Source organism: Eubacterium maltosivorans (assembly GCF_002441855.2).
In the GTDB taxonomy this organism is placed as follows: domain Bacteria; phylum Bacillota; class Clostridia; order Eubacteriales; family Eubacteriaceae; genus Eubacterium; species Eubacterium maltosivorans.
Window position 1 is genome coordinate 510,730 of record NZ_CP029487.1, and the last position, 461,373, is coordinate 972,102.

A 461,373-nucleotide genomic window follows, 5' to 3' on the forward strand; every position below is an offset into this window, starting at 1 on the left:
GTTAAAGGCAGCCATGCAGGCCCCATCCGCCGGAAACCAGCAGCCCTGGGAATTCATCGTGGTCGAGGACAAAAAAACACTGGAACAGCTGTCCGAAACCGATGCCTATGCCAAATTTGTGGCCAAGGTACCGGCAGCCATCGTGGTGCTCGGCAATACCAATGAAATGCGGTTTCCGGAACACTGGGAACAGGACCTGGGCGCAGCCTGCGAAAACATCCTGCTGGAGGCCGTGAGCCAGGAACTGGGTGCGGTATGGCTGGGAGTGGCCCCGCTTAAGGAGCGCATGGACCACATCACAAAGGTCTTTGAGCTGCCGGATAACATCCGTCCCTACGCCATCATTCCCTTTGGCTATGCCAAACGGCCCTACGAGGTGGAAGAACGGTATGACGCCGACCGGGTTCACCATGAAAAATATGGACAAAAATAAATAGAAATTTTAACAAAGCGAGCGGTAAAGGATCGGAGTGTCTTTTACCGCTTTTTCCATGCCATGAAAGAAGCACAAAATAGTACAGAAAATGACAAGAAATTTCCTATTCACAGCGCGTTTTTTGTTATATAACTATATATAGAAAGATAGCGGCAGATGAAAACGAGAAACAAGGAGGCGCAGAAATGAAAAACAGCGTGGGGAAGGAAAGCCGGAACGGGCCGGACACACGGGCGCACCTTTTGCAGCTGGTGGATAAAAATCTGTTGGTCGAGATCCTGGACGCCTTTACCAATGTGACAGGCCTGACCGCCAACATCGTGGACACAGCGGGGCGTTCCATTTTCTCAAAGGCCGACGCCCAGATCAACTGCAGCTTCTGCCAGCTGATCTGGAAGCTGGAAAAGCAGAAGGGCATCCAGCGCTGCAAGGGCGCCTACGCCCGGGCGGGCAAGCAGGCAGCCCTGTTTAACGAGCCCTATATCTTCAGGTGCCCGGGCGGTCTGGTGGAATGGGCAGCGCCCATCATCGTGGATGGTGAGCATCTGGGCAGCGTGATCTGCGGGCAGGTGCTCATGTGGGAGCCCGAGGAGTTTTTCTGGATCGAGCTGGAGGAGATGAACCGGGTGCTCACCGATGATTTTGACCCGCTGTTTAAGGCCGCCAAGGAGCTTCAGGTGGTGTCGGGTGAAAAGGTGCAGAGCGCCGCCTCGCTGCTGTCGGTCATGGCCAACTACATTGTGAATGCGGCCTGGCAGAGCATGCAGCGCAAAAAAGAGCTTGAGCTTCAGCAGACGCTCTTAAACGATGAGATCGCTACCCGCAAAAGCCTGGAGGAAAAGCTGAACAGCCAGAGCCTGAACTATTATATCGAAAAGGAAAAAAGCCTCATCGGCAAGATTAAGCTGGGCGGCCTTGACGAATGCCGCAAAATTTTTAAGGTCATGCTGGCCGATATCTTTGCCGAAGCAGGGCAGAATAACCTGGCTGTGGTCAGAGCGCGGGTCTTTGAGCTGGTGGTCGTGGTGTCCCGGGCCTCGGTGGAGGCTGGCGTCAATTCAGAAAGACCCATTGGCATCAATGCTGCCTTTATGCAGGAGCTTGGGGCCTGCTATTCGACCGAGGCTATCAACACAGCGGCGTTAAAGGTGCTGGAGCGCTATTTTAAAGAGATACAGACCAACAGCAAGTCTAAGAACCGCCTGGCCATCGAGGGCATCAAGGGCTTTATACGCAACAATTATGACCGCAACCTGACCCTTGAGGAAATCGCGGATTCGGTTTATCTGAGCCCGTACTATGTCAGCCGCATCTTTAAGGAGAGTCAGAGCATCACAGTCATGGACTATGTGACCCGGGTCAAGCTGGACGAGGCCAAGAAGATGCTGGGCAACACGCGGTACAAAATTGACGAGATTGCCATTCGGCTGGGCTACAGCGACGCGAGCTATTTCTCAAAGGTGTTCAAAAAAAACGAAGGCATGACGCCGACACAGTTCAGGCAGAGCCGGTAGGCGCGCAGAGCATGAGGAAAGGGGGGGAGTGCATGGACCAGATTATTATGGAAATACAGCAGGGCCTGGTGGACGGCGACGCGGAGTATGTGAAGGGTAAAACCGAGGCGGCCCTGGCGCGTGAGATCAGCCCGGAGGCCATCATTAAAAAGGCGCTGATTCCGACCATGGATAAAATCGGCCGGGAGTTCAGGGAAGGGGATATCTATATCCCCGATGTGCTCATGTCGTCCCGGGCCATGCATGCCAGCCTTTATGTGCTCAAGCCACTGCTCACAAGGGCTGTAAGCGGCCACAAGGGCAGGGTGGTCATCGGCACAGTGGCCGGGGATCTGCACGACATTGGCAAGAATATGGTCACCTGGAGCCTTCAGGGTGAGGGCTATGAGGTTGTCGATCTGGGCATCGATGTGCCGCCCGCCACCTTTGTGGCTGCCATTCGGGAGTGCCAGCCAGATATTTTAGCCATGTCCGCCCTGCTGACCACCACCATCGGCGAGATGCGCAATGTGATCCAGGAGGTGACCGATGAAGGCCTCCGGGACAAGGTGAAGATCATTGTGGGCGGCGGGCCTGTGACCCAGGACTTTGCCGACGAGGTGGGCGCCAACGGCTACGGCAAAGATATCTTTGGGGCTATCGATGTGGTCAACCAGCTTCTGGGCAGAGGCAGCGGCTATTTTGGGACAAGTGAGGTGTGAGAAATGTGTGAGAAAAAGCCAGAAATCATCCTGTTTACGGGATTTTTAGGCTCAGGAAAGACGACCATGCTGCTAAAAACCATTGAGCTGCTGGCAGCGGGAAATAAAAAATGCGCCATCATCGTCAATGAGATCGGCGAGGTGGGCATCGATAACCGGCAGATGCGCAAGCTGGGTTATGACGTGCTGGATCTGTTTGGCGGCTGTGTGTGCTGTACGCTGAAAGTGACCCTGGAGGCCACTATCAACCATCTGCTTACAGAATACGACGGCATCGACTATATTCTGTTTGAGCCATCTGGCATGGCCGACCCGGCCGGCATGTACCCGTCCATGGAAAACTGTGGTTACACGCCAGAGGATATCCGCAATGTGTTTATCTTTGATCCGCTGCGGGTGGATCTGTACCGGGTGCGGCTGAACAGCCTGCTAAAGAGCTCTCTGGAGCTGGCCCGGGCAGTGGTGATTAATAAGATTGACGAGGCCCCCGAGCACGCGGTGCGTGAGGCAGAGGGCATGATCCGGAATCTGGACGGCAGGATTCCGGTCTTTAAGATGGATGTCAGCGCCGGGCTGACACCAGCATTCAAGACATACTTAGTCCGTTAGACAGGAGAAAAAACAATGTATCAGAATGAGTTTATACCAGCGGTTTTCAAGCTTCAGTTTAAATCCGATGCCCCCATGACGCCCGAGGAGTGGGAGGAAATGATCGGCAGCCTCATGGGCGTGTACGCCAACCGCATATCAGAAAGAGAAAAGACCTTTATCGGCCATATCAAGGGCCTGGCGGAACTTTCGGACGCCGCCTTTATCAAGTTCAGCTGTGTCAACGCCCTGGCCGGCGTTCATCACGAGTATACGGGCGGCAGCGAAGCGTCGAGCCAGGTGAAAATGATCATCAATTCCCTGGTCAGCGGTGTTACTGCCGAGGAGAGCCGGAAGCTTTTAAACCTTTCCTGGCTGTTTATTGAGAAGGACTATCATCAGGTGGTTATGCGGGTGACAGAGGCCATCACCGAGGAAGCCCATGAGCATCACGATCACGACGGCGAAGTTTGCCCTGTCTGTCACGGGCATCACGATCATGGGCATGAACACCAGCATCACGACCATTAATCATGTCAACAAACTTTAACAATAAGAGGCAAAGCATTAAAAAGAGAACGGTTTAGTTGAAAGTTGAAAATGGAAAGTGGAAAGTTCAGGTACAAATCTGCCTTTGACAGATTTGATTGGATACGGCCTGCGGCCGTGATTTCAATCGCTTTTGCGTTAGCAAAGCGTTCCATAACCTTCAACTTTCAACCTTCAACCTTTAACCTGAACAGCCTCGTGTTTTATCTTTGTTCCTGACTTTTGAATTTATTAATCATGTAAAAAGGCTTTATTTTAAAAGAATAAGGCCTTTTTTTAGTATGATTTTAGCATAATAATTATAAAAAGCAAGATATTACCGAAAAGTATATAAATCGTCCAAAGACAGACAGCCCCGCAGGGTGTATGATAATAACATAAATAATTATTTAATAAGTCCCGCGGGGTGATCATGATGTATATTTTAAGGAAAGAGGAGTGTATTAAAGCGTTAAAGGATGTTTTAAAAAGGATATTTTAGGATTAGAGAGGCTTTTATGGAATTTAAAGTAATCACAAATCTGATGGCAAATTTGGAAGAAGAAAATCTGATGCTGGCGATTGATGAATTTTTAGCTTTAAATCCATCGAGGGAAGAAGGATTATATGTGATCGAAGCCTGCCGGCAGGGAACGGAGAAGGTCGGAACACTTTTTGAGGCTGGTGAGTACTTTGCCGGTGATTTATTACTGGCAGGCCAGCTTTTCAGAGAAGTGAAAAAGCGGCTGGAACCAGTAGTCGGCAGCGGACTGGATGACCTGAAGTCTGGTGCCATTGCCCTGGGCCCTGTTTATGGAGATGGACAGGAGGACGGAAATGAGATTTTCAGACGCCTGGTGGAAATGGCCGGGTTCATCGTCATCAACCCTTGTTGCAAAGGCTCCCTTCAGCATTCAACGAACTAAAAAGTGGAGGATACAAAAATGGCAAAGAAATTTGATAAATTGGCAATTAATCATCTGGATGATTTTATTTATGGCTCCTGCCCGAACCCTGTGACCACCAAGAGCGGCATGGTCATCGGCGGCGGCACCATCTATCCGGAAATTAACTTTACACTTCCAGGTATGGATGTAAACGATCAGACCATCGATAAGGCGCTGAGCATTTATTCCAATATCATCGACGGCGTGCTCAAGCGCGCGGCAGAGCTCTACGCGCCCGGCGTACTGGTCGAATTTGAAACCGTGCCGGACTTTACCGAGCACCCGAAATATGGCATCGACGCCAACCGCATTTTGTTAAACGGCATTAAGGAAGCGGCTGACAAGTACGGCCTCAAGGCAGCGCTGCGGACGACCCCCAACGACCTGCGCGAAATGAGCCGTCCTCCGGTAATGCGCGGCGGTAAATACTGGGATACCATGCTGGAGCTGTACGAACAGTGCGCCAAGGATGGTTCGGACTTCTTATCCATCGAATCGACCGGCGGTAAGGAAATCAACGACGAAGCCCTAGTAAAGGCGGATATCCGCAAGGCCATCTTCGCCATGGGTGTTCTGGGCTGCCGCGATATGGAATATCTCTGGGGCAACCTGGTTAAATTATCCGACGCTAATGGCTGCTTCGCCGCTGGCGACTCTGCCTGCGGCTTTGCCAACACCGCCATGGTGCTGGCCGAAAAAGGCTTTATCCCCCATGTGTTCGCGGCGGTTATGCGTGTTGTGGCAGTGCCGAGAGCGCTGGTTGCCTTTGAACAGGGCGCCGTTGGCCCAAGCAAGGACTGCGCTTACGAAGGCCCATACCTCAAGGCCATTACCGGCAGTCCCATCGCCATGGAAGGAAAGAGCGCGGCGGGCGCCCACTTAAGCCCGGTTGGCAACATCGCGGCAGCAGTGGCCGATACCTGGAGTAATGAATCCATCCAGCAGGTTAAGCTTTTATCCGAAATGGCGCCGGTAGTGGGTATGGAACAGCTCGTGTACGACTGCCGTCTCATGAACACAGCCAAGGAAAAGGGCCAGGGGATCATGATGCGAGACTTGCTCACCGAGTCCGACGCGCCGCTGGACGTTCAGGCATGGGTTCTGAGACCAGATGTTGTGCTTAAGATCGCCGGCGAGCTGGTTAAAGAACAGGATAACTTCCTGAGAACCAAGCTGGCCGCCAAGCTGACCATCAATGAGCTGCGCGACGCCATCAAGGCCGAAAAGGTCAAGGCTGACCGCCGCGACATGAAATGGCTCGACAAGATGGAAAAAGCAGTGGACAAGATTCCAGACGATCCGGAACAGTTCTACGCAGAAATCAAACCCGAGCTGGATATGGACAAATGGCACCCTGAAGGCTACGGCTTAAAGGCTTAAGCAGCGGATATTAATATTCTAAAATAAAAAACGGAAAATTCACTATTAAAATATTTTTAAAAATTGGATAATACCTTCCGGCGCAGCCAGTACACACTGCGCGCCGGAAGCTCAGGTAAGCAGCTTTAATCAGGAATAAAAACAAAAATCGGAGGATATAAAAATGGCAATTTTAGAAGATATTCAAAACTGTGTGTTAGACGGCGAACTGGATGAGATCAAGGATCTGGTACAGAAGGCAGTGGACGAAGGCATCGACCCCACCACCATCATCAATGATGGCCTGATCGGCGGTATGAACATTGTGGCGCCGCTGTTTAAGAGTGGTGAAATGTTTGTGCCCGAAGTCATGGAATCCGCGGATACCATGAACGAAGGCATGCAGGTGGTTAAGCCCTTAATCACCGACGCCGACATGCCTACCAAGGGCAAGGTTATCATCGGCACCGTCAACGGTGACCTGCACGACATCGGCAAAAATCTGGTGGTCTTAATGATGGAAAGCCGCGGCTACACCGTGGTAGACATGGGGGTTGACGTTAAAGAAGAACAGTTTGTTGCAGGGATTAAAGAGCACAAGCCAGACATTGTGGGCATGTCCTCACTGTTGACCACCACCATGATGAAGATTGACGACACCGTTAAATTAATTAACGAATCCGGTCTGCGTGACCAGGTTAAGATCATTATAGGCGGCGCGCCCATCTCTCAGGAATTTGCCGATGATATCGGCGCGGACGGTTATTCCGAAGACGCCTCTACCGCCGTTGAGCTCTGTGACCGCATGATGGCCATGTAGCAGGCAGAAAACTGGCATAAAGATTAGTTAAACATAAAATTTGACGAACAGGAGGCATTTCAAATGCTGACAATTGTTGGTGAACTCATAAACACCAGCCGCCCCGCGGTTAAGGAGGCGGTAAATAACAAAGATGAAGCGTTCATCCGGGACCTTGCCAGAAAGCAGGCAGACGCCGGCGCGACCTATATCGACGTGAACTGCGGCAATATGGTCAAGAATGAACTGGAAATAATGGAATGGCTTGTGAATATTGTTCAGGACGAGGTGGACACCCCCCTGTGCATTGACAGCCCCAACGCCAAAGCACTGGACGTGGGCCTGGCCCTGTGTAAAAATGGCCGTCCCATGATCAATTCCATCTCTGACGAGGATGAGCGTTATGAATCTGTTCTTCCCTTAATTAAAAAGTATAACGCCAAAATCGTCGTGCTGTGCATGGATTCCACCGGTATGCCGGAAACCGCGGCCGACCGCATGAAGGTTGTGAAAAACCTTTATGCCAAGCTCAAGGCCGAGGGCATCGCCGATGACGACATGTACTTTGACCCGCTGGTCAAGCCCATCAGCAGCGTTACCAGCGCTGGAGAGGAAGTGCTCGACACCATCCGGCAGATCAAGCAGGATTACCCCGATGTACACTTCATGTGCGGTTTAAGTAACATTTCCTATGGCCTGCCGAACCGCAGTATACTGAACCGTTTGTTTGTAGTCCAGACAATGACCCTGGGGATGGACGGCTATGTACTTGACCCCACCAACGGCAAGATGATGGCTGATATCATCACATCCACCGCGCTCCTTGGCAAGGACAACTACTGCGGCAAGTATATCAAAGCGCACCGCAAAGGCAAGCTGGACGCATAGTCTGATGCGTAACCCGATGATTTCATTCTCCAAGTGAAATGATCACCCCTCTATGGCCGGCGGTACATCACCGCCGGCTGCTCATCAAATGAATAAATAATTTAAAGAAAATTACCCTTCCAAACTAAAATTTTTAACATTTAGCAGTAAACATTTAACAGTCGGCAGGAATGCTCCCCTCCAAGAGCCTTCCTGCTTTTTATATTGTAAGCGGGCTGGGATACGTCGAAACGGCGCACCCCGGCCTGAAACAGGCCGTATCGACCCAGATGACCGCCTGGGCGGTGTAATTAAGCCTTGCCCCAGGCATAAAAGCACTGTATAATAGATATAATGAGAAACTGAGGAGCCTGTATATGAAAAAGATTGAGGAAAAGGCAGTTGCCTTTGCAAAATCCATATGGGAGGATTATCTGGTCAATCGTGATCTTCTGAAGCTGACGAAGGTGTTTGACGATAACGCTTCCTATATTGGCACCGGAGACGGCGAAATCTGTTATAGTCTGGAACAGGTTCGCGCAGCGCTCCTGGGTGAGGAAGAGGAGTGGAACGGCCATTTTACCATTGATGACCAGTGGTATGAGGTTCGGGTCATGAGCAATGAATTTGTCGTTGTTTTTGGAGGCTTTGACGCCCATGAGGCCAGCGATAACCCACTGGTTGCGGCCATGCACACCCGCTTTTCTCTGACACTGCGGGTCAGCGGCGATACCTTTAAGGTCGTCCACCTGCATCACTCCGTCCCCAATTTTGAGCAGCTGGAAGGGGAATTCTTCCCTAAGACCATTACGGAAAAGCGCAACGAGGAATTCCGCCATGCCCTTGAGCAGAAAACCAACGAACTCAGGCGGATGGCCCAGCTGGACTCACTGACAGGCCTTTTAAACCGAGTCAGTGTCGAGCAGGAGATTAACACCTCTCTGGAGCAGGGCGCAGAGGGCGTGCTGCTGATGATTGACATCGATGATTTTAAGGGGATTAACGATGTGTTCGGCCATCTGGCCGGCGATACCGTGCTAAAGGTTTTGTCCGACCGGATCCGCGACAGCTTTGGCGGCCAGAGCATCATGGGCCGTGTAGGCGGCGACGAGTTTGTGGTCTTTGCACAAAAGACAGCCGGCCGCGACAGCATCGGCCAGACTGCCCAGCAGTTCTGTGAGCGTGTGGTAAAGCCTGTCATGGATATTCCAGACTGCAGCATTACCGTCAGCATTGGCATCGCCCTGGCGCCGGATAACGGCAGCACCTACAGCGCGCTGGTGCGTTCAGCCGATCAGGCCCTGTACGAGCGCAAGAAAAACAGTAAAAACGGCTATGTATTCGCCGGATAAACGGCAGTAAGAGCGGCTTAGAGTCCGCTCTTTTTGTTTAGGCGCAAAAAGGCGAAAAAAATACTTGAATTTTGTCACAGTGGGCTTTGGCTGTCGTCTAATCCTGTATAAGCATAAAGGAGGAAACATAATGGTTTCAGAAAAAGAGATGCGTACTTTTATCAGGCGAGCCCTGGAGGGGGATAAGGAAGCACTGGGGACTGTGCTGGAATCGGTTCAGGATATGGTTTTTAACCTGTCGCTGCGCATGATGGGAATGATCGAGGACGCCGAGGACGCCACCCAGGAGATCATGATCCGTGTCATGACAAGCCTTTCGTCCTTTAAGGGAGAGAGCCTTTTTTCCACCTGGGTTTACCGTATCGCCAAAAACTATCTGGTGGATTACCGCCGCTCACGGTTCGACCGTCAGCCCCTCACCTTTGATTTTTATGCCCGCGATATCGAGCAAGGCATGGCTGAGCGCTGCCCGGATCCTCAGGCTGGGGTGGACGCCGAGCTTTTGGCCGAGGAGCTGAAGCTTTCCTGTACCAATGTCATGCTGCAGTGCCTGGACGCGGAAAGCCGCTGTATTTATGTGCTGGGCGCCATGTTCAAAATCGACAGCGCCATGGGGGCCAATATTTTTGATACAACGCCGGAAAACTACCGGCAGAAGCTCTCCCGCATCCGCAGACAGGTCAATGATTTCCTAAAAAAATACTGCGGCCTCAGCGGGAGTGGCATGTGCGCCTGCCAAAAGCGCCTTGGTTACGCGGTGGGCCAAAAGCGTTTGAACCCCGCACGTCTGGAGTACAGCGTTTTAGAGGTGTGCAAAAAAGAAATGGAAAACATGGATGCACTGGCCGGTGTATTTGAAAGCCTGCCAGAGTACCGTGTGCCGGAAAATGCCCGGGCCTTTATCAACCGTCTGGTAGCTTCAGATTCAATGGCTTCGATTCAGAAAGCGGGGAGAATATAAGATGAACGACAGTGAAAAAATGCTGGATTTTCTGGCGCAGCTGCAGGCTAATAACACCCTGGAATGGATGCACAGTCATCAGCCAGAGTACAGGGCCGCCCGGGCCGCCTTTGTCGGCCTTGTCTCAGATTTAATGCAGAAGATGCTCCCCGACGAGCCCGACCTGGGCCTGATAAACCCTGGAGACCTTGTTTTCAGGCTTAACCGGGACACCCGCTTCAGTAAGGATAAGAGCCCCTACGCGCCGGCGTTCCGCGCGCATATTTCACCGCAGGGCAGAGGCATGGTGCCAGTGGGAGACTACCTGTTTGTCTCGCCAGGCCATATTTTTCTGGGCGGCGGTGTCTTTCACGCCAAAATGCCAGAGATCACCAGACGCATAAGAGATCAGATTGTGTTGGAGGGCAGTCGCTTCGAGGCTATTTTAGCGGCGCCAGATTTTGCCGAAAAACTGACGCTCCAGGGTGAAAAGCTTAAAAATGTGCCGCGCGGTTACGATAAAGAACACCCCTGTGGCGAACTTTTAAAGCATAAGTCCTGGTATGTGGAGTATGGCATCGAAAAAGACCTGTTTTTGGACCGCGAAGCCTTTTTGGACGAGGCAGTGGATGTGTTCAGACGGATAAAGCCCTTTAATGACTTTATCAACAAGGCTTTGGAAGGTCTTGAAATGCCCGGAAAAAGATAGGATTAAGCATTAAAAAATCCCACGGATGGCTCGTGGGATTTTTTATGCTCAGCGCAGGACACCGCGTTCTTTTAAGCGCTGCCGCACAGTGGGGTAGAGGCTCAGATCGGTGTGGGGCAGAAAGCGCGCGGCAAACATGCGGGTCAGAAAGTCCGGCGCTGCGCCAAACTCCAGATAATGGATATTGTCCTGAAGCGCGCCCACCGTATCGAAAAGGGTATAGTCCAGCAGCAGGGCCCGCGCGCCGGTCAGGGAGCTGTTGCCCAGAACCGTAAAGCGCTCGGCCGGAAGGTCGGGGTAGAGGCCGATGTTGACAGCGGCTTCAAGGTTGATATGCGCGCAGAACGCCCCGGCGATAAAGACCTGGTCAATGTCCTCTGGCCCAATGCCCGCGGCTTCCAGAAGATAGGCCACCATGGTGTTGGCGGCAGCCTTGGTGTCCAGATACTGGGTGATGTCTGTCTGATTGAAGAGAAGCGGGGCGCCGTCAGCGGTCACATCCGCGTCGGCATACCGCAGGGCATAGCCGTCATCGGTGGTCACAATGCGGTCTGTGGCGTCAGGGTTAAACTTCCCGGAAAAGTCGATCCAGCCGTTCAGGAGCATTTCCGACAGCAGATCCACAATGCCGGAGCCGCAGATACCTTTGGGCGGCGCGTTTTCAATGGTGGTGCAGTGCAGAACACTGTCTGTGATACGCACATGGTCAATGGCGCCCGGCCCGGCCTTCATGCCGCTCTTGCTGATACCGCCCTCCAGCGCGGGACCGGCCGCGCCAGCCCCGGCGATCAGGAAATTTTCATCGCCCAGCACCATCTCGCCATTGGTGCCAATGTCGATAAAGAGGGAAGGCTTTTTCTGCCTGTCGAGCCGGGCCGCCAGCAGGCCGCTGATGATGTCGCCGCCCAGGTAGTTGGCTGCTGAGGGCATACAGTAAACCAGTCCGCTGGTGGGCAGGCCCAGATCGGCGGCGGGTATAAAGTCTGTGTGGTTGAACATGGGGGTAAAGGGAACTTCAAAAATGGGCCAGGGATCAATACCGAGGAAAAGATGCGTCATGGTCGTGTTGCCAGACACAATCATAATGCTGTAAGCCTCGGGCGCGATGCCCGTTTGGGCGGTGAGGTCGTCAAACAAACCGCAGAAGGTCTGGACAGTGCTGGCCTGAAGCTCGTCCAGGTGGTCAGGCCGGCCCTTGGTATAGAAAATGCGGCTTAATATCTCATCGCCGTAGTCGATCTGTCTGTTAAAGCGGCTTTTTTCTGCCAATACCTGTCCAGTGTTTAAGTCGATGGACTGCATGATCACAGTGGTGCTGCCGAGATCCACGGCCAGGCCGTAGTTTTCTGCGGTGGTGTCGCTGGCTTCAATGCGCGTCAGTTCCCAGTGGGTTCCAGCGTAAACCAGGGTGCAGGTTACCTTGAAACCAGCTTTCCGGCAGACAGCTGCGTATTTTTTGTAGGTTTTATAGGATAGCGCCAGCGGTGAAAAGGTGGCTTCAAGGCCCTGCAGCAGGCGTTCGCGGTCTGCTGTGATGTCGCCCTGGCCAGGTGCCGGCAGCTCTAAATAAATTTTTTGGCTGAAAGCGTTCAAAAAGTCATCTCCTGTCTTTGTATTCCGTTTCATTATAATGGAAAAAGGATGGATAAGCAAGTACAGCACAGCGTTAAAATATCGTCAGGATATACCCAAACAGGGATAGTTGCCCCAAGTTTTACCGAAAAGGGTAATTTTTTACCGTAATATTTTACAATAAGGTGACTTGAAGTGCTATAATTTAGTCATCCGATGGATCACAAAAGGAAGAGCCCCATATGCTCACGCCTTTTGAGATAAGCACACCCTGCCATTCCAGAGGTTTGACTATATTTGTGAAAGCAAGTATAAAATCCTCTCATCCATACCAATTCAAATCTCTGGTCTGGCTGTAGACGCTCCATTTGTGCTGTTTATTTTCATTTTTATAATGAAAACAAGTTTTTCGCTGTGTTCTTGTAAAAAAATGCAGCAAATTGTTTTTGATGGGGAGATGAGGCTCTTGCCATGAGATCTCACGACACATCAGCTGTTTCTGATTTTTCTGATGGCGCCGGTAAAAATGGCTGTGCGATGGAACACAGTCATGAGGAGTAGCCCTGCCGAACCAACAGGGCTGTGATTTTGGGACTCCTCCAGATCGCTTCATTACCTTGAGGCGATTGAACAGGTTCAAAAAAATAACACGCTTTTAACATTATCATTTTCACCACTGCGGCCGGCGGACCGGCCCCCCTTAGCCATACATCACAATCTCAAACTGGGGGGCGGCATCAGAAAATAAGAACAGACTCACTTTAAAATTCCGATTTTGGCAGCTGGGACGGGTGCATAAATCAGATCGAAAGCGTTGGTCCGATTCATTTTGATCACATTCCAAAACGTGCCTCCATATATGATGCTTTTGGAAGGCCGGTGTTATCCAGAGCGCCGGTCATTGATTTTTGACGCTTTGCCTTTTCCATAAAACGGGGAATTTTTATGGAAAGAGCAGCGATGCTTTTATCTCATTGCACTTTACCTGGTTTTATCTGAAGCCATAAACAAAAAAACTCCTGCAGCTTCGCAGGAGTTTTTTATTTCCTTTCCGGCATCAGTAAAACAGAGGCTTTGAAAATGTGGTCAGCGTAATCGAAATGGGCAAAGCCCTGGTGCTTTTCAGCGATATGGCGGACAGAAGCGAGGCCGATACCCTCACCGGCGCGTTTGGTGGAGTAAAACCTGTCCTTTACCTGTCGAATTTCATTTTCATAACTGTTTTTCACGTTAACGGCCACCATCCGCTGTCCGGCAATACCGACACTTACATGAATAAAGCGGCGCAGCCTCGTCTGAAGCAGGCAGGCATCCAGTGCATTCTCCAAAAGATTTCCAAGCACCACGCATGCGTCCATCTCGGTTATGGGCAGCTCCTTTGGCAGATTGACCGTAACATTCATCTCGATACCAGCCTTGCGCGCCAGCAGATAGTAATGGCGGAGGATGGTATCGACAGCGTAGTTTTCGCAAAAGGAAGGCGCCTCATCGGTATCCAGTATTTTCAGGTAGTGGTTAATATACCGCAGAAGGCCGGCGGTATCTCTCTGGTCGGCATAGCCCTTGAGGGCCAGCAGGTTATGCCTGAGGTCATGCCTTGCGGCCCTTGTGTCCTCGATATTTTTCTGAAGCTGCTCATACTGCTCCTTCTGGAGCTCGATCTGAAGATCCATGACGCTCAGCTTTGACTGCAGCCTTGAGTTGGCGAAGCTTTCCAGCAGGGTGCGCATGACGATATAGTAGGTCAGGATAGTCCCGATAATCCACGCCACAGGCAGCAGGAAAAAACTGTTGTGCCAGACCAGGCTGCTGTCGCAAAAGGTGGGGTACAGCCCAATCCGGAAAATAAAGTAAAAGGATATGGGGATAATCCAAAGGTAGCGCCATGCGGGCATATCGCTGGTCTGTTCGATAACAGGCTTAATAGTTTTCTGCATAAACCAGAACAGGAAAGGAAAAGCAGCCAGCTCCAGTAATACAAGGGTGATTGTAAAATCAAGCGGATAATTAAAAAGGCCAAACCGATTGTTCCAGACAATATTAAAAATTTTTGCCAGAAGCTGAATATAGTCGTTGTAGTTTGTCAGAAAGCACAAAACAAAGAGATTTGTAAAATAATTATCCCTTATACAGAAAAGAGCAGCCGTAACGACAAAAAGAAAGAATACAAAGCTCAGGACGCCGCGAACACTGTAGAAGACGCTGTCTGGCGTGAGATAAATGTCTGTGATAAACACGCTGAAGGCGAGGATAGACACAATGACGACAAACCAAACCCACTTAGGAACCTTTAAATGCTCAATAAAAACAGCAAAAAAACAAAAAAAACAGGGGATAAGCTGGGCAAGACAGATGACAACAGCGATTCGGGCGTCCAAAATCAAAGCCTCCTGTTTAATTTGTCAAATTCATAGTTAGCGTAGCGCTGCCGGATTTCTGCGCGAAGCCCGCGGTTAATGGGTACCCGTTCGCCTGAGAGCATGACAAAATCCTTTTCGTCAAGTATATCTACCTCATCCATATTCACGATACAGTTCCGGTAGCAGTTGACAAACTGAGGATAGGGCAGCAGCAGCGCGGAAAAATCAGAAAAAGGCATGTAGCATTTGACCGTGCGTCGTTTAGTATGGATGTAAATGTAATGGTTGGAGTAATCCGTATAAACGATATCCTTTAAAAAGATTTTTACATAAGTCCGCCCTTCCTTCACCTCAATATACCGGCTTTTCTTGAACAGCGTTTCATCACAATAGCGCATGGTTTCCTCAAAAACCTCATAGCTGTAAGGCTTAACCAGATAGTCGAAAGCCCGGACTCTGAATCCCTTTACCGCATGAAACTGGCTGGTGGTCGAAAAAATGAGCAGGCAATCGCTGTCTTTCTCACGGATTTTCTCTGCCGTTTCAATACCATTCAAACCATCCATATAAATATCCAAAAAAATAAGATCATAGGTCTGCGGGGTAAAGCACTCAAGAAAACGGCTGCCGCTTTCAAAGAGCGTGATCTCCGCATCAAGCTGGTGATCGGCGCTGTAACGGTGGATGTATTCGGAGAGCAGCTCACATTCTGTTCTTAGATCGTCGATAATCGCGATTTTCATAAAGACATCCCCCTTTCATAATTATTGCAATCAAATTTTATCATATTATGTTAAAAAAGACTGGAAATTCGGAACACAAAATTGGTAAAAAAAAGACGTTTTCGGTAAGAATGTTGATTCTGATTTTTTTGACAGGTATGATTATAGTGTACCTTAACAGGATCTTAAGAAAATGACAAGCAGACGCTTATCATCCATTAAGATAGCAGTGCGGCGCTTTGTTTTTGTATTACACCAATATGTTTTCACAGTGTGAACACATATCCTCTCATCCAATCGTAATGCAGTAAACCCTGCCCGCGCTGCATGAAGTTTAAAACAGCGAGACAATGGTGTTCCGTTTCCGCGATGCGGCAGAGTGGAAAGATTGTCTCCCTTTTTATGTTTGATATACCCAAACAGGTATTCAAAATAGACTTTAAAAGACGAGAGGAGAGAAAATGAAATTCGGCGAATTAAAAAGCTGGCAGAAAAAACGTCTGCTGATGAGCTTTTTTACCTATGTCATCATCGCAGCTGTTTTTCTGGGATATGCGGTTGTTACCATGTACACAGACAAAAAAGCAGAAGATGATTACTGGGTATCTATGATGCAGACGCCTGAGAAGGTAGAAGAGAGGGCCAGACAGTTTAACCAGAACGCCACAGAGGTAACGGTTGGCACCTATATCGAAAACCTGAAAGAGATCAACCTGAAAACATCCAACTACCGTGTGGTGGCGTTGATCTGGTTTAAATGGAACGGGGATGAAAATCTGGATATGGCCAAACATTTCCGCATTTATAAGGGAACCATGAATAAGATGGAAACCGTAAAAAATTACCATGAAAATGGCGTCAACTACCAGGCCGTCCGGTGCGATGTAACCGTCACAAAAAATTACTGGAACCGCCGGTTTCCGCTGGAGTCTCATCAATTGCGTATGTATGTGGAATCAGAACTGCCCGTGGATGACGTTGTCTTTGTAAATGATGAAGACAGCGGGATCAATGAGTCTCTCGGGATTTCAGGCTATGACCTGAGAAGAAACGCAACAGGCACCACGATGATCGAGTATAAAGATGACCATGGCGATCCTGAAATGACAGGCGGTATCATTAACGCAGAGCATATCACAGCGCTTGAGCTTAACAGAGACAGCATGGGCCTGTACGTCAAGTGCTTTATTGCCCTGGTCGGCACCACAACCTGGGTTTTGATCACGTTGTTTATCTGTACCTATCACCGGGTCGATCCCCTCAGTATGATCCCCGCCGCCCTTTTTGGCACAGTGACCAATATTATGGTCGGCGCGAACCTGCTGCCTGACGCCCTGCAGCTCGGACTTTTGGAATACGTCAATATTTTTGGTATTATGACGATTATGGCTGTGGCGCTGTCCATTATCAATATCAACCGGATTCGAAACAAATACGAGGATCGTGATTTTGCAAGCTTTTACGGGCGTGTCATGTTCTATACGATTCTGTTCTTTGTGGTGGCCGGGAATATCATCCTGCCCATATCCGCGTATATGTTCTAGGGACCGAGGCGTTAAGCGATGCGTGAACAGATATACAAAATTGTTAAAAAAGCAGAGCCTGGAGATGTCATCAGCAAATACTATGACGTGTTTATCATGGTGGTGGCCTTTATCAGTATCTGCCCGCTGATGTTTAAGGAATCCAATTCGCTTTTGGTGATGATTGATACCATCACCGTCTATATTCTTTTTACCGATTATATTTTTAACTGGATTACCTATGATTACAAGCTTAAAAAGCATTCACCCTGGGTGTTTGTGGCCTATCCCTTCTCACCCTGGGCCTTGATCGACCTGGTTTCGATTTTGCCGTCTCTTGGGCTGCTGGGCGCTGGCTTTCGAATTCTGCGTGTGCTGCGTGTGTTTAAGGTGCTGTACTACTCAAAAACCTTCTCCTATGTGGCCAATGTTTTCAAAAACGAGCGCAAAACCCTGGGCTATGTGCTCATCATCGCGCTGGCCTATATCTTTGTATCAGCGCTGGCCATGTTTGCTTATGAGCCGGATACCTTTGATAATTTCTTTGAAGCGCTCTACTGGGCAACAACAGCCCTGACCACCGTTGGCTATGGGGATGTATACCCGGTCACAGAGGTAGGGCGTTTGATCAGCATGATTTCATCACTCTTTGGTATCGCAGTGATCGCAATGCCTGCCGGTGTCGTGACCGCTGGGTTTATGGATGAAATCGGACGTGCGAAGGAACTGGAACGCCTTGAAAAGGCTAAAAAAGAAGGGAAGAACCTCGAGGAAGTCATTGAGGAGGAATTGGAGGAACAGAATGAGTAACAAAACGCGCTATTTAATCATCATGGTTTTGGGCGTTGTAATGAACCGGCTGCTCTATGTTATCTCGATGCATTTTAATCTGCCCTTCTGGCTGGATATGTCCGGCACTGTTCTGGCCGCGCTGATACTGGAGCCGACAGCTGGGCTTCTGGTAGGGCTTGTGAATAATTTCGGGCTGGCAGTGTTCAACTACAGCAGCAGCTCGCTGATTTTCTACGCGGTCAGCGCTGCCGCCGCGCTGGTGGTGGGCGTGAATATGCGCTGTAACGGACAGATCGACTGGAAGCGAACAGTTCCAACCATGGGGCTGCTGATTTTAGTCACTGGCGTCCTGTCCGCATTGCTCAGCATCTGGCAGAGTGGCGGAGCGCTTACCCATCCCTGGGAGGTCTATTTTTACAACCTGGCCGTATCCGCCGGTGTCCCCTGGGTGCTGGCCTGCTTCATTGGCACCATGGTTATCAAGGTTTTCGATGTGATCGCCACAGCCGGTATCATCGCACTGCTTTACTTTGTTTTGCCAGACAGCCTGAAGTATCCGCCGGAAACGCTCATGGAAAAAGAAAAGATTTAGATAAAAAAGAACGTCCTTTACGGGACGTTCTTTTTTGATGTGCTGTTTTTGCGTGATAGCGCGTCAGGGTTCAGCAGAACAGAGGCTTCAAAAACCTGATGGTCATCATTAAATTTTGCAAAGCCGCTGTATTTTTCAGTTATCCGGCAGACCGAATGGATACCGATTCCTTCCGCATCGCGCTTGGAGGACATAAAGCCACCATCATCCTTTTTACAGATTGCATGATCATAGCTGTTTTTGACGGAAATCACCACGGAGTCCTTGCCCGAAACGCCGAGCTTTACAGAAATAAAGCGGTTTGCCTTTTTCTGACGCTGGCAGGCCTCCACCGCGTTTTCAAACAAATTGCCAAAAACCACGCAGAGATCGCCCTCAGAAAAAAACAGCGGCTCGGGAAGCTCGATGTCAATGTGCAGGTCAATGGCATTTTGGCGTGCAAGAGCTGCGTAATGCTGGGCGATGGCGTCGATGGCAGTGTTGGCGCAGAGAGGCAGAGCCCTGTTCATATCCGCAGACTTCAGGCAGTCGCTCAAGCAGGCGTCGATTTGTTCAAAGGCGCTGTTTTCCGCATATCCTTTGAGCATGAGCAGGCGGTGCTTCAGGTTATGACGGGCTTTTTCAGTATCCTCAATATTATTTTTCAGGCGGTTGTACTGTTCATGCTGCATACTGGCCTGATAATCAGATAGCTCCAGTTTATTTTGAAGCTCGGCAGCCCGCTGGTTTTCCTGAATCAGTCTTAAAATAACATAATAGGTCAAAAAGGTGCCGGCAAACCAGACGAAAGGTAAAACATGGGCCGGTACAGAGGAAAGATTTAAAGAGCCAGGATAGATGCAGAACCGGTACAGCAGGAAAAAACAAACGGGCACAACCCATAAATACCGCCAGTATGGCATGCTGCCTGTCTCAAAGACAGTTGGTTTAATGACCTTAATGGTAAAAAATCCGACAAAGGGCAGTGTGAGCGTGAAAATTAAAAACAGGATAAAGGCAGACAGCAGCGGGTTGGCAAGCAGAGAAGGCCCACAGAATATCTGGCTGAAAAACACAACGATATCCAGATAATTTTTAATAATAAAGACCACAAAAAAGTTAAGGAAAAAATTTTCTTTAACGCTTAAAAGAAAAATCAAACCAATGGTAATATTAAACAAAACACTGACAGTGATCCGCGCATTGCCGGAATCAGGCATGGCGCTGAGCGTGAAAACAGCGGCATAGGTGACCGTACTTGAAATCAGGAGTACAGCAACCATCATAATATTAATGCTGGTGCCAAATCGGAAATTGCCTTTAAAAACCGACTGGTATAGAAAGAGCGCCGGCAGAAGTTGAATAAGTGAAAGCAGCGCAGCAAAAGCGAATTGATCCAAAACCAACCTCCACAATTTGCATGAGTTTTCCTCATTTTACCATAGAACAGAAGAATTTGCATAGGGAAGCGCCCAACGTGAGAGTATAAAAATAAAAAATAATGCGGATTTATCTTTTAGTATAAAATAACCCATATGGAATGTATGTAAGCGGAAAAATAAAAATCGTAGAATACCATATTCTACGTCATTTTTTTACTTTTTATAAATTCTATTATATCATTTATAAATTGCTATTACTAGCAAAATTCTAATTAATTTTTAGTAGGGAGGCATGATTATGAAAAAAACATTTTCAATGTGGTCGCAGTCAATTCGTCGTTTTTTTTCAAAAAGGTCACTAACGCTGGGAGCGTTCAGCCGTGAGTGGATAAGGGAACGCAGCGATGAAGGAAAGATTAAGGTTTCCACACTTAGCAATTATCAGCGTATTATTGAACGCTATTTGTTGCCTGAATTAGGTGATCTCCGGCTGGATGCTGTAACCGGTGAAGTGGTACAGAATTTTGTGAAATCACTGGAAAAGAAAGCGCTTAAGACATCCACGATTCAAGGCATTATCGGCAGGCTATCGTCAATTATGGAAAGAGCCGTGGAAACCGGATTGATTGATAAAAATCCCTGCGGGCATATCGTCATCCAGAAAAAGCGGCAGACAACGACAGGAAAAATTCTGACCATTGAGGACCAAAAGACTCTGGCGCACTGGCTTTCAGCCCATGAGCACAACCTGAGCCTTGCTATACAGCTCGGACTCTTTGCGGGAATGCGCATCGGGGAGATCGCAGCGCTGCAATGGAAAGACATTGACCTGAAAAATGGGTTCATTCATGTTCGCAGAAATGTTCAGCGTGTAAAAAATCCTGAAATGGGCCAGCGCAAAACCATTAACCAGATTGGCACGCCAAAATCGCAAAAAGCCTTTCGCTCTATTCCCATTACCTCTATTTTAATGAAATCACTCCAGTGCTATGAAAAAAACGGGTTAAAGCAGGAAGCTTTTGTGATTGCAAAAAAAGGTGGCTCAGCCTATGATGTGAGAACCATACAGCGCTATTTTAAAAAGACTATTTTCACCCTTAAATTAGATAATTACCGTTTTCACGACCTTCGGCACACCTTTGCGACCAGGGCGAAGGAAAGCGGAATGGACATTCAGATCATCAGTGAAATTCTTGGGCATTCAGAGACATCTGTCACCATGAACATTTATCTGCACATCACAGACCATCATAAAAAACAGGAGATGGTGCTTCTGGATAAGCTAAACTCAACAATATATGGAAAAGCGGCATAAATTGTCGTGAAATATGGTATTCTACGAACTTTCTTTAAAAAATATACCCTGTATTTTAAGGAATCACAATAAAGGTAGAGAGCATGCAAGCATTGATTAAGACTCAGTTTGGGCGCTGTTCCGAAAGCGTTCGGCAGCATTGCCTGCGAACAGGCAGCTGGATAAGAAAAATAATAAAGGAATTGGGGCGTGAAGAACTGCTTTCAATCTGGCAGTTGGAGGAAATGTCTCCGGTGGATTATCACGACATCGGAAAAGCGGAAACAGAAGATACTCTCGGCCATTGCACAACGGGCGCGCGGTTTTTCAGGAATCTTTATGAAACAAAAACGACCTGCTTTGCAGAACAGATTTTCTGCAGTATCGCTGCGGATCTCTGCCGGTTCCATCACTACCGGTATGACGGTAAAAATAACCCCAAAAGGATAAGCGGACAGGATATACCCATCATTGCCAGAGTCTGTGCGGTTGCCGATGCTTTTGACCAATGGCAGGAGTCGGGCAGACAGCCGGATGAAGCGTACGAAAACATCTGTAAGGAAAGCGGTACCCTCTATGATCCAGCTGTTGTGCAGGCTCTTGGCGAGGTTATCCAGCGGCAAAGACAATCTTAAAAACAGCATAAAAAAGGACATTTTCCCAGTTGTAGCCGATGGAAAATGCCCTTTTTATATTGGCGTTGTAAAAATCGAATAAAAATCTAAAGCTCTTCAGCCGCTCCGGTTTTATTCAGGATAATAACCGCGGCAATGACGACTGCAATACCAATAATCTGCGGTAATGAAACAACCTGCCCAAAGATAAAATAGCCAAGGATTGAGGCTGTGATGGGCGAGAATGCATTCATCATATTGGTGATGGCAGGATCGACCAGAGAAAAGGACTTTACCCAGACATAGGATGAAAGAATCTGTGTCAGCAGCCCATAAGCAACGATGATCAAAATAAGAAGCAGGACATTCTGGGCGGAACCGATCTGGCCAATGACAGCCCAGGGAGGGCAGACAACCCAGTAGATCAAAGCCGCTCCGAGGTTATAATAAGTGATGACCACATCATTGTCAATCTCATTATTTAAAGCCCATTTGATGATCAGGGCAACAGCGCAGTTAGCCAGCCAGTTTAGCGCCATCCACATTATACCTGAAGGCGCGATGAAAGCATCGGGCGAAAAGACATTTAAAACCAGTGCCAGACCGATAATGGCCAACCCCAGAGAAGCGACCTTGCCCTTGGTTATTTTGTATTTAAAAATAAAGGAAGAGAGAAGCATCAGTATAAAGACATGGGAAAACTCAAGAATGGAAAAGACACCGGTGCTCAGGTAGTTAAGCGCCCGCGCGTAAGAGTAATAGAGCACCGCGTTGGCAATTCCGCCGCCTACCAGGACGATGAGTATGCGTTTCCATCCAATATTAAAAGCCTTTGGATTTTTGATCAGGATTTTTATCCCATAAAACAGGATAACGATCATTGGCCCCATAGATGAGACGGCCACATCGCTTAGCCCAAGATTTTGGAGCAATGCGATGAAAACGCCGAGGGTTCCCCATAAAACGCCGGCAATCCCGCCGTAGATAATCCCTTTTGTAAAATTACTTTTGTTTACTTCGTTCATTTTATACTCCCCCTACATGATTAAGCTTAGAATAAAGGTTTCGAATTCTTTTTCCGTTTCGGTCATACAATCGCGGATCAGCGCCTGATATTTTTCATCGTACTCGCTGGCCAGATCTTCAATTTTTTCTATTTCTTTAAGCATAAGATTTATCTCCTTAATATTTTCCGTATTCATTGACAAAATCAATCACTGCTTTCATTTTTTCAGGCGGCGCGTCCTTAAAGCTGAAGGCTGGCTTATTAAAACCAAAGTAAAACCGTTTGCTTTCCATGCCAATATCCATGAGCTCACGGGCTTTATCCAGGCATTCCTCTGTGGAATAATTCGTCAGATAATCCAGAGGATAGGAGCAGCAGACCATGTTTTTAGAGCCGAGAATATCCAGTGCCTTTTTAAAATTCTGATGCTCCACAGCTAAAATAACCTTTCCCTCAGGCAGTTCGGAATAATAGTCAAAATAGCGGCCGTCTGTGTAATCGCCCTGGAACTGTAAATAGAGGGTGTGCCCCTTTGCGGCCAGCGCGTCACAAACCTTTTTAAAAGTAGGCCAGAAAAATTTCTCGAAATGTCTGGGGCTGATCATTGGCGGCAGGTGAACCCAGGAGCAGGCACAGGAAATCCCATCGGCATCAGTTGGCAGAGTATTTTCCACATAGTCGATCATCACGGGCGTGAGCGCTTCGCAGGCGGCCTCCAATTCTCGCTTTTTCCGTCGGAGATCCATGGAAATCTGAGTGATTCCGCGCAGATGGTCGCCCAGCAGGTCAAAGGGGGCATAAAACATGGTGCCATAGTAAATCGGAACGCCCTTAGCGTAAGTAAGATCATAAAGCTTATTATAAAAATCGGCAACCTGACTTTTTTCAAACAGCAGAGCCTTGGAAATGGCTGTAATATCCTTGACGCTGTCTTTTCCAAGCGTGCTGTACATGCCGGGAAGCACCTTGTTAACGATGCAGCGCAGCGGGTCTTCGATCAGCGCTTGATAATCATTCTCACTCAAGCTCATGACCTCAGGGTGCTGCATGGTCCCGGTCCTTCTGTTTTGAATCCACGTTTTGCTGCCCAAAATTTCGCTGCGCTGAGGTGGCAGCCATCCCATTCCCAGATTGGCATCCATTTCAAAAGTGCTTAAAATTTTTTCATAAGCTTCGATGATTTTCTCATAATTCCAGGTCGCTTCCAGAAAATCAATGCCTGCAAGCTCACAGGCATAGCTGATTTCAAAATCCAGTATCACTGGCACATGGTCGGCAGGCTCTCCTGCCATTGTGTTTTTTATACACGCAATTCTTTCTTCCATCTCAAAATTTCCCTCCATGAATTGTATGAATACAATATTGTATGATTACAATATATAGTATGTGTACAAATTTGTCAAGTCTTTTTTAAATTCTTCTTTTTTTTACTAAAAATCATGCTATAATGAACATGAGGTGAATTATGGCAAACTATAAAAATGGAACAGAGACAAAGGCTTCGTTGTATAACAGCGCGAAAAAGCTTTTTTACTTAAAAGGCTATGGTGCGACAACCATTAAGGATATTATTACTGACGCCGAATCAAAATTAGGTTTGTTCACTTATTATTTTGAGAGCAAGGAATCTGTGGCGATCAGTATTTTTAAGGATTTTGTCAATGATATTGCTTTAGTGCTGGAGGAGCCTCTAAAGGAATACACGGCAAAAAATGATTATCTGCTGGTGGACATGATTGAGTACCGCGCTTATTTTGAGTGTATAAACGCCAATGAGCAGATAAGAAGGTTTTATAAGGATATTTCGATTCTTGAAAGCTTTGCACAGATGACCATTGAGCTAAAAGATTATTTTATACAGAAACGCTTCGAGAATGGACTGAAGTTTGAGACCAGCGTGATGATTAAGGATAAGACCTACTTTGACGCCATCGCTTCTCTGACGTCTGGCATGGAGATTCAGTTTTTTAGAGATATTCTTGGGAAAAAGATCGATATCGCCTATGGCGACGCGATCGATATTTTTCTGACAGAGTATTACCGCTTCTTAGTGCTGGATAAAAAGCGGATTCAGGATAATCTGCGAAAGTCCAGAAAAGTCGTGGAAACCCTAAAATTTGAAATTGGCGGCTGCTTTAGCATTCAACTGGCAGGTGCTGACGCATAAGGTATGAGTAAAAATTTATCATAAAAGGTCAAGATATAAAAATCAGGAAAGAAGGTTATCATATGATTGTTACTTTTAGAGAAATTGGTGCGCTGAATCAGCTTTTACAGGAAAAACACCTGGATTATAAAATTCATCTGAGCGATGCCTGCGGCTCCCAGAGCATGTGGATTGAAAGCCTGAACAATGCTGGTGATCCCAAGGCGAACAAAGCCCTGTACGAAGTGATTGACGCTTTTTTTGAGAAAATGGGCACAGAGCTGGAATATACCTGGGATAAAAAATCCTTTTGGTTTAAGGACCGGTCTTTAGTATTTTAAAATTTCAGGGGTAATACAGAAACACAAATGCTTAAGTGTGAGAGCATTTGTGTTTTTTTATTGTCTTAAACAGCTTCATTTTCTGGATTGTTTTATTATGAAACATCTGCCAGATTGAAAAAGGATATAGAATCCGATAGTATAAAAACCAGAAAGAATATAGCGGAGATTGTTTGATATTTAAACAGATTTTATAAGGGGGAAGAAAGATGAAGCCTATTTTAGGGATAACAATTGGTGATCCAGCGGGTATTGGGCCGGAGATCACACTGAAAGCAATGGCCTGCCAGGAGATTTGGAAAATGTGCAGCCCAGTGGCCGTGGGAGATAAGAAGGTACTGGAAAAGGCTCTGAAAATCATAAAAATTGAAAAAGAGCTGGTTCCTGTCAAAGAGAACAGCCTGAGAGAAACCCTTGACCACCTTGGGAAGGACGCGCTTCCATATATTGACATGGAGCTTTTTAAAACTGCTGACTGGCAGTTCGGAAAGGTTGACGCCCGCTGCGGCGATGCGGGATTCCAATTTATAAAAAAGGGTATTATATTGGCAATGGACGGTGTTCTTGACGGTGTTGTAACCGGTCCGATCAACAAGGAGGCGCTGAATCTTGCCGGGCATCATTTTTCAGGGCACACTGAAATCTTCGCCCATTATACGGGCACAAAAGCATACCGTATGGTCTTGACAAGTGATAAGCTGCGCGTGATTCATGTGACGACCCATGCGTCGATCCGAAGGGTATGCGACATGATCAAAAAAGACCGGATTTATGACACAATCTGTCTGGCAGATGAGACACTGCGGCTCATGGGGATTGATTCTCCAAGAATAGGTGTAGCAGGCTTTAACCCACACTGCTCGGAGGGCGGTCTTTTTGGCGATGAGGAAGCGCTCGAGATTATCCCGGCCATAGAGGCGGCTGAAAAAGCCGGCATAAAGGCCATCGGGCCGGTTTCACCGGACACTGTTTTTGTAAAAGCCCTCGGCGGGGCTTTTGATATGGTCGTTGCCATGTACCATGACCAGGGACATATTCCGCTTAAGCTCTGTGGTTTTAGAATGGATCCTGAGACTGGTGCATTCACGAGTATGAGCGGCGTAAACTGTACGGTGGGCCTGCCGATCATAAGAACCTCTGTAGACCACGGAACAGCCTTTGAGGTGGCGGGGACCGGAAAAGCAAATGAGGAATCAATGCTTGACGCGCTGCACATGGCAGCGATTATGGCGCGCGGCAGGGAGAAACGGCAATGATCAGGCTTGTGGTGCTGGCGGATGATTTTACCGGAGCGCTTGATACAGGCATACAGTTCGGCAAGCTGGGAATCCGTACGGTTGTGACACAGCAGACCAATGGCCGCATGGCAGCAGGCGGCGACTGTGAGGTGCTGGTCATCAATACAGAATCCAGACATCTAACAGAGAAAAAGGCCGCGCAGAGACTTTATGAAATCTCGGGCAATGTCAAAAAAGCAGGCATTCCTTTTCTTTATAAAAAAATAGACTCGACTCTCAGAGGAAACATCGGGGCGGAGCTGTATGGCTGTATGAAGGGGATGGAAGCAGAGCAGGTGATGCTGGTGCCGGCTTATCCCGAAAATAAAAGGTACACGCGCGCAGGCCTGCAGTATATTGATAAAACGCCGCTTTCAGAGACAACCTTTGCGCAGGATCCTTTTAATCCGGTTATTTCCAGCAGGATTTCAGAGATCGTTCACAGCCAGTGCGCGGTGCCGGTTTATGAGATTCCAGTCACTGGGCTTGAGCGCCTTGATCCAGAAGCGAAGGGGATCTATGTTTTTGACGCAGAAAACCAGAGCGAGATGAAAAAGATTGCTGGCTGTTTAAAAGCGTTCAGGCATCTCAGTATTTTTTCAGGCTGCGCGGGCTTCGCGTCATTTCTGCCGTCACTTTTGGAAATGAGGACACAGGCACAGAAAGCTTTGAAGATAGAGCGGCCTTTATTGTTAATGTGCGGCAGTGTCTGTCCGGTTTCGACATGCCAGCTTAAAAAAGCGCGAGCACTGGGAATTCCTCTTTTTAAGCTCTCAGATTATCTTGAACTGAGTGGGAATGGGAGTCAGGGGCTGAATCGGCTGTTGAAAGATATGGAAGGGCAGGCTGGGCATACAATGATCCTGGCGAGCTCGGATATTGAAAGCGGGAGTCCCTTCAGACCTGAGCGCAGCGGGGAAAGGGCGCACGTCGCGGACCGGCTGGGCTATATTACAAAGCACGTGGCCGAAGCGTTTGGCTATAAGGATCTCGCTGTTTTTGGCGGGGATACGCTTTTGGCAGTGCTTAATCATCTGAAGCTGAATGATCTGAGGCCAGTTGATGAGATTGAGCCGGGGGTGGTATTGTCAGAGACTGGCGATTACCGCGTCATATCAAAGGCCGGCGGACTGGGGAGAGAGGATGTGGTTGAGAGAATGTTAGCCCATACAGGAGCAGTTTTATGAAAATACTTGGAATTATGCCTTACAAAGGCCTGATGAAAACAGTGGCAGAAGTCCTCGAGCAGGAGCCGGACATCTCGGCCGACCTTTTTGTCGGCGACATGTATGAGGGCCTGAAAATTTTTAAAGAGCATTATCAGGATGACACTTATGATTTTGTGCTTTCCCGGGGCCGCACCGCCGGGCTGATCGAGGAGGCGACTCATATCCCGGTTATTTATATTGATATTTCCGGTTACGATATGGTGCGCCTGATCCGCCTGCTTCAGACCTATACGGGTAAAACGGCAGTGGTGGGCTTTTCTGCCATCATCAAAAGTATTTATGTGCTGTGTGATTTGCTTCAGTATGAGATTGACTGTTTTGAGATCAACAGCGAAAACGAGCTTTTTCCCATGCTTTCAAACCTGCAGAGCCAGGGATATAATTTTGTCGCTGGCGATGTGATCACCGCAAAGGCAGCGGACAGTATCGGCCTGAACCATGCCATGATCACCTCCGGCAGAGAAAGTGTTTCTAAAGCGCTGGAGCAGGCAAAGAAAATGTACGGCCAGCTTTCCTATCTCAGGGAAGAGCGCAATTTTTATAAAAAGCTCATCGCCAATGAGGCAGTCCGTATCGACGTGTTTGATGAGGAGGGGAATATCTTTTTTACCAATGACAATGCGGAGATGTTTGACGGAATCAAAGCCCATTCTGACATTCAGCGCTATAAAGATCAGATTGATCTGAAAGGACATGTCGTTTTTAATCTGACAATGAATGATGAGTTGTGGCATGTCGAGGGATCTTTGATAGAAGGGAAGGTAAAACGCTATTTCTTATATGGAAAACGTTACCTGAGCCAGCGGCTTAAGGAAAAGAATATCATCAAGCTAGATAATGATTTTGGCAAAAATACAATGATCCTGTCGCGGTTTGAGAGCAGCAATGCTTTGATGAAAAGGGCCATACAGACAGCGCAGGCAAATTGCGAAAACTATAAGCCAATTTTAATTTATGGCGAGCAGGGCACCGGGCGTGAGGATTTCGCGTTGTCCATTCATCGGGAAAAACAGCAAAAAAATAAAGAATTTATCCAGGTAAACTGTATGGCTCTGAACTGCAGTGAGAGTGATGAGGTGTTTGACACGCTGTTTTCACTCATTGATAATAAGAAATCCAAAATTATTTTTTTTAATGACATTGACCACATGAATCTGTCAGTACAGCTTCTTTTGCTGTCTTTTTTGCACCAGGCTTCTTCGATTAAGAGGCTGAAACTTCTGGCGTCCTCAGAAATATCTCTTGAGGAGATGATCCGGAAGGGCATTCTCCATTCCGAAATGTACACTTTCTTCAGCGGTATTCAGATATTTTTGCCGCCATTGCGAAACCGAAAGGAAGATATCCGAAATCTCAGCAGTCTTTTTATTACACAGTTTAACAGCGAATACGGCAAAGAGATTGTCGGGTTTCAGGAGGAAGCCTACAGCCTTTTAGAGACGCTTCCGTGGCATTTTAATATCAAGGAACTGCGAAATCTTGTCAAGGAGCTGGTTTTAGAGTCCAACACCCTTTATATTTCAAAAGACAGACTGGGCTATCTTTTGAAAAATCAAAACCGCTATCCTGAGGAAAAGAAAGAGACAGATACAGGATTAAATCTTGACCAGCCTTTGGAAAGTATTGAACGGGACATCATTACGGTTCTGCTGCAAAGGGAAAATCATAACCAGTCAAAGGTAGCGAAAATGCTGGGAATCAGCAGAAGCACACTCTGGCGAAAACTGAAAAATGATTTATAATAAAACACTTTTGGCCTTTTACTTTCTTGAAGTCCCTAAATCATGGTGATAGAATACGTGTGACCTAAAGTAAGGAGAGCAGAGAACCAAATGTGTTCTGAAATGAAACATCTTCTCCTGAAAACAACGTATAGGCAAAGGAGGGGATGCGTTGATTGAATTTGGACCGTCATTAATACCAGTATTGTACCGCGTTCGGCAAAAGTGGAAGACTGATTTTTTAGAGAATCCTGAGGAGACAGTTATCCGTGAGATGAGCCTCTATAAGGAGCGTATCAGGCCAGGCAGCCGGATCGGCATCGCGGCAGGGAGCCGTGGAATTTATCATTACAGCCGGATTATAAAAGCAGTAGTAGATTTTGTAAAGGAAAGCAAGGCGGAGCCTTTTATCATTCCGGCAATGGGAAGTCATGGCGGCGCGACGGCAGAAGGCCAGCTGGAAGTTCTAGAAGGCTATGGTATTACTCCGGAGAGCATGGGAGTGCCCTTTCTGTCCTCAATGGAAACGAATACGATCGGTTATACAAAAGAGGGCGTGCCGGTTCATTTTGATAAGAATGCCTGCTCGATGGATGGCATCATCATGGTCAACCGGATTAAGCCCCACACAGATTTTCATGGCGAAATTGAGAGCGGCATTATGAAACAGATGGCCATCGGGCTTGGAAAACAGCGCGGCGCTTCCACGATCCACCGCCGGGGAATCTATGGCCTGAGTGTGCTCATGCCAGAATCTGCCAGGGTCATTTTGGATAAGATGCCCATATTGATGGGGGTCGCCATTTTAGAAAACCAGCAGGACCGGACAGCCAAAATTGAGGTACTGCCTGCGGAGCGTATTGAAGCACGTGAGCGTGAGCTTTTAAAGGAAGCCAAAGCGCTTCTGCCGGCCCTTCCATGCGACAAGCTGGACGTGCTGGTTTTGCAGGAAATGGGTAAAAATATCAGTGGGACAGGGATTGATCCCAACATTGTCGGCCGCTACCTTATTCGGAATATGCCGGATCAGCTTCCAGATATTTACCGTATTGTCTGTCTTGATCTGACCGAAGAAAGCCACCGTAATGCCATCGGTGTAGGAATCGCGGATTTGATTACCCGCAGAATGTATGAAAAAATTAATTTTGAGCCTACCTATGTCAACACAATGACTTCAGGATTTTTAGAGCGTGGGTTTATGCCTGTTGTCGCAGAGAGCGACAGAGAGGCGATTGAAACCGCATTGAACTGCTGCAACCGGTATGTCACAGCCGAAAATGCCAGAATGGTCATGGCTAAAAATACATTGGAGCTGCAGGAGCTTATCGTTTCAGAAGCACTCTTGCCAGAGCTTGAGGGCAAGGTAGAGATCATGGAAAAAGTGCAGCTTAACTGGGATAAACAGGGGTATATGAAAAATTTATTTTAAACAGAGATAGAGGAGAGAAGTAAAATGAAAGATTACTATGATAACAGCTGGATGGAAAATAACCGTTGGGGTGAATGGGGCGAAGAAGATGAAGTCGGCGTCATGAACGATCTGACACCGGAGCTTATTCTGAAGGCGGTTCAGTATATTAAAAAGGGAAAAATATATGATTTGGAAACAGAGCGTTTTAAGGGTATGCCTGTCTGGGCAGGGCACTGCGGCTTTGATATTTTGGCTTATGCCTCACCGTCTGGCCGTAAAAATATGAAGGGCAGCGGGCTGAGCCCAGAGTTCAACTGGTCGGAGGACGGAGGAATGCTGGACAGCAGCAAGGACGCTTATAAAATGGGGCTCAATACGGAAATGCTCATTGCGCCGCTCCATGCAGGAACTCACATCGATGCGCTGTGCCACTGGACAACCGGCGATGACAACCACTGGTATAATGGCTACTCCGCCGACCGTTACAGCACCAACTACGGCCCGGTTAAATGCGATATTGCAAAAATTCCGCCAATGGTTATGCGCGGCGTGCTTTTGGACATTGCCGGCTATAAAGGGGTCGACCGTCTTGATCCCAACTATATTATTACCGCTGAGGACTGCGACGGCTGCGCGAAATGGGAAGGTGTTGAGCTGAAAAAAGGCGACGCCGTAATGCTGAGAACCGGTGAAAATTGGCCAGGACCTGAAGCCTGCTGTGATGCCGGTCTGGGTATTTCTGCTGCCAGATATCTGGTAGAAGGCAACGGCGCTTTTTTGGTCGGCGATGATATGGCGTGTATTGACGGCTTTAACGCAGACGGCTCATCCTCTGTGCCAGAGCACCCACAGCCAGTGCACCATTATCTGCTGATTCAGCAGGCTGTTCATATTATCGAATATTTGCAGCTGGATCAGCTGGCAAAGGATAAATGCTATGAATTTTGCTTTATCTGCCTGCCCGCAAAGGTTAAATGCGCGACAGGAATGTATGTAAGGCCTATTGCGATGGTCTAGAAGCTTTTAAAAGATTATAAATGTTCACCTCGAAGGGTACAGCTCGCAAAAAAGCTGTGCCCTTTATTGCTATTTGGTAATTAAAGTTTAAAGAAATTGTTAAAACTTAAGGAGATTTTTTTATTGCTGTGATATATTAAAAAGAAAAAAGAGGTGTTTAAGATGTCTGTGGTTGGTACTTTTATTGTGCCGCATCCCCCTATTATTTTGCCGGAAGTGGGGCGCGGTGAGGAGAAAAAAATTGAAAAAACAGCCCGGGCGTACAGGGCTGTGGCCAAACGTATTGCAGAGCTAAAGCCGGATACCATTGTGATTACCTCTCCGCATTCGGTTATGTATGCCGATTATTTCCATATTTCACCGGGAAGTGGGGCAGAGGGCGATCTGCGTGCTTTTGGCGTCAGCGGTGTTTTGGTAAAAGCTTCCTATGACGAAGTGCTTGCCAAGGCCGTTGGTATTCAGGCCGAGGAGGACGGTATCCCCGCCGGGACACTCGGCGAAAAGGATCCAGCGCTGGACCACGGCACGCTGATTCCGCTTTGGTTTCTGGCGCCCTTTAAGCTTTCCTCCGAGGTGGTGCGCATCGGCCTGTCCGGCCTGCCCATGATCGATCATTACCGTCTGGGTGAGAGCATCGCAAAGGCGGCTGACAAGCTGGACCGCCGGATTGTGATTGTTGCCAGCGGCGATTTGTCCCATAAATTAAAGGAGGACGGGCCTTACGGCTTTGCGTCCGAAGGGCCGGTGTTCGATGCCGATGTGACAGCAGCCATGAAACGTGCAGATTTTCTGAGATTTTTGACCTACGAGCCCGGCTTTTGTGAAAAGGCGGCTGAATGCGGGCTTGGCTCTTTTGCCATAATGGCTGGCACTCTGGATGGTACGGCGGTAGAACCAGAGCTTTTGTCCTATGAGGGCCCTTTTGGGGTGGGCTATGCGGTGGCGGCCTTTCGCCCGTTGGGCAAGACCACAGAGCGCTATTTTGAAAAACAGTATATAAAGCTGGAGGAGGATCGGTTAAAGGCGTTGAAAAGCCAGGAGGATGAGTATGTCCGTCTGGCGCGCTATGCACTCGAGGCCTATGTCAAGACCGGTGTGCCGGCAAAACTGCCAAAAGAACTGCCAGGAGAGCTGACAAGCCGGCAGGTGGGCGTCTTTGTTTCCCTGAAAAAACATGGAAAGCTCCGTGGCTGTATCGGAACAATCGCTCCGGTAACAGGTAGTGTGGCAGAAGAAATTTTAAGGAACGCTGTCAGTGCAGGGATGTCAGACCCGCGGTTTCCACAGGTTAAGGTCTCTGAGCTGGAAGCGCTTGTCTACAGCGTGGATGTGCTGAGTACGCCGGAGGCCATCGGCTCGGCCAATGCGCTGGATAGCCGCCGTTATGGCGTGATCGTCACAAAGGGCCACAAGCGGGGATTGCTTTTGCCAAACCTTGATGGCGTTGACAGTGTGGAGCAGCAGATCGCCATCGCGAAACAAAAAGCCGGAATCGCAGCCGATGAAGCCTGTGAGCTGCAACGGTTTGAGGTGGTGCGTCATTCATGAAACTGACCTGTGATTTATGCCCGCACCACTGCGTTATTGAGGAAGGCCGGACAGGCTTTTGCCAGGCCAGGGGCAATAACGGCGAGCGCATTGTCTGTGAAAATTATGGCAGGCTTACCTCAGCCGCCATGGACCCCATTGAAAAGAAGCCCCTGAACCGTTTTTTTAAAGGAACCTCAATTCTTTCAGTGGGCAGCTATGGCTGTAACCTCCGCTGTTCATTTTGCCAGAACAGCTCGATTTCCATGAGTGGACGGGATACACGGACGATCCATGTCACGCCGGAAATGCTGGCGAATAAGGCGAAAAGCCTGAAAGAAGCAGGAAACATCGGCATTGCCTATACATACAATGAGCCGCTGGTAGGTTATGAGTTTGTGCGGGACTGCGCAGTGCTGATCCGTGAAAGAGGCATGAAAAATGTGGTGGTGACCAATGGAAATATTGCTTCAAACTATTTTGAAACGCTTTTGCCACTGATTGACGCTATGAATATTGATTTAAAGGCTTTTAATGAATCCTTTTATGAGGTAGTGAGCGGTGATTTTAAAACGGTTAAGACAAATATCCTTCTGGCGGCAGAGCACTGCCATGTTGAGGTAACAACCCTGATCATTCCCGGAGAAAATGACAGTGATGAGGAAATGGACGCGTTGGCAGAGTGGCTGGCCGGCATCAATCCTGAGATCCCGCTGCATGTATCACGCTTTTTCCAAGTTATCAGATGCTTGACAGAGGGCCGACCGAGATCGAGACAGTTCACCGGCTGGCCGAGATCGCAAGGAACCATCTGGAATATGTTTACACAGGCAATTGCTAAGCTTAAGGGAAGAGCAAAAAGTAAAAAACTGCCGCATTATCTGGAAACGATAAACAGATTTGTACCGATGATGGACCGAGAAAAATAGAGAATTATGAAACAGCAGAAACATAATTTTTTAAAAAGAATAATTTATAAGCGTATTTAAAAAAATATTTTTCTTATAAGCATAAATTTACCCTTGACATGATTTTTGACAGAAATAAATATCTAAAAAAGAAACTTAATAGATTCTTAAATAATGTTACGTTGAAAAATATGTTTAAAATTTAGAGAATTAATAAAAAAATATTGCAAAGCCAGTGTTACAGGGACTGTAAACGCATTATCAAGAAGAAAACAGCAGTCGCCTTTTTATGCATCTTTGTAAAAATTTGTAACAAACTGTAAATAAATGAAAGTGTTGCTTGACCAAAAGCGGATTAGTGTGTAAACTAGAATCAGTTAATAAAGCAAATAAATAACAGTGCTTTGAGAAAGGAGAGATTTTATTATGATGTTCTATAGTTTTATCGCTGCTGATTTAGCCGCAAAAGCACTCGCAAAATGTGATGATTAAGAAGCAATTTTATTTAGATAATCAATAAGAGCCAGGATATCTCGATGAGAATCCTGGCTTTTCGTTTATGAAATCAAATAGTTCGCAAAAGAGAAGAACATTTCCTCGAGTGACTGCATCGGTTCAGCCGCAAATTCGACTGCTTCCGGCGGAATATCGTATTTTTCCATGGTTTCCTTTAGGTCTGTGTAGTATTCAGATTTGAAATCTTCCATCATAACGCCTCCTTAATATTTTCCATATTCTTTTACAAAGTTCAGGACTGCCTTTAAATTTTCAGGGTTAATATCCCGGGCTTTGAGCAGATTTTTGTCAAGGGCAAAGATATACTGTCCGCCTGGAGCCAGAATGTCGATCAATTCTTTTGCCTTGTCAATACATTGCTGTTCGGTTCCTGTTTTTAAGAGAGTGAGCGGGTACAGGCCAGAGATAACATGGCGTTTTCCCACCTTTTCAGCGATCAGCTTAGGATCACCGAACTCAAAGCTCATGTGTGTCAGCGGCGGCAGCTCGTTAAGATAATCGAGATAGCGCATCCAGTCATGCTCAACAAACAGGTTTGCACCGATACCTCTTGCGTCCAGTGCCTCAACATAGGCCTTAAAGGTTGGCCAGTAAAAGCGCTTAAAGTCTTTTTCACGCATGTATGGCGCCATGTGAAGCGGAATAAAGGTACGCACATAGCGGTTGGCGTTTGGCCCGGAGCCGGCCTTGATGGCGACAGGAAGCAGCGCGTTGCAGGCGGCCTCTACTTTTTCCGGACGGCGGCGCATATCTGTGCTGATGCCTGAGAAAGAGCGCAGCTGGTCAGAGAGAATGTCGAGCGGGGTACAGGAGGCAGCAGGGGCCATAGAATAGACAGACTTGTCATACTTTTCGGCGATTTTGCCAAAGCCCTGCTGCATGACACCCATAGAGGTGAAGAAGGTATAGAACGCCTTGGACAAAGCCTTCTGGCCCTCAAAGCCCGGTTTTGCCAGAGCGGGATACAGTCTGGGCAGCACCTTGTCCCAAAGCGTTTTGATGGGGTCGGCGATAAAATCGTCATACTCATCATCTTTTAAGCCCTGCACTTCAGGATGCTGGATAAAACCGTCTGTGCCCATCACAAAGTTGATGGCTTCCAGCATTTTGTAAAGATGCGGCATTCTCAAAAACATGCCAAAAACAACATCTGAATCAAAGTCTTTGGTCGCCTGGTCGATGGCGTCCAGATTTTTTACCAGACTGTACTGTTCTTTTCTCAGGTCATAACCGGCATACTCGAGACAGAAAGCGTTATCACCAAAAACAAGACGTGGCACACGCTCAGGAACCTTTCCGTCAAAGACATCTTCAAAAAGCTTGTTTTTTTCCAGTACTCCAGCAGATAATTGATTTTCACTCATATGGAAAAACCCTCCTAAGTTATTTACTGTACGCGTTCAGTTTTTTATAAAATAATAATAACATGATTTTTTACTAAAGTCAATGTTTTTGAACGCGTCCAGTTGTTTGAATAAAGGCTTGATTAAGGATAAAAAATATGTTTAAATTAAATCACAAAGACACCGAAGGAGGTTGCCGGGAATGAAGGGGAAGAAAAGCAAACAGAAAATATACGAAACAGCCAAACGGCTGTTTTTGGAGGAGGGCTATCTCATTGGCAACCGCCGCATTGCCACAGAGGCCAACGTCAGCCTTGGTCTGATCGCCTATCACTTTAGCAGCAAGCGCAATATCGCCATCGCCATCCTGAAGGAGGATTATACCATTTTGTCAGCCCATCTCAAAAATTATTTAACGCCAGATCAGGATATTCTGCTTTATGTTCTCTGCTTTACCAACATGACGCTGAGAATCCGTGAACAGGACTATAAGATGGCGCGGTTTACCACTGAGATCATGAAAGATGATATTCTGGAGGCCTCGATTTATGATGGAAATCAGAAACATGAGTATGCAGCGCTGATGGAACTGATAGATGAAGAGATTTCTTATGAAAAGAAACTTAAGCTGGCGCTCGGAACGATTTTTGGTGTTCAGAGAGCTTTGCAGTGGAATATTAATGATGGAATGGACCTGAGCTATCAGGATTATTTTGAATATATGGTAAAGACCTACAGCTTTGCTCTGGATTTAAACTATGGGAAGCAGAAAATCAAAGAGATTGTGAAAAAATCCAACGCCATTGTCGATAAGGTGTTCAGGGATTACAGTCATTTGCTGGACACCTCGAAGTATCTGTATGGTCAGGTGGAGATCGAAGAGTAAAAGAGATACGCCGAAACGGCGTATCTCGGATGGATCAGGCTTCACAGAGGGCAAAGCATCTTGCCGGGAAGCCAGAAGCATTCTTTGCCTTAGGAAAGGTGCAGAAGATGATCGCTCCGGCTGGCGGAACCTTGTCAAGGTTTGCCATAACCTCAATCTGAATGCGGTTTTGGCTTAAAATATAGGTTTCGCTTTCCATGGGCTTATCCTCTTCAAGGGCCGGCGGGGCAGTGTCAAAGGCTTCGTGGCCAATGGCGCCGACGTTTCGTTCTTCAACGAGGAATTTAATGGCTTCGAGGCTCCAGCCCGGATAGTGAACATTTCCCTTTTCGTCAAATTCCATGCAGCCTTTTTCATCGGGCCAGCGTTTACACCAGTCCGAGCGCATGGCGACAAAGGCGCCGTCCGGGATTGGGCCATAGCTTTCTTCAAAGGCTTTGATATCCGCGATGCTTAGCGCATAGTCGGGATTGGCTGCGACCTGGTTGTGCACATCGATGACACATAAGGGATAGGTGAACTCGGTCACCTCGATTTCATCCAGGGTTCTGCCTTCTGGGTAAAAATGAATGGGCGCGTCGACATGTGTGCCATACTGGCCGACAACCGTAAACTGCTGAGTCTGAAAGATGTCGCCGTTTTTGTAATCATAGACCAGCTTGGTGGTCATGGCCGGGAAACCCTGCCAATGCGGGCTGTCATCATCAAAAGCATGGGTCAGGTCTACCCATTTGTAGGACGGGGATTTTAGTTCTGCAAGCAGAGACCATAATTTTGGTGTTGCCATTCTGAATCCTCCTTTAAAGCTCTAAAGCTTATTTTTCTTATATTTTATAATAGGATGTTGTATACGTCAACATTTAGAATTGTTCCCCGACTGCAATCTTTTGTGCTATAATAATCACAAAAAATCTTTTATGAAAATCAGGACAGAACCAATGCTACAAAAAATGACAAAAACAGGGAAAATCTTTTTCTTTATCAGCTTGATAAGTGTTCTTTACGCTGCTTTTTTAGTTTATGCTAAAATGACAGGAGTGGTCATCAAGGACTATGGCGACTGGTTGTTTCTATACTATACGATTCAGGTCATTGTGCTGGTGGTACCCGTCGGTTTCCATGTTTTTCAGGGATGGATGAACGAGGAAGACCTCAGGGCCGTCACAACCGCTGCTTTTGCCAATGTTATGATCTATTCGGTTATCAGCATCTGCTTTGGGCTTTTTTATACATATGTGGTGGATATGGCTGCGATGCTGGCAGATATTTTAAATGGCGTCTTTCTGGTATGCGTTATTTTCTGGTACCGGCAGATGATGGGGTAAAGGATCGTGAAAATAAGAGAATATCAGCTGGCAACTGGTGATACGGCGCGTCTTGACCGCCGGTCTGCTATTATCAGCCTTGAGAATGAGCGGCGGATCCTCAGCACATCCCTTTTAAACGGTGGTATTCGCAGCGACCTAAAATATGTTTTTAATTATGACGAGCTGGAGAATAAAACCAGACAGTGTGAAATGCTGGCGCCCACCCACGAGGAGCATTTAAAGATTGTGGCGGCAGATATTTTAAAATTACCGACGGGACAGACGACTGGGCTGACCACAGCAGCCCAGATCTGCAACGCGGCGTTCTGCGAGGCCGCTTACGGCACGCTGGCGGTGTCAGCGCTGGTGACAGCGGGTGTTTCGGGCAATGCTCTGCGGGCAGGCGACCGGGCGACGCTTGATCAGAAGGAAGGCCGGCCGTTTGTGCTCGGCGGCACCATCAATGTGATCCTGGCAATTGATGCCAATTTACCGGACGGCGCCATGCTTCAGGCTTTTATGACCTGTACCGAAGCCAAGACAGCCGCCCTTGAGCGTCTGGGCTGCAAAAGCGTGATTTCGCAAGGCGGAGCGACCGGCACCGGTACCGATGGTGTTGTCATCATTGCGCGGCCCGGCTCAGAGTTGCGCATGACTGACGCTGGGAAGCATTTTAAGCTCGGAGAGATAATTGGCCAAACAGTTGAAACGGCAGTGCGGAAAGCCCTGTATTTACAGGATGGGCGGACGAGTTAGTTTCTTTTTTTCATCAGTCTTATCCGTGCCTTTTCTTCTGGTGAGACCTGTCTGGATTCAATGATTTTCTGCAGTGTTTTATTATAAGTAAAGATATCTAGCGCGGTCTCGCCCAAAAGGTATGACAGGGTAATATCCGGAAAGCGTACATAACACATGGATAACGCCCAGGCTACTGCCATCTTCACATAGTAGTCCTCATGGCGGACTGCGTCCAGAAGCTCGATGGTTTGATGAATATAGGCTTCATCAATATAATAAAACAGAAGCATCACGATGCCAAAGCGGAGAGTAAAGGCGTCTGAGGATTTAAGCTTGGATAAAACAAAGCCCCAGAATAGCTCAGGGTAGGCTCTAGCATGCTTTAAACCACTGCAGAAACTGTCGCATACAGACCAGTTGTCGATTTTGGGGATAAAAGTATTAATGGATGCTATGATGGTATCCAGTCCGGCTTTTTCAGGGTCCAGATAACCGATCACCATTCCTTTGAGCATTTTTTCTTCAAAATAATCTTCAGGTCCCTGAGACAGAAAAAGCGGATAATCTTCTTTCACAATACGTTTCGCAATCTTTCTGAGTATAGGAAGTCGGACTCCTATCAATTCGCAATGATCAGGCAGCAATTTTTGCTGAAATCTGCGATAATCATTTTCTGCAAGTAAAAACAGTTCTTCACGTATGGTCATGTCAGCCTCCTTTAGTGTTTATATTATAGCATAAATATGGCAAAACGGACTGGAATAAAAAACGGTTGAATCTTAAAAAACTTAAGAAAAGCGTCTGCATTTTTATGTTTTAAAAAAAGTTGTTCTTTTTTAAAGGATATTAACATAAAAAAAAGAATAATATTAAAGTACCCTTTGGTACAAATATCAGATATTACAGGGAAAGTGGTGAGAAGATGGCGCCTCGTTATAGTGAAGAGGTTATTAACCAGGTGCTGCAGGCCAACGATATTATCGACGTTGTATCAGAGTATGTGACACTGAAAAAAGCCGGAAGCTCCTATAAGGGCAAGTGTCCTTTTCATAACGAAAAGACGGCTTCTTTTACAGTGTCGCCGGATAAGCAGCTGTATCACTGCTTTGGCTGCGGCGTAGGAGGAAATGTTATTGGCTTTGTCATGGCCATTGAAAATCTTCCTTTTGTGGATGCGCTGAAGTTTTTAGCCAGACGGGCGCATATTATTCTGCCGGAGAACGGCAGCAGTGCCGAGGATAATGAACGATACCGGAAAAAAGAACGCCTTTATGAACTGCACCGTGAGCTGGCCAACTATTACTATCTTTGTCTTAAAAAAAACCGAAATGCACAGTACTATCTGGCAGGCCGCAAGATCACACCGGAAACCATCAGGGCTTACGGCCTGGGACTGGCGCCGGATGGCTGGCAGAACGCTCTGGGGTTCCTGCGTCAAAGGGGGTATACTGATCAGGAGATGCTGGATTCCGGACTGGTGATGCGCAGTGAAAATGGGCGTATGTACGATCGTTTCAGGAACCGCATCATGTTTCCGATTCTGAACGCTACAGGCCGGATTATTGGCTTTGGCGGCAGGCGGATCAGCGAGGAGGATCACGGGCCAAAGTATTTAAACTCACCGGAAACCATGATTTTTTCAAAGGGAACCGAGCTTTTTAATATGAATCATGCCAAAAGCAATATTGTCGGTGGGCAGATGCTCATCGTCGAGGGCTATATGGATGTGATCTCACTTTATCAGCATGGCGTACGCAACACAGTAGCCGCTCTCGGCACAGCCTTTACCGCTTATCACGCAGCCCTTTTGGGGCGCTATGTGGGGGAGGTAGTGCTCAGCTTCGACGGTGACGCCGCTGGAGAAAGCGCTACGCAAAAAGCCATTACAATCTTGAAAAATACACCGTTGAATGTTAAAATATTAAGGTTACCCATTGAGGATGACCCGGACACTTATATTCAGAAGCACGGCAGAGAAGCCTTTGAGAAAAAAGTGACTGAGGCCATCACCATTGTCGAGTATGAGATCGGCCTTCTGAGGAATAAATTTGATCTCAGTCAAACCGACGGCCGGATTAAATACATTAATCAGGCCATCGCAGTGCTGAGACAGCTCTCCGATGAGGTTCAGATCGATCTTTACAGCAAGCGTCTTGCCAGAGAAACCGGAATTGACCTCAAGGTTATAAGACGGGAGGTATACCGCAAAAAGCCTATGGAACTGACGGAAGAGGATGTTGGCGAAAAGATTGACTACTGGCAGAAAATGCCAAAAGCCTATGAGGAGGCCCAGATTCTTTTTCTCAGAAAGGGAATGATGGAGCCAGAGGTCTTTAAATCCGGAAGACTGAGGGCAGAGCACTTTAGCCCGGGGTTTTTCAGAGAGCTTTATGTGCTTATTACAGGGCTGCTGGAAAAGGGTGAGCATCTGTCACCGGCAGCGCTTATGAACCATTTTGAGGATGCGGAGCAGGTAAAGCCAGTATCCGCTATTTTGATGGATGATACTCCTGTCGAAAGCGCGAAACTGGAGGAATGTATCAAAACCATCATGCATTTTTACCGTTTGACCGAAATCGAGCGGATAAAACAGGAAATCAGTAAAGCGAGCGAGGAAGAAGCCGCTGTTTTAATGAATAAAATGATTACATTGAAAAAAGAAATGTAACAAGTTATGATCGAAAGTCAGGAGGATATAAATGGCTGAAGCAAAGAAGAAAAAAGTGAAACCAGATATGGAGGAATTGCTCGACGAGGTTGATGCAATCGCCGACCTAGAGGCAATGCCGGAAGTTCAGACACTGATCAAGCGCGGTAAGGAAAAAGGCTCCTTAAACAACGCCGATTTTGAGGAAGTGCTTGAGAAGACCGATCTGGATCCGGAAGAGATTGATTCCATCTATCTGCTTTTACAGAAGGAAGGCATTGATTTAACCTTCCAGGATATGGATATTGAGACCGATGATATTGATCTTGATATCGACATCGATGTGGCAGAGCTGGAAGAAATTGAGATTGAGGAGGATCCCGTCAAGGATATAGACCTGGGGGACAGCGTCAGTGTCAATGATCCAGTGCGCTTGTATTTAAAGGAAATCGGCAAGGTGCCGCTCCTGACCGCGGAGCAGGAAATGGGCATTGCCAAGCGTATGGAAGCAGGCGATGACGAAGCCAAGAAAGAGCTGGCTGAGGCCAACCTGCGTCTGGTTGTCAGCATTGCCAAACGCTATGTGGGCCGTGGGATGTCCTTTCTGGACCTCATTCAGGAAGGAAATCTCGGCCTGATCAAGGCGGTGGAAAAATTCGATTATACCAAGGGCTTTAAGTTCAGTACCTATGCGACCTGGTGGATTCGTCAGGCCATCACCCGCGCCATCGCGGACCAGGCCAGAACCATTCGTATTCCTGTGCATATGGTTGAGACCATTAACAAGCTCATCCGTGTGTCCAGACAGCTGCTTCAAGAGCTTGGGCGTGAACCTACGCCGGCAGAAATTGGTAAAGAAATGGGCTTCTCGGAAGAAAAGGTCCGCGAAATCCAGAAAATCGCGCAGGATCCTGTATCCCTCGAGACACCCATTGGTGAGGAAGAGGACAGCCATCTGGGCGATTTCATTGAGGATGATAATGCCCCGGCACCTTCGGAAGCAGCGTCCTATGCGCTTTTGAAGGAACAGCTCATGGAAGTGCTCAACACCTTGACTGAGCGTGAAGAAAAAGTGCTGCGCCTGCGTTTTGGACTGGATGACGGACGTGCCCGCACACTGGAAGAAGTCGGCAAGGAGTTCAACGTTACCAGAGAGCGTATCCGCCAGATTGAAGCCAAGGCACTCAGAAAGCTGAGACACCCGAGCAGAAGTAAAAAATTAAAGGATTATTTGACCTAAAATGATGACACCACGTTTGCAGGTGATTGCAGATAATGTATTGAAAAATGAAAGCATGGCAGATATCGGTACAGACCACGGATATCTGCCTGTTTATCTAATGGAACAGGGCTTTATACCGCGCGCTGTCGCGGCAGATATTAATGAAAAGCCCTTGAAAAAAGCAGAGCAGCTTGTGGCCCGGTCGGGCTATGAAAAGCAGATTGAAACGCGTTTGGGCTCAGGTCTTTCCGTATTAATCCCCGGAGAAGCTGGAACCATTGTCATGGCGGGGATGGGCGGTTACCTGATAAGGGATCTGCTGACCGAATCCCTTGAGGTGGCGGTCTCGGCAAAACGCTTGGTGCTCCAGCCCATGAATAACGCTTTTATTGTCAGGCATTTTCTGGAGGATAACGGCTTCGTGATTGTAAATGAGGATCTTGCAAAGGAAGAACGCAGAGTCTATGAAATTATCGTTGCTGAAAAGGGTGAAATGTCCATTGAAAACGATCTGGATTATCTGATTGGCTATGAGGCAAAAAGGCGTAAGCATCCGCTTCTGCCGGAGTTGATCGACCGTAAGCTGGAGCTTGAAAATAAAATAATCCAGAACACGGAAAACAAGCATACAAAAATGGCCAGAGAACAGTATAAAAAAAGCACAGCCATTGCGGCTGCGCTGATGGAGGTGAAAAATGGCTGTAAAATGCAGTGAAATAACAAAAGTGATCGAAGCTGTGGCTCCGAGAAGCCTTGCGGAGTCATGGGACAACGTTGGCCTTCAGATCGGCTCTTTCCAGAAAAGAGTGAAAAAAATACTGCTGACATTGGATGTGACCGAGGCTGTCGTGCGGGAAGCAGTCATGGAAAATGCGGATATGATTATTGCGCACCACCCCTTTATCTTTAACGGCATCAAATCCATTTGTACCGATGAGCTGAAGGGAAAGATTGTGGCTGAGCTGATCCGCAATGACATCAGCCTGTATGTAGCGCACACTAATCTGGACAAGGCAGAGCTTGGCCTTAACGATTATATCGCGAAAACACTCGGCATTGAACAGCGCCAGCCGCTGGACCCTTCCGATGAGGATAAGCTCTATAAGATCGTGGTTTATGTGCCGGTGGATTACACCGATAAAATTGTTGAAGTGATGGGAGATAGCGGCGCCGGCTTTATCGGTAATTACAGCCACTGTACCTACCGTACCGTGGGCCAGGGAACCTTTAAGCCGCTCGAGGGGTCTTCGCCCTTCATCGGTGAGGAGGGTGAGGTGGCAACCGTTAAAGAAGACCGGGTAGAAACCATCATTGACGGTAAGATGATGAAAACCCTCATTCAAAAGCTTAAAAAAGTCCATCCCTATGAGGAGATGGCCTATGATTTATACCCTCTTGAAAACGGCGTGCTTTTAAACCAGAATGGCCTTGGAAAAATCGGCGTCTTAAAAGAGACCATGACGCCGGAAGCCTTTATTGAGTATGTAAAAAAAGCGCTGAGCCTTTCCCATGTGAGGGCAGCAGGTAATGAGCCGGCAAAAGTCAGAAAGGTGGCTTTGTGCACAGGCAGCGGAGCAGAGTTTATCGGACTGGCAAAGGTTAAAAAGGCAGATGTGTACATTACCGGGGATTTGAAATATCATGATGCCCAGCGGGCGGCCGAAAATAACCTGTGGGTCATTGACGCCGGTCATTTCGGAACGGAAAAAATGGTCGTGGGTCTGCTTGAGAACCTGCTCCGGGAAAAGGTGGACGATCAGGAGATCGAGTATGTCCGCTCAAATTACAATGAAGATTTCATGCGCTACTATTAAGCAGAGTTGACAGAGTATTAAGGAGACAGATAGATGAAAGTTTTAGTTTGTGGTGGGGCCGGCTATATCGGGTCCCATGTAGTCAGGGCACTTTTAGACAAGGATTATGAGGTGGTGGTGCTGGATAATTTATCCACGGGGCACCGCCAGTCCGTCCCGCAGGGCGCAGTGCTGGAGGTCGGCGATATTCGCGATGCAGCCTGTCTTGAAAGACTGTTTTTACGTCATGAGGTTGACTGCGTTATGCATTTCTGTGCAAACTCACTGGTGGGTGAAAGCATGGAAAAGCCCATTGAGTATTATGATAATAATGTTTACGGGACGCTGTGCCTGCTGCGTTCCATGGTCAACAATGATATTAAGCATTTTATTTTCTCATCGACCGCGGCAACCTACGGCGAGCCTGAGCGTCTGCCCATTGATGAGGATACGCCTAAGCACCCTACCAACACCTATGGCGAAACAAAGCTGGCGGTTGAAAAAATGCTGCATTGGATGGAAGTTGCCTACGGACTTCATTACAAGGTGTTCCGCTATTTCAATGCTTCCGGTGCACACCCGAGCGGAGAGATTGGCGAGGACCACGCGCCCGAAACCCATCTGATCCCATTGATTTTAAAAACAGCACAGGGCATCCGTGATAAGATTTATGTCTTTGGTGATGATTATGATACCCCTGACGGAAGTTGTATCCGCGATTATATCCATGTAATGGACATCGCGGAAGCCCACATTCTGGGTATGGAGGATCTGGTTAAATCTGAAACCAGCGATGTTTATAATCTAGGCAATGGCAATGGTTTTTCAGTTTTGGAAGTGATTGAAAAGGTTAAGACTGTTACCGGAAAAGATTTTCAGGTTGAAATCACAGACCGCCGGGCAGGCGACCCGGGAGTCTTAATTGCCAGTTCAGAAAAAGCCCAGAAAGCACTGGGCTGGTCACCGGCAAACTCATCACTCGAGTATATCATCGAAACCGCCTGGAAATGGCATCAGGGGCATCCTGACGGCTATGGCCTCGTTTAATGTGCCTTATAAAAAACATGAAACAGAGATTGATTCTTTGAATTCGTGTATGGTTTAGTGTATAATTATAAAAATAAGTTATGAAACAGTAAAATTTTATTCTGTCACAAGGACGGGCGGTTCCCGCCCTTACAGGAGAGGAGAGAATATGAAGAAATTATTAACAGGTAATGAAGCCATTGCCCGTGGTGCCTGGGAAGCCGGCGTTAAGTTCGCCACCGCCTATCCGGGAACACCAAGTACAGAAATCCTTGAAAATGTAGCGACCTATGATGGCATTGTTTCCGAATGGGCGCCAAATGAAAAAGTAGCGGTTGAAGCGGCTGCTGGTGCTTCAATTGCCGGTATCCGTACACTTGCTGCAATGAAACATGTTGGGGTAAACGTTGCGGCTGACCCGATTTTTACTTTTGCCTATCTTGGCGTTAACGGGGGCTCTGTTATCGTAACAGCCGACGAACCAGGCATGCACTCATCTCAGAATGAGCAGGATAATCGAAACTACGCGCGCCATGCAAAAATGCCGATGTTTGAGCCGTCTGACAGCCAGGAAGCTAAGGATATGCTTAAGGAAGCCTATGAAGTAAGTGAAACCTATGACTGCCCAGTGCTTTACCGCATGACTACCCGTGTCTGTCATTCAAAATCCATTGTCGAATGTGAGGACCGTGTGGAAGTGGACGATAAAGAATATGTAAAAGATATTATGAAAAACTGTCCGCTGCCGGCTCATGCCCGTGTTATGCAGGTTAAGCTTGCCAAAAATTTTGAAAAGCTGGCAGAATATACCGAAACCTCTAAATGGAATTATATCGAAGATAATCAGAAGGAAATTGGCGTTATCGCGTCTGGCGTGGCTTTCCGTTATGCAAAGGAAGTTTTTGGCGATACGGCCTCTTATCTGAAACTGGGATTTTCTTATCCACTTCCCAAGAAGCTGATTGCTGAATTTGCAGGCAAAGTTAAAAAGATCTATGTTCTTGAAGAAAATGATCCGATTCTTGAAACCGAAATTAAAGCCATGGGCATTGACGTTATTGGAAAAGATGTGTTCCCAACCATGGGCGAGCTGACACCGGAACGCATCCGTGAAGCCCTCTATGGTAAAAGCGAAGTGACCCTTGCGCCCGATCCTGAAAAAATTGTCGGCCGTCCGCCGGCATTCTGCGCAGGCTGTCCGCACCGCGGTATTTTCTACGAGCTGGGCCGCCGTAAAAATATTATGATTTTCAGTGATATCGGATGCTATTCCCTGGGCTTAACACCGCCCTACAACGCTACAGACGCGATGATCTGCATGGGTGCCAGCATCAGCGGGGGACACGGTGTGGCAAAGGCCATGGATATTAAGAATAACGATATGAAAGTCGTTTCTGTCATCGGCGATTCAACTTTCTTCCACTCTGGAATGACCAGTCTTATGGATGTTACCTATAATAAGAGCAATGTTCTGACTGTTATCTTGGACAACCGTATTACCGGCATGACCGGCCATCAGGAAAACCCGGGCAGCGGCTTTGACTTAAAGGGCGAACCGGCGCCAATTATGGATATCGAAACCATTGTCCGCGCACTTGGCGTTAAAAATGTCCGTACGGTTGATCCAAACAATCTGGAAGAAACTGACGCGGCGCTTGACTGGGGTCTGTCAAATGATGAAGCCTCTGTCATTATCACGCGCTGGCCATGTGCGCTCAAGCGTTTTTCTCAGGCCGATAAGGAAGAGTTCCCAGAAGCCTTTAAGCGCCACTGCAAGGTCGATACCGATCTCTGTATCGGCTGTAAGAAATGCCTGAAATCCGGCTGTCCTGCTTTAGCCTTTAACTCTACCGTACCGAAAAAATCCGGTATTCTGGAAGAATCCTGTCTGGGCTGTGAGGTTTGCCTGCAGATCTGCCCGAAACATGCCATTTATGTAGAGGAGGAAAAGTAGAATGAAAACAAAAAATATATTATTGGTTGGTGTTGGCGGCCAGGGAACCATCACAGCGGCAAAACTGCTGACCACGGGTCTGATGGAAGCCGGCTATGACGTAAAGATGAGTGAAATCCATGGTATGAGCCAGCGTGGCGGCTCCGTTTCATCTCAGGTCCGCTATGGGGATGACGTCCAGTCACCAGTTATCGAGATGGGAACAGCGGACATCATTGTTGCTTTTGAAAAAATGGAAGCACTGCGTTATATTGACTTCTTAAAGGAAGACGGAAAGATTATTGTCAACGATGCAGAGATATGGCCGCTGCCGGTCGTTATCGGCAAAGCGACTTATCCGGAAAAAATTCTGGAAACATTGCAGGAAAAGGCCGATGTCCGCGTGATGAATGCCTCCGCCATGGCGGAGGAGATGGGGAATCTCAAGGTTATGAATGTGATTCTGCTTGGGGCCATCATCAAATCCATGGGACTTCAGGATATTGAATGGGATGAAATTATCCGAAATAATGTAAAACCAAAATTTGTTGATCTGAATATTAAAGCGATGGCTGTCGGAATGGACGCCGTTAACTAAAAGGTTATGTGTAAAAAAGAATTTGAAACAGAAAACTTCAAATTTTTCCAAAACAGGGATTGTGAATATTTTCCTTGCCATAAAATGGAAAATCTGGACGAGTTTAACTGTTTGTTTTGTTACTGTCCTTTATATGCGCTGGGAAGGGACTGCGGCGGTGGTTTTGAATACACGGAAAAGGGTATAAAGAACTGTACAAATTGCCTTGTTCCCCATAAAAAAGAGAACTATGACCGGATCATCGAAAAACTCCTGATTCTTATTGAGCGCGTTAGAGAGCAGTAGCTCAGGATTATGTGTGAGGAGAGTTTAGTATGAGTATACTTATTGGCTTGATTTTGGTTGTGGCGGCTTATTTTATCGGTAATCTTGATTTTGCCTATATTATGGTGCGCGCTGTAAAGGGTGAGGATGTCCGTAATTACGGAAGCGGTAACGCCGGAACGACAAATGTACTCCGGACGATGGGCCTGAAATACGCTATTCCTGTTTTTATTTTGGATGCGCTTAAGGGCTCTGTCGTGATTCTTGCAGCCAGACTGCTTGGCTTCAGTGAAGCCTGGGTAGCGGCTGCGGGAATCGCAGTGGTCTGCGGTCATAACTGGCCGGTCTGCCTTGGCTTTAGAGGCGGAAAGGGTACTGCCACCTCCATCGGCGTTTTTATCGTCTTTGACTGGCCGATTGCCCTGATCTGTATTGCCGTTGGACTGATCTTCCTGGCCATTTTCAGAATGATGTCGCTGACTTCCATTATTGGGATGGTATCCCTTCCGATTGCAGTTCTTATTAAAAGTATTTTTATTACACATGGGGCTGTTTTTACACCCGAACTGTTTTTTGCCTTGTTTCTCTGCTGCTCAACAGTGTTCCAGCACCGCGCCAACATCAAGCGGATTATGGCTGGCACCGAGAGCAAGGTAGGGCAGAAGGTTAAAATGGGTGGAGATGATAAGAAAGGCAACTAAACTTTGAAAGGAGACATGAAGATGTCGAATGATAAAAAAGTCGTTGTTGCTGGACAGGAAAAAGACATCCGCGAAGCAGAGCCTGAGGTCAGACGTCAATCCCTGACAGATGATGTAATGGAATCTGTATCGGTGGAGGAAACCCATGAGGCCGGTACCTTTGAAAAAGATGTTATCGGAACTGAAGAAGCGGCGACCAACGCCGCTGTAGATTTAGACGTTTTAGAAGAACAGGAAGAAAACCGGGAAGCCTGATTCTGACTGGTGTTTTAAGGAGACTCTCAAAGCAGAGAGTCTCTTTTTACTGTTTCTGTTTTCTTTTTACAAGAAAGTTGATGTGGATTACAAGAATTTATTCCACGTATTATACCAGATATATGTTATAATAGAAATCGGCGCAGCACATCTTGTGTACGCCTTTACAAACCGATTTTATAAGGAGTTTAAGATTGAAAGAGCTGAAAGATCTATTTAAAAGACATTTTACGAAAGAACTGGAAGGCAGTAATAAGACTGTCTACGATCTTTTCGAGTGGCAGAATGTTGACGTCAATTTAACAAATTATCAGACGGGCGCGACCATTTTGTCCATGGAAGATCTTGAATTTCCAGTTGATTATTCGCAAAATGCCTGTAATATTATAGCCAGCAAGTATTTCAGACGACGGGGAATCCCAAACGGTCTGGGCTATGAACACAGCATGCGTGAAGTTGCCGACCGCATGGTTGGCTTCTGGGCAGATGCTTTGAAAGAAGAAGGCATCATCGAGACCGCTGAAGAGTGGCAGATTTTTTACGACGAGATGGTTTACGCTCTGTTGAAACAGATGTGGGCGCCAAATTCACCGCAGTGGTTCAATACTGGCCTGGCCAGAAGCTATGGCATCAAAGGTGACAAGGACGACCTTTATTACTACGACGAGGCGGCCGGTGAGGTTAAAGAATCAGATGACCGCTATACCCGGACTCAGTCAAGCGCCTGCTTTATTTTGTCCATCGAGGACAAGCTGCTCGGCCATCACTCCATTTCTGAGCATTATGTCAGTGAGACAAAGCTGTTTAAAGGCGGTTCCGGTGTTGGCACAAACTTTTCATCGCTTCGCGGCGTGAATGAAAAGCTATCGAGCGGCGGGCAGTCCTCAGGAATGATGAGCTTCCTGCAAGGGCTTGACCGTAACGCAGGCGCCATTAAATCCGGCGGCACCACAAGACGTGCGGCTAAAATGGTCATTGTAGATGTGGACCATCCCGAAATTGAAGAATTTGTGGACTGGAAGGTTAGGGAAGAGGATAAAGTCCGCGCTCTTGGAAAGATGGGCTATGATACCTCCATGGACGGTGAGGCATACCGCACCGTTGCAGGGCAGAACTCAAATAACTCCGTCCGTTTAAATAAAGAATTCATGGATGCTGTCATCAATCTTGAGCACGAACCGGATCACAAAATGACTTTGAAGGGACGCGTAGACGACGCAGTTAACCGTGAAGTATCCGTCAAGGAGCTGTGGCAGAAAATCAACACAGCTTCCTGGGCCTGCGCCGATCCTGGACTTCAGTTCGACGATCTGTTTAACGCCTGGCATACCTGTCCCGGCGGTGAAGATGGCGATACCTCCAAAAAAGAAAACCGGATCAACGCGACAAACCCATGCTCAGAGTATGCTTTCCTAAATGATACAGCCTGTAACCTGGCATCCATCAATATTTTCCGCTTCTTTGACCCGGAAACCAACAAAATTGATATTGAACGGTTTTCACATTTAGCAGGACTGATCCAGCTGGTGCTGGAGGCTTCGATCTATTGGGGACAGTTCCCAACAGAAGATGTTGCCAGAAAAAGCTACCTGTTCCGCACCACTGGTCTGGGCCTTGCCAATGCTGCGTCATTGATTCTGGCGCTGGGCTATCCTTATGATTCCGATGAAGCCCGAAACCTGATCGCAGCTTTATGCGGCATTATGACAGGACATTCCTACTATGTTTCAGCCATGATGGCCGGAAAGGTCGGGCCTTTTGCGAAATATGAGATCAACAGTCCTTATATGAAGCGCGTTATCCGCAACCACAGCCGTGTCGCGGGCTATCTGACCGATGACTATGAGGAAATGACTTATGAACCGCTTAAAATCAATCATGAACTTTTAGAAGAAATGGGTTTCCTGAATATCAGCAGCCGTATCAAAGACGCGTGGAAGGATGCCATTGACTATGGTGAGCTGAGCGGCTACCGCAATGCGCAGGTTAGCGTTATCGCGCCGACCGGTACCATTTCCTTTGCCATGGACTGCGGCGCCACCTCTGTCGAACCCTTCTACAACCATGTGGTATTCAAAAAACTGGTAGGCGGCGGCTCCATGGAAATCGTGAATCCAGTGATGGAGATTGCCCTTAAAAATCTGGGTTACAAGCCAAAGGAAATTTCCGATATACTTGGTTACATGCTGGATAAGGATGAAAAAGGCTATCTGCGCCACGACAGTCTGTCCGGCGCGCCGCATATCAAGCCAGAGCATATTCCGGTTTTTGACACAGCCAATACCATCCGCCCAGAGGGCCATGTGCTCATGGTTTCGGCCATTACGCCGATGATCAGTGGTTCGGTTTCAAAGACTGTGAACCTGCCGTCAGACGCGGAGATAGAGGATGTTAAGAAAATTCATCTTCTGGCATACACTACCGGCGCCAAAGCCATTGCCGTTTACCGTGATGGCTGTAAGGCATCACAGCCTTTAAGCTCCGGTAAGCAGGAGGAAGGCGAAAAGCATCTGGAGGATTGTTCTTATAAGGAGCTTCTTGAATTTGCAAGAGACTGTAATCAGGGGGTTCCCAACCGGCGTAAACCAGACGGTATGCGTATGAGCCGTACCCATGCGGCTAAAATCGGCGATATTGAGCTTTATATCACCATCGGTTTTTATGATGATGGTAAAATTGCAGAAATTTTTGTATCCACCGATAAGGATGGTACAGTGGTTAAGGGACTGCTGGCTTCATTGTCCAAGTCCATCTCCAATATGCTTCAGTACAATATTCCGCCGGAAAAAATATCCATCATGCTGAGGGGCCAGAAGTACGAGCCGTCAGGCTTTGTCCAGAGGCATCCGTATATTAAATACGCATCCTCTATTTCTGACCTGATCTCCAAGGTCATTGATATTGAATGCGGTGATTATTCCAAATGCCAGGTGAAGCCGAAAGCTCCCCTCGCAAAGGTAGACGCCAGCACAGCAGCTCCGACACCGGAAACTATGCCGCTTCAGATGGAAATGGAAATTGAGGGTGAAAAACTCTATGGGGAAGTGTGCAGCCAGTGTGGCAGTGACCGCATGGTCCGCAATGGTACCTGTAAGGTTTGTATGGACTGCGGCACCACCACGGGCTGCAGCTGATTAAGCTAAAAATCAGAAAAATAAATAAACCGGGATATTCAGCTTGGAATATCCCGGTTTTTTATGTGAATGTTTTATTTATTCATACGATCCTTTACATCATCTGCAACATCTTTCGCTTTTTCTTTTACGTCATTTGCTTTTTCTTTGATTTTTCCGGCTGCCTTGTCCATCATGCCTTCGGCCTGTAAGCCCTTATCGCCTGTTGCACCGCCGACTCGGTCTTTTACTTCGCCTTTTGCCTGATCGGTAAATCCTGTATCTTTGCTCATAATAAAGCCTCCTTAATAAGAATTGTTAGTTCTTATATACCCCCAGACAGGTGAAGAAAACAATCGTCTTTCTATTCCTAAGGAAAGCTTTAGTTTTGAAAAAGAAAAAGCAGAGAATAGACAGAAGGTATACCCAGCGCGTCAGGATAAAACAAACTTGCAAAATTAAGTTAAGTTTGATATGATAATATTTCAGAATAGTCACCAGACCGACGGCGATAGTCTTTAATCAAAAATGGACAGACTAAGCTGCCTGAGTGGAAGACAACAGTAGACAAATGGAGGCGCATTAAATGCGACAGACAATTAAGGAAGCAGAGACCATTGTCATCAAAATGGGCACCACCTCAGTAACCCATGCCAATGGTACCCTCAATTTAAAAAAGCTTGACCAGCTTGCAAGGGTTTTGACTGATCTTGAAAACAGTGGGAGAAAGATGGTTTTGGTATCTTCGGGTGCCATCGGCTGTGGCATGAACCGTTTGGGTTTAAAGGAACGGCCGAAGACACTGGAGGCCAAGCAGGCCACCGCTTCGGTGGGGCAGGGGCTTTTGATGGAGATTTATCATAAGTTTTTTGATGAATACCACCAGAATGTGGGGCAGATTCTGCTGACCAAGGATGTATTCAAGCATTCCATTAAAAGAAGCAATGCCATCAATACCTTCAAGGCACTGAAAAACCGCAGCATCATCCCGATCGTCAATGAAAATGACTGTATCGCGACGGATGAAATTCAGGAGGAGTGCTTTGGGGATAATGATATCCTGTCTGCCATGACTGCCGACATTGTGGACGCTGACCTTTTGATTATTCTCTCGGATGTGGATGGCCTGTACGATTCAAATCCCAATGAAAATGAGGATGCCATACTTCTCCAGACCGTTGAGACGATTGATTCCGATATTTTAAACAGCGCGGGATGTTCCACCTCCGGCCTTGGAACAGGCGGTATGGTGACCAAAATCGGGGCGGCTAAATACGCAACCGACCGGGGAATAAACACCATCATCGCATCCGGTGAGGATGTTAAAGTGATTTATGATATTTTAGAAGGCAATGAAATAGGAACATTTTTTATTAAACAGGATTTACAGGAGGTCCAAAATGTTAAAAAAAGTAATGATTAGTTTGTCTGCAGTAGCAGCTGGTATGCTGACCGTATTGGGCGCTTTTTATGTAGCAGAAAAACGCCGTGAAAAAGCAGTCGGCGGTAAATTAATGAAGGTGCAGTACCGTTTTACCAAGGATTTTGACGATTAAAAGCAGACAATATATAAAATAAAACAGACGAAAAATTTGGAGGGGTCAATGTCTAAGATCTTTATTTTTACAGCATCCACCGGTGCGGGACACAACCTGGCAGCAAAATCCATTGCCCAGGCTTTATCCGAATATGGTTTTGAGGTAGACGTTTATGATGCCTTCAAGGAAAGCAGCGCCGTTTTAGACAAAATCGTAACAAAGGGCTACAAGCAGCTGGTTGAAAATGTGCCAAAGCTTTATGAGCAGATTTATAACCAGTTCAACCACATGACGCCTTTTCAGCAGAATATTTTTAAGATGATGACAAAGGTTATGAATCCGGAAATTGTTCCCATGATTCATAAGGAACAGCCGCATCTGCTGATTTCAACCCATCCCTTTGTCACCAATATTTTAGGAACCTTAAAAGAGCACGGAGCCTTTGACCTGCCAGTGCTCTCTTTTGTGACCGATTATAAAATCCACAGCGTATACCTGCACAAAAAAATCAACGCCTATGTGGTGGGCAGTGAGTACACAAAGGAAACCATGATTGAAAAAGGGGTAAACCCGGACATTATCTATCCTTTCGGCATTCCCATAAGACAGGAGTTTGTGGAGGATACCCGAAAGAAAGCTGAGATCGAAGATCCAACGATCCGCGGTACAATACTGCTTATGGCGGGCAGTATGGGTACCAGACAGATGGAAAAAGCCTTTGTTGCGCTGATGAAGGCTCAGGAAAAAATTAAGATTATTGTGGTCTGTGGCAACAATAAAAAGGTCGAGCGCTCCATTGAGTTTTTAAACAAGGTCTATGAGACAGAGGATAAGGTTGTGGAAATTCATGGCTTTGTCGATAATATACCCGAGCTCATGGACGAGGCCGACGCTATTATCTCCAAGCCAGGCGGTCTGACAAGCACAGAGGCGATCGTCAAGTGTATTCCGATGATCATCCCCTATTATTATCCGGGACAGGAGGAAGAAAACGCCGATTATTTGGTGGAAAGCGGCATGGCCATCAAGGTGGACAAGATCAAGGAGCTGACCTCCATGGTTGATTTTCTTATTGAGAATAAATACATTATTCAGCAGATGGCTGAAAATATGTCTGAGGAAGCCAGAAACCATTCGATGGAAAAAACCATCGAGCTCTGTAAAAAACTGATTTCAGAATATGAAGCGGGAGAAATAATCCCGGAACTCTGATAAAAAACTTTACACCGTCCTGCGGTTATGGTATCATTATTACGTTAAGCCCGTTCTCTTGGTTTTTCGAAACTCCAACGAAATACTGTGATTACGGAGTCTATTTATAATTTAAGGAGAATTGACACAAATGATTTCAAAAGAAGAAAAAGAACGCATTATTGCAGAGTACCAGACACACGAAGGTGACACTGGTTCTCCAGAAGTACAGATTGCTATTTTAACAGCAAGAATTAATGGTTTAAATGAACACTTTGCCGTTCATAAAAAAGACCATCACTCAAGAAGAGGTCTTCTGAAAATGGTCGGTCAGCGTAGAGGTTTATTAAACTATCTCAAAAAGAAAGATATCATGCGCTATCGTGAATTAATTCAGAGATTAGGCTTGAGAAAATAGTACTGTAAGGCGGAGTATTCCGCCTTTTTTCTTTGAATTTTCGAACATCTGTGCAGATGATTTTGAAATAAACGGAGTCCAGCCGCTTCGTAAATCGGCTGATATCATTGGAGGTATTAATGAGAATATTTGAAACAGAAATTGCCGGTCGTCCCTTTAAGGTGGAAATCGGCGAGGTTGCACAGCTTGCTAAGGGCTCTGCAATGATCCGCTATGGTGAAACAAGTGTGCTGGCCATAGCCGCTGCATCTAAAAAACCTCGTGAAGGTATGGATTTTTTTCCGCTGAGCGTGGATTATGAAGAAAAACAATACGCAGTTGGTAAAATACCAGGAGGCTTTTTAAAAAGAGAAGGCCGTCCTTCTGAAAAAGCAATTTTAAACTCACGTTTAATCGACCGTCCGATTCGTCCGCTGTTCCCCAAGGGGTTCCGCAACGACGTTCAGGTAGTTACTACGGTCATGTCTGTTGAACAGGATAACGCACCGGAAATCGCCGCGATGATCGGCGCATCCATTGCTCTCAGTATTTCAGACATTCCTTTTGACGGCCCTACTGGTTCTGTAGCGGTTGGACTGATCGATGGCGAGTTCATCCTGAACCCGACCGAAGCCCAGCGTGAAGCCAGCGATTTAAGCTTGACAGTCGCCGGTACCAAGGATGCCATTATGATGGTAGAAGCCGGCGCTAACGAAGTTTCTGAAGAAACCATGCTGGAAGCAATTTTATTTGCGCATGAAGAAATCAAGAAAATTGTGGCTTTTCAGGAAGCGATTGTCGCAGCAGTGGGTGTGGAAAAGAAGGATTATACCCTTTACCTGCCAACAGACGAGCTGACCGCAGAGGTCGAAGCTTTTGTAGGCGGTAAAATGCATGAAGCGGTTCACACTGAGGATAAAACAGAACGTCTTGAAAATATCGACGCGGTTAAGACCGAGGTGGTTGAACACTTTGGCGAGCTTTATCCTGATCAGTTAAATGATATTGATACGATTTTAACCGCACTTCAGAAAAAAGAAGTCCGCAGCCTGATTCTGGTAGACCGCATCCGTCCGGACAACCGTAAAATGGATGAAGTCCGTCCAATTAGCGCGAAAATCGACTATATCCCGAGAGTGCATGGCTCCGGCCTGTTCACCAGAGGCGAAACACAGGTGCTTTCCATCGCGACTTTAGGCGTCCTGAGAGATGCCCAGGTGCTGGACGGCCTATCCAACGATACGGAAAAACGTTATATGCACCAGTATAACTTCCCAGGCTACAGTGTTGGCGAGGCAAGACCAATGAGAAGCCCAGGCCGCCGTGAAATCGGCCACGGCGCCCTGGCAGAACGTGCGCTGCTGCCAATGATTCCGCCGGAAGAAGAATTCCCCTACGCCATCCGCGTGGTATCTGAGGTTTTAAGCTCTAACGGCTCTACTTCTCAGGCCAGCGTATGCGGCAGCAGCCTTGCCCTGATGGCAGCGGGTGTACCGCTCAAGAAGCCGGTCGCCGGTGTGGCAATGGGCCTGATCAAGGAAGAAGAAAAGCTGGCCATCTTAACGGATATCCAGGGCATGGAAGACTTCCTCGGAGACATGGACTTTAAGGTTGCCGGTACTAAAGACGGGATCACCGCTATTCAGATGGATATCAAGATCCACGGTATCGACAGAGAAATTTTAACCCAGGCACTGGAACAGGCCCGCATTGGCCGTATGCACATTCTGGGCATCATGAACGAAGAAATTTCTGAACCGCGCGCAGAATTATCACCATATGCACCGCGTATTATGACGATGACCATTAACCCCGATAAGATCCGTGACGTTATCGGCTCGGGCGGAAAGGTCATCAATAAGATTATTGAGGAAACCGGCGTTAAGATTGATATTGAGGACGATGGTACCATCTATATCGCGTCTGAAGACGGTGTTGCAGCAGATAAGGCTAAAGCGATTATCGAAGATATTGTCAAGGAAGTGGAAGTCGGAGAGGTTTATACTGGCGAGGTCGTTCGTATCATGAACTTTGGCGCCTTTGTATCTTTGCCCGGCGGTAAAGACGGCCTGATCCATATTTCCAAACTTGCCAAGGAACGCGTGAAATCCGTAGAGGATGTCGTGAAGGTTGGTGACGTTGTAACCGTCAAGGTTGTTGAAATTGACGATAAGGGCCGCATCAATTTATCAAGAAAAGCGTGCTTACCTAAGGATTGAGTGTTATAATATGGAAAAGTGCAAGGTAAAAATATACAACGCATCCAAGTACCCGCTGCCGGAGTATCAGAGCTCCGGTGCTGCCGGGGTGGATTTATACGCGGATATAGACGAACCGATTGAGATTTTAAACCAGAATATTTACACCATTCCGACGGGAATTTATTTAGAACTGCCGGCGGGATACGAAGCTCAGATCCGGGCGCGTTCGGGTCTGGCCATGAAGCACGGCATTGCCTTGGTCAATGGGATTGGTACCATTGATTCAGACTACCGTGGTGAAATAAAGGTTATTTTAACAAATCTGAAGGCCTTTTCCCATACCATTCATCCCGGTGACCGCATCGCGCAAATGGTAATAAAATCCTATGTGACTGCTGATTTTGTAGAGGTCGACAGTGTAGAGGCTCTGACGGACACAGAACGCAGCGACGGTGGATTTGGACATTCCGGTATGTAGGAATACAAGGTACAGAGGATCTGTGCCTTTTTTTATTAAGTAAGTGAGGTGATAATAAGGTGGCAACAGCAAGCAAAAAGAAACCTGCCAAAAAGCGCGCGGGAAGCAGAGCCAAAAAGCAGCCTGGCATGAGCCCAATGGTCAAGCAGAGAATAACCGGTGCAGTGCTGGCCGTTCTCGGCCTCTATGTCGGCTATGCTTTTTTGACGGCAACGCCCGGAATTTTAGATAAAATTGTAGGGAAAGTTATCTTTACCTACATGTTTGGCAATACAACGATCATGATTGCCCTTTATATGATCGCCTGGGGAATCATGCTGTTTTTTAACAAGCACAGAGGAAATATACAGACGCTGGTCATGGTGTTTTTACTTCTGGTTAATCTGATGGTGGTCTTCAGCCTGAATATTCCGAGGCTTATGACCTACAGCGTGCTCGATCTTTTCAGCGTGGCCAGCTATGGCGGCTATGGAGGAATTATCGGGATACTGCTGTCCTACTTCCTTCAGATGCTTGTGACCAAGGTTGGTACCATTGTCTTTTTGATACTGGCGTCCATCGCCGAGGCCCTGCTGATCGTACGGGCAAATTTTAACGAATATTATCAGAAAATGAAGGAAAACAAATTCGGCGTTGCGCCTCTGAAGAATAAGGTCGGCGATCTGGTGGAAGAACGCAAGCTCTCAAAAGAACTGAGTGAAAAGAGCAAAAACGCCAAAAAGAGCAGGACAAAACAGGAAGAGCCGGCAAGTGACAGCTATGACGGCCTGTTCCAGCGCTCAGAGACTGGAAAGGTTTCGATTGACACAGAAATTCTTGATTTTATTGACGATGTCAATAAAGAGCTGGATGAATCAGACACCTTGGAGGATTCCAATGAGGCTCTGCCAGAGGAACAGCAGGAAAGGCTTTCGATCCTTCCTGAAAAGAAGCAAAAACAGAATAAAATTGTGGATGAGCTTTTGGATTTATCCGACAACGGGGAGGACCCCATAAACCCTCAACTGGAGGCTGACGAGGTTTATCATTTCCCGGAAACGACTTTGTTAAATCCGCCAGCCTCCGGTTCCAAAAACAGAAAGGACGCAGTGGTTAAAAAAGCCAGAATTATCGAGGAAACCCTTTCTAATTTTGGTGTGCATGCCAAAATTGTCGGGGTAGACGTCGGCCCGAGTATTACCCGGTTTGAGCTTCAGCCCGAACCGGGAGTAAAGGTCAATAAGATTGTTAATCTGGCTGACGACCTGGCCTTAAATCTGGCGACCTCGGATATCCGTATCGAAGCGCCTATTCCGGGAAAAGCTGCGGTGGGCATTGAGGTGCCAAACGAGGAGAGCGTTATCGTTGGCCTGCGTGAGATCATTGAGACGCCGGCCTTTGAAGGCTTTAAAGGGCCCCTGCCTTTTGCCCTTGGCAAGACCCTGTCCGGACAGAATATTATTGGGGACATCAGCAAAATGCCCCATGTGCTCATCGCCGGAGCCACAGGTTCTGGTAAGAGCGTATGCATCAACAGTATTATCATCAGCCTTTTGTACAAGGCTTCACCTGAGGATTTGCGTTTTATCATGATTGACCCCAAAATGGTCGAGCTGAACCAGTATAACGCCATACCACACCTGCTGATTCCTGTGGTCACAGACCCTAAAAAGGCCTCCTATGCCCTGAACTGGGGAATTAAGGAAATGACGGATCGTTACCAGTTGTTTAAGGAAAACGGCGTGCGTGATATTGACGGTTATAACGAGCTGATGGCTGGCCAGGGCGGCGAAAAGCTGCCGCGTATTGTCATTGTGGTCGACGAGCTGGCCGACTTGATGATGACATCGCCGAAGGAATGTGAAAACGCGATCTGCCGTATTGCGCAGCTGGCCAGAGCCTGCGGGATTCATCTGATCATCGCGACCCAAAGACCCTCGGTAGATGTTATCACCGGGCTGATCAAGGCAAATATCCCATCCCGTATTGCCTTCTCAGTGGCGTCTAATACGGACTCCCGTACCATTCTTGATATGGCCGGGGCTGAAAAGCTGCTGGGCAAGGGGGATATGCTCTACTACCCCGTCGGAAAATCAAAACCGCTGCGCGTGCAGTGTACCTTTGTATCTGACGCGGAGATCAACCGCGTAATCAATGCGGTCAAACCCAAAAAACAGCCAACCTACAATGATGAGATTGAAGAGGCCATTAACGAGCCCCAGGAAGAAGAGGAAGCCAAGGAGGATGACCTGGACCCGCTGTTTGACCAGGCAGTGGAGACGGCCTTTACCTATAATCAGGTATCGACCTCCATGCTCCAGCGTAAGCTGAAGGTTGGCTATGCCCGGGCTGGAAGGCTCATCGACTCCCTTGAGCAAAAGGGGATTATCTCAGGGCCAAACGGCAGTAAGCCGCGAACCCTGCTGATGACACAGGAAGAGTATTACAGGAGGTGACAGAGTGAAGAAGATACATATCACAACCCTGGGCTGTGATAAGAATACCGTAGACGCCCAGCAGATGCTGGGAATGCTCGCGGAAAATGGCTATACCATTGAGCCGGACCCGGCGCAGGCTGAAATCATCGTCGTCAATACCTGCTGCTTTATCCAGGCGGCCAAGGAGGAATCCATTGAGTATATCCTTGAATACGCCGGCTATAAGGAAAGCGGTCCGTGTGAGATTCTGGTGGTGGCGGGCTGTATGGCGGAACGCTATCATAAGGAGCTGGCTGAGGAAATGCCTGAGGTTGACGGCTTTCTAGGTGTGGGCCATATCGACAATATCATTGACCTGATTAAATCGATTGAAAGCGGAAGAGGCGGTGAAACCCTCGCGGGAGATATCGACCGGCCTTACCTGGAAGAAATGCCCAGGTATATCGAGGACAATACGATCACAGCCTATCTGAAAATCAGTGAAGGCTGTGACCATCACTGCACTTATTGTGTGATCCCGAAAATCCGCGGAAGGCACCGCAGCCGTCAGCCAGAGGCCATTTACAGGGAAGCGGCTTACCTTGAGGAAAAGGGTATCAGGGAGCTGATCATTATCGCTCAGGACATCACCCAGTACGGAAATGATCTGGATGAGGAGATCGATCTGGCCGGACTGCTGACGCGTCTGTCTGAGGATTTTTCTTTCCATTGGATACGCCTGCTCTATATGTATCCTGAGGGAATCACTGAAGCGCTTCTGGATGTGATTGCAGGCCATGAGAATATCTGTCATTATTTTGACATTCCAATCCAGCATACTGAGGATAAGATTTTAAAACGCATGGGGCGTCCGGTCAGCAAGAGCCATCTTTTTGAACAGGTTGGGCTGATCCGTAAAAAGCTGCCTGATGCGGTATTGAGGACGGCGATCATCACCGGTTTTCCCGGTGAGACAGAAGAAGACCATGAGGGCCTTCTGGCGTCATTGAGAGCGCTTAAGATCAACCGTCTGGGTGTATTTAAATATTCGCAGGAGGAAGGGACTCCCGCGGCAGCCTTCCCGAACCAGGTGGATGAAGCGGTTATGGAAAGACGGTGGAATGAAATATACGGACAGCAGGAGGAAATAACGGCTGAAGCCAATGAGGCCTTTGTTGGCAAAAGCCTGGACGTTTTAATAGAAGAAATGGAAGCGCCGGGAACTTATTCCGGCCGAACTTATGGTGATGCACCAGAAATTGATTGTATGGTTTTTGCCAATAGCGGGGAAGAGGTATTAGACATTGGCAATTTCTATAAAGTAAAAATAATCCAGACACTGGATTATGATTTGATAGGAGATGTAGAAAGTGAACTTACCTAACAAAATTACCATGGCCCGAATCATTATGATTCCATTCTTTATTATTGCCCTGCTGGTCAATTTTCCATTCCACGAGCCCATCGCAGTGGTGATCTTTATTGTCGCCTCTGCCTCTGACGCGGTGGACGGGCATCTTGCCAGAAGCCGGAATCTGATTACAGATTTCGGAAAATTTATGGACCCGCTGGCCGATAAGCTGCTGACCTGTTCAGCGTTTATCTGTCTGGTTGAGCTCCAGATGATTCCATCCTGGGTGGTGATCATCATTATTGCCCGCGAATTTGCCATTACAGGCCTCCGGACGCTGGCTGCCTCCGACGGCATCGTCATTGCCGCCAGCAAATGGGGTAAAGCCAAAACCATTTCTCAGATGATTGCCATCATCGCGTTGCTGCTGGTCAACTGGCCGGTTATGGCATTCCCCGCGCTGCTGTTGTTTGGTAACATCATGGTTTATGTTGCCCTTGCCCTGACCCTGATCTCAGGCATTGATTATTTCAGACTGAACAAGGGTGTTTTTAGAAGTATGTAGGTTTTTGAAAGTAAATAAATGAGAATAAAAAACAAGCGCGGCGGAAGCCGCGCTTTTGTGTGAGGAGTTTTTATGGAAATCGATGTTCATGTAAAAAGAGCGATTTTACACATTCTGGATACAGGCGCGGGCATTCCGGTGCTTTCGGATACGCTGCTGGGCCTGCCCATCGGTATCCAGGAATACTTATATAAGCATCTGACCCGGGCCATGAAGGACCCGGATATTAAGAGAACCCAGTTTGTGGACCCGCCAAGCCGTTTTTGTGATCTGGTACAGCAGTATAAAAAGGACGGCGAAAGCTTTACCTCTGTCAGCCAGGAAATTGCGAGTCTGCTCTTTGATTTTATGCTGGAAAACGTGGGAGTGCCGTCGGCCGATCTGCTGGTGGTCGATTTTATCGGCGATGGAGAGCCTTATTTGGGTGTTTTAAAGCTGAATTACAAGCACAGCTATATCCACTATGTCGACCACGAGGACGGCCGTTTAAACGATATTCTGCGCCAGCCCTGCTCACTGCCGACAGAGGGGCAGCGGCTGGATGAGTTTGTGATCATCAACCTGAATACAGACCAGATTTTTCTTAAGGAAAAGAAGTTTGAGATTGATGATAAAAAGGAGTACTATCTCTCCAACCGTCTGGTTTTATGTGAGGATGTGCTCTCCGAAAAACAGACATTTGATATTGTGGAAAAAACTGTTAAAAAAATTATCGCCAGCGAGTATAACGGTGACATCGAAAAGCTGAACACTGTCAAGCGGGTCATTGCCGACGACTACGAATCGGACTCGGTCATCGATATGGACAGTATCGCGCAGGCCACCTTTGGCGATGACTTTACCGTTAAGGAGCGTTTCAGGGAAGAAGCGGCCAAAAAGGGTCTCACCCAGAGCAAGGTGGCGGTAAGCGATAATATTGAGAACAAGATTTTTAAAAAACAGAAGTTTGTCACAGACTCCGGTATAGAGCTCTCGATTCCAACAGATTACCTCATGCGGGAAGATATTGTGGAGTTCAGAAATAATCCGGACGGCACCATCTCGGTTGAGATAAAAAATATAGAAGGGTTTGTGCCAAAGTAAGCGGCTGCCAAATACGCGTTCCGGGTATCCCCCAAATTTTTTGTCGGCATCCAGAGTAAACAACTCTGAATCAAAGTTTATTAACATTGCAGAATTTTGCCAGAAACAGTATAATGATAAGGGCCGGAGCTTTATGAAGCCCGCCTGAATTGACATAAGGAGATGGAATTATGAATTGTGAGCTCGTTTCGGTTGGAACAGAACTTTTAACGGGAGACACCTTAAATACCAACGTTATGTTTTTGTCCAAGGAATTATCCATAAATGGCTTCTCGGTGCTTTACCATACCACGGTGGGCGACAATCCGGGGCGTCTGAAATCCGTCATCATGAGGGCTTTAACCCGCAGTGACCTGATCATTACGACCGGTGGTCTCGGACCTACTCAGGATGACCTGACAAAGGAAACCATCGCGGAAATCTTTGGGATGGAAATGGAACAGCGTCCGGAAATTGTCGCAAAGCTCAAAGCGTTTTTTGACCGCCGCGGGGTAGAAATGACAGAAAACAACCTGCGCCAGTCCTACGTGCCAAAGGGCGGCGTCATGCTGCCAAACCCCAGAGGCACCGCGCCGGGGATTATGATCAAGAAAGACGATAAGACCATTATCATGCTGCCAGGACCGCCGCATGAAATGATGGGCATGTACGAAGACTGTGTGGAGCCTGTCCTGCACCAGCTGAAAAACCAGCTTGTGATCTCACGATATTACAATCTTTCGGATATTGGTGAGTCCACCGTGGAGGACAGCATCATGGACATCATCGACCGGCAGGACAATCCCACGGTCGCCACCTACGCCAAGCTGGGCGAGGTGATGATCCGCCTGACGGCCAACGGTGACGATTCTGAAACCATTAACGCTTTGCTGGACCGTTATGAGAAGGTCATTATTGAGCGTTTTGGAAGCCATATTTTCACACATTCCCAGGACAGCCTGGACGTGACTGTCGGTAAGCTTTTAATGGAAAAGGGCCTGACCGTAGCGCTGGCAGAATCCTGCACTGGGGGCCTTGTGGCCTCAAAGCTGGCAGAGATTCCGGGAATTTCAGCTTCGTTGAAAATGGGGCTGGTTACCTACTCCAACGAAGCTAAAATGCAGCTTTTAAATGTGAGGGCTGAAACCCTTGACCGCTACGGCGCCGTCAGCGAGCAGACCGCGCGTGAGATGTGCGAGCACCTTAAGGAAATTTCAGGCTGTGATATTACCGCGTCGGTCACTGGCATTGCCGGGCCTGACGGCGGAACGCCGGAAAAACCTGTGGGACTGGTATACGTAGGGGTTTGTGCCAAAGGAAAAACCACCATAAAAAAATATCTCTTTGAAGGCAGCCGAAAGATTGTTCAATTGCGCACCGCCAATAAAGTTTTTCACTTAATTCGCGAAGCAATCCTTGACAAAACAGAATGATTTCTTTATAATATAGATAGTGACAGAACGAACGTTCACAGAACGCTTCGTGGAAATAGAGGAGAAAAGTATGGCTGAAAAACGCAAACCATTAGAAAAAGTAGAAGAAAAAACAGACAACAGCGCAAAGCAGGAAGCCCTGAACGCTGCTTTAAAGAATATTGAAAAAACCTTTGGAAAGGGTGCAGTCATGCGTCTTGGAGACGAGAGCGCAAAGATGGATGTGGATGTTATCTCCACCTCCTCCATCGGCATTGATATGGCCCTTGGAATCGGCGGGGTGCCCCGTGGCCGGATCATCGAGATCTACGGGCCGGAATCCTCCGGTAAAACCACCATCGCCCTTCATATTGTGGCGGAAGCCCAGAAAGCCGGAGGTAACGCGGCCTTTATCGATGCCGAACATGCGCTCGATCCCGTATACGCAAAAGCCCTCGGTGTGGATGTCGATAACCTGATTGTATCCCAGCCGGATACAGGTGAGCAGGCCCTTGAAATTCTTGAAGCCCTGGTGCGAAGCGGCGCCATCGACGTAGCTGTTGTGGACTCTGTCGCGGCTCTGGTGCCCCGCGCGGAAATCGACGGGGAAATGGGGGACTCCCATGTTGGGCTTCAGGCGAGACTGATGTCCCAGGCCCTCAGAAAGCTGGCGGGGATTATTAAAAAATCCAATACCGCAGCGATTTTTATCAACCAGCTGCGTGAAAAGGTTGGGGTGATGTACGGTAATCCAGAGGTTACCACTGGCGGCCGTGCTTTAAAATTTTATTCCTCTGTCCGGATGGACATCCGCAGAATTGAGACCTTGAAAAAAGGAACGGACATGATCGGGAACCGTACCCGCGCCAAGATCGTAAAGAACAAGATGGCGCCGCCGTTTAAAACCGCAGAGTTTGACATCATGTACGGCGAGGGTATCTCCAGAGAAGGGGATATTCTGGACATGGCGGTTGAGCTGAACATTATTAAAAAAGCTGGTTCATGGTTCTCCTACGGCGAGGAACGCCTGGGACAGGGCCGTGACAAGGTCAAAGAATACCTCAAGGAAAATCCTGAATTTGCCGATGTGGTTGAACAGAAAATCCGTGATCATTTTGCAAAGAAGGATGAGCCCGAAGCGCCGGAGGAAAGCTCAGAGACTTTGGCGAAGGATCAGGCTGAAATGGCTGCCGAATTATCCGATGAGGATATGGATGAGTTTTTTGAGCTGAATGAGTTTGAGGAAGAATAAACAGGAGAAAAATATGGAATTAGCGGAATTAAAAGTAAAAGTACTGGAAGCCATGCGTGAAAACGGCGCGCCGATGAATGCCGGAGCGGTTCAGAAGGCACTGGACGTTGACCGCAAGGAGATTGATAAAGCCTTTAAAGAGTTAAAAGCTGAAGGCGCCATTGTTTCACCGGTTCGCTGCAAATGGGAGCCGGCTGACAAATAAGAAAGCTGACAGAAAAGGGTGCGTACAGTCGTGTATGTGCCCTTTTTTAGTGGTATACAGGGCACGGCACATTTTTGCGCCGTGCTCTGCGGTAAACTTACATGCTGGGAGGTGAGAAGATGGAAAGAGTTCGCCGGATTCTTCATTGTGACCTGAACAGCTTCTATGCGTCGGTGGAGCTTTTGTCCCATCCAGAGCTTAAGGAGCAGCCTGTGGCCGTCTGCGGTAATCCGGAAAACCGGCACGGCATTATCCTGGCTAAAAATGAAGCGGCAAAAAAATTTAAAATCCAGACTGCGGAGACCGTATATCAGGCAAAGCGGAAGTGCCCGGATCTGATTCTGCTGCCGCCTCATCACGACTTGTACCGCCATTACTCAAAAATAATCAATGAGATTTACAACGAATTTACCGACCGGGTGGAGCCTTTCAGCATTGATGAGTCCTGGCTGGATGTGACCGATACGATGCATCTCTTTGGCGGCAGCGGCACAGCCATGGGCGATCTGGTGCGCGAGACGGTCAAGGAGCGTACCCGGCTGACCATCTCGGTGGGTGTTTCCTATAATAAAATTTTTGCCAAGCTGGGCAGCGACTATAAAAAGCCCGATGCCGTGACCGTCATTACACCGCAGAATTATAAAACACTGCTGTGGCCCCTGCCAGTCACTGATCTTATCTATGTGGGCAAGAGTGCTTTCAGGAAGTTGAAATGCTATGGCATAAGGACCATTGGAGATCTTGCTGTCTCAGACCGCTCTGTGCTTTCTCACGATATGGGAAAGATGGGAGAAATGCTCCACGATTATGCCAACGGCCTGGATGACAGCCCAGTTCGCTCAGCCACTGAACCGCGGGAGGTAAAATCCGTAGGGCATGGAAACACCTTCAGCAAAGACCTCGAAAATATGGAGGAGGCGAAAAAAGGCCTTTATCCGCTGGCTGAGACGGTCGCTAAACGCCTTAAGGGCTACCATCTGAAGTGCCGCGGCGTACAGGTGATGATAAAAGACCCGGATTTCCGCCAGATTTCAAGACAGATAACCCTGAGCCATCCAACACAGCTGTTTAAAGAAATCTTTGACGCGGCGGCCGCCCTGGTAGATAAATACTGGGATTTCACCAAGGGAATCCGTATGCTCACGGTAACGGGAATCAATCTGGTGAGCGCAGATACCTGTGAACCGGAACAGCTGACCCTTTTTGGCACAGACAGCTTTGAGAAGCGTGAGAAGCTGGAAAGGGTGGAAGCAGCCATGGACAAGCTGAAAGAAAAGTATGGCGACGCAATCATTTATACTGGAACCGCTCTGGAGAAAACAGAGCATAAAGAAAAAGACCCATCTGAATAAACAGGATGGGTCTTTTGGGAAAGTCCGCTGTATGATTTTTATAAAAAGAAGATTATCCTAAAATAACTGCGTTGGCAAGCAGAGCGCCCAGGATCGCGCCGATCAATGGACCAACAACCGGAACCAGTGCGTAACCCCAGTCAGAGGAGCCCTTGTTCGGGATTGGCAGAATGGCGTGAGCGATACGTGGAGACAAGTCTCTGGCAGGGTTCATGGCAAATCCGGTGGTACCACCAAGTGAGAAACCACAGGACATGATGATGGCATATACGAAGAAGTAATTCAAACCAACATCACCGACATTTGTCATGCCTGCATGGCCGATCGCTACAATAAAGAATACCAGTGCGAAGGTTGCTGCAGCTTCGCACAGGATATTCTGGGGGATATTACGGATCTGAGGACCTGTACAGAAGGTTCCTCTAATGGTATCCGCATCTTCGGTGGCAGCAAATTGAGGTCTGTAAACAACCCATACGAGGATTGCGCCGACTAAACCGCCCAGCATCTGTGCAAGAATGTAACCCGGAACTGCTGCCCACGGGAATGCACCGATAACGGCTAAACCGACTGTCAGAACAGGATTGAAATGTGCACCAGACTGTGCACCAAAGGCCATGGCTGGCAGCATAACTGCAAGACCCCAGCCAAGCATGATATAAACAGCACCGGCACCTTTAAAGCCGGACTTATTCAAATTAACCGCGGCACAAACGCCGTCCCCTAATAGTACAAGCAGCGCTGTTCCGATAAATTCTGACATGTACGAAAGCATAGTAACTTCCATGATTTTCCCTCCTTATTCAATTGTAAATAGAAAAATAATAGCGTTTACACAAAAACAAAACTATAACTGTTATATGTTTATGTGATAATGAGAACAATACAGCGTTTTCTTTCGCTACATATATAATACACCCATTTGAAATAAATTCATATTGAATTAAAGTTATGGCAGGTATAACCTGAAATTAAGTTAAAGTTGAAGCTTTGTGAGCGCGCTTTATTGAAAATGCTTTAACACATCATAAAAAAAGCAGCTCCTCAGGAACTGCTTTTTTATTGGAGTTTTATTTATTTTTACGCTCAGCGTCATGCTTCTGGACATCCTTTGCCATCTGGCGCAGAGCGTCGAGGGTAGAGATTTCATCCAGATCGGGGGACAGCGTTTCGATGGATTCCTCACGCAAAGGTTCCACCTTTGTCTCTTTTAATTCCGACTCAGGGGTTGACGGCACCGATTCTCTGGAGGATGCTTCGGAAACTTTTGGGGTATCCGCCAGGTCATCAAGCACCTCGCCGCTCAGGCAGCTGGAGATCAGATCCTTGAGGTCCAGCCCTGTGCCATCCTTGACCGCGTTAAAAATCTGGCTGGCGGCGCCGGTGACGTCCTGAACCATCTTCGTTTCGTTTCCGTTGCCATACATGGTGATGGAATCTACCTTTTCCATTGGTTTGGCAGCGGCTTCCACCATTTCAGGCAGTTTTTCGATAACCATCTTGACAACAGACGGTCCTGTCATCTTGCGCATGGCCAGGGCTTCCTTTTCGATGGCGGCCGCTTTGGCCTCACCGATAGCCCGAATCCCTTCGGCTTCCTTCTGGCTCGCATAGAGCTTGGCGTCGGCGTCGAATTCCGCCTTGGCTTTGTCGGCCTCTGCCTTCTTTCCGATATCCGCCATATATTCATTCTCGCGGATACGGATTTCCTGCTGCTTCAGCTCAACTTCCTTCTGGGCTTTGATGATTTCAACTTCCTGCTGCTTGCTGACCAGGGCCTTGTTCTGTTCTTCTTTTTCGATGTCGTAGGCCACGTCGGACTGGGCCTTGGCGATGGCGCTCTCACGGTGATAGCCCGCGATCTGGACATCTTTTTCTTTTGTTTTTTCTTCGACCGCCACCTGGTTGGCCAGCTCAATTTCCTTGCTCTCGCGCTCGGCCTGGGACTGCTTGATCCGGGATTCCTTTTCGGCCTGGGCTCTCGCCACATCTGCTTCTTTCTTGATTTCAGCTGAGTTTTTAACCGCCAGGTTTTTAAGGACCTCATTGTTGTCCGTAAAGGACTGAATCGTCAGGTTGATGATCTCCATTCCCATTTTCTGAAGGTCCTCCTCGGCGGAGGTGACACACTGGTTAGCGAATTTTTCACGGTTCTGGACAAGGTCCTCAACGCTGAGCCCGCCCATGCCGCTTCGGATCGTTCCTTCCAGAATCTGCTTGACCATGTCGCGGATTTCATCAATGCGCTTGGTCGAAAACTGTTCAGCGGCCAGCAGCAGGTATTCAGGCTTGCTGGAGATTTTGACATTGGCCACAGCGTTAACCTTGACGCCAATGTAGTCTTTCGTGGGAATGTATTCTGAGGTGTCGATATCCACCTGCATCGTGGACAGGCTCAGTCGATACGCCTTTTCCAGGTAGGGGATAACAATTTTCGCGCCGCCGCCCGGCACGACCTTGATCTTGCTGGTGCCGATCACATTTCCCTGGGCGTCCTTGATGGGATGGGAAAAGGGCGATGAGATAAGCAGCGCCTCAGAAGGCGGGGCTTTTTTATAGCCTGTCAGCAACAGTATAACCACTGCGATGATGACAATACCGATAATAATAAATGTAAGCATAATAATTTCCTTCCTCTCAAAAAATTCTGTGCTTAATGCGCGTCTTCAGGGCCGATCTTTAATTTGTAGGTTTCGGGATTATCAGCCAGCTTCTGGATAAGTACCTTGCAGGTAATACAGAGCTGAATGGTCTCAAAATTTTTGTTCTTTTCAGCCAAATCCTGAACTTTATTGATCTCATCCCAGGTCAGCAGGCGGAGTTCCTCCGCTTCCTTTAATGTATAGGCGGATTTATCCCGGATATAGGGCAGAACATCTTCAATTTTCACGGTTTACCTCCTTTAATATAACCATTTCAACCATCTTGATTTCTTATATCTCCTTTCTTAATCCCATTATAGCATGTTCATCTTATTTTGTGGCGCTTTTCGAAAAATTTACCAGTTATTGATTTAAGGCGGTGATTGGGGTAAAATAAAGAAAGAAGGCCGCTGATGGCGATCATCACGCAAAAAACGCGAAAAAACTCTAAATTTCAGCGCCCTTTCACGAAGCGTTCATAAAACCGTCACATTCTCCATTTAGAATAAAGCTATCAACAAAAATAAAAGCGATATGCGACTTAAATAAATGGAGGAACAAATGAACGATCAGTATACAAATAATCAATTTACAAACAATAATGATGAAGAACCAAAGGTAGAAAACGCTCTGGTGCCCATTGACGGCGACCAGAAAAAAAAGAAAAAACGGTTTGCGGGTAAAAATGTGTTCGCGAAGAAAACCGGGGCCATGATGGCAGTGGGTCTGGTGCTCTCGGGCGCCTGTGGTTTTGGCGGCGGTATGCTGGCCAGCAGTCTGGGGGGCAACAATAAAAGTGTGATGTACCAGTCCGTGGAGCGTACCAGCACCAATTCCAATGAGACCAGTAATTCCGGCGCCATGACCACCCAGCAGATCGCTGAGTCGGCGGGCAACTCTGTTGTAGAAATCAAGACCGAAACAGTGACCAAGGACAGCCGGCTTCAGCAAGCAGTGTCCGAAGGCGCTGGCAGCGGCGTGATCGTCACCAATGACGGCTATGTGGTGACCAACAACCATGTGATCGACGGCGCCAGCAAGATTACCGTCACTCTGAAATCCGGCCAGAGCTATGAGGCAAAACTGGTCGGCACGGATGCCACCTCAGATGTAGCGCTGCTCAAAATCGACGCCAATGATCTGCAGCCGGCTGTCATGGGCGATTCGGACAAGCTGAGCGTGGGCGAGACCGTTGTGGCGATCGGGAACCCGCTTGGGGAACTGGGCGGTACAGTTACCGACGGCATTGTCTCAGCCTTGAACCGTGAAATCACCATCGACGGGGATACCATGAACCTGCTTCAGACAAACGCGGCCATTAATCCCGGCAACTCCGGCGGCGGCCTGTTCAACGAATACGGCGAGCTGGTGGGAATCGTGGACGCCAAGTCAACGGGCACTGGCGTGGAAGGCCTTGGCTTTGCCATCCCGATCAATGATGTGAAAACAGTGGTCGAGTCCTTATCTCAAAACGGCTATGTAAAGGGACGTCCGAGCCTTGGCGTGTCTTTGGTGGATGTCAACTCAGCTGAAACCGCCATGCAGTACCGTGTCTCTGAAATGGGCGTATATGTGGCCAAGGTGGCGGACAGCTCCGGAGCGTCAGCGGCGGGCATCCAGTCTGGCGATATGATCGTCTCTGTGGACGGCACGGCAGTCTCAAGCGCTGCGGATGTCAAGACTGCTATTAAGAGCCATCAGGTAGGCGACACTGTTAAAATCGAAGTGCAGCGCGGCGGCAGCATGCTGACCCTAAACGCCACACTGGGAGAGGAAACCCCCACCACGAATAACTAACAGAAAAACGAGGTAAAGAAATGTACCGGATTCTAATGGTTGATGATGAGGAGAAAATACGGGCGATTGTAAGAAAATACGCGGAATTTGAGGGCAATGAGGTCGTCGAGGCCGCTGATGGTATGGAGGCAGTGGAACTCGCCAAAAGCCAGGATTTTGACATCATTATTCTGGATATTATGATGCCAGAGCTTGATGGCTTCTCAGCCTGTAAGGAAATCCGTAAATATAAGGATACACCGGTTATCATGCTCTCCGCCAGAGGTGAGGAGTATGACCGGATCCATGGTTTTGAACTGGGCATTGACGACTATGTCGTCAAGCCCTTTTCGCCTAAGGAGCTGATGATGCGCGTGGGTGCGATTCTCAAACGGAGGGGCGGTGCCAAGGAGAACAGAGACGTGGTCAAAATTGGAGACCTGGAGGTGGATTTTGCCGGGCGCCGCGTCACGATTTCCGGAAAACCGGTTGAGATGACGCCAAAGGAGTATGATCTCTTTTTTTACATGGTGCGCAACCGGGGGATCGCCCTGACGCGGGAAAAGCTCATTACAAATGTCTGGGGCTATGATTTTTATGGCGATGACCGCACCCTGGATACGCACATTAAGCTGCTGAGAAAAAGTCTGGGTGATTACAGCAGGTGCATCGTGACACTGCGCGGAGTAGGATACCGTTTTGAGGCTTAAGAATACCAGCATTAAATGGAAGCTTTTCGCCTATATCGCCCTTTTTGCAGCGGTCATGATCTTTGTGATCTGGCTCTTCCAGATCGTCTTTTTAAACGGCTTTTACCGCCAGACAAAGATCAGTGAGCTTAAATCACTGGCCAACACCATCTCCGCCAATATTGACAGCAACGATTTGAGCAATATTGTAACAGAGGTGGCGGGGCGGAACAATATCTGCGCGAAGATCACCGATACCGAAAATAATGTGGAGATCAACGTGGACACAGTTCCCCGCTGTGTGCTGCACCAGATGACCGCCCAGGATCTGGCGAACCTGTATCTGCAGGCCAAACAGCACGGCGGCTCCTATTTTGAGAGCTTCTCCAAGGACAGCTACCAGCTGATTAACATTCAGAGCAGCGACGGCCGCCAGGGGGTGATCCCTGAAAAGAAATTTGAGCGGGATGAAAACCTGATTTACACCCAGATCATTACAGGCGGCAGTGGCAGACAGTATGTGATCATGCTGAACACCATGATCTCGCCCGTCAACACCACAGTACAGACCCTGCGTTCCCAGCTTTTTTATATCAGCATGGTATTCATGGCGCTTGCCCTTATCTTTGCAGCCATTATGTCTAAGAAGGTCTCAAAGCCCATTATCAAGATTAATGAAAGTGCCAAGGAGCTCGCAAAGGGCAATGTGGCGGTTCACTTTGATGGAGAAGGCTACCGGGAAATCACAGAGCTCAACGATACGCTGAACTACGCGGCGGAGGAGCTTTCAAAGGTGGAAAACCTGCGGCGTGAGCTGATCGCCAATGTTTCCCATGACCTGCGCACACCCCTAACCATGATTACCGGCTATGCCGAGGTCATGCGGGATATTCCAGGTGAAAACACACCGGAAAACGTGCAGATCATCATTGACGAGGCCAACCGCCTGACAAGCCTGGTCAATGATATGCTGGATATCTCCAAGCTTCAGGCCGGCGTGCAGGTCTTAAACGAAGCCCCATATAATCTGACTCAGAGCATCCGCCGGATTCTCACAAGGTATACAAAGCTCATCGAGCAGGAAGGATATCATATACGTTTTGAGGCGGATCGGGATGTCTTTGTAAAGGCTGACGCGATCAAAATGGAACAGGTGATTTACAATCTGGTGAATAATGCCGTCAACTATGCCGGCGAGGATAAAACCGTTGTGATCCGCCAGAACGTCTCGGGAGATACAGTGAAGATCGAGGTGCTGGATCATGGCGATGGCATCGAGGAGGCGCTGCTGCCCTATGTGTGGGACCGATATTATAAAATTGACAAAGCCCATAAACAGGCGTCCATTGGAACTGGGCTGGGGCTATCCATTGTCAAGAATATCATGGAGCTGCATCACCTTCGCTTTGGCGTCAACAGCGCACCGGGAATGGGAAGCAACTTCTGGTTTGAAATGAAGATCATAGAGGACAATACCGAAAAAAATCAAAATTAACGTTGATTTTACAGGCGTTTTGCGGTATACTGACTAAGCTACTAAGCCAGATAATCGCGGGCAGCGCAGGCTGTCTGAGGAAAGTCCGAGCTCCGCAGAGCAGGGTGCCGGGTAACGCCCGGTGGAGGCGACTCCAAGGCAAGTGCAACAGAAAGTAAACCGCCGGCCTGGCCGGTAAGGATGAAAGGGTGAGGTAAGAGCTCACCAGTGGCGAGAGTAATCCGTCAGCTATGTAAACCCCACCTGGTGCAAGACCAAGAACGGATGTAAAAAAGGCGGCTGCTCGTCGCCGTCCAAATGGTAGGTCGCTTGAATCCATTGGTAACAATGGATCTAGACAGATGATTATCTAAGACAGAACTCGGCTTACAGACTTAGTGGTATGAATTAAAAATGAAAGACCCTTTCAAACAGCTTAAACAGGCGGTTTGAAAGGGATTTTTCTTTTTCAGGGCTCCTGATCTTTGACCAGGAGCTTTTTTATATGAAGAAAGACGAGCGATTATTATTTTGAAATGTATCCTAATTAATAATAGACAAGAACTAAAATAGATGCTATAATAATGACGGTAAAACGTTTATATCGAAGAACGAAGGAGGAAGATATTATGAAGATCAATATGGATAAGGCTGTTGTTGAATTTATTCCAGAAAATCCGATTGAAACCGCTGAGCTTGAAGCGCTTTGGATTAAAATGGGGAACTGCGTGGGCGATAATAAGAAATTGTCACCGATCGGCGTATATATCCCGACAGAAAACAATGTGGCGCGCTTTCACATTGGTGGTTTAACAGAAGCAGAAGCAAAGGCTGCACCAGAGCTCCGGGCGCCTTTTGACTGTCAGGTTTACTGCCTGACCTGTAATAAGGTTCAATCTGTAAAAGAAGGAGATTTAATTCCTTTCTGCTGCGGAAAACCCATGGAAATCATGGATTAATCATCGAGTATTCACAGCTCTTCTGGTGCAGGCGGTCCGCTTTGTGAAGAAGGGCTTTTTTATTTTTTTGAAAAAAGAGGTCAGCTTCTTAAGCCGACCCCTTTTTCAATCAGATACCAGCAAATGCCATAAAGCACAATGATAAAAAGGATGAGGATCATCAGAGACCAGACGACCGGGACATCCGTTACGCCAAGAAATCCAAAGCGAAAGCCTGAGACCATATAGACAATGGGATTCACCTTTGATACGGCCTGCCAGATCGGCGGCAGCATTGAAATTGAATAGAATACGCCGCCCAGATAGGTTAATGGCTGCAGCACAAAGGTCGGCACAATGGATACATCGTCAAAAGACCTGGCAAAGATGCCGTTCAGCAGTCCAGCCAGCGAAAACAAGACGGCAGTCATCAGCAGGGTCACGAGGATGATGGGCCAGGAAAAGACATGAAGGGGCACAAAAAATAATGAAATCCCGGTAACGAGGGCCCCGACCAGGATGCTGCGTCCCACCCCGCCGGCGACGAATCCGAAAATGATCACCTGGGTGGGCACCGGCGCCACCAACAGTTCCTCAATATTTTTCTGAAATTTTTGAGAGAAGAAGGAGGAGGCGACATTGGCATAAGAGCTCGTGATGACAGACATCATGATGAGCCCGGGCACAATGAACTCCATATAGGAAAAGCCGCCCATTTCTCCAATCCGGCCGCCGATCAGGTTTCCAAAAATAACGAAATACAACGATGTGGTGATGACCGGCGGCACTAGGGTTTGTACCCAGATGCGCAGATAGCGGTTGGTTTCTTTTGCTGCCAGGCGTTTTAGCGCGGTAAAATATAGTTTAAACATTTTTTCCCTCCGATTGATGTTTTACATCGGTGATTTTTAAGAACAGTTCTTCCAGGCGGTTGGATTTGTTCCGCATGGAAGCGACCTTTATCCCTTGCCGCGTGAGCTGCTCGAAGATGCCATTGACCCCCTGGTCACGCTGGACCTCGGCGACAAGGGTCCGGCTGTCCTCAAAATAATTTTTATACCCGCTGATGACGGGTTTGTGATCAAAAGGTTCTAAATCAAAAATAAAGGTTTCAAACTGTAATTTTGACAACAGGTTTTTCATGCTGGTGTTCTCGATCAGCTCACCGGACTGAATAATGCCGATATTGCGGCAAAGCATTTCCGCCTCCTCAAGATAATGGGTCGTCAGAATAATGGTCGTCCCCTGTGCGTTCAGGTTTCGCAGAAAATCCCACATTTCACGTCTCAGCTCAATATCGACTCCGGCGGTGGGCTCGTCCAAAATAAGCAGACGCGGTTCGTGCATCAATGCCCGCGCGATCATCAAACGCCGCTTCATTCCGCCGGAAAGCATCCGCGCCCGTTCATGGCGTTTCTCGAGCAGGCCGGATTGCCTGAGGTATTTTTCACTGCGCTTCAGAGCCTCTTTGTGGGGAACGCCGTAATAACCGGCCTGATTGACAACGATCTGTTCAACGGTTTCGAATGGATTGAAGTTAAACTCCTGGGGAACCAGGCCGATCTGCTGCTTTGCCTGCACAAGCTCCGTGTCAAGGTCATATCCGAATACCTTCACCGACCCGGACGTTTTATTGACCAGGGAGGTGACAATTCCGATGGTAGTGGATTTTCCGGCGCCATTTGGTCCGAGCAGCGCGTAGAAATCGCCCTGCTCCACGACCAGATCAATGCCGCGCAACGCCACGACGCCCGATTCATATGTTTTCTTTAAATTTTTTAATTCGAGTGCAACTGTCATATTTTTCTCCTCATTAACAAGCATTCTGTTCTTTCAACTATAATTCACAGAGCCTGAACCGTCAAGCAAAAAATGCGGTTTGAAAGCAGGACTGCTGAATGAAAAAGTGCGCCTAACAGGATGTTTCAAAAGCTACGGTCTACCAAGGGATAGGAGAGTATCGCGCTCATTGAAAATGTTAGGTGCACCTTTTTTAATATATCAGATATTCGGGGCTTTTGCAAGAGCGGTTAAGCTAAGGTTTAGATATGTTATAGAGTATACCCTTTTATGGACTGCCGATATCTTTTTTATTCTGATGTTTAGAACCCGGGTCTTCGGGTATAAATATAAAAGAACACACATACCTCTTACTTAAATCAATTAATCTCTCCCCCAATTTACTCTCCCCAAGAGAAGCCCCTGATCTTCGGATCAGGGGCTTTTTTGCTGTAATTCGCTAAGATGCGGCAGTGAAACTTGTGAAGAATATTCGTTCTCAAACACTTGATTTTTGAAACGAATGTTTGTATAATAAGAGTGTCATCACTTTTCTTTGAGGGGATAATCGCGATAAAAAGACAGGGCAGAGTGGTCTTGCACAGTGACCAAAGCGAGGTCCGTGCATCGGTTGAAGCGCTCCATGCTCCTGAGCTGTACCGATTGTCCCCCCTCTATGGTTTTTCATTATCTGTTATCTGTGGCGCCTGCCTCTTTCCCGTCTCTTAAAAAACAAAAAATCGAATACAGTATTTTTCAAAACACAAAAATGATCTCATGGTTTTATAAAGTTCGCAGCTTTCACAATAAGGCTGATGACAGCCTCGATACCCAGGGCGCCGCTGTCCAGAACCAGCTGGTAATTAGCAGGAATGCCCCAGACCTTTCCGGTGTAACGGCGGTAGTGGGCAGCCCGATCCCGATCTTTCTTTTTGGCGGCGGTAAGGGCGTTTTCAGGCGCAAGGCCGTATTCGGTAACAATACGGTCCTTTTTAAAGGCAGTGCCAGCGTGGACGAATACCCGAAGGCAGTACGGGTCGTCCCTTAGAATATCATCGGCGCAGCGTCCGATAATGACGCAGGATTCTCTCTGCGCCAGCGCTTTGATGACACGTCTCTGGGCTGAAAAGAGGCTGTCCAGAACACTCATCTTATTGGCACAGAAGAGGTTTTGCTCAAAGGCTTCATAATTTTTTTCAGAGAAGTCATATAACAGGCTTTGAGCGGTGAGCTCTTCCTCATGATTTGCGATGTAATCTGGGGAAAACCCGCTTTCTCTTGCCTCCAGAGCTAAGAGCTCTTTATCGTAGACTGCGATGCCCAGGGCCTGGCCTACCCGCTGTCCGATTTCAAGCCCTCCGCTGCCGTACTGCCGGGAAATGGTAATAATCAGATGGTGAGTGGAGGACTGTGTGGCAGCTGCCGCTTCCACGGGAGCGGCCTTTTGGGCCCGGGGTCTCATAAACAGGAGCACCACCACCACACAGATAAACACGACTGCCGCAGTGGCGAGGAAGGAAGCCTGTATGCCACGAAGATCACCGCCAACTGTGGAAACAGAGGACATGACCGTCACAAAAGCCGCGCTCATGATCGCGCCGCCTACCTGCCGCACCGTGTTCATAATCGCTGTTCCGTGGGCGACCTCAACGTCGGCCAGAGCGTTGACCGACCAGGTCATGAGCGGCTGGAGCAGGGCGACGATGCCCAGCATGCGCAGCCCGTAAAATACTGTGATAAATAACAGTGAGGTGGATTCGCCTATAAAGGAAAGGGCCAGAGTGCCGCCTCCCAGAAAGGCAAGCCCTGCCACAGTCAGCAGGAAAGGTCCTCTCTTATCCAGGATCCTGCCTGTCACGGGATTCAGAAAGGCCAGAAACAGCGCGCCTGGCAGCATGGTAAGCCCGGAAACTGTGGCGGAAAAGCCCCGAAGCGACTGGATGTAAATGGGCAGAAGCGTGGAGACCGACAGCATGGAGCCATAGGCGAAGACCAGCAAAACGGTGCCGAAAGTGAAATCCCGGTTTTCAAAGACGCTGAGATTCAGGAGCGGGTCGGAGATTTTAAACTGGCGCAGCGTAAAGAGAACAATGCAGACAGCGCCTGCCAGAAGCGGCGCCCAGGTCAGCCAGGAGGTAAAGCCATAGTTGCCAAAATCTGTGGCGGCGGTCAGGAGGCCGCTGAAGCCAAGTGTGGAAAGGACGACAGAGAGGATATCCAGCCGGCTGTCTGAGGACATGGACTCGTCGGGCATCTTGAGCAGGGCCAGCAGAATGCTGAGCAGCGAGAGGGCGCACATAATATAAAAGATCATCCGCCAGCCAAAGGCGTCCACGACCCATCCTGCAAAGGTGGGGCCAAAAGCCGGAGCAAAGCCAGTGGTCAGGCCCACAATGCCCATAATGGCGCCGCGGCGGTCGGGCTCATACAGGCGAAAGGTGACCACCTGAGGCAGCGGGAGAAGAATTCCGGCGCCCAGAGCCTGGATGATCCGTCCTGCCAGAAGCAGAAAGAAGCTGTTCGCGCAGGCAGCGGTGATGCTGCCTGCCAGAAAAAGAAAAATGGAGACAAGGTAAAGCTTTTTGGCTGAAAATTTTTCCATCAGGTAGCCTGTGCAGGGAATCATTACCCCTAAAAAAAGCAGATAAGCGGTGGTCAGCCACTGGCCTATCCCAGCGCCAATGTCAAATTCGACCATGATACGCGGCAGAGAAGCAGTCATGACCGTCTGATTAAGTGAGCTGATAAAGGCGCCGATGATAATGACCCCGATGATGAGTTTTCGGTTTTTAGACTGCATTGTCAGAGCCCCCTGTTTTAAAGAAATAACCAGTCAGCAGCTTTTGAGCTGTGGACAGCAACGCTTCTGCGGGAAGGGAGGCTCCATTCAGAATCCAGGTCCGCAGGATGCTGAAGGTGATGCCGGAAAGGCCGGAAAGGATAAAAGGAACGTCCTCCGCGCATTCTGAAAGTGAGGCTGCCAGCGTCTGAAATTCGTTCTCGAAGCAGGCGTTGTTTGCCATCAGGAAAAGATAGCCGAGGCTGTTGCGGAAAAGCAGGGTCAGGAACTGGCTGTGGTCGTGCCAGTAAGTGAAATAGTCTGCCAGCGCCTCCAGAGGCGTTTGGAAAAGTCCCTCGGGCAGCTGATCCGCATACATGGAAAACAGTCTGTCCAGAGAATAGGTAAGGATATCCTCCTTTTGGGAAAAGTTTGTGTAAAAGGTCTGGCGCGAAACGCCGGCCTTTTCTGTAATTTCAGAGATTGTAATGGCCGGGAGACTTTTTTTCTCCAGCAGCTCTGCAAAGGCCAGCGCCAGTGCCCTTTTGGAGCGGATAGCAGCGGGATTTTCGTATTTTTTTTCGTTCATATTACAGGTCACCTCTTTCTTACTTTACTATAACACATTGCAGAAAGTTTTACAATAGTAAATTTTTTTACAAATGTCTAACCTATAAAGGCGATCAATTTTAAATAAAGCAATATAAAATATTTTTATGTCACAGGCAAAAGTTGAACTTTTTGTGCAAGTAAGTTATAATGAATTAAGACTTATTACAAAACAGTATTTATAGAGAATTAAGTCTGTTTAGGGGAGCTGTTTATGGATAATCAGGCAGAAAAAAGAAAGATACTCATCGTTGACGACATGGAGCTGAACCGCGCGCTGCTGTGCGAGATGTTCCAGACAAAATATACGATATACGAAGCTGAAAACGGTGCGCAGGCACTGGAAATTCTGGAGCGGGAGAGCGAAAATATCGCGGTTGTGCTTTTGGATCTCATCATGCCAGTGCTCGACGGCTTTGGCGTTTTGCAGGAAATGGAGCGTATGAGCCTGACTGGGCGGATACCGGTCATCATGATCACTGCTGAGAACAGCGAGGGCGTCATGCAGCGGGGCTATGAGATGGGGGCCGCCGATATTGTCACCAAGCCCTTTAACCCCAATATTGTCATTCAGCGTGTCCACAACATTATCGAGCAGTATACCCAGAAGCTCCACCTGCGCCAGCTGGTGGCTGAGCAGACAAGGGCGCTGCGGGAGCAGGCGGAGAAAATGCGTGAAAACAGCGCGCAGATGATCGATACGCTCAGCAGCATCATTGAATTTAAGAATACCGAATCTGTGTCTCATATACACAACGTGCGTGTGATTACCAGACTGCTTCTGGCTGAGTTCGCAAAGGGCCACAGCGAGTACGGTTTGTCCGACTCCCTGATTGAGATGATCTCCGAGGCGGCGGCCATGCACGATATCGGTAAGGTAGCCATACCGGACAATATCCTCAACAAGCCCGGCCGACTGACCGATGAGGAATTTGAGATCATGAAGACCCATACCTCCCGGGGCAGCGAGATTTTGATGGAGCTGTCTGGTGTCCAGGATCTGGCTTACTATGACTACTGCTATGATATCTGCCGCCACCACCATGAGCGGTGGGACGGAGGCGGCTACCCTGATGGCCTGGCGGGCAATGAGATCTCCATCTGGGCCCAGGCGGTGTCGCTGGCTGACGTTTATGACGCCCTGACCAGTAAACGGGTTTACAAGGACGCCTACACCCATGAAACCGCTGTCCAGATGATTTTAGACGGCGAGTGCGGGGTGTTTAACCCGCAGCTGATCGAGTGCTTTCTGACAGCGCTGCCTGAGCTTAACCGTTCCATGAAAGGCGGCGAAATGCTGACGTCGACGGTTACCGCGACCGGTGAGGTAACCATTCCGGAAAAGAAGAAAAAAGAGACTCATGGCGATCTTTCCAGCCGGACCCTATACCTGTTAGAACAGGAGCGTCAGAAATATCAGATACTGTCTGAGCTTTCGGATGAGCTCATTTTTGAATATGACCTGCGCACAGATAAGCTGGTCTTTTCTGACCGTTTTCAGATATTGACCGGAAAAGACCCGGTGTTCCCACAGATCAGCAGGATATTATCGGATGCGTCGCTGGTCAACGCCGAGGACTACAGCCGCCTTTACAGGATGCTTGAGCGCGTTACGCCGAACAGGCCGACCTGCAAGGCAGAGCTGCGCATCAATCTGGATGGCCAGGGGTTCCAATGGTACCAGGTATACCTTTATCCCATCTGGGATATGGAGTTTGAGCCGGTATGCGTGAGCTACATCGGTAAGCTCATCAATGTGGAGGAGACCAAGCAGCGCAATCTGATGCTTAAAAAGGAAGCGGAGAGCGATCCGCTCACGGGGCTGTTAAACCAGCGGGCCATGCGGGAGCAGACGATTCTGGCGTTAAAGGACCGTCGTGTGAAGAATGCGGCCCTGTGCTTTGCCGACGTCGATAACTTTAAATCGGTCAATGATGAGCGCGGCCATCTGTTTGGGGATATGGTACTCAAGGAGGTGGCGGAGATCCTGACCAGCAGCGTGCGCCATACCGATCTGGTAGGCCGTGTGGGCGGTGATGAGTTCCTGATTCTGTTCCACGATATCGTCGACCAGCAGGATATAGAAAGGCGTGTTGCGGCCATCTGTAAAAAGCTGAACAAACGCTTTAAAAGCTATGGCATTACCGGAAGTTTTGGCATTTCCCGTTATCCTCAGGATGGGGAGGATTTTGACATTCTTCTCCAGAAGGCGGATCAGGCCCTTTACCACTCCAAGGATCTGGGGAAAAACCAGTATAAGGTTTACGATGTCAGCTGCGCCAACCGGCCGTTCCGCTCTTCCCTGACCAGGGTGGATAACTATAACGAAAAAATCGAGGAGATGGCCAGGGAGTTAAAAAACAGAACAAGCAGTTGAGCAGAGGGGTTTTTGTCCCTCTGTTTTTATGTTAAAATAGAAGCATCAAGCACATAAAAGGAGCAGAATAGCATGAAAAAATATAATTGGGCGATCATTGGCACTGGCGTCATCGGCAATGAGATGGCAAGGGCGCTGAAACAGGAAAACGGTGAGATCTATGGCGTTTATAACCATCACGTGGAAAAGGGCCGTGCCTTTGCGCACGAATACGGGGTTCAGAAAGTCTTTGAGAGCGAGGAGGCTCTGCTTGCTGATCCGGAAGTGGATGTGGTCTATATCGGCACGCCCCACAACTATCATTACGCCACACTGATGCGGGCTGTGGAGGCTGGCAAGCACGTTTTTTGCGAGAAGGCCATTACCGTGAATGCGCGGCAGCTGGAGACGGTGGCGGCCCTTGCCTCTGAGAAGGGCGTGGTGGTCATGGAGGGGATGACCATTTACCATATGCCGCTGTACCAGAGGCTGCGTGAGATCGTGGACTCCGGCGCCATCGGGAAGGTGAAGATGATACAGGTCAACTTTGGCAGCTGCAAGGAATACGATGTGAAGAACCGCTTCTTCGACAAGGCGCTGGCAGGCGGCGCCCTCTTGGATATCGGCATCTACGCCATGTCTTTTGCCCGGTTTTTTATGGAGGCCAGGCCCAATGTGATCCTGACCACACCCCAGTACTTTGAGACCGGCGTCGATGAGCAGTCGGGCATTATCCTGAAAAACGACCGGGGGCAGATGGCTGTCACAGCCCTGACCATGCGGGCCAAGCAGCCCAAACGCGGCGTGGTGGCCGGGGAGCTCGGCTACATTGAGGTGGATAATTACCCCAGGGCCCAAAGAGCGGTCATCACCTACACCAGTGATGGACGGCAGGAGACGGTAGAGGCCGGAAAAACCGGGGACGCGCTCTGCTATGAGGTGCGCCATATGCAGGAGGCCATTGAGAGCAGGGCCGGCATCGCGCCCCTTGCCCTGAGCCGGGATGTGATGGAGATTCTGACCGCTGTGCGCGGGCAGTGGGGAATGCAGTACCCCTTCGAATAATCAGAGCCCTGCCAAAAGCGGGCACAGCACATTTTTGCGCTGTGCCCGTCTCGGCAAAAGACATGGGCTTTATCATGATAAGTTCACTTGATATTTAGTCCGAGTTGTAGTAGAATGGGTGGTAATATTAATCAGGGAAACTTTCATTTTATAGATTATATCGCTAAGGTATGCTGACCGATTACATCTGTGCCCCAGTCAAATACATTAGCCCGATTTAAAATAATCAACACTCCCGAAAACACAGACATAAAGGCATAAAACAGACAGGGGAAGGCAGAGATGACAAAATTATTAAAAAAAATCCGTTTTACCACCATTGTTCTTATTTTGGGCGTGGCGCTGATTGTCAGCAGTGTTTTTTCATTGCTTACAATCCAGAATCTGGAGGGGAACGCCCGCGTGATCAATTACTCCGGCATTGTCCGTGGGGCAACACAGCGCCTGGTAAAGCAGGAACTGCACAATGAGCAGAACGACGCGCTCATCGGGCGGCTGGATATCATTCTGGAGGAGCTTGAGAACGGCGGAGAAAAGAATCATCTGATAAAGCTGGATAATCTGGAGTATCAGGCGCTTGTGGACGCGCTTCAGGGTAAGTGGGGCGCGCTTAAAAACGCGATCTACGATTACCGCGCTGGCGGGACGGCCGGGCCACTCTACGAAATAAGCGAGGAATATTTCGGGCTTGCCGACCAGACGGTTTTTGCCGCGGAGCATTACACAGAGCAGGCAGTAAGAAACGCGAAGTATTTTCTGCTCCTGGTCACCCTGATCTTCCTGATCATGGTGGTGGTCTGCGCTTTTTTTGCCTCCTCCCAGCAAAAACGCCGTGAGAAGCTTCTGGGCGATGAAAAGGAATCTCTGGAACGGCAGATTCATTTAAACCAGATGCTGAACGATATCCGCGCGCCCCTCGACGAGCTGCCCGAGCTTATGTATGTTGCGGATTTGGAGACATACGACCTGCTGTTTATTAACAAGGCGGGTAAAGATACCTTTAACTTTAAGGCTACAGAGGGAAAGAAATGCTACGAGCTGCTCCAGGGTCTGGACGCACCCTGTCCTTTCTGCTCGACGCCAGAGCTGAAGCCAGAGGAGTATTATAACTGGGAGCATACCAACCCAATAACCGGGCGGCACTATCTATTAAAGGACCGCCTGATCGAGTGGGAGGGACGGCCCGCCCGGTTTGAGCTCGCCTTTGACTTGACCGAGGCCATGAAGGAAAAGCAAAACCTGAAAAATATGCTTGAGACTGAGCAGGTTATCGTGGAGTGCATCCGCGATCTCTACCAGAACCATGACCTGAACCAGGCCATCCCTCTTTTTCTGGAGCGTATCGGAAAATTTCTCAGAGCAGACCGCAGCTATATTTTTGATCTGAGAGGCGAGTTTCTGAAAAACACCTATGAGTGGTGCGCTGAGGGCATCAAATCAGAACAGGGGTATCTGCAGAGTATTCCAAAGGACTATTTTGAGCGATGGCTGCGTGTCTTTGACGATCATGAATGCATGGTAATCGACGACTGTGAGGCGCTTAAGACCAGCGAGCCCAGGGAATATGAGGTGCTTTCCGCCCAGAATATCAAGCGGCTCGTGACCGTCCCGTTAGAACAGGACGGCGAGCTCTATGCCTGTATCGGCGTGGATAATCCGCCGCCGGAGCTGCTGCAGAACGCCGCGTCAATTTTGCAGACCCTGCGCTATTTTCTGATGCTGGCCATCCGGCGCACCGAGGATGAGGCAGAACTGACCAAGCTGAGCTACTATGATACCCTCACCTCCTTTTACAACCGCAACCGCTATATTCAGGATCTCGAGACTTTCTCGGATTACGAGCGTTCTGTGGGCATTGTCTTCCTGGATATGAATGGCCTGAAGGAGGTTAACGACCAGTATGGGCATGGCAGTGGGGACCGGCTGCTGGTGGAATGTGCGCGCCGAATCCGGGAAGGGTTTGGCGAGAGCAATTTTTACCGCGTGGGCGGAGATGAATTTGTGGTCATTGACCTCGGAGATACCGAGACAGGATTCTCTGACAGGGTTGAAAGGCTGCGCGCATGCTTTGGACAGGACTCCCGCGTCAGTGTAGCTATCGGCGCGTACTGGACGTCCTGCGGGGCGGACATTGACGCGGCCGTCACCGAAGCGGACGAGAGAATGTACTTGGACAAGCAGGTGTTCTATCAGGACCATCACACCTCTAAAAGGTACCGCTATATCAATGATGGCGCGGTTAATCCCCCGGAGGCACAGACAGGTGAAAACTAAAAAAGGGAGCACGGCACATTTCTGCGCCGTGCTCCTTTTTCCGTTTTACATGAGATGGGTGCTTTCCAGCTTCTCGGTAAAGGTGTGGTTGAGCCGGATAACCGGTTTTCTGAGCACCAGGCCCAGAAGCAGGGAAGGGATCAGGAAGATGGCCAGATAGCCCATCTCGATCCAGTAGGTGTTCTGGTACATGCCGGCAATGCACTCACGCATGGCGTTCATGCTGTGGGCAAAGGGCATGAGCGGGTAGAGCCTCTGGAAGAACTCTGGGAGCACCTCGATGGGGAAGCTGCCACCGGAGCCTGCGACCTGGATAACCATCAGGACAACCGCGATGGCCTTGCCCACATCCCCGAAGGAGACCGTAAGGGTATAGATGAGATGGACATAGACAATGCTCGTGAGCCAGCCTGTGAGCAGAAAGAGAATGGGATGCTCACACTGAATTCCGAGAAAGAAAAGATCCCCCAGAACGATGATGGTGCTTTGGATCAGCCCCAGAATCAGAAAGGTGATGTACCGGCCAAAATAGGCGTGGTGGGGCTTGAGCGAGAGGGCCTTTTCCGTTTTTTCCGAGACATTTACGCTGATCATGGCCACGAGCACAACGCCGCCGACCCAGATGGCCAGAGTTGTGTAAAAGGGCGCCATGGCGGAGCCGTAATTAGCCACAGGGTAGATTTTTTCGGTTTTAAGCTCGACCGGTGCTGCCAGAAAGCTGCTGAGCTCGGCAGGACTGCCGGAGAGCAGCGTCTCGATTTCAGCCATGTCGCCGCTGGCGGCTGCGTTCTCAACCTCCTTGAGCACACTGCTCAGTTTTGCCTTCACGGCGTCCAGCTGGTCGGCCGAGCGGGTCAGAAGGTCCTTTGCCGTACCCAGGTCCGAAGCGGTCTCGCCGGAAAGGGCAGCGATGCTGCGGACACTGCCGTTTAGCTGGCCGAGGACGCCGGCCACCTCGCCGCTGCCAAAATCGAGGCTTGAGAACAGCGTGTCCAGCTGCGGCTTCAGATTGGTTTGATAATCATTTTTTACGTCGCCCATCAGGCCGCTGGCCTCATCGGCCAGGCCTTTGAGGGCTTTGTAATCCGCCTCTGCCATGCCAGTGGTTTCTGAAATATCCGCCACGGTTTCTGTCAGCTTATCCCGCAGGGCTTCCTGCTGGCTGATGATCTGGTTCAGCCTGCCAATCACAGGCTGGAGCGCGGGGGCCATATCCGGGTAGGCATCGCTTAGCTTTTGAATGGTATCTCTAAGCTCGGTATCGTGGTCGATGAGAAGCTGAACCTCATCGGCCAGGCTGTCCAGGCTTTTGGCGGCTTCCCCGGCGTTTTGGCTCACAGAAGAGAAGGCTTTGTCGATCTCGGCTGAGATTTTCTGGTAGCTCTCGCCGCTCACATCAAAGATGGTCCCAATGCCCTGGGAGGCTGTGTTCATGGCGCCCTGAAGGCCCTGGGCGGTGCGCTCTGTCTCTTGCAGAATGCCTGAGCTCTCTGAGACGCTGTCGCCGGAGGTTTCAAGAAAGCCGGCGGTGGAGGACAGAACCTTCTGGGTGGATTCGGTCATGGCCGCAAAGGCCCGCACTGTTTTCGCGGAGGTTTCCACCTCGCCCTCTATGCGCTGGAGGTTTGTCCTGAGGCTGTCGGTCAAAGACTGGCTGCCCTGCCTGTCCGCGGCCTGATAGACAGATTGCAGTGCCTCGAGGGCGATTTCGGACACCTTTTCCACAAAGAGGCTGTTGACCTGCTCCTGGACAGCAGTCGCCCCTTTATCGGTCACCTTGGGGGCGATGGCGTTTTCTTTCTCGTTCGTGTAATAGATAATGGCGCTCTTTTTAATATCGGAGGAAAACAGGCTCATGATGTTGGCGCTGAAATCCTCGGGTATCACGATGGCGGCGTAGTAAGCGCCGGACTTCACGCCCTCCAGGGCTTCGTCCCGGCCTGTAAACTGCCAGTCCATCTGGTCGTTGGCTTTCAGGGCGTTTACCACCTCGTCGCCCACGTTCATGCTCATGGAGAGGATCTCCCCGTGATAGCCCGCGTCGGTGTTGGCCACCGCGATTTTGATGTCCTTTGTATTGCTGTAGGGGTCCCAGCTCCCGGCGATATTAAACCAGGCGTACATGGCAGGCACAACGCAGACGCCCATCACGACAATGAGGGCAATGGTGTTATTCCGGATACGGCTGACGTCTCCGGTAAATATTTTCAAGATTTTTTTCATTTTTCTGTTCCTTTCCAGCCGTCCTTAAACATTGCCCGGATTTCCTCATCGGTCATGTCGGAGAGCTGCTGCTCCATTTCAAACTGCTTGCGCATTTTATCCCGGAAATACTCGAGACAGATAAGGTATACCGAGATGCCGATCAGGGATATAATCCACAGCACCAGATAGACAATTTTCGAGTCCAGGCTGAACATGAGCACCATGAACACAAGGGGCAGGATGAACATGAGCAGAAATCCCGCCTTTATCTTTTTGCGGTAGCTCTCCTCAAAGGCGGCCTGGCGGGCCTCCCGTTCTTCGGCTGTCCGGCCCTCCACAGCCAAGGCTCTTGCGATAATGGAGATGGGATCCTTTTTCTGCCGGATACCGCCCTCGGTCTCGCTGACCATCATCCCAGTTTCGGAGAGCCGCCTGTCAAAAAAGTGATTGAGGTTTAAGAGCAGCGGCCTGAGCCCCAGCCCGATGACAAAGGCCACAGGGATAAAGATGAGCAGGTGGAGCAAATCCGAAACATAGTGAGCCGCGTAGACACCTGCCACTGCCTCGCGCATGGCGTTGATGCCATAGGTGAAGGGCAGCAGGGGATGGACCGCCTGAAAGAAGCCCGGCGTCATCTCGATGGGGTAGGTACCCGCGGAGCCGGGAATCTGTAAAATGACGAGAATCACGCAGATGGCCTTTCCAATATGCTTGAAGGTGACTGAAAGAGCATAGATCAGGTTCACATAGACAAAAGAGGCCAGCAGTCCGGCCAGAATAAAGGCGGCCGGGCTCTCACACTGGATTTTCATCAGGAGCAGGTCTCCGAGGCATACCACAAACCCCTGCAGAAGGCCGACGGTGATATACAAAAGCCACCGGCCAAAGTAGGCCCGGGTGGGCGTCAGGTTTTTGATGCTTTCATCCTCGTCCACCTCCAGCTTAAAGATGGCGATCAGAACAATACCGCCAACCCAGATGGCCAGGTTGCTGTAAAAAGGCGCGAGGGCAGAGCCGTAATTAGCGACGGGGTAGATTTTTTGAGTCTCGACCTCCACGGGGGATTCCATAAACTCTGCGACCTGCTCGGGCTGGATGCCCGTGGTTGAGAGAAAATTCTGATAGAGTCTGGAGTTTTTAATGGCGCTTAAATCTGTGGAGACCCGGCTGAGCTGCCCGGTAAGGTCCACCAGGACACCCTGGGTGCTGTCAAGGGCGTTCTGCGCTTCTGTCAGCGCAGTGCCCAGGTCGTCGAGGATTCCCTGGAGCTGGTTGGCCGCCGGGGTGACCCCGTTCAGAATCCCGGCGGTTTTCCCGGAGAGGGCGGCAAAGCTATCGAGAGTCTGGTTGACCTGCGGCAGGAGGCTTTGCTGGAACTGGGTGTTAACCCCTTTGAGGGATTCACCGCCGTCTGTGGCAATCTGGTTCAGGTTCTTTCGCGTTTCGGAGGTCTGGGTAATCATGGTTTTAACGCTGGCGTTGCCGGTCTCCAGGCGGCCAAGGATTTTCTGCTGGCGCTCAATTTCGGATTCCAGCGACTGGATCAGCCTGGCAAGCTCCGGAGAGGGGCGCTCTTCGTTGAGCTTTTTCAGCGCGTCCACGATCTCCTGATTGACAGAAAGCATCTGCTCTGCTGAGGTGATGCTGCTCTCAAACCCCGCGTTGATCTTAAGGGCCTGGGCCTCCAGGTTTCCCAGCTGTGACGCGGCCGTCCCGTTTATCTGTCCCAGAACGCCCTGTCCCTGGCTCAGGATATTTGACAGGCTGCCTGAAAATTTTCCAACGCTTTCACGGCTCTGGCTCAGACGGGCCTGCGCGCTTTCGAGGCCCTGCTGGCCCGAGGCGGCGGCGTCCTTAAGGCTGTCGAGGGTGGTTCTGCCGCCGTCTACGGCGCCCTGTCCCTCAGAGACAGTTCCCCTGAAGTTTTCCAGCAGCACACGGTAAGTGTCCAGATCGCTCCGGGTCGTGTCGATGGCAGAGGTGATGTCCGCGCTGGCCTGGTTGAGCTTTCCGGATATGCCCACTGCCGAAGCGGTCATGACCTTTGACACGCTCTCAGAGGCCACTGAGGAAAAGGCGCTCTTGATTTCCTCCTCCAGGGTCTGAGCGCCAGTATCGGTGATCTTGGGCGCAATGGCGTTTTTCTTCTCGTTGACATAGTAGATGATCTCAGATTTCTCAATCCGGCCGTTTAAAAACTCGGTCAGCCGGCTGCTGAAGTCCTCGGGGATAATGATGGCCGCATAGTATTTGCCGGATTTTACGCCCTCGACAGCCTTCTCAGTATCGACAAAAGTCCAGCCAAGCTGGTCGTTTTCCTTAAGATTCGCGATGATCTCGTCGCCGGCGTTGAGATCGCCCGCAACCGTGTTTTTGGTTCCGGTATCCTCGTTGGCGACGGCGACCTTGATGCCCTTTGTATTGCTGTAGGGGTCGTAGTTTGCCCCGATGTTAAACCATGCGTAAAGGGAGGGAATCACAATAATACCGATGGTTACAATGAGCGCGAAGCGGTTTTTACAGAGCCGCCGGACGTCTCTTTTAAAGATATTCCATATTTGTTTCACATTACACCTCTGCGATATTATGATACATTTTTTCAAGATACACTTTCAGGTTTGCCCTCTCCTCAGAGGTAAACCCCTCGAGCAGGTGGTCTTCGATCGCCTTCTTTTTTTCGAGAACGCCCTTAATCAGCGGGTCGTCCTGACGGGTTGGCGCCACCGTTTTCAGGCGCTTATCCTGTTTGCTGACCGCGGTCTCGATAAAGCCCTTGAGCTCCATGGACTTTAAGATACTGATCACTGTGGAGTGGCTCAGCCGCATATAGCGCTGAATATCCTTCTGTGTGGTTTCCTCATGATGATAACGCGCCTCCATTAAGAAGAGCAGAATTTTAAGCTGCTGCATGGTCAGGTTAAACTGCTTAAAGTCCCGGTTGACCCGGCAGACAATGGCGTCACTGAGATTTTTGACCAGCAGGCTGATTTCATCGTTTTCCATTTTCCATCCTCCGTAGCAATATGTCGTATACAACATATTTTAATTTTTAATGAATATTTTGTCAAGTAGGACATATTCTCAACTTATGCGGTTTGACCGGTTTTTATGTGGAAAGGCGGTGCCTGGAGCACAGCACGATTTTGCGCTGTGCTTTTCTTTTGTTGACATGGGCCCGGATCTTCGTATATAATGGATGAAAGTAAGCACTTGCATTGGAGGTGGAGCCTTTGGACGAGACGAAACAGAAAATTATGGACGCAACCATGGAGCTGGTGCGGGATAAGGGGTATGCAGCCACGACCACCAAGGATATCGCGCGGGAGGCCGGGGTGAACGAGTGCACCATTTTCCGCAAATTCAGAGGAAAGAAGGATATTATTCTGAGCGCCATGGAGGAAAAACGGTGGCGGCCGGAACCCGGGCCGGGTATTTTAGAAAAGGTAACCTATGCGCTTGAGCCGGACCTCAGACTTTTTATGCGCACCTATCTGGAACAGATCACCGCTGATTTTGTGGGGCTCTCCATTGGGCTGCGCGCCCCGCAGATCTATGAGGAGACAGCCCCGCTGATTATGAAGACACCGAAGTCCTTTATGGACGCTTTAAAGGCGTATTTTAAGGAGATGGCAGCCCGGGGGAAAATCGCGGAGACAGATTTTGACTGTCTGGCTATGACCATCTTTTCCGCAACCTTTGGCTATACCTTTCTCACAGCGTCCTTTGAGAACCGGCTGACACCGGTTGAGCAGGAGGCTTATATCGAAAAAAGCGTGTCCCTTTTTGTCAGGGGCATTGAGCGGCAGTAAAGTGCGGCACCTTCTTTCCAGAGGGTGCCAAAAAAATAACCAGAATGCAAGCAAGTGCTTGCATTTAAGGAGGGAATTATGAAAATAACCGGAGCAGCCTTATTTACCAAGGCTCTGAAAGCAGAGGGGGTTGATATGATTTTCGGGTATCCCGGAGGGCAGGCCATTGACCTGTTTGACGCGCTGTACGATCACCCGTCCATTGAGGTGATCCTGCCAAGGCACGAGCAGGGGCTTGCCCACGCAGCCGATGGCTACGCGCGCTCTACGGGAAAGACAGGGGTCTGCCTTGTGACCAGCGGTCCCGGCGCCACCAATCTGGTCACAGGTATCGCCACTGCCAATTACGACAGCGTACCGCTGGTCTGCTTTACCGGCCAGGTGGCAACTGAGCTGCTGGGCAGGGACGCTTTCCAGGAGGTGGATATTGTGAGTATCTCTGGGAGTATTACCAAATACGCGGTCACGGTTTTACGGCGTGAGGACCTGGCCGGTGAGATCAGAAAGGCCTTCCTCCTTGCCAAAAGCGGTAAGCCCGGCGCGGTGGTGGTCGATATTCCAAAGGACGTGCAGCAGGCTCTCGGAAGCGACGCCTACACGCCTTCTGGAACGGTGACACAGCCAGAAAACCCGCCAGCGCCTGATAATACCTGGGCAGAAGAGGTGGCCGGCCTGCTCGCAAAGGCCAAACGCCCGCTAATTTTGGCGGGCGGCGGCGTGCATATTGCCGGTGCGTCAGCCGCGCTCCAGTCCTTTTCGCGAAAGACCGGAATTCCAGTTGTCACCACCATTATGGGCCGGGGAGCGCTGCCGACAAAACATCCGCTGTATGTTGGCAATATCGGTATCCACGGCAGCTTTGCGGCCAATTCGGCAGTGTCGGCCTGCGATGTGCTGCTGGCGGTAGGCACCCGCCTGAATGACCGCATAACCGGACGCACAGCGGATTTTGCGAAGAACGCGAAGCTTATCCATATCGATATTGAACCATCCGTTCTGTCCAGAAATGTGCCGGCATACCTGGCCGTGACAGCGGACGCGGGCGATGCTCTGACCGCCCTGGAAAGGCACGCGGTCCTGACCGCCTGCCTGCGCTGGCGCCGGCAGATTGGGGAGTGGCAGGCCCTTTATCCGCTTGGCATGGCGGGTGAGGGGCTGACGCCACAGCGGATCATCGAGGCGGTCAACGCGCTGCTGCCCGAAGCCATCGTGGTAACAGATGTGGGCCAAAACCAGCTCTGGACCACCCAGTTCCTTGAGCACAGGGGCGGCAGGCGTCTCATCACCTCTGGCGGACTGGGCACCATGGGCTATGGGCTGCCTGCCGCCATCGGGGCCAGCCTGGGAAATCCAGGAAGCAGGGTCGTGGCCATCATGGGGGACGGCGGACTTCAGATGGTCAGCCAGGAGCTGGCCACCGCAGTGGTCTACGGCCTGCCTGTTATCATCTGTGTGCTTAACAACGGCTGGCTGGGTAATGTGCGGCAGTGGCAGGAGCTTTTTTACGCAAAGCGTTACTCGAGCACCTGCCTCAGGGCCAGGAGGGACTGTCCGCCCTGCTGCTCCGGTCCGTCGGAAAACTGTCCGGAGTATACGCCTGATTTTATCCGTCTGGCCGAGAGCTATGGGATGTCCGCCCAGCGGGTCACGGGTGTGGAAGCCGTGAGGCCGGCCCTTGAAAAAGCCGCTGGCTACGCGGCTGGTCCGTCGCTCATCGAGTTTAGGCTCGAGGCGGGCGCCAATGTCCTGCCCATTGTGCCTCCTGGCAATGCGCTGGATGAAATGGAGGGGATATAAAAAAGGCGGCCTAAGCCACCATTTTGACAAAGCTGAGAAGCAGCTTCAGCCCATAAAAAATAATGACCACACCGCAGATTATATTGATGACCCGCAGTACCCGGTCGTTGAATTTATGGCTGAACAGGGTAATGAAAGCTGTCAGGCCCAAAAACCAGAGGCAGGAGGCTGAGGCGACCCCGGCGATAAAGGCGAGGCCCTGCTCTGCGGGCAGCGTGACCCGGAAAGCGCCCAGCATCATGGTGCCATCGATGATGGCCTGGGGATTGAGCCAGGTGACCACAAAGGCTGTGGCCGCCACCTGGCGCAGCGGCAGGTTTACATCCCCGGATGTATCCAGGGTACCCTTACCCCGCAGCAGGCTGATGCCGATTCCAATGACGATGACGCTGCCCGAAAGCAGCACAAGCTTCTGTACCCAGGGAAACTGCTCCATGAGCGCGCCGACGCCAAAGAAACAGGCTAAAGCCAGTGAGATATCAAAAAAGATAACAATCAGTGCGGTAACTGCGGAACGCCTGCGGCTCTGTGTGAGCGCTGTATTGATGACAAACAGATTTTGAAGACCGATGGGGGCCACGTAAGCCAGGCCCATGGTCAGCCCTTGAAGAAAATGCATAAAGACCTCCTGATACCAACCAAAAACGTAATGTTATGCTATAATTATACGTATCAAAAGCGGCTGTGTACACAGCCAAAATCATAAAAGGAACCCAACCAAAAAGGAGAGGCCTATGCAAACTTCTAAGATACTTCAAACCGTTTCTTTCGACTGGAAGCCGGACAAAAATTCCGGCGTGCCCCTGTATGTGCAGATTGTCCGCTATGTCAGCGGCCAGGTAGCCTCAGGCCACTGGGGCGTGGGCACGCGCCTGCCCTCGCAGCGGAACATGGCTCAGGCCCTCGGCGTCAACCGCAGCACAGTGGTCACCGCCATGGAGGAGCTGGCTGCCATCGGTCTGGTGGAGGGCAGGGGAAGCGGCGGCACCCGCATTGCCAGCGACACCTGGTCGGTGCTGCTGTCTGGGGCAGCGCCGGACTGGGGGCGCTATATCCGGTCGGGCAGCTTTCAGGCCAACCAGCCCACGGTCCAGACCATTAACCGCCTGGAGTTTGAGGACTATGTGCGCCTGGGCACCGGGGAGCTGTCGCCAGCGCTCTTTCCTGAGGAGATGATGCGCCGCGTCCTTGAAAAGCTGGCCCGGAGGACACCACCTCTCCATTATCTGGAACCCTTGGGACTGCCAGAGCTCCGGCACGTCCTATCTGAGCGTCTGGCAGACCAGGGAATCACAGCGCCTCCCTCGGGCATCCTCATCACCTCCGGGTCACTTCAGGGACTGCAGCTTATTTCTGTGGGGATTTTAAGCCCATCCTCCCGGGTTTTTACCGAAGCGCCCACCTATCTGAAATCCCTCCAGGTCTTTCAGTCTGCGGGGATGTCCATCACCGGCATTCCCATGGACGGAGAGGGGCTGCTCTACCGCGAGCTGGAAAGGTATCAGAAGGCCCCGGGAAAAAACAGTGAAAACCAGCTGCTCTATACCATTCCTTCCTACCAGAACCCAACCGGCACCCTCATGAGCGAGGAACGCCGGGCCGGACTTTTTGAGTTCTGCCAGAAAAACCGGCTGCCGGTCATCGAGGACAACGCCTACAGTGAGCTGTGGCTGGACAGTCCGCCGCCCGCCTCTCTGAAGGCAAGGGATAAAAGCGGTATGGTGCTTTCGCTGGGAACGCTGTCCAAGACTCTGGCGCCGGGCCTGCGGATCGGATGGATCGCCGGGCCGGAATCCGTGGTGCGCCGCCTGGGGGATATTAAAATGCAAACAGACTATGGCGCAAGCTCACTGTCACAGTGGGCGGCGGCGGAATTTCTGACAAGCGGCCTGTACGATACCTACCTGCATGGTCTCAGAAAGGAGCTGAGAAAAAGGCGGGCCGCGGCGCTGCGGGTGCTGGCGGACTACTTTAAAGGCCTGGCGGACTGGAATGTGCCAGAGGGCGGCTTTTATGTCTGGCTGCGGTTTAAAAGCTCTTTGTCCATTGACCGCCTGTTTAAAAAGGCGCTGGAGCACCGAATCCTTTTAAACCCTGGCAGTATCTATGATTTCTCGCCCAACCATGCTCTGCGCATTTCCTACGCCTACGAACCGCCTGAGGCTTTCAGAAAAGCCATGAAAACCCTGGCGGATCTGGGACGCGGTCTGGACAGTCTTTAACTTCCGGTCAGCGCGGCAGGGAGGGCTGAACAGGACACCCCCGCCGGGTCAGACCAGGACAGGGCAGGGCGTTTTAAACTGCCGCCCTCTTCACAAGGACAGGCCTCCTGCGCCTGTCTTTGGCATGACACCTCTGGCCGTCCGGCTTTCACAAAATCCGGACGGCTTTTTTTGCGTCCTCAGACGGCCCGCCGACGCGGGGCGGTTTTCTTCCTATTAGAATAAATATAAATGCGTAAATAATAAATGAATTAAGGGATGTACAGAGGCCTGCGCCAAAGCTGACAAACCCGCCAGTTTCAGGTGTCCATAGGCAGCGGGAGCAGGCGGATGGTATACTAAAGCCATCAAAACGAAAGGAGATATTCACGATGGCCTATGAAAGACAGAAGCTGAAAAATGAGCTCAAGATCTATCTGAATTATGGAGAAGAAGGCGGTAAAATCAAGAAAAAGCTTAAGACCTTTGGTGGTCTGAGCACCGATGAAGCCATTGCCACACCCGAGGCGGTGGTGCGCACCGCCAAAGCTCTGGGCACCCTGATGGACCCCATCATCAGCGATATTACCAATGTGATGTATTACGATAATATAGAGACTGCCTGACACGGCGTTTAAATCAAGTCAGAAAATGAGAAAGGAGAAAAGATGGAAACTGTCACCACAAAAAGCCTGGACCTGGAATTTCTGCTGGAAAACGGCGATACTGATACCCTGAGCCTGCCCGACTATCTGGACGGGCTTACCGAGGAGCAGATCACCGCAGCGGCCGGCATCGTCATTGCCCAGAATATCTTTCAGCCCGGCGGCTTTGGCTACCAGAAGCTCAAGAGCTACGAATATGTCGATAAAACCGTCCGAAAGACCGAGCTGGAGATCTGACGACGCATTCCCGGGGCACGGCACACTTTTGTGCTGTGCCCTCTTATTATAGCCGCGCCCGTAAAAACACCGGCAGTCTGACACCACAATAAAGGCCTTTGCCACCTCAGGTTGCGGATATGCAAGCAGTAGCTGCTGGACGGCCGGGGCGCTTTCGGTTAAAATGAGAGAAAAGGGGACGGAGGTGTTTAAAAATGGGCTTTGGAGAAAATCTAAGGCAGCTCCGGAGGGAGCGGCGGCTCTCCCAGGAGGAGCTGGCCGAACGGCTCATGGTCAGCCGTCAGGCTGTATCGAAATGGGAGCAGGGCAATGGTTATCCCGAGGTCGAAAAACTGCTTTTGCTGTCAGAGGCGCTGGACGTATCACTGGACCGCCTGATGGCCGAGAGCGCAGAGGAGCCGGAAATGCACGCTGCCTCCAGAGACAGCAGGCAGCCCGGGCGGATCCTGATCGACTCCTTTGATGGAAAGTCAGTTGTGAGCTGCTACCGGGTGCAGGCATCGCCCCGGTTCAGGACAGGAAAGGATGAGCCAAAATACGCTCTTTTCGGCGTGGACAACAGCTCATTTTGGGGAGAAAACACGACTGTTCTGGGCTGGTATGACGGCGAGGAGGCCCTTGAACAGGAAATCCAGGAAATCAAAAAAGCCCTGGCCGGGGGCTGTGTCTCCTATACGCTTAAGTATGCGGTTAAGGTAAAAAGGCGATGGGGGAAAATAAAGATTGTGAAGTAGAGGCGTCTGTGTTATGCTTGAGGCAACTGAAAAGAGAGGTGGTATTTCTTGAAACGCTGCATTGCACTGACTGGAATAGCCTGAAAATAGTTTAACACAACAGGAGGATTAAAATGACTATTCCAGAGAAAAAAATCTATCCCCGTACGGGTGACAGACAAACCATTTATCTAAAGGATGTTATCACCAACCCTGACATAACGGTTGGCGACTATACCATGTATAACGATTTTACCAAGGACCCCATATTGTTTGAGAAGAACAATGTGCTATACCAGTACCCCATCAACCACGACCGGCTGGTGATCGGAAAATTCTGTTCCATCGCCTGCGGCGCGCGTTTCCTGTTTAACAGCGCGAACCACACCATGCGCTCGCTCTCAACCTATCCCTTTCCGCTTTTCTTTGAAGAGTGGGGCCTCGATTCAAAGGATGTGACCGCGGCCTGGGACAACAAAGGGGACATCGTTGTCGGCAATGATGTCTGGATCGGCTATGAGGCAGTCGTGCTGGCCGGCGTGACCATCGGCGACGGCGCCGTGATCGGTACACGGGCGGTGGTCACAAAGGATGTTCCGCCCTACACCATTGTAGGCGGAGTGCCTGCACAGCCCATCAAAAAACGGTTTCCCGACAAGGCCGTCGCCGATCTGCTTGAAATAAGGTGGTGGGACTGGCCCAGAGAAAAAATCGCCCGGAACCTCACCGCCATTCAGGAGGGCCGTACCGGAGAGCTGAAGTAAAATTCATACGGTCAGAGAAGCGGAGGCACAGCACATTTTTGCGCTGTGCCTCTTGTTTTATGTTATACTAAAGCCATAGTTAGGTTTGGTCCGCTTGGAGGCATGATGTCTTTTTGCGGCTGTGAGAGCATAAAGGAGGTTATACAATGAAGCTAGGCATTATCCGATGTATGCAGACAGAAGATTTCTGTCCCGGAACAATGGATTTTAAGGTGATTAAAGAGCGGAAAGGCACCTTTGAGGATGTGACAGAGGATATCGAAATTATCGGCTTTACAAACTGCGGCGGCTGCCCGGCAAAGAAAGCTGTTCTCAGGGCGAGAGAGCTTGTAAAAAGAGGCGCGGATACCATTGCCTTTGCCTCCTGCATTCAGAAAGGCAACCCCATCGGCTATCCATGCCCCTTCGCCAGGAAAATGAAAGAGATCGTTCAAAAAGACCTGAGGGATGAGAATATCCGGTTTCTGAATTATACGCATTGAGAGAGGGCAGCTTTGGAACTGTCGTAAGGCAATAAAACCTGCTTGGAGGAATTCGATGAATATTGAAAAAATCCCTTTTAGTATCATCTCTGACTGGCTGAAAGCCCTGATCGCGGATTATGAGCTCAGCCTTGAGATGCTTTCAAATTATCTTTCACTAACAAACGAACAGGTTCTTTGCCTTTCGGATGGCAAGCTGGATTTTCTTTCAGACGAAAAGCTGGATAAAGGCCGTCTTTTTGATAAAGTCTCTGGCCTGTATCTCAGCGCCACAGAGGATAAAGACCTTAAATTAGCCGGATTTCTGGATGTATTAATCACGCATCATCACCTGTCACAGAAGACGATCGCCAGAATGGCCGGCGTTGAAGAAAAAGATGTCGCGTGTCTTTTGCGGGATCAGCCCGGACTTGTTCCGGAGAGCGCAAAATACCGCATCGCGGTGACGGTGATGTCGCTGCGGTTCTTCTTAAAGGAGGCTGAACCGGATGCTTATTAAATCCAATAAATACACAGGAGGTACCAGACAATGATTTACACAGATCAATACGCTTCGCCCCTGGGCAAAGTTACAATGGCCAGCGACGGCTCGGCGCTGACAGGGCTTTGGTTTGACGGGCAGAAATACTTCGGCGACACGCTGACAGAACAATGTGAGCCGGGAAAGCTGTCTGTTTTTGATACCACAAAGCAGTGGCTGGATATTTATTTTCAGGGGAAGGCGCCCGATTTCACACCGCCGCTGCTGTTTAACGCCAGCCCCTTTCGCGAGGCGGTATGGGCTATATTGCTCTCAATCCCTTATGGGCAGACCATGACCTACGGGGAAATCGCGGATAAAATCGCAAAGCAGAAGGGCGCTGCCAGAATGTCCGCGCAGGCGGTCGGCGGCGCTGTGGGGCACAACCCCATTTCCATCATTGTGCCCTGCCACAGGGTCGTGGGAACAAATGGCAGCCTGACAGGCTACGCAGGAGGTATTGATAAAAAAGTGAAGCTGCTCACACTGGAAAAAACAGAGATGTCCGCCTTTTTTATTCCCAAAAAAGGAACGGCGCTGTAGGGGCATTGTTTAAGGAAAAATCAAAAATGCAATTTTTATTTTAAGGGGGTATGCGCTTGCTTCGTCAAATTAAATATTTTCAAGCAGTGGTGCGTAATAACAGCTTTTCAGAAGCAGCAGAAGCGTGTAATATCTCACAGTCGGCTATGTCCCAGCAGATCCAGGCACTGGAAAGGGAACTTGGTTTCCAACTTCTGGAAAGGAAAAAACGAAAATTTGAGCTCACGCCATCTGGAGAATACTTCTATAAAAAAAGTATAATTCTCACCGCAGATTATGAGCGCATCTGCAGAGAGGCCGCCAAAATCGCCCATGGTGATGAATCAGTTCTGAGTATTGGCTATCTGCGCAGCTATAACGGACAGGCGTTTTTCAAGGCTATAGACAAATTCGCTTCGGATTATTCCGATATAATGGTCAAAACAGTACCTGGTAACCATGAAGAATTATTTCAAGCGCTGCGAGCCGGCGACGTGGATTTAGTCTTTAATGACCAGCGGCGGGCTTTTTCCGATGAGTATGTAAATGTCATTTTAGATAGAAGCAATCTTTATGTAGGTATTTCAATGCGCAGTCCTTTTGCAGAACTAAAATCCGTAACACTGAGTGAATTAAAAAATACGCCCTGTGTTTTGGTCGCTTCTGCTGAGCAACAGATGGCTGAAGAAATCTATTATCGTGATGTGATAGGATTTCAAGGCGATTTCCTGTTCGCGGAAAATACGGAGGAGGCGAAATTATCAGTGGTCGGCGATAATGGTTTTACACTGACAAATGGGGAAAACCATAACCGTGAGATCGAAGACCTGATTTGCCACATTCCTTTATTTCGCGGCGGCAACCAAATGTTCCAGACATATTGTGCTTTTTGGAAAAAAGAGCATTGTGAAAAAGAGATAGAAACTTTTGTAGATATTTTAAAAAAGCAGTTCTAGTTTTTCGAAAAAAATATTTAGCTGTTCTCATACTTGGGGAACAGCTTTTTGTATTAGAAAAACTTATTAAATCGTCCCGAAAATCGAATTGATTTCATAAATCTGCGTATACTATAATATATTTAGAAAATAATTGATGAAAAGAGGTATATGATAATGAAAAAAGAAGTTATGCTATGGACTGGAGCTGGTCAGATTGGTATGGCTATCGCACGTAGAATGGGATATGGTAAAAAAATTATAGTGGGTGATAAAAAAATGGAAAATGCAAAATTGGCGGCTAGTCTGATGAATGAAGTAGGCTTTGACGTGACGCCGCTTACAATGGATTTAGGATCGAGAGAATCCATTCTGCGCATGATAGCTTGCGCAGAAAGTAGCGGCGAGATCACAGCGTTTATAAATGCTGCTGGCGTGTCACCCAGCCAGGCGTCTGTTGAGACTATTCTAAAGGTTGATTTATATGGAACGGCAGTGCTTCTGGAGGAGGTAGGAAAGGTGATCGCTTGTGGCGGTGCGGGAGTGACTATTTCCAGTCAGTCAGGGCACCGCATGCCTCAATTAACACCAGAAGAAGACAGGCAGCTTGCATGCACACCAACAGAAAAATTACTGGATTTAAAAATTCTTCAGCCTGAAAATATCAAAGACGCACTTCACGCCTACCAGATAGCAAAACGTTGTAACGAAAAGCGCGTTATGGCAGAGGCTGTAAAATGGGGAAAAAGAGGCGCGCGGATCAATTCTATTTCGCCGGGGATCATTGTAACACCTCTGGCCATTGATGAATTTAATGGTCCCCGTGGCGATTTTTATAAGAATATGTTTGCGAATTGTCCTGCGGGCCGGCCTGGTACGGCCGATGAGGTGGCAAATGTCGCAGAGCTTTTAATGAGTGAACGTGCTGCGTTTATTACAGGTTCAGATTTTCTGATTGACGGCGGTGCGACAGCCGCTTATTTCTATGGAGCGTAAAAGATGTACCTGACTAAAACACGCATGCGTCAGCTGACTACGCTGCTGCCCAAAGCTGCAAAGCCAAAATGTGAAGCGGTATCAATGGAGAATTGAAAATGGAAAATGGAGAATGTCGGAACACTTTCGCCCTGGCGGGGGCGATTAAAAATGCGGCCGCCGGCCGCATCGCATCAAATCTGCCGGTGGCAGATTTGCACCTGAACTTTCCACTATCCACTTTCAACTTTCAACTTAAAAAACCTCTTTTTAAGACTTTAACTTCTGCCGATTAAGTTTTTTGACAGCCTGAGCACAGCATATAATGACGCTGTGCTTTTTCAATCTTCAGTTACAATGTGTCTTTTAACCTAAAATGTGATATAATTGTTATAAATTCAATAGAGGAGGATAAAAATGCATCGTTTAAAAAAGTATTTGCCTTTTTTGATGGGCGGTATCGTGTTGTTGGCTGTATTGATCGCTCTGGCTGTCTGGAATAACCGGCAGACACCAGAATGGGTATTGAACCGGTATATGCAATATGTCAATGAAGGTCAGTATGAGGCGGTGTATGACGAGCTGCTATCCGATAAAGCCAAGAGCTACACGGATCGGCAGACCTTTATTGACCAGTATCGAAATATTTACGGCGGCATTGAGGCCCGGAATATAAAAATGAGCAATCTCGAAAAAAGCGATGAGAGCACAGATAACTACACCTATCTCAAATATGATTATGAAATGGACACAGTCGCCGGTCATTATATGGGAGGTACCAGCGCGCGCATCACGAAAAAGCCGGGGGGCTGGGCCATTGAATGGAATGAGGGCATGCTTATTCCCGGCTTTTCGAAGTGGCAGACTGTATCGGTGGTGCCGGCCAAAGCGGAGCGCGGGAGCATTTATGACCGCAACGGGAACCTCCTGGCTGGAAAAGGGGAGGTCCTGGAGGTTGGCATTGTCCCGGGAAAGCTGAGCGCTGAAACGAGGGACGCTGATCTTCAAACCATGGCGGCTCTGCTCGGTATGAAAACAGAGGATATCCAGTCAAAGCTTTCCCAAAGCTGGGTAACCGATGACGTGCGTGTGCCTGTCACCACCCTTGATGAAAAAGACACCACGCTCGAAGCACAGCTTTTAGGGATTGCCGGTATCTACACAGACACCACCGAAGTACGGACCTATCCGTATGGCGAAAAGGCCTCGCAGCTCACCGGCTACGTGCAGGGAATATCGGCTGAGGAGCTGGAGGCTCGTGGAGATGAGGGGTATACAGAGAGCTCTGTCATTGGAAAGACAGGCCTGGAGGCAGCCTTCGAAAACAGGCTCAGAGGAAAGGACGGCTGTAAGATTCTGGTTGATCAGGGAGGCGTTGACAATTATCAGGATGCAGCGGGAAACTGGATTCAGAGGCCGAGGATATGGACCCTTGCCGAGGACCCTGCCGAAAAGGGGGAGGATATTACGGTTACCATTGACGCCTCGATCCAGACCAGACTTTATGACGCGTTTGCATCTGATAAAAGCGGTTCTGTGGCCATGAACCCTAAAACAGGCGAGGTGCTGGCGCTTGTCAGCACGCCCTCCTTTGACGCCAATGCTTTTATCAGCGGATTTTCCGAGGAAGCGTGGAACGCGCTGAGTACAGACGCCTCAATGCCCCTTCAAAACCGTTTTGGGGCAGCCTACGCGCCGGGCTCGTCCTTTAAACCGCTCACCGCGGGTGTGGGCATGACAAGCGGAAAGCTTGATCCCGGCACGGATTTTGGCGCAAGCGGTACCAGCTGGCAGAAAGACCCCTCCTGGGGAGACGTGATGATTACAACACTCCAGAGCTATGACGGGCCGGCCAATCTTGAAAACGCGCTGATTTACTCGGATAATATCTATTTTGCCAAAGCGGCGCTCCAGATAGGCGGCTCGGCCTTTAAAGAGGGATTAGAAAAGGCTGGCTTTGGTCAGGAACTGGATTTCCCATTGCCGCTGACCAAGTCCCAGGTTTCCAATTCAGGCGATTTCGCGGATGAAGGGCAGCTGGCTCAGAGCGGCTATGGACAGGGCGAGGTGCTGGTTAATCCGGTACACATGGCATCAGCCTACTCGGCCTTTGTCAATGGCGGCAGCATGGTTAAACCGGTTCTGGAGTACAGCGGAACCCCGCAGTTCTGGTATCTGAACGCTTTCTCCAAAGAGGCTGCCGACACCATTCGCGATGATCTGATCCAAGTGGTTGAAAACCCGGCCGGCACTGCCCACGAAGCCCATATGGACGGGGTGACGCTGGCAGGTAAAACGGGTACAGCGGAAATTAAAGCCTCTCAGGAGGATACAGGCGGTACTGAGATCGGCTGGTTCAATGCGTTTATCGCTGACCCGGACAGTCCAGAGCAGCTTCTGGTGGTGAGCATGGTGGAGGACGTCAAGGAACGCGGCGGCAGCCATTACCTTGTGCCAAAGGTACGAAACATCTTCTGATTTATAAAAAGCCTGATAAACAAAAACATCCTGTTTATCAGGCTTCTTTTTATGCTATACTTACCTTAGATAAAAAAGCCGCAGAACTTCGGGGCTTTGCGCGACGCTGCCATAGGTGTTCTGAAAAAACAATAGAAAGGAATGATTTGACATGCTGATTAAATTTGATGAGATTGAGGAAATAACCATCCCACATTTAAACGACGGCGCGGGCGTGGTGTCCGCAAAAATGTATATGGAGCCGTCCAACAAGATTATGGTCAGCCGCCTGCCAGCGCGTCCATCGGTATGCACGCTCATACCACGCAGGAGTAGCTTATGGAAATAAAATTGAGATGTGAGCAGACCAAAGATTACCGTGAAACTGAGGCAGTAACCCGGGAGGCGTTCTGGAATCACTACGCACCGGGATGCTTTGAGCACTATCTGGTGCATGTCATGCGGGACAGCCCTGCTTTTCTGCCTGGGCTGGCTTTTGTCGCTCTGGATGGCGATAAGATTATCGGAAATGTGATGTGCGTGAAATCCATTATTCAAGGAGATGATGGAAAAGCCTGTGAGGTTCTAACTTTAGGACCGATTTCTGTTCTGCCTGAATATCAGAAAAAGGGGATCGGCGGCAGAATGCTCAGACAGGTCAGGGCCAAGGCCTGTAAAATGGGGTACCGGGCGATTTTACTGTATGGCGATCCGGATTACTACACAAAGCAGGGCTTTGTCCCTGCCGAAAACTACAATATCCGAACTGCGGACAACATGTACGCCGCGGCGCTTCAAGTCTGCGAATTGCGTGTCCATGCCCTGGAGGGCGTACAGGGGCGTTTTATTGAGGACACTGTCTATGATATTTCTGAGACGAAGGCAGAAGCATTTGACAGACAGTTTCCGTTTAAGGAAAAGTGCAGCGGTACCCCATCACAGCAGAAATTTGAAAAAATTGTCAGGATGAGAAGAAAAGCAGATTAGAATGAGAATCGAAATGGACACAGCCACAAGGCTGTATAGATAAGGAATGAAATCGTGGAAAAAAAGAAAATAATCAAAGGCTGCCTGTGCGCTGTTTTCTGTGAGATACTTTTTGGGCTGAGCTATTTATTCACAAAGCACGCCACCACATCGGTCAGCCCACTGACGCTGCTGAGCTGGCGGTTTCTCGTTGCTTTTCTGGTCATTAACCTGTGTGTGGCCGCCGGGGTGGTCAAGGTCCGCCTGAGGGGAAAACGGCTGCTGCCTTTGTTTTGGATTGCCATTTTTCAGCCGGTTATCTATTTCGCCGGCGAGACGGCAGGCATTAACCTGACAACGGCCTCTGAAAGCGGCGCAGTCCTCTCCATCATACCGGCCGCCACCTTAATGGCTGGAGCGCTGATTTTAAGGGAAAAGCCCACGAAATTGCAGGTAACAGGTGTGTGCGTCACCATGGCCGGGGTGATGGTCTGTGTCCTCTCTAAGGGAATGGAGGCTTCCTTTAACCCGACGGGATACCTCATGCTGCTGATGGCAGTGGTTTCCTACAGCCTGTATTCTGTTTTCTCTGAGCGGGCCGTTTCTTTTTCCAGTGCGGAAAAAACCTATGTGATGATCGCTTTCGGCGCCATCGCTTTTACGGCCGCCGCTCTTGCGCAGAGCCTGCGGACCGGCACCCTGCCGGAATTTTTATCCGCGCCCTTTGCAAACCCCAGCCTTTTAGCCGCAGTTCTGTACCAGGGCATTGGCTGCTCGATCATGGCCTTTTTACTTTATAATCTGGCCATCGCTTATATTGGGACCAACCGATCCGCATCCTTTGTGGGGATATCCACTGTGGTTTCCATTCTGGCGGGCGTCGTTTTTCTAAAAGAGCGGTTTTCTGTGCTTCAGGCGGCCGGAACCTTTTTTGTCATCGGCGGCGTCTATCTGGCGAATCTGACGCGCGGCAGTGAACGGCCTCACCTCAACGAAAAGAAAACGAAAAAGGCTGAGTGAACCTGCCGAGGGAGTTTTTAACCATCCCCCTGTCGGAAAGCCATTACCATAAATATTTTAAGGAGGCAATTATTATGAAAAAAGTTAAAATTACGGTTCTCAGAACAATGCTCAATCAGGACCTGGCCGAGGAATACGGCGTGGACGGCCTCACCGCCTGTCCCATGCTCAGGGAGGGGCAGGTCTTTTATGCCGACTACGCAAAGCCTGAAGGGCTCTGTGACGAGGCCTGGAAAGCCATCTACCAGTACGCTTTTGCCCTGGCCCACGGCGCGGATAAGGAGCTGTTTTATTACGGTGACTGGATCAAAAAACCCGGTGTGGCCATCTGCAGCTGTAACGACGGGCTTCGGCCTGTTATATTCAAGCTGGAAGCCACCGACGCGGAGGGCCAGATCAGTTATACGCCAGTGCGTTAGGGCGGGTACCTGAAAAGCAGGAACAGACTCCTGCTTTTTTATTTTGCTCAGGAATCCTGGCATCGCGCTGGATAAGAAATTTGAGGAGCTGCTTTATTTTACCGCCTTCACCCCATCCTCCGGTAGCATGAATTTTTTTCGGAAATACCGCGGTTTATGGCAAAAAAGGTTACCCTTTCTGATAAAAATGTGTTAAAATAAAAGCACATTACTTAAAGAGAAAAATATCATACTCAAATTAAAACAAAGGGGAGAGTCATGCAGGGAGGCGCTTGTATCCATCTGTTCCCGCCATATACCGGGCATAATCGAATAAAACACTAAAGGGACACTTGCTGTCACCCGAAAAGGAACTGAAGGCTGAGCGCTGGCGGTTCCTTTTTTATTGTCAAAAACTTAACATCCCAGCGGGAGCGGCAACATGCTGATCTCAAAGGGAAGACTGGAGCTGGTGGAGGAGACCCTGAAGGAGGATGGGAAAACCCCGCTGAACTACTATCAATTCATCTATGGCGAAATGCCCCGCTGCCCCGATTGCGGCGCGCCCATGCACGAAAGAGAGCGTCTCACCGGTAAAAAAGCCCGGGGCTTTACCGGTATGGATGGCATCGAGAGTAAGGTGGAGATACGCCGCGTGGTCTGTGACAATAAAGCCTGTTATAATCATAACCACCCCAAACGCGACCTTCCTGACATCCTGGTGCCCTACAGCCATTACGACGCCGAAGTGCACCAGGCAGTTGCCGACGGCAGCACCGAGGTGCCCTGCACGCCAGGCACGATCCGGCGGCTGCTCAAAAAGATGGCGGACCAGCTCATGCTGTTCTTATGGGCGCTCACCCAGCTGGGGATTCGCCTGACCTTTTGTGAAGAGGATGGTAAAGCCCGGGATTTCTGGTCCGCCCTGCGGGCCGCGACGGCAGGATTTGAGCGCTGGTACCTCCTGGCGCTCAAAATGACCGTTAACCGATTTGGTGCTTTGCACTGGCAATGCAGCGACACAGGGTAAGCCAGCGTGATAAGATGCCTGTATCATCCAATAAGCGATGAAATTTCAAATCAAAACTGGAGGTACAGTGATGAAAGAAAACAAAGAGCGCCCGGAAAAAGACCGTGGCCTTGTTCATTGTGCAAAAAATCAGGAAATAATGGAAAATACGGCTCCGGCAGACCTGTCCGCAGCCAATGTGGTGGTCACCCTGTGCGGTGAGCAGCCCGTGGTATCCAGCCGGCGGGTGGCCGCGGATTTTGGCAAGGAGCATAAGAGTGTGCTGCGGCGCATTGCCCAGCTCAACCGTGAGACCACAGCGCAGAATTGTGCCGGTCTCTTTATCCCCTGGTCCTACGCCGACGCGGCGGGCAGAAAGCGCAAGGCTTACCAGATCACCCGGGACGGCTTTACCCTGCTCATCATGAGCTTTACCGGCGCCCGGGCGCTGGAGTGGAAGATCCGCTACATGCAGGCCTTTAATCAGATGGAGGAAAGGCTGCGCTCCGAAAGGCCCGCGCTGCCCGAGGGCGACGCCCTCATGGCCATGGCGGTGCTGGAGGCAAAGGATATCATCAAAAACCTGAAACCTGAGGCCGACTATGCCCGAAAAGTCCTCGACAACCAGGCCCTGACGCCCATTACCGGCATCGCCAAGGATTACGGCATGACTGCTGAGTTCATGAACCGTCTTCTGCACAGCCTGGGCGTGCAGTACCGCATCGGCAAACGCTGGTATCTTTATTCGGATTACCAGGCCGAGGGCTACGCAGCCACCAAGTCAGACACCATTTATAAAAAGGACGGCACTGCCAAGGTGGTGGAGAGCCTGCAGTGGACGCCCAAAGGCCGGCGCTTCCTGTACGAGCTGCTGGCAGAAAACAACCTGTATCCTGTACTGGAGCGTGGACAGCATGAATCTTCTGACTGAATTTCTGGCCTTCTTTGCCTGGCTGAGCCGCCACCCCAAAAGGGCGCTGGAATACAAGGGCTTCTGGGTTTACCTGCTGTATCAGAACAACCAGAGCGCCGTGAGAGATGCGGCGGGGGACTGGCACTGGCCCGTATGGTTTGAGGTGGATAACCCCGGGCTCAAGGCTTTTTTAAACCTGGAGGACCGGCGGCAGATCGCCTATTACCGAGGCCGCCTGATCCGGGACGGCCGCATCGATTACCGGAAAACCGGCGGCGGCTACCAGTACGCTCTGAAGCCCTTTGACCACAAAACCGTCCAGACGGCCATCCGCCTGGAAGACCACACCAGCCTGAGCGTATGGACCACGGCAGGGGATAAAGCCGCGCGTCCTGTAAAAGATCATAATCCCTGCGGCTTCTGGATTCCGCCCGCCCTGTCCGAGGAGGAGCGGAGGGCTCTTGCCCTGAAATACCCGGACGATGTCCAGCGGTTCTGGGCTGAGCAGGCTCTGAGAGAACAAAAAGCAAGGGAGGAGGAAGAAAAATGGGCTTACTAAAGGATACCTACGCCGATCTCTACGGCGAGCGGTTTGACACCAACCCCGCCTATACCGATTACGACTGCATGGCCGAGGGCGCCCTGCACATCAGCCTGAGAGCGCGCACCCTGTCTGAGGCTGAGGATGCCTTTGCCGAGCTGCTGGACAATGCCGAGGACGATGTGCCCGGCCTGGTGCTCAGGCTTCAGTGGGTGGACGAGCAATGAGCGGCAGCGAGCTGGCCCGCTGGGTCCGTGACAACAGACGCTCCAGGGGCCTCACGCAGCCTCAGCTTGCGGAAGCTGTGGGCGTGAGCCATAAAACCATCTTCAGGGCTGAGCGGGGAGAGTCCCTCAGCGCCTATACCCTGGATCAGCTTACCCGGTACTTCGGCAGCCCCCTGCCCAAGGAAAAAGCCTGCACTGCCGGCCATTTTGTGCTGACCATCTACAGCGAATATCTGTGATGGTATTCTGGCACGGCACATTTTTGCGCCGTGCTTTTTTAATACAAAAAAAGTTTTCTTAAATTAAATCCTCAGGGCTTCCTCAAACGTTATATAATACAAGGGGACGCCCGGAGGAGGAAGAACTTGACGCGTGAAGATATTTTACTGAGAAAAATTGAAAATGGAGACCGGCAGGCGCTGGATGGGCTGATTACAGACTATTACCCGGATATTTTCCGGTACTGCCTCTGGCACACCAGAGACCGGGCCGCCGCCGAGGATGCGACCCAGGAGACCTTTCTGAAGGCTGTGCGCTTTCTGGACGGCTACCGCCATCAGGGGCATTTCAGGGCCTGGCTCTATAAAATTGCCGCCAATGTGTGCCGTGACGGATGGCGAAAAGCCGACGAGGAACCTCTGCCGGAGAACCTTACCTATGATGAAGCGGGCTTTGAGCGCGCCGAATCGGACGCTGATTTTATTTGTATGGTAAGGGGCCTGCCAGAGGAAGCCCGTGAGCTGGTGCTCCTGCGCTTTGCTCAGGACCTTACCCTGCGCGAGATCGCCCATGTTACCGGGCTGCCAGTGCGCACCGTTCAGTCACGCCTGCGGTCAGCCCTGAAAAAAATTAAAAAACAGCTGTTAAAAGGAGAAATATGCCATGAACCATAAATTCAAAAAGAGAATGAGGCAGGCCTTAAAAGCGCCGGCCCCGGTATCCGAAGAGCATCTGGAAGCGACAAGGGAGGCCGCCCGCGGGCTTTACGCTGACAGCAGGCAACGGAAAAAAATTTCTTTTCCCGAGTTTTTGCTTATGCAGATACGTTTTTGCGGCGTCTGGGTCTGGCTTTTGCAGGGCGGCGCCCTGTTTGCCCTTTTTCTGGTTTTAAACAGCATTCTCGGCGGCGATTTCAGCGCCATAAAGCCGCAGCATCTGCCCGAGCTGCTCAGCCTCTGTGCGGTGGTGGTCGCGGCCACAAGCCTGCCGGGCATCAGCCGTTCCTGGCAGCACAGGATGTATGAGACGGAGGCGGCGACGCGTTTATCCCTGCCCGGCCTCATCCTCTGCCGGCTGCTCATTCTGGGGCTGGTGGACTTTTTCATTCTGGCCGCCGCCTTTACCGCGGCCCTCTGGCAGACCAGCCTGAGCGGCTTAAACGCCGCTGTCTATCTGCTGCTGCCCTTTCTGAGTGCCTGTCTCGGCAGCCTTCTGATCATCCGGCATGTGCCCGGAGAACGTCTGCTTTTTTTCTGCACCTTGTTCTGCGGTGCGCTTTTTCTGGCCCTGTGGCTGGCCGGAAGCCTGAACCCGGTCATTTATCAGCAGACCGGACCGCTTACGGTGCTCACACTCCTCTGCGGAGCGGGTGTTTTAGCGCAGTGCAGGAAGCTCGTCAACGACTATAACATTGAATAGGAAGTGAAATGATGGAACTTAAAATCAACCGATTGACCAAGCAATATAAAGATAAGCTGGCCGTGGACAGTGTCAGCCTGAAATTAACGCCGGGAATCTGGGGGCTTCTCGGCGCCAACGGCGCGGGGAAAACCACCATGATGCGCATGGTGGCAGGCATTTTAAAGCCAACCTCCGGCGGGGTGTTCTACGATGGGATAGACATTGCCGATCTGGGCGAAAGTTATCGGGACATCTTTGGCTATCTGCCCCAGACCTTTGGCTTTTACCCTGAATTTACAGTGAGAAGCTATTTGGAATATATGAGCGCCCTCAAGGGTATTGGCAGAAAAGACGCGTCTTCAAAAATCGAGAGCCTGCTCCAGATGCTCGCACTGAGTGATGTGAAAAACAAAAAAATCCGCAGGCTGTCCGGCGGTATGCAGCGACGGGTGGGCATTGCCCAGGCCCTGCTCAACGATCCGGAAATCCTGATTCTGGACGAGCCCACCAGCGGCCTGGACCCGGGCGAGCGGGTGCGTTTCCGCAATATTCTGGCCGAGTTTGCAAAAGACCGGATTGTGCTCATTTCCACCCATATCGTGTCCGACGTAGAAAATATCGCCACGCGTAACGCAGTCATGAAGGACGGGCGGATCATCGCAGCGGGCAGCACGGATGAGCTGGTGGCAGCCATGAAAGGACGTGTATGGCATACCGAGGTGCCTGAAAGGGACCTGTTAAAATGTGAGCGCCTTGTCCGTGTCGCTAATATCCGGAGCGAGCCCGGAGGACGGGCCGCACTCCGCTATCTGGCCGATACCGCCGTACTGCCGGGCTCAGCCCCGGAAACACCCCGGCTCGAAGATTTATACCTCTGGCTTTTCCCAGAGGGCACAGAGGAGGTGCAGTGATGCTTAACGTATTTTGTATGGAGTTTAAACGCCTTTTTAAAAGCCGCATGGTATGGATACTGTGCGCCGCATCGCTTATTGCCGCTCTGCTGCTGTGCGTGATGGCAGTGGACAATGTGAGCTACGGAAGGCGGGACGACCCGGACGCCAAAAACGGGCTGGCGGCCATCCCGGCCCTCAAGGAAGCCTATAAGCCCCTTTATGGAGAGGTAACGCCCGAAAAGCTTAAGTCTGCCTTTGAGACCTATATCAACACTTCAAACGCCTATGAGGAAAAAAAGCCGGCCTCGGTTTACAAAGAAAAAATAACCCCGGTCCAGCCAGCCCTCAGCTGGATTTTCAGCGCCTTTGACGATTCTGAAATCACAAACGCCGATGAGGTGGGAGGCTTCTACGCCAAACGTCTCCAGAATGTCCAGAGCATGCTGGAGGATAAATATCCCAACGCACCGCAGGCAAGGCAGGCGGCTACGGAGCTCAACAGCAAGGTTGAAACCCCCTTTCACTATGCTTACGGCTACGGCAGCAGTGATGGAAAGGATTTTATGGTTTTACTGCTGCTGATTCTTGTGCTGTTCTGCACCGCCATAGCCGCGCCGGCTTTCGCCGCCGACTATCACAGCCGGGCCGATGACATCCAGCGCTGCACCCGCTACGGCAGGGGAAAGCTGAGCGCCGCGCGGTCGCTTTCTGTGCTCATCCTCACCCTGGGTATAACAGTGATCAGCACCGGTGTCTACCTGATCATTCTGAACAGCATCTTTGGCTGGGAGGGCTTGTCAGCCTCCCTTCAGACGGCCTTTGTGGCCTGGGGCATCGCGCCCATGAATGTGGGGGATATGGTGCGCATGACATTTTTTGCCGGCATTCTCACTCTGCTGGCCACAGCGTCCTGCTGCCTGTTTGTATCCTCCCGGTGTAACTCGCCCACAACGGCGCTCATCATCAGCTTCTGCGTCAGCCTGCTGCCCATTTTCCTGGGCTTTGCGGGCGTCAATGTAAAATGGCTGTACGCGCTGCTGCCCTCGGGCGGCATGGCCATGGAAAACAGCTTTTACTATGCCCTGACGCTCAACAGCACGAGCTTCCTTCACCTTGGGAGCTTTACCCTGTGGCTGCCTTACGCTTATATCCTCTTTGCCGTGGTGGAGATTCCACTGTTTGTCCTGCTGACCATATTGTCCCACAAGGGTCGGCAGGTCGCCTGAGCTACCTCGGAGCGTGGCCATGCTAAACGTCTTTTTTCATGAATTTAAGCGGCTGTGCCTGAACAAGACCGTTCAGGCGCTGTCGATCCTGTCGGTCCTGTTTACCATTTTACTGGTGTATGTGGTCATATCGAACACCCGTTATGGCTCATACGAAAGCCCGGCGTACAGAAGCGGCCTGGACGCCGTTGCCCACGCGAGAACAGTCTACGCGCCGTCATACGGCTCTGTCACAGCTGAAAAGCTGGAGTCAGCCCTCAGGACCTATCAGGATATCGCAGAAGATTACCCGGAAGGCGAAATGCCAGACGCGCTCCGGGAGAAAACGACAGCGCCTTTGTCGCCGCTGCTGCGCCTGCTGTCGTATACTTATGAAACCCGCGACATTTCTGTTGATGCTGCCGCTGACTTTTACAGACAGCGTGAAGCGCGCATCAACGCATCCATTAAAGAGCAGTATCCTGGTTCGCCAGCGGTTCAGAATGCCGCCAAAAACATTAACCAGAGGGTCGAAACGCCTTTTTACTACGCCTATGGTTACGGCGACAGCGACGGGCCAGAATTTCTGGTGTTTCTCCTGTTTGTGCTGGTGTTTTTCGGTACGGTTATTGCTGCGCCGGTCTTTTCTGAGGATTATCACAGCCAGGCCGATGATATCCAGCGCTGCTGCCGGTATGGGCCGCAGCTTGGAACAGCGCGGCTGATGGCCGTATATGTCCTGGTTCTTTTGCTGGTGACAGTCTGTACCGGGATTTATCTGCTATCCCTCAACACCGTATTTGGATGGGAGGGGCTGAAAGCATCCCTACAGACCCGTTACTTCACAACTGCGATCACACCAATGACCATCGGCGGCGTTATGGGCGCCACAGTGCTTTCAGGCATTCTCACCCTGCTGGCCACAGTATCCTGCGCCATGCTTGTATCCTCACGCTGCAAAGTGCCGGTGGCAGCTGTGTCGGCCAGTGTGGTGATCGCCCTGCTGCCTGTTTTCTTCTCCTTTCTCCATATTGAGGAAAGCGTGCTGTCTTCTCTGCTGCCCTCTGCCGGCGTCGTCTCGAGCAGTGGCTTTTATCAGATGCTGACAGAGAAAAGCCTGGAATTTTTTAACGCTGGCGACCTTGTCCTGTGGCGGCCCTGCGCCTGCCTTCTGTTCGCCGCGGTGGAGATCCCGCTGTTTGGCGGGCTGGCTGTATGGTCCTACAAAAGACAGAAACTTTACTAAAAAAGCACGGCACAAAATGTGCCGTGCTCAGCGTGTCGACGAAGTTATCCATGAGCTGCAAAGCTAAAGCTTGAAGCTGTCTGCGTTAATAATGGATAGTTGATAGTGGATAGTTGTAGTGCGCTTTCGCCTGTGGCTCAAGCGATTAATATGCGGCCAAAGGCCTCGTCCAATCAAATCGGCCAACGGCTGATTTGCTCCTAAACTTTCAACCGTCAACTATCAACTTGACAGCCTCTTTTTAACGCTTTAGCTCTTCCTGATATCCTTTGTCTACAGTCTGAGCACGGCGCAAAAATGTGCCGTGCTTTTTTTATTCACCGATGATTTTAATGAGCGCGTGTTTATCGCGCTTACCGTCAAACTCAAAATAAAAGATCTGTTCCCAGGTGCCGAAATCCAGGCGGCCGTCTGTGATGGCCACCACCACTTCACGGCCCATAACGGTCCGCTTGAGATGGGCGTCGGCGTTATCCTCAAAACCGTTGTGGTGGTACTGGCTGTAAGGTTTTTCGGGCGCCAGCTTTTCGAGCCACACCTCATAGTCATGGTGCAGGCCGCTCTCATCGTCGTTGATGAACACGCTGGCAGTGATATTCATGGCGTTGACCAGCACCAGTCCTTCCCGGATACCGCTGTCAGCCAGCGCTGCCTCCACATCCGGCGTGATATTGACAAGGCCTCTGCGGGTCGGCAAGTTAAAATGCAGTTCTTTTCGATAAGATTTCATAAGTCCTCCTATAAATAAAATTAATAACATTCAAAGAAGCGCTCATAGATGCGTTTCTGATAGACAACGGAACCGATGATCTGGACATTATCCTTATTAAGGTCATAAACCTCCACCTCAAAAGCTGGGTTGTGCGGCTGGAGAATCACCTGATTTTTCCGGAAAGAGACCTTCCTTATTTTGAGATCCGACTCACCCACGTGCAGCGCAGTCAGATCGCCGGATTTTAAAAAGGTGTTGAGCTTTACCACCACATGGTCATTTTTCATGAGTGTGGGCTCCATGCTGGCGTCTGTAATCTCCAGAGCAAAGACCGGGCCCCATTTTGCCAGCTGGTCGCTGGGCAGGGTAAGGGTATGGACGGTCTTCTCGTTGGAAAAGACAGGCAGCTGGTATTTTATGCTCCCGAAAACCGAGAGTGTCACCTCCGGCCCAAAAGGCCGGGTGTCGTCAAGCACCTCTCTCTCGTACATCGAGACAGGACGCCCCATAAGCCACAGGGGGCTGACGTCAAAGTAGGCCGCCATCTCCCGGATGGTCGTAATCTTCGGGGCCATCTCGCCTCGGGTATAGCGTGAAATACTCGGGGGAGAAAGATTGAATTTTCGGGACATCGAATAGGTGGTTTCATTAAAATTGGTCATCAGGTATTTAAGGCGCTGGCCGAAGACCTGCTTATCTACGGTATGTTTTTTATCCATCATATACCTCCGCTTTTGTATATCATACACCAAACAAGTGCAAAACTCAATATTAATACATTTAATTCCTGTGCATATTACGTAACACAACAGTGATTGCCATCATCTCTTAAATCCTATGGGTGTTTTTCTGAATACAATTGATTTTTCTGAGTTCAGGGTATATAATACAAGTACAAATTCGTTTACAAAAATAAAAGAATCGAGGAAAGAGAAGTAGTGTTAAAAACCTTAATCGAGTCGATATATTGGCGCCTGTTCTATTTTAAAATGCGGAATAAATATTCCGGACAGGACCAATAGATCCGTAAGCGAAACCAAAAACGGCCGGAGCGATCCGGCCGTTTTTACGTTGCTCAGTCTTTTCGCCGCATAATGCCGCCATAAGGGTTCTCGTCCTCTGACGGAGCAACTGCCACAAGCTCTCCGTCATCAGCCATGGCCTGCAGACGCATCAACAGCCACTGCGCGCTCACCCCCGGGACGCGGATCAGGGTTCTGCCGATGGGAACAGCGGGCATAAAGTCACCGTCCGGTATATTCGCCCGGAGAACAGCGTCATAGAAGTTTTCGCGCACGCTCATAACGCGGCCATTTACCACAGCCCGCAGAGGGGCGTTTTCTTTGACGAGCTGTTCCCACAGCGCTGCGCAGGCTTTTACCTGGACAGGGGCGAGGGGTTCCTCAAGCTGGGCGAGGCTGCCGAAGTCCTCGGGAAAAATATTGCCTGTGCTCAGGTATTGGCGCGCTTTGCCGTCAAATACAGTCTGCCGGGAGACAAAGACTGCGGATAAGGGAACTGAACCTTCTCTGAAAAAATGGCAGATAAAGAGAAGGCCGCAGACCTCGGCCGGATCGTTCTCGGACAGCCAGATTCGGACGGGCTCAAGGGTTTCCCTGGCTTTTTCCAGACGGTCAAGGGTTTTGCGGTTCAGCCCCGCAATTTCCTCAGCCACGCCGGGCGTTTCGCCGTACAGGATTTTCAGCACAGAAAGCCGGACGCCGCTCTCTGTATCGTTGTTATCAAGCTCTCCGATATCCAGCGACTGCCACAGGGGCGCCACATCCCCGGGGCTGCCGCCCAGCGAGAGTCCGGGCCAGTGAGTAGTTGTGGACCAGCTATCATCGCGCAGCAGCAAATAGGTATCCTTTATCTCCTGCCCATGTTTCATGGATTTTGCGCAGCTCAGACTTCCAGCAGCGCTGTTCCCGAAAATAAGCTCAATCATTTTATTTCCTCCAGCCTGTAAAGATCCTTTCTTCTGGCTGACAGAATGGGCAGCTGTTCCCGCGCCGCGTCAACGACACGGGTGTCGATTTCGACCGAGATGGCGCCGGGCTTTTCATCAAGCCCGGCGATATTATTGCCCCAGGGGTCAATCACGCAGGAATGTCCCCAGGCTGCGTATTTGGCGTTTTCATCCCGGGCGGAGGAGCAGGCCGCGATGTAGCACTGATTATCCACAGCCCGGGAGCGCAGCGCCAGTTCCCAGTGCATGGGCCCGGTGGTCATGTTAAAGGCGGCGGGCAGCACTGCCAGCTTCGCCCCGTGTTCTGCCATAATGCGGAACTGCTCGGGAAAACGGATATCGAAGCAGACGGCCACGCCCACAGGTCCAAAGGGCGTTTCCACAACAGTGATGCTATCACCAGCAGTTAAAACATTCGACTCCTTAAAGGATATACCATCTTTGACATCAACATCAAAAAGATGCACCTTCCGGTGCCGTCCAAGCAAACTGCCATCCGGTCCAAAAACGAAACAGGAGTTATAGATATGACCGTCCTCCATCTCGGGGATAGAACCGGCGAACAGCGTGATGCCGAGCTCTCCGGCCAGGGCAGACATGCGGGTATTGGCAGGCCCGTCCGCAGGCTCGGCCGCAGTCAGAAAATCACTCCCGGCGTAGGGGCATATATACATTTCGGGCAGCAGCACCATCCCGGCCCCGTTTTCTGCGGCGGTGCGGATCATTTTTTCAGCAGTGTTCAGATTTGTTTCCTTATCTGCTGTCAGCGGCATCTGGCAGCAGGCGAGCTTTGTTTTCATGGAAGCCTCCAGTTTCTTGTTCATAATTTGCGGTTTCTTTTTATTATACCTGAAAAGACTGAAAGAAGTTTTTAATCGCCAGGGGAAAACTTCAATCAATTGTAACCCTTTCCCAATTTAAATAGTTCTAAAGAAAACTTTGATAAATTCTTGAAGATTTGTTATAATAGTGGTCGTTTAAGAATTGATATATAATAAATAAGAAGAAATTTGATTTTGAGGTTAAGGTTTGGAGAAGGAATTAGTTTTAACCATTGATTGTGGCACCCAGGGCATTCGGGCCATTGTGTTTGACAAAACGGGCCGGGCGCTGGCAAAAACCGAGAAAAGGTTTGAGGGCTACTACTCAAAGAAGCCGCATTATGTGGAAGCACCGCCCGCTATGTTCTGGGAGGATCTGGCCAGGGTTACTCTGGAGATGAAAAACCATTATCCTGAGTATGTCGAGGCGCTTTCGGGTATGAATATCGCGGTGCAGCGCGATATCGCCACCATTGTGGACGAAAAAGGCGAGGGCCTGCGGGACTTCATCAGCTGGATGGACCGGCGGACGCTGGAGAAACCACTTACGATACCGCAGCCTTACCGTTTTGCTTTCTGGATAGCGGGCAAAAAAGCCTTTACCGAGAGCTTTAATACCGGCACACACGCGCACTGGATCAAGGTGCATGAGCCGGAGCTTTGGAACGCTGCGGATAAATACATTTTTCTTTCGACTTACCTGATCAATAAACTGACCGGCCAAATGGTGGACGCGACCTCCAATATTGCGGGCCACTTTCCCTTTGACTTCAAGCATAAGAAATGGTGCGGTCCTTACGAAATCAAGCGCCAGATCATTCAGATCGAGCGTGAAAAGCTTTGTGACCTGGTGGATTCCTGCCAGGTCATCGGTGTCATTACCCCTGAGGCCGCCGAAAAGACAGGTCTGCCCGAGGGACTGCCTCTCGTTGGCTCTGGAACCGATAAGGGCTGTGAGACCATTGGGGTCGGCTGCGTGAACGAGGGCTGCGCCAGTGTATCCCTTGGCACCCAGGCCACGGTGGAGACAACCTCCAAGCGCTATTATGAGCTGGTGCCCTTCTATCCGCCCTTCCCCGGGGTGGACCCAGAGGCTTATAACCCTGAGATCACAGTTTATCACGGATTCTGGATGGTCAACTGGTTTATCGAAATGTTTGCCGCAAAGGAGCGGGAGGACTGTGAGAAACGGGGTGAGGACCTGTTCGATTTTCTGAACGGGAAACTGCCCACCGTACCCGCGGGGGCTGGCGGCCTGGTGCTGCAGCCTTACTGGGGACAGGAATCCTTTAAGCCGGAGGCCAAGGGATCCATTATCGGCTTCAGCGAGCGCCACACCAAATACCATATTTACAGAAGCATTATCGAGGGGCTGGCCTTCGCGCTTCTGGAGGGCCTTGAAACCATCGAGAAAAAATCTGGCGTGCGGGTGAATACCATCGGCCTGTCCGGCGGCGGCTCCCGCAGTGACAACATCGCCCAGATTATGGCCAACGTCTTTGGCCGGGAGGTTTACCGGGTTCAGACCTATGAGACCACCGGGCTCGGCGGCGCCATGGCTACCTACGTGGGGCTCGGCGTTTATCCGGATCTGGAGACAGCCGGGGCGGAGATGGTGCGAAAATCGCACCGTTTCATGCCTGATCCCGAAGAAAGCCGGCACTACGCAGTTCTTTACCGCGAGGTGTATAAAAAGGCGTATAAGCGCTATAAACCGCTGTATAAACGATTGGGAAAAATAGAGAGCGTACAATAACCAAGCATTACTGACAATGATTGATGATTAATAAAAATGAGGCATAATACATGAACAAAACTTACAAGATGGGCCTTGACGTAGGCTCAACCACCATTAAAGTGGTGGTGATGGACGAGAACGACAATATTATTTACAAAGAATACCGAAGACATCTGTCCAATATCAAGCTGACCATGGCGGAGCTTTTAAAGGAAACCTTTGAGGCGGTGGGCGACATCACCACCAAGGTCTGCGTGACCGGCTCCGGCGGGCTGATGATTTCCAAATGGCTGGATATCCCTTTTATCCAGGAAGTGGTAGCCGGGACAGTGGCGGTTGAGCAGTTGATTCCTGAGACAAACTGCGCCATTGAGCTGGGCGGTGAGGACGCTAAGATCACCTTCTTCGAGGGCAATATTGAGCAGCGGATGAATGGTACCTGCGCTGGCGGCACCGGGGCCTTTATTGACCAGATGGCCACCCTGCTGAAAACCGACGCCACCGGGCTCAATGAGCTTGCGAAAACCCACCAGACCATTTATCCCATCGCTTCGCGCTGCGGGGTATTTTCCAAAACCGATATACAGCCCCTGCTCAACGAGGGGGCTGCCAAAGAGGATATCGCCGCCTCCATTTTCCAGGCAGTGGTCAACCAGACCATCAGTGGTCTGGCCTGCGGGCATCCTATCCGCGGCAATGTCGCCTTTTTGGGCGGGCCGCTGTACTTCCTGTCTGAGCTCAGGCAGCGCTTTATCGAAACGCTGAAGTTGTCGCCTGAGCAGGTAATCTTCCCGGAAGGCTCTAACCTGTTTGTGGCCGTGGGCTCTGCCTACTCCTCCGATAAATACGGCACGCTGCCGCTCTCCGAGCTGGTCAGACGCGTACAGAACACCGACGGCGCTGGTGACAGCGAGGTAGGACGTCTGGACCCGCTTTTTAAAAGCCAGGAGGAGCTGGACCGTTTTCTCTCACGCCATCAAAAGGACCGTGTGGAGCGGGGAAGCCTTGAGGCCTACACTGGCGCGTGCTTCCTGGGTATCGACGTTGGCTCCACGACCACCAAGGCAGTACTCGTCGGCCGTGAGGGCGAGCTTCTGTACCATTACTATGGCAGCAATGAGGGCAGCCCTCTGGGCCAGGCCATCAAGATTGTGGAGGATGTTTACAACAAACTGCCCGACGGCGCGGTTATCGGCAAATCCGCGGTCACCGGCTACGGCGAGGGCCTGATCAAGACAGCGCTCAAGGTCGATATCGGCGAGATCGAGACCATAGCCCACTATAAAGGCGCTAAATACTTTATGCCCAGGGTCGATTTTATTCTGGACATCGGCGGCCAGGACATGAAGTGCATGAAGATAAGGAACGGCACCATTGACAGCATTATTCTCAACGAGGCCTGTTCCTCGGGCTGCGGCTCTTTCCTCGAAACCTTTGCCAAATCTCTGAACCTGAGCATGGACGCCTTTGTGTCCCAGGCTCTGCTGGCCGAAAAGCCCGTAGACCTCGGCACCCGCTGTACGGTCTTCATGAATTCCAAGGTAAAGCAGGCCCAGAAGGAAGGGGCCGAGGTCGGGGAGATTTCCGCCGGCCTGTCCTATTCGGTCATTAAAAACGCCCTGCAGAAGGTTATCAAGGTGCATAACCCCAAGGATCTGGGCGAAAATATCATTGTCCAGGGCGGCACCTTCAACAATAACGCGGTGCTGCGCGCCTTTGAGATAATTACCGATAAGGACGTAGTGCGGCCAGACATCGCCGGGCTGATGGGCGCCTTTGGCGCCGCGCTGATCGCCCGTGAAAACTATACCGAGGGCGACAGGAGCACCCTTCTCGATCTGGATAAGCTCTACAGCTTTGAGGTTGAGGTCAGCCACCGCCGCTGCGGCGGGTGCAGCAACAACTGCCTGCTCACCATCAACCGTTTTAATGACGGCAGCCGGCACATTACTGGTAACCGCTGTGAGATTGGGGCCGGCGAGGGAAGAAAAAACAAGGACCTGCCAAACCTGTACCAGTATAAATACAAGCGTGTTTTCGATTATCAGCCCCTGCCCACCAACCAGGCGTCCCGCGGTGTGATCGGCATTCCGCGCGTGCTCAACCAGTATGAGAACTATCCCTTCTGGTTCATCTTCCTGACCAGCCTTGGCTACCGGGTCGAGCTGTCTGAGGAATCCAACCGCAAGGTTTATGAAAAGGGCATGGCCAGCATCCCCTCCGAATCAGTCTGTTATCCGGCTAAGCTGGTGCACGGTCATATCCAGGACCTGATCGACCGGGGAATCAAGACGATTTTCTATCCCTGCATTCCTTATGAGGAACGGGAATTTGAAAAAGTGGACAACTGGTACAACTGCCCCATTGTCATGTCCTACCCCGAAACCATCAAGCACAATATGGAATCCCTGAAAGAAAACGGCGTGACCTTCCTGAATCCCTTCATCGCCCTGGATGACCACAGGCGGCTGGAGGAACGGCTCACCGAAATTTTTGGCGGGCTGGGTATCCCGAAGGAAGAGATCAGCGTTGCCCTGAAGCTGGCACTGGGCGAAAAGGACCGCTTCCGGGACGATATGCGCGCAAAGGGCGAGGAGACCATGGAGTGGCTGAAAAAAAACGGCAAAAAAGGCATTGTGCTGGCCGGCAGGCCCTACCATATCGACCCTGAGATCAACCACGGGCTCGACAACATCATTACCGGCCTGGGCATGGCCGTACTCACCGAGGATTCCATCGCCCATCTGGCCGCTGAGCTCGATGAGGAAAACTTCCGCGTACTGGACCAGTGGAAATACCACAGCCGCCTTTACAAGGCTGCGGAGGTTGTCGCTCAGTATGATTTTCTGGAGCTGGTACAGCTGACCTCCTTTGGCTGCGGCCTGGACGCGGTCACCTCCGAGCAGACTCAGGAAATCCTGGAAAGTAAGGGCAATATCTATACCCTCATCAAGATTGACGAGGTCAACAATCTGGGCGCTGTCCGCATCCGTATGCGCTCGCTGAAGGCAGCCATGGAAGAACGTGAAAAAAACCACGTCAAGCTCCCGTGTGAAGAGCTTCCTGAAAAAGTGGTGTTCACTAAGGAAATGCGCAAGCGTCATACGCTGCTGGCACCTCAGATGTCGCCCATCCACTTCGAGTTTATCGCGGACGCCATGGCCGAAAGCGGCTACAACGTCGAGGTGCTGCCAAGCGTGGACGAAAAGGCAGTGGATGAAGGACTGACCTATGTCAACAACGACGCCTGCTATCCGACCATCATCACCACCGGGCAGATCATGGCAGCACTGAAATCCGGCAAATATGATCTGGATAATGTGTCTGTGCTCATGACCCAGACCGGCGGCCCCTGCCGCGCGTCCAACTATGTGGGCTTTATCCGCAAGGCGCTGAAGGAAGCGGGCATGGAGCAGGTGCCGGTAATCTCACTGAATCTGGTGGGCCTGGAGGACAATCCGGGCTTTAAGATCACGCCTGGGCTGGCCAACCGCGCCATGATCGGCATGGTCTACGGCGACCTGTTTCAGCGTGTGCTTTACGCCACCAAGCCCTACGAGCAGGTGCCCGGCTCCGCCATGGCCCTTTATAACAAGTGGAAAGAGCGGGTTAAGATTGACATCCGCAAGCCGAAATGGTCAGTCTTTAAACGCAATGTGACTCAGATTGTCGAGGACTTTGACCGTCTGCCCAGAATTGAGAAGAAAATCCCGAAGGTCGCCATTGTAGGGGAGATTCTGGTCAAGTACCACCCGACCGCCAACAACAACCTCATTGAGGTGCTGGAAAACGAGGGCGCTGAGGTGGTGGTGCCAGATCTCATCGACTTTTTCCTTTACTGCTGCTATAACTCGATTTACAAATACGACGAGCTGTCAGGCAGCAAATCAGGAAAAACCGCCGGTATCGCCGGGATCAAGGTGCTGGAAATGTACCGCAAAAACATGAAAAAGGCACTGGATAAGAGCCGCCATTTTCACGCGCCGTCAACCATCTACAAAAAGGCGGAAAAGGCCAGGGAGCTCATCGCGCTGGGAAACCAGGGCGGGGAGGGCTGGTTTTTGACTGCTGAAATGATGGAGCTTATCGAGTCCGGCGTCGAAAACATCGTCTGTGTCCAGCCCTTTGCCTGCCTGCCGAACCACGTCATGGGCAAGGGGATGATCAAGCCTATCCGCAAGCGCTATCCGAAGGCCAATATCGCTCCCATCGATTACGACCCCGGCGCTTCCGAGGTCAACCAGATCAACCGGATCAAGCTGATGATGGAAACCGCCAATAAAAATCTCGGAATCTGACAGGGGATGAAAAGACCCTCGAAAGCTAAGAAAAACCTGATGTTCAGAGGCATTCTGCTCACAGGTTTTTCTTTTTATTTATCTCAGTTCACAAATTAAAATCTGCAAACGATATTGCAAAATTTGGCCTTGCAACTTGGGATCAATAACTCTATAATAATAAATATCACATATAATCCTTTTTCCTTTAGAATTACTCCCCTTTTTCTATAGGAAACCGAGCGGAAGCCTTAACCGGTTTCCGCTTTTCTTTTTTGTTTTCCGGCACTGCTTCAGGGTAAACTTTAAATGAGACTTAAAATTCAAGAGGAAAGCATGAAAGAACAAAATAAAATACGAATCAAGAAGACGATTTTTATACTCACAGTGGTTGCCATGACCGTCTATTTCGGCTGGCGGCTGTTTTTTACGCTGCCCTTCCGGTTTGGGCCGCTGGCTTCAGCCGTCGGCGTTATCCTGCTCATCACAGAGCTCACAGGCGCCTTGGAAACCTTCGAGCTCTACCGGAATTATTCCCGATCTGCCGTACCAGAGCTCCCGGTGATTCCCGCCGCGGATTATCCGGAGGTGGATGTGCTCATCGCCACGCATAACGAGTCGGCCGGGCTCCTTTATAAAACCGTCAACGCCTGCAGATACATGGTGTATCCGGACAAAAACAGGGTGCACATTTACCTCTGCGACGATACCGGCCGCGCAGAGGTCGCCGCGCTGGCCAGGCAGATGGACGTCGGCTACTTTGGCCTCCGGGACAACCCCTACGCCAAGGCTGGGAACCTCAACAACGCGATCTTTAAAACCCATTCGCCCCTCATCGCCACCTTTGACGCGGATATGATCCCCACCCATGATTTTCTCATGAAAACTGTGCCCTACTTCTTCCTGGAGGAGGGGCCCATCGGCTTTATCCAGTCGCCCCAGAGCTTCTACAACGCCGACCTTTTCCAGTATAACCTGTACTCTGAGAAAAAGCTGCCCAACGAACAGGACTACTTTTTCAAGGAGGTTAATGTCAACCGGAACTATGCCAATGCGCCCATCTACGCAGGGTCAAACACCCTTATCTCACGCCGGGCGCTCACAAAGGTGGGCGGCATCGCCACGGACAGCATCACCGAGGATTTTGCCACCGGTATCCGTATTCAGGCCGCCGGGTACCGGTGCTATGCCATTCCGACCGTTCTGGCCCACGGGCTGGCTCCCGCCACCCTGCGGGACCTCATCAGCCAGCGCAGGCGGTGGGGCAGGGGGTGCGTCCAGACCCTGCGCCAGTCACACTGGCTCAGGCATATGGGCCTGCCCCTCAGGACACGCCTCAGCTATTACAGCTCCTTTTTATACTGGTGGGCCTTTTTCCGGCGATTTGTGTATATTTCAGCCCCGATCCTTTTTACCCTGTTCCAAATTGTTATCGTGGACTGCACTGTGCCCGAGCTGCTGATTTTTTCAATACCAGCCTATCTGCTCTACGGCCTGTCACTGCAATTTCTTTCCGGCAGCATGCGCAGCGCAAGGTGGAGCAACATTATCGACACCGCCCTGTTTCCGTATCTGACGCTTCCCATTATCCTGGAAACTCTGGGCATCCGTGAAAAGAAGTTCTCTGTAACCCGCAAGGATGCGGTGACCGACTCGCGCAGCTTTACTCTGGCGCTTCCGCACCTGTTTTTTATTCTGCTGTCCGCGCTCGCCATCTACCAGTGCTACACAGTGTGGATGCCCGCCAGCTTTGTGGCGGCTCTGGTCGTCATGTACTGGCTGGTTCTCAACATTTTTATTCTTATCATGGCCGTATTTTTTATTTTAGGCCGGAAAAACAGCCGGAAAAACGTGCGCTTCAGTGCAGAGCTGCCCGTGTTGTTAAAAACGCCCTGTGGCCGTTTTTCGGGCCATACGCTCGATATCTCCGAAACAGGCATGGCCATAGCGCTTGACACCGGAAAAACACTGGACCCGAGTTTGCCGCTGGAGGTGCTTGTCCAGTCCGGCCACTACCGCGCCAGACTGGAGGCCAGAGTGGTTCGAACAGATGAGAGCAGAGACGGCGCCCTGAGATACGGGCTGGTTTTTACCAGTATGGACGCGGAAAACAGGAGCCAGTATTTCCAGATTGTCTATGACCGCGAGCCGGATTTTCCAACCCGGCTTGTGAAGAGCTCCGGGCTCCGGGATCTGGGCAGAAATATTCTGCAGAGGTTCCGCCGCAGACGGTAGGGGAGCACGGCACATTTTTGCGCTGTGCCTCCCAGGCAAAAAAATAAACCCATCTTTAAAAGACAGGTTCTCTTTCGTTTAGTTGTCGCCCTTCATAAAGAGTGCGTAGGCGTCGCTCATCACCTTCAGCGCTTCTTCGCTGGCGCCCTGGCTCTCAATATAGCTGATAAAATCATCGGCTGAGCCGTCGTCCGGAAAGCCTTTATCCTCGGCCACATCCTTTGCCAGATCACCAAAATAAGACGCATCGCCTGAGTACCTGGCACAAAGCCATTCTTTAAATAATACTTTTTCGCCCATTTTCAAGCCCCCTTTTTTTCTTTATTATAACATATCTGTAAACGACTTGCTTGAAAAATTCTTTTTATTAAGGGTAAAAAAATGAAGAATCCACAACAGAAAGTTCTGGATTCTCCACAAAATTTAAAAGTCTGCTTAAGCTTCCGGCTCGGCAGTCACTTCTGTTCTTTCCAGTTTTTTGCTGGAGAGGCGGTGAAGCACGAACAGGGTAACGCCCAGCAGGATAATGCCAGTGCCAAGTGTCAGGGCAATGTTGCCGTATGAGAACCCGGCCACAATGTAGCCGAAAAAGCAGCACGCTGCTACCAGGCACGCGTAAGGCATCTGGGTGGCCACATGCTTGATATGGTCACAGCCCGCGCCGGTAGAAGACAGGATGGTGGTGTCTGAGATCGGTGAGCAGTGGTCTCCGAAAACAGAGCCTGCCAGCGTTGCAGACAGGGTGACAACCATCAGCTCCGGTGCGGATGCCTGACAGATAAACACAACGATTGGGATAAAAATCCCAAAGGTTCCCCAGGCTGTACCGATAGAGAAAGACAGACCCGCAGCTACCAAAAATACGATGGCCGGAATCAAGCCCATGGGCAGGTGGCTTGCTTCAACCAGCTGGCCAACATAAACACCTGTACCCAGGTAATCCTGGCATAAGGAACCGATGGTCCATGCCAGAGTCAGGATAATGTAAGCCGGAACCATGCTCTTAACGCCTTCGCCGATGCCGCCCATGAATTCCTTAAAGCTCACAAGCTTTCTCGGAATAAACAGCAGGAAGGTTACAACGAGCGCCCAGAAGCCGCCCAGTACCAGGGCCGCGGAAGCGTCGCAGTTCCCAAAGGCTTCGCCGATGCTCAGGCCTTCGCCGGCCCAGTAGCCGCCGTTCCACAGCATGGAAATGATTGAGAACACGATCAGCGCGCCGATGGGGATGATCAGATCCCAGACGGTTCCTTTGTCGGATACCTCCTGGTTGCTTTCAAGATCATCCGCGACAGCGCCCAGGTCACCTTTTTTCTCAGCCTTGTACTCTTCCTTGGCCATGGGTCCGAATTCCAGATTCGTTGCGGCCAGCGCCAGTACCATAATAATGGATAAAATAGCGTAAAGATTGTATGGGATGGTCGCGAAGAAAGCCTGTAATTCGTTGGTGAAGGCTCCGGTTTCGTACAGGGTTGATCCAACAGCCGCCGCCCAGCTTGAGATCGGGGCGATGATACAGACCGGTGCCGCGGTGGCGTCGATGATGTAGGCCAGCTTTGCGCGGGATACATTGTACTTGTCTGTGACGGGTTTCATAACAGTACCGACTGTTAAGCAGTTGAAATAGTCGTCGATGAAAATCAGCATTCCCAGAAAGCTGGTGGCCAGCTGAGCGCTTCTCTTGCTTTTCAGCTTGGTTGAGGCCCAGTTACCGTAGGCTCTTGAGCCCCCGGCCATCGTGACCACATAAACCAGCGCCCCCAGAAGGGCCAAAAAGAGAATGATGTTAAACTTGCCAGGCGAACCAACGGTCTCAGCAGTAACGCCGAAGGCTACGCTGCTCATCTCGATGATGCCGCCGCCTGTGTTTAACGCGTAGATAAGTCCCCCTGAAAGTATTCCGATTAACAACGATGAAATAACTTCTTTGGTGCATAACGCCAGAACGATCGCGATGATCGGTGGTAACAGCGATAAGAAACCAACATCGATTGTTTCCATAAATACTCCTCCTTATTTTTTTATATTTGCTTCCACAAACAAGCCAATTTTAACACAAAATTAATGCAAATTAAAGGAAATATATCGAATAAGATCTTTTGGAGCTCAAAAAAATTTTTCAATTAATAAAGCCGCGCCTGTTATAAACGTAAAAATGCCCTGAACAGCACAATAACGGATTTACTTTTATCCCCTTAACCGTTTTTTTATGCTACAATAGACCTATCCGAAAATAAAAGGCAGGGATTAACATGAAGCTGATCATAACCAAAATCAAAGAACATCTGTGGCTGTTTCTCACTGCCATTTTCTTTCTGACCATTGAGGCACTCTCGGACCTGCTACAGCCCACCCTCATGTCCCATATCGTGGACGACGGGGTAAAAAATCAGGAAGTGGGCACTGTGCTTTATTTTGGAGGCATTATGCTGATCGTTGCCTTTATAGGCGCGGCTGGCGCGGTAATCCGGAACAACCTTTCAGTCCGTACCTCCCAGCAGATCGGGAAAGAGCTTCGCTCAGAGCTGTACCGCAAAATTCAGTCTTTCTCCTTTGAAAACATCGACCGGCTTCACCCCGCGTCACTGATCACCCGCATCACCAATGACGTCACTCAGATTCAGAGCTTTGTCAACGGCACCATGCGCATTCTGGTCAAGGCGCCCATCACCTGTATCGGCGCCATTATCCTCATCATAACCCAGACGCCAGCGCAGATCCCAATGATTGTGATCATCCTTATTATCTCGGCGCTGCTCATCGCCGGGAACATGCGCTTTGGCTACCCGAGGTTTGTCCGGCTTCAGCGCAGGCTGGACCGCCTGAACAGCGTGAGCCGCGAGTTCCTGACCTCCATAAGAGTCGTCAAAGCTTTTGGGCGGGAGGACTATGAGACCGGACGGTTCGGCACTGCTGCCGAAGAGCTGGCCGCCTCCGGTATTTCGGCCACCCGGGTGACGGCAGTGTTTGGGCCGCTCATCAATCTGACTGTCAACATTGGTATCGTGGTGCTGCTGTGGCTGGGTGGAACCGGTGGGCACCAGGACGTGGGAAAGCTTATGGCCTCTGTCAATTATATGACCCAGGTGCTTTTTGCCCTGTCCATGGTTTCCAATATCCTCAACACTATGGTGAGGGCCACGGCCTCATCCCAGCGTGTGCAGGAGGTTCTTTCCGAAAAGCCCGCCATGAGCGAACCAGAGAGCCCCGCGGCTGGAAAGCCCGACGGCAGCGTAGCCTTTGAGCATGTCTCTTTCTCATATAGCCACTCGCCAGAAAAGTCATTGGACAATGTATCTTTTAACCTGGAAAGCGGGCAGGTGCTGGGCGTCATCGGGGCCACGGGCTCCGGCAAATCCACTCTGGTCAGCCTGATCCCAAGGTTTTACGACGCTACAGACGGGCGGGTGCTGGTGGGGGGCCGGGATGTAAGGAGCCTGAAGACCTCGGAGCTTCGCGCGGCTATCGGTATGGTTCCCCAAAAATCACTGCTCTTCTCTGGCACCATCCGGGATAACCTGAAGTGGGGAGATCCAGACGCCGACGATAAGGCTCTCGCCGCCGCGGCCCACGCAGCCTGTGCCGATGCGTTTATAAACGGCTTCTCCGGAGGCTACGACACGGTTCTGGGGCAGGGCGGGGTAAACCTGTCCGGCGGGCAGAAGCAGCGGCTCTCCATTGCAAGAGCGCTGATCCGCCATCCCGCAATACTGGTGATGGACGACAGTACCAGCGCCCTTGACGCCACCACCGAGGCAGCGGTTATGAGCCGTATCCGGGAATACGCCAGAGGAACCACGGTGATCCTCATCAGCCAGCGGATCGCCTCGGTCATGCGGGCAGATAAAATTCTCTGCATGGATGAAGGGCGCGTCTCCGGGCTTGGCAGCCACGAAACGCTCATGGCTGAAAGTCCGGTTTACCGTGAAATCTATAAATCCCAGATAGGAGATGATGAACATGCCCGCCGCTAACCCAGCAGGACTGCCCCCAGTCCGGCGCTCACCCGGCAAACACAGGATGGCTGAGGCGGTCAGGCCCAAAAACATGAGAGGCACGCTGTCCCGTCTCTGGCACCTGACCAGAGGCCACCGGCAGGGGCTGTGGCTTGTTTTTGCCCTGTCGGGGCTGGCTTCGTTGTCTGCCATGCTCACCCCTCTGCTGATCGGAAAGATCATCGACAGCATCAACAACGGCCAACTGTCCGCCGTACTCCTCGCATTTTTGCTTCTGGCCTATATCGGCGACTGGGCTGTCCGTTTTGGCCAGAACTACATCATGGCCTCGGTGTCCCAGCGCATGATCTGCTATATCCGCAAGGCGCTGTTTGACGTGATGAAGGATCTGCCGCTGGCCTTTTTTGACCGGAGCCCCCACGGCGATCTCATGAGCCGCCTGACCAATGATATCGACAATATCAGCTCCACCATCTCCGATTCGCTGGCGCAGCTTATGATGCTGGTCTTTACCTTTGTGGGGGTCCTTGGCATTATGCTCGCTCTCAATGTATGGCTGACCTTGGCCGCGCTGGCGGTGGTGCCCCTGGTCTTTTTACTGACCCGCACCGTCACCCGTGTCACCCGCAAGCTGTTTAAAAAGCAGCAGGCAGCGCTTGGCCGCCTGGATGGAGAAATTGAGGAGACCATTTCAGGGCTCACCCTTGTCAAGGCCTACGGCAGAGAGGAGGCTGTCATCGCAGAATTTGAGAAAAACAACGACGCGCTCTGCGATGTGGGCACCAAAGCCCAGGTCTGGTCTGGCTATCTCATGCCGCTCATGAACGTGATCAAAAACCTCAGCTTTATATCCGTCTCCATTGTCAGCGGCGTCATGGCTGCCCAGGGCATGGTAAGCATTGGGACTATCTCGAGCTTTCTGCTGTACTCAAGGCAGTTTACGCGTCCGCTTAATGAAATTGCTAATATTTACAATGTCTTTCAGACCGCCGTGGCCGGCGCTGAGCGTATTTTTGAAATTTTTGACGAAATCCCAGAGCCGCCTGACATTCCGGACGCGCTGCCCATTGTCAATCCAAGAGGCGATGTGGCCTTTGAACACGTGTCCTTCGGCTATGAACCCGATATCCCCATTCTCAAGGATGTAAGCTTTGAGGCCAGCGCCGGAACCCGCATGGCAGTTGTCGGCGCGACTGGAGCCGGAAAAACCACCATTATCAGCCTTCTGACGCGGTTTTATGACGTGACAGAGGGGCAGATTCTTCTGGATGGCCACGACCTCAGGGATTACCGCCTGGCAGACCTGAGACGCTGTTTTGGCGTGGTACTTCAGGATACAGCCCTGTTTCATATGAGTATTCTTGAAAACATCCGGTATGGGCGGGAGGACGCTGAGGACAGCGCGGTGGTCGAGGCTGCCAGAGCCGCAGGCGCCCACGGTTTTATCAGCCGGCTGCCGGAGGGGTATCAGACGCTCATTACCGACAGCGGGGGAAGCCTGAGCCAGGGTGAGCGCCAGCTCATCACCATTGCCCGCGCGATTCTGGCCGATGCGCCCATCCTCATCCTCGATGAGGCTACCAGCTCCGTCGATACACGGACCGAAAGCCGGATACAAAAGGCCATGCTGCGGCTTACCGAAGGCCGGACCTCCTTTATCATCGCCCACCGACTGTCCACGATCCGGGACGCCGACCAGATACTCCTGCTGGAAAATGGCCGTGTCGCCGAAATAGGCAGCCATTGTGAGCTCATGGCTCTGGGCGGTATTTACAGCCGCATGTATAAAACCCAGCTTGGAATCGAGGACTAGAGAGCACAGCGCAATTTTGCGCTGTGCTCTCTCCGTAAACTTGACAAAAGACTTCATATGCACTATGATTGATAATGAACACTGTTCATATTAAAGGAGAATAAGCAAATGAAAAAAATGATCAACACAGCCTTTACCTATGCGCTACTCGCTATGGCAGGCGGTGTGTTTTACAGAGAATTCACAAAATTCAACCACTTTACCGGCCAGACAAACCTGGGCTTTGTCCATACGCATCTCTTTATACTGGGCATGATCGGGTTTCTGGTTGTGGCCTTGTTTGTCAAGAACCTGCCCGATGTCCTGGCCGACAGAAAATTCAAAGTATTTTATATCCTGTATAACTTCGGTCTCTGTATTACGGCCGTCACACTGGCATGGCGCGGTATTATTCAGGTGCTGTCGGTTCCGGTCAGCAGCGGCCTGAACGCCTCCATTTCCGGTATCGCCGGCATTGGCCACATCTTACTCGGTATCGGGATTGTATTATTCTTCCTGATAATCAGGAAAAAAGCTGACTAAAAAAGACAGCCGCGCAAACGTGCGGCTGTCTTTTCTGTATTAAGCAAGAAACCGGGACGTTTTTACACCGGTCTCCTGCTTTAATCGATAAGCCCAAGCTCCCGGGCTTTCAGTACGGCGTCCATCGCGTTGTTGACGCCCAGTTTTTTATAAGCGATCGACGTATGGCTTTTGATGGTTGGAATGGCCAGCCCTGTGATTTCAGCAATCTCAGCGTTTCGGTAGCCCTGGGAGAGCAGGGTTAACATATAGCGCTGCTGCTTTGACAGTTTTACAGGCTTCTGGCTGTCTTCGCTGGCTGGCAGCATGCCGCTATGGCTTTTGGACATACTGTAAGCGGCCAGACTAATGTCATTGACAAAAATACGGTTCAGCCCGTCCGGGCTTTTTTCCAGCTGTTTCATGAGATATTTGAGCGCCGGCAAAATAGCGGCGCCCTCATCGGCCACAAGACGCACAAATCCATAGGGCTGCAGCAGCATCAAAGCTTTTTTCAGTAATGACGCCGCTTCTTTTTTATTGCCGCGTGACCATTCCAGCTCCGCACGCAGTATAATGGCCTCAGCAGCGTCGAGAGGACGGTTCAGATTTTTACCATAATTCTCCAGCAGATTAAGATAGTGCATCGCCCTCTCGGTTTTTCCGAGCACCATAAGGGCTCTGGCTGTAGTAAAGTGCTGAAACGTCCGGTAAAGCTCAATGTGATCTGTTTCCACGACAAAGTACTGTTCGAGCCAGTCCCGGGCGGAAGCCAGGTCCCCGTCAAGCAGCTTCAGCCGTGTTTTATAGGCTGCCAGATTCGGCAAAAAGAACTGGGCAGAGCAGTCTACGAGCCTTTCCAGCGCTTCCATCACTCTGGCTGCCTGCTCGTCCCGGTTCAACTGCCACAGCAGGGTGTGCTCCATCAGGGTCACACAGATACGTCCCTCAATTTTGCTGCTTTCAGACATAAAAGACTGCGTCTGGTGGTTTTGCTCAAGTGCCTCCTCCAGCCGGTTGCGCTCATATAAAAAGCAAACGCCAATGCCTGGGCGGATGTATGCCCACTCTGCGCCCAGGAGCGGAGCAAAAGTTTTATCAATTTTGTCCAGAATACCCGGGTCAAGGGCCAGCTCGGAGTAATCGAGATTGCTGCGGTGCATATAGGGCAGGTTATGCGTAAAGGAGGCGATGGCGGTAGCGAGTCCTTCAGGCGTATAACGTCTGACAAAACGGCCAAAGAGATTGTAATTGCGGACTTTTACCCGGAGGCTGACCCGGTAGTCCACGCTGTAGGCCAGAATGGCGTACTCCACAAACCGCGGGTCGGCTTTGGCAATGCGCGGAAGATTTCGGATAATGCCGTCCATGTGAAGGGCATAGGACTCGTGTCTGCCGGTGAGGTAGTAGTACCAGGCCCCCAGGATATGCAGCACAGGAAATTCCCGGTAGGCCTGTTCAGGAATCTCCTTCACAAAAAACGATCTCAGAAAATCCGCGTAGTCGGCGACAATGCCCCGGTTGTTTTCAAAGAGAAAAAGAGCCAGGTAGCTGTCGATTCCCTTATAATCACCGCTGTCCATCCAAAATCGCAGAGCCTTGGAGTAGTCATGCTTTTCCTTATAATAAAAGGCCGCTGTTTTATAAAGACGGCTGGTTTCCAGCCCGGAGGTTTTGAGGTGCTCCCGCAGAAAATCCTGAAACAGATGGTGGTAGCGGTAGGTGTTTTCATTGAGACAAATCAGAAAGGAGTTTGTGCGGCTCAGGTATTCCAATGTTTCCAGTGTATCCTTTTTTCCGGTCAGGGCTTTTGCTAGCTCCGTGTCAAAAGTATCCGCCACAGCGGTTTTCAGGCAGAATTCCCGGAGCTCAGACGGCCATTTATCCCAGAGCTGCCGCTCGAAATACCGTGAGAAATCATATTCCGCGATACCGGTTTTAATCTGACCGGATTTGGCAATGGCGTTGACGCCAATTGCCCAGCCATCAGTTGCCTGATAAACCAAATGCGCTTTCTCCATTGTCAGAGGGCGGTCGAGACTTTCGAAATAAAGGCGGATTTCATCCTCGGAAAAACGCAGCTGCTCCGGCAGGATGATACTGGTATCCGGCCTTTTAAACAGGACACTGAAGGCATCGGGAACAGCGTGCCGGGACAGGATCAGTATGGTAAAGGTCTGGGGCAGCCGCTTTAAAATTAAAGGCAGGGACTTGATGATCTCGGCATTGTCAATCAGGTGCATGTCATCGAGCACCAGACAGCAGGGCGGGCTGCCCGGGAGCATCTCCGAGATGAGACGGACGGTATGCTCCACGGGGGAGGCCGAGAAATCCGGGTGAACTAACAGAGCGTGCATGGCTTCATTGTCTGGTTGAAGGGAGAACAGCCCTGTGGCCAGCTGCTTGTAAAAAACAGAGGGGATGTTGTCGTAGCGGTCCAGGCCGATCCAGATTGTTTTCCGGCCGCTCGCGTTTACCCACAGGAGGGCCGAGACGGTTTTCCCGCTGCCCGCCTGAGCGCCAACGTAGATAAAACGGTTATCGGCGGCCCGGTTAAAGGCGCGCAGAAGATTATGACGCGGAGCGCACACCTCTGGAAGCAGGCAGGGAGTGAATTTTTCGCTAAGAAAGCTTGTGGGATTATCCTTCATAATGATTTCCTTTTCATATATAATTGAGTAAAGTCTATCACAGAAAAGCATTAAATTCCAGTTTTTCTTCATACGGTATGAGGTTTATCAGTGGTATTTTAGCTTTTTCCCGGAAGACGCCCACATGTTTTTTTATCCAGACCTCATACCGGATGATTTTATTTTGGAGACCGCTCCCTTATAATAAAACTTATAGAAAACGATGCGTGATGGGAGAGAAAAAATGCTGAAGAAAAAAATATTAAAGATTACGAGCCTTCTGATCATTGGCTTCTGGACGGTCTCCCTGGTGAGCCCGGTTTTCGCGGCGGCAGGCGATGAGGAGGTTCAGGGACCTGTGACCGATTATATTGTGACAAAGATTGCCGACGAATGTATTGAGGTCGTCGACGGTTGGGTGGTCTCCGGGCTCAATTATGCCGCGGACAAGACAGGCGTCAACATGTTCTCAACCATGGCGGACCTGCTGACTTTTCCCTCGGGCAAGGATACCTCGGAAATTTTAAAGCTGTGCCAGGAAATGAAAGACGAGCTGGACGCCATGCAGACAGAGATGGACGCCATCAGCGATAAGCTGGATTCCCTGGTCGGCAATCTGGAAAAGCTGATCAATGAGAATACCTGGTACGATAACCGGCGCGAGTACTCTGAAATCATGAACAAATACGAGAGCGCCTACGCCGATTACACCAATTATCTGGATGCGGCACAGAAATATACGAAAGCCCTTGAGACCGGCGATCCCGAGGCGATCGAAAGCGAAATGCATGAGATGAACGGCTTTCTCATCAATTTCACTGAAAACTTTGACCCCACAAAAACCGGCGATCCCATCAGCTTCAAGAGCGATCTGCGAAAAATGGCCATGTACGCATGCCGGTATTATCCTTCCTACGACCGAAGTAATCCGAAGCCCGTTTTGAGCCCCACAAACAGCATCACGCTGTTAGATAACGCCAAACGCGTCACAGACCAGACCGTTGCCTTTGAGCACCAGCAGTGCGACGTGCTCTTTCAGCAGATGGACGATTGTATCCGGCCCTTTAACTATCTCGTGATGGTCAACCGCATATGGTTGGATTATAACGTCTCGGCCAATGCGGACGCCAACACGCTCGACAAGCTCAGAACCGAGCAGGAAACCGTTATTAACGAAACAGTTCAGGCCATCAATGATATTTCAAGCCAGGGAAAGGCCTATACGGACGGCCTTATGCGTTCTTATGACGCAGAGATCGACCTGCCCCTGCGTTTTTCATCCTCCAGCAGCGAACACATGAAGGGGGAAGGTTTATGGCCAAGCCTTCGCTACAGGCCTTACGATTTACAGCGCTTGGCGAACTGGACCAAACCCGAAATGCCAGCCTACCAGATGAAGGCGCTCGGGTCAGAGATACCCTTTATCCTCCTGAAAGAGGGCGGTGAGTTCGGCGATCTGACTCATGACGGGCTGTTTGTCCTGAAAGATGAGTATGTCTGGAATTCCAGTGTCGGAAAAAACGACCATTTTGAGTACAGCACAGTGAGCCAGGATTTTTTGAACGTGGGCTTTTCTGCCGACGGCAATTATATGGGGCTGACATCCGCCAGTATCTTGAAAAGGATGATCAATACACCGGCTTACCGTCTGGCGGGGACGAACAGCATTGTGGATTATCTGGTAAATTATGGGGGCATCCGTCCAGAGCACCTGCCTCAGGGGGCGGACAGCGCGGTCATCAACAAGTGGGATTCGGCGGCTAACCACATTTCTGTGGAGGGCGGCGTAAGGGTAACGGGCAGCTGGTGCTGCACCTACTACTATATCGACGGTCTCACAGGCTACCGTCTGGATGACAGTGATTCCAAGATCGATAAGCGTATTAAAGGAATGCTGACCAGTCCGGAGCATTTTAAAGAAAATCTGAGAAACGTCTCACTTTTATCGATTATGCAGGGGAATTCGCGCCCCCGCTATCTGGGAACGACAGAAGCGGCGGGGGGAACCGCCGTTCATCTGTCCAGCACAAACGGCTATAGCCAGGCCTCCGGGCCTGTAACGCTGACTGTAGACAGCTCAGGACTGGGCGGCAATAAGCAGGTGAAAAGCGTCGATCTGCTCGACGCAAAGGGACGTGTGCTTGATACCCTTCTCACCGCAGACGCCTTTGAGTATTTTAAAAAGGATGACGACACAGTCAGCTTTACGTTCACAGCACCCTATCAGAACTACACTGTCCGGACAACGGTCAGTGAAAAGCCTGAGGCGGCGGCGCCGTCCGTCAATGACCGCGGGAGCCTGCTCCTGTTAGAAGAACAAAACGGACCAAAGGAAATGATATCCACGGATATCTACACCTTTGAGGATTTAAAGCGTGCGGCCAGAGCAGTAGCCAGCGAACCGGAAACCTACGCGCGCGCCAACTTTACCGTCATGGCAGACATCGACGCCGGCGGACAGGCCTGGGAGCTGCCGATCGGCACGGCCGTCAATCCTTACAACGGCACCTTCAACGGCAAGGGGCACACCATCAGCGGCATGACAGCTGACGGAAGTGGCCTTCAGGGGCTGTTTGGCCGGATTGGGACAGAGGGCGTCGTTAAAAATTTAAGAATTTTTGATACAGATATCCAATCCAGCACCTCTTACGCGGGCGCCATTGCTGCTGTCAACGAGGGAAGAATCGAGTACTGCCATACCGGAGCGGGACATCTTCTGACCGACAACGCAGATGCTCCTGGCCTGGACGACATGAATACCCATGTCAAATCCGATACCACTGCCGGCGGCATCGCCGGAAAAAACAGCGGTGTGATCATCAACGCCTCGTCGGCTGGCAGCGTGGCAGCCCAGAACGCCGGCGGTTTGGCGGGGGAAAACAGCGGCGAAATCCACAATAGCTTTGCAACAGCCATCGCGAAAATTGAGGGCAGCCTCTATTCCGGCGGTATAGCGGCCACCAATGCAGGCACGCTGCGAAACGTCTACTTTGGAGGCGTCACCGAGGGTGGCGCGGACGGGGCCATCGCGGGAAAAAACCAGTCCGATGCGCTGGACGCCTGCTATTATGACAGCGGCCTCGACGCGGCCAGCGGCGAAGGCAGCATCACAGCTCAGTCCGTTTCAATAAACGAAATGAAGCAGGATGGGTTTAAAAATCAACTGAACAGCAGGGTTTCTGAAGGCGATTATTTCTGGCGCCGGGCTGACGCGGTTAATCTTGGTCTGCCTTATATAGATCAGGACGCTTACTGCGCGCGTACACTGGAAGATCCGGTCACTGGAATCGGCCTGTCCGGAGAGCATATTCACGCGGCGGCCACGCTGGCCATAACGCCGGTTGACGCCTCCTCCCAGGATTATCAAAACCTGCTGAAGGAAAACAGCAGCCTGCTTGGCCTTTATGACATTTCTCTGACTACACCAAAGGGTGAAGCGGCTTTTGAAGGCAGCCTGGATCTGGCTTTCCCAGGAGCGGGGCAGGATATGGAAAAAATCGGGATTCTTCACAATACCGGAGAAAATGCTAAAGTCTATGAGGGCAGAAAGGGCCCGGACGGCCGGTATCATATCACAGTGGATCATCTGTCACTCTTTGGTATTGTCGAGCCGCCCGCTTCGTTTGCTCCGATCATTTTAGCCGCAGTGTTGGGCATTTCCGCTGTCATCATTTTTGCGGGAATTTACTTGATACGGAAAAAAAGTTCGACAACCGATAAAAAAGCAGATAAAATATAGAAAAAAGGAGGCTTCAAAATGAAAAAGTCACAATTGCTTTTATCCATGGGCCTTGCGGCCGCGTTGTTTGCGCTGTCGTCCTGTGCTGGCGGAAGGTCAGACGTCAATCTTGACGCCACCGTCAAGGAGGCAGGCAAAGCCACCGCCGATAAAAATGAGACGGTCTGTGCTGCGCTGGATTTCTCCGACGAGCAGGAGAAAACCTTTGCGGAAAAAGGACTTATCGCCGCACCCGAGACACTGGAACTCAAGGACAAAAATGGCAAGGTGGTCTGGAGTCAGAAGGCTTATGCCTTTGTCGAGAACGCAGAGGCACCGGATACGGTCAACCCGAGCCTGTGGCGAAATACCCAGCTCAATCATTTGTACGGCCTGTTCGAGGTAACGGACGGCATTTATCAGGTTCGAGGCTACGATATGACCAATATCACCTTTATCCGCGGCAACGCCGGATGGATTGTCTTTGACCCGCTCATGAGCACAGAGTGCTCCGCTGCCGCCATGCAGCTGGTCAATGAAAGCCTGGGCGAAAGGCCAGTAACTGCGGTGGTTATGAGCCACCCACATGTGGACCATTATGGCGGCATCAAGGGGATCATCAGCGAGGAGGAGGTCATCTCCCGGGCCATTCCCATCATTGTGCCCGAGGGTTTTGAGGAACACGCAGTCAGCGAAAATGTCTACGCAGGAAACGCCATGGGACGGCGCGCGGGCTACCAGTACGGCACTTTTCTGGATAAAAGCGCCACGGGTTCCCTTTCCATCGGCATCGGAATGGGGCAGTCCACTGGGACAGTCTCCTATATTTCTCCAAATGATACCATTAAACAGACCGGTGAAACCCGGACCATTGACGGCGTGACCATGGAATTCCAGCTGACGCCGGGTACAGAGGCCCCTGTTGAGATGAACACCTGGTTCGCAGATAAAAAAGCGCTCTGGATCGCTGAAAACTGCACAGGAACCCTGCATAACCTCTATACGCTGCGCGGGGCGCAGATACGCGACGGCAATGCCTGGGCCGAATACATCATGGAAGCCCTGACCCGTTACGGAAAAGACGCCGAGGTCGTTTTTCAGTCTCATAACTGGCCGCACTGGGGCAATGACGTTATCAGCAGCTATCTGAAAAATACAGCGGCCATGTATAAATTCATCAATGACCAGACCCTCATGTACATTAATCAGGGCTACACCTCCGACGAGATTTCCAACATGATCACCCTGCCGGAAAGCCTGGAAAAGAACTGGTACACACGCCAGTATTATGGCACAGTTGCCCACAACGCCAAGGCTGTTTATCAGAAATATATGGGCTGGTATGACGCCAACCCGGTAAATCTGAACCCGCTCACGCCAAGCGACAGCGCCAAAAAATATGTGGAATATATGGGCGACACCAACGAAGTGCTGAAAAAAGCCAAAGCCGATTTTGACAGAGGCGAGTACCAGTGGGTAGCCGAAATTACCAACGTACTGGTCTTTGCCGACCCGGATAACAAAGACGCGCGCTTCCTGTGCGCCGACGCCCTTGAACAGCTCGGCTACCAGGCAGAATCCGGCACCTGGCGCAACGCCTACCTGTCCGGCGCCAGAGAACTGAGAGAGGGAACCACGACAGACGCGGCTTTCAAGGCCAACAGCAGCGCCGACCTTAAAAAATCCATGACACCGGAAATGATGATGGACTACATGGGAATTTTAACAGATTCTAACGCGGCGCAGAATCTCAACCTGAAAATCAATCTGAACTTTACCGACACCGACCCTTATCTGCTGTGTGTGGATTCTGGCGTGCTCCTCTACCAGAAAGGCGTTCAGGCAAATGACGCCGACGCGACGCTGACTCTGCCCAGAGTTGCCATGTTCGCGATTTTAAACAAGGACGAAGACCAGCAGAAAAATGCTATTAAAATCGAGGGAGACCAGGATATCCTCAAAAAGCTGACGGAGCACATGGTGACCTTCGAGTATTTTTTCAATATTGTCGAACCATAAACCGAGCCAGGAGCACGGCACATTTTTGCGCCGTGCTCTTTTTCAGAATCCCTTTTGACTTTTGTGCCTGGTTATTGTAAGATAGGAAGGCTAACGAAATAAAATACAAAGAGGATACAATGCAATACGATAAAGAGTTGATCAATAAAAAGGTGCTGCCCCTGGTCACAAAGCCCATCACCTACCAGGGCAATGAGGTGGGAGCAGTGCATAAGGACCTGAAGGATACCACGATCCGGTACGCCTTTGCTTTCCCCGACACCTATGAGGTGGGCATGTCCCACCTGGGCATGAAAATACTGTACAGCCTGCTTAACGACGAAGCGGATATCTGGTGTGAGCGGGTCTTTGCGCCCTGGGTGGATATGGAAGAACAGATGCGCAGCCGGGAAATCCCGCTTTACGCGCTGGAATCCATGGATCCCATTTCAGAATTTGACTTTGTGGGTTTTACCCTCCAGTATGAGATGAGTTACACCAACCTCATCAATATGCTGGAGCTGGGCGGCATCCCTCTGCTTTCAGAGGACCGCGGCGAAGAGACGCCCTTCATTATGGCGGGGGGCCCCTGCGCCTACAATCCCGAACCACTGGCCGATTTTGTGGATATTTTTGTCATCGGCGAGGCTGAGGAGTCCATTCTGGAGCTTATGGACGCATACCGGAGCTTTAAGGCAGAGGGCGGCACAAGGGAAGACTACCTGAAAAAAGCCGCGGCCATCGAGGGCGTCTATGTTCCGGCTTTTTACGAGGCGGCTTATCATGAGGACGGCACCCTAAAGGCTTTTACCCCCACTATCGAGGAAGCGCCCGTCAAGGTCCGCAAGCGTTTTATAAAAGACCTTGATAACGCCTATTATCCCGAAGCATATGTCGTGCCCTACACCGAAACCGTCCATGACCGGGTGAGCTATGAGATTTTCAGAGGCTGCGGCCGGGGCTGCCGTTTCTGCCAGGCGGGAATGATCTACCGTCCGATCCGCGAGAAAAGCCTGAATACCATCGAGGAGGGCATCAAGGCGCTTCTCAGATCAACCGGTTACGAGGAGATCTCTCTGGCTTCTTTGAGCTCCGGCGACTATTCAAAAATCGAGACACTTATCGAGGATCTGGTTTTTGACTACGAGGACCAGTGCATCGGCGTATCGCTGCCGTCACTGCGCATTGACTCCCTGAGCATTGATATGTTGGAGCAGATTCAGAAAATCCGGAAAACCGGCATCACCCTCGCGCCGGAGGCCGGCACCCAGCGCATGCGTGACGTCATCAATAAAGGGGTGACTGAGGAGAACCTTCTAAGCACTGTGCGCACCGCCTTTGAACGCGGCTGGGGCCATATCAAGCTTTATTTTATGATCGGTCTGCCCACCGAAACCGAGACCGACATTGCCGGCATCGCCGATCTGGGGCAAAAGGTTCTGGATGAATACTACGCCGTGCCGAGAGAAAACCGCAATAAAGCGGTAAAAATTGTGCTGAGCACCTCCTGTTTTGTGCCCAAGCCTTTTACACCCTTCCAGTGGTTTGGACAAAATACCGGCGGTCAGTTCATCGAAAAACAGAAGCTGTTAAAATCTCTGATCAAAGACCGCAAAATCTCCTACAACTGGCATGACGGCTCTCTGAGCTATCTGGAAGCCGTGTTCGCCAGAGGTGACCGCCGTTTGGGCAAAGTACTGCTCAAGGCCCACGAGGCCGGCTGTAAATTTGACGGCTGGCAGGAGCATTACGATCATCAGAAATGGCTTTCTGTTTTTGAGGAGGCCGGCGTCGATCCGGATTTCTATGCCCTGCGGAGCCGCAGCTTTGACGAGCTGCTGCCCTGGGATTTCATTGATATCGGCGTGACAAAGGAATTCCTGCAAAAAGAATGGGAAAAATCAACAAAAGAGGCTCTGACGCCTTATTGCCGCGAGGGCTGCAGCAGCTGCGGCGTCATGCAATTCAGTAAAGGATGGAAATGCCATGAGCACTATACGGTTTAAATTCACCCGCGGCGAGGAGCTGCGTTTTATCTCACATTTAGATCAGCAGCGCCTGTTTCAGCGGGCATTTCGCCGGGCAGGGCTGAATATAGCCCACTCAAACGGCTTTAACCCGCATCCCAAACTGTCCTTTGCGCTGGCCATGTCTGTGGGGCTCATGAGCGACAGTGAGTACGGCGATGTGGTGCTGACCCGCGACATCGACCTGACTGAGTTTACCAAAAGGCTGAACGCCTCTCTGCCAGAAGGACTGAAGGTGGTAGAGGCCAGAAGAATCCCCCAGGGGAAAGCCTCTCTGAGCGCGTCTCTTACAGACAGCCGTTACCGGATCGAGGTCGCGCTGGAACCCAGGATAGACGCAGCGTCCCTGAACGAGGCATTAAGCGTCTACCAGTCTCTGGATGAGGTGATTCTTGAAAAAAGAAATAAGAAGGGAAAGCTGGTGCCTAAAAATATCCGTCCCTTTATTCAGGATATTCGGGTTCTTTCCGTACAGAATGGGACTGCCGTACTGGCGCTCAGGCTCAAATACATTGAGCAGCAGAGTGTCAAACCCGAGCTGGTTCTGCAGACAGTCAACCAGGCCGTAAAGCCCTGTTTTATCATCGACCCGACCATTGTTATGATCCGGGAAGAGCTGAACCTTAAATCCTGACAGCGCTTACGAAAACACTTAAGAAACGCAATGCACTGCGGAGCCCTTTAAAACAGAGGGTTCCGCAGTAGTTCAACACTTTAATGTGTACGTTTACAAAATCGTTACGCTTTGTTTACGAAAAAACCGTTTACAGAGATTGAAATCGTGGTATAATATAGACAAATCAAAGATCAAAGAAACATCAGTAATCTTTGAAAGGTCTTTAACAAGTGAATAGAAGCTCAGCTTTGGTAATGAAAATCAATAAGGTGATTATTGAAGATAGGCTGTATCAACACCTAGAAGAAGTAAACCCCAAAAGATTTTTATTAGAAGTATGAAAAAAAAGGAAAACCAAAAATATCCAGAATAAGATGTTGATGCAATAAGTCAATAATCGTAGTAAGATGTTAATGGTCGAATGGAATTTCAGAATTTAATAAACCCAAGGATAACAACAATCTAATGGTATCACTTGCTGGCTTGAAAAGTACATAAGTAGAAAATCAGATAGGGGCATAGCCTAAAGCTGGAGGAGTACACGACTTATAGCATATAGAGACTTAAGCGTCGAAGAATCCATGGAGTAGGTGATATTACATAAACGTGTTCCATATCGAAAAGGATTTTGAACGTGTAACCCAGTAAAGGACTGTAAGGATCACAAGTTGAGGAACTATTCAAAAAGATATAAAGATACTGAATGAAGCATTTGATATTTGGTTTAAAGATTCGAAAGGAGTGAGTCCAAAAGACATGCTAACTGAATCTGAACGCTAAGACCGGTTTTACAGAAACACCGAAACGAAGTAAAACTGGTCTTAGTCATTTTTTGAAGCCGAACCTGTTTTCCATGAGAAGCTGGCGGGGCTTTTTTTATTTTCATTTTTTTAGAAAATATTTAAAATAATTTAAAAAAGTACTTGACAAATCTATATGTAACAAATATAATTACAGTATAAACAGTAACAAAAAAAGTTACGGATAAATCAGTAAGACTATTACCGTAAAATTTAAAAAATTGAAGGAGTAAGAGAAATGAGATCACAGGAAGAAAAATTGTATGCAAACCCGTTATTGGACGAAAACGCAGTGGACAAGGCACCAGGCGCAGGCTACCACAACCCGCTTCAGGAATCCAGAGAATCCAGAAATGAGGAAGCCATTCTCGCGAGCTGCAAGTGCAAGAAGAACGACCCAAACGCCCCAGCTCCGGAAGCCCCAGCTGACAAAAAAGCCGAAGACGAGGTAAAGGCTGAAATGTACGCCAATCCGCTATTGGACGAAAACGCAGTGGACAAGGCGCCTGGCGCAGGCTACCATAACCCGCTTCAGAAATCCAGAGAATCCAGAAATGAGGAAGCCATTCTCGCAAGCTGCAAGTGCAAGAAAAACGACCCAAACGCCCCAGCTCCGGAAGCCCCAGCTGACAAAAAAGCCGAAGACGAGGTAAAGGCTGAAATGTACGCCAATCCGCTATTGGATGAAAACGCAGTGGACAAGGCGCCTGGCGCAGGCTACCATAACCCGCTTCAGGAATCCAGAGAATCCAGAAATGAGGAAGCTATCCTCGCAAGCTGCAAGTGCAAGAAAAACTAATCCGAATGATCGAAAACGCCCAAGACTATTTTTGCAAATAGCTTTGGGCGTTTTCGATTTTTTTGAAGGTTTGGACACTTTAGGATTTTTTAATAACTTTCATCTGTACTAAGTTTGTCACGGATCGTCTGACAAGGGTGATCTGAAATATGGTCTTTACACAGGTTCACAGGATTTCGTATAAATTAAACATTTCTTAAATTTTACAAATTCGTTACAAGAAAAACCTTTACATTTCCATGTAATCGTATTATAATATAGACAAATCAAAGATCAAGATCAACAGAAGTTGAAAATGACAGATTTGGAAGGTCATTGAAAAGTAAATAAGTCCCAACGACCAAGGATTAAACTATAAAGAGCAACAGTGGCTTATTCGGAAACAATAATTTATTATAAAACAGTAAGGCACGTTAATCATATATTTTGATCATAATTATTTAACACAAATTATCGTTAATGTTTCGGTTGAGTGAAGAATTGAAACGGATAATCGAAAGTAATTTAGTAGGTAACCTTAAAGAGTGTGAAGACAAATCTGAAGGACAATGAGTATTACATTTATAGCGTATCGAGACTTAAATGTGAAAGTTGTTGAGTAAGGCGTCTCACAAAGATAAATAATAAAAGATAGACACAGGACACACTGAAAAATACGAGTAGAATATTACAATTGAATAGGGAATAAGGTTGGGATGGTGTTTACTTAACAACAGAAGAAGATTTTGAGATTTGAAAATCAATTGAAGGGAGTGAGTCCGAAAGACATGCTAACCGAGATTGAACGCTAGAGCCGATTTGCCAGAAGTAAAAAAGCAGATCGGTTCTAGTTATTTTTTGTACTCTCTTTTGGACTTAAGCGCTTGTCAAAAAAAATAATTTATGGTAAGGTTATCTCTGGAATTTTTTATATAAAAAAGGAGATTATCATGCGATACGAATATACAACACAGGGCGTTTGCTCCCGTTCCATCAGCTTTGATGTGGAGGACGGCATCATAAAGAATCTTGAGTTTATGGGCGGCTGCAACGGCAACGCCAAAGGAATTTCAGCGCTGGTCGAAGGGCAGAGGGTGGAGGATGTTATTCCAAAACTCAGCGGCATCACCTGCGGCTATAAAACCACATCCTGCCCAGATCAGCTGTCCAAGGCTTTAAAGGCGCTGGCGCAGGCATAAATATCCGGTAAATACAAATAAAATATTGTATACAATCGTATAATCAATGCACTTTTATTCATTTGAATCCGCCAACTGCTTAAATGCTTGAATTATTATACATAATGCTGTATAATAAGACTTGAGTTTAAAATCATTAGGAGGAGAGAAATGAAAATGAAGAAAAAACTAGTCGGCGTTTCTGTTGCGCTGATGCTCGTAGCTTCCCTGACTCTGGCTGGCTGCGGCGGTAAAACAGCAGAAGATCCGCTGGCAGATGGTGTACTGAAAATCGGTACCAACGCAACCTATGTTCCCTTTGAATACCGGGATGAAAACAATGAAATGGTTGGTTTTGATATTGATATGGGTAACGCCATCGCAGAAGAGCTTGGCGTTAAAGCAGAATGGGTCGATACCGGATTCGACGGTATTTTCAATGGCTTGACCTCAAACCAGTATGAAATGATTATCGCAGGGACCAGTATTACAGAAGAACGTCAGAAAACTTTTAACATGTCTTCACCTTATACCGCCAACGGGATTGTCATTGTATCCAGAAATGACGGTACACCGGCAAAAACTGCTGATGATTTAAAAGGCAAAAAAGTAGGCGTTCAGATTGAAACCACCTCTGACTACGCCGCAGAAAAAATGATCGAAAGCGGCACAGACATGAACCTCAGCAAATTTGATGCGATGCTGGATGCTTTCACAGCACTGGAAGGAAAGACCATCGACTATATCTTAACAGATAAACCGGTCGGACAGTTCTATACCAGCAAAAAACCAGATGTTTACAGCATTACTTCTGAAACCCTATCCAATGAGCCAATCGGTATCACCATGCGTAAGAATGACACCGAATTTGCCCAGAAAATCGAAGAAACACTTCAGAAGCTGAGAGATAATGGTAAATTAGCTGAGCTGTCTCAGAAATGGTTCGGCGAAGATATCACTCAAAACATCAACACAGAATTGAAAGATTATTAAAAAAGGGCCTTCGGGCTCTTTTTTTATAACAATTTCTAAAGAATTCTGAAGAAATCTGAAATTCTAAGCTTTTTCAGGAAAATTCTGGTAGAATAGAGAAAAATGATAAGGAGGAGTAAATAATATGAAAGCAAAAAGAATTTTAACCCTTGCCATCGCGGCGTTTATGGTTTTCTCGCTGACAGCCTGCGTAAAGAAGAACAATACCACCCAGCCAAACGATGCAGCCGGTATGGAGGTAACCGCAGACCCATCGACACCGGAAGGGACTGTAAAAATCGTATTTGACGCTTTTAAGGATAAGGATGCGAAAACCCTCAATGAAAATGTCAAGATAAGCCTTGGCAGCGAATTTGGGGCGCTGAGCGGCTTGACTTCAAATGATAATCAGCTGCTCACCGATGCGCAGGACCCTGAATCTCAGGCGCTTCTTACCAATCTGACCGAGGACTTTTCTTATAAGATCCTCGACAGTCAGACGAAAGGGGATGAAGCAACCGTTAAGGTACAGGTCACCAACAGGGACCTCTCCCAGATAATCAACAAACTGATCGGCGAGGAGCCTTCTGAAGACCGGTTTCTAAACCTGGTAAAGGAAGCCAAGGGAAAAACGACGACCACTGAGCTCGAACTCCCGGTCGTAAAGGAAAACGGCAAATGGATGGTCAACCTTGATACGAACGCAGTCAACGCTGTTTTCGGCAATATTATGAGCGCAGATATCATGAACGCCATCAAGGACAGCTTAAAAAACCAGCAGAACTAAAGTGAAACAAACGCCGGTGCCCTGTTTATGGGGTACCGGCGTTTTTATATCTGCCCGTTTACCGCCGTACGGGCCGGACATATTTACAAAACTGCTCAGGATTAAAATATAAATAGATAATTCTTCCCGGGGAAGTGTCAAAGCAGTAGCCAGTATCTGTAAAATCAAAATCTGCCATTGCTTTTTCAATCTTTTCCTCTACTGTGCGGTTTTCCTGCTCATAATTAAAAGGGCCATGCTCAAAAACAAGATACTCTGCCTCAGGGACATCCATCATGAGCATTTGGGCTGGAACCTCGCCTTGATAGTCAATGGGAAGCCGTACACCGTAGCATTCCGTGCGGGGAAACCCCCAATCGCAGAGTCTTCCTTCCGGATCATTGATGTATGCCATAATCTGGCCGTTACCGCTGTTCGTTTCGCTCCCGCCGTCATCATCCAGTTTGCCTTTGATACTGTCGAGGAGGCCGCAGACTGTTTCGCAGTCCTGCCCTGGGATAAGGCTCTGCTTCTGCCAGAAATCCCAATAGCCGTTGCTCTCATAGTTCTTAATATGCAAAAATTTATGTGCGGGGATGGTTACAAAATAGATTTTAATATCTTCTGTGGATTTTATCATGCCAATCTCTCCAAATCCTAAAAAGTAGCGGTCAAAAGGGTTTATTTTTGTACGGAGAACAACGGGCTTAGGATTTTTCCGGTATTCACTTGGCGTCACGCCATAGGTTTTCTTAAAAGCCCTGGTAAATGCCTCATGGGATGAAAAGCCATAATCGAAAGCAATATCCAAAAGGCTTTTCTCACTGTCACGAACCTCCTTAAGCGCAAAGGCCAGCTTTCTATGCCTCAGATAATCCCTGAAAGGCATACCGGATATTTCTTTAAACTTCCGCGTTGTATAAAACTCGGAGTAACCCAGCTTGTGAGAAAGAAAGCGCAGTGTCAGTGCTTCATCATTATAGTTTTTTATGCATTTGTCAATTTCGTCAACGATTGTCTGAATATGCTTTAGCCATTCGTACATCTACCTGTCCACCTCGTTTCGACTGCTCTTTCTTTATTATAAAGAAAGAGCGCAGCTTCCGCTTGATTTTACTTGCGGTCATTTTTAAAATCCGGTTTTAGCCTTCCAACAGAGCCGGGAGCTCTTCCAGGGTATGTATTTCATAATCAGCACAAATATCAAGGGGATTGCTCTCTCTGCCAGGGTTGTACCAGCAGGTATCAATGCCGGCGTTTATGCCGCCCTGGATATCAGAGGTCAGGGAGTCCCCGATGACCAGCGCCTCACCGGGGTTGTAGCCTGGAATACGGGCGGCGATATAGTCGAAAAAGTCTTTCTGGGGCTTTTGTGCGCCGGCGTCCTCGGAGACAAAGACATCGTCCATGAGCCTGTCAAGCCCCGATGCCGAAAGACGGCTGTACTGGGTGCTCGAGACACCGTTTGTGACAATATAAAGCCTGAAATCCGGCTTTAAAGCCCTGCAGAGCTCATAGGCGCCGTCAATGAGAAAAGCGCCCCGCCCCAGGGCTGGCTGATAATCGGACTCAAAGGCCATTCCGTCAATATCCAGCCCAAGCTCAAGAAACAAAAGCCGGAAGCGGCTGGTGACCAGTGTATCCTTGTCGATCAGCCCATGCTCAAAATCTTTCCAGAGGCCGTGGTTGATATCCGCGTAGAGATCCAGAATCTCTTTTGTCGGATGAACGCCGTATTTTCTGAAAGTCTGATCCAATGCCTGGGCTTCTGTCTTTTTAAAATCCATCAGAGTGCCGTCAGCGTCAAAAAGAAGCGTCGTATATTTTTTCATGTTCAGCGTGAATGTCCTTTCATAATCTGCCGCAGCCGGAAATAATAAAAAAGGATGGACGCGGCAAACAAAACTGCGAAGCCAATGATACTATAAAGTGTCACTCTGTGCTGGACCAGAACACCGCCCGAATAAATCATGGACAGAAAGATCGTGTTAAACAGATTGACAAAAAGCAGATCCGAGATGAGGATAATGGTACGTGTCAGCAGGCGTATGCGCTCCAGGGCTGACTTTTTATAGATATTCATATCATCCTGGATATACTTTGTGGCGTTTGTATTTGCCACCGCCGCTGGAAAAAAACTGATGATGGTGATGATCACAAACAGGATGCTCTCAATCATCATCATGGGTACCAGCGTAAAGGCTTTCTTACTGTAGCGGACCACCTCGCCCCCGGCATTGTATTTTGAAACCAGCCGTTCCGGAATCTGGTTCCAGCATACAATCAGATAAATGATGAAACCGAAAAAGCAGATCAGCGTAAGGGCCAGCAGAATTTTCTGGCTGACAGTCCAGCGAACCTTGTCGTCCATGGCCTTACCACTCCAGGGTCAGTCCGACACCAACCTCCCGCTTAAGGGGGACCGCCTGATGGATGGCCGCTCTTACCCGGAAGGAGGTGCAGTGGCAGGGAAGCAGGCTTTCGATATGGTTGTCTTTAAAATACTGGATCGTCCGGTCGACCTGTTCTCCCAGCTTAAACAAATGAAAGCCGCCGATGATACCAAGTACCCGGCTGTCGCCTGTAACACTTTTGGCGTGCTCCACAATATTGCAGATCCCAGAGTGTGAGCAGCCTGTCACAATGTATATCCCCTCAGGCGTGGTATAGACCAGCGCGGAATCATCAAACAGGAAATCGGATGCCTCTCCGCGGCCCCCTCCGCTGGTGGTGCCGATGGCTTTTCGCGGTTCAAAGTCCGTAAGCTGTGGGATTTCGCCTAAAAAAGTAAAATTTGGGCTGACCTTATAGGGGGCTTTTGTCAAAATCAGCTGGCTGTTTTCAATCAGTGTCATCTTTGACAGGGTTATTCCGATATTCTCACCGTCAAACTGTTTTTTTGACAATGCCCCGGGATGGGCGATGATCTTAAGCCCAGGGTTGTGAAAGTGTTCAAAATAGGCCGGAAGCCCCCCGGTATGGTCGTTATGGCCGTGGGAGAGGACAATCGTGTCAAGATTGGACAGATCAATGCCGAGACGCCTGGCGTTTTCGATGTAAATATCCGAATAACCCGTATCCAGAAGAAAGCGCGAGTCCTCATCCTCAATATAGTAGCACAGCCCTGGCTCTCCAAGGTAATAGTGATCAATGGTGGTGTGATTGTCAACAAGTACGGTCAGTTTCATATAAAAGACTCCTTTCAGGATTCATTTAATCTTATTATAAAGAAAAGGCATTGACTTAGCAATGCCCTTAGCTTAGAATACAGGAATTTAGGTTAAAAGATATCGTCCTCAGTATGATGCGAAAAGAAATCATTGCTGCGCTCAAAGATATCCACCTGTCTTGCGGAGCTTACGCGTTTAGCGGCTGCGCGCGGCCTGCGGTAATCTTTTGTTCTGTCCTGTCTGGAATAACGGGTGAACGGAACCGCTGTGCCGCGCCCTTCTCTGACAGAGCGCACCAGCAGAACCAGCGCGATAATCCCCATGACCATACTGACTGTAACGGCAAGGCCTAAAAAGTAATTGGTGAAATCCCCGATGGCGATGCTGCCAAAGCCCTTCCCGTAATTGAATAGAAACGGAGAATTGACCGCCACAAAGGCCGGAGAAGCGCTGGAGAAATCCAGGGCGGCGGCTTTAAAAAAGGCGGGCAGATTTAAAACAACACCCAGCAGCACAAACAGACAGGCGATATACAGGACCTGGCCCGGAACGGCTGAGCCGCTTGTCTTTTTCAGTGATAAAAAGGACAGAACCAGGGTGATGACCGCAAAGGCCGCGTACAGGGCAAAGCTCACAAGAGCAAAAACCTGAAAGCCTGCAAAATCAATGGACAACGCGGTATCCACCACCAGGGTGGAAAGGCGGATCACAAGTGCGGCAACACCAGTGGCCAGAAGGAATACCCTGAATACCAGCTGCTGTTTATTCATGGCACAGCCTGTTTAAATCCTCTATAAACGCGTCCACCATGGCGTCGGTCATGGCCCAGGAGGTTACAAACCGCACGGCTGTATGTCCCTCGTCAATGACTTCCTGATCTCTGAAAGCAGTTTTTTCCCTCAGCGCGGTGATCAGCTCGTTGGGCAGAATCGGGAAGATCTGGTTGCTGGGGGAGTCCACCAGGAAGGGAAAGCCCTTATCCTCAAAGGCGGACTTCAGCCGGGCTGCCAGTGCGTTGGCGTGTGCGCCAAGCTCCAGATAAAGATTATCTTTAAAGAGCTCCCCGAACTGGATGCCGAGAATACGTCCTTTGGCAAAAAGTCCGCCGCGCTGCTTCAGCGTAAAATTAAAATCCTCTGCCAGCGCCGGATTGACAAGTACCAGTGCCTCACCGAACAGAGCGCCGCATTTTGTGCCTCCGATATAAAACGCATCGCAGAGCTCTGGAAAATCTGTGAGGGACAGATCATTGCCCGGCGCTGTGAGGGCGGATGCAAGGCGCGCGCCATCCATATAAAGGTACAGGCTGTTCCTGTCGCACACCCGCCGGATGGCAGACAGCTCAGCCTTTGTATAAATCGTACCGATCTCTGTGGAATCTGACAGATAGACCATTTTGGGCGCGACCATATGATGATCGGTATGGGCATCTACCGCGGCCTGGATCAGCTGCGGGGTCAGCTTGCCGTCCTCCGCTGGCATGGCGATAATCTTATGGCCGGTTGCCTCGATGGCCCCGGTCTCATGGGTGCAGATATGGCCGGTTTCAGCTGCGATCACAGCCTGCCATGGTTTTAACGCGTGGGCAATAAAAGTCATGTTGGTCTGAGTACCGCCAGATAGAAAATAAATATCACAGGCCGGGCAGTCAATCGCTTTTCTGATTAACGCGCGCGCATTGTCACAATAAGGGTCTTCCTCATAGCCCTCGGTCTGCTCAAAATTGGTACGGGCCAGGGCCTCCATAATTCTCGGATGTGCCCCTTCGCAATAGTCACTGCTAAAAAGATTCATACGCGCTCCTTTCGATTGGCCTTGCCGGTAAATTCACGAACCGTCAGTCGTAAAACGGTGGTGTGGTTCAAAACTTTCTCATCAAAGTCCCAGTCGTCACGCCCGCTGTAGTGGCGCATCAAATGGCTTAGGGCAGTCTTTTTAGCCGCAGGGTCCGTCAGCCTTTCCAGAAGCCCCCATCCCACAACGCTCATAAACTGAGTGGAATAGTGGCAGGCTTTGGGCCCGGTCACCAGCTTCTGTCCGCAGTCCACCTCAAACCCGGCGCGGTTATCAGCGTCCATGAGCTCAAGCTTTTGTCCCTCGCCGGCGCAGTGAAAATAGAAGGTTAGACTGCCTTCCTCCAGGGTATAACCATAACTGAGCGGAACGATATAGGGAGCGCCGCCGGTATTCAGGGCCAGGCGGCAGGTGTCAGCCGTTTCCAGGGTCTGGCGCATGAGCTGTTCGTCTTTAATTTCTCGGTTTGCTTTACGCATGATGTCTCCACCTCTTTTTTATATATTCAGCAATACAATGCTGTTGCCGTTGCTCTCAATGCATTTAACAAGATCCTCATAGCTGAGGACAACTGTAGCCGTGTTGTCACAGGGATGCACGCCAAGGTTTGGGCAGCCCGCAAGATCCTTATCCAGAACAACCTCCACATTGGCTTCGGGGTTGCCGAATACACCCAGCGGAGTGACAGCCCCCTTGGTCAGCTGAAGGTGCTTCATCAGCCGGTCCTCCGAGGCAAAGCTGAGTTTGGAACAGCCCAGCTGCCCGCGGATTCCTGCCAGATCCGCTTTTTTATCCTTGTCGAGCACTACGAGAAAATGGCGCTTTCCCTTGGCGTCGCGCAGGAAAAGGTTCTTAACCACATTACATTTAAAGGTAATGTCAAGATTATCCATCTCGTCGATGGTGTACACAGCGGGATGGTCTATTTTTTCATAGGCAATGCCCAGGGCATCCAGCTTATTTAAGGTTTCTTCACAATTCATTTGATGGTCTCCTTATGTCATGGTATGATAGTCTTACTATACCATACTAAAGAACCGCCGTAAAGAATACAAAATTACATGAGAGAAGGGAGTTCGGTAAAAATGATGGATATTGACCAGTTTGAGACTGTACTGGACGCCATTGCCAATACGCTGCCGCCAGCTTTTTACGAAGAGCTCAACGGCGGCATTCTGCTTCTTCCGGAAGCCAAACGCCACCCCAAAGCCAGAGGGGACGACCTCTATATCATGGGGGAGTATCACCGCGATTCGTCCATGGGGCGTTATATCGTCATTTATTACGGCTCCTTTGAGCGGGTATACGGCTATCTGAGCGACGAGGCGTTAAAGAACCAGATGGAAAAAACACTCCGGCACGAATTCCGGCATCATATGGAATCCCGGGCCGGCATGCGTGATCTGGAAATTGCGGACCGTATGCAGATGGACGACTATGATAACCGGAAGAAATGAGCACGGCGCAAAAATGTGCCGTGCTCATTTTTCAGTTGCAAGGACTTTGAAAAGATGCTATGATGAAAAAAAGAAAATCTTTCGAAAGTGAGGATCAGAAATGAAAAGGTTCACAGCAACAGCGCTCATCCTGGCCGCCTGCCTTTGCTTTTCAGGCTGCGTCAATATTTACACCGATGGCGGAAAAGGAAAAAATCAGGGGGAAACGCCAACCCCCGCTCCGACAGCTCAGCCCACTGCCGCCGCCTCAGAAACAGATACCGGCTCAGCAAAGGCCTATGAGGATTACGGTACGCTCCGGGCCGCCTCTGGCGGAGAAAATATCCCGAGAACACAGGATTATCAGATCAGCGCCTCCTCAGCCAAAGCGCCAATGGCCGGAATTTCCTACGGCGCTGAAAACTTAAAGGATAACAGCCTGGATACAGCCTGGGTGGAAGGCGCTTCCGGCTCTGGCGTGGGCGAGCGGCTTCTCATCACACCTGCCCACAGTATGGAAATGAAGGGCTTCCTCATTCGAAACGGATACTGCAAGAGTGACAAGGCCTTTGCCGAAAACGGACGGGTCCGTCTTTTGAAGGTGCACCTGTATGACGGTTCGCCCCTCTGCACTTTGCAGCTCGAAAATGACCGCGGCGCACAGTATTTCATGCTGCCCGAGGTGGTAACTGTCCAGGGCGGCGATACCCTGAGCTTTACCATTGAGGATACCTACTCCGGCCCTGAGGACGGCGAATACGATACGGCCCTGTCCGAAATCGCACTCCTTGGCTTTTAACATGAAAAACCCCAGACACGCAGTTTAAACACTGTTATGCCTGGGGTTTATTTTACGCCTTCTGGAACAGGCTTCGGTTGACGGCGATGGCGCGGCGGACAGTGCTTTCTGCCGGACCGCCGACAATATCACGCTGGTTAACGCAGGTCTGCAGGTCGATGGCATCATAAATGCTCTCGTCAAAGACTGGATCGACAGCGTTGTATTCTTCCAGTGTCAGCTCATCCAGGCTTTTGCCCTTTTCCAAAGCATAGAAGACCAGCTTTCCGATAATGGCGTGGGCGTCACGGAAAGCCACGCCGTGCTTGACAAGCCAGTCTGCTGCGTCAGTCGCATTGGAAAATCCGCCCGCGGCTGATTTGCGCATCACCTCTGTGTTGACCGTCATAGTGCCGATCATCTTCTCAAAGGTAATGGCGCAGATTTTGGCTGTGTCATAGGCGTCAAAGACCGGCTCCTTATCCTCCTGCATATCCTTATTGTATGCGAGCGGAATCCCCTTCATGGTGGTTAAGAAGCCCAGAAGGTCGCCATAGGTACGGCCGGCCTTCCCACGGACCAGCTCGGCGATATCCGGGTTTTTCTTCTGGGGCATAATGCTGGAGCCAGTGGAGAAAGCGTCATCGAGTGTAATAAAATTAAATTCTGAGGAGCACCACAGAATAATTTCTTCAGAAAAACGGCTCAGGTGCATCATGAACACAGACACAGCCTCCAGGAAGTCGATACAGAAATCCCGGTCAGACACGCCGTCAAGGCTGTTCATGGACACATTTTTAAAGCCCAGCTCACTGGCAACATAGTAGCGGTCCAGCGGATAGGTGGTGGTAGCCAGAGCGCCGGAACCAAGGGGCAGCGTATCCGCCATATCGTAAACCTGATCGAGGCGTTTCATATCGCGTCTGAACATCTCAACATATGCCATCAGGTGATGGGCAAAGGTGATGGGCTGCGCGCGCTGCAGATGGGTGTAGCCCGGCATAATGGTTTTGGTGTGCTTGCTTGCCATATCCATCAGCGTAAGGCCCAGATTCCGGATCAGGTCCTTGAGCTCCATGGAAATGTCCTTAACGTAAAGACGCATATCGGTGGCAACCTGATCGTTACGGCTGCGGCCGGTATGCAGTTTTTTCCCGGTATCACCAATTCGCCCGGTGAGTATGGATTCAATATTCATATGGATATCTTCCATATCGACGGAAAACTCAATTTTTCCGGCTTCGATATCCTCTAAAATTTCACCCAGAGTTTTGACAATTAATTCGGACTCGGGGACAGAGATAATTCCCTGTTTCCCGAGCATTTTTGCGTGGGCAATGCTGCCCCTGATATCTTGTTTGTATAAACGCTGATCGAAAGAAATGGAGGAATTGAAATCGTCTGTTAACGCATCTGTTCCTTTGTTAAATCGACCGCCCCACATTTTACTCATTATTTATTTTCCTTTTCTGCTTCTTTTTCCTTTTCTTCGTGGCTCATGCGCATGAGGGCGCGAACCTTAAGCGGCAGACCAAACAGGTGGATAAAGCCCTCGGCATCCTTGTGGTCATATAAATCCCCGGTGGTAAAGCTTGCGATCTCTGCGTTGTATAAGGAGTATGGGGAAGAGACAGAGGTCAGGATACAGTTACCCTTGTACAGCTTCAATTTTACGACGCCGGTAACGGTTTTCTGCGTTTCATCCACAAAAGCGGATAAGGCTTCGCGCAGGGGGTTAAACCACTGGCCATTGTAGGTGATTTCCGCAAACTTAACAGCGGCCTGCTGTTTAAAGGCAAAGGTTTCACGGTCCAGGCACATATGCTCCAGCTCTTCATGGGCACGGTACAGGATGGTGCCGCCCGGTGTTTCATAGATACCGCGGGATTTCATACCAACCACACGGTTTTCGATGAGGTCGACCACGCCGATGGCGTTGCGTCCGCCGATTTCATTACAGGTTTCAAGAATTTTGCGCGGGCTCATGGCTTCGCCGTTGATCTTGATGGGTTCGCCGTTTAAAAATTCAATTTCGATTTCTTCTGGAGTGTCCGGCGCTTCTTCCAGTGTTTTGGTTAATTTTAACAAATGGTCGTATTTGGGTTCGAGTGAAGGATCTTCAAGCTCCAGGCCTTCATGGCTGATGTGCAGCAGGTTGCGGTCACGGCTGTAGCTCTGGTCATGGCTCATGCTGACTTTGATGTCATGTTCAATACAGAAATCCATGCAGTCCTCCCGGGACTGTAAATCCCAGATACGCCATGGCGCGATGATTTTAAGCTGCGGGTCTAAAGCGCCAATTCCCAGTTCAAAACGAACCTGGTCGTTCCCTTTGCCGGTAGCGCCGTGGCAGATGGCTTCCGCGCCTTCCTTGTGGGCGATATCCACTAACACCTTAGCGATCAGCGGACGGGCGAGAGAAGTCCCCAGCAGGTATTTCTTCTCATAAACTGCGTCAGCCTTGAGTGCAGGCCAGCAGTATTCTTCAACAAATTCATCGGTAACATCTTCTATATATAACTTGCTGGCGCCGGAGGATAAAGCCCGTTCTTCCAGACCTTCGGTTTCCTTACCCTGTCCAACATCGACGCATACGCAGATAACCTCATAATCGTAGGTTTCCTTTAACCACGGAATAATGGTTGTGGTATCCAATCCGCCTGAATAGGCTAAAATAACTTTTTTTGCACTCATAACACTGTGCCTCCTCTTAATTGTTTTCATTTGATTTATTCTTGCGTTTCTTTACAATCTGTGAATGATTATACAATACCAAAACCGAAATTGCAAGGTATATTTGAAAAAATATGCGTAAATTATTCATAAATATTCATAAAAAGTGCTTGAATATTCAAATGATTAGGGGTATAATTACAAAATAGTTTTCATAAAAGCTATTTTATAAATGAATCATTAACAATTAATAATTAAGGACTCCGGTTTAAAAAGAAGCGGTCAGCGTTAATTGTTCATTATTAATGATTTATCGAAAATTTATTGTACCATTTGTATGATAAAAAATAAACCTAAAATTGGAGAGATTTTATGATTAAAGCATCAGTTATCGGCGGAACCGGCTATGCCGGACAGGAATTACTCAGAATACTTTACAGACACCCGGAGGTTGAAGTCGTATCCGTCGGCTCAAGGAGCTTTGCGGGACAGCCTTTAAAAGATATTTACAGAAACTATGAAAATGTGACAGACGCCTTGTGCGAAACAGCGGATATGAACGAGCTGGTCGAAAAATCTGACGTAATTTTTATGGCGTTGCCCCACGGCATCGCCTCAAAACAGGTGACCGGGGAAGTCCTCAAAAAAACAAAGATTATCGATCTCGGCGCAGACTTCCGTCTAAAGGACGTGGATATTTATGAGCAGTGGTACAAAGTCAACCATTATAATAAGGATCTGCTGAAGGAAGCCGTCTATGGCCTGTGTGAGCTGCACCGTGAGGACATCAGGGGCGCGCGTCTGTTATCCAATCCGGGCTGTTACACCACCTGCAGCATTCTGAGCCTGGCGCCGCTGCTTAAAAACCATCTGGTTGACCCACAGAGCATTATCATTGACGCAAAATCCGGCGTCACAGGAGCAGGGAGAAGCAGTGATACTGCATTTTCCTATTGTGAAGTCAATGAATCCATCAAAGCCTACAAGGTCGGATCACACCGCCATACGCCGGAAATCGAGCAGGAACTGGGATTGCTTTCAGGCACAGACCTGAAGCTGCTTTTCACACCGCACCTCACGCCTATGAATCGTGGAATTCTGGCACTCTGTTACGCCAGCCTGACCAGCGATATGGACGAGGAGGGCCTGAGACAGGTTTACCGTGACTTTTACAGGGATGAGTATTTTGTGCGCCTGACTGAGGATAAGCTCCCGGAAACAAAATGGGTAAAAGGCTCAAATTACTGCGATATCGGACTGAAGGTTGATAAACGCACAAACCGCGTGATTGTCGTCGGAGCCATTGATAATCTGGTAAAGGGCGCGGCCGGACAGGCCGTTCAAAATATGAACCTGATGTTTGGCTTTGATGAAAAAACAGGAATCGATTTTATTACGGATTTCCCGGTTTAATTTGTGAAAGGAACACGAGATGAAAATAATTGATGGCGGCGTTTTGGCCGCAAAGGGCTTTAAAGCCGCCGGCATTGCCGCCGGTATAAAGGATAACGGAAACAAGGATATGGCGCTTCTGGTCGCGGACAAGCCCGCGGCGACAGCTATTATGACCACATCCAACATGGTTCAGGCAGCGCCTGTGCAATGGGACAGAGCTGTTATGATCGAGTCGCCCTACAAGCGCGCAGTCGTGGTCAACAGCGGAAACGCCAACGCCTGCACCGGTGAAACCGGCATGCGCCATGTGGAACAGACCGCCGGCGTTGCGGCTGAGCTTCTCGGCGTAAGCACTCAGGACGTGCTGGTATCCTCCACTGGTGTTATTGGAGTGGTAATGCCCATTGAAAAAATATTAAAAGGCGTGCAGGCACTGGTAAACGGGCTCGGGGACGATGCGCAGCACGCGGACGACGCAGCGCACGGCATTATCACCACAGACCTTACTACCAAAACCATTGCGGTGGAAATCGAGCTGGACGGAAAAACCGTCCATATCGGCGGAATGGCCAAGGGATCAGGGATGATCTGCCCAAACATGGCCACCATGCTTTCCTATGTCACGACCGACGCCGCCATCGAACCAGAATGCCTCCAGAAGCTGCTCGCTAAAATCACCCAGGATACCTACAATATGATGTCTGTAGACGGTGATATGAGCACAAACGACACAGTTGTCGTAATGGCAAGCGGTGAGGCCGGAAACAAGGAGATCAGCCTTAATGATGTGACTTCACAGGATTTCGCTGTATTCAGCGAGGCCCTTTATTACGTCAATGAGCACCTCGCAAAATCCATCATCCGCGATGGGGAAGGGGCAACCAAATTTGTTGAGGTCACTGTCTGTGGCGCGGCGACAGATGAAGATGCCCGCACCCTGGCAAAAGCGGTTGTTAAATCCAGCCTGGTAAAGACCGCCCTCTTTGGCGAGGACGCCAACTGGGGCCGTGTGCTTTCGTCGCTGGGAGCGTCTGGGGTCGTTTTCGACCCGCTCAAGGTATCCCTGGTGTTTTTCAGCAACGCTGGAATGATCACCCTTCTGAACGAAGGGGCGCCCATCGCTTTTGATGAAGGGATGGCTAAAAAGGTACTGTCTGAAAAGGAAATCTCCATCATGGTAACCCTCAAGGAGGGGGAAGATAAAGCGACTGCCTGGGGCTGTGATCTGTCCTACGATTATGTCAAAATCAACGGCGATTACCGTTCTTAAATCATATACAAAACAATCCATCAGAAAAGGAAGTAAAAATGTCAGATAATACACAGAACATGGCGCAGTACATCGAAAAGGCCAATATCCTGGTCGAGGCGCTGCCCTATATCAAGCAATTCAGAAAGAAAACAGTGGTCATCAAATACGGCGGCAGTTTCATGTATGACAATGATATCAAGAAATCTGTCATGGACGATATCGCCCTCATGAAACTGGTTGGCCTGCGCCCTATTGTGGTGCACGGCGGCGGTAAAGACATCTCCGCATTCTTAAACAATCTGGACATCCAGACCGAGTTCATCGATGGTCTGCGCGTTACCAATGACGATGTTATCGAAGTGGCAGAAATGGTGCTCTCCGGTAAAATCAACAAAGAAATTGTTCAGCTTTTGGAAGACCGTGACATCACCGCAGTAGGGATCTCCGGTAAAGACGGCGGTATGCTCAAGGTGAGAAAAAAATTCGTCAATGGCCTGGATATCGGCTTTGTTGGCGATATTGTCAAAGTAAAGAGCGATCTTCTCCAGACATTGCTCAAAAGCGACTATATCCCCGTTATCGCTCCGATCGGCAGCGACAAATGCGGCCAGAGCTACAACATCAACGCAGACCATGTGGCTTACGCCATCGCCAAGGAGCTGAAGGCTGAAAAGCTGGTTTACCTCACAGATACCGACGGGGTCTATATGGACGCCGATGATCCGGATTCCATTATCCGCCGTCTGGATGTCGATGAGGTTGAACGGCTTATTGAGGAGGGGATTATATCTGGCGGTATGATTCCAAAGGTTGAAAATTCCGTGGATGCGATTCGTTCCGGGGTCAATTCTGTCCATATCCTGGACGGTAAGGTTGAGCACTCACTGCTGCTCGAACTCTTTACTGCGGCGGGCTGTGGGACGATGATCCGCCAATCGCTGACACAGGCATAAAATATGAACATTCAGGAGATAAAGACATGAACAAAAGTGAAGAGCTGATTAATCGGGCAGAAAAAGTGATCATGCCCACCTACGCACGGTTTCCCATTGCTTTCGAGAGCGGCAATGGCTGTGTTTTAAAAGATGTGAACGGAAAAGAATATCTGGACTGTGTAGCCGGTATTGCGGTAGACTGTCTTGGCCATAACCACCCGGGCCTCAATGCCGCCATCGCGGACCAGTGCCAGAAAATCATGCACGTTTCCAATCTGTACTGGACCGAGCCTCAGATTGACGCGGCTGAAATACTTGTAAAGGCCAGCGGACTTGACAAGGTGTTTTTCTGCAACAGCGGCGCTGAAGCCAACGAAGCGGCCTTAAAGCTTGCGCGGATTTACGCAAAACAGTTTAAAAGTGAAGACGCGGTTGAAATCATCGCCATGGATCATTCCTTTCACGGCCGCACCTACGGCGCCATCACCGCCACCGGACAGGAAAAATACCACAAAGGCCTTTCGCCCATGCTGCCGGGCATCTCACACGTACCCTTCAATGACTTTGACGCTTTAAAGGCGGCGGTAACCGATAAAACCTGCGCAGTGCTGCTCGAACCTATTCAGGGTGAGGGCGGTATTTATCCGGCGGATTATGAATATTTACAGGCAGTCCGCAAGCTTTGCGACGATGAAAACCTCGTCCTGATTTTTGACGAGGTGCAATGTGGTATGGGCCGTTCTGGAAAATTCTTTGCTTACCAACACTACAATTTAAAGCCGGATGTTGTCTGCATGGCCAAGGGGATCGCGGGCGGATTCCCCATGGGTGGTATCATCGCCTGTGATAAGGTTGCTCAGGTTTTCACGCCTGGCACCCACGCCTCCACTTTTGGGGGTAATCCACTGGCCTCAGCCGCTTCCCGTTATGTATTAAGCGTGCTTACCGGTGACGGCTTCCTCGATGAAGTCGCTGAAAAGGGAAGCTACCTCATGGAAAAGCTGTGTGTACTTAAAAAAGAACATACCTGCATTACCGATGTGCGTGGTATGGGATTAATGGTCGGTGTAGCTGTTTCTGTCCCAACAGGCGAAATTATAAACAAAGCGATGGAAAAGGGGCTTCTTTTAGTAGGAGCAGGCAGTGACGCCATAAGATTTGTTCCCCCATTAACTATTAATAAAGAAGAAATTGACCAGGCCGTCGAAATTTTTGGAGAATGTCTGTAAATTTTTGTTGAAAACCCCTTCAACCCATGATAATATATTATCATGGGTTTTCTTTTAAATTTTTTTTTGAAACAAACAGGCGACAAAGACGCTATCTGTCTTCTGTTTTAAAAACAAACCTGTAAACGTCAACAAAAAAGATTGCTTTTAAGTCCAATTATTTCTTTTGCTGCTGAAAGAATCTGGGTATAAAAACAGAAGCGGTCGTAAAGAAAATCTGAATTTGTGTGAATTTGAGAGTAAAGGTGGTGATTAAATGTCGATTCTGGATTCAATCAACAAGGCCGAAGAACGTGCAGCAGAAATGCGTTCGGAGGCAAAAGCAAAAGCGCGTGAAACCCTGCGTCAGGCTGAGGCCGAAGCCAGGGAAAAGGGCGACGCATTGATTCTTGAAGCCAAGGAAGCTTCTGAAGCAGTTCTTCTGCAGGAGGAGGCATTGGCCGAAAAGGAAATGGAACGCGTCCTTCACGATGCGAGTCTCGCAGATGAGAAAATGGCTGAAAATGCCAGGACTCGTGTCCCGAAGGCGGTTGAATTTATTTTGGAAAGGGTAGAAACGCAATGATTATTCCAATGAAAAAAGCAAAGCTCATTGCCCTGAAGGAAGATAAGGAAGCTCTTCTGCTTTCACTTCAGAGGTGTGGTGAGTTCATGGCCATTCCACCCGACGAAGAGACAGAACAAACCGCAAAAAATGAACAGATTGATTTAGACGTACAGCAGGCAGATGCCATGCTGCGGTTTATGCAGCGTTATCAGAAAAAGAAAAGCTTCTTCAGCGACCGCCCGGTATATGGTTACGAGGAGTTTATCCGCCGTAACGAAAAAGGCGAGGCTCTGGTCCAGGAAACCTCAGCGATCTCGGATAAGCTTTCAGCAGCGCATTCTGAAATTATGACGCTGAAATCCGAGTGCTCCCAGCTGGAGCCGTGGCTTTCGATGGACGTACCCATCGAAGATTTAAAACCAACGCAGTACACCAATTTTCATATTGGCTATCTGCCGCTTCTTGTCCATGAAGAAATCGTTGCCGCTGTGGCGGAGCACAATGCTGAAATTCAGCTCTTTGGCAAAACCGCAGAAGGTCAGGCAGCGCTGATTGTCTCCTTTATGGAGGATGACGCCGCCCTTTCAGACAGCATCAAAGTTCTTGGTTTTGTGGAGGCATCCCTCCCGAGAGTGACAGGAACCGCGTCTGAAATCAGCCAGAGTAATCAGAAAAAAATCGAGCTTCTGGAAAAGGATATTGAATCCTATGAAAAGCAGATGGCCGAGCTGGCTGAATCACAGCAGGAGCTTGAGCTTCTGAGCGAGCAGTATAAGGCTGAGCAGGAACGCCAGTCTGTCAAGTTCATGGAAACGGTTGAAACGGTTTGTGTAGAAGGCTGGGTAAGAAACGACCGGATGGAAGCGGTTGAAAATGCCGTCAGTCAGGTAACAGACGTATACGATCTGGAATACAGCGACCCAGAGGAAGGCGAGCAGCCCCCGACAGCGCTTAAAAACAAAAAGTTCTGGAAGCCCTTTGAGTCCATTACAGATATGTACTCCCCGCCAAAACCGGGAACCATCGACCCCACACCGGTGTCCGCACCGTGGTTTTGGGTAATCTTCGGGATGATGATGGGGGATTTTGGCTACGGAGCCCTCATGGCCGTTATCTTTGGACTCATGAAAAAAATCATGAAGCCAAAGGGACAGTTTGGTATGCTGGTCACACTCCTGTTTTATTCCAGCATCACAACCATGATTTTTGGGATACTTTTCGGCAGCTATTTTGGCGAAACCTTTCATCCCATTCTCTTCTCGCCGCTGGACAACCCGGTAGCGATGCTGATCTTCTCTCTGGTGATCGGGGTGCTTCATATCTTCTCGGGTATGGCCATCAAAATCGCAGAGCAGGTTCGCGCCGGCCATGTGCTGGACGCGATTTTTGACCAGGTCAGCTGGATGCTTCTGATTGCCGGCGCAGGCCTGATCTTTTTAGAACAGACCAGAACCGTGGGAATGGTCCTCGCCATTGTGGGCGCGGTCATTATCCTCTTTACAGCGGGACGTGAAAAGAAAAATATCGTGGGCAAGGCCTTCGGCGGTATTATGGGGCTTTACGATGTCACCAGCTACCTGAGTGATATTCTGTCCTACGCCCGTATTCTTGCTTTGGGACTGGCCACCGGCGTTATCGCCATGGTTATGAATATTCTGGCCGGAATGGTGCAGATCAATGTGCTTGGGTTTATCTTATCCCTTGTGATCTATTTTATCGGCCATGTTTTCAATATCACAATGAGCCTGCTGTCCGCTTATGTACACGACAGCCGTCTCCAGTATATTGAATTCTTTAATAAGTTTTATGATGGCGGTGGTTATAACTTCGAACCACTGGCAATTCAGACAAAATCAATAGATGTCATTGACAATTCTAAAGAAGTTTAGGAGGAATGAAATCATGTCTTTAGGTTTAGCATTAGCTATTTTTGGTGCAGCAATCGCTGCCGGTTTAGCAGGTATTGGTTCAGCCAAGGGTGTTCAGATTAGTGGTGAAGCCGCAGCAGGCGTTGTTGCAGAACGCCCGGAAATGTTCGGTAAAATGCTTGTACTCCAGGCGCTGCCAGGTACGCAGGGTATCTACGGCTTCCTGACAGCAGTTCTTATCATGGTTCAGATTGGTATTTTAGGCGGAACCCCTCTCGATTTAAGCCTGTACCAGGGAATGTCTTTCCTGGCTGCCGGATTCCCAATCGGGATCGTCGGCTTACTCTCCGGGATTGCACAGGGGAAAGCAGCCGCAGCGTCTATTCATATGACCGCCAAGGATGAGTCTGCTTTCGCGAAAGGGATCACCATTACCGCGATTGTAGAAACTTACGCGATCTTAGCCTTACTCGTATCCATCCTGTTAATCTACAGCATCCAGTTATAAGAACTGCAAAACACGTGAAAGTGAGGTGACAGCGTGTGAGTGCCGATAAAATTATTGAAAAAATCCTGGAAAAAGCCAACGAAGACGTGGCTTTGATCGAACAGGAAACGGCAGAAAAGGTTCAGTCCTCTGTGGCCGCCATTGAGCGTCGTACAGAGCTGACATTGAACGCGCTAAAAAATAAAGAGAAGGCTGATGTGGAGGAAGTCCACCGCAGAAGCCAGCTGATGACCCGTTTGGATTCCAGAAAAAATATCCTGGCCGTCAAACGCAAGGTTATCAATGAAGTTTTTGACAAAGCAAGAACAGCTCTCGACACCCTTGACGAAAGCCGCTACGAAGCGCTCGTGACAAAGATTGTCGTGAATGGCTCTGAAACCGGAACCGAAAAATTACAGGTTCCTGAAAAAGATATTAAACGGTACAAGGACGGTTTGCTGAACAAGCTGAACACCGCCCTTAAGGAAGCCGGGAAAATTGGAGAGCTGACCCTGGATGAAACTCCGGCAGCTTTTAAATCCGGCGTTATGCTTGTCGGTGAAATGAGCGATATTAACGGCTCTTTCGATGTTCTCATCGATGACGCCCGCGAAAAATATGAGCGAGAGGTTGCAGAAATGCTTTTTGAAGTGGAGGTGTAGGCCATGTCTGAAACCAGTTATCCCTATGCAATAGGGCGTATCAAGGTGCAGGAAGCAGGCCTTATCGACCGGACGCGCTGGAACCGCCTCTGGGAGGCCGATGAAGCCGAGGCTCTCAAGCTCCTGGATGAAATCGGCTATGGCGCAGAAGCCAAAGACCACAGCCAGCTCGACAATCTGATCGACGCTGAGCTCACAAAAACCCGGAATCTCATCAATGAGATCACTCCGGATAAAACAGTAACCGATCTTCTGCTCATCCCGACAGATGTCCACAACATCAAAGCTATTTTAAAAGGACAGCTGCAGCGGGTCGAAGTCGAAAACCTCCTGCTTGAAGGAGGCGGCATTCCACTGGATATTCTTCAGAAAGCCCTGGAGCATGGCGATTACAGTCTTTTGCCGGAATGCTTCAGAGAACCGCTGAAGCGTCTCGAGGATGTCACCGACCCCAGAGTCATCAGTGTGACCATCGATAACGCGGCTTATGCACAGATCTTAGAAACTTTATCACAGCAGAAGCATTCAAGCGAGCTGCTGAAAAAATATTACAAGGCAAAAATTGATTTTACCAATATTCTGACAGTGCTCAGAGCAAATGTCCTGGACTGGGGGACCTTCAAGGTAAAACCTCTGCTGATACCAGGCGGTGAAATCGAAGAAAAGGCGCTGCTTGACGCAACGGATATTCCGAATGAACAGCTCGCAAAACAGCTGGGACACGGGGAACACAGTATTCTGATCAAATCGGTTCTTGAACGCTATGCGCAGGACGGAAATTTGTCAGAAGTTGAACAGAAATTTGAAGATGCGGCTTTTAATATGATCCATGAGCGGAGGAGTGACTCCTTTAGTATTGGCCCCATCGCCAACTACCTGTTCCAGCGCCAGGCTGAGGGTAAGGCCCTGCGGGTCATGTTTGCGGGTAAACGCTCCGGTATTAAAATACCGCTTGCCGAACTCGGCGTTATTTAGGAGGAAATCATGAGTGAACAAGCAAAATTAGCCGTTATCGGCGATCAGGATTCGATCATGGTTTTCCAGGCGCTCGGGGTTCGCACCGTTTATGCCGATGCAGCAAAGGATATCGAAAAAGCCATCCACGCGCTGGCCAAAGAAGAAACTGCTGTCATTTACATTACCGAACAGGCCGCCGCCCTGGTGCCGGAAGCCATTGAAAAGTATAAAACCGAGCCCTTCCCGGCCATCATCCCGATTCCAAATCGTTTTGGAACAAACGGGTTAGGCATGAAGGGAATTCAGGATAACATTGAAAAAGCCATTGGCGCAGATATTTTATAAACTATAGAAAGGGGTGGATAGAACGATGATTCAGCCCAATGAACAATCAACCATGAAGCAAGTAGGGACAATTGTCAAGGTTGCCGGTCCGCTGATTGTAGCAACCGGACTAGCCGATGTTCAGATGTTTGACGTTGTCCGAGTCAGTGAAAAACGACTCATTGGTGAAGTAATTGAATTAAGAGGTGACAGAGCCTCTATCCAGGTATATGAAGAAACCGCCGGCTTAGGCCCAGGCGAACCCGTATATGTGACAGGCGAGCCCCTGTCCGTTGATTTGGCCCCTGGCCTGATTGAAAGTATTTTTGACGGTATCCAGAGACCGCTGACCACCATTTACAACGAATCCGGAGACCGTATCAGCAGAGGGATTGATGTCCCTAAGCTCGACCGCGAAAAGAAATGGCCTTTTGTACCGGCCTGCCAGAAGGGCGATGTGTTAAAGCCCGGCGATGTGATCGGTACTGTCCAGGAAACACCGGCGGTACTCCAGAAGATCATGATGCCGCCAAAGCTGGAAGGAACCGTTGAATGGGTTTTCGACGGTGAAGCCAATATTGTCGAACCCATAGCCAAGATTAAAAAGAAGGACGGAGAAATTGTGGAAGTCCCCATGCTCAGAAGCTGGCCAGTACGACGCGGCCGTCCCTATACAGAAAAAATCGCACCCGATGAGCCCATGGTCACCGGCCAGCGCGTAATCGACACACTGTTCCCAATCGCCAAGGGTGGTATCGCCGCCATTCCAGGACCATTCGGCTCCGGCAAAACCGTTGTGCAGCATCAGCTGGCAAAATGGGCCGACGCCGACATTATTGTTTACATTGGCTGCGGTGAACGTGGTAATGAAATGACCGACGTTCTGATGGAATTCCCGGAACTGCATGACCCGCGTACCGGCCTGTCCCTGATGAAGCGTACGGTTCTTATCGCAAATACCTCAGATATGCCCGTAGCCGCCCGTGAAGCGTCCATCTATACTGGTATCACAATTGCGGAATACTTCCGCGATATGGGCTATAAAGTGGCAATTATGGCCGACTCCACATCGCGCTGGGCCGAAGCGCTGCGTGAAATGTCCGGCCGTCTTGAAGAAATGCCCGGTGAAGAAGGCTACCCGGCCTATCTTTCCTCCAGACTGGCAGAATTCTATGAACGCGCGGGCTTTGTCAGATGCCTTGGCTCAGAAGAGCGTTACGGCGCTATCTCTGCCATTGGAGCCGTATCGCCTCCGGGTGGTGACATCTCCGAGCCGGTATCCCAGGCAACCCTGCGTATCGTTAAGGTATTCTGGAGCCTGAACGCCAACCTGGCGTACAAACGTCACTTCCCAGCCATTGACTGGCTGCAGAGCTACTCGCTTTACAGTGACAAAATGAATGTTTATTTCGACAAATCTGTCGAAACCGACTGGTCTGTTCATGTTCGCCAGACCATGCAGATCCTCCAGGAAGAAGCCGAGCTGGATGAAATTGTCCGTCTCGTCGGGGTAGACGCCCTGGGCTTCAAGGACCGCCTGACACTGGAATGTGCCCAGTCTATCCGTGAAGATTACCTGCATCAGTCCGCTTTTGACGATGTCGATACCTATTCTTCACTCGAAAAACAATATGCCATGCTGAGTATGATTCTGGCCTGGTATGAAAAAGGCGTTGCCGCTCTTGAAATGAACGTGCCTTTTGCCAAAATCATCACCATGGATATCCGAGAAAAAATCGCCCGTATGAAATACGTGCCAGAAGACCAGAAGGAAGAGCGCTTCCCGGCCATTGCCGCCGAAATGGAAGCAGAATTCTTAGCACTGATGGAAGGAAGTGGTGACGATGAATAAAGAGTACAAAACCATTAGTGAAGTCGTCGGCCCATTGATGCTGGTCGACCATGTAGAAGGTGTAAAATACGACGAACTGGTCGAGATTGAACAAGCCGATGGTGAAAAACGTCTTGGTAAAGTCCTCGAGGTCAATGGCGATAAAGCCATGGTACAGCTTTATGAAAGCTCCCAGGGCCTTAGAATCTCAAACTCTAAGGTACGTTTCCAGGGCCACGGCATCGAGCTCGGCGTGAGCAGAGACATGCTTGGCCGTGTATTTGACGGTATGGGACGTCCAACCGACGGTGGTCCGGAAATTATTCCGGAAAAGAAACTGGACATCAACGGTTCGCCAATGAACCCCGTTGCACGCGACTACCCTGCCGAATTTATCCAGACAGGGGTCTCAGCCATCGACGGCCTGAACACCCTGGTCCGTGGACAAAAACTGCCGGTTTTCTCCGGCTCTGGTCTGCCGCATGCGCAACTGGCGGCCCAGATTGCCCGCCAGGCCCGCGTTCTCGACAACGACGAAGGTTTTGCTGTTGTCTTTGCCGCCATTGGGATCACCTTTGAAGAAGCAGACTTCTTCGTCAAGGATTTCCGCCGTACAGGCGCCATCGAACGTGCTGTCCTGTTCATGAACTATGCCAACGATCCAGCGGTCGAACGTATCTCAACGCCGCGTATGGCAATCACCTGCGCCGAATACCTGGCCTATGAGCTGGATATGCAGGTACTGGTCATCCTGACCGATATTACTAACTATGCCGAAGCCCTGCGTGAAGTCTCCGCAGCCCGTAAGGAGGTTCCAGGCCGCCGCGGCTATCCTGGCTATCTGTATACAGACCTTGCGACCCTGTATGAACGCGCCGGACGTATGCGCGGCAAAAAAGGCTCCATCACCCAGATTCCAATCCTCTCCATGCCGGAAGATGATAAAACTCACCCGATTCCTGACTTAACCGGGTACATCACCGAAGGCCAGATTATCTTATCAAGAGATCTGTACAGAAGAGGGATTGAGCCGCCGATCGACGTACTGCCTTCGCTCAGCCGTCTGAAGGATAAGGGGATCGGTGAAGGCAAGACCCGTAAGGATCACGCCGATACCATGAACCAGCTGTTCTCAGCCTACGCCCGTGGGAAGGACGCCAAGGAGCTGGCCGTTATCCTTGGGGACGCGGCGTTGTCCGATGTCGATAAAATCTACGCGCGTTTTGCCACAGAATTTGAGGAACGCTACGTATCTCAGGGCTTTGAAACCAACCGAACCATCGAAGAAACCCTGACCATTGGCTGGGAGCTTTTATCCATCCTGCCGCGTACAGAGCTCAAACGTATTAAGGACGAATATATTGATGAATACATTCCTTCTCCGCTAAGTGAAGACGACGATATCACAGACGAGGAGGAATAAGCCATGGCTATTCGTGTAAATCCTACCCGGATGGAGCTGACCCGTCTCAAAAAAAGGCTTAAAACAGCCACAAGAGGTCATAAGCTCTTAAAGGATAAACGGGACGAAATGGTAAGGCGTTTTATGGGATATATCCGCAGAAACAAAGAACTCCGGGAAGAAATTGAAGAGCAGCTGGGCGCTGCAATGGGACGTTTTGCCATTGCCGGTGCCAGAATGGGCGAGGCAGCGGTAACCGAGGCGCTTTTGTGCCCGGCCCGTGAAGCGACCATAGAGCTTGGAAAACAGAATATCATGAATGTGGATGTGCCGACTATCAAGTACACAGCCATAGAAGGCGGTACAGATCTGCCATACGGTTTTGCCTTTACTTCAGGCGAGCTGGACGGCGCGGTACTGGACATGGCGGCGCTTTTACCGCTGCTCATCGAACTGGCTGAGGTTGAAAAAACCTGTAACATGCTGGCCGATGAAATCGAAAAGACAAGACGCCGTGTCAACGCACTGGAACATGTCATGATTCCGGAGATGCTGGAAACCATCAAGTATATCACCATGAAGCTGGAAGATAACGAGCGTGGAAACATTACCCGTTTGATGAAGGTTAAGGAAATGATGGTTGCGGAAAATCAAAATTAATACGTTTCGTAATTAATTCTATTTAATACAAAACAAGTCGTTGCATAACATTATACAACGACTTGTTTTTTCATTTTTTATCCATGATGAGCACAGCACATTTTTGCGCTGTGCTCTTTAAAAAATTCAAAAACATAAAATGTAAAATTAACACAATTCCGGTAGAAATCGCTTTACAAACAACAAATAATTAGTGTATAATAAACCTATAGTATAGTAATGATTACATTAATTTCAAATGGTTACCATGTCCTGAAACATCTACTCCATTTAAAAAACTGAATCAGACCCTGTACAAGAAATTTTAAATGGAGGTAACAAGACACAATGGAAGATAAAACTTTAGTTTGTCAGGATTGTGGTGCTGAATTTGTATTCACTGTTGGTGAACAGGAATTTTACAAAGAAAAAGGCTTCGATAACGAACCTAAAAGATGTAAAGAATGCAGAGCTAAAAGAAAACAGTCTACCAGAAGACCAAGAAATGAATTCTAGGACTGTCTCAAATGGAATTTAAGATCCCTACGGGGATCTTTTTTAATGAAAAATATCGTTAAGGATGACATACTGTTTATGGACAAACACTACGTGTATATATTAAAATGTAAGGATAACAGCTTGTATACGGGTTGGACAACCGATATTGAGAAGCGCCTGAAGGCCCATAACAGCGGTAAAGGCGCAAAATATACCAAAAGCCGCAAACCGGTTGTGCTGGTATACAAAGAAGAATTTGACAGCAAAAGCGACGCTCTGCGGCGGGAGGCTGCGATCAAAAAGCTTACCCGTGAACAAAAGCTGGAGCTCATTAATAAACATTAGAGAGGTATGTAGAATGGATAATGTAGTAAATGATCTGACCGTGCATCAGACTCTGGCAAACGGCAACGCCATTCTGATTTTTTATGATATTTTTGTCCTCTGTCTTTTTCTGTTTGAGGTGTTTTTATATATCAACAGAGAGCATTACAAAGCTTTGCTGCGCAAGAATATGGAAGCCGGGACACGGATCCGTCCAGTGCGCCGCTATCTGTTAAAATTAACCCGTTATTATGACCGCCATGGACTTCTGACCGTAAACGCCCTGCTTTTAATCATCTCGGTTATAGCTATCTCCATGAGCCATATGGTAACCATGCGCGAGATTCTGGGTCTGGTGGCTACCTTCATCATCTTCATTGTAATCATGTATTTTGTGCAAAAGCTTTTTGTAGGGCTTGATCAATTTGAGGATGACATGGTCAGCCGTTATGTCGATGTTATTTTTTATCTGCTGCTGGGGCATTCTTTTGTCTATTTTGCCAGCTTTGTATCTCGGCCAAGCCTTCTCCTGACCTTTATCGGACTCCTTTTTGCCCTTTTTCTGTGCTTTTCTGTTATGATCCGCGCCATTATCAATCCCAATATTCTGATGAAGCCCACCAATGAACGTCGCAGAAACCGTGAGGCTTTTGGCATCATAAAAGGTATGGGCGCGTTAATGGGGTGTGAGCTGGGAATCCTGTATTTGATGATCTACAGCTGCTGGAAAACCAACCCCTTTTTCTTTCAGCACGCCACAGAACGGCCTTTAGACTATTTGGATCTGCTCTATTACCTGTTTGTGTCCTTTTCCACCATCGGCTATGGCGATATTTATCCGGTTCGCGTGGAAGGCATGTTTTACAGCCAGTTTACAGCCATGGTTATTTCGGTCACCAGCATTTTCAGTACAGCTTGCTTTGTCGGTGCGATCATTTCAGGCGCCTACAGCATTGGCCAGCAAAACCGGGAAAAGCAGGCGGTGGAAGAAGACGGTAAGGAAAAGCTGATTGATCAGACCATAGAAAAAGAGGAAGAATCGTGACAAAACATAAAATTTTAGGCTTACTGCTGACCGCAGTCTTTCTTGCTTTCTCCGTATTCGGATGCTCTGCGCTTAAGGAGGATCCCGGGCTTGCCATCGACGCCGAGGGGACGCTGCGGATTCACTATATCGATGTGGGGCAGGGAGACTGTGCCCTGATCCAAACGCCGGATAATCAGAATATCCTGATTGATACCGGCAACCCAGAGGATTATGAGGCCATTAATACTTACCTGAAGGCTCAAAAGGTCGAAAAGCTTAACACTATGCTGATCACCCATCCGCACAGTGACCATATGGGCTCTGCAGAAAAAATCTTGAAAAACCATACTGTCGAAAGCGTCTATTTGCCAAAGGTTGCTCACAATACGCAGCTGTTTGAAAACTTTATGAAGGCCATGAGCGAAAAAGGCCTGAAGGCTAATGCCGCATATGCTGGTGTCAGCATTCCGGCAGGTGAGGCTGTTTCCATTGAGCTTTTTTCTCCCCTTGAGGGAAAAAGTTATGCGGAGCTCAATGATTACTCGCCCATCACCAGGGTAGCCTATGGCGACACCTCATTTTTATTTACCGGTGACGGCGAAAATGAAGACGAGCAGGACGCCGCCGCTCAGGCAGGGTTAAAGCTCAAAAGCGATGTCCTGAAGGTCGGCCACCATGGAAGCGATACCTCTACCGGCGAGCTTTTCCTCTCGCTTGTAAATCCGCAGTACGCAGTGATCAGCGTTGGCAGAGATAACGCCTATGGCCATCCCAGCAAGGATATTCTGAACAAACTGAACGGAAAGACCGTTTTTCGAACAGACCAGGAGGGGAATGTGGTCGCCATCAGCGACGGCCAGGGGATTAGCTTCATTACACAAGCCAGCGGCAAACTGGAAACCGCAGTGTCCAGCGCTGAATCCCCGGCAGACACCATCGTGTATATTGGAAACATAAAAACAAAGAAATTTCATCTTCCCTCCTGCAGCGGGCTGCCAAAAGCGGACAATCAAACCACCTTTGCGACCCGCGATGGCGCGGTGGAGCAGGGCTATACGCCCTGTGGAATCTGCAAACCCTGAGACATTTAAGATGAGGAAAGGAATCGATAATATGGGTATTTTTAAAAAACTATTTGGCGGCAATGCACCTTACAAGCCTGGAAAGCTGGATTTAAACCGTCCTGTGCCGCTCGGGGAAATTTTTCCAGATGTTAATCTCGCACACAGTGTGTTAAACGAGCTCAATAAACGCGCAGGAAAGAAGCTGTCGGGCATTAACGAACCGGTCAGCATTGAGGATTTAAAGGAAATCCGCAGTCTCAGGGCGTCGGGCATGGAGATCCGCTCATTGGAAGGCATGGAATACTTATTCAAGCTCCAGGAGGCAGATCTCAGCCACAACCTCATTCAGGAAATCCCCTTTAGCCTTGAGGATGTGACCCGTCTGAATAACAAATACAAAGGCGGCTTTATCTTAAATCTCTACTCCTTTGTGCTGGATCTGAGCGATAACCGCTTCGCCACAGTGCCTGAGCTCGTCGAGCAGTACCGCGCCAAGGAAAGAAACCTGTTCATTGACCTGAGCGACAACCCGGTAATTGATCCTGAGGTGAAAACACCTTCCGCTGAGGGGTGTGCTGAGGTCATTAAAAAGCATCGCACCGGACTATCCGATAATGATTTTTCATGGCTGCTTTACTATATCAATGCCTACTATCTTGTAAAGACCCAGAAAGAGCTTTCCGGCTATACCGAAACGACACCCGGCGACTTTACCACAGAGCCGCTCTCTTTTATTAAGGCATCTGGGCAGATCTTGAAAAACACCATTTATCCAGAAGGCTTTAACGGCCAGCACAATTTTGCGCTGGTCAATGACCGTGGAAAGGCCTCTGTCTCGGTAAAAAAGGCCGAACAGGAGGCCATCAAAAAAATCATTGACTTTAAGCTGAAGGACGGACTCCTGCCGACCGGAGATACCGAGCCTTTTAACGCTGCCGCCGACGGCGAAACGATCAATAAAACCGCAGTCTTTAATTATTATAATGAAAACACCGACAAGCTCTGTCCTGAGCTGTTTTCTGACGAAATTTTATCTGACAGCCTGTCAGCGGATAAAAAACGGATTCTCGAACAGAAAAAACTTTTAAAGGAAGCAACCGATTGTCTGGATACGGCCATTCAAAACACCGAGAGCCCCGAAATTTCAGGAAAGCTTAAAACCATCAAAAGCCTTACAGAGAAAATCATAGACCATATGCAGGAAAATCCAAAGGAGTATCATTTTTCTTTTGAGATCAATTATCTCCCCATGACGCTGGATATTATACGCTCCTACAATAATCTCAGCCAGACCGAAACCGAGACGGGTAAGAATAAACTGGCGAGAGAAAAGATTGAGGCCAGTTTTGACACGATCATTGAGGCTTTTGGTAATTATATCAGCCAGTTTGAGCAAAACGCCGCCATTGACCTGCACTCCGATATCGATTCGCTTTTATCTCTGTTTGAAAGCCACGGTCTGACTGATAAAAAGTAAATAAAAGAGAAGCACCCGCAGCCTGAAAAAACTGCAAGTGCTTCTCTTTTTTATTTTCGCCTGTTTTTACTGTAAATTGTCCTTGAGCCGGTAGCCAGCGTCTTTAAGGGCATTCTCGATTTGATGAATATGGTCATAATTTCTTGTTTCAAGCTCAATCCGGAGGTAACAGCCATTTACATCCGCGTTCTCACTGGCACGCTCGTGGTGGATAGATACCACATTGCCGCCCATATCGGCAATGATGGCAGATACGCCCTTCAGCTGCCCGGGCTTGTCGACCAGCTCGATGTTTAGTGAGCAGGTGCGGCCTGATTTCAGAAGACCTCGTTTGATGACACGCGAAAGAATCGTGACATCAATATTGCCGCCTGACAGCAGGCAGACCACCTTTTTGTCCTTGATGGGAAACTTGTTAAACAGAGCGGCCGCGACGGACACAGCGCCGGCGCCTTCGGTGATCAGCTTCTGCTGTTCAATGAGCGTAAGAATTGCCGTTGAGATTTCATCGTCTGTGACTGTGGCGATTTCGTCCACGTATTGCCCGCAGATCTCAAAGGTATGCTGGCCCGGCTCCTTTACCGCAATGCCGTCCGCGATGGTGGACACCTCGTTCAGGCGTTCAATCTGTTTATCGGCGATGGAATTGAGCATGCTGGGCGCGCCGCTGGCCTGCACACCGTAGACCTTGATATTCGGATTTAATGACTTGATGGCAAAGGCAATGCCTGAGATCAGGCCGCCGCCGCCAATGGGGACGATCACCGCGTCCATATCCGGGAGCTGATCCAACAACTCCAGGCCAATGGTTCCCTGTCCGGCAATGACGTTCTCGTCATCAAAGGGATGAATAAAGGTATAGCCCATTTCCTGCTGAAGCTCCAGGGCTTTCTGATACGCATCATCATAGACGCCCTCCACAAGACAGACCTCAGCGCCGTAGTGCTTTGTGGCCTCGACCTTTGAAATAGGCGCGCCGTCTGGCAGGCATATCAGGGATTTAATATTGTTTTTAGTCGCGGCCAGCGCCACGCCCTGGGCATGGTTTCCGGCGGAGCAGGCAATAACGCCCCTTTGCTTCTCCTCATCGGTCAACTGGGAAATTTTATAGTAAGCGCCCCGCACCTTAAAAGAGCCGGTTACCTGGAGGTTTTCGGTTTTTAAATAAATTTTGCCATCCGACTGGATACCCGGTGCGTATATCAAATCCGTTGGTCGAATTACTTTTTTTAACGTGTAGGAAGCGTGGTAAATTTTATCAAGTGTCAGCATGGTTTTCCTTTCTTTTAATCATTCGTTTTAAGCTGCTATCAGCTAATATACCTCTTGTGATTTTTTTTGTCAAGAAGTTTGGAAATATGATTGGACTTATGCGCTGCCTTATATTATAATTTTATAGTTGAAGTCAGACTGGATGCCTGTGTTCCGGAAGGCTGAGACAATACTTCTGTCTTATGGCAGGGTATGAAACAGGAGGAATCATCATGACTGGGATTGTAGACCGGATTGAAGGTACATTAGCCGTGATCGAACGGGAGGATGGCGTTTTTGTGAGCGAGCCTGTCGCAAGTTATGGCACCCCCATTAAAGAAGGATATAAGGTGGACCTGGAGCGTCATAAAGTTTTAGTATCTGATTTTAATAAAGATGATTTGTCTCGCATTAACCAATATTTTAACGATTAGTTTAACGGAGGAACAAGTATGAAGTTTTATTTGGCGTTATGGTACGCTAAAGCCATTAACGGCCTCATCAATCTTGTCAGCAAGGGGAGAGGATCTAACCTTTCCGGTGAGAAGGCCTTAAAGGTAGACCCGAGAATGGTCGAGCATTTCAAGGGGATCGACTATTCCAAGGTTGTTTTTATTACAGGAACCAATGGTAAATCAAGCACCACCAACCTGGTGACCCACATTTTAAGAGAAAACGGGAAAACCGTTGTATCGAACCTGGAGGGCGCCAATTTACTGCCCGGTATCGCGACCATTCTGGCAAAAGAATCGACGATGACCGGGAAGCTCAAGGCGGATTATTTTGTCTTTGAAACAGATGAGCGTTATTTACCCCTCATCTATGATCAGCTTCCGGCAGAAAACATGTTGATCACTAATCTGCAGAAGGACCAGGTTCAGCGCAACGGCGATCCGGATTTTATCTATCGCAAGCTCACCTCTTTTATGAATCCTAAAATGCATTTATATTTAAATAATGAAGAGCCGCGGACAAAATCCTTTGAACGCTTTACTGACCACGTCACCTATTTCGGCGTGGAAAAACATTCTGAATCCTTCGAAAAGGACGAAACTTATCCGACCTGTGCATGCCCAAAATGCTATCATAAAATTGATTTTGACTACTATACCATCGACAGTGTCGGTCCGTTTACCTGCACAAACTGCGGCTATTCCAGTGAAGCGGCGCCACATTATGCCGTAAAGGATATTGACTTTGAAAACAAGACTTTCACGGTTGAGGATGAGACCTTTAATATGCCTTATGATCTGCCATTTATGCTGTACAACTACAGCGGCGCTCTGGCGCTTTGTGAACGCTTTGCAGGCGTCTCCGTCAAGGACGCAGTCCCGGCTTTTAAATCCTTTAAAAACATCGGCGGCCGTTTTGAGGTGCTTCACTACAAGGATAAAACCATTAAGTATATGCGCATCAAGCAGGAAAACCCGGACACACTTCAGAGCGCTTTAAATATCATGGCTTCTGATCAGGAAGCCAAGATGGTCTGCTTTGGCTTCTATGCAGTATCGGATTTTATCCCATTCTATACCAACACCTTTTACAGCTTTGACTGTGACTTCAGACCGCTTGCAGAATCAAATGTTGAAAAATATTTTTGTTTCTCTCAAAATGTCTGCTATGATACCGCTAACCGGTTGATTTACGAAGGGGTTGAACCATCAAAAATTGCTATCAAGGAGACCGATGATATCAAAACGATCTTTGAAGAAATTGAAAAGGCAGATACTTCAAACGTTTATTTGATCACATGGCTTGAAACCTTTAATAAAATGAAAAAATACATCGAGGAGGGCAATTAAATGAATGAAAAAACATTAAAGATCGGGTGGATGTTTCCCGATTCCCTTTACCTCCACGGTGACCGCGGAAACGTTCTGGCTCTAAAACGTATGGGCGAAGCCGCAGGCTTTGAGGTAAAAATTGAAAAAATTGATTTTGATACCGAAGATTTTACCCCAATCGATTATGACTTCTTATTCTGTTCACCGGGAGAGATCGCTTCTTTTTCATCTATCGTTGATTTTCTGGAGCCCTATGAGCTTTCGCTCCGCGGCTTTATTCAAGCAGGCCGTCCCATGCTCGTCACAGGAACCAGCATCGCCCTCTGGGGTAACGAAATCAGGAGAGATGATGGCAGCGTTGTAAAGGGTCTGGGCATCATTGATGTGGAGACCGTTGAAAACAAAGCAGTCTACGGTGACGACCTCTATTTCAGCTGTAATCTGAATGGCACGCAAATGGAAATCATCGGAAATCAGATTCAGATGGCCGATTTCAAGCTGACTGGCGATGATGAGCCCTTTGGAGCTCTGAAATATGGATACGGCAATAACGGAAGGGATACCAATGAGGGGGTCCAGATCAAAAATGCGGTTTTTACAAACACCCTTGGTCCAGTGCTCGTCTGTAATCCCTGGATGACCGAAGCCTTTATCCGCATTATTGCAGATAATCAGGAAACAGACCTTGAAAACTTTTCTGTCAATATGACGCTTGAAGAAAAATCTTTTGAGACCAAGAAACAATTTATTTTGAAAAAAACAACACATTTGACAAACTGTAAAAGATAAATGAAAAATAAAAAAGTAATTGTGGGGTTCAGCGGCGGCGCAGACAGTGCTGCCGCTGCTCTGATTCTAAAAAATAAAGGTTACGAGGTTTTGGGCGTAACCTTTGATTTTTTTGGAAATGAAGTACTGCTCAAAAAAGCCGGCGATCTGGCGGAAAAAATCAGTATCCGGCATGAATGTATCAACCGGCAGCACGCATTCCGGGAGAGGGTGATAATCCCATTTATAAACGAGTATCTCAGAGGTTGCACACCTAATCCCTGTATCCTTTGTGACGCGGTGATGAAATTCAGGGGACTGATGGACTATGCCAACGAAAAAGAGGCTGATTTCATAGCGACCGGCCATTACTTAAGGCTTGAAAAAAGCCAGGGGCTTGTCCGGATTAAGACCAGCCAGGATTCCAGAAAGGATCAGAGCTATTATCTCTATACCCTTAATCAGGCGTTCCTGAACCGGCTGATTTTTCCCTTGAGCACTTTTCAGTCAAAAGACGCGGTGCGTGCTTTTCTGGAGGGGCAGGGAATAGTGCTTCCGAAATCTGAAGAAAGCCAGGGAATCTGCTTTATCCCGGACGGAAATTATGCACGGTTTATAAAAAAAGAAACACCTTTGATGACCGAGGGGCGTTTTCGGGATCGATTTGGTAAAATTCTTGGCAGCCACAACGGCTTTTATCACTATACGGTTGGGCAGAAACATGGTGTTCCGGTAATTTGCGGAAAAAAATACGTGGTTACAGCTCTGCGCCCAAAATCCAACGAGGTCATTCTCGGCGAGGAATCGGAGCTTTATCAAAAAAGAATCTTTTTAAAAGAGCTTCATTTTATTGACGGTAGCTTATACTCAGGAAAAATCCAATTTAAAATCTGCCGCTGGGGCTACCTGTACCAGGGAACACTTTGCCTGACAGATAACCGCAGAGGTTATCTGGAGTGCGAGGAAGCTGTTCGGGCGCCCATGCCAGGACAGGCGGCGGTCTTTTATGATGGCGATATACTCTTAGGCGGAGGAACAATCGAATATAAGTAAAAAATGATAAAATCCTTTAAATAAATTGATTTATTTCTGTTTTAAAGCTATAATAGAATTTGATTTATTTGATTTATGAAATAGAGGTTAAAAAATGGGAAAATTTTTTGGTACTGATGGTGTTCGTGGTGTCTTTGGTGAAGAGTTAACCACAGAATTAGCATATCAGCTTGGACGTTATGGCGCGTATATATTATCAGAAGGCAGCCATAATCCTAAAATTGTTATTGGGAAGGACACCCGTATTTCGGGTGATCCTCTTGAAAAAGCGCTGACAGACGGTATTATCTCAGTCGGGGGGAAGGTTGTACTGGCAGGCGTTATACCAACACCCGCTGTCGCGGTCATTGCCCGCGAGATCAACGCAGATGCCGGGATTGTCATCTCCGCATCACACAATCCTTATCAATTTAACGGGATTAAATTTTTCAACGGCGCGGGCTATAAGCTCTCTGATAATGTAGAAAATCAGATTGAAAAATGTATCATCGACCAGCTTGAAATCAATGACCGGTCCGACGGTTCAGTTGAGACCCTTGACCAGCCTGAAAAAATCTATGTTGATCACATTACAAAAGGATTCTCCTGTGATTTTTCCGGTATCCGTATGGTGCTGGACTGCGCAAACGGCGCATCCTACCGTATTGCACCGAAGTTTTTTATCGATGCCGGAGCCGATGTGGTTGTGATCGGGCATGAACCAGACGGCAAAAACATCAACGACGGATATGGCTCTACCTGTCTTGACAAGCTGAGCGAGCATGTCCTTTTGGAAAAAGCAGACATCGGAATTGCCTTTGACGGCGACGCTGACCGTTGTCTGGCGGTTGATAATGAAGGCTGTATTATCGACGGTGATAAGATCCTTCATCTGGTTGGCGCAAAGCTGAAACAGGAGGGCCGGCTGAACAAGGATACGGTCGTGGTAACCGTTATGAGTAATATCGGCCTCGATATCGCTCTGAAGGATTGTGGCTGCAAAAGTGTTAAGACGAATGTCGGCGACCGCTATGTTCTGGAAGAAATGCTGAAAGAAGGCTATAATCTGGGCGGGGAACAATCCGGCCATGTTATCTTACTGGATCATAATACCACTGGAGACGGTCTTTTAACAGCGGTCTCGCTTTTAACGATTTTAAAAGAAGAAACCCGTACCGCGGCAGAGCTTTCATCTTTAATGACCTCCTATCCACAGGTGCTTGTGAATGCAAAAGTGACCAACCAAACTAAAAACGACTATCTGACTGACGAAGTGATCCAGAAGCGGATCTCCGAGGTTGAAAAGCATTTTGACGGCCAGGGACGTGTTTTAATCCGCCCATCCGGCACTGAACCATTGGTTCGCGTCATGATCGAGGGCAAAGATCAGTCTGAGCTTAACCGCATTGCCACAGATCTGGCCAGGCTCATTGAGGAGCGTCTGGCTTAAGAAGGTTGCAAAAACTTATTAAATATGCTATAGTATCCATAAGACAAGGACGGGTATACCGTCTGCAAAACAAGCTGTTTTGCACATATGACCGTTTTAATTAAGACGGAGAGGTTCGTAACCATCCCTCTATAAAAAACTAAGGAAAGAGCGTTATAAAGGGCGTACGGTTACACGTGCGCTCTTTTTGCGTTTATCCGCTGGTTGAACTTAACCAAGGAGAGAAATACCATGACAAAACGAAAAGTAATTATTGACTGCGATCCGGGGATTGACGATGCTCTGGCGATTATGCTGGCATGCCGTTCCCCGGAATTGGAAATTTTGGGCATCACTATTGTATCCGGTAATATCAATGCCTATCAATGCGCTGAAAATGCACTCCATATTTTAAAGGTGATGAACCGTCTGGATATCCCGGTATATCTTGGTGCGGCACAGCCACTTTTGAGGGATATGGTCGTCGCGGAGGAAACACACGGCGAGGATGGCCTGGGGGGTGTTAAATTTGAAAGAATTGAAGATGTCCGTTATCGTGAGGGGGCTGTCGATTTTATTCTGAATACTCTAAAGACAGAAGATAATGTCTCTGTTCTGGCCATTGGCCCTTTAACCAATATTGCGCTGGCATTACAGACTGATAAAGCCGCGTTAAGCCGGATGGGGGAGCTTGTTTTAATGGGCGGAGCTTTCAAAAGCCATGGAAACTGCTCTCCGGTGGCTGAGTTTAATTTCTGGGCAGACCCTGATGCTGCTGAAATGGTCCTGAACCAACTGAACCGGCCGATTACCATGGTCGGACTGGATGTCACCCGAGAGGTCGTTCTGACACCGAATTACATCGAGCTGCTGCGCCAGTTTAATGATCCGGCAGCGGATTTTATTGTCGATATCACCCGGTTCTATCTGGATTTTCACTGGGAACAGGAGCGCACCCTCGGCTGCGTCATCAATGACCCTCTGGCCATCGCTTACTTTATTGATCCCTCCATCTGTTCAGGGAAGGCCTACTATGTAGATGTCGTTACCGAGGGAAAGGCGATCGGAATGAGTATGGTAGACGTGGGCGGTATCTTCAAAAAAGAACCGAACTGCTTTGTCCTTACCCAGGTACATTCCAGAGCCTTTATGGAAATGTTTATGACACGCCTTTTTCCTGAGCATCAATCGGATATTTCATTGGTTTTATCCAATGAGAAATACGGCTGCGAGTAGGCGGTGGCTATTATGAAGAAGCTTACAACCAATATGCTTGTTTTTATGGCCATGTCTGTTGGATTAAATTTTGTGGGATGCTTTGTCGCGCTCGTACTTAAGCTTCCGGTCTATCTGGATTCTATGGGTACACTGCTTTCCGCAGTGCTCATGGGACCGGCAGCAGGCGCGGTCGTCGGCGGACTGACCGCATTAATTAATGGTGCAACCATTGATCCGGTCTCCCTTTACTTTTTACCAGTACAGGTAGTGGCCGGTGTATCGACAGGGCTGCTGTTTAAAAGCGGCCGTTTTGAAGGCTTAAAATCCATGCTGGCAATTGTGCTGGTAACCCTGTTTGTGTCCGTCATGTCCTCTGTTATCGTCGCCTTTGTGTTTAACGGCGTTACCTCATCAGGCTCCAGCTTGATTGTAGCTGTTCTGAAAAACTCCGGCATCAACATTGTCACCTCTGTTTTTTCAACTCAGATTATTACGGATCTGCTGGATAAGGTGATTTGTTTTTCAGTGGTCTTTGGCATTATTAAAGTTATGCCAATGCCTTTAAAAAATAAATTAGTAAAGCATTATTAAGGAAAAGAAGGCTCTGGCCTTTCTTTTTTTGTCAATTTTTTCCCTGTACTCCTGTTTTTGCTTCATTGACAATACAGCTGGTCAGCGGTAGACTTTAAGTTACATGGTAAAATGCTTATATAAAGGAGGACGTGCATAAAAATGAAAGACATCTTGAATAATTTAATAAGCGAAATGATTGAATATGAAAAAGGAAATCCCCGCCGTGTTCAACACTTTTTAAAGGTTCATGCCTTTGCCAAAATCATTGCGGAGCAGGAGGGATTAGATGAAAGAACGCGAGATACCCTTGAAATCGCAGCTGTTTTGCATGATATCGGTATAAAGCCGAGTGTGAAAAAATATGGCTCTAGTGCCGGAAATTACCAGGAAATCGAGGGGCCTCCTGTGGCTCGTGCTCTTTTGAAAAAGTATAACGTATCGGATGAAATTATGGAACGGGTCAGCTTTTTGATCGCCAACCATCATACTTACGGCAGTATTCAGGCCATTGATTACCAGGTGCTCATCGAGGCGGACTTTCTGGTCAATATTTACGAGGACAGCATGAAGCCTTCTCAAATTGAAAGCATACGTGACCGTCTGTTTAAAACAAAAACAGGGGTCCACATTTTGGAAACCATGTTTCTCTCACTGGAGGATTAAATTGGCAGATAAATAAAATAGGGAACCGAAAAGCACAGCGCAAAATTGTGCCGTGCTTCTTTTAAAATAACCCAATTATCCATAAAGCCGGTTTTTAAAGGGAATGGACGATAAAAATTAAAAATCTTGATATTTGTTATTTTTTTCGCTATAATTGCGTATAACCTACGTTATACGCAATTATAGCGATTGAAAGGAATACAAAAAAATGGACCTCAAACACAATACCCTTCTCGATGAGCTCGACGATTATCTGCTTTCCATTCGGGGGTTTTCACCAAACACATTAATTTCATACCGAAATGATCTGATGCAGTTTTTTCGCTTTTTAAAGGTACGGTTTCAACTGGCTGATCCAGAGGCCGAATTCGACACCATTTCCATAGATGACGTGGACTTAAAAGTCATTAAACAGGTAACGCTCCCGGATATTTACGCTTTTCTGAGCTATGCTACCTCCAAGCGCAGCAACATCGATTCAACCCGAAAAAGAAAAACCGCTGCCATCAAAAACTTATACCACTATCTGACAACAGTCATCGACACTAAGATGGATGATCCAACACAGCGCCTTGAAATACCAAAGGTTAAGTCACGCGACCCTGTCTATCTTACGCTTGATGAAGCTTTAAGCCTTTTAAATGCTGTTGACGGCGAATTTTATGAGCGCGATCTTGCGATCATTACCTTATTTTTAAACTGCGGAATTCGCCTTTCCGAATTGACCAACCTTAAAATTGAGGATATCCAGGAGGAAACCATCCATATTGTTGGTAAAGGCAATAAAGAGCGAAATATAAGACTCAACGATGCCTGTGTCGAAACGCTGGAGGCTTATATGGCAGTGCGTCCAGAGGATACAGAGGTACCCTATGTGTTTTTAAGCAAACGAAAGACCCCTCTTTCCAACCGCACGGTGCAGTCGATGGTAAAAAAATATGTTTTAAAGGCTGGCCTGAATGCAGATAAGATTTCTGTTCATAAACTCCGTCACACCGCCGCCACGCTGATGCATAAATACGGGCAGGTAGACATCCGTACGCTCCAGAAAGTCCTGGGCCATGAGAGCATTTCCACTACAGAAATCTATACACACATCGAGGTAGATGATGTTCGGGAAGCGATCTATCAGAATCCCCTCGCCAAACGAAATCCCGGACACAAAAAATAAACAAACATGGCTTCATTTTTTGAGAACAAATGTTTACTTTTGTTTTCTTTTATGTTATAATAAACCCAACAAACTTGGGGGTATCAAAAATGTACGAAGATTTAACCGAAAAACAAAAACAAATATTAGAATTTATAAAAAAACAGACAAGAGAATGTGGGTATCCGCCTTCTGTCCGTGAAATATGCGAGGCTGTGGGCTTTAAATCCACGTCGTCAGTGCACTCTCACCTTAAAACACTTGAGCAGCGTTCTTATATTCGACGAACATCACTCAAAACACGTGCCATTGATGTTATTAACAAAGATGACGAGGATGGTCTTGAAAACTTTCAGACTGACCGGGAGATGGTCACACTCCCGCTGCTCGGTAAAATCACTGCTGGTGATCCTATCCTGGCAGCTGAGGATATCATGGATCAGATTCCCCTTCCCCTTAGCTTTGTCGGAACCGGTGAACACTTTCTGTTAAGAGTTAAAGGCACCAGTATGATCAACGCGGGAATCTTGGACGGGGACGACATTATCGTCAAAAAACAGAACACTGCCAACGACGGCGATATCGTCGTAGCCTTTTTACTCGAAAATGAAGAGGCAACCGTTAAAACCTTCTACCGTGATCAGGATATCGTTATCCTGAAGCCTCAAAACCCAAATTTTGAACCGAGAGAGCTCAAGGATACCGATGTTCAGATTCTGGGCCGTGTAACTGGGCTTCTCCGCAAGATGTAAAACCATAAAAAGAAACCTCCAGCCCAAAACTGGAGGTTTTAGTTTTATTATTCCGGACGTTCTGGCGAATCTTCTGGTTCCATATCCGTCTGAAGTGTATCCTGGTCAATGGCTTCAGGATTTTTTTTGTTTGCCTTAACCAGTTCAATTTGGCTTTCAAACAGCTGATTTTGGAGATCAAGAATCGCCTTACGGTTAGATTCACTTTCAATTTTAGCCTGTTTCAGATGTTCACGATATTGATTGAGCAGCTCATTCTTTTCTTCAATTTCTTTTTGGAGCTGTTCCTTCTCCTCGACAAGCTGAAGCTTACTTTCTTTAAGTTCATTGATTTCTTCGCCAGCAGTCTTTAACTCATCCTTTACCAGATTAATGTTATTGGCTTCTTCCTCCTGCTTACGCTCAGCAATAAGCACATCCTTTTTAGCTTCAAATAAAAGCTCCGTGATGTTCATACAGCCAAGAATTGCAATGCGGATGTGGTTGGTGAAAGGATTGCGTTCCTTAACCTTTGTCAGTTCATCGTTAACAAAGGTTGCGATCTCGCGGATATAATCCTCACTTTCCCCAGCTTTTACAGAAAAATCATTCTCTAAGATGCGAAGTTCGACAACTTTTTTTTCTTCAGGCAATTAACTTACCTCCTGTATATAAAAATTAATTAGTTCTCTTTCTATCATTATAAGTAATCTTGTAAGAAATTTCAAATAAAATATTAAAATATTACAATTATTGTCGATTTTTAAGGATAAATTGCTTAATTTCTTCCATATTGCCAACTTGATACGCAATTCCCTCCTCGGTCATGGCATCATAACCATCGACATCGGAATTGACAATGGCATCATCGGCATAAATCGGCTTTCCATAGGTATGGGCAAAATGCAGCGTATGAAGCGTCCCGCTGTTTCGGGCAAATTCAGATACCAGCACAAAATTAGAAGCTGCAGCCTGAAGCCGGTCTCTTTCAATAAACATATAAGCATTCGAAGTGGACAAAGGCGAAAATTCACTGATGATACAGCCTCCCCCTGCTATGATACGTTCTGCCAGCTCCATATTTTCGCGAGGTGTAATGGCCATTAAATTTGACGGTAAAAAGGCAACGGTTTTTCCCCCTGCCTTCAGGCAGCCGAGATGTGCTGCAGTGTCACAGCCAAGAGCCAGTCCGCTGACAACGGTATAGCCCTGTTCCGCCAGGCTTTTACCGCAGTTATAGGCAAAATGATAGCCAATATCTGACGGTACCCGGGTGCCGATAACAGCGGCTCTGTTCATATTGGCAAGAGACGACAGATCGCCTTTATAATAGATCAGATCCGGACCATCCTCAAAAAGCAACGCCTTTGGAAAATCCTCAGAATAAGAATTAATCATCTTGATATGATTTTCTTCACAGCATTTTAAAATCTCATCTGCACGCTTTCGGGCATCCAAAAAGGTACCGATCGTACTGTTTCGTGAAAAAACATTCAAGGATATACCGATTTCAACCAGTTCTAAAAGATGGTAGTCTGCCGGATTATCAACGGATTTTAAAATGGTTTTCACTTTCTTGCGGCCGATGCCTTTTAGCTGGCAAAGCGCTATAATACTGCGGTTTAAATCGTTCTTATTCATCATTCTCTTCCCTTCTATTGCTAAGGCAGACGAAGGTGCTGCCTGGTATTTAAATTTCATGCATTAAGACCGGGGCTTGTCAGCCCCGGTAAATTCCTGTAAATAGATCTTTATATAATCTTAACGCGATTCGCAAAATCTTTATACGATCTTAACACACTCCTATTATACCATATTAATCCCTTAATTGGGCATTAAATCCATTTTTAAGGTCAGATAAAATTTCGTCCATTACTGGATTGATGTCATCATCTGTCAACGTTCTTTCAGGATGGCGGAATAAAATCGAATAAGCCAGACTCTTCTTGCCCTTTTCGATCTGTTCGCCCTGGTATACATCAAAAAGCTCGACATTTTCCATAATACCCGTATCGTGGGCTTTGATAGTCGCCTCAATTTTTGAAGCCGGCACATCCTCATCCAGGACAAGAGCGATGTCTCTTGAGGAACCAGGATACTTGGGCATTTCAACAAATTTAGTGGCGTCCTGCTGTAATCCGGCCATTACGTCAAAGTCCAGCTCACAGGCGTATGTGCGTTTCGGCAGATCATAGTTTTTGACAACCAACGGATGGATCTCCCCTATCTGTCCAACGAGGGTATCCCCCACTCTTATCTGCGCCTTTCTGCCTGGGTGATAGAGGTCTGGTCCCGCCAGAACGAAGTCGTAGTCAGCAATACCCGAACGGTCAAGCAGGAGCTCAACAACGCCCTTAATATCAAAATAGTCGGTATTTCCATAGGAAGAAATGACCAGGTGCTTGCGCTCAATGGGCAGTTCATCCTTATTCGGGTTTTTATGGTAGGTTTGGGCAAATTCAAAGAAACGGCCCTGTGGATTTTTACGGTTATGGTTTAAACTCACCACTTCCAGCTGGTGACCGACCAGCGTGTTGCGCATAATGCTGTTTTCCTCGCCGAGTGGGTTGATAAGCGGAACCAGCTCGTCACCGCAGTCCATATTTAAAGCGTTGATACGGTTGACACTGGTGAAAGAAGTGGTAAGGGTCTGATAGTATCCAGCGCCTACCAGCAGACTCTGAAGCATATCCTGGTATTTCTGTTTAACAGTCTTTCCGCCAACGAGGGTGGTTCCGCCCATAATGGTGCTTGGAATCCTGTTATAGCCGTAAATTCGCGCGACCTCTTCCGCCAGGTCTTCACGAATTTCAAGATCCTGTCGGTAGTCGGGTACTTTGACAACCAGATTGCCCTTTCCCTTATTTTCAACGGTCAGGAACAGTCTTTCAAAAATACGGATGATTTCATCTTCAGAGAGATCAATACCGATGAAACGGTTGATCCAGTCCACGTTCACAGCGACCTCATGTGGCTCTTCTGGTTTGTGGTAGACATCAATCATCCCCTCCAGAACATCGCAGGCACCGATCAGATCAAACAGATAGGTTGCACGCAGAGCTGCGGTTTCAGCAAGACCTGGATAGATGCCCTTTTCATAGCGTCCAGAAGCCTCCGTACGCATGCCAAGCTTCTTAGATGTCAAACGGATGCTGGTTTTGTCAAAACAGGCGGATTCAAGAACAACATACTCCGTATTTTCTGTAATTTCTGAGTTAGCGCCCCCCATAATCCCAGCGACAGCCACAGGGTATTTTCCGTTGGTGATCATCATCATGGATTCATCAATATCACGTTCTTTGTCATCCAGTGTGACAACAGTCTTTTCCTTATTGCCGGTTTTAACCACAATCTCGTCAGAATTAAGGCTCTTGTAATCAAAGGCGTGAAGCGGCTGTCCAAGCTCTAACATGACGTAATTTGTCACGTCGACAATATTGTTAATCGGGCGGACGCCACTGTTTAAAAGCTTAAGCTGCATCCACAGCGGAGAGGGCTCAATTTTTTTAACCTTGAACATTTTAGCCACATAGCGCGGGCATAGCTCGGTTTCGACTTTAACACTCAGATAATCGGCAATTTGGTTTTGAGTTTCTTTTTTATCATAGAGTTTAACCGGAGCCACTGCCTCGTCAAGCGCTGCCGCAGCTTCACGCGCAATGCCATAAATGGACTGGCAGTCTCCGCGGTTGGCCGTTAATTCCACCTCGATGATGCTGTCATCAATCCAGAGCAGATCACGCACCTCAACACCCAGCTCCGTATTTTCAGGCAGAATATAGATACCATTTTTAATTTCAGGGGTAAACAGATCTGTATTCATCCCCAGCTCTTCAACAGAGCACATCATGCCATAGGACATAATGCCGCGGAAATCGGTACGGCTCATTTTATGCCCACCGGCTACCACTGAGTTTTCTACGGCAACCGGGACAACCGCCCCTTCAAAAACATTGGTCGCACTGGTGACAATGGTCAAGGGAGACGCAGCTGCCACATCAATCTGGCAGACAACCAGCTTATCAGCATCAGGATGCTTTTCAATTTTAACAATCTTACCAGTGATAACGCCGGAAACTTCATCCGAAATGGGATCGATGGTTTCCACCTTTGTGCCAGACATTGTCAGGATATCCCCGAAAGTTTTGGGGTCCTGTTCAATTTTTACATATTCTTTTAACCAGTTGAGTGATACTAACATATGGGGCTCCTCCTATTTGAATTGTGTCAGAAAACGCATGTCGTTTTCGAAAAGCAGACGTAAGTCGTTAATTCCGTATTTGGTCATGGCCACTCGTTCAAGGCCCATACCGAAAGCAAATCCACTGTAAACCTCTGGATCAATGCCGCAGTGGCGCAGTACATTAGGATGCACCATCCCACAACCTAAAAGCTCGATCCAGCCGCTATTGCCGCACACTTTACAGCCTGCGCCCCCACATTTAAAACAGGTTACATCCATTTCCGCACTGGGCTCGGTGAAATAGAATTGGTGAGGACGGAATTTTGTCTGAACATTTTCACCGAAAAGCTTTTTGGCAAACATATCCAGGGTTCCTTTTAAATCAGCCATTGTGATACCTTTGTCAATGACAAGACCTTCCATCTGGTGGAATACCGGTGAATGGGTCGCATCGATTTCGTCAGCTCGATAAACGCGTCCTGGTGAGATAACACGCAGTGGCGGCTTTTCATCCATCATAACGCGCACCTGAACCGGTGAAGTCTGCGTTCTTAAAACCACCTCATCATTGTAATAGAAGGTCTCCTGCAAATCTCTGGCTGAATGCTCCTGAGGCATGTTAAGATAATCAAAATTATATTTAGACCATTCGATTTCGGGTCCTTCGGCAATGGAAAAGCCCATACCCAGGAAGATTTCTTCCAGATCATTGATGATGATATTTAAAGGGTGCAGGTTGCCTTCTGATGGTTTTTTGCCAGGCAGAGAGACATCCAGTTTTTCCTTTTCGATGGCAGCCATCATTTCTGCTGTTTCCAACGCTTCCTTTTTTCCGGCCAGTCCGGTTTCAATCTCTTCCCGAACCTCATTAGCCAGCTTGCCAATAACCGGGCGCTCTTCCTTTGAAAGCTTGCCCATTCCTTTTAAAGCCGCGGTTAAAACACCTTTTTTACCAAGATATTTTACGCGGATGTCATCAAGCGATTTCATATCGCTGACAGTTTTCAGATCTTCCAAACAATTTTCTCTGATGCGATTTAATTCCTCTTGCATTTTTATCTCCTTCTTCATAATAACAATTTTATCGGATCGCGGCTGCAAACTAAAAAAGCCCTTCATGCAAAAATGCATAAAGGACGAATAGTTTCCGCGGTACCACCTTTGTTGCCGCAACCCATTTGGCGCGGCCCCTCACGTATAACGTCACGTTGACGTTGACCACTACAAGCACCACGTGCCTTGGCAGCCAAAACTCAGGAGGGAACTTCAGTAGCACTGTTCACCAAAACCCTCTCAGCCGCCGGGGTTTTCTCTCTGTAAGTGAGCGGCGTGCCGCCTACTTTCTCCATCATCGTCTTTATCTTATTCTTTTTTTATTCGTGCATCGCTCGTGCGATATCATACATCAAAATACCTGCAGCTACCGAAACATTTAAAGATTCAGCATGTCCGTACATGGGCAGCTTGTATAAGTCATCACACAGGTCCGCCATACCCTTTGACATACCCTTTGACTCATTGCCAAGAATAATGCCCACAGCTTTCTGTGCAGCCAGAGAAGCAGACAGACTGGTTTTTCCCTGAAGGGAGGTTCCGATCATACGTGTACCCTGCTCCTTCAGAAAAAGCACCGTCTCTTCAAGGGCACAGGTTTGTAGCACCGGCAAGTGAAACACCGACCCCATGGCTCCGCGCAGGACTTTTTCATTGTATATGTCTGCGGTTTTTGATGAGCAGATAATGCCGTCAAAGCCAGCGGCATCCGCTGTACGTATTATGGTTCCAACATTGCCCGGATCCTGCACATCATCTAATATAACATAACTCAGACATTTTTTCCCGTTTTTTTTGCATTTTTTTTCAAAAACTTTTTCAGAGGCATCAAATTTATGTGCCGTACATAAAATACCTTCCGGCATTTTCAAAGCCGACATGGCATCAAAGACGCCGGTATCAACGGTGAAAACCGGGATCCCCGTGTCTTTCAGGCGTTTAAAAGCTGACTTTACAGTCTCTTCAGCGCCCTCAATCCACTGCGGCGTTACAAAAACCGCAGTGATCGCCACCTTCCAGGCTTCAGCCTCCATGAAAAGCTTGGTCCCTTCCAGAATAAACTGTTTCTCGCGGTCTCTGTTTTTTTTCTGTTTTAGCTTGATAACATTCTTAACTGCTGTATTTTGGCGTGATGTAATTAATTCTTGGGCCATCATTTTAATTTCCAGCCTGATAGAGACGAGTAACATCATTAATATCTGCATTATCTCCGATTACGACCAGCTTGTCGCCGGCCCGGATAACATCCGTCGCCACCGGAGAAACATTCAAATGATCCTGCGACCGGATCGCAATGATATTAAGCCCGTACTTTGTACGCATATCCAGTGATTCCAGGGCCTGGTTTTCCCATTTATGCAAAGCGTCAACCTCAACAATCGAATGGTCTGTATCCAGCTCCAGTGCATCGATAAAATCACCGGAATAAAGGCTGTGGCCGACGCGTTCCCCCATATCACGCTCTGGTGAAAAGACCTTTTTAACCCCCAGTTTGAGCAGAACCTTTTCGTGCTGGGCATTGTTGGCTTTTCCATAAATTTCCTGAATCCCAAGCTCCTGCGCATTGACAACCCCCATGATACTGCTGTTGATATCAGAGGTAATAGAGATAATGACCGCGTCCACATTTTTTAATCCGATAGACTTCAGAGCATTAATATCCGAAACGTCGGCCTGCACAGCATAGGTGACATAGTTGGCAATATTCTGCACCTTTTCTTCATTTTTATCAACAACGATCACGTTTGATCCCAACTCACTCAAAGTGATGGCGAGCGCTTCGCCAAAACGGCCAAGCCCCAGAATAGCAAACTGTTTTTCTTTCAATTTATGCTCCTTTTAACCAATCAAGACATTGCCTTCAGGCAGCTTGAACTGGCCTTTATTCTCAAGTTCTTTTCTTTCTTTTCTCGTAATAACATAAGCGATCGTGAGCGGACCGACACGTCCGATAAACATTGTAATAATCAACGCAACCTTGCTGAGCGCATGTAAGTGCGGTGTTAAATCACAGGTAAGCCCAACGGTAGAGTAGGCTGAAAACACCTCAAAGGTAACGGCCATTGGGTCAGCGCCGGGTTCGCAGACCATCAAAACCATAATGATAACAATAATGATGGAAATGCCGATGGTCAGCACACATGCTGCCCGCTTAATGGTAATCTCCGGAATACGACGTTTAAAACAGGTGACATCCTTCCGGCCCATCAGCTCAGTAAACAATGTGATAGCCATCATGGCCACGGCTGTCGTTTTAACCCCGCCTGCCGTCGATCCGGGTGAGCCGCCGATAAACATCAGCACAATCGTCAGCACTTTGGAAACCGGGTTGAGCCCTGTCTGGCTAATGGTGTTGGAACCGGCTGTACGCGGCGTTACAGACTGATAAAAGGCGGCATAAATTTTCCCATACCATGGCAGATTCCCCATGGTTTCAGGGTTAGCATGCTCAAAAATATAAAAAAGCACAGCACCGCCCACTACCAAAATAGCGGTGATGCTTAAAACAATTTTAGAGTGCATGCTCAGTCGTCTGGTTGTCCGATAACTGACGATTTCACTGGTAACCGCAAAACCCAGACCGCCGACGACAATAAGCGCACAGACCGTAAAATTCAACAAAAAGTTATTGGTATATCCTGTAAAGCTCTGAAAGCCGCCGATCAAGTCAAAACCGCCGTTACAGAACGAGGAGATCGAATGCCAGATACCAAAATAAATACCTTTCCCCAATCCGTAATCCGGAACAAAAACAAAGGACAGCAACAGCGCGCCGACCCCCTCAATCACCAGGCAGGAAAAGACTATGTATTTAGTGAATTTCACAACCCCCTGTACCCTGTCTGAATTGACAGAGGATTGGATGAGCAGACGGTTTTTAATCGTAATGCGTTTACCCGCCAATACGAAAAAAATAGTCATCAAAGACATGAAGCCGAGACCACCGATTTGAATTAAAAGAATAATGACAATCTGACCAAACAACGACCAGTAGGTCCCAGTATCCACTACTACCAATCCTGTAACACATACGCTGGAGGTCGCTGTAAATAAACAGTTCAGAAATCCCGGACTCTGACCGGAGGCACTGGAGACTGGCAGGTTCAGAATCACTGCCCCCAGAAATATCACTGCCGCAAAGCCGAACATCAGAATTTCGGCTGGAGAACGGTGCCGCATAAAGGTAGTCATGCGGCCACCTTTTTTAACAATGTTTATCATTTGTCTGCTCCAAGTAAATATTTTATTTGCTTTCACCTATTGTACCATTCTGTCAAAAAAAAGCAAGATCGTTTACTGCAACTAATACCTTCCTAAAGGAGATTATTACCCAACAAGGTGAAAATATCACATAAAAAAAACTTCCCAAGGACTGAGAAGTTTTTTGTCTTGGTTCTTAAAGCTTAAGCCTGATGTGCTTTTGCAACATCAACTAATTTTGCGAATGCATTAATGTCATTCATTGCTAAATCAGCTAAGATCTTACGGTCCATTTCAACGCCAGCCTGTTTCAGGCCAAACATGAATTTGCTGTAGCTTAAACCATACATACGGGCACCTGCATTGATACGGGTGATCCATAATCTTCTGAAATTTCTTTTCTTTTCTTTACGACCTCTGTAAGAAGAACGAAGTGCACGCATAACTGCTTCGTTCGCTGGTCTGTATAACTTGCTTTTAGCACCATAATAGCCTTTTGCAAGTTTTAATACTTTTTTATGCTTCTTTTTGGCGTTAACGCCTTTTTTAATTCTAGCCATTAAAATTTTCCTCCTTGCTCACTATTATTTCATTAACATTTTTTTGACAACTTTTGCGTCACTTGGTACTAAGTAACCAGCTTTTCTAAGATTTCTCTTTCTCTTCTGGCTTTTCTTATTTAAGATATGGCTTTTGTAAGCCTTAGCGCGTTTGATCACACCTGATTTTTTCACTTTGAAGCGCTTAGCAGCACCACGATGGGATTTCATTTTTGGCATAGTCGATTCCTCCTCCCTATCTTCGTCAACTTATTTTTTATTTTATTTATATAATGAAGTATAACAAGTTATACCATTATAGGCTTAGCTTACTTATCCTTTTTAGGGGATAAGAACATGACCATGCTGCGGCCTTCCATTTTTGGTGGCTTGTCAACCGTACCATAATCAGTTACACGTTCAGCGAAGTCAAGTAAAACACCCCTACCCTGATCCGTATAAGCCATCTCACGGCCTCTGAAACGGATGGATACTTTGACACGATTGCCCTGTTCTAAGAACTTAATGCAGTTTTTGACTTTAACCATGATGTCGTGTTCCTCAACCCGTACAGACATACGGATTTCTTTGATAACAACCGCTTTCTGGTTTTTCTTTGCTTCTTTAACACGCCGCATTTCTTCATAACGGAATTTACCGTAGTCCAGAATTTTGCAGACCGGCGGCTTCGCGTTAGGAGAAACCTTAACGAGATCCAGACTCTTTTCGTCTGCCATTTTTTGTGCTTCTTTTGTCGGCATAACGCCCAGCATTTCTCCGTTTGCATCAATTACGCGGACTTCACGATCACGGATTTCCTCGTTAATCTCGTGTTGAACTTCTCTTGCTATAGTAATACACCTCCATTTATAGGAATTTATTAAAACAAAAATGCAGGTAGACATAGTCCACCTGCATTAAACAATCAATTACTTAAATTGCTATGAACCCGCCTTGCTAGAAGACCAGGTGAGAAGTGGACACCTCTGCTTTGTTTGCTTAATTAGTATATAGCAACTATAAATAATTGTCAAGCTCTTTTTAAAATTAATCCAGAACCTTGAGTTGTAAAATAAAACGCATAGAACAAATGAACTTTAGGAGGTCGAAAAAGTGAATTGTAAGTGTGAGATGACAAAGGATCAACAAACAAAATTAATAGATCTAATTATATCTTATGGTAAAGACTGTTTTCGCTTAGGTATAAGCGGTTTTGGTGATAATCTTGATACCGCATTAAGTGAAGAGATGATGTCTTTTTATGTGATATCTGATTATCTTGATTCCCTCAAGATAATCTCTGCTGAAGGTGATGTACATGACTGACGTAGACTATCAGGCACTTGCTGACCAGATTCTGACCTATGGTATTCTGTGTCAGACCCACGGCGCAACCAATGATTATTTTGTGTTTTTAAAAGAAGCGCTCCTGTACAATGAAATTTTAGAGGCGCTTTGTAAATATACTATCAAAAAAGAAGAAAAGGAGAAAAACGTATGACAGAATATGCAATTGTAGGTGTAAAAATGGTGGATTTTAAGGACAAGGAAGGCAACGCCATTAAAGGCGCATCCCTTTACATTGTCTCAAAAGACAAGAGTGTGATTGGCATGAAAGCCCAGAAAATCTGGTTGAATGAAGACATCTGTGACATGCTTGATTTTGATCTGACAAAATCCGTTAACCAGAAGCTTCATGTATTTTTCAATGAATACGGCAAAGTTGCCGACATTCAATTGATCGCATAACATGGCCGCGGATATTATGATTCAATACGAGCTTGTGATCTCCGGTTTACTGTTTGGCGGTATCCTTGCTCTGATTGTGGCCATTGAATGGAGTAAAATACATTGAATGCAGAATTGTTTATCTTTTTTATCCAGGGGATGGGCCTAGGCTTTACCTTTGGAATTGGTGTTTGGTTGTTCGCTTTTGCGCTCCGTGCTCCACTGGTAGCGTTTAAGAAAGCAATAAGTTAAAGAGAAAGGAGAACCGCTTATGTCAAGTGAAACCCTTACTGGTATTCAGGGCATTTTTACCACTGCGGCCACCCAGATGGGCGGCATGATGGTGCCCGTCTTAACCGCTGGCGTCGCAATCGCCATCGGTATTCTGGCTTTTACCATTGGTAAAAAGCTGCTCAAAAAATCTGTATCTTAAAGAAAGGAGTTAACACATGCCTACTGTTTTAGAAGAAACTCCATCCATGATTGATAGCATCAGCGCGATTTTCACCGGCGCTGCCAGTCAGATGGGCGGTATGATGGTACCGGTCTTAACCGCCGGTGTCGCTGTTGCCATTGGTATTCTGGCTTTTACCATTGGTAAGAAACTGCTGAAAAAGTCTGTAAACTAGGAATAATCTTTAATCCCCCAGCCTGTCGGCCTTCCTCTTAGGTTGGCTGTCAGGCTTTCTTATTGCACATGGGAAGGTAGCTTAAGTGGTAAAGTCTGGCGCGCGCGTAACAAGATTCACTCAGGGTTTGCCGGTTCGAATCCGGCCCTTCTCGTTTAGGTTTTATAATATAAAGACTACAACTATTACGGCTGTTAATTCAAGTAAGGCTGTTGTTATTTTTGCTATATCTATGTATTTTTTAGATACATTCTTTTGCTTTTTCTTAATGATGTAGTCAATTAAAAACATAGATAATAAAATAAAAAAACATATTCTTGTTTTAGTAAGCCCGTCCATTATATACACCCCTTTTTATTTTTAATAATAGCATGTTTTAAGGAGGTTATCAATGGAAATGAACATTGATAAAAGATTTATTTATAAAGTGCTTGTACTTTTTTTGTGCGTGTATTTAGCTTTAATGCCTGCATTTAGTTACAAGAAAGTACACGCGGCTTTATCAGATAAATTTTATAATTTTTTAAGAATTTCTACAACGCTTATAATCGGCTTACAATCTGTGGGTTTTATTGGTGACACCACCCTAACCCCCGAAAACCTAACCAACATCTACAACAAAGCTGACGAATACCTACACCAAAACTTTGGCACCGAACTGGAATACGCCGAAGCCCTCCGCCAGGTCGATCAGCTCGGCCTTGACATTGCCTCCGGTCAAATTTTTGTCCCCGGCAATTACAGCGGTAAGCTCTGGTATTCGTTTTTGAATGCGGTAAAGGATGTATTATGGTCTGATTCGTATAATGTACCATCAAATGAACAGTTTTTAGGAGTATATGATTCTTACTGTTTTTCATTTTATGGTCTTAATGGTGGTGAAGGTATAAATATTTATAATGATGCGTGTTTTCCACTTACTACTCCTGGTTGGCAATATGATAGCGATGGTCCAGTTCTTCTGAATCGAAATTTGTTTAAACCGGGTCAAACAGCCATTAAAGGTTATAAAAGACTCGGTTATATTCATCTTTATCAGTCTGATTCGCTTATAAATCGCGCAGATTTGTGGGCAGAGCCTGGCAGTTATAGCAGGGTTGTCATGAATTTTTATACTGGTTCCGATCCTAAATACTTGCCAATTTATCAATCTTTTTTTACAGGTGAATCCAGTAATACACAATATGTCCCCAATATAACCGCCAAAACCGCCAACAAAGTAAAACTCCCCACCCGTCTGCCGCCATCCGTGATCAACAACATTAACAATTATATCGACAACAGCACCGAGAACTTAATCATCGCCCCCACCGCCGATGAGCTCCCCACCCTCCCGGATAACTACAATCCGAACACCGATGACCCGCCTGATTTTCCCGGTTACGAGGACGTTACGCCCGACCAGGAGCCCACGCCCACACCGACACCGACCCCAGAGCCAACACCCGAACCCACAACGCCGCCCGATTATGACGGTTCAAGCTGGATTAAACCGATCGGCGATTTCTTCGCAGGCTTGCTATCTTTTTTAAAGGATGCTCTGATTCCTACTCAAACCGTGGATTTTTCGCCGCTTCAAAACATGGGCGCGGATGTCTCCGGCAAGTTCCCGTTCTCCCTGCCCGGTGATATTGGAAAGCTCTTCGGTGTGCTCAACGCCGAGCCCATCCGGCCCCACTTTGAAATGGACTTCGATTTATCAAAAGTCGGGATTCCCGGCGAACCCATCCACTGGGACTTAAACGTGGAACAATGGGACAATGGCGCAGCCGTGGTCAAGACCGCCCTGTACATCGCCTTTCTGATCGGTCTGGTTTTCATTACAAAGCAGTTTATGCAGAATTGAGGTTTTAAAGATGATTGCAGATTTTTTTATTATGATTATCAATTTCTTTATCTGGCTGATCGCCTCCGTGGTCACCCTGATTACCGCGATCCTGCCTGAAGATCCTTTTCAGACCGTTGATCTGTCCCTCCCTGTTGAGATTGTCGGCTATATGAACTGGTGTTTTCCGTTCTCCCTGATCGTTGAAACCCTCGCCGTCTGGGGCATGGCCATGATCGCCTGGTTTGGCATCTCAATTTTATTACGTATCTTTAAGGTGGTGGAATAATGATTAAATGTTATACCGGCGTCCCCGGCGCCGGGAAGTCCCTGCATTCCATGCGCTTGATTGTCGCTTACCTTCGGGCCGGAAAAAACGTCATCGCCAACTTTCCGGTGAAGATTAATGACATCAAAAAGAACACCGGACACTTTTTCTACGTACCCAACAAAGATTTAAGCGTGCCCTATCTACGCACCTTCTGTAAGATGCTCCACGAAGAGGACCGGGAGAACCAGACCCTGCTAATGATTGATGAAGCGTCCGTAAAATTCAACTGCCGGAACTTCAACGACAAAGACCGCATGCCCTTTCTGGAATTCTTCCCCCAGCACCGCAAGTACGGTTTTGAGATCGTGCTGATCTCCCAGAATATGCGCCAAATCGACCGCCAGATAAGAGACCTGATCGAAATTGAAGTAATTCACCGGAAGTTAAACAACTTCTCCCTGTGGGCCATCCTGCCCTTTCCGCTGTTCGTGGCCATCGAGCGTAACAACGCCATCAAGGCCAAGAACGACCATGAGTTTTTTCTGTATTCCAAGAAAGTAGGTAACCTGTATGATACGTTTTATGACTTTACTGAACCGGACCGCATCCGTGATCTTGAGTTGGTTAAAAATGCTGTTCTAGCCTCCGAAATCCCGCTTCACACGGACGATAGGCCCACCCTGCGTGGGCGCCTGCACGGTACGGGGAAGGGGACGCGAAAGCGGGGCCCCGCCCCGGGCCGCGCGGACGCCCCACAGGCCGACCTTACCGCCAACGTGAACGCCCTTTTCGAGGACGATGAGGACGATTAACTTTAACAGGAATACTCATTAAAACAGGGGCATTCCTGCCAATCTAAACGCCGCCAGGCGTAACCACTGTTCGCGGAAAAACCGGACAAGGTCAAAATCCGATGTCTGCGGGCTGTTATTTTTGCGCCCAGAATCCGAACCGGACTGCGCGCCCTAATGACTAAAAAAGAAAGAGAGTGTAAAAATGAACGCTTTTGATTACTGCCTTTGGCTTGCTGATTGCTTCGGCCGTCGTAGAGTGTCGATATCCAGAAGTTAAAGCCTACTCGCAGGAAGAGAATAAAATAACCTGTGAGTGCTCCTGCTGTCACTGCAATAGTGCCCCAGGAACGTCAGAAAATTAACAATCGCCCGCAAGTGTGCTAAGGTTAGTATTACCCTTAGCACACTTCTGTGACCTGTGACAAGCAACCATCAAACGGCCAGCTTTAGCCGTTTCTAAAAAGTCGCAACCTTTGTGACAAGTGTGACATGTGCCAAAAGCATGTGACAAAAGGGGGAAATTATGAAAGATACACGTACACGTAAGTGGCAGATTACGATCAACAATCCACTGGAAAAAGGCTTTAGCCATGATTATATCAAAGCTCAGCTTGAAAAGTTCAAGTCCTGCGTCTACTGGTGCATGAGTGACGAAGTCGGCGAACAGGAAACCTTTCACACCCATGTTTACATGGCCTGTTCCAACGCGGTCCGCTTCTCCACGGTCAAGAACCGTTTTGCGGGCGCTCACTTCGAGATGGCCCAGGGCACCAGCCAGCAGAACCGGGACTATGTTTTCAAGGAAGGGAAATGGGCCCATACCTCAAAAGAAGAAACCAACATCAAGGAAAGCCATGAGGAGTGGGGCGAGATGCCCATGGAAAGACAGGGACAACGCAACGATATGGCCGACCTGTACGACATGATCAAACAGGGCTATAGCGATTTTGAGATCATGGAAGAAAGCCCGGCTTTCCTTATGAACATTGACAAGATCGAAAAAGCCCGGCAGATCATCACCAGCGAAAAGTACAAAAACACCTTCCGGGAACTGGACGTTACCTACATCTACGGAAAGACCGGCGCCGGTAAAACCCGTTCTGTCATGGAAAAATACGGCTATCCGAACGTGTTCAGGATTACGGATTACCAGCACCCCTTTGACAATTACCACAGCCAGGACGTGGTGATCTTTGAAGAATTCCGAAGCAGTTTAAAAATACAGGACATGCTCAACTATCTGGACGGCTACCCGCTGGAGCTGCCTTGCCGGTACGCCAATAAATACGCCTGCTATACCAAGGTCTATATCATTACGAATATTCCTTTTGAAGAGCAGTACGATAATGTTCAGCATGTCAGCCCGGAGACCTTCAACGCCTTTAAGCGTCGCATACACAAAATCCTGCATTACAAAGAGAAGAACAAAATCGAAAAAGAAGATTACTTTGATCAGATGAGCTTGATATAAACAGCTAAACTTTTAAAAAACGCCTTTACCGGCTCGGATCAGCGCCGCTGGCCTGATCATTTTGTGTTAAAATATTGTTTTGTACGTTATAGGGGGTAACGATCATGGGACAGCATTTGACAGAACGTGAACGGTATAAAATTGAAAATTGGTTGGAAGAAAAGGTAAGTAAAGCCGATATTGCCCGCAGGTTGAATAAATCTTACTCGGCGGTCTGCCGTGAGATTAAACGGGGAACACTTAAACAGATTGCTCGCGGAAATTATCGGGATATCTTTGTCTATAAAGCCGACTATGCGCAGTTAAAGCACCTTGAAACCTGTGAAGCTAAAGGGCGCAGGCGTACTTTTGAACAATCCTCTGAAATGAAAACTGTCTTAATCCGTTTACTGAAAAAAGGTTATTCGCCGGAAGCTGCGGCTTATCTCCTGAAGCGTGATTATCACGTTCAGATCAGCTATAAAACGATTTATAATGCGGTTATACATAAAGACTTAGATGGTCTTAAAATGTCGGATTTACCCTATCATAAACGTAAAAAAACCGTCTACCAAAGACAGCCAAAGAAAGTAGCGGTTAACCGCCGTCCCATTACAGAACGTCCCGAACATATTAATAATCGTGATGAATTTGGGCACTGGGAAATGGATTGTATTTTATCCGGCCAGTGTACCACTTCAACGGCCGCTTTGCTCGTCATTACGGAACGCTTAACCCGTTACTCCTACGTCTATAAAATGCCGAATAAAAAACAGGAAAGCGTCAAGGCCTGTCTCGATGATCTGGAACAGACCTTTCATCATGCTTTCCCGCTGGTTTTTAAATCCATTACCATGGACAATGGCACAGAGTTTATCAATCAATCTTTGATTGAAGGTTCCATACTAAATGAGGATTTTAAGCGCACCGTTGCTTATTACTGCCATGCTTATTCTGCTTTTGAACGCGGCAGTAATGAAAACTATAATCGCTTTATCAGGCGTTTTATACCCAAAGGGGCTAACATCGCAAAAATAAGCAAAGCTACTATCAAAGAGATTACCGACTTTATCAATAATTATCCGCGGAAAATGTTCAAATTTCAAAGCTCTAGCTATTATCTTAAGAACGCCCTTTCGGATTTGAACTTATTGTAATTTATTTCGCGTTTTGACTTGCAATTCAGCAATTAATCCAGAACCAAAGATTTTTTTGCGATGTTCTGAGCAAGACGATACTTGAACTCGTCAATTTTTAAAGTTTCCTGTTCACCGGTATCACGGTTACGGATACTCAGACGTCCAGATTCAACTTCCTTATCACCAATGACCAGCATATACGGAATCTTCTGCATCTGTGCTTCACGAATACGGTAACCGATCTTTTCATCCCTGAAGTCAATTTCTACGCGAATGCCTGCTTCTTCGAGTTTTGAAGCTACTTCTTTTGTGAAAGCGTCATGAGCATCGGATACTGGAATCAATTGTACCTGTACCGGAGCCAGCCAAAGCGGAAATTTTCCGGCAAAGTGTTCGATTAAAATACCGAGGAAACGTTCAATACTGCCAAAAATGGTACGGTGCAGGATAACTGGGCGATGCTTTTCTCCATCGCTGCCAACATAGGTTAAATCGAAACGTTCCGGCATCTGCATATCTAACTGAATCGTACCGCACTGCCATGTACGGCCAATGCTGTCTTCCAGATGGAAGTCAATCTTAGGACCATAGAATGCGCCGTCTCCCGGGTTCAGCTGATAATCCATCCCTTTGGCCTCCAATGCTTCGCGCAGCGCATCAGTTGCAACTTCCCAGTCTTCATCATTACCAATGGCTTTCTCAGGTTTAGTAGAGAGCTCAACCTTATATTTAAAGCCAAAAATATCATAGATTTCATTAGCCAGGTCGATGATTCCAATGACTTCATCCTTTACCTGATCCATTGTCAGGAAAATGTGCGCGTCATCCTGAGTAAAGGTACGGACACGCATGAGGCCGTGGAGCGCACCGTGAAGTTCATGGCGGTGTACCTGTCCCAGCTCACCCATACGCAGTGGCAGCTCACGGTAGCTGTGCTGTCTCGTTTTGTAGACAAGCATGCCGCCCGGGCAGTTCATTGGCTTGACAGCAAACTCCTGTCCATCTATTTCAGTAAAATACATATTTTCCTTATAGTTGTCCCAGTGGCCTGAACGTCTCCACAGATCAGCGTTCAGCATAATCGGCGTCTTGATTTCTTTATAGCCCTTTTTCATATGCTCGCTGCGCCAGAAATTTTCAAGCTCATTACGCAGAACCATTCCCTTAGGATGGAAAAACGGGAAGCCTGGTCCCTCTTCATGCATTGAGAAAAGGTCTAACTCCTTACCCAGCTTACGGTGGTCTCGTTTTTTAGCTTCTTCCAAGCGCTGTAAATATGCATCAAGCTCCGACTTTTTAGGGAAAGCAATCCCATAGACGCGCTGGAGCATCTTGTTATTGGCGTCGCCATGCCAGTAAGCGCCAGCAAGACTTAAAAGCTTAAAGGCCTTGATCTGAGATGCGTTTCGTATGTGTGGGCCAGCGCACAGGTCAGCCCATTCACCCTGTCCATAAAATGAAATAACCGCGTCCTCTGGGAGATTGTTAATCAGCTCGGTTTTATAGGTCTCACCCTCTGCCTCTGCCCATTTCAACGCATCCTCTCTGGATTTGGTGTAATACTCAATTTCGGGCGCTTCCTTAACAATTTTTTTCATTTCCTTTTCGATCTTTTCAAGGTCTTCAGGTGTCAAGGTATGCTCTAAGTCAATGTCATAGTAAAAACCATTGTCAATGGCTGGACCAATGGTTAACTGTGCTTCAGGCCATATCCGCTTGATGGCCTGAGCCATGAGATGGGATGCGGAATGCCAGAAAGCGTGCTTTCCGCCTTCAGAATCAAAGGTCAATAAATTTAATGTGCTGTCTTCCGTTATGGGCTTGCGGATATCTACCAGCTCACCATTTAATTCACCGGCCATTGTGTTGCGCGCCAGACCCTCACTGATATCCTTCGCCACATCATAAACAGTGATTCCAGGTTCATACTGTTTAACAGAACCGTCTTTTAAAGTTATGTTCATAAGATTACCTCCATAAAATTGATAAGTTTAGATTGATCAAATAAATATTTTTCTAAAATGGAACGAAATATCAAAAACGTCCCATTGTCATAGACAATGGGACGTTCGTCACGCGGTTCCACCCAAATTGGCATACATAGTATACCCACTCTGATGCTGATAACGGACAGCGCTCCGGTACTGCATTTGACAGCCAACTCGTGGGACGGTCTTCAGTTAAGGATTGGCTGCGGCAATCTCAGCACTATGCCTGCTCTCTGTAACCTTCGATTAACTTACTCTTCCCAGTCATCATCTTTATATGTTCAATTTATACACAGTATACCCCTAAACGCCGGAAGATTCAATACCTTTTTGAAATATTTATGTAAATTTAAATGATTTTAAGTTAAACTTGAGGATGGACATTTATAAGCGCCATCGTTATAATACTATAATAACCAATCATTCTATAAAGGAGCGATCATTTTGGATCTACACTTTTTAATTGGCCCTTTGGTCGGCGCCGTTATTGGCCTTATCACCAACGGGATTGCCATACGTATGTTATTCCGGCCACTGAAGCCTGTCAAAATTTTAGGTTGGACTCTTCCCTTCACGCCAGGGATCATTCCAAAAGAAAAAACGCGAATCGCAAAATCTGTGGGGGGCGTCATTGGCTCTACACTTGTAAATGAAGAGGTTCTGAGCCGCGGACTCCTGTCACCGGAAATGGATGCTAAAATCAATGGCTACATCGATTATAAAATTGAAGCCTACAAAGACAGCCCAATAACCATTCGCGAAATTATTATCCACTATACCGATGAAGAAAAAACAGAAGCGTTGGCGAATACAACCACTGAAAAAGCAACCGCGCTGCTTTTTCGTAAGGTATGCCAGATGGATGTCGGCGATATGATTGCCGATGCTGCGATGGATGAAATCAAAAATAATTCGTTATTTTCAGCTTTTTCTTTTATGGTCAGCGATAACACCATGATCGGCATCCGTGAAAAACTCAGAGATACTGTCAACAACATGGTTTTTGAGCGCGGCGAGGAGATGATCGGCAATCTGGTAGACCGCGAGAGTCATGAAATATTGGATTACAGCATGGCTGAGCTTTATGAGCGTTTTGGCTCAAGTGTGCCAAAGGTAAAGGAGAGTCTGCTTAAGGCCTATCACAATCTGGTCGAAAATAATTTATCCAAGGCTCTCACTGCTTTGGATATTCCCCAGTTAGTAGAAGATCAAATCAATGGATTTGACGTACTGGAAATGGAAAAAATTATTTTAAGCATCATGAAAAAAGAATTGAATGCCATCATATGGCTTGGTGGTCTGCTGGGTATGATTATGGGATTCATAATGAATTTCTTTTAAAGCAAAAAAACGGTTCTGGAAAAATGACAGAATCGTTTTTTTATTGCTTTATTTTTTTCCAAAGGGGTATTCTAAAAAGAAAAACCTTAAGGAGTGATTTCAATTCTAAAAGCCATCAAAAATTTCTTTAAAGCCTTACCCAAAACATTACCAGCCATTGTCTTCGGTTTATTTCTTATGGGAACTGTTACTCTGCTCTTTGGAAGAAACAACGCAGTTATCGCACTTGTTTTTCTTTTATACACCCAGACGATGGTTAAAAACCGTCTGTCCGTTGTCAATATGCTGCTCGATTCCATCTGGTTGGTTGGCTATGCTATTTTAGGAACTTTGGTCTCCATGCACTTTGTTACATTGATTACTATAGGATTTTTCCTGATTTTTTTTCTGATCTATGCCGATGCCAATGAGTTTTTGAAAACAAACTACTACATCCCCGGTATGGCGTTTATCCTTGTACAAATCAGCCCTGGAACACTGGCCGATCTTCCGATCCGTATTTTAGCACTCCTTTACTGCCTGGCGATCTGTATAACAATGAGTCTGATTCTGCAAAAACATCCCTCAAAACCCGCCTTTAATCCAATTGTAAAAGAAGCGCTCAACTGCGCTGGCGCAGGGTTTAAAATGCTGGGACAAAAAAGAAAATCTAAAGATGAAGCCGTTGATAAAAAGCTTGATGCCCTATCGCTGGAGCTTAGCAGCGATATTTATCCAGCTGTTTTCAGACAAATGGGCCTGATGAACGGCAGTCAAAAATATACCTATGGTTTGATGCTCTGCCTTGAACAGCTCGGGCAAGTACTACAATCCATCGGCACTTCTGAAAAAGCGCTTTCAGCCATTGATGAGACTCAGTTTTCTGTTTTAGGCGCACGGCTGGAAGCTGCGGAAGAGCCCAAAGCATTGTCGGCCGATTTACAGGCATTTTTAAAAAAGCCTTCGCTGACCCATAGCCGGCTAAATCAAGAGCTTCTGCTGATTCTGGAATCTCTCAGGGAACGGCTTCTGGATGATTGTCACAGCAGCGATCTGAACACTTCTATTAAACAAGGGCTTAGGTATAAATCCCTTACACTTCGCCGCCGGTTCAGCCTTGATTTTTTTCAGATGCGTTTCGCACTCCAGACAGCTGTTATTGTAACAGTTTGTACCGTCACAGCACAGTTTATTCCCCATTGGTTTAGTATTCCTCTCAATGAATGGCACGGCTACTGGATACCGCTTATGGGATATTTATCTTCCAGCATTTATATTCGTGACACACTAAAAAAAGCTGCCTATAAGGTGATCGGTACAATTCTGGGAATGATATTTTTCGTTCTTGTCACACAATATATTCCCGCCTCAATACGCCTGCTGCTTACCGTTGCAGTCGGTCTGGTCTTTATGCTAACCATAAAAAGTTCAATTGTCAGCACCATAATCAGCACACAAATGACCGCCGTTATGTTTTTACCCGAACTGGGCGTCATGGATCTGGTATTATTCCGGGTATTCTGTGTTATCGGCGGTGTGTCCATCGCTGTACTTGGCGGAATTTTCATATTCAGAACACGCAAGCAGGATGTTTTCCGCTATGAACTCACCAGCCTTTTTAAATCGGATTTGTTTATTCTGTATAATCTGTGGAATCTTGCTGAAAAACGGGAGACTGGACCCTTACTTTATGAAAACCTGTTAAACCTCCATCTGGTCAGCAAGCAGCTGGAAAGCCTGGCAGAAGAGCAAAAGCTTATACCAAATGAAGCCTTTGAAAAAATAATGGATAGGAACCGGCATTTTCTAGCAGTAGCCGTTCATTTGAGCATGTACTTAAGCTTAAAAGGTGTTTCGCCAGAGCAATGGCAACACATAAAAACTGAAATTCACAAAGTCGGAGAGATGCTTAAAAAAGATTTTGAAATCTCAAAAAATGTACCAGAAGAAGCCAGCCAGACTTGAATATCATTTCAAAAACAGCTATAATAAAAACAGAATCATATGGGGAGCTTGCTGCAGCAGGCTGAGAGGAGGCTTTGTCGCTTCGACTCACAACCTGATTTGGATAATGCCAACGTAGGGACAGCATAATATTTTATGGGGTACGCAGCGTAGGCGTATCCCATTTTTATTTTTCTGGAGGCTTCTGGCATGGAAAAAAATCATACGCGAAAATTAACAATGGCCGGTATTCTTATTGCCACAGGGGTGGTCTGTTCGCCCTTCAGCATTCCTTTGGGATCGGCCCGCTGTTTTCCGGTTCAACATATGGTTAATATTCTCTCAGCCGTTTTTCTCGGCCCTTTTTATGGCTTTTCTATGGCTTTTATCACCAGTCTTATACGGCTAATGCTTGGAACCGGCAGCCTTCTGGCCTTTCCTGGAAGCATGTGCGGCGCTCTTCTCTGCGGATTGGTTTTTCGTTATACTCAAAAGCTGTCATTCACTTATCTTGGTGAGCTTTTTGGTACCAGTATCCTTGGCGCTCTTGCGGCTTACCCAATTGCGACCATGGTCATGGGCAAAGAGGCTGCTCTGTTTGCCTACGTGATACCTTTTTTCATCAGCTGTATCGGCGGTGTGGTCCTAGGAGCTGTTCTGGTAGCAGCCATTCAGAAAACTGGCGTCATGAACTATGTTTTAAATGATAAATCCAGGCATCATTTATAAATCTTTAATGAAGCTGTGGAGAATCAGAATAGCTTTCAGATAGTTTTCCCCTGCTGAATAATTTGACATAGATTTTGTATTCGAGTGAATTCATTCACTTTCAGAACAACCCAGTCTGTTTTGATTGTCAAGAAAATCAGTATTTTTCGAATAAAGATAACAAAATGTTGTATGTAAGCTTCAATATTCTTTTCAGGAATCTCATCATGAAAGGTATGCAGCATACCAAAAACGATAAATCTCGCAGTCGTCTGTAGATTTTCGCAATGAAATGTACCCTCACGAATCCCCTCTTCCATAATCGGAATCAGATTTTCCACCATTTTAGCCGCCACCTTATCAATTCGGCTGGCTCTTATTTCACTGTTTTCATGATAATTGCTCTCAAACTCCTTATGCTTCAGAGTATAGTCAAAAAAATACTGTATAAAATAATTAAGCTTATCAATCGCGGGCATACCAGGCTCATTGAAAATCTGGGTCTCACGGAGCGATTCAGTCGCGTAGAACTCACAGGCGGCTTCAAAAATTTCTGTATTGTCTACTTTGCCCTCTTTGTCAAGATTTTTGGGAACAGATTTTTTCTTTGGAAATAGAATAAATAAATATTGCTTTCTGCTCATTTGTGATATAATGCTACCATTAAAGCCCCAAAAGGAGTACCTAGTGAAAAAGGACAAGACATCAAAAGAAAAATCGGTTAAAAATATTCGGGAAAATAAAGGAAAGTTTCTGCTGTACCTGCTTTTGAGAGCCATGGTCATTGTTGTAATGATTGCTCAGATTGTAAATGAAAACTGGGATAATGTGTTTTTATGTGTGTTTACACTGATTTTATTTATGATTCCTTCCTTTGTCGATAAAGAACTGCATATCAAAATGCCTACTACTCTCGAGGTTATTATTCTTCTTTTTATCTTTTCGGCTGAAATTCTTGGCGAAATCCAGGAATACTACCTCATTTTTGACCATTGGGACGCAATGCTGCACACCATTAACGGTTTTCTGATGGCGGCAATTGGTTTTTCACTCATTGATATTCTTAACGAAAATGAGAATTTCAGTCTCAGCCTTTCCCCGGTTTTTGTGGCAGTCTTTGCTTTCTGTTTTTCAATGACGATCGGCGTTCTCTGGGAATTTTTTGAATTTGCAGCAGATTGGTTTTTTCATACCGATATGCAGAAGGATACCATTATCCACAGCATCAGTTCGGTGATTTTTAATCCTGAAGGCAAAAATGTTGCGGTGACCATCCCAATCGAAAGTATGATTGTCAACGGACAAACGTGGAATTATGGCGGCTATATCGACATTGGTTTAATTGACACCATGTCTGATCTCTTTGTTAACTTTATCGGCGCAGTCGTTTTTTCAATCTTTGGTTTGTTCTATATTAAAAGCCGTGGTAAAGGAACCTTTGTGAAACGTTTTATGCCAAGACTTAAAAAGTACAACAAAAAAAGTCCTGAATAGGACTTTTTATCATAATTTTATAGTCACGACTCTTAACATCTGTTTCTTCAGCAAAATTCAGGCAGGCTGTGGGTTTGTAAAGCTTCATTTCTATCTCATTACGCCTTTAAGCCCTTTTTAAATTCAGGCCTATTTTTCCTTTTTCGCTTTCTTTTTCTTCAGCTTCAATGATATTTCTTTTTCTTCCGCCATGGTTTGAAACAGATAGACAACCTGTTTAGCGCTCTCTTTCAGAGGTGTCTCAGGAGCAATTGCTTCCTTTATCTGCGTCATCACTCTGTTTACATCCTCAAGCTCTAAGAGATTCACAGCTGTGCAGTAAAATGTTTTCCGTCTTCCATCATTATAGTTCTTTAAAAGATAACGAAGTATCTCAATTTTCTCATTCAGCATTATTTTGTAGTTTTCCAGGCCATCACGCTCAGCTTTTTGAAAGTCCTTCAACACGTGGCGGTATGAAATAAAGCTGTCATATGGACTAACGGTCTCGTAGCGATCACAGGGATAATCCCGGCATTGAAAGCAAAACTCAATATTGTCATGTTCTTGTCCGCATTTCTTGATTGTGCAGGAACGATGGCCCTTTCCTCCGCAGCCGGGACAGCCGGATTCTCTCATATGATACATGGGGCACAGGCCACAGTTAAGACCACACATAGAAAACTGCGGATATGCTCGCTCATTTTTCTCCATTTAGCTTTTCTCCTTTAAATTTTCTGTCATCTTTACCTATATTCCGGCGCCGTTTATATTTTCAGCCTTTTCGGTGCCAGCCCGATAGATTCTGGAGGCTTCTCCCCTGGGATGATAACCAGTGCCGATATACTCGTAATTATAATGTTCATAAAGGCCGACGTGGTCTGTACAAATGTAGACATAAGAATATCCAGCCTTCCCAGCGTCCTCACGCGCCCGTTCGAGAAGACGAGACACATAGGCGTGCCCTCTGTATTCCTCTTCAACGTAAACAGCGCATATCCAGGGCCAAAGATCCATACGGCTCACAAAATCGTTGGTAATCAGGCCAGCGCCGCCGATAATCCTATCACCTTCGAGCAAAAGATACCAACGAGGCAGTGGTGATTCTGTGGTAAGCCCATGAACAATACAGTCCTCATAAATCATTTTATTACTATCTGTTGCCCACCGGCTTTGGAAAAAATCGATGGCGGCTTGTGTATAAACGGGTTCTTCCCTTAACGATATGACTCTCATGCTTCTACCTCCTGTTTATCGATTACCCTTATCTTAACACAGAAAGAGACGCGGAACAAATCACCCGCGCCTCTTATATTGAGAGATCATATTCTTATTTGGATTCCTGTGGCCCCGCATGTTTGTGCTGTGATAAGGGCATGACATGTATATTGCTTCTCTGTTCATTTTCTGCCCAGTAGATATCATCCGCAACTTTTGCCTCGGGATTAAAGTTGACCCCTTCAAAAATATGTTTGATAAATTCTTTATATCCGACGCGGTCAATGAGATGACCGCCATGGAGATACTCAGGTTTATAATCCAAGGCCCAGGCTGAAAATTTCTGCCAGTTTGCAAACATTCCCAAAACTACTTCTTCTGTCACCCAGTTCATAAAAAGCTTTCCTGAGCGCGGGCTCTGTTTTCCAGTACGCCCCCCAAGGGTCACACGATATAATTTCTTTGGATCTCTTGTCCACGCTCCAGTAGGACAGATTAAGGTACACTCACCACAGCCTACACAGCAGCAGGCGTCTTTATCAATCTTCCCGTCTTTATTGAGTGTAAGCACCCCGGTAGCATGGCTCTGGCAGGCATCCACACAGGAACCACAGCCAATACAGCGGTCATAGTCATAAACCTGCTTATTTACGCCCATAATACCAAAATCATTAAAATTAGCCTTTACACAGTCATTAGGACACCCGGCAACAGCAACTTTAATGTGATAGTGTGAAGGGAAGACTAATTTTTCGATTTTTTTTGCGAGCTCATAGGTGTTGGCATTTCCCTTAATACAGTGTGTATTTCCAATACACGCCATAACATTACGGGCTCCAATGGTGGGATAGCCATAATCGTCTGCCTCCATCCCGCAATCGCAGATTTTTACATCAACCTCTTCAATATAAGTCTTGATATAACGATTTACCTCAGGGATATTTTCATATTTGACACCTGGAATATCCAGTGTCTGCCTGGTTCCCATATGAAAGGAGCCATTGCCCCAGCGCTCACAGATTTCGGCCACAGCCTTCAGATGCTTGGCCTCAATCACTGCGCCAGGCACACGCATCTGCAGCATAAATTCGCCGGGCACTTTAGACTGTCTGAAACAGTTTGTCCGTACTTTTTTAACATCGATATCATGATTCATCTTTTGCCGCTCCTTTCACTAATCTACCAGGTACTTGGCCTGTGTATAATTGAACACCGGACCATCTAAACAGACATAAACCTCATCAATTCGGCAGTGTCCGCACTTCCCTACCGCGCAGGACATGCGGCGTTCAAAAGAAAGCCAGATTTTTTCATCCGGCACGCCGTTTTTGCTGCACTCAATGCCTGTAAATTTCATCATTGGCGGTGGTCCTACGAGTACAACCTCATAATTATCGCCAAACTCTGAAAACGGAACTTGTGAAACGAATTCTGTCACAAAGCCTTTATGCCAGCCCTCAATTTTTTCATTGTCAAGGGTATAGAGGGTGGAAAAGGATTGCCGCCAGTTTTCAAGCTCCTGACGAAAAACAATTCCCGCTTCATTTTTAAACCCGCAAATCAGATTAACACTCTCAACATAATCTGGATTTTCGGTAAAAAAATGCAGCATACTGCGGACTGGCGCCAGGCCAGTGCCGCCGGTAATAATGACCATATGCTTTCCCTTAAATTGGTCGACCGGCCAGCCATTACCGTAAGCGCCGCGCAGGAATAGCTCATCGCCTGGCTGCTTTTCAAAAATCTCATCCGTAACTTTTCCAACAGAGCGGATTGTAAAATCCAGCCATCCATCCCCAAAGGAGCTCACCGAAATGGGCGCCTCGCCAATCTTAGGGAGTGAAAGCTGAAAAAACTGGCCATGCCTGGGGCGTATATCCGTTTTCACCTTAAAAGTATACTCGTGCTGGCTCTCTTTTTTGATGTCCATAATTTTACAGGCCTGTGGTTGCATAATATTTGCCATTTTAACGTACCTCCTGTGCTTTTATTTCATCTTGTATCTCATCAATAGCTCGGGTCATCTTATTGACTGTAGCGACGATTGAAATAAATTCAGGACATCGGCTGATACAGCGCCCACAGCCTACACACATATGGTAATCTTTGAACCGCGCTTTATAATCATGAAATTTATGAAGTACCTTATAGCGCATACGATCACCTGCAGTTGGCCTGAAAGACATACCTCCAGCCATATCGGTAAAGCCGCCTATCTGACAGGATGCAGAAGTACGTTTTCTTTCACCGACGTTTGTATTTTCATTGTAGATGACATCAGTTGTTGTAAAGCAGGTACAGGTACTGCACGCGATTGTGCAGGCACCACAGGAGACGCAGCGCTTGTCAAATTCTTTCCACATGGGGTGAACCTTTAGTTTAGCCAAAACATTCCGGTCATTGATTTCTGGAACCTCCAGTGTCAGATCGTTTTTTTTAATAAATTCAGGCTTAAAATCACAGGATGTGCATCTCTCAAAATAAGGAATCAGCTCAGCGTCTTTGACTTCAAGGCTCAGGATATCCTTCCCCGCGCGAACAGCCGCAGCGTAATCATCTGTTTTGTTCGTCCCCATGCTTACACAGAAACAGGTATCCCATCCCTCTTTGCATTCCATCAGAACAATTTTCACTCTCTCACTCATACGTTTATAGTAGCTGTCCTCAAACCCGCCATTTTGAAGATAAATTTTTTCCTGATGATACTTGGCATGAACATCGCAGGGACGCATGAAAATCAGCAGTTTTTTTGAAGTTCCCCGGCTTTCCATAAACGCATCTTCTGTAAAGTAGAACAACGATTCTGAGATAGGCGTTAACACCTCCTTAGCAGGAAAATCAGATTTTTCATTAAATTCAATTTCTTCAATACGGCCAACCTTATCGTAACGGATGATATCAGTATCAGAATATCGTCCTTTTCCGGTAAAACGTTTTGGCGCCCATATTTCATACTCTTTTTGTAGTGTATCAAAAATACTGTTCGCCTCAGAAAAACTCAATGTATAACTCACTTTGAAAACCTCCTTGATTCAAAGAAACTTAACCTTTTACCATATTCCCAGAAAATGCTGCATCATCAGGCTGACAAGGGTAATGCCGATCCAGCAGCAAAGCCCCAGAAAAATTGGTTTTGCCCCTGTTTTTACCAGTTTAATGATATTTGTGTTCAGTCCGATGGCTGCCATGGCGAGAACAATAAAAAACTTGCTTAATTCCTTGAGCGGTGTAAAAAACTCTATGGGAACACCGAAGAAGGAGGTCATTACAGTTGTAATGACCGAGGCCAGTATGAAGAACAGAATGAAAAACGGGAAGACTTGTTTAAAGCTTACCTTACCGCCCTCGGCTTCCTCCTCCTTCCGTGTTCTCCAGAATGCCAGCACCAGTGTAATAGGGATAATAGCCAGCGTTCTTGTCAGTTTGACTGTAACGGCTTTGTCCAGTGTCGCAGTGCCCAAATGATACATGCTATCCCACGTCGCAGCCGCAGCAGTAACGGACGAGGTGTCATTAATGGCTGTACCGGCAAACACACCAAAGGCTCCGCCGTCAGTGGTTGAAAAGCCAAGCATAGTGCCAAAGGCTGGAAATAGAACTGCAGCCAGCACATTAAACAGGAAAATAACCGAAATGGCCTGTGCTACTTCCTCATCACTGGCTTCAATCACCGGCGCGGTCACCGCAATGGCTGACCCGCCACAGATTGAAGAGCCCACCCCTACCAGCGTCGAAATGTTTCCTGGGATCTTCAACACTTTGTGTAGAACAAATGCGAGGATCAGAGAGGTTGAGATTGTCGCAATGATAATCGGCAGCGACTGCCGTCCAGTTTCAAGAACAACAGAAAGATTTAAGCCAAAACCAAGCAGGATAACCGCATATTGCAAAATCTTTTTTGAAACAAAAGTGATGCCGTTCTGCAGAGGCTCTTTATTTTTTAATAAAAGCGTGATCACCATTCCTGCCAGAATAGCAATGACGGGGCCGCCTATAACAGGAAGAGCCTGTCCTGCAAACCATGCGGGTATGGCGATAACAAGGCAGAGTAAAATACCTTTCCAGCTTCTTGAGATAAAATTCATATGTCTTTTCCTCTTTCGTAAAATATGTTTCATGCTATGATAGAAGGATATCACTTTTTATCAATAATGAAAAATTATTTATCTTTATACTGCCATAAAAATATGTTATAGTTAAACAAAAATATAGGAAAGAGGCCAAAATGTTAGATTTTAGAATCAATACTTTTTTACCGGTTTGTCAATACATGAATTATACACGTGCGGCAGAAGCACTTAATATAACACAGCCTGCTGTTTCGCAGCACATTCATTTTATAGAGCAAGATTATGGCGTCCGTCTTTTTGAATTTCATGGCAAAAAAATGGAACTGACTCCTGAAGGTACTGCCTTGCTCCACGCTGCTTCTGCCATGAAGCACGATGACTGTATTTTGAGAGAGCATCTAAAAAGTAGCCATCTGCATATTCGTTCTTTAAATTTTGGGGCAACCCTCACCATTGGCGAATTTGTGGTAAGCGGTATTCTATCTCGCTGTTTGGAGCAGTATCCCAAGGCAAAAATTCGCGTTTCAGTTGATAATACCCAGTCATTGCTCAGGCAACTGGATAACAACGATCTTGATTTTGCCCTGATCGAAGGCTATTTTCCAAAAGAGAATTACGACTACGCTGTCTACTCGACCGAACGTTTTATTGCCGTCCAAAGCGCTGATGCCGAGACTTTACCTGTCCCCTGCCCTATTGAGGTTTTATTTTCTAAGCCGCTGTTGATTCGAGAGCCTGGCTCTGGCAGTCGCAATATCCTTGAACAGTACCTGAAACTGAATAATTATGCCATTACTGATTTTTCGAAAATTATTGAGGTTAATAATGTCAACGCTTTAAAAGAAATGGCTGAAAAAAACTGCGGTGTTACCTTTTTATACGAGGTGGCTGCCGGCCGGGAGCTGGCTGGTGAAACGTTAAGGGAAATACCTATTCAGGGATTTGATATCACCCACGATTTTGCATTCATCTGGAAAAAGGGCAGTATTTTCTCTAAAAACTACCGTGCGCTGTCTGCTTTTATGTCTGGCAAAAATGAACGAGTGGTTTTGGGAACGGAACTCTGAGTCTGTTGTTTTCTCTGTTTAAAGGGTAAATATAAGGGTGTAAGCTTACATAAACCTATAGAATAAAACGGAGGATTTCTATGAAAATCATTATTCAATGCAGTGTCTGCGGAAACAAAGTAGAAATTGATGAAAAGCCAAACAGCGTGGTGGATTTTAAAAAAGCGCTTGAAGATCACAAATTTTCCATTGACGAAGTAAGTATAGAAAATAATACACTTAAGTCTATGATTATCCAGTGTAAAAACTGCAACAAAGATCATATCGAATTAACCTTTTAACAAAAACACGGCAGCAAGCTGAAAAAAGAGCTTACTGCCGTGTTTTTATTCATTTTAATTCCTCCTGTCTGTATAGCGGAATAGGATTAAACACCCTTTTTGCGGTAAAATATCTTGTCTATCATTTTCACGACCGCGTCGCTGTCATTGTTGCTAATGGTCTGGGTAGCGGCTTCCTTTAACGCGCGCGCTGCATTCTCTACCGCATATGCGCGGTTTGCAAGCTTGAAGGTCGGCACATTCAGGCTTGAGCTGCCAAAGGCAACAATCTGATCTACAGATAAATCCTTTTTCATTTTTAAAATAGCATTTTCCCTTGTGGCGTCAGCGCTGTAAATATCCATAACTGTGTAACCCTCTGCGTCGTGGCTGGGTGTGTTTATAATCTCGATGCGCTTACCGATGTCCAGGGCTTCGATTTTTTTCCGAATCCGATTGTTCACAGATTCCTCATTGACCGAAGTAATGTTAACCGCCTGCTGATCTTCTGGCAAACCGCCGAAGACATAATTTTTGTGGCTTGTGCGGCGCAGCCGATGATAAAAACGCTCCTCAGCTGTGTTTTTGAAATCGCCATAATAAATATGCATTGTCTCGTTAATGATAGCGTGCACAAAACAGTTTTGTCTCTCCTCTTCAAAAACGCTTTCAATCGCATCGCTGACCTCACGATCCATCGGCAGCGAAAAGGAGTAAGAACGATCCTGAACATCATAGAGCACAGCACCATTCATTGCGATAACCGGCAGGTTCAAGTTCAGATTTTCAAGAATCGGCACAAGTGTGGCTGGTGTGCGGTCTGTAACAATCGTAAACCACTCGCCGTCATCAATCATTCGGTTTATATGGAATTCTGTATATGAGGTTATTTTTCCATCGGAATGCAGCAGAGTGTTGTCGAGCTCCGAAACAAAAAGAACGCTTCGGTTGCGGTGTACCGGCAGATGAAAAGCATTAACCACCAGGGCAACCAGTATACCGATCAGTGTATCAAACATGCGATAGGAGGCAATGATGTAGGGGGCAGTGTCTGGTGTTGCGGCAATGGTCGTCCCAAGAAACACAATACAGGTAAATGCAGAAGCTGACGAATGATTGATGACCAGCGTTACATAGATCAACGGAATCATACAGATCGAAACAATGCCAAACTGTATTGTGGGCCATGGTATATAGCTACGCATAAACATGAGCACAAGCATCCCCGCAAGACCGCCGATCAGCGTTCCGACAATTCGGTTAATGGCGATCTCTTTGGTGTTTGACAAATATGGCTGCATGCAAAGCACAGCCGTGATGGTAGAATATATCGGCACACTTTCAGGCCTTATAAAGGTAATAAGCAGGCAGATAAAAACCGCTACCGCAGTCTTTACCATTCGCATTCCTACCTTTGGAAATTTATACTTCATTTGTTGGCTCCCTTAACAATGATGAGAACAGCATACGGCATTTTGAAAGTCCTGTCAAGTCTATGACAAAACTAAAAAGAGCACCGGTGAAAAACACCGGTACCATCTAATATTTTACTTTTTATAAAGCTCTTTTTTCTTCAATCCATTTTTTTTAGCCTCTGTGATCCACTGATGGTTTGCAACAGTCATATATATTTTTCTCGGAATTTTCGGGGTAATCAGCAAATCATTTTCCAGCACCTGCCCATTTTTGATGGCCTCTGAAAGGTGAACCAGCCCATCATAGACCGGACGCTTAGCAGAAAATTTCCATGAAACATTGGCCATTCCATGAAGAAAAGGGCCTCCGCCAATACCCAGACCGCCACCCCAGGTCAGACCTGCCCTGCGGCAAAAATGTGATAAAATCTCGAGCGCATAACGGTTCTGATGTCCTTCCAGAAACCCAGCATTCACTAACCCATATATGCGGATATTGGCCGGAGAACCCTTAAGCCTTTCTTCAAAATGCATTAAAAAGTGCAAAAAGCTTGCTGGCAGACTATCCACATACAGAGGAAAAGCAAAGACCAGCACATCACTGCTACAAAGATCATTAAAAAAATCATCATCCCAAAAAGACATGGATAAAATCTCCGGCTCGGATTCTGTTTTGACAAGCGGAAGCAACTCATTAAGAATATAGTTCGAAAAGCTGCCGCGCTTTTTAGGACTGGCGTTAATCAGTGTTATTTTCATTTTAGAGCCTCCAGTACATTTTTAACTTCCTCAGGTTTTTTTACTATAATAACACGATAACCCTCCACATTAAGGTTTAAAGCATTAGCAGCAACCAAATGCTTAAATGTTTTGGTTTCTTCTTCGGTAATGTCTTCCCCATAACCGATTACTGTCATTTTAAGCCGATTGGGGTAGCGGTCTGCATGATGCATTTCATTTTTGCGAACCGTAAAAAAGGGCAGAAGATAACCAATATTTCTGTCCATTACATTTTTAACAAAAGCGCTGTATCCGCCGTATTGAACCTTTGAAATGACGATCAGCTCGTCACACTCAGCATATAATTTTCCAAGATCGCCGTATCCATCTTTAAGGACACAGGTTCCCGGTGTCTTTACCCAACATCCAAAACAGCCAATGCAACACTTGACCCGATCACTTTCATTTGTGATTACCTGAATATTTTCAAGAGACGGCGGACAGAGCGCACTAAAAGCTTCCGCCGTTAAATCCTGTATAATGACTTTCATCGTGTTTCCTCTCACATGTTGAATTATGGAAGCATTATAACATATCTTTGATAATACTGTCCCTTAAATTCTGCTTTTAATCTGATATCTGCTCGATATATTCAATGACAGGAGCAAGAGCGCTTTTATCTTTAAAATCAATCATTTTTCCGTAGCTTTCAAAAAAATCTGCATTTTCCTTGAAAGAATCAGGCTTTGATTTTAACATCTTCATCATCATCGCCATCATGGCGCGATGTGGCAGTGAAAGTTTTTTGTAATTTATGGCACCGCGTAAATGAAAGAATTTAAAGCGTTTCCTTTCCTCATCTGTAAAATTGCTTTTCAATATTTCGCTATAATCGGTTTTCTGTGGATCGGCCAGCCCCACAGTAAAAATAATAATCTTTTTATACTGAAATGACCCGCATTTTTTCTTAAATGTCTTAATCCCTTTAATACCACTGGCATAAATACCGCCGCCATAAACCAGGATATCACTCTCCTTTAACACTTCTGGCTTCATCTTTTTTAAGGAAAATGCCTGTACGCAAAGTTCCTGTGCCAGCCACTTCGCGTATGTCTCTGTGCTCCCATATTCAGACGCATAAATCACTGCTTTTTTACTCATTTTATCTTTCGTTCCCTTCTGACCGCTTCTGCTTTTTCCATTAATTGGGCCAGTACACGATCAAATATTAAAAGCTCCTCATCCGACAAAGCGCCGAGAAATACTTCGACAAAGGTGTTGTTCTCATCGCCCATTTCTGCTTCATAGGTCTCAATTCTTGCTTTGTCTGGTACGACCCGCAGTGTCCTTTTGTCTTTTTCATCTTTCACAAGAGTGAGAAAACCTTTTTCTTGAAGCTTTAAGGCAATAGCCTTGGCGTTCTGGTGCGAGGTATCCATTTCAGCGGCCAATTCGGACAAAGCTGGTGGCTCATTGAAAAAGGTAATGAGATGAATCAGCAGATACCACTGCTTTGTAGTCAGCTCGCCAAGGAAATCGGGGCTATTTCCCATAACCTCCAGTCTGGTTACCAGCGAAAAAAGATTTCCAAAAACTCGAAAACGGGGATCCATTTTTTCCAATTCTCCACGATACATTCCTGTCTCCTTATTTTATATTATATCTTTTTAAATATAGGTAGTATATTACCTTTTGGAATTCATGTCAAGCATTATAGAAAAGCTTAAGCTTAAAATGATTTAAGATTAAGCTTTTTTCATTTTTTAAGTGCTATGATGTGAAAAATAATTAATAACCGGAGAATGCTATGAACAAATATGATTTACTGACACCTGTCTCTAAAAAAAACTATAAGAATTTGCTAACCGTCTTCGTTTTTTTAATCACGCTTATCCCTGTTTTTTCTATCTCGATCTATGATCAGCCCTCCGCAGATGATTATGTCTACGGGCTGCTGACACGGCAAACCTGGGACAGCACCGGCTCTTTTTTTCAAACTCTGCTCACTGCATGGAATCAAATGGCGCATTCTTATATGACTTGGGATGGCAACTTCTTCGCAACTTTTCTGGGGGCTCTTCAGCCATCTGTTTTTGGATTATACCACTGGGTCCCGGTCGTTATGGTATTATCTGTAATCTTCAGCACTTTTTTTCTTTTAAAAGTCTTGCTGGAAAATTATCTAAATGCGGATCGTGATACAACGCTTTTCATTGGCTGTACGCTTTTAATATTAGAGTTTCAATTTTTGCCTTCAGCCGTTCAGGGAATATACTGGTTTGACGGTGCTATTTCCTATACCTTTATTTACGCCATGTCCCTGATACTTTTTGGTCTGCTGCTTATCTACTATCAAAAAAGACCTGTACGGCATAAATATCTGGCCCTCGCCGGTGCGTGCATCCTCGGTTTTTTTATTTCCGGAGGCAACTTTGTGTCTTCCCTGGTAAACCTGATACTTCTGGCTATAATGGCTGCAATACTCTGGTACCGCAAAAGCACACATTGCTTTGGCACCGTTATGGTTTTTGTTTTTTCAACTGCTGGCATATTGATTTCCGCTTTTGCTCCCGGCAACGGCGTACGTCAAGCTGATACACTTAAGACCCTTGTGTCACAGCCATCTCCAATTTCTGCTGTTTTACAGTCCTTTCAATGTGCTGGACAGTATTTTCTGCAGTGGATGTCCCTACCGGTTGCGGCAGGCATTTTTTTCCTCTCCGTCCTTCTGGTAAAACTGGCGCGCAAAAGCCGTTTTTCTTTTCGGTACCCCTTAATCGCATTGTCTCTTGCATTCTGTGTCTTTGCAGCCGGATTTACTCCTCCTATTTATGCGTTGGGCGCAGGAAGTCTCGTCTGGGAAACACGGATTATGAATATTTTATATTTCAACTTTTTATGGTTTTGGGGTTTTATACTTTTCTATACTTCAGGGTGGATATTTCATCGCATACAAAAGCATAAAAATATTCAAAACCTGTGGCACAGCCCATTAAAAAAAGCACTGCCACCACCAGATGTTTTTACCAGTGCTGCCCTGGTTCTTATCGTCCTGACCCTCCCCTTGGCAAAAACACCAGTGACAAGCCTCAGCGCTCTGCAGTCGCTCATTGAAGGCTCAGCATCACAATATGCTCTGGAAGCCGACGAACGAAACGAAATCTACCAGAACAAGTCCATTAACCATGCCAACGTTCTTGCCTATACAGTAAAACCTTATGTCCTGTATTACGATGATATCAAGACAGATAGAAATGATTGGCGGAATATAAGTGTCGCCAAATATTACAATAAGGATTCTGTAGCGCTCCGCAATTAAAAAAAGCATCGGGCTGTAAGTCTGATGCTTTTACATTTTTATCGTTCATTAATTGGAATATACTCCCTGCGCTCATGAACATTTCTATAAGCTGGACGGATAATTTTTCCTGCATTGAGAAGTTCCTCGATACGGTGAGCACTCCAGCCCGAAATACGCGCGATTGCAAAAATCGGTGTATAGAGCTCGGTAGGCAGCTCCAGCATGTGATAAACAAATCCGCTGTAAAAGTCGACGTTAGCACTGACCCCTTTGTACATCTTTCTTTCATCAGAAATAATAAGCGGCGCAAGACGTTCCACATTGGAATAGAGCGCAAACTCGTCCATACGTCCCTTTTCTTCCGCCAGATTACGGACAAATTTTTTAAAGACTTCGGCTCTCGGGTCTGATTTGGAGTAAATCGCATGGCCCATACCATAGATCAGCCCAGCTTTATCAAAAGCTTCCTTGTGCAGGAGCTTTCTCAGATAAATACTGATTTCCTCTTCGTCGTTCCAGTCATTGACATTTTTTTTCATATCTTCAAACATTTCGCAGACTTTAATGTTGGCTCCGCCGTGCTTTGGACCTTTAAGTGAGCCCAAAGCTGCTGCAATGGCAGAATAAGTATCAGTACCTGAGGAAGTAACAACATGACAGGTAAAGGTTGAGTTGTTCCCACCGCCATGTTCCGCGTGAAGTACAAGTGCAATATCAAGAATTCTAGCTTCAAGCTCGGTATATTTGCTATCTGGTCTTAAAAGATACAGAATATTTTCAGCCGTAGAGAGCTCAGGCTGCGGTGAGTGTATGTAAAGGCTTTGGCCCAGCTCATAATGACAGTAAGCTTGATAACCATATACTGCAAGCAATGGAAAAAGTGCAATCAGCTCCAGACTTTGACGTAATACATTTGGGATCGATGTGTCGCTGGCACGGTCATCGTAAGAATAAAGCGTCAAAACGCTTCTGGCCAAAGTATTCATCATATCGCGGCTGGGTGCTTTCATGATGATATCGCGGACAAAGCTTGTTGGCAATGTCCGATAATGTGACAATACCTTCACAAAAATATCCAGATCCTGTTTGTTGGGCAGCTCACCAAATAGAAGCAGATAGGTTGCTTCTTCAAACCCAAAGCGTTTTTCCTTGACAAAGCCCTTTACCAGATCCTGAACGTTAATACCCCTGTAGTAAAGCTGGCCATCGCAGTTGATCCTCTGGTCTCCGTCCATAATAAAGGACATGATCTCAGAAATTTCTGTTAAACCAGTGAGAACACCGTTTCCGTTCAAGTCGCGCAGACCCCTGTTTACCTTGTATTTATCAAATAATTCCGGATCAATATGATTATTTTTCTCTAATTTTTCAATATAGTCGAGCACTTCGGGCTTTTCTTCTGAAAATACATTTGTCATTTTTTCACTCTCCCTCGTCTATTTATCAGATTATAATGTATCTATTATAACCCTCAAACCTTAAAATAAGATAAAAAATAAAACAACAGATGAATTTTCATCTGTTGTTTTTGCATATTTCTTAAGATTCTATGAATTTTTCAAATCTTTGTGCGTAAATTTGAAAGACTATTTTGAAAATCTTTCAAACACAAAAGTTTATTTTGGCACTTTAAATCGCTAAAACTCTTCTTGTTTTAAAGTATAATGTTTTATTTCGAGCTCTATTTGTTCCTCCGCTCCCTGATCGTTACATGAACAGTCTCACCAGGCTGTTTCCCAATTTTTTCACGGATATCTTTTCGAATACCGAGAATATGACAAGGTGTTTTCATGCGTACCAGACTTCCGTCATACGCTTCGCCATCAAAAGTAGCGTGCACTTTCACCCTTCCACGACCAAAAGTTTCTTTAACATCGAATGGTATTTCAATATAAGCACCATTGATATCAGGTACTTTTTTAATCATTGCGTCGAACTCGTACAATTCTTTCATTCTTGCTCTCCTTAGAATAATTTTCTGTTGTTATACCCGTGAGCAAATTCCTTAAACACAATGAAGATCATATCTCCCAGTCCTGTGTGCTCAACAAGGTTCCCAATTCTTTAAGGATACTTTGCTGCATTTTATAATCCGGCATAAACGCAGTGACAATGCTCCAGAATGCTGACGAATGATTATGCTCAAATGTATGAGCAAGTTCATGGATCACCACATAGTCAACGGCCCTTTCGGGGGCCATCATAAGCTTCCATGAAAAATTCAGGCTGTTTTTGCCAGAGCATGAGCCCCAGCGGGTACGGGCAGCATTAATTCTAACATTTGTTGGTTTTGCGTGCATATGCTCCGCAAAATAATGAACTTTTTCAGTTAAAACTTTTTTAGCTTCAGAACGATATAATTTTACAACTGCCTCTTTCATCTTTTCCTCTGTAAATCCTTCAGGTATATAAAAACACTCCCTGTCAAAAAGGGGTTTTTTGAGTTCACAGCATACCAACGGCAGTCTTTTCCCCAGATAAAACAGTGAACAGCCATCTTTTAAAGTGAATTCCTGCCGTTTTTTATACCTCTTTCTGGCCTCTGTACTGGCCGCTTCGATCCATTGTGCCTTTTCCATCACAAACCGGTCCAAAATAGCTTGAGGTGTCCTTAATGGCGCCCTGACCTCCACCTGTCCATCAGACAAAATATGGATCGCCATTGTTTTACGACGGCTTTTTCGTACTCTATAATGCGTCATTCTCAATGTCCTTCAGATAAAAAAGACTGCGCTTAAAACGGAGGATCCCATCATCTCTCAATCTGCCAAGTTCTCTCGACATCGCGCTGCGGTCAACACACAGGTAATCTGCCAGCTGCACACGATTCAGAGGGATCGTGAAAGGATTTGTCCCGGCACGACGCTGCTGGTCATTCAGATATCCTAAAAGTTTTTCACGCGTGGTTCTCAAACTCAGATAATCCAATTTTCTATTCAGATGCAAATTTTTTCTGGCGATAATCTTAAGCAGGTTGTTGATAATCTGCTTGTGAAAACTGCATTCATTGCTGCAGACATCAATGATTTTATTCACCTGAATAAAAAGAACCACACAGCTTTCCAGGGCCACTACCGTTACAGGACTTTCCTTTATGCCCGCGCAGACAAAGGATTCCGCGAAAAGACCGCCCCCTTCTATCTCTCCGATAATATTGCGGTTTCCCATGGCGTCCTCTTTAATAAGCTGTGCACGCCCCTTAGCCAGAATCCCCACGCCGATGACCTCATCTCCACTATTTAGAATGCGTTCATTTTTATCATAATGCTTTGAGACAGCCCCCAGACACTTAAGCACTGCAGAAAGGTTATCGCTCTTAACTGATTTAAAAAGCGCGCTTTTTTCCAGATTTTTCATGTATTCTTCCATATGAACTTCCTTTCTATGCTATTCGAAAAGACCGATAATCTCGTCTTTAGACATGCTGGCAATGGCCCCTTCACCCTCACGGATAATCGAATCTGCCAGCTCAGCTTTAGCCTGCTGCATCTTTTGTATTTTTTCTTCAATACTGTCTTTTGCAATAAGGTTATAGACCTGGACGCTGCTCATCTGTCCTATACGGTGTGCGCGGTCGGTGGCCTGATTTTGTGCGCTGAGATTCCACCACGGGTCATAATGAATGACTACATCAGCGCCAGTCAGGTTGAGACCTGTCCCGCCAGCTTTAAGGGAAATTAAAAACACTGGCGTATCATCCTCGTTAAAAGCGTTAACCTGGCGCAGTCTCTCCTGAGCCTTTGTCCGCCCTGTAATCTTGTAAAAACCGATTTCCCTCTTAATAAGTTCTTTCTCAATGATTTCAAGCATCGAAGTGAACTGGGAAAATAAAAGCACCTTGTGTCCAGAAGCTAAAGAGGTTTCGAGAATTTCCAGACAGAGCTCTAGCTTGGCGCTCTTATCAGTGTAATCTTCATAGACCAGTGACGGATCGCAGCAGATCTGGCGAAGCCTTGTCAGCATTGCCAGAATAATAAGCTTCCGGCGTTCAAAATCGCCTCCATCCAACTCGCAGGCCAGATCCTCCCTGCTTTTTGCCAGATTCGCAAGATAGAGCTTTTTCTGTTCACCATCCATAGATGCATACATAGTCGTCTCCGTCTTTTCAGGGAGCTCCTTGAGAACTTCGTTTTTGAGACGCCGGAGAATAAAGGGCGATACGAGCTTGTTCAGCCGCTCCAACGTCTTTTTATCTTGCTCGCGGACAATCGGTATTTCAAATTTTTCACGAAACTTCCGATAAGTATAGAGATATCCGGGCATTAAAAAATCATAGATAGACCAGAGCTCAGCCAGGCTGTTTTCTACCGGCGTACCCGTCAAAGCAAAACGGACTGCGCTGTTGATCACCTTAACAGATTTAGCATTTTGTGTGTTATGGTTTTTAATGTACTGGGCCTCATCGATGATTTCATAATGAAAATGCAAGTCTTCATAATACAAAATATCTCTTTTGAGCAGATCGTATGAGGTAATAAGCACATCTGCCTCGGCAGCTGCGGCAATTTTATCCCGGCGTTCTGTAGCAGTTCCCATGACGGCAATTGCTTTAAGTTCAGGCGCAAAACGTGCAATTTCACTCTCCCAGTTTAATACCAGCGATGAAGGACAGACGACCAGTGAGGTAGTCTGTGCCCCGCTTTCTTTCTGAGACAGCAGCAGAGAAATTACTTCCAGTGTTTTTCCAAGCCCCATGTCGTCTGCTAAAATACCACCAAATCCATACGCCGCAATGGTTTTGAGCCATCTGAAGCCAGTTTTCTGGTAATTGCGCAGAATGGGCTTCAGCGAGGCTGGTACCTCAAAGTCAGAATCAGAGACATCTTTGATATCTCTGACAATCTGCTTGAAAATGGTATCCCGATTATACTTAATTCCTTCACTCTGCTTAAACAGGGCATCCAGGTACAGCGCACGGAATTTCGGTACCGACACAGTCCCCCGTTCTATCTCCTTTGCGTTCAAACTTAATACATCCGCCAGCTCAGAAAATTCACCCAGCGCATTATCCTGGATATTAATAAAGCTGCCATCCCGAAGCCGGTGGTACTTTTTGGCCTGACGGTATGAGCTCAGCACCTCGGTCAATTCATGTATATCAAGGCCATCCAGATCAAATTCCAGATCAAGCAGATCGCCGCTTACCCTTATGCCAACACGGACAGTGGCAGGCGGCTTAATTTTAAAGCCTTTAAACTGGTCTGTCGCAAAAATTTCTGCCTTTGAGGATATGGTCTCTAATCCCTCGCTGAAAAGATCAAAAATCTTGTCCTCATCACCGTCAATATACGCAAAATTACCGACAGCATCATAGCTGTCCAGATATTTTTTGATGAGCTGCTCTATCTGATACTCACCACGCAGATCCTGGCTTTTAATCATATCCTTTGGTTTAAATGCTTCATGCTCCTCATCACCATAGCTGAAAAACACTTTTCCCATAACGAAGTCCTCCTGGGGTGCATCAAAATAGACCTTAGCCACCAGTGGTTTAGGCTCATAGGCGCTCATGTCACAGTCTGTAACAAAGGAGAAGTACTGTTCGAGGCTGGATAAAACCGTATTGTAAAAGCCCTTCATATCCTCTTTCATCACAGTCATTGTCAGCTTATTGCGGATAATCGCCTTCAGAAAATCTCTTGTATTGCGACTGTAGGAAGGATCGCAATAATAAATCTTTCCTTTTTCACAGATATAGAGCCGTTCCTGCCCATCCAGCACCAATGCCTCGTCATTTAAAAGCTCGATGATATAGGATTTTCCTATATCTGAAATTCGAATACTGATATGCGCGTTGGACTGTACAATTGAGGCAAGCATGACTGAGCCTTCAATATCAACGGGCAGCTCTGGCTCTTTGTCCCATATTGCCATATATGCGTCAAGCATAGGACCGTTAAGGTACATGTACTTTACATTATCATTGAAGCTCTTTTTATACACAGCCAAAGCCCGGTTATTGCTTTCATTATAAAAGCTTTTAAGAAAATGAAGATACTTACGGCTTCGCTCATCAAAATTTTCTTCAAAATGGCGTAATACCAAAGCTTTACCGTATCGAATTTCCTCTCCATTATCAAAAGCCGCCATAAAAGCACTCAGATCTTTTACAACATAAAGGCGGTCTTCACCTATCTTAAAAGACAGCTTGGCTGACGAGCCATACCAGTAGCTGTCGGTAATCATCAGTGTAGGTTCAAGGCGCACATTTTGGCCAGAGCCATTTTCGAGCGCGACATTTTTTGATTTTTCCGCATAGCGGTCCATCAGTCTGAAGACCGCTGAATCGGTCATCTGCTGAACCCGCCGCTCTTCCTTTTCGCTGCTCGACTTCCATCTGAATGTCTCTTTAACTTGTTTTTTGTTTTTTTCAGGGTTGTCTTCCTGAGGATATAACAGCTCATCCATATCCTCAGGTGTAATTTCACCGGAAAAAATTTTCTTTTCTTCCTGTTTTTTCAATATCTCGTCATCCATGGAGAGAACCTCCTTACTTATGGTTGAAATAAAAAATGGCCAGCTGAGTTCTGTCGCGCAGCTCAAGTTTATCTAAAATATTGCTGATATAATTGCGCACTGTACCCTCGCTCAAAAAAAGTGTTTCTGAAATTTCCCGATTGCTCAGCCCCTGAGCCACTCCCTCAATAATTTCCAGGTCTCGCTCACTGATGCCGTAAGAAGAAAAATCAACAGCCGCTTCTCCACCAAGGAGCATCGGAATTTTCGTCACAATTTCATCGCCAAATACACTCTGTCCGCTGTAAACTGCCTTCAGCGCTGGCACGATACTCTCAAAGGCCTGCTTGAGCAGGTAACCCTTTGCGCCTATTTTGAGCGCTTTGATAATATATTCATCATCTAAAAAAGTGGTCAGATACAAAATCCGGGCGTCTCTGTCCGCAGCAAGAATAAGCTCACCCGCCTCAAGACCGGTCATACCGTCCATCCGTATATCCATAAGCAAAATATCCGGTTTATGCTCATCGTACAAAGCAATTGCCTCCCCTCCACTGTTTCCCAGCGCTACAACCTCAATTTCAGCATCCGCCTCCAAAATGGTTTTAAGGGATACTGAGACCAGACGGTCATCATCAATAACGATTACTTTCATGGGATTCCTCCTTTGGAATGGAAATAAAAATGTGAAAGCCATGCTCTCTACGGATATTTAGATTGCCGTTCAGAGCCTCTACACGGTCTGCGATATTCTGTAAACCGATTCCGCTGTGACCTGAGGCTATAGTACTGCCGTTATCCTCAATAATGAGCTGATACAATGCCGGGTGCTCTCTCAAGGAGATTTTTACACTGCTGGCATCTGAGTGACGCATAACATTTGAAAGCGCCTCTTTTACGATTGTAATAAAGGCATACCGCTGCTCCTTCGAGGGGTTACCTTCGATTCCGTAATCAAGGGAGACCTCGCAGAAATCAAAATCATCGATCAACGAGCATATCTGAGTCTGGCAGTCAATAGATTCATCGTGAAGATTATGCACTGAATCCCGAATACTGTCCATAGCCTGGGAAAGCGTATCCTTGATTTCAACCAGATTTTCCTGAAGCGGCTCCTCTGGATGGATTGCCATGAGTGCGCCCACCTGTAAGATAGAGCGGGACAGCAGATGCCCAACATTATCGTGTATTTCACGGGCGATACGGTTTCGTTCATTTAAGGTTGCCAGATTCACCTCATAATCCTGTTTTTCCATCAGGTCTTTATTTTTACTCTCTAGCAGCATTGCGTTTTCACGCGTTGTGTCTCGAAGGGTACGGTAATCAAGGTTTAGCCGGTTAACCAGCTCCTCGTTTCTGCGAAGCAAACCTGACAGCCCAAACAGAATAATCAAAATCAGCCCGATATTAAAGGGCAGGCTTTTCAGATTAACCACAAGAGCTGTGCCTGCCAGAAAAAACAACCCAATGCCACTCTTGCTGAAAGCATCATAATATACGAGCGGATAGTAAAAGAAAAAATCCGTGCAATAAAAGGAAGCAATGGTGAATACGCCGATGGCTGCAATTTTGAAGTAGCGGTTTGAAAAATAGTAGTTCAACGCTGAGACTGTCACCGCAGCCAGAAAAGCAACGACCGAAAAGATGCTTATCCTGCCGAGAGCGACCAGCGCACAGGAACAGATCAGCAGCGTAATACGGTTAAACAAGCTGTTCATAAACTTCCTCCTCAATAAAATTCTTAATACTTTACTATACCACTCTTTTAGTTTTTACACAAATTTATTTTCTTAATTACATTTGTCATACGTTTTGTTGATGTAAGACACTACCGAAAGCCAAGATGGCAGCGTAAAATAAGAGTATCACATACAGGAGGCACCATCATGGTCATCAATGTTAAAAATTTAGTTAAGCGTTACGGTGGACTCGTCGCCGTTGATCATTTTAATCTTGAGGTCAGAGAAGGCGAAATTTTTGGTCTGCTTGGGCCAAATGGCTCAGGAAAGTCTACCACCATCAATTGCATCTTATCCCTGCTCAAATATGACAAAGGCAGCATTGAGGTTTTCGGTAAACCTATGACGCCAACCTCTTACGCTCTCAAGCGGGATATCGGAATTGTTATGCAGAATGTCGCGGTGTTTAATGAATTAACCGTTTATGAAAACATTAACTACTTTTGCGGTCTATATATTAAGGACAAGGAAGAACGCCGCGCTCTGGTCGAGGAGGCAATCCGTTTTGTCGGCCTTGAAGATTTCAAACGCTTTCTGCCCAAAAAACTCAGTGGCGGCCTGCTCAGACGTTTAAATATTGCCTGTGGCATTGCGCATAAGCCAAAGCTCATCATTCTTGATGAACCAACCGTCGCTGTCGATCCGCAGAGCCGGAATGCTATTCTGGAAGGTATTCAAAAGCTTAACGAGGAGGGAGCGACAATTGTCTATACCTCTCATTATATGGAAGAGGTCGAACAGATCTGCACCCGCATTGCCATTATGGATAAAGGGAAAACACTGGCCATGGGCACAAAGGAAGAACTGAAAGCCATGATTCGCTCAGCGGAAACCGTACACGTCGAAATTTTTGATCTTTCCGACGCTCATCTTCACATCATTGAGTCACAGGACTCTGTCTCAAAGGTCCACTACCAGAACAACTTTCTGGAAATCCATTATTCTGGTGGGAAAAATAATTTAATGCAGCTGCTTAACTATCTGCAAAATAACGGAATCAGCTTTGGCCGTGTCACTTCTGAGGAGCCAACACTAAATGACGTATTCCTCGAAATCACGGGTAAAGAGCTGAGAGATTAGGAGGCCTCCCAATGTTTTCCCTTTTATATACCAACCGTATAAAATGCCTTTTGCGGGATAAAGCACTGGTTTTCTGGACACTGCTCTTTCCGCTGATACTGGCTACACTGTTCCATTTTGCCTTCAGTAATATTTTATCAGACCATAACTTTAAAGCGGTTCCTGTTGCCGTGATCGAAAACGAAGATTATCAGAAAAATGAAAGTTTTAAGGAAACTATGAAAGCTGTTTCCGGTGGAGAAGACTCGATTTTTAAGCTCTCATTAACCTCGGATACCGGCAAAGCAAAGGAATGGCTTGCAGATGGTACGGTATCAGGCATTGTTGCCATGACTGGTGATAAACCCGAGCTTACAGTGACTGAATCAGGTATCAATCAGACCATTATCAAAAATGTGCTGGACCAGTATATTCGAATTTATCACACAGTTGCTGACATCGCTCAGTCAAATCCACAGGCCTTTGCTCAGGGATTTATGGATGAGGTTGGCAGCATCAAAGACTACACTGCCGCCGGGTCCCTGACTGACAAAAGTCTGAACACACTTCTCATCAGTTACTACGCGCTGCTGGCAATGGCCTGTTTTTACGGTGCATTTCTAGGGCTTCAGGATATGGTTGATATCCAGGCTAATTTATCCGACAAAGCTGCTCGCTTAGCTGTCGCGCCCACACATAAGTTCAAGTTATTGGCCATTAACTTTTGCGCGACACTCACTATCCACTTTATTGAAATTCTTATCCTTATCGCCTATATGGTTTTTATGCTGAATGTTGAGATGGGAAACCATATTCCTGAAATCCTGCTGATTAGCTTAATCGGGTCGGTCTGCGGCATTACATTCGGGACAATGATAGGCGTTCTGGTAAAAGGAAGCGAGGGACTTAAGACGGGTATTCTCGTGGCATTCACTATGCTCATGTCCTTTCTGGCTGGCATGATGTCGCCAGATATCAAGTACAGTATTCGCTTAAGCGTCCCCTGGGCTGAGGCAGTCAATCCTGTCAGTCAGATTACAGATGCCTTTTACAGTCTTTATTATTATGACGGCGGATCAAAATTTTATACCTGTATCGCTATTCTGTGCATTTTTGCGCTGATTTTTTCCACCGTTACTTACTTCATTATCCGGAGGCAGCAATATGCAAGTCTTTAAAACCTATTTTAAAATTATTAAAAGCAATCTTATGCAGATGATGATCTATATCGTTATTTTCATCGGCCTGGCTGTTTTATTTTCAATGATGTCACAGACTAATAACAATGTGAGTTTTACACCCCGAAAGCCATCGGTGGCCATTGTCAATCATGATGAAAACAGCGAGCTTCTCCGTGGCTTTACCGATTATCTTGATCAAAATGCCGATATTGTGCCGCTGAAGGATGATCCGTCAACACTTAAAGACGCGCTTTTTTTCAGAGAAGTCGTTTATATTGCAATCATTCCCAAAGGATTTACCCAGGCCTTTATGGCGGGCGAAAATCCCGAAATTATTGAAAATACAGTCCCAGACAGTGATTTTGAGTATCAGTCGGGTCAGCTTGTCAATCAGTATTTTAATACGGCTCAGCTCTACCTAAAGGGAATTCCAGATATCAGTCAGGCGGAGCTCTCAAAAAAAACAGCTGCTAGTATGGATGATCAGACAACTGTGACGCTGGATCAGATTTCCATTGAGGAGGGGATTCCAAGCTATTCCTATTATTTTAATTACCTTGCCTATGCTCTGCTGGCTGTTTTGATTCTCGGCATTTCCTCGATTATGATGGTCTTTAACAATCAGGATATCAAACGCCGTAACAGTTGTGCCCCTATGCGCCTTAAAAATTTCAACGCACAGCTGGCAATCGCCAGCACGATTTTTGGCCTTATCGTCTGGGCATTTATGCTTCTGGTCGCCTTTATACTTTACGACATTACGCCAGACAATCTGCCGCTGGTTTTGCTCTGCAGCGCCAATGCTCTTCTTATGACCTTTACTGCACTTGGGATTGCTTTCCTGACAGGTCAGTTCATAAAAAACTACAACATTCAAAGTGCCGTTGCCAATGTGGTCTCACTCGGACTCTGCTTTCTGAGCGGTGTTTTTGTCCCTCAATATCTGTTGGGTGACACGGTTAAGGCCATTGCCAGCTTTACGCCAACTTACTGGTACATTAAAGCAAACAATGCCATTATCGGTTTGAAGAGTTTTAACATGGAAGCCCTGTCCCCTGTTTTCGCTGATATGGTGATTCTGACGGGCTTTATCATCGCTATCTTTGCAGTCGGCCTGATGATCAGCCGATACCGCCAGCTCAGCCGAAATTAAAAGAAGACGCCGGATTTTTATTCCGGCGCCTTCTTTTTTACCATCCTCTGTTGTAGGGGTTGAAGCAGTCTTCACAGACAATTTTACCTTCCTGTAGATGCATTTTATGTTCTGGAGCGCCCTCGCCGCAAAGCTCACAAAAGACCGTAGTAAAAATTCGGGCTTTTTCAGGAAGCTCAAATTTTGGCATTGAATAGTCAAACAGTTCATCAAGCGGCGCATTTAGCAGGTACTCCTGATATTCACTCTTACTCATCATTTCTTTTTTGCGGGCCTTCAGATAAATACGCAACTTCTCACCTGTGGCGCGGTTAAAAAACGAAAAAGCCTGCTTTCCTGTATTTCTGTATAAAAGGTTTCCCTTTCCAAAGGTACAGCCAAGCAAGGCCTGTATTGCATCCACACTGCAAGAGTCATTTTCTGCAACGCACACAATCTCTTCGTCCTCCGATGAGCCAATGCGCAGCATTTCCTTTGCCGCATCGCTGACGCGCACGCCAATAGCCAGCCCGGGACACTCGTGCCTGTGAAATTCAACAGCCTTTATCCATAATGCATTATTCATAACAATCACATCCTTTTTTTATAACAATTATACTATATTTTATGTTAAAGTCTCTTAAAAACATTAAAAACCGCATTCTTTTAACGAATGCGGTGAGTTAGATGAATTATTATTTTTTAACGCCGTACTTTAAAAGCGCTTTGCAGATCGCTAACGTCAATACCCCGGCAACAATCGCTTCTGGAACACCGTTAATACCGATAACCGCCAAAATGGCGCCATAAAGCGCTGAGATATCCATTTCCTTTGCGGATGCATAGCTCTGTCCAAAAAAGAAATAAATCATATTCATAACGAGCAGTGTGTTGGTAAGCGATCCGCCAACACCAGCACAGGTCAAGGCCAGAGCATCATTGTCCTTTACTTTTTTCAACCCCTTATAAATATAATAAGGAACAATCCCCACTAAAATTCTGGGTACAAAGCAAATAACAAGACTCCAGAAATTACCATCGTAGGTTCCCAGCGAATAGAATGGGGTAAATACAAAAGAAGTTACCGTTGGGTTAAAAGTATTGTTCACGAGACTGGTGAGACCAAAAACAAATCCTAAAAATGCTCCATACCTTGGGCCGAGTATAATACTTCCAATAATTACGGGTATATGGATAATGGTCGCACGGGTAAAACCCAGCGGAATGTATCCCAAAAACGGGACAACTGCCATCAGGACAATGATTGCCACAAAAAGTGACAATTGGACCAATTCCTTGGTCGTTCGTGTTTTCATATTCGATTTTCCTCCTGCTATCGTTCCAGTCGAGCCGGATACAATGCTTAATCGTGATTATTTTAACATGAAAAAAGATCACCTTTCAAGTCTTTTTTACCTAAACTGCATTTACGGAAGGTTTTATTTTTGATATAATCTCCTAGTAAATTTGAACGAAGGAAGTACACAAAAGATGAACTTAAAAAATAAAACAGTTATCCTTGGTGTCAGTGGCAGTATTGCCGCCTACAAAATGGCAAATGTCGCCAGCGCACTGGCGAAATGGGGATGTGACGTCCATGTCATTATGACACCCAACGCAACGGAGATCATTGCGCCGATGACCTTCTCCACTCTGACAGGCAATAACTGTATTGTCGATACCTTTGATAAAACCATTAATTACAACGTTGCACACGTCTCGCTGGCCAAACGGGCTGATCTGCTCATGATCGCTCCTGCCACAGCTAATGTGATTGCCAAGCTGGCGCACGGTCTAGCTGACGATATGCTGACCACAACCGCTTTGGCCTGCACCTGTAAAAAAATTGTTTCACCAGCCATGAACACCAACATGTTTCACAATCCGGTCGTTCAGGACAATTTAGAAATTTTAAGAAAATATAACTTTGAAATTGTTCAGCCAGACAGCGGAATCCTCGCCTGTAAGGATATCGGAGATGGCAAGCTTCCCAAGGAAGAAGTCCTGATCGACCATATTCTAAAAGAAATCGCTTTTGAAAAAGATCTTGCTGGAAAAAAAGTGCTGATAACCGCCGGCCCAACCTGTGAAGCCATTGACCCGGTCCGCTACATTACTAACCATTCCAGTGGTAAAATGGGCTACTCTCTGGCGCGTAATGCAATGCTGCGCGGGGCAGAGGTCACGCTTGTCAGCGGTCCAACAGCGCTGCGTCCAGTTCCTTTTGTAAATATGGTCAACATCGTTTCCGCAAAGGATATGTTTGAAGCGGTTAGCAGCCGGTCAGAGCAGCAGGATATTATCATCAAAGCTGCAGCGGTAGCAGATTATACTCCTTCCGATTATTCTGATGAAAAAGTAAAGAAAAAAGAAGGCGCCATGAATATCGCTCTCGATCGCACCCAGGATATCTTGGCCTGGCTGGGCGCAAACAGACGCCCGAGTCAGTTTCTCTGTGGTTTCTCCATGGAAACGCAAAACCTCTTGGAAAATTCTCAGGCCAAATTGATTCGAAAGAACGTTGATATGATGATCGCAAACAATCTAAAGGTAGAAGGTGCGGGATTTAGCGGGGATACGAATGTCGTAACCGTTATTACAAAAGACCGTGTCACAGAACTTCCAAAGCAGACAAAAGAGGATGTTGCTGGACAGATTCTTGACACGATTTTGGAATGCCTGCCATGACACCAACTCATCTCATCTCAGTGGCCATGGAAATCGGCGATATGCTTTTGGAAAACGGTGCAGAAATCTACCGTGTCGAGGACTCCATGCGCCGTATCTGCCAGGCCTATGGTGTGGACAACGCTGAAATTTTTGCAGTTCCTACCACCATTATCATCACAATCCGCGTCGGTGACGATCCCCCGCTGACACTGACTAAACGTATTTTCAGCCGTGGAACTGACCTGTATAAGGTTGAACGCCTGAATTCCCTATCCCGAGAAATGTGCGCAACTATCCCACCCTATGAGGAAGTTCAGAGACGTATCGAAGCGATTCGCCGTTTTCCTCCTTACTCCCTTATCAAGCAGGTGCTGGCTTTCTCCTTTGTGGCTTTCTTTTTTACGCTGCTTTTTAAAGGAACGCTATCAGATGCTTTTGCTGCACTTTTTATCAGCGCTTTAACAAAGGTGATCTTCAATGCTCTGGAAAAAATCAAAACTAATGCTTTCTTTGAAAATGTCATTTGCGGCGCTGTGATTGCGCTTTGTGCTCTGGGGTTTGTCCGTTCTGGACTTGCCGCTAATATGGACAAAATTATTATTGGTACCATCATGACTTTGGTACCTGGACTAGCCATCACAAATTCTATGCGGGATATTATCGCAGGCGATCTGCTGGCCGGCGTAACAAAAACGACAGAGGCTTTGCTGATCGGAGCCGGAATTGCTGTGGGGGCTGCTATTCCACTGACTTTCCTCCGTCCGTTTCTGGGGGTTTAGCTTATGGAAAGCGGTCTCTTACTCCAATGTTTTTATGCCTTTGCCGCCACAGTCGCCTTTGGCGTAGTCTTTAATATCCGCGGTCAGGCACTGGCCATCGCTGGCATTGGCGGCGCCTTGGGCTGGTTTTTGTATATAGGCCTGCATGGGTTTTTTATTAACGACATTCCCCAGTATTTTATCGCTACATTAGCGGTTTCCCTTTACGCCGAAATTATGGCAAGGCGTTTCAAAGCCCCAGCGACCATTTATTTGGCCGCCGCCCTCATCCCACTTGTTCCTGGAGGTGGCATCTACTACACAATGGAGCATTTCATCAATGGACGCGTGGATGATGCCATCAACACAGGTTTGCATACGCTTGGTATTGCCGGCGCACTCGCCATGGGGATTATTATCGTCTCCTCAAGTATCCGTATCTGGCTGAATATTCGGAAAGAATTAAAAAAACGCAAAAAAAAAGACTCTGTTCATTAAAAAACAGAGTCTTTTTTATTTTATGCTATTTTAAAAACTTTTCTCTTGATAAGCTTGAACGCTTCAGAAACAACGATAACCGATAAACCTAAGGTAATAATCTTGCCCCACATGCTTAGGGATAAAGGTACGGTGTTATAAAGAATTCCGCCAAACTGGGTGATGATTACCTGCAGCAGAAAGGTCAGGCCAAAAACCAGCAGCATCAGACGATTGCTGAAAAAATTTGAAAAGACGCTTTTATCTGTAAGCTCACGGCTGTTAAAAGCATTGAACAAATGCATGACCACAAAAAGTGTGAACAGAATGGTGTACTGTTCTCCTTCGGTGCCACCCAGAATATTGAACAGAGCCTGCATCATAAAAATGATTGACACAAAAATCCCATTGCAGGCAATACGTGAAAGCATACCTTTACTCACAATGTTGGAATCCCGGGAGATGGGCTGGCGGTTCATAAGATCGTCACGAATTGGTTCAAGGCCCAGCGTAAGGGCCGGCGGCCCATCCATAATAATGTTGATCCACAAAAGCTGAAGGGCAGTAAAAGGAGACTTTAGTCCAAGCAGAATACAGGACAACACCACGATAACCGATGAAAGGTTAACGGTAAGCTGAAACTGGATAAAACGCTGAAAATTCTCGTAGATCCCGCGACCCCACTGAACTGCCTTGACAATAGTGGAAAAAGAGTCGTCAAGCAGTACAATGTCACTGGCTTCCTTGGAAACCTCAGTCCCGGTAATCCCCATAGCGATGCCGACATCAGCATTTTTGATGGCCGGCGCATCATTTATGCCATCCCCGGTTACAGCAACTACATTCCCCATTTTCTTCAAGGCGTTGACCACACGCATTTTAACGACTGGAGTGCTTCGGGCAATAACTTTGATCCTTGGCAGCAGCTCGATGAGGCGTTCTTCACTCAGATCTTCGAGCTTATGAGCCTCAGCCGCCGCGTCACCAGGCTTCAGCAACCCCAGTTCATCGGCGATGGCGCGGGCTGTTACAATATTGTCCCCCGTCAGGATTTTCAGCTCGATTCCTGCTTTACGGCATCGGTTAACCGCTTCATAGACATCCTCACGCAGCGGGTCTGTAATAGCGACAAAACCATCAAAAATCATATCGGACTCAATATGTGTGCGGTGTTCTTCGTACTCCGTTATTGTCCGAACACCTGAAAGTGGTTTATGTGAAAAGGCAAGCACACGGCGGGCTTTTTTCTCAAAGCCTGTCATTTCCTTTTCAATCTTCTGGATATGTGCTTCCGAAAAAGGAACAGGCTGTCCATCAATCATAATATGGCTGCACTGGCTGATGATTTTTTCAGGACTTCCTTTAGAGTAGGCCATACTCCCATCTTTTTGTTCAACAATAGTCGTCATATTTTTTGTCTCAGAGGAGAATGGAAAAGCAAAAGTAATCTTGGCATTTTTACGCAGATCGCTGTAGGACGCACAGCGTTCCTCTGATTTTTCGTAGGCCATGATCAAAGCACATTCTGTCGGGTTTCCAATAAATTTGGGCTGGTTCCCCTGTTCGATATCCGCGGTACTATTGATGGTAAAATTTTGGATCAGGGTTTCATTATTAAGATTTTTTGGCGTAATCAGATGCCCGTCTGAATAAATATCTGTAACCGTCATGCGATTTTCTGTCAACGTGCCGGTTTTATCCGAACAGATCACGTTAATACACCCAATAGTTTCACAAGCGATCAGCTTTTTAACCAGAGCGTTTTGTCTGGCCATTTTAATGATATTAATGGACAGCGAAACCGCCACAATGGTTGGAAGCCCCTCAGGTACCGCTGCAACGATCAAAACAATACTGGTAATAAAAGCTTCAGATACGGTATCCAGATTAAAGGTACCCGTTGAAGCAAAGATGATCAGCTGAATAATAAAAACAATAGCTGCTGCGGTTGCACCCAGAATTGTAATAAGCTTTCCTAATCGGTCCATCTTCTCCTGAAGCGGTGTGGAGCCTTTTTCTGTTTTGGAAAGTTCTCGCGCGATACTTCCAAACTCGGTGCCATCTCCCACCTCAGTCACGATCATAGTGCCGCTGCCTCCGGTTATAAAGCACCCGGAGTAGAGCATATTGGCACGTTCGGCCACTGGGGTCTTGGGGTTATCATAAACCAGCTCCGCTTCTTTTTTAACCGGCAGGCTTTCTCCCGTCAAAGAGGATTCGTCGACTCTCAGCCCCAGCGACTCGATCACACGACCATCAGCAGGAATCATATCACCGGTAGCTACCTCCATAATATCTCCGACCACCAGGTCTTTTTGGGATATCAGGGTAATGCTGCCGTCCCGCATAACCTTAACCTGTACATCCTCATTAATCTGGTTTAAGGCTTCAAAAGCCTTTTCGCTCCGTCCCTCCATAATGACGGTAACACCGACTGCCAGAAAAATAGCAGCGAAAATACCGATACATTCAACGAATTCGGTCTGTCCTCCGGTAAAATAGCGAACAAAATTAACACCCAGGGTAATTGCAGCTGCCACTAGCAGCATAACAATCATCGGTTCTGTTGCCGCATCCCATATCTTTTTAAAAACAGATTTTGGCTTTCCTTTGGTGAACGCATTAACCCCATACTTTAAACGGCTGGTTTCGATCTGGTTTTTCCTTAATCCCAATTCCGGATCGACATCTAGCCGTTCAAGCGTCTGACTTGTCGTTTCTAGAAATGCTTTCATCAACGATACTCCTTTTTAAATTTTTATCCTGTTAAAAGATTGTACAGGAATCACAAATTTCTCAGAAATTTGTATTTGTCTCGGCGCCGATCTTATTTGAGGCCAATTTTAATAAAAAATAGGCCAACATCAAAAAAGAGACCTCCAGCGTATTCTAAAAATACGCTAAAAGTCTCATTACCTTTGAATAAATAAAGGCGGTAAAACCAGGCGCCCCGCACCAGTATGTTGACTTTACCGTTTCAACTACTCCCTTTTAACACTATCAATTATATCGGAGGTATCAGACCGTGTCAAGTAGATTTGCAAGTAAAATTTTTTTAATCGCCAAAACATCCAAATCTCCCTGAGTTTCGCAGACCAATACCTCCAGGCCTGTCATCGCTTCAAGGACCCTTTTATTATCACAATGTATGGCAGAATCGTTGTCAAACCTGTTCAGCACAATACAGCGTGCGTTTATTTCCAGATTTTTGGCATATTCCAGAGTTAGAAGCGTGCTGTTAATGGCCCCAAGACCTGCATTTGCAACAATCACGATATCTAGCGCCAGAGCTTTTATTACATCCGTGAGCATAAGCACCGTTTCTTCTAAGCTTAAGGGACAGATAATGCCGCCGCTCCCCTCCATCACCACATAGTCATAAATCGAGACCGCTTTGTCAAAATCCCGCAGTATGGGTGCCAGTGTAATATTCTTATTCTCCATCTTCGCCGCAAGGTGTGGTGACGCCGGATAATCAAGTATTGTAGTCACAGCCTGGTTAGGCTCACCTTTAAGTCCTGCAAAGCGGAATACATAGGCAGCGTCACCCGCGATTCTCTTTCCATCTTCAACCTCTGTGCCACTGAGCGCAGCTTTATAATATCCAGCATTTATGCCTTGCCCGATAAGTCCTTTAATAATTCTGGCGGTGATATAGGTTTTCCCCACATCTGTACCAGTGGCAGTAATAAATATTCCCTTATGCATTAGCTTTTACCTCAAATCCAATGGCTTTAATCATAGCGATATCCTCATTAGTCGCAATTCCTGCTGTGGTAAGCATATCTCCTGAAATCGCTGCGTTTACGCCCCCTTTCATCAGACGCTTTCCTTTATCTGGAAACAGTGCACGCCCCCCGGCCAAGCGAAGTTGTACATTGGGTAAAACAAAACGGAAGATAGCAGCTGTATGGATTATTTCATCATATGCAAGGCGGCCGTTTCCTTCAAGAGGCGTCCCAGGAATCGGATTTAGCACGTTGAGCGGCACCGATCTCACACCCAGCTGTTTCAGGGTAAAAGCCATATCAATACGATCCTCCATGGATTCACCGAGCCCAATAATTCCCCCACTGCATACCTCAAGCCCTGCTCTCTGGGCGTCTCTGATAACAGCCTTTTTATCCGAATAGGTATGAGTTGTACAAATCTTTGCAAAAAAATCTTCCGAGGTTTCAAGATTATTATGATAACGCGTTACACCGGATTTTCTAAGCTTTAACAGCGCTTCATAACTCAGAAGTCCATGCGAGGCACAGAGACCTATCGGAGTTGTCTTTGCAAGTTTTCTGTATATATGGCAGACTGCATCAAGCTCCTCATCTTCAAGCTGTTTTCCAGAAGTTACGATCGAAAAACGATGTACCCCCTGACGATAATTAGAGCTGGCGCTTTCTACCACGATTTCCTCCGGAAGAAGCGGATACTCCTCCACACAAGTGTTAAACCAGACAGACTGAGCGCAATAAGCGCAGTTTTCACTGCATCGTCCACTTTTTCCGTTGATGATAGTGCATAGATTAAAATCCATGCCGCAGAAATGTTCTCTAATCTTATCCGCGTATACAGCCAGTGCCTCAGCATTGGAAGTATACGCCAGTTCCAGCGCTTCCTCCCTGCTGATCTCATAACCCGATTTTATTTTTTCTGTTAAGGCTTTAATGTTCATCATATCCTCCTCAATAATGGCTTTACCTTGTGTGCCAGTCCAGCGCTAACAAAGCAGAGCAGGATATCCCCGGGAAGATCGAGGGGAAAGCAGGATAAAAGAACAATGCTCCACGGAGTCGGCTCCGTCATATAGAAATTAAGTATCATATACTTATAGACCACACCAATGGTGTAAGTAATCAAAAGGCCCCCGAAGGCAGCTAAAAGGTAGCGGCCATAGGTCTTCCCTCTCTGAAGAGTAAAACCTGTCACCCACGCTGCCAGGATAAACCCAAGCAGATAGCCAAAGCTTGGCCTGAAGATATATTGGATACCGCCGCCTGCTGCAAACACCGGGAATCCAGTAAGGCCCACTAATACGTAAACCCCCACCGACAATGCGCCGCGGACTGAGCCCAAAAGCATACCTGCCAGTAGCACAAACAGGAATTGCAGCGTAAAATAATCCATATAAGGTACGGGAATCTGTATAAAAGCGCCAATCGCCACTAGCGCGGCGAATAACGCACATTGAACCATGGAACGCGTTTTTGTCATCGTTGTTTCCATCTTTTTCTCCTAAGCTTTAATTAAAAAAAGTATAAAAGAAAAAGCTCCTATTGTCAACCTTGTTTTAAGGTATAGTTGACAATAGGAGCTCCATATTACTTTTTGACATTCTTTTTTCTGGCTCTTTTCTTTTTCTTTCGAACCGTGTAACCAAAGCTGCCTAGCTTTTTCCCAAGCTCAAAGTATTCGCCGTGAGCATAACTTATGAGCTGTGCTTTATCCAGATGCAGCTTTCCTCTTTCATCCAGATACTGTTCATCAACATTAACTGCCAGGATATCCGCTAAAAACATGTCATGAGAACCGAGAGGGATTATTTCTGTCACACGACACTCAAGGCTCACAGGGCTTTCCTCAATCATAGGGCAGCCCAGTTGTACAGCAGGCTCCTTTGTCAGTGCCATTTTTTCAAACTTATCGAAATCCCGGCCTGAGCGCACGCCGCAGAAATCCGTGGCTTTCACCAGGGGTGAAGTCGTCAGATTGATAACAAATTCTCCGGTTTTTTTTATAATATTATAAGAATAGCGCTCTGGCCTTATAGAAATATAGGTCTTAGGTGGATTCGAATTGATAATACCCGTCCAGGCTATGGTTAAAATGTTGGATTCCTCCATGCTGCCGCAGGATACCATTACAGCTGGCACTGGTGCCAGCAGGGTAGCGCCACGCCATTGTGCTTTACTCATCTTTAAAATGTCCTTTCACTCTATTGTGCTTTTAGTATAACCATCCTGTTATATAAAAGTCAAACCATGTTCCCAAAAATCTGGAATTTAATGTGTCAGCGTCTCAAAGACTGTCTTGACCTTGGGGACAACATAATGGCTTCCACCACGATCCTTGACATCCTCGACCATACTGATGACCATAAGCTGCTGTGCACTTGAAGAGTCAGCGGTAAAGGCATTAAACCAGCCAAGCTCTGTCCCAGAAGTATCTTCCTGGGATGTCTTGATCTCTGCGGTCCCTGTTTTGCCGGCAATGCTCAAGCCGTCAATCTGAGCCTCATGGCCTGTACCCGCTGGACTTTCCACTACCTGTATCAGGTCGTTACGAATGGTATTGCTCACCTCTTTTGTCAAAATCTGCGTCTTCCAATATTCAGCCTGTGCGTTGTCCTTGTATTCGATATAGGGCTTGACCATACTGCCATCATTAACAAAGGCCGAATAAATCGAAGCCATATGCAGCGGGTTCACCAGAACCTGTCCCTGCCCAAAACCGCTGGCCGCCAGCTGCGCTTCACTGTCGAAGGCGCCGCTGTCAGAAATCTGAGATGCTGTCATATCAAGCTCAAAGGGAAGCGTCTCGCCAAACCCCATTTTCTTTAGCGCTTCAGCAAATCGATCCCCTCCGATTTTCAAGGCTGCCTTGGCAAAATAAATATTATCCGAATAGATAAGGGCGTTCTCCAGATTTGTCGGCCCTCTGTATTCCTCCAGTGTAGTGATATTAAAATCTCCCCAGCTGCTGTCCTTCTGCCAGACAAGACCACTTTCGCCAAAGTCCTCATCCGCCGTAAAGGCACCGGTTTGCAGACCAGTGGAACCAGTCACCGGCTTAAATGAGGAACCAGGCGCATAGGTAGCCTCAAAACGGTTAAGCAGTGGATTTGCCGGGTCGGCATTCATACTCTGCCACTGTTCATCGCTTAGCCCCAGTATAAAAGTATTAGCATCGTAGCTCGGCGTACTGACAAGAGCCAGTACCTCACCGGTTTTGGGATTAATGGCCGCCGATGCACTTTTATCCCCTGCAAACTGGTTATAAAGCGCACTCTGTAAATTCGCATCGATAGTCGTTTTGATATTTTCTCCGCTGACCGCTGCTTTCTCCAGGATGGCGATGGTCTTCACCTCACCATTATTTTCTGTATAACTAATGGAGATGGTTGCCCCTTCCTGACCCCTTAACCGCTTGTCATAAAGTCTTTCAAGACCACTCTTTCCGATAACGCTGGACTCAGTATATCCCTGATCCTTTTTTTCCTCAAGCTCTTCGGCGCTGATCCCCTGTATATAACCTGTGAGCTGCGATGTCTTTTCACCATAGGGATAGACCCGGACCATTTTATCATTGATCATAACGCCCGGTATCTGCAGCAGTGCAGCCTCAAGCTCTGCATTGCCAGCAGCCACTGTTTTTATAGGGACAAAGGTTTCATCGGTTACCCATCCCTCAGATAGGGCAGTCTGAATATTTTCAGTTGTTATTTCGAGAAACTCTGCAACCTTTGCTATATCTGCCTCTCTGGTTTCCGGATTTATTTTTCCAGGAACCAGACCTACAGAGGAAGCCACGCCGGTTGTGGCCAGAAGATTTCCATTACGATCCTCAATATTTCCCCGGTCTGCGGCATCGGTGCTTACATTGACCTTATCCCCATCCTGCAGCGCCGGCAGAATGACTGAAGAATCCCAAACGATCTGATAGGGTTTAAACATACCGTCTTTTTTTAAATTCACAAAGTTCAATTCTTTAAGTGTTCCCGCTACTGTATCCATCGAAGAATCGTAAGTTACCCTTGTATATTTGGAATCAATTTTCTCTGCGTTCTGTATCTTTGTAATGGTCAGGTTCTGTGCTTCGATACCTTCATATATGTTTTTGTTCCGCTCAATAAATTTTTCTTTAGAATAGCTGTCTTGGCTTTCATCACTGATCAGACTGTACATTTTTTCATAATCACGCTGATTGACTGCATCGATATAAGTGTTTAAAGCTTTCTCAGGGGTATTGTTCATATTAAAAATAATAATTGCCACAATACACAGTACAAGCACTGCCCCGATAAGCCCCAGTAGCATCCGCAGCCTCTTTTTGTCCATTGTCTTCCCATACTCCGTATTCATTGTTTTTTCCCTTCTTTAAAAAACATAATACATATGTTTCCATATGAAGCCGATTACCTCTTCCTAAAATGATTATATCACATTTTATGGTTAAGTTTAAGAATTTTCGGTATAATAATAAGCGTAATGCCTTATAGCATTAATAAACCATCCCAAGGAGGTCTTTACAATGACATATCAACTGGAAGAAAACCGCATTCTGGCAACTGATGAACACGGCACCGAATTGGGTGAATTGAATTTTACTCAAAATGGTGATGAGTGGATCATTACACATGTAGGCGTATCTGTCGCCGCACGCAGAAAAGGGCTCGGCGGTGCTTTAGTCCAAAAGGCTGTTCAATATGCCAGAGACAAGCATAAAAAAATCACCCCGCTCTGTTCCTTTGCTGTATCCGAATTTGCAAACAACCCGTCCTACAAGAGTGTTTTGGCCGAATAATGAATAAAAAGCCTGCCGTTGTATGCTTCTACAACGGCAGGCTTTTGTATTTCATGGTTTTAATGATTTATGATAAACGGTATCCATTAAAACACCCTTACAGTACTCAAAACGTTCCTCATCAATGGGGTCAGGGTAGGTCATAACATAGAGCGGCAACTCAGGCATGCCTGGTTTCAAAGGCGGTTGATAATACTCGTACTGGTTAAGATGAAAACCCAAATTTTTATAAAACTTGATCCGGCGCTTGGCATCCTCCTCATTGGGGTGCTCTACCTCTAAAAAGATCATCCGGTCATTTTCTTTAAAATATTCTTTGAATATCCGGCTTCCAATACCACCACCTCTTGCCTTTTCAGACACCGCGGCGTGTTCGATAAAATCAAAATCATCAAAAACCCAGACGCCTAAAAGTGCAATGGTTCTGCCCATATCGGTCCGTTTGATCAACAGTTTATAATCGGGCTGTTCTAAAAGTGCTTTCTGTCCTTCATAGGAGCGTTTTTCAGTATCTGGAAACGAAGCGTCTAATATCTCAAAGGCCTCATCAAAGGACGTCTCATCGGCTGTTTCAAAAAAGCTTTCTTCAGTCATCATTTTCCCCTTATGTATTTACAAAATTATAACATTTATTACAGTATAACGAGGGATTATTAAAAACCCCTTAAATCCAATAGAATATACAACATTCAAATTTTACATGGTCTATGATATAATTGATTCAAACCTAAGGAAAGGAAGTCATTAATGCTAAAGCGTTTATTTAAAGCACTCCTGCCGCTGTTGATGGTTGCACTTCTGATAACAGGCTGCGGCAGCACATTACCAACGGGTACGGATATCACTGGTGGCAGTGTCTCACAAATTACAGAAAACGGTGCCTACACCTCCAAGGAGGATGTTGCGCTTTATATACACACTTACCAGAAGCTGCCCTCCAATTTTATTACTAAAAAAGAAGCTCAAAAGCTGGGCTGGGACAGTCAGAAAGGAAACCTGGATAAGGTGGCCAAAGGCAAAAGCATCGGCGGAGACCGTTTTGGAAACTATGACAAAAAGCTGCCTGAGGCTAAGGGACGTACATGGAAGGAATGTGATATCAACTATGAAGGCGGCTACCGTGGCGCGGAACGAATTATCTACTCAAGCGACGGTCTGATTTATTATACAAACGATCATTATAACAGCTTTGAAGAAATTATATTTTAAAGGAGCGATTGAGCGTGAGAAGTATTACCCTTGACGGTCAGTTTATGGATACCATCCAGACTGCCCATACATATATTGAAAAAAAGCTTGAAATCCATGATTATTACGGCAAAAACCTCGATGCTCTCTGGGATGCTCTCACAGGCATCGCTACCAGTACCAGACTCGAAATAATTCATTTTAATGCCGCCGAAGCTCATCTGGGCCCTTACGCTGAAAAGCTGCGGCAGGTGTTAATGGACGCTGCTGTGGAAAACACATTTTTGCAGGTTGTATTTTTATAAAGAAAGGTTGTGAAAGCATGAACTGGAATGACAATGTAGAGCTCTTTATCCCCTCTAGTATCACTTCATCCATCGTCAATATTGATGGCAGTATTGAGGCTCCAGAACCCCAGGAATACACCACGGAAAGCCTTCCCAGAAAAATCAGGAACGGCCACGAATATATCATGGTCACTCTGCGCGACCACAGCATGTTCGACCGTTACTATAAAGATGATATTCTAAATATCTGCCTTCAGGAAAACTGCAGTGATGGCCAGGACGCCCTGGTTCTTCTTGAAAACGGAAACGTGCGGCTGCGCCGGGTCTATATCGTGGAGAATACAATCATCCTGAAGCCCCTTAATATTGAGTTTTATAAAGAAGAGACCTATCCCAAAGAAACAGTGAAAATTTTAGGCGTTGTGGAAGGCGCCGTCCGTATTAACTAAAAAAGGCCGTTTAAAACGGCCCCGCAGGAGATGCACAATTGAGTGTGTCTCTTTTTTATTCAGTTAGTTCAACGCTTTTTTTATTTCTTTAATCATTGCCATAGGCAGCTCTGTAATATTATTGACCTCCAGCTCGTTATGCGAGTTTTTAAACAGATATTGAGCAATACAGATTTTATCATCTTCAGATGCCCTCTGAATCCGCTCGATCACCGGTGTTGTTGTAAAGGCAGCATATGCGGGATACGGAATGACTTCACCAGCTCTTATAATAGCCATCATTTCGCCATAATAACGATCAGGATCAATACAGGCCTTCTTCATGGGCTTGTCAACACGTTCATAATCTTTTTTATCCATTACCCTTCCTCCACACTTCATAATGATTATAAATTATATCACAAATTTACCCATTGGGCAAGGTAACCTTAACACACACCCGTTTACAGAGGGACCCGACAATATCCTTGATCTCCTCGTTGCATGCCTCACTTTTTAAACCTTAAAAAATACTTAAACATTCATTATGCCTGTGTTTTATGGGTAGATTTATTCCTACATGATGTATTCATTATGGAATATAAGTGATTTCAAACCATGAAAGCAGGTGTTTTTATGTCAGAACGTAAAATAACCAAAACAGTAAAAGGGCAATATGCCATTGATGGGGCGGGTGTCCATCTGGTAAGAGTATTGGGCAATAATGACGTCCAGGATTTTGATCCGTTTTTAATGCTGGATTCCTTTGATTCTAAAAATCCAGACGATTATATAAAGGGCTTTCCCTTCCATCCCCACAGAGGAATTGAAACAGTCACCTATCTTATCGAAGGAGATATTGAGCATCAGGACAGTCTTGGCAACAGGGGCTCCATCAAATCTGGCCAAAGCCAGTGGATGACTGCAGGAAGTGGTATTCTCCATCAGGAAATGCCGCAGCCTTCGGATCATATGCTGGGGCTTCAGCTCTGGATCAACCTTCCAAAAGATGAAAAAATGGCTGCTCCCGCTTATTTTGACATCACAGGTGACATGATCAAGAAAAAAGCAAGTGATACGGCACTGGTCCGTGTAATCTCCGGTGAATATGAAGGCGTCAAAGGTGTAGAACCTCGTCACATTCAGGCGACTCTTTACGATGTTACAGTAAATGCTGGAAAAACTTTTACCCTCCCCACCAAAACGGAAGATAATGTCTTTATTTTCCTGATTCAAGGAGACGCCGTGATCGAAGGAAAAAACATTGATGAAAAGACAGCGGTGTTGTTTGGCTCCGGTGATTCCATCACTGTTAAAGCCCCGGATGGACAGGATTCCCGATTTGTCTTTTTCTCTGGAAAACGGCTTGATGAGCCTGTGGCCTGGGGCGGTCCCATTGTTATGAACACTCGTGAGGAGCTCATGCATGCTTTTGAGGAGCTAGAGGAAGGTACCTTTATCAAGCACGAAGCTATCCGTTAACCTTAAATGTGAAAAGTGTCGGCAGCACTTAAATGCCGGCACTTTTTTTATTTAAAAATCCTTCTTCCGCTTTCCTGTCCTGTGTATCATGACTACCGTGAACAATAAAACAAGAACCAGAACCATCAGGGAAATGACAGGGTTATAATAATTGTATTTCGCCCCGGAGCTCTGATAATCAATGAGGCTGAGGCCCGCTGTTAACGGCCACAGATTCACGAGGGTGGGGCTGTTCGCTGCCATAATTCCCAAAAATCCCATAAAAAAAGCAATGACGGTGCTGGCCAGATACCCTTTTCTGAAATAGGCCGTAACAATAAAAAGCGGCAGCATGGCAATAAAGGTCGTGAACCCAATGACCGTAAACTTATAAAAGTAGCTGAGCAACAGAAGAACCGTAATACTCTCACCTACACCCAGCATAAAGGCCGCACCAATGGTCATGATATACTCTAAAATTACCAAAAACTCAGTGACAACGGCGATAATGATAAGTTTGGCTGCCAACAGTTTTGATTCTGAAACTGGCACCATTAATACTGCGGGCATGGTACGGTCTGTGAGCTCTCGTTTTAAAATAAAACCACCGATAAGTGTAATGGTAAAGGGCTGGAGCAGGGTCAGCCCATCCCAGAGCACAAAATCAGCTATTCCTGGAAAGTCTATGCCATAAAAACGCATGCTCCATGCTTGATACACTGCGATCATCACAGTTCCGAGAGTGGTAAATACCCCTAAAATCAGAATATTATAGCGTTTAAGTTTGAAAAATTCTACCTGTATTAAAGTACTCATACCATTCCTCCTAATTTTCCTGCTGTTTATAAATGAAGATAGCCAGTCCGATCGAAACCAGAGCCACTGCAATCAGGCAGGCGAGCGATACCCCAGCTGGGTACATGAGATAATGATAAAAGTCAATGCTCTCCTGGGGCAGCTTTTCAATATTCAGGTTGTGCTGCATGATAACAAGCTGAAAAACCGCCATCATGGGAAACATGACCTTTACGCCGACTAAAAGAACCGAGAAACTGCTGATAGCGTAAATAAAAGATATAATCACCGCAAAGATATATCCCTTTTTAAACAGCAATATGAGCGTAATCATAGGGGTGATGGCTAAAAATACAAATACAGCCAGCATCAGCGTATCCTGCACTGCGGTTATTCTGAATTCTGCCAGTCCGCCATTCAGCAGAAAAAAACTCAGAAAGATGCAGACCAGCAGCCCCAAAACACAGTAGGCAACAGATAAGATCAGCAATACTGTCATCTTGGACAGAACAAGAGCTGTTTTACTCACAGGAACCATAATGATATTCTTGAGAGTATCATAATCTTCTTCTCTGTAAAACAGGGTAGCTGCCGCGATACACAGCACACAGGGCAAAAATAACAGACCTCCGTAAACCAGCATGCCCTGAAAGAGGTTTTGAAAGCCCAGGTTATCACGGATACACACCACACACCATGGCAGCGGCACCAGCAAAGATGCCAGCAGTGTCAAAATGATAAATTTCTGCCGTTTGATTTTCATAAATTCGGCCTGGATCAAGTTAAGCAATCCCCTCACCTCCGGTGATCTTTTTAAAATAATCCTCGAGGGTCTCCTCACACAAATCGGATCGGCTCACAGCTATTTCATTCATCATAAAAGCTTTATTAATCTTTGCGATATCCTGACTTGTGTCCAGCACCCTCAGGCTGTGGTCATCCTCGATAACATAATGTGTGATTCCCAAAAACTGTTCAAGCACTCTGGCGGCCTTAGCCGTCGAGGAGACTTTAAAGGCAATATAGCATTCATTCTTTTTCTGCAGAGCTGCCAGACTGTTTTCCTCCAGAAGAACACCGTTGTGGAGTATGCCAATATCGTCGGCCAGAAGAGCAATTTCGGGTAAAATATGGCTTGATATTAAAATGGTTTTTCCTCGTTCCTCGCTTAAAAACCGAATGAATTTCCGGACTTCGGCAATGCCGATAGGGTCCAGTCCATTGGTTGGCTCATCGAGAATCAAAAGCTCTGGATCGTGTATGATGGCATTTGCAATTCCGAGGCGCTGCTTCATGCCCAGTGAATATTTTGAAAAAAGCTTTTTATCATTATAGGGAAGTCCAACAAGCTCCAGCGCCTCCTTAACCGCATTTGGGCTTACTATCCCCCTAAGCTTGGCAAATACATTTAGGTTTTCTGTCCCCGTAAGATTAGGATAAAATCCAGGGGCTTCAATAATCGCGCCAATACGAGGATAAATGTCTTTCTGACGCGCCCCGACCCCCTGGCCAAAGATTTCAATTTCTCCCTCTGTTATATGGGTAAGACCCATCATCATTTTCATAATTGTTGTTTTTCCCGCGCCATTTCGGCCCAAAAGGCCATAAATTTTCCCATTCCTTACATGAAGGTTAACGTGGTCTACAACGGTTTGCTCACCATAGGTTTTGGTTAAATCCTTTGTCTGAATGATCAGTTTATGCATCTGTTTTTCTCCTTTTCTTTTGCTGCTTTTCAGTATAGGAAAAACAGCTTGTACATTCATTACCAAAACCTTGCATTTTTCTAGTTTTTAGCATAAAGGCAGGATAACTGTAAAAACAGTGCCCTGATATAAAACACTGTCTGCCTGAATGGTCCCTCCATTTGCCTGAACCAGTTCCTTTGTAATGGCCAGCCCAAGACCGGTGCCCGCGCCGCTTCTCGACGAATCGCATTTGTACAGTCGCTCAAAAATATGGGAAAGCTGATCATGAGCAATACCGCTCCCATTGTCTTTTACCCAGAGCCTTACGCTATTTTTACACCTCTCGATACCGATTTCAAGCGAAGAACCCCCACTGTGCTTTACGGCATTTTGGACAAGGTTATTCAGGATACGGTTCCATGAACGCGTATCAAGCCTGACCTGGTATTCTTCATCTGGGATATGGACTGTGTAGTCAAGATTATTTTCTTCAAATAACGGAATCCAGTCGATAAGCCCATTCCTGGTGAGCTCACATATGTCCTGCTCCTCAAAAGAAAAAGGGTATTCCCTTGACTCCAGCTTGAACCAGTCAAAAAGAACGTCTACATAATCTTTAAGATCATAAGCCTTTGACCAGACAATGCCCAGATACCTTTTCCCCTCCTCAGTTTCTGTCTTTTCGCTGTTTAATACGTCCAGATAGCCGATAAGAGAAGTGAGCGGAGTCCGGACATCGTGGGACAAATTGGTCATCAGCTGTCGGTTTGTCCTTTCAATTTTCTTCAACGAAGCAATTTCACGCTCACTGTTCATGACAATTTTATTGATTTTATAGCAAAGTTCTGCGGTCATATCCCCCTTTCTCGCTAAAATCCGGCGATTTAAATTGCCTTTCTCAATTTCATCAAGAATAATACCGGCCTTTATCATCTGCTTTTTGACCTTAAAAAGCCGGATGCCCAGGGTCAAAACAGCTGCAATGAGCATCAAACACAGAACTGTCAAAACTGTGATGTTCATAAAACAGCCTCTTTATTAAAACGATAACCCACACCCCAGATCGTTTGAATATAGCTTGTTTCCTGATCTTTTTTCTCAATCTTTCTGCGCAGCTTACTGATATAGGCCATCATATTCCCATCATCAAAGGCATACTCCTCTTGCCATATCTGTATATAGAGCTGTTTCTTGGTAAAAACCTGTCCAGGATTTTCTGCCAGAAAGCAGAGAAGATCAAATTCTTTGTTTGTCAACGCAATCTTTTTTTCCTGTATGCTGACACTTCTTTCCACCGGATTGATTAACAGACCTCCTTTAAAAGCAAGTCTACTCTCTTTGCATGGGTTATCATGATTTAAGATGGTATAGCGCCGAATCAGGGATTCCACACGGGCCATGAATTCATTAATCGAAAAGGGCTTTGTGAGGTAGTCGTCTGCGCCGCTTTTCAGGCCTAGTATTTTATCATTTTCACTGTCTCTGGCTGTCAGCATCAGCACTGGTGTACTTTTTGTTTTTCGAATCTCGGTAAGAACGTCAAAGCCACTCATCTCGGGCAGCATCACATCCAGTACAACCAGTGTGGCCTCTTTCTCTTCCAGACGGTTTAATCCCGTGGCACCAGTGTGCACAGCACATACCTCGTATCCATCTCGTTCAAGACATCTTAAAAGCAGAGAACAAAGCTCCACATCATCGTCGATTATCAATATTCTTTTACGCATTCATTTTCCCTTCCTTATTCATTAAGCTTAATTTCAGTATAATCCTGTCTCTCATGCCAGACAACTTAAAAATTCTTAAATTTAACCAACAGATTTATTAAAATTTTAATGCTTTTAAACAGAAACCTCTGTTACTTTTAAACTAAATTGGTTATACTAAAACCATACGTTAGTTAAAAGGAGGCCCCTATGAAGGATCAAGAAATTGAAAAAGTCCAACAGGATAAAGAACCTGAAAAAAAGAGCAATTTAAAAACAAAAATCATCTTATACGTTGTGGGAATCGCCATTATTTTTGTCATTGGAATGGTTGTTGGCATTCGTTTCAGCTTTGCTGTCCAGTCCTCTGTTTTTTACTTGCAGCGAGCATTCACATGGCTTATCTTTATTTTAGTCATCCTTGCCATTATTGCCATTCCCATCGGCTGGAAAGTTTATAAGTATCATAAAGAAAAAGAGAAAAGCCAATAGTGTCAGACTTATTTGCTTTGTTCTGCTTCGTTTTGGGTATGATTTATTCATACTATAAAAAAGGAGTGTACGGACATGGACAAAACTGTATTTTTAAAGGAATACCTCTCTGACCAGATGGCAAAGAACGCGTTTAACGAAAATGGACAGATGGAGATAAATATTTTTGAAATCTTTTCACAAAAGGATGTACAGCAGGCAGCCCAAGCCCTTGGATGCCAAATTGATAATAATAATACGCCTATTGGCAGCTTTTGGATTTATGATCATCAGCAAAAGAAGTCTTAATAGGCTTCTTTTTTTCTGCATGAAAAAAAGCTGCGCGGCCGCGCAGCTTATATACCGTAAGGTTTATTCTTTTTCGTCTTCTTCCAGAGCTCTTGCCCCAAAGAATTTTTTATCTTTGTCATTGCCTTCCATACCCTTACCGTCATTGGTTGGGCGTTCCTTTTCACTGGCACGCTGTTCAATAACGCCTTCGCCGTCGTTAGTTGGTTCAATTCTTTTATCATCTTTCATAATGAGTTCCTCCATTAATAATTGTTAACTATTGTTTACCCGATTTTTATGTCTCCTTATCACTTCTCTCAAATGTTCAAGCTTTTTTTCAGAATCGAGAAAAGCTTTAATAAACCTAAAAGGAAAAGCTCTATTGTCGCTTTAAAAAGTGAATGGGTATCCAATTAATATAAATTTTAAAAAGAAAGGCGTAATATTATGAAAAGTGAAAAAGAAAATCAGGTAAACATACAAACTCAGGAACCGCAAAAAGGCTATTATATCGATGATTCCACTAAAAATGTTTCACCTGAACCTGTAATGGAAAATCCGGAATATCAGGGCAGCGGAAAGCTTAAAGACAAAGTCGCTGTCATTACTGGCGGAGACAGCGGAATCGGTGGCGCCGTAGCAATTGCCTTTGCCAAAGAAGGCGCAAAGCTCGCCATTCTATATCTGGATTCCGATGATGACGCTGCCGCCATTGTCAGGCGCGTGAAAGAGCTGGGCGCAGAAGCCCTCTCCATAAAGGGAGATGTCGGTGATGACGCTTTTGTAAAGAAAGCCGTGAGCAAGATTATTGAGCAATATGGCCATATTGATGTATTAATAAACAATGCTGGCGAACAGCACGTAGCAGAGAGTATTACTGAGATTTCACCAGCCCAGCTTGACCGAACATTCCGAACAAATATTTTCAGTATGTTTTACATGGTCAAAGCTGTCCTGCCTCATCTCAACAAAGGGGCTGCCATTGTAAACACAACCTCTGTAACAGCATACCGCGGGAGCTCTACTCTTCTGGACTACTCTGCCACAAAGGGCGCCATCGTCTCCTTTACCCGGGCGTTGTCGAGCAATCAGGAGATTCTTGGTAAAGCGATTCGTGTAAACGGCGTTGCTCCCGGGCCGATCTGGACACCACTTATCCCGGCCACTTTCAGCAAGGAGCATGTTAAACGGTTTGGCAAAGATGTCCCGCTTGACCGGCCCGGTCAGCCCTACGAACTGGCACCGGCTTATGTCTATCTTGCCAGTAATGACTCAAGCTATGTAACAGGACAGGTAATTCATGTAAACGGCGGCGAAGTCGTCAATGGATAACTTTGACTGATTAAAAAGGCCAGCACAGGCTGGCCTTTTTTACGCAAAAAAATACCCCTCAGTCACACTGAAGGGTATCACAGAGATCTCTTCGATCCCACCGCTCTTTAAGCGGCTATTTTTAATTTACCCCGATGGGAGTCTTTTTAATCATATGCCTCCTCTATTTTATGAATCTGTTCATAGAGATAATCATTGACTGGCGTTTCAAAGCTGTGTTTTTTCCCAAGCTTGCAGATGGTTCCTGAAAAAAGGTCCACCTCGGTTTTACGATGCGCCTTGGTATCCTGCCGCATAGAGGGCATTCCCTCAGGGTTCAGACTATCCAAAACCCGCAGCCACTCCGCAATGTCCGCTTCTGTCAGACAAACTCCCTCGTAAGCCGCCGCTATCCGAGCTTCTTCCATAGCCTTCAGCATCAGATCTCTGGCCTCGCCCTCTTTCTGAAGCCCTCCGTAATTTGTCTCAAAAACCGCTGCGGTCTGGTTGACACCAGTGTTCAGCATGAGCTTGTTCCACAGACAATAGTGAATATCGCAAGGAATTTTATAAGGAATATCGGCCGTCTCCAGTATCTTTGCAACAGCCTGCAGTGGCGCTGTTCTGGTGTTATCCTGGCTCCCCAGCAATAAAATGCCACCGTTATCGTAGTGGACATCAGAGCCCTCTTTCACTGCGTCCATCCCCTGAGCCACGCAATAAAGCAAATGCTCCTGCCCAAAGGCCTCCGCAATCACCTCTTCACTGGCAATGCCATTGAGCAATGAAATAATCATGGTCTCTCTGCCCACAAAATTACGGATACTTTTCACTGCCTGGTCGATTCCGGTATATTTTACCGCGACAATAATAAGGTCCACAGTTTCGGTTTTCATTGTATCCTCAACATAGCGAAAGTCACAGATCTTTCCATTACAGGTAAAAGGGGTTTTCTTGTAACGCGCAGTACGTTCTTGATCCGCGATGAAATAAACACGTTCATTACCAAAAGCTTCGGTCAGGCGGCTTCCATACAGCACGCCCAGTGCACCGGCGCCGATTAATGCGATTTTATTTATTTTCATTTCTGCCTCGTGATGTTTTTTTATTTATTATCCCATATTCCCAGAAACAAGTCCAATTTAAGCATAAAAATAGAAGCAATTTGTCTGCTTCTATTTTCTTTCTTTGCCATATATATACACCTTTTTCACTTGGAATAATCCATGCTTTATTAAAATTTCAGATTATTAGTGTGTTTGGTTTTAAAGGAGCGACTCCGGGTAAATTACTTATATACATTATCGAAAGGATTGATTATAATGTCTGAATTATTTAAAAAAACAAACCCAAAACGTTTGGCTGCCTGTTTAGCCGTCCCTTTGGCTCTTGGCTCTGTTGTCGGCAAGGCTATATCTAAAGATGTAAAAGAATATTCTGAATTGGATAAGCCCAGCTTTGCACCGCCTAAATGGGCATTTCCAGTGGCCTGGACAACCCTTTACGCATTGATGGGGCTTGCAAAGTACAAGGCTCTGGAAGCCGCAGACGATGAACAGGAAATGGCTATTCACAAAGCAGACGGACTCCAGCTCAGTCTTAACTTTATCTGGTCTTTTCTGTTTTTTAAATTTCATTTAAGGGGTGCAGCTCTGATCGAAATGTCTATTCTCCTCTTGACAATTCTCTATACTGCTAAAGAATACGCCAAGGTAAGTAAAACGGCCGCAAGGCTTATGCTGCCATATATTCTCTGGGTCTCTTTTGCCCTCTGCCTGAACGCCTCGGTATGGCATAAAAACAAATAACTCTCTGATAAAGTAAAAAACAAGGTACCAGATTTATCCGGCATCTTGTTTTTTATTGTCCTTTTATTACCAGTGCATATAGTTTAAGGGATCGACGTAGTTTCCATTAACCAGGAAACTTAAATGAAGGTGATTACCGGTGGAATTACCCGTTGTACCGACACCGCCGACATGTTCACCCTGACGTACAAACTGACCTTCAGAAACAGCAATACTGCTTAAATGACCAAGCAAAACTGTTCCACCGTCCACAGCAATCATAACACATTTGCCATAACCGCCATTCCAGTCAGCATAGGTCACAATACCATCGCCTGGAGCAAAGACAGAGGTTCCCTCAGGCGCTGCCATATCGTAACCGCTGTGCCATGTCCAAACACCTGTGATTGGATGAATTCGATCACCATACATATCATCCCAATAAATCGGATGGTATTGTGAAGCAATAGGCCAGACAAGACCAACAGATGGGGCAGGACCAGGATCTGGTTTAGGTTGTTCTTCTGTTGATCCTGAGCCATCTCCGGTATTGCCGGATTCATTGCCGCTGCCGGTGTTATTTCCACCACCCTGATTGTTTTTCCAATCATTTAGTTGTTGTTGCGCCTGGGCTTCTCTTTCAGCTGCAATAGCTGCTAAACTATTATCTGCAGCCGCGTAGACTGCTTGCTCGGCGTCTGCTTTTGCCTGCAATTCATCAATCACGTGTTGGTTTTCAGCTAAAAGAATCTTTTCCTGTTCCTTAATATCATTCTGGCTGGCTAACGCAATCTCCTGTTCCTGCTTCAAGGACTCCAGCTGCTCTTTATCGGCTTTTATCTCCTCCTGCTGTGTTTTGACTTGTTTTGCGGTTGTCTCCAAAGCATTGACCACGTTTCGGTCAGCCTGGGCAATCAGGCGGATCATGTCTGCTTTAGCGATAAAATCAGTAAAGCTGGTTGAAGAAAAAAGGACGCTAGCGTAACCTTCATTGCCAAACATATACATGACTCTCAGACGTTCTTCCAGGTCTTTTTCCTGTTCGGCCTGCTTTGCCTGAGTGCCTGCGAGCTGCTGGTTCTTCATTTCAAGATTTGTATTGATCTCGCTGATCTGGCCATCGAAGGCATTGACCTTGTCTGTGATGGTCTTGATTTTTTCCTCAGCCTTATTGATCTCATTTTCGATTCCCTCAGCCGTGTTCTGCTTCATATCAATTTGATATTCATATTCCGCCTTCTTCTGGCTGGCTTCTGCCTTTTTTTTCTGGAGCTCTTCCTCTGATTCGGCATAAACCGGTGAAAGAACGGCTGATATAAAAAATAATAATACCAATGTCAAAGAGAAAATGGACTTCTTTTTCATGTTTTCCTCCTGGCTTTCAAATAGTATTTTCATTATAACACAAAACGACCGATTTATTGATTGAGCCGTGCTTATAAAAACAAAAAAGATCTATTTGAATTCAGCTTTTTGTTTTATAGATTCTTACCCTTAACGCTTAAAATACCCTTATTGAACAAAAATAAAAACGCACTCCCACTTTACAGCAGTTATAAGTGCGTTTTAGCCTTAATTTTTTAGCTCATATAATCGCCAACGGCATAGGCATTATACTGTCTCTTAAGCTTTAAGATAACAGAACCATCCTCCATGGTTTCCTCACTCACAATGCGGTGCCTGATCTCCTTCTTTTTAAGCGACATTTTGTAAGCTTCCACCTCAGCTTTGACAGCGCTTAATGCCGCGTTATGACAGAGGTTTTCATTTAACAGAAAATGAATGGTCTGCTCCAGACAAGCTTCCTTAATACGTTTCACCCGAATTTCACCTCCTTCTGAAAAATCTTTTTATATTAAAGCATTTTGCCTGAATTACCATAGATCATCCGCAATGGATGCTGCAATATAGTCTTCCACATGGTTAAAAGGAATATCCATAACCACAGAGACCTCCCAGTGAAAGTAATCCTTAGCCTGTCGGCTGTATTCTTCTTCAAAGGGCATCTGCTTACCCTCCTCTTTTCTCAGATATGCGGTTTTGATCACACGTATCCATTCCAACTCATCGTAGGACTTCATGGCTGTCTCGTACAATTCTTCACGAATTTTGTTGTTCGGCGCCTGAATGGTGCGCGTATATGGAATTCTGCTCAGAATGTCTGTCAAATCCTCCTTTGATGCCAGTTTCCTGAGTAGTGTTTTTGAATCTGCCCTAATACTTTTCGTCTTGTCTGGTTCCCTTGGATTTTTGAGGATATAGTACAAGACTTCTCCGCTTTTGGCATCTGTATCAAGTTCTGATACCTGCCAGATTCCATTCTTTTCAAGTATTATATAATCGCCGGCTGCGTACATTGGACTCTCTCCTTTTTCGAGTATTCAATCTGTTTGATAATAAGGGGCAAAACCTGGCTTGGCTTTACATTTAAGACAAGTGCGAACTCATCATAAAGGAGCTTCTCAGCCTCCTTTAAAAAACGTTCATCAGTTGCGTAAGGCTTTTTCTTTTGTTCCTTGCGGTTCTTTTGACGAAGATATATGGTTTTGATCAGCTTTACAATAGCCCTACGGTCACCGCTGTTAATAATTTCCTGATATTTTATTTCCCGTGTGCTCTCATCTTCAATGCTCAGCAGTTTTTCCTCTGGCATGGTACGGATAATCTCCTCAATTTCTTCTCTGGATAAAATTCGCCGCATCTTTGATATCAAATGATCGTTTCCTGTATGGACAAAGATTGTCAGACTATCTTTATATATTGGCTGTAAAACATAGTACTCCATCATTCCTTCGCCAAAGTTCAATTGAGTGATGTCTTTAATTTCACAAACACCCTCTGTCCCATACAAAACAGTGTCGTTAATTTTAAACAATATCCTCCGTCCTTTCTGCTAATCGCTCTAAATATAGCTGATTTTTATGATTTCCACTCAGTCGGTGTTTTTAGTTATCATTTATATGATATCTAATTATATTTTAACATTTACAGAAAATTATTGTCAGTTCTTCTTTTAAGAGAATATTTGTTTTGTGTTTAACAAAAGGCATCTTTTTGATTTCACAGATGTTAGAGTACATCTTTTCTCTACAATATCTACAATAATATCGATACATTTATCAATGCCGATCTCTCCGGTGTCCAGAGGTAATCTTCTGCTGATAAGCCATTGCCCCCCATTCCAGGAACAAATAGGCAAAACGGCTTTCCAGACGGGCTTCCTCCTCTTTTTTACAAAATCCTGAGCAAAGCCAGTTTCTTCAGCTATTTTTTCGATCAGCTCTTTATCGTAACAGGCAACGCCTTTCATGAAAATCAAAGCCACCAGAATGGCCGGAAATAAAAAAGGAACGCTAGATTTGCGCGTTCTGTAATCTATATGATTTATTAAATTTTCATATTTCAATACTGATGTGCTGTACCATATCTTTGCAAATCCCAGAACATCAGTGTACTAAGGCTCATTCGCCAGTAGTAAATAAGTAATAAAATGAATGGTTGTATTCTTTTGATATTGCGATAGATACAGTGTTTTAGATTTACTGTATTTTAATGTAAAATCAAGTATAGTTTTATTTACTTTATACACAGCCAGTCAGATTCCTCGACAAAGCCATATTTTTTATAAACCGGCATTCCAAATTTTGATGCTCGAAGACGTATTACAGTGACTCCGCTGCTTTTCACTTCCCTTACCAGCATATCCAATATTTTTGTGGCAATACCCTTTCCACGGTATACAGGCTCTGTAAACATATTGGTAATATAGGCAGACATTCCAGTTTTATTTGAATAGCTCGGCGGATAGGCATAAAAAACAACCGCACCCGTAGCTATAATTTTTTCATTTTCTACTGCCAACAGCTCAATCATCGTATTGTCCTCGAAGCTTTTTCTGAAAAAAGCCTTCAACTCATCATCAATACTGAATACTGGGTCCAGTCCTTCATGAATTAACTGTCTCTTTCGGATCTCACATAAGAGATCAAGATCCTCAATAGTCGCTTTTCGGTAATGCAAAATTATTTCCTCCCCGAGCGTTCATTTTTCTTTTTATTATAACATGCTTTCCCTTTTTATGACGCAAAAAGGAAACATTGACATCATAAATTTCTCAGTATACAATGTTTTTAGAATACTTGTCAAGGAGAATGCCATGCCAAAGCTTCCGCTTCACTATAATGATGATCCTGTTTTAAAACAGAAATGCCAGAAGGTTCAAGAGGTTGACGACTCGGTCCGCAGCCTGCTGGATGACATGATGAATACCCTGCTGCTTACACCCGGCGCTGCCGCCTTAGCCGCTAACCAGGCCGGTATTCTTCTCCAGCTCATTGTCATTGATTACGCAGGCTACCATCTGAAGCTTGTCAACCCAGAAATCCTGGACACAGAGGGATCACGGGAATGCATTGAATCCTGTCTAAGCTTCCCAGGACGGCATATAAGGACCCTGCGGCCCAGGGCTGTCAAGGTACGCGCCCAGGATGAAAACGGCGATGTAATCTATTTGAATGTCAGCGGAGAGATGGCAAAATGTCTCTGCCACGAGATCGACCATCTGCGAGGTATTGTTTTCACTGATCGGGCTCTCTCCTACTAAATGGACCCATAAAAAAGAGCATCGTCTGGCTTTTCTGCCTGCCGATGCTCAGATAGTCGCTTATTCAAATTCTTCAGCTATCTGCTTCCTAAACAGCATTCTGAAAACAAAACGCACACAGGGTCCTGCAAAAAATATTTGCCAGAACAGAGCCATTAGAAAATTCATGACCGTTGTCTGGAACCACACAGCAATGATCTCACTTCCAGGATTTTTAAATAAGACGGTCGCAACCAAGCTCATCATTGGGCACATCAGACAAACGGTTATTGCCGATATGGCGAAAACGATAAAGATGGGCTCATTGGATTCAGGTGCTATAATTCTAAAAGCCAGTTTCTGCGCCAGCTTTTCAACCACAAACAGCTCAAGGATAACCGCAATGGGCCACATAAATGTCAGCTCGTGAAAAGCCAGCAAGAACACTGCATTGCACAGTCCGCCCTTGTCCAGTGCAATATTGTAGCAGATTAAAGCATAAACCATGACCAGGGCCATTAACAGTGTGAAAATAACGTTTTGTAATTTTGTTTTTGGCATTTAAATTTCTCCTTTTCTGATAAAATGAAAAAAGAGTTGAAAAACGACAGCTGTGTTGTTCGTTGTCATCTGCCAGTTTTACAGATGTGTCGTTTCCAATTAAATACCAAAAAGCTCTAACTCTTATTCAATTGTTTTATAATCTTATATTAACATAAAAAGCAGCGTGATGTAATAGTTTTTTTAATGTAATGGACCTCTTTTTGTAAATTTTCAGCCCTGTATCAGCTGATCATATTTACTTTCTTTTTAAACTCTCTTATGACCTCTTCTATGGTGAGTCCCTGGAGCTCTTCTTCAGTCTGCTGGATGATTCCGTTGACTAATCCGTCGGTGTAAAAAATATCCAAATAATAACCTTTGTACTCTTGTGCATTTCTCATAAGTAACATTCCTTCTTTCCTAGGTTTTTATTATAACAGATTCACGGTTGAAAATGCACATCAATTTGGATATCTTAATTTTCAGATTAGATACATGGGTTTGTAATCTTCTTTATGGTTGTGTAAAGAGCCGCGCAGTCATTCACAATTTTTGCCGCGCCCGCAAGTTCATCTCTGCTTCCATACCCATAGGCACAGCCAACGGCTGGCAGCCCGTTTTTCTGTGCCGCCTCCATATCCTGCCAGCGGTCCCCGATTACAATGCCTTTACTTCTGTCAGAGTGTGTCCATATCTGCTGAAGGATTTTCCATTTTGGAATAAAATGGTATTCCTCGGCGCAATAAAAGTCATCAAAATATTTATCCAGCTCAAAACAGTGGCGGTGTACTTCCATATATCGCCGCTTACAGTTACTCAACAGAATCAATGAGTGTTTTGCACTCAGCCGCTCCAGCATATTAAGGGCTCCAGAATATAAAAGCGCTTTATTCTTCTGTGTAAGCCGAACCATTTCATCGCCGATCATTCGGCTGCATTCCTCCCTGAGCTTTTGTGGCAGCTCGGGCATAAAAAGCTGCCACATTTCCTGCGCAGTGAAGCCCAGCCACCGGCTGATCTCCATATCTGTAAACTGCTTTTCTGGCACATATCCCATTCTTACCAGTGCTCTGTAGCTTTTTCGAAATGCCGGCGCATAGATCTGTATACTGTCATGCAGGGTGCCGTCATAATCAAAAATGAGCAATTCGTCCTCAGCTTTCAATTTCATGAATCAAATTGACCATCTCGATGGCGCCAATGGTACAGTCAAATCCTTTATTCCCTGCTTTTGTACCGGCGCGTTCAATGGCCTGCTCAATATTTTCAGTCGTGAGCACTCCAAACATTACGGGAATCTCACTGCTTAAGGATACGTGGGCGATACCCTTAGATACCTCGTTACAGACATAATCATAGTGGGAGGTACTGCCCCTGATAACAGAGCCCACACAGATTACAGCATCGTATTTACCGCATTTCGCCATTTTAGACGCAATGAGCGGAATTTCAAACGCCCCCGGCACCCAGGCGACATCGATGTCCTCATCCTTGACTTCGTGCCGCTTTAATCCATCCAGTGCGCCAGACAGAAGCTTTGATGTTATAAATTCGTTAAAACGCGATGCCACAATCCCTATCTTAATTTCCTTTGATATCAGTTTTCCTTCAAATACATTCATAATTTTTCTCCTTTATGTTTAATAATTTAACAAATGTCCCATTTTGTTCTGTTTCGTTTTTAAATAACGCAAATCATAATCTGTCGCAGCGATCTGAATTGGTACGCGTTCGATAATATCCATGCCAAAATCTGAAAGTTGATAAATTTTATCCGGGTTGTTGGTCAAAAGCCGTAAGGTTTTTGCCCCCAGATCACGCAGAATCTGAGCCCCGATAAAATATTCACGCAAATCACCGGCAAAGCCCAGAGCCAGATTGGCTTCGAGAGTATCCATTCCACGATCCTGCAGCTCGTAAGCCTTTAGCTTATTGATCAGTCCAATGCCTCTTCCCTCCTGTCTCATATAGAGCAGAACACCGCGTCCCTCTTTTTCGATCTGCATCATAGCTGCCTCAAACTGCTGGCCACAGTCACAGCGTATCGATCCAAAGGCATCCCCGGTCAGGCATTCAGAGTGCACACGGCACAGAAGATTCCTGCCATCTCCAATATCGCCCTTCACCAGCGCGATATGATGCTCGCCGTTCATCCTATCTACGTATCCAAAGACCTTGAAATCACCAAATTTTGTGGGCATATTTGTGGAGGTAACACATTCTACCAGCCTGTCATGTCTTTTTCGATAAGCCTGCAAATCTTTAATGGTTATGAACTTCATATTCCACTTCCCGGCCAGCTCAGCCAACTCTTTTGTACGCATCATAGAGCCATCATCTTTCATGATTTCACAGCAGAGTCCGCATTCCTTTAGTCCTGCCAGGCGCATTAAATCAACAGTGGCCTCGGTATGCCCACTGCGCTCCAGCACGCCATTTTTCTTTGCCATGAGCGGAAACATATGCCCTGGCCGACGAAAATCCTCAGGCCTTGCTTCATCGCACACACACCTCCGTGCGGTAAGCCCGCGCTCTTCAGCCGAGATGCCTGTGGTCGTATCAATATAGTCAATGGACACCGTAAAGGCTGTCTCGTGGTTGTCTGAATTGTCAGAGACCATCTGGGGAAACCGAAGTTTCTTACACAGCTCAATCCCCATTGGCATACAGATCAGGCCCTTTCCATGCACTGCCATAAAATTGACATTCTCTGTTGCTGCAAATTCTGCGGCACATACAAAATCACCTTCATTTTCTCTGTCCTCATCATCTGTCACTAAGATGATTTTACCCTGGCGCAGGTCCTCCAACGCCTCTTCAATTGTATTAAATTTAATCATTTTCTGCCTCCTAATAGCCAAATTTCATTATAAAATCTTTTGTGATGCTGCTTTGTTGGGGCGCCATACCCAGAAGCTTTTCGACATATTTGCCGATACAGTCATTTTCAAGGTTTACACAATCTCCAGCTCCCTTTTGGGATAAAATGGTATTTTTCACTGTATGTGGGATAACAGAGACACTGAACTGGTTTCCAGCTATGCTGGCAACGGTCAGACTGACGCCGTCCACTGCGATGGAGCCTTTTTCGATAATATAGCGTGAAAGGTTACTGCTGGTCTGAATGGTATACCAGACGGCGTTATCATCTTTTCTAACTGCCATTATCTTACCGGTCCCATCAATATGGCCGGCTACAATATGGCCGCCAAACCGCCCCAGTGCAGGCATGGCGCGTTCCAGATTAACAGAATCCCCGGGACGCAGGCTGCTGAGTGAGGAACGTTTCAGCGTCTCGTGCATAATATCCACCGTAAAGCACGAACCGGAAAAAGATGTTATGGTCAGGCAGACGCCGTTTACCGCAATGCTGTCTCCCTTTCTCGCGTCCTCCAGAACAACGCTGGCTTCAAATGTTATCATGCTTGACGCTGTGTTTCTGCGAATGGTCTGAACCATACCTATTTCCTCTATAATTCCTGTAAACATGGAGTCACCTCACTTTCTAAAAGAATATCCTGCCCGAGTTTTGTAATCAGTGGTGCAGATAGATGCCACGCTGCCTCGGGTGAATCAACGCCAGTTCCTCCGACAGGCGTTTTTGCCTGCTGGCCCCCAAACAGCTTTGGGGAAATATAGGCCTGTACTTTTCTGACGATTCCACTCTCTAAGGCCGCACTGTTAAGCTGTGGTCCCCCCTCCATTAAAACACTGTCAATATCCATTTCGCCCAGTCTTCTCATCAGAGTCTTTAAATCAATTCTGCCATCTTTTAGTGGAAGCGTAAATATCTCACAGCCTGCTTTACTAAGAAGCGACCGCTTTTTAACATCACTGCTACCTGTCACAATAATAGTCCTTGTCTTTTGGGCCGTCTTTACCAACTGCGCTGTCAGCGGTATACGCAGCTTTGTGTCACAGACAATGCGAACGGGGTTCCGCCCTCCCGGTATACGGCAGGTTAGCAGGGGGTCATCTGACAGGACTGTTCCGATTCCTGTCATAATAGCTGTATAACGCTTTCGATCCTGATGCACCTTTTCCCTTGCCGCCTCACCAGTAATCCATTTCGATTTTCTTGAAGCCGTTGCGATCTTTCCATCCATCGTCATTGCATATTTCATGACAACATAGGGCTCGCGCGTTCTGATAAAATGGAAAAACACATCATTCAACGCGTCGCATTCCTTCCGCAAAATTCCAGCCGTTACCTCGACGCCATGCTGTCGAAGAATTTCCACGCTTTTTTCCGCCACCAAAGGATTGGGATCGTGAGAGCCAATGACTACACGATTGATACCGTTTTTCAAAATGGCATCGGTACAGGGCGGTGTTTTTCCAAAATGACAGCACGGAGCAAGGGTCACATAGAGAGTGGCGTCCTTTAAATTCTCGGTACAATGGACAATGGCGTTGCGCTCTGCATGGGGACCGCCATAGCTTTCATGAGCACCTTTTCCAATGACACGGCCGTTTTTCACAATAACTGCACCCACCATGGGATTGGGGTTAACAAAGCCACAGCCCTTCCAAGCTTCCTCAAGGGCCAGCTGCATATAATCCTGGTCGGTCAAACTTAACACCTCCTAAAAAGAAAAATACCTTGAATAAAATCATTCAAGGCATTTGACGTCAGTTTCCTGTATCCAAGGTATATTTAAAATTAAAAAGCTCTGAAATGATAAAATCATTCCAGAGCAAATAAAACATAACCATCGTTTATCTTCTTTCATCCAGACTGTACTGTCGGCTTCGGAGTTTCACCGAATCATGCCTTGCGGCTCGTGGGCTGTACCACCGGTAGGGAATTGCACCCTGCCCTGAAGATTGTTTATTCAATTGCTTTGTAGTATAGCACGGTTTATTTTGACTGTCAATAGCTTGACTGCTATTCCATTATTTTTTGTCGTCACTATTGGATATTCTGTATCCAGTTCTGAAGGTCTGAAAGGAATATTTTCAAGCGCCCCCTTACTCAAAGCTTTTTGTATTCTTCGTCTGTTACGGGCTCCAGCCATTCGTTTGAAGTGTCCTCTGCCGGAACCTCAACCGCTAAATGGGAAAACCATCTGTCATCAGCTGCTCCGTGCCAATGTTTAACCTCTGGCGGAATACTCACAACATCTCCCGGGTTTAATTCCTGCGCGGGTTCTCCCCAGGCTTGATACCAGCCTTTACCGCCTGTGACCATGAGAATCTGGCCCCTTTTATGATGAATATGCCAGTTATTTCTGCAGCCTGGCTCAAAGGTGACATTTCCAATCACCACACCCGATGTCGACAACATATTCAAATAGCTTTGACCAACAAAATATTTCGCAAAGGCGTCATTCTTTTCTCCAATTGGAAAAACACCCGGATTTTTATAATTATTTTCTTTCATTTTCTATACTCCTCATAAAATTTTTAAAGCCAGCCTTTGTTTTCCGGCCTCTGCATATTACTTTAACACTTGAAGTGAACTCCAAGTCAAGCTCATAATGAAAATATTTATTTTGTTTATCGTTTGTACTAAAAAAAGAAAAAGAGTGTGTATCTTTTATAATACACACTCAACGACTTTCTTATAATGCCATTTAACGTTACAAACTCTCTAATCAGATATAATTGCACCTGTGGGGCAGGTTTCCTCACATACACCACAGTCCACGCATTTATCTGTGTTAATGACATATCTGTCATCCCCTTTTGATATCGCCTCGACTGGGCACTCTGTCACACAGCCGCCGCAGGCTATACACTCGCCTGAAATAATATACGCCATTATGCACTCCTTTGGTTTAAGTCATATTAATAAAGCAATCTGGAATTTGCACTTAATACTATAATTTATCCTTTAACCGCTCAACAGCATCTGCCCGTGTCGCCACGAAAAAGAAATCTCTGCCATGGTTGCTTTCATAAATAAAATCCTTCAATGGCTTGCTCGTGTATTTTGAGTAATCGCCAAAGATCGCTGCTTTTATACGATAATTAATAAATTTCTGAAGGATTTCGCCGGCAATTCCCGTGCTCAGTATAAAAAAATCTTCTGAAACAGCATCTTTATCAATCGCGATTCTGTCCGCTCCGGTTTCGTATTGTACCGTCATGATTAAATCAAGTGCGGAGTTCGTATCTCTGATTATTTTCTCTTTACTGGAAACAACTGCAATATTCGCTTCATCTGTCATAATCTTTTCAATTTTCATAAATTTCCTCCCAAAACTAAATCTGCAGCACAAATTCCAGCTAGCTAGAGAGTATACTATGGTTTTTTGTTTTTGTCAAATAGGTGCTTCTGTTTCGCCACAGTAAAAACTTCTGATAGTATATGCTGATCTTGCACTGTCAGCCTAACGGATCTTATCCAGAAGCATGTTGTATTGAAGGTTTTCAGCGTTGATTCCCAATGCTTTAATGCCTCCTTGCACACCAGTGTTCCTTTTGATCATCGATTCGATATAACCGGAATGCTGGGGCCCTGTTCGGAATACTTCCTCTGCATGGTGGTCTTTATCAATACGGAAGCACGACATGGTGCGGATGGTGTGATGATCCTCCCCACGAACCGTAACACGACCACCAGGGCCATCATAAAACACACTTCCGCTTTCAAGGGCTGAGATAACTGCTTCGGTTTCCGTTGTCCCTGCCATCTCCACAGCCCGTTTATACAAGTACATGGCCGTGTAAGCTGTTTCGGTATCCATGTTCATGTATGGAACATTCTGATGATTGTAGACAGAGCGGAATTTCTTTACATATTGCTGGGCTCTGGTGGTTTTTAGTTCTTCAATAAACGACGCCATCACGTACATATTTTCAAGGACTGGCGCTTTCAGCTCAACATTCAGCGGATATTCTGCTGCGACCTGTGTGGTCGCATTGGGAATATGGTTAAGCCCGCGCTCGTGCCATTGAAGGTAAAAGCGGTCCTGGTTGGGGTAAACGCACATAGAAAACAAAACATCGGTCTGAACCTGGAGAATCCGGTCAATGACCGATGTAAAATCCATCATTTTTTCATCCAGATATTCGATGCCAACAACTTCTCCTCCCAACTTAGGGACAAGATATTTTACCCACTCGGCAGATAAAATACCATAGTTATAGTCTGCGGCCACGATATAACATTTTGAGCCATACTTTTTAAACAGATAGGCCAGCATTTTTTCCATTTGCTGCTCCGGCATAGCTGATAAGCAGAAAACATAATGGCCTGAAACACCGCCCTCGGTCTGCTGGGTATTGAGATAGAGTGTTTTGGTCTGCTGGGCGCAGCGCTGCATAATATCTCGTGAAGGTGACAGTGTTGAGCCCATCAGAACATCCACGTGCTCCTGCTGGGTAAGCTCGAGCGCCGCTTTGTTTGTAAGGTCAGACTGCGAACGGTCGTCACGTATCAACAGTTCAATCTGCTTTCCATCGATACCACCTGCCTCATTTATCTCCTTTACTGCCAGCTGGTAAGCTGCCTGTTTGCTCCGTTCTTCCTTTGAAGCGATTCCCGTTAAGTCTCCGATAATGCCAATTTTAACCACAGAGCGCTCCTGCCTGCTGACTTTTATATCAGGATAAATTATTTCCTCTGGAAAGCAAACGGTAACCTCGCAGCCCTTTTCAGGCCAACCCATAATCGACGCCTTGCCGTCAAATCTCTGCACGATTCTGCGAACAGTAGCCAGGCCAATGCCATTTCCCTCGTATGCCTCATTGCTCTCAAGCCGCTCAAAGGCCTCAAATATCTGGTCTGCGTAATTCATATCAAAGCCGATACCGTTATCACGAAAATGAAAAGCCACATAACCATCACGAGCGGTAGCAAAAACCATGATCTTCGCTTTTGTTCTGCTTCTTGTAAACTTAATACTGTTTGAAAGAATATTCATGACCATCAGCTTGATCAGAAACATATCGCCTGTAAGCTCTGGTAAATCCTCCATTGTTAAGGTGACCTTTCGTTTTGGTTCTGCCCGCATTAATTCCTCAAAGCACTGATGGATAAGCAACTGTGTATTGATGCGTATCCGATCAATATTTTTAAGATCCGCTTTAGAATACTCCATCAGTCGTTTCACCATATCGGTCATTCTTTCACAGGTTCTGCGAATGGAATGAAGGTCCTTAATAGACTGCATTGTCAGCTTATCTCTGTTGTCCTCTTCAATAAACTCTGCGTACAGGCTAATCTCACGGGCTGGCGTTTTCAACTCGTGGGCGACGGTATAGATAAATGAATTGAGCTGCTCAGCCGTCTTTTCTTCTATTTGTTTTTTATCTTCCATGGCTTATATCTCCATATACCTTGTCAATTATACGAACAAACCGATCAAACAAAATAAAACAGTGCCGGCTTAACACCGACACTGTTTCTTCAGGCTGTTAAGTCCTGATGATACTTTATCACGCTTTATGCCTTCAGGCAACAGCTTATCTTAACGTTTTATCAAAACCATCGCAACGTCATTGACATTAGTACCTGTTGCTCCGGTTATCACTAATCCACCACTGGCCTTAAGGGCGTTGTAGGCATCATTCTCCTGAAGAGTATCGAATATCGATATTCCCAATTCGGATAACAAAGGCTTTGTGTTTTCATCAACAAAACCACCCGCAGCGTCTGTGGGTCCGTCTGTACCGTCAGAACCGATGCTGAAAACAGCCGTATTATGACAGGCAGAAATTTTATCAGCCGCCGCCAGCGCAATCTCCTGATTGCGGCCGCCTTTTCCTTTACCGGTCAGCCGGACCACTGTCTCTCCACCAGCAATCCATGCGCAGCTTTCTATTGACTCCTGATGTGTCAGGGCAATATCTCCCAGCAGTGTTCCTGCTTCCCGTGCGACACAATCAAGATGATCTGTTAAAAGCTGGGTTTTATAGCCAAGCTCTTCTGCGGCATTTCTGGCCGCTGTGCAGAGCTCACGCACACTTCCGGTTATCACTGTCTCAACATTATCAAGCTGCTTGGGAGTCTCCCGTTCCAAAGCGTCCCATACAGCTGATGAAAGCTTCAGCCCGTATTTTCGGGCTACGCACTTTGCGTTCTCAGCTGTCGAGGAATCTGGATAAGCCGGGCCGCTGGCAATCATATCCAGAGGATCGCCCACAATATCACTCAGGACAATGCAGTATACCCGGGCGGGCTTACAGGCGAGAGCGAAGCGCCCGCCTTTCACCCTGCTCATGCGTTTGCGAAACGTGTTTATCTCTACGATATCCGCACCGCTGGCCAACAGCTGTTCTGTCAGATCGGCCAGCTCCTTACCTGGAATTACAGGGTCTTCAAATAACGCAGAACCACCTCCTGAGAGTAAGAAGAGAACTGTATCCTTCTGATTCAAGCCCTTAACCAGCTCCAGCGCTGCCTGTGTGCCCTTGAAAGAATTTTCATCCGGGACGGGATGTCCTGCCTCAATGCAGGTATAAGCAGCGATGGGGCCTTTATTATAGCCATATTTTGTCACGATTATACCAGACTCAATACGTTTTCCAAGCACCTTGTCAGCTGTCTGAGCCATTTGCCAGGCTGCTTTGCCCACTGCTACCAGCCGTACCCGCCCATTTCCAAAATCCTTATTTTCAAGAGCCCTTTTGACCGCTTCATCCGGCAAAACGGCGTCAATTGATTTTTTTATGATATAGTCTGCGTTTTCTCTTATACTTGACATTTTCTTAACCTTTGTTTTCATTTTGGATATTTCCGGATCGCTATGCTTATCCTGCATTCCACAGATCTTAGAATCTGTTCTTAAATGCGGAACATCTTTTTAGCACGCTCAATAGCTGCCTGCGCTTCCGCAACACATTTTTCGGTATAAGCATAAAGCATATCTGCTGCTTCCTGCACTTTTCCATCAATTTTCAATGCCGCCGCTCTCATCTCAACAGCATCGACCTCGGTCAGCCATTTATTTTCCAGCTCATCAAATAAACTTCTTACAATCGCGTGGCGCTGTTCATAGGTATCTCCGTCTGCATCACCGTTGATTTCATCCAGCAGCGAACGCATATCCCACCAGAATGAACCTTCCCTGTAAGTGTCCTCACGGTCAACGTCTGACGGCGCGCGCATGGTTTTTCCGAATGTTCCCGCCTCCTGTAAGTATTCCGGCAAACCTCCGGCGTCAATAAATAGCGGGATATAAATACTGCAGCATGGGACCACTGGTGCCCACCACATAACAGGCAGTTTCTGATCATCATCCGGTAAAACTGCAACCATTGAGGACGCGGTATTCCCCCAGGTAAATCCTGCCTGAGAATCATGCATACAAATCGTAAGAAAATCCGGTGACGACGCATTGAAATACGGTCCTTCTAAAAAGGTGTCCTCATAGTGGTCGCGCAGAATACGCTTTATATCCACAACGTCAATTTTTTCATCACGGCCTGCTGCCTGTGAAAGCAATTGCCGGGCACGCTGAACGCGGATATGGGAAACCTGGCGTGGATTGTTCTGATTGATATATGCCTTTGCAAAATCAAAAGCATCTCGTTTTTCCTCTGGCCACCAGCCCTTTTCAATCGCATGATCAATAAGATCACTACAGCCGCTTGTCATATCTGTGCGGATACTGACTTCATTTGAAATGGCAGCATAGCCTTTTTCAACTTTACGTACCGCCCAACGATTACCAGCGGTTTCAAGAATATAGGCTTCTTTCTTATCTGCGATAATATAAGAATTATTGTAGGAACCCGAAACCGTATCAGACATCGGCACGCCAGAGCCCCATTGTCCGTACTCCTCCACTAGCTTTGTCATAATATTGAGGGCTTCTTCTGCACTTTTACTCCGTTCCAGTCCTAAACGGATAAGCTCCATACCCAAAATTCCTTTATCAACGGGCTTCCCAGCCTCCTCTGATTCGGTATTTTCAGTCAGATCTTTTGTATAAACCGCTTCGTTGCCAATGGTCACGCCAAACTCATTCATGCCCTCTTCATATCCCCAGCACCAGTAAGGTGATGACCCAAAGGTTCGATAGCGTTCTCCTGCCTGATCAATCGCTACATACGCAAGCTGCAGTTTTTCTCCACTACCAAATGTTTTCGCTTCATGATAAGCCATTGGCTGACAGTCAAAAGCGGGACGGTCACTGTTTTTTGCCAGAATTACTGAATTTAATGCCGAAACATCAGACAACGCTACAAAAGTATCACACATTTTAATTACCTCCTGAATAATAAAACTTAAAGAATCCGTATACTTTTTATGGTTAAATGATACTGGAAAGGTTATCAAAAGTGAATGCAGTTTGGGCAAAGGATTATTCCCAAAAGACAGGTGCTAAAAATTCTCCAGAAATTACTCCATGCAAAACCTGTCTTTTTTTCAGAAATAAGCCGAATATGCTTTTGTCAGCACAATGTGCTCTATTTTTTCAGGAGACTCTCTCTGTAATTGCTCGGTGACTGGCCCATTGTATTTTTAAAAATACGGCTGAAGTACTCTACGTCTTCATATCCCAGCCTTTCAGCTATCTCGTATATTTTTAAGCATTTGTCCAACAGCAGTATTTCTGCGCGCCGCATTTTTAAAAATGTCAGATATTGTGAAAAGCTGACCCTCATTTCCTGTTTAAATAAGCTTCCCAGATATTTCTGATTGACAAAATAGGTGTTCGCCAAACAAGCCAGACTATACTTTTCCTCTGGCTGTTCAAGTGCAAGCTCACATATCTCCCGGATCATCCGATTGTTGGTTTGGGGCACAAAAGGCTTCAGCTTTTCAAAAATCCGAGAAATCCATTCCTCAAAAGTAAAGACCTTTGCTTTATATGTTTCGTCCTGAAGGTCGATGTGAAACAAATCCTTCATCATAAAATATTTTGTCAAATAAGGCTTTTTGCTAAAGAGAATTTCCTCCAGCTTTTTAAGCAGATCATTCATAAAGATGGCCCGCGACTCTCCATTTTGCGCATCCTTTTTAAGCTCAGCATCAACATGCCGGGCGTAAACCATGGCGTCATCCAGATTCCCGTTCAGAATGTATTCTGTCAAAGCCTCTGCATAATGGACATTGGAGGGCGCCGTTTCATTGATACTGCTGAGAAAAGTATAAGCCCGTTCAAAGGAATCCTCCACCTTAGCGTTATCAATGGGCTTTACAATATAATCAAAAGCACCGTTTAAAATACCTTCTCTGGCATATGAAAACTCAGCATATTCACTTAACAGAATAACACAGCTACAGAGATTCTCCCGTCTGATCTGTTTAAGCAGTGAAATCCCATCAACCATCGGCATCCGGATGTCTGTGAGAACCAGATCGATTTTCTGTTTTCTGAGAAGTTCAAGGGCTTCAAGCCCGTTTGAAGCCTCGCTGCTGATCCTGAATTTTCCATTACATTCCTCCCAATAGAGCATACGCTTCAGCTTTCGTCGAAAAACTTCTCTGTCATCAACGACTAATATGTTGTACATTCTTACCTACCCCTTCATATCAGCGAGACTGCTGCAGTTACATTAAAACAAAAAAGCCCTCAATCATTGATTTCAGGCAGTTTATGGCGGAGAAGGTGGGATTCGAACCCACGTGCCCCGGAAGGCAACCGCATTTCGAGTGCGGCTCGTTATGACCTCTTCGATACTTCTCCAAACAATATTTATCTTATAATATCCTAATCCACTTTATCCAAGATGTCAATTCTTTTTTCCTGAAAAAGCATGTGTCCTTTTAAAGATAATTTTCAAGAATACATTGTATAATATTAAAAAATTATTTTATTTCAGCAAAATATAAATCCAGAAGAATAAACGGATAATTAAAATGAAAGAAGGTTCCTGACAATGCTCTACGAATTCGAACTAAAAACAGACCGTGAAAATATGCACAATATTACGCCTCAGGTGTGGGAGGCAGTTCAAAAAAGTGGTATTAAGGATGGTACGGTAACGGTCTTTGCCCCACACACCACAGCGGCCATTACCATCAATGAAAACGCCGACCCGGATGTGGTTCACGATATGCTTATCGGCCTTCGCCACATCTACCCTGATCTTCCAGAATACCAGCATGCGGAAGGCAACAGTACAGCCCACTTAAAATCAAGCACTCTTGGTGTAAGCGAGACGATTATGCTGGTGGGCGGCAACCTGCTGCTGGGAACCTGGCAGGATATTTATTTCTGTGAGTTCGACGGTCCTCGAAACCGCCACTTTTATGTGCGGATTACAGAAGAAAAATAATGACACGAAGGCTGACACAGACCTGAACTGTGTCAGCCTTCTTTTTTAATATGTTCTATTTTCCCGGGTTAGATTAACATCATTCACCTCTGTGCTGTGAAACATCGGCAGAATGATTTTGACAGAAAAGTATTTATTGCACTCACTCTCAAAGGCTATTTTGCCATTCATAACACTTACAACTTTTTTCACGATGAAAAGACCAAGGCCGTGATTCTGAATGGCGCTCTCCTCCTCGTTTTGAATATAATGGGTAGCACTTCGAATTTGCTTGAGCTTTTCCTGCGTGGCGCCAATGCCGTTATCTGATACTGTCAGCTCGAGCTCCTCTGCTCTTTTTTCCAGCCTCACCACAATATCGCAACCATCTGGATTATGCCGGATACTGTTTTGTATCAAATTAACAAGGACGCGTTCGAACAGTTTGGCGTCCCCTTTTACCAGACATCCGCCGCAGTTGTCATGGTAATCGAAGTCAATCGTATATTGCTCTGGAAGGCCATTATTTAAAGTGTCACTGATGACCTGGCGCAGGCTTTCCATTACATCTATGGGCTCAAGGCACAAGGGCTGCATTTCGTATTCCAGCTTTGACGCCAGGTTCAGATCATTTACCAGTGAACGGATACGCAGGGCCTGATGGCTGATGGTTTCCCCCGCCTGTTGGGTTTCATTATCGTTACTTGCTTTAAGACCCTCAGCATATCCTAAAATAATGGATAATGGCGTTCGTATATCATGGGATACTCCAGCGATCCAGTTAGCGCGAGCGTTATCCTTTTTTTTAAGGGCTTCATTTTTTTGGGATAATATAGCTGAGGTTTGATTAATACTCGCGAACACCTCTGAGAAGGCCCCTTTTTCTTTAAGGCTGACGGGACAATTCCTGGAGAGAGCATCTAATCCCGCCACTACATTTTTGACCGGACGCATCATCAGGGTTCCGCTGATAATATAAATTACCATCACAGCCAAAAGACTAAACACCAGCATCAGGGGCAGGGCCTGAGTAATGGTCTTCTGAAGCACAGGTATGCTGTAATACTTATCGCCAAGACGCATATAGCTGTCCTTTGGAAAGCCCAAAACCAAAAGACCATTGGGATTTTCCCAGGTAAAAGCTGGGTAATCTTTCAAGTAATAGCGGGAAAAACCGGCGATATCTGTTGGCGTAAAATGACTGGGAACCTCCGGCGGCACATGGTCGTTCCAGATAACGTCACTGCTGCTATTGTCAATGAGTATGGCCCAGGCGCCGCTCTCTGTTAACAAGTTTTTTCCTTCTTCTGAAAGCTCAAGCCTTCCATCCTCACTTTCCAGCAGTCCCTCAGATACTTTTTCAATGATAGCGCCTGGCGACTTTTTCAGATCTCCAGTCACTGGATTGACCGCAATGGCATAACCCAAATACAGATTGAGCACAAAGAGCACAATGATGGAAAGCATAATCAAAACCACATAGCGTCTGAAAAAGAATCGGATATGCTTAAACATGATATTGCTCCTCTATTTGCTCACTAACAGCTTATAACCCAGCCCCTTGGCCGTCACAAGGGCTTTTGGATGGCTGGGATCTGCCTCGATTTTTTCCCGGATACGGCCTATATGCGCCATAAGCGGTTTTTCATAACCATAGCTATCGCCCTCCCATACATAGTCGCAGAGGGAGCCAATCGTCACAATTTTTCCTGCATTTTCATAAAGTTTTTGGAGGATAGCATGCTCTTTGGCGGTAAGAGGCAGATGCTCCTCTCCCCTGATAATCTCAGCGCGATCCAGATCGATTGTGGCGTCGGCCAGGGTAAAGGTCGGCGCTTCGTTTTTGTAGGCACGTTTTAAAATAGCTGTGATCCTGAACACAAGCTCCTTGGGCAGAAAGGGCTTGATAATATAATCATCCGCTCCCAAACCAAAGCCGGTGAACCGGTCCTCGGCATTGCCCCGGGCTGATAAAAAAAGCACCGGGATATCCGAAGAATTCCGGATGAATTTAAGCAGCTCAAAACCCTCACCATCTGGCAGCATTACATCAAGAACTGCCATATCTGGAGCTTTTTCCAGAAAAACAGTCATACCCTCGGCCACGCTCGACGCTGTATAAACCTTCGCAAAGCCTTCATTTTCGAGTATCTTATGCACCAGCTTTAAAAGCTCTGGCTCATCGTCGACCAGAAGAATGCCTTTATCTTTAATGTAATCCATCGTTTCACCTCCTGTTTTAAAAAATTATACCACATTTTGGGTGTCTGCCACCGCCGCAGACAAAAAAGTAGACTAAAAGTAGAACAGGCGTAAAGCAGCTGTAAAGTGACGGTGGTAAGCTAAAACCAGCTTAGAAAAAGGAGTACAGAAAAATGAAAAACATTGTTGAAACAAAACAGCTTTGTAAAGAGTATGATTCGATCTATCGTGTTAAGCATTTAAGCCTTCAAGTACGAGAGGGCGAGGTTTACGGCTTTCTTGGGCCAAACGGCGCCGGAAAATCCACGACCATGAAAATGCTTCTGGGCCTGGCACGCCCCACCTCTGGCGATATCACTGTTTTTGGCAAACCCTTCACAGTGGAGAATCGCCTGGATATTTTAAAACATACCGGCTCTCTCATTGAGTCTCCATCCTACTATGGACATCTGACCGCCCGCGAAAACATGCACATTTTACAAAAACTTTCAAATGTTTCTGAAAAGGACGCTCTCGAGGCCCTGCGCATCGTACGGCTTGACAAGCAGCTGGACAAAAAAGTGAGCCAGTTTTCTTTTGGCATGAAGCAGCGCCTTGGCATCGCCATGGCCATCGCAGGCTTCCCAAGACTTCTAATTCTCGACGAGCCTACTAACGGTCTTGACCCTGCAGGGATCGAAGAAATCCGTGAATTGATCAAATCTCTTCCCGCAAAGTACGGTATTACCGTGATGATTTCAAGCCATCTGCTCAGCGAAATTGACCAGATGGCCACCACCTGCGGTATCATTAACCATGGAGAGCTTATATTTCAGGGAAGCTTAAAATCGCTCCACGCCTACAGCAGCGCCAGCGTAGCTTTTAAAACCAGCAATCCAGTCGAAACAGGAACGTTGCTGCACCGGATGAAGCCCAAGATAGAAAACGACACTGTTCTCATCCGCGGCGTTGACGATAAAATGACGGCTAGGATCAACCGATTGCTCATAGAAAAGGGTATTGATGTCTACCGCATTGAAGAGCATGTACTGAGCCTCGAGGATATTTTCCTGAAGCTTACTGGCAAAGGAGGCGCGCTGTAATGACCTATTTAAAGCTAGAATTTTACAAGCTGAAGCGCCGACGGGTCTTTCTGACGACCACGGCCATTCTGCTGATCCAGGCTGTCTGGGTCATTGCTGCTACAGACCAGTATCTATCAAAAGGACGAATGCTTGATTTCCCATGGGAATCCCTGCTCATGACCTTTACCTCCATGCAGGTGATTTTCTTCCCCATTGCCGCAGCACTACTCAGCAGCCGGATCTGCGATATTGAGCATATGGGCAATACGCTAAAATGGCTGGAGACAACCTCTGAAACCAGGAGCCGCCTCTACTTTGCCAAATTTTCCGCCAGCAACCTGCTCCTCTTTATGTCCTCGCTCATCACCTTTGGCAGTCTGATTGTCTATGGGTTTTTCGTCAGGGCCTTTGCTGGCCTTTTTCCTGTCACAGCCTTCCTGACGGCTCTGATGGGTACAGCCTTGGTTAACGCGGCTTTGATCAGCCTTTTTCAAGGGATTGCATTTTATTTTAAAAACCAGCTGATTGTGATGGTGGCAGGTATTGTCTTTGGCTTTCTGGGAATCATGGGCAGCCTTCTCCCCTCTGCTTTGAGACATCTGGTTTTATCCTGTTACTATCTAGATTTATCTCCTGCGACCATGGCTTATCCTTCAGGGGAAATCCTGCTGACACCGGTACCAGCCTGGCCCTTTGCCATTGCGCTCTTTCTGGGGATTATCCTTTATTTTGCCGGTCGTTACTGTATCTGCAAAAAAGAGTTTTGAAAGGAGTTTATCATGTTAAAAAATGCTATTTTAACTGAAGGCCTGAAGCTTAGGGGTTCAAAAATCGCTTTGCCAATAATCCTTTTACCGCTGATCAGTGTTCTGCTTGGCAGCGGCAATTATGCGGTTAATCCACACGAGCTTACCAATGGATGGTACAGTCTCTGGACGCAAGTTGCTCTGTTTTACGGCTATTTCTTTTATCCGATCATTATTGCCATCTGCTGCGCATACATCATGCGTCTTGAAAAGAATAATCATAACTGGAACGCAGTTATGACCTATCCAGTCCGGCCAAGAACGGTTATCTTGTCAAAGCTTATTATCATTGGTTTCATCAGTCTGATTGTCCAGGCTTTTTTGATCATACTCTATCTGACAGCTGGACTTCTTCTTGGTGTGAAAGGCAGCTTTCCGCTGGATATTTTAAACTTCTGTCTCTGCGGCTTTACGGCCTCCCTCGCAGTAGCGGCCATTCAGCTTTATTTATCCATGGTCATTAAAAGCTTTGCCCTGCCCATCGGCATCTGTCTAGGCACCTGTGTGCTGGGATTAGGGCTCTGCGTCACTGGCCTGTGGATGCTCTATCCCACTTCTCTGCTGGTCAAAAGCTTTAGCGCTCTGAACCAGGCTGCGCTCAGCCCTCTTGAATTTATTTTATTTTTTATCCTCAGTGCTCTGTATCTCTTTGTTTTCACAAGACTGGCAATCCGCCGCCTGACAAGGCGGGATATCGTGACACCATAGAACAGATACGCCGAAACGATATACCCTGCTCTGAGCATGACAATTTAAAAAGGTTCCTGCCGGTGATTAACCGGAAAGAACCTTTTTTTATAAAATACTAACAGGGGTTAAGTGTTAGTGTCTAATCCAATTCAGCGAACGTTTTACGGCTTCTTTCCACTCCAGACTATGGGTGTCACGAAGCACAGGGTCAATTTTGGGTTCAAAGACCTGGTCTGTGTTCAATACATTTTTGACATCTTCCAGGCCAATCATGTTAATATACAGCGCTGCCATCAGTGCTGCTCCAAGGCTGGTGGCCTCCAGTGTGTCAGGACGTGACACTCTGGCGTCACAGTAATCTGCCAGCATCTGGACTAACAGGTTGTTTTCAGAAGCGCCGCCGTCAATCTTGATTTCCTCAATTTTTACATTGCATTCCTGTTCTACCACATCCAGAATATCCTTGATGCCAAAGGCGATACATTCAAGGGTTGCGCGGGCAATATGGGCTTCTGTGGTTCCGCGGGTAATACCGATGAGCATACCGCGGGCAAAGGGATCGTTGTGCGGTGTGGTCAGTCCAACCAGAGCCGGTACGAAGTAAACGCCGTTGGTATCTGGAACTGAAGCCGCCAAAGCCTCAATATCTGAAGATTTCCGAATGATTTTCAGGCCGTCACGCAGCCACTGGACTGCTGAACCGGTAACAGACACAAAGCCTTCAACTGCATAGGTTATGGTGTCGCCAAGCTTCCAGGCGATCAGGTTATCCACACCGCCTGAGGCAATATTAAATTCTGAACCAATGTTAATATCCATAAAGCTGCCGGTACCATTGGTGCATTTCATGGTCCCGGGTTCAAGACATCCCTGGGCAAACAATGCGGACTGCTGATCTGCAACCGCCCCGGTGATCGGGATTGCGCTGCCAAAAAGATCGGTGGTTCCATAGTCGGAGGATTCTGACTGAATAACTGGAAAAATATCCTCCGGGACACCGATATAATCCAGAAACTCTTTGTGCCATTCACCGGTTCTCAGATCAATACAGCCGCTGCTGGAGGCGTTAGAGCAGGAAACCGCATGTGTCTTTCCGCCCGTCAGCTTCCAGATCATCCATGTATCCATAGTTCCATATAGTGCTTCGCCATTTTCGATTTTTTCTTTGATTTCCTGCATATTGTCCATATACCATTTAATGATCAGGGCATTGTTGTGCGGCGCGATTACCTTACCGGTCTCCTGTAAAATCTTTTCCGCCCACTCGGTCTGCTTAATGGCGTCTACGGCCTGTCCGGTTCGGCTGTCCTGCCATACAATGGCATTGTACAGCGGTTCGCCGGTATTTTTATCCCAGATAACGCAGGTGTTCCGCTGATTTGTAATGCCCATGCAGGCAATATCATCACTGCTGAGTCCTGCCATCTCAATGGCCTCGCGGCAGACGCCCACACTCTTAGCATAGATTTCCATGGCGTCGTGCTCAACCATGTTTTCCTGCGGCGTGTACTGCGTAAATTCCTGATAGGCCTGTGCGGCAATGTTAAAACCCGAATCAAAAATCAAAGCCCGAGTACCCGTAGTGCCTTCATCAATTACTAATACATATTTCCCCATTTTATCTCTCCTCATATAAATATTTAATTTTACCCCTAAAATTATCTTTCGACTAACAGAACGCCCTTATTCATAATGTGGTTTGGATCGAGCGCATCCTTTAAGCGATACATCAATTCATAGGATGAGCCGTGCTCCTGCGGCATCCATTTTGTCCGGTATTTTCCGGAACCATGATGATGTGCGATGCTTCCGCCCCGCTTTAGTGTTTCTTCCATAATAATGCTGACCAGATCCATATAATCTTTCTGTACGGCATCGACCCCCTTGTCCGCTAAGAAATTAAACCGGCAATAAATATTTGTCCCTGTGAGGTAGCTGTGTGAGGAATGCGCGCCGACAAAGGAAATATTGCTTATTTCATTCTGAATTCTCTCGATCATCGCTTCATAGATGTCCCCGATCTCCGACCAGTTGGCAGCTATTTCAGTGGTGTCTGAAACTAGCCCCTTATTGTAATTGATGGGCTTATCAATGTTCGGGCAGGAATCGTTTCGTGTTTCCAGCCAGACCTCTACAGGTTTGGTACCCAAGTCTAACAGCTCGTATTCGCCTGCCAGCTTTTCAATGGCTTCGCCTGTAACCCTCGCGATTTCCGCCGGCCCCTCAGCGATAAACAGAAGCATGGCATAACCCTCTGGGGCAGGCGCTCCCATACGTTCCGCTACCTCATATTTGTCATGAAGGCGCACTACGGCCGGCTTGTAGCCTGCAATCATAACCTCCCGGATAAAGTCAAGCCCCTGCTTCATGCCGATAACACCATAAGCGTGCATCCATCGATTTTCTGGCTTGTAAGGGTACAATTTTAGGGAAACCTCTGTCACGAAACCCAGCATCCCCTCACTGCCGATGAACAGATGCCTGAGATCTGGTCCGGTGGAACGTCTCGGTACATTTTTTATACGGACAATGGTGCCGTCTGCCAGCACAGCTTCCAGACCGACGATCACATCCTCAATACCGCCGTAAAGGGTTGAAAACTGGCCAATGCTCCGGGTTGCCACCAGCCCGCCAAGGCTGGCAAGGGGCAAGGACTGCGGATAATGCCCGGTTGTGTAGCCCTTTTTGTTCAACACCTCCTCAAGATATTCCAGAGGTGTGCCGCACTTGGCAGTTACAATCCGATTTTTCTCATCAATCTCAATAATCTCATTCATATCTGAGCCGTCTAAAATCACGCCGCCTTCCACTGGCTCCAGACCCATGGTAACACTGGAACCGCCGGTTCTGGGCACCACATCGGCCTTGTTTGCATTTAAAAATTTTAATACCTCTGAAGCCTGTTGAGTGTCAGCAGGTTTTACAACACAGGCAGCCTTTGGCACCCATATTTTTCCATCTGACCGGTGATAACGGCGAAAACCGATATAATCTCTGGATGCCACCTCGATACTGGCATCGTCTGTGATTACCCGGTCGTCGCCGGCCACCTTTTTAAGACCTAAAATCAACTCTTCCTGTTTCATGCGCTTTCTCCATTCTGTTGTGTATTTTATTTAAAACGGCTAAGCCGTTATTTCAGCAATTTCCTTCAATAAATCCTCATTAATGGTGTAACACTGACTGAACACGCGGTCCATCAGCTTCTGGTATACAGCATGGTGCTCTGCGATCGGGGTATAGGTTTTTGTCTGCTGCCCCATGGCTTCGACAGCCTGCTGAAAATCCGGAAAGATCCCCGCTCCCACCGCCGCGCAGATTGCACAGCCTAAAGAACAGGTTTCAGTTTCGACAGATTTTTTAACCGGGATATTGAATACATCTGCAATGGTCTGTACGGCTGTGGCGCTCTTGCTTCCGCCGCCTCCAACGCGAAGCTCTGCAATGGATTTTCCAATGATGCTGCACATTTCATCTGTGCTGACTTTAAGCTGCATCACAATGCCTTCGATCAATGACCGGAACATGTGGGCTCTTTTATGGCGGTGGTCAAAACCAATAAACATGCCCTTGGCGGCAGGCTTATCCCAGTTGGATTTCCAGTCTGGAATCGTCACCAGCCCCTCGCTGCCTGCCGGGATGCTCTCTGCTTCCCTGTCAAGGTAGGCTTCAATAGTCATCCCAAGCTTCTCCGCCTTGGCGTCAAGTCCTTCGGCCAGATTATCCCTAAACCATGATACCAGCCAAAACCCCTTTGATATTGCCGCCTCAGCATGCCATGTGCCTGGAACAGACGCCAGATAGGTGCGGTGCTTCAGTTTTTTGTAAGCATCTGGGATATACTTTTCTCCCACGATGTCCAGGCCGCTCAGGGTTCCCAACGTAATGTATGCCTGCCCGTCACTGATAGAGCCAGAGCCTAAAACCTCACACTGCTTATCACCCGCACAGGCCACCACCGGGCAGCCCTCTGGAAAGCCTGTAAGCGCTGCCGCCTCCGCTGTGACATGACCCATCACCTGCCCAGGCTCCACAAAGCGCGCCAGCTGACTGCGCTTCAGCCCCATTTTTTCAAAGACTTCATCATCCTTATACAGTTCCCAGTGCTCCCTGTCTACAGGCATTCCCAGATTGTTGGCCAGGGTATCCACATAGCCGCCAAAAAGCTGATAGCCCATGTAGCCCGGAGCCGTCAGATATTTGTGTATTCTTCCGGCAAGCTCTGGAGAATTCGTTTTCATCCAGTTCATTCTTGAATAATTCCTGAGATAATCACACCAGGGGTCCATCGCTTCAGTGGACGGCGGTAAATGATCGGCGTTCTCACGCCACCGCAAATCCATCCAGCTGATGGGTCTGCAAAGCTGGCGGTTATCCTCTCCGACAAAAAAGGTGGTTCCCCGCTGCCCGGATAAGCCGATCGCGGCGATTTCATGAACGTCACCCTTGAATTTTGAAAACAAATCGTCGCAGGCATGGCAGAGGCCGTTCCACAGATCGTCGTAGTCATGTACTGCATAACCTGCCTTTTCAGCAATCAACGGCGGGTGGGCGGCAGTGCCCATACAGACCTTCTGGCCTCTGGTATCAAAAATGATCACTCTGGTACTCTGTGTGCCGCTGTCAATACCTACCACATATTTTTTATCCATTACTCTTTACCCCTCATTGCGTTTGTGTCTATTTATGCATCTTTTCCAGAAAATTGGTCCCCTGTTCTGAAAAATTGATCTCACTCCAGTCCCTGCCCAGTTTTTTGGCAAGGATCTCGATAACCCGCGGCTGACAGAAGCCCCCCTGACATCGGCCCATCCCCGCTCTTGTCCGCCGTTTTATGGCCTCGATAGATGCTGGCATAACCGGACTGTCGAGTGCCTCCAATATCTCACCCTCAGTGATGGTCTCGCATCGGCAGACAATTCTTCCAAAGGAAGGCTCCCTCTCGATTAGCTTCCTCTTCTCATCCGGCGGAAGCTTTCTGAAAAGTGTTTTTGGATTTTCGCGCGGCTGATAATCCTGACGGATTTCAAGCTTTATGCTTTTCTTCTCAAAATCTTTCAACACGATATCCTCAACCATTTTAGCAATGGCTGGCGCCGAGGCCAGCCCGGGCGACTGGATTCCCGCCACATTGATAAAGCCGTCGGTCACCGGAGACATCTCAATGATAAAATCCTCTTTAAAATCCGCTGCCCGCACGCCTGTAAAAACGCGGATAAGGTCTTGCTGCCCCACGTTCTTGTGCTGGTTGCAGCTCATGGCATATTCCAGGCCATCCGGGTCGGTCGCGGTGTCCTCCTTATTCCATACCTCTTTGGCTGACGGGCCAAGAAGGTAATTCCCCTCTGGTGTTTTGCAGCAGCCTCCGCCCTTCGATTCAGCGTTTTTGATGTTTTTCATCCGGTTTTCAAGAGCGTTTCCCACAAAGCCCATCTGGGGCCTGTAGGGATACTGCTTGGCCTTATCCAGAATGGCGATGGTTCCCTTTCTTGGATGAATGGTAAAGGAACGGTCTCCCGCCATTTCTGAAAGATCATCGGCGTAAACGCCAGCACAGTTAATGACACAGCTGGCCTTGATAATGCCCTTTGGCGTGACCACGCCTTCAACTCTGCCATCATGCCTCAGCACATCACAGACCGGCGTGTTAAACCAGAATTCAACACCGTTATGGGCGGCGTTCTCTGCCAGTGCCACGGTGACGTCATAGGGTTCCACATGGGCCAGGCTTGGAAGCCAGACTGCCGCAATGGGCGGATTGTCTAACTTTCTGAGTTCTGGCTCGATGGCCATTGCCTGCTCGCCGTCGAGCATCTCAATGCCGTCCACACCATTTTCCACACCCTTGTCATAGCGCTCCTTAAGGGCCGGGATGTAAGCCTCCTCCCATGCAATGTACATCAGGCCGTTCCGCTGAAATACAAACCCCAGCTCATCTGCCCACTTATCATACATCCGGTTTCCCAATATATTGAGCCTGGCTTTAAGGGTTCCTGTTTTGGCCGCGTGACCCGGATGAATATTTCCATTATTGGCTTTAGATGCACCCGTACAGACGTCATCATTCTTTTCGACAACAATAATTTTCAGAGGATACTTAGCCAGCTCTCGCGCAATTCCACAGCCGATGACACCGGCTCCGGCAATGACAATGTCCGCTTCCCCAACCAGTCCGGCTTCAAAGCCCTTTGCCCGTCCGGTCTGGTAGTCCTTTCTGGGAATCTCCAGTCCCTTTACCCACATATCACTGACGATATTTTTCACTCCCGGCACATTGGCTGCCTTGTGTCCCACATCAATTAACTGCTGCCAGTCCCCGCACTCTCCTGCCAGTGTTACGATCTGCCTTTCGTCGACTGAAACCTTGATTTCAAGCCAAGGGAACGCTTCCCTGAGCGCTTTTTCTATTGTGTTTTTTATGCTGTTCATACTTCTCTCTCCCACGTCAGCCGTTTGTGTCCATTTAGGTTTATTTTTAAGGACATATTAGGACATTTTTTCTTTTTTGTCAAGGCTTTTTTGGTTTATGTTTCCTTTTTGAACATTTCTTAAGTTTTTTTGCACTAAAAAAACCGGTATGGGAAATTTCCGTATTTTCCCATACCGGTTTTATCATTTGTTATTCAGCAATTATGACGGTCAGCCCCATTTCTTCATAGTGCTTGACCATTTCTTTGTCTGCCTCTGCATCGGTCACCAGGACGTCGCCTGGGTGCAGTGTTGACACATTAATGAAATCACGTTTAAAGAGCTTGCCAGAGTCCATGAGTGCCACCAGCCTTTTGGAATGGCTCGCAAGCTGCCGGTATACACCGTACTCCGCCGGGCCGCGGTGGAAAAGGTTTCCCTGTTCATCCACTGTTGTGGCGGATACAAAGGCCAGGTCAAAGTAAAAATCCCGAAGTGTGTTTTCCGCAATGGTGCCTGAAGTACTGAGGGTATGCTTTGTGATTTCTCCACCCACCAGAAATATCCCGATCTCACTGCGGCTGTTGAGCTGGTTGACCACTGTGACCGAATCGGTTACAACATAAAGCCGCTTGGTATTGTCAATATGCTCTGTAAAATGATAGAGTGATGAACCGGCGCCGATAAAAATCTTCTGACCATGCTCGATGAGGCCTGTGGCCTTGAGCCCCATTCGTTTCTTTTTCTCTGCCTCGATGTTCAGACGAAGCTCCAGAGGCTTTTCTCTGAGAATATCCTCCTTGACAAGCTGTGCCCCGCCATGAGTCCTCAAAAGCTCTCCCTCGGATTCCAGAAGCTCCAGATCCCTGCGGATGGTCTTCGTAGTTACCTGAAAAATTTCACTGAGCTGGGAAACGCTAACGGTCCCCTGCTGTTGCAATAGCTGAATAATTTGTTCTAATCGTGGATTTTTCAACGTTCTCCCTCCTCTATTGGTTAAGCATAGCCTAAGTTATTTTAAAAGTCAAGGGGCGCAGACGGTGAAGATACGTCGAAACGACGTACCTTCACCGATGGATTTACTGGTCCTTTGTTTTTTCCTCCACGACCGGGTCAATATGGATTGTGACATCACAGTGGCACTGGCTTTTAAGCTCGTCCTCAATACTGGTAATAATCTCGTGGGCGGTAACCATGTCCAGCTGGCTAGACATTTCCACATGCAGGGAGACATCGGCGTGTGCCGGGCCATAGTCGTGAATGAGCAGCTCATGCATGCCCCTTATCTCTGGATGGGACATGACGATTCGGTGAATTTTCTCCACAAAGCCCTCATCGGGAGGCGCGCCAATCAGGGGCTGAACCGAGTCCTTTGCAGATTTAATACCTGTTATCAGAATAAAGGCCGCCACAATTACACCCATATATCCGTCCAGATCATAGCCTGTAAAATAATTGATGGCCATACCGATCAGTACCACCAGTGTGGCCAGGCTGTCGCTGATACTGTCCAAGGCTGTGGCCTCCATGGCTGAAGAATTGATTCTCTGGCCCAGCTTCCGGTTAAACAAAAACATCCAGAGCTTCACTAAAATCGAAGCGATCAAAATGACAAAAACCACAAGGCTTACCGAGGTCTCCGCCGGGTTTAAAATCCGTTCTGCGGACGATTTAAGCAGCTCAACCCCCATAAGGATAATGGCAACGGATATAAACAGTGCGCTGAGGTACTCGATGCGTCCATGGCCGTAAGGGTGCCCGTGATCAGCAGGCTTTCCCGCCATTTTAAAGCCCAGCAGTGTGATGATGGAAGAACCGGCGTCCGACAGGTTATTGACCGCATCGGCCACAATGGAGATGGCACCTGTCACAAAGCCCAGCACAAGCTTTCCTAAAAACAACAGCAGATTGCAGGCAATGCCTACACCGCCGCTTAATACACCGTAGACCTGACGGACATCCGGATCTCCGGTTTTATCGCCCTCTTTAATAAACAGGCGTACCAGTAAACGGGTCATTAATTACTTCCTTTCTCAGTCAAAAAAGAGCCGCCGCACCCTGTGCAGCAGCTCTCCATTCATTATTTTACCGCAATAAATTCAATCTCGACCTTGGCATCCTTGGGTATTCTGGCTGCCTGCACACAGGAACGGGCCGGCTGGTTTTCTGTAAAATACTCGCCGTAAATGTCGTTCAGCACAGTAAAATTGGCAAGATCATCGACAAAAATTGTGGTTTTAACCACATCAGAATAGTCATATCCTGCTTCTTTTAACACTGCGCCCATGTTGAGCATCACCTGTTTTGCCTGGGCCTCAAAGGCTTCCGGCATTTCGCCTGTGGCCGGATCAATCCCCAGCTGCCCGGAGGCGTACAGGGTGCCGTCTACTACCAGCGCCTGAGAATATGGGCCAAGGGCCGCAGGGGCTTTATCTGTTGCTACTTTTGTTTTCATGATTGTTCTCTCCTTTGTCGTCACTTAAAATGTTTTCCGCGCCTTCAGAAAGCGCTAAAATGCTGTCATCTGCTGGTGCTTCGTGCTTTTTAAAGCGATGCTTAAACCACATCAGTCCACCCTGCGACATACCTTCTCCGCCCTCTCCGTCATCAAAGGTTGAGACAAACAGGAAACGCCGGATGGCAAACAGGATGGCGATGGATATAATACTCATCAAATTTTCGAAGGGCGTGGTATGCTCAACGATCAGTTCCCTGGCAATGGCAAACAGCAAAACCTCTATAACCGACGCGGTGGAGTGCTTGATCAGCATTTTAAGAAACTCAATGCCAATGAGCGTGTTAAAAGCATAGCCCAAAAACACCCGGAAGGCCTGAGAATCGCCGTAATTTCCTATAAACTGCCAAAGATCGGGAATCAGAGCAAGGGCTGAAATAATAATGGCAATGGCGATGAGGATGGCGATAAAAATCTCCAGTACCCGCACAAAGCCCAAAAGCTTATTTTGAATTTTATGTTGCATTGTCTCCTCCTGTTTATGGTTCCCACTGCATTATACCATAATCAGCCCCTGTCTTAAAGCATATCTCCATTATTTTCATCCAGCAGGGCGCTTTCTTTCTTCTTGCGCCGCAGATGATACACATCATAACCCATGAGCAGCAGCAAAGCGCCACCCATCACACCGGCAAATACCATAAACAGCTGGCGCATAAACAGCACCGTCTCCCACTTCATGGGACTGCCATAGATAAACGGAAAGGCACAGATGAATGAAAAGACCGTAAAGGCCATGAACAGCCCAATATACGCTTTTTTCCAGGGCTTTGCCTGGGGCGTACAGCCCATATACTTAAACAGATAGGCCACTCCCAGCATCAGGAAAGGAATCATCGGGAAATAGTGATATAAAAAGGTGTCCCGCGTGATAAAAAGCCAGGGAATCATCTGGGAAAAGTAACCAACACCGATGACGATACCGGCAGAATGGCGTTTCCATATACCATGGACCAGCGCAAAGGCTGTGCCAAAAAGGCCAATTCCCCAGACCATAGGGTTTCCGGTCGCGTAAAGATAAATGGTTTCCGGCGCCTTCTGATAGTAGTAAAACACTGGTTTTAAAGCCAGGAACCAGGTATACCATTTGGAGGAATAGGGATGGTGGTAATGGGTCGAAGCCCCGGTGTGATAACCAAACATCTGCTGCTGATGGCCGAAAAACACATCGAAAAATCCTTTATCGGGTATGGTATCCGCATAAGGAATATAGGACAGTGTGTAAATGGTCACCGGAACAACAATAAAAGCCAGGCAGCAGAAAAAAGACTCACCGAGTCTTTGCCGCCGGACACTTTTGCCGCCCTTTACCATATCCCGGATAAACCAGTAAAAATACAGAACTGCCAGTCCGAGCGCCGCATAACAGCCTGACCACTTGGTGCCAATGGCAAGGCCGGTAAAAATCCCGCTGAGCAGCAAAAACACATACCGGGCTGGCCTTGATGTGCTGATGTGAAAAAAGTACAGGAAGGTATACATAGCCAGAATAAAAAAGACAAGAAAGGCGTCCAGGGTTCCGATCCGTGTCTGTGTATAATGCAAAAAATCGAAAGCCAGCAGCAATGTGGCAATACCAGACCATAGCGGTGATTTAAAAAGCGCCTTGCCGAAAAAATAGATCAGAGGCAGCATGGCGATACCAAAAAGCACCTGCATAAAGCGAAAGCCAAAGGGCGTTCTGCCAAAAAGATCCATTCCTAGGCCAATGATCAGCCGGCCCACAGGGGGATGATCCATTTCAGCCACACTCAGGCCATCCTGCATTTCCAGCGCCGAGGCGGGAAAATAGCTCTCGTCAAAGTAAGCGCTGTTCAGGCGATCTGAGGTGATCCGCACTGTCTCCGGCTCATCCAGAAGCCTCGCGGAACCTTCGTTAAGGGGCGTTGACGCCAGCCTGTTCCCATTATCGTCATAGAATGCCACCTCACTCAGTACCAGGCGGTTGGCGGTATCCAGCTTTTTAACTTTGATGTACCGGGTATTCTCATCCGTGTTCAGCAGATAGTGGTACCAGATCATGGCCGCTGTATAGTCGGTGTCGTCGTCCCGGGTATCAAAGGCCTGTTTCCAGTTCACGCCATCATCTGAGCATAATATCTGTATGCCCACATATTTTGAGGAATCATTAACTGTTGGATACAGCGCGATGGACGCCGGCTGCTTCTGAAGCTCAAATTCCGCGGCGGGGGTCCCCTCCTCCATATCATAATAGGTCTGGGGCTCAACTCTTGAGCCCAGATTCCAGTAGCCTACAACGCTGTAAATCAGGATTACAGCCACCAGAAAAATGATTTCCTTTTTACTGAGATGATAGAACTTTTCTGTCATTTTGATCATTTTCCTTTCTTTTATTTTTAAAAAGCAGGGCTATCCCCACAATGACCCCCATGAGGCTGATGGCCTCACTGACACGCCGGAGGGGCGTTCCCTTGTATTGGACAATCAACGTACCGGTTTCATAAACTGCTACTTCTGCCATGCCATTTATGTTTCGATAAATCTCGACACGATTGCCATTAAGCATGGCTTCATATCCACTATAATAAATAAGCGGCAGCTCGTTTGAACTGTTTCGTTCTAATTTTATTTCATACAAACCATAATTAGTGCGTTTTGCAGTGTTCTGATGGTATTTCTGTGATTCCTGGATGTGTGATAAAGTGACATTCTCCGGTAAATACTCACATCCTGCGGCAAAGGTGGGATATGTATTGACAACCATCTGCGCATAATTCTTATAAGTATACGCAACATTTACAAAATATGCTATGAGCATGATTCCAGCTGCGATGGCTGCGATGATCACCTGGTTTTCCCTTTTTTCTGTCATGCTCTCAATAATCCTGCCAGAAGCAAAGCACCAGAATACCGAGATAAACAGATAGAACCGCCATGGAAACTGAAGGGTTGACAGTACATTCTCAAACAAATGCCAGGGAAAATATACCGATGCACAGAACAGCAGAAGCAGGCCAGACAGCGAAAGAATCTGTACCAGCCTGTCACTTCTGTTAAAAAACAGACCCGCTATTACCAGCAGTGTCAGCGCCAGACCAATCCCCGCCGGCGGTACATATTTTTCGCCGATGCTTTGGGGTATTGCCAGAATTAAATTTTTAAAAGGCACGGCCCAGTCCGAAATATTCCCGAGCAGTCCGGTATCGCCCCAAACAGGATTAACCACCAGCTGTTCCAGCATGGGCAGCAGAAAAAACAAAGTCAGGACAATGCTCCAAAGCGCTGCTTTCCCAAGTGCCGCCAGCCTTTTCGGCTCGCGGGCCAGCCTTGGTATATTGAACAGCAGAAAGACAGCGGCGAATCCCCCCATCAGCACGGCAGTCAGGACGTGTGAAAGCACCAGACCGCTAAAGCCGCTGAACAGCAGGGGCCACTTCTCCTTCTCGCCGTAAACCACCTGCCAGAAGCCTGCCACAATAAGCGGCAGAAAGACAAAGGCCAGAAGCTCCCCCACCGACGACCGCTGATAAAGGTCAGTGGTGTGAAAGGAACACAGGAGGTAAAGCACAGTAGAAGCCGAGGCCGCAAAATCAGACCGCCATACCGATTTGACCGAAAGGTACATGGTGCAGGCCATAGCGCCTGTGAGCAAAATCAGAAAAGTCTTGTAGGCCGTGATGGCCGGCATGCCCAAAAGCGACAGTACTGCCGGAATATACAAAAAGAAATCCGGATAAAAAAGCCCGTTGCCATAGCCGTAGCCATTAAAGTAATCGGCATAGACTCCTGGTAAGAAAATGCCATTTTTAAGACCTTCTGCGATCGAGACGACCCTTGAAAGATGGAAGCTTGCATCATTTCCAAAGGGGATGCCTTCCTTAAGAAGCAAGGGCAGCACCACTGCCAAAGCTGCCAGAAAAGGGATACTCCACCAAAGAATTTGTTTATTTTTTATAAAGAATTTTTTAGATTCCATTCTTTTCTCTCATTCTTTCCTCTCATTATTATACCAATCTGACTGCGATTTGTAAAACCAATGATTTTGTAAAGCTTCGGTTAAATTCCGTTAACTCTTTGTTAAGTCTATTGAATTGTGGGATTTTTAGATTTAAAATACGCCTAGGCTTTTGAAAGAACGCTTTTATCCAATAAGCCATTTGTTTTAACCAAAATGTTAAGGAGTATAACACTATGTTAAGTTTAAGAAATGTAAAGAAGGCCTATGACGGCACAGAAATCCTGAAAGGCATTACACTCGATATCGGAAAGGGCGAAATTGTTTCCATTCTCGGCCCATCCGGCGGCGGTAAAACCACCCTCCTCAACCTGATTCTCGGCATCACCGACATTGATGAGGGACAGCTTTTGTACGATGGTGAGGATATCACCCATGTACCCATGGAACAGCGTGACTTCAACATTGTTTTTCAGGACTATGCCCTGTTCCCCAACCTGAATGCCTACAATAATATCGTATACGGACTCAAAAACAAGCCGGGTATTTCAACTCAGGAGGAGGTTGACGAGCTCATCGACCTTCTGGATCTCAGACCGCATCTGGACAAACCCATTGACCAGCTCTCCGGCGGGCAAAAACAGCGTGTGGCCCTGGCCCGTACCCTGGTCATGAAGCCAAAGGTGTTATTACTGGACGAACCGCTGAGCGCGCTGGACGGGGTTATCAAAGAATCCATCAAGGAGCGGATCAAAACAGTTGCCAAGGAATTTGATCTGACGACCATCATTGTAACACATGACCCTGAAGAAGCCCTTACTTTATCGGACCGGGTGCTCATTTTAAACGGCGGCAAAATTTCACAATACGCCGAGCCGCAGGAAATCATCACGAAGCCCGGCAACAGCTTTGTTCAGGAGTTTATTCTCAACCAGCTCATGATCAAGCGCAACAATATCTTCTCACTGTTCGGAGAATGCTATGCCCAGTAATTCCGCCACCGATAAAACGCGGCCGAGGCTGCGGAGCCGGGTTGTTACGGGTACCCCGCTGGAGCTGAAGGTTGTTTTCTGGATCATCATCGCCATCTTCGCGGTGTTCCTTGCCGCTCCACTGGCACTGCTGCTCATCAAGTCCTTCAATGTGGACGGCAGCTTCAGCCTGGCAAGCTATGCCGCTGTGCTGAGCAGCGCAGGCTTTCTGAACGCCCTGCTTAACAGCTTCATCATCGCCGGGACCAGCGCGCTCGTCACCACAGTTATCGCGTTCATGCTGGCCTACACAGTCAACAGCACTAATGTACCCGGCTGGTACAAGAGCGCCGTTTCCAGTGTCGCAGTGCTGCCCATGCTCCTGCCCACCATTACCTATGGCTTCGCCATCATCTATTCCTTTGGCCGCCAGGGCCTGATCACCCGGCTGCTGGGCTTTCAGCCCTTTGAGATTTATGGGTTTAACGGACTGCTGCTGGGTTATGTAATCTACACGGTTCCCATTGCCTTTATGCTCATTAACAATACCTTTAAGTACATTGACAAGAAGTTCTCTGTGGTATCCCGTGTGCTTGGTGACAACAGCTTTAAAACCTTTCTCACCACAACCTTTAAGCCACTGATCGCCACCCTGGGGGCTTCTTTTATTCAGGCCTTTTTCCTGAGCTTCACCGACTTTGGGATTCCGGCATCGGTTGGCGGTGAGTACAAGGTGGTTGCCACCACGCTGTACAATCAGATGCTGGGTTCTATCCCCAATTTCAGCAAGGGGGCTGTTGTTGCCATGATGATGCTGATCCCATCGGTTTTCAGCATTTTGATCCTGCGCTACCTGGAAAAATATAATTTCCACTATAACAAGATCTCCCAGATCGAGCTCACAAAAAACAAAGGACGCGATGGCCTTTTCACGGTTCTGTCCGCTTTGGTAATGATCGGTATTCTGTCCATTTTCGCGGTTATCTTTATTGTTCCCTTTGTGCAGAGCTGGCCCTATGAGCTTGGTTTTTCGCTTGACAACATCAAGGAAACCCTGTTTGGCGGCCAGCTGACCAGTGTCTACCTCAATTCCATTCTGGTAGCGGCGCTCACAGCGGTTTTAGGGACGGCCATTGCCTACCTCAGCGCACTGGTCACTGCCCGCAGTAAAATGGGCAAGCCCTCTAAAGCCGCCATCGACGGCCTGGTCCAGACCACCAACACCGTACCGGGCATGGTGCTTGGCATCGCCTTTCTCCTGGCTTTTTCCGGCACCAGCCTCCAGTGTACCTTTATTATACTGATCATCTGTAACATTATCCATTATTTCTCAACCCCTTACCTGATGATCAAAAACTCGCTGTCAAAGATGAACGCCTCCTGGGAAACCACCGGCATGCTCATGGGTGACAGCTGGACAAAAACCATTTTCAGAGTTGTAATCCCCAACTCCTGGTCCACTGTTTTTGAAATGTTCAGCTATTATTTTATCAACGCCATGGTAACCATCTCCGCTGTCATTTTTATCGTTGGCGCGCGCACCATGGTCGTTACCACCAAAATCAAACAGCTTCAGCACTTCGGCGATTTTGAACAGATTTTTGTCTTATCCCTGCTTATTCTTGCCACCAACCTGGCTGTCAAGCTGATCCTGAAAGCCTTGTCGAAAAAAACAGAAAGGAAGGCCGCCTGATGAATAAACTTATAAAAGCCCTGGCTGCCGGACTGCTCATTGCCGCCACAGCCCTCACCGCTGTGGGGTGCAGTACAGGAAACGCGGATAACAAAGTCGTTATCTACTCCAATGCGGATGACGAAGCCCTGACCGCCATGGAAAACGCTCTGACTGCCGGCGGCTACGAAGGCCAGTATATCATCCAAAGCTTTGCCACCTCCGAGCTAGGCGGCCGGATGATGGCCGAAGGCTCTAAAATCGAAGCCGACCTGGTGACCATGAGCACATACTATCTGGACACTGCCCAAAAGGAATCCGAAATGTTCTCTGACCTGAGCTTTGACCATACCACCCTGAGCGGTGACTGCCCATCCTATTCTTCCCCCATCACAGCCCAGGAAGGCGCTGTCATGGTCAACACTGAGGTGATGCGGGAACAGGGCCTGTCTGCACCGGCCTCCATCAAGGATCTGGCTGATCCAAAGTACGCGGGCCAGGTATCCATACCGGATATTGAAGGTTCCTCCACTGGCTGGATTCTGGTACAGGCTGTCATCGACGCTTACGGCGAGACGGAAGGCGCTGAGATCATGACAGGGATCATCCGAAATGCCGGGCCGCACATGGAAAGCTCCGGCTCCGGCCCCTTTAAAAAGGTAAAAGCCGGCGAGGTCGCACTGGCCTTCGGCCTTCGGCATCAGGCCGTCGCGGCCAAAAAAGAAGGTCTTCCCATCGACTACATCGACCCGTCTGAGGGCAGTTATGCTCTCACGGAATCCATCGCCGTCATTAATAAAGGGGATAAAACCAATGCCAAAGCCATGGAAATGGCTGAATGTATTGTAAAAAGCGCCCGAACCGAGCTGCTCAAGACCTATCCGCTGCCCCTGTATCCCGGCGAAACCGCCGACCCTGCCCTGTGCACCAAAAACCCCAAAACATTCCCAGAGCCCCTGACCGTGGATCTTTTACAAAAACACCAGGAGTTTTCAGAGAAATGCAAGCTTAACAAATAATGGAAAATGCAGAATTGAGAATGACGGTGAGTCCAAAGTTAGAATAATTTGGGGGAACGAACCCAATGCAAAGCTGAGAATTAAAAGAACAAATTCGCTCTGCGAATTTGACAGCGCGTCATAAAAGTGGCAAAGCCCGAGATTGTGCCTTTTATCCAGATAAGAAAAAAGGTCCAGGCGTTTTGGTAAACGGCCAGGAATCGTGCCCCTTTACCAAAACAGCCGGCCACTGGCGAGATCAAACATCCACTTTAATGAAGAAGCTATCCGTCTGAAAATGGTGCCCGCAGGACGCTTTTTTCTTTCTTAGGTAAAAGGCTTCGTCTCTCAGGTTTTTTGACAATCCGACAAACTCACTCTGCGAATTTAATTATAAATCAATTTTGCACAGCAAAATTGGCCCTTCATTTTCCATTTTCAACTTTTCATTTTGCTAAAGTCGCAATAAACCACAAACGATAAAGGAGAATAAAACTTAATGAAAAACTATAAACTCTTAACCCCCGGCCCACTGACAACCAGCGATGCGGTAAAGGCAGAAATGCTCTTTGACCACTGTACCTGGGATAATGAATATAAAGCCATCACCCAGAAAATCCGCGCTCAGCTGCTAAAGCTGGCCCATGTCAGCGAGGCTGCATATACCGCCATCCTCATGCAGGGCAGCGGCACCTTTGGCGTGGAAGCCGTACTTTCGAGCGTGATCGGCGATAAGGACAAGGTGCTGTTCATCACAAACGGCGCCTACGGCGAACGCATGCTGGACATCGCGGACTATCACCGTCTGAACTATCTTGCCTGCAGCGAGGAATACAACCTAATCCCTGACGCCGCCAAAGTGCGCGCGATTTTAACCGAAAACCCAGACATCACCCATGTGGCCATGGTGCACTGCGAAACCACCACTGGCATTCTCAACGACATCCATGCCATCGGCGAACTCTGCGCAGAATTTGGCAAAACCTATATTGTCGATGCCATGAGCAGCTTTGGCGGCATTGATATCCCGTTAGAGGATGACCATATCGACTTTATGATCAGCAGCGCCAACAAATGTATCCAGGGCGTACCGGGCTTTTCCTTTATCCTGGCCCGCACAGCCGCCCTCGAGGCCTCAAAGGGCAATGCGCGAAGCCTGTCGCTGGATATTTACGACCAGTGGAAGACCATGAACAAGGATGGAAAATGGCGATTTACTTCCCCGACACATACGGTTCTGGCTTTCTCCAAAGCCTTGGATGAGTTAGAGGAACGCGGCGGAGTCGAAGCCCGTTATCAGCGCTACGCCTCCAACAATAAGCTTTTGATTGAAAAAATGGCAGTGCTCGGCATCAACGCTTATATTGATGAAGCCTACCGCTCCCCCATTATCACTACCTTCCTCTATCCCGAGCAGGGCTTTGACTTTACCGATATGTACAACTTTGTCAAAGAACGCGGCTATGCCATCTACCCTGGAAAGCTGACCAAGGTGGACACCTTCCGCATGAGCAACATCGGAGAAATTTATAAAGAAGATGTTGAAAATCTCTACAATATCTTTTATGATTATTTAAAACAGAACGCTTAGGAGGCCATATTGATGAAAAAGATTGAAGCGGTTATTTTTGACTGGGCCGGCACAACGGTGGATTACGGATGCTTTGCTCCGGTGCAGGCATTTATGGAGGTTTTTAAAAGCTTCGGCATTGAGCCCACCATGGCGGAGACAAGAAAACCCATGGGGATGCTCAAGCGGGACCATATCCACACCATGATGGATATGCCGCGTATCAACCGTCTCTGGCAGGAAAAATACGGGCGCGGCTACACCGAAGAGGATATTGACGCCCTGTACGCCCAGTTCGAGGAAAAGCTCATGAGCATTCTGGATCAGTTTGCAGACCCCAAGCCCCATGTGCTGGATACCGTTGCGGCCCTGCGTGACATGGGCCTGAAAATCGGCTCAACCACTGGCTACACCGATGAAATGATGGCCATAGTCACCCGTGTCGCCGCCGATAAGGGTTATGCGCCGGACTGCTGGTACAGCCCAAACGCTGTGAAAAACTATGGCCGCCCCTACCCCTTTATGCTCTTCAAAAACCTGGAGACTCTGGGCGTTCATTCTGTCCATAATGCTGTAAAAATCGGCGACACGGTCTCCGATATTCTGGAAGGAAAAAACGCCGGCGTTGTCTCCATCGGCGTTGTGCGCGGAAGCTCTGAGATGGGGCTGACCGAGGAAGAATTCAACCATCTCTGTGATGATGACAAAGCCGCTGCCATCAACCAGGTGACCAAAACCTTCAGAGATGCCGGCGCAGACTATGTTATCCAGGATCTGAGCGAGCTGATCCCTCTGATTAAAATGCTCGATGAACAATAAACAAAGACTGGCTTTGCCCAGAACAAAAGCAGGTACGTCGAAACGACGTACCTGCTTTTTCTTTTTTTAAATTACTTCTCTGTTCTAGACCAGCTCAAGACGTTTCATCATCTCTGGCAGCACGCCTTCAAAATCCACACCTTCGCGACGATTAGTCTCACGGGCAACCGTTCTGAGGATGCAGTCTGTGGTCAGATCGACAGCAAACTGTGTGGAATCCAGCAGCGATTTACCGTTCAGCAGGGCTGCCAGACAGAAGCTTCCGAAAATATCACCCGTCCCGTGGAACTGTCCGGGCACTTTTTCGGAGAAGGCGTACTCTACCTTATCCTCGGCGCGGTCATAGCAGGCGGCGCCCAGCTTTTCATTGTCAAAGTACACGCCGGTCAGCACGACCTTTTCCGGGCCCATGTCGGACAGGCCGCGCACAAGCTTTTCAATATAATCCCTGGTATATGGACCGTGCTGATAAGGCTGCTTCAAAAGAAAACATGCCTCGGTGATGTTGGGCAGCAGCAAGTCTGCCTTTTCGCAGAGCTCGCGCATTTTATCCACCATATGGTCGTCAAAAACGCTGTAAAGCTCACCCTCATCAGCCATAACCGGGTCCACATAGACCAGTGTGTTGTCTGAATTAAAGGTATCCATAAAATTGGACACAATGTCCACCTGCTCCGGTGAGCCTAAAAAGCCGCTGTAGATTGATGAAAAGTGCAGGTCCAGCGATTTCCAGTGCTCGGTAATGGCCGGGAGGTCTTCGGTGAGGTCGCGGTAGGTAAAGCCCTCAAAGCCGCCGGTATGGGTTGAAAGAACCGCAGTAGGCATACAGACCACCTCAATGCCTGCCGCGGATAAAATGGGCAGCACGACGGTCATGGAGCACTTTCCAAAGCCGGATATATCATGAATCGCGGCCACCCGCTGTAAGGGGCCTTTTGGAATATCGTTTGTATTTTGCATGTTAAATATCTCCTTTTACAATCAATGATGCTTGGATTCCCTGAAAAAGGGGCTGTTAATTATTGTACCACAATTCTGCCTGTTTAACGCACATAAATCGAATAAAATTCCCTTTTTGGGTAAAAACTATGGTAGCGATGATGATGAAAGGAAGTCTGTAATGAGTGAAAAAATAAAACGCCTGAACTTTAAGCATCTGCGGCAAGCGGCCTGGAAGGGAACTAAGAAATCCATTCCAGCCACCACCCTCTGTCTGCTGCTCTTTTTTATGAACATGGCTTTATTTGGCTATAAAAATGCTGTCATCGCAGTTCCGCTCACCATTATTTTCAACCGACTCAAGGACTTTTCGCCAGAACGCTGGCACCCCTACAGCGTCATGCTCATCAACCTTGTGCTGGCAACCACCGCCCACCTGGCCGATATGAACGTCTGGCTCTGCGTTACCCTGGACTTTGCCGCGACCTATCTCATGGTCTTTCTTCTCACCGACTCCGACACCTCAAAGGCTTACTACAGCTATGGCTTTGGCCTTGTGCTGTACCAGAGCTTCTCCACCACTGTGCCGGAGCTCAGGCTGCGCCTGATGGCCATTGTTGTCTCCAGTGCCATCGCAACCCTTGGCCTTGTGGTCATGTATTTTCTGAAGCGCAGGCAGACGGGCTTTAAGCTGGATCCGCACATTTTTAATCCCTTTGTCCGCCTCGGCGGCAAGACCCGCGATTTTTTAAAGGGGACTGCCCGTGCCCTTAAAAATCTGGCTGCCATGCTGCGCTTTCGTCTGTTTTACAGCTCCAGTGACAGCCTGCAGGCCGGCACCTTTGATTTCCGTCTCACCCGCTTTGCCATCCGCATCTCTCTGCTGGTGACCTTCAGCTTTTTCCTGGAGCAGGTGTTTAACATTCCGAAAGGCTACTGGCTTCCCCTCAATGTTTTTATCATGACCCTCAATTTTTATGAGGACAGCATGGTCAAAATCAAACAGCGTGTGGGCGGCAATATTGCCGGGGTTTTTATCTCAGCCATTCTGCTCCACTATATCACCGGCTTTACCGGACACATGATCATTCTCTCCATTGGCACCTTCCTCGGCTACGCGGTGGATAACTATCTTTTCCGCGCCACCTATATGACCTGCTACGCCATTGCGCTCAGCACCCTGTTCATGAAGCAGTCCGAGGTTTTTGAGCTTCGTCTGGCCTATGTGCTTCTGGCCGCTGTCATTGCCGTCATCGGAAGCCGGTTTATTTTCGCCAATAAAAAAACGGATTTTCAAACCTGAGAGGATATGTTAACGAGAAAAACAACCGAAAATCCGGTTGCTTTCTGTTTATTCCTGCTTTTCTTCCATAACTCTACAGCGATCCTCAAAGCTGACCTCCCGATGGATCTGGTGGAGCATCCAGACATATCCGAAGGGATCGGCAAACATGGCGTTGGCGGAGCCCATTTCAGGCATCTCAGTAACTTGCTGGATCGCGGTGCAGCCTGCCGTCATGGCCTTATCATAGACCGCCAGGATGTCCGGAACAAGCACGTTATACCAGACGGACTGAGGCTGGCCAGGCTTTGGAGCGATTAGCTGATACTCAGGGTTTTCATCCAGCAGGTGGAAGCGGGTATCATAGATTGTAAAGACCGCTTCATTGGTGCCTTTCGGGTAATCGGTCACCTCTACGCGCTCAACCTCATATATTTTTTCATACAGCTCCAGGGCTTTCAGGCTGTCGGTCACAACCATATCAATTTCTACACCTGTCATTATTCATTCTCCTTTGTATTTAATTGATTTTATGGTATAAAATACCCAAATTATTGTGATAAAATCGCTTTAGACTTTTCAGTTTTCCTGTGCTATAATAGCATTTATAAAGGAGCAATGAAAAGGGAAGGGGTTTTCTGATGAAGTTTTTTGAAAAGAAAGGGTATTGTTCTTTTGTCATGGCTCTGTATCTGGCAGGGATGCTGTGCTTTACACTGTCTCTGTTTATGAGCCGGCTTCTGCCTGATTTCTGGCTTGGCTTTGCCGAGGGCATTGCGATTGTCGGTATTGTGGTGGGCATGATTCACATTATTTTTAGTTTTGTGAAGGGAAGAAACCCTTTTACCGGCAAGCCTAACTGACCTGTATACCAGGTTTTTGAAGAACTGTCCGCCTGGCCGGGCAGTTTTTTATTCCAGTCCTGCCTTCTCAGGCTTCTGTCCGCACTCGCTGCATTCTGCATCGTGCAATGAAATAACACCGCCGCAGTCCGGACAGGTAAACTGCTGCTTTTGCTGCGCCATAAAGGCCGCCAGCCCTAATTCCTTAACCCGGCGGCTGTTTTCCATCAGGCTGGCGTGATAGCGGGTATTATAGCTTTTCTCCAGGGATTTGACAGGCTTGCAGGGATACTCTCCACATTCAAAGCAATACCGAATCTCCTTTTCCAGAACGCACGCCTTGACCCTGCACTTCCGGCAGTGCTCTGGCTTTCCTTTATCACTGTTCAGGCAGCCTGCACAGGGCTTTTTGTGGTAACAGTGCTTATAACAGACCAGGCAATTCATTCCACAGGGGGCGAACATGACGTTATCGATGGTTTCAGGCATTTTCATAGGTACTGCTCCTTTCGGTTTTAACTATTTATTCTGCTCATCTGCATTATACCATCCGCTGGCTGTAATGAAAACAATGGGATTCTTTTTATATTCGGCTCTACACTTAATACAATCGTCAAAAATTCCAAAAGGTTTCCAGAATTTTTAAAAAGTTTAAGTCTCTGTCTTCTTAAAAGATTAAAATAATATATTATTAATTATTTAATGGCGGACATGGATGTCCGTGATTCTGCCGCCACTTTGCCCTTTTTGACAAAATAGCGGACATATATATTCTTTGCCCTGTTTTTCACTGCTTGTCCAAAGTTATCCACAACCTGAGGCACGCTGTTTCGACGTATCTATTGTTGTCTTAAAGGCACTTCTGGCTAAAAACTGCCATTTTTTTTAGCTTCCACTTGAAAACCATCCCACCCTCTGATATAGTTAAGGCATAAAAACCACTCTTTTACGCAAGGGAGAAAAATCATGAAATTCAATCGTGTATGGGCCGTCTACTTCAGTGCTACCGGCACCACCCAGAAGCTGGTGACCGCGGTTGCAGACAACCTTTCGAAAAAACTTGAGGTGCCCTGTGAAAGCTTTGACTTCACACTGCCCGAGGAGCGAAAAGCGCCAAAAAGCTTTGAGGCTGACGATCTGGTAGTATTTGGCACCCCTGTCTACGCAGGGCGTGTGCCCAACGTGCTGCTGAAATATCTGGCGACTCTGGAGGGAGGCGGCGCAGCTGCTGTTCCTCTGGTACTCTATGGCAACAGAGACTATGACGATGCCTTGATCGAGCTTCGGGATATTCTTGAAAAGACCGGTTTCCATACGCTTACGGCAGGAGCCTTTATCGGGGAACATTCCTTTTCCGATTTACTGGCAGCCGGACGCCCAGACGAACAGGATATGGAAAAAGCCCGGGAATTTGCAGGTTTGACTTATGAAAAAGCTGCTGCTATCACCAACATTCAGGATGTCCTGCCTGTCCATGTCAAGGGTGCGCCAGCCCCTTACTGGGGTTATTATCAGCCGAGGGACCGCAAGGGTACTCCTGTAGATATCCGCAAGGTAAAACCGCTCACAAGTGATGCGTGCACCGACTGTAAGCTTTGCTCTGAGGTCTGTCCTATGGGCTCCATCAACCGCGACGATGTGCGGGCTTACACAGGTATTTGTATAAAATGCGGCGCCTGTATAAAAAAATGCCCGGTTCATGCGCGCTACTATGACGACGCTGGCTATCTTTACCACAAGCATGAGCTTGAGGAGGGATTAAAGCGCCGGGCCGAGCCGGAATGGTTTCTTTAAATCTTAAAATGCCATGTTGTCCCCAACAGGGCGCCATGGCATTTTAAATTTGTCAAAGTGCTTCAAGCTCCTCAATAAGTGCGCGCCGTTTGGCGTAACGGAGCCGCCAGTCCGCAGTCAGCACCCTTACCTTTTCCGGCCCGCCGGGATAAGCCTGCATTTTTCTCAGATAATCCGCTATCTGCTGATATTTTCTGCGGTTCGCCGCCTTTTTAACCATACCCTTTAAAAAATCGGCATAAAGCTCAAGGGCGGCCTCTGGGCAGCCTGCCTTCAGGGTTTTTTCATAATAATCCAGGTCAGACATATCTCCCTGGGTCCGGATGCTTTCCAAGAGGCGTTCGCACAGCCCTTCCTCCTCATACAGATCACGCAGATTATGGTCATAGTCCACGTTTTTAAATATTTCCTCCCGAAGCTCATGCCATTCCGTCTCGCCGCAGAGAGCTTTCAGCTTTCTAAAATCCTCCAGTTTCACAAAATCCTCGCCCGCAAGCATTTCCGACAGCACCTTTTTCAGGGCTTCGGGCCTGTCCAGCTTTTCATACAGCCATACCAGCACACGCTGGTACTCGTCAATCTTGTCAGGATCATCTCTGTCCATCTCCATGCTCTCATCGATCATCTCAATGGCGGCGTCCATCTCACCATACTGGATTTTCAGGGTGATGGCCGTATTCCGTATTCCGGAAAAATGCCAGTATTTTCTCTGATAAGCCTCAATGGCTTCCTTTGGCAGCTCCATCATTTGCATGAGCTGTACCCGGCAGACGGCATAGGCCTCAAGCCAGTAATCAAGCCGCTCCTGTGTAGCGCTTCGGATAAGCCAGTCTACAGTTTTTATACTGTCGGCAAGCAGAACCGGTTTCCAGTTCCATTTCATAAAGACATCAAACACATAGTCTTCAAGATAGTCGAGCGTTTCGCCGCCCAGACGATTCATAAACCAATGATGCATTCTCCGCTCTTCTGCCTCATCATTGATATGAGGCAGAATCTTCATCCAACCATCCGCGCAGTCCTGTGCGATTAATTCAATATCCCCGTCAGAGTCATCGATCTCAATCTGGCACAGTCTGGTGTAAACCATGGCGGTAAAATCAAAGGCGCTCCCATAATGCTCCCGGTCCATAAGAGCCTCCAGATTATCATCATAAAACTGCTCAATCTCCTCGCAAAAGTCCTTTGCATCCCAATATGGAATAAACTGCTCAAGACCCAGGTATTTCTTGCAGATGGCATTCAGAGCACGTTCCAGAGGGCGAAGCTCCTCGATGCTTTCGCCCTTAAAAAACCGGAGCCAGAGGCGGTTTGCAAGGTTCCTGTCCGCACAGGCCAGCTCGTAGATAAAGTCTCTGAGCTCATTTTCTCTCGCCCCTTGCACAAGGGCATAGAGCTCGGTGTTTTCAAATTGCCACGGATCCCTGAAGGCATTCCCCACACTTTCCGTAAGGGCAAAAAGCGCTGCCGCCATATGCTTGCAATGAGCTCCCTCTGACGCATAGGTACAATCACAACACATAGCAGTGATTTCACCTAACTCTGTTTCGATCGTTACCCGATAGTCCTTTGTATCGCGCACCACTGCCTCATAGCCGTTATCACAGCGCACTGCCTCCAGAACCTGGTCATTTGTAAAAAGCTCATATCCATTATCTAAAATATCTCTTGTAAAAGAATCTTCCCATTTTTTCATTATTATCTCTCCCTTTTGCTATAGAGCTATTTTATCTCAGCCTGCACTACTTTACAATTACTAATTGATTTTCTTCAAATGCAGCGCTTTATTTTTGAAGCTAAAATGCATAAAAATCATATTTTTTTATGTTGAAAAATATTTTCGAAAAAAAAGTTAAAATTTTTTAAATTTGGTGTTGACAAAGCGGGCAAAAAAAGTTATTATATACAAGCACTCAGGAAATGAGTCGCCGCTCAAAAAAAAGAGCGCTGTGCGAGAGTGTTGGAATTGGCAGACAAGCACGTTTCAGAGGCGTGTGTGCTACGCACGTACGGGTTCGACTCCCGTTTCTCGCACCATTTAATTGGTGATCAGGCAGATGTTAGGATAACGTCTGCTTTTTTATTTTTTGTCTCATCAATCCCCTCTATATCCGCCGCCCATCTGTCAATTAATTTTTCCCAAACAAAAAATGGAGAATTTTTCATTCTCCATTACTTAAAAACTTTTCCCAACGTTTCACTGAGCAACGCGCAAAAATCTTCCCAGCTTTCCGGATATGCCGCAGTGCCCCCAAGTCTCTTTTCACAATCCTCAAAAACCAGGGTCATCTCCCAGATTGGGCCGTCCAGACAGGTCAGATCATAATATTTTTTCTTCCACTGCAGTACACCAGCTTCCGACATCCCTTTTTTCAAGGCGTCCAGCGCCTCGGTATCCAGTGTTTTTAAATACTTGGGGGGTTGATAAAAAAGTGCACTAGCAGCCCAGCAGGCCTTACCCGTTTCAAAATCAATACAGGCCGCATAGCCGTCCCCCACATAGCCGTCGGTGGTCACCTTGAGCTGTCGGATATCATCATAATTTTCCATAAAATCGTCGCCTCCTGTCTTAAGAAGTGATTATATCAAAAAAATTGCTCTTTACCAAGACTGTTTTTTTCGTTAAAATGGACTCTAGAATGAACCAAAGGACAAATCAAACATGAAAAAACGTGATCTGATCATCATTGCCGGGGTTGTGGCCGTTGCCCTCATCGCCTTCGGCGTCTTCCACCTCATGAACAGCCAAAGCTCCGGCCTTATGCTCCGGGTCAGCCAGAATGGTGAGATTATCCGCACACTGCCGCTTAGTCAGGACCATACCGAAACCATCACCAGCGACCTCGGCAGCAACACCATTGCCATTAAAGACCGCAGCGCCCGGGTCGAAAGCGCAGACTGCGATAACCAGGTGTGTGTGCACAGCCCGTCGATCCAGTCCCCTGGAGAGACCATTGCCTGTCTGCCCCACCGGCTGATCCTTGAAATCATACAGGAGCCTTAAAATGGAAAACAAAACGCGCCGCCTGGTCGTCATTGCCCTGTATACTGCCCTGGCCTTAATTCTCAGCTATCTGGAATCTCTTGCGCCCATCCCCATGCCTGTGCCCGGGGCAAAGGTCGGACTGCCCAACATCGTTACCCTCATCTCACTGCTGACCCTGGGCACTCCCTTGACCCTGCTCATCGTCACCGCGCGGATCTTTTTATCCGGCTTTTTATTTGGGAGCATGAGCGCGATTCTCTACTCCCTGGCCGGAGGGCTCCTAAGCTTTGGGATGATGGCCCTGCTTTTAAAGGTCACCAGAGAAAAGCTATCCCTCATAACCATCAGCCTGCTCGGGGCAGTGTCCCACAACCTGGGCCAGCTGGCCGTAGCAGCCGCAGTAGTGCAAAATATGAACCTGTTCTGGTCCTATCTGCCCTTTCTCATGCTGCTCGCCATCCCGACAGGGATTGTGGTGGGCGTGGCGGCGAACCTTTTGTACCGACAGCTTCAGAAAATCAATCTATTTAAATAAAGAGGACAAACAAAATGGAATCCATCAATATCTTAATCGTCGAGGACGATGTCAACATCAGCAACATGCTTTTGGATCTGCTGACACACAGCGGCTATACGGCAGATACCGCCTATTCCGGCACCGAGGCCTTATTTTGCCTTGAAAAGAATAGCTATGCTTTAATTCTTCTGGATTTAATGCTTCCGGGTATGAGCGGCGAGGAAGTGCTGAAAAGCCTGCGCCAAACCTCAGACACCCTGGTCATTGCCGTATCCGCAAAGGATGATTCTTTCACAAAGATCAATTTGCTCAAAAACGGCGCAGATGACTATATTACCAAGCCCTTTAATAACGAAGAGCTTCTGGCCCGTATTGAGGCTCTTTTGCGCCGTAATTCGGGAAATACAGGTCTTTCGGGTAGAACACTGACCTATAAGGGGCTTACCCTTACCCCCTCTACCTACGAGGTCTGCCTGAAGGGGCAGCCCCTGTCACTGACCAAGCGTGAATACAAAATTCTGGAGCTTCTGATGCAAAACCCACAGCGTGTTTTTTCCAAAAATGTCATCTACGAGACTGTCTGGGAGGATCTGTTTCTAGGCGAGGACAACGCCATCAACGTGCACATCAGTAACCTGCGCCAGAAGCTGGCTAAAATCGACCCCGATGAAGCCTATATCCAAACAGTCTGGGGCATTGGCTTTAAAATGAAATAGCGTCAATCTTTATCTTTTCTTTAGGATTGGCTTACAGAATTTAAAAAACAGCATGTTACAATAAAACTGAAAGCCGCCTGAATAAAAACAGAAAAGGATCAAAAACCATGTCCACCATCCTGAAAACCCATAACCTTACAAAAATTTTCCCACCTGCGGGATTTGCCCGGCATAAAAAGCGAAAAAGCGAGGGCCGCCATGCCGTCGATCATGTGAATATGACCATCCGGAAGGGCGATATTTACGGCCTGATCGGGCGCAATGGCGCGGGAAAAACCACCCTTATGCGCCTGATCGCAGGCCTTATGCCTCCGACTGAGGGCACAATGACCCTCTTTGACAGCACAGAGCTGGAACAGCACCGCAAGCGGACAGGCTGTATCATTGAGGCGCCCGGTCTTTATGGCAATATGAGCGCAGCGAATAACTTGGAGGCCCACAGACGTCTGCTCGGCATCACCAGCAGCACCGCTGTCTCCGATTCACTTGAAGCCGTTGGTCTGAGCAGCACTGACCACAAAAAGGTCAAGCACTTTTCCCTGGGGATGCGCCAGCGCCTCGGCATTGCCATGGCCCTCCTGGGCAGTCCGGACTTTCTGATTCTGGATGAGCCCACCAACGGCCTCGACCCAAGAGGGATTGCAGAAATCCGCACTGTCCTGACACAGCTCAGCCGGGAACGGGGCGTGACCATTCTTATTTCAAGCCATATTCTCGGCGAGCTGTCAAAGCTGGCTACCTGTTATGGCATCATGCGCGAGGGCGCGCTTATCGACGAGTTTAACCACGAGGAGCTGGAAACACGCTGTCAGCGCTGCCTGAAGATGGTTGTTGACCAGCCTAAAAAGGCTGCAATGCTGATTGAAACCCTTTTGGGTACAGACAATTATGACATTCTTCCAGAAAACACCATCCGTCTTTTCGACTATGTGGACCAGAGCGGCCTTGTCAACCGGGAGCTTAACCAAAACGGCATCCTGGTCGAGTCCATCACGCCGGTCGGTCAGGATATAGAGGCTTATTTTATGTCCATGATAGGTGGTGAAGACCATGCTTAACCTGCTGCGTTCTGATCTCTTCAAGCTTTTTAAGGCAAAGTCCTTCAGGGTCTGCATGATTCTCTGCGTGGCGCTTATGGCCTTTGTAGCCGTCGGACAGCTCTATTCCGCCGATCTTTTTTCAAACATGTCCCCTGCCGCTCTGCAGGAATCTGAGAAGCGTATTGAAGAGAACAACAGCTTTGGCATCCGCTTTGGATTGTCGAACAGCTCAGAAAATCTGGCTAAAACAATCGAGGCCATGCAAAATTACAATGCCAGCTCCTTTATCGAAACAGCGCTTTCCGGCAGTGTCACCACTGTTTTAATGGCAGTATTTATCTCTCTGTATATTGGCGCGGATTTCAGGGACGGCACACTCCGTAACACTGTGTCAAAGGGCTTTAAAAGGCGCGATATCTATCTCTCAAAGCTTATCACCGTCATGACTGCAACCCTTTTTCTCGTTGTACTGGCCGTACTCAGCGCTGTCCTTTTCAGCGGCCTGTGCTGGGGCTTTAGCTCGCTGAATTCGCAGACCGTCAATCTGCTGGCCTATCGGCTCTCTTTACAGACCCTGCTGCACCTCGGTCTGGCCTCCTTCTTTGTCATGACCGCTGTACTCATCAAGCAGACCGGCCCCACAGTGGCCGTCAATATCTGTCTGCTCATTTTTGTCACTGCCTTTTTATCTGTCGGCAACGCTTTCCATGCCACAGGCTTTAATCTGCTCACCATCTGGATCGCCGAGGCGCTTTCCAGCCTTGAATTTGACACAGTCAGCGGCCTGGTCGCACTCCAAACCCTGGCGCTTATGGTGGTTTATATTTTATTGCCTACGCTGGCAGGTATTACCGTTTTTAAAAAACGGGACATTATGTGAGGCTTTTATGGAAACATCACTCATGATACTCTGCATTATCCTCGGGGGCGCCGCCCTCTTTTCCGTTATTCACAGCCTGCTTTTAAAAAGGCAGATCCGGGATATTATACGGCAAAATCATTTTATACAAAATGAGGATACCAACCTGCCCATTACTGCCGCCATGCCCGATAAGGAGGTGGAAGCTCTGATTGAAAGCATCAATGCCCTGCTGGAGACTCACCGCCTGTTTGAGATCCGCATGACACAGGCAAACCGCAGCTTTAAAAACAGCATCACAAGCATTTCACACGACCTGCGCACCCCGCTCACTTCTGCATCAGGCTATATCCAGATGCTTCAGGATTTTGATCTGCCTGAGAAAACCCGAGTCGAGTACCTGAAAATTGTTCAGCAGCGGATTCAGGCTGTGCGCAAGCTTCTAGACCAGCTTTTTGAATTTGCGCGCATTGAGGCGGATGAGCTGGTTCTTGCCCAGGAACCAGTCAACTTAGGCAATGTGCTGCGCGATACTCTGGCTCTGTTTTACAATGATTTTTGCAGCCAGGACAGTGAACCGGAAATCCAGATTCCTGACGATCCCTTTATCGTCACCGGTGATACCGATGCCTTCAAACGGATCTTCAGCAATATCTTAAGCAATGCCCTGACCCACGGCGAAGGTCATTTTTCCGTAAAAGCCGTATCGGAGAACCACGCTGTGAATATCACCTTTGAGAACAGTACGCATAGCATCACCCCTGATGATCTTCCCTATATTTTTGACCGCTTCTACACCACCGATGTGTCCAGAAGCCGTAAGACTACCGGCCTGGGCCTTTCCATCGCCAAACGCCTTGCCACCCGTATGGGCGGCAGCATCAGTGCGTCGCTTGACAATGATGTGTTTGGCATACATTTGCAATTTTCTTTGAAATAATAAATATAAACATTCGATTTTCTTCTGAAAAATGACTTTTTTAAAAGTTATCTTTATGATCAATCGGATGTTTTTATTTTTATCATTTATTTTTTAATGATAAACATTAAAAACTTCTTGACAGATATCAAGTACAGTTTTATAATGAACTTAAGAAAACAAAGGAGGTGTTCTTATGGAAAACGGTTTAAAAAAGCGTTATATAATTCTGCGCTTAATTGTCACAGTCTTTCTGGCCCTTTGTATTTTTAATTTAATCACGGGGCTGACGTTCACAGCTCTTAGTCTTTCAGTCCCTGGCGAGGTTTATGAAGCAGCCGAGATTACCAAACCGTCGGATATTACAAAAACGGTTATCCTGTACTATCCGGAATCTGTTCAGCCGGTTGTCAAGGCCGCCAGTAAAATTATTCTATATGCAAGTCCATTTCCACATACAGATTTTGGGGCCTCTAATTTACCATCCCACCCAAAGGCAGCATTGCAAATTGTTTTATGGACAAATTTGTCTGTTATTCTTCTGTTTGGTATCATATGGTTTCTGCTTAGAAAACTCCTTTATAGTATGTCCTTAGAAGGACCACCTTTTACGTCGGAGCATCAAAAAGATCTACACCATATCGCCACGATCCTAATTATCCTTGCATTGATCCCTCATACTTTGGAAAGCATTATTTATGCTGCATACTGCAGAAGAAATTTTAGTTTTTCGATTATTGACAGCCTCCCAGCTATTGTCTTGCTGTTATTAGGGATAAACCTGTATGCCTGTACTAAAAAACTTTGTTCTGGTAAAGCTAACGAGGAGGAAATAAATGATTGATAAAAGGTTAAAAGAACTGCAATTGCCCTGTAGAATTATCAATATAATCCTTATTGCTATTTTAATTATGATGGTTATTGTTCTTATATCCGAAATTTTTTTCACTATGTATACTTTGATCCTTATTCCTGAAAATCAATTTACTGCCTATCAAATTGCCCCTGACAGTAACGCTTTAAAGATTGCTATTGCCTGGGACCGGCCAATTCCAATGGACGAAATGGGATTTGCAGAGATGTTGCGTTTACTTGACACAAAGCTTTACAGTCCTCATTTTATGCCTCAAAATCCAAAAGCTGTTTTTCAATTTGAGGCATGGTACCACATGATTATTCTTGGTTTGACTGTTTTCCTCACTACCCTGCTGTGGTCCATTTTTCACCGAATATGTAATGATGTTTCACCTTTCAGCAATAAAACCTTTGTACAGCTGGTTATCGTTGGCAGCGGCACTGTATTGGCAGCGTTTGTCCCAAGGATCATAAAAGTAAATTTAGCTTCCTCATTGTTGGGCGCACGTTTCTTTCTTTTTGGTTTGGATGATGGTTTCCGTATCATTTTAATTGCCGCCGGTTTTCTGGTGCTTGCCATTGCCTACATCTTTCGCTATGGTACTTACCTCCAGCAGGAATCCGATGAAACTTTATAGGAGGGCGTTATGGCTATTATTTTAAGACTGGACCGTGTGATGGCAGACCGAAAAATATCCCTCAATGAGCTGGCAAAGCAGGTTGGCATTTCCAATGTCAACCTGTCCAATTTAAAGACCGGCAAGGTGAAGGCCATTCGATTTTCGACCCTCAACGCAATCTGCGATGTCCTTGACTGCCAGCCCGGTGATATTTTGGAATACGTTCGCGATGAAAAAGAAGACAAAATATAAAAAACCGCACGGACACCGCAAACAGCAGTGTCCATGCGGTTTTTATTTAATCGAGAATAATACCATTATTTATCTTTTAAATCAGAAATTCTCTGAAATAGTTTTTAAAGGAACAATGTTCTCCAATCCATTTTTCAAACTTTTTAAAAATATAATGTGTTATAAGAAAATCTGCTGTCAGCATAAAAAGAAGCACAAATAAATTCCACACTGGTAAGTCTGGAAAATAAATAATCGCCAGGACTTCATTAAATAACATCAGTATATTCCAAAAAACCAACAGCCAAAGCACCCATATCGCGCCGCGGTACAAAAAATACAGCACCTGTTTTTTTAAATATCGTTTATCCTTCATTTCAAACCTCTTTTTCAAAGCTGCTTAACCAGCTTTCTACAATACGGGTATCAAAGCATTTTCGCCGCTTCTTCATCCTCTTAAAAGCAATATGTATTTCTTCTAGAACTTTGTTTTTATCCAATAGGATTTTTTCTGAAAAAACATTGAACATAATGGCGGCGCTCCTTGTCCTTTGAGTGGTAAAAGCTGGGCTGTACGCCGCGTAATAAGCCAGCATAGCGCCCATATCCATCTCTTTTTGACCGGTGGGCAGGGCCTCAAAATCAATGCCGATCACACCTGAAACACCGACGATAAAATTTCTGAAATTGACATCTCCTCGGATGTGACCGGGCACTGCCTGATAAAACCGATCAAACCAGTCTGCCAGTTCTGTGCACAAATTGTTCAGACTCTCCGCACTGTTTTTGTGCTCGAGTGCAAGCACGCGGTCAAGCAGTAAAGGCCCGGGACAGTACTGCAGATACAGTACATTTTCCCGTAGCTCGAGAACTTCCGGCACCGCTACACCTCTTTTATAAAGAAGCATGAGAATACTCCATTCGTGGTGCGCGGCTTCAGCGTCGCTGAAAACTTTTTTAATCCGCCCTTTTTCCAGACTTACGATATTCCTCCGGCTTTCGAAGGTTCTACTTTCTTCCAATGCTGATTTCAATGGTGGCCCCTTCCTCATAGCCCTTCAGCTCTCCCACAATACCAGTCACTGCGCTCCTGATAATGTCCTGGACAAAGGGAACCATCTCGAGGGGCTGTCCGTTAATCTTTACATCCACCTCAGGCCGAGTCCGCACTATACAGTCTTTTTCTCTGGCTTCACCCTTTAAAATTGCGGGTCCAAGCCCATCGCAGCCATAGCCACAGGCATCACAGCAGTTTTTATCAAAATCCGGAAGAATATGATAGGTTTTTAACTCAATCAGATCAACCAGGGCTTCCGTCTGAGTTCTGGCGTCAAAGACAGGACGGCCTCTGTAGGTGTCTAACGTTCTGGCAATGCGCCCTGCACAACAGATAACATAATCACTCCACCGCTCATCAAGCTCCGGCGCCTCGTGTGCCGTCAGGATCATTGGCACCCGGGCATCGGCAACGCCCTCGAGCACCACATAATCAAAATTATAAAAGGCCAGAATATCCTGAACCGGCAGCTTTTCCTGAAACAAAATATCCGTTTCATATTTTCCCCTGGCGGTCACCAGCTGGGAACCTGCTTTTCTGTGGCGGTCAGTATTGCTGCCCTCTGTATCCATTTTAAACTGATCATAATGGATTTCTTTCACAGAGCCCACACTGTAGCCGCGCCGCCTCAATTCTTTTATAATATGCTCGGCAGTCGTTGTCTTGCCGCTGTCCGAAATACCACAGATTGATATTACTTTCATCTTTGTTCCTCTCAATCATTCCCGGATATCCACTTCATCAAGGTAGCGGCACCAGCGCTGGCTGGTGGCATCCCTTAGCATCAGCATCATGCAGTAAGGCTTTCCCGCCTCCAGTGTCAAGGCCTCTCCAGCCTCGCTTACCGCGATAAAGCACTGTTCCGTATCCATTGCCTCTTCCCCGGTGAGGGCAATGCTGAATCCGTCTGAGGCTTTGAAAACACAGATACTTTCCTGTGAAAGGGAGTGGCCTGTGTACTCTGCGAGCCTTTTAAATGAAACGCCTGTATACTTCCGGTTTTCCGGGGCCTGCCGGCTCTTTTTAAAACTCGCGCAAACCGTTGTCAGGCCTGCACCGCTTACATCTTCTGTCTTTATCTTCATTCTGAATGGTCCTTTTTAATGTAAATATAGGGCACCAGCATATCCTCCGCGCAGAATACGCCGTGGCTTCCCCTGCTGTCAAAGTCTTTCTCCTCATGAAGCCCGTGGTCAGCGGTAACGATGATGCTACCAGCCCACTCCTCTGCCAACCGGCTTACCATGGCATCATTTTTTAATACCCGTTCCATGGTCTCGCTGGCATATGGGCCGTAGGTGGTCGCGTCATCGTCGATCCCGTGAAAATGGATAAAAAGAAGGTCTGGCCATTTTTTCACTGCCCTGAGCGCAGACTCAAAAACAGCTTTATCCGTTGTAGAGTCTCCCCGGCTGGGGTTGAGCACCGGTTCCTCCGAGGTGTTGATAAGCTTGATATAGCCTTCGATATAGGCGCATTCCTTCCCCATGGCCATACATCGTTCAAAGAGATCGGGCATTAATAACGTGCGGCCCTTTCGGTTATGAATACCGTTGACATCTGGTGTTGTCCCGGTGAGCATGGCAGCCAGACCGGAGTGGGATACCGGCCGGAACACTGTCATCGCACGCTGCATGGGCTGTGCTGACAGAAAGGGGAGTTTACCTAAGGACAGAGCCTTTCTGTAAATATTCAGTCCAAAGCCATCCAGCTCAATAATCATAATTTTTTCATCATTTTTCAGACATTCAAGGGCATCCCAGGCTGTATTCATAATAGTGGTTTCGGGTTCAGTGATAAAAAGGCCGGCCATCTCAAAAGGGTTTCCATCCAGCCGCCGGCCAAAAATCGTATTTCCCCGAAGCTCAATGGGGTTACTGCCGATATTAAACATGCCTCCATCCTTCCCAACTGCAAGGCTCCGGGTTGTCTGCCCGCTAACAGCGCTGTCTGTCAAAGTTGTCCCCGGCACAATCGCGCAGAGCTTTCCCTCTTCGTCCCACTGCGGATAAAACCGAAGGGTACCTGCCTTCTGATACAGGCCCCCTGGTGTATAAAGATCTGAGGCTTCGCCATCGATAACGCCAAGAGGCTCGATCTGAGAGACTGGCTCCAGACGCATAACCAGCTTGTTGCCGGACGGGCTTGCTGAATTGTCTGAAAGCTTTGGCAGCGCCCTGCAGGACTCCAGCTTAAGGATATTTTTAAATGTTTTCCCGTTTATTTCACACGACGCCGTTCCATTTGTTTCCTGATAAAAACGCGCTCCAAGCGCATCCTGACGATCGATTTCAACCCGGGTGCCATCTGTGCCCATAAGTTTTAAGCGGTCTGCTGCTGGCAGTATGTCTTCCAGAAAAGCTCTGCCCAGAAGCTCTTTGCGCTCGCTTTTTTCAAAAGCCATCTTCAGGCTGACAGACGCTGTCTTTCCAACGTACAGGGTCTGTATTCCCTTCATCCGCATACCTGCTGGCAAATCGGGGGCTGTAAACTGTATGGCGTTTTTACCCGTCAGCTTTAAGAATCCTTTGCTGAAGACTGAATACTGCTCCCGTTTGACCAGCCCATCGACCATTTCTGCCTTGATAAACTCCGGCTTCTCCTCAAAATAACCATCGAGGAAATCAGCGGCCTTAATGGCTTCAGCATCTTCTCCATAAGCTATATAGGGTTCTTTTTTCATACCCTGCACTGCCGTATCAAAGAACAACACCGACTCCACAGGTACTGCCTCCGCCCTGGGCAGCAGGGTCAGGCTTACCACATCACGTACACAGTACATGGCTCTTTCCCTGCGGACATACACCCGCAGGGATAACCGTCTGTCATCAGCCTCAAAGACCAGCACCACATCCTTCTGCCAAAGCATATCTTCTGAAATTTCAACGGCATAGCCATCTGAGGCGCGGGCAACTGCACTTCCAAAATCCGATGGCTCCAGATCGAAATGTTTCAAAACTGCGTTCAGGGTTGTTTTCTTCAGCTTCACTGGTCCTTCTCCTTTTTAATATACCAGCACTTCATGGCCTGTTTCGGTCACTGCAACAGTAACCTCCCACTGTGCCGAGGGCTTCCCGTCATCGGTATAAATGGTCCAGCCATTTTCATCGTCCTGGTATATTTCATCAGTTCCCATATTAACCATGGGTTCAATGGTGAAAACCATACCGGGGACAAGCAGCATCTCTGTGCCAGGTCTGGTTACAAAGCTGACAAAGGGCTCTTCATGAAAATCCAGCCCGATGCCATGCCCGCCGATTTCCTGAACCACGGTATAACCATTCTTAAGCGCGTGCTCGTGTACCGCGTTGCCCACATCTCCCATAAAATTCCAAGGCTTTACCTGCTCCAGGCCTTTTTTAACACACTCTCTGGTCACCTCTACCAGCTTTTTCTTTTCGGGGCTTACTGCTCCAATGCAAAACATACGGGAGGAGTCTGAGTAATAGCCCTTATACTCGGTGGACACATCCACATTGATGATATCCCCGTCCCGCAGAACAATGTGCTCTGACGGAATACCGTGGCAAACCTCCTCGTTAATGGATGTGCAGACACTCTTCGGAAAGCCCTCAAAGCCTAAAGGGGCAGGCCTCCCGCCCATTTTCACAGTCGTATCATAAACGATTTTATCAATTTCCTCGGTGGTCATGCCTTCTTTAATCTGGCTGGCCACTTCGTCCAGAACAGCGATATTAATCTTCCCGCTGACCCGGATACCTTCGATCTGCTCCGGTGTCTTGAGCATACTTCGCTTTGGCACCATATGTCCCTTAAGCGCGAAGCCCGCGATCTTTTCATCCATTTCCTCGTGACACTTTTTATATTTCTTACCGCTGCCACACCAGCAGGGATCATTTCGTCCGATTTTAATTTCCTGCATATATGCCTCCTGTTTCTGTCATTTCTATATTATTATACCATATCTAAAAACACTTCATGGCTTTTTTACTGTTTCTTTTTCTCCTCAGCCGCCTCACGGTGCATTTGAAAAAACACACGTCCGTACATAATAAAGGACAGCAGCAGGAAAAAACCTGTAACGCCCATAAGCACATTCGCCCATACTGTACTGATTTCCGGAAACGCGATGAGAATAAAGGTGAGCACATAGAACACCGCCGTAGATACCTTGCCATACCACATAGCGCCGCCCAGCTTCTTACCCTTGCGCATAAGGACAAGATCATTGACCAGCATAAAAAGTTCTTTGATCACAAATAGAATAACCACAAAAATCATGCTCTGGTAGCGGAACATCAAGCTGAAAACAATGGCCGCCTGGGTGAGCTTATCCGCCACCGGGTCCAGCGCCTTGCCAAGCTCTGTGATCATATTAAACCGCCTTGCGATCTGACCATCCGCAAAATCTGTCAACCCAGAAATCAGGATGATAAGCGCCGCCAGATAATAATCCCGGGTCGTTTGGGCATTGATGTAAATCCCAATGAACATTGGGATCAATAAAATGCGTACATAGGATAAAATGTTGGGAATGCTGAAAATTTCTTTTGCTTTCATTTCTTACCTTATTGTTTATATTTAGGATGTTAAGGGTTCCTATAGCCCTGGCTGCTTTCATCTTCCGCACAGTGTTTTTCCATCCTTTTACACAGGCCAAGCTCTGCTCCCATGAGAAGTAAAAGCAGACCAAAGGAAAGCAAAATATTGCCTGCCCCTGCCTTTTTGACTGGCGCGGGGTTCTCCTGGCTGGCTTCTTCCTGCTTTTGGGGTTCCGTCTGGGCGGGCGGCGCTGTTGGAACCGCGTCCACCTTCACGTCCGTTGACTGCTGAACTTCAATGACGGTTTCACCAGCGTTTTTTTCGGTGTAATCCGCACCGTTTCCGATGGAATCGGCGCCATCACTGCCTTGGGCCGTTATATTTTCAGCAGTGATATCAAGGCTTCCTGCCAGTCCATAATGTCCACCGCCGATACCGGCAGCATTCTTGCCGCCCTGGGCGGTTACTGTGCCGCCGGAAATACGGATCACACCGCCGTCTCCCTTGTAGCCTCCTCCAATACCAGCGCCTTCCTCACCGCCTGTGGCAGTAATTTTTCCGCTGTCAATGCTGATGTTTCCTCCCGTGCCATACCAGTGTGTAATATTCTGGGCGCCGCCAATGCCGGCTGAGCCTCTGCCTCCAGTGGATGTCAGACTGCCTGTTCCAGTTATACGGACTTCTCCGGCTTTTCCGCCAAGGTTTTGCGCCTGCAGGCCGGCAAAATAATCCGCGCTGGTCAGCCGGTTATCTGTTCCATCCATCAGCTCAATGACAACCGAGGCATTTTCCAAAATCGAAAAAGCACACAGATCATTTTTGCTGGTGTCAATCTGAAGATTATCAAGCTTGAGATTGACAGGGTTGCCAGTGCCGACACCGTAACGGACGGTGACACCGTACTGGTCGCTGGTTCCGGTGAGCCGGAGACCTCGGTCATTGGAAAAGGTATAGGTGTTTCCAGCCTGTGTGGCTCTTCCCACCTCTGAAATGGAAATACTGCCGTTTTCAATATTCAGGGAATCTGTGGACTGTCCTTCCGCCATGGCCATACGTGAGAATAAAACAGGCGACATAAGCAGAAGTATTCCCAAAAGAGACATTGTTTTTTTTACATTTAACTGCATAAGACATGCCACGCCCCGGATCATCGGTCCGGGGCACCTTTCTTTCAATCATTTTGCCATATTGTAGCACTTTCAGCTTAAATTTAAAAGTAATATCAGGGTCGCCAGATAATCAGCACCTGATTTTCATCATACCTCAGGTAGCGGACGCCTGACTCGTTTAAAAGATCGCTCTCCTCAATACCGGTCAGGGCGCGGTCCACCATACCTGCTTCTGTAAACCTGGCCTCCATAACGCCGCCGTTATCGAGAGTATCCCTTAAGGTGTCAATAAAACGCGCCTGTTCGTCGTCGTTATTTAAATCGAAAAGCATATTTTCTCTGACATAATAATTATCCGCTGTTGCCGTGAAGCCTGGATATGTGCTCAGTGTATTATCAAAGGTATGGCTTTTCAAAAGCTCTTCTGTTGTGAGTCCAAAATAAACATACTCGATGCTCAGCGGCGGGTCTGCCCGAAGGGCCGGGTCCTCCCAGGTAATATCATCAAAGCTCGGATCATCCCAGGTTACATCCACATAATAGTATTCTCCGTCCATCTGTACCAGATTCCAGGCGTGGGGGCCTCTTCCCACTGCGTTGCCTGTAACATAATTTGAAAAGATACCAATATCCTTAAGCACATACTGCAAGGCCTTGCTGTAACCGGCACAGACAGAACGGTTATTTAAGAAAACTGAGCATATATTCTGATTGTCCTCTGAATCAAGATCGTATTCGGTATGGCTGACGATATAGTCATGAACCGTTTTGACCTTGGCGTAGTCGTCCATTTCTGGTGAAATGCCGGTTTTTATACCTGCTGTCACCGCCTCAATTTCACCCTGACGCCGCTTGATCTCATCGGTATTGTAATTAAAATTAAAGCTGACGTCTGTCACCATCCCTGTCTCCTGGTCATAGTGATAGGTGTAGCTGTCCAGCCAAAAATATTCTGGCTTATCCTGTTGAATGGCTGTCCAGACACGGTTCAGGCTGTCTACCGATATTTTGTTATCGCCCAGTTCTACTGCACTTTCATAATTGTCCAGCTTATCTGTCAGCCGAAGGTAAGTTTTTTTCTCATCCACACCCAGCAGTGAAAATCCGCTGTAAGGATTGGATAAAAAGTGATCCTCTGCCATTGTCTGACTTACCTGCTCATCTGTAACAGCATCCTTATCCTTTGGGGCAAAAAAAGATACGCCAACCAGCCCAACGGTCATGACAATCAGCACTGCAAATATGACTTTAATCAATTTTTTAAACATCCACACCGTCTCCTTTTTATGATTACTTTCTATTATACCGGGAATATTGCTTTTACACAATAAAAAAGGCAGGCAAAAGCCTGCCAGAAAAATCGGCGTTTCTTTTTTAGTTTTAACGGTACGCTGTTTTCAGCGCTTTTGCCAGAACTTTCGGGTCGCGTTTATAAGGCGTAACGGGAATAATGGGTTTCTTAATGTCAAACAGAGTATAGACCGCGGTCCGGGCAGCTCTTACGGAGTATTCCTCTGTGAAGACCATATCCTCAGGAATTTCTACAAACTGGCTGATCATGGCAAAATTGGTGGAGCCTTCCGGAACCACTGCAGGACGGTCACTCATGGCCCTTGGCTGGAACTGGGCGTCAATATATGGCATCATGCACGGTACCACATTGACAACGGAGTCCATCAGTTCCTTTTCATGTTCTTCAAAATGAAGCTGATAGATCAGCTCTTTCAAAATTTCCGCTCCGGTACAATCCTTCATGGGCTTCTTAACATAGTCGCCTTCCCTGTCAGGGTACAGGCCATAGCCCCAGAAAATTGTGGTGTCCATGGGCTGGTTTCTAAAATGCGGCTGAGCGGCCACGACAATGCTCATAAGCCAGCTGGAATCCTTAAAGGTCATTAAAGCGCCGCTTCCGGGAATATTGCCGGAGTAATCCTCGATCATCTTCAGGAATTGATTACCCTTACAGGTAACCGTAAAGCTTTCCCATTTTGTCTCCTGCACATTACCAAAGAAAGGCTCTGGATTGCCGAGTCCGGCTTTCTTCGCGGCAATTTTACCCCACAGCTCGCCAGACATGGAGGGTTCTTTTGGCTCCGGCGCTGGTTTTTTCATATCACCGAGTGTTGCGCTGTCTGTCATGCAGCCATTGGTGACAATACACACATCGCCATCCTTCAAAATGATTTCTTCCGGTTTACCCTTCTTTTCTATATGAATGGCAGTTGCGGTAATCCCTTCGCCATCTTTAAAGTCAATGTCCACAACCTTGGTATTAATCTCGAACTGAACACCGTGATCTTTCAGGTAGGCTTTAAGCGGCAGGATCAGGCTGTCATATTGGTTGTAGGGCGTACGGGTAACGCCTTCCAGTGTCTCAATACGGCTAAATTCAAGAATCATTCTTTCCATATAGCGTTTAAGCTCAAACAAGCTGCTCCATTTCTGGAAAGCAAAGGTGGTCTGCCACATATACCAGAAATTGGTTTCGAAAAAGTGCGGTGTACGGTTAAACCAATCCTCGATGGTCAGGTTGTCTAGATCCTTTTCCGGAGTTGCCAAAAGCCTGGCCATAGCCATACGGTCTTCATTATTAAAGCCCATGCTGTAGACATCTAAAATTTTCCCGTCCTTGTCAATGAGACGTGCCCGCGCATGGGTTGGATGTGCATGGTCAAAGTTCAGGATTTCTGTGGTGACATCACGATCCGGGTTATCTAAAGACGGAATGGATGAAAATAAATCCCAGAAATTTTCATAAGTCTCTTCATTCAGCATTCTTCCTCCGCGGCACACAAAGCCTTTTTCCGGCGTGCCGATACCATCATTACTTCCGCCAAGGATATCCATCCCTTCAAGAATATGGATATTTTCTCCTTTAAAGTTAGCGTCACGTACCAGATAAGCGGCTCCGGCCAGGCTGGCGATACCGCCGCCCACAAAGTAGACTTGCTTATCACCGTAATCACGGTTCTGGACCGCGTTTTCACTTTCTTCTTGCTGCTGTCTGCGCATTTTTTTAGTTGCTGCCACTGTCGCTGCTGTTGCAGCTGCCGCCATAGCAGCACCGGCGCCAGCAGCCAGAGCTTTACCTAATTTATCTTTGTTCATGATTCATAACTCCCTTCGATGGTTCACTTTTGTTATGGTAAGTATAATACCCTAAAAGACCAGCTGTCACCTTACGAGTCCGGACATTTGTCAAAAAAAGTGACAAAACCAGTGGATTGTCTTAAATTTAACGTTAAAGCTGAATGAAAGCTTAAAAATCCTTTTTGTGTTATAATAAGCCCATTAAATTCTTTGGAGGTTTTGCAATGAGCGTCACTGTAGCTGATTTATTAAAGCTGCCCTGTCTCAGGGAAGCCCGTGTGGCGGGCGGCCATACCGGTCTTGACCGTTTTGTAGGCTCCATCTCTGTTTTGGAGTATGCCGACCCTGGCGCCCTGGTAGACAGCTTCTTTGAAAATCCATCCTTTGTGCCAGGCAGCGAGATTGTCCTCAGTGGCTTCATCAATATTAAGGATGATGTCAATGCACAATGCCGTGTGCTCAAACGGCTAAGTGATGGGGGCGAGGCGGCCCTTATCCTTTATTATGTTGGCATCTACCTGCCATGCATTGATAAAAAGCTCGTTGAGATGGCCGATACCCTGGGCTTTCCACTCATCTATATGCCAGAAAACCGGCTAGATTTCAGATACAGCGAGGTTATCACCCAGACCATGGAAACCATCTTTATGGACCAGAACAAGGACCCCCATTTTGTGAGCGCCATGCTGGAACGCATTACCCAGCTTCCAGACAACAGACGTACCCTTGGCAATGTGCTGCGCATGCTCAGCGACCGCCTTCGTTCCTCCCTGATTCTTTTTGACCATGCCCTCACCCATCCTGAAATTGCCGCCTGGCCTATCTCAGCAGCTGATTATCTCTCTAATATTCTGCCAGCGCTTACCGAGGCTGGTCTGAACTCCGGACCCCTTGTATTAAAGGAAGAAAACCTAACGCTGTACAGCACTGTTCTGCCGGTTCAGACCGACAATACTCCCAGAATGAATCTGGCGCTGATATCAGAGAATCCTGTTCAAAACCTATCCGCCCTTGAGGATGCCGCCGAAGTGCTGCGCCTTTTTATAAATATTTGGAATAAAAAAGAGGGCACCATTGGCTACAGCGAGCTAATCCGTTCAATTTTAAATGACGAACCCCTGAAAATGCGCCGGCTGGCTGATATTCTGGGCATCGACGTCGCGTCGATCCATACCATGTGGCTTGTCCGGCCAGACAACGACCGATCTGCACTGCTCAATGAACAGATTCTAAAAATCTGCCGTGATTTTATGCAGAGCCAGCATTTGACAGGCCCCTCAGATATTTATGACAACACCGTGGTGCTCTTTATCCAGGATACGCCGTTATCCTCACAAATGCTGGCCCATGCCGAAAACCTGATGGCCTGTCTGGAAAAAGAATCCATTCCGGTTAGCTTTGGCTTTTTTACCAACCAAGCCGATACCGCCAGTGTGCGCAAGAGCTTTCTGCTCTATCAAAACCATCTAAAAAACACTAGGACCCTCTACCCTGCCAGTTCCCTTGTCTCCCAGGCAGAACTGGGCTTTGCCGCAGATTGTGCTGAGACCATCGCCAGAGGCGAAGCCATGGTCCGGCAAGTCACCGCTCCTCTCGAGCCGCTGCTCCATAGCGACTCCAACATACAGGAAGAGCTGCTTGCCACCCTATCAGTTTACCTCCTCGACGCCCAGGCCAATGTCACCAGGACGGCAGAACTTTTGTACCTGCATAAAAACACGGTAAAATACCGGCTTCATAAAATCAACAGCCTCCTTGTCTACCCGGTGACTAAAATGCCTGAAAGCAATCTGCTTTATACAGCCTTGTCTGTGAGAAGACTGCTGGACGGCCAGTAGATGCCTTTGTCCTTTTGGACGAAAGCATCTTTTTTATTTTATCCCATTGGCCCATTACTTTTATTTTCAATTTGTTTATACTGTAATCATTGAAAATAAACCGGATAATAAGGAGAATTAAAATTGAGAACGCTTGGTATTAACGAAATCGAAGACATCGCCCTGGGCGCGTCCCTCTTGGGCGCTGGCGGCGGTGGCGATCCCTACATTGGCAAGCTCATGGCCATGGATGCCATCAAAACCTGCGGCGACGTCACCATGATGGACCCTGAAGAAATCGGTGACGATGACCTGGTTATTCCCATCGCCATGATGGGGGCGCCCACTGTACTGGCCGAAAAGGGCATAAACGGCAGCGAGTACAAACGCCTTTACGATATGGTCAGCCAGTTCTACGGCAAAGAAATCAAGGGCTTCTTTCCCATCGAAGCCGGCGGTGTCAACAGTATGCTGCCCATTGCAGCCTCAGCCCGCCTGGGCATCCCCCTCGTGGATGTCGACGGTATGGGCCGGGCCTTTCCAGAGCTTCAGATGGTCACCTTTACCCTGGGCGGCGTCAGTGCTACTCCCATGGCCCTGACCGATGAAAAGGGCAATACCTGTATCTTTGAAACCATCACAAACAAGTGGACCGAAGACCTCGCCCGGGCAGTCACCCTGACCTGCGGCGGATCTGTCTGCATTGCACTGTATGGCATGGATGGCGCTACCATGAAAAAATGGGGCGTCAAAAATATCATCACCCGTTCCCAAAAGCTGGGCACTGCCATCAGGGGCATCAAGCAGCTTGATAAAAACAGAACACCTGAAGCGAGCTTTCTTACGCAGACCGGCGGTTACAAAATTTTCAAGGGCAAAATAACCGATGTGCTGCGTGAAACCACCGGCGCTTTTAATCTGGGCCATGTTATGCTGGACGGCATTTCTGAGTACCGCGGGCAACAGGCCGAGGTAACCTTCCAAAACGAAAACCTGACCGCAACCGTCAATGGCCGTATAAAGGCAACGGTTCCCGACTTGATCTGTCTGGTCGATACGGAAACCTTTATTCCTGTGACGACCGACGCCTTAAAATATGGCAAACGGGTTATGGCCGTAGGACTGCCCTGCTATGATCTATGGCGCACACCACAGGGGCTTGAAATGGTCGGGCCGCGTTATTTTGGGTGTGATACAGATTATATTCCGCTGGAAGAACGCTTATCTGGAAAGGAGAACGCATAAATGTATAAAATAGGAATTGACGTTGGCGGTACAAATACCGACGCCGTTGTCGTAGATGAAAATCGAAACATCATCGCAGGCATTAAGCACACCACTTCCGAAGATATTTATTCGGGTATTCTGGGCGCTTTGAAGGATGTGCTTCGCGAAGCCGATATTGACCGCTCACAGGTTAATCAGGCCATGCTCGGCACCACTCAGTGTACCAATGCCATTGTGGAGCGTAAAAAGCTGGCTCCAGTGGCTGTAATTCGTCTGGCGGCGCCGGCTATGCAGGGCATTATGCCCATGGTGGACTGGCCGGTAGATCTGACTGATTTTGTCATTGCCACCACGACAGTAGCCGGTGGTTACGAATTTGACGGCAGAGAAATTGCCCCGTTTGACGAAGCTGGCGCACGCGCTTTTTTTGAAGATATCAAAGGTAAAACACAGTCCATTGCCATCTCCTGCGTTTTCTCCCCGGTGCGGAACGAGCATGAAGACCGCTGTGCCGAGCTGGCCCGAGAAGTGCTGGGACCCGATGTCCACATTTCAAAATCCAGTGAAATCGGAACACTAAGCTTTGTTGAAAGAGAGAATGCGACCATTTTGAACGCTGCCCTGTATGAGGTTGCCGAAAGCTTTACTAAAGGCTTTGCCAAAAGTCTGGCAGACGAAGGCATTGAAAACGCCGATATTTTTCTGAGCCAGAATGACGGTACCTTAATGACCATGGATTTTGCAAGACGCTACCCTATCCTCACCATCGCCTGCGGGCCCACCAACTCTATCCGCGGCGCCTCCTATCTGAGCCGTCTACACGACGCTGTTGTCATCGACGTCGGCGGCACTACAACAGACTTCGGGGTCATTCAGCATGATTTTCCGCGAGAAAGCAGCTTTGCCGCCACCATTGGCGGTGTACGGACAAACTTCCGCATGCCAGACGTCATATCCATCGGCCTCGGCGGCGGGTCTGTTGTCCGTGAAGAAAACGGCGAAATCACCGTGGGGCCAGACAGTGTGGGTTATCAGATAACTGAAAAAGCCCTGATTTTCGGTGGCAATACCATAACTGCCACCGACATTGCAGTCCGTCTGGGTATGGCCGAGGTGGGCGATCCTTCAAGGACAGACAGCATTGAACTGGATTTTGCCGAGAGCGCTATGGCTGTTATCCGTGAAATGATCGAAGACAGTATTGACCAGATGAAAATTTCCAACGATGCTATCGACGTGGTACTGGTGGGTGGCGGTTCGATCATTGTTCCAAAAGAGCTGACAGGTGCCCGCCAGGTAGCAAAACCAGACTATTTTGGTATTGCCAATGCCATCGGCTCAGCCATCTCCAAGGTCAGCGGGACCTATGAAAGGCTGATATCCTATGATGAAATCCCCAGGGATGAGGCTCTTAAAAACGCCCGTGCAGAGGCCTCAAGCCTGGCTGTTGAGGCCGGAGCAATCCCCGAGGCCATAGCCATCATTGATGTTGAGGATGTTCCTCTGGCCTACTATCCCGGCAATACCAGCCGTTTGAAAGTCAAGGCAGCTGGTGATCTGGCCTAATTTTTTAGTATAAAAGCAAAGAATGTCCTGGCTGTTTTATAACAGCCAGGACATTTGCCACGCTTATTTTTTTACCGGGACATAAATCTCTGTAATATTCTCTTCAGGCAGAACCTGCGTTGGATCGGTCTGGTAAATCTCATAGGGGGCTCCCGAAACAGTGTAGCCTTCTTCCTCAATCCATTCTCTTATTTTTGCGTAAACAGAAGGCAATTCGGTATAAGCGCCCTTTAAAACGGACATGACACAGAAGCCACCCTCCAAAATACGGGTGCTTTCCTCCGCCTCCCTGATGGCGACAGCGTCCTCCATATCGTAGTTTTCAGGATCATAAACCTCATCGTGAAAAATGCTCATGGGGCCGGCGGTAAGCGTGAGCCCTTTATCCTGAACGGTTTTCATCAGCTCCATAATATATTTTTGCGAATCCTTGACATTCATTTTTTTCCTTATGGATAAAATGGGCATGGGTTTAGTTTCAACAAGCTTGACTTCAATCTGTTCTAAATAGGCCATAATGTTTTTACCTCTTTCTAAGTTTGAAATATCTTTTTCCAGCAAGGAGAGAAGCATCTGATAATGCTGTGCTGTCTCCCTCAGAACTGCCTCCTTCTCCCTGATCTGCGAGAGAATAAAGGTGTTATCCTCGGGATTCTTAAGCACTTCGGCAATTTCGTCCAGTGAGAAGCCGTACCATTTCAGCTTGCCTATGAGCAAAACAGTCTCCAGCTGGGTGGCCGAATAATAACGGTATCCGTTCTCATCATTGACATAAACCGGTTTGATCAGGCCGATTTCATCGTAATACCGCAGTGTTTTAGTGGTAACATTACTGATTTTTGAAAATGCACCAATGGTCAGCATTTTGTTCCTCCCTTTGTAATTCATTGTTCGAACATGACTTAAGTATACACATTCCAGTGACTGGAAAGTCAAGCGCTGTTTTAAAACTTTTTAAAAAAAGCCTGCCTTCTGACCCGGCAGGCTTTATCTGTTTTATTCAAACTTCATTTCAATATCGGTTTTTAAGGCCAATCCTGCTTCAGCTTCCATGGCCTTGATCACCCCAACGGCCACCGGACAGGCTGGATGCTTCATATGCTTCGCGAAGATCTTATAAACGGTGTTGCTGTCATATTTTTCCTTACAGCAGATTCCAAGAGCATCCAACGGTTCTGCCAGATCATCATTTACAGCCTTGTAATGAGGGCATTCCGATTCAACAGTCACCTTAACCTTGTATGGCTTTTCGGTTTCAGCCTTGATGACTGTGTTAAAGCCACAGGGGCCGGCATTCAATTTCAGGGTTGTCATTTTCTTTTCACTCCTTCTTAAAATCTTAACCCTATCATATGCCTTTTTGTGCCAAAAAACAACATTAAACTTTTTAATGGCCTGACAAGCTTCCGACATTAAAAAAGCCCCCGGCAAACCGGGGACAAAAGAAGGTGGAGCCTTTATTTACTGTTCAAGCGCAACCTTGATACCGCCTTCTTTCTCAACAATGGCCTGTCCTTCATCGGTCATCAAGAAATCTAAGAAAGCTTTTGTCTGATTGTTCAGGCTGTCTGTCTTGTAAACTGCCAGGAACGGTCTGGATACCGGATAGCTTTTATTTACGACATTATCGACGGTTGCTTCAACATTGTCAACATTTACTTTTTTAACGGTGTTGTCCACAAAGGTTAAGGATACATAGCCAATAGCATTTTCATTTCCAGCGACTGTAGACTGTACATTACCGTTGCCTTCTTTGATGGTGGCGTCTGGTTTTAGTTTATCCTCAAATTTCAGCAGCTCTTCGACGGCTGAACGGGTGCCGGAGCCATCTTCTCTGGATACGACGACGATGGGCGCATCGTTACCGCCGACCTGGCTCCAGTTTGTGATTTCACCAGTATAAATCTTTGTCAAGTCCGCTGAGCTGAGGTTGGTAACCGGATTGGATGGATGTGTGATCATGGCAATGCCGTCATAGGCAAAAACAAGCTCCGTCAAGCCAGATTTCTCTTCATCCTTTAATTCTCTTGAAGCACAGCCAAAAGCGTAGGTGCCTTCCGTTGCTCCCTTAATACCGTCAGATGAGCCGGTACCGCTGTATGTAAATTTGACATCCGGATTCTGAGCTGCAAACTCATCGCCCGCCGCTTCGATGATCTTCTGGACTGAGGTGGAGCCTCCGCCGTTGATTTCACCGGAAATGGCCGCTGAGGAGCTGCCCGTACTGTCTCCTCCGCCGCTGCATCCTGCAAATGCAAATGTTCCGACAACCAAGGCCATGGACAGACCTGCTAAACGTTTCTTTAATCCCATTTAATTTCTTCTCCTTTGATATTTAATTTCTTAAGTTGTGCTTAACTACGAGATTAATCATACCAGAGAAAAACACCTCTTTGGTTTTGAATCGGTAAAGAAAAGGTTAAAGCTCTGTTAAATCAGACTAAAGTACCTCAGACGAAAATATCCCCGGCTTGGGGGAGCCGGGGATATCAACAATAAAAGGTATAAGGAAAATTTTGGGGAGATGTAAGTAAGAGGTATGCATTAATAATATACCCTGATTTTAGTTTTTAAACTGCTGGAATACGCGATTTGTTTTTTTGAACACATGAATTCTAATTTTTTAACCCTTGAGTAAACTGGAATTTATCTTTTTGATTTTATAAACATAATTTGCTCTATTTATTTTCGTTATAATATTCATTTAATATATTTGCTAGAATTATAGGATTTTCTTCATTCACAACATGTCCAGTATTACTAATTATTTTTAATTTAGCATTTTGAATATTTTCAGATAAATAATATGCAGATTTAATGTTAGCACTATCTTTTTTCCCACAAATCACAAGAGTAGGACATTTTATACTTTTTACATTTTTACTGAAATCTAAATCTTTCATAGAGTTCCCCAAAATAAAAGTGTCTTTTTTATTAAATGCCATATTCTCAAATATTGATTTTGGCAAAAATCTAAAAACTATATTTTGAATACTAAACATTACTTTAGGAATTTTATGTGGAGTACCAATTAAAACTAAAGATTTTACTTTATGTGGGAAATCTAAAGTATAATTTAATGCTAATATACCACCTAACGAAATACCACATAAGTTTATTTGTCCATCATTATTATTACAATATTCTGTGAATAAAGAATATAAATTTTGATAACTCGCTTTTGTTCCGTTAAGAATAGAAAATAAATTCGGACACAAAATATCTTTTTTGTTTTCCATATATGAAATTGTTTCATCCCAGCTTGTTGATTTATGTCCCGAACCGTGTATAAAAATCTTTTTCATTAACATCTTCCTCACAAATTCTAATTTATTACGATACCTTAATTATATCGTTTTCTCTCAAATACAACAACTTATTTGTTCACGCTTGATAAACAGCCTGATAAAATCCAGTAAAACTAAAAACCAGACCATAGAAATCATGCGCGCCATGAGCCTTTATATTGACTTTTGTTGCATATACACTGTTTATTCGTAAAGAAATCGGATATGCTTTATATAAGCTATTAAGTAGAAATTAAATACGGAGGGGTTTTATGACAATACCAGAAATCATGAAGAATCGGATGAGTTTTTCTTTTGAGGTTTTTCCGCCAAAGGAGGAACAGCCGCTTGAGCCGCTGCTTGACACACTTGATCATCTCTACGCGTTCAAGCCGGATTTTATCAGCTGTACCTATGGCGCCGGCGGAACCAATGCGGGCAGAAATGTGGAAATTTGCAAGGCCATTAAGGACAGTGGCGCAACGATCCCCATCACCCATTTTACCTGTATTGGGAATTCCAAAGATAAAATCCGTGATGAACTCAGAAACTACCTGTCACTGGGCGTAGATCATATTCTGGCGCTGCGGGGCGACTTTCCAAAGGGCAGTGCTTCGACGGGCGGAGATTTTGATTATGCCAACGAGCTGATCGCTTTTATAAAAGAAGCGTTTCCAGAGTTCAGCATTGCCATGGCTGGGGACCCGGAAAAGCATTTTGAGGCCAGCAGCTTTGACGAGGATATTGCCCATCTGCGCATAAAGCAGGATGCCGGCGCTGATTTTATTATGACACAGCTCTGCCACGATGTTGCCCACTATGAATGGTGGGTCGAAAAAATCCGGAAAGCGCATATCACATTGCCGATTGATGTGGGTATTATGCCCGTTCTGGCTAAAGACCCGACCATCCGCATGGCGGTATCCAACGGCAGCTCCATTCCAAGAGACCTGGCTGAAATTATTGCACGCTATGGCGATAATCCAAAAGATTTTAAAAAGGCCGGCGTGGAGTATACCGTCAAACAGATCCACCGCTTTATAAGCGCCGGAATCGACGGGCTGCACATCTACTCCCTTAACAAATGGGCGGACATTTCCGAGATTGTCCGTGCTGCCGGTATCCGTTGACCGATATGATAAAAAGACAGGGCTCCGCCTTTATTTAAAGTTATTCTTAAGCTGTATTCATTATGATAATGAGAAAATATACCATAGAAAGAAGGCATTTTTGATGAAATTAAGTGCTCGCAACCAATTGGCCGGAAAGGTCGTCTCGATTAAAGAAGGCGTCGTAAACGGCATTGTTGTTTTAGACATCGGCGGTGGAAACCAGATTTCCTCCACCATCTCCATGGATTCTATCAGAGAGCTGGGCTTGCAGGTAGGTTCGGACGCCTATGCGGTGATCAAAGCGACCTCTGTCATGATCGGCATTGATGACTAACACTAAAAAACCAGGACACCTCATTTAAAGCGTCCTGGTTTTTTTAAAGCTGCGCTTTATATGCTTCCAGCAGCGCCGCGTATTCTCTGTAGGGCACCCTATACTTCTTGGAGCAGCCACAGCCAAGCCCCACGCAGTATGGTTCCAGATGCACCTCTATCCAGTCGTCCAGGTCCAGATTACCATCGAACTGGGACCATATTTTCGACTCGATCTTTTCTCTGTTTGAATCAAAGGGATAACGAACCCCTACAAAGCGCGGACTGTAGGATAGCTCGATAATATCATCGTCCCGCACATTTTTATCATTTTCATCCCTCCGCTTTTCGGCCTCTGCCTGAAGGCGTTCAATTTCCTGATCCAGCTTTCCAAGCATTTCCAGATAAGCTGCCTGCACGCTTTCGGGGATACCCACATAGAGGGCTTGTCCCTTTTTATTTTCAATGCCGAACTGCTCTTCCATCCACTTGGCCATACCAAACTTAAAGCATAGCGCTGGACCTTCCTTTTTATTGGTTTCGGCATAGCAGCTGATAAAAGCCGGATTTTTCAGGGCCTCGCCGTTTACCATGACCTGTTCACATTTATAACCGCGCAAAGTCGTTTTCTTGGCGGCGTCCTCATCGGTTAAAGGGGCTGTGCGGAGTTCAAACACGGCATTTTTACCACCCAGCTCTGTTTCAAATCTAAATTCCATCCATTCCACCTCATTCTGTCAATTTTCCTCGTCTATTATACACCTTACACCCAAGAATTTCAGCAAAAATTCAATATAAAAAGTGGTTTATAAAACTGTTTTATCTGAATTTAAAGGAGTGAATAATGCCCATATACAAAAAGACAGAGGATATAAAAAATCCTCTGTCTTTTTCAGCGGCGGCCTAAGCCTGCTGCCTTCTTTTAACATCCTCTAAAAAAGCTTCTAGGCTTCTGTCATGGAGCTTTTCTCCTTCTTCGGAAAACAGGCAGCCTGGTATCTGCCCCCGTCCCCGATGCTTGGCGATACATTCACAGCAGTAGCCATGCTGTTTACAGCCAAATTCAGTACAGGTACAGCCCTGCTCATTTTTATCCCTCCGGCAGATCCGCTCTTCAACAGTTTCGGGTGTTTGACATGTGTTGCAGCTCATGATGATACTCCTCCTGATTTGTTTTTCAGGATTATTATAACACAGTGCCCGACGCTTTGAAAACTTTCCTTCTTTTTCTCCCACAATATCCCATCTTAACTATAGGCTTTTGCCTGATTTTATGATATTATTTTAGGAAGTATAAAAATCAAGAATCACAACAGGAGAGAATAGATGGAGACAAACGAAAAAACCAATTTTATTATCAACGCCATTGATGAGGATAACAAAAACCATGTGTATACCAACGAGCGTGTGCATACGCGTTTTCCGCCCGAACCCAATGGCTATTTACATATCGGCCACGCCAAGGCCTCTTTGCTGAACTACCGCGTTGCCAAAAAGTACAACGGAAAGTTCAACCTGCGTTTTGACGATACCAACCCGGTCAAGGAAGACATTGAGTACGTCAACTCGATCAAGGAGGATTTATCCTGGCTGGGCATTGACTGGGAGGACCGCCTCTACTTTGCATCCAGCTATTTTTCCAAAATGGCGGATTACGCGGTGGAGCTCATTAAAAAGGGGCTGGCCTTTGTGGACGACCTGAATGCCGACCAGATCCGTGAGTACCGGGGCACCCTCAAGGAGCCTGGCAAAGAGAGCCCTTACCGCAACCGCTCTGTATCCGAAAACCTCGAGCTTTTTGAAAAAATGAAGGCCGGCGAATTTGAAGAGGGCGTCAAGGTGCTCCGCGCTAAAATCGACATGGGCAGCCCGAATATGAACATGCGGGACCCGGTCATTTACCGCATCCTGCACACCAAGCACCCCAACACCGATGAGGACTGGTACATCTACCCCATGTACGACTTTGCCCATCCGGTGGAGGACGCCATCGAGGGCATCACCCATTCCCTGTGCACCCTGGAGTTTGAAGACCACCGTCCTTTCTACGACTGGGTTCTGGCCAACCTGGACGATTTTAAGGCTGAGCACCCCCGCCAGATCGAGTTCGCCAAGCTGAACCTGTCCGGCACCATCATGGGCAAGCGCTACCTGAAAAGGCTGGTGGACGAGGGCATCGTGGACGGCTGGGACGACCCGAGGCTGGCGACCATCTCCGGTATGCGCCGCCGTGGCTACACCCCGGAGGCCATCCAGGCCTTCTGTGAGGAAATCGGTGTGGCCAAGGCCAACTCCACTGTGGACATCGCCATGCTGGAGCATTTTATTCGCGACGACCTGAAGCTGAAGGCGCCGCGTGTCAACGCTGTGCTCGACCCTCTCAAGGTCACCATTACCAATTATCCCGAGGATCAGATCGAATGGCTTGAAATTGAAACCAACCTGGATGTACCGGAAATGGGTATGCACAAAATGCCCTTTGGCCGTGAAATCTATGTCGAAAAATCCGACTTTATGGAGGTTCCGGTCAAGAAATACTTCCGCCTCTTCCCGGGCAACGAGGTCCGCCTGAGAGGCGCATACTTCATTACCTGCAATGAGGTGGTTAAGGATGCAGACGGCGAGGTCATCGAGCTGAAATGCACCTATGACCCGGAGACAAAATCCGGCTCTGGTTTTACAGGCCGCAAGGTCAAGGGAACCATCCACTGGGTATCTGCCGCCGAAGGGAAACAGGTCGAAGTCCACATGCTGAACCCGCTGCTCAAGGACGAAGAAGGCTTTGACGCCGACACCTTCCTCGATAAGATCAACCCGGATTCGCTGCAGAAGATCACCGCCTGGGTCGAACCGCGTGTAATGGAGGCCGCCCCTTACGATAAATTCCAGTTTGTCCGCCAGGGTTATTTCTCCGTGGATCCCAAATATTCAACCGCGGAAAATCCGGTCTTTAACCAGGTGGTGCCGCTCAAGAGTTCCTGGCGTCCCGGCAAATAGAGCATAAAACATCGAGGAGTAAATAAATATGATTTGGTCACTGAAAGAAACCCTGCCCCGTGAAGAAATCCGTGAAATTCAATTCAAACGTCTGAAAAAAACACTTAAGCACGTGTACAAAAATGTGCCCTACTACCGAAACCTGTTTAAGGCCAATAAAATCAAGCCTGAGGATATCCGCTCTCTGGAGGATCTGCGTTTCCTCCCCTTCACCACCAAGGAGGACCTGCGGATGAACTATCCCTTTGGCCTGTTCGCGGTGCCTAAGGAAAAAATCGTGCGCTACCACGCGTCCTCCGGTACCACCGGCAACCCCACCGTGGTGGGCTACACCAGGAAGGATCTTGAAACTTGGGCCGAATGTATCGCCCGCCTGGTTACCATGGGCGGCGTGACAAAACGGGATACTGCCCATGTATCCTTTGGCTACGGCCTGTTCACCGGCGCTTTTGGCCTGCACCAGGGCCTTGAAAAGGTTGGGGCCGGGGTTGTGCCCATGTCCAGCGGCAATACCCAGAAGCAGATAAAAATCATGAAGGATTTTGGCGCCACCGTCCTCATCGGCACGCCATCCTACGCGCTGCGCCTGGCCGAGGTGGCCCAGGATATGGGCCTGGATCCGGCAGTGGATTTAAACCTGCGGGTCGGCTGTTTTGGCGGCGAGGGCTCCACCGAGGCCATGCGCGCCAAGATCAACGAGGCCTTTGGCCTGTTCGCCACTGAAAACTACGGGATGAGCGAGCTCATCGGGCCCGGTGTCTCCGGCGAGTGCCCTGCGCTCACCGGCATGCACATCAATGAGGATCATTTTATCGCGGAAATCATTGACCCGGTCACCCTGGAGGTACTGCCAGAGGGCGAAACCGGCGAGCTGGTCATCACCCCCATCACCAAGCAGGCTCTGCCGCTGATCCGTTACCGCACCAAGGATATCACCCATCTCGACTACACCACCTGTGCCTGTGGCCGCACCACGGCCCGCATGGCTAAAATCGAAGGCCGTACCGACGATATGCTCATCATCAGCGGCGTCAATGTCTTCCCGTCTCAGATTGAGGAAGTGCTGCTGAGCATTGACGGCATTGGCTCCAACTATCTGATTACCGTGAGCAAGAAGGGGTATCTGGATAAAATCGAGATTGATGTGGAGGTGGTCGACCACGACCTGCTGGATTCGGTGACCAAGCTGGAAGCGCTTTACACCGAAATCAAGACCAAGCTGCACACCATTCTGGGAATCCACCCAACCATCCACCTCGTTGAACCCAAGAGCTTAAAACGTTCCGAAGGAAAGGCCCAGCGTGTCCTTGACCTTCGGGGCGAAAAATAAGGAGACCCGATATGTTAATTAAACAATTATCCATTTTTATCGAAAACAAAAAAGGACACCTCGCCAGCATCACCAAGGTGATCTGTGACGCCGGAATTGATATCCGGGCCATCTCGGTTTTTGACAGCTCCGAGTTCGGCATTCTCCGTCTGGTTGTCAACGAGCCCTACAAAGCCGCCGAGCTTTTGAAGGAAGCCGGCCATGTGGCCAAAATGACCGATGTGCTGGCCGTTGAGCCTGAGGACCGTATCGGAGCCATGTACCGCATTTTTGACACCCTGTCCGATAATGACATCAATGTGGAATACGTCTATTCCTTTGTCATGCGCAATCAGGGCGCCATGCCGCTGGTCATGATGAAAACCAGCGATCAGGAAAAAGCCCTTGAGGTGCTCAAAAGCTCTGGCGTCATCGTCCTGCCAAAGGAAGAGGTGTATCAGGTCGACTAAAAACCTTTTTCAGACAAAAAAACACAGAGCCTCACCGCCCTGTGTTTTTTTTATTCTATTCCTGAACAGGATTACAGCAATTCCTCGGCCTTTTCAGGTGTAAAAATAAGCTGTTTATCCTCTGCCTTAGCGGTTCCCTCGAGGCGGTAGCCCTTGGGGCCGCCGTCCATGGTCGCTGCCAGCACCCAGGCTTTCGGGTTGCTCAGCAGGTTTTTCTGCGTCACTTCCATTTTGTAAATCCCAAAGGTGATGGTCTCGTCGCCAACCTCCCCTTTACCTGCGATAATCGGATGCGGAAGATTGTTTTCCCCCACTGTATCAATCACTACAAACGCTGAACCTTCAATTACTTTTTTGATGTCTTCCTGGATTTTCATCACCATGCTCCTTTATTTTTATTGGTAGCAGTTTACTCCGGATTTGCTATCTGGTATAATTATACTACCACAACGTAATGTAATCAATTACGCAGTTTATTATGAGTAGGTGAGAAAAAAATGAGCACTCCTGAAACACTTAAAAAACAAACCTGTACCAGCCACTGCCCCTGCGGCACTTACTGCCCCTTATCGGCGGCCCTGAGCCTCATCGGCGGCAAGTGGAAAATCCCGATTATCTGCGCCCTGAAGCAGGACGGCCCCACACGCTACAACGAGCTGAAGCGAAAGATCACGGGCATTACCAACACCATGCTCGCCAGCTCTCTGAAGGAGCTGGAAAGCAATGGGCTGATCTGCCGCAGGCAGTATGATGAAATGCCGGTCCGGGTAGAATACAGTCTGGCCGGGCCGGCTGAGGACCTGATCCCGGTTCTGTCCCAATTTGCGCTGTGGGGAAAGCAGATGCACGATCAGGCCGCTCCCGCTGCACGCGAATAATTCGTTTCATTCAGACAGCCGCAATGCGGAAATACAGGCATTCAGCCCTGCGTACTGCCTGCCGTTCCATGCGCCACCGCGATGTGGTGGCGCTTTATCTTATGCTGCAGGTTCTGTCTGGAAATGCCTAAAACTCTGGCGCTTTTAGAAATATTGTAACAGTTCTCATGAAGCACCGTGAGCAGGATTTCTTTTTCATAGGCATGGAGGGCTTCCTTCAGGTCGCGTGTTTTTGTTTCTCCGCCATTCATTTTCATACCTCCGTTTCATCCAAATATCTGGTCGTAAGCCTTTTGATCAAAGGGGACCTTGCGCCCGACGCAGTCGTACTTTTTACACAGGCTGCAATTATCATAATCCTCGTCCCCTGAAAAGAGCAGCTCGGACACCGTGTAGCCTGGCTGCATATAGTTCTTGCCCGTCAGCCGGACCCCGATGGTCTCTGTCACGTCTCCGATGATCTCGAAAAGGGCCGGGTTATTGGCAATGGGCCAGTCGGGCAATGAGCCCGGATTCAGGCGGCCCATATGCTCAAAGCCAAAGTGTGTCTTTAAATAATGGTCTACGGTGGCCCGGGCCTCTCTGAGCGCCGCGTATTTCAACAAATCGCGCGCCTCGTCCGAGGGGCCCTCCAGAGCGTCCAGCTCATCGCCCGCGGTCACCACGGTGGCGAAAACCCGCTCGGTTCCCTTCAGCTTTTCCGCCAGCAGGTGGCTTTCAAAAATTGTATCCCCAACCTGCACACGGTCCCGGCCGAGGTCCTTTACCGGACACCACTTAATCATGGCTCTGGGCCTTACAAGCTTTTCGGCCGGGCCGGCCCAGCGGAGCAGCTCCTGACAGACCGTTGACTGCGGCTCCAGGTGCTTGTCTCTGGCAAAGCCCTCAATATCATAATGAATTTCCATAGGGTTAAATACGATTTTTTCCATTTTGTTTTCCGCCTTTCTCGCGATCACTTTTTATCATCAAGCAGGTCACCACCGCCAATAGCGCCATGACCAGCATAAGCTGATAGGCCAGTGTAAAGCTGCCTGTTGCCTTTTTAATTGCGCCGCCCGCATAATTGCCAATCATGGAGCCCAGCCCCAGCGAAAGGTTTAACAGCCCAAAAAGACGGGCCGTTTGATCCGGCGGCAGAATTCTGGAAACATAGGTGGGATGCAGGCCAAAAATGCCATTGTAGGTCAGGCCAAAGATGGCGCAGGCCAGAAGCGCTCCGGCCGCTCCGCCTAAAAAGACCACCGCGGCAATGGACAGCACCGATACGCTGTAGGTGATGAGCATGGCCGTTTTGGCAGAGGTGCGGTCTGCCAGCACCCCGGCAATAAAGCCGCTGAAGATGCCGATAAAGCCAAACAGGCTCCAGCAAAGCCCGGAGACCTGCCCGCCGAGCCCCAGATCCTCCTGCATGAGCGGAACAATGTAGCTCTGAAAGGGGATCAGGTATAGGCCTGAAATCACCAGCAGCAGAACCAGCAGCAGATAATGCCGCCAGACACCGCCGGCGGGCGGCGCTACCCCCGCAGCAGGCCCGGCACCCTGTCGACGCCGCGCTGTTTCGCTCTGCCCGCGCTGTTTTTTTCAAGCGCGGTGATGGCATAAATTCCCACAGCTCCGAGGAGCAGGCTGATAACGCCAAAGACCAGCCACACCGTGTGTCCGTCACCGTTTTCAAGAAGCCACGGGATAAGCACACCGTTTAAAATCAAACCAAAGGAGGTTCCGCTGGAGATAATGCCCAGACTCTTTCCCCGGTTCTTCTCCTGGATGTTTTCTGCCACAAAGGCCACCATGGGGATCCACGAGGTGGCGGCAAAAATTCCCTGAAGGGTGACCACCCCGAGCAGCACCCAGGGGTTATTCACAAAGGCCAGCAGTGTGACGCTGACCCCGCAAAGCACAACCGAGCCTGAAATCAGATGCCTGGCGCTGACCACGCTGCAGAGCAGCCCGCCAAGCAGAGAAAACAGCAGATAGGCGCCCTGATGAAAGGCGTTAATCCGGCCGACAAATTCATAGTCAATTCCCAGCTCTTTTACAATATTAGGGGTAATCATCGAAAAAATATATCTTCCAAAAGCAAAGGTAATCGTGATAAAGCCTGTCAGGCAGCAGACATAAATGAGCTCTCTGCGTCTTTCAGTCATGATAATCCCTTCCTTCTGTTTTTCAGTTTTTTAAAAATGTCCAGAGCCTTGCCGCCCCGGGAATCCGCGTCCTCATGACAGCGCGTCCTCTTTTTTCTCATACGGATCAAAATTTTTTCTATGACCCCCGGGGTTTCCAGGGCTCTGCACCCCTTTCCAAAATACCGCGCAGCGTCCAAAAGCTTCCGGGATATTTCCTGTTCACACCACTTTTTTCTAAATCCATTATACTTTCCTTTCCCTGTTTTAAACAAGCCTTTTCTGTCTAAAACAGATTAAATTTCCTGACACTATACCAATGCAATTTTCGTGCCAGTTCCTTCAATATTTTGGAGAAAGGGCTGTTTTTTTAAACACCTAAAATATCTTATAAAATCACAATTATTTTATAAAAACAGGTCTTTTGGGGAATCTGTATCTCCCTCTTCCTGCATAAAACCATTACACGCAAAATATGGCGACATTTCCTTTATTCACGCCATTGTCAACGTTTTAAGACCTGCTTTTTTTAGCGGTGCTCAATTTTTTGCACCAAAAAGGTTTTAAACAGCGGCAAAAAATAGAAAAATCTTGAGCTTTTTCAGACTTTTTTTAACAAATCAGGCACCTGCGCTTACGGCAGTACCTCCACATGCACATAGCCGCTGCTGTAATAGGGCAGCACATTCATGCCCAGCTTCTGGGCGGTCTGGGTCAGGTCGCCCACCCCCACGCCCGGACAGTACAGATCCGCCGCGCAGCCCCGCTTGTGAAAGGACCAGCTGACGCCCCCGACCTCCTCGTTGCGCGCCGCACACCTTACCCCTGAGGTGATGATGACTGGCTGGTCATACCAGCACCGCAGGGCTTCGATTTTCTCCAAAAGCTCTGGCCGCATCTCGCAGGGCCAGCCGTCACAATAGCCCGCGCAGTCACACCGGTATTCTGCCATGGCAAAATGAGGAGAGGCCATGAGCGGCTCCGGTTCTTCCGGCTCTGGCGCTTCAGCATTTTCCTGCCCCTCTGCCGGGATTTCCGGCTCTGCGGGCCGCTCTGGCTCCTGTATTGCCTGCTCCACGACTGGCTCGGCCGTGGGTGCCGGCGGGGCGGTCTCCCCAGCCAGCCGGCCGAAAAAGACCAGGGCGGTCAACGCGCAGACAGCCGTCAGTATGAAAGCCGCGCCTTTCCGACAAATGTTCATTCGTTTTTCCTTTCGCTTTTCGTTCATCCATAACCATCACTTTCCCGATAAAAAAAGGGGCTTTCGCCCCTTACTTACACAGCTTCTTCAATGACCACATCGGTTTTGGTGGTGTCCACCTTCACGGCTCCGGCCACCTTGACCAGGCCAAACCCTTCGGGCAGAAAGGCGCCCTGGTCCACAATGGCCTGGGCCCCTGCCTTGATCTCGGCATCGGTGATGCCCTCCTTGTAATCGGGAATGGTGATTTTAAACTCCTTCCCGTCCGCACGCTGAAAATAAATGGTTAAATCTTTGCTGGTTGTTGCTGCCATGTTTGTTTCCTCCTGTTGTTTTAATTTTAATACCTGTCTGCGGCACGACGGGGGCGTCGTGCCCTGCCTTTAGGCTGTAGGGAACCACGCCCCCGTGGTTCCGCGCTGTTTTCCATTGAGAACCTGTTGAAATCGCTATGCCACTTCGATGAGTTCCTCCGCAGTCACCTTTACCTGCTTTTCCCGGATGGGCTCCTGCATGCCGGTGATGGCCTTGGCGGTGCCCACAAAGGCGGCGTCGGTCACTTCGGGATCAATGTCCCCGTAGGTCTTAGAAGATTTGACGATCTTCCCTTCCCGTTCTCCATGGTTTACGGTCACCTTCATCCCGACGGATTCGACGTTTTTTTCAATTGCCATTTTTCTTACCTCCTGAATTGTATTTTGTCTGGCGTTTTGCCTTACACTTATACAATAGGATTTTGACTGCAAAAACATCCCTTTCTTAAAAAACTTTTTTCTAAATTTTTACAGCGCTATGCCAAAAGCCTTTCTAAGACGCTGGATACCGCTTTTCCGCCGTTTCTCAATGGTGCTGACTGGTGCTCCTTTCATGGCAGCGATGGCTTTGACAGACAGTCCTCTGTAATACCGCAGCTCCAGTACTTCTTTCTGCTCTGGCGAAAGCTCCCGCATCTCTTGGTTCAGCTTAAGGCACAAGGCTGTTTTCACCTCGGCTTCTCTTGCCTCCCCGCTGTTTTCCATGGCGAGACGCTCCTGATGGGCGTACAGGCTCTGATCCTCCATGGTGCACTGCCTTTCTTTTTCTTTCGCGTTTTTCTTGGCCTGCTCCACAAAGTGGTGAAACAGCCGGTTTTTCAAATAAAAGGGAAAGACCACGCCCAGCTCAGCCTGGTAGGCGCTCAGCGTTTCCAGCAGCACCACACTGGCTTCCTGCAGGCCATCCTCATAATCTGCCGGGTCGTAGATGTATTTTTGCACCATGGACAGCATTAAAGGCTGAAAGGTGTGCAGCAGCAGCTCAAAGGCGTTTTCATCGCCTGCTTTCGCATCCCTTACCCACGCATCTACCAGCTTGTACTGCTTTTTCATTCTTCCTCCTCCCGGATACTCTTAAGCGCAAGGACAATGCCCGGGTAACGGCTCTCCACCGAATCCGAAAAATCATTAAACAAGTCCTCGGCCTCCTCATCGCTTCTCGCGAAAAAGCCCATGTCTAAAAAGCACTCAGCCTTGACCCGGTAGGCTCGTCTCCGCCCGATGATCCCCGGGCCGGTTCCGTAAAAATTTTGCGTATGTATGGCGCACCTCCTGTATGAATATATATAATATATAAAATAATAATGTTATTGTTATTTATGTCGACACGGGTGTCGGTGATTTGGCGTCCACTTTTTGTTTTTTCCAAAATTTGCCGACACCCGTGTCGGTCATGCCTGTGGACAGCTTTTTCCGGAATCCTTCTCCGGTTCCAGTAAAAAGGACTCCGGATTACCTGCGTAATCGTAAACCATGGTCGCCTTTTGGGATAACACATGCTTTATTTCGCACGGCTTTACATTGGGGCGCAGGGGAACCATGGTGTAGATCCCCGCGCCTTTGGCATTGCCCTTTTGATAGATGATCCGCCCCTTATCCTCAAGCTCCTGCCGGTAACGCATCATCTGCCGTTCTGAGCAGTGCATCACATCGGTGATCCGTTTGTTGCCAATGACAAACTCTACGCGCCAGAGCCATTCGCCGGAGGTCGTGAGCAGGGCACACCAGCTGTTAAACACCATGAGCACCACCCATAAGGAGAAAGCTCCTGAGCTCAGCGCGTGATCCTCCAGCCACTCAAACAGATAGCGGATCTCCTTGAAAAAGCTCAAGCCCCATACTCCACAATAAAACGGATATCCTCAAACAGCGCTTCCTTATGCTTAAGGCGGCTGATCTCTTTGTCAAGATGGGCAAGATTGCGGTGAAGCGCCCCGTTTGTAGACGCTTGCTTCTCAAGGGCTTCTGTCAGAATTGATATAGTTTTATCCTTTGCGTAATCAATGCTGCCCAGGGACTCCAGATACACAAAGGGCGGATAACAGCCTGTAATGATGGCGCAGAAGCGGCCCGCTTCCCGCCTCAGGCTGGCGGCTCCCATAAGCCTGAGCGTATCACCGTTTACCAGATAGGCCGGATGCCGTTTTCCGTCTGAGCACAGGACCCGTTCCATTCTCACGCCGCCGGGAAGCGCTATCTTCTCCAGAAAATCTTTACGACAGCGAAGCCCCAGATAATCACAGAGGTCTGTCGCCACATACCAGTAGGCCCGGACCTCAAAGAGATCACGATCTCCCCTCATCTCATTAATCAGCTTTTTGAGATGGATGATCTGATCCATCAAAGCGCCCGACTCATTGTCACGGGCGGTCATCAGACGCTCTTTAAGCTTCGATATTTCATGGTGTAAAACAGAGACGTGCAGCTCACGCTTTTCCTGGATCAGCGCGCAGCGTACATCAGCGTATTCGGATAATTCCAGGGTTTTTTCCTCAACAATAATGGTTTCCTGATCGATTTTTCGGTTTAATATTTCTTTCATTTTCAGTCCTCCTCTTAGGCTTAATCCACTTTTAAAACAACAGGAACGGATACATTACAGCGCACTTCAAGACCTGCCCTCTGAGGCTCACAGCTAAACAGCCAGCCGCAAAGCGCATCCCATTTTCCGAAAAGTCGACGATCTCTTTTTGTCCTTTTCACGGTTCTGCGCTTGGCGTCAAGCATTTTTCTCAACCCCGTTTCATCCACAAAGTTCTTGTACTGAACACGCTCTGGGTTTCCTGGATGCGGGATGGGCAAAACCCGCACGCCCAGCCCATTAAAATGCCGGCTGGTAAAGCGGCCAGCTTTTTTAAAGCCCAGTACCCGTTCCACATCCGTGGTGGCGTAGAACACCTTTCGCCCGCCAACACAGATGGTATCCACCTTACCATAGGCGCTGTGCTCCAGCTTATGATAGCTTTGGAGAATTCTTTTTACTTTTTCCGGAAGTTTGACGACAAAATGCTCCCGCTGGGAACCATGGTTATTTTGACCGCATGGAACCGCTCCCTTTTCCGCTGTTTTTTTGGAAAAAGTGTTTTGTTTCTTTTGTACTGATTTCTTCATCTTCAGTCCCTCCTCATTCAATTATTGACCCGCGCTTTCCTGCGCTGACCTTGACTCTATTCTACAGCCTGATGGCCTGTGTGAGAATGTACTCGGAGTTGGACTTTTTTCCTGGAACCGGCTTTTTCCAGAGCGGATCGCCGTTGGCGTCTGAGCATTTCAGGCGCAGCAGGCTGTACCAGTTTTCAACACGGATGGTCCCGTCTATCAAACGGGCGGCAAAGGCCTGTGCCCAGGTTGCCAGCTGGCGCAGCCGGTTTTTTCTGGCGTCCTTGCGGTCAGGCTTCCCGCTCTTGCCGGGGCCTGGTATACCAGCCTCTGGCCGCAGGCCCAGAGGGCCCTGAACAACCTTTTGGGCATAGGTTGCGTTTTTCTGAAAATCCCGCCTTCTGGCCTCGGCCTGCTCTTCCTCAAAATAGACCACCAGCTCCCCGGCCTCCAGCAGCTCTAAAATATCCTCGGTCAAAAGCTTCTCATAGACCTCGGAGCTGTAACGGCAGTGCTTGATCATCTCGAGGGTGAGCACCCGGTGGCAGTACTGGAGCTTTTTAAAGCAGGCGAATTCCCGCCGCTTTTTACAGTCGGGGCAAAAAAGAACCGGTATGAGGAAGATGGTGATCTCCTCATACCGGTTGATTACAATGCGCACCGCGAAACCATTACGGTTCAGCTTTCTAAGACACTTGCGTGTCTTTTTCCTGAGCCGTTTTTTATATTTTTTGTTGTAGCTTGTCAATACCGCCTTGCCGCTGGTCGTCCTTTTTAGGCGGGGCTTTCGCTTTCTTCTGCGTTTTGGCGGCTTTGGTTTTTCCCCCTCTTTTTCGGGCCCGGGCGCGGCGATGTCCAATACTTCCCTGTCAATCGGAATATCGTTCTGGCAGCGCAGCTCAAGGCCTTCGTTAAGGTTTAGCTCATATAGACGGGGAACCTTTTCGGTCGTTTTGATCATCGTTTCCACAAGCGCCCGCGCCGCCGGGGTTGGCGCTTTGAGGATGGCCTGGGCCGGGGTATCTTCTGGGGTGATGAGGGGGATTAAGGTGTAGTGGGATTCGGGCAGGTGGATGGTCATAATGGGGGCTCCTTTGTTATTTTTGAATTTGGCGGGCGGTGGGCGCATTGGGTTTTAAAAAAAGAAAAACCGGCAAGCGAAACGCATATTGCTATGCTTTCGCTTGCCGGTTGATTGGGATGTGTCCCGGAAACCATGGATTTTATTATAAGATAAACTGATGACCCTTTCTGTAAAACTAAACACAATTCTTTAAATCTATAAAAGCGATTTTTTAATAAACTTATCCAAAATTCCACTTTTTTTTGAAATTATAATTATTGTCAATGTTATTGCCGCAATTATCAAATATCTTATAAGTAAATAATTTATAAATAATGCAGTACAACTTCCTGTTATACAAACAATTAATAACGTACCTAACAAATATTTTAAACTTATAACTTTTTCCGTTAATAGTTTTTTACACCGTATATAATGAAGTATAAATAGCAACAGCTTTGAAATACAGGTAGCATATGCTGCTGCTATATATCCAAATTTTTTAATCATAAAATAATTAAAAATTATATTTGCAGTCATACACATTAGTGTCGTAACAGATATATAACCAGTTTTTTTCATAAAGTATTCCACACCTACAGAAAAAATATACATAAAATTCAAAAAAACTGCTATTGTTAATGGGATAAACGCATAGATACTATCCCAATAATCTGATTCCGTCATAATATGTATAATATCAGGTCCAATCAATAAAAAAACACAGCTTATATACATAAAAAAAATGATTAACAGGTTATTTTTTCTTATCAGTGTTTTGTAGTCTTTTTTGCCTAATAATGAATAAAACCAAGGCGTCCATGCATTATCTATGGATGTCATTATTACTGACAGTACCATCGTAATATTTACTGCAAGACCATATATTCCAGCCTCAGAATTCCCCACCATTGCCTGAATCATTATTTTATCACATTGTGAAAGAAGCGAAACTGAAAACTGGTGAGGCAGCAATGGCATACCAAGTCTTAAAGCATACTTATTAGCTGCTTTATATCGCTTTAATTTTGCCTTTCTACTTTGTAAAAACAAAATATATATTGCAACACAAATGGTCCCCACTGCTGTTCCAGTGATTCTAGCGGTTGAGCGGTCACCTGATAAAAAGAAAAAGCAAAGAAATATAGAGGTCCCAACATTAATTCCTGTCATCACGAAAGCAATCACTAAATTTTGAACGTACTGTCCTTCTATAACATATTTACACCCCATTATTCCATAAATTGCTGATGCAATACTTTGGATAACCAGCAAATTAAGAACAAGTGTACTCATCCAAACATTTGAAAAATCTATTAATGTAAATATTGTATTTATTAAAAGTAACCCACCCCCGCCAACCATTAACAATAGCTGAAACACTGATGAAACATATCTGTCGAAATTTTCTTTAAAGTCAAACTTTGCAACCTTAATTGACCCGGAAATTCCAAGGCCTATGGCAATACTAAGAATATTCTCATAAGAAATATAAGTGTTGTAGATTCCAAAATCATCCGTGGTCAAAAGTCTAGTAAACAGTGGAATGGTAAGAAATGGGATACCTTTTATCAACATATTACCTATTGTATACCAAACTCCCGCCTTTATTCCATTATATTTATTTTCTTTATTCACCCGCCTCATATCAAATTATACCTTTTCTATTATAAGTGTAGCCTTGCTTTTTTTCACTGCATCAGATTTCTGAAACGATCAACAATCTCATTATCAAACGCATAATGTATTATTTTCTTTGGCAGATTTGCTACCATTTTCCTTACCTCATCAATATTGATATCTTTATTCGACAATTGAATTAAAATATCGGCAATTACATCTAAAGCCTCATCATTCCAATCATAGCGTGCGATTTCTTGTGTGCCTAATCTGATACCATATCCATAGAATAAGTCTTTATGCTTTTTATTAAGTGTCACATCGCATTTGTAGGCATTATCATAAATCGTATCCATTTCATCTTTACTGCAACGAATGAAAATTTGATGAGTTGCCGAAATTTGCCCATCTATATTAGCTATATCATATCCTGCATCTCTCAGTTTTTCACCAAGATAGTTTGAACAATGAACCATATGGCTCATATATGCTGTACCATACTGTTCAAATTCAACAAGCGCAAACAAAAGACATATTTTTTGGTGCATTTGTGAATGACGCAGAAATTTCGGATTAATTTCTTTTTCCATCAACTCGTGAAGATTTTTTTCATTAGTCATAATTAATCCTGAAGCTGGACCGGGAAAAGTTTTATGAGTTCCACCAAACATAATAATATTTCTTTTTGTTTTAAGGGGATTAGGACATAGGCCAGCAGCAATCAACCCCATTAGCTGACTACAATCCCACATCAAGACGCAGTTTGTAGTATCAATTTTTTCAATATCTAACGGCTTGATTAAATCAGATGGGGCTAAGAGTATATACTGAATTCCCTTCTCTTTTACCATCAAATTAACGGCTTCATAATCAAGATCATTCTCATCTAAATCATATGGTGCAGATATTACTTCAACCCCCAATCGCTCCACAACCGGCTTAACTGATGCATGTCCACCGTGAGCTTTATCCAAGATCATCATTTTCTCACCTGGCTTACAATTTGTTTTTGTTATCATGTCAATGCAATGCATTCCAGTAAATGGACGAGGATCTGTATATTTAGCACCAAATATTCTTTCACATACTTCAGAAATTTTCTGATAAAATGGAAAAAGTTTTTCACAACCAATAAAATTATCATCCATATTAAAGGAATAAGTATTATTCATGATATAACGTTCTTGAAATCCAAAACTTAGTGGTAGGTTCGCAAATGGAGAGATTACATTTTCTGCAGCACATAACGGTAAAGCTGTTTCATGGTATTCTTTAAAATCATGAGAGAAATCGTAAAGCTGATCTAATTCTTTCTGTAAATCTACAGAATAACGCCCACCAATTTTTATGTTTTTATCCATCTTAAACAACTTTACACTTCCCTCCTGAACATCACGACATTGGTAATATACTCTTCCATCATAGCTAATTTTTTCATTTTCATCTGGTTCAACATCACAGATGTAAATATCACCTTTACATCGAAATCTAAATATGGAAGGTCTTATTTTTTTCAAAGAAGCCAAGCCAATAATATTACGTTCTTGTACCGCAAGTAAGTAGCAAATTTTTTTCATTATTTTAGAACCCGAATCGTTTAAATATTTATCATCAAACTCTCTCAGTTCTTCCAATGAATCGAACTCATGAATAACACCGTTGTTGCATCGTTTAGCATACATATACAGTTCTTCAAGATGTTCATCCTGAATGTCCGCCCAGAACTTATTTGTTGTTTCTGGTAATTCATATTCTTTATCAAGTATTTCAATGATTTTTTTTGAAAAACGTTTGGAAAAGAAAGCATATCCAAGCGTCACCCAAATATCATAACATTTATCGCCATAAAAAGTATCGAGAATACGGTCATCTCCGTCAGTTTCTATACCTCGTTCTGCAGATTTACCCGACATATACAAAGTACAATAATAAGAGTCATAGGCATAAGTCTGAAAAATATTTTCACTAAAATATAAATCTGAAGATGTAACAATTGTATTCTTCAAATAATTCTTTGCCGCATAAATACTAGCATGATTATTTTTACTTGTATACTCTGTTGTCTCTACAAGAATTACCCCATATTTTTCCACCAAATATTCAAAACGTTCTTTCATATGTCCGACAACCAGCACAACTTCCATAATGTTTTTTTCATGTAGCTGTTCAATCTGTCGTTCGACTAATTTTTCCCCCTTAACAGTTAACAATCCTTTGGGCAACTCATAGTTTAGGGGTACAAAACGAGTTGACATACCTGCCGCAAGAATTACAGCATTCTCCACTTTATGAGATTCTAACTCTTTCTCACCTTTTCGGGTAACCATATTTTCTTTTATAAATCCTTCAACACAAAGATACTCCACTGCATCATTAATAACCTCTTCAGGCTTATATAACTCATGAGCAAATGTCTCTACATCAATTGTTTTATTTTCATAACAATAACGAAGTACTTCAAATTGAATCTTAGTCATAGTTCTTATCCTCCATATCTTTATACTTTCCTCTTTTATCTTAAAATTATTATTGCAATTTATTTATAATCCATGAAACTGTTTTTTCGACTGAATCAGGTGATTCATATGTTCCCAAACGTAAAAGATATTTATCTACTTCCCTTTCGTATCTCTTTTGATTAAATGAATTGATCGCGTTATAAAACTCATTTTGGTTTTGTGAAAGAGGAAATGGTAATGAGCGAATGTCCCAATAAAATCCTCGGTTTTGTATATAACTTTCTAAATCAGGGGCGTAAAGAAAGGTTGGTTTTTTCATTAAAGCTATATCACCCATACAAGATGAGTAATCTGTTATTAACACATCCGCTGCGCACAATAACTCTTGCATATCGGGATAATCTGTCGCCATTATCACAGAATTACCTTCAATAGCTTCAGACATAGTATGATGTGCTCTAAACAAAAATTTAAACTTTTTCTTGAATTTTTGATTCAAGCACTCAACACATTTTTCTACATCAAATTGCATCTTAGACGGTAAAAATCTTGAACTTCTAAAATCTCCACGAAAAGTCGGAGCATAAAGTACAATGCCACAATTATTATTCTGTTCTATTCCAAAATATTTGTATACTTTGTTAATTATTTCTTTATGTGGACCCAAAAGTATTGCATTTCTTGGCATTCCATAGTCAAGTACATTCCCTTTATATCCAAACGAATTGTTAAACACTTCTTCTGTCATAAATGCAGAACTAGACAAAAAAGCCGAATACTTTCTATTTTGCATTTTATAAAAAAATTTATTATAAAATACTGGTACCTTTTCAGAAAACCCGACGGTTTTAAGTGGACTCCCACCATGCCATGTATTTAACAGTATCTGCTTATCTCTTATTGGCAAATAAGTTGGCACATGATTATTAGTTACAATGATTTTTGCTGTCACAAACTCTTTAATAAATTGAACACCCTTTCGCTGAACAAGATGATATATTTCTTCTAAATATTCAAATTTTTCAGGTTCTAAAAAGGCCCATACTATTTCTTTTTTTGGTAATCTTTTATGCAAATACTGGCTTATATATTTGGGGTTATCTGAATATTGCTTACCATCAAAACTAAAAAAAAGAATTCTATTTTTATTAATTGGCAGTATCCAAAAAATTTTCAAAGTATTCATTATTACAATGCTTGCAATATATTTCAAATATGCTTTTAACCTATTAGAAATAGTAAATTTATTTTTAACTTTCATTGTAAAACTCCATAAAAAACAATCAATAGTGTTGCATATGTCAAAGATACTAAACCGCATATTAGTTTTTCAATCCCACTTGCCCTACACCAATAATCTGAAAAGAAGATAAGGGAAAACGGTATTAATGAGTAATAATGCCTAAAAATATTAATAGAAGTAATGATAGAAAAAATATATAGCATTAAACAGCACCAATACACTAATTTATCAGGTTTTTTCTTAAAAACATACAATGCTGCACCAACTGAAATAGGGCACATTATAATATTAAAATTTGCTACTATTGAATACCAAGAAGTCACCTCACCAAACATTTCAATTGGCATAATCATGGAGAAAATATAAGTAAAGGGTAATTTGTATATATCTCTTATTCCATTTATTGTTAAATAAGCAATTGTAGTTTTGTCTAAAGTATTTTCATGTCTAATAATATAATATTCAAATTTGTAAATTATAATATCACTATACTGTATTAACAAAATACAAATAGTTATAATTCCAAAAAATCCAATAGCTAGTAACTTTTTTTTATATTTTTTAATGTCAGTTAACTTTTTTACAAATGCAATTACAAAGCATACTAAGAAAAGAAGTATACTAAATCCGCTTCTTGTTAGCATTAGCATAAGAGAGAATATTAAAACAGCAAATATATCTTTCTTTTTTATTACATTTGACATTCGATATTTTTCTGCTATATATAGTAAATAGAATGTTATAAACATAACAAGTTGATCTTTATATGAAAAGCAAGAAAATATAACCGGATACGGCAGGAGTGCCAATAAATATGATGCTTTTGTCGCTGTTCTGTCTCCATAGATTAAATCCGTAAATCTGAACACATAAACAATAGTAAAGGATGCTAGTAAAATATTTAATATCCTTATACTCCATACTGTTTTAGTTAAATACGTTAAGATACACACTATCCAGTACCACAATGGAGTGCTTTCAAACGGGTTAGATAATTTATTCCCTACCCAGTCACCCACTGAGGCAAATGCCGACATAAATGCACTAACATCTATCAGAGAAGTAGCATTCTGAGCATAATACTCAGCACCTTTTTCATATCTATAGTCGTCATAATATGTTGATGAGCCGACAAATCCTTCGCTCATATTATTAGCGAAAAAGGCAATAAATAGCAACACAATCACTCTGATGCATATTGCAATCATTACAATTCCTTTTATTTTGCTACTTTTTTTATTTTCATTCTGACAGGCTTCACTCATTATCACAAATCTTCTCCAATAATTCTTTCCACCCTTTGTAAAAGGGTTTACTGATATTAATTTTTTTTTGCGGGCTATAGATTGGCTTTTCTTCTATTTCCATTTTCATACATTTAGCTAGCTGCTCTGGATCATTCTGTCTAAAAAACATCACTTTTTCATATTCACCAAGAGTTTCATGTGCATATGGCAAATCCACAAGTAAAATATCTTTTTGTGTTAATTTAAACTCACTAATAGGCAATCCCCACGTTTCAAGTTTTGATGGAAATATGAGACAATCAGCAATATCATACATTTCAAAAATTTTTTCTCTTTTTTGTATCCCTATCCACCTAATCTGCTTTAATTCTGAATACTTTTTTCTTATTTCCCGAGAATATTGATTTTCACTGCCATCAATTGTTAACCAAATTTCGAAATTATCTTTCTTTAAATATTTGCAAGCTTCACAAATTACTTCAAAATTTTTAAAAAATCTCGGAAATGCTGGATAAATAAATATTTTTTTCTCTTTTTTATCTTGTATTTTTTCAATAACAAAATCATCTTTTATATCTGGTCTAGCAACAATTATATTATCGATAGAATACATCTTTTTAAACTCTTCACGCATCCAATCTTGCTGCACAATTACTGCAGATGCACTGCTAATATTTATACGATAAAGATATTTATAAAAATATGAAAATGCCACATTTTTAAAACTATATCTTACTTTTGAAAAATCTTTTTCCATAAATGGACTGGGATTATGACAATAAGTATATAATTTTTTAACCTTTACATTGGGGGTGATATCATGCAGTGATATCCAAATATCAATGTCATGATTATTAGAATATTTTTTAAAAAAGAAATACTCGTAATATAATCTATATGCATAATTTTTTCTAGACTTTGGTAGCTCGATAAAATTTATTATATCTTTATATTTTTTGAAAAGAGATTTCTTATGGACAAATGCAATAATATGGTACCTTTTGTAAATGCCTAATCCTTTAATCGCTTCTAAGCAATCATAATAAATTGCTAGTGGACCTCCTTCATATAAATTTATACCGCTAAGTACCATTTTCCTCATTTTTATTAATTTCCTCTCTCAATAAATACTTCCTATATTTTTAGTTGTTTTAAATATTTATTAAAACTTCTTTATCAATTTTGCGGGTACTCCTCCTACAATACTATAGCTTTCTATATCATCAGTAACTACCGCATTAGCACCAATCACAACGCCGTCACCTATTGTTACCCCTGAAAGAATACAGACATTTTCACCGATCCATACATTTTTACCAATTTTTACAGGTTTTGTTTCAAGTAACCTATCATTAGGTGGAGTCTCTAAGTCTAATTTTTGATTATAAAACCCATGAGTAGTATCACTGATAAAAACTTTTGAAGCCATTAAACAGTTATCTCCAATTACAACATTCTGATGTGCTACAATATGACTATAATCACCTATTAAGCAATTTTTACCAATCCGCAATGTAATTGTTTTGCCTGTTAAATCAATACGACATCCGTGCCCTGTGGTAAACCCTTCACCATATATCATCCCCTTTTTTCCCCTTATATAAAGTGGCCTCCTAATAAGTCTTGCCTTTGGATAAAATATCTTTGTTAATAAAAATGCTATTGTAGTAGAAATAAACTCTGAAATTAAATATTTATTTTTTATCATTGTATTTCTCCAAATATTGTATTAATCCAATTAGATAAACTATATTTTTTGTAAATGCTCTCGTTTATTTCATGATATTCTGTTTCTAAAAATACACTAGGAATTTCAAAACTTTCAAGATCAAAAACATAAATATTATTTTTATCAAAAAAATCATATTTAACAATATTTTTATTTGTCGTAATCAATTTTTTTCTTGCTCCAATAGTCTCAATCGTCCGTATCGTCAATCCGTTCTGATTCTCATTACAAATATCAAACACTGCCTTGGTTTGCGACATAATTCTTATAATTTCATTTTCTGTTAATGGCTTAAAGTGAAACTCTCTTATTTTGGCCTTTTTAAAAACTTCGACAAAAATCTTATTATAAATATAAAGCAGTGGCGTCGCTAAATATAAGTAGGAAAACAGTCTGATTTTATTGTCTTGACAATATTTTTTCAAATCATTTAAAAGTGGATATCGTATAGGATGAGCTGTACAAATACTCATCAAATCGTAGATATTCTTCTCTTTATCCTCATTTATTTTTCTGTATTTATCTGTATAGAATAAAGGTAAAAATTTTACATGATATTTTTCACAATCTTTTGGATCAAAAGAAAAAACGCGTTCAAAGTAAGAAAGTACATCTTTATTATGTTTATAATTTTCGATAGAATCCCACAAATAAAGTATAAAACGTGCTTCTCCATGGTTATTTTTCAATTTTTCTATGTGTTCTTTTTCAAAAGCTACATTATTAATGATAAAAACATCTTTATATTTTCTGTTTTTTGTATCGTTAATAATTTTATCCATATAATGATCAATTGACTTTTTCATTAGGTTCTTTTTTAATTTGATTAAGCCAATTGAAATAGCATTTTTGCTAGGACGATCGTCATAAAAATCTACTATATATCCTTGTTTTTCGAGTTCTTTTTTAATTTCAATATGATAATTATAAAAAATCGGAGCTATTAGTAAAATTCTATTACTTTCCATACTTTAAAGTTTTCCTTTTTGTCTATTTTCCATAATACTTTTTATTTTTCTGTTATCACCCCAAACCGCTTTAGAATCGTAAGCTCTATCGGGAAATGCGCCATATTTTAATCGTATTTTGTAATTATTCTCCTGAATAAAACGTTCAACCCGGTCAGCTAATTTTTCTGGATATCCTGAACAAATATTAACAACACCGTTAATCTCGTCTTGTTCTACTGTTGCCGCTACTTGTTTACAGAAGTCATCATAATTTAAAAAATCCCATTGATTCTGACCCGTTGTAAAAGGAAACTCTTCTTGACCTTCTTTTTCTGCTATGTTAATCTTTGAAAAAATTGAGTTTCCATAACCGGTATTTCCGACGATGTAGTATCCTCGTAACCACTGAAATGTTGTGCCTTTTTCTTTTGCTAAAAGTTCAACACTTTTTCTCAAGGCATCTTTTCCAATACCATATAAGCTTAACGGATTAGTTGGTGTATTCTCATCAATGCATCCTTCATAAAATCCTATCTCATGCATGGAACCTAAACATGTTACTTGTTTTATCCCTGATTCTACAAGCTTCTTGATAAAACTGTAATGGTTTGGCATTTCTTCGATGTGACTAATTGCATTATGTATAAAACCATTTCGCCATGCTAAATGCAATAAAACATCTGGTTTTTCAAAATACTCATATGGATTTTCAACTTTAAAAATATCTGTTTTTTTAATTATTGCTCTTTGATCAATATTGTCAACTTGATAATCAGTCGCAACAATAATTTGATTTTCATTTAACAGTTGGTTGACAATTCCCATCCCTAAATAGCCATTAGCACCTGTTACTAAAATTTTCATATTTTCCACCTATAATTTCTATTGAGTTATTTTTTCTGTATTTTTATAAATTTAGTTACTACGACTCAAAAGATAAAAATACTTTTTTCATTTCACATCCCCTGCCGTCACAGCTCCATCCTCAATCCCCTCGGTACTCCCTTTCATAAACATGGTCTTAAAGGTAAGAAAGAGGATCTTAAAATCTAAAAAGATGCTGTTATCGGCAATATACATCAGATCCAGTTTCAGTTTATCTTTTGGCGTTGTATTATACTTTCCAAAGATCTGCGCGTATCCGGTTAATCCTGCTTTCACCTGAAGCCTTAGGGAAAATTCGGGCATGGTCTTACAATACTTTTCGGCGATTTCGGGCCGTTCGGGCCTGGGGCCTACTAAGGTCATATCACCTTTGAAAATGTTAAAGAGCTGTGGCAGCTCATCGAGCCGTGTGGCTCTTATAAACTTACCGACGGGCGTGATGCGGTCGTCGTTTTTGCTGGACAGCCGTGCCACGCCGTCTTTTTCGGCGTCTTCGACCATGCTTCTAAACTTATAGACATTAAATGACTTGCCGTTTTGGGTCAGGCGTTTCTGTTTGTACAGGATGCTGCCATGGTCATTCACTTTGATGGCAATAATGGTAAAAAGCATAAAAGGTGAAAAGACGATGATCATCACGGTGGATACGATCAGATCGATGAGTCTTTTGGCAAAGCGATGGGTCACGGCCTGGCTTGCGTTATCGCAGAGCAGCAGTGGGGTGTCAAAGAGGTGGATTCTGTTGGCGCCGCTGATCAGGATATCGGATACTTCGGGCGTCAGATAAACGCGGATTTTTTCCTGAACACAGAATTTCAAGAGAATATTCCGTGTGGCGGTTGGTAGATCGCACAGCAGAACGGCCTGGTATGCTTTGATTTTTTCTTTGATGTCTTGGATATCGGATTGGATGTTGATGATCTCTGCCACATGGTATTTTTCGGGATAGGCTTTCATTTTGGTCAGCAGCATTTTGGCGGCTTCATCTTTATAGACGACCAGCATGTCGCACCTTGGGTTGACTTTAAAAAAGATTCGGTTGGATGCGTAGGCCCATAAAGCTGCGCAAAGAATCTGTATCGCAAAAAGTAACAGTATCCAAAGGATATTGGTCAAATGTCTGGTTAAAAGACAGATTATGATGTAGGCCAGGGTATTCGTCAGAAACAGTGTGATGCCATGGGTATAGATCAGCTCGGTTATGCTGTAGTATCCGACACGAAAGGCGCTGTATATCCGGCATAAAAAGAGATAGAGTATGCCATATAGTAAGATAATGGCCCAGTTGCCCAGATTATAATAGCTGATATAAAGCTTGTCGGTATAGAATTCAAACCACAGGTAGCCGAAGGCTGCGGTGATCAGACTTACCAACAGGATTTTTAAAAGGATAATGATAATCTGGCAGTGTTCTTTCTTTTTCATGTTTTTTCCCTTGTGTTTATTCTTTGGTAACAGCCTGAGCAGAGCTGCCCGCTTCCTTCGATGTAGCCTTGTCTTGCAGCAATGGGTGTATCGATTGGGATATGGGTCTTTTTTCCGCAGAGAATGCAAACCTCAAAAATGGTTTCATGGGCTGTTTTGTTCTCAGTCTTCTTTTTCATGTCTGCTCTGTTTAAACTTCCAGGCGGTCTCAATGATCTTTTCAACTTCTGGATATCTGGGTTCCCAGCCAAGCTCTTGTTTTGCTTTTTCACTGCTGGCAATGGAGATGGCGATATCACCCGGGCGCCGCTTTGTTATAATGGCGGGCACGGGATGGCCGGTGACTTTTCTGGCGGCTTCGATCATTTCCATGACGGTGAAGCCCTGGCCGTTTCCAAGGTTATAGATGGCACTTTCATTTTTAAAAAGCTTGTTTAAGCCTAAGATATGGGCGTCGACCAGATCGACCACGTGAATAAAATCTCTTACGCCGGTGCCGTCTTTGGTGGCATAGTCATCACCAAAGACTTGGATACTTTCCCGTTCGCCTGCGGCGACTTCTAATATAATCGGGATCAATGCGGTATTATGCTTAACGGCCTGGCCGATGGGGTATTTTTCATGAGCGCCGGAAACGTTGAAGTAACGAAACACACAGTAATTCAGTCCATAGGCTTTATGGCAGTCTTCTAGAATCTGCTCCACAAAGGCTTTGGTTCGCCCATAGGGGCTGATGGGTGCTACCGGAATGTCCTCGGTGACAGGCACGGCTTCGGTATTGCCATAGACGGCGGCGGTAGATGAAAAGATGATGTTTTTTACGTTGTTCTTTAACATGGACTCCAGTAATGCAATGGTGCCGTAAACGTTGTTGTTATAATATTTAAGCGGATTGGTTTCGCTCTCTGCCACGACGATGTCGGCAGCAAACTGCATGACGGCGTCGATTTTTTCTAATTGAAAAACAGCGTCCATAAGCTTGTGATTTCTTATATCACCTTTTACAAACCGGGCTCTTTCATCAATGGCCCAGCGATGACCTGTGGATAGATTGTCAACTACGACCACTTCATATCCCTGGTCTAAAAGCTGGACGACGGCATGGCTGCCGATATAGCCAGCTCCGCCAGTGACTAATATTTTCATAAATGGTTCCTCTTTTCGGAACGCTGGTGGCAGCGTTCCCTACATTACATTCAATATTTAAAACTCGTAGCACACATCATCATGGATTAGGGTGTTCCTTTTAAATGATGCTTTGTTTTTTACTGTCATCGCATTGCGGTTATCTTCTTATATATTAAGGAAGAAAACAACCACAATGCGACGCGAAGTAAAAGCAGGCGGTGCTATGCCTGTAACTATCGCCCTATAGACAACAGTCACACCTGTGCATTTCTCCACAGGATTTAAAATATTAAATTTATAATCTATTTTTTATTCTTTTTTTATCAGGCAGCGCCCGCATAAAACCGCTCATAAAACCCTTTCCCCAGATTCCTCGCACTGTTCAGCGCTGTGCTCCCCCGGTGGCCTTCTTTACAGACGAAGTTCTTGCCGCCGTAGAAGTTGGCGCTGGGGTTCTGGTACTCGGTGTTGTGCTTGGCAATGGGGGCGCCGCAGTGGCAGCACCGGGTGCTGGCGTAGTAGGGCTTGCTGGTCATGGCGACCAGGCCTTTCTGCCAGGCTTTGTACTGGACGTAGCGGGCGATGCGCCTTCCGATAAAGTCATAGGGGGTTTTGCCCAGGTAGGGCTTTTTCGCCTGATCGAAGCTTTCTTTGAGCTCGGGCAGGACGATGAGTTTTGCGCCTTGTTTGAGGGCGTAATCGACAATTTCACGTGATACCTCGTGAGCATAGTGGTCGGTGACGCGGGTGATCTTTTGATAATATTTTTCATTTTCTCTACCGACATAACCTCCAGTCTCTTTCAATGGAGAATTGAGAATGGACAATGGAGAATTCTGGAGCAAAATGCCTTTGGCCTTTTGATTGGATTTTCCGCGTTTGGTATACCCTAAAAGCAGCTTCCTACGGTGGGCCAGTGCTTTTCCGCCCTTGATGAAATATGGGGCGGTGGCGCGACCGTCTGCTTGTATGGTGGTACAAACGGCTAAGGTGTCGGAACCGGTTAAGGCCACGGCGACAAACTTTTCGTTTTGTTTTACGCGCTCTTTGGCGGTCCGGCTGTCTTCCACGATCTCTTTAACGGGGATGTGGAGCATGACTTTTTTCTTTTTGATGACAATGGCTGGGCTCATAAGCTCGGCATTTTCTGGAAAGGGTCTGCCCGTAGTCCGGTGCTTGACCCAGGCCCAGGCTTTGCCGGTGTAGAGCTTGAGCATGATGCTTTTTTCGTCAAAGTCTTTGTACATGCCTTTGTAGTAGAGCATGGACATGTGGAGACGGCGCGGCCTGGAGGGCCGGCCTTTTTTCAATGGAGAATGTTGGAACAAATCGGCTTTGCCGATTTGATTCAATCCAGAATCGCTTTGCGATTCTGTTCCTGAATTCTCAACTCTCAATTCTTCATTCTCCATTTGTTTTTCTTGACCCGCTTCCCAGTCCCTGAGCTTGCTTGTGTAACTCCGGTACATGCTGATGGCGGCATTGATGGCCGCGCGCCGGAAATACAATGGGATTTTCTCAAAGGGCAAGGGTGTTTCGGGCAAAGTGCCGTCCCGCTGTTTTATGGTCTGCAGTTCTAAATGGCGCAGTAAATTTTGGTTGGTGAGGCTGAGGGCTTCGGGCTGTTTCTCGAGAAGCTGGTAATAGAATGCCAGGACGTCGTCAAAGAGGGCCTGGGTTTGCTTAAACCAGTCTAAATGCTTGTAATTCAGCTGTATTTTGTACGTCGTGATGGCGTATCCCGCACTCATTTTGGGGCCTCCATTTGTTCGCAGACTATTCAAAGTCTGCGAACGACACATCTAAAAGCTAATGAGTACCATGTTTTTCTCTTTTGCTGACCATGTTTTTGACCAAAGAAGAATTTAAAATTTGAAAATAAAAACATAAAAGAAATCGCTTAAAATCAGGATTTTTGAGGTTTATTTTGACCATGTTTTGACCATGTTGGCTCTTTTATAAATAAGAAAAGAAAATTTGACGAAAAATACTTTTATTGTTAAAATATAGATATAAATTGACTTTAAAGAAAAATATTTAATTTTTTCAAAAAAGTGGATGCTTTTTTCATTACCTAATGTTATAATAGGTATCGCAGTTAAATTATAAAAAAGTGAAATTAAAAAAAGACTCGCAGACTTTGAATAGTCTGCGAGTCTTTTTATTTTATAACGAACACATTTCAACCACTTCCAAAGTATTTAGGATAATGTATCTTTTAAAACTTTCATCAATATTTTTTAAACTAAAAAACCCCTCCGCACACCGGATAATCCCGGTGTGCGGAAAGGTTTGGATTCTAATTTAATTTAACACATAAGCGTCCAGATTCCGGCGTCCAAAGCTGATGGCTTCGGCGTAGCTGTCGAAGAAGATATCAATGACATTGCCTTTTACGGCGCCGCCGCTGTCTTCTACGGTAAATACGGTATCAAAATACGGAATATAGATTCTGGTGCCGATGGGATAATTGGTCAGATCGGCTGCGATGGTATGGCCGGATGTGGGCCATGCGCCGGAGGCTGTGGCATTACCGGTGGCCACATAGGCGGTACAGTTGGCGGTAAAATGGGTTGCATTACTCAGATCAATCCCATTACTTTCTTCCGCGGGCTGCTCGGGCTCAGGCCCGGGTGCCGGGGTGGGCTCTGGCGCTGGCGCCGGGGTAGGTTCCGGGGTTGGCGCTGGCTGTTCTGCGGGAGTTTCCGGCTGTGTCGCTTCTGGGGTAGGTTCTGGCGTCGGCTCTGGTGTGGGGGTTGGCGCCGGTTCAGCGGCTTTTGTTCCAACTTCGACTACCTCGGTCACGGGTTCCTTGATGGTTTCCTTCGCCACGACATCACGGGTAATTTCCTTGCCGTTTTCGTAGGTGACATTTTCAGTGATCCGGGCCGTGCCATTGACACCGGCGGTTTTCACGTTGGTTTTTCCCTGTTCCAGCTCTGGATTTTCAACCTTCTGACTGGTAAAGGCAATGGCCTCCTCATGGGTTTCCTGTTTTACTTCGGTGGTTACCTTGCTGCCGACCTCAATGACTTCGGTCACTGGTTCAAGCACGACCTGGGTCGCCACGGTTTCCTGGCTGACCAGTATACCGTCTTCGTATACGAGCTTATCGGTAATCTTTTTACTGCCGTTTACGCCGGCGGTTATGATGTTCTGCTTTCCTTCTTCAAGCTCTGGGTTTACTGTTTGCTTAACCTCAAAAGGAATGGCCTCCATGCGGCTTTCTTCTTTTTCCTCACGGCGCACGATTTTAATTTCTTTAACCTCTGTGGTCAGGGCGGTATCGGCCGACGGGACCACAATGTCGCTTGCGCCCAGGGTGATGTTCTGATCCTTTAACAGGTCGCCAACGGTATCGGCAGTGGAATCATAGGTATGTCCATTGCCATCTACGTTTAAGGTGCCCTTGGCGTTCTTTTTGATGCTGACATTGTCGACGTCCTTCACCTTGGTATCAAGGGGAACGCTGACGGTATAATCGGTGGAATCCACCGGATAGCCCTTCTGCTTGAGTACTTCACCGATCTGGGACTGGCGCTGACTGGCCAGGGTTTCGGTCTGGACGCTGCCGTTTCCGGTATTTTCGTCCAGTGATACTTCAATGCTCTTAGTCATGGTAAAAGCACAGGCGATGCCCATGGCAACGGTCAATACGATCAGAAAAATCATACCGACGAGCTTTTTCCAATGACTGCTCATAAATTCACTCATAGATAATTGCTTCCTTTCATTTTTTTGTGTTCTTCAATTTGAAAAACGGTTGAAAGTATAATAGGAAAAATAATAATTTCACTATAAATTTTAACAAAATTCAACTAAAGTGTCAATAAATCTTAATATTGTAACAATTTCAAAAAATTCCTCGTCTTTGTAAAGAATATACCTGAAAAGCCCGTGAAATAACAGAAACCACCAAATTTGGTGGTTTCTGTAACGTTACGTTATGATTGGTTGTGTTTTTTGACCTTTTTAATGCGGAAGTTTTCCTCACGGTCCTTTTCTTCGATGCTTTCCTCAATGTATTTAATTTGATCCTTAAGCTTTGGTATCTGAATTTTATCCAGAGCGTTGGCACTTTTCTGTGTTTTTTTGATCTCGAGGGACAGCTTGAAGGCTGTACTCTCGATTTCTGCCAGCTTATAGGACAGGTGCTTTACCTCATTAAACTTCTCGATGGCCACATCCAGGGCCGGATTATTTTCATGGAAGCCATAGGGCAGGCTGAAGTTTTTGTTCTTGTTCTCGTTGTCCACAATCTCTGGAATATCGACGCCCATAACGCTTCGGGTACGCACGTCGAAGTCTTCCTCCTGCGGGATGGACAAAGCGTATTCCTCAACGTGGTTGAGGCCCATGCTGATGGTTACCTGCTGGAGTGCTATGTAAGCTTCCTTAAAAATTTCGGTAATCTTCTGTTCGATCTCCTCGGACTGCTTGACCAGCTTCATGATTTCCTGGATCAGAACGGTCCGCTTTTTATCGAGCAGGTTATACCCTTTGGTTGAAAAGGCCAGGCTTGACTTCGACTTGATTAAATTTGCCTTAGTCGGCGTGATTTTAATGGCCATAAGTGATCACCTACGCATTCTTCTTTGGCAGATATTTTTCGATCAGTTTTGGACTCAGACGGTCAAGTTCGGTGACTGGCAGGATGGTTAACAGCTTCCAGCCAAGATCCAGGCTTTCATAGATGGTCCGGTTTTCATCAAAATCCTGACTCAGGAATTCATCTTCAAAGGCACGGCCAAATTCCATGTACAGCTTATCGGTTTCGGATAGGTCGTCCTCACCCATGATCTGGGAGAGGTCACGGACTTCCTGCACTCTGGAATAAGCGGCAAACAGCTGATTGGCCAGGTCCTGATGGTCTTCACGGGTGTAGCCTTCCCCGATACCGTCCTTCATCAGACGGGAGAGGGATGGCAGGACGTCGATCGGCGGATAGATGCTCCGCTGGAACAGGTCACGTCCCAGTACAATCTGGCCCTCGGTTATATAACCGGTTAAGTCAGGGATGGGATGGGTGATATCATCATTCGGCATGGTCAGGATGGGCAGGAAGGTAATGGAACCCCTGCTGCTCTTTAACATGCCGGCGCGTTCGTACAGCGCGGCCAGGTCGGAGTACATGTAGCCCGGGTAGCCCTTACGGCTTGGTACTTCTTCACGGGCCGACGAAATTTCACGCAGGCCCTCGCAGTAAGCGGTAATATCGCTCATGACGACCAGAATATGCATATCCTTCTGGAAGGCCAGGTACTCGGCAACGGTCAGAGCGCACCGCGGCGCGGTGTTTCTTTCGGCTACCGGGTCATCGGCGTAGTTGACAAACATGACAACCCGGTCCATGACGTTGGCTTCCTCAAAGGTTTTGCGGAAGAACTTTTCATCGTCGTGCTTAACGCCGATGGCGGCAAACACGATGGCGAACTGTTCGTCCACATCGTCGCTCAGCTTGGCCTGGCGCACGATCTGCGCGGCCAGCTCATTGTGGGACAGGCCGTTTCCGGAGAAGATCGGCAGCTTCTGGCCACGGATCAGGGTCATCAGCACGTCGATGGCGGAAATACCGGTCTGAATAAAGTTACGCGGGTATTCACGGCTCATGGGGTTGATGGGCGCACCATTGATATTGGATTCAACGGTACTGAAGATATCCGCACCGTTATCAATGGGTTCTCCAATCCCGTTGAACACGCGGCCCATGAGGTCCATGGACATTGGGATTTTAAAGGCCTCGCCGGTAAAGCGGGTGACGCTGTTTTCGGCGGCCAGGCCGGCGGTGGACTGGAACACCTGGACGGTGATGGTCGTGCCGTCAATTTTGATGACCTTCCCTTTTTTCACCTCGCCGGTGGCCTGGTCCTGAATGTTTACCACCTCACCGTAGAAAACATCCTCAACGTCTGTGATCAAAATAAGAGGCCCGTTAATGTTGTCTATTTTTAGATATTCTCTTTGCATACTGTGCCTCCTTAATCCTGATATCTGCGCATGAGATCGTCGTAGTATTCATCAATATCCTGTCTCAGGACATCAATCCCACTGAAATCATCATTCGGAATATTGTATTTCATCTTGATGACGTCATCAAAGATTTTTTCATTGTAAAGCACCGAGGTTGGTATCCCCTGCTTCAGGCCTGCCAGGCCTTTTTCATAGAGATAATCCATAACCTTTAACATACGGTACTGTTTTTCAAGCGGTACATAGGTGTCGGTATCGTCAAAGGTGTTCTGCTGTAGGAAGCCGACCCGGATGAGCTTGGCGATGTTTAACACCCAGCGCTGGTCGTCCGGCAGTGCGTCTTCACCGATGAGCATGACCATTTCCTGGAGCTTGTTTTCCTGGAAAAGCAGATCCAGCATTTTGTTACGCAGCTGGATACTGTCCTCGGCCACGTTGTCTTCATACCAGTCGGTCAGCAGCTTCACATAACCGGAGTAGCTTTCCATCCAGTTGATGGCCGGATAGTGACGGGCATAGGCCAGGTTCTTATCCAGCGCCAGGAAGGTGTTGACATAACGCTTGGTATTTTCGGTAACGGGCTCTGAGAAGTCCCCGCCGGCCGGTGATACGGCCCCGACAATACTGATGGAGCCCTCTTCCCCGCACAAGGTGTCCACAGAGCCTGCACGTTCGTAGAACTCTGCGATACGGGAGGACAGGTAGGCCGGATAGCCTTCTTCCGCCGGCATTTCTTCCAGACGTCCGGAGATTTCACGCAGGGCTTCTGCCCAGCGGGAGGTGGAGTCAGCCATCATGGCCACGTCATAGCCCATATCTCTGAAATATTCGGCCATGGTGATACCGGTATAGATACTGGCTTCACGGGCCGCAACGGGCATGTTGGAGGTATTGGCGATCATAACCGTACGCTCCATGATGGACTCGCCGGATTTCGGGTCGATGAGGCCTGGGAAATCTTCGATAACCTCGGTCATTTCATTCCCACGCTCGCCACAGCCAATGTAGATGATAATATCCGCATCGGACCATTTTGCCAGCTGATGCTGGGTGGTGGTTTTACCGGTTCCGAAGCCCCCCGGGATGGCTGCTGTGCCGCCCTTGGCAATGGGGAAGAAAAAGTCAATGATACGCTGGCCGGTGACCAGTGGTTTTTCCGGCTCTCTTCTGAACCTGGCAGGACGCGGTGTTCTTACCGGCCATTCCTGGTACATTTTGAGCGCATGCCGTCTTTTTCGGTCATCCTCAACCACGACTAACGCCGTTTCGATATTATAGCTGCCGTCTTCTCTGGCTTCCACCACGGTTCCCTTTACGTTCGGCGGCACCATGAGGCGGTGCTCGATCATCAGGGTTTCCTGAACGGTCCCAAAGACCTGTCCGGGTTTAACGGTATCGCCAACACTCAGCCGGGCTTTATAATCCCACAGTTTTTCTTCGTCAATGGACATCAGGCCGATCCCTTCCGGGATAAACACCGGTGAGATCTCCTGTATTTTTTCCAGGGGCCTTTGGATACCATCGAACATATTTTTAAGCATCCCCGGTCCAAGCTTTACGCTTAAAGGCATGCCGGTTGACAGGATTTCCTCGCCGGGCATCAGGCCTTCGGTTTCTTCATATACCTGAATAGTTCCAATGTCGCCGTCCAGGACAATGACTTCGCCGATCAGCTTTTTTCTGCCGACCATGACCATTTCACGCATTTGGAAGGCGGTCATGTTGGTCCCTGTTACAACGGGTCCGTTGATGCCTGAAATAACGCCTTTTACTTCATTCTTTACTTCATTACTCAATTAACCCACCTGCTTTTCCATTACTTCGTTCAAGCGCATACCGATGAGCTTGTAATTGGTGCGTACAAGGTTCTCGACGGTAAAATCGCAGTTAATACGGTTGTCTGTGTCTCTGACTACAATGCCTCCAATGGTGCCTGCAGGTAACGCATCAAATGTGATGGTGTAATCGGGCAGAACCCTCGAGGCGTTTTGTTTGACAAACGCACTGTCCGGGTCATTTACAAAAATAATAATATCTTTGCGGTCTCTCAAAATGTTCGGAACCTTTTCCAGACATTTTACAAGGTAACCGCGATAGATTTCTGTGCCGACATAATTTCTGGCTTCATCCAGCACCGCCTGTTTAAAATCCTCCAAAATACGGCTTTTTTCTTCTAAAAGCTCTGTTTTTGCAGTGTTTTTACCCTGAGCGATAATTTTATTCTTATCACGGAAAATAACGTGGTAACCGCGTTCTTCGATACTGCGTTTTTCTTCCTTGATTTTTTCACCAGAAGCCTTCACCATTTCCAGCTTTTTATCCTTTGCTGTATTGATGGTCTGCTTGCCCCATTCGCGTTGTTTCCTTAGGAGATATTGTGTAAAGACACCAAGTTTTTCTTCAACTGATATCATGTGTTCACTTCCTTACAATCCTACGGATTCTTTAATATATTGGGTGATGATTCCCTGTTCTCTCTGATAACCATAGCGGTCAGGTATGACCGTGATCAAAGGGAAGAGAACCTTTTTTTTGGTATCCAGTACGAGATCTTCGATCATTAAATAAGCCTTTTCGGTTAGAAAGATAATGCCGATTTCCTTATTCTTCAGAGCTTCTTTAAACGTACTTTCAATGGTTTCCTGATCTCTGACGTAGGCGCCTTCGATTCCAGCTAATTTCATGCCTAAATAGGAATCACGATTTTCGCTGATCACAAAAGATTTCATTTTGTCATATCCTTAAAGGCTTAGAGACTACCGATGATCATGATCGAGATAATTAATCCGTAAATGGCAACCCCTTCAGCCAGGCCTACGTAGATCAGAGTTTTACCAAGAATCTTTTCATTTTCGGATACAGCGCCAAGAGCGGCAGAACCAACGACACCAACAGCGTAACCTGCACCCACACAGGCTAAACCAGTCGATAATGCGGCGCCAATGTAACCCAGGCCCGCGTCAGACATGCCGGCAGGATTGGTAGCGGCAGCAACAGCAGATGGAGCAAACATAATTAAAGCAGCAGCCATCGTCGGGATAAATCCGGCTAAATTAAATCTTAAAAACTTTTTCAGACGGCTCTGTTCAGAGGTGCAGTCCTTATAAATAAAATAAACACCACCGGCAATGGTTGCCAGAACTAAAAGACCAGCTAAAATTGTAATAATTGTTAAAATACTCATTTTAAACTCCTTTTTCTTCGTGTATCCCATCAGGGATAGATATTTATCATGTTATTTTGATTAAAGTGTGTTTCTGATTTCACTGCTCAGAGGAACAAATTCCTCCCCGTCGCCTGTGTAATATTTACTGAACAGTTCATAGAACTGTAATCTCAGGCACTGGATAAAGTCGATCAGACCTTCCAGCACAATGATTAAAACATTACCGATGATCAGAACAATCACACCGCCAAAACCGCCGCCCACCATGGTGGCCAGGGTTTCAAATGCCATAAACAGTCCAACGTGAGTCAGCGCAAAGGCCCCGACTCTGATAAACGACAGGGTGTTGCTGAGCATGGCCAGCAGCATTTCAAAAAGCTCAAAGCCGCTTTCCACATAATAATCCCCTGCAGATGTATCGTACAATTTTCTTTTTCTGATGGTATTGGCAATAGGCTCACGCAGAAGCACCAAGATGACCAAAGCGACTGCAAGAACTGCCAAAAACGGTGTAAAGGCACTGCCGCCCGGGATAATCCCCGTAGCGCAGAGCGCGCACAACAAGATGCTGATGTAAAGGACAAAGCCGGCAATACCATTTTTGCCGAAGAGTCCTTCTTTAATGTCCCCCGCTCGCAGCTTGTTGATAATGCTGTACAGATAAGCAACAAACAGCATCACCACACCGAGCACAACTGCCGTCAAAAGCACCGTATTGATGTTTTCAAAGGGTCTGACCCAAAGTGTCGGCAGAATCGACTCATTACCAAATATACTTCCGTATATGAAGCCAAAAATAATGGAACTGCATGCCATTCGTGCAATAACATGCCCCAATTCTACTCCCCGTTTGCCAAAGATATAGCCGGCCAGTAATAGGACAAGACCTTGGCCTACATCCCCAAACATATATCCAAAGCAAAATAAATATGTGATACTGAGAAATGGGGTGGGATCTAACTCGTTATATGCTGGCACCCCGTACATTTTTACCAGTGTCTCAAAGGGCCTGAAAACCCAGTTGTTTTTCATTTTTGTCGGCGGTTTGTTAGCGGCATCGGGATCGGTGAACATGACAATCATATTGTCATACTGCGCAGCGATCTTTTCCAGGGCCGCTCTGTCTTTTTTGGAGACCCATCCGGAAAAATAGAAGTTTTCCTCACTGAAAGCCATGTACTTTTTAATGATATTCAAGTTTGCGTAAAGTGTGAGCACATTGAAAACTTCTTCTGCTTCCACTTTATTTTCATTACGGTGCTTTTCAAGCAGCGTTTCATTTTCAGAAATTATTTTTTCCAGTTTTACTTTTTCAAGGCCCAGATCTGCCAAAATGTCGCCTGGTGCTTTTATATAAGCATCGTCGTAACCTTCAACCAGTTTAAAGTTCAGCGCTTTTAAAATACGGTTGGTTTCCACCTCAAAATCCTTAGGTGAAATAATCATAAAAACTTCTTCATTCTGGCTGGTGTCCCCGACGTGGAACACAATGGAAGTAACCGTGTTGTAAATACTCTTTAACCGGGCCGCGTTGTCTTTAGAGACAGAGCCGATGGTATAGGTAAAGTATTCCATGTTATTTAAGTCTTCCATTTTCACATCAATATTTTTGATGTATTCGTAGGCTTCGATACTCGTGTTAACTCTTTTTAGTTCTTCCCGCGCTTTTCCAAGATTTTCAAATTCCGTATCCAGATAGTTTTGGAAACGATCGGCTTTTTCAAGGATTTCACCAAGGTCATATTCCTTTTTGGACAGGGCTTTTGTATCCAGGGTCAGCTTATTGTCGTAAAGCTCATTTAATTTTTGCACTTTCTGTACAAAAATCTTCTCATCCACCATGTTTTCACCAGGAACGAGCTGGGCAAATCCCAGCAGCTCACCGATGTTTTCTTCGCAGACTGGCAAAGTAAAACGCCCGGTATCAATTTCGTTCATGGCATCAACAATCTGGATATCATTGAAAAGAAAAATGTCTTTAGCGAAACGGTCGACGTAGTTTATTTTGCCTACAACGTTCATCATCATAACATTTTCTATAGCCATATAATACTTCCTTTCACATCTTACTCAAAAGATCTGATTAAAAATTTTTCTGTTTCTAACGCAGACATACGGTAACGCTTGCTTTCGATGATGGAGGTAATGTCCTCAATCTCGTATTCAATGAGCCGTATGAATGCAACGACCTTTCCCAGGCCAGCTTCTGTGCCGTTAAACAGCTTCAGATAGGCATAGTACATAAATCGTTCACGTCTTCTTTCCATATACAGGTCCAGTGTTTTCGAATGATTAAACAGAAAAGCATATTCACTGTAGGATTTCATCACCTCGTGGAGTGTATCGATGTTTTTGATCTCACTCATATGCTGAATATCTTTCTCTTTAATCTTAAGACCGCCGCGCAGCGCATAGGCCAGCAGCTCCTCACGGGAAAGGTGGTAGAACTTCTTGCCACGATAAAACCAAACCAGGTTTAAAAGATCAATGCCCTCACGCGTTGTCTTGATAAGGTCCTTGTTCCTTTTCTGATCCAGCTTGTTCAGGCTGTTTTTCAGCTTATCATAGTAATAACGTTCGAGCCCCTTTTCGATGGGAAAGAGGTCATCCTCCACGGTTACCTGCCGGTAGATTTCGAGAAGACGGTAATAATCGGTGCCGACCAGGGCTTTTTTAAAGCTGTCCCAATCTTTTGTTTTTACCAATTTGTCAAAGGGTATGTTGGTGTACTTTTCTGAATAGACCAGAAACCCGGCGAGCTCTTCAAGATTCGCGCCGCGGGCAATCCCGCGGATCAAAACGCGGAGGCTTTCAATATCCGAACGGATCAGCAGCGTTTTTACAAACGTCTTTTCTTCTCCCTGCAGATAGTGCATCAGCTTCTCAATTTCGTAAATCTTCATCCGGGTGAGGGGCACTTCCAGTTCCAGGCGGTGAAGATGGTCCGTATGAACCTCCTCCAGAAATGGCCCGTAATAGGTATTGTCCTTCAGGTAATAAAAAAGGTCATTCAGCGAAGGAGCTTTAATCAGCGCCTCGTAATCCTGAGTTCCAAGCATCTTTGACTTCATTGCCAATAATTTCGTGTTCACACACGCATGATTACTATTCGCCATTAATCTTCACTACTTTTCTTTAAATTTTTCAAGAATCAGATCGACTGAAACAGTTCGTCCAAAACTCTTTTTGCACTTTCTTGTTTTGCACTTTCGTACTGCTCTCGCAATGCTTTAATCGAGCTCGACATTTCTTTTATGGCGTTATCCTTCTCTTCTTCAGCTTTTTTGATTTCAACGTCATAGTTTTGTTTGCTTTCCTCTTTTGCAGCGGTGATAACATTCGTTTCTTCTTCTTTTAACTCGTCTTTGGTATCGGCTACGATTTTTTCCGCGCGGGCTGTGGCGCTGGCTTTGATTTTCTTGGCCCGGTTGTCCAGATCGATAATCTGATGAAGCACTTCATTTATCATCCTAATAACGACCTCCTTCTTCAAAAATTAATTCTAGTCTGAACCCATTATAGCACTTTATGTATACAAAGCAATAACTATTTTTGTTTTTGAAATGGTTTTAACTGCAATTTTTAGACAAAAGCTCAAAATTGTAGTATCTTTTGATGCTAATCGGTAATAATAGCGTGGCTTTTTATAAATAATGGATTCCCAGAATGAAATTATATTCACTCTGTTGATATTTTATACCCTTCAGCCCCAAAAATCCACGAAAAATTAAAATTATCTTCCTATTAAATATATATAAGCAAGTGTGATGGCAGTAACGAAATGAAAACAAATTTGTCTTTATCCTTTTTGTCTGCCGATGCTATGCGCCAAAATCAACTGCATCTGCTGCCCACCATTCAGGTATAAAATAAGCTCCCGGTCCTTTGACCAGGAGCTATTTAATTTACAACGGCTCAAAACCGTATTTTTCAAAAACTGCTTTAGCTTCATCACTATTTAAAAAGCTTTCAAAATTTTTGGCCGCATCCTGCAGGGTGCTGTCCTTTAAAACAGCCATTGGGTAAATAACGGTTTTGTAACTGCTTTCCGGAACTTTGCTTACTATAGTAACCTTGTCTGGGACTGATTTTGCGTCCGTTTCGTAGACCAGCCCTGCGTCCACCTCTCTATTTTCTACATAGGTCAATACCTGTGTAACATCTTTGCCGTAAACAGCCTTTGCCTTTACAGTGTCTAAAAGATTAAGGTTAGTCAGCGCCTCTTCAGCATATTGACCGGCGGGTACTGCGCTCGGTTCACCTAAAGCAACCTGAGCAGCCTTATCCGTACCCAGATCCTCAATGGTGGCGATTTCGGTTTTTCCCCGGGGCACAATTAAAACCAGATTGTTTTTCAGCAGATCTTCACGGGTGCCTTCTGCCAAAAACCCCTCCTGCTCCAAAGCGTCCATCTGTTTTTGTGCGGCAGAAATGAAAACATCTGTCGGAGCACCGTTCTCAATCTGCTTTTGAAGATCGCCTGAGCCACCATAATTAAAAGTTAATGTCTGCCCTTTATTGGCCTGTTCGTACATTGGCGTCAGCTCTTCCATGGCATTTTTTAAACTGGCCGCTGCTGAAATCGTCAGATTAACATTGTCCGCGCTGTCTCCCGTCTGCGCATTGTTCTGTGTGCTGCAAGCGGTAAACCCAATAATGAGAACTCCCATCAAAACAGTAACAATTAATATTTTTACACTTTTCATATTTCTTACCCTTTCATTAAGATGATATTTTCAGGCGCAATTTTTAAATATTTTGGAAACTCACGTCCAGGCTCTTTTCCAAAATAAACACGTTCAAAATCCCAACACAGCAGTTGGTTCACCTCCCTTCCAAAAGGCCTAAATAAAACGGATACCTTAAACTGGGATTCGATAACATCCTCAATCTCTATTTCGATGGTATTTTCACCAGGATGTTCTACCGGCTCAAAGAAATGTGCCCGGATGCCTGCATGGCTAATATCCTGTGAAAGCGGTACGTCTGAGTAAAGCATACAGCCCCAATCCACCGCCTCAAAGCAATGGCCTTGCAACGGTTTTATTCTCGAAATATTTTTACAACCGGTTAGTTTCGTAGCAGATATCGTTCCAGGATTGTCAAAAATATTTCTTAACGCATCAAATCGGTCAATTTTTCCATCATTAATTATAGCAACACGATCACAAATGGCAAAAATTTCATCTCTCGAATGCGAGACAAAAAGTGTGGTTCCTTCATAATCCTTCAAAATTTTTGAGACTTCACGCTGTAGTTCCCATTTCAAAAAAGTGTCCAAAGCCGAAAAGGGTTCATCCAGCATCAGTAATTTCGGGCTGCGCGCGAAAATTCTCGCCAGCGCCACACGCTGTTGTTGCCCGCCGGAAAGCTGTGCCGGATAACGCTCCTCTAGTTCATGGATTTGAAAGCGTTCGATCATCTGCTTCAGAATTTTCCGGGTACTGTCCGCGCTTTTCTTCATTCCTGCTGTAATATTCTGGCTTACAGTCATATTCGGAAATAGCGCGTAATTTTGGAAAAGATATCCAACGCTTCTTTTTTGAGGCGGCAGGTTGATCTTCTTTTCAGAATCGAAATAGGTAATGCCATCTACTATGATTTGTCCTCTATCAGGTTTTTCAATACCGGCGATACACCTCAGGGTCATGCTTTTTCCTGATCCGGAGGCACCCAGCAGTCCGGTCACTCCCTCACCGCTTTCAAACTGTACTTTCAGATTAAATCCTTTAAATCTTTTTTCAATATCCACCAGCATGCTCATGCTTTACCTGCCTTTCTTCCCTGCAAGGCCAGCCAGACATTCATGCCGCCAATGGAAAACAGTGATATGGCTACGATAACCGCTACCCACTGCATGGCTAAACGCATATCTCCAGCTGCTGTGGCCGTGTAGATAATCAGGGGAACGGTTTGTGTTTTGCCTGGAATGTTCCCGGCAATCATCAGTGTCGCCCCAAATTCGCCGATGGCCCGGGCAAAAGCCAGCACCATGCCGGCTCCAATTCCTGGCAGGCTTACCGGGACTCTTATTCGCCAGAAAATATAGCGCTCTGAAAGCCCCATCGTTCTCCCGGCATCAATAAGGTTCTGATCCATCTGTTCAAAAGCCGCCTTGGTGGTACGGTACATAAGAGGAAAGGAAACAACAATGGCGGCGATAACTGCTCCGCTCCACGAAAAGACCACGCGTATCCCCAATTGCAGCAGCGCCTGTCCCAAAGGGCTGTTTTTGCCAAAAATCATCAGCAGGATAAAGCCGATAACCGTCGGGGGCAAAACCAGCGGAAGTGTCAGAATGCCATCTGTCAGCCATTGGGCTTTTTCCGGAAAGCGGATAACCAGCCGTGCGGCCAAAATGCCCAGAATAACCGTAACAGCTGTTGCCAGAATCGCTGTTTTTAAGGAAATCAGAAGGGGTGAATAACTCTCTGCCATACAAACACCTCCACTATTTAAAAGTTTTTATGCTTTCGTCTGACGCCCTTACTTCAATGAGCTCTGCGGCAATACTGATGGCTATTTCTGCCGGCGTTTTTGCTTTAATCGCTTTTCCAATCGGCGTATAAACCATGTTCAATCTTTCCTGTGTAAAGCCATCAAGCTTCATGAGCTTTCCGTTAACAGCTTCCGTTTTTTTCCTGCTGCCGATAACACCGATATAACGGGCTTTTGTTTTAAGGACCTGCGCCTCGACCAGATAATCGTTCTGGTGTCCCCTGGTCATTATGACCACATAATCTGATGGGCCAATCTTTAAAAATGTGCCGATATCTTTAAAATCGCTGACAAAAACCGCATCAGCATCTGGAAAGACTTCACTGTTTGCAAACGCCTCCCGGTCATCAATAACCACGCATTTAAAGTCCAGATGACTGAGCAAGGGCACGAGCTCCTTAGCAATATGTCCACCGCCAAATACATAAACCCGCCCGTTTTGCAATAGTGGCTGTGAGAAAAAAACGATTTTGTCCTTTTTAAGCAATCGACTTTCTTTTTGAAATAACTCGATATCAAAAAAAGCTGTTTTTTTCTTCTCTCCATCGACGACAGTCATTTCAAAATCCGCAGGCTTCTCCCAGCTGGTCAGGAGCCAGAAATCCTCATTGGATTTAAATGCTCTGTCCAGCTCTTCAATCAGCTTTTCTGTCTGCGGATTATCGGGGGAAAAATACTGAAAATACAATGTGGCGTTTCCGCCGCATACCATACCGAGATCAGCGGCCTCATTTGGCCTCAGTATGTATTTTTTCATAAAGGAGATCTTAGTTTCAAACAGTTTCTGCGCTTCCTGCTGAGCATCGTATTCGATGGCTCCACCACCCACGGTACCTGTGGTGCTGCCATTCTTATAAACAGCCATTCTGGCGCCTGTCCCCCTGGGCGCAGAGCCATGAAAATCAATAATGGTCACAACTACCAGGGGTTCTTTTCTCTTTTTTGAAAGCTTAAGCGCTTTGTAAAAATCCTTCATTATTTCCTCTACTTTCCAAAACCACAGTTTGGGTAGGTGCAGACTTCACAATTTAAACATAAGCCACCCTCACCCAGAGAAGATAAATCCTCCGGAACCAGTTTTTCCCCTGCCAGTATTCTGGGGAGCACCAGGTCAAATACTGTTCTTTTGGCGTACATCACACATCCTGGCAGGCCCATTATGGGTATCTCCCCCTGATATGCCAGTAGAAACATCGCCCCCGGCAATACCGGTGCACCGTAGCTGACGATCTCGGCGCCAGTCTTTTGAATGGCACTTGGCGTAATATCGTCCGGGTCCACGCTCATACCTCCGGTACAGATGACGATCTCGGCGCCTTTTTCGATAAATTCACTGATTTTTTCCGAAACTAACGCCTCATCATCGGGAAGAATCTCCTGCGCCATAACGTCAACACCGTATTCGTCCAGCTTGTCCTTGATCACAGGACCAAAAGCATCCTTAATCCGCCCCGCATAGAGCTCGCTTCCAGTGTTGATGACAGCCGCCTTCTTTTTTTTAAATGGCAGCAGCTTCAGAATGGGCTTTCCGCCGCCAAGGGCCACAGCGCGGTCCAGCTTATCCTGTTCAATGGCCAGTGGAATAATCCGGGTCCCTGCCAGCTTATCTCCTTTTTTAACAGGAAAGTTCCCATGTCTGGTGGCAATCATGAGCTCACCCAGGGCATTAAGCGCTTTTAGCCTACCGCTGTCCACCTTTAGCAACCCGTCTCTCTCTGCAATCACCTCAATTTTTCCTTCCTTTACCTCCGAAGGAGACATATACGCCCCTGCACATAGTCGGTACAGTACCTCGGCTCCAGCGTTTTCATGAACCATGCCGGGGTCGTTTTTCCAGATATAAACGTGCTCCTTTCCCATGGATAAAAGCACGGGTATATCCTCTTTCTGAATCACATGCCCCTTGCGGAATCTCGGGCCTTTAAACTCGTCTTTTATGATTTGTGTCATGTCATGACATAAGATCAGCCCCAGGGCTTCTGTTGTTTTTACACTTTCCATTTTACTGCCTCGTTCTGTTTTATTTTGAACGCACTGGTTCTGGACAGACTTTTCCTCCGATATGGCGAACCCTATAGATGTCCATCAGTGTTTCATCAAATTTCGCTGTTTTCAGCTGTTTTAATGCATTTTCTATGTCCGATGTCTTAACGCTTATTGAAATACCGCACCCCGCCGAAATCTCCCTTAACGTTGGAATAATCGTGATTTCAAAAAGATCCTTCAATATTCCTTCGGCCATCATGGCTGCGTGGGTATTGGCAAAAGTCAGCAAATAATAATCCTGTCCCTTCATTATTACAGACTAATAACCTTTGAAGCGGCCAACATCTTTTCTGTAATGTCATACATATTGCTGATTTCACCAAGCTTCAGTTTATCCTTAAGTTTATAGTAGTCAAGACAAGTTCCGCAGACCAGTATCTTTACACCCCGGTCCTCCAGAGCCTGTAAATGGGTAGCCACCTGCTCATCCAGGGCTGGCAGCTTAACGCCACTGTTCATAAATAAAATGCTCTCTGGCACGTTGTCGGCCTGCGAAAGGGTGTAAAAGAACATTTTCACCAAGGCGTTCCCCAGCTCATACTCTCCTTCGCCAATGTAGTCTTTTCCCATAAAAACGACCCATCTGCCTGTTGTTTCCCAGGCAACGGCACCGCCATCTGGCGTTTTCTTCATCTCTTCCTCCGGTATTTCATGGCCATCTGTAATAAACCGGACTTCAAAGCGCTCTCCGCTGCCGCTTACTACAGCGTCATAGCTTTGGCTGGCTGCAAGTTTTTTCAGGTTTTCAACCGCAATGGCGTTATCGACGGTTATAATAAAACTGTCACGATTTTCTTCGATTTCTTTTTTGGCCATAATGACCGGCATAGGACATGCCTTGCCCATGGCATCGATTATCTTAGTCATTGTTTTTCTCCTTTATTCTTTTATGATCAGGGCTTTGTCCTGCCTGTCTGTAAGCTCTCCCACAAGCGCACAGTCTGTCTTCAGCTCGACCTTCAGTGTTTTCAAAAGATTCTCCGCCTCAGAGGGTGACACGCTGATCAAAAGGCCGCCGGAAGTCTGGGGATCAAAAATAATATCCTCCATCAGTCCACTCACCGTTGATCTGTAATCTGGTCCAAAATATTCTCTGTTCCGATAAGTGCCACCGGGCACAATGCCCATCTCTGCCAGTTCAATGACTCCAGGCATGAGCGGAATGGCTGAAGCCTCAAGCTCCATGGTCAGGTGGCTGGCTCTGGCCATCTCAATTCCATGACCGCCCAGGCTGAAACCGGTAATATCTGTACAGCCATGCACTTCGTCGTATAACCCCATCACTTCACAGGCTATTTTATTCAGCGTGGTCATGGAAAAAATCGCAGCTTCACAGGATTCGTCTGTCGCGATACCGCCTTTGATGGCTGATACGATAATCCCGGTCCCGATAGGTTTCGTAAGGATAAGCTTGTCACCCTCCCGCGCATGGCAGTTCCCACGAAGGTGCAGGCAGTCTGTCACTCCGGTCACAGACAAGCCATATTTAGGTTCAAGATCATCGACTGAGTGGCCGCCTATAAGAACTGCACCGGCCTCCTGTATCTTGTCAGCGCCGCCTCTCAAAATTTCGGATAGAAGCGCCTTGTCTTCCTTTTCTGGAAAACAGACAATATTCATCGCAGTCAGCGGTTTTCCGCCCATGGCGTAAATATCGCTCAGAGCATTTGTCGCGGCAATTTGTCCAAAGAGATATGGGTCGTCCACAATGGGTGGAAAAAAATCCAGTGTCTGGAGCAGGATCTGCTTGTCATTAATCCTGTAAGCTGCGGCATCATCTGAATTTTCCAGCCCGATTATCAGGCTGTCACAGCCTTTAAGCTCAAGGTTTTTTAAAACCTTTGACAGAGCGCCTGGCCCAAGCTTCGCAGCACATCCACAATTTCTGACCATTTCGGTCAAGCGTTTCGGTTTATCTTCTGACATGGCATTTGTCCTTTCATTCTGCTGTAAGTTTTTGAAGGGCCTCCAAGGCATAGGCCACCTCACCTTGTGTGTTGAAATGATTGAAGGAAAAACGCAGGGTTCCCTGTGGGTATGTCCCCAAAGTCCTGTGCGCAAGCGGAGCGCAATGCATTCCTACCCGTGTCATAATGCCATAATCCCTGTCCAGCTCAAAGGCTATCTGCGCATTGTCCCTTGTCAGGCATTCTACAGAAACCAGGGCACAGCGGCTCTGAATGTCCACATTTCCAACAAGGCGCAGGCCGTCTATGGCTTCAACCCCACGGATAAAAGTGCTCGTTAACCGTTCCTCAACCATAAGCAGCTCGCTTTTATCAACTGAGCACAAATAATCTAACGCGCTGCTGAGTCCATAAATCCCCGGAAGGTTCAACGTTCCAGCCTCAAACCGATCCGGCAAAAAGTCCGGCATATCCAGCTGGTCTGACACGCTTCCTGTGCCTCCATATAAAAGCGGATCCATCTGCTCCGCCAGATCATCTGTCACCAGAAAGCCGCCAATCCCCTGCGGGCCCATGAGCCCTTTATGCCCTGTAAAGCACAGGGCACTGATATTCGCCCTTTTCATGCTGATATCGTGCAGACCAGCTGTCTGGGCAGCATCCACAATAAAGTACAGTCCCTGACTTCTGCATATTCGTCCCACAGCCTCAATGGGCAGAATGCTTCCGCTTACGTTGGAGCCATGGGTCATAACAACAGCCTTCGTTTCCGGCTTTATCATTTTTTCGATACACGCTATTTCTAAATTACCCAGATTGTCACATGGAATCACATCATAGGTAACGCCAACCCGCTTCAGATGTTCAAGTGGTCTCACCACAGCGTTATGCTCCAGGCCGGAAATAAGCACGTGATCGCCCTGTCTCAGAAAGCCTTTGAGCACCATGTTGACTGCTTGTGTTACATTCGCTGTAAAAATAACGTTTTTATTATCCTCGCCGTCAAACAGACTGCACAGCTTCTCACGGGTATCGTAAACCTTTCTAGCCACTGTATAGGCCCGTTCATAGCTCCCCCGTCCCACATTACAGCCAATGTTCTCCAGATAACCGGCCATTTCAGACGCCACTCCCGGAGCTTTTGGCCAGCTGGTGCTGGCATTGTCAAAATAAACGCCTTTCATTTTTACTCCTTCAGTAAGTGCATAACTGCCTCCAGTACACCGCCGCTGATATTACGGGCCTTATCCGAAATCGCATAACAATAGGCCCTATCGCCCCGTGGATCAACGTCGGCAATTTTCAATCCTTTTTTTACATTCGTACCATCGGCAATCATGCCGCGCAATACGCCGTCAATCTTGGCCGTAACCGGGTTCTCTCCGATAAAAGCGAGATGTTCGCCTTTTTTTACCAAATCACCAATGTCGTGACACAGCCGGATCACTCCAGAATCGGGAGCGTGGATTACCCGTTCGTGGGTATATCCGCCAATGTTTCCAGGGATACCAGTATTTCTTGCCGCCATTCCCTCATACAGAATTTTTCCAAGATAGTGCCCCCGGTTGGTTTCAATCACAGCGTCAACATCCTCTTTGGCGGTGAAGCCAGGTCCCAGGGCAACAACGGCTTTTGCCATATCACGGGTCGTTCCCAGATTTTTTTTGGCAAGTATTGCGTCGACCACTGCATCAGGACGAACCATACGGATCATATCGCCTCTTGGATCGACACAAAGCGGTATCTCATCTTTTTTCAAGCACCGGCACACCTCCTCAATGGACTCACAGCGTCTTGCCGTTACTCCTTCCACGACTGCCGTACCATCCTGAATGGCTCGGGCAAACGCGACAGTGCGCCGGATAACCGTAGGGGATTCAATGTCCAGGGCAATTACTCTGAAACCCGCATTATACAGCCGGTATATCGTGCCAGTGGCAATATCGCCGGCTCCACGCACAATAATCGTTTCATTAATTTTCATTCTCAGACCATTCCTTTTCATAGTATTCCAGTAAACGCCGATAATCCTCAGGCGTATCAGCGTCCATAACACAGTTTCTTTCTCCTGGAATTTTTATCAGAGCCTCAGGGTATTTTTGAATAATCTCCCGGCCACCTGTGTCACCGGAGATTGCCAAAAGCTCTTTAAACCAACATTTTCCAAAGGCAACAGGATGTCCTTTCTGACCTTTATATTCTGGCATGATAATACACTTTGGATTCTCTGTAATCGCCCGTTCTATGTCATTCACCAGCTTCCTGCTGACCAGCGGCTGATCGCCAAGGAACACCAGTATGCCCTGACACACCGGGTAATGCTCTTCAAGGTATGCGACTGCTATTTGTAAAGAAGTCGACTGTCCAAGCTCTGGATGATCATTCAGTAAATATACAGGCTCTCTATGTGTTTCAATACAATTAAAAACAGCCTCCCTTGTTACAATAACGATTACATCTCTAAAGCTTTCCATTACACCATCGATGGTTTTCTCTAAAATTTTCTTTCTGCCTATGGGCAGGAGTAACTTTTCACCGCCCATACGGCGTGACAGTCCTGCTCCAAGAACAATTGCCCCTAACATAGATACCAGTTCCTTTCACGCAAAGACGCTGCAATACAACCGTCAAAATATGGTTTAGCCGCTTCACAGAGTATCTCAGCTTTCATCTTATTTCCGTTATCTGCCTTATTAACAAGCAAAAATTTGGGAACTTCAAAACTTTTCAGTTTATCACTCACAAACCACTCCATGCTCTCCCTGAACAAATCAAGGTCAAAACGTTTCCCCTTCAATTCTTGCGGGCAGCGGTGCAGATTCATGTCGGTTATGGGCTCATTTAAAAGCTCACAGCCGATCACATGGATCAGTTTTGTTGTGTTTTGTGGAATAACGGGTTCCCACTCTCTATATATTTTATAGGGCTTTCCGCCAGCTCCGTCTCCCTCATTCAGAATAACCCAATCCGCCAGCACTTTAAAAAGACTGTCCAGCAGCTCGGGCGGCGCCCCCTTTACCTTATGATCCTCAATACAGCGTTCTGCAAAATAATACAAATTGCAGTGCTGTTTTACCAAGCGGCTTAAAAGCTCTCTGTACGATTCTGTTACGATTACTTCGCCTTCAAAGTCATCCGGATAGCGCATTTTTGTGGTGGTGGTTAAAAGGGTCTTACCCTTATTCTTAAGCTCACTTCCCAGACAGGTGAGTAACGCTGTTTTACCGCCGCCGCCGGTGATTGTAACAAAGTCAGGCTGTTCGATACCGAACAGCACTGACAGTTTCATGTTCTCATTTTGCACACAAAGTTTTTTATTCATTTTCCTTCTTAATGGTAGCCAGGTAGCGGTAAACAGTCGGTACTGAAACCCCGAGCATATCCGCCACGTGCCAGATGGTTCCTTTAACCATAAAGGTTCCAAGTCCCTGCAGTCTTTCAACCACATCAATCTTTTCCTGTTTGCCCATTTTTCTGAGGTCTCCGTGATTGCTGGGCAGCACACGGCTCATATTATTGATAACCAGTTCTTTGACGTTAATGTTGAAGTTTTCTTCGGATTCTTCATCTTTTTTGAGCGGCTCAACCGTAATGAGTGATTCCAGAATATCACGGGCCTCCGCAAATTTCTGACAGTCCATATTCAGACAAAGCAGACCGATCAGCTCACCATCATCATCCTTAATAAAATACGTTGCCGAACGTATAATGTTGCCTCTTGGAGACAATCCCCGATAGTTCACACGGTATGGCGCTTCTTTATACGCCTCATTCTTAATAAGCTTAAGGCCATAGTCTGTAACCGGTGCCCCTAATTCACGTCCACTGATATCGCCATTGCGGATTGCCACAATCGATGATTGACAGTCCGAGAGGTCGTGCAATACCACCTCTGTGTTTTCTCCCAGATAATCTGCTAAAAAGTCTACCAGTACCTTGTAGGATTCAAGATCTTTTGCCATAATTATTCTCCTTCTGAACTTTGATTCATATAAACAAAGAACGCTTACAATCATTGTTTAAAAAATGTTATATCCCTATTATCGCAGATTTCGGAGAAAAATTCAATAATAATTTATTATTGTGTCGATTTTTTTAAAGATCCTCATTTTCAAAGGGTGTATTCTTTGGTAAAATTAAGTTTAAAAGGATTGCAGACAGGGTTGAAACCACAACGGCTGATTCCCCAAAAAGACTGTCGATCCAGGCTGGAAGCTGTTCCATCGCGCCGGGAACCTGTGAAATACCAATACCAAGGGCAACCGATAACCCAACAATGGTTGCATTTCTCTGAGTCAGTTCGCTTTGCATAAAAAGCTTAACCCCTGTCATGGTAATGGTAGCAAAAACTGAAATTGTGGCACCGCCCAGCACGCAGTACGGGATGGTCATCATTAAAGCTGAAAATTTCGGAAAGAGACCGGCCAGGACAATAAAGCCCGCGGCAAAACCAATGACCACACGGTTAATAACCCGGTTCGTCACAACAATACCGACATTCTGACCAAAGGTAGAGGTCGGAAGGCCACCGAAGATAGAGCCGATAATGCTTGAGACACCATTGCCCATCAGCCCTCTTGACAGTTCGTCTGTTGTAGGCTCACGGTCCATGGCACCCACACTGAGTGCGGAAAACTGCCCGATGGATTCCACCGAGTTGACCACAAACAAGATCGACATAGATATAATCGCAGGCAGATGAAACTCATACCCAAAATGACCCACTGCCGGCAGCATAAACCAGCTCGCTTCCTGTACTGTACCAAAATCAATCATTCCACAGAACAGGGCGATAACATAGCCGATGATCATCGATAAAAGAATGGAAGCCAGACGGGCAAAGCCTTTTGTAAAATTATTAAAGAAAATAACCAGTACCAGCGTGATCATTGCGATGATCCAGTTCATGGGGGAACCGAAATTTTCGCTTCCCGCGCCCCCCGCCATGTATTTAATAGCCGTCGGGTATAAGGACAGACCAATGGTAAAGACCACAGTGCCGGTAACTACTGGAGGAAAAAGCTTTCGGAGCTTCTTAATAAAAATACCAATCAGTATTCCCACAACGCCGCCAATGACCTGCGAGCCTAGTATGGTCGCAATATTATAATCACTGACAATACCGATCATGGTTGGCAGATAGGCAAAACTGACCCCCATGATAACCGGAAGGCCCGAACCGACTTTTCGAAACGGTGGAAAGAGCTGAATAAGTGTGGCGATACCAGAGATGATAAGCGCCGCCTGAATAAGAATCCGCGTGTCGGCCGGCGATAAGCCGCCGGTTCCGGCCACTATAATGGCTGGCGTCACACAGCCAACAATCATCGCCGCAACATGCTGCAGTGCCAATGGGATTGCTTCTTTTATTTTCGGCATTCCCTTAAGTTGATAAATGACATTATCTTTATCGTTATTCATGATATTCTCCTCATGACCTTAGAGGACTGTTAAGAGCCGTCCTCCAAGAACACTTTGTGCACGGTGTGTTAACGCATCGTTATTTTGCTGCAATGGCTTCTATCTCAAAAGAAGCTCCTTTTGGCAATGCTGCAACCTGAACGCAGGAACGCGCCGGGTAGTCTCCCGTAAAATATTGTGCATAGAGATCGTTAACTGTAGCAAAGTCATTCATGTCCGTTAAAAAGACCGTTGTTTTCACAACGTTTTCAAAAGAAACACCCGCTTCGCTTAGAATGGTTTTTAAATTTTCAAAGCCTGTTTTAGCCTGATCCTCTACACCTTCTGCCAAAACACCGGTTTCTGGGTCCAGTCCCAGCTGTCCTGAAATATAGATCGTGTCTCCTGCCGCATTGGCATGTGAATAAGGGCCGACAGCAGCTGGTGCTTTCGCTGCGTTGATAACTGTTTTACTCATGATATTCTCCTTCTTGTTGTTTGTTAGAAATTTAACTTATCTATTTAATAATGGTCCCTGTTTTACCCTGGATACCATCCTTTGCTTTTTCAAGCAGAGTAATCAATGCAAAACGGTCTGAACCCGATTTTGCAAATTCCATTGCCGCCTGAACCTTTGGCAGCATAGAGCCAGGAGCAAACTGTCCCTCATCGGCGTATTTCTGGGCTTCCTCAACACTGATCTCAGACAGCCATTCCTCATTCGGCTTGCCAAAATTGATGGCAACCTTTTCGACGGCAGTTAAAATAATCAGGCAGTCTGCGCCAATTTCCTTTGCCAGCAGACAGCTTCCAAAATCCTTGTCCACCACAGCGGCTGCACCTTTTAAATGATTTCCCTGAGCATAAACAGGGATTCCCCCGCCACCAGCCGCCACAACAACCTGCCCCGCATCTGCCAGAGCTTTAACGGTTTCAATCTCAATAATCTCGACTGGCTTTGGTGAGGCCACAACCCGCCGGTAACCACGGCCCGCATCCTCCACGACATCATAATTTCTTTCTCTGACCATTTCGTCTGCTTCTTCCTTAGTCATAAAACGACCGATGGGTTTTGTGGGATGGCTGAAGGCTTCATCGTCAGGATCAACACGCATCTGGGTAATAATACTGGAAACCGGTTTGTGAATGCCTCTGTCAAGGAGCTCTTCCCTCAACGCATTTTGAAGGTCATAGCCAATATATCCCTGGCTCATCGCTACACAAACAGACAGAGGCGCCACCGGATTCCCCGGGTCCGCCTTTGCCAGTTCACCCATGGCCAGATTGATCATACCCACCTGCGGTCCGTTTCCGTGAGAAATAACAACTTCATTTCCTTCCTCTATTAAATCCGCAATGGCCTTGGCTGTATTTTTAACCGCCTCCATTTGTTCTGGTAAATTGTTGCCTAAAGCGTTTCCACCCAAGGCGATCACAATTTTTTTGCTCATGGTATCCTCCTTTAAATGCAAAATGGATGGACGGCCAAGTGAATCACCTGGCCATCCTCAAATTTATTATCTTTGCTTTTACTTGGTAAAGAAACGGTCAATGCCTCTTTTTTCCAAAGCCTTTAAGGTTGCCTGAGGATCTTTTTCCTTTGCCAGGAAGATCATCGCGGCAATAATATATGGTTTATAACTGGCTTCTTTATATAATTCTGTACGGTAGCGGTCGAATACAGAGGCTTCAACTTCGCCCTCTTCACAGCTGACGCCAGTAATGTCAGCCGGAAGGCAGTGCATATAAAGTGCTTTGCCGTCTTTGGTTGTTTTCATCAACTCTTCAGTGCATTCCCAGTCTTTATGGTTTGCATTCTGAGCGAGCAGTTCTTTTTCTAAGCGATCGATGCCTTCCTGGTCACCGTTACCGTATAAGATGGTCCGTTCTTCCATTGCGGAGAAGGGTGCCCAGCTCTTGGGGTAAACAACGTCAGCGTCTTTAAATGCCTCTGCCATGCTGTTGGTCTTTGTAAAAGATCCACCGCTTTCAGCTGCATTCTTTTTAGCCACTTCTTCTACGTCAGACATAATTTCATATCCTTCCGGATGTGCCAGAGTAACGTCCATGCCCAGACGAGTCATCAGACCGACAATCCCCTGCGGTACAGATAACGGTTTTCCATAAGATGGGGAATAGGCCCAGGTCATGGCGACTTTTTTACCCTTTAAGTTTTCAATGCCGCCAAAATAATGGATTAAGTGGAGGGCATCGGCCATTGCCTGTGTGGGATGATCAATATCGCACTGCAGATTGACTAAGGTTGGTTTCTGTTCCAAAATACCATCTTTGTGACCCTCTGTTACAGCGTCGACCACTTCGTGCATATAGGCGTTGCCTTTGCCAATATACATATCATCCCGAATACCGATAACATCTGCCATAAAGGAGATCATATTGGCTGTTTCACGCACAGTTTCACCGTGAGCTACCTGAGATTTACCTTCATCTAAATCCTGAACTTCCAGACCTAACAGATTACAGGCAGAGGCAAAGCTGAAACGGGTACGTGTTGAATTGTCTCGGAACAGGGAAATTCCCAGACCACTTTCGAAGATTTTAGTTGAAATATTATTTTCACGCATATATCTTAAAGCGTCGGCCACGGTGAACACTGCTTCCAGCTCTTCCGGCGTTTTTTCCCAGGTCAGGAAAAAATCATTTTCATACATTTCTTTAAAATTCAGTGCATTTAGTTTATCGATATAGGTTTGTAAAGTTTTATCCATTTTTTAATCTCCTTGATTTTATAAATTAATACTCATAATTTATCCTTCATTCACAGCCAAACTTTTTTATTTGGTGTAAACAGTTGGTAAAGCAGCGTAAACAGCAGCACAAGTCACAAGGTCCTGTTTCCAGGTTTTTTCATTTGGTGCATGAGCCTGTGCTTCTGCCCCAGGGCCAAAACCAATAACCGGAATACCGTTTCGTCCCATGATGGACACACCGTTGGTCGAGAAAGTCCATTTATCGGTCAGCGGGCGGGCCTTACGTTCTGCCGCAGTTTCAGAAGATCCGATACGTTCTTCGCCGTACATCCCTTTATAAGCCTCTTCCAATGCTTTAGTAACCTTATGGTCTTCTGGAATAACCCATGTCGGAAAATAGCATTCGATCGGATAAACACATCCAGTATAAGAAGGACGTTCATATTCATACATTGAGACCTTCACATCATTTCCATATTTTTTTACATTTGGCAGATTGCGGATTTCTTCCAGACAGCTTTCCCATGTTTCCCCGGCTGTCATACGGCGGTCTAAAGAAACAGAGCAGCCGTCCGCCACCGCACAGCGGCTTGGCGAGCTGAAGAAAATTTCTGAGGTAGTGACAGTTCCACGGCCTAAAAAGCGGGCCTCCTTCCACTCAGGATTATATTTTTCATCCAGCATTTTAACCAGTCCCTTGATTTCAGTGCTTTCTTCCGCATTATTTTCATTAAGAGCGCGTACATCCTGCAGAATATCCGCCATCTTATAAATAGCGTTATCACCACGCTCCGGAGCAGATCCATGACAGGAGACCCCCGCCACATCAATCCGGATTTCCATACGTCCGCGCTGTCCACGGTAGATACCGCCGTCAGTCGGTTCCGTGGAAACGACAAATTCAGGACGGACCTTATCTTCATTGATAATATACTGCCAGCAAAGACCATCACAGTCCTCTTCCTGAACTGTACCGGTTACCAATACGCTGTATTTATCATTCAGCATTCCCAGGTCTTTCATAATTTTAGCGCCGTAAACAGCAGACACAATCCCACCCAGCTGATCTGAGGTGCCACGGCCGCCGATTTCAGTGTCCGATTCAAAACCCTCATAGGGATCAAAATCCCAGTTATCCATATTACCAACACCAACGGTATCAATATGGGCGTCGAAACCGATCAGAGTATCGCCGGTTCCCATATATCCCAGGACATTCCCCTGAGGATCAATTTCCACTTTATCAAAACCAAGCCTGCGCATCTCTTCTGCAATGGTATTAATATGCTTTTCCTCATCACAGCTTTCACCCGGGTTTTTTACAATATTGCGAAGGAATTTCGTCATATCCTTTTCATAACCCTGTGCCGCTTTTTTGATCGCTTCAAAATCCATTTTCATTTACCTCCTGATTAATTTAAATTGATGGGTGCGCGCCATTCCAGACAATAGCACGATAATTTTCGGGATCTGTATCCCCTTCAGTCGAGAACATAATGATCTTAGAATTACTGTCCAGACCAATGCTTTCTCTCAAATCTTTATAATCGTCGCTTTCCATTAAGGTTGCGATTAAGCCCATAGATACTGCCCCAGACTCACCAGAGGTCACAGGTGTATCCCCTTTTACTGGCGCCGCCAGCATTCTCATGCCTTTTGCCGCTACCCAGTCCGGGCAGGAAACGAAAAAGGAACTGTTATTTTTCAAAATTTCCCATGAGATGGTATTCGGTTCGCCACAGGCTAAACCGGCCATGATGGTTTGCATATCACCATCTACAAAACGGATTTTGCCATCTTTAGCAGCAGCCGATTTATATAAGCAGGCTGCTTCATCAGCTTCAACCACAACCGTTGTAGGGCAGTTGTCCGGGAACAGGTTTGCGAAAAACCCTTGTACCGCTCCCGCCAGAGATCCAACGCCTGCCTGAATAAAAATATGTGTCGGACGTTCGCATCCTGCTGCTTTCAACTGCTCGGCAGCTTCTAAAGCCATGGTACCATAGCCCTGCATGATCCATGCCGGAATTTCTTCATAGCCGTCCCAGGCCGTATCCTGAACAACCACGCCGTTTTCTGTTTTTTCTGCCTCGGCCGCCGCTATACGAACACATTCGTCATAGTTTACATCCGTAATAGTTGCCTCTGCGTTCTCTTTCAAAATATTTTCCAGCCGAATCGGGCTGGAGCCCTTTGGCATATAAACAACGGCCTTTTGTCCGAGTTTATTGGCAGCCCATGCAACACCACGTCCGTGGTTTCCGTCAGTAGCTGTAAAAAAGGTAGCCTGCCCAAATTCTTCTTTCAGTTTATCGGATGTCAGATAATCGTAATCCAGCTCAGAAACATCTCTGCCCAGCTTTTGTGCAATATACCTCGCCATTGCAAAGGAACCGCCTAAAACCTTAAAGGCATTGAGACCAAAACGGTAAGATTCATCTTTCACAAACAAACTGCCGATTCCCAGATACTCTGACATTTTGTTAAGCTTTACAAGTGGTGTCTTTGAATACTGCGGAAAGCTTTCGTGAAAAGCTTTCGCCTTTTTAACCGATTCGATAGACATCACCGATAATTCCTTATCGTCAGTTTTTGGCATCTCATTAGATACCCATTTAATTTTTTCCATTGTTCTCTCCTGTTGAAGTATAATACTAAATTGCTTTCAGGACCGTGACGGTCCTCGCTTATTTCTTTTCTGATGGATCAGAACTGCTCTGATCAATATAGCTGTACAAGGTATACTTGGATATTCCAAAGTAAGCGGTCAGCTTTTCGCTCGCTTTGGTGATTAATAAGGCTCCGGCATCATTCAAAAATTTAAGGGCCTTGATTTTATCCTCTTTGTTCATTAAAGCCACTGGCTTTCCAACCAGACGAACAGACTGCTCAAGCAGGTCCTCCAGTAAGTCATTGACATTTGTGGGAATGCTCTCTACTTCCTCCTCTTTTTCTTTCTTAGTTCCTATAAGAGACTGAAGTGAGTTTTCCACCATCAATAAACCTGTAATGTCATAATTAATCGAAAAGATACCAATAACCTTATTACCTTTATCCCTGATATAAACCGTGCTTGATTTTAAAATTTTGCCATCTGCAGTTTTTGTCATATAATCCAGATGATCCTGTAAATCTTCAGGGTTTTTTTTCAGAGCTTCCAGAACAACATGGGAGGGCCCGTCTCCCAGCTTACGGTTGGTAACATGTCCATTTTCTATGTAGACAACTGTGCTTTCTTTATTTTCAGTTGTAAGATCGTGTACTACCACTTCACAGTTGCTGCCAAACTGTGTAGCAATGCCATGGGCCAAATTCTTTAATAAATCCAGTGTTTCTCCTTGCATCTTAATTAATTCCTTCGCATATCGACTTTTTCAATTAACCAAACAGTTTATCAGGTAACCTGACAATTTGTTTGATTTATGTGTCTATCATAACACCATTCTTGAAAAAGCGCAACCCCTGTTTTTAAAAAAAATAAAAATTTATTATATCACCAAAATAAATTTAATAATTTTTTTTAAAAAAGGCTTGCTTTTTGTTTTAAAACATGATAAATTATCGTTAGGATAATAAAGTATTATTGTCTTGTGCCTCTATTAAAAGGTTGCTGCATCTCATATAAAAACCTTCGCATATTCAATGTTTTGCAGTATTCATTAAGGATATAGAAACCTCACTACCCTCTATATCCATTCAAAATAACAATAATCAAGGAGAGAACAATGATTTTAATTGGAAATGGTCGGTTAATTACCCGAGATGAAAAAAACACCTATTTAAATAATGGTTGTGTTGCAGTGGAAGGCGATGAAATTGTAAACGTTGCTTTTACAGAAGAATTGAAAAAGCAATATCCTGATGCTGAATTTATTGATGCCAAGGGCGGCGTTATCATGCCAGGGCTGATCAATACCCATAATCACATCTACAGCACCTTTGCAAGAGGGCTTTCCATCAAGGGCTTTAATCCCCAGAATTTCATGGATATTTTAGATGGTCAATGGTGGACCATTGACCGCAACCTGACAAACGAAGACAATAAATACAGCGCATACGATACTTATATTAATTGTATTAAACAGGGTGTTACCACTGTTGTAGACCACCACGCAAGCTACGGCGAAATAAAAGACAGCCTCTTTACCATTGCCGATGTCGCCAAAGAGCTCGGCGTTCGCACCAGCCTTTGTTATGAAGTTTCTGATCGGGATGGTGCCGATAAAATGAAAGCCGCTGTCAAGGAAAACATCGACTTTATCAAAGCCGCCCACGAGGATAAAACCGGAATGGTTCACGGTATGCTCGGTCTCCACGCTGCCTTTACCCTGACTGATGAAACGCTTGATTACTGTAATGCCGAAAAACCGGATTACGCCGGTTATCATGTACACGTTGCGGAGGGTCTGGACGATGTCTATGATTCTTTAGAAAAATATGGTAAACGCGTGGTCAATCGTTTGTTCGATAAAAATATTTTAGGCAAAAACACCATTGCTGTACATTGTATTCACATCAATGGTGAAGAAATGGCAATTCTCAAGGATACCGACACAATGGTCGTGCATAACCCTGAATCCAATATGGGAAATGCTGTTGGGTGTCCGCCGGTGCTTCAGCTTGTGAAGCGCGGCATTCTCGTCGGTCTCGGCACAGACGGATACACCAATGATATGATCGAATCCTACAAGGTAGCTAATATCCTTCACAAGCATTTCAATTGTGATCCAAACGTGGCCTGGGGTGAAATTCCACAGATGCTGTTTAATAATAATCCGGCCATCGCCAAACGCCTTTTTGGCAAAACCTTAGGCGTTCTGACCCCGGGAGCCGCCGCTGACATTATCGTGACAGACTACACTCCAACGACCCCAATGAACGCTGACAATTATAATTCACATATCCTCTTTGGCATGTGCGGACGTTCTGTCATTACCACCATGATTAATGGCAAGGTTCTTATGAAAGACCGCGAGCTGCTGAATATTGATGAAGAAGCCATTCTGGCAAAATCGCGCGAAACCGCTAAGAAACTAGCCGATCGCATTAACCATAGATAATATAACTGCCCTGTTATTAAAATAAAAAGGAGTATCAAAATGAGCGATAAAATGTACCCTATCCCTTTTGGCGAAATGATCAACTGGATCTTAAAAGAATATAAAAAAGAAAAAAGCATCTTTGGCGTTCGCAAGCTTTACAAAAAAATTGACCAGCAGACACTCTCTATTTTTGGCGAGATGCTGGAAACGCCTTTTGGTCCGGCGGCGGGACCACACAACCAGCTGGCACAAAATATTATTGCCGCTTATGTCGGCGGAGCGCGTTTCTTTGAACTAAAAACCGTACAGCCTGTAGATGGCGAAGACCTGGCAGCGCTTGTTTCCAAACCCTGTATCACAGCCGGCGATGAATGCTACAACTGTGAATGGTCTACCGAGCTGCGCGTGGAGGAAGCCTATGATGAATATGTGAAGGCCTGGTTTGCCATTAAGCTTTTAGCCAAGGAGATGGGGTTCGGGAACCCAGATGGCTTCATCTTTAACATGAGTGTCGGCTATGACTTTGCCGGCGTTCAGACTGAAAAAATTGATCATTATATCGAAGGAATGAAAAACGCTGAAAATTCTGCGGTATGGAAGGAATGCATGAATTATACCCTGGCTCATTTGGATCAGTTCGATAATATTGACGCTGGTTATGTCAAAAGTATCTCACCAGTCGTCAGCCGCTCCATCACACTTTCTACCCTTCACGGCTGTCCCCCTGATGAAATCGAACGAATTGCCAGCTACCTGATTAACGAAAAAAACTTAAATACCTTTGTTAAATGCAATCCAACCATGTTAGGCTACGAATCTGCTCGTAAAATTCTGGACAGTATGGGATATGATTACATGGATTTTGATGATTATCATTTCCTTCATGACCTTCAGTTCAAGGACGCTGTACCCATGTTTACCCGGCTGAAAAAAGAAGCCGCCGATAAAGGCGTTGCCTTTGGGGTAAAAATCACGAATACCTTCCCACAGAAGGTTGTTGACGGTATTTTGCCAAGTGAAGATATGTATATGTCCGGCCGGTCACTGTTCCCATGCTCAATCGAGCTGGCAAACCGTCTGGCGAAAGCCTTTGACGGTGATCTGCGTATTTCCTATTCCGGTGGTGCAGATATCTTTAACATCAAAGATATCTTTAAAGCAGGTATTTGGCCGATCACCCTGGCTACCACTTTGTTAAAGCCGGGCGGATATAACCGTCTCGACCAAATGGCAGATGATCTTGTTTCTTACAATTTTAAGGAAGTGCAAAACCTGAAACCTTCGGCTTTATCCATGCTCGCAAAACGTGCCAGAACCAATCCTCATAATGTAAAAGGCGCCATAAAACCATTGCCATCCAGAAAATTCGACAAAAAAGTACCCTTAGTTGACTGTTTTACTGCCCCCTGTTCTGAAGCCTGTCCAATTTCTCAGGATATTCCGGATTATATTGAGCTTCTTGGCGAAGACAAACCTCTGGAAGCGCTTAAAGTCATTACTGCGAAAAACCCGCTTCCTTTCATCACCGGCACCATCTGCAACCACCGCTGTATGGACAAATGTACACGTAATTTTTACGAAGCGCCTCTGTGTATCCGCGATGTGAAACTTAACGCTGCCGAGCTGGGTTATGATGATTTACTCAAAGAGATCAAGCCCGTTGAAAAACGCACGGATGCCAAGGTTGCCATTGTCGGCGGTGGTCCCGCTGGTATCTCTGCCGCTTACTTCCTGGCGAGAAATGGCATCTCTGCTACAATCTTTGAACGCAATGAAAGCCTGGGCGGTATTGTACGCCATGTAGTCCCCGAGTTCCGGGTCGATTCCGAAATCGTGGAAAATGATGTAAAGCTTATGAAAGCTTACGGTGTAGAAGTTTTCACAAACACTGAAGTCCTCTCATTGGAGGATTTGAAAAACAAGGGCTTTAAATATGTTATTGCCGCTACCGGTGCCTGGGGCCCAAGCCCGTATAAGCTGGAGGGTGAACAGGCAATCAATGTACTCGACTTTTTACAGAGCTTCAGAAAAGACGCTTCCAGCCTGAAATTAGGAAAAGATGTTGTGGTAATCGGTGGTGGCAATACCGCCATGGATGCCGCCAGAGCCGCCAAAAAAGCCCCGGGTGTTCAAAATGTCCATCTGGTATACCGCAGAACAAAACGCTATATGCCAGCAGATGAGGAAGAGCTTGCAATGGCATTGGAAGACGGCGTGAAATTCTATGAGCTTCTCTCACCAGAAAAATTTGACGGCAGCATCCTTTCCTGCCGTAAGATGGTACTCGGTGCGCCGGATACGTCCGGAAGAAGAAGCCCTCAGAACACCGATGAATTCATGACTATTCCAGCCAATACGGTCATCGCCTCAGTCGGTGCAAAAATTGATAAAGAATGGTTTGCTCAGAATAAAATCGGTCTGACAGACCGTGGCCGCGTCGAAGTTAACAAAGACACCCTGGAAGCACGTGACAATATATTTGTAGCCGGCGACGCACAGCTAGGCGCTGCCACAGTTGTGGAGGCTATTGCCGACGCGCGTAAGGTTGCCGATACCATTGTGAAAGCCGAGGGTCTCGAAGCTGCTCCTACCTATTCTAAAAATACAGGAAATTATGACCGAGCACTGTCTAAGCGCGGTATCCTGGCAGAGCCAAAATGTGAATCAGCAGAATGCAGCCGTTGTCTGGAATGCTCAACAGTCTGTGAATCCTGTATGGATGTATGCCCAAACCGTGCAAATCTGGCCCTCTTTGTGCCACATCATAAAATGCGACAGATTGTACATGTTGACAGAATGTGTAACGAATGCGGTAACTGCAAGACATTCTGTCCATACGACAGCGCCCCTTACAAAGATAAGTTTACCCTCTATCACAGTCTTGCCGACTTTGAAGACAGCAGTAACAGCGGTTTTCTGGTCACAGGCGGCGATCGTGTTAAGGTCCGTCTTGAAGGCAATGTCATTGATGCCTCTATTGGTGACAGCACACTGCCACAGGGGATCAATGATATCATTAAAGCAGTTGTCAGCAACTACAGCTATCTCCTTTAAAAACTATATATCTGGGACGTCTTAGGACGTCCCTAATCTTGTTTCCTACTCAAATTTCCATTTTAAAATGAGGTGTTATTATGAAAAAAACAATCATCAAGGGCGGTATCCTCTTTTCCTCCACAGATACCCTTAACGCCGATATTCTGATAGAAAATGATAAAATCGCCAAAATAGACCAAAAGCTCGAAGACCCAGAGGCTAATATCATCGAGGCTGCCGGAAAGTATATCTTCCCAGGCTTTATTGATCCACATACACACCTGGATATGGATACTGGCACAGCCCATACTGCGGATGATTTTGTCTCCGCGACAAAAGGCGCCGTCTCTGGCGGTACCACAACCATTATCGATTTTGCCACCCAGGATAAAGGCCACAGTCTGACAGAGGCTTTAGAAAACTGGCATATGCTGGCGGATAACCGCTCCTCCTGCCATTATGGCTTTCATATGGCCATTACCGACTGGAATGACACGACGCGTAAAGAACTAAAGACAATGCAAGATTTCGGCGTAACCTCCTTTAAGCTTTATATGGCTTACGATAACCTGCGCTCCAATGACCGCGAGATTTTTGAAATTTTAGAAGCGGTAAAAGCCTTCGGCGGGCTTGTCTCAATGCACTGTGAAAACGGCGATCTCGTCAACGCACTGATTGCCGAACAAAAACGCCAGGGCCATATGAGTCCTGCAGCTCATCCCCTCTCCAGGCCCGGCTTTGTAGAAGCAGAGGCTGTCAACCGCTTTTTAGCCATTGCAGAGGCCGCTGAATCACCGGTCTATGTGGTACACCTCAGTACTGAACGAGCACTTGAAGCGTGCCTGAATGGCCGCAGGCGTGGGCAAAAAGTCTTTATTGAAACCTGCCCGCAATATTTACTGCTGGACGACAGCTGTTATAAACTGAAAGGCTTTGAAAGCGCAAAATATGTTTTTGCTCCTCCAGCACGTAAACCATCCGATGAAAAGGCCCTTTGGAAGGCTGTTGGCTCTGGAATTGTTGACACTATCGGCAGTGATCATTGCAGCTTTAATATGAAAGGCGGAAAAGATCTTGGTAAAAATGACTTCAGTAAAATTCCAAACGGCATGCCCGGTGTGGAAACACGCCCAATACTCATGTATACCTTTGGTGTCTGCGAAAACAAAATGACCCTGAATCAATTGACTGCCCAGCTTTCAGAAACACCAGCAAAAATTTTTGGCATGTATCCCAAAAAAGGAGCCTTAAAAGCAGGAAGTGATGCCGATATTGTTATCTGGGACCCAGACTACAATGGTATCATTACTCAGAAGGATCAATACCAAAATGTTGATTATACACCTTACGAAGGAATTAAAACAAAGGGCCGGGCAGAGTTCGTACTGTTAAATGGAGAAACCGTTGTAGAAAATGGACAGGTTATCGCTGAAAATAGAGGGCGATATATCTCACGGGGGATTTGTCAGCTTTAAGCAGAAGCACAAAAAAATAAAAGAACCACCTCAGTTCTCATCGGTGGTTCTTTTATTTTTGTCAAGTCATTGGCTTTTTGATATGTATGATAAATATTGTTTTACTTTTTCTTCTTTTTCTCATAGGGCGTATTTTTCAGCGGTAAAACGGTCTGAAATTCACCGTTTAAGCGATAGTATGCATCTGCAATGGCCGGAGCTGTCGGAATAGAGGTGATCTCACCAATACCAATGGCGCCATAGGCCACATCAATGCCTGGTTTTTCAACAATGATACTGTCAAGCTCTGGCACCTTATCTGCCTTAAAGAGACCCAGCGTACCAAATTTCGACTTTGGAATACCGTGATCCAGCTCATATTGCTCTGTTAGCGCATAGCCCATTCCCATGACCACACCGCCTTCAATTTGCCCCTCTACACTAATGGGGTTCACAGCCTTGCCCACATCATGGGCGGCAACCATTTTTTTAATGGTGCCATCTTCATTCAGCACACACATCTGTGTTGCATAGCCGTAGGCTACATGAGAAACCGGGTTTGGCACAGGTGTGCCCATGGCGTCTGTTTTTGCCAGATACTCTCCCATAAAATCCTGCCCTTCAAGCTCCGCCAGCGTTTTATTTCTCATCGCGGCCCTCAAATTCTCCGCTGCCCGCCTACAGGCCTCACCGGTTACCAACGTCTGCCTGGAGCCTGAGGTTGTGCCGGAATCCGGTGCATTGGCTGTATTTGGCGGCATATAAACAATCTGATCCAGGGTGAGTCCCGCAGTTTCAGAAAGCACCTGTGTCAACACTGTACCCAGTCCTTGTCCAATACAGGAGGCTCCAGCATGTATTTCCACATGTCCGTCCTTTACCAGGAGCCGGCAGCGTCCCCAGTCTGGAAGACCCACGCCGACGCCGGCATTTTTCATCGCACAGCCAATGCCCACGTATTTTTCATTGTCATAAATTTCTTTAACCGCTTCCAATGTTTCGGCAATACCCGTTGCCGGATCAGCAATTTGTCCATTTGGGAGCACCTCACCTGGACGTACCGCGTTTCGATAGCGGATTTCCCATGGGGTGATCCCCACCATTTCAGCCAAAAGGTTAAGGTTCATTTCAGAAGCAAAGCAGGTCTGTGTTACCCCAAAGCCTCTGAAAGCACCCGCTGGAGGATTATTCGTATATACAGCTTTACCGTCAATATCAATAGTTTGGAAATTATAAGGGCCAGCAGCGTGTGTGCAGGCTCGTTGAAGCACCGGACCGCCCAAAGAGGCATAAGCACCGGTATCAGACACTACCACCGCTTTTAGCGCGGTTAAGTGTCCTTCTTCGTCACAGGCGGATGTAACATCCATATAAAACGGATGGCGTTTAGGATGAATCATAATGCTTTCTTTCCGGCTAAGCTTGACTTTAACAGTCCGCTTGGTCAGATAGGCAATCAGTGCAGCATGGTGCTGGACTGATACGTCTTCCTTGCCCCCAAAGCCGCCGCCCACCAGCTTATTTTCAACAACTACCTTTTCGGGGGGCAGACCCAGCATTGCCATACATTCATGCTGAGTGTCATAGGTCCCCTGGTCTGTTGAATAAATAAAGACACCATCCCCATCAAAGGGCATTGCCACGGCTGTTTCCGGCTCCAGGAAAGCATGCTCGGTCCATGGTGTTTCATAATGACGTGTTACCTTATATTTTGAACGAGCAATAACCTCATCCGCATTCCCACGTACCAGGTGCTCATGTGCCAAAACATTGGTTTTGCTGCCTTCATGTACTAAAGGTGCATCTTCCTTCATGGCCTCACGCGGGTCAAAAACCCCTTCAAGCTGTTCGTATTCAACCCTTACAAGCTTCTTGGCTTCTTCCAGAATTTCAGGTGTTTCCGCTGCTACCAGGCAGATTGCGTCACCGATATAATGTGTGGTTTTCCCAACAGGGATCATTGTATCCCAGTCCTGTTTAAGGTGCCCAACCTTGACACTTCCCGGAATATCCTCAGCGGTAAAAATACCAATCACACCCGGCATTGCCTTTGCTTCATCCGTATGAATCGCCAGCACTCGAGCTCTCGGATACGCTGCACGCACAGCGCTGCCATAGATCATGCCGTCCAGATAAAGATCATCTGGATATTCGCCTGTTCCAAGCACTTTTTCTCTGGCGTCTACACGCTGCATGGCCTGGCCAACGGTAACCTCGCCAGCATCTTCATTTACAGGAAGGTTTTCTCTGAAAACTTTAGCGGCTAATAAAATACCATCAACAATTTTTTTATAGCCAGTACAGCGGCATATGTTATTTTTGATAGCGTTTATCACCTCTAGGCGCGTCGGATTTGGATTAGTGTCAATAAGCGCTTTTCCCGACATTACCATTCCCGGTATGCAAAAGCCGCATTGCACAGCTCCTGCTGCTGCAAAAGCGTAGCCGTAAACTTCTTTTTCACGCTCTGTAAGGCCTTCTGCCGTGATAATCTCCTTATCTGCCATTTTAGATACCATCGGTATGCAGGACCGGGTAGCCTTACCATCGATAATAATCGTACAGGTACCGCAGGCCCCTTCGCTGCAGCCATCCTTTACTGAGGTTAATCTCAGATCATCTCTCAAGAAGCGCATGAGCTTTTTATCCTGTTCAACCTCGTGTATTACGCCGTTGACCTTAATCGTGTACATTTCTGATACTCCTTTATTGATTAATTTTACCGAATGCTTTGATTTCACACTTTGTTTGTCCTCAGAACGATTACAGGCAGCTATTCATTGGATAAACTTTGCACAGTGTTTTATTTAAGACACAATACTGTTTTATTATATGACATAATAATATTTTATCGTATTTCTGCAAGAATAGCAAGCTTTTATTCTCAAAAACGACTATTTTTTTTAGAACATTCGAAATTTTTAAGTATAAAAAAACCACCAAAAATTAAACTGGTGGTTTAAAATATCCCGCAATGAGCTTATGCTTCTGTATCAACTTTTTTAGCCGCAGTGGTACGTGTTTTTCGTGTCGTTTTTTTAGAGGGTTCTGTTGTTGCCTGTGCCGGTTCAGTCTTTTTAGCTGCACTGGCTTTTCTGGATGCCGCTGATTTTTTTGTGGTTGCTTTTGAAGCCGTTGTTTTTTGGGCAGTGGTTACCTTTTCAACCTTTTCTGATCCAGCATCTTCTTTTAATGCAGTTGTTTTTTTAGCTCTAGACGAGGCTGTCCTTTTTGCTGCAGCGGATTTTCGGGGGGCCGTTTTTTTTTGCTGCGCTGCTTCAGTGTCTGCTTTTTCAGCTAGCTTTACAGTCTCATCAATCTGGGTTGCTATAAAATGCCATACCTGATTGGCACTCCCAGTTTTTTCCCAAATCTGCATCTGAGCGCCCGGTACGGCAGCACCCATCGCTATATCAAGATAAATACCGGCGCGCTGAGACTTTATCAGATAACTACCTTCAGCAGTCTCTTCTAGGGACCAAAGCTGGCTGTCCGTATCAACGGATTCCCATTGCTGTACCCATGTACCGTTTACTGTTCCCAGCATACACAAATCCAGTACCTTTTCAGAGTGTTTATTGATGAGTTTAAACCATTCATCATCAATATATTCTGCTTTCCATTTCTGGCTTTCTGCCACTGTTTTGGAGGCCTCTTGTAATTTTATAAGTGCACCATTCTCGACTGAGCCGTTTTCAATTCCCAGAGCCAACGTCTTTTCCTGCGCCATAATGACGTAGTCTTTATTTGCTTGCAGTTTCACTTTACCAACTCCTTTGGTCATTTTAAACAATATTATAACATTATACTGTTTTTATCAAAATATCTCTACACTGCATTTTGATTTACTTTAGCTTAGTACTATCATAGCAATTTTTTATCTGTACGTCAAACATTCATTGAAAATTTTACAAAATATAAACAAGTATTAAGAATTGTTTTGCGTTTTCATCAAAAATAATGAAATTTATAGCACTTCAGGAGTTTTAACTTTAACCTTGATCCAAATTTACTTAGGATCAACACTTTCCAGATAAACTGCCATACTTTAAAGCTTTTGTTAAGTTTAATAACAACGGGGTAAAAATTTTTGAAAAGAACTTGACCATTCTTCTAAAGTGTTATATTATATAAACATATCCCACCCCACGAGGGGTGCTGTTTGGAGGTTATCATATGAAAAAAAATTTTAAAATAGAAGGGATGTCCTGTACGGCCTGTGCTGCTGCCATCGAACGAACCGTAAATAAAATGGATGGTGTGGAGGACGCTGTGGTCAATTATGCCACCGAAAATTTGTCTGTGACCTATGATGACAGCTCGGTTCATGCTCCGGCGATTGTCTCCGCTATCGAGAAAATCGGTTATGGTGCAGTGCCCGAACAGGATGCCTCTCCATCCGGTAAAAGCACTGTCAAGAATACAGCCGGTGAAAATGCCCAAAAGCAAATGAAAGAGCTCCAGACTCGGCTCATTATTTCATTAATTTTTACCATTCCTTTATTCTACCTGTCTATGGGTCCTATGATTGGGCTGCCTGTTCCCGCTTTTTTAGATGGCGATATGAATCGCCTGGTCAACACAATTACTCAGATGCTTTTAACCCTGCCTGTTGTTTATATGGGTGCGCATTTTTATAAGGATGGTTACAAAGCCCTCTGGAAACGCATTCCAAATATGGACTCTCTGGTGGCCGTTGGAACCAGCGCTTCTTTTCTTTACGGTATTTATGTATTGTACCAATTGGCCTGGGGCTATTCGTACGGCGATATGTCCATGGTGCATCACTTCGCCCACGAGATTTATTTTGAAGGGACCGCGGTTATTTTAACCCTTATCACCTTAGGAAAATACATGGAAGCCCGCGCTAAAGGAAAAACTTCCCAGGCTATTGAAAAACTTATTGCCCTGGCTCCAGATACCGCTCTCGTAGAGCGCGGTAATACAGAGGTCGAAATCCCCATTGATGATGTACGCCTTGGCGATACCGTCGTCATTAAGCCTGGTGATCGTATTCCAGTGGATGGTGAAATTATTTCTGGTCATTCCAGTGTCGACGAGTCCCTGCTTACTGGTGAGAGCATTCCGGTAGAAAAGGAAACCGGTGACCACGTTATCTGTGGCAGCATCAATAAAACTGGCGCTTTTAAGTTTCGCACCACCAAAATTGGTGATGATACTACGCTTAGCAAGATTATCCATCTTGTAGAAGAGGCCCAGTCCTCTAAAGCCCCGATCGCCAAAATTGCTGACCAGATTAGCCGTTATTTTGTACCAGCTGTTATGGGAATTGCCGCCTTATCCTTTGTCGTCTGGCTGCTCCTCGGTTATGAGTTCTCCTTTGCATTGTCAATGGGCATTTCAGTACTCGTTATATCATGTCCCTGCGCCCTCGGACTGGCGACACCGACAGCCATCATGGTAGGCACCGGCAAAGGCGCTGAGCAGGGCATTCTTTTTAAAAATGGCCCTGCCCTTGAAACACTCGGAAAAGCCGATGCCGTTGTTTTTGATAAAACCGGCACCATCACCATTGGCAAGCCTTCCATTACAGATATTGTTCCCTTGGGCAGTACAGATGAAGAGACACTTCTTCAGCTTGTTGCTTCCATTGAGGCTAAATCAGAACATCCTCTGAGTGAAGCCATCGTGGAAGGGGCTAACGAAAGGGGCATTGCGTTACGGGACGTGTCCGATTTTAATGCTATCCCCGGCCTCGGCGTCGAGGGTACTGTAGATACCCGTTTTATTACAATCGGCAACCAGAAGCTTATGAAAGGTTCCGGCATTGACCCCGATACTCAGACTGAGCTTTACAACAGTCTCTCTGACGCTGGTAAAACGCCCTTGTTTATCGGTGAAGGCAATGAACTGATTGGCATAATCGCCGTTGCGGATACGCTTAAGGAGAATTCGTCAAATGCTATCGCTCAGCTTAAGGCTATGGGCACTCAGGTATATATGCTAACCGGTGATAATGAGCGGACTGCACGTGCCATCGGCGCAAAAATCAATATTGATCACGTTATTGCTAATGTTCTGCCGGAGGAAAAGGCTGACCTGATTAAAAAACTTCAGACTGAAGGCAAACAGGTTATTATGGTCGGTGACGGCATCAATGATGCTCCTGCCCTGGCACAAAGCGATATCGGCATTGCCATTGGCAACGGAACCGATGTAGCCATCGAATCTGCTGATGTTATCCTCATGCAGAACGACCTTTTGCAGATCGTAGCAGCTATTCAGCTGAGTAAAGCGACGATTCGAAATATCAAGCAAAACTTGTTCTGGGCCTTTATTTACAATACCATCGGTATTCCGTTGGCTGCTGGTATTCTCTACCTTCCCTTCGGCCTCAAACTGAACCCGATGTTTGCCGCAGCGGCCATGAGCCTGAGCTCAGTTTCCGTTGTGCTGAACGCACTTTCTCTGAAAGGCTTTAAGCCAAAATTTATCTCTGTGAATGACCTGCCGTCTATCCAAACGGATGTGACGGTTGTCAATAATCAAATTAATAACAGTGATTCGATAATGGAATCACAGAAAGAAGGAATAACAATGACTAAAAAATTACATGTAAATGACATGAGCTGCAAACACTGCGTAAAACGTGTTGAAGACACTTTAAATGCCATTGACGGCGTTTCAAATGTTCAAGTTTCTCTGGAAGATGCCCAGGCTACCATGGATGTGACAGATGCCGTTACTGACAAAATGCTGTGCGATGCTCTGGATGAAGCTGGCTATCCCGCCTCTGTCATTACTGAGTGACCCCCATGGAAGGCATTGACCGCACCAAGGAGCTCAATCTTTTAAAAACCGCAAGGGGCCAGATAGACGGCATTATAAAAATGCTGGAAGAAGACCGCTATTGCATTGACGTATCCAAACAAGTATTGGCGGTACAGGCTCTTTTAAAAAAGGCCAATCTGCAGATTCTCGAACAACATATGCATCACTGTGTTACAGATGCCTTCGAAAACGGCAGCAAGGAAGACCGCAATACCAAGATTGAGGAAATCATTACTATTTTGGATAAGTATTACAAATAACCTGAAAGCCCCGAACGGGGCTTTTTTATTATGCATTGCTTTTCACAAAAAAACAGGTTCCGGACATATCAGTCTGGAACCTGTTCAGGGAAAATTTGGGGAGAGTAAAATTTTTAAATAAGAGGTTGTATGCTCCTTTAGATATATACCCTTTTACCAAAATTTAAACATTTTATATTCCCTTTCTTTTTTGACTCGTATGGGTATATAGCATTCTACGAAAGCGAGGTTTAAATCATGCAAAAAAATATCATTGACACTAAAAAACTCGAAACGGTACTCAAGCAAGCCTACAGCGCCGCAGAAAGTGATCAGTCTGGCGCTAACGCTTCTTATATTCCCGCCTTGGCCAAGGTTCCTTCCAATCTGTTTGGGCTGACCGCTGTAACATCAGATGGTACAGTAATTGAGACAGGTGACACCAGCTATCCCTTTGCCATTGAATCTATTTCCAAAGTCTTTTCCATGGCGCTCGTCATGGAAGCCGTCGGAGCTCAGGAGATGTTAAAAAAGGTGGGCGCAGACCCGACAGGCCTTCCTTTTAACTCTGTAATGGCACTGGAACTGCACCGCGGCAAGCCACTCTCGCCACTGGTAAACGCCGGCGCCATGGCCACTGTCAGTCTGTTGCCTGCCGCCAATTCCGATGAAAAATGGCAGAAAATTCTTGATGGTTACAGCCAATTTGCCGGCCACACCCTTGAAGTGATGAATGCTGTGTATACCTCAGAGGCTGCCACCAACAGCCATAACAAAGGCATCGCCTGGCTCATGTCAAGCTATGGCACGCTTTATGACGATCCAGATATCACCTGCGATATTTACACCAGGCAATGCTCTATTGCCATAACCTGTAAAAATCTGGCGGTTATGGGGGCTACACTGGCCAATGGCGGCGTAAACCCAATTACTGAAAAAGCTGTTATAAATCCCGAATTTTTACCTCATATTTTTGCTGAAATGACCATGGAAGGTCTCTATGGTGCTTCGGGTGATTTCGCCTATACCGTAGGACTTCCTGGTAAGAGCGGCGTGGGCGGTGGCTTGCTGGCGGTAGTACCCGGTCAGTTGGCACTTTCTGCCTTCAGTCCGAGGCTTGACCCCATCGGTAACAGTGTCCGAGGGCAAAAAGCTTTGCGTTTTATTTCTGATGCCCTCGATCTTTCACTTTACCGATAATCAGGTACAAGATACCGCGAACTTCTTATTCTTATTTAAAAATAATCGGAACCGCAACCAAGCCTGCCTGTTCTACTCCAATTTCACACAGCATCTTACGGGTAGAACAAAAACTCCGGTAAAACAAATCAAAAAGTGTTTTGGAAAACAAAGCCGCGTCCTTATTATCCAGACTGTTTTCAAACCTTTCAGCCATTTCTGCCCACCAGACAATGTTTTCATCGCCAGTACTCTCAAGCCGCAGAACACTCCCTTTTAGTGTCATAAGAGTCAGCTTGCTGTATATCTCCCTGACCGCCGCAAAAGGAGCACAATGGACGATGGCCTGTAAACAAGCTGCAAAGGTCTGTATTTTTGACCGCTCATCACCCTTTAGTTTTAAGGCTTCCTTAATCTTCTGGAGGGCATTTTCATCAAAAAATGGAAAAACACTAAGTGCAACAGACTCACCGGTAATAGCCAGAATCTGCAGGGCTTCTAAAAACTGAATCAGATTTCTGTCCATTGTCATATCCTTCATTTTGTATAAAATCGTCCGGTCTCCCGGGAAAATCACTTTTGTTCCAACACCATTGATGTTTTTTGCTACGCCCAGCTCATTAAGAATACTTATGGTTCGACGTATAGTAATCGGGGATACATGATAAATATCCGCCAGCAGCCTGCCCTGCGGCAGGTAGCTGTCTACCGGATAGACCCCTTGGTTAATTTTACAGATCAGATCAATGGCGATGTCATCACAATACCGTTTACGGCCCTTTTGAGGTTCCCAAGAAAAAGCTTCGGTCTGAGCACACTGGCCGTCCTCATTCTGATTAATATCGAAAAATCCTTTTAAATAATAGCTTAATTGTGAAAGCTGCTCAAAGCCATTTGTATATTCCTTTTTTTGGATACACCGAATGGCATTGAGCAGATATTTTCTTACTTTTTCCAAAGCCATATCGCCCTGGCCATCATTCACATCTTTCATCCGGTCCACGAGTACTGTTCCCACAAAAGCATCAACATCTGTAAACAAGTACATCAGCATCTGATTTTTCATAGGTTGTAAAGATACTTCAAAACCCTTATAAAGGCTAAACAACAGCGGCTCCTGATCACTGGTAAGCAGCTGTTCCAGTTCAGCGAGCTGTTTTTCATCCATCAAACTTAATCCCTGTAGCCTGGATAAGGGGGAAAAATGGCAGAGACTTTCATAAAGATCCTTCAATACCCCCCTGCGCTCTTCAAAGTCCAGTGTTTTTTCTGCGGTTTCATCTGGCTGCCATATTATTTCTGCTGTTTTCCCCTTGCTCAGCTGGACATACCCGTCCTTTTCCAATGTTTTTAAGGCGATCTGGGCTGGACAATAGGACACGTTAAAATGATCGGCGATCTCCTTAACCGTTGGAAAACGGTCTCCACTTTTATAATTGCCCATCTTGATCTGTCTTAGCAGAAAATGATATATCATTTTCTGTTGACTTTTTTCTGCTGCCATAAAATTCCTCCTTTTTTTCATTCTAACACACTTTATTTTCAAAATCCAGCATTGCCATAGCTTCAAAAGCATCTATTAGGAATCCCAAATAAGGATGATAACCGATACCGTTTAAACCCTTTGCTTCCGCCATATATACTCATCCGGGCAAAAACAACGGCATCCACTGGTATTGCTTGCAATTTTCACGGTCCCTGAGAGCCATAAAATTCACACCACAATTTATCACATTTCCATTGCTTTTACCATCACACTGGATTATAATTCTATTCAATGGTTGTTTACGTTATCAGGAGGTTAAATATGAAAGTTTTAATTATTTCGTCCAGTCCCAGAAAAGGCGGCAACAGCGAACTGCTGGCCCGTGCCTTTGCGCAGGGGCTTCAGCAAAAGGATCATGTCGTTACAATGATTTCCGCTGGTCACATGAAAATAAACGGATGCCTGGCTTGCGATCAATGTTACGCCGAGGCCGATGCACCTTGTGTTCAAAAAGATGATTTTTGGAAAATTTACCCCATGCTTTTAGCTGCTGACATGGTTGTTCTGGTATCGCCGCTATATTTTTTCAATTTGACTGCCCAGCTAAAAGCAGTCATTGATCGAATGTACGCTTTTTGCAGAAGTAATCATCCAATGCCTTTGGTAGGTAAAAAATCAGTCCTGCTGATGACCGGTGCCAGCAGTGACCTGAAGGATTTTCTTCCCGCCATTGACAGTTATAAGCTAACCGCAGACTACCTGAAATGGCAGAATAAAGGCGTTTTTATCGCTTCTGATGTCTGGAAAAAGGATGATATTCTGGAAAGCGGCTGGCTGGAACAAGTCCTCGCCTTTGGGCAAAGCTTTTAACGATTAACAATGTTCCTACAAAGCCAGGAGATCTTTCTACTGGCTGGTTTTTATACTGCCAGGAGGCTCACTTTGTACACAATTTCAAAAAAAAATCTACAGTGTATTGCGCCATTATTTAAAGGTTGGAATGAAACACCAGTATGGTCCTGCCTTCAAGGCCATCTCGGTCAGGCTTTTGCAGATAATCCCGACACCCCCAAGTCTGCCCAGATCTTAATCGGTGATTTTTGTTTTTTTGCCGGCATACCTGATCCAGAGCTGATCGATAACATTCCTGATCCGATCAGGGTTCCCGTCATTACCCTGATCACGCGCCAGGAAAGCTGGCATTCATTAATCGAATCTACCTACGATGGACGATACATAAAATTTATACGTTATGCTCTAAAAAAAGAACCCGAAGCTTTCAATCAAGAACAGCTTCGGGTTAATCTTACAGGCCTTCCCCAGGACTGCGAAATTTGTCGAATTGACGGTACGCTTTACCGCACTCTGCGAAATGAAGAATGGTCTAAAGATTTATGTTCTCAGTTTAAAAACGCACAGGATTATGCACAAAACGGTCTCGGATTTGTCATCATTAAAAACCATGAAGTCATTACCGGAGCTTCCTCCTATACTTATTACGATGACGGTATCGAAATCCAGATCGATACTAAACGCCCCTATCGAAGACAAGGTTTGGCACGGATTGTAGGCTCACGCCTTATTTTAGAATGCCTGCAGCAAAACCGCTATCCCAGCTGGGATGCTGTCAGCCAGGAATCCCTGGGCCTTGCCAAGAGCCTTGGCTACTGTCTGGAGGCACCTTACACAGCATATGCCGTGGGTGATATGGCCCTTTTGTCCGCACCACGCTAAAAGTGTGTATCTTGTGCAGATCAATTTATTTTACATTTTTGTCAGTTACATTGTTTTTATCAACAAAATTATATCTTTCTGGGTGTATCGAAATGATTATCGCGCTGATTACCACAAGAACAATCAAAAACATGGCTGGAAGGCCGCCAATATTCGAAAGCATCTTAATGCCGGTAATTCCCTCACCCACCGACATCATAATCCAGGTTACCACAGCTACAATAACACCCCAAACCGCAATCAAATAAGTTGGCGGCTCTGGCGAATCTGGTGCGATTCCTTTGCTGCAAATACCTGCAATGGCCATTGTAGTGGAATCGGCTGCGGTTACAAATGAAATCAAAACCGCTACCAGATACAATGGAATAAAAATCTGGCTTAAAGGCAAGTTCTTGAACAGCTGATAAATCACATTTTCATACCCGGCGTTATATGCATCAATGAGACCTGATGCGGGGTTATTCATCAGCTGATTGACTGTCGCTCCAGAGATAATCATGAACCAAACTATACTAAACAGTGCGGTTACAAAAAGGTTCATTGCAATCACATCTTTTATCCTGCGGCCATAGCTAATTCTTCCGAGGAACACCGCCGTCACTGGTGCCCACGCCATCCAGTTTCCCAAATAAAACATCGTCCAATTTTTGGCCCAGAGGTCACCCTCTGCTGTGCCAGTAAACAGCGTACCACTGAAAAAGGTCGATATAAACTGACCTATGCTTTCAATACCAAAACTAAAAATAAAGACAGTTCCCCCGAACAAGAGTATAAAAGCCAGTATCACAATATACATTGCTACATTTATATTTGACAGATATTTTATACCTCGAGTGATCCCCGTAACTGCGGCAATAATGGTCATACCTCCAATTACCAGAATGATGATTCCCCACACCATTGCATTTGAATCGATGCCGAACAGCTTGCTGAGCCCACCATTGATACTGAGCACGCCTGAAGCCAGAGATGCGGCAAGACCTGTGACCAATGCAAATACACAGATAAAATCCACAGCCTTGCTCACGCCGCTTCTTCCCTTTTCAGGAATAAGCGGCGCAATGACAGAACCCAAGGAGAAGGGCTGCCGCATATTATAATAAACAAAAGCAAAAACGACCGCTAAAATTGTGTAAAGTCCATAGGGCAGGACCGTCCAGTGTCTGAAAACTGCTGCCATGGCAAATAGAGAAGACTCTGGAGTCAGAGCCTCAATACCGCTTGATACCGGAGGATTAAGAATATGCTGTACTGGCTCAGCCGCCCCCCAAAATACAATGCCCGAAGCCACCGTGGTGCAAAGCGTAATACTGAACCAATTCCAGACAGACATTATCGGCTTAGCCCCTTTTCCTCCTATGATTATTTTTCCAAAATGCGAAAAATACAAACCGAGGCACACCAGAAATACTACCAAAGCAGTCAGTAAAAACAGCCATCCGAATTCGTCCAATATCCACGCATACAGCGTACTGGTTAAGCTTACAAACGCCACGTTATCAAGAAAAGCTAATATAATGCAGGCGCAAAAAAGAAATACTGACGGTAAAAAAACAATTAAATTAATCTTTTGATGCTTCATTGTTTCCTCCTAAAGAAAAAAGCGGCCAAACAGACGGGCCGCTTATAAGTACGATCATTTTTCATGAATCAGTTGGTTTTTCTTTCCTCTTTTATAAATAACAAGTGCCAGAACAATTGCAATCACACCCCAAATTGCAATCCAGGCAAAAATCATATTAAAGCCTGTTACAGGGTCTTTATCAAGCCATGATCCCATTAGAGATGTAATAAAAGCGTCTGGAATAAAACCAATAAACGATACAATGCCGCTGGCGATACCAGTCATAGCTACAGGAATACCGCTTTCACCCATAATGGAAAAATATACAGATTTCATCATAAAATACAATAACGACAAAACCATAGTGACAATGATTGCCAGAGTAACAAGATTAGATAAAAATGGTGTCGCAACAGCACAAACGATGATAGCGATCAAAACATAAACTAAAAATATCAATCTCGATTTAAACTTATCTGCGATGATTCCAGCCCCAATGCCTGCTACAACCGTTAAGACGTAGCTTCGTATAATAGCCAAACTGCTGGATACAGAAGCCGAGACGCCTAAAATCTGTGTAGTATAAGTTCCAAGATAATTAATGCCCGCAGCAATAATAGAATAGCAGCTGAAAATAAAGAGCCCCATTAGCCAGACACCTGGTAGTTTCAAAGCCTTCAGGATGCTTCCTTTCTCTTTCTTCCCCTCATTCTCTTTTTCTTCGCGTGAAACATTTTTAGGAAGAAAAATAATAGCTAACGCCGCAAAAATAATATAGACCACTGCTCCGATAATCAAAATAGCCCTAAATCCACCAACGGCATCGGCAAAAAGACTCAGTATCCAGACAAATACAAAACCTGTTACTGTAGAAACAATACCGCGCATCGCTTCACTGATCCCAAAAAGCTTCCCCTGTTCTTCCTCAGTTCCCAGATTTCTTAACACTGCGATATATGGTGACCACAATGTTGCTGTTGTAAAGAAGGCAAATAAAATATAGATAACGAGTAATGCGCCGTAGCTTGGAAAGCTTGCCTGCCAAAAGGTCATCGCCGCTGTTCCGATGAAAGACGCTGCCAGTAAAAGTTTAGGACTAAACTTTTCTGCCAAAAAACCGCTGATTGGATAACAAAATAATGCAACGAGACCATATACCGCACCTAAATTGCCAAGTTCCATATTGGTAAGCTGAAACGCAGCAATCGTTTGATCATAAAACGTAAATCGAATATATGGAATAAAATAAATAATCCCGACCATAAAACTGATCAATACAACCAGAAAATTCCTCTTCCCTTTTGATAATTCCATGATTTTCTCCTCTAAAATTTGATATCCTGAAATTGAGTAATACAGCGATCCTCGTCTCTCAGGTACTTGTCCAAAAGCATTCTTTTCTCTTTTGTAACCTCCGGTGGAACATAGGCGTTCAATCTTTTTTGAACAGCTTTCCTCACATAACCAATCAAGTCCTGCTCTGTCTCAGAACGCCAATTACCAAGAGATTCTTTATTTAAATAACGGCTGTCGTAGAATTCTTTTTTTATAATTTTAAGCATACGAGTATTAAAGTAGCTTCCTCTGGGGCCTGCGTTCTTTACAGCATCATAACAGCTTGCTTCCTCTGAACAGTCTATTCCACGATATAATCGCGCCAGCATTTCAATAATCTCTTCATCGATCAGATATTTTTCGAGACAAAACACTTTTTCATGATCAAGACCGCCCAACGAAAAATTCATTATGTCGCTTTGAAGATCATCAAACATCTCCCGGTAACGCGCCATAGCTTCAATACCAGCAACGACATTTGGTATCTGTGCATTAAGAGGAAGATTGCTCATCATAAACGGCACTTGATAATACCTCCATACCTGTGCAGTCAGCCCTAAAATGCTTTTGCTCATAACACTTACCGCCTCTTTATCGTTATAACCTCTGGATATCTGATTAGACAATGTAAAGATTACAGCCTGCCCACTAAAAAGCTTTTGAATAATACAGCAGTAACCTAAAGCTACAGCATTGATTCGAACACATAGCGCTTCTTCTGTTATTAATTCATTCTCTTTTATCGTGCTGTGGATACTTAATAAAATTACCTGATGAAACCCCGCTACACATTCCAAACACTCTATCTGCCTCCACGTAACCGCGCTGTCATCATATACCTCCACTGGAACTGCCAGCTGGTACTCATTTCTTTGCTCAAAATAGTCGCCGATGAGTTGAAGTGATTCATACAGATCTGTTTTATTAACACATTTTCCCGGAAGAACGACCACAGATTTATTACTGTGTTTGAGTAGAAAAGCTAGTTGTTCTGCCTGGCTCCGATAGCTGGAAAACCAGGGATAGTACGCCGAAAAATCTATAATACGACTGGTATCGACGAGTTTAAAAATATCAATACCATCTTCCTTGTGAAAAGTATGTGCGTTGTTGTCTTTTAAAAATAATTCTGATATGCCTGTAAATCCATAGTAGCTTTTTAACCCTCCAAGGTCTAAGTCAGACACATCCGTTTTCAGCTGGATTACCGAAGGACATAATTTTAGAGCATGCTCGATTTCATAATCCCTAAACTTTATTCGGCCCCCTTCCACCGTAAACCCTCGCTTTCTAAGCCAATCCTCCAGTTTTTTATCTTCCAAAGGCAGACCGTTTTTCTTTAAAAAGGCTTTTGACTGTTCATGGAGACTCCCATTTTGTTCAAAGTAATTTTTTTCAGCGCACATACTTAACCTCTTTGTTTTATTAAATTCTTTCTTTATATATTTCTGGCAGATAAGGCATTAAAAGTTCATTTTGTTCTTTGGTGATCTCCGGCGGCATGTAACTGTTAATACGGCTTCTCACAGCTTCATGAAGGGTGTCCCTCAAAGGTGTCCCTCCCTGTGCCTGCCATTGATTTGGATCGTCCTTATTCAGATATTTAGGTAAAACAAATTCTTCCCGATACATTTTGGGTGTTCTGCCTGTTACAAAAGTTCCACGCGGCCCTGCCTCTTGAAGTTCCTTAAAGCAGAGTTTCTTTTCAGTAATATCCACACCTTTTATTAATCGTCTGACGTAATCCCAAATTTCCTCATCTACCAAAAATTTTTCAAAACTGATGACATTGAATGAACCAATCGTACCGCAGCTATGCATAACCAAATCTGGATTACACTCTTCAGTTGTCTGAATCATCAGCATAGATTCCAGACCTGCCTGCATGTCCATATCTTTAGCGTCACTCAAGCCTCCACCGGTTCTGAAAGGCAGATTGTAATAATCAGCAAGACCTGCGGTGGCATAGCTGACAAGCGCTGTCTCTGGCGCACCGATACTCAATTGAATGGTACGAAGGTTTGTCGAACCCGAGGTGTTTCCGTATAAAACTGGCGTTCCAGGGTTAATGAGCTGTATAAGTGTCAAGCCTGCTAATATTTCTGCATTTGTTTGAGCAACCATTGAAGCGACCGACGCCGGCGCAGTCATCATCGGCATAGCACATGGACAAATCCAGATCGGCTGGTTCTCTGCACAGATACCCAACAGCTTTTCAATGGGATCATGATCATATGTCAAAGGTGAAATCGGGTTAATATCACCAAGAGCTACATACCCATCAATGCCGTAGAACCGCTTAACAAGCTGATAGCCTTCCTGGGTAACTTCACGGACTGAACGGTTCTCAGGCATGTGGAAGGTATCTACCTTCAACATAATATTGCGTTGATTGCAGTATTTCAGTGACATAGCAATCAAGTAAAACATTTTTTGCTCTGTTGTAAATCCTTTTAGATCAGGAAGATAATTCAGATAACCGACATTGACAACCGGGCTGGTGTCTGCAAGTTTGAATTGATCAATGGTATCTTTATTATCCATTTTGCGTATTTTACCTTTTTCTGAAATATAAATATTACCCATTGCTGGCATACGTACCTTCGATCCACCGCCCAGATTAATGGTTTTGCCTTCACCTATATTCACTTCGAAGCTTTCTGGTACTTTCTTTAAAGATTTGCTTAGCAAGGCTTCATCAATAAAAACAATATCCCCATCAACCTTTGCACCATGCTTTTTAAAAAGCTCGATAGCTGTTTCATGTTCAAATTTAACTCCGATTTCACTTAATATTTTTACACTTTCTTCATGAATCGTTTGAATATCATTCTTAGAAATAAATCGTTCGTATGGTTTCATAGTCTCCCCTTTAACACCTATTATAATAGATTTGTCAAAGAGCCCTCCTTTAAAAATAAAATCATCTTTTAAAACATCGCGACATTAAGTTGTACATGTAGCACATAGAAGGCCTTTAAAAAAATAAACGCGGTGCTCCGTGTTTATTTTTTTATGTTGTACATATTACACATAGAATATATCAGGATTTACTCTTTCTGTCAACCCTATTTTTCATGAATCTGTAATTTTAAGTCATGGTTTGCCACATAAATTTCGCTTAAACCCACAAATGACTTCTTTTCAGTGTAATACTCCCGCCTTATTTTATAAAGGATACTCTCTTCAGCCAAAATCATAGCCTTGCGAATCTCCTCTTTGCCCAGATCTATTTTTAATGAAAGTTTTTTATAAATTGCAGGGCTCTCCATTACAAGATCCATTTCTCCAATCCATTTTTCAGCGTTAATGCTTTTCAGACGCATATGAGCGTTGTACAGAATATAGTCGATTTTATACAATACCGGAAATGCCCCTGCCGTATAGATACGATGGCATTCGATATATTTTTTGTGATAAAACCTTGAATCCTTAACTTTTTTATTATCTGGTCCTTTTTTAAACATTACCAGTTTATAAGCTGTGACTGGCTCTTTTAAATTGCTGAATTCATTAAATTTAAGAATAAACCGTTTTTCCTCGATAGAGCTTACAAAAACACCGACTCTTTTTTTACTGTAAATATAGCCTTCTTTTTTTAAAATATCCAGACTTTTTCGAATCGTAGAATCGCTTGCATTATATTCACTGCATAATTCAAGTACTGAAGGCAGTCTCTGTTCAGGCTTAAAAATATTTTCTTCAATTTTTTCACGGATATCACTTGCAATAAGCTCATAAGCTGTAAAATGATTGTTCACTGTCAAACCGATACCCCTTTAATTTCACTTTCATTCCATTTTATATAAATTTTATTCCATCCCAGTGGGATTTTGTCTCGGTCACTGATGATGATATCTAAAACCATCAAAGGCTCCGGAGCTTCCATCTGCATTACTCTGCACAAAAAATCATCTGCCATCATTGAGGACAGATAAATTTCCTCTGTCATTTCGTACTGAGAAATTTTATTTTTTAAAATATCTCTCAAACTATTATAATTCAGGTTCTCCTCTTTCAAAGGAATCCCCAGAAAATACGGGATGTTTTTAACATCAAAAGCGACAACCTGAGCGTCTCTTTTCAGCTGAGACTGAATTCGTAGAACCTTATCTGTTGGCGCCACCTGCAAATTATATACAAGGTAAACATCTGGCGAGAGAATGGTGGCTTCATATAATTCTGATTTATCAAATCCCTTGTAAATAATGTCTCCAAGTCTAAAGTTAACTTCATAATTATCCTTATTTAAGACATGTACAAAGGTTCCTTTACCCGGCACTGTATATAAATAGCCATCCTCTACAAGCTCTATAATCGCTCTTCGAACGGTTCGCCGGCTTACACTGTATTCGGTGCACAACTCCTTTTCGGAAGGAAGCAGTTCATTCGATTTATAAATATTGCTTTGTATCTTCTGTTTTATGTTCTCTATAATTTCTGTATACTTCGTATATTCACCCATCGCTGTTCATCCACTTTTGACATATTTCGACACCCTGAATCGCATCATCTGTAAAACCGTCTGCTCCTACCTCCCTACAGACAGCCGCATCTACTACACTGCCGCCAATAATGATTTTCACCTGATCTCTGAGCCCTTCTTGTGTAATGGCATCAACTGCTTTCCGCAGATGGCTGATAGCTCCGGTAAGCACTGCGCTGATCCCCACAATATCTGGGTTAAGCTCTTTTATTTTCTGACAGAATACTTCAGGCTTTACATTAACGCCAAGATCAATGACCTGAAATCCTGAAGTGGAGGCAACACTTTTAAACAGCGATTTCCCAATATCGTGCATGTCGCTCTCAATCGTTCCAATAACAATTATCCCATCTTTCAACGCTGACTTTTCAATGGATTTTGAAATATCAATACAGTCCATCTCCATCACCTGTTCATAGAGAATGCCCGCCATCATTAAGTCCGATAAGGTATACTCTCCAGTCTCGTACTTTTTTCCAATAATATCCAGTGCTTCATTCAGTGCTTCCACAACTTTTTTCTTTTCGATTCCTGCCTTTATCAAACGTTGTATGGTTATAACCACCTTATCTTCATCCAGCTCAATGAAAAAGGATACAAGTGCCTCTAACATTTTTTAATCACCTCATCTTTATAATTCATTATATCTTAGCAGCTTTTGAATGTAAATAAATCAGCAGAAAAAACGCAATAAAGCCCAGAACAGCGCTCACTGTCCTAGGCTTTCACTGATTAAAATGTGATACTCTCCGGTGCTTCCGTAAATGAGGAAAATGTCGCAGTGGCGTCTTTCAGGTAAAACACTTGAGTATTATCATCCGTTGCAGAATACATATTCTGCAGCTCTGGATAACTGTCTAACATATGTTGTCTGGCCTCTACACGGTCATCTTCTACAGCAACAGCCTGCACTCTCAGCCATTTTTGACCATTAAAAGCGCACAGCTCAATTTTGGGATTCTTTATTATCTGCTTTGAAACGTCCTTTACCTTTCCTGTCTGAATATAGAGCTTGTCCTCAAAAAGATCAATCGTCCCAAAGGGGCGCACCCTTGGCTGGTCGCCATCTGTTGTAGCCAGATAGTAGGTGTTACACTTTTTCAAAAAATCATAAACTTTCTGCATGATCCTTCACCCTTTCGAATTTAATATTGTATTCTTAATTATACCACATATCCTAAAATTGACCTGAAAATAAAAAAGCCGTCAAACAAAATTTTCTGTTTAACGGCATCACTTATTTATATTTCACCAAATCCGCCTCTGACCAATTCTGCCAATGCTTCAACTGCTGCGTTTTCATCCTCACCTTCTGCGCTGATTTCGATCTCGCAGCCTTTCGGCAGCCCCATGGCCATAACAGCGATAACAGACTTTCCATTGCCCTCTTTTTCATTTGCTCCCAGGCGTTTGAGCATAATTTTTGATTGATAACTGCCTGCAACCTTACAGAACTCCGCTGCTGGACGCGCATGCAGTCCGGTAGGGTTTACAACAGTCAGCTTTTGTGTATACATTTTGCTGTCTCCTTTTTAAAAAACGCCCAGACAGGTTTTAAAACGCTTGCTGTTTTCACATCCTGTCCGGGCAAGGGGTAAACGTTAGATAAATAATTCGTCCTGTAATTTGCGCAGTTGTACAATCAGGTTATCATTGTTCAGAACAACATCGTCATAGGTGATGACTTCCCCGGCTTTTTTATCATGGACCAGCTGTGTTTTCTTATCAACAAGACCCATCGGAAGCGCATTCTGTCTGTCCGCTTCTGAAGCAGCCATAAAGGTTCCCCGGATAGTGTACCCGCCAATACCATCTAACATTTCGCCGGCTTTCATATCCTTTTTAGCGACAGCAATGGTTTCAGCCACACGTCCGCAGCGCGGTACAATGGTTGGTTCATGATCAATGCAGGCCTTTGCCACAGACATTGGCGTTTCTAAAGAAGTTAAGTGATATGGACGGTACAGTGTATAGTTTGGTCCAGGTCCCATGCTCAGATAAGTGAGCTCTGCTGCAATATCCGGCTGATCTGTTCCGATGATTACAAACACGCCAGGCGCCACGCCATTGATATATTCAATAACACCATAGTTGTCTAACACACCGCCGCGGCCTTCACTCTTAAGGCTTAATACATCATTCAGATGGGCGACATCGCTTTCTGCACCGTGTGCACCGGTAACATCTGGTACAAAACCAGTGGCGTTGGCCATAGCTGTCATCTCAACCATGGTTTTAGTTCCGTCCTTAAAGGCGCAGATCATCTTTGGAGAAGCGCCTTTTTCTTTTGCAATTTCTGCTACGGTTTCTGGTGTGCAATCCAATGCCAGTGGATTGTTCTTTCCTTTACCAACAACCTTAACATCAAATCCAAGACCTTTTGCATAATCATACATTTCTACAACAGCCCCGGGTTCATCCCCTGCGGAGCCTGTGTAGACAACGCCGGCATTGTTGGCCAGTTTGTATAAAAGATGACCAATGCATACGTCGGTTTCAACATTTAACATACAAATGTGTTTACCGGCGTTGATGGCGTCCATCGCAACCTTGGCCCCGACTTCCGGTACACCCGTTGCGTCGACAGCACAATCAATAATATCGCATTTCGTTGCGATTTCATTATTTTTTGTAACGATAAACTTGCCCTGTGCCAAAAGCTTATTGGCTTCTTCGACCGTTTCTGCTTCTACAAAATCTTCGCCTTCTTTATAACCGGAATCCAGGTATGCGCGTTTTGCATTTTCAAGCACAACGTCAACCACAACAACCGGGTCCATCCCTTTCATGACTGTCATTTGAGCGGCCATGCCACAACCCATCTGGCCTGCGCCAACGATACTGGCTTTAATTGGTTTGCCTTCGTCTTCCAACTTCTGCAGCTTGTACATCATGTTAATCATTGTAAATACCTCTTTCTATATTAAAAATTTGTTAAACAATTTTTATCTGGCAGATTAATACGAATCTGTTCTTTTTTGCCAGATTAAGTGAATAAAATTTCAAACTGATCTCCAGGCTTTATTTCCGGGATATCCCCGCCAGACAGTTCAATCTGCCCTGGCAGTTCCACATTCTCTCGTCCTGTAAATTTAAAAGAACAGTGCCCCATAGCCTTTAAAGTATGGTTTGCTTCCTCACCTACTGCGGTAACAATATATTGATTATTGCCAAAAATGACCACATCTCCTGGCTTAATTTCCTGATCCATTTCACAGATAGTATGAAGAATGGACATCTCTGCCAGAGATTCCGGCGCATTTTCATTAAATACGATTATAAAATTTCCTTCTGCCGCCATTTCCTCTACCAGCGGTCCAATGGTTGTTACAGTACTTTTATAGTCCATTTCATCCCTGCCTTTTAATATAACCCAATGCTGAAAGCATAAGCGATCAAAACAGCTACAGGACCTGTTATCAAGCGTTCAAACAGCACAGCGGGCACACCGGCGTCAATAGTTTCCGGTTCTGCTTCTCCAAGGGAAAGGCCAACTGGTACAAAGTCACAGCCCACCTGTGCATCAATGGCGAAGAGTGCTGGTAATGCCAGAGAAGGATTGATGGCACCCACGCCAATCTGCTGGCCAATTAAAACGCCGACCACCTGAGCGATAACAGCGCCTGGTCCAATAATTGGAGAAATGATTGGTATGGCACAGATAATACAGATAACCAGCAAACCTGGGAGTGTATTTGCAAGTGGCGAAATGGTGTTTGCGATCCAGTCACCAAGACCGGTTCCCTGGATAATCCCGATAAGCATGGCAACAAAGGCCATAAACGGGAGAATATTACGGATGACCATATCGATGGTATCGCGGCCTGCCTGGAAGAACTTACCTACGACGCCGCCAACGCCTTTACCAAGCCGCACGATAATGCTTTCTTTCTTTTCTCCTTTAGCGCTTTCCTTCTTTTTGCTTTCTTCTTTTTCCTGTTTTTCCTGCTGGATTGTTTTTTCTGTGGCGATGGGTGCTTCAGAGCCATCTGCCAGCTGAATATTGTCCGGCTTTACGCCCGACACATAAATATCCTCAGTGATAAACTTAGCTAATGGGCCGCTCTGACCTACTGAAGTAATGTTAATAGTCGGTATCTGCTTTTTAGGGTAAACACCGCATCGTGCCGTACCACCACAGTCAATGACCACGCAGGCGAATTCATCATCAGGAACACCGGTCGAGAAGCCGTCAACTGCCGTCGCTCCGGTTAGCTCCGCAATTCTCTTCGTAAGCGGGTCAATACCGCCGCCTGTAACAGAAACGATCTTACTGCGCTTTTCGGTTGGCTGGATAACCAGCGGGCCACCCCAGCCTGAAGAACCCTTTGATACTTTAACGGCTTTATACATTTGCGTTTTCCCCCTTTTTCATAAATTTAATGGTCAATCTTTCGCAGATAATCCCGCGGATCAGTATTACGATAACACCAACGATAAAGTAGCGAATCGCCAATGGTCCAAGATCTTTGCCTAAGGTTGTGAGCCCTGCCGCAATCCCGCCGTAAACAAAGTATTCACCAGCGTTTGCATGGGGGAACAGACCTGTGATTGGATGACAGAAGGACACTGCCGCATCATAAAATGCAGGCTTGTATTTTTCATCCAGGAAACGCCCCATTGTGTAAGCCATTGGGTTACACAGGAAAAACATTGACAGGATTGGCAGCAGCGTATACCTGAGTAAAAAGTTTTTACTGCAGATAATTCCCAGCTTATCAACCTTGTCCTGGCCGATGATCGCGATCAGAGCATTAACCGCTGTGATCAGACAAACAAGCGTTGGAATGATTCCGGTGATGTAGCCAACAAACTGTTCACCCCCGATTTGAAACAGCCCAATGAATGAAGTCGCTAAATTTGATAAGAATTCCATAATTACCTCCTCGTTCTTTTCTTTTTTAATAATCGCTGTTATGTAAGCGGAACTACCGCAATCTACATACAGCTCATTATTTACATTGACTCTTTAGCCGTAAGTTGTCCAGTACATTCAAGCATTCGTTTTTTATTCTCCGTTTGTGTATCTTCTACAGCAAGTCTTTTCTCGATAGACTCTACAGCCTGAATCAGGGCTCCCTTTTTTTTAGTCATTTCTTCCGGATCATAGGGATGTCTCCGTCTTCTACGCCGAAATTCTTTAGCATCTTCTTCCAGACCAATTCTTTTTAAATCTGACAGACTCTTTCCGAGCATGATTTCTTTTGTTTTAAACCCTGCAAAGATTGTAATCCCCTTCATCTGACGGTAAGCTACCACCTGGTCTTTACGCCTGCTATAAGACACAATCAAAATTTGTCCTGCCTTCAGCCCTCCTTTCGTATGCCCAATACCAATGGTACCGGTCCCTCTTAGCTTACCCAGTTCCCGTTGATAGCGCTTTATCTGAAATAGACTGAGTATCATCTGAAGTGCCATCAACGCAAATACAACTAAAAACAATAAATTTCTTTGCATTTTCCTTTACCCCTTTTTTGTTTTTTAAGTCCAAATGCCTTTATTTTTGTCTTTTGTTCCTGGCTTTAGTTGAATTATATAATGCACATTTGTAAATGTCAATCAGTTATTTTGTTTTTGACAGTATCTTTATTTATCAAAATTTATATAATTTTGGCTTAATTTAGCCGAATGTACTCGTTTTCTTTCGCATTATTTGTCTTATTTGTTAAAATAACGTCATTTTAGATTAGTGTTTTATAATTTACAAATGATAATTTAAAGATGTTATTTATTTAACAATCATCGATAATTTACAAAAACAAAAAACACTTTATATAAATTTTGTTCTTAACTGTTTTAGGAAGAAAAAAAGCGCCACATTCTCATCAAAACAGAGAACGTGGCACCTCTTATATTTTATTAATAGCTATTCGCCAATCACGCAGACCTTACATTTTCTTGGTCTTGGGCGCGAGCAGTCAAAATCAACAAAATAAGCATATCCCGTCACACCAACGCCAAGATTTCCTTTTTCCACATCAAAAACCTCACTTGAGCCAATAATCGTCGCCTTCAGATGAGCATCACAATTGAAAAGCTGTGTTCGGTCACCCCCCGGAAGATAAGTTTCAGCATTCGGCCAGGATTCAACCTCTCGATAATGTTCTTCACCCGGATAAAGATACTGGTCCGCTGTTTCATGCTTCGGAAAAATTTTATTAAGCCCGTTATTCAGATCGACCTGCAAAAATTCATCCCCTTCTTCGGTATAATCGTGGACAAACTCCTCAAAAAAAACGGCACAGGTTGTATGCGGTGAGGAGACAGCACAGATACCGTCCTGAATACCACTCTCCTGAATAATTTTTTTTAGTTGTGGCGTAATGTCAAAATAAGTTGGTCTGCCACCGTGAGATTCCAGTTCAATTTGTTCTTTATACATCTTCATTGCATTGTTCCCCTTTCTTCTCTTTATCGGCCTTTGCCATGGCTTCTGCCATATCGCGTACCATCCGGGCCGGATCTGGCGCGCCGATAATCCCAGAAGTCGCACCGGTACCATCCGCGCCCAGCTTAATAATATTGTAAACATCCTCTGGAGAATTAACGCCTGAGGCGATCATGATCATAATTTCCGGATTCACGGCATGAATTTGTTCAGTTGTTTCCAGCACATAGCTGTCATCCGCCGTTTCTCCAGTGCCGATAAGGTCTGTTGGTTCAGACAATAAAATATCAGGCTTCATTTCCGCAATCGCCCTTGATTCTACAACCGAGTCCGCACAGACAACCGTGAGCATCTCAAGTTCTTTTGCACGGTTCATTGCAGCGTAGAGCTCTGCCACTGTACAGCTGTTCTCTGCGTGATTCAAAAAAACAGCTTCTGCTCCCGCAGCTTTTAAAGATTCTGGCAGCACATGTCCCATACCTCTTCCCGGACGCAGTGACTCCATATGCTGAGCTGTCACAATAATATTTTTGGTATTTTCTGCAATATAGCGAATATCCGCAAAGGGACAGGTAAAGAAAATTTCAACTCCGGTATCCTCTGCCACCTTGTCGGCGGCTTTGGCCAATTCTAAGCTTTTTTCACCATAAAGGTAGGATTTTGGGTTCACGATCAAAAAAGGCGTTCTTACTTTTCTCATTATCTATACCTCCACTGTTTTAGTCTCAAAAACACCATAATAATGCTCAAGGGTCTTCTGCATGCCCTCTTTGGAAGCCCTTTTAACATCCAGATAATTATCAGGTTTTTGTTTATTCAGGTTTTCCATAGCGCCGGCCAGAAAGTCAGAAAAAATGTTAATCTTAGAAATGCCGCTTACGGCGCACTTGTTCAAATTATCATCGCCAGACGAGGAACCGCCATGAAGAACCAGGGGTGTGCTTACTGCCGCAGCTATTTCTTTTAAACGGCCGAAGTTAATCTCAGGAATTCCTTTATACATGCCGTGGGCTGTCCCGATCGAAATCGCCAGGGAATCAACATTTGTCGCTTTAATAAAGTTTTCAGCATCCTCTACCGTGGTATATTTTGAGTCTGTTTCATCATGATTCTCATAGTTTTCTCCAGCGCCTACATGTCCGATTTCTGCCTCTACTACCACACCTCTCGGGTGCGCGTAATCAATAATCTCCTTCGTTCTTGCAACATTGATATCAAAGCTTTCCATCGAAGCATCAATCATAACTGAAGAAAAACCCAGATCAATCGCTTTTTTAATTAATTCCGGTGTCGCACCGTGATCCAGATGTAAAACCACCGGAATACTTGCAGCTTCGGCATATTTTTTGCCAACAAGGGCTGCATCCTCCAGATTAATGTCTTCTCCCAGATGGCTTTCCGCCAAAGCCAGAATAAGAGGAAAGCCTAGTTTTTCCGCTACCTCCACATGCCATTTCAACGATTCTAAATCAATAAAATTAGCTGCTGGTATTGCAAAATGCTTCTCTTGAGCTTTTTTAAACAATTCCTTTGATGTTACTAACATAATTAATCCCTCCATAGAATAAAAGCTGGCGATATCCGCCGCTAAACAGGCAAAAGGTGAGCTCTCCTTTTTTATAACATATGTTCCTGTAAGTCTTTTTTGTTCTTGCCTACTTATGATTATATGTGTTTTTTATTTTTTGTCAAATTTTAAACTCCAATTAATAATTATTTTAAGAAGTGACATCTATTTTTTACATTTGTTTATTTATTTATTTTTTGATATTTCTTTTTTTCTAATCAAACACCTGATTTTCCTTTTATATAAGCCGATTTTCAAACAAATATGTTTTTTCTTTAAAAATAAAAAATATATCTTTATTAGCAATCAGAACGTTTGTAAAATATTTTTAGTTTTTATTTTTACGTTTTTAAATTATTTTAACTTTTCTTTATTTTCTTTTTATCGTTTATTCTATTTAAAACATTTGTTAAATTACAATTAAAAACAATGGTTTTTCTAAGGAAGCTGTGTTAAAATTCAAATGAACTGATACATAGAATCGAGGAGTTTTCAATGAAAAAAAACATTATTGAGGATGAACGTATGATGCTGCGCGTCAGCGATATGTACTACAATAAAAACATGAGCCAGCAGGATATTGCCAATAAGCTATCCATTTCCCGTCCTACCATTTCCAAACTGTTAAGCGCTGCCAGAGAACACGGTATTGTTACCATTACCGTATCGGACACCACTGGACGTAAATACTTTCAGCTGGAACAGCTATTAGAAGAAAAATATGGATTGAAAGAGGTTTTCATTGTAGAAACCCTAGAGGACACAGCCGAAACCAAAGCGCTTATGGGCAAAGCCGCCGCTCAATATCTTTCACGAATTATACGTGACGGCGATGTTATTGGCGTTACCATGGGGACTACAGTCGCGCAGATTGCGCCTCACGCCAATAATTCCTACCACTCTAACCTTACCTTTGTCCCTTTGATTGGAGGCATTGGCACTGTCGCCACTGAACTACACAGCAACTATATTGCTGAATCCATGGCCCGCGCATTTGGAGGTATTTATTATCCGCTTCATGCTCCTGCCATGATCTCCAGAAAAAACACGAAAATTGAGTTGATGAAAGAAAACAGTATTCAACGCGTTTTTAAAAAGGCTAAGCGCATGGACATCGCGATTTTAGGTATTGGCGCACCTACCAGCAATTCTACCATTATAAAAACCGGTTACTTTACCCCAGAAATGTTTGAAGAGATTCGCGAACAGAAAATGTGCGGTGATATCTGTATGGTTTTCTATGACGAAAACGGTAATATCGATAAATTTGAATATAATGAAAAAATGATGTCCATTGACCTAGGCGTGCTCAAAAACACGAAATACTCTATCGGTGTCTGCGGCGGGGTTGACAAGCCGGTTGCCATTTCCGGCGCCATTAACGGCGGTTATATTAATGTGCTGATTACCGATTATGCTTGTGCACAGATTCTGGACCGTATGAAAAGTGAATAATTTTTTACAACATAAAAGGGTGACCGCCCGAAACGGGCGGTCACCCTTTTATCGCTACTTCCTGTAACGCGTATGGATATTACGGATATCACTTTTAATTTGGGCTACCAGATCGCCGAGATTATCAAATTTAATTTCACCACGCACTCTCTCCTTAAAAGTCAAGGTAACGTAATCACCGTAAATATTCTCATCAAAATCATAAATGTAGGTTTCAATACTATAGGGATGCTTTTCAAAAGTGGGATTAAACCCTAAATTAGTAAGCCCATCGTGTTCCTGGCCACGAACCCTTATCTTTGTATAGTAAACACCACTGCTGGGAAGAATGACTTTTTCTTTCATTTTCAAATTGGCAGTAGGAATATCAAAGGTATGCCCAAGACCTTTCCCTTTTACAATGGTCCCCTCAATGCTGTAATCCCGGCCTAAAAAGGTCGATACTTCATTTACTTTTCCCGTGCCGATGAGCTCCCGAATCAGGGTGCTGCTAACTGATTGTCCGTCGATAATACACGGCGGAATAACGGTCACCCCAAAGTTAAAACGCTTTCCAAACTCTGTGAGCATCTGGATATCCCCTTCGCCTTTAAAGCCAAAGCTATAGTTAAAACCGACCACAATATGAACAACATTATACTTTTGCAGCAAATAGTCCCGTATAAAAGCTTTTGGACTGTAGCACATCAGCTGATCATTAAAAGGATTCAAAAAAACATAATCAATTCCCAAGTCTTTCATAATCCGGACTTTTTCTTCATTCGTGGTAATAAGCCACGGTGAGTATGCTGGGAAAATATGGGTCAGCGGATGCTCTGCAAAGGTCATGACACCACTGGCACAATTCAGTTCTTTTGCTTTTTTGATGGTGGCATTAATAAGCTCCTGATGCCCCAAGTGCACACCATCAAAGAAGCCAAGAGCCAATACAATTTTTTCATTTGGATTAATTTCGGTATTCATGGTTATTCTCCCTAAAACATTTTAATTGGCTGAACATAGGGTTCCTCGCCAGCACAAAACCGGCCAATACCTACAAATTCTTCCTGGTCATAGAGACGCAGAATTTCACTGTCTTCAAAGTCCGCAAAATTTTCTACAGCATTCCACTGATACAAACGGTTGCCGCTCCTCAGAAAACGGCCGCCCCGTTCGTTGGCCGCTACCATTCTGAACTTTTCCAGCGCATACTCTGGCTCATGAAAAAAGCACTGGGCACGGCCGACCAGCATTAAATTTTTAAGCTGGGATAAGTGCAGTGCATTCTCTATTCTAAAATCCCCAACCCTTTTACGGTAAAGGTCTCCCATACAGGCTGCCGTCCCCAATTTTTTACCGATATCGCGGCAAAGAGAACGGATATATGTACCTTTAGAGCATTCTACAACAAAACGTGCCTTATAAGGCAGTTCACCCATCTCTATTGCTTCTATCCGGCTGATATGGATAGACCGCGGCGGTATTTCAACCTTCTCGCCCGCTCTTGCATAGTCATAAAGCTTACGCCCATTGATTTTTAAGGCTGAATAAATGGGCGGTACCTGCATACTGTCTCCCTCAAAAGATTTAAGTACTTTTAAAAATTCTTCTTTGGTGAAGTGTACCGGCTCCTCTGCGGTCACCGTCCCTGTGCAGTCACAGGTATCCGTTTCCTGACCGAACAAAATTTCCGCCTCATAAACCTTATCAAGATCATTTAAATATTCTACTGCTTTAGTGGCTTTACCCACACATAAAACAAGCACTCCCTGGGCATTAGGGTCCAGCGTCCCCGTATGTCCGATTTTTTTAGTGTGTAATATCTGCCGGGCCTTAAAAACAACATCGTGTGATGTCATTCCTTTTTCCTTATAAATATTGAGATAACCGTTTAGCTCACTCATATATCTTCTTCATGCTTCCTGTAGTACTCGATCACTTCGATCAGTTCTTTTTTCAGCGCTTTCAGGTCTCCTTTAAAGGTAAATCCCGCGGCGCGCATGTGGCCTCCGCCTCCGTATTTACGGGCAATCAATGAAACATCAATTTTAAATGGCGTCTTTGAGCGGAGTGAAACACGGTAAATACCGCATTCTACTTCTTTTACTGTCGCAGACAGCTGAACGCCGATAACATTCATACCAATATTGGCAACATCGTCCGTTATCTGGACAGGGCCCCCATATTTACAAATATCAGCATAGCTTAAAAAGATCCATGCCAGGGTATTGTCTTCATACAACTGTAACGAGTCTACCGCCTTGCCATACAGCTTCATTTGGGCATAATTTTTCTCGCTGTGAAGCCGTTTGGACAACACCGCGAAATTATCCCGCTTTTCATAAAGACGGCTTAAAATCTGATGGGTCTCGGCAGTAACATTGGCAAACTGAAAGCTGCCGGTGTCGGTAGAGATACCAGTAAAAACAGCCTCAACCATCTCAGGATCCAGTTCAACGCCCAGAGCATCTAAAATACGAAAGACCAGTTCAGCAGTAGCGGCAGTTATCTCTAAAAAATTAATGTCGCCATACCCCTGATTGGTGGCGTGATGGTCTATGACCATGGTCGTCCGCGCATCCACCATCGGGACTGGCTTAAACGCATATTCTATTGTTGAACAATCCAGAAAAGTTACAACGTCATATTCATCCCGAAGCTCATCTTCAAAATAGCGGCTTTCACTGAAAAACTGAAGCTTATCCTCTAAAGGCGTTTCGATGTAATAATCGACATTCTTCCCCAGGGCTTTAAGGCCTTTTCCAAAGGCAATAGCAGACCCGATGGCATCGCCATCGGGTTTATTATGCACGAGAATCAAAAAGCTCTGATTCTCTTTTATACAATCAAGAATCTCTGTCGGTACCTTCTTCATCCTCAGATGCTCCTTTATCTTTTTTTAGACTTGCTAAAATACTGTCGATATGCATGCCATATTCTACAGAATCATCTAATTTGAAAGTAAGCGCCGGAATGGAGTGAACCTTAAGCACTTTCCCAAGGTTTGCCCGCAAAAAGCCTTTTGCATTATCTAAGAGTCCCAGGACTTCTTCTTTTTCTTCGGGCGTTCCGAAAATACTGACATAAACCGTTGCAGTTTTGAGATCAGGCGCCGCCTTAACATTTGTAATACTAAGCGTATCACGATTAAAACGGCTGTCCTTCATTTTTTGTTGAATGATCAGACTCAGCTCACGTTGAATCTGACCATTAATTTTTTCTATACGATGTGATGCCATAATAGCACCCCCTTTATTTTACAGTTCTCTTGCCACGGCTTCCATGACAAAAGTTTCGATAACATCACCGATCTTGATATCATTGTATTTATCAATGCCGATACCACATTCGTACCCACTGGCAACCTCTTTGACATCATCCTTAAAACGTCTTAAGGACGCGATTTCGCCTTCAAACACGACGATACCATCGCGAATAATCCGAACCTCATCGTTTCTGGATATCTTACCATCCGTGACATAGGAACCGGCAATCATGCTGCCATTAGGTATCTTAAACACTTCTCGGACTTCGGCATTCCCGGTAACTTTTTCAACAAATTCCGGTGCCAGCATCCCTTCCATGGCTTTTTTGACATCTTCGATCGCATCGTAGATGACACGATATAAACGGATATCCACTTCTTCGGTTTCTGCCGCCGCCAGCGCATTTTTATCAGGACGCACGTTAAAGCCAATGATAATTGCATTGGAGGTAGACGCCAGCATAACGTCTGTCTCGTTAACCGCGCCAACTGCACCATGGATCACATTAATACGTACATCATCTGTGTTCAGTTTTTCAAGCGACTGCTTGATCGCTTCAATGGAACCCTGAACATCCGCCTTGATAATGATATTGATATCCTGAATCTGCCCTTCCTGAATCTTTGTAAACAGGTCATCCAGAGACAGGCGCATCTTAGCCTGACGGGCATCCTTTTCCATTTCACGGCGTTTTTCTGCCAGCTGTCGTGCTTCTTTTTCATTTTCGAGCACGATAAAGTCATCCCCTGCCACAGGAATATCCGACAAACCGGAAATTTCAACCGGAGTGGATGGACCAGCTTTTTTAATGCGCTTGCCCTTATCATCGATCATAGTACGAACTTTACCATAGGTCATACCTGAGATAATGGAGTCTCCCACGTGCAGTGTCCCCTGCTGTACCAGAAGACTGGCAGTTGCGCCCTTTCCTTTTTTAACCTGAGCCTCAATAACGCTTCCACGGGCTGCACGCTTAGGATCTGCTGTCAACTCGCCCATTTCGGAAACTAACAGTACCATTTCCAGCAGCGTATCGATATTTTCGCCTTTTTTGGCTGAAACCGGCACAGCGATAACATCACCGCCCCATTCTTCGACTACCAGATTATGCTCTGTTAATTCCTGTTTAACACGCTCAGGATTGGCGCCTTCTTTATCAATTTTGTTAATCGCAACAATGATCGGAACGCCGGCCGCCTTGGCATGGTTAATGGCTTCCACAGTCTGCGGCATGACGCCATCGTCAGCTGCTACCACCAGAATGGCGATATCGGTCATCTGCGCCCCTCTGGAACGCATGGCGGTAAAGGCCTCATGGCCTGGTGTATCGATAAAAGTGATGGATTCACCATTGATGGTAACCGTATATGCACCAATATGCTGAGTAATCCCGCCAGCTTCACCGGCTGTAACATTTGCTTTACGGATACGGTCTAAGAGGGAGGTCTTACCATGGTCAACGTGACCCATAACAGTAACAACCGGCGGACGCTTAACTTCGTTTCCGGTATCTTCTTCGTCGTATTCTTCCAGAATTTTGGTGACGACATCCTCCATTTTAACAGCTTTAACTTCATAGCCCAGCTCAGACGCCACAATTTCAGCGGTTTCATAATCAATCTGCTGATTAATGGTCGCCATGGTACCTGCCATCATTAAAATTTTAATAATTTCGGTCGCGCCAACATCCAGAATTTCTGCCAGCTCTCCAACGGTTACCAATTCAGGAATCTCAAAGACCTGATTCTTCATCTTTTCAGTCTTCTTCTCATCCTTCATCTTTTTGTAAACACTGCGGGCCGTTTTCCCTTTTTTGCTGTGATCTCTTACTTTAGCGGGCTGATTATTATTGTTATTATTTCTTTTCTGGTTTTTATTTTTGCGGTCTGGCTTGCTGTTATTGGGCACAGTCTGGCCTTTGGCATTATTGGGACGATTGTTATTATTGCTTCCGTTGTTTCCCTGTCCGCTGGTATTTCTCTTTTGCTGGTTCTGGCCGTTATTCCCATTTCTCTGGCCATCTGACGGACGGCGGTTCTGAGGTGCATTGTTGTCCCTTTGCTGAGGCTTTCTTTCCTGCTGCTGAGGCTTTCCCTGCTGAGGTTTGCGCTCTTGCTGCTGAGGCTTGGACTGCGGCTGCGCTTTAGGCTGGGACTTGTTGTCCTGCTTTGACTGCTGAGGCTTCTGGGCCTTTGCTTCCTGTTTCGGCGCTGCTGCTTTAGGTGCTGCTTTTGGCTGTTCCTTAGTATCTTCACCTTTTTTGTATTCTTTTCTGAAATCAGTTACCTGTTGTTCTGTTAACACACTCATGTGATTTTTTACGGGAATATTATGCTTATTTAAGATATCGACAAATTCCTTACTGGGAACGTCGTATTCGCTTGCTAATTGATAAACTCTTAACTTTGACATATAATTCCTCCCTTCAATTGTTTTTATTTGTTCATAGATCTCTCCATAGCTGTATTTTTCATCTGCCGTTATGGCCTATGACAGCTGTTCTTTTATTTTTTGACGCACTTCTTCGACGGTATCTTTGTCGATTGGCCGTTTAAAAGCTTTTTCAAGAATATTTTTACTCAGAAAAGCGTCCAGACATTTGGGGTCATCACAGATATAGGCACCCCGCCCGTTGGCTTTTCCCGTTGGATCATAGAATATTTCATTGTCTTTATTGCAGACAATACGCAATAGATTTTTCTTCTCAATTTTTGAATGACAAACCACGCAGGTTCTTACGGGCATTTTTTTCATTGCTTCCTCCTGCACACATTATAATATTATATCACAGAGATATGGGATAAATCTTTACTTATTCAAAAAAGTCATCCAAATCCTCTAATTCGTCCGTCATTACCAGATCGTCCAGTACATTATCGAGGCTTTCGGCATTATCTTCATCAATCTGAATGTCCAGTACCTCGTCCAATTCATTTTTCAGCTCATCCAGAATATCCTCTTCTTCTCCCACGTGTGTATAATCCGCGTCAAAGTCAGGGTTTTCTGCCAGCATACGCTCATAATCACTTTTGCTCTTGATATCAATTTTCCAGGATGCCAGCTTTGCCGCCAGCCGCACGTTTTGCCCCTCTTTGCCAATGGCCAGTGATAATTGAAAATCATCAACAACAGCAATAGCGGTTTTTTCGGTTTTATTCGGCAGAATCCGGTAAATCTTTGCAGGACTCAGGGCGTTAGACAGGTATTCACGTACATCATCGCTGTATTTAATAATATCAATCTTTTCACCGTTCAGCTCATTAATAATGTTCTGAACCCGGATTCCCTTTTGTCCAACACAGGCCCCAACCGGATCAACCGACGAATCATTGGCTTTAACGGCAATCTTGGTTCTCGAGCCTGCTTCTCTGGAAATAGACACAATGTCTACAATCCCATCATAAATTTCCGGCACTTCGGTCTCAAAAAGCCGCTTGACCAGACCCGGGTGTGTTCTCGACAATCTGAGCTGCGGCCCTTTAGTGGTCTTGCGTACCATGAGCAGATAAACCTTCAGACGCTGTCCTGGGTAGTATTTTTCTCCAGGAACCTGTTCCATTGGCGGCATACAGCCTTCACTGTTTCCAATATCTACAAATACATTGCCACGCTCAATACGGTTGATGATCCCGGTCATTACCTCATCCTGGCGTTCCAGGTATTCATTATAAACCATATTGCGTTCAGCTTCCTTTATTCGCTGAACAATGAGCTGCTTTGCATTCTGAGCTGCAATTCGTCCAAAATCTCTTGGGGTGATAACCTTACGGTAGACATCTCCAACTTCATAGGTCGGATCAATCTCACGCGCCTCTTCGAGGGATATCTGTGTTTCCAGATTTTCGACATCTTGGACAATATCGCGGGTTGCATAAACGGTAATTTCTCCCGTATCACGGTCGAGCTTTACATCCACATCCTGCACATTGCCATAATTTTTTTTGTAGGCGGATTCGATGGATACCTCAATGGCGTCGATCAGTTCCTCCTTGTCGATGTTCTTTTCTGCTTCTAAAGCATCAAGAGCTCTCATAAACTCTGCATTCATAATTATTCGCCTTCCTAAAATTCAATTTCCGGAGCAACCTTGGAAACAGCAGACATTTCCAGCTCCATCATTTCTTCAGAGTCAAGCTGTAGGGTCAGCGTTGCACCATTGTAACCTTTGAGGATACCGCTTAACTGTTTACTGCCATTCACCGGCGCATAGAAATTGACCACAATGCGTTTATCCATATTGCGGACAAAATCCTTCTCCTTTTTTAAGGGACGGTCAATTCCCGGAGACGAAACCTCCAACAGGTAGCTCTGCTCAATGGGGTCTTTTTCATCCATCAGGTCACTGAGCTTACGGCTGACCGCTTCGCAGTCATCCAGCCCAATGCCGTTCGGCCCATCTATGTAGGCAGTTAACACCCAGTCTTTTCCGGCCTTTTCAAAGGTAACATCAACGCACTCATAGCCCTCAGCTTCCACCACCGGTGCAATGAGTTCCTCCAGCATTGATTCCTTGGATTGTTTTTTCATATATTCTCCTAAATTTTAATAAGCTTCAGAAAACACACAAGAGTGGGTTTCCCCACTCTTGTGAAAGACTTATTTAGTTTCACAAATAAAACCAAGATGGTTTCAGTTGACAATCAAATCACTTCTGGCTAAACTGCCATGATCTCCGCTTCTTTTTCCTTCAGCACACCCTCGATGTTTTTCACTTCATCATCGGTTAGCTTCTGAATTTCCTTTTCGCCCTGGTGCAGCTCATCCTCACTGATCAGGCCTTCCTTTTCAGCGTCTTTCAGATCCTGTACGGCTTTACGGCGTATATTACGCATGGCAACCTTACATTCTTCACCATATTTCTTGGTTAATTTAACCAGCTCTTTACGGCGTTCTTCTGTCAGTTCCGGCACAATCAGACGAATGATTTTACCGTCATTCGATGGGTTAAAGCCCAGATCCGCAGTCAAAATAGCTTTTTCGATCGCAGAGATCGAGGTGCTGTCATAGGGCTGAATGGTGATCATACGCGCTTCAGGCACTGCCACGCTTGCCAGCTGGTTGATGGCTGTCGCCGCTCCATAATAATCAACCGTAACTTTATCAAGAATATGAGGGTTCGCACGGCCTGCTCTCAGACCTCCTAAACTCTCATTTAAGTTATTCAGGGCTTTCTGCATTTTATCATTGGCTCTGTCTTTAATTTCGTTTAACATTATTCTGCCTCCTCGATAATTGTTCCGATGGTTTCGCCGCGAACGGCTTTTAAAATATTTTCCGGCTGGTCCAAGCCGAAAACAAGGATTGGTATTTTATTATCCATACACAGGGTAATGGCTGTGGAATCCATAACCTTTAATCCCTGGTTAATAACGTCAATATAAGTCAGACGATCATATTTTTTAGCGTCTGGATTCACTTCCGGATCGGAGTCATAGACTGCGTCCACACTTTTGGCCAAAAGAATCATCTCTGCATCTACCTCGGCTGCTCGCAACGCCGCTGTAGTGTCTGTTGTAAAGAATGGATTGCCTGTTCCGGCTGCAAAAATAACCACGCGTTTTTTTTCCAGATGTCTGACTGCTTTGCGGCGTATATAAGGTTCAGCTACTTCTTTCATTTCGATGGCGGTCTGTACCCTTACCGGCACACCCATCTGTTCCAAAACATCCTGAAGTGCCAGCGCGTTGATAACAGTGGAAAGCATTCCCATATAATCGGCAGTCGATTTATCCATTCCCTCGCCAAAACGGCCTCTCCAGAAATTGCCGCCGCCTACAACAATCGCGATCTCAACATCCTGCTCAAAAACCTCTTTTACAGATTCACAGATACGCTGTACCGTCGGTGGATCAATGCCAAAGCCAACCTTACCAGACAGGGCTTCGCCGCTCAGCTTGATAATAATTCTTTTATATTTCGTCTCCATATAATCCCCCTTTTATTCTTAGTTTGATTATACCTCAGAAGCCCCTTTTTTTCAAGACAGGCTCAAGAATAACCCAAACTGTAAAAAAAGAACACTTTCGTGCTCTTTATCACAAATCTATTCAGGTACCGTTTGTATCGGCTTACCTTTATGCCAAAGAGCCGACACAATCATAAACTGTCTAATATACAGTCATAATGAACATTTATATTATAACTTAAAGCAGGCGCTTGCGTCAAGCTTCTTTCACAAGAAATTAGCAAAAACAGCTTCATCATTTATCAGCGCTGTTCTTTTTGAAAAATACTGTAACGAGATGAGAAAGGCCGTTTACCAATGGCCATCTTTTTTCCGTTATCATTCCTGACACATTTTGTTAAAATACGCTCTATGCCAAAGGCAATCACCAATACTGCCCCAAATAGCAGAAGCGCCCCGGTATTCAGAGCCATCTCCAATCCCAGCAGATGGCTGAATAAAAAGACTGCTCCAAAATAACCAGCCGCCATTGTGACCACAACAAACAAACGCAGCTTTGTAAAAGGCATGTTATTTTTTATGACAGCCTGCATACTGAGTAAGCCTGCCAGTAAATAAAGTATGGTTGTTTTCTCGACCATTCCGATTTGAACCACACCCAACACTGCTGCGAAGTTTATCAGCAAAAACGCCGCGATAATGGCCACTGCATTCGGCAGAGCTTTTCGCAAAGCTGATGGCAGAAACCGTTCTCTGATCCTCCGTCCATCTGCTTCAAAGGCTGTTACAAATGAAGGATAAGCTTCTATCGCTGCATCGATCAGTGTAATCTGGATCGGCAGAAAAGGAAACGCAATGTTAGTCAAAACGCAAATGAACGTCAAGACCACCGAATAAATCGTCTTGATAAAAAAAACCCCCGCGGCACGGGTAACATTATTCACCACACGCCGCCCCTCCAACAAAAGTCCTGGCAGCGCCGAAAAGTCTGATTCTAGCAAGACCACCTGTGCAGCCTGCCTGGCCGCATCGCTTCCATTTCCCATAGCAATGGAGCAGTCAGCCTCTTTCAAGGCCAAAAGGTCATTGACGCCGTCGCCCGTCATTGCGACAGAATGCCCTTCAGCTTTTAATGCCTGAACCAGTTTCTTTTTCTGCTGGGGCGTGGTTCTTCCAAACACCGTATATTTTTCTGCAATTTTTCTAAAATCTACATTTTCACCCACAGACATCATGTCAATCGCTTTGTCATAATTCTTTAGCCCGGCGTCCTTCGCAACCATGGATGCCGTTACTGGGTTGTCGCCGGATATTACTTTAACAGTGACGCCTTGTTTTCTAAAATAGTTTAAAATTTTTGGTGCGCTCTGGCGTATGCGGTCCCGAATAACGATCCCTGCTATGGGGGTCAGCTTTGTTTCAGATAAATTTGTCTGGCTTGTCATTGTACCCTTTGCAATACTCACGACAAGCACCCTCCTGCCTCTTTTTATTTCTGTCTTCAACGCATTGGGTATTTCACCCTGTAACACTTTTTCCGGTGCGCCGATAACCAGTGTATCTCCCTTTTCAAAAGTCATCGCAGCCCATTTTCGTTCAGAGGAAAATGCGACGCTTGAGTATACAGCATAAGTGCTGCTCTCTTTAAAATATGCTTTTAACGCCTGAAAGGTCGCATTATTATCAATACTGTGCTTCAAAAAAGAACCCATTAACGGCTCAAGTTTTACCTTTTTTGCAATGGTGTTTTCAAAAGGCAGTATCCTTTCTACCTCCATTTTCCCTTCCGTTAATGTGCCGGTTTTATCGAGGCATAGTACGTCTACATGGGACAATGTCTCTAAAGAAAACATATCCTGAATCAATATTTTATTTTTTGCCAGCTTAATGACGCCGCCGGCCAATGATACGCTGATCAATAGCACCAACCCTTTTGGCAGCATTCCTAACAGGCCAGCAGAAGTGGATACTACCGAAATGAAAAGCGGATCGCTCCTCAAAACAAATGCTTCCAGAAACAAGATCATCCCTAAAGGAATAATAAACAAACTGGTAATACGGGTTACCTTACGCATGGACTGCATGAGCTCAGAACTCTGTTCCTTTACCTGTTTGGCCTCCCGCGCTATTTTAAACGCATAATTATCTCCTCCAACGTGAGTGACCTTCGCCAGGCACCGGCCGCTGACCAGGCTGCTGCCAGACAGCAGATCATCGCCGTTTCTCTTTCCAACAGCGTCCGCCTCACCTGTCAGGAGTGCCTCATTTACCTCGGCGTCGCCAGAGAGCACTATCCCGTCACAGCAAATCTGCTGACCTGCGCTCAAAACCATAACATCCTCTTGAACAACCTCATCAGTCGCAATCGTCTTTTCTTTTCCGTCGCGCAGCACAGTAACAGAAGGAACCGATAGAAGCGATAGTTTTTCGACGGTTTTCTTAGCCTTGATCTCCTGTGCAATACCAATGATCATGTTTAAAATAATGATCCCAATAAACACCATATTGCTGTAAGCACCCACACAGAAAAGCGCAATAGCAATCAATAAATTCATAAGATTAAACAAGGTGAAAACATTCCGCCTGATGATCTCACCCGTTGTTTTTGTCATGACGCTTTGGGCCAGATTCTGCTTGCCCTCCTGCACACGCTGTGTTACCTCTTTTTCAGAAAGCCCATTTATAAGATTTTTTTCAGTCATTGACAGCCTCCATTATTTTGCTGTCCTTATTGTAACGAGACTTTCTAACCTGCTTATAAAGAAATTATTAAAAGTTTATTAACAATTTGCATCCTTATACACACACTTAAATATATAAAAGGCGCCTTTTCATTTACTGTCTTTACTTAAACAAATTAAAACACTTAGTATTCTGTGTAACATAGCCGAAGTTTTGATTCCATCTTTTACACAAATTTTTTGTTGTGTACTACACAAAAACATATGCACCTTCATGCCAATTTATGCAGGTTTATGCGATGTCTAAAAAAACTGTTTTAAAAGAAAAAACCGTCCAAAAACAGTACTGTTCTTTACTATCATAAGTAAAACAGTGTTTTTGGGCGGTTTGCCATATCTATATTTAGTTCAAATAAATACTAAAGGTTTTTGTGAACAGATATCTTCTTTATTTCATCTGCGCAGCTACTTCTTCTGCAAAGTTTTCCTGTTTCTTTTCAATGCCTTCGCCTAACTGGAAGCGGGCAAAGCGTCTGATTTTTACATTTTCACCGATTGCCATGATTTGTTCTTTCACAAGATCTTCAATGGTGATATCTGGGTTTTTAACAAAAGGCTGTTCTAGCAGGCAGATTTCCTTGTAAAATTTACCGATACGGCCTTCAACCATTTTGTCGACAATTTTTTCGGGTTTGCCTTCATTTAATGCCTGATGTTTCAGGATTTCTTTTTCATGCTCAACTTCTGCTTCCGGCACTTCTTCTTTAGAAACATAGGTTGGGTTAGCAGCCGCAATATGCATTGCAACGTCTTTAGCAAAAGCTTTGAAGCCATCGGTTTTAGCAACGAAATCTGTTTCACAGTTGATTTCTACTAAAACACCGATCTTACCACCCATATGGATGTAAGATTCTACAACACCTTCAGCAGCTACACGGCCAGCTTTTTTGGTGGTAGCAGCTAAGCCCTGTTCTCTTAAGTATTCCATTGCTTTTTGGATGTCACCATCGGTTGCAACCAAAGCTTTTTTGCAGTCCATCATGCCTGCGCCGCTTTTTTCTCTTAATTCTTTAACTAATTTAGCGTCCAAGTCTGTATCCTCCTCTAATCAAATGTCAAGCTGCTTATTCAGCAGTTACTTCTACTACTTCTTCCACAACTACGTCGCCGGAAGCATCTTCAGCTACAACAGTTTCTTCTACGACAGCTTCTTCAAACTGTTCGCCCTGTTTTCCTTCAATAATAGCATCTGCTAATACACCAAGGATTAAAGCAACGGCACGGATTGCATCGTCGTTTCCAGGAATAACGTAGTCAATTTCGTCCGGGTCACAGTTGGTATCGACAATACTAACAATCGGAATACCCAGTTTATGTGCTTCTGCAATGGCAATTCTTTCTTTCTTGCTGTCGATAACGATCATTGCGCCAGGCATTTCTTTCATGTCTTCAATGCCGCCTAAGAATTTCTGCAGTTTTTCACGTTCTCTTTTTAATTTGATAACTTCTTTTTTCGGTAACAGTTCAAAAGTTCCGTCTTCTTCCATCGCTTTTAATTCTTTTAAGCGTTCGATACGTTTGCTGATGGTGGTGAAATTTGTTAAGGTACCACCTAACCAACGATGGTTAACACAGAAGCTCCCACTTCTTTTGGCTTCCTTTTCGATGCTGGTCTGAGCCTGTTTTTTGGTGCCGACAAATAAAATGCTTTCGCCGTTTGCTGCTACTTCTTTAACGAAGTTACAGGCGACATCGATTTTTTTCACTGTCTGCTGTAAGTCAATGATGTAAATACCGTTTCTTTCAGTGAAAATGTAAGGGGCCATTTTAGGGTTCCATCTTCTGGTCTGGTGACCAAAGTGTACACCCGCTTCTAATAATTGTTTCATTGTTACTGCTGCCATAATAATTCCTCCTTAGGTTTTTCCTCCATTTTTCTCTCCGGATTCGGCCACCTGCTCTGCAGGCACCTGCCGCTCCTCAAAAAATGTGTGTAATAACAACATACTGCCCTATAATAACATAATTACAGGGCAGTAGCAAGTACTTTTCTTAAATTTTTTAAAGCAAAAATCTGGAATAGCTGCGTTCACGCTCTGTCGGTTTAAAAACAGAGTTGACGTATTCTTTGTTAACCACAAAGGTGTCCGCATCATAGTCAGACGCATAGAAGGATACCTCTTCCAACAGCTTTTCAAGAACTGTATGCAGCCGTCTGGCGCCAATATTTTCCTGTTCCTCATTCTGGGCAAAAGCAATCTGCGCCAATGTTTCGATGGCATCGTCCTCAAAAACCAGATTGACATCCTCCGTTTTCAGGAGCTCCTGATATTGGCGGATGGCAGAGTTTTCAGGCTGGGTAAGAATCTGTTTGAAGTCTTCCTCTGTCAGGCTGTCCAGCTCAACGGTGATTGGGAAACGTCCCTGAAGCTCGGGAATCATATCGGATATTTTAGCCACATGAAAAGCGCCTGCGCCGATAAACAGAATAAAGTCGGTTTTCACCGGACCATATTTGGTGGTGATGGTACTGCCCTCAACGATTGGCAGAATATCCCGCTGCACACCCTCGCGTGAGACATCCGGGCCGTTATTGTTGCCGTTCCCGATGATTTTATCAATTTCATCAATAAAAATAATCCCGTTCTGCTCTGCTTCGCGCAGGCCGATTTCCTTGACCTCATCCATGTCGATCATTTTTTGAGCTTCCTGATTTGTGAAAATCTTGCGGGCGTCCTTGACCTTGACATGACGTTTTTTCTTCTTGGACGGCAGAAAGTCACCGAGAATGTCATTGATGTTAATGCTCATATCATCATTCATCCCTGCCATGACGCCAATGGTTTTGGAGCCGTCATCCTCCACCTCGATCTCGATAACCTCGTCCTCCATCCTGCCGTCAGCCAAATCCTGGGCGATGGCTTCACGTTTAATCTGGAGATTTTTTTCTTTTTCAGCTTTTTCCGCTTCCTTAGCCGGATCTGGTGTTTCTGGCTGAGCCGGCTGTTTATTACTCTTCATAAAAATATCGAAGGGCGTCTTGATGGTTTCTTTTTTCTTTTTCATGGGTACCAGGATATCCAGGATCAGTTTATTCGCCCGTTCTTCAGCCTGCTCATAAACTTCCTTCATTTTTTCCTGCTGTACCTTACGGATGGAGGTGGTCACCAGGTCGCGCACCATGGATTCCACATCGCGTCCGACATATCCCACTTCCGTGAATTTAGTGGCCTCTACCTTAATAAAGGGAGCAGACACCAGCTTGGCGATCCTTCTTGCAATCTCGGTCTTCCCTACACCGGTGGGTCCCATCATAATAATGTTCTTTGGTGTAAACTCATCCCGCATTTCCTCTGACAGAAGGCTTCTGCGGTAACGGTTTCTCAGGGCTACAGCCACAGCCTTTTTTGCCGGTTCCTGGCCGATAATATAGCGGTTTAGCTCTTCGACAATTTTTTTAGGCGTTAAATCTTTCATTTCCATAAATTTTACCTCAAATTTACTCTAATTCTTCGACACGGATATTATCATTCGTGTATACACAGATTTCAGATGCGATCTTAAGGGATTCGCGGGCGATTTCCTTTGCGCTTAAATTCGAATAGCGTTTTAAAGCTCTGGCAGCAGAAAGTGCATAGTTTCCGCCAGAACCAATGGCGGCGATGTCGTCGTCCGGTTCAATGACCTCGCCGCTGCCGGAAAGCACCAGCGTTTCATTTTTATCCATCACGATTAGCAGGGCTTCCAACTTTCGTAACGCCTTATCCTGACGCCAGTCCTTAGCCAGTTCAACCGCTGCGCGCTGCAGGTTCCCGTTGTACTGTTCAATTTTGTGTTCAAAGCGTTCACACAGTGTAAAAGCATCGGCCACTGATCCTGCAAAACCAACCAGTACCTGATCATTATAAATTTTTCTGACTTTCTTGGCCGTTGCCTTCATAATGGTCGTTTCACCCATTGTCACCTGGCCGTCACCGGCAATGGCAACCTCGCCATTGTGTCTTACACCAACGATTGTTGTTGCATGAAACATTTCTTTATTCCTCATTTCATTATATATTTAATCTAATAGGTCATTTTAGCAATGAATACTTAAATCTGTATATAAATGACGACCGCCCGAAACGGACGGTCATCAGTCGTATGCGTATCTTCTATTGCTGATCCGGCGATTTTTCAAAACCACATTTGGCGCAGTAAATCTTTTTACGTTTACCCAGACCTTTTTGGAACATCGTCTGTCCGCATTCAGGACATTTTTCGGGTACCGGCATATCCCAGCTCATATATTCGCAGTTTGGATAATTGGAGCAGGAATAAAAGGTACGGCCCTTTTTAGAGGTACGCTTAACAAGGTCTCCGCCGCATTCAGGACAGATACCGCCAGTTTTTTCAAAGTAAGGCTTTGTATTTTTACATTCGGGAAAACCGGGACAGGCTAAAAACTTACCGTATTTCCCTTTTTTAATGACCATTCTTCGGCCGCAGAGCTCGCAAACCTCATCGGATTCGGGGTCTGCGATAGTAACCGCTGCCGCTGCCTCCTGAGCATGGTCCAGCTCTTTCTTAAACCCACCGTAAAAGTTTTCCAGAAGCTTTACCCAGTCCGTTTCGCCATCTGCTACCTTATCCAGCTTCTCTTCCATTTCTGCGGTAAAGGTCAGATTGACAATATCCTCAAAATATTCCTTCATAAGGTGCGTAACGGTGATCCCCAGCTCTGTTGGCACAAAGTGCTTTTCCACCACCTCGACATAATCTCGATTTTTAATGGTGGCAATGGTCGGCGCATAGGTGCTTGGACGGCCAATCCCTTTTTCTTCAAGAATTTTTACCAGAGAGGCTTCTGTGTAGCGTGCCGGCGGCTTCGTGAATTTCTGTTCTTTATTGATTTTAACAAGGTTGAGCTCCTCGTTGTCCTCGAACTCGGGCAGGCGGTTTGCCTCTTCCTTCTCTGCTGAGCTGGCTGTGCGGTATACGGCTGTAAAGCCTTTGAATTTCATGATCTCACCCTTTGTTTTAAAGAGCAGATTCGCGCAGGCTACATCCACATCTGTTACGTAATACTCGGCATCTGCCATCTGGCTGGCAACCATACGATCCCAGATAAGCTTGTACAGCTTATACTGATCCTTCTCAAGGGAATCGCGCACTTCCTCGGGCAGGTTAAAAACCGATGATGGACGAATCCCTTCGTGGGCATCCTGGACATTTTTTTTCTTCACAGTCTTTTTCGCAGAGCTCTGCTGATAATCCGGGCCATAGTTGGCTTCGATAAAATCTTTTGCTTCTGCGATGGCTTCATCCGCCAAACGCGTGGAGTCGGTACGGATATAAGAAATCAAACCGACAAGGCCTTTGCCCGCGACCTCAACCCCTTCGTAAAGCTGCTGGGCAATGCGCATGGTGCGCTGTGTTGTAAAGCCCAAAACCTTGTATGCCTCCTGCTGCAGAGTACTGGTGGTAAAAGGCAGCGGCGGCTTCTGTTTGCGCACACGCTTTTTAACTCCGGCAACCGTAATGGGGTTATGCAGCACAACCTGCTCCAGACGTGCCGCCTCTTCGGCATTCTTGATGGTTTTCTTTTTTCCATCTTCAGAATAGAAACGGGATAAAAAGATATTTTTATCCTCATTTTTTTTAAGCTCCAGGTCAAGTCCCCAGTACTCTTCGGGGACAAAAGCAGCAATTTCCTCTTCCCTGTCCACAATAATACGGGTGACAACCGACTGGACACGGCCACCGCTAAGTCCTTTTTTAACCTTTTTCCACAAAAACGGGCTCAAAGAATAGCCGACAAGCCGGTCAAGTATTCTTCTTGCCTGCTGGGAATCTACCAGATCCATGTCCACCGCGCGCTTGTTTTCAATGGCGGCGTTCACTGCTCTCTTGGTAATTTCATGAAACTCGATCCGGCATTTGGTATCCAGGTCAATGCCCAAAAAGTTGGCCACATGCCATGAAATCGCCTCGCCCTCGCGGTCGGGGTCAGTTGCCAGCAGGATATTATCTGCCTTGTTGGCTTCCTTCTTAATTTTTTTCAGCAGCTCACCTTTTCCTCTGATTTTAATATAGTCAGGTTTAAAGTGGTCTTCGATATCAATCCCGATACGGCTTTTGGGCAGGTCGATGACATGGCCCATGGTTGCCTGCACCTCGTAGCCCTTAGGCAGATATTTTTTTATCGTCTTAGCTTTTGCGGGTGATTCAACAATGACGAGATTTTTTGCCATTGTATTCCTCCTTCAATATATATTTTACCTTTATAACTTGTTTTTATTATGTATGATAAAAGTCAAACAAGCTTCATTATAACAAAGGAATCTTTTTTTTTCAAATTTTGAATACAGAAATCCATAAGATTTCTCTCTAAAGAATATATACCTTTCCATATTCTACTTTAACACGGTCGTCAAGCTCCAGCATGGAAAGGGTACTGTTGACTGCCTGAATCTCCATTCCAGACATTGTCACCAGCTCATCCACTGTCGTGTAGCCTTCGGCAACATAGTTTAATATTTTTTTCTGTTCCGGGTCCTCTATTCCCTCAGCGGCTCGCTCGAGACTGATGGGATTATGAAAATTTTCAATATCCTGAGGCAGCATGTCAACATAGTCCTCCAGTACATCCTCTGGCTCTGTAACGACCTTTGCGCCTTCCTTGATGAGCTGGTTGCTACCAACACTCTGATAACGGGTGATATCACCAGGGACAGCATAAACGTTTTTTCCCTGCTCCAGTGCAAAGTCGGCTGTGATCAGAGCACCGCTCTTTTCCCTGGCCTCTACCACTAACAGGCCATCGCACAGACCACTGATGATCCTGTTTCTTCTCGGAAAATGAAATTTCAATGGTTGCTCATCCATAAAAAATTCTGTGAGGATGAGCCCGCTGTGGGCGATCTTTTTGTACAGTGGCTTATGCTTCTCAGGATAGCACACATTGATACCTGTGCCCATGACAGCAATGGTCGATCCGACCCGCCCACAGCTGCCCAAATGGCTCTCACCATCTACACCCTCTGCCATTCCGCTGACAATGGTGATCCCCATATCGGAAAAGGTTTCGGCCAGCTTGCGGGCTTGCTTAAGGCCCGTTGGCGACGCTTTTCGAGAACCTACAATCCCCAAATACATAGGACGATCCAGCAAATCAAGGCTTCCCTTGGCAAACAAGCCGACCGGCGGGTCATAAATATTTTTCAGCCTTGCCGGATAAAGACTGTTTTCTATGGTTATAAGGTCAATTCCATGGCGCTCCATAAAGCCCCTGGCCTTTGTGGCAAGATACAGGTGCTGCTGGCTTCGGATATACCTGCAGTCCTTTTCCCGAACTGCGCCAGAGGCCATAAGGCTTTTCTCATCAGCAAGATATATTTTTTCAGGCGTCTCAAAATATTTTAACAGCTTTAGCTTGCGCTGATTCCCAAGCTCGGTCAACGACATCAACCATATCCAGAATAAGTCCCTTTCCATATCAATTCCCCTTTTAAAAAATATGATACTTTATCATAACACATATTTTAACACTAATGTTGTGTATTTTTAACTTTCTTCTTAAAACACCATCTTTTTCATATCTATTTCTTTTTATTACATGTCTTTCTTTTTTTGCAGGCCGCTTCTTTAGTCCCTTCGACTATGGTATAATATAAAAAAGCAATCGCACAGAAAAGAGATACTATATGAATGACCGTGGGTTAAAATCAAGAGTATGGCGGCCTATTCTTGCAGCGTCGCTGCTGATATTTATAATCGTCATTATCGCTTATGTCTACACATCCTATCTGGACCATTTTTTAGAGTCGGAGACGCAAACCACCTTAAAAGAACTGTCCCAGCAGTCCGCTACGACCATCCAAAACCGGTTGAGGGGCGACTTTAATACGCTTGACGCCATTGCCACCTATATCGGCAACGCTTCACCGGATAATATTCTGGGTACTCTTCCTGTTTTAGATCAGGAGAATAACCGCAATTCTTTTAAGCGCATGGGAATCATCACACCCGATGGTGTCGCCCATACCACCGATGGCTATGACGAGGATTTTTCTGACCGGGACTATTTTTATAAGGCCTTAGGGGGCAAAACTGTTGTTTCCGGTATTCTGACTGATAAATTTGGCGGAGAACCCATCACTGTCTACGCAGCGCCAATCCGTTCAAACGACAAGATTTTGGGCGTACTCTTCGCGACCAATGCGATCAGTCAATACAGCAAAGTCCTTTCTGTAACGAGCTTTAACGGCAAGGGCTATTCCTATATCATAAACGATAACGGGGACATCATCATCCGTTCCAATCATCCCGGCAGTAATCAGAATATTGAAAATATCACAGAACTCAGCTACTCAAATGATAAAACGCGCAGTCAGGTAATAAAGGCTCTGGAGGCCCGTGAAACCTGTGTTGGGGAATACCATTATAATGGAGAGCTTTACTACTTCAGCATTGCCCCGGTGGATACAAACAACTGGAATGTACTAATTGTAGCACCCAAAAGCGTCGTTTCAGAAAAATCCAGTCAGATTATTCAATCCACCCTTCTAACCTGGGGTATTATTCTGTTTTTCTTTACTGCCCTGATCGTGTACATTGAAATCCACCAGCGAAAAAGCCGCCGTGAGCTGAAGCGCATGGCCTATACAGATGATATTACAGGCTTTTCTAATTTCAACAAATTTGTCCTTGACAGTGAACACTGGTTAGGCGGAAAGAAAGAGCTTCAATACGCAATTGTCAGCTTCGACATTGATAAATTCAAGGCTATAAATGATCTTTATGGTTTTCAAAGCGGCAATCAGCTTCTGGCCGCCATGTCTGAAACCATCGCCAGCTTTCTGGATGACAAAGAAACTTTTTGCCGTGTCGCCTCTGATGATTTTGCACTTCTGCTTCATTATAAAACCATAGGGGACTTATCCGGCCGATTGGAGGCTTTAAGAGGACATCTGGCCTGCCTGGATTTTGACATTCCCTTTACTTTATCCTTTGGCATTTATCTGGTTCAGGAGGACCATCTCACGGTTAACCATATGTATGACCGGGCAGACATGGCCCGCAAATCCATTAAAGGCGCCAACGGGAATGGTATTGCTTACTTTGACACCGTCATGCGTAATCAAATTCTCCGGGAAAGAAAAATCGAAAATCAGATGGATGAGGCACTGGCTTCAAACCAGTTTAAAGTCTATCTTCAGCCAAAGTACTCCCTTAAAACCTTACAGCCGGTTGGCGCTGAGGCGCTTGTCCGCTGGCTCCACCCGGAAAAGGGGCTTATACCTCCCGCGGAGTTTATTCCGCTCTTTGAAAAAAACAATTTTGTCATTAAGCTGGACTTCTTTATGTTTGAATCCATCTGTAAACAGCAGCGCATGTGGATGGATCAGGGGCTGTCACCGCTGCTGATTTCGGTTAATTTTTCCAGAAAGCATTTGAGTCATTCGGATTTTGCCGAGAACCTTATGGCTGTTGTAAAAAAGTATGACGTGCCGCCTGACTGTTTGGAGCTTGAGGTAACTGAAAGTGCGGTTTTTGACAATATCGATGTGCTCGCTTCTGTCTTTAAGGCACTCAATGATTTTGGGGTTAAAATCTCGATTGATGACTTTGGAACGGGATACTCCTCATTGAATCTGCTAAAGGAGCTGCCCGTAGATGTCTTGAAAATGGATAAGGAATTTTTTAACGAGACGACCTTATCGCGCAGAGGCGAAAAGGTGGTGGAAAGCGTTATCCAAATGGCGCATTCGCTAGATATTAAAGTGGTAGCTGAGGGTGTCGAGACACAGGACCAGATCGACTTTTTGAAAAAGATCGGCTGTGATATTATTCAGGGCTACTACTTCGCAAAAGCAATGCCTGTCGAAGATTTTGCCTGTCTGGTTTACAGTGTGCAATAAAAAAGGTGAGCGTCCAATACGGTTCTGGACACTCACCTTTTTTTAATTATCCCTCGGGGCTAAAGCTACGGTACTGTACTGCCTCTGATAGATGGGCAGTGTTTATATTCACAGCGCCCTCCAAATCCGCAATGGTCCTTGCCAGCTTGAGAATACGGTGATAACCTCTGGCACTGAGGTTCATTTTCTTATAGATTTTTTCCATGAGCTGCTTTTCACGCGATCCGAGCTTACAATACTTTTCAATGGACCTCGGTGACAGCTGAGCATTAAAATAAAGGCCTTTTTCTTTCGCGTAGCGCCTGTTCTGAACAGCGCGCGCTGCGTTTACCCGGACCTTGATGTCTGCAGAGCATTCACCCTTTGGCGCTGTTTCAAGCGCATCAAAGTCCATGGCTGGCACTTCAATTTTTATATCAATTCTATCTAAAAGAGGGCCGGATATTTTTCCGGCATAGCGGTGTATCTCACTGGTACTGCAGTGGCATTCATGGGTTGGATCGCCGTAATAGCCACAAGGACAGGGGTTCATGCTGGCGATCATCATAAAAGAAGCCGGATAGGTCAGCGAAGCGTTGACCCTCGAAATGGTTACCTGCTGGTCTTCAATGGGCTGTCTCAAGACCTCCAGTGCGCTTTTTTTAAACTCTGGCAGTTCATCCAGGAACAATACGCCAAGGTGCGCCAGAGATACTTCACCCGGCTTAGGGATTCGTCCCCCGCCAATCAGAGATATATTTGAAATGGTGTGGTGCGGCGATCGGAAAGGTCTTTCGGTCATTACCTGGGCATCACGCAGAAGACCCGCCACTGAATAAATTTTTGTTACCTCCAGGGCTTCCTCCACAGTCATATCTGGCAGGATTGACGGAAACGCCTTTGCCATCATGGATTTTCCTGCTCCAGGCGGCCCGCTCAGCAAAAGATTATGGGCTCCTGCAGCGGCAATTTCAAAGGCTCTTTTGGCATGTTCCTGTCCCCGTATTTCTGAAAAATCCGTCTCGCAGCTATGCGTACGCGCCTTTTTGAACAGAGCGTCAATGTCCACCTCACAGGGCACCTTACAGCATTCGCCGGACAGGTGCGCTGCCGCCTCTGTAACATTATCCACCGGAAAAATTTCAATTCCATCAACCACAGCCGCCTCGTACCGATTGGCCGAAGGAATCATAATCCTTTTAAAACCATGATCTCTGGCGGCCAGAACCATTGGCAGAATGCCATTAACCGGCTTGATCTCACCGCTCAGAGAGAGCTCTCCCAGGATTACATAGCTTTCAATGTCAACGGGCGCCAGCTGCTCCGAAGCCATCAGCAGCCCAAGGGCTATTGGCAGATCATAGGCCGGGCCTTCCTTTTTAAGGTCTGCCGGTGCCAGATTGATGGTGATCTTTTTCATAGGGTAGCTGTAGCCGCTGTTCTTCAGGGCGGAGTATACCCTCTCCTTAGACTCCTTAACGCCTGCATCCGGAAGGCCCACCAGCACATAGGAGGGCAGGCCGTTTAATACATCAATCTCTACTGTAACGATCTGGCCTTCAATCCCTAAAAGACTGCAGCTGTAAATCTGGGAAAGCATCGCCGCTATTCCTTACCGTTCCAGCAATAGGTGCAAACCTTGCAGGGATCAATACCAATCGACTCGATCATATCCTCCAGCTCATGATATTTGAGCGAGGTGAATTTAAGCCGCTCGCAGATCGTGTCGACCATTTCCTTGTGATTCTGAGAATTCTGGTCTGCATAATCTGCTACAACATTCGCGTCATTGTCTCCCTCACGTTCGCGGATAATACGACGGGTGATCAAATCATACTCTGAAGTGGAACGCGAGAAGTTCAGATATTTACAGCCATACATAATCGGCGGGCAGGCTGACCGGACATGTACCTCCTTGGCGCCATTGTTAAACAGATGGCTGGCGGTATCACTCATCTGAGTCCCGCGTACAATGGAGTCATCAATAAATAAAAGCTTTTTATCCTTGATCAGGGCATCGACTGAAATGAGCTTCATCTTGGCAATAAGATGCCGCATGCTCTGTGTCGGCGGCATAAAGCTTCTTGGCCAGGTGGGCGTATACTTAATCAGCGGTCTTGAAAATGGGATACCGGATTCATTGGCATAGCCAATGGCATGTGCAATCCCGGAATCCGGAACCCCGGCGACTGAATCGACCGGTACATCTGTGTCACGTTTCGCCAGGGCTTCGCCACAGCGGTAGCGCATTGCCTCCACGTTTACCCCCTCATAGGTCGAGGTTGGGTAACCGTAATAGGTCCACAGGAAGGCACAGATTTTCATCTCCTTGCCCGCAGGTGATACCGTCTCATAGCCGTCAGCTGTGATATAAACTATTTCATTTGGGCCCAGCTCATAGGCGTCACTATAGCCCAGGTTTTGATAGGCAAAGGATTCAAAAGACGCACAATAGCCGTCTTCTTTTTTGCCAATAATCAAAGGGGTTCTTCCCAGGCGGTCTCTGGACGCATAGATCCCATCCTTTGTCATGATCAGCATGGTTAGAGAGCCATCCACCATTTCCTGTGCTGCTTTAATTCCATCCAGAAGGTTATCTCTGGCGGCAATAATCGAAGCGACCAGCTCGGTAGCATTTACCTTTCCGCTGCTCATTTCCATAAAATGGGCGCGGTGCTTTGACAATACCCGTTCCACAATGTCATCGGCATTGTTAATCCGGCAAACCGTGGTGAGTACAAAATTGCCATAATGCGCGCGGACAATGAGCGGCTGCGGATCGCTGTCGCTGATACAGCCGATACCGATCTGTCCTTTCATCTCCTGTACATCGCGTTCAAACTTTGTACGGAAGGGTGAATTCTCTATATTATGAATTGCCCGGTCAAAGCCTTCTTCTTTATCGTAGACGGCCATGCCTCCTCTACGTGTTCCTAAATGTGAATGATAATCTGTCCCGAAAAACAAATCTGCTACACAGTCTTTTTTAGATACAACTCCAAAAATTCCTCCCAAAGTCTTTTTCCTCCACTTTATTCATGTTATCAAAAAATTCCATAGTACTATTATATACTAAGGCCCTGCTAATAAAAAGCCCTAACCAGAAAAAAACCTCTCCGGTTTTCCAGAGAGGCTTATGTTCTTATTGCTTATTTATCGTCGTCTTCATCATCGAATGACAGACCTTCAAAAAGATTACCAAAAGCATCACCTAAGGTTACATTAGCTGATTCTTCGTAAACAGTTTTATTCTTATTCTGTTGTGGTCTTCTTCTTGGGGCGTCAGATCTTGGTGCAGAGGATCTCTCATAAGAAGAATCTGATTTTTTCTGTCTTGCAGGTCTTTCAGGCGCTTCTAAGGTTGCTTTGATGCTCAGGCTGATTTTTTCTTTTTCAGTATTGATACCAATGATTTTAACCTTGACAACATCACCTGGTTTCAGAACCGCTGCAACAGATTCTACACGGTCATAGCTGATTTCAGAAACGTGAATTAAGCCTTCAACGCCTGGCAGAATTTCAGCGAAAGCACCGAAATCCAGTACGTTTGTAATCTTAACTTCAACTTCGTCATCCACTTTATAGTTTTTAACGAATTCTTCCCAAGGTCTTTCTTTAAGAGCCTTAACGCTCAGCTTGATCTTCTTGTCTTCGTCGTTCTTAGAAATAACCTTAGCTTCGATTTCCTGACCCTTTTCTACCAGGTCTTTTGGTTCGTTAGCTCTTTCCCAGGTTAAATCCGAGCGATGAACAAAGCCATCAATTCCGTTTAAGTCTACGAAGATACCAAAGTTGGTGATGGTTTTAACGGTACCGCCCACGATATCGCCGACTTCAAGCTCGTCAAAACGTTTTTCCTTGGCTTCTCTTAAAGCTGCCTGTTTTTCTTTGATTTCTTTTTCAAGAATAACCTTCTGTGATAAGATGGCTCTTCTTCTCTTTGCGTTGTAGTCAATGATGATACCTTTAACGTCTTCGCCGATTAAAGATTCAAGATCCTTGACATAACGCACATGATACTGGGATGCTGGCATGAAGATATCTGTAAATCCGATATCAACAATGAGACCGCTGCCAGATACGCCTTTTACTTTACCTTCTAAAACAGTTTTATTTTCAAAGGCTTCTGCTAACTGACGCTGAACTTTCTGATTGTCATATTTGATCTTAGACAATTTAACGCTGCCAGAACCGTCATTTAAGTCGGTCACAATAGCATTGACTTTATCACCAAGTTTGACAAGGTCTGCCAGTTCTTCATCATGTTTCCATGTGAAGTCATTCTTCTTAATGACTGCATCTGCCTTGTATCCAATATTCAAAATAACTTCATCATTGTCAATGTGAATTACTTCACCTTCTACTGGGGCACCCTTTCTGATTGGTTTGAGGGATTCTTCAATTTCAGCTGCGAAATCGAAATTAGCGTCTGCAATTTCATTTGCTGTCTGCACTTTAGCAGCTTCTGTTTCCTGAACCACCTCTTGAGTTTGTTCTTGTTCCAATTTGTTTTCTTCCATACTTTCCGTTACCTCCTTAACGATCCAATCCGGTGTTGATGCGCCCGCTGTGATTCCGATGGTTTGATACTTCTTAATCTCATTAGGGTCTAATTCTCCGGCTGTTTCTATATGACAAGTGTTTTTGCAATAGGTCTTACAGATATCTAATAATTTTTGGGTATTGGAACTATGATATCCGCCTATTACGATCATATATTCTACTACCTTTGCAGTTTTGGCCGCAGCCGCTTGTCTTTCAGCTGTTGCACTGCAAATAGTATTAAATATAACAATTTCATCCGCTTTTGACTTCAGGGCTTCTGTAATTTTGTTAAAATTAGCCTCAATGATGGTCGTCTGCGCCACTACACATATTTTATCATATTTTTTTAAATTTTCTACACTTTTTATGTCGTTTATGACAATTGCTTCATTATTGCACCATCCTGTAGCCCCAACAACCTCCGGATGATCCCGATTGCCGACAATGACAATCTGGTAGCCCTTTTCGTAGTAATCCTCAACCTTTTTCTGCATGGCCCTCACAAAGGGGCATGTGGCGTTGACAATTTCAAGGCCCTTGGCTTCAGCCGCATCAATCACATCTTTCCCCACACCGTGAGAACGAATGATGACGCAGCCGTGGTCTATTTCATCGATGGTCTCCGCCTTGACAACCCCTCTGTCAATCAGCCGGTCCATTTCCTGACGGTTATGGGATATATCCCCCAGGGTATAGATTGATTGATTCTGATGGTTTGCCAGAGTATCCTCGACCATTTTCATGGCGTTTTCAATTCCAAAGCAGTAGCCTGCCTTATCGGCAATGATAATCTGCATAGTCTATCTCCATTATTTTATTGTAAATCATAGACAATGTCCATAATTTTTTCACTTATTTTTGACATTTCTTCAGGTTTCACTTTTTTTCCATAATATTCGTTTAATTCAATGGGTTTTCCAAATTTTATGTTTATTTTACCTCTAAATTTGTATTCACCTTCAATATGTACTGGCAGGATGGGAGACTTGGTTTTTAGGGCAAACACCACGAAACCCTCCATTGGTTTCCTGCGTTCTCCGTTTTTTACACGCGTCCCCTCCGGAAAAATCCCCAGAATCTCACCGTTTTTGAGAACTCTTAAGGATTCCTTTAGTGTTTCCAGTGAAACCTTTCCCCTGTCGACAGGAATGGTGCCCACGGCAAGCAGCACCTTTCTGACAATAAAATTTTTATAAAGCTCGGCCTTGGCCATAAAATGCACCTGCCGCTTCATATGGGTCGCTACTGCCAGAGGGTCATAATTACTGATATGATTGGGGCAAAGGACAACCCCGCCTGTCTTTGGAATATTTTCTTCCCCCTCCACATGGATGTTATACAAAATAAGGTTTAAAAGCTTGATAAGGGCTCTTCCAAATCTATAAAACATGGGCCTTTCCTCCCCGGATATTCTCTAAGATTACCTGACAGACCTCCTCGATGCTTTTGCCTGTGGTATCAACCACGACTGCATCCTCTGTACAGACCAGCGGACCCTCGTCACGGTGGCTGTCATTATAATCCCGAACCGCAATGCTTTCACGGATACTGTCAAAATCCTGATCGATTCCCTTAGCCTGCTGTTCAATGGCACGCCGTCTGGCGCGTTCATCGATGCTGGCATCCAGATAAAACTTATAGTCTGCTTCTGGAAGTACAACAGATCCAATATCTCTGCCGTCCATAATAACCGAATGGCTGCCTGCGATGCTCTGCTGCTGCCTAACCAGCAGTCTGCGGACTTCGCCGATACAGGCCACATCTGACGTGTGCTTGCTGACAATGGGCAGGCGGATTTCTTCTGTAACCTTCTCTCCGCTTAAGTAAACATCTGTCCCTTTAAAATCAATGGTATTCTCTCTCGTGAAATCGGCGATGGCCTCCTGATCTGAGAAGTCCATTTTGTTTTTCCAGACACCGTAGGTAATGGCCCGGTACATGGCACCGGTATCTAAATAAAGAATACCCAATTCCTTTGCAATTATTTTCGCAATGGTACTTTTTCCCGCCCCGGCGGGGCCGTCAATCGCAATTTGCATAAAGCTCTCCTTAACCTTCTTCCGATAAGCCTGCCAGCCATCCGGTACTGGCGGCAATCTGTATGTTAAATCCTCCGGTCAGGGCGTCGACGTCAATCATTTCGCCGGCAAAATAAAGCCCCCGGACAAGTTTTGATTCCATTGTACTCGGGTCTATCTCCTTGACATCCACACCGCCTGAAGTGATAATGGCGGTATTGATATCCTGAAGAGATATCACGTGAAGTGTCAGCCCCTTAAAAACCTCGGCCAGATGTCTGCGTTCTTCCCGCGTGATCTGGTTCACCTTTTTATCCTCTGGAATACCTGAACATTTTACCATAACTGGAATCATTTTTGAAGGTAATAAATCCACTAAACTGTTAATAAAATGCTTGTTATGATATTTTTCAAAATCGCGCTGCAGCCGGGCATCCATCTGTTCCATGCTGAGCGCAGGCTTCAAATCGATAATCAGACTATAGTCGTCATATGGCGGCTTCATAAAGGCGCTCATGGTAAGCACCAGCGGGCCAGAAACGCCAAAATGCGTAAAGAGCATTTCCCCCGCTTCATAACGGACCTTTTTCTTTCCTTTTTTCATGGTCAGGCCTACATTGCGAAGTGAAAGGCCCTGCAGCTCCGGCACCCATGCCTCCTGGATATTGACGCCTGCCAATGATGGTCTCAGCGGCGTTACCCGGTGCCCAAGCTCCCTGGCCATTTTAAAGCCTGAGCCGTCAGAGCCTGTTGAAATATAGCTTCTCCCGCCGGTGGCCAGGATGACCCGGTCATAGTTTTCTACCCTTCCATTCTCCAGACGGATCCCTGTGACCTTTGTCCCATCGCTGTCTTCTTTCGTCTCGACAGCCACAATACGCTGGTTCAGGCAAATCTGCGCTCCCATGCGCTCCAGAATTTTTCTATAGGTTTTGATGATGTCGCTGGATTTGTCGCTTTTGGGAAAAACCCGCTCGCCCCGCTCAATTTTAAGGGGACAGCCGTTTTTTTCCATCAGATCCATGAGCGCATCATTGGTAAAGGTATAAAGGGCTGAATAAAGGAAATTCTTATTGGTGACAATGCTGTCAAAGAATTCGCTGATGTCGCAGTGATTGGTCAGGTTGCACCGGCCTTTTCCGGTAATGTAGAGCTTTTTGCCCAGTTTTTCATTCTGGTCATAAAGATCCACCTGCTGGCCTGAGCTCAACGCAGCGATGGCTGCGGTCATCCCCGCGGGGCCGCCGCCGATAATGGCTGTTTTTTTCATTCTTTCTCCTATAAATCCTTGACGAACTCGTCGCCTGTGTAAATGTAATGCTCTTTCCAGATTTCTTCGAGCTCGTTAAAAGTCTGCTTTGTTTCCTTGATATTTTTAAAGCCAACGGCCACTACCAAAGCATTAATCAGGCTTAAGGGCGCCACAAGAGAGTCCACAAAAGAATAGACATTGCTCTTTGCAATGAGCTTGTAATCTGCAAACTCATTGATGGGTGCGTGCTCATTATCCGATATGGTGATTATTTTTGGGCCCCGGTTTTTAAGAAACTCCACAGCCTCGTAGGTTTTCTGCGCATAGCGCGGGAAGCTCATGGCAATAACCACGTCGTCCTCGCCGATTTTAATCAAATGCTCATATACGTCTGTTACACCGTGGTTAATCACCCGGACATCGTCCAGAATCAGGTTCAGATAATAGCCCAGATGCTCGGTCAGCAGGCTGGTCGTTCTAAAGCCGATAATGACTACCTTGCCGGCACTGCGGATAATGTCCACGCATTGTCTGAGCGCTTCATAGTCAAAAGATTCAAGGGTTCCGTTGATGCTGTTTATGTCGCTTTTGAGCACCGCGGCCACAGAGCGCTGCATCAGCTTTTCTTTTTCCTCATCACCCAATGTCATGTTGATACGCTCAATGGTGGTTAATTTACTGTTTATTTCGTTTTTGAGCGCTTTTCTGAACTCGGGGTATCCTTCGTAGCCTAAAGACAGCGCAAAACGCACAACTGTGGCTTCGCTGACTTTTACGTGCTGTGCAACCTTGATGGCTGACATATCCGGAGCCTTCTCGTAATTTTTCATCACAAAGGCCGCAATTTTTTTATGGCTTTTGCTCAGGCTTTTATAGCGCTCCTTAATCTCTGCAAAAATATCCCGTAGTTCTGGTTTACTATCATGTTTCGTATCCGATGATTGATTCATTTCTGTTGTTTGCCTCATTTTGTCTTTTCCGCCAGAATTAAATAGGGCGGATTATTTTTATTGATTGTCTCAAGTTTATGCACATTAAAGCCTGCTCCAAGCTGCGCGCACCATTTTTCAACGGCTCTGCTCTCATCCAGTCCGGCCGGGTGCCGGTACAGGCAGAGTGTCAGCAGCCCCTTTGGCGCCAACAGCGTCACACTGCTTTCCAGTGCTGCCAGTGTGGTATCTGTCTTTGTAACGATTTTTTTGTCTCCATGAGGCAAATACCCTAAATTAAACATAATCCCCATTATTTTAGAGTCCTGCCGAAGCTCTGGCACACTGCCCATTGTTTCGTGGCCCCTGTGAAAAAGAAGAGCACGGTCTCTTAAACCCTCAGCCGACAGGCGCTGCTCTGTTTCCTTCAGGGCTTCTTCCTGGACATCAAAGGCATAGACTCTTCCGTGCGCGCCCACACTTTTGGCCAGCAGACAGGTGTCCGCGCCAGTCCCGGCTGTCGCGTCGACGGCTGAGTCTCCCTCGCGTAAATGTTCAGCCATCAGGGCCCCTGCCAGTAAGGTCACTCTCCTGAAGTCATTAATCGACGGCACCAGCACACCCCGGACACGGCTTGAAAAATTCATCGACATAAGCGTCATGGCTGATATATTCGCCGCAGTCCTTAAATTGATGGCCTTCAAAATAAGCCTTCAACGCCTCAGGCACATTATAGACCCTGCAGGCCTCGCACCCCAGGTCAGCCGCCTGGAACAGGGTCGTGCGGATCAAGCCGTCCAGCACCGCCATGGGTACCTCTGGCATGATGTTTATAATATCGTAAAGCTCTGCTGTCTCGCCTTTTACCATAAAACGGGCAACAGCCAGAAGCTCTTCCCCATCCATGGCAGTCAGATAAAGGCTTCGTTTATGCTCTGGCTCTTTAAAATAAGGCGCGACCACCTCAAAATTTTTAGGAATCACAATTTTAATCATCTTTTTCTCCCTTTAGATAACGTATTTCTTCCTCAGTAAGATAACGCCATTCACCGGCTTTTAATCCCTTTAAAGTAATGCTGCCAATGGCTGTCCGCTTGAGGTGAATGACGGGATGGTGGATAGCCGCGCACATTTTGCGGATCTGGCGCTTCCTTCCCTCGTGAATCGTCATTTGAAGCAAGGTTGTGCTTCTGTAGGTCTTTAGTACCTGCACAGAAGCGGGTGCAGTGGTATGCCGCGTATGGTCGTCATCCTCGATTTCGACCCCCTCAGCAAAAAGCTCCAGCTCCTCGGTGCTGGGAATCCCCTTTACAAGCCCTTCATAAATTTTATTGAACTCATGGCTGGGATGCGTCAATCTAAAGGTAAGGTCTCCGTCATTGGTTAAAATCAGCAGGCCCTCTGTATCCTTATCCAGCCGGCCCACCGTAAACAGCCGTTCCTTAATGGGCAGCAGATCCATCACGGTCTGGTCTGCGTGGCGGTCTGCCGAGGTGGAGACCACGCCTTTTGGCTTATTCAGCAGCACATAAATTTTCTTATCCTCAGCGATGGCTTTGCCGTCTACTTTAACAATATCAGCCTCCGGGTCTACCTGAAGTCCTGGTGTCAGCACTGCCTCACCGTTGACACTTACCCTGCCTGCGGCAATCAGCTCCTCCGATTTACGTCTTGAAGCAACGCCGCACTGGGCCATATATTTCTGTAATCTCAATTCAATTCCTCAACTGTGTTTATTTCCATATTTTCCGCCATAGAAGCGGAGATATCAATTTTCTGCTGTTCTCCCTCGGCAAACTGCTCAAAGGCCGGCAAATCCTCAATATGCTTCAAATGAACGGTTTTTAAAAAGGCGGGTGTTGTTTTATAGAGAATCGGCCGCCCTGGCGCTTCCATCCGGCCTGCTTCCTTGATCAGCCCCCGGTCAAGGAGCCGCTGAACCGAGCTGTTGGAGCTGACCCCTCTGAGATTGTCAATATCGATACGGGTAATCGGCTGGCGATAAGCGATGATCGAGAGGGTCTCCAGAGCTGCCTTGGACAGCCCTGAGGCCTCCTGCTGCCCCAGAACCTGTCTGATAAAATCGTAATGCTCAGGTTTTGTGGACAGCTGCCAGGTGTTGTTGACCTGCACCAGGCGAAGTCCCCGCTCCACACTGCCATAGTCCTTTTCAAGCTCTGCCATTAACGACTGAATGGTGTTCCCGTCCAGCTCCATCGCCTTTTCAAGCTCACGCAGCGCGACGGGCTCACCGCTTGCAAAAAGGATGCCTTCAATGATTCCCTTTAAACGCTTTTTATTACTTTTTGAAAGTTCCTGCATTTATTTTTCTGTCCTCTGTCTGATGATTATTTCCTGAAATACACGGTTCTGAAAAAGCCGGATGTGATTGATTTTATACATCTCCAAAAGCGCCAGAAAGGTTACCACAACCTCTCCCCGGCTGACTTTTTTTCTGAAGAGCTCTGAAAAATGAAGCTCTCCAGAGCGGTTGAGCTCAAATTGCTGCTCAATGTATTCAATTTTTTCCTCCACAGTAAAAACTTCCCTTACAATCTCCTGAGAAAAATCCTTAAACTCAATCTCATCGCTGTATAGGGAAAATATATTAGAGTATGCCTTAAAAATATCTTCTGGGTTGATCTCCACCTCTGCGTCCTGGTTCATAGCCGGAATATATTCCGGATCCTTGTAAACCGCATGAAGCTCGGCGCACTCCCGTTCCTCCAGATAACTGCTGATATTTTTAAAGATTTTATACTCAATAAGCTGTCGTACCAGCTTTTCTTTCAGGTCCTCTTCGTCCTCTTCCTCGTCCTTCGCTCTTGGCAGAAGCATTCTGGATTTGATCTCCAAAAGCTTGGAAGCCATGACCACAAACTCACTGGCAACCTCCATATCCAGTTCACGCCATTTCTCGATATGGGCCAGGTATTGATTCGTGATTTCCGCGATGGGGATATCATAAATATCAATTTTGTTTTTTTGAATTAAATGAATGAGAAGGTCCAAAGGACCTTCAAATTTCTCTAAACTGACTTCATAACTATTCATTTTATGACCAAAGCATTAAAAAAAGTGGGTTTAATATCATTCTGAACAACCCGTCAATCCCGTTGATGATGGGTGTGATAATCAGGCCGAACACATTAAATACAACCAGCAGCAGCAGGATAATCATCCCATAACGTGAGAACTGATAGAATTTCTGTTTTGCGTTGTAAGGAAAAAATTCAGCCAGAATCTGCGACCCGTCGAGGGGTGGAATGGGAATGAGGTTAAAAACTGCGAACATCAGGTTATACAGATACAAATACTGCAGAATCTGCAGCAGGTACACATTGGCGAAGGGTGAAACCGCATAGATCGCAATGAGCGAAATAAATCCTAACAAAAGGTTTGTGAAGCAGCCCGCCAGACTGACAACGATGATTCCCTTCCGATGGTTTTTAAAATTATTCGGATTAACCGGCACAGGCTTCGCCCAGCCAAAACGAAAAAGCAGCATGCTGATAAAGCCGATGGGGTCAATGTGCTTAAGGGGATTGACTGTCAGGCGCCCTGCCAGCTTGGGGGTTGGGTCACCCATTGCATCTGCCGCGTAGCCGTGGGCCATTTCATGAAAAGAAATGGCCACCAGGATACCGGGCAGGCTCAGCAGAAGATTGATAAAATAACTCGTGCTAAACATAATCAGTCCTCAAGCCAGGAAGGAATCCTGTCATTCTTGACCAGGTCCTCAAAGCTTTCACGTTCCACCAGAATTGCGGACCGATCCCCCTTTAGAAGAACAACAGCCGGCCTCCTGAGACGGTTATAGTTACTGGCCATTGAGTAATTATAGGCCCCTGTATGAAGCACTGCCAGTGTGTCGCCAGGCTGAGGTGAGGGCAGCTTAATGGATTTAATCAAGGTATCTGTCTCACACGCTTTACCGCTGACTGTAACCTCTTCCATCAGCGCCTCGTCCTGAGGCTTATTGCAGATCACAGCATCGTAATCCGCACCGTAAAGTGCCGGACGTGGATTATCCGCCATCCCTCCGTCAACACTCACGTACTTTTTCAGTCCCGGAATCTGTTTAACGGTGCCCACAGTATATAGCGTAATGCCCGCCGGCGCCGCCACAGAGCGGCCAGGCTCTACCACGATTTTAGGCATCGGAATCTGTCTCTGCTCAGACATCTCCCGCATATGGTCAACCATTTTAGGAATATAATTGGTGACGTCAAAGCTTGGATCATTTGGTAAATAAGGAATACCAAAGCCGCCGCCCAGATTAATCTCCGTCAGATTCAGCCCGTCGGAGATCAGTTCCTTATAAAGATCCAGCATCACTTCTGACGCCAGTAAAAAAGGCTTTTCATCTGCGATCTGAGAGCCAATGTGGCAATGAATGCCGACAGCCTCCACATAGTCCATTTCTTTTGTACGGCCGATAATTTCACGGGCCTGGCTCAATGGCAGGCCAAACTTGGAATCAATCTTCCCTGTCTGTATGAGCTCGTGCGTGTGGGCTTCTATGCCCGGAGATACCCGAAACAGCACCTTGACGGACTGCTCGAGTTCTTCGGTCAAAAGACGCAGCCGTTCCAGCTCCCATTCGCTGTCGATGACAATACGGCCTACCTTATAGCCCAGAGCCATTTCCAGCTCTGCCTGATTTTTATTACTGCCATGAAAGCAGATACGGGCAGGATTAAAACCACTTTTCACAGCCGTATAGAGTTCACCGCCTGAGGCCACATCCAGAGAGACGCCCTCACTTGCAACGATCCGGCACATTCCCATGTTTAAAAAGGTTTTGCCGGCATAGTTCACATCATAGTCCGCACCTGCCGATTCAAAGGCGTCCTTAATGCGGTTGATGTTTGCTCTCAAAATATCTTCGCTCATCACATAAAGCGGCGTCCCGTATTTCTGCGCTAACGCCACTGTGTCATGACCAGAGAATATAAAATTTTCTGACATTCAGTTTCTCCTTAAAAGCTTTAATTTATTTACCACAAATAATAAGAAAAGTGATCTATTATCCTGTGTGTAACACAGATGATAAAAGACCACCTCGATGATTTTATTTACATAAGAGAAAAAAAGCGACCTAAAACACAGGCAGTCTTTGCGTCTGAAAACTTTCCTTTAAGGTAAAGCGCCCGGACTGTCCGTATAGGCATTTCGACAATTTCGATGAATTCATCATCATCCTGTTTTCTCGGCTCAATAACAAATTGAGACGCCATAAATAAAGTGGTCACTTCATTGGTAAATCCCGGTGAGGGCCACATTTCTCCTAAAAAGTGCAAATCCAGGGGCTTCAGGCCAATTTCCTCCTGCAGCTCCCGCACTGCCGCCTCTTTAGGATCTTCACCCGCTTCAACCAGACCTGCCGGTATCTCCAGGATCACTTTTTCGATGGCCTTTCTAAACTGGCGCACGAAAATAATCCGGTTGCCTCTGACAGGCAGAATACCGACGCCCTGTTTGTGGTCTACCAGTTCCCGGAAAGAGGTCCCTCCATCGGGAAGCTCGACTTCGTCGACCTTTAAATTTAAGATGCGTCCATTATAAATCTCTTTGGACGCAATGGTTTTTTCAAAAAATTTCATTCACTACTCCACGCCTTCAGCGTTCAGACATAAGGCGGTTCAGTTCATCCATAAAGGATTCGACATCCTTGAACTCACGATAAACTGATGCAAAACGAACGTAGGCCACCTGATCGATATCCTTGAGCGCATCCATGACGCGCTCTCCAATATAGGATGATTCCACCTCTTTATCTTCAACCTGATAAAGCTCCTTCTCCATTAAGTCAACAACACGCTGGATGTTGTCGATGGGAACCGGACGTTTTTCACAGGCCTTGATCATCCCATTCAAAATTTTATTTTTATCAAAGGGGACACGCTGCCCACCTTTTTTAACAACGATCAAGGGAATGTTTTCAATCCGCTCATAAGTCGTAAACCTTTTGGCGCACCGGATACATTCCCTTCTTCTACGAATCATAGTGCCTTCTTCAACAGGTCGTGAATCAACTACTTTGCTTTCGTCATAATCACAAAAGGGACACTTCATTCAGACACCTTAGTCTTCGTTGCTTAAAAATCCAGGAATCGCAAATTCGCCAGCACCGCTGGTTGTTTTGGTTTCAGGCTTAGCAGCTGTATTTGCAGCAGCAGCATTTGCGCTGTTTAAGATCGCAGCTTTTTTAGCTTCCACTTCTTCTGCTGGTAAGAAACCGGTCGCAATAACCGTAATCTGGATTTCATCGCCAAAGCTTTCGTCAATGGTCGCCCCAAAGATAACGTTAGCGTCTTCGTCAGAGGCTTCTCTCGCAATGGTTGCGGCTCTGTCGACTTCAAAGAGCGACAGGTCTTCACCAGCTGTAATATTTAAAAGCACGCCGGTGGCGCCGTCGATTTCAGTTTCCAGGAGCGGGCTTAAGATGGCTTCTTTTGCAGCTTCTTCGGCACGGTTTTCACCGGAAGCACGGCCAACGCCCATGTGAGCCAGACCGGCATCTTTCATGATGGTCTTAACATCGGCAAAGTCAAG

General features: G+C 46.5%; 455 protein-coding genes, 3 tRNA genes, 1 other RNA gene, 1 pseudogene, 3 riboswitches and 3 other annotated features (2 of these 466 cut by a window edge). Of the genes and pseudogenes, 209 read left to right on the top strand and 251 right to left on the bottom strand.

Annotated features, from left to right (window positions below; all coding sequences use genetic code 11):
- The 12 genes from CPZ25_RS02595 to CPZ25_RS02650 form a co-directional block, all read left to right on the top strand.
- Positions 1 to 433, top strand: partial view of a nitroreductase family protein gene (locus tag CPZ25_RS02595; protein WP_096920792.1) — the 3' portion only. It extends 77 nt beyond the left edge of the window; only the last 433 of its 510 coding nucleotides appear in the window; its start codon lies beyond the left edge, outside the window; its stop codon occupies positions 431 to 433.
- A gap of 188 nt (positions 434 to 621) precedes the next feature.
- On the top strand, positions 622 to 1,950 hold the full coding sequence (locus CPZ25_RS02600; RefSeq protein ID WP_096920793.1) for a PocR ligand-binding domain-containing protein: 1,329 nt from the start codon (positions 622 to 624) through the stop codon (positions 1,948 to 1,950).
- A 32-nt stretch (positions 1,951 to 1,982) separates the two neighbouring features.
- Entirely contained in the window at positions 1,983 to 2,651 is a 669-nt protein-coding gene (locus CPZ25_RS02605; protein WP_096920794.1) for a cobalamin B12-binding domain-containing protein, read from the top strand.
- Positions 2,652 to 2,654: 3 nt separating this feature from the next.
- Entirely contained in the window at positions 2,655 to 3,260 is a 606-nt protein-coding gene (locus tag CPZ25_RS02610; RefSeq protein ID WP_074618414.1) for a GTP-binding protein, read from the top strand.
- A 15-nt stretch (positions 3,261 to 3,275) separates the two neighbouring features.
- Positions 3,276 to 3,770 (top strand): hypothetical protein, encoded by a 495-nt coding sequence (locus CPZ25_RS02615; protein ID WP_074618413.1) that lies wholly within the window; start codon positions 3,276 to 3,278, stop codon positions 3,768 to 3,770.
- Between the two features lie 515 nt (positions 3,771 to 4,285).
- Positions 4,286 to 4,693, top strand: coding sequence for a B12-binding domain-containing protein (locus CPZ25_RS02620; protein ID WP_096920795.1), 408 nt, complete (start codon positions 4,286 to 4,288; stop codon positions 4,691 to 4,693).
- 18 nt (positions 4,694 to 4,711) lie between these two features.
- Entirely contained in the window at positions 4,712 to 6,094 is a 1,383-nt protein-coding gene (locus CPZ25_RS02625; protein ID WP_096920796.1) for a methyltransferase MtaB domain-containing protein, read from the top strand.
- A 163-nt stretch (positions 6,095 to 6,257) separates the two neighbouring features.
- The gene (locus CPZ25_RS02630; RefSeq protein ID WP_074618410.1) at positions 6,258 to 6,893 is read left to right on the top strand and encodes a cobalamin B12-binding domain-containing protein; all 636 of its coding nucleotides are present in this window, start codon (positions 6,258 to 6,260) and stop codon (positions 6,891 to 6,893) included.
- 66 nt (positions 6,894 to 6,959) lie between these two features.
- Positions 6,960 to 7,760, top strand: coding sequence for a methyltetrahydrofolate cobalamin methyltransferase (locus CPZ25_RS02635; RefSeq protein WP_058696385.1), 801 nt, complete (start codon positions 6,960 to 6,962; stop codon positions 7,758 to 7,760).
- A 356-nt stretch (positions 7,761 to 8,116) separates the two neighbouring features.
- Positions 8,117 to 9,091 carry a diguanylate cyclase domain-containing protein gene (locus CPZ25_RS02640; RefSeq protein WP_058694739.1) on the top strand — a complete coding sequence of 325 codons (975 nt, stop codon included), beginning with the start codon at positions 8,117 to 8,119 and terminating at the stop codon, positions 9,089 to 9,091.
- 130 nt (positions 9,092 to 9,221) lie between these two features.
- A complete protein-coding gene (locus CPZ25_RS02645) occupies positions 9,222 to 10,052 on the top strand; it encodes an RNA polymerase sigma factor (RefSeq protein ID WP_074618408.1) in 831 nt (276 codons plus the stop codon).
- Position 10,053: 1 nt separating this feature from the next.
- Complete coding sequence (locus CPZ25_RS02650) at positions 10,054 to 10,740, top strand: DUF2461 domain-containing protein (RefSeq protein ID WP_096920797.1); 687 nt, start codon at positions 10,054 to 10,056, stop codon at positions 10,738 to 10,740.
- A gap of 48 nt (positions 10,741 to 10,788) precedes the next feature.
- On the opposite strand, the gene CPZ25_RS02655 is transcribed toward CPZ25_RS02650, so the two are convergent.
- The 3 genes from CPZ25_RS02655 to CPZ25_RS02665 form a co-directional block, all read right to left on the bottom strand.
- Positions 10,789 to 12,333, bottom strand: a complete 1,545-nt coding sequence (locus CPZ25_RS02655) for an ASKHA domain-containing protein (protein ID WP_096920798.1) — start codon at positions 12,331 to 12,333, stop codon at positions 10,789 to 10,791.
- 1,019 nt (positions 12,334 to 13,352) lie between these two features.
- Positions 13,353 to 14,690: an ATP-binding protein gene (locus tag CPZ25_RS02660; protein WP_096920799.1), complete on the bottom strand. Its 1,338-nt coding sequence runs from the start codon at positions 14,688 to 14,690 to the stop codon at positions 13,353 to 13,355.
- 2 nt (positions 14,691 to 14,692) lie between these two features.
- Positions 14,693 to 15,415: a LytR/AlgR family response regulator transcription factor gene (locus tag CPZ25_RS02665; RefSeq protein ID WP_058694735.1), complete on the bottom strand. Its 723-nt coding sequence runs from the start codon at positions 15,413 to 15,415 to the stop codon at positions 14,693 to 14,695.
- Between the two features lie 440 nt (positions 15,416 to 15,855).
- Between CPZ25_RS02665 and CPZ25_RS02670 the strand changes: the two genes are divergently transcribed.
- From CPZ25_RS02670 to CPZ25_RS02680, 3 genes are read left to right on the top strand one after another with little or no spacing between them, the layout of a single operon-like run.
- Positions 15,856 to 16,938 carry a hypothetical protein gene (locus tag CPZ25_RS02670; protein ID WP_074618405.1) on the top strand — a complete coding sequence of 361 codons (1,083 nt, stop codon included), beginning with the start codon at positions 15,856 to 15,858 and terminating at the stop codon, positions 16,936 to 16,938.
- Between the two features lie 18 nt (positions 16,939 to 16,956).
- Entirely contained in the window at positions 16,957 to 17,727 is a 771-nt protein-coding gene (locus CPZ25_RS02675; RefSeq protein ID WP_058694733.1) for an ion transporter, read from the top strand.
- Positions 17,720 to 18,301 carry a hypothetical protein gene (locus CPZ25_RS02680; RefSeq protein WP_058694732.1) on the top strand — a complete coding sequence of 194 codons (582 nt, stop codon included), beginning with the start codon at positions 17,720 to 17,722 and terminating at the stop codon, positions 18,299 to 18,301. Before CPZ25_RS02675 ends, CPZ25_RS02680 begins: the two co-directional genes overlap by 8 nt.
- A gap of 17 nt (positions 18,302 to 18,318) precedes the next feature.
- On the opposite strand, the gene CPZ25_RS02685 is transcribed toward CPZ25_RS02680, so the two are convergent.
- On the bottom strand, positions 18,319 to 19,680 hold the full coding sequence (locus tag CPZ25_RS02685) for a sensor histidine kinase (RefSeq protein ID WP_096920800.1): 1,362 nt from the start codon (positions 19,678 to 19,680) through the stop codon (positions 18,319 to 18,321).
- Between the two features lie 280 nt (positions 19,681 to 19,960).
- On the opposite strand from CPZ25_RS02685, the gene CPZ25_RS02690 reads away from it, so the two are divergent.
- On the top strand, positions 19,961 to 20,977 hold the full coding sequence (locus tag CPZ25_RS02690; RefSeq protein ID WP_167495143.1) for a tyrosine-type recombinase/integrase: 1,017 nt from the start codon (positions 19,961 to 19,963) through the stop codon (positions 20,975 to 20,977).
- 83 nt (positions 20,978 to 21,060) lie between these two features.
- Positions 21,061 to 21,591: an HD-GYP domain-containing protein gene (locus tag CPZ25_RS02695; RefSeq protein ID WP_074616949.1), complete on the top strand. Its 531-nt coding sequence runs from the start codon at positions 21,061 to 21,063 to the stop codon at positions 21,589 to 21,591.
- Between the two features lie 86 nt (positions 21,592 to 21,677).
- On the opposite strand, the gene CPZ25_RS02700 is transcribed toward CPZ25_RS02695, so the two are convergent.
- Genes CPZ25_RS02700 through CPZ25_RS02705 form a run of 3 tightly spaced genes read right to left on the bottom strand, consistent with a single transcriptional unit; the run spans position 21,678 to position 23,901 of the window.
- Positions 21,678 to 22,595 (bottom strand): DMT family transporter, encoded by a 918-nt coding sequence (locus CPZ25_RS02700; protein ID WP_096919947.1) that lies wholly within the window; start codon positions 22,593 to 22,595, stop codon positions 21,678 to 21,680.
- Positions 22,596 to 22,607: 12 nt separating this feature from the next.
- Positions 22,608 to 22,739, bottom strand: a complete 132-nt coding sequence (locus CPZ25_RS20935; protein WP_275477593.1) for a hypothetical protein — start codon at positions 22,737 to 22,739, stop codon at positions 22,608 to 22,610.
- Positions 22,740 to 22,752: 13 nt separating this feature from the next.
- Positions 22,753 to 23,901, bottom strand: a complete 1,149-nt coding sequence (locus CPZ25_RS02705; protein WP_243129335.1) for a uroporphyrinogen decarboxylase family protein — start codon at positions 23,899 to 23,901, stop codon at positions 22,753 to 22,755.
- A 140-nt stretch (positions 23,902 to 24,041) separates the two neighbouring features.
- Here CPZ25_RS02705 and CPZ25_RS02710 point away from each other — a divergent pair, with 140 nt between their 5' ends.
- The 9 genes from CPZ25_RS02710 (at position 24,042) to amrS (ending at position 34,174) form a co-directional block, all read left to right on the top strand.
- The gene (locus tag CPZ25_RS02710) at positions 24,042 to 24,743 is read left to right on the top strand and encodes a TetR/AcrR family transcriptional regulator (protein WP_096919945.1); all 702 of its coding nucleotides are present in this window, start codon (positions 24,042 to 24,044) and stop codon (positions 24,741 to 24,743) included.
- 62 nt (positions 24,744 to 24,805) lie between these two features.
- A complete protein-coding gene (locus CPZ25_RS02715) occupies positions 24,806 to 25,063 on the top strand; it encodes an RDAC family protein (RefSeq protein WP_058694725.1) in 258 nt (85 codons plus the stop codon).
- A gap of 209 nt (positions 25,064 to 25,272) precedes the next feature.
- On the top strand, positions 25,273 to 26,319 hold the full coding sequence (gene pdxA / locus CPZ25_RS02720) for a 4-hydroxythreonine-4-phosphate dehydrogenase PdxA (RefSeq protein WP_082669294.1): 1,047 nt from the start codon (positions 25,273 to 25,275) through the stop codon (positions 26,317 to 26,319).
- Positions 26,316 to 27,527: a four-carbon acid sugar kinase family protein gene (locus CPZ25_RS02725; RefSeq protein ID WP_096919944.1), complete on the top strand. Its 1,212-nt coding sequence runs from the start codon at positions 26,316 to 26,318 to the stop codon at positions 27,525 to 27,527. The genes pdxA and CPZ25_RS02725 overlap by 4 nt, the downstream gene beginning before the upstream one ends.
- Positions 27,524 to 29,311 carry a sigma-54-dependent Fis family transcriptional regulator gene (locus CPZ25_RS02730; RefSeq protein WP_096919943.1) on the top strand — a complete coding sequence of 596 codons (1,788 nt, stop codon included), beginning with the start codon at positions 27,524 to 27,526 and terminating at the stop codon, positions 29,309 to 29,311. Before CPZ25_RS02725 ends, CPZ25_RS02730 begins: the two co-directional genes overlap by 4 nt.
- 151 nt (positions 29,312 to 29,462) lie before the next feature.
- Positions 29,463 to 30,719 carry a nickel pincer cofactor-dependent isomerase, group 22 gene (locus CPZ25_RS02735; RefSeq protein WP_096919942.1) on the top strand — a complete coding sequence of 419 codons (1,257 nt, stop codon included), beginning with the start codon at positions 29,463 to 29,465 and terminating at the stop codon, positions 30,717 to 30,719.
- 24 nt (positions 30,720 to 30,743) lie between these two features.
- On the top strand, positions 30,744 to 31,718 hold the full coding sequence (locus tag CPZ25_RS02740) for a cyclase family protein (RefSeq protein ID WP_058694721.1): 975 nt from the start codon (positions 30,744 to 30,746) through the stop codon (positions 31,716 to 31,718).
- Between the two features lie 162 nt (positions 31,719 to 31,880).
- Positions 31,881 to 33,266: an AmmeMemoRadiSam system protein A gene (gene amrA, locus CPZ25_RS02745; protein ID WP_096919941.1), complete on the top strand. Its 1,386-nt coding sequence runs from the start codon at positions 31,881 to 31,883 to the stop codon at positions 33,264 to 33,266.
- Positions 33,263 to 34,174: an AmmeMemoRadiSam system radical SAM enzyme gene (gene amrS / locus CPZ25_RS02750; protein ID WP_479723750.1), complete on the top strand. Its 912-nt coding sequence runs from the start codon at positions 33,263 to 33,265 to the stop codon at positions 34,172 to 34,174. Before amrA ends, amrS begins: the two co-directional genes overlap by 4 nt.
- A gap of 536 nt (positions 34,175 to 34,710) precedes the next feature.
- Here the strand turns inward: amrS and CPZ25_RS20325 are convergent.
- Together CPZ25_RS20325 and CPZ25_RS02755 are read right to left on the bottom strand one after the other, a co-directional pair.
- Positions 34,711 to 34,863 (bottom strand): hypothetical protein, encoded by a 153-nt coding sequence (locus tag CPZ25_RS20325; protein WP_158501347.1) that lies wholly within the window; start codon positions 34,861 to 34,863, stop codon positions 34,711 to 34,713.
- Positions 34,864 to 34,872: 9 nt separating this feature from the next.
- Positions 34,873 to 36,033, bottom strand: coding sequence for a uroporphyrinogen decarboxylase family protein (locus tag CPZ25_RS02755; RefSeq protein WP_058694718.1), 1,161 nt, complete (start codon positions 36,031 to 36,033; stop codon positions 34,873 to 34,875).
- Positions 36,034 to 36,214: 181 nt separating this feature from the next.
- On the opposite strand from CPZ25_RS02755, the gene CPZ25_RS02760 reads away from it, so the two are divergent.
- Positions 36,215 to 36,898 carry a TetR/AcrR family transcriptional regulator gene (locus tag CPZ25_RS02760; RefSeq protein ID WP_096919940.1) on the top strand — a complete coding sequence of 228 codons (684 nt, stop codon included), beginning with the start codon at positions 36,215 to 36,217 and terminating at the stop codon, positions 36,896 to 36,898.
- Positions 36,899 to 36,932: 34 nt separating this feature from the next.
- Here CPZ25_RS02760 and CPZ25_RS02765 read toward each other — a convergent pair whose 3' ends face one another.
- Positions 36,933 to 37,685 carry a cyclase family protein gene (locus CPZ25_RS02765; RefSeq protein WP_058694716.1) on the bottom strand — a complete coding sequence of 251 codons (753 nt, stop codon included), beginning with the start codon at positions 37,683 to 37,685 and terminating at the stop codon, positions 36,933 to 36,935.
- Between the two features lie 151 nt (positions 37,686 to 37,836).
- Between CPZ25_RS02765 and CPZ25_RS02770 the strand changes: the two genes are divergently transcribed.
- Positions 37,837 to 38,223 carry a hypothetical protein gene (locus CPZ25_RS02770; RefSeq protein ID WP_133067085.1) on the top strand — a complete coding sequence of 129 codons (387 nt, stop codon included), beginning with the start codon at positions 37,837 to 37,839 and terminating at the stop codon, positions 38,221 to 38,223.
- Between the two features lie 6 nt (positions 38,224 to 38,229).
- Positions 38,230 to 38,961 carry an adenosylcobinamide amidohydrolase gene (locus tag CPZ25_RS02775; protein ID WP_167495144.1) on the top strand — a complete coding sequence of 244 codons (732 nt, stop codon included), beginning with the start codon at positions 38,230 to 38,232 and terminating at the stop codon, positions 38,959 to 38,961.
- Here the strand turns inward: CPZ25_RS02775 and CPZ25_RS02780 are convergent.
- Positions 38,958 to 39,650, bottom strand: coding sequence for a DNA alkylation repair protein (locus tag CPZ25_RS02780; RefSeq protein ID WP_096919937.1), 693 nt, complete (start codon positions 39,648 to 39,650; stop codon positions 38,958 to 38,960). The genes CPZ25_RS02775 and CPZ25_RS02780 overlap by 4 nt on opposite strands.
- Before the next feature lie 215 nt (positions 39,651 to 39,865).
- On the opposite strand from CPZ25_RS02780, the gene dnaG reads away from it, so the two are divergent.
- The 11 genes from dnaG to CPZ25_RS02835 all read left to right on the top strand — a co-directional run bounded on the left by dnaG (position 39,866) and on the right by CPZ25_RS02835 (position 52,516).
- A complete protein-coding gene (gene dnaG / locus CPZ25_RS02785; protein WP_243129336.1) occupies positions 39,866 to 41,611 on the top strand; it encodes a DNA primase in 1,746 nt (581 codons plus the stop codon).
- 31 nt (positions 41,612 to 41,642) lie between these two features.
- A complete protein-coding gene (rpoD, locus tag CPZ25_RS02790; RefSeq protein ID WP_392889457.1) occupies positions 41,643 to 42,830 on the top strand; it encodes an RNA polymerase sigma factor RpoD in 1,188 nt (395 codons plus the stop codon).
- A gap of 1 nt (position 42,831) precedes the next feature.
- Complete coding sequence (locus CPZ25_RS02795; protein WP_058694711.1) at positions 42,832 to 43,527, top strand: tRNA (adenine(22)-N(1))-methyltransferase; 696 nt, start codon at positions 42,832 to 42,834, stop codon at positions 43,525 to 43,527.
- A complete protein-coding gene (locus CPZ25_RS02800) occupies positions 43,508 to 44,626 on the top strand; it encodes a Nif3-like dinuclear metal center hexameric protein (RefSeq protein WP_096919935.1) in 1,119 nt (372 codons plus the stop codon). The genes CPZ25_RS02795 and CPZ25_RS02800 overlap by 20 nt, the downstream gene beginning before the upstream one ends.
- Before the next feature lie 33 nt (positions 44,627 to 44,659).
- A complete protein-coding gene (gene galE, locus CPZ25_RS02805; RefSeq protein WP_058694709.1) occupies positions 44,660 to 45,652 on the top strand; it encodes a UDP-glucose 4-epimerase GalE in 993 nt (330 codons plus the stop codon).
- Positions 45,653 to 45,800: 148 nt separating this feature from the next.
- Positions 45,801 to 47,585 (top strand): indolepyruvate ferredoxin oxidoreductase subunit alpha, encoded by a 1,785-nt coding sequence (iorA, locus tag CPZ25_RS02810; RefSeq protein WP_096919934.1) that lies wholly within the window; start codon positions 45,801 to 45,803, stop codon positions 47,583 to 47,585.
- Position 47,586: 1 nt separating this feature from the next.
- Positions 47,587 to 48,162: an indolepyruvate oxidoreductase subunit beta gene (locus CPZ25_RS02815; RefSeq protein ID WP_096919933.1), complete on the top strand. Its 576-nt coding sequence runs from the start codon at positions 47,587 to 47,589 to the stop codon at positions 48,160 to 48,162.
- 6 nt (positions 48,163 to 48,168) lie between these two features.
- Positions 48,169 to 48,447, top strand: coding sequence for a cysteine-rich small domain-containing protein (locus tag CPZ25_RS02820; protein WP_058694706.1), 279 nt, complete (start codon positions 48,169 to 48,171; stop codon positions 48,445 to 48,447).
- Positions 48,448 to 48,476: 29 nt separating this feature from the next.
- Positions 48,477 to 49,127, top strand: coding sequence for a glycerol-3-phosphate 1-O-acyltransferase PlsY (plsY, locus tag CPZ25_RS02825; protein WP_058694705.1), 651 nt, complete (start codon positions 48,477 to 48,479; stop codon positions 49,125 to 49,127).
- A 21-nt stretch (positions 49,128 to 49,148) separates the two neighbouring features.
- Positions 49,149 to 49,382, top strand: a complete 234-nt coding sequence (locus tag CPZ25_RS02830; protein WP_074616932.1) for a hypothetical protein — start codon at positions 49,149 to 49,151, stop codon at positions 49,380 to 49,382.
- A gap of 194 nt (positions 49,383 to 49,576) precedes the next feature.
- The gene (locus tag CPZ25_RS02835; protein WP_058694703.1) at positions 49,577 to 52,516 is read left to right on the top strand and encodes a vitamin B12-dependent ribonucleotide reductase; all 2,940 of its coding nucleotides are present in this window, start codon (positions 49,577 to 49,579) and stop codon (positions 52,514 to 52,516) included.
- Between the two features lie 74 nt (positions 52,517 to 52,590).
- On the opposite strand, the gene CPZ25_RS02840 is transcribed toward CPZ25_RS02835, so the two are convergent.
- Entirely contained in the window at positions 52,591 to 52,788 is a 198-nt protein-coding gene (locus CPZ25_RS02840; protein WP_058694702.1) for a CsbD family protein, read from the bottom strand.
- 293 nt (positions 52,789 to 53,081) lie between these two features.
- Here CPZ25_RS02840 and proB point away from each other — a divergent pair, with 293 nt between their 5' ends.
- The 14 genes from proB to dinB all read left to right on the top strand — a co-directional run bounded on the left by proB (position 53,082) and on the right by dinB (position 67,895).
- Entirely contained in the window at positions 53,082 to 53,918 is an 837-nt protein-coding gene (gene proB / locus CPZ25_RS02845) for a glutamate 5-kinase (protein ID WP_058694701.1), read from the top strand.
- Positions 53,896 to 54,051, top strand: a complete 156-nt coding sequence (locus CPZ25_RS02850; RefSeq protein ID WP_013380364.1) for a hypothetical protein — start codon at positions 53,896 to 53,898, stop codon at positions 54,049 to 54,051. The genes proB and CPZ25_RS02850 overlap by 23 nt, the downstream gene beginning before the upstream one ends.
- A gap of 48 nt (positions 54,052 to 54,099) precedes the next feature.
- The gene (locus tag CPZ25_RS02855; protein WP_058694700.1) at positions 54,100 to 55,245 is read left to right on the top strand and encodes an MGDG synthase family glycosyltransferase; all 1,146 of its coding nucleotides are present in this window, start codon (positions 54,100 to 54,102) and stop codon (positions 55,243 to 55,245) included.
- 130 nt (positions 55,246 to 55,375) lie between these two features.
- Complete coding sequence (rpsO, locus tag CPZ25_RS02860; protein WP_013380366.1) at positions 55,376 to 55,642, top strand: 30S ribosomal protein S15; 267 nt, start codon at positions 55,376 to 55,378, stop codon at positions 55,640 to 55,642.
- Positions 55,643 to 55,761: 119 nt separating this feature from the next.
- Positions 55,762 to 57,840 carry a polyribonucleotide nucleotidyltransferase gene (locus CPZ25_RS02865; protein WP_096919932.1) on the top strand — a complete coding sequence of 693 codons (2,079 nt, stop codon included), beginning with the start codon at positions 55,762 to 55,764 and terminating at the stop codon, positions 57,838 to 57,840.
- A gap of 10 nt (positions 57,841 to 57,850) precedes the next feature.
- Entirely contained in the window at positions 57,851 to 58,300 is a 450-nt protein-coding gene (gene dut / locus CPZ25_RS02870; protein WP_058694698.1) for a dUTP diphosphatase, read from the top strand.
- Between the two features lie 59 nt (positions 58,301 to 58,359).
- Positions 58,360 to 60,735 (top strand): DNA translocase FtsK, encoded by a 2,376-nt coding sequence (locus tag CPZ25_RS02875; protein ID WP_096919931.1) that lies wholly within the window; start codon positions 58,360 to 58,362, stop codon positions 60,733 to 60,735.
- Positions 60,736 to 60,739: 4 nt separating this feature from the next.
- Positions 60,740 to 62,080, top strand: coding sequence for a 30S ribosomal protein S12 methylthiotransferase RimO (gene rimO / locus CPZ25_RS02880; protein WP_096919930.1), 1,341 nt, complete (start codon positions 60,740 to 60,742; stop codon positions 62,078 to 62,080).
- Positions 62,067 to 62,612 carry a CDP-diacylglycerol--glycerol-3-phosphate 3-phosphatidyltransferase gene (gene pgsA / locus CPZ25_RS02885; protein ID WP_013380371.1) on the top strand — a complete coding sequence of 182 codons (546 nt, stop codon included), beginning with the start codon at positions 62,067 to 62,069 and terminating at the stop codon, positions 62,610 to 62,612. The genes rimO and pgsA overlap by 14 nt, the downstream gene beginning before the upstream one ends.
- A 72-nt stretch (positions 62,613 to 62,684) precedes the next feature.
- Positions 62,685 to 63,695, top strand: coding sequence for a nucleoid-associated protein (locus CPZ25_RS02890; protein WP_096919929.1), 1,011 nt, complete (start codon positions 62,685 to 62,687; stop codon positions 63,693 to 63,695).
- Between the two features lie 170 nt (positions 63,696 to 63,865).
- The gene (locus CPZ25_RS02895) at positions 63,866 to 65,107 is read left to right on the top strand and encodes a competence/damage-inducible protein A (protein ID WP_058694694.1); all 1,242 of its coding nucleotides are present in this window, start codon (positions 63,866 to 63,868) and stop codon (positions 65,105 to 65,107) included.
- 70 nt (positions 65,108 to 65,177) lie between these two features.
- Positions 65,178 to 66,338 (top strand): recombinase RecA, encoded by a 1,161-nt coding sequence (recA, locus tag CPZ25_RS02900; RefSeq protein WP_074616918.1) that lies wholly within the window; start codon positions 65,178 to 65,180, stop codon positions 66,336 to 66,338.
- 13 nt (positions 66,339 to 66,351) lie between these two features.
- Entirely contained in the window at positions 66,352 to 66,543 is a 192-nt protein-coding gene (locus CPZ25_RS02905) for a hypothetical protein (protein ID WP_058694692.1), read from the top strand.
- Between the two features lie 119 nt (positions 66,544 to 66,662).
- Positions 66,663 to 67,895 carry a DNA polymerase IV gene (dinB, locus tag CPZ25_RS02910; protein WP_096919928.1) on the top strand — a complete coding sequence of 411 codons (1,233 nt, stop codon included), beginning with the start codon at positions 66,663 to 66,665 and terminating at the stop codon, positions 67,893 to 67,895.
- A gap of 52 nt (positions 67,896 to 67,947) precedes the next feature.
- On the opposite strand, the gene CPZ25_RS02915 is transcribed toward dinB, so the two are convergent.
- The 3 genes from CPZ25_RS02915 to CPZ25_RS02925 all read right to left on the bottom strand — a co-directional run bounded on the left by CPZ25_RS02915 (position 67,948) and on the right by CPZ25_RS02925 (position 70,785).
- Complete coding sequence (locus CPZ25_RS02915) at positions 67,948 to 68,670, bottom strand: MIP/aquaporin family protein (RefSeq protein ID WP_058696382.1); 723 nt, start codon at positions 68,668 to 68,670, stop codon at positions 67,948 to 67,950.
- 295 nt (positions 68,671 to 68,965) lie between these two features.
- Positions 68,966 to 70,516 carry a flotillin family protein gene (locus tag CPZ25_RS02920; protein WP_074616916.1) on the bottom strand — a complete coding sequence of 517 codons (1,551 nt, stop codon included), beginning with the start codon at positions 70,514 to 70,516 and terminating at the stop codon, positions 68,966 to 68,968.
- Positions 70,517 to 70,548: 32 nt separating this feature from the next.
- Positions 70,549 to 70,785 carry a hypothetical protein gene (locus CPZ25_RS02925; RefSeq protein ID WP_074616915.1) on the bottom strand — a complete coding sequence of 79 codons (237 nt, stop codon included), beginning with the start codon at positions 70,783 to 70,785 and terminating at the stop codon, positions 70,549 to 70,551.
- A 313-nt stretch (positions 70,786 to 71,098) separates the two neighbouring features.
- Between CPZ25_RS02925 and CPZ25_RS02930 the strand changes: the two genes are divergently transcribed.
- From CPZ25_RS02930 to CPZ25_RS02950, 5 genes are all read left to right on the top strand, one after another.
- Entirely contained in the window at positions 71,099 to 72,334 is a 1,236-nt protein-coding gene (locus CPZ25_RS02930) for a S1C family serine protease (RefSeq protein WP_096919927.1), read from the top strand.
- Positions 72,335 to 72,354: 20 nt separating this feature from the next.
- Positions 72,355 to 73,023, top strand: a complete 669-nt coding sequence (locus CPZ25_RS02935) for a response regulator transcription factor (protein ID WP_058694687.1) — start codon at positions 72,355 to 72,357, stop codon at positions 73,021 to 73,023.
- On the top strand, positions 73,013 to 74,497 hold the full coding sequence (locus tag CPZ25_RS02940; RefSeq protein WP_096919926.1) for a HAMP domain-containing sensor histidine kinase: 1,485 nt from the start codon (positions 73,013 to 73,015) through the stop codon (positions 74,495 to 74,497). Before CPZ25_RS02935 ends, CPZ25_RS02940 begins: the two co-directional genes overlap by 11 nt.
- A 38-nt stretch (positions 74,498 to 74,535) precedes the next feature.
- Positions 74,536 to 74,882: RNase P RNA component class A (rnpB, locus tag CPZ25_RS02945), an RNA gene on the top strand.
- Between the two features lie 223 nt (positions 74,883 to 75,105).
- The gene (locus CPZ25_RS02950; RefSeq protein ID WP_058694685.1) at positions 75,106 to 75,435 is read left to right on the top strand and encodes a hypothetical protein; all 330 of its coding nucleotides are present in this window, start codon (positions 75,106 to 75,108) and stop codon (positions 75,433 to 75,435) included.
- Between the two features lie 80 nt (positions 75,436 to 75,515).
- On the opposite strand, the gene CPZ25_RS02955 is transcribed toward CPZ25_RS02950, so the two are convergent.
- The 4 genes from CPZ25_RS02955 to CPZ25_RS02970 all read right to left on the bottom strand — a co-directional run bounded on the left by CPZ25_RS02955 (position 75,516) and on the right by CPZ25_RS02970 (position 80,561).
- Positions 75,516 to 76,286 carry an ABC transporter permease gene (locus tag CPZ25_RS02955; RefSeq protein WP_058694684.1) on the bottom strand — a complete coding sequence of 257 codons (771 nt, stop codon included), beginning with the start codon at positions 76,284 to 76,286 and terminating at the stop codon, positions 75,516 to 75,518.
- Complete coding sequence (locus CPZ25_RS02960) at positions 76,279 to 77,214, bottom strand: ABC transporter ATP-binding protein (RefSeq protein ID WP_096919925.1); 936 nt, start codon at positions 77,212 to 77,214, stop codon at positions 76,279 to 76,281. Before CPZ25_RS02960 ends, CPZ25_RS02955 begins: the two co-directional genes overlap by 8 nt.
- 754 nt (positions 77,215 to 77,968) lie before the next feature.
- Entirely contained in the window at positions 77,969 to 79,993 is a 2,025-nt protein-coding gene (locus CPZ25_RS02965) for a DHA2 family efflux MFS transporter permease subunit (protein ID WP_096919923.1), read from the bottom strand.
- Positions 79,983 to 80,561, bottom strand: coding sequence for a TetR/AcrR family transcriptional regulator (locus tag CPZ25_RS02970; RefSeq protein ID WP_096919922.1), 579 nt, complete (start codon positions 80,559 to 80,561; stop codon positions 79,983 to 79,985). The genes CPZ25_RS02965 and CPZ25_RS02970 overlap by 11 nt, the downstream gene beginning before the upstream one ends.
- Before the next feature lie 234 nt (positions 80,562 to 80,795).
- On the opposite strand from CPZ25_RS02970, the gene CPZ25_RS02975 reads away from it, so the two are divergent.
- The 3 genes from CPZ25_RS02975 to CPZ25_RS02985 all read left to right on the top strand — a co-directional run bounded on the left by CPZ25_RS02975 (position 80,796) and on the right by CPZ25_RS02985 (position 86,276).
- Positions 80,796 to 82,958 carry a GGDEF/HDGYP domain-containing response regulator gene (locus CPZ25_RS02975; protein ID WP_096919921.1) on the top strand — a complete coding sequence of 721 codons (2,163 nt, stop codon included), beginning with the start codon at positions 80,796 to 80,798 and terminating at the stop codon, positions 82,956 to 82,958.
- 72 nt (positions 82,959 to 83,030) lie between these two features.
- Positions 83,031 to 84,002 carry a Gfo/Idh/MocA family protein gene (locus CPZ25_RS02980; RefSeq protein ID WP_096919920.1) on the top strand — a complete coding sequence of 324 codons (972 nt, stop codon included), beginning with the start codon at positions 83,031 to 83,033 and terminating at the stop codon, positions 84,000 to 84,002.
- A gap of 282 nt (positions 84,003 to 84,284) precedes the next feature.
- Entirely contained in the window at positions 84,285 to 86,276 is a 1,992-nt protein-coding gene (locus CPZ25_RS02985; RefSeq protein ID WP_096919919.1) for a diguanylate cyclase domain-containing protein, read from the top strand.
- Positions 86,277 to 86,321: 45 nt separating this feature from the next.
- Here CPZ25_RS02985 and CPZ25_RS02990 read toward each other — a convergent pair whose 3' ends face one another.
- From CPZ25_RS02990 to CPZ25_RS03000, 3 genes are read right to left on the bottom strand one after another with little or no spacing between them, the layout of a single operon-like run.
- The gene (locus CPZ25_RS02990; protein WP_096919918.1) at positions 86,322 to 88,499 is read right to left on the bottom strand and encodes a YhgE/Pip domain-containing protein; all 2,178 of its coding nucleotides are present in this window, start codon (positions 88,497 to 88,499) and stop codon (positions 86,322 to 86,324) included.
- The gene (locus tag CPZ25_RS02995; RefSeq protein ID WP_096919917.1) at positions 88,496 to 91,048 is read right to left on the bottom strand and encodes a YhgE/Pip domain-containing protein; all 2,553 of its coding nucleotides are present in this window, start codon (positions 91,046 to 91,048) and stop codon (positions 88,496 to 88,498) included. Before CPZ25_RS02995 ends, CPZ25_RS02990 begins: the two co-directional genes overlap by 4 nt.
- A gap of 1 nt (position 91,049) precedes the next feature.
- Positions 91,050 to 91,484, bottom strand: coding sequence for a MarR family winged helix-turn-helix transcriptional regulator (locus tag CPZ25_RS03000; RefSeq protein WP_058694675.1), 435 nt, complete (start codon positions 91,482 to 91,484; stop codon positions 91,050 to 91,052).
- A gap of 227 nt (positions 91,485 to 91,711) precedes the next feature.
- Here CPZ25_RS03000 and CPZ25_RS03005 point away from each other — a divergent pair, with 227 nt between their 5' ends.
- Positions 91,712 to 92,290: a TetR/AcrR family transcriptional regulator gene (locus CPZ25_RS03005; RefSeq protein ID WP_058694674.1), complete on the top strand. Its 579-nt coding sequence runs from the start codon at positions 91,712 to 91,714 to the stop codon at positions 92,288 to 92,290.
- 78 nt (positions 92,291 to 92,368) lie between these two features.
- Positions 92,369 to 94,087 carry a biosynthetic-type acetolactate synthase large subunit gene (ilvB, locus tag CPZ25_RS03010; RefSeq protein ID WP_096919916.1) on the top strand — a complete coding sequence of 573 codons (1,719 nt, stop codon included), beginning with the start codon at positions 92,369 to 92,371 and terminating at the stop codon, positions 94,085 to 94,087.
- A gap of 10 nt (positions 94,088 to 94,097) precedes the next feature.
- Here ilvB and CPZ25_RS03015 read toward each other — a convergent pair whose 3' ends face one another.
- On the bottom strand, positions 94,098 to 94,706 hold the full coding sequence (locus CPZ25_RS03015) for a LysE/ArgO family amino acid transporter (protein ID WP_058694672.1): 609 nt from the start codon (positions 94,704 to 94,706) through the stop codon (positions 94,098 to 94,100).
- A 115-nt stretch (positions 94,707 to 94,821) separates the two neighbouring features.
- Here CPZ25_RS03015 and CPZ25_RS03020 point away from each other — a divergent pair, with 115 nt between their 5' ends.
- From CPZ25_RS03020 to CPZ25_RS03135, 26 genes are all read left to right on the top strand, one after another.
- Positions 94,822 to 96,309, top strand: a complete 1,488-nt coding sequence (locus CPZ25_RS03020; protein ID WP_096919915.1) for an aminotransferase-like domain-containing protein — start codon at positions 94,822 to 94,824, stop codon at positions 96,307 to 96,309.
- 371 nt (positions 96,310 to 96,680) lie between these two features.
- On the top strand, positions 96,681 to 96,914 hold the full coding sequence (locus tag CPZ25_RS03025; protein ID WP_058694670.1) for a DUF1659 domain-containing protein: 234 nt from the start codon (positions 96,681 to 96,683) through the stop codon (positions 96,912 to 96,914).
- Between the two features lie 42 nt (positions 96,915 to 96,956).
- Positions 96,957 to 97,190, top strand: a complete 234-nt coding sequence (locus CPZ25_RS03030) for a DUF2922 domain-containing protein (protein WP_058694669.1) — start codon at positions 96,957 to 96,959, stop codon at positions 97,188 to 97,190.
- A 194-nt stretch (positions 97,191 to 97,384) separates the two neighbouring features.
- Positions 97,385 to 97,924, top strand: a complete 540-nt coding sequence (locus CPZ25_RS03035) for a helix-turn-helix domain-containing protein (protein ID WP_096919914.1) — start codon at positions 97,385 to 97,387, stop codon at positions 97,922 to 97,924.
- A gap of 113 nt (positions 97,925 to 98,037) precedes the next feature.
- A complete protein-coding gene (locus tag CPZ25_RS03040; RefSeq protein ID WP_096919913.1) occupies positions 98,038 to 98,667 on the top strand; it encodes a CatB-related O-acetyltransferase in 630 nt (209 codons plus the stop codon).
- Between the two features lie 146 nt (positions 98,668 to 98,813).
- Positions 98,814 to 99,149, top strand: coding sequence for a CGGC domain-containing protein (locus CPZ25_RS03045; protein WP_096919912.1), 336 nt, complete (start codon positions 98,814 to 98,816; stop codon positions 99,147 to 99,149).
- Positions 99,150 to 99,204: 55 nt separating this feature from the next.
- On the top strand, positions 99,205 to 99,648 hold the full coding sequence (locus CPZ25_RS03050) for an HTH domain-containing protein (protein ID WP_120785068.1): 444 nt from the start codon (positions 99,205 to 99,207) through the stop codon (positions 99,646 to 99,648).
- A gap of 30 nt (positions 99,649 to 99,678) precedes the next feature.
- Positions 99,679 to 100,212 (top strand): methylated-DNA--[protein]-cysteine S-methyltransferase, encoded by a 534-nt coding sequence (locus tag CPZ25_RS03055; RefSeq protein ID WP_096919911.1) that lies wholly within the window; start codon positions 99,679 to 99,681, stop codon positions 100,210 to 100,212.
- Between the two features lie 56 nt (positions 100,213 to 100,268).
- Positions 100,269 to 101,147: a LysR family transcriptional regulator gene (locus tag CPZ25_RS03060; RefSeq protein ID WP_096919910.1), complete on the top strand. Its 879-nt coding sequence runs from the start codon at positions 100,269 to 100,271 to the stop codon at positions 101,145 to 101,147.
- Between the two features lie 156 nt (positions 101,148 to 101,303).
- Positions 101,304 to 102,122 (top strand): SDR family oxidoreductase, encoded by an 819-nt coding sequence (locus tag CPZ25_RS03065; RefSeq protein WP_096919909.1) that lies wholly within the window; start codon positions 101,304 to 101,306, stop codon positions 102,120 to 102,122.
- Positions 102,123 to 102,220: 98 nt separating this feature from the next.
- Entirely contained in the window at positions 102,221 to 102,397 is a 177-nt protein-coding gene (locus CPZ25_RS20330) for a hypothetical protein (RefSeq protein WP_167495145.1), read from the top strand.
- Positions 102,398 to 102,518: 121 nt separating this feature from the next.
- The gene (locus CPZ25_RS03070; protein ID WP_096919908.1) at positions 102,519 to 104,579 is read left to right on the top strand and encodes a penicillin-binding transpeptidase domain-containing protein; all 2,061 of its coding nucleotides are present in this window, start codon (positions 102,519 to 102,521) and stop codon (positions 104,577 to 104,579) included.
- A 151-nt stretch (positions 104,580 to 104,730) separates the two neighbouring features.
- The gene (locus tag CPZ25_RS20335) at positions 104,731 to 104,907 is read left to right on the top strand and encodes a hypothetical protein (protein WP_167495146.1); all 177 of its coding nucleotides are present in this window, start codon (positions 104,731 to 104,733) and stop codon (positions 104,905 to 104,907) included.
- On the top strand, positions 104,898 to 105,545 hold the full coding sequence (locus tag CPZ25_RS03075) for a GNAT family N-acetyltransferase (RefSeq protein WP_096919907.1): 648 nt from the start codon (positions 104,898 to 104,900) through the stop codon (positions 105,543 to 105,545). The genes CPZ25_RS20335 and CPZ25_RS03075 overlap by 10 nt, the downstream gene beginning before the upstream one ends.
- A 54-nt stretch (positions 105,546 to 105,599) precedes the next feature.
- Positions 105,600 to 106,544 (top strand): DMT family transporter, encoded by a 945-nt coding sequence (locus tag CPZ25_RS03080; protein WP_096919906.1) that lies wholly within the window; start codon positions 105,600 to 105,602, stop codon positions 106,542 to 106,544.
- Positions 106,545 to 106,618: 74 nt separating this feature from the next.
- Positions 106,619 to 106,963: a TIGR04076 family protein gene (locus CPZ25_RS03085; protein WP_058696381.1), complete on the top strand. Its 345-nt coding sequence runs from the start codon at positions 106,619 to 106,621 to the stop codon at positions 106,961 to 106,963.
- 421 nt (positions 106,964 to 107,384) lie between these two features.
- A complete protein-coding gene (locus CPZ25_RS03090; RefSeq protein WP_096919905.1) occupies positions 107,385 to 107,972 on the top strand; it encodes a DUF6431 domain-containing protein in 588 nt (195 codons plus the stop codon).
- 70 nt (positions 107,973 to 108,042) lie between these two features.
- On the top strand, positions 108,043 to 108,882 hold the full coding sequence (locus tag CPZ25_RS03095) for a phage regulatory protein/antirepressor Ant (protein WP_074616895.1): 840 nt from the start codon (positions 108,043 to 108,045) through the stop codon (positions 108,880 to 108,882).
- A complete protein-coding gene (locus tag CPZ25_RS03100) occupies positions 108,866 to 109,423 on the top strand; it encodes a hypothetical protein (RefSeq protein WP_096919904.1) in 558 nt (185 codons plus the stop codon). The genes CPZ25_RS03095 and CPZ25_RS03100 overlap by 17 nt, the downstream gene beginning before the upstream one ends.
- Positions 109,411 to 109,632: a hypothetical protein gene (locus tag CPZ25_RS03105; protein ID WP_058694655.1), complete on the top strand. Its 222-nt coding sequence runs from the start codon at positions 109,411 to 109,413 to the stop codon at positions 109,630 to 109,632. The genes CPZ25_RS03100 and CPZ25_RS03105 overlap by 13 nt, the downstream gene beginning before the upstream one ends.
- Positions 109,629 to 109,871, top strand: a complete 243-nt coding sequence (locus CPZ25_RS03110; protein WP_058694654.1) for a helix-turn-helix transcriptional regulator — start codon at positions 109,629 to 109,631, stop codon at positions 109,869 to 109,871. The genes CPZ25_RS03105 and CPZ25_RS03110 overlap by 4 nt, the downstream gene beginning before the upstream one ends.
- Before the next feature lie 126 nt (positions 109,872 to 109,997).
- A complete protein-coding gene (locus tag CPZ25_RS03115; RefSeq protein WP_096919903.1) occupies positions 109,998 to 110,525 on the top strand; it encodes an RNA polymerase sigma factor in 528 nt (175 codons plus the stop codon).
- Positions 110,515 to 111,270, top strand: a complete 756-nt coding sequence (locus CPZ25_RS03120; protein ID WP_058694652.1) for a hypothetical protein — start codon at positions 110,515 to 110,517, stop codon at positions 111,268 to 111,270. Before CPZ25_RS03115 ends, CPZ25_RS03120 begins: the two co-directional genes overlap by 11 nt.
- Before the next feature lie 11 nt (positions 111,271 to 111,281).
- Positions 111,282 to 112,163 carry an ABC transporter ATP-binding protein gene (locus CPZ25_RS03125; RefSeq protein WP_096919902.1) on the top strand — a complete coding sequence of 294 codons (882 nt, stop codon included), beginning with the start codon at positions 111,282 to 111,284 and terminating at the stop codon, positions 112,161 to 112,163.
- Positions 112,163 to 113,371, top strand: coding sequence for a hypothetical protein (locus CPZ25_RS03130; protein WP_096919901.1), 1,209 nt, complete (start codon positions 112,163 to 112,165; stop codon positions 113,369 to 113,371). Before CPZ25_RS03125 ends, CPZ25_RS03130 begins: the two co-directional genes overlap by 1 nt.
- 19 nt (positions 113,372 to 113,390) lie before the next feature.
- Positions 113,391 to 114,596 (top strand): ABC transporter permease, encoded by a 1,206-nt coding sequence (locus CPZ25_RS03135; protein WP_096919900.1) that lies wholly within the window; start codon positions 113,391 to 113,393, stop codon positions 114,594 to 114,596.
- Between the two features lie 313 nt (positions 114,597 to 114,909).
- Here CPZ25_RS03135 and CPZ25_RS03140 read toward each other — a convergent pair whose 3' ends face one another.
- The 4 genes from CPZ25_RS03140 to CPZ25_RS03155 all read right to left on the bottom strand — a co-directional run bounded on the left by CPZ25_RS03140 (position 114,910) and on the right by CPZ25_RS03155 (position 118,077).
- A complete protein-coding gene (locus CPZ25_RS03140) occupies positions 114,910 to 115,326 on the bottom strand; it encodes a secondary thiamine-phosphate synthase enzyme YjbQ (RefSeq protein ID WP_058694648.1) in 417 nt (138 codons plus the stop codon).
- Positions 115,327 to 115,346: 20 nt separating this feature from the next.
- Entirely contained in the window at positions 115,347 to 116,030 is a 684-nt protein-coding gene (locus tag CPZ25_RS03145) for a helix-turn-helix domain-containing protein (RefSeq protein ID WP_224168766.1), read from the bottom strand.
- 353 nt (positions 116,031 to 116,383) lie between these two features.
- Positions 116,384 to 117,256 carry a DUF3658 domain-containing protein gene (locus tag CPZ25_RS03150; RefSeq protein WP_096919899.1) on the bottom strand — a complete coding sequence of 291 codons (873 nt, stop codon included), beginning with the start codon at positions 117,254 to 117,256 and terminating at the stop codon, positions 116,384 to 116,386.
- On the bottom strand, positions 117,253 to 118,077 hold the full coding sequence (locus CPZ25_RS03155) for a carbon-nitrogen hydrolase family protein (RefSeq protein WP_224168767.1): 825 nt from the start codon (positions 118,075 to 118,077) through the stop codon (positions 117,253 to 117,255). Before CPZ25_RS03155 ends, CPZ25_RS03150 begins: the two co-directional genes overlap by 4 nt.
- 229 nt (positions 118,078 to 118,306) lie before the next feature.
- Between CPZ25_RS03155 and CPZ25_RS03160 the strand changes: the two genes are divergently transcribed.
- The 3 genes from CPZ25_RS03160 (at position 118,307) to CPZ25_RS03170 (ending at position 126,348) form a co-directional block, all read left to right on the top strand.
- The gene (locus CPZ25_RS03160; RefSeq protein ID WP_096919897.1) at positions 118,307 to 119,854 is read left to right on the top strand and encodes an FGGY-family carbohydrate kinase; all 1,548 of its coding nucleotides are present in this window, start codon (positions 118,307 to 118,309) and stop codon (positions 119,852 to 119,854) included.
- A gap of 50 nt (positions 119,855 to 119,904) precedes the next feature.
- Complete coding sequence (locus tag CPZ25_RS03165; RefSeq protein WP_096919896.1) at positions 119,905 to 124,134, top strand: 2-hydroxyacyl-CoA dehydratase; 4,230 nt, start codon at positions 119,905 to 119,907, stop codon at positions 124,132 to 124,134.
- 315 nt (positions 124,135 to 124,449) lie between these two features.
- On the top strand, positions 124,450 to 126,348 hold the full coding sequence (locus tag CPZ25_RS03170) for a glycosyltransferase family 2 protein (protein ID WP_167495147.1): 1,899 nt from the start codon (positions 124,450 to 124,452) through the stop codon (positions 126,346 to 126,348).
- Between the two features lie 78 nt (positions 126,349 to 126,426).
- On the opposite strand, the gene CPZ25_RS03175 is transcribed toward CPZ25_RS03170, so the two are convergent.
- Together CPZ25_RS03175 and CPZ25_RS03180 are read right to left on the bottom strand one after the other, a co-directional pair.
- Positions 126,427 to 126,648, bottom strand: coding sequence for a YozE family protein (locus CPZ25_RS03175; RefSeq protein ID WP_058694641.1), 222 nt, complete (start codon positions 126,646 to 126,648; stop codon positions 126,427 to 126,429).
- A gap of 135 nt (positions 126,649 to 126,783) precedes the next feature.
- Entirely contained in the window at positions 126,784 to 128,349 is a 1,566-nt protein-coding gene (locus CPZ25_RS03180; protein WP_058694640.1) for a Na+/H+ antiporter NhaC family protein, read from the bottom strand.
- A gap of 251 nt (positions 128,350 to 128,600) precedes the next feature.
- On the opposite strand from CPZ25_RS03180, the gene CPZ25_RS03185 reads away from it, so the two are divergent.
- The 3 genes from CPZ25_RS03185 (at position 128,601) to CPZ25_RS03195 (ending at position 132,639) form a co-directional block, all read left to right on the top strand.
- Positions 128,601 to 130,322: an ABC transporter ATP-binding protein gene (locus tag CPZ25_RS03185; protein ID WP_074616885.1), complete on the top strand. Its 1,722-nt coding sequence runs from the start codon at positions 128,601 to 128,603 to the stop codon at positions 130,320 to 130,322.
- Positions 130,309 to 132,117, top strand: a complete 1,809-nt coding sequence (locus CPZ25_RS03190; protein WP_074616884.1) for an ABC transporter ATP-binding protein — start codon at positions 130,309 to 130,311, stop codon at positions 132,115 to 132,117. The genes CPZ25_RS03185 and CPZ25_RS03190 overlap by 14 nt, the downstream gene beginning before the upstream one ends.
- A 108-nt stretch (positions 132,118 to 132,225) precedes the next feature.
- Positions 132,226 to 132,639, top strand: coding sequence for a DUF2871 domain-containing protein (locus tag CPZ25_RS03195; protein ID WP_058694637.1), 414 nt, complete (start codon positions 132,226 to 132,228; stop codon positions 132,637 to 132,639).
- 80 nt (positions 132,640 to 132,719) lie between these two features.
- On the opposite strand, the gene CPZ25_RS03200 is transcribed toward CPZ25_RS03195, so the two are convergent.
- The gene (locus CPZ25_RS03200) at positions 132,720 to 135,269 is read right to left on the bottom strand and encodes a winged helix-turn-helix domain-containing protein (protein ID WP_096919894.1); all 2,550 of its coding nucleotides are present in this window, start codon (positions 135,267 to 135,269) and stop codon (positions 132,720 to 132,722) included.
- Positions 135,270 to 135,492: 223 nt separating this feature from the next.
- On the opposite strand from CPZ25_RS03200, the gene CPZ25_RS03205 reads away from it, so the two are divergent.
- From CPZ25_RS03205 to CPZ25_RS03240, 8 genes are all read left to right on the top strand, one after another.
- Entirely contained in the window at positions 135,493 to 138,987 is a 3,495-nt protein-coding gene (locus tag CPZ25_RS03205) for a hypothetical protein (protein WP_096919893.1), read from the top strand.
- 18 nt (positions 138,988 to 139,005) lie between these two features.
- A complete protein-coding gene (locus CPZ25_RS03210; protein WP_096919892.1) occupies positions 139,006 to 140,985 on the top strand; it encodes an alkyl/aryl-sulfatase in 1,980 nt (659 codons plus the stop codon).
- A 119-nt stretch (positions 140,986 to 141,104) separates the two neighbouring features.
- Positions 141,105 to 142,970, top strand: coding sequence for a TIGR03960 family B12-binding radical SAM protein (locus tag CPZ25_RS03215; RefSeq protein ID WP_096919891.1), 1,866 nt, complete (start codon positions 141,105 to 141,107; stop codon positions 142,968 to 142,970).
- Positions 142,951 to 143,625: a TIGR03936 family radical SAM-associated protein gene (locus CPZ25_RS03220; RefSeq protein WP_096919890.1), complete on the top strand. Its 675-nt coding sequence runs from the start codon at positions 142,951 to 142,953 to the stop codon at positions 143,623 to 143,625. The genes CPZ25_RS03215 and CPZ25_RS03220 overlap by 20 nt, the downstream gene beginning before the upstream one ends.
- A 1,020-nt stretch (positions 143,626 to 144,645) precedes the next feature.
- On the top strand, positions 144,646 to 145,206 hold the full coding sequence (locus CPZ25_RS03225) for a hypothetical protein (protein WP_096919889.1): 561 nt from the start codon (positions 144,646 to 144,648) through the stop codon (positions 145,204 to 145,206).
- Positions 145,207 to 146,135: 929 nt separating this feature from the next.
- Positions 146,136 to 146,384: a TIGR03905 family TSCPD domain-containing protein gene (locus CPZ25_RS03230; protein ID WP_058694630.1), complete on the top strand. Its 249-nt coding sequence runs from the start codon at positions 146,136 to 146,138 to the stop codon at positions 146,382 to 146,384.
- A gap of 150 nt (positions 146,385 to 146,534) precedes the next feature.
- Positions 146,535 to 147,356, top strand: coding sequence for a basic amino acid ABC transporter substrate-binding protein (locus tag CPZ25_RS03235; protein ID WP_074616877.1), 822 nt, complete (start codon positions 146,535 to 146,537; stop codon positions 147,354 to 147,356).
- Between the two features lie 124 nt (positions 147,357 to 147,480).
- On the top strand, positions 147,481 to 148,122 hold the full coding sequence (locus tag CPZ25_RS03240) for a hypothetical protein (RefSeq protein WP_074616876.1): 642 nt from the start codon (positions 147,481 to 147,483) through the stop codon (positions 148,120 to 148,122).
- A gap of 58 nt (positions 148,123 to 148,180) precedes the next feature.
- Here the strand turns inward: CPZ25_RS03240 and CPZ25_RS03245 are convergent, their stop codons facing one another.
- The 8 genes from CPZ25_RS03245 to CPZ25_RS03280 form a co-directional block, all read right to left on the bottom strand.
- Positions 148,181 to 149,146 carry a helix-turn-helix transcriptional regulator gene (locus CPZ25_RS03245; protein ID WP_096919888.1) on the bottom strand — a complete coding sequence of 322 codons (966 nt, stop codon included), beginning with the start codon at positions 149,144 to 149,146 and terminating at the stop codon, positions 148,181 to 148,183.
- A gap of 97 nt (positions 149,147 to 149,243) precedes the next feature.
- Positions 149,244 to 149,933, bottom strand: a complete 690-nt coding sequence (locus tag CPZ25_RS03250) for a YjjG family noncanonical pyrimidine nucleotidase (protein ID WP_096919887.1) — start codon at positions 149,931 to 149,933, stop codon at positions 149,244 to 149,246.
- Between the two features lie 2 nt (positions 149,934 to 149,935).
- A complete protein-coding gene (locus tag CPZ25_RS03255) occupies positions 149,936 to 150,472 on the bottom strand; it encodes a DUF1648 domain-containing protein (protein WP_096919886.1) in 537 nt (178 codons plus the stop codon).
- A gap of 4 nt (positions 150,473 to 150,476) precedes the next feature.
- The gene (locus CPZ25_RS03260; RefSeq protein ID WP_096919885.1) at positions 150,477 to 151,289 is read right to left on the bottom strand and encodes an MBL fold metallo-hydrolase; all 813 of its coding nucleotides are present in this window, start codon (positions 151,287 to 151,289) and stop codon (positions 150,477 to 150,479) included.
- A gap of 92 nt (positions 151,290 to 151,381) precedes the next feature.
- Entirely contained in the window at positions 151,382 to 152,041 is a 660-nt protein-coding gene (locus CPZ25_RS03265) for a hypothetical protein (RefSeq protein WP_096919884.1), read from the bottom strand.
- A complete protein-coding gene (locus tag CPZ25_RS03270; protein WP_058694623.1) occupies positions 152,034 to 153,065 on the bottom strand; it encodes a threonine aldolase family protein in 1,032 nt (343 codons plus the stop codon). Before CPZ25_RS03270 ends, CPZ25_RS03265 begins: the two co-directional genes overlap by 8 nt.
- Positions 153,062 to 153,544 (bottom strand): pyridoxamine 5'-phosphate oxidase family protein, encoded by a 483-nt coding sequence (locus CPZ25_RS03275; protein WP_058694622.1) that lies wholly within the window; start codon positions 153,542 to 153,544, stop codon positions 153,062 to 153,064. The genes CPZ25_RS03270 and CPZ25_RS03275 overlap by 4 nt, the downstream gene beginning before the upstream one ends.
- A gap of 18 nt (positions 153,545 to 153,562) precedes the next feature.
- Positions 153,563 to 154,048: a prolyl-tRNA synthetase associated domain-containing protein gene (locus tag CPZ25_RS03280; RefSeq protein ID WP_058694621.1), complete on the bottom strand. Its 486-nt coding sequence runs from the start codon at positions 154,046 to 154,048 to the stop codon at positions 153,563 to 153,565.
- 102 nt (positions 154,049 to 154,150) lie between these two features.
- On the opposite strand from CPZ25_RS03280, the gene CPZ25_RS03285 reads away from it, so the two are divergent.
- Together CPZ25_RS03285 and CPZ25_RS03290 are read left to right on the top strand one after the other, a co-directional pair.
- Complete coding sequence (locus CPZ25_RS03285; RefSeq protein ID WP_058694620.1) at positions 154,151 to 154,522, top strand: metallopeptidase family protein; 372 nt, start codon at positions 154,151 to 154,153, stop codon at positions 154,520 to 154,522.
- A gap of 100 nt (positions 154,523 to 154,622) precedes the next feature.
- The gene (locus CPZ25_RS03290; RefSeq protein WP_096919883.1) at positions 154,623 to 155,300 is read left to right on the top strand and encodes an NADase-type glycan-binding domain-containing protein; all 678 of its coding nucleotides are present in this window, start codon (positions 154,623 to 154,625) and stop codon (positions 155,298 to 155,300) included.
- Positions 155,301 to 155,352: 52 nt separating this feature from the next.
- On the opposite strand, the gene argH is transcribed toward CPZ25_RS03290, so the two are convergent.
- Both argH and CPZ25_RS03300 read right to left on the bottom strand, forming a co-directional pair.
- Entirely contained in the window at positions 155,353 to 156,732 is a 1,380-nt protein-coding gene (argH, locus tag CPZ25_RS03295) for an argininosuccinate lyase (RefSeq protein WP_058694618.1), read from the bottom strand.
- Positions 156,732 to 157,973, bottom strand: a complete 1,242-nt coding sequence (locus tag CPZ25_RS03300; RefSeq protein ID WP_013380482.1) for an argininosuccinate synthase — start codon at positions 157,971 to 157,973, stop codon at positions 156,732 to 156,734. The genes argH and CPZ25_RS03300 overlap by 1 nt, the downstream gene beginning before the upstream one ends.
- A 351-nt stretch (positions 157,974 to 158,324) precedes the next feature.
- Here CPZ25_RS03300 and argC point away from each other — a divergent pair, with 351 nt between their 5' ends.
- From argC to CPZ25_RS03390, 18 genes are all read left to right on the top strand, one after another.
- Entirely contained in the window at positions 158,325 to 159,365 is a 1,041-nt protein-coding gene (gene argC / locus CPZ25_RS03305; RefSeq protein WP_058694616.1) for an N-acetyl-gamma-glutamyl-phosphate reductase, read from the top strand.
- Between the two features lie 19 nt (positions 159,366 to 159,384).
- Positions 159,385 to 160,617 carry a bifunctional glutamate N-acetyltransferase/amino-acid acetyltransferase ArgJ gene (argJ, locus tag CPZ25_RS03310; protein WP_058694615.1) on the top strand — a complete coding sequence of 411 codons (1,233 nt, stop codon included), beginning with the start codon at positions 159,385 to 159,387 and terminating at the stop codon, positions 160,615 to 160,617.
- Positions 160,618 to 160,655: 38 nt separating this feature from the next.
- The gene (argB, locus tag CPZ25_RS03315; protein ID WP_074616865.1) at positions 160,656 to 161,552 is read left to right on the top strand and encodes an acetylglutamate kinase; all 897 of its coding nucleotides are present in this window, start codon (positions 160,656 to 160,658) and stop codon (positions 161,550 to 161,552) included.
- 26 nt (positions 161,553 to 161,578) lie between these two features.
- Entirely contained in the window at positions 161,579 to 162,763 is a 1,185-nt protein-coding gene (locus CPZ25_RS03320) for an acetylornithine transaminase (RefSeq protein ID WP_074616864.1), read from the top strand.
- Between the two features lie 256 nt (positions 162,764 to 163,019).
- A complete protein-coding gene (locus tag CPZ25_RS03325) occupies positions 163,020 to 163,328 on the top strand; it encodes a hypothetical protein (protein ID WP_058694612.1) in 309 nt (102 codons plus the stop codon).
- A complete protein-coding gene (locus CPZ25_RS03330; protein WP_096919882.1) occupies positions 163,325 to 165,199 on the top strand; it encodes a V-type ATP synthase subunit I in 1,875 nt (624 codons plus the stop codon). Before CPZ25_RS03325 ends, CPZ25_RS03330 begins: the two co-directional genes overlap by 4 nt.
- A 13-nt stretch (positions 165,200 to 165,212) precedes the next feature.
- Entirely contained in the window at positions 165,213 to 165,686 is a 474-nt protein-coding gene (locus CPZ25_RS03335; RefSeq protein WP_013380490.1) for a V-type ATP synthase subunit K, read from the top strand.
- Positions 165,687 to 165,721: 35 nt separating this feature from the next.
- A complete protein-coding gene (locus tag CPZ25_RS03340; protein ID WP_058694610.1) occupies positions 165,722 to 166,327 on the top strand; it encodes a V-type ATP synthase subunit E in 606 nt (201 codons plus the stop codon).
- A 3-nt stretch (positions 166,328 to 166,330) separates the two neighbouring features.
- The gene (locus CPZ25_RS03345) at positions 166,331 to 167,302 is read left to right on the top strand and encodes a V-type ATPase subunit (protein WP_058694609.1); all 972 of its coding nucleotides are present in this window, start codon (positions 166,331 to 166,333) and stop codon (positions 167,300 to 167,302) included.
- A gap of 9 nt (positions 167,303 to 167,311) precedes the next feature.
- Positions 167,312 to 167,629: a V-type ATP synthase subunit F gene (locus tag CPZ25_RS03350; protein WP_058694608.1), complete on the top strand. Its 318-nt coding sequence runs from the start codon at positions 167,312 to 167,314 to the stop codon at positions 167,627 to 167,629.
- Between the two features lie 25 nt (positions 167,630 to 167,654).
- Positions 167,655 to 169,460, top strand: coding sequence for a V-type ATP synthase subunit A (locus tag CPZ25_RS03355; RefSeq protein WP_199678151.1), 1,806 nt, complete (start codon positions 167,655 to 167,657; stop codon positions 169,458 to 169,460).
- The gene (locus tag CPZ25_RS03360; RefSeq protein ID WP_074616861.1) at positions 169,453 to 170,862 is read left to right on the top strand and encodes a V-type ATP synthase subunit B; all 1,410 of its coding nucleotides are present in this window, start codon (positions 169,453 to 169,455) and stop codon (positions 170,860 to 170,862) included. Before CPZ25_RS03355 ends, CPZ25_RS03360 begins: the two co-directional genes overlap by 8 nt.
- A gap of 3 nt (positions 170,863 to 170,865) precedes the next feature.
- Positions 170,866 to 171,501, top strand: coding sequence for a V-type ATP synthase subunit D (locus tag CPZ25_RS03365; protein WP_058694606.1), 636 nt, complete (start codon positions 170,866 to 170,868; stop codon positions 171,499 to 171,501).
- A gap of 327 nt (positions 171,502 to 171,828) precedes the next feature.
- Positions 171,829 to 171,996 carry a zinc-ribbon domain-containing protein gene (locus CPZ25_RS03370; RefSeq protein WP_058694605.1) on the top strand — a complete coding sequence of 56 codons (168 nt, stop codon included), beginning with the start codon at positions 171,829 to 171,831 and terminating at the stop codon, positions 171,994 to 171,996.
- A gap of 45 nt (positions 171,997 to 172,041) precedes the next feature.
- Positions 172,042 to 172,323, top strand: a complete 282-nt coding sequence (locus CPZ25_RS03375; RefSeq protein ID WP_199678153.1) for a GIY-YIG nuclease family protein — start codon at positions 172,042 to 172,044, stop codon at positions 172,321 to 172,323.
- 13 nt (positions 172,324 to 172,336) lie between these two features.
- A complete protein-coding gene (locus tag CPZ25_RS03380; protein WP_096919881.1) occupies positions 172,337 to 173,347 on the top strand; it encodes an ion channel in 1,011 nt (336 codons plus the stop codon).
- On the top strand, positions 173,344 to 174,411 hold the full coding sequence (locus tag CPZ25_RS03385) for a ComEC/Rec2 family competence protein (protein WP_096919880.1): 1,068 nt from the start codon (positions 173,344 to 173,346) through the stop codon (positions 174,409 to 174,411). The genes CPZ25_RS03380 and CPZ25_RS03385 overlap by 4 nt, the downstream gene beginning before the upstream one ends.
- Before the next feature lie 31 nt (positions 174,412 to 174,442).
- On the top strand, positions 174,443 to 175,870 hold the full coding sequence (locus tag CPZ25_RS03390) for a hypothetical protein (RefSeq protein ID WP_096919879.1): 1,428 nt from the start codon (positions 174,443 to 174,445) through the stop codon (positions 175,868 to 175,870).
- A gap of 66 nt (positions 175,871 to 175,936) precedes the next feature.
- On the opposite strand, the gene ilvA is transcribed toward CPZ25_RS03390, so the two are convergent.
- The gene (ilvA, locus tag CPZ25_RS03395; protein WP_074616856.1) at positions 175,937 to 177,142 is read right to left on the bottom strand and encodes a threonine ammonia-lyase; all 1,206 of its coding nucleotides are present in this window, start codon (positions 177,140 to 177,142) and stop codon (positions 175,937 to 175,939) included.
- A gap of 212 nt (positions 177,143 to 177,354) precedes the next feature.
- Between ilvA and CPZ25_RS03400 the strand changes: the two genes are divergently transcribed.
- From CPZ25_RS03400 to lexA, 10 genes are all read left to right on the top strand, one after another.
- A complete protein-coding gene (locus tag CPZ25_RS03400) occupies positions 177,355 to 177,555 on the top strand; it encodes a hypothetical protein (RefSeq protein ID WP_096919878.1) in 201 nt (66 codons plus the stop codon).
- A gap of 18 nt (positions 177,556 to 177,573) precedes the next feature.
- Positions 177,574 to 178,923 carry a Mur ligase family protein gene (locus tag CPZ25_RS03405; protein WP_074616854.1) on the top strand — a complete coding sequence of 450 codons (1,350 nt, stop codon included), beginning with the start codon at positions 177,574 to 177,576 and terminating at the stop codon, positions 178,921 to 178,923.
- Positions 178,924 to 179,694, top strand: a complete 771-nt coding sequence (locus CPZ25_RS03410; RefSeq protein WP_074616853.1) for a type 1 glutamine amidotransferase — start codon at positions 178,924 to 178,926, stop codon at positions 179,692 to 179,694. It abuts the gene before it with no gap.
- Complete coding sequence (mnmA, locus tag CPZ25_RS03415) at positions 179,695 to 180,726, top strand: tRNA 2-thiouridine(34) synthase MnmA (protein ID WP_096919877.1); 1,032 nt, start codon at positions 179,695 to 179,697, stop codon at positions 180,724 to 180,726.
- Positions 180,727 to 180,820: 94 nt separating this feature from the next.
- Entirely contained in the window at positions 180,821 to 182,155 is a 1,335-nt protein-coding gene (gene glmM, locus CPZ25_RS03420; protein WP_096919876.1) for a phosphoglucosamine mutase, read from the top strand.
- Positions 182,156 to 182,259: 104 nt separating this feature from the next.
- A riboswitch (PreQ1 riboswitch) is annotated at positions 182,260 to 182,304 on the top strand.
- Positions 182,305 to 182,386: 82 nt separating this feature from the next.
- Positions 182,387 to 183,370, top strand: a complete 984-nt coding sequence (locus tag CPZ25_RS03425; RefSeq protein ID WP_096919875.1) for a nucleoside hydrolase — start codon at positions 182,387 to 182,389, stop codon at positions 183,368 to 183,370.
- Positions 183,371 to 183,382: 12 nt separating this feature from the next.
- Positions 183,383 to 183,943 (top strand): ECF transporter S component, encoded by a 561-nt coding sequence (locus CPZ25_RS03430; protein WP_096919874.1) that lies wholly within the window; start codon positions 183,383 to 183,385, stop codon positions 183,941 to 183,943.
- Between the two features lie 141 nt (positions 183,944 to 184,084).
- Entirely contained in the window at positions 184,085 to 184,588 is a 504-nt protein-coding gene (locus CPZ25_RS03435; RefSeq protein ID WP_096919873.1) for an HD domain-containing protein, read from the top strand.
- Positions 184,589 to 184,796: 208 nt separating this feature from the next.
- Positions 184,797 to 185,759, top strand: a complete 963-nt coding sequence (locus CPZ25_RS03440) for a tyrosine-type recombinase/integrase (protein WP_096919872.1) — start codon at positions 184,797 to 184,799, stop codon at positions 185,757 to 185,759.
- An 89-nt stretch (positions 185,760 to 185,848) separates the two neighbouring features.
- Positions 185,849 to 186,490 (top strand): transcriptional repressor LexA, encoded by a 642-nt coding sequence (lexA, locus tag CPZ25_RS03445; RefSeq protein ID WP_096919871.1) that lies wholly within the window; start codon positions 185,849 to 185,851, stop codon positions 186,488 to 186,490.
- 47 nt (positions 186,491 to 186,537) lie between these two features.
- Here the strand turns inward: lexA and CPZ25_RS03450 are convergent, their stop codons facing one another.
- From CPZ25_RS03450 to infC, 10 genes are all read right to left on the bottom strand, one after another.
- Positions 186,538 to 187,122 (bottom strand): cell division protein ZapA, encoded by a 585-nt coding sequence (locus tag CPZ25_RS03450; protein ID WP_243129337.1) that lies wholly within the window; start codon positions 187,120 to 187,122, stop codon positions 186,538 to 186,540.
- A gap of 97 nt (positions 187,123 to 187,219) precedes the next feature.
- Positions 187,220 to 188,113: a DNA-processing protein DprA gene (locus CPZ25_RS03455; protein WP_167495148.1), complete on the bottom strand. Its 894-nt coding sequence runs from the start codon at positions 188,111 to 188,113 to the stop codon at positions 187,220 to 187,222.
- Between the two features lie 172 nt (positions 188,114 to 188,285).
- Positions 188,286 to 190,670: a phenylalanine--tRNA ligase subunit beta gene (pheT, locus tag CPZ25_RS03460; protein ID WP_096919869.1), complete on the bottom strand. Its 2,385-nt coding sequence runs from the start codon at positions 190,668 to 190,670 to the stop codon at positions 188,286 to 188,288.
- Positions 190,671 to 190,682: 12 nt separating this feature from the next.
- Entirely contained in the window at positions 190,683 to 191,705 is a 1,023-nt protein-coding gene (gene pheS, locus CPZ25_RS03465) for a phenylalanine--tRNA ligase subunit alpha (protein ID WP_096919868.1), read from the bottom strand.
- A gap of 76 nt (positions 191,706 to 191,781) precedes the next feature.
- Positions 191,782 to 192,013: a binding site (T-box leader), on the bottom strand.
- A gap of 12 nt (positions 192,014 to 192,025) precedes the next feature.
- Positions 192,026 to 192,862 carry a TrmH family RNA methyltransferase gene (locus CPZ25_RS03470; RefSeq protein ID WP_167495149.1) on the bottom strand — a complete coding sequence of 279 codons (837 nt, stop codon included), beginning with the start codon at positions 192,860 to 192,862 and terminating at the stop codon, positions 192,026 to 192,028.
- A gap of 1 nt (position 192,863) precedes the next feature.
- Complete coding sequence (locus CPZ25_RS03475) at positions 192,864 to 193,532, bottom strand: potassium channel family protein (RefSeq protein ID WP_096919866.1); 669 nt, start codon at positions 193,530 to 193,532, stop codon at positions 192,864 to 192,866.
- Positions 193,533 to 193,544: 12 nt separating this feature from the next.
- Positions 193,545 to 194,927, bottom strand: a complete 1,383-nt coding sequence (locus CPZ25_RS03480) for a TrkH family potassium uptake protein (RefSeq protein WP_096919865.1) — start codon at positions 194,925 to 194,927, stop codon at positions 193,545 to 193,547.
- Between the two features lie 182 nt (positions 194,928 to 195,109).
- Positions 195,110 to 195,466 (bottom strand): 50S ribosomal protein L20, encoded by a 357-nt coding sequence (gene rplT, locus CPZ25_RS03485; RefSeq protein WP_013380522.1) that lies wholly within the window; start codon positions 195,464 to 195,466, stop codon positions 195,110 to 195,112.
- Between the two features lie 24 nt (positions 195,467 to 195,490).
- Positions 195,491 to 195,685, bottom strand: coding sequence for a 50S ribosomal protein L35 (gene rpmI / locus CPZ25_RS03490; RefSeq protein WP_013380523.1), 195 nt, complete (start codon positions 195,683 to 195,685; stop codon positions 195,491 to 195,493).
- 89 nt (positions 195,686 to 195,774) lie between these two features.
- A complete protein-coding gene (infC, locus tag CPZ25_RS03495) occupies positions 195,775 to 196,350 on the bottom strand; it encodes a translation initiation factor IF-3 (protein ID WP_052237152.1) in 576 nt (191 codons plus the stop codon).
- Positions 196,325 to 196,443: a sequence feature (ribosomal protein L20 leader region), on the bottom strand. Its footprint overlaps the gene before it by 26 nt.
- Positions 196,444 to 196,558: 115 nt before the next feature.
- Between infC and CPZ25_RS03500 the strand changes: the two genes are divergently transcribed.
- The 11 genes from CPZ25_RS03500 to CPZ25_RS03540 all read left to right on the top strand — a co-directional run bounded on the left by CPZ25_RS03500 (position 196,559) and on the right by CPZ25_RS03540 (position 203,299).
- Positions 196,559 to 196,771: a hypothetical protein gene (locus CPZ25_RS03500; protein WP_096919864.1), complete on the top strand. Its 213-nt coding sequence runs from the start codon at positions 196,559 to 196,561 to the stop codon at positions 196,769 to 196,771.
- A complete protein-coding gene (locus tag CPZ25_RS03505) occupies positions 196,764 to 196,946 on the top strand; it encodes a hypothetical protein (RefSeq protein WP_096919863.1) in 183 nt (60 codons plus the stop codon). Before CPZ25_RS03500 ends, CPZ25_RS03505 begins: the two co-directional genes overlap by 8 nt.
- Positions 196,943 to 197,194, top strand: coding sequence for a hypothetical protein (locus CPZ25_RS03510; RefSeq protein WP_090410689.1), 252 nt, complete (start codon positions 196,943 to 196,945; stop codon positions 197,192 to 197,194). The genes CPZ25_RS03505 and CPZ25_RS03510 overlap by 4 nt, the downstream gene beginning before the upstream one ends.
- Positions 197,195 to 197,444: 250 nt before the next feature.
- Entirely contained in the window at positions 197,445 to 197,606 is a 162-nt protein-coding gene (locus tag CPZ25_RS20340) for a hypothetical protein (RefSeq protein ID WP_167495150.1), read from the top strand.
- A gap of 16 nt (positions 197,607 to 197,622) precedes the next feature.
- Positions 197,623 to 197,802: a hypothetical protein gene (locus CPZ25_RS03515; protein WP_096919862.1), complete on the top strand. Its 180-nt coding sequence runs from the start codon at positions 197,623 to 197,625 to the stop codon at positions 197,800 to 197,802.
- Between the two features lie 70 nt (positions 197,803 to 197,872).
- A tRNA-OTHER gene (locus CPZ25_RS20345) sits at positions 197,873 to 197,956 on the top strand.
- A 237-nt stretch (positions 197,957 to 198,193) separates the two neighbouring features.
- Positions 198,194 to 199,648, top strand: a complete 1,455-nt coding sequence (locus tag CPZ25_RS03520; protein WP_096919861.1) for a hypothetical protein — start codon at positions 198,194 to 198,196, stop codon at positions 199,646 to 199,648.
- A gap of 10 nt (positions 199,649 to 199,658) precedes the next feature.
- On the top strand, positions 199,659 to 199,916 hold the full coding sequence (locus CPZ25_RS03525; protein WP_096919860.1) for a hypothetical protein: 258 nt from the start codon (positions 199,659 to 199,661) through the stop codon (positions 199,914 to 199,916).
- Positions 199,916 to 200,710 (top strand): zonular occludens toxin domain-containing protein, encoded by a 795-nt coding sequence (locus CPZ25_RS03530; RefSeq protein WP_096919859.1) that lies wholly within the window; start codon positions 199,916 to 199,918, stop codon positions 200,708 to 200,710. Before CPZ25_RS03525 ends, CPZ25_RS03530 begins: the two co-directional genes overlap by 1 nt.
- Before the next feature lie 505 nt (positions 200,711 to 201,215).
- On the top strand, positions 201,216 to 202,163 hold the full coding sequence (locus tag CPZ25_RS03535; RefSeq protein ID WP_096919858.1) for a replication protein: 948 nt from the start codon (positions 201,216 to 201,218) through the stop codon (positions 202,161 to 202,163).
- Positions 202,164 to 202,267: 104 nt separating this feature from the next.
- Positions 202,268 to 203,299, top strand: coding sequence for an IS30 family transposase (locus CPZ25_RS03540; RefSeq protein ID WP_138721002.1), 1,032 nt, complete (start codon positions 202,268 to 202,270; stop codon positions 203,297 to 203,299).
- Positions 203,300 to 203,331: 32 nt separating this feature from the next.
- Here CPZ25_RS03540 and thrS read toward each other — a convergent pair whose 3' ends face one another.
- Positions 203,332 to 205,245 carry a threonine--tRNA ligase gene (gene thrS / locus CPZ25_RS03545; RefSeq protein WP_096919856.1) on the bottom strand — a complete coding sequence of 638 codons (1,914 nt, stop codon included), beginning with the start codon at positions 205,243 to 205,245 and terminating at the stop codon, positions 203,332 to 203,334.
- A gap of 94 nt (positions 205,246 to 205,339) precedes the next feature.
- Positions 205,340 to 205,546 (bottom strand) — a binding site (T-box leader).
- A gap of 167 nt (positions 205,547 to 205,713) precedes the next feature.
- Here thrS and CPZ25_RS03550 point away from each other — a divergent pair.
- The 3 genes from CPZ25_RS03550 to thiW all read left to right on the top strand — a co-directional run bounded on the left by CPZ25_RS03550 (position 205,714) and on the right by thiW (position 209,262).
- Complete coding sequence (locus tag CPZ25_RS03550) at positions 205,714 to 206,610, top strand: DUF445 domain-containing protein (RefSeq protein WP_096919855.1); 897 nt, start codon at positions 205,714 to 205,716, stop codon at positions 206,608 to 206,610.
- Positions 206,611 to 206,787: 177 nt separating this feature from the next.
- Positions 206,788 to 208,554, top strand: a complete 1,767-nt coding sequence (locus CPZ25_RS03555; protein WP_133067084.1) for an FUSC family protein — start codon at positions 206,788 to 206,790, stop codon at positions 208,552 to 208,554.
- 30 nt (positions 208,555 to 208,584) lie between these two features.
- A riboswitch (TPP riboswitch) is annotated at positions 208,585 to 208,692 on the top strand.
- A gap of 51 nt (positions 208,693 to 208,743) precedes the next feature.
- Positions 208,744 to 209,262: an energy coupling factor transporter S component ThiW gene (thiW, locus tag CPZ25_RS03560; RefSeq protein ID WP_058694581.1), complete on the top strand. Its 519-nt coding sequence runs from the start codon at positions 208,744 to 208,746 to the stop codon at positions 209,260 to 209,262.
- Between the two features lie 35 nt (positions 209,263 to 209,297).
- Here the strand turns inward: thiW and CPZ25_RS03565 are convergent, their stop codons facing one another.
- Positions 209,298 to 209,885 carry a hypothetical protein gene (locus tag CPZ25_RS03565; RefSeq protein ID WP_096919853.1) on the bottom strand — a complete coding sequence of 196 codons (588 nt, stop codon included), beginning with the start codon at positions 209,883 to 209,885 and terminating at the stop codon, positions 209,298 to 209,300.
- Positions 209,886 to 209,928: 43 nt separating this feature from the next.
- Here CPZ25_RS03565 and CPZ25_RS03570 point away from each other — a divergent pair, with 43 nt between their 5' ends.
- Positions 209,929 to 210,735 carry a DUF2238 domain-containing protein gene (locus CPZ25_RS03570; protein ID WP_058694579.1) on the top strand — a complete coding sequence of 269 codons (807 nt, stop codon included), beginning with the start codon at positions 209,929 to 209,931 and terminating at the stop codon, positions 210,733 to 210,735.
- 129 nt (positions 210,736 to 210,864) lie between these two features.
- Here the strand turns inward: CPZ25_RS03570 and CPZ25_RS03575 are convergent, their stop codons facing one another.
- The 6 genes from CPZ25_RS03575 to CPZ25_RS03600 form a co-directional block, all read right to left on the bottom strand.
- Positions 210,865 to 211,428 (bottom strand): DUF3795 domain-containing protein, encoded by a 564-nt coding sequence (locus CPZ25_RS03575; RefSeq protein ID WP_096919852.1) that lies wholly within the window; start codon positions 211,426 to 211,428, stop codon positions 210,865 to 210,867.
- A gap of 36 nt (positions 211,429 to 211,464) precedes the next feature.
- Entirely contained in the window at positions 211,465 to 211,950 is a 486-nt protein-coding gene (locus CPZ25_RS03580; RefSeq protein ID WP_096919851.1) for a GNAT family N-acetyltransferase, read from the bottom strand.
- Between the two features lie 94 nt (positions 211,951 to 212,044).
- Positions 212,045 to 213,088: a sulfite reductase subunit C gene (asrC, locus tag CPZ25_RS03585; protein WP_058694576.1), complete on the bottom strand. Its 1,044-nt coding sequence runs from the start codon at positions 213,086 to 213,088 to the stop codon at positions 212,045 to 212,047.
- 18 nt (positions 213,089 to 213,106) lie between these two features.
- Positions 213,107 to 213,898, bottom strand: a complete 792-nt coding sequence (asrB, locus tag CPZ25_RS03590) for an anaerobic sulfite reductase subunit AsrB (protein WP_096919850.1) — start codon at positions 213,896 to 213,898, stop codon at positions 213,107 to 213,109.
- A 1-nt stretch (position 213,899) separates the two neighbouring features.
- A complete protein-coding gene (gene asrA / locus CPZ25_RS03595; protein ID WP_058694574.1) occupies positions 213,900 to 214,946 on the bottom strand; it encodes an anaerobic sulfite reductase subunit AsrA in 1,047 nt (348 codons plus the stop codon).
- A gap of 36 nt (positions 214,947 to 214,982) precedes the next feature.
- Positions 214,983 to 216,017 (bottom strand): YeiH family protein, encoded by a 1,035-nt coding sequence (locus CPZ25_RS03600; RefSeq protein WP_096919849.1) that lies wholly within the window; start codon positions 216,015 to 216,017, stop codon positions 214,983 to 214,985.
- A gap of 140 nt (positions 216,018 to 216,157) precedes the next feature.
- Between CPZ25_RS03600 and CPZ25_RS03605 the strand changes: the two genes are divergently transcribed.
- Both CPZ25_RS03605 and CPZ25_RS03610 read left to right on the top strand, forming a co-directional pair.
- On the top strand, positions 216,158 to 217,069 hold the full coding sequence (locus CPZ25_RS03605) for a LysR family transcriptional regulator (RefSeq protein WP_096919848.1): 912 nt from the start codon (positions 216,158 to 216,160) through the stop codon (positions 217,067 to 217,069).
- Positions 217,070 to 217,149: 80 nt separating this feature from the next.
- Positions 217,150 to 217,350 (top strand): hypothetical protein, encoded by a 201-nt coding sequence (locus CPZ25_RS03610; protein ID WP_074616837.1) that lies wholly within the window; start codon positions 217,150 to 217,152, stop codon positions 217,348 to 217,350.
- Positions 217,351 to 217,436: 86 nt separating this feature from the next.
- On the opposite strand, the gene CPZ25_RS03615 is transcribed toward CPZ25_RS03610, so the two are convergent.
- The 5 genes from CPZ25_RS03615 to CPZ25_RS03635 all read right to left on the bottom strand — a co-directional run bounded on the left by CPZ25_RS03615 (position 217,437) and on the right by CPZ25_RS03635 (position 221,101).
- Positions 217,437 to 218,762 carry an HAD hydrolase family protein gene (locus CPZ25_RS03615; protein ID WP_096919847.1) on the bottom strand — a complete coding sequence of 442 codons (1,326 nt, stop codon included), beginning with the start codon at positions 218,760 to 218,762 and terminating at the stop codon, positions 217,437 to 217,439.
- 114 nt (positions 218,763 to 218,876) lie between these two features.
- Positions 218,877 to 219,503, bottom strand: a complete 627-nt coding sequence (locus CPZ25_RS03620; RefSeq protein ID WP_058694569.1) for an NADPH-dependent FMN reductase family protein — start codon at positions 219,501 to 219,503, stop codon at positions 218,877 to 218,879.
- Positions 219,500 to 220,015 carry a flavodoxin family protein gene (locus tag CPZ25_RS03625; protein ID WP_058694568.1) on the bottom strand — a complete coding sequence of 172 codons (516 nt, stop codon included), beginning with the start codon at positions 220,013 to 220,015 and terminating at the stop codon, positions 219,500 to 219,502. Before CPZ25_RS03625 ends, CPZ25_RS03620 begins: the two co-directional genes overlap by 4 nt.
- A gap of 76 nt (positions 220,016 to 220,091) precedes the next feature.
- A complete protein-coding gene (locus CPZ25_RS03630; RefSeq protein ID WP_096919846.1) occupies positions 220,092 to 220,625 on the bottom strand; it encodes a flavodoxin domain-containing protein in 534 nt (177 codons plus the stop codon).
- On the bottom strand, positions 220,622 to 221,101 hold the full coding sequence (locus CPZ25_RS03635; protein ID WP_096919845.1) for a MarR family winged helix-turn-helix transcriptional regulator: 480 nt from the start codon (positions 221,099 to 221,101) through the stop codon (positions 220,622 to 220,624). Before CPZ25_RS03635 ends, CPZ25_RS03630 begins: the two co-directional genes overlap by 4 nt.
- A gap of 170 nt (positions 221,102 to 221,271) precedes the next feature.
- Here CPZ25_RS03635 and CPZ25_RS03640 point away from each other — a divergent pair, with 170 nt between their 5' ends.
- Positions 221,272 to 222,783 carry a DUF6056 family protein gene (locus tag CPZ25_RS03640; RefSeq protein WP_096919844.1) on the top strand — a complete coding sequence of 504 codons (1,512 nt, stop codon included), beginning with the start codon at positions 221,272 to 221,274 and terminating at the stop codon, positions 222,781 to 222,783.
- Between the two features lie 38 nt (positions 222,784 to 222,821).
- Here the strand turns inward: CPZ25_RS03640 and CPZ25_RS03645 are convergent, their stop codons facing one another.
- The 7 genes from CPZ25_RS03645 to CPZ25_RS03675 form a co-directional block, all read right to left on the bottom strand.
- On the bottom strand, positions 222,822 to 224,183 hold the full coding sequence (locus tag CPZ25_RS03645; RefSeq protein ID WP_013380547.1) for a citrate/2-methylcitrate synthase: 1,362 nt from the start codon (positions 224,181 to 224,183) through the stop codon (positions 222,822 to 222,824).
- Between the two features lie 263 nt (positions 224,184 to 224,446).
- On the bottom strand, positions 224,447 to 224,719 hold the full coding sequence (locus tag CPZ25_RS03650; RefSeq protein ID WP_096919843.1) for a DUF1905 domain-containing protein: 273 nt from the start codon (positions 224,717 to 224,719) through the stop codon (positions 224,447 to 224,449).
- Positions 224,720 to 224,786: 67 nt separating this feature from the next.
- A complete protein-coding gene (locus CPZ25_RS03655) occupies positions 224,787 to 225,467 on the bottom strand; it encodes a M48 family metallopeptidase (protein WP_083337052.1) in 681 nt (226 codons plus the stop codon).
- Positions 225,454 to 226,134, bottom strand: a complete 681-nt coding sequence (locus tag CPZ25_RS03660; protein ID WP_096919842.1) for a Crp/Fnr family transcriptional regulator — start codon at positions 226,132 to 226,134, stop codon at positions 225,454 to 225,456. Before CPZ25_RS03660 ends, CPZ25_RS03655 begins: the two co-directional genes overlap by 14 nt.
- A gap of 18 nt (positions 226,135 to 226,152) precedes the next feature.
- Entirely contained in the window at positions 226,153 to 229,242 is a 3,090-nt protein-coding gene (locus CPZ25_RS03665; protein WP_096919841.1) for a DEAD/DEAH box helicase, read from the bottom strand.
- A gap of 13 nt (positions 229,243 to 229,255) precedes the next feature.
- On the bottom strand, positions 229,256 to 229,876 hold the full coding sequence (locus CPZ25_RS03670) for a response regulator (RefSeq protein WP_096919840.1): 621 nt from the start codon (positions 229,874 to 229,876) through the stop codon (positions 229,256 to 229,258).
- Positions 229,857 to 230,939, bottom strand: coding sequence for a sensor histidine kinase (locus CPZ25_RS03675; RefSeq protein ID WP_074616828.1), 1,083 nt, complete (start codon positions 230,937 to 230,939; stop codon positions 229,857 to 229,859). Before CPZ25_RS03675 ends, CPZ25_RS03670 begins: the two co-directional genes overlap by 20 nt.
- Positions 230,940 to 231,107: 168 nt before the next feature.
- Here CPZ25_RS03675 and CPZ25_RS03680 point away from each other — a divergent pair, with 168 nt between their 5' ends.
- Genes CPZ25_RS03680 through CPZ25_RS03690 form a run of 3 tightly spaced genes read left to right on the top strand, consistent with a single transcriptional unit; the run spans position 231,108 to position 234,353 of the window.
- Entirely contained in the window at positions 231,108 to 232,040 is a 933-nt protein-coding gene (locus CPZ25_RS03680; RefSeq protein WP_058694557.1) for an ABC transporter ATP-binding protein, read from the top strand.
- 11 nt (positions 232,041 to 232,051) lie between these two features.
- A complete protein-coding gene (locus CPZ25_RS03685) occupies positions 232,052 to 233,197 on the top strand; it encodes an ABC transporter permease (RefSeq protein WP_096919839.1) in 1,146 nt (381 codons plus the stop codon).
- Complete coding sequence (locus CPZ25_RS03690; protein WP_096919838.1) at positions 233,184 to 234,353, top strand: ABC transporter permease; 1,170 nt, start codon at positions 233,184 to 233,186, stop codon at positions 234,351 to 234,353. Before CPZ25_RS03685 ends, CPZ25_RS03690 begins: the two co-directional genes overlap by 14 nt.
- Before the next feature lie 37 nt (positions 234,354 to 234,390).
- Here the strand turns inward: CPZ25_RS03690 and CPZ25_RS03695 are convergent, their stop codons facing one another.
- Entirely contained in the window at positions 234,391 to 234,918 is a 528-nt protein-coding gene (locus CPZ25_RS03695; protein ID WP_096919837.1) for an FmdE family protein, read from the bottom strand.
- 109 nt (positions 234,919 to 235,027) lie between these two features.
- The gene (locus tag CPZ25_RS03700) at positions 235,028 to 235,648 is read right to left on the bottom strand and encodes an ECF transporter S component (protein ID WP_058694553.1); all 621 of its coding nucleotides are present in this window, start codon (positions 235,646 to 235,648) and stop codon (positions 235,028 to 235,030) included.
- 175 nt (positions 235,649 to 235,823) lie between these two features.
- On the opposite strand from CPZ25_RS03700, the gene coaBC reads away from it, so the two are divergent.
- The 3 genes from coaBC to CPZ25_RS03715 are packed head-to-tail and all read left to right on the top strand — an operon-like array spanning position 235,824 to position 238,258.
- Positions 235,824 to 237,020 carry a bifunctional phosphopantothenoylcysteine decarboxylase/phosphopantothenate--cysteine ligase CoaBC gene (gene coaBC, locus CPZ25_RS03705; protein ID WP_096919836.1) on the top strand — a complete coding sequence of 399 codons (1,197 nt, stop codon included), beginning with the start codon at positions 235,824 to 235,826 and terminating at the stop codon, positions 237,018 to 237,020.
- On the top strand, positions 237,017 to 237,781 hold the full coding sequence (locus CPZ25_RS03710) for a threonine/serine exporter family protein (RefSeq protein WP_074616825.1): 765 nt from the start codon (positions 237,017 to 237,019) through the stop codon (positions 237,779 to 237,781). Before coaBC ends, CPZ25_RS03710 begins: the two co-directional genes overlap by 4 nt.
- Before the next feature lie 3 nt (positions 237,782 to 237,784).
- A complete protein-coding gene (locus CPZ25_RS03715; protein WP_096919835.1) occupies positions 237,785 to 238,258 on the top strand; it encodes a threonine/serine exporter family protein in 474 nt (157 codons plus the stop codon).
- Positions 238,259 to 238,278: 20 nt separating this feature from the next.
- Here the strand turns inward: CPZ25_RS03715 and CPZ25_RS03720 are convergent, their stop codons facing one another.
- The 6 genes from CPZ25_RS03720 to CPZ25_RS03745 form a co-directional block, all read right to left on the bottom strand.
- Complete coding sequence (locus tag CPZ25_RS03720; protein ID WP_096919834.1) at positions 238,279 to 240,972, bottom strand: calcium-translocating P-type ATPase, PMCA-type; 2,694 nt, start codon at positions 240,970 to 240,972, stop codon at positions 238,279 to 238,281.
- Positions 240,973 to 241,255: 283 nt separating this feature from the next.
- Complete coding sequence (gene bioD / locus CPZ25_RS03725) at positions 241,256 to 241,945, bottom strand: dethiobiotin synthase (RefSeq protein ID WP_096919833.1); 690 nt, start codon at positions 241,943 to 241,945, stop codon at positions 241,256 to 241,258.
- A complete protein-coding gene (bioB, locus tag CPZ25_RS03730; protein ID WP_074616822.1) occupies positions 241,938 to 242,909 on the bottom strand; it encodes a biotin synthase BioB in 972 nt (323 codons plus the stop codon). The genes bioD and bioB overlap by 8 nt, the downstream gene beginning before the upstream one ends.
- Positions 242,906 to 243,457, bottom strand: a complete 552-nt coding sequence (locus tag CPZ25_RS03735; RefSeq protein WP_082669284.1) for a biotin transporter BioY — start codon at positions 243,455 to 243,457, stop codon at positions 242,906 to 242,908. Before CPZ25_RS03735 ends, bioB begins: the two co-directional genes overlap by 4 nt.
- Before the next feature lie 95 nt (positions 243,458 to 243,552).
- Positions 243,553 to 244,146, bottom strand: coding sequence for a flavin reductase family protein (locus CPZ25_RS03740; protein WP_096919831.1), 594 nt, complete (start codon positions 244,144 to 244,146; stop codon positions 243,553 to 243,555).
- Positions 244,147 to 244,233: 87 nt separating this feature from the next.
- On the bottom strand, positions 244,234 to 246,312 hold the full coding sequence (locus CPZ25_RS03745; RefSeq protein ID WP_243129338.1) for a penicillin-binding transpeptidase domain-containing protein: 2,079 nt from the start codon (positions 246,310 to 246,312) through the stop codon (positions 244,234 to 244,236).
- 169 nt (positions 246,313 to 246,481) lie between these two features.
- Here CPZ25_RS03745 and CPZ25_RS03750 point away from each other — a divergent pair, with 169 nt between their 5' ends.
- Positions 246,482 to 246,754: a GNAT family N-acetyltransferase gene (locus CPZ25_RS03750; RefSeq protein ID WP_058694546.1), complete on the top strand. Its 273-nt coding sequence runs from the start codon at positions 246,482 to 246,484 to the stop codon at positions 246,752 to 246,754.
- Between the two features lie 51 nt (positions 246,755 to 246,805).
- Here CPZ25_RS03750 and CPZ25_RS03755 read toward each other — a convergent pair whose 3' ends face one another.
- Positions 246,806 to 247,351, bottom strand: coding sequence for a GNAT family N-acetyltransferase (locus CPZ25_RS03755; RefSeq protein ID WP_058694545.1), 546 nt, complete (start codon positions 247,349 to 247,351; stop codon positions 246,806 to 246,808).
- A gap of 150 nt (positions 247,352 to 247,501) precedes the next feature.
- Here CPZ25_RS03755 and CPZ25_RS03760 point away from each other — a divergent pair, with 150 nt between their 5' ends.
- From CPZ25_RS03760 to CPZ25_RS03770, 3 genes are read left to right on the top strand one after another with little or no spacing between them, the layout of a single operon-like run.
- Positions 247,502 to 247,963: a ribonuclease domain-containing protein gene (locus tag CPZ25_RS03760; protein WP_058694544.1), complete on the top strand. Its 462-nt coding sequence runs from the start codon at positions 247,502 to 247,504 to the stop codon at positions 247,961 to 247,963.
- 14 nt (positions 247,964 to 247,977) lie between these two features.
- Positions 247,978 to 248,247, top strand: coding sequence for a barstar family protein (locus CPZ25_RS03765; protein WP_074616820.1), 270 nt, complete (start codon positions 247,978 to 247,980; stop codon positions 248,245 to 248,247).
- 17 nt (positions 248,248 to 248,264) lie between these two features.
- Entirely contained in the window at positions 248,265 to 248,678 is a 414-nt protein-coding gene (locus CPZ25_RS03770) for a LexA family protein (RefSeq protein WP_074616819.1), read from the top strand.
- Positions 248,679 to 248,741: 63 nt separating this feature from the next.
- Here CPZ25_RS03770 and CPZ25_RS03775 read toward each other — a convergent pair whose 3' ends face one another.
- On the bottom strand, positions 248,742 to 249,038 hold the full coding sequence (locus CPZ25_RS03775; protein ID WP_074616818.1) for a hypothetical protein: 297 nt from the start codon (positions 249,036 to 249,038) through the stop codon (positions 248,742 to 248,744).
- Between the two features lie 255 nt (positions 249,039 to 249,293).
- Between CPZ25_RS03775 and CPZ25_RS03780 the strand changes: the two genes are divergently transcribed.
- Positions 249,294 to 250,139, top strand: a complete 846-nt coding sequence (locus CPZ25_RS03780) for a pirin family protein (RefSeq protein ID WP_058694540.1) — start codon at positions 249,294 to 249,296, stop codon at positions 250,137 to 250,139.
- A gap of 51 nt (positions 250,140 to 250,190) precedes the next feature.
- On the opposite strand, the gene CPZ25_RS03785 is transcribed toward CPZ25_RS03780, so the two are convergent.
- The 5 genes from CPZ25_RS03785 to CPZ25_RS03805 form a co-directional block, all read right to left on the bottom strand.
- Entirely contained in the window at positions 250,191 to 250,934 is a 744-nt protein-coding gene (locus CPZ25_RS03785; protein ID WP_058694539.1) for an ABC transporter permease, read from the bottom strand.
- 10 nt (positions 250,935 to 250,944) lie between these two features.
- Positions 250,945 to 251,703, bottom strand: coding sequence for an ABC transporter permease (locus tag CPZ25_RS03790; RefSeq protein WP_058694538.1), 759 nt, complete (start codon positions 251,701 to 251,703; stop codon positions 250,945 to 250,947).
- Positions 251,696 to 252,619 (bottom strand): ABC transporter ATP-binding protein, encoded by a 924-nt coding sequence (locus tag CPZ25_RS03795; RefSeq protein ID WP_096919830.1) that lies wholly within the window; start codon positions 252,617 to 252,619, stop codon positions 251,696 to 251,698. Before CPZ25_RS03795 ends, CPZ25_RS03790 begins: the two co-directional genes overlap by 8 nt.
- An 87-nt stretch (positions 252,620 to 252,706) precedes the next feature.
- Positions 252,707 to 253,624 (bottom strand): sensor histidine kinase, encoded by a 918-nt coding sequence (locus CPZ25_RS03800; RefSeq protein WP_096919829.1) that lies wholly within the window; start codon positions 253,622 to 253,624, stop codon positions 252,707 to 252,709.
- Positions 253,621 to 254,328: a response regulator transcription factor gene (locus tag CPZ25_RS03805; protein WP_058694535.1), complete on the bottom strand. Its 708-nt coding sequence runs from the start codon at positions 254,326 to 254,328 to the stop codon at positions 253,621 to 253,623. Before CPZ25_RS03805 ends, CPZ25_RS03800 begins: the two co-directional genes overlap by 4 nt.
- Positions 254,329 to 254,517: 189 nt before the next feature.
- Here CPZ25_RS03805 and CPZ25_RS03810 point away from each other — a divergent pair, with 189 nt between their 5' ends.
- Together CPZ25_RS03810 and CPZ25_RS03815 are read left to right on the top strand one after the other, a co-directional pair.
- Positions 254,518 to 254,799 carry a hypothetical protein gene (locus CPZ25_RS03810; protein WP_058694534.1) on the top strand — a complete coding sequence of 94 codons (282 nt, stop codon included), beginning with the start codon at positions 254,518 to 254,520 and terminating at the stop codon, positions 254,797 to 254,799.
- Between the two features lie 75 nt (positions 254,800 to 254,874).
- A complete protein-coding gene (locus CPZ25_RS03815; protein ID WP_074616813.1) occupies positions 254,875 to 255,087 on the top strand; it encodes a hypothetical protein in 213 nt (70 codons plus the stop codon).
- Between the two features lie 63 nt (positions 255,088 to 255,150).
- Here CPZ25_RS03815 and CPZ25_RS20350 read toward each other — a convergent pair whose 3' ends face one another.
- Positions 255,151 to 255,318 carry a hypothetical protein gene (locus CPZ25_RS20350; RefSeq protein WP_167495152.1) on the bottom strand — a complete coding sequence of 56 codons (168 nt, stop codon included), beginning with the start codon at positions 255,316 to 255,318 and terminating at the stop codon, positions 255,151 to 255,153.
- A 198-nt stretch (positions 255,319 to 255,516) separates the two neighbouring features.
- On the opposite strand from CPZ25_RS20350, the gene CPZ25_RS03820 reads away from it, so the two are divergent.
- Positions 255,517 to 256,401, top strand: a complete 885-nt coding sequence (locus tag CPZ25_RS03820) for an SDR family oxidoreductase (protein WP_096919828.1) — start codon at positions 255,517 to 255,519, stop codon at positions 256,399 to 256,401.
- Between the two features lie 146 nt (positions 256,402 to 256,547).
- Here the strand turns inward: CPZ25_RS03820 and CPZ25_RS03825 are convergent, their stop codons facing one another.
- The gene (locus CPZ25_RS03825; protein ID WP_096919827.1) at positions 256,548 to 257,465 is read right to left on the bottom strand and encodes a ketopantoate reductase family protein; all 918 of its coding nucleotides are present in this window, start codon (positions 257,463 to 257,465) and stop codon (positions 256,548 to 256,550) included.
- A 237-nt stretch (positions 257,466 to 257,702) separates the two neighbouring features.
- Between CPZ25_RS03825 and CPZ25_RS03830 the strand changes: the two genes are divergently transcribed.
- Positions 257,703 to 258,188 (top strand): TspO/MBR family protein, encoded by a 486-nt coding sequence (locus tag CPZ25_RS03830; RefSeq protein ID WP_058694530.1) that lies wholly within the window; start codon positions 257,703 to 257,705, stop codon positions 258,186 to 258,188.
- Positions 258,189 to 258,254: 66 nt separating this feature from the next.
- Here CPZ25_RS03830 and CPZ25_RS03835 read toward each other — a convergent pair whose 3' ends face one another.
- The 6 genes from CPZ25_RS03835 to CPZ25_RS03860 all read right to left on the bottom strand — a co-directional run bounded on the left by CPZ25_RS03835 (position 258,255) and on the right by CPZ25_RS03860 (position 262,187).
- Positions 258,255 to 259,532, bottom strand: a complete 1,278-nt coding sequence (locus CPZ25_RS03835) for a murein hydrolase activator EnvC family protein (protein ID WP_167495153.1) — start codon at positions 259,530 to 259,532, stop codon at positions 258,255 to 258,257.
- Between the two features lie 215 nt (positions 259,533 to 259,747).
- A complete protein-coding gene (locus CPZ25_RS03840) occupies positions 259,748 to 259,987 on the bottom strand; it encodes a hypothetical protein (protein WP_096919825.1) in 240 nt (79 codons plus the stop codon).
- 54 nt (positions 259,988 to 260,041) lie between these two features.
- Entirely contained in the window at positions 260,042 to 260,524 is a 483-nt protein-coding gene (locus tag CPZ25_RS03845; RefSeq protein ID WP_058694527.1) for a CarD family transcriptional regulator, read from the bottom strand.
- The gene (locus CPZ25_RS03850) at positions 260,500 to 261,042 is read right to left on the bottom strand and encodes a CarD family transcriptional regulator (RefSeq protein ID WP_167495154.1); all 543 of its coding nucleotides are present in this window, start codon (positions 261,040 to 261,042) and stop codon (positions 260,500 to 260,502) included. The genes CPZ25_RS03845 and CPZ25_RS03850 overlap by 25 nt, the downstream gene beginning before the upstream one ends.
- A 138-nt stretch (positions 261,043 to 261,180) precedes the next feature.
- A complete protein-coding gene (locus tag CPZ25_RS03855) occupies positions 261,181 to 261,477 on the bottom strand; it encodes a hypothetical protein (RefSeq protein ID WP_096919823.1) in 297 nt (98 codons plus the stop codon).
- A 266-nt stretch (positions 261,478 to 261,743) separates the two neighbouring features.
- Entirely contained in the window at positions 261,744 to 262,187 is a 444-nt protein-coding gene (locus CPZ25_RS03860) for a GNAT family N-acetyltransferase (RefSeq protein WP_082669281.1), read from the bottom strand.
- Positions 262,188 to 262,323: 136 nt separating this feature from the next.
- Here CPZ25_RS03860 and def point away from each other — a divergent pair, with 136 nt between their 5' ends.
- Positions 262,324 to 262,770 carry a peptide deformylase gene (gene def, locus CPZ25_RS03865; RefSeq protein WP_058694523.1) on the top strand — a complete coding sequence of 149 codons (447 nt, stop codon included), beginning with the start codon at positions 262,324 to 262,326 and terminating at the stop codon, positions 262,768 to 262,770.
- A 60-nt stretch (positions 262,771 to 262,830) separates the two neighbouring features.
- Here def and CPZ25_RS03870 read toward each other — a convergent pair whose 3' ends face one another.
- The 15 genes from CPZ25_RS03870 to CPZ25_RS03935 form a co-directional block, all read right to left on the bottom strand.
- Complete coding sequence (locus CPZ25_RS03870; protein ID WP_096919822.1) at positions 262,831 to 263,310, bottom strand: DUF2798 domain-containing protein; 480 nt, start codon at positions 263,308 to 263,310, stop codon at positions 262,831 to 262,833.
- 224 nt (positions 263,311 to 263,534) lie between these two features.
- Complete coding sequence (locus CPZ25_RS20355; RefSeq protein ID WP_167495155.1) at positions 263,535 to 263,693, bottom strand: hypothetical protein; 159 nt, start codon at positions 263,691 to 263,693, stop codon at positions 263,535 to 263,537.
- An 86-nt stretch (positions 263,694 to 263,779) separates the two neighbouring features.
- A complete protein-coding gene (locus tag CPZ25_RS03875) occupies positions 263,780 to 264,463 on the bottom strand; it encodes an HAD family hydrolase (protein WP_096919821.1) in 684 nt (227 codons plus the stop codon).
- Positions 264,447 to 264,914, bottom strand: a complete 468-nt coding sequence (gene ribH, locus CPZ25_RS03880; RefSeq protein WP_096919820.1) for a 6,7-dimethyl-8-ribityllumazine synthase — start codon at positions 264,912 to 264,914, stop codon at positions 264,447 to 264,449. Before ribH ends, CPZ25_RS03875 begins: the two co-directional genes overlap by 17 nt.
- A gap of 18 nt (positions 264,915 to 264,932) precedes the next feature.
- Positions 264,933 to 266,132: a bifunctional 3,4-dihydroxy-2-butanone-4-phosphate synthase/GTP cyclohydrolase II gene (locus CPZ25_RS03885; protein ID WP_096919819.1), complete on the bottom strand. Its 1,200-nt coding sequence runs from the start codon at positions 266,130 to 266,132 to the stop codon at positions 264,933 to 264,935.
- Positions 266,133 to 266,142: 10 nt separating this feature from the next.
- Entirely contained in the window at positions 266,143 to 266,781 is a 639-nt protein-coding gene (locus tag CPZ25_RS03890) for a riboflavin synthase (protein WP_096919818.1), read from the bottom strand.
- Positions 266,763 to 267,866: a bifunctional diaminohydroxyphosphoribosylaminopyrimidine deaminase/5-amino-6-(5-phosphoribosylamino)uracil reductase RibD gene (gene ribD / locus CPZ25_RS03895; protein WP_096919817.1), complete on the bottom strand. Its 1,104-nt coding sequence runs from the start codon at positions 267,864 to 267,866 to the stop codon at positions 266,763 to 266,765. The genes CPZ25_RS03890 and ribD overlap by 19 nt, the downstream gene beginning before the upstream one ends.
- 143 nt (positions 267,867 to 268,009) lie before the next feature.
- A riboswitch (FMN riboswitch) is annotated at positions 268,010 to 268,124 on the bottom strand.
- Positions 268,125 to 268,267: 143 nt separating this feature from the next.
- Positions 268,268 to 268,675, bottom strand: coding sequence for a cupin domain-containing protein (locus CPZ25_RS03900; RefSeq protein WP_096919816.1), 408 nt, complete (start codon positions 268,673 to 268,675; stop codon positions 268,268 to 268,270).
- Between the two features lie 210 nt (positions 268,676 to 268,885).
- Positions 268,886 to 269,056 (bottom strand): DUF362 domain-containing protein, encoded by a 171-nt coding sequence (locus tag CPZ25_RS03905; RefSeq protein ID WP_058694515.1) that lies wholly within the window; start codon positions 269,054 to 269,056, stop codon positions 268,886 to 268,888.
- Positions 269,057 to 269,114: 58 nt separating this feature from the next.
- A complete protein-coding gene (locus CPZ25_RS03910; RefSeq protein WP_096919815.1) occupies positions 269,115 to 269,483 on the bottom strand; it encodes a DUF4180 domain-containing protein in 369 nt (122 codons plus the stop codon).
- Positions 269,484 to 269,627: 144 nt separating this feature from the next.
- A complete protein-coding gene (locus CPZ25_RS03915; RefSeq protein ID WP_096919814.1) occupies positions 269,628 to 271,559 on the bottom strand; it encodes an ABC transporter substrate-binding protein in 1,932 nt (643 codons plus the stop codon).
- 150 nt (positions 271,560 to 271,709) lie between these two features.
- Positions 271,710 to 272,966: a glycerate kinase type-2 family protein gene (locus tag CPZ25_RS03920; protein WP_243129339.1), complete on the bottom strand. Its 1,257-nt coding sequence runs from the start codon at positions 272,964 to 272,966 to the stop codon at positions 271,710 to 271,712.
- 59 nt (positions 272,967 to 273,025) lie between these two features.
- The gene (locus CPZ25_RS03925; RefSeq protein ID WP_096919813.1) at positions 273,026 to 274,444 is read right to left on the bottom strand and encodes a C69 family dipeptidase; all 1,419 of its coding nucleotides are present in this window, start codon (positions 274,442 to 274,444) and stop codon (positions 273,026 to 273,028) included.
- Positions 274,445 to 274,653: 209 nt separating this feature from the next.
- Positions 274,654 to 275,703 (bottom strand): response regulator transcription factor, encoded by a 1,050-nt coding sequence (locus CPZ25_RS03930; RefSeq protein ID WP_096919812.1) that lies wholly within the window; start codon positions 275,701 to 275,703, stop codon positions 274,654 to 274,656.
- Between the two features lie 84 nt (positions 275,704 to 275,787).
- Positions 275,788 to 275,876, bottom strand: a tRNA-Ser gene (locus CPZ25_RS03935).
- A gap of 193 nt (positions 275,877 to 276,069) precedes the next feature.
- On the opposite strand from CPZ25_RS03935, the gene CPZ25_RS03940 reads away from it, so the two are divergent.
- Positions 276,070 to 276,468 carry a secondary thiamine-phosphate synthase enzyme YjbQ gene (locus CPZ25_RS03940; RefSeq protein ID WP_096919811.1) on the top strand — a complete coding sequence of 133 codons (399 nt, stop codon included), beginning with the start codon at positions 276,070 to 276,072 and terminating at the stop codon, positions 276,466 to 276,468.
- A gap of 45 nt (positions 276,469 to 276,513) precedes the next feature.
- Here CPZ25_RS03940 and CPZ25_RS03945 read toward each other — a convergent pair whose 3' ends face one another.
- Together CPZ25_RS03945 and CPZ25_RS03950 are read right to left on the bottom strand one after the other, a co-directional pair.
- On the bottom strand, positions 276,514 to 277,962 hold the full coding sequence (locus CPZ25_RS03945) for a sensor histidine kinase (protein WP_096919810.1): 1,449 nt from the start codon (positions 277,960 to 277,962) through the stop codon (positions 276,514 to 276,516).
- A 12-nt stretch (positions 277,963 to 277,974) separates the two neighbouring features.
- Positions 277,975 to 278,670 carry a response regulator transcription factor gene (locus tag CPZ25_RS03950; protein ID WP_096919809.1) on the bottom strand — a complete coding sequence of 232 codons (696 nt, stop codon included), beginning with the start codon at positions 278,668 to 278,670 and terminating at the stop codon, positions 277,975 to 277,977.
- A gap of 152 nt (positions 278,671 to 278,822) precedes the next feature.
- Here CPZ25_RS03950 and CPZ25_RS03955 point away from each other — a divergent pair, with 152 nt between their 5' ends.
- Genes CPZ25_RS03955 through CPZ25_RS03965 form a run of 3 tightly spaced genes read left to right on the top strand, consistent with a single transcriptional unit; the run spans position 278,823 to position 281,227 of the window.
- Positions 278,823 to 279,731 (top strand): ABC transporter ATP-binding protein, encoded by a 909-nt coding sequence (locus tag CPZ25_RS03955; protein ID WP_058694416.1) that lies wholly within the window; start codon positions 278,823 to 278,825, stop codon positions 279,729 to 279,731.
- Entirely contained in the window at positions 279,731 to 280,480 is a 750-nt protein-coding gene (locus CPZ25_RS03960) for an ABC transporter permease (protein ID WP_096919808.1), read from the top strand. The genes CPZ25_RS03955 and CPZ25_RS03960 overlap by 1 nt, the downstream gene beginning before the upstream one ends.
- 12 nt (positions 280,481 to 280,492) lie before the next feature.
- Positions 280,493 to 281,227, top strand: coding sequence for an ABC transporter permease (locus CPZ25_RS03965; protein WP_096919807.1), 735 nt, complete (start codon positions 280,493 to 280,495; stop codon positions 281,225 to 281,227).
- A 114-nt stretch (positions 281,228 to 281,341) separates the two neighbouring features.
- On the opposite strand, the gene CPZ25_RS03970 is transcribed toward CPZ25_RS03965, so the two are convergent.
- The 10 genes from CPZ25_RS03970 to CPZ25_RS04015 form a co-directional block, all read right to left on the bottom strand.
- The gene (locus tag CPZ25_RS03970; RefSeq protein ID WP_096919806.1) at positions 281,342 to 282,826 is read right to left on the bottom strand and encodes an FGGY family carbohydrate kinase; all 1,485 of its coding nucleotides are present in this window, start codon (positions 282,824 to 282,826) and stop codon (positions 281,342 to 281,344) included.
- A gap of 41 nt (positions 282,827 to 282,867) precedes the next feature.
- Positions 282,868 to 284,295 carry an FAD-binding oxidoreductase gene (locus CPZ25_RS03975; RefSeq protein ID WP_096919805.1) on the bottom strand — a complete coding sequence of 476 codons (1,428 nt, stop codon included), beginning with the start codon at positions 284,293 to 284,295 and terminating at the stop codon, positions 282,868 to 282,870.
- Positions 284,296 to 284,334: 39 nt separating this feature from the next.
- Positions 284,335 to 285,861, bottom strand: a complete 1,527-nt coding sequence (locus CPZ25_RS03980) for an FGGY-family carbohydrate kinase (RefSeq protein WP_096919804.1) — start codon at positions 285,859 to 285,861, stop codon at positions 284,335 to 284,337.
- Between the two features lie 28 nt (positions 285,862 to 285,889).
- Positions 285,890 to 287,638 carry an FAD-dependent oxidoreductase gene (locus CPZ25_RS03985; protein ID WP_096919803.1) on the bottom strand — a complete coding sequence of 583 codons (1,749 nt, stop codon included), beginning with the start codon at positions 287,636 to 287,638 and terminating at the stop codon, positions 285,890 to 285,892.
- A 190-nt stretch (positions 287,639 to 287,828) separates the two neighbouring features.
- Positions 287,829 to 288,593: a DeoR/GlpR family DNA-binding transcription regulator gene (locus tag CPZ25_RS03990; protein ID WP_096919802.1), complete on the bottom strand. Its 765-nt coding sequence runs from the start codon at positions 288,591 to 288,593 to the stop codon at positions 287,829 to 287,831.
- 103 nt (positions 288,594 to 288,696) lie between these two features.
- Positions 288,697 to 289,635 (bottom strand): cation diffusion facilitator family transporter, encoded by a 939-nt coding sequence (locus tag CPZ25_RS03995; RefSeq protein WP_096919801.1) that lies wholly within the window; start codon positions 289,633 to 289,635, stop codon positions 288,697 to 288,699.
- Positions 289,636 to 289,697: 62 nt separating this feature from the next.
- The gene (locus tag CPZ25_RS04000; RefSeq protein WP_013380623.1) at positions 289,698 to 290,072 is read right to left on the bottom strand and encodes a RidA family protein; all 375 of its coding nucleotides are present in this window, start codon (positions 290,070 to 290,072) and stop codon (positions 289,698 to 289,700) included.
- The gene (locus CPZ25_RS04005; protein WP_096919800.1) at positions 290,047 to 290,598 is read right to left on the bottom strand and encodes a phosphate-starvation-inducible PsiE family protein; all 552 of its coding nucleotides are present in this window, start codon (positions 290,596 to 290,598) and stop codon (positions 290,047 to 290,049) included. Before CPZ25_RS04005 ends, CPZ25_RS04000 begins: the two co-directional genes overlap by 26 nt.
- A 53-nt stretch (positions 290,599 to 290,651) precedes the next feature.
- On the bottom strand, positions 290,652 to 292,463 hold the full coding sequence (locus tag CPZ25_RS04010) for a phospholipid carrier-dependent glycosyltransferase (protein WP_167495156.1): 1,812 nt from the start codon (positions 292,461 to 292,463) through the stop codon (positions 290,652 to 290,654).
- Positions 292,435 to 294,069, bottom strand: coding sequence for a 6-pyruvoyl-tetrahydropterin synthase-related protein (locus CPZ25_RS04015; protein WP_096919798.1), 1,635 nt, complete (start codon positions 294,067 to 294,069; stop codon positions 292,435 to 292,437). The genes CPZ25_RS04010 and CPZ25_RS04015 overlap by 29 nt, the downstream gene beginning before the upstream one ends.
- A gap of 215 nt (positions 294,070 to 294,284) precedes the next feature.
- Between CPZ25_RS04015 and CPZ25_RS04020 the strand changes: the two genes are divergently transcribed.
- The 5 genes from CPZ25_RS04020 to phnX all read left to right on the top strand — a co-directional run bounded on the left by CPZ25_RS04020 (position 294,285) and on the right by phnX (position 300,078).
- Positions 294,285 to 295,040, top strand: a complete 756-nt coding sequence (locus CPZ25_RS04020; protein ID WP_013380627.1) for an ABC transporter ATP-binding protein — start codon at positions 294,285 to 294,287, stop codon at positions 295,038 to 295,040.
- Complete coding sequence (locus CPZ25_RS04025) at positions 295,030 to 296,712, top strand: ABC transporter permease subunit (RefSeq protein ID WP_243129340.1); 1,683 nt, start codon at positions 295,030 to 295,032, stop codon at positions 296,710 to 296,712. Before CPZ25_RS04020 ends, CPZ25_RS04025 begins: the two co-directional genes overlap by 11 nt.
- Complete coding sequence (locus tag CPZ25_RS04030; RefSeq protein WP_096919797.1) at positions 296,712 to 297,710, top strand: extracellular solute-binding protein; 999 nt, start codon at positions 296,712 to 296,714, stop codon at positions 297,708 to 297,710. Before CPZ25_RS04025 ends, CPZ25_RS04030 begins: the two co-directional genes overlap by 1 nt.
- Before the next feature lie 478 nt (positions 297,711 to 298,188).
- Positions 298,189 to 299,280, top strand: a complete 1,092-nt coding sequence (gene phnW, locus CPZ25_RS04035) for a 2-aminoethylphosphonate--pyruvate transaminase (protein ID WP_138721003.1) — start codon at positions 298,189 to 298,191, stop codon at positions 299,278 to 299,280.
- 12 nt (positions 299,281 to 299,292) lie between these two features.
- Complete coding sequence (gene phnX / locus CPZ25_RS04040; protein ID WP_138721004.1) at positions 299,293 to 300,078, top strand: phosphonoacetaldehyde hydrolase; 786 nt, start codon at positions 299,293 to 299,295, stop codon at positions 300,076 to 300,078.
- An 84-nt stretch (positions 300,079 to 300,162) separates the two neighbouring features.
- On the opposite strand, the gene CPZ25_RS04045 is transcribed toward phnX, so the two are convergent.
- Positions 300,163 to 301,038 (bottom strand): pyridoxamine kinase, encoded by an 876-nt coding sequence (locus tag CPZ25_RS04045; RefSeq protein ID WP_096919796.1) that lies wholly within the window; start codon positions 301,036 to 301,038, stop codon positions 300,163 to 300,165.
- Between the two features lie 160 nt (positions 301,039 to 301,198).
- Here CPZ25_RS04045 and CPZ25_RS04050 point away from each other — a divergent pair, with 160 nt between their 5' ends.
- Positions 301,199 to 302,320 (top strand): FUSC family protein, encoded by a 1,122-nt coding sequence (locus tag CPZ25_RS04050; protein ID WP_096919795.1) that lies wholly within the window; start codon positions 301,199 to 301,201, stop codon positions 302,318 to 302,320.
- Between the two features lie 48 nt (positions 302,321 to 302,368).
- Here CPZ25_RS04050 and CPZ25_RS04055 read toward each other — a convergent pair whose 3' ends face one another.
- Entirely contained in the window at positions 302,369 to 302,800 is a 432-nt protein-coding gene (locus tag CPZ25_RS04055) for a VOC family protein (protein ID WP_096919794.1), read from the bottom strand.
- Between the two features lie 140 nt (positions 302,801 to 302,940).
- Here CPZ25_RS04055 and CPZ25_RS04060 point away from each other — a divergent pair, with 140 nt between their 5' ends.
- Positions 302,941 to 303,162: a hypothetical protein gene (locus CPZ25_RS04060; RefSeq protein WP_074616781.1), complete on the top strand. Its 222-nt coding sequence runs from the start codon at positions 302,941 to 302,943 to the stop codon at positions 303,160 to 303,162.
- Positions 303,163 to 303,210: 48 nt separating this feature from the next.
- On the opposite strand, the gene CPZ25_RS04065 is transcribed toward CPZ25_RS04060, so the two are convergent.
- Complete coding sequence (locus CPZ25_RS04065; RefSeq protein WP_074616780.1) at positions 303,211 to 303,636, bottom strand: DUF3795 domain-containing protein; 426 nt, start codon at positions 303,634 to 303,636, stop codon at positions 303,211 to 303,213.
- A 471-nt stretch (positions 303,637 to 304,107) separates the two neighbouring features.
- Here CPZ25_RS04065 and CPZ25_RS04070 point away from each other — a divergent pair, with 471 nt between their 5' ends.
- On the top strand, positions 304,108 to 304,935 hold the full coding sequence (locus CPZ25_RS04070) for an EFR1 family ferrodoxin (protein WP_096919793.1): 828 nt from the start codon (positions 304,108 to 304,110) through the stop codon (positions 304,933 to 304,935).
- 52 nt (positions 304,936 to 304,987) lie between these two features.
- Here CPZ25_RS04070 and CPZ25_RS04075 read toward each other — a convergent pair whose 3' ends face one another.
- Positions 304,988 to 306,631 (bottom strand): SWIM zinc finger family protein, encoded by a 1,644-nt coding sequence (locus CPZ25_RS04075; protein WP_096919792.1) that lies wholly within the window; start codon positions 306,629 to 306,631, stop codon positions 304,988 to 304,990.
- Positions 306,632 to 306,886: 255 nt separating this feature from the next.
- Between CPZ25_RS04075 and CPZ25_RS04080 the strand changes: the two genes are divergently transcribed.
- A tRNA-Leu gene (locus CPZ25_RS04080) sits at positions 306,887 to 306,972 on the top strand.
- A gap of 135 nt (positions 306,973 to 307,107) precedes the next feature.
- Here CPZ25_RS04080 and CPZ25_RS04085 read toward each other — a convergent pair.
- Positions 307,108 to 307,485 carry a hypothetical protein gene (locus CPZ25_RS04085; RefSeq protein ID WP_058694392.1) on the bottom strand — a complete coding sequence of 126 codons (378 nt, stop codon included), beginning with the start codon at positions 307,483 to 307,485 and terminating at the stop codon, positions 307,108 to 307,110.
- A gap of 112 nt (positions 307,486 to 307,597) precedes the next feature.
- Between CPZ25_RS04085 and CPZ25_RS04090 the strand changes: the two genes are divergently transcribed.
- The 9 genes from CPZ25_RS04090 (at position 307,598) to CPZ25_RS04130 (ending at position 313,699) form a co-directional block, all read left to right on the top strand.
- Positions 307,598 to 307,939 (top strand): NusG domain II-containing protein, encoded by a 342-nt coding sequence (locus CPZ25_RS04090; protein WP_096919791.1) that lies wholly within the window; start codon positions 307,598 to 307,600, stop codon positions 307,937 to 307,939.
- 1 nt (position 307,940) lies between these two features.
- Positions 307,941 to 308,456, top strand: coding sequence for a Gx transporter family protein (locus CPZ25_RS04095; protein ID WP_096919790.1), 516 nt, complete (start codon positions 307,941 to 307,943; stop codon positions 308,454 to 308,456).
- Positions 308,457 to 308,470: 14 nt separating this feature from the next.
- Positions 308,471 to 309,154, top strand: a complete 684-nt coding sequence (locus tag CPZ25_RS04100; RefSeq protein WP_096919789.1) for a response regulator transcription factor — start codon at positions 308,471 to 308,473, stop codon at positions 309,152 to 309,154.
- 107 nt (positions 309,155 to 309,261) lie between these two features.
- On the top strand, positions 309,262 to 310,212 hold the full coding sequence (locus CPZ25_RS04105) for an ATP-binding cassette domain-containing protein (protein ID WP_074616773.1): 951 nt from the start codon (positions 309,262 to 309,264) through the stop codon (positions 310,210 to 310,212).
- Positions 310,205 to 311,074, top strand: a complete 870-nt coding sequence (locus CPZ25_RS04110) for an ABC transporter permease subunit (protein WP_096919788.1) — start codon at positions 310,205 to 310,207, stop codon at positions 311,072 to 311,074. Before CPZ25_RS04105 ends, CPZ25_RS04110 begins: the two co-directional genes overlap by 8 nt.
- Positions 311,075 to 311,081: 7 nt before the next feature.
- Positions 311,082 to 311,993 (top strand): sensor histidine kinase, encoded by a 912-nt coding sequence (locus CPZ25_RS04115; protein WP_096919786.1) that lies wholly within the window; start codon positions 311,082 to 311,084, stop codon positions 311,991 to 311,993.
- A 175-nt stretch (positions 311,994 to 312,168) separates the two neighbouring features.
- On the top strand, positions 312,169 to 312,816 hold the full coding sequence (locus tag CPZ25_RS04120) for a hypothetical protein (RefSeq protein WP_096919783.1): 648 nt from the start codon (positions 312,169 to 312,171) through the stop codon (positions 312,814 to 312,816).
- Entirely contained in the window at positions 312,809 to 313,465 is a 657-nt protein-coding gene (locus CPZ25_RS04125; RefSeq protein WP_096919781.1) for a DUF2975 domain-containing protein, read from the top strand. The genes CPZ25_RS04120 and CPZ25_RS04125 overlap by 8 nt, the downstream gene beginning before the upstream one ends.
- Before the next feature lie 9 nt (positions 313,466 to 313,474).
- On the top strand, positions 313,475 to 313,699 hold the full coding sequence (locus CPZ25_RS04130; protein WP_058694384.1) for a helix-turn-helix domain-containing protein: 225 nt from the start codon (positions 313,475 to 313,477) through the stop codon (positions 313,697 to 313,699).
- A gap of 356 nt (positions 313,700 to 314,055) precedes the next feature.
- Here CPZ25_RS04130 and CPZ25_RS04140 read toward each other — a convergent pair whose 3' ends face one another.
- The 9 genes from CPZ25_RS04140 to CPZ25_RS04180 form a co-directional block, all read right to left on the bottom strand.
- On the bottom strand, positions 314,056 to 314,712 hold the full coding sequence (locus tag CPZ25_RS04140; protein WP_096919780.1) for an RIO1 family regulatory kinase/ATPase domain-containing protein: 657 nt from the start codon (positions 314,710 to 314,712) through the stop codon (positions 314,056 to 314,058).
- On the bottom strand, positions 314,687 to 315,439 hold the full coding sequence (locus CPZ25_RS04145) for a molybdopterin-guanine dinucleotide biosynthesis protein MobB (protein WP_096919775.1): 753 nt from the start codon (positions 315,437 to 315,439) through the stop codon (positions 314,687 to 314,689). Before CPZ25_RS04145 ends, CPZ25_RS04140 begins: the two co-directional genes overlap by 26 nt.
- Positions 315,440 to 315,454: 15 nt before the next feature.
- A complete protein-coding gene (locus tag CPZ25_RS04150; RefSeq protein WP_074616765.1) occupies positions 315,455 to 315,820 on the bottom strand; it encodes a molybdopterin-dependent oxidoreductase in 366 nt (121 codons plus the stop codon).
- Positions 315,817 to 317,724 (bottom strand): alkaline phosphatase family protein, encoded by a 1,908-nt coding sequence (locus tag CPZ25_RS04155; RefSeq protein ID WP_096919774.1) that lies wholly within the window; start codon positions 317,722 to 317,724, stop codon positions 315,817 to 315,819. Before CPZ25_RS04155 ends, CPZ25_RS04150 begins: the two co-directional genes overlap by 4 nt.
- Positions 317,725 to 317,739: 15 nt before the next feature.
- The gene (locus CPZ25_RS04160; RefSeq protein ID WP_058694378.1) at positions 317,740 to 318,618 is read right to left on the bottom strand and encodes a methionyl aminopeptidase; all 879 of its coding nucleotides are present in this window, start codon (positions 318,616 to 318,618) and stop codon (positions 317,740 to 317,742) included.
- A 65-nt stretch (positions 318,619 to 318,683) separates the two neighbouring features.
- Entirely contained in the window at positions 318,684 to 319,256 is a 573-nt protein-coding gene (locus tag CPZ25_RS04165) for a CDP-alcohol phosphatidyltransferase family protein (protein ID WP_096919773.1), read from the bottom strand.
- A gap of 29 nt (positions 319,257 to 319,285) precedes the next feature.
- The gene (locus CPZ25_RS04170) at positions 319,286 to 320,365 is read right to left on the bottom strand and encodes a hypothetical protein (RefSeq protein ID WP_133067083.1); all 1,080 of its coding nucleotides are present in this window, start codon (positions 320,363 to 320,365) and stop codon (positions 319,286 to 319,288) included.
- Between the two features lie 95 nt (positions 320,366 to 320,460).
- On the bottom strand, positions 320,461 to 321,615 hold the full coding sequence (locus CPZ25_RS04175) for a transglutaminase domain-containing protein (protein ID WP_096919770.1): 1,155 nt from the start codon (positions 321,613 to 321,615) through the stop codon (positions 320,461 to 320,463).
- Between the two features lie 112 nt (positions 321,616 to 321,727).
- Positions 321,728 to 323,455: an oleate hydratase gene (locus CPZ25_RS04180; RefSeq protein ID WP_096919769.1), complete on the bottom strand. Its 1,728-nt coding sequence runs from the start codon at positions 323,453 to 323,455 to the stop codon at positions 321,728 to 321,730.
- A 206-nt stretch (positions 323,456 to 323,661) separates the two neighbouring features.
- On the opposite strand from CPZ25_RS04180, the gene CPZ25_RS04185 reads away from it, so the two are divergent.
- The 3 genes from CPZ25_RS04185 to CPZ25_RS04195 all read left to right on the top strand — a co-directional run bounded on the left by CPZ25_RS04185 (position 323,662) and on the right by CPZ25_RS04195 (position 328,047).
- Positions 323,662 to 325,275, top strand: coding sequence for a PucR family transcriptional regulator (locus tag CPZ25_RS04185; RefSeq protein WP_096919768.1), 1,614 nt, complete (start codon positions 323,662 to 323,664; stop codon positions 325,273 to 325,275).
- Between the two features lie 123 nt (positions 325,276 to 325,398).
- A complete protein-coding gene (locus CPZ25_RS04190) occupies positions 325,399 to 326,499 on the top strand; it encodes a DUF917 domain-containing protein (RefSeq protein ID WP_096919766.1) in 1,101 nt (366 codons plus the stop codon).
- A complete protein-coding gene (locus CPZ25_RS04195; protein ID WP_096919765.1) occupies positions 326,500 to 328,047 on the top strand; it encodes a hydantoinase/oxoprolinase N-terminal domain-containing protein in 1,548 nt (515 codons plus the stop codon).
- Positions 328,048 to 328,110: 63 nt separating this feature from the next.
- On the opposite strand, the gene CPZ25_RS04200 is transcribed toward CPZ25_RS04195, so the two are convergent.
- From CPZ25_RS04200 to CPZ25_RS04215, 4 genes are all read right to left on the bottom strand, one after another.
- Positions 328,111 to 328,911, bottom strand: coding sequence for a MerR family transcriptional regulator (locus tag CPZ25_RS04200; RefSeq protein WP_096919764.1), 801 nt, complete (start codon positions 328,909 to 328,911; stop codon positions 328,111 to 328,113).
- A gap of 132 nt (positions 328,912 to 329,043) precedes the next feature.
- A complete protein-coding gene (locus CPZ25_RS04205) occupies positions 329,044 to 329,361 on the bottom strand; it encodes a DUF6951 family protein (RefSeq protein WP_074616951.1) in 318 nt (105 codons plus the stop codon).
- A 147-nt stretch (positions 329,362 to 329,508) separates the two neighbouring features.
- Complete coding sequence (locus CPZ25_RS04210) at positions 329,509 to 330,360, bottom strand: phosphate ABC transporter substrate-binding protein (protein ID WP_074616755.1); 852 nt, start codon at positions 330,358 to 330,360, stop codon at positions 329,509 to 329,511.
- Positions 330,361 to 330,725: 365 nt separating this feature from the next.
- On the bottom strand, positions 330,726 to 331,352 hold the full coding sequence (locus tag CPZ25_RS04215; RefSeq protein WP_207670842.1) for an alpha/beta fold hydrolase: 627 nt from the start codon (positions 331,350 to 331,352) through the stop codon (positions 330,726 to 330,728).
- Between the two features lie 254 nt (positions 331,353 to 331,606).
- Here CPZ25_RS04215 and CPZ25_RS04220 point away from each other — a divergent pair, with 254 nt between their 5' ends.
- Both CPZ25_RS04220 and CPZ25_RS04225 read left to right on the top strand, forming a co-directional pair.
- Entirely contained in the window at positions 331,607 to 332,464 is an 858-nt protein-coding gene (locus tag CPZ25_RS04220) for a methylenetetrahydrofolate reductase (protein WP_074616753.1), read from the top strand.
- 103 nt (positions 332,465 to 332,567) lie between these two features.
- Positions 332,568 to 332,780 (top strand): TOBE domain-containing protein, encoded by a 213-nt coding sequence (locus CPZ25_RS04225; protein WP_096919762.1) that lies wholly within the window; start codon positions 332,568 to 332,570, stop codon positions 332,778 to 332,780.
- Between the two features lie 43 nt (positions 332,781 to 332,823).
- Here the strand turns inward: CPZ25_RS04225 and CPZ25_RS04230 are convergent, their stop codons facing one another.
- Together CPZ25_RS04230 and CPZ25_RS04235 are read right to left on the bottom strand one after the other, a co-directional pair.
- A complete protein-coding gene (locus tag CPZ25_RS04230) occupies positions 332,824 to 333,477 on the bottom strand; it encodes a hypothetical protein (protein ID WP_074616752.1) in 654 nt (217 codons plus the stop codon).
- Positions 333,478 to 333,661: 184 nt separating this feature from the next.
- A complete protein-coding gene (locus CPZ25_RS04235; RefSeq protein ID WP_096919761.1) occupies positions 333,662 to 333,910 on the bottom strand; it encodes a DUF6485 family protein in 249 nt (82 codons plus the stop codon).
- 174 nt (positions 333,911 to 334,084) lie between these two features.
- Between CPZ25_RS04235 and CPZ25_RS04240 the strand changes: the two genes are divergently transcribed.
- Genes CPZ25_RS04240 through CPZ25_RS04250 form a run of 3 tightly spaced genes read left to right on the top strand, consistent with a single transcriptional unit; the run spans position 334,085 to position 337,534 of the window.
- Positions 334,085 to 335,755, top strand: a complete 1,671-nt coding sequence (locus CPZ25_RS04240) for a glutamine--tRNA ligase/YqeY domain fusion protein (RefSeq protein ID WP_096919760.1) — start codon at positions 334,085 to 334,087, stop codon at positions 335,753 to 335,755.
- Positions 335,756 to 335,783: 28 nt separating this feature from the next.
- A complete protein-coding gene (locus CPZ25_RS04245) occupies positions 335,784 to 337,085 on the top strand; it encodes a phenylacetate--CoA ligase family protein (RefSeq protein WP_096919759.1) in 1,302 nt (433 codons plus the stop codon).
- 11 nt (positions 337,086 to 337,096) lie between these two features.
- Positions 337,097 to 337,534, top strand: coding sequence for an amino acid-binding protein (locus CPZ25_RS04250; RefSeq protein WP_096919758.1), 438 nt, complete (start codon positions 337,097 to 337,099; stop codon positions 337,532 to 337,534).
- A gap of 71 nt (positions 337,535 to 337,605) precedes the next feature.
- Here the strand turns inward: CPZ25_RS04250 and CPZ25_RS04255 are convergent, their stop codons facing one another.
- Positions 337,606 to 337,911, bottom strand: a complete 306-nt coding sequence (locus tag CPZ25_RS04255) for a pyridoxamine 5'-phosphate oxidase family protein (RefSeq protein WP_096919757.1) — start codon at positions 337,909 to 337,911, stop codon at positions 337,606 to 337,608.
- A 120-nt stretch (positions 337,912 to 338,031) separates the two neighbouring features.
- Here CPZ25_RS04255 and CPZ25_RS04260 point away from each other — a divergent pair, with 120 nt between their 5' ends.
- Positions 338,032 to 338,412: a winged helix-turn-helix transcriptional regulator gene (locus CPZ25_RS04260; protein ID WP_096919756.1), complete on the top strand. Its 381-nt coding sequence runs from the start codon at positions 338,032 to 338,034 to the stop codon at positions 338,410 to 338,412.
- A 41-nt stretch (positions 338,413 to 338,453) separates the two neighbouring features.
- Here CPZ25_RS04260 and CPZ25_RS04265 read toward each other — a convergent pair whose 3' ends face one another.
- The 55 genes and pseudogenes from CPZ25_RS04265 to CPZ25_RS04535 all read right to left on the bottom strand — a co-directional run bounded on the left by CPZ25_RS04265 (position 338,454) and on the right by CPZ25_RS04535 (position 389,946).
- A complete protein-coding gene (locus CPZ25_RS04265; protein WP_207670843.1) occupies positions 338,454 to 338,663 on the bottom strand; it encodes a helix-turn-helix domain-containing protein in 210 nt (69 codons plus the stop codon).
- 15 nt (positions 338,664 to 338,678) lie between these two features.
- On the bottom strand, positions 338,679 to 339,344 hold the full coding sequence (locus tag CPZ25_RS04270; protein ID WP_096919754.1) for a hypothetical protein: 666 nt from the start codon (positions 339,342 to 339,344) through the stop codon (positions 338,679 to 338,681).
- A pseudogene (locus tag CPZ25_RS20940) lies at positions 339,325 to 339,915 on the bottom strand (MFS transporter); the annotation flags it as partial. The pseudogene CPZ25_RS20940 and the gene CPZ25_RS04270, both read right to left, overlap by 20 nt.
- A 14-nt stretch (positions 339,916 to 339,929) precedes the next feature.
- A complete protein-coding gene (locus tag CPZ25_RS20945; RefSeq protein WP_096919752.1) occupies positions 339,930 to 340,562 on the bottom strand; it encodes an MFS transporter in 633 nt (210 codons plus the stop codon).
- Between the two features lie 613 nt (positions 340,563 to 341,175).
- Positions 341,176 to 341,742 (bottom strand): YcbK family protein, encoded by a 567-nt coding sequence (locus CPZ25_RS04285; protein WP_096919750.1) that lies wholly within the window; start codon positions 341,740 to 341,742, stop codon positions 341,176 to 341,178.
- 74 nt (positions 341,743 to 341,816) lie between these two features.
- Entirely contained in the window at positions 341,817 to 342,056 is a 240-nt protein-coding gene (locus CPZ25_RS04290) for a DUF2922 domain-containing protein (RefSeq protein ID WP_096919749.1), read from the bottom strand.
- Positions 342,057 to 342,191: 135 nt separating this feature from the next.
- Positions 342,192 to 342,416, bottom strand: a complete 225-nt coding sequence (locus CPZ25_RS04295; RefSeq protein ID WP_096919748.1) for a DUF1659 domain-containing protein — start codon at positions 342,414 to 342,416, stop codon at positions 342,192 to 342,194.
- 108 nt (positions 342,417 to 342,524) lie between these two features.
- A complete protein-coding gene (locus CPZ25_RS04300; protein ID WP_096919747.1) occupies positions 342,525 to 343,109 on the bottom strand; it encodes an RNA polymerase sigma factor in 585 nt (194 codons plus the stop codon).
- Positions 343,106 to 343,231, bottom strand: coding sequence for a hypothetical protein (locus CPZ25_RS21085; RefSeq protein WP_341473487.1), 126 nt, complete (start codon positions 343,229 to 343,231; stop codon positions 343,106 to 343,108). The genes CPZ25_RS04300 and CPZ25_RS21085 overlap by 4 nt, the downstream gene beginning before the upstream one ends.
- 216 nt (positions 343,232 to 343,447) lie before the next feature.
- The gene (locus tag CPZ25_RS04310) at positions 343,448 to 343,888 is read right to left on the bottom strand and encodes a hypothetical protein (RefSeq protein ID WP_096919745.1); all 441 of its coding nucleotides are present in this window, start codon (positions 343,886 to 343,888) and stop codon (positions 343,448 to 343,450) included.
- Positions 343,885 to 344,598, bottom strand: a complete 714-nt coding sequence (locus tag CPZ25_RS04315; RefSeq protein WP_096919744.1) for a hypothetical protein — start codon at positions 344,596 to 344,598, stop codon at positions 343,885 to 343,887. The genes CPZ25_RS04310 and CPZ25_RS04315 overlap by 4 nt, the downstream gene beginning before the upstream one ends.
- A gap of 20 nt (positions 344,599 to 344,618) precedes the next feature.
- Complete coding sequence (locus CPZ25_RS04320) at positions 344,619 to 345,167, bottom strand: hypothetical protein (RefSeq protein WP_096919743.1); 549 nt, start codon at positions 345,165 to 345,167, stop codon at positions 344,619 to 344,621.
- Positions 345,168 to 345,228: 61 nt separating this feature from the next.
- A complete protein-coding gene (locus tag CPZ25_RS04325; RefSeq protein ID WP_096919742.1) occupies positions 345,229 to 346,236 on the bottom strand; it encodes a hypothetical protein in 1,008 nt (335 codons plus the stop codon).
- A gap of 198 nt (positions 346,237 to 346,434) precedes the next feature.
- The gene (locus tag CPZ25_RS04330; protein WP_167495159.1) at positions 346,435 to 347,856 is read right to left on the bottom strand and encodes a lipopolysaccharide biosynthesis protein; all 1,422 of its coding nucleotides are present in this window, start codon (positions 347,854 to 347,856) and stop codon (positions 346,435 to 346,437) included.
- 53 nt (positions 347,857 to 347,909) lie between these two features.
- Positions 347,910 to 350,315, bottom strand: a complete 2,406-nt coding sequence (locus CPZ25_RS04335; protein ID WP_096919740.1) for an NTP transferase domain-containing protein — start codon at positions 350,313 to 350,315, stop codon at positions 347,910 to 347,912.
- Positions 350,316 to 350,364: 49 nt separating this feature from the next.
- Positions 350,365 to 351,558 carry a CDP-glycerol glycerophosphotransferase family protein gene (locus CPZ25_RS04340; protein WP_167495160.1) on the bottom strand — a complete coding sequence of 398 codons (1,194 nt, stop codon included), beginning with the start codon at positions 351,556 to 351,558 and terminating at the stop codon, positions 350,365 to 350,367.
- Positions 351,555 to 352,811, bottom strand: coding sequence for a hypothetical protein (locus tag CPZ25_RS04345; protein ID WP_133067082.1), 1,257 nt, complete (start codon positions 352,809 to 352,811; stop codon positions 351,555 to 351,557). The genes CPZ25_RS04340 and CPZ25_RS04345 overlap by 4 nt, the downstream gene beginning before the upstream one ends.
- Positions 352,798 to 353,889, bottom strand: coding sequence for a glycosyltransferase (locus CPZ25_RS04350; RefSeq protein WP_096919737.1), 1,092 nt, complete (start codon positions 353,887 to 353,889; stop codon positions 352,798 to 352,800). Before CPZ25_RS04350 ends, CPZ25_RS04345 begins: the two co-directional genes overlap by 14 nt.
- Positions 353,890 to 353,949: 60 nt before the next feature.
- Positions 353,950 to 354,495 (bottom strand): DapH/DapD/GlmU-related protein, encoded by a 546-nt coding sequence (locus CPZ25_RS04355; RefSeq protein ID WP_096919736.1) that lies wholly within the window; start codon positions 354,493 to 354,495, stop codon positions 353,950 to 353,952.
- Complete coding sequence (locus CPZ25_RS04360; RefSeq protein WP_096919735.1) at positions 354,492 to 355,484, bottom strand: WaaS/CpsH family glycosyltransferase; 993 nt, start codon at positions 355,482 to 355,484, stop codon at positions 354,492 to 354,494. The genes CPZ25_RS04355 and CPZ25_RS04360 overlap by 4 nt, the downstream gene beginning before the upstream one ends.
- 3 nt (positions 355,485 to 355,487) lie before the next feature.
- The gene (locus CPZ25_RS04365; protein WP_096919734.1) at positions 355,488 to 356,330 is read right to left on the bottom strand and encodes an NAD-dependent epimerase/dehydratase family protein; all 843 of its coding nucleotides are present in this window, start codon (positions 356,328 to 356,330) and stop codon (positions 355,488 to 355,490) included.
- An 87-nt stretch (positions 356,331 to 356,417) separates the two neighbouring features.
- Positions 356,418 to 357,776 carry a sugar transferase gene (locus CPZ25_RS04370; protein WP_096919733.1) on the bottom strand — a complete coding sequence of 453 codons (1,359 nt, stop codon included), beginning with the start codon at positions 357,774 to 357,776 and terminating at the stop codon, positions 356,418 to 356,420.
- A complete protein-coding gene (locus CPZ25_RS04375; RefSeq protein ID WP_096919732.1) occupies positions 357,773 to 357,955 on the bottom strand; it encodes a hypothetical protein in 183 nt (60 codons plus the stop codon). Before CPZ25_RS04375 ends, CPZ25_RS04370 begins: the two co-directional genes overlap by 4 nt.
- Positions 357,939 to 358,922, bottom strand: coding sequence for a UDP-glucose 4-epimerase GalE (gene galE / locus CPZ25_RS04380; RefSeq protein WP_096919731.1), 984 nt, complete (start codon positions 358,920 to 358,922; stop codon positions 357,939 to 357,941). The genes CPZ25_RS04375 and galE (CPZ25_RS04380) overlap by 17 nt, the downstream gene beginning before the upstream one ends.
- 305 nt (positions 358,923 to 359,227) lie before the next feature.
- Positions 359,228 to 360,655, bottom strand: a complete 1,428-nt coding sequence (locus tag CPZ25_RS04385) for a zinc ribbon domain-containing protein (protein WP_096919730.1) — start codon at positions 360,653 to 360,655, stop codon at positions 359,228 to 359,230.
- Between the two features lie 553 nt (positions 360,656 to 361,208).
- A complete protein-coding gene (locus CPZ25_RS04390) occupies positions 361,209 to 362,618 on the bottom strand; it encodes a 3D domain-containing protein (RefSeq protein WP_096920581.1) in 1,410 nt (469 codons plus the stop codon).
- A 230-nt stretch (positions 362,619 to 362,848) separates the two neighbouring features.
- Complete coding sequence (locus CPZ25_RS04395; RefSeq protein WP_096920580.1) at positions 362,849 to 363,475, bottom strand: V-type ATP synthase subunit D; 627 nt, start codon at positions 363,473 to 363,475, stop codon at positions 362,849 to 362,851.
- 10 nt (positions 363,476 to 363,485) lie between these two features.
- Entirely contained in the window at positions 363,486 to 364,871 is a 1,386-nt protein-coding gene (locus CPZ25_RS04400) for a V-type ATP synthase subunit B (RefSeq protein ID WP_096920579.1), read from the bottom strand.
- 11 nt (positions 364,872 to 364,882) lie between these two features.
- Positions 364,883 to 366,670: a V-type ATP synthase subunit A gene (locus CPZ25_RS04405; RefSeq protein ID WP_096920578.1), complete on the bottom strand. Its 1,788-nt coding sequence runs from the start codon at positions 366,668 to 366,670 to the stop codon at positions 364,883 to 364,885.
- Positions 366,671 to 367,288 (bottom strand): V-type ATP synthase subunit E, encoded by a 618-nt coding sequence (locus CPZ25_RS04410; protein WP_243129341.1) that lies wholly within the window; start codon positions 367,286 to 367,288, stop codon positions 366,671 to 366,673.
- A gap of 12 nt (positions 367,289 to 367,300) precedes the next feature.
- The gene (locus CPZ25_RS04415) at positions 367,301 to 367,603 is read right to left on the bottom strand and encodes a V-type ATP synthase subunit F (RefSeq protein WP_013380723.1); all 303 of its coding nucleotides are present in this window, start codon (positions 367,601 to 367,603) and stop codon (positions 367,301 to 367,303) included.
- A 20-nt stretch (positions 367,604 to 367,623) separates the two neighbouring features.
- Positions 367,624 to 368,058, bottom strand: a complete 435-nt coding sequence (locus tag CPZ25_RS04420) for an ATP synthase subunit C (RefSeq protein WP_013380724.1) — start codon at positions 368,056 to 368,058, stop codon at positions 367,624 to 367,626.
- 60 nt (positions 368,059 to 368,118) lie between these two features.
- A complete protein-coding gene (locus CPZ25_RS04425) occupies positions 368,119 to 370,086 on the bottom strand; it encodes a V-type ATP synthase subunit I (protein ID WP_096920577.1) in 1,968 nt (655 codons plus the stop codon).
- 20 nt (positions 370,087 to 370,106) lie between these two features.
- The gene (locus CPZ25_RS04430; RefSeq protein WP_096920576.1) at positions 370,107 to 371,156 is read right to left on the bottom strand and encodes a V-type ATPase subunit; all 1,050 of its coding nucleotides are present in this window, start codon (positions 371,154 to 371,156) and stop codon (positions 370,107 to 370,109) included.
- Positions 371,157 to 371,191: 35 nt separating this feature from the next.
- A complete protein-coding gene (locus tag CPZ25_RS04435; protein ID WP_096920575.1) occupies positions 371,192 to 371,509 on the bottom strand; it encodes a hypothetical protein in 318 nt (105 codons plus the stop codon).
- A gap of 436 nt (positions 371,510 to 371,945) precedes the next feature.
- Positions 371,946 to 372,746, bottom strand: coding sequence for a molybdate ABC transporter substrate-binding protein (gene modA, locus CPZ25_RS04440; protein ID WP_096920574.1), 801 nt, complete (start codon positions 372,744 to 372,746; stop codon positions 371,946 to 371,948).
- A gap of 5 nt (positions 372,747 to 372,751) precedes the next feature.
- Complete coding sequence (locus CPZ25_RS04445; RefSeq protein WP_096920573.1) at positions 372,752 to 373,804, bottom strand: sulfate/molybdate ABC transporter ATP-binding protein; 1,053 nt, start codon at positions 373,802 to 373,804, stop codon at positions 372,752 to 372,754.
- Entirely contained in the window at positions 373,801 to 374,478 is a 678-nt protein-coding gene (gene modB, locus CPZ25_RS04450; RefSeq protein ID WP_096920572.1) for a molybdate ABC transporter permease subunit, read from the bottom strand. Before modB ends, CPZ25_RS04445 begins: the two co-directional genes overlap by 4 nt.
- A gap of 13 nt (positions 374,479 to 374,491) precedes the next feature.
- On the bottom strand, positions 374,492 to 375,514 hold the full coding sequence (locus tag CPZ25_RS04455) for an XdhC family protein (protein WP_096919716.1): 1,023 nt from the start codon (positions 375,512 to 375,514) through the stop codon (positions 374,492 to 374,494).
- An 8-nt stretch (positions 375,515 to 375,522) separates the two neighbouring features.
- Complete coding sequence (locus CPZ25_RS04460; RefSeq protein WP_096919715.1) at positions 375,523 to 376,539, bottom strand: molybdopterin-binding protein; 1,017 nt, start codon at positions 376,537 to 376,539, stop codon at positions 375,523 to 375,525.
- A 19-nt stretch (positions 376,540 to 376,558) separates the two neighbouring features.
- A complete protein-coding gene (locus CPZ25_RS04465; RefSeq protein ID WP_207670844.1) occupies positions 376,559 to 376,813 on the bottom strand; it encodes a putative Se/S carrier protein in 255 nt (84 codons plus the stop codon).
- Positions 376,814 to 376,836: 23 nt separating this feature from the next.
- A complete protein-coding gene (gene yedF, locus CPZ25_RS04470) occupies positions 376,837 to 377,451 on the bottom strand; it encodes a sulfurtransferase-like selenium metabolism protein YedF (protein ID WP_058694323.1) in 615 nt (204 codons plus the stop codon).
- Positions 377,452 to 377,463: 12 nt separating this feature from the next.
- The gene (gene selD, locus CPZ25_RS04475) at positions 377,464 to 378,510 is read right to left on the bottom strand and encodes a selenide, water dikinase SelD (RefSeq protein WP_096919729.1); all 1,047 of its coding nucleotides are present in this window, start codon (positions 378,508 to 378,510) and stop codon (positions 377,464 to 377,466) included.
- 13 nt (positions 378,511 to 378,523) lie between these two features.
- Entirely contained in the window at positions 378,524 to 379,675 is a 1,152-nt protein-coding gene (locus tag CPZ25_RS04480) for an aminotransferase class V-fold PLP-dependent enzyme (RefSeq protein ID WP_096919713.1), read from the bottom strand.
- Between the two features lie 2 nt (positions 379,676 to 379,677).
- Positions 379,678 to 380,475 carry a selenium-dependent molybdenum cofactor biosynthesis protein YqeB gene (yqeB, locus tag CPZ25_RS04485; RefSeq protein WP_074617350.1) on the bottom strand — a complete coding sequence of 266 codons (798 nt, stop codon included), beginning with the start codon at positions 380,473 to 380,475 and terminating at the stop codon, positions 379,678 to 379,680.
- On the bottom strand, positions 380,465 to 381,076 hold the full coding sequence (locus CPZ25_RS04490) for a nucleotidyltransferase family protein (RefSeq protein WP_096919712.1): 612 nt from the start codon (positions 381,074 to 381,076) through the stop codon (positions 380,465 to 380,467). The genes yqeB and CPZ25_RS04490 overlap by 11 nt, the downstream gene beginning before the upstream one ends.
- Positions 381,070 to 381,813: a selenium cofactor biosynthesis protein YqeC gene (gene yqeC, locus CPZ25_RS04495; protein WP_096919711.1), complete on the bottom strand. Its 744-nt coding sequence runs from the start codon at positions 381,811 to 381,813 to the stop codon at positions 381,070 to 381,072. The genes CPZ25_RS04490 and yqeC overlap by 7 nt, the downstream gene beginning before the upstream one ends.
- Positions 381,806 to 382,453: a helix-turn-helix transcriptional regulator gene (locus CPZ25_RS04500; RefSeq protein ID WP_058694318.1), complete on the bottom strand. Its 648-nt coding sequence runs from the start codon at positions 382,451 to 382,453 to the stop codon at positions 381,806 to 381,808. Before CPZ25_RS04500 ends, yqeC begins: the two co-directional genes overlap by 8 nt.
- A 133-nt stretch (positions 382,454 to 382,586) precedes the next feature.
- Positions 382,587 to 383,912, bottom strand: coding sequence for a uracil-xanthine permease family protein (locus tag CPZ25_RS04505; RefSeq protein ID WP_058694317.1), 1,326 nt, complete (start codon positions 383,910 to 383,912; stop codon positions 382,587 to 382,589).
- 79 nt (positions 383,913 to 383,991) lie between these two features.
- Complete coding sequence (locus CPZ25_RS04510; RefSeq protein WP_096919710.1) at positions 383,992 to 384,369, bottom strand: RidA family protein; 378 nt, start codon at positions 384,367 to 384,369, stop codon at positions 383,992 to 383,994.
- A gap of 40 nt (positions 384,370 to 384,409) precedes the next feature.
- Complete coding sequence (gene arcC, locus CPZ25_RS04515; protein ID WP_058694315.1) at positions 384,410 to 385,342, bottom strand: carbamate kinase; 933 nt, start codon at positions 385,340 to 385,342, stop codon at positions 384,410 to 384,412.
- A gap of 78 nt (positions 385,343 to 385,420) precedes the next feature.
- Positions 385,421 to 386,620: a knotted carbamoyltransferase YgeW gene (gene ygeW / locus CPZ25_RS04520; protein ID WP_058694314.1), complete on the bottom strand. Its 1,200-nt coding sequence runs from the start codon at positions 386,618 to 386,620 to the stop codon at positions 385,421 to 385,423.
- A gap of 66 nt (positions 386,621 to 386,686) precedes the next feature.
- Positions 386,687 to 387,997, bottom strand: coding sequence for a YgeY family selenium metabolism-linked hydrolase (locus CPZ25_RS04525; protein WP_339622265.1), 1,311 nt, complete (start codon positions 387,995 to 387,997; stop codon positions 386,687 to 386,689).
- Between the two features lie 22 nt (positions 387,998 to 388,019).
- Positions 388,020 to 389,231, bottom strand: a complete 1,212-nt coding sequence (gene dpaL / locus CPZ25_RS04530; protein ID WP_096919708.1) for a diaminopropionate ammonia-lyase — start codon at positions 389,229 to 389,231, stop codon at positions 388,020 to 388,022.
- Between the two features lie 58 nt (positions 389,232 to 389,289).
- Positions 389,290 to 389,946 (bottom strand): helix-turn-helix transcriptional regulator, encoded by a 657-nt coding sequence (locus CPZ25_RS04535; protein WP_058694311.1) that lies wholly within the window; start codon positions 389,944 to 389,946, stop codon positions 389,290 to 389,292.
- A 381-nt stretch (positions 389,947 to 390,327) separates the two neighbouring features.
- On the opposite strand from CPZ25_RS04535, the gene ssnA reads away from it, so the two are divergent.
- The 3 genes from ssnA (at position 390,328) to hydA (ending at position 396,155) form a co-directional block, all read left to right on the top strand.
- The gene (gene ssnA, locus CPZ25_RS04540; RefSeq protein WP_096919707.1) at positions 390,328 to 391,662 is read left to right on the top strand and encodes a putative aminohydrolase SsnA; all 1,335 of its coding nucleotides are present in this window, start codon (positions 390,328 to 390,330) and stop codon (positions 391,660 to 391,662) included.
- A 39-nt stretch (positions 391,663 to 391,701) separates the two neighbouring features.
- Positions 391,702 to 394,698, top strand: a complete 2,997-nt coding sequence (gene ygfK, locus CPZ25_RS04545) for a putative selenate reductase subunit YgfK (RefSeq protein WP_096919706.1) — start codon at positions 391,702 to 391,704, stop codon at positions 394,696 to 394,698.
- Between the two features lie 80 nt (positions 394,699 to 394,778).
- Entirely contained in the window at positions 394,779 to 396,155 is a 1,377-nt protein-coding gene (gene hydA, locus CPZ25_RS04550; protein ID WP_096919705.1) for a dihydropyrimidinase, read from the top strand.
- A gap of 101 nt (positions 396,156 to 396,256) precedes the next feature.
- On the opposite strand, the gene xdh is transcribed toward hydA, so the two are convergent.
- Positions 396,257 to 398,827, bottom strand: a complete 2,571-nt coding sequence (gene xdh, locus CPZ25_RS04555) for a selenium-dependent xanthine dehydrogenase (protein ID WP_096919704.1) — start codon at positions 398,825 to 398,827, stop codon at positions 396,257 to 396,259.
- 287 nt (positions 398,828 to 399,114) lie between these two features.
- Complete coding sequence (locus tag CPZ25_RS04560; RefSeq protein WP_167495161.1) at positions 399,115 to 399,897, bottom strand: RICIN domain-containing protein; 783 nt, start codon at positions 399,895 to 399,897, stop codon at positions 399,115 to 399,117.
- 413 nt (positions 399,898 to 400,310) lie between these two features.
- Between CPZ25_RS04560 and CPZ25_RS04565 the strand changes: the two genes are divergently transcribed.
- From CPZ25_RS04565 to glsA, 3 genes are all read left to right on the top strand, one after another.
- Positions 400,311 to 402,905, top strand: coding sequence for a heavy metal translocating P-type ATPase (locus tag CPZ25_RS04565; protein ID WP_096919702.1), 2,595 nt, complete (start codon positions 400,311 to 400,313; stop codon positions 402,903 to 402,905).
- Between the two features lie 5 nt (positions 402,906 to 402,910).
- Positions 402,911 to 403,186 carry a metal-sensing transcriptional repressor gene (locus CPZ25_RS04570; protein WP_058694303.1) on the top strand — a complete coding sequence of 92 codons (276 nt, stop codon included), beginning with the start codon at positions 402,911 to 402,913 and terminating at the stop codon, positions 403,184 to 403,186.
- Positions 403,187 to 403,423: 237 nt separating this feature from the next.
- A complete protein-coding gene (gene glsA, locus CPZ25_RS04575; protein ID WP_096919701.1) occupies positions 403,424 to 404,365 on the top strand; it encodes a glutaminase A in 942 nt (313 codons plus the stop codon).
- A 31-nt stretch (positions 404,366 to 404,396) separates the two neighbouring features.
- On the opposite strand, the gene CPZ25_RS04580 is transcribed toward glsA, so the two are convergent.
- Positions 404,397 to 405,848, bottom strand: coding sequence for a GntR family transcriptional regulator (locus CPZ25_RS04580; RefSeq protein WP_058694301.1), 1,452 nt, complete (start codon positions 405,846 to 405,848; stop codon positions 404,397 to 404,399).
- A 303-nt stretch (positions 405,849 to 406,151) separates the two neighbouring features.
- On the opposite strand from CPZ25_RS04580, the gene CPZ25_RS04585 reads away from it, so the two are divergent.
- Together CPZ25_RS04585 and CPZ25_RS04590 are read left to right on the top strand one after the other, a co-directional pair.
- Positions 406,152 to 406,700, top strand: a complete 549-nt coding sequence (locus CPZ25_RS04585) for a flavodoxin family protein (RefSeq protein ID WP_167495162.1) — start codon at positions 406,152 to 406,154, stop codon at positions 406,698 to 406,700.
- Positions 406,701 to 406,772: 72 nt separating this feature from the next.
- Positions 406,773 to 407,564, top strand: a complete 792-nt coding sequence (locus CPZ25_RS04590) for a GNAT family N-acetyltransferase (RefSeq protein WP_243129343.1) — start codon at positions 406,773 to 406,775, stop codon at positions 407,562 to 407,564.
- 25 nt (positions 407,565 to 407,589) lie between these two features.
- Here CPZ25_RS04590 and CPZ25_RS04595 read toward each other — a convergent pair whose 3' ends face one another.
- From CPZ25_RS04595 to CPZ25_RS04675, 17 genes are all read right to left on the bottom strand, one after another.
- A complete protein-coding gene (locus CPZ25_RS04595; RefSeq protein WP_096919698.1) occupies positions 407,590 to 409,146 on the bottom strand; it encodes a BCCT family transporter in 1,557 nt (518 codons plus the stop codon).
- Positions 409,147 to 409,200: 54 nt separating this feature from the next.
- Positions 409,201 to 410,442, bottom strand: a complete 1,242-nt coding sequence (locus CPZ25_RS04600; RefSeq protein WP_096919697.1) for an MFS transporter — start codon at positions 410,440 to 410,442, stop codon at positions 409,201 to 409,203.
- Positions 410,443 to 410,453: 11 nt separating this feature from the next.
- Positions 410,454 to 411,869: a trimethylamine methyltransferase family protein gene (locus tag CPZ25_RS04605; RefSeq protein WP_096919696.1), complete on the bottom strand. Its 1,416-nt coding sequence runs from the start codon at positions 411,867 to 411,869 to the stop codon at positions 410,454 to 410,456.
- 19 nt (positions 411,870 to 411,888) lie between these two features.
- Entirely contained in the window at positions 411,889 to 413,325 is a 1,437-nt protein-coding gene (locus CPZ25_RS04610; RefSeq protein ID WP_058694295.1) for a trimethylamine methyltransferase family protein, read from the bottom strand.
- 206 nt (positions 413,326 to 413,531) lie between these two features.
- The gene (locus tag CPZ25_RS04615) at positions 413,532 to 414,224 is read right to left on the bottom strand and encodes a GntR family transcriptional regulator (protein ID WP_224168847.1); all 693 of its coding nucleotides are present in this window, start codon (positions 414,222 to 414,224) and stop codon (positions 413,532 to 413,534) included.
- A gap of 2 nt (positions 414,225 to 414,226) precedes the next feature.
- Positions 414,227 to 414,928, bottom strand: a complete 702-nt coding sequence (locus CPZ25_RS04620; RefSeq protein WP_074617329.1) for a GntR family transcriptional regulator — start codon at positions 414,926 to 414,928, stop codon at positions 414,227 to 414,229.
- A complete protein-coding gene (locus CPZ25_RS04625; protein ID WP_058694292.1) occupies positions 414,921 to 415,562 on the bottom strand; it encodes a cobalamin B12-binding domain-containing protein in 642 nt (213 codons plus the stop codon). The genes CPZ25_RS04620 and CPZ25_RS04625 overlap by 8 nt, the downstream gene beginning before the upstream one ends.
- A 119-nt stretch (positions 415,563 to 415,681) precedes the next feature.
- On the bottom strand, positions 415,682 to 416,074 hold the full coding sequence (locus CPZ25_RS04630; protein ID WP_096919695.1) for a pyridoxamine 5'-phosphate oxidase family protein: 393 nt from the start codon (positions 416,072 to 416,074) through the stop codon (positions 415,682 to 415,684).
- A 116-nt stretch (positions 416,075 to 416,190) separates the two neighbouring features.
- Positions 416,191 to 416,466 carry an HPr family phosphocarrier protein gene (locus CPZ25_RS04635; protein ID WP_058694290.1) on the bottom strand — a complete coding sequence of 92 codons (276 nt, stop codon included), beginning with the start codon at positions 416,464 to 416,466 and terminating at the stop codon, positions 416,191 to 416,193.
- A gap of 84 nt (positions 416,467 to 416,550) precedes the next feature.
- Complete coding sequence (locus tag CPZ25_RS04640) at positions 416,551 to 417,852, bottom strand: NAD(P)H-dependent oxidoreductase (RefSeq protein WP_058694287.1); 1,302 nt, start codon at positions 417,850 to 417,852, stop codon at positions 416,551 to 416,553.
- A gap of 83 nt (positions 417,853 to 417,935) precedes the next feature.
- The gene (locus tag CPZ25_RS04645; protein WP_074617326.1) at positions 417,936 to 418,298 is read right to left on the bottom strand and encodes a PTS glucitol/sorbitol transporter subunit IIA; all 363 of its coding nucleotides are present in this window, start codon (positions 418,296 to 418,298) and stop codon (positions 417,936 to 417,938) included.
- A gap of 14 nt (positions 418,299 to 418,312) precedes the next feature.
- Positions 418,313 to 419,302: a PTS glucitol/sorbitol transporter subunit IIB gene (gene srlE, locus CPZ25_RS04650; RefSeq protein WP_058694285.1), complete on the bottom strand. Its 990-nt coding sequence runs from the start codon at positions 419,300 to 419,302 to the stop codon at positions 418,313 to 418,315.
- Entirely contained in the window at positions 419,295 to 419,825 is a 531-nt protein-coding gene (gene srlA, locus CPZ25_RS04655; protein ID WP_058694284.1) for a PTS glucitol/sorbitol transporter subunit IIC, read from the bottom strand. The genes srlE and srlA overlap by 8 nt, the downstream gene beginning before the upstream one ends.
- Positions 419,826 to 419,905: 80 nt before the next feature.
- Entirely contained in the window at positions 419,906 to 420,406 is a 501-nt protein-coding gene (locus tag CPZ25_RS04660; protein ID WP_096919694.1) for a transcriptional regulator GutM, read from the bottom strand.
- 409 nt (positions 420,407 to 420,815) lie between these two features.
- On the bottom strand, positions 420,816 to 421,337 hold the full coding sequence (locus tag CPZ25_RS04665; protein ID WP_058694282.1) for a YjbQ family protein: 522 nt from the start codon (positions 421,335 to 421,337) through the stop codon (positions 420,816 to 420,818).
- A complete protein-coding gene (locus CPZ25_RS04670; protein WP_096919693.1) occupies positions 421,324 to 422,037 on the bottom strand; it encodes a triose-phosphate isomerase in 714 nt (237 codons plus the stop codon). Before CPZ25_RS04670 ends, CPZ25_RS04665 begins: the two co-directional genes overlap by 14 nt.
- A gap of 3 nt (positions 422,038 to 422,040) precedes the next feature.
- On the bottom strand, positions 422,041 to 422,898 hold the full coding sequence (locus CPZ25_RS04675) for a class II fructose-bisphosphate aldolase (protein ID WP_341473488.1): 858 nt from the start codon (positions 422,896 to 422,898) through the stop codon (positions 422,041 to 422,043).
- 501 nt (positions 422,899 to 423,399) lie between these two features.
- Between CPZ25_RS04675 and CPZ25_RS04680 the strand changes: the two genes are divergently transcribed.
- Entirely contained in the window at positions 423,400 to 424,359 is a 960-nt protein-coding gene (locus CPZ25_RS04680; protein ID WP_074617321.1) for a sugar-binding transcriptional regulator, read from the top strand.
- A 54-nt stretch (positions 424,360 to 424,413) separates the two neighbouring features.
- On the opposite strand, the gene CPZ25_RS04685 is transcribed toward CPZ25_RS04680, so the two are convergent.
- From CPZ25_RS04685 to dprA, 17 genes are all read right to left on the bottom strand, one after another.
- Positions 424,414 to 425,322 (bottom strand): bifunctional riboflavin kinase/FAD synthetase, encoded by a 909-nt coding sequence (locus CPZ25_RS04685; RefSeq protein WP_096919690.1) that lies wholly within the window; start codon positions 425,320 to 425,322, stop codon positions 424,414 to 424,416.
- An 11-nt stretch (positions 425,323 to 425,333) separates the two neighbouring features.
- Positions 425,334 to 426,242, bottom strand: a complete 909-nt coding sequence (gene truB, locus CPZ25_RS04690) for a tRNA pseudouridine(55) synthase TruB (RefSeq protein WP_096919689.1) — start codon at positions 426,240 to 426,242, stop codon at positions 425,334 to 425,336.
- Positions 426,239 to 427,213, bottom strand: coding sequence for a DHH family phosphoesterase (locus CPZ25_RS04695; RefSeq protein WP_058694276.1), 975 nt, complete (start codon positions 427,211 to 427,213; stop codon positions 426,239 to 426,241). The genes truB and CPZ25_RS04695 overlap by 4 nt, the downstream gene beginning before the upstream one ends.
- Positions 427,185 to 427,577 carry a 30S ribosome-binding factor RbfA gene (gene rbfA, locus CPZ25_RS04700; protein ID WP_058694275.1) on the bottom strand — a complete coding sequence of 131 codons (393 nt, stop codon included), beginning with the start codon at positions 427,575 to 427,577 and terminating at the stop codon, positions 427,185 to 427,187. Before rbfA ends, CPZ25_RS04695 begins: the two co-directional genes overlap by 29 nt.
- 18 nt (positions 427,578 to 427,595) lie before the next feature.
- Complete coding sequence (gene infB / locus CPZ25_RS04705; RefSeq protein WP_096919688.1) at positions 427,596 to 430,016, bottom strand: translation initiation factor IF-2; 2,421 nt, start codon at positions 430,014 to 430,016, stop codon at positions 427,596 to 427,598.
- 75 nt (positions 430,017 to 430,091) lie between these two features.
- The gene (gene rnpM / locus CPZ25_RS04710; RefSeq protein WP_038351432.1) at positions 430,092 to 430,358 is read right to left on the bottom strand and encodes an RNase P modulator RnpM; all 267 of its coding nucleotides are present in this window, start codon (positions 430,356 to 430,358) and stop codon (positions 430,092 to 430,094) included.
- Positions 430,359 to 430,416: 58 nt separating this feature from the next.
- On the bottom strand, positions 430,417 to 431,652 hold the full coding sequence (gene nusA / locus CPZ25_RS04715; protein ID WP_058694273.1) for a transcription termination factor NusA: 1,236 nt from the start codon (positions 431,650 to 431,652) through the stop codon (positions 430,417 to 430,419).
- A 14-nt stretch (positions 431,653 to 431,666) separates the two neighbouring features.
- Positions 431,667 to 432,131, bottom strand: a complete 465-nt coding sequence (locus CPZ25_RS04720; RefSeq protein WP_058694272.1) for a ribosome maturation factor RimP — start codon at positions 432,129 to 432,131, stop codon at positions 431,667 to 431,669.
- Between the two features lie 128 nt (positions 432,132 to 432,259).
- The gene (gene frr, locus CPZ25_RS04725; protein ID WP_013380784.1) at positions 432,260 to 432,817 is read right to left on the bottom strand and encodes a ribosome recycling factor; all 558 of its coding nucleotides are present in this window, start codon (positions 432,815 to 432,817) and stop codon (positions 432,260 to 432,262) included.
- Positions 432,817 to 433,530, bottom strand: coding sequence for a UMP kinase (pyrH, locus tag CPZ25_RS04730; RefSeq protein WP_013380785.1), 714 nt, complete (start codon positions 433,528 to 433,530; stop codon positions 432,817 to 432,819). Before pyrH ends, frr begins: the two co-directional genes overlap by 1 nt.
- A gap of 281 nt (positions 433,531 to 433,811) precedes the next feature.
- Positions 433,812 to 436,211: an HAD-IC family P-type ATPase gene (locus CPZ25_RS04735; protein WP_096919687.1), complete on the bottom strand. Its 2,400-nt coding sequence runs from the start codon at positions 436,209 to 436,211 to the stop codon at positions 433,812 to 433,814.
- Positions 436,212 to 436,638: 427 nt separating this feature from the next.
- On the bottom strand, positions 436,639 to 437,280 hold the full coding sequence (gene tsf / locus CPZ25_RS04740) for a translation elongation factor Ts (RefSeq protein ID WP_074617316.1): 642 nt from the start codon (positions 437,278 to 437,280) through the stop codon (positions 436,639 to 436,641).
- Positions 437,281 to 437,314: 34 nt separating this feature from the next.
- Positions 437,315 to 438,094, bottom strand: a complete 780-nt coding sequence (gene rpsB, locus CPZ25_RS04745; protein WP_013380801.1) for a 30S ribosomal protein S2 — start codon at positions 438,092 to 438,094, stop codon at positions 437,315 to 437,317.
- Between the two features lie 157 nt (positions 438,095 to 438,251).
- Complete coding sequence (gene hslU, locus CPZ25_RS04750) at positions 438,252 to 439,667, bottom strand: ATP-dependent protease ATPase subunit HslU (RefSeq protein WP_207670854.1); 1,416 nt, start codon at positions 439,665 to 439,667, stop codon at positions 438,252 to 438,254.
- Between the two features lie 22 nt (positions 439,668 to 439,689).
- Complete coding sequence (gene hslV, locus CPZ25_RS04755; RefSeq protein WP_341473489.1) at positions 439,690 to 440,223, bottom strand: ATP-dependent protease subunit HslV; 534 nt, start codon at positions 440,221 to 440,223, stop codon at positions 439,690 to 439,692.
- A 121-nt stretch (positions 440,224 to 440,344) separates the two neighbouring features.
- A complete protein-coding gene (topA, locus tag CPZ25_RS04760; RefSeq protein WP_058694268.1) occupies positions 440,345 to 442,423 on the bottom strand; it encodes a type I DNA topoisomerase in 2,079 nt (692 codons plus the stop codon).
- A 136-nt stretch (positions 442,424 to 442,559) separates the two neighbouring features.
- Positions 442,560 to 443,666 (bottom strand): DNA-processing protein DprA, encoded by a 1,107-nt coding sequence (dprA, locus tag CPZ25_RS04765; RefSeq protein WP_096919684.1) that lies wholly within the window; start codon positions 443,664 to 443,666, stop codon positions 442,560 to 442,562.
- A 209-nt stretch (positions 443,667 to 443,875) separates the two neighbouring features.
- Between dprA and CPZ25_RS04770 the strand changes: the two genes are divergently transcribed.
- Positions 443,876 to 446,092 carry a bifunctional diguanylate cyclase/phosphodiesterase gene (locus CPZ25_RS04770; RefSeq protein ID WP_096919683.1) on the top strand — a complete coding sequence of 739 codons (2,217 nt, stop codon included), beginning with the start codon at positions 443,876 to 443,878 and terminating at the stop codon, positions 446,090 to 446,092.
- A 46-nt stretch (positions 446,093 to 446,138) separates the two neighbouring features.
- Here CPZ25_RS04770 and CPZ25_RS04775 read toward each other — a convergent pair whose 3' ends face one another.
- The 17 genes from CPZ25_RS04775 to ftsZ form a co-directional block, all read right to left on the bottom strand.
- On the bottom strand, positions 446,139 to 447,671 hold the full coding sequence (locus CPZ25_RS04775) for a YifB family Mg chelatase-like AAA ATPase (RefSeq protein ID WP_096919682.1): 1,533 nt from the start codon (positions 447,669 to 447,671) through the stop codon (positions 446,139 to 446,141).
- A gap of 5 nt (positions 447,672 to 447,676) precedes the next feature.
- Positions 447,677 to 449,086: an amidophosphoribosyltransferase gene (locus tag CPZ25_RS04780; protein ID WP_058694264.1), complete on the bottom strand. Its 1,410-nt coding sequence runs from the start codon at positions 449,084 to 449,086 to the stop codon at positions 447,677 to 447,679.
- Between the two features lie 134 nt (positions 449,087 to 449,220).
- Positions 449,221 to 451,413, bottom strand: a complete 2,193-nt coding sequence (locus CPZ25_RS04785; protein ID WP_096919681.1) for a bifunctional 4-hydroxy-3-methylbut-2-enyl diphosphate reductase/30S ribosomal protein S1 — start codon at positions 451,411 to 451,413, stop codon at positions 449,221 to 449,223.
- A 17-nt stretch (positions 451,414 to 451,430) separates the two neighbouring features.
- A complete protein-coding gene (locus CPZ25_RS04790) occupies positions 451,431 to 452,006 on the bottom strand; it encodes a lysophospholipid acyltransferase family protein (protein ID WP_074617311.1) in 576 nt (191 codons plus the stop codon).
- On the bottom strand, positions 451,996 to 452,655 hold the full coding sequence (cmk, locus tag CPZ25_RS04795; RefSeq protein ID WP_058694261.1) for a (d)CMP kinase: 660 nt from the start codon (positions 452,653 to 452,655) through the stop codon (positions 451,996 to 451,998). The genes CPZ25_RS04790 and cmk overlap by 11 nt, the downstream gene beginning before the upstream one ends.
- A gap of 10 nt (positions 452,656 to 452,665) precedes the next feature.
- On the bottom strand, positions 452,666 to 453,904 hold the full coding sequence (locus CPZ25_RS04800; protein WP_058694260.1) for a BaiN/RdsA family NAD(P)/FAD-dependent oxidoreductase: 1,239 nt from the start codon (positions 453,902 to 453,904) through the stop codon (positions 452,666 to 452,668).
- Between the two features lie 8 nt (positions 453,905 to 453,912).
- A complete protein-coding gene (locus CPZ25_RS04805) occupies positions 453,913 to 454,836 on the bottom strand; it encodes a MurR/RpiR family transcriptional regulator (RefSeq protein ID WP_074617368.1) in 924 nt (307 codons plus the stop codon).
- Positions 454,837 to 454,850: 14 nt separating this feature from the next.
- Entirely contained in the window at positions 454,851 to 455,477 is a 627-nt protein-coding gene (gene mnmM / locus CPZ25_RS04810) for a tRNA 5-(aminomethyl)-2-thiouridylate-methyltransferase MnmM (RefSeq protein WP_096919680.1), read from the bottom strand.
- Entirely contained in the window at positions 455,416 to 455,811 is a 396-nt protein-coding gene (locus CPZ25_RS04815) for a hypothetical protein (RefSeq protein WP_096919679.1), read from the bottom strand. The genes mnmM and CPZ25_RS04815 overlap by 62 nt, the downstream gene beginning before the upstream one ends.
- A complete protein-coding gene (locus CPZ25_RS04820) occupies positions 455,804 to 456,535 on the bottom strand; it encodes a pseudouridine synthase (protein WP_341473497.1) in 732 nt (243 codons plus the stop codon). The genes CPZ25_RS04815 and CPZ25_RS04820 overlap by 8 nt, the downstream gene beginning before the upstream one ends.
- Entirely contained in the window at positions 456,526 to 457,137 is a 612-nt protein-coding gene (gene scpB, locus CPZ25_RS04825; RefSeq protein ID WP_096919678.1) for an SMC-Scp complex subunit ScpB, read from the bottom strand. Before scpB ends, CPZ25_RS04820 begins: the two co-directional genes overlap by 10 nt.
- Positions 457,138 to 457,827: a segregation and condensation protein A gene (locus CPZ25_RS04830; protein WP_243129344.1), complete on the bottom strand. Its 690-nt coding sequence runs from the start codon at positions 457,825 to 457,827 to the stop codon at positions 457,138 to 457,140. It abuts the gene before it with no gap.
- Positions 457,828 to 457,870: 43 nt separating this feature from the next.
- The gene (locus CPZ25_RS04835) at positions 457,871 to 458,506 is read right to left on the bottom strand and encodes a site-2 protease family protein (protein WP_096919676.1); all 636 of its coding nucleotides are present in this window, start codon (positions 458,504 to 458,506) and stop codon (positions 457,871 to 457,873) included.
- A 2-nt stretch (positions 458,507 to 458,508) separates the two neighbouring features.
- Entirely contained in the window at positions 458,509 to 459,786 is a 1,278-nt protein-coding gene (lysA, locus tag CPZ25_RS04840) for a diaminopimelate decarboxylase (protein ID WP_058694253.1), read from the bottom strand.
- Positions 459,787 to 459,893: 107 nt separating this feature from the next.
- A complete protein-coding gene (locus tag CPZ25_RS04845) occupies positions 459,894 to 460,421 on the bottom strand; it encodes an NUDIX hydrolase (RefSeq protein ID WP_096919675.1) in 528 nt (175 codons plus the stop codon).
- A 16-nt stretch (positions 460,422 to 460,437) separates the two neighbouring features.
- Positions 460,438 to 460,893 (bottom strand): transcriptional regulator NrdR, encoded by a 456-nt coding sequence (gene nrdR, locus CPZ25_RS04850; RefSeq protein ID WP_038351403.1) that lies wholly within the window; start codon positions 460,891 to 460,893, stop codon positions 460,438 to 460,440.
- Between the two features lie 9 nt (positions 460,894 to 460,902).
- Positions 460,903 to 461,373 carry the 3' end of a cell division protein FtsZ gene (ftsZ, locus tag CPZ25_RS04855; protein ID WP_058694251.1) on the bottom strand. 624 nt of this gene lie beyond the right edge of the window, so the window shows 471 of its 1,095 coding nt (coding positions 625-1,095); its start codon lies off the right edge, out of view; the stop codon is at positions 460,903 to 460,905.

Coding starts and splice junctions, on each gene's coding strand:
- CPZ25_RS03245 (WP_096919888.1), bottom strand. CDS start 149,146: ATGTACGAATGGCTAAAGCATATTCAGACAATCGTTGACGAAATTGAC.
- CPZ25_RS03780 (WP_058694540.1), top strand. CDS start 249,294: ATGTCAGAACGTAAAATAACCAAAACAGTAAAAGGGCAATATGCCATT.
- CPZ25_RS04350 (WP_096919737.1), bottom strand. CDS start 353,889: ATGAGGAAAATGGTACTTAGCGGTATAAATTTATATGAAGGAGGTCCA.
- CPZ25_RS04420 (WP_013380724.1), bottom strand. CDS start 368,058: ATGAGTATTTTAACAATTATTACAATTTTAGCTGGTCTTTTAGTTCTG.
- CPZ25_RS04150 (WP_074616765.1), bottom strand. CDS start 315,820: ATGAAGATAAAGACAGAAGATGTAAGCGGTGCAGGCCTGACAACGGTT.
- CPZ25_RS03405 (WP_074616854.1), top strand. CDS start 177,574: ATGAAGTTTTATTTGGCGTTATGGTACGCTAAAGCCATTAACGGCCTC.
- CPZ25_RS02840 (WP_058694702.1), bottom strand. CDS start 52,788: ATGAGCAAAGATACAGGATTTACCGATCAGGCAAAAGGCGAAGTAAAA.
- infC (WP_052237152.1), bottom strand. CDS start 196,350: ATGTCTACCTGCATTTTTGTTTTAATAAATTCCTATAAATGGAGGTGT.
- CPZ25_RS03285 (WP_058694620.1), top strand. CDS start 154,151: ATGATGGATATTGACCAGTTTGAGACTGTACTGGACGCCATTGCCAAT.
- CPZ25_RS03785 (WP_058694539.1), bottom strand. CDS start 250,934: ATGAGTACTTTAATACAGGTAGAATTTTTCAAACTTAAACGCTATAAT.
- mnmM (WP_096919680.1), bottom strand. CDS start 455,477: ATGACGCTTATGTCGATGAATTTTTCAAGCCGTGTCCGGGGTGTGCTG.
- CPZ25_RS04095 (WP_096919790.1), top strand. CDS start 307,941: ATGGAAAACAAAACGCGCCGCCTGGTCGTCATTGCCCTGTATACTGCC.
- CPZ25_RS04255 (WP_096919757.1), bottom strand. CDS start 337,911: ATGAAAATCCAGGAAGACATCAAAAAAGTAATTGAAGGTTCAGCGTTT.
- proB (WP_058694701.1), top strand. CDS start 53,082: ATGCGACAGACAATTAAGGAAGCAGAGACCATTGTCATCAAAATGGGC.
- CPZ25_RS04335 (WP_096919740.1), bottom strand. CDS start 350,315: ATGACTAAGATTCAATTTGAAGTACTTCGTTATTGTTATGAAAATAAA.
- CPZ25_RS02615 (WP_074618413.1), top strand. CDS start 3,276: ATGTATCAGAATGAGTTTATACCAGCGGTTTTCAAGCTTCAGTTTAAA.
- infB (WP_096919688.1), bottom strand. CDS start 430,016: ATGTCAAAGTTAAGAGTTTATCAATTAGCAAGCGAATACGACGTTCCC.
- pyrH (WP_013380785.1), bottom strand. CDS start 433,530: ATGGAGACGAAATATAAAAGAATTATTATCAAGCTGAGCGGCGAAGCC.
- CPZ25_RS04800 (WP_058694260.1), bottom strand. CDS start 453,904: ATGAAAAAAACAGCCATTATCGGCGGCGGCCCCGCGGGGATGACCGCA.
- CPZ25_RS02915 (WP_058696382.1), bottom strand. CDS start 68,670: ATGCTTTCGTACATGTCAGAATTTATCGGAACAGCGCTGCTTGTACTA.
- CPZ25_RS03955 (WP_058694416.1), top strand. CDS start 278,823: ATGAAAAACATTGTTGAAACAAAACAGCTTTGTAAAGAGTATGATTCG.
- CPZ25_RS03615 (WP_096919847.1), bottom strand. CDS start 218,762: ATGAAGTATAAATTTCCAAAGGTAGGAATGCGAATGGTAAAGACTGCG.
- arcC (WP_058694315.1), bottom strand. CDS start 385,342: ATGAGCAAAAAAATTGTGATCGCCTTGGGTGGAAACGCTTTAGGCAAC.
- CPZ25_RS03125 (WP_096919902.1), top strand. CDS start 111,282: ATGGAACTTAAAATCAACCGATTGACCAAGCAATATAAAGATAAGCTG.
- galE (WP_058694709.1), top strand. CDS start 44,660: ATGAAAGTTTTAGTTTGTGGTGGGGCCGGCTATATCGGGTCCCATGTA.
- CPZ25_RS03400 (WP_096919878.1), top strand. CDS start 177,355: ATGACTGGGATTGTAGACCGGATTGAAGGTACATTAGCCGTGATCGAA.
- CPZ25_RS03665 (WP_096919841.1), bottom strand. CDS start 229,242: ATGGATGACGAGATATTGAAAAAACAGGAAGAAAAGAAAATTTTTTCC.
- CPZ25_RS03075 (WP_096919907.1), top strand. CDS start 104,898: ATGGAAATAAAATTGAGATGTGAGCAGACCAAAGATTACCGTGAAACT.
- CPZ25_RS04025 (WP_243129340.1), top strand. CDS start 295,030: ATGCCCAGTAATTCCGCCACCGATAAAACGCGGCCGAGGCTGCGGAGC.
- CPZ25_RS04460 (WP_096919715.1), bottom strand. CDS start 376,539: ATGGAAAGTGTAAAAACAACAGAAGCCCTGGGGCTGATCTTATGTCAT.
- argJ (WP_058694615.1), top strand. CDS start 159,385: ATGAAAATAATTGATGGCGGCGTTTTGGCCGCAAAGGGCTTTAAAGCC.
- CPZ25_RS03845 (WP_058694527.1), bottom strand. CDS start 260,524: ATGTACGCAGCCGGCGATTATATAATACTTGAAAAGAATGGAATCTGG.
- CPZ25_RS03690 (WP_096919838.1), top strand. CDS start 233,184: ATGCAAGTCTTTAAAACCTATTTTAAAATTATTAAAAGCAATCTTATG.
- recA (WP_074616918.1), top strand. CDS start 65,178: ATGGCTGAAAAACGCAAACCATTAGAAAAAGTAGAAGAAAAAACAGAC.
- CPZ25_RS02975 (WP_096919921.1), top strand. CDS start 80,796: ATGGATAATCAGGCAGAAAAAAGAAAGATACTCATCGTTGACGACATG.
- CPZ25_RS02980 (WP_096919920.1), top strand. CDS start 83,031: ATGAAAAAATATAATTGGGCGATCATTGGCACTGGCGTCATCGGCAAT.
- CPZ25_RS03980 (WP_096919804.1), bottom strand. CDS start 285,861: ATGGATAAAAAATATGTGGTAGGTATTGACAGCGGCACACAGAGTACC.
- CPZ25_RS03680 (WP_058694557.1), top strand. CDS start 231,108: ATGGTCATCAATGTTAAAAATTTAGTTAAGCGTTACGGTGGACTCGTC.
- CPZ25_RS03100 (WP_096919904.1), top strand. CDS start 108,866: ATGAATCTTCTGACTGAATTTCTGGCCTTCTTTGCCTGGCTGAGCCGC.
- CPZ25_RS04125 (WP_096919781.1), top strand. CDS start 312,809: ATGATTGATAAAAGGTTAAAAGAACTGCAATTGCCCTGTAGAATTATC.
- CPZ25_RS02855 (WP_058694700.1), top strand. CDS start 54,100: ATGTCTAAGATCTTTATTTTTACAGCATCCACCGGTGCGGGACACAAC.
- CPZ25_RS04205 (WP_074616951.1), bottom strand. CDS start 329,361: ATGACAACCCTGAAATTGAATGCCGGCCCCTGTGGCTTTAACACAGTC.
- CPZ25_RS03150 (WP_096919899.1), bottom strand. CDS start 117,256: ATGATTGAGCTTATTTTCGGGAACAGCGCTGCTGGAAGTCTGAGCTGC.
- hslU (WP_207670854.1), bottom strand. CDS start 439,667: ATGAAAGATTTAACGCCTAAAAAAATTGTCGAAGAGCTAAACCGCTAT.
- CPZ25_RS03020 (WP_096919915.1), top strand. CDS start 94,822: ATGCAAACTTCTAAGATACTTCAAACCGTTTCTTTCGACTGGAAGCCG.
- def (WP_058694523.1), top strand. CDS start 262,324: ATGCCAAAGCTTCCGCTTCACTATAATGATGATCCTGTTTTAAAACAG.
- ribH (WP_096919820.1), bottom strand. CDS start 264,914: ATGAATGTATTTGAAGGAAAACTGATATCAAAGGAAATTAAGATAGGG.
- CPZ25_RS03120 (WP_058694652.1), top strand. CDS start 110,515: ATGAACCATAAATTCAAAAAGAGAATGAGGCAGGCCTTAAAAGCGCCG.
- CPZ25_RS04570 (WP_058694303.1), top strand. CDS start 402,911: ATGGAAGGCATTGACCGCACCAAGGAGCTCAATCTTTTAAAAACCGCA.
- CPZ25_RS20945 (WP_096919752.1), bottom strand. CDS start 340,562: ATGACTGAAAGACGCAGAGAGCTCATTTATGTCTGCTGCCTGACAGGC.
- rbfA (WP_058694275.1), bottom strand. CDS start 427,577: ATGGCATCACATCGTATAGAAAAAATTAATGGTCAGATTCAACGTGAG.
- srlA (WP_058694284.1), bottom strand. CDS start 419,825: ATGGAATTCTTATCAAATTTAGCGACTTCATTCATTGGGCTGTTTCAA.
- CPZ25_RS03900 (WP_096919816.1), bottom strand. CDS start 268,675: ATGAAAGAAAATAATTATAAAAATCCGGGTGTTTTTCCAATTGGAGAA.
- CPZ25_RS04775 (WP_096919682.1), bottom strand. CDS start 447,671: ATGCTTTCCCAGATTTACAGCTGCAGTCTTTTAGGGATTGAAGGCCAG.
- CPZ25_RS04815 (WP_096919679.1), bottom strand. CDS start 455,811: ATGATTAAAATTGTGATTCCTAAAAATTTTGAGGTGGTCGCGCCTTAT.
- CPZ25_RS03000 (WP_058694675.1), bottom strand. CDS start 91,484: ATGGAAAACGATGAAATCAGCCTGCTGGTCAAAAATCTCAGTGACGCC.
- CPZ25_RS02760 (WP_096919940.1), top strand. CDS start 36,215: ATGAAGGGGAAGAAAAGCAAACAGAAAATATACGAAACAGCCAAACGG.
- CPZ25_RS03190 (WP_074616884.1), top strand. CDS start 130,309: ATGCCCGCCGCTAACCCAGCAGGACTGCCCCCAGTCCGGCGCTCACCC.
- CPZ25_RS04315 (WP_096919744.1), bottom strand. CDS start 344,598: ATGAAAGAAATATTAAACCGAAAAATCGATCAGGAAACCATTATTGTT.
- CPZ25_RS04375 (WP_096919732.1), bottom strand. CDS start 357,955: ATGAAAAAGAAGACTGAGAACAAAACAGCCCATGAAACCATTTTTGAG.
- CPZ25_RS03205 (WP_096919893.1), top strand. CDS start 135,493: ATGCTGAAGAAAAAAATATTAAAGATTACGAGCCTTCTGATCATTGGC.
- CPZ25_RS03540 (WP_138721002.1), top strand. CDS start 202,268: ATGGGACAGCATTTGACAGAACGTGAACGGTATAAAATTGAAAATTGG.
- dnaG (WP_243129336.1), top strand. CDS start 39,866: ATGGCGCCTCGTTATAGTGAAGAGGTTATTAACCAGGTGCTGCAGGCC.
- CPZ25_RS03435 (WP_096919873.1), top strand. CDS start 184,085: ATGAAAGACATCTTGAATAATTTAATAAGCGAAATGATTGAATATGAA.
- CPZ25_RS04445 (WP_096920573.1), bottom strand. CDS start 373,804: ATGAGCATGCTGGTGGATATTGAAAAAAGATTTAAAGGATTTAATCTG.
- CPZ25_RS03685 (WP_096919839.1), top strand. CDS start 232,052: ATGTTTTCCCTTTTATATACCAACCGTATAAAATGCCTTTTGCGGGAT.
- CPZ25_RS20330 (WP_167495145.1), top strand. CDS start 102,221: ATGGAAAATGGAGAATGTCGGAACACTTTCGCCCTGGCGGGGGCGATT.
- CPZ25_RS03210 (WP_096919892.1), top strand. CDS start 139,006: ATGAAAAAGTCACAATTGCTTTTATCCATGGGCCTTGCGGCCGCGTTG.
- CPZ25_RS03040 (WP_096919913.1), top strand. CDS start 98,038: ATGACTATTCCAGAGAAAAAAATCTATCCCCGTACGGGTGACAGACAA.
- CPZ25_RS04220 (WP_074616753.1), top strand. CDS start 331,607: ATGACAATACCAGAAATCATGAAGAATCGGATGAGTTTTTCTTTTGAG.
- CPZ25_RS04600 (WP_096919697.1), bottom strand. CDS start 410,442: ATGGAATTATCAAAAGGGAAGAGGAATTTTCTGGTTGTATTGATCAGT.
- CPZ25_RS03655 (WP_083337052.1), bottom strand. CDS start 225,467: ATGACGCATTATAGAGTACGAAAAAGCCGTCGTAAAACAATGGCGATC.
- CPZ25_RS02610 (WP_074618414.1), top strand. CDS start 2,655: ATGTGTGAGAAAAAGCCAGAAATCATCCTGTTTACGGGATTTTTAGGC.
- CPZ25_RS03660 (WP_096919842.1), bottom strand. CDS start 226,134: ATGGAAGAATACATGAAAAATCTGGAAAAAAGCGCGCTTTTTAAATCA.
- CPZ25_RS03380 (WP_096919881.1), top strand. CDS start 172,337: ATGGATAATGTAGTAAATGATCTGACCGTGCATCAGACTCTGGCAAAC.
- CPZ25_RS03070 (WP_096919908.1), top strand. CDS start 102,519: ATGCATCGTTTAAAAAAGTATTTGCCTTTTTTGATGGGCGGTATCGTG.
- coaBC (WP_096919836.1), top strand. CDS start 235,824: ATGAACTTAAAAAATAAAACAGTTATCCTTGGTGTCAGTGGCAGTATT.
- CPZ25_RS02770 (WP_133067085.1), top strand. CDS start 37,837: ATGCTACAAAAAATGACAAAAACAGGGAAAATCTTTTTCTTTATCAGC.
- CPZ25_RS02865 (WP_096919932.1), top strand. CDS start 55,762: ATGAGAATATTTGAAACAGAAATTGCCGGTCGTCCCTTTAAGGTGGAA.
- CPZ25_RS03480 (WP_096919865.1), bottom strand. CDS start 194,927: ATGATAAACATTGTTAAAAAAGGTGGCCGCATGACTACCTTTATGCGG.
- CPZ25_RS04030 (WP_096919797.1), top strand. CDS start 296,712: ATGAATAAACTTATAAAAGCCCTGGCTGCCGGACTGCTCATTGCCGCC.
- CPZ25_RS02990 (WP_096919918.1), bottom strand. CDS start 88,499: ATGAAAAAAATCTTGAAAATATTTACCGGAGACGTCAGCCGTATCCGG.
- CPZ25_RS02665 (WP_058694735.1), bottom strand. CDS start 15,415: ATGAAAATCGCGATTATCGACGATCTAAGAACAGAATGTGAGCTGCTC.
- argB (WP_074616865.1), top strand. CDS start 160,656: ATGTCAGATAATACACAGAACATGGCGCAGTACATCGAAAAGGCCAAT.
- CPZ25_RS03520 (WP_096919861.1), top strand. CDS start 198,194: ATGGAAATGAACATTGATAAAAGATTTATTTATAAAGTGCTTGTACTT.
- CPZ25_RS03365 (WP_058694606.1), top strand. CDS start 170,866: ATGGCTATTCGTGTAAATCCTACCCGGATGGAGCTGACCCGTCTCAAA.
- amrA (WP_096919941.1), top strand. CDS start 31,881: ATGTCTGTGGTTGGTACTTTTATTGTGCCGCATCCCCCTATTATTTTG.
- CPZ25_RS03580 (WP_096919851.1), bottom strand. CDS start 211,950: ATGAGAGTCATATCGTTAAGGGAAGAACCCGTTTATACACAAGCCGCC.
- lexA (WP_096919871.1), top strand. CDS start 185,849: ATGTACGAAGATTTAACCGAAAAACAAAAACAAATATTAGAATTTATA.
- CPZ25_RS04005 (WP_096919800.1), bottom strand. CDS start 290,598: ATGCAACATAAAATTCAAAATAAGCTTTTGGGCTTTGTGCGGGTACTG.
- CPZ25_RS03715 (WP_096919835.1), top strand. CDS start 237,785: ATGGAAAGCGGTCTCTTACTCCAATGTTTTTATGCCTTTGCCGCCACA.
- CPZ25_RS04230 (WP_074616752.1), bottom strand. CDS start 333,477: ATGGAATTTAGATTTGAAACAGAGCTGGGTGGTAAAAATGCCGTGTTT.
- CPZ25_RS04300 (WP_096919747.1), bottom strand. CDS start 343,109: ATGAAAAAGCAGTACAAGCTGGTAGATGCGTGGGTAAGGGATGCGAAA.
- dprA (WP_096919684.1), bottom strand. CDS start 443,666: ATGGAAAGGGACTTATTCTGGATATGGTTGATGTCGTTGACCGAGCTT.
- CPZ25_RS03250 (WP_096919887.1), bottom strand. CDS start 149,933: ATGAAAAAATATACGACGCTTCTTTTTGACGCTGACGGCACTCTGATG.
- CPZ25_RS04525 (WP_339622265.1), bottom strand. CDS start 387,997: ATGGATTTTGAAGCGATCAAAAAAGCGGCACAGGGTTATGAAAAGGAT.
- CPZ25_RS04665 (WP_058694282.1), bottom strand. CDS start 421,337: ATGAAGATGTATAAAGAACAAATTGAACTGGAATCTCACGGTGGCAGA.
- CPZ25_RS04235 (WP_096919761.1), bottom strand. CDS start 333,910: ATGAGCTGCAACACATGTCAAACACCCGAAACTGTTGAAGAGCGGATC.
- CPZ25_RS04695 (WP_058694276.1), bottom strand. CDS start 427,213: ATGAAGAAGGTACCGACAGAGATTCTTGATTGTATAAAAGAGAATCAG.
- CPZ25_RS03425 (WP_096919875.1), top strand. CDS start 182,387: ATGACAAAACGAAAAGTAATTATTGACTGCGATCCGGGGATTGACGAT.
- CPZ25_RS03600 (WP_096919849.1), bottom strand. CDS start 216,017: ATGAATTTTATCTCAAGAAGCTGGAAAGGTATTTTACTCTGCCTTGTT.
- CPZ25_RS03605 (WP_096919848.1), top strand. CDS start 216,158: ATGTTAGATTTTAGAATCAATACTTTTTTACCGGTTTGTCAATACATG.
- CPZ25_RS02895 (WP_058694694.1), top strand. CDS start 63,866: ATGAATTGTGAGCTCGTTTCGGTTGGAACAGAACTTTTAACGGGAGAC.
- CPZ25_RS04160 (WP_058694378.1), bottom strand. CDS start 318,618: ATGCAGGAAATTAAAATCGGACGAAATGATCCCTGCTGGTGTGGCAGC.
- CPZ25_RS04055 (WP_096919794.1), bottom strand. CDS start 302,800: ATGACAGGTGTAGAAATTGATATGGTTGTGACCGACAGCCTGAAAGCC.
- CPZ25_RS02930 (WP_096919927.1), top strand. CDS start 71,099: ATGAACGATCAGTATACAAATAATCAATTTACAAACAATAATGATGAA.
- CPZ25_RS02920 (WP_074616916.1), bottom strand. CDS start 70,516: ATGCTTACATTTATTATTATCGGTATTGTCATCATCGCAGTGGTTATA.
- CPZ25_RS04595 (WP_096919698.1), bottom strand. CDS start 409,146: ATGAAGCATCAAAAGATTAATTTAATTGTTTTTTTACCGTCAGTATTT.
- CPZ25_RS04340 (WP_167495160.1), bottom strand. CDS start 351,558: ATGAAAGTTAAAAATAAATTTACTATTTCTAATAGGTTAAAAGCATAT.
- CPZ25_RS03695 (WP_096919837.1), bottom strand. CDS start 234,918: ATGAATAATGCATTATGGATAAAGGCTGTTGAATTTCACAGGCACGAG.
- CPZ25_RS04085 (WP_058694392.1), bottom strand. CDS start 307,485: ATGGAAAATTATGATGATATCCGACAGCTCAAGGTGACCACCGACGGC.
- CPZ25_RS04290 (WP_096919749.1), bottom strand. CDS start 342,056: ATGGCAGCAACAACCAGCAAAGATTTAACCATTTATTTTCAGCGTGCG.
- CPZ25_RS03855 (WP_096919823.1), bottom strand. CDS start 261,477: ATGAAAGGCGTTGCCTGTTACGATAAAGAGCTGATCGAAAAAATAGCT.
- CPZ25_RS03670 (WP_096919840.1), bottom strand. CDS start 229,876: ATGAAAGTAATCGTTATTGATGATGACCGTCTGGTCTCAGTATCCCTT.
- CPZ25_RS03055 (WP_096919911.1), top strand. CDS start 99,679: ATGATTTACACAGATCAATACGCTTCGCCCCTGGGCAAAGTTACAATG.
- xdh (WP_096919704.1), bottom strand. CDS start 398,827: ATGTACACGATTAAGGTCAACGGCGTAATACACGAGGTTGAACAGGAT.
- ilvB (WP_096919916.1), top strand. CDS start 92,369: ATGAAAATAACCGGAGCAGCCTTATTTACCAAGGCTCTGAAAGCAGAG.
- CPZ25_RS03970 (WP_096919806.1), bottom strand. CDS start 282,826: ATGGGGAAATATGTATTAGTAATTGATGAAGGCACTACGGGTACTCGG.
- argC (WP_058694616.1), top strand. CDS start 158,325: ATGATTAAAGCATCAGTTATCGGCGGAACCGGCTATGCCGGACAGGAA.
- CPZ25_RS03390 (WP_096919879.1), top strand. CDS start 174,443: ATGGGTATTTTTAAAAAACTATTTGGCGGCAATGCACCTTACAAGCCT.
- CPZ25_RS03515 (WP_096919862.1), top strand. CDS start 197,623: ATGCCTACTGTTTTAGAAGAAACTCCATCCATGATTGATAGCATCAGC.
- CPZ25_RS03155 (WP_224168767.1), bottom strand. CDS start 118,077: ATGAAAACAAAGCTCGCCTGCTGCCAGATGCCGCTGACAGCAGATAAG.
- CPZ25_RS03170 (WP_167495147.1), top strand. CDS start 124,450: ATGAAAGAACAAAATAAAATACGAATCAAGAAGACGATTTTTATACTC.
- CPZ25_RS03910 (WP_096919815.1), bottom strand. CDS start 269,483: ATGAAAATTGAAAAGATTATGACAGATGAAGCGAATATTGCAGTTGTT.
- CPZ25_RS03625 (WP_058694568.1), bottom strand. CDS start 220,015: ATGAAAGTCATTATACAGGATTTAACGGCGGAAGCTTTTAGTGCGCTC.
- CPZ25_RS03890 (WP_096919818.1), bottom strand. CDS start 266,781: ATGTTTACAGGAATTATAGAGGAAATAGGTATGGTTCAGACCATTCGC.
- CPZ25_RS02625 (WP_096920796.1), top strand. CDS start 4,712: ATGGCAAAGAAATTTGATAAATTGGCAATTAATCATCTGGATGATTTT.
- mnmA (WP_096919877.1), top strand. CDS start 179,695: ATGAAAAATAAAAAAGTAATTGTGGGGTTCAGCGGCGGCGCAGACAGT.
- CPZ25_RS04640 (WP_058694287.1), bottom strand. CDS start 417,852: ATGATTAACATGATGTACAAGCTGCAGAAGTTGGAAGACGAAGGCAAA.
- pheT (WP_096919869.1), bottom strand. CDS start 190,670: ATGTTAGTATCACTCAACTGGTTAAAAGAATATGTAAAAATTGAACAG.
- CPZ25_RS02640 (WP_058694739.1), top strand. CDS start 8,117: ATGAAAAAGATTGAGGAAAAGGCAGTTGCCTTTGCAAAATCCATATGG.
- CPZ25_RS03350 (WP_058694608.1), top strand. CDS start 167,312: ATGAGTGAACAAGCAAAATTAGCCGTTATCGGCGATCAGGATTCGATC.
- lysA (WP_058694253.1), bottom strand. CDS start 459,786: ATGTCAGAAAATTTTATATTCTCTGGTCATGACACAGTGGCGTTAGCG.
- CPZ25_RS04660 (WP_096919694.1), bottom strand. CDS start 420,406: ATGCAAAGAAATTTATTGTTTTTAGTTGTATTTGCGTTGATGGCACTT.
- CPZ25_RS02935 (WP_058694687.1), top strand. CDS start 72,355: ATGTACCGGATTCTAATGGTTGATGATGAGGAGAAAATACGGGCGATT.
- CPZ25_RS03215 (WP_096919891.1), top strand. CDS start 141,105: ATGCAATACGATAAAGAGTTGATCAATAAAAAGGTGCTGCCCCTGGTC.
- CPZ25_RS04100 (WP_096919789.1), top strand. CDS start 308,471: ATGGAATCCATCAATATCTTAATCGTCGAGGACGATGTCAACATCAGC.
- asrB (WP_096919850.1), bottom strand. CDS start 213,898: ATGGCAAATATTATGCAACCACAGGCCTGTAAAATTATGGACATCAAA.
- CPZ25_RS03535 (WP_096919858.1), top strand. CDS start 201,216: ATGAAAGATACACGTACACGTAAGTGGCAGATTACGATCAACAATCCA.
- CPZ25_RS02725 (WP_096919944.1), top strand. CDS start 26,316: ATGATCAGGCTTGTGGTGCTGGCGGATGATTTTACCGGAGCGCTTGAT.
- CPZ25_RS03960 (WP_096919808.1), top strand. CDS start 279,731: ATGACCTATTTAAAGCTAGAATTTTACAAGCTGAAGCGCCGACGGGTC.
- CPZ25_RS03875 (WP_096919821.1), bottom strand. CDS start 264,463: ATGAAATTGAAAGCTGAGGACGAATTGCTCATTTTTGATTATGACGGC.
- CPZ25_RS02715 (WP_058694725.1), top strand. CDS start 24,806: ATGATTGTTACTTTTAGAGAAATTGGTGCGCTGAATCAGCTTTTACAG.
- CPZ25_RS03835 (WP_167495153.1), bottom strand. CDS start 259,532: ATGAAAAAGAAGTCCATTTTCTCTTTGACATTGGTATTATTATTTTTT.
- argH (WP_058694618.1), bottom strand. CDS start 156,732: ATGAGTAAAATGTGGGGCGGTCGATTTAACAAAGGAACAGATGCGTTA.
- CPZ25_RS02850 (WP_013380364.1), top strand. CDS start 53,896: ATGTTAAAAAAAGTAATGATTAGTTTGTCTGCAGTAGCAGCTGGTATG.
- CPZ25_RS03745 (WP_243129338.1), bottom strand. CDS start 246,312: ATGAATACGGAGTATGGGAAGACAATGGACAAAAAGAGGCTGCGGATG.
- CPZ25_RS03930 (WP_096919812.1), bottom strand. CDS start 275,703: ATGTACAACATATTAGTCGTTGATGACAGAGAAGTTTTTCGACGAAAG.
- CPZ25_RS03775 (WP_074616818.1), bottom strand. CDS start 249,038: ATGGATAAAAAAGATTATGAACGTGTTGACAAGCCCATGAAGAAGGCC.
- CPZ25_RS03950 (WP_096919809.1), bottom strand. CDS start 278,670: ATGGATTACATTAAAGATAAAGGCATTCTTCTGGTCGACGATGAGCCA.
- CPZ25_RS04270 (WP_096919754.1), bottom strand. CDS start 339,344: ATGGAAAAAATCGTATTTAACCCTATGGAAATTCATTATGATATTGAG.
- CPZ25_RS03290 (WP_096919883.1), top strand. CDS start 154,623: ATGAAAAGGTTCACAGCAACAGCGCTCATCCTGGCCGCCTGCCTTTGC.
- CPZ25_RS02690 (WP_167495143.1), top strand. CDS start 19,961: ATGAAAAAAACATTTTCAATGTGGTCGCAGTCAATTCGTCGTTTTTTT.
- CPZ25_RS04320 (WP_096919743.1), bottom strand. CDS start 345,167: ATGAAGAAATCAGTACAAAAGAAACAAAACACTTTTTCCAAAAAAACA.
- CPZ25_RS04185 (WP_096919768.1), top strand. CDS start 323,662: ATGAGCGTCACTGTAGCTGATTTATTAAAGCTGCCCTGTCTCAGGGAA.
- rplT (WP_013380522.1), bottom strand. CDS start 195,466: ATGGCTAGAATTAAAAAAGGCGTTAACGCCAAAAAGAAGCATAAAAAA.
- CPZ25_RS04020 (WP_013380627.1), top strand. CDS start 294,285: ATGTTAAGTTTAAGAAATGTAAAGAAGGCCTATGACGGCACAGAAATC.
- CPZ25_RS03555 (WP_133067084.1), top strand. CDS start 206,788: ATGGGAACTGTTACTCTGCTCTTTGGAAGAAACAACGCAGTTATCGCA.
- CPZ25_RS03825 (WP_096919827.1), bottom strand. CDS start 257,465: ATGAAAATAAATAAAATCGCATTAATCGGCGCCGGTGCACTGGGCGTG.
- CPZ25_RS04835 (WP_096919676.1), bottom strand. CDS start 458,506: ATGTTTAGCACGAGTTATTTTATCAATCTTCTGCTGAGCCTGCCCGGT.
- CPZ25_RS03925 (WP_096919813.1), bottom strand. CDS start 274,444: ATGTGTGATACTTTTGTAGCGTTGTCTGATGTTTCGGCATTAAATTCA.
- CPZ25_RS03675 (WP_074616828.1), bottom strand. CDS start 230,939: ATGAACAGCTTGTTTAACCGTATTACGCTGCTGATCTGTTCCTGTGCG.
- CPZ25_RS03750 (WP_058694546.1), top strand. CDS start 246,482: ATGACATATCAACTGGAAGAAAACCGCATTCTGGCAACTGATGAACAC.
- CPZ25_RS02630 (WP_074618410.1), top strand. CDS start 6,258: ATGGCAATTTTAGAAGATATTCAAAACTGTGTGTTAGACGGCGAACTG.
- CPZ25_RS03740 (WP_096919831.1), bottom strand. CDS start 244,146: ATGAGTAAAGCACAATGGCGTGGCGCTACCCTGCTGGCACCAGTGCCA.
- CPZ25_RS03565 (WP_096919853.1), bottom strand. CDS start 209,885: ATGAGCAGAAAGCAATATTTATTTATTCTATTTCCAAAGAAAAAATCT.
- CPZ25_RS04625 (WP_058694292.1), bottom strand. CDS start 415,562: ATGTTAGAGGCACTTGTATCCTTTTTCATTGAGCTGGATGAAGATAAG.
- CPZ25_RS03505 (WP_096919863.1), top strand. CDS start 196,764: ATGACTGACGTAGACTATCAGGCACTTGCTGACCAGATTCTGACCTAT.
- CPZ25_RS02740 (WP_058694721.1), top strand. CDS start 30,744: ATGAAAGATTACTATGATAACAGCTGGATGGAAAATAACCGTTGGGGT.
- CPZ25_RS02795 (WP_058694711.1), top strand. CDS start 42,832: ATGATGACACCACGTTTGCAGGTGATTGCAGATAATGTATTGAAAAAT.
- CPZ25_RS04580 (WP_058694301.1), bottom strand. CDS start 405,848: ATGGCAGCAGAAAAAAGTCAACAGAAAATGATATATCATTTTCTGCTA.
- CPZ25_RS04415 (WP_013380723.1), bottom strand. CDS start 367,603: ATGAAATCTTTTGTGATCAGCGAAAATCGTGATTCCTATTTAGGCATG.
- CPZ25_RS02695 (WP_074616949.1), top strand. CDS start 21,061: ATGCAAGCATTGATTAAGACTCAGTTTGGGCGCTGTTCCGAAAGCGTT.
- CPZ25_RS03975 (WP_096919805.1), bottom strand. CDS start 284,295: ATGAAACAGGAAGAGTTGATTTTAGGTCTTAAAAAGGTGGCCGGCGAC.
- CPZ25_RS03335 (WP_013380490.1), top strand. CDS start 165,213: ATGTCTTTAGGTTTAGCATTAGCTATTTTTGGTGCAGCAATCGCTGCC.
- dinB (WP_096919928.1), top strand. CDS start 66,663: ATGGAAAGAGTTCGCCGGATTCTTCATTGTGACCTGAACAGCTTCTAT.
- CPZ25_RS03045 (WP_096919912.1), top strand. CDS start 98,814: ATGAAGCTAGGCATTATCCGATGTATGCAGACAGAAGATTTCTGTCCC.
- CPZ25_RS04535 (WP_058694311.1), bottom strand. CDS start 389,946: ATGCAAGGAGAAACACTGGATTTATTAAAGAATTTGGCCCATGGCATT.
- CPZ25_RS04070 (WP_096919793.1), top strand. CDS start 304,108: ATGAAATTCAATCGTGTATGGGCCGTCTACTTCAGTGCTACCGGCACC.
- bioB (WP_074616822.1), bottom strand. CDS start 242,909: ATGATGAACATTAAAGCCTTAACAGAAAAAATAAAATCGGGTTATGAG.
- modA (WP_096920574.1), bottom strand. CDS start 372,746: ATGAAAAGTGTAAAAATATTAATTGTTACTGTTTTGATGGGAGTTCTC.
- asrC (WP_058694576.1), bottom strand. CDS start 213,088: ATGAATCATGATATCGATGTTAAAAAAGTACGGACAAACTGTTTCAGA.
- CPZ25_RS02780 (WP_096919937.1), bottom strand. CDS start 39,650: ATGACCATACGTGAAGAACTGTTTTTACTTGCAGAAAATGATTATCGC.
- CPZ25_RS20325 (WP_158501347.1), bottom strand. CDS start 34,863: ATGATGGAAGATTTCAAATCTGAATACTACACAGACCTAAAGGAAACC.
- CPZ25_RS03700 (WP_058694553.1), bottom strand. CDS start 235,648: ATGAAAACACGAACGACCAAGGAATTGGTCCAATTGTCACTTTTTGTG.
- CPZ25_RS04200 (WP_096919764.1), bottom strand. CDS start 328,911: ATGCTGACCATTGGTGCATTTTCAAAAATCAGTAATGTTACCACTAAA.
- CPZ25_RS20340 (WP_167495150.1), top strand. CDS start 197,445: ATGTCAAGTGAAACCCTTACTGGTATTCAGGGCATTTTTACCACTGCG.
- CPZ25_RS03620 (WP_058694569.1), bottom strand. CDS start 219,503: ATGAAAATAACACTGATTAACGCCAGTCCTAAAAAGCGCGGCAGCTTT.
- iorA (WP_096919934.1), top strand. CDS start 45,801: ATGAAGAAATTATTAACAGGTAATGAAGCCATTGCCCGTGGTGCCTGG.
- CPZ25_RS03905 (WP_058694515.1), bottom strand. CDS start 269,056: ATGGCGTATATTATTTCAGGCGAGTGTATAGCCTGCGGCGGCTGTGTG.
- ssnA (WP_096919707.1), top strand. CDS start 390,328: ATGATTTTAATTGGAAATGGTCGGTTAATTACCCGAGATGAAAAAAAC.
- CPZ25_RS04400 (WP_096920579.1), bottom strand. CDS start 364,871: ATGCAAAGAGAATATCTAAAAATAGACAACATTAACGGGCCTCTTATT.
- CPZ25_RS04265 (WP_207670843.1), bottom strand. CDS start 338,663: ATGAATGGCGGAGAAACAAAAACACGCGACCTGAAGGAAGCCCTCCAT.
- CPZ25_RS03280 (WP_058694621.1), bottom strand. CDS start 154,048: ATGAATTGTGAAGAAACCTTAAATAAGCTGGATGCCCTGGGCATTGCC.
- CPZ25_RS04385 (WP_096919730.1), bottom strand. CDS start 360,655: ATGAGTGCGGGATACGCCATCACGACGTACAAAATACAGCTGAATTAC.
- CPZ25_RS03030 (WP_058694669.1), top strand. CDS start 96,957: ATGGAAACTGTCACCACAAAAAGCCTGGACCTGGAATTTCTGCTGGAA.
- CPZ25_RS02820 (WP_058694706.1), top strand. CDS start 48,169: ATGTGTAAAAAAGAATTTGAAACAGAAAACTTCAAATTTTTCCAAAAC.
- CPZ25_RS03140 (WP_058694648.1), bottom strand. CDS start 115,326: ATGAAATCTTATCGAAAAGAACTGCATTTTAACTTGCCGACCCGCAGA.
- CPZ25_RS04175 (WP_096919770.1), bottom strand. CDS start 321,615: ATGTTTAAAAAATTGATTAAAGTCATATTTGCAGTGCTGATTGTCATG.
- nrdR (WP_038351403.1), bottom strand. CDS start 460,893: ATGAAGTGTCCCTTTTGTGATTATGACGAAAGCAAAGTAGTTGATTCA.
- srlE (WP_058694285.1), bottom strand. CDS start 419,302: ATGTATAAAGCCGTTAAAGTATCAAAGGGTTCTTCAGGCTGGGGTGGC.
- CPZ25_RS03265 (WP_096919884.1), bottom strand. CDS start 152,041: ATGAATAAACAGCAGCTGGTATTCAGGGTATTCCTTCTGGCCACTGGT.
- CPZ25_RS03270 (WP_058694623.1), bottom strand. CDS start 153,065: ATGAATCTTTTTAGCAGTGACTATTGCGAAGGGGCACATCCGAGAATT.
- CPZ25_RS04285 (WP_096919750.1), bottom strand. CDS start 341,742: ATGAACATTTGTCGGAAAGGCGCGGCTTTCATACTGACGGCTGTCTGC.
- modB (WP_096920572.1), bottom strand. CDS start 374,478: ATGGCAGAGAGTTATTCACCCCTTCTGATTTCCTTAAAAACAGCGATT.
- CPZ25_RS03195 (WP_058694637.1), top strand. CDS start 132,226: ATGAAAAAAATGATCAACACAGCCTTTACCTATGCGCTACTCGCTATG.
- CPZ25_RS02650 (WP_096920797.1), top strand. CDS start 10,054: ATGAACGACAGTGAAAAAATGCTGGATTTTCTGGCGCAGCTGCAGGCT.
- CPZ25_RS03870 (WP_096919822.1), bottom strand. CDS start 263,310: ATGCCAAAAACAAAATTACAAAACGTTATTTTCACACTGTTAATGGCC.
- ilvA (WP_074616856.1), bottom strand. CDS start 177,142: ATGCTGACACTTGATAAAATTTACCACGCTTCCTACACGTTAAAAAAA.
- CPZ25_RS04480 (WP_096919713.1), bottom strand. CDS start 379,675: ATGAAAGGCGTTTATTTTGACAATGCCAGCACCAGCTGGCCAAAAGCT.
- CPZ25_RS02815 (WP_096919933.1), top strand. CDS start 47,587: ATGAAAACAAAAAATATATTATTGGTTGGTGTTGGCGGCCAGGGAACC.
- nusA (WP_058694273.1), bottom strand. CDS start 431,652: ATGAATGCAGAGTTTATGAGAGCTCTTGATGCTTTAGAAGCAGAAAAG.
- CPZ25_RS03255 (WP_096919886.1), bottom strand. CDS start 150,472: ATGGACGACAAGGTTCGCTGGACTGTCAGCCAGAAAATTCTGCTGGCC.
- CPZ25_RS04410 (WP_243129341.1), bottom strand. CDS start 367,288: ATGATATCAGTTGAAGAAAAACTTGGTGTCTTTACACAATATCTCCTA.
- CPZ25_RS04360 (WP_096919735.1), bottom strand. CDS start 355,484: ATGGAAAGTAATAGAATTTTACTAATAGCTCCGATTTTTTATAATTAT.
- CPZ25_RS03230 (WP_058694630.1), top strand. CDS start 146,136: ATGCGATACGAATATACAACACAGGGCGTTTGCTCCCGTTCCATCAGC.
- CPZ25_RS02645 (WP_074618408.1), top strand. CDS start 9,222: ATGGTTTCAGAAAAAGAGATGCGTACTTTTATCAGGCGAGCCCTGGAG.
- rpsO (WP_013380366.1), top strand. CDS start 55,376: ATGATTTCAAAAGAAGAAAAAGAACGCATTATTGCAGAGTACCAGACA.
- selD (WP_096919729.1), bottom strand. CDS start 378,510: ATGTCAGAAGATAAACCGAAACGCTTGACCGAAATGGTCAGAAATTGT.
- CPZ25_RS04505 (WP_058694317.1), bottom strand. CDS start 383,912: ATGAATAACGATAAAGATAATGTCATTTATCAACTTAAGGGAATGCCG.
- CPZ25_RS04325 (WP_096919742.1), bottom strand. CDS start 346,236: ATGACCATCCACCTGCCCGAATCCCACTACACCTTAATCCCCCTCATC.
- CPZ25_RS03795 (WP_096919830.1), bottom strand. CDS start 252,619: ATGCATAAACTGATCATTCAGACAAAGGATTTAACCAAAACCTATGGT.
- CPZ25_RS04240 (WP_096919760.1), top strand. CDS start 334,085: ATGGAGACAAACGAAAAAACCAATTTTATTATCAACGCCATTGATGAG.
- CPZ25_RS03635 (WP_096919845.1), bottom strand. CDS start 221,101: ATGTATCGTGGAGAATTGGAAAAAATGGATCCCCGTTTTCGAGTTTTT.
- CPZ25_RS04390 (WP_096920581.1), bottom strand. CDS start 362,618: ATGAGTGAATTTATGAGCAGTCATTGGAAAAAGCTCGTCGGTATGATT.
- CPZ25_RS03470 (WP_167495149.1), bottom strand. CDS start 192,862: ATGATGGCCCAAGAATTAATTACATCACGCCAAAATACAGCAGTTAAG.
- CPZ25_RS04145 (WP_096919775.1), bottom strand. CDS start 315,439: ATGAAAGTAATATCAATCTGTGGTATTTCGGACAGCGGCAAGACAACG.
- glsA (WP_096919701.1), top strand. CDS start 403,424: ATGCAAAAAAATATCATTGACACTAAAAAACTCGAAACGGTACTCAAG.
- CPZ25_RS03805 (WP_058694535.1), bottom strand. CDS start 254,328: ATGCGTAAAAGAATATTGATAATCGACGATGATGTGGAGCTTTGTTCT.
- CPZ25_RS03610 (WP_074616837.1), top strand. CDS start 217,150: ATGAAAATCATTATTCAATGCAGTGTCTGCGGAAACAAAGTAGAAATT.
- CPZ25_RS03220 (WP_096919890.1), top strand. CDS start 142,951: ATGAGCACTATACGGTTTAAATTCACCCGCGGCGAGGAGCTGCGTTTT.
- CPZ25_RS02705 (WP_243129335.1), bottom strand. CDS start 23,901: ATGGAAGAAAGAATTGCGTGTATAAAAAACACAATGGCAGGAGAGCCT.
- CPZ25_RS04060 (WP_074616781.1), top strand. CDS start 302,941: ATGAAGTTTTTTGAAAAGAAAGGGTATTGTTCTTTTGTCATGGCTCTG.
- CPZ25_RS04610 (WP_058694295.1), bottom strand. CDS start 413,325: ATGAAACCATACGAACGATTTATTTCTAAGAATGATATTCAAACGATT.
- CPZ25_RS04065 (WP_074616780.1), bottom strand. CDS start 303,636: ATGAAAATGCCTGAAACCATCGATAACGTCATGTTCGCCCCCTGTGGA.
- CPZ25_RS03090 (WP_096919905.1), top strand. CDS start 107,385: ATGCTGATCTCAAAGGGAAGACTGGAGCTGGTGGAGGAGACCCTGAAG.
- yedF (WP_058694323.1), bottom strand. CDS start 377,451: ATGACTAAGATAATCGATGCCATGGGCAAGGCATGTCCTATGCCGGTC.
- CPZ25_RS03440 (WP_096919872.1), top strand. CDS start 184,797: ATGGACCTCAAACACAATACCCTTCTCGATGAGCTCGACGATTATCTG.
- plsY (WP_058694705.1), top strand. CDS start 48,477: ATGAGTATACTTATTGGCTTGATTTTGGTTGTGGCGGCTTATTTTATC.
- CPZ25_RS03035 (WP_096919914.1), top strand. CDS start 97,385: ATGGGCTTTGGAGAAAATCTAAGGCAGCTCCGGAGGGAGCGGCGGCTC.
- CPZ25_RS03275 (WP_058694622.1), bottom strand. CDS start 153,544: ATGCGTAAAGCAAACCGAGAAATTAAAGACGAACAGCTCATGCGCCAG.
- CPZ25_RS03110 (WP_058694654.1), top strand. CDS start 109,629: ATGAGCGGCAGCGAGCTGGCCCGCTGGGTCCGTGACAACAGACGCTCC.
- CPZ25_RS04490 (WP_096919712.1), bottom strand. CDS start 381,076: ATGTTAGGGGCAATTGTTCTTGGAGCAGGACTGTCACGCCGTATGGGC.
- CPZ25_RS04645 (WP_074617326.1), bottom strand. CDS start 418,298: ATGGACTATAAAAGTACTGTAACAACCATTGGACCGCTGGTAGAGGAA.
- CPZ25_RS03355 (WP_199678151.1), top strand. CDS start 167,655: ATGATTCAGCCCAATGAACAATCAACCATGAAGCAAGTAGGGACAATT.
- CPZ25_RS03760 (WP_058694544.1), top strand. CDS start 247,502: ATGCTAAAGCGTTTATTTAAAGCACTCCTGCCGCTGTTGATGGTTGCA.
- CPZ25_RS04295 (WP_096919748.1), bottom strand. CDS start 342,416: ATGGCAATTGAAAAAAACGTCGAATCCGTCGGGATGAAGGTGACCGTA.
- CPZ25_RS04675 (WP_341473488.1), bottom strand. CDS start 422,898: ATGGAGGGATTAATTATGTTAGTAACATCAAAGGAATTGTTTAAAAAA.
- CPZ25_RS04395 (WP_096920580.1), bottom strand. CDS start 363,475: ATGGCCATTAAAATCACGCCGACTAAGGCAAATTTAATCAAGTCGAAG.
- hydA (WP_096919705.1), top strand. CDS start 394,779: ATGAAAAAAACAATCATCAAGGGCGGTATCCTCTTTTCCTCCACAGAT.
- pheS (WP_096919868.1), bottom strand. CDS start 191,705: ATGCAAGAGGAATTAAATCGCATCAGAGAAAATTGTTTGGAAGATCTG.
- CPZ25_RS03225 (WP_096919889.1), top strand. CDS start 144,646: ATGAGATCACAGGAAGAAAAATTGTATGCAAACCCGTTATTGGACGAA.
- CPZ25_RS03240 (WP_074616876.1), top strand. CDS start 147,481: ATGAAAGCAAAAAGAATTTTAACCCTTGCCATCGCGGCGTTTATGGTT.
- CPZ25_RS04130 (WP_058694384.1), top strand. CDS start 313,475: ATGGCTATTATTTTAAGACTGGACCGTGTGATGGCAGACCGAAAAATA.
- CPZ25_RS02970 (WP_096919922.1), bottom strand. CDS start 80,561: ATGAACGAAAAAAAATACGAAAATCCCGCTGCTATCCGCTCCAAAAGG.
- CPZ25_RS04630 (WP_096919695.1), bottom strand. CDS start 416,074: ATGCAGAAAGTTTATGATTTTTTGAAAAAGTGTAACACCTACTATCTG.
- thrS (WP_096919856.1), bottom strand. CDS start 205,245: ATGAACATAACTTTAAAAGACGGTTCTGTTAAACAGTATGAACCTGGA.
- dpaL (WP_096919708.1), bottom strand. CDS start 389,231: ATGGAAAAAATTAAATGGGTATCTAATGAGATGCCAAAAACTGACGAT.
- CPZ25_RS02955 (WP_058694684.1), bottom strand. CDS start 76,286: ATGTTTAAACTATATTTTACCGCGCTAAAACGCCTGGCAGCAAAAGAA.
- CPZ25_RS03965 (WP_096919807.1), top strand. CDS start 280,493: ATGTTAAAAAATGCTATTTTAACTGAAGGCCTGAAGCTTAGGGGTTCA.
- rpmI (WP_013380523.1), bottom strand. CDS start 195,685: ATGCCAAAAATGAAATCCCATCGTGGTGCTGCTAAGCGCTTCAAAGTG.
- CPZ25_RS03985 (WP_096919803.1), bottom strand. CDS start 287,638: ATGAACAGCATAAAAAACACAATAGAAAAAGCGCTCAGGGAAGCGTTC.
- scpB (WP_096919678.1), bottom strand. CDS start 457,137: ATGCAGGAACTTTCAAAAAGTAATAAAAAGCGTTTAAAGGGAATCATT.
- ygfK (WP_096919706.1), top strand. CDS start 391,702: ATGAGCGATAAAATGTACCCTATCCCTTTTGGCGAAATGATCAACTGG.
- CPZ25_RS04000 (WP_013380623.1), bottom strand. CDS start 290,072: ATGAAAACAAAAGTAGCAACAGATAAAGCCCCTGCGGCCCTTGGCCCA.
- CPZ25_RS04045 (WP_096919796.1), bottom strand. CDS start 301,038: ATGCAAAATACAAACGATATTCCAAAAGGCCCCTTACAGCGGGTGGCC.
- CPZ25_RS21085 (WP_341473487.1), bottom strand. CDS start 343,231: ATGGGCTTTTTCGCGAGAAGCGATGAGGAGGCCGAGGACTTGTTTAAT.
- CPZ25_RS04250 (WP_096919758.1), top strand. CDS start 337,097: ATGTTAATTAAACAATTATCCATTTTTATCGAAAACAAAAAAGGACAC.
- CPZ25_RS04105 (WP_074616773.1), top strand. CDS start 309,262: ATGTCCACCATCCTGAAAACCCATAACCTTACAAAAATTTTCCCACCT.
- CPZ25_RS03810 (WP_058694534.1), top strand. CDS start 254,518: ATGAAGGATCAAGAAATTGAAAAAGTCCAACAGGATAAAGAACCTGAA.
- CPZ25_RS02950 (WP_058694685.1), top strand. CDS start 75,106: ATGAAGATCAATATGGATAAGGCTGTTGTTGAATTTATTCCAGAAAAT.
- CPZ25_RS02680 (WP_058694732.1), top strand. CDS start 17,720: ATGAGTAACAAAACGCGCTATTTAATCATCATGGTTTTGGGCGTTGTA.
- CPZ25_RS03130 (WP_096919901.1), top strand. CDS start 112,163: ATGCTTAACGTATTTTGTATGGAGTTTAAACGCCTTTTTAAAAGCCGC.
- CPZ25_RS03720 (WP_096919834.1), bottom strand. CDS start 240,972: ATGAAAGCATTTCTAGAAACGACAAGTCAGACGCTTGAACGGCTAGAT.
- CPZ25_RS03370 (WP_058694605.1), top strand. CDS start 171,829: ATGGAAGATAAAACTTTAGTTTGTCAGGATTGTGGTGCTGAATTTGTA.
- CPZ25_RS04455 (WP_096919716.1), bottom strand. CDS start 375,514: ATGAAGGATTTTTACAAAGCGCTTAAGCTTTCAAAAAAGAGAAAAGAA.
- CPZ25_RS02890 (WP_096919929.1), top strand. CDS start 62,685: ATGGAAATCGATGTTCATGTAAAAAGAGCGATTTTACACATTCTGGAT.
- CPZ25_RS03145 (WP_224168766.1), bottom strand. CDS start 116,030: ATGATGGATAAAAAACATACCGTAGATAAGCAGGTCTTCGGCCAGCGC.
- CPZ25_RS04165 (WP_096919773.1), bottom strand. CDS start 319,256: ATGAAAGCAAAAGAAATTTTCAGCATTCCCAACATTTTATCCTATGTA.
- CPZ25_RS04245 (WP_096919759.1), top strand. CDS start 335,784: ATGATTTGGTCACTGAAAGAAACCCTGCCCCGTGAAGAAATCCGTGAA.
- yqeB (WP_074617350.1), bottom strand. CDS start 380,475: ATGAAAATTAATGAAACGATTATTGTGCGTGGAGCCGGCGATATTGCC.
- CPZ25_RS03105 (WP_058694655.1), top strand. CDS start 109,411: ATGGGCTTACTAAAGGATACCTACGCCGATCTCTACGGCGAGCGGTTT.
- CPZ25_RS04620 (WP_074617329.1), bottom strand. CDS start 414,928: ATGGGTGAATATACGAAGTATACAGAAATTATAGAGAACATAAAACAG.
- ygeW (WP_058694314.1), bottom strand. CDS start 386,620: ATGGATAAAACTTTACAAACCTATATCGATAAACTAAATGCACTGAAT.
- CPZ25_RS03645 (WP_013380547.1), bottom strand. CDS start 224,183: ATGACAAATGTATTTTCAGAAGAAAAGCCCGAAGTGCTCGACTATATT.
- CPZ25_RS02620 (WP_096920795.1), top strand. CDS start 4,286: ATGGAATTTAAAGTAATCACAAATCTGATGGCAAATTTGGAAGAAGAA.
- CPZ25_RS03260 (WP_096919885.1), bottom strand. CDS start 151,289: ATGAAACTGACCGTACTTGTTGACAATCACACCACCATTGATCACTAT.
- CPZ25_RS02670 (WP_074618405.1), top strand. CDS start 15,856: ATGAAATTCGGCGAATTAAAAAGCTGGCAGAAAAAACGTCTGCTGATG.
- CPZ25_RS03915 (WP_096919814.1), bottom strand. CDS start 271,559: ATGGAAGATAAAAAACAAATAGAAGAAAAGACGGCTGAGCAGCTCAAT.
- CPZ25_RS03165 (WP_096919896.1), top strand. CDS start 119,905: ATGAACAAAACTTACAAGATGGGCCTTGACGTAGGCTCAACCACCATT.
- truB (WP_096919689.1), bottom strand. CDS start 426,242: ATGAGTGAGCTAAACGGTTATCTCAATATTTATAAGGAAAAAGGAATG.
- CPZ25_RS04425 (WP_096920577.1), bottom strand. CDS start 370,086: ATGGCTATAGAAAATGTTATGATGATGAACGTTGTAGGCAAAATAAAC.
- CPZ25_RS04120 (WP_096919783.1), top strand. CDS start 312,169: ATGGAAAACGGTTTAAAAAAGCGTTATATAATTCTGCGCTTAATTGTC.
- CPZ25_RS02710 (WP_096919945.1), top strand. CDS start 24,042: ATGGCAAACTATAAAAATGGAACAGAGACAAAGGCTTCGTTGTATAAC.
- CPZ25_RS03065 (WP_096919909.1), top strand. CDS start 101,304: ATGAAAAAAGAAGTTATGCTATGGACTGGAGCTGGTCAGATTGGTATG.
- CPZ25_RS02730 (WP_096919943.1), top strand. CDS start 27,524: ATGAAAATACTTGGAATTATGCCTTACAAAGGCCTGATGAAAACAGTG.
- CPZ25_RS20335 (WP_167495146.1), top strand. CDS start 104,731: ATGCTGATTAAATTTGATGAGATTGAGGAAATAACCATCCCACATTTA.
- CPZ25_RS04510 (WP_096919710.1), bottom strand. CDS start 384,369: ATGAGTAAAACAGTTATCAACGCAGCGAAAGCACCAGCTGCTGTCGGC.
- CPZ25_RS03920 (WP_243129339.1), bottom strand. CDS start 272,966: ATGAAAACAAAGGTTAAGAAAATGTCAAGTATAAGAGAAAACGCAGAC.
- CPZ25_RS03945 (WP_096919810.1), bottom strand. CDS start 277,962: ATGTTTAAGCATATCCGATTCTTTTTCAGACGCTATGTGGTTTTGATT.
- CPZ25_RS03710 (WP_074616825.1), top strand. CDS start 237,017: ATGACACCAACTCATCTCATCTCAGTGGCCATGGAAATCGGCGATATG.
- CPZ25_RS04075 (WP_096919792.1), bottom strand. CDS start 306,631: ATGAAAAAATGGGAAGATTCTTTTACAAGAGATATTTTAGATAATGGA.
- CPZ25_RS03085 (WP_058696381.1), top strand. CDS start 106,619: ATGAAAAAAGTTAAAATTACGGTTCTCAGAACAATGCTCAATCAGGAC.
- CPZ25_RS04370 (WP_096919733.1), bottom strand. CDS start 357,776: ATGAAAAAGAAAGAACACTGCCAGATTATCATTATCCTTTTAAAAATC.
- hslV (WP_341473489.1), bottom strand. CDS start 440,223: ATGTTTCATGCAACAACAATCGTTGGTGTAAGACACAATGGCGAGGTT.
- cmk (WP_058694261.1), bottom strand. CDS start 452,655: ATGCAAATTGCGATTGACGGCCCCGCCGGGGCGGGAAAAAGTACCATT.
- rpsB (WP_013380801.1), bottom strand. CDS start 438,094: ATGGCAGCAGTAACAATGAAACAATTATTAGAAGCGGGTGTACACTTT.
- CPZ25_RS02675 (WP_058694733.1), top strand. CDS start 16,957: ATGCGTGAACAGATATACAAAATTGTTAAAAAAGCAGAGCCTGGAGAT.
- CPZ25_RS03410 (WP_074616853.1), top strand. CDS start 178,924: ATGAATGAAAAAACATTAAAGATCGGGTGGATGTTTCCCGATTCCCTT.
- CPZ25_RS02765 (WP_058694716.1), bottom strand. CDS start 37,685: ATGGCAACACCAAAATTATGGTCTCTGCTTGCAGAACTAAAATCCCCG.
- CPZ25_RS04090 (WP_096919791.1), top strand. CDS start 307,598: ATGAAAAAACGTGATCTGATCATCATTGCCGGGGTTGTGGCCGTTGCC.
- phnX (WP_138721004.1), top strand. CDS start 299,293: ATGAAAAAGATTGAAGCGGTTATTTTTGACTGGGCCGGCACAACGGTG.
- CPZ25_RS03630 (WP_096919846.1), bottom strand. CDS start 220,625: ATGAGTAAAAAAGCAGTGATTTATGCGTCTGAATATGGGAGCACAGAG.
- CPZ25_RS04115 (WP_096919786.1), top strand. CDS start 311,082: ATGGAAACATCACTCATGATACTCTGCATTATCCTCGGGGGCGCCGCC.
- CPZ25_RS04430 (WP_096920576.1), bottom strand. CDS start 371,156: ATGGCGAATAGTAATCATGCGTGTGTGAACACGAAATTATTGGCAATG.
- rpoD (WP_392889457.1), top strand. CDS start 41,643: ATGGCTGAAGCAAAGAAGAAAAAAGTGAAACCAGATATGGAGGAATTG.
- CPZ25_RS03830 (WP_058694530.1), top strand. CDS start 257,703: ATGTCTGAATTATTTAAAAAAACAAACCCAAAACGTTTGGCTGCCTGT.
- CPZ25_RS03885 (WP_096919819.1), bottom strand. CDS start 266,132: ATGATTAAATTTAATACAATTGAAGAGGCGTTGGAGGACCTGCGCCAG.
- CPZ25_RS04195 (WP_096919765.1), top strand. CDS start 326,500: ATGTATAAAATAGGAATTGACGTTGGCGGTACAAATACCGACGCCGTT.
- bioD (WP_096919833.1), bottom strand. CDS start 241,945: ATGCATAAGGGAATATTTATTACTGCCACTGGTACAGATGTGGGGAAA.
- CPZ25_RS04735 (WP_096919687.1), bottom strand. CDS start 436,211: ATGACTGAAAAAAATCTTATAAATGGGCTTTCTGAAAAAGAGGTAACA.
- CPZ25_RS03525 (WP_096919860.1), top strand. CDS start 199,659: ATGATTGCAGATTTTTTTATTATGATTATCAATTTCTTTATCTGGCTG.
- CPZ25_RS03430 (WP_096919874.1), top strand. CDS start 183,383: ATGAAGAAGCTTACAACCAATATGCTTGTTTTTATGGCCATGTCTGTT.
- CPZ25_RS04500 (WP_058694318.1), bottom strand. CDS start 382,453: ATGGCAAAAGATCTTGAATCCTACAAGGTACTGGTAGACTTTTTAGCA.
- CPZ25_RS04685 (WP_096919690.1), bottom strand. CDS start 425,322: ATGAATACCGAAATTAATCCAAATGAAAAAATTGTATTGGCTCTTGGC.
- CPZ25_RS02600 (WP_096920793.1), top strand. CDS start 622: ATGAAAAACAGCGTGGGGAAGGAAAGCCGGAACGGGCCGGACACACGG.
- CPZ25_RS03530 (WP_096919859.1), top strand. CDS start 199,916: ATGATTAAATGTTATACCGGCGTCCCCGGCGCCGGGAAGTCCCTGCAT.
- dut (WP_058694698.1), top strand. CDS start 57,851: ATGGAAAAGTGCAAGGTAAAAATATACAACGCATCCAAGTACCCGCTG.
- CPZ25_RS04605 (WP_096919696.1), bottom strand. CDS start 411,869: ATGTGCGCTGAAAAAAATTACTTTGAACAAAATGGGAGTCTCCATGAA.
- phnW (WP_138721003.1), top strand. CDS start 298,189: ATGAAAAACTATAAACTCTTAACCCCCGGCCCACTGACAACCAGCGAT.
- CPZ25_RS20935 (WP_275477593.1), bottom strand. CDS start 22,739: ATGCTTAAAGAAATAGAAAAAATTGAAGATCTGGCCAGCGAGTACGAT.
- CPZ25_RS03640 (WP_096919844.1), top strand. CDS start 221,272: ATGAACAAATATGATTTACTGACACCTGTCTCTAAAAAAAACTATAAG.
- CPZ25_RS03300 (WP_013380482.1), bottom strand. CDS start 157,973: ATGAGTGCAAAAAAAGTTATTTTAGCCTATTCAGGCGGATTGGATACC.
- CPZ25_RS03135 (WP_096919900.1), top strand. CDS start 113,391: ATGCTAAACGTCTTTTTTCATGAATTTAAGCGGCTGTGCCTGAACAAG.
- CPZ25_RS03650 (WP_096919843.1), bottom strand. CDS start 224,719: ATGAAAGAATTGTACGAGTTCGACGCAATGATTAAAAAAGTACCTGAT.
- CPZ25_RS04435 (WP_096920575.1), bottom strand. CDS start 371,509: ATGATAAATGAAGTGCTTCATCAGATTATCGATCTGGACAACCGGGCC.
- CPZ25_RS02700 (WP_096919947.1), bottom strand. CDS start 22,595: ATGAACGAAGTAAACAAAAGTAATTTTACAAAAGGGATTATCTACGGC.
- CPZ25_RS04225 (WP_096919762.1), top strand. CDS start 332,568: ATGAAATTAAGTGCTCGCAACCAATTGGCCGGAAAGGTCGTCTCGATT.
- glmM (WP_096919876.1), top strand. CDS start 180,821: ATGGGAAAATTTTTTGGTACTGATGGTGTTCGTGGTGTCTTTGGTGAA.
- CPZ25_RS03025 (WP_058694670.1), top strand. CDS start 96,681: ATGGCCTATGAAAGACAGAAGCTGAAAAATGAGCTCAAGATCTATCTG.
- galE (WP_096919731.1), bottom strand. CDS start 358,922: ATGAAAATATTAGTCACTGGCGGAGCTGGCTATATCGGCAGCCATGCC.
- CPZ25_RS04365 (WP_096919734.1), bottom strand. CDS start 356,330: ATGAAAATTTTAGTAACAGGTGCTAATGGCTATTTAGGGATGGGAATT.
- CPZ25_RS04215 (WP_207670842.1), bottom strand. CDS start 331,352: ATGAAAAAGATTTTTATACACGGTTCGGGACATAAATCAACAAGCTGG.
- CPZ25_RS03330 (WP_096919882.1), top strand. CDS start 163,325: ATGATTATTCCAATGAAAAAAGCAAAGCTCATTGCCCTGAAGGAAGAT.
- yqeC (WP_096919711.1), bottom strand. CDS start 381,813: ATGAATAAAAAACTTTGTGTGCAAAATGAGAACATGAAACTGTCAGTG.
- CPZ25_RS02965 (WP_096919923.1), bottom strand. CDS start 79,993: ATGCAGTCTAAAAACCGAAAACTCATCATCGGGGTCATTATCATCGGC.
- CPZ25_RS03800 (WP_096919829.1), bottom strand. CDS start 253,624: ATGAACATCACAGTTTTGACAGTTCTGTGTTTGATGCTCATTGCAGCT.
- CPZ25_RS04010 (WP_167495156.1), bottom strand. CDS start 292,463: ATGACAGAAAAGTTCTATCATCTCAGTAAAAAGGAAATCATTTTTCTG.
- CPZ25_RS03770 (WP_074616819.1), top strand. CDS start 248,265: ATGAACTGGAATGACAATGTAGAGCTCTTTATCCCCTCTAGTATCACT.
- CPZ25_RS04110 (WP_096919788.1), top strand. CDS start 310,205: ATGCTTAACCTGCTGCGTTCTGATCTCTTCAAGCTTTTTAAGGCAAAG.
- CPZ25_RS03180 (WP_058694640.1), bottom strand. CDS start 128,349: ATGGAAACAATCGATGTTGGTTTCTTATCGCTGTTACCACCGATCATC.
- CPZ25_RS04180 (WP_096919769.1), bottom strand. CDS start 323,455: ATGAACAAAGATAAATTAGGTAAAGCTCTGGCTGCTGGCGCCGGTGCT.
- CPZ25_RS04770 (WP_096919683.1), top strand. CDS start 443,876: ATGAATGACCGTGGGTTAAAATCAAGAGTATGGCGGCCTATTCTTGCA.
- CPZ25_RS03755 (WP_058694545.1), bottom strand. CDS start 247,351: ATGATGACTGAAGAAAGCTTTTTTGAAACAGCCGATGAGACGTCCTTT.
- CPZ25_RS03015 (WP_058694672.1), bottom strand. CDS start 94,706: ATGCATTTTCTTCAAGGGCTGACCATGGGCCTGGCTTACGTGGCCCCC.
- CPZ25_RS20350 (WP_167495152.1), bottom strand. CDS start 255,318: ATGAAAGATGATAAAAGAATTGAACCAACTAACGACGGCGAAGGCGTT.
- CPZ25_RS03325 (WP_058694612.1), top strand. CDS start 163,020: ATGTCGATTCTGGATTCAATCAACAAGGCCGAAGAACGTGCAGCAGAA.
- CPZ25_RS04050 (WP_096919795.1), top strand. CDS start 301,199: ATGAGTGAAAAAATAAAACGCCTGAACTTTAAGCATCTGCGGCAAGCG.
- CPZ25_RS03575 (WP_096919852.1), bottom strand. CDS start 211,428: ATGGAGAAAAATGAGCGAGCATATCCGCAGTTTTCTATGTGTGGTCTT.
- CPZ25_RS03200 (WP_096919894.1), bottom strand. CDS start 135,269: ATGAAGGATAATCCCACAAGCTTTCTTAGCGAAAAATTCACTCCCTGC.
- CPZ25_RS03050 (WP_120785068.1), top strand. CDS start 99,205: ATGAATATTGAAAAAATCCCTTTTAGTATCATCTCTGACTGGCTGAAA.
- CPZ25_RS03995 (WP_096919801.1), bottom strand. CDS start 289,635: ATGACCCGTTTACTGGTACGCCTGTTTATTAAAGAGGGCGATAAAACC.
- CPZ25_RS04720 (WP_058694272.1), bottom strand. CDS start 432,131: ATGAAAAAACAATCCAAGGAATCAATGCTGGAGGAACTCATTGCACCG.
- CPZ25_RS04790 (WP_074617311.1), bottom strand. CDS start 452,006: ATGTTTTATAGATTTGGAAGAGCCCTTATCAAGCTTTTAAACCTTATT.
- CPZ25_RS04565 (WP_096919702.1), top strand. CDS start 400,311: ATGAAAAAAAATTTTAAAATAGAAGGGATGTCCTGTACGGCCTGTGCT.
- CPZ25_RS04845 (WP_096919675.1), bottom strand. CDS start 460,421: ATGAAATTTTTTGAAAAAACCATTGCGTCCAAAGAGATTTATAATGGA.
- CPZ25_RS03185 (WP_074616885.1), top strand. CDS start 128,601: ATGAAGCTGATCATAACCAAAATCAAAGAACATCTGTGGCTGTTTCTC.
- frr (WP_013380784.1), bottom strand. CDS start 432,817: ATGTTAAACGAAATTAAAGACAGAGCCAATGATAAAATGCAGAAAGCC.
- CPZ25_RS02755 (WP_058694718.1), bottom strand. CDS start 36,033: ATGAGTGAAAATCAATTATCTGCTGGAGTACTGGAAAAAAACAAGCTT.
- CPZ25_RS03510 (WP_090410689.1), top strand. CDS start 196,943: ATGACAGAATATGCAATTGTAGGTGTAAAAATGGTGGATTTTAAGGAC.
- CPZ25_RS04585 (WP_167495162.1), top strand. CDS start 406,152: ATGAAAGTTTTAATTATTTCGTCCAGTCCCAGAAAAGGCGGCAACAGC.
- CPZ25_RS03345 (WP_058694609.1), top strand. CDS start 166,331: ATGTCTGAAACCAGTTATCCCTATGCAATAGGGCGTATCAAGGTGCAG.
- CPZ25_RS04210 (WP_074616755.1), bottom strand. CDS start 330,360: ATGGGATTAAAGAAACGTTTAGCAGGTCTGTCCATGGCCTTGGTTGTC.
- CPZ25_RS04170 (WP_133067083.1), bottom strand. CDS start 320,365: ATGCAGTTAAATGTAAAAAAAACAATGTCTCTTTTGGGAATACTTCTG.
- CPZ25_RS03235 (WP_074616877.1), top strand. CDS start 146,535: ATGAAAATGAAGAAAAAACTAGTCGGCGTTTCTGTTGCGCTGATGCTC.
- CPZ25_RS03375 (WP_199678153.1), top strand. CDS start 172,042: ATGAAAAATATCGTTAAGGATGACATACTGTTTATGGACAAACACTAC.
- CPZ25_RS20355 (WP_167495155.1), bottom strand. CDS start 263,693: ATGAGAAATGCACAAGAGTACAAAGGTTATTATTTGGATATTTTTTAC.
- pdxA (WP_082669294.1), top strand. CDS start 25,273: ATGAAGCCTATTTTAGGGATAACAATTGGTGATCCAGCGGGTATTGGG.
- CPZ25_RS03455 (WP_167495148.1), bottom strand. CDS start 188,113: ATGATGAATAAGAACGATTTAAACCGCAGTATTATAGCGCTTTGCCAG.
- CPZ25_RS03320 (WP_074616864.1), top strand. CDS start 161,579: ATGAACAAAAGTGAAGAGCTGATTAATCGGGCAGAAAAAGTGATCATG.
- CPZ25_RS02905 (WP_058694692.1), top strand. CDS start 66,352: ATGGAATTAGCGGAATTAAAAGTAAAAGTACTGGAAGCCATGCGTGAA.
- CPZ25_RS04635 (WP_058694290.1), bottom strand. CDS start 416,466: ATGTATACACAAAAGCTGACTGTTGTAAACCCTACCGGACTGCATGCG.
- CPZ25_RS03095 (WP_074616895.1), top strand. CDS start 108,043: ATGAAAGAAAACAAAGAGCGCCCGGAAAAAGACCGTGGCCTTGTTCAT.
- rnpM (WP_038351432.1), bottom strand. CDS start 430,358: ATGAAAAAAATGCCCGTAAGAACCTGCGTGGTTTGTCATTCAAAAATT.
- amrS (WP_479723750.1), top strand. CDS start 33,263: ATGAAACTGACCTGTGATTTATGCCCGCACCACTGCGTTATTGAGGAA.
- CPZ25_RS04670 (WP_096919693.1), bottom strand. CDS start 422,037: ATGAGAAAAGTAAGAACGCCTTTTTTGATCGTGAACCCAAAATCCTAC.
- CPZ25_RS03735 (WP_082669284.1), bottom strand. CDS start 243,457: ATGGAAACAACGATGACAAAAACGCGTTCCATGGTTCAATGTGCGTTA.
- topA (WP_058694268.1), bottom strand. CDS start 442,423: ATGGCAAAAAATCTCGTCATTGTTGAATCACCCGCAAAAGCTAAGACG.
- CPZ25_RS03175 (WP_058694641.1), bottom strand. CDS start 126,648: ATGGGCGAAAAAGTATTATTTAAAGAATGGCTTTGTGCCAGGTACTCA.
- CPZ25_RS04680 (WP_074617321.1), top strand. CDS start 423,400: ATGAAAAAAAACATTATTGAGGATGAACGTATGATGCTGCGCGTCAGC.
- CPZ25_RS02985 (WP_096919919.1), top strand. CDS start 84,285: ATGACAAAATTATTAAAAAAAATCCGTTTTACCACCATTGTTCTTATT.
- CPZ25_RS04805 (WP_074617368.1), bottom strand. CDS start 454,836: ATGAATCAATCATCGGATACGAAACATGATAGTAAACCAGAACTACGG.
- CPZ25_RS02830 (WP_074616932.1), top strand. CDS start 49,149: ATGTCGAATGATAAAAAAGTCGTTGTTGCTGGACAGGAAAAAGACATC.
- CPZ25_RS04015 (WP_096919798.1), bottom strand. CDS start 294,069: ATGGAATCTAAAAAATTCTTTATAAAAAATAAACAAATTCTTTGGTGG.
- thiW (WP_058694581.1), top strand. CDS start 208,744: ATGGAAAAAAATCATACGCGAAAATTAACAATGGCCGGTATTCTTATT.
- CPZ25_RS03815 (WP_074616813.1), top strand. CDS start 254,875: ATGGACAAAACTGTATTTTTAAAGGAATACCTCTCTGACCAGATGGCA.
- CPZ25_RS04260 (WP_096919756.1), top strand. CDS start 338,032: ATGAGCACTCCTGAAACACTTAAAAAACAAACCTGTACCAGCCACTGC.
- CPZ25_RS04355 (WP_096919736.1), bottom strand. CDS start 354,495: ATGATAAAAAATAAATATTTAATTTCAGAGTTTATTTCTACTACAATA.
- CPZ25_RS02800 (WP_096919935.1), top strand. CDS start 43,508: ATGGCTGTAAAATGCAGTGAAATAACAAAAGTGATCGAAGCTGTGGCT.
- CPZ25_RS03820 (WP_096919828.1), top strand. CDS start 255,517: ATGAAAAGTGAAAAAGAAAATCAGGTAAACATACAAACTCAGGAACCG.
- CPZ25_RS02605 (WP_096920794.1), top strand. CDS start 1,983: ATGGACCAGATTATTATGGAAATACAGCAGGGCCTGGTGGACGGCGAC.
- CPZ25_RS03940 (WP_096919811.1), top strand. CDS start 276,070: ATGCTCTACGAATTCGAACTAAAAACAGACCGTGAAAATATGCACAAT.
- CPZ25_RS02960 (WP_096919925.1), bottom strand. CDS start 77,214: ATGACAGTTGCACTCGAATTAAAAAATTTAAAGAAAACATATGAATCG.
- CPZ25_RS04785 (WP_096919681.1), bottom strand. CDS start 451,413: ATGCAGATTATCATTGCCGATAAGGCAGGCTACTGCTTTGGAATTGAA.
- CPZ25_RS03360 (WP_074616861.1), top strand. CDS start 169,453: ATGAATAAAGAGTACAAAACCATTAGTGAAGTCGTCGGCCCATTGATG.